402 protein-coding genes, 9 tRNA genes, 1 other RNA gene and 4 pseudogenes (2 of these 416 running past the window's edge) are annotated in these 461,373 nt (G+C 63.2%); 223 read left to right on the forward strand and 193 right to left on the reverse strand.

The window, feature by feature from the left end; genetic code table 11:
• Both PSAL_RS03250 and PSAL_RS03255 read left to right on the forward strand, forming a co-directional pair.
• On the forward strand, positions 1-20 hold the 3' end of the coding sequence (locus PSAL_RS03250; RefSeq protein WP_119839861.1) for a TRAP transporter small permease subunit. 874 nt of this gene lie to the left of the window's left edge; the window shows 20 of its 894 coding nt (coding positions 875-894); its start codon lies off the left edge, out of view; its stop codon occupies positions 18-20.
• Between the two features lie 15 nt (positions 21-35).
• Positions 36-2,390, forward strand: coding sequence for a TRAP transporter large permease subunit (locus PSAL_RS03255; protein WP_119839862.1), 2,355 nt, complete (start codon positions 36-38; stop codon positions 2,388-2,390).
• Between the two features lie 112 nt (positions 2,391-2,502).
• On the opposite strand, the gene PSAL_RS03260 is transcribed toward PSAL_RS03255, so the two are convergent.
• The 3 genes from PSAL_RS03260 to PSAL_RS03270 form a co-directional block, all read right to left on the reverse strand.
• Entirely contained in the window at positions 2,503-3,321 is an 819-nt protein-coding gene (locus tag PSAL_RS03260; RefSeq protein ID WP_119839863.1) for an arginyltransferase, read from the reverse strand.
• A gap of 103 nt (positions 3,322-3,424) precedes the next feature.
• The gene (locus tag PSAL_RS03265) at positions 3,425-3,871 is read right to left on the reverse strand and encodes an RDD family protein (protein WP_119839864.1); all 447 of its coding nucleotides are present in this window, start codon (positions 3,869-3,871) and stop codon (positions 3,425-3,427) included.
• Positions 3,872-3,977: 106 nt separating this feature from the next.
• A complete protein-coding gene (locus PSAL_RS03270) occupies positions 3,978-4,445 on the reverse strand; it encodes a DUF2852 domain-containing protein (RefSeq protein WP_119839865.1) in 468 nt (155 codons plus the stop codon).
• A 320-nt stretch (positions 4,446-4,765) separates the two neighbouring features.
• On the opposite strand from PSAL_RS03270, the gene PSAL_RS03275 reads away from it, so the two are divergent.
• Both PSAL_RS03275 and PSAL_RS03280 read left to right on the forward strand, forming a co-directional pair.
• Positions 4,766-7,570, forward strand: coding sequence for a bifunctional [glutamine synthetase] adenylyltransferase/[glutamine synthetase]-adenylyl-L-tyrosine phosphorylase (locus PSAL_RS03275; RefSeq protein WP_119839866.1), 2,805 nt, complete (start codon positions 4,766-4,768; stop codon positions 7,568-7,570).
• On the forward strand, positions 7,567-7,884 hold the full coding sequence (locus tag PSAL_RS03280) for a hypothetical protein (RefSeq protein ID WP_231388596.1): 318 nt from the start codon (positions 7,567-7,569) through the stop codon (positions 7,882-7,884). The genes PSAL_RS03275 and PSAL_RS03280 overlap by 4 nt, the downstream gene beginning before the upstream one ends.
• A 112-nt stretch (positions 7,885-7,996) precedes the next feature.
• Here PSAL_RS03280 and eda read toward each other — a convergent pair whose 3' ends face one another.
• Positions 7,997-8,638, reverse strand: a complete 642-nt coding sequence (gene eda / locus PSAL_RS03285; protein ID WP_119839867.1) for a bifunctional 4-hydroxy-2-oxoglutarate aldolase/2-dehydro-3-deoxy-phosphogluconate aldolase — start codon at positions 8,636-8,638, stop codon at positions 7,997-7,999.
• A gap of 46 nt (positions 8,639-8,684) precedes the next feature.
• Entirely contained in the window at positions 8,685-10,487 is a 1,803-nt protein-coding gene (gene edd, locus PSAL_RS03290; protein ID WP_119839868.1) for a phosphogluconate dehydratase, read from the reverse strand.
• 220 nt (positions 10,488-10,707) lie between these two features.
• Here edd and PSAL_RS03295 point away from each other — a divergent pair, with 220 nt between their 5' ends.
• The 3 genes from PSAL_RS03295 to PSAL_RS03305 all read left to right on the forward strand — a co-directional run bounded on the left by PSAL_RS03295 (position 10,708) and on the right by PSAL_RS03305 (position 13,393).
• The gene (locus PSAL_RS03295; protein ID WP_119839869.1) at positions 10,708-11,385 is read left to right on the forward strand and encodes a DUF6778 family protein; all 678 of its coding nucleotides are present in this window, start codon (positions 10,708-10,710) and stop codon (positions 11,383-11,385) included.
• 290 nt (positions 11,386-11,675) lie between these two features.
• Positions 11,676-12,854 carry an RSP_2647 family RNA methyltransferase gene (locus PSAL_RS03300; protein WP_231388597.1) on the forward strand — a complete coding sequence of 393 codons (1,179 nt, stop codon included), beginning with the start codon at positions 11,676-11,678 and terminating at the stop codon, positions 12,852-12,854.
• Positions 12,854-13,393 carry an RSP_2648 family PIN domain-containing protein gene (locus PSAL_RS03305; RefSeq protein ID WP_119840223.1) on the forward strand — a complete coding sequence of 180 codons (540 nt, stop codon included), beginning with the start codon at positions 12,854-12,856 and terminating at the stop codon, positions 13,391-13,393. The genes PSAL_RS03300 and PSAL_RS03305 overlap by 1 nt, the downstream gene beginning before the upstream one ends.
• A gap of 3 nt (positions 13,394-13,396) precedes the next feature.
• On the opposite strand, the gene PSAL_RS03310 is transcribed toward PSAL_RS03305, so the two are convergent.
• The 9 genes from PSAL_RS03310 to PSAL_RS03350 form a co-directional block, all read right to left on the reverse strand.
• Positions 13,397-14,419 carry an LLM class flavin-dependent oxidoreductase gene (locus PSAL_RS03310; RefSeq protein ID WP_119839871.1) on the reverse strand — a complete coding sequence of 341 codons (1,023 nt, stop codon included), beginning with the start codon at positions 14,417-14,419 and terminating at the stop codon, positions 13,397-13,399.
• Positions 14,420-14,429: 10 nt separating this feature from the next.
• The gene (locus tag PSAL_RS03315) at positions 14,430-15,116 is read right to left on the reverse strand and encodes a M48 family metallopeptidase (RefSeq protein WP_119839872.1); all 687 of its coding nucleotides are present in this window, start codon (positions 15,114-15,116) and stop codon (positions 14,430-14,432) included.
• An 88-nt stretch (positions 15,117-15,204) separates the two neighbouring features.
• Positions 15,205-15,828 carry a DedA family protein gene (locus tag PSAL_RS03320; protein ID WP_119839873.1) on the reverse strand — a complete coding sequence of 208 codons (624 nt, stop codon included), beginning with the start codon at positions 15,826-15,828 and terminating at the stop codon, positions 15,205-15,207.
• Positions 15,818-16,165 carry a hypothetical protein gene (locus PSAL_RS03325; protein WP_119839874.1) on the reverse strand — a complete coding sequence of 116 codons (348 nt, stop codon included), beginning with the start codon at positions 16,163-16,165 and terminating at the stop codon, positions 15,818-15,820. Before PSAL_RS03325 ends, PSAL_RS03320 begins: the two co-directional genes overlap by 11 nt.
• The gene (locus PSAL_RS03330; RefSeq protein WP_119839875.1) at positions 16,162-17,346 is read right to left on the reverse strand and encodes a vWA domain-containing protein; all 1,185 of its coding nucleotides are present in this window, start codon (positions 17,344-17,346) and stop codon (positions 16,162-16,164) included. The genes PSAL_RS03325 and PSAL_RS03330 overlap by 4 nt, the downstream gene beginning before the upstream one ends.
• Before the next feature lie 90 nt (positions 17,347-17,436).
• Positions 17,437-17,604 carry a hypothetical protein gene (locus PSAL_RS03335; protein WP_196222827.1) on the reverse strand — a complete coding sequence of 56 codons (168 nt, stop codon included), beginning with the start codon at positions 17,602-17,604 and terminating at the stop codon, positions 17,437-17,439.
• 2 nt (positions 17,605-17,606) lie between these two features.
• The gene (locus PSAL_RS03340) at positions 17,607-18,980 is read right to left on the reverse strand and encodes a DUF2927 domain-containing protein (RefSeq protein WP_119839876.1); all 1,374 of its coding nucleotides are present in this window, start codon (positions 18,978-18,980) and stop codon (positions 17,607-17,609) included.
• 71 nt (positions 18,981-19,051) lie between these two features.
• Positions 19,052-19,513 (reverse strand): GNAT family N-acetyltransferase, encoded by a 462-nt coding sequence (locus PSAL_RS03345; protein WP_119839877.1) that lies wholly within the window; start codon positions 19,511-19,513, stop codon positions 19,052-19,054.
• Between the two features lie 159 nt (positions 19,514-19,672).
• The gene (locus tag PSAL_RS03350; protein WP_119839878.1) at positions 19,673-20,515 is read right to left on the reverse strand and encodes an AAA family ATPase; all 843 of its coding nucleotides are present in this window, start codon (positions 20,513-20,515) and stop codon (positions 19,673-19,675) included.
• A 223-nt stretch (positions 20,516-20,738) separates the two neighbouring features.
• On the opposite strand from PSAL_RS03350, the gene dksA reads away from it, so the two are divergent.
• Both dksA and PSAL_RS03360 read left to right on the forward strand, forming a co-directional pair.
• Positions 20,739-21,161, forward strand: coding sequence for an RNA polymerase-binding protein DksA (dksA, locus tag PSAL_RS03355; protein WP_119839879.1), 423 nt, complete (start codon positions 20,739-20,741; stop codon positions 21,159-21,161).
• Between the two features lie 245 nt (positions 21,162-21,406).
• Positions 21,407-22,600: an FAD-dependent monooxygenase gene (locus PSAL_RS03360; RefSeq protein WP_119839880.1), complete on the forward strand. Its 1,194-nt coding sequence runs from the start codon at positions 21,407-21,409 to the stop codon at positions 22,598-22,600.
• A 125-nt stretch (positions 22,601-22,725) separates the two neighbouring features.
• Here PSAL_RS03360 and xth read toward each other — a convergent pair whose 3' ends face one another.
• On the reverse strand, positions 22,726-23,535 hold the full coding sequence (gene xth / locus PSAL_RS03365) for an exodeoxyribonuclease III (protein ID WP_119839881.1): 810 nt from the start codon (positions 23,533-23,535) through the stop codon (positions 22,726-22,728).
• A 410-nt stretch (positions 23,536-23,945) separates the two neighbouring features.
• Here xth and PSAL_RS03370 point away from each other — a divergent pair, with 410 nt between their 5' ends.
• The 3 genes from PSAL_RS03370 to PSAL_RS03380 all read left to right on the forward strand — a co-directional run bounded on the left by PSAL_RS03370 (position 23,946) and on the right by PSAL_RS03380 (position 26,641).
• A complete protein-coding gene (locus tag PSAL_RS03370; RefSeq protein ID WP_119839882.1) occupies positions 23,946-24,416 on the forward strand; it encodes a DUF6749 family protein in 471 nt (156 codons plus the stop codon).
• Between the two features lie 111 nt (positions 24,417-24,527).
• Positions 24,528-25,712 (forward strand): DUF6902 family protein, encoded by a 1,185-nt coding sequence (locus PSAL_RS03375; protein WP_119839883.1) that lies wholly within the window; start codon positions 24,528-24,530, stop codon positions 25,710-25,712.
• Positions 25,712-26,641, forward strand: coding sequence for a DMT family transporter (locus PSAL_RS03380; protein ID WP_119839884.1), 930 nt, complete (start codon positions 25,712-25,714; stop codon positions 26,639-26,641). The genes PSAL_RS03375 and PSAL_RS03380 overlap by 1 nt, the downstream gene beginning before the upstream one ends.
• Positions 26,642-26,836: 195 nt before the next feature.
• Here the strand turns inward: PSAL_RS03380 and PSAL_RS03385 are convergent, their stop codons facing one another.
• Positions 26,837-27,154: a HesB/IscA family protein gene (locus PSAL_RS03385; RefSeq protein ID WP_119839885.1), complete on the reverse strand. Its 318-nt coding sequence runs from the start codon at positions 27,152-27,154 to the stop codon at positions 26,837-26,839.
• Between the two features lie 84 nt (positions 27,155-27,238).
• On the opposite strand from PSAL_RS03385, the gene PSAL_RS03390 reads away from it, so the two are divergent.
• From PSAL_RS03390 to PSAL_RS03420, 7 genes are all read left to right on the forward strand, one after another.
• Entirely contained in the window at positions 27,239-28,450 is a 1,212-nt protein-coding gene (locus PSAL_RS03390; protein ID WP_119839886.1) for a deoxyguanosinetriphosphate triphosphohydrolase, read from the forward strand.
• Between the two features lie 123 nt (positions 28,451-28,573).
• Positions 28,574-30,316, forward strand: coding sequence for an arginine--tRNA ligase (gene argS, locus PSAL_RS03395; protein ID WP_119839887.1), 1,743 nt, complete (start codon positions 28,574-28,576; stop codon positions 30,314-30,316).
• A 94-nt stretch (positions 30,317-30,410) separates the two neighbouring features.
• Positions 30,411-31,352 (forward strand): SPOR domain-containing protein, encoded by a 942-nt coding sequence (locus PSAL_RS03400; RefSeq protein ID WP_119839888.1) that lies wholly within the window; start codon positions 30,411-30,413, stop codon positions 31,350-31,352.
• Between the two features lie 114 nt (positions 31,353-31,466).
• Entirely contained in the window at positions 31,467-32,474 is a 1,008-nt protein-coding gene (locus tag PSAL_RS03405; RefSeq protein ID WP_119839889.1) for a glycoside hydrolase family 3 N-terminal domain-containing protein, read from the forward strand.
• The gene (locus PSAL_RS03410; protein WP_119839890.1) at positions 32,467-33,267 is read left to right on the forward strand and encodes a segregation and condensation protein A; all 801 of its coding nucleotides are present in this window, start codon (positions 32,467-32,469) and stop codon (positions 33,265-33,267) included. The genes PSAL_RS03405 and PSAL_RS03410 overlap by 8 nt, the downstream gene beginning before the upstream one ends.
• Positions 33,257-33,937 carry an SMC-Scp complex subunit ScpB gene (gene scpB, locus PSAL_RS03415; protein ID WP_119839891.1) on the forward strand — a complete coding sequence of 227 codons (681 nt, stop codon included), beginning with the start codon at positions 33,257-33,259 and terminating at the stop codon, positions 33,935-33,937. Before PSAL_RS03410 ends, scpB begins: the two co-directional genes overlap by 11 nt.
• 126 nt (positions 33,938-34,063) lie before the next feature.
• Complete coding sequence (locus tag PSAL_RS03420) at positions 34,064-34,222, forward strand: hypothetical protein (protein WP_196222828.1); 159 nt, start codon at positions 34,064-34,066, stop codon at positions 34,220-34,222.
• Positions 34,223-34,246: 24 nt separating this feature from the next.
• Here the strand turns inward: PSAL_RS03420 and PSAL_RS03425 are convergent, their stop codons facing one another.
• The 8 genes from PSAL_RS03425 to PSAL_RS03460 all read right to left on the reverse strand — a co-directional run bounded on the left by PSAL_RS03425 (position 34,247) and on the right by PSAL_RS03460 (position 39,912).
• Positions 34,247-35,323, reverse strand: coding sequence for a 2'-deoxycytidine 5'-triphosphate deaminase (locus tag PSAL_RS03425; RefSeq protein ID WP_119839892.1), 1,077 nt, complete (start codon positions 35,321-35,323; stop codon positions 34,247-34,249).
• Positions 35,324-35,486: 163 nt separating this feature from the next.
• Positions 35,487-35,563: transfer RNA gene (locus tag PSAL_RS03430), tRNA-Pro, on the reverse strand.
• A gap of 82 nt (positions 35,564-35,645) precedes the next feature.
• Entirely contained in the window at positions 35,646-36,350 is a 705-nt protein-coding gene (locus tag PSAL_RS03435; RefSeq protein ID WP_119839893.1) for a MerR family transcriptional regulator, read from the reverse strand.
• Positions 36,351-36,359: 9 nt separating this feature from the next.
• Positions 36,360-36,662, reverse strand: coding sequence for an integration host factor subunit alpha (ihfA, locus tag PSAL_RS03440; RefSeq protein WP_119839894.1), 303 nt, complete (start codon positions 36,660-36,662; stop codon positions 36,360-36,362).
• A gap of 98 nt (positions 36,663-36,760) precedes the next feature.
• Positions 36,761-37,735 (reverse strand): beta-ketoacyl-ACP synthase III, encoded by a 975-nt coding sequence (locus PSAL_RS03445; protein ID WP_119839895.1) that lies wholly within the window; start codon positions 37,733-37,735, stop codon positions 36,761-36,763.
• Entirely contained in the window at positions 37,732-38,844 is a 1,113-nt protein-coding gene (plsX, locus tag PSAL_RS03450) for a phosphate acyltransferase PlsX (protein WP_119839896.1), read from the reverse strand. Before plsX ends, PSAL_RS03445 begins: the two co-directional genes overlap by 4 nt.
• Before the next feature lie 25 nt (positions 38,845-38,869).
• Positions 38,870-39,076: a 50S ribosomal protein L32 gene (rpmF, locus tag PSAL_RS03455; RefSeq protein WP_119839897.1), complete on the reverse strand. Its 207-nt coding sequence runs from the start codon at positions 39,074-39,076 to the stop codon at positions 38,870-38,872.
• A gap of 194 nt (positions 39,077-39,270) precedes the next feature.
• Positions 39,271-39,912: a YceD family protein gene (locus PSAL_RS03460; RefSeq protein WP_119839898.1), complete on the reverse strand. Its 642-nt coding sequence runs from the start codon at positions 39,910-39,912 to the stop codon at positions 39,271-39,273.
• Between the two features lie 92 nt (positions 39,913-40,004).
• Here PSAL_RS03460 and PSAL_RS03465 point away from each other — a divergent pair, with 92 nt between their 5' ends.
• Positions 40,005-40,466, forward strand: a complete 462-nt coding sequence (locus PSAL_RS03465; protein WP_119839899.1) for an outer membrane protein assembly factor BamE — start codon at positions 40,005-40,007, stop codon at positions 40,464-40,466.
• Between the two features lie 218 nt (positions 40,467-40,684).
• A complete protein-coding gene (locus PSAL_RS03470; protein ID WP_119839900.1) occupies positions 40,685-41,467 on the forward strand; it encodes a GNAT family N-acetyltransferase in 783 nt (260 codons plus the stop codon).
• A 23-nt stretch (positions 41,468-41,490) separates the two neighbouring features.
• Here PSAL_RS03470 and PSAL_RS03475 read toward each other — a convergent pair whose 3' ends face one another.
• Positions 41,491-42,123: a trimeric intracellular cation channel family protein gene (locus PSAL_RS03475; RefSeq protein WP_119839901.1), complete on the reverse strand. Its 633-nt coding sequence runs from the start codon at positions 42,121-42,123 to the stop codon at positions 41,491-41,493.
• A gap of 167 nt (positions 42,124-42,290) precedes the next feature.
• Here PSAL_RS03475 and PSAL_RS03480 point away from each other — a divergent pair, with 167 nt between their 5' ends.
• Positions 42,291-44,120 (forward strand): ABC-F family ATP-binding cassette domain-containing protein, encoded by a 1,830-nt coding sequence (locus PSAL_RS03480; protein ID WP_119839902.1) that lies wholly within the window; start codon positions 42,291-42,293, stop codon positions 44,118-44,120.
• Between the two features lie 6 nt (positions 44,121-44,126).
• Here the strand turns inward: PSAL_RS03480 and PSAL_RS03485 are convergent, their stop codons facing one another.
• The 3 genes from PSAL_RS03485 to PSAL_RS03495 all read right to left on the reverse strand — a co-directional run bounded on the left by PSAL_RS03485 (position 44,127) and on the right by PSAL_RS03495 (position 47,633).
• On the reverse strand, positions 44,127-45,059 hold the full coding sequence (locus tag PSAL_RS03485; RefSeq protein WP_231388599.1) for an AbrB family transcriptional regulator: 933 nt from the start codon (positions 45,057-45,059) through the stop codon (positions 44,127-44,129).
• A gap of 233 nt (positions 45,060-45,292) precedes the next feature.
• Positions 45,293-45,366, reverse strand: a tRNA-Gly gene (locus PSAL_RS03490).
• 221 nt (positions 45,367-45,587) lie between these two features.
• On the reverse strand, positions 45,588-47,633 hold the full coding sequence (locus PSAL_RS03495; protein WP_119839904.1) for an ASKHA domain-containing protein: 2,046 nt from the start codon (positions 47,631-47,633) through the stop codon (positions 45,588-45,590).
• A gap of 235 nt (positions 47,634-47,868) precedes the next feature.
• On the opposite strand from PSAL_RS03495, the gene guaB reads away from it, so the two are divergent.
• The 9 genes from guaB to xylB all read left to right on the forward strand — a co-directional run bounded on the left by guaB (position 47,869) and on the right by xylB (position 58,423).
• Positions 47,869-49,317, forward strand: coding sequence for an IMP dehydrogenase (guaB, locus tag PSAL_RS03500; protein WP_119839905.1), 1,449 nt, complete (start codon positions 47,869-47,871; stop codon positions 49,315-49,317).
• Between the two features lies 1 nt (position 49,318).
• Positions 49,319-50,023, forward strand: a complete 705-nt coding sequence (locus PSAL_RS03505; RefSeq protein ID WP_119839906.1) for an HAD family hydrolase — start codon at positions 49,319-49,321, stop codon at positions 50,021-50,023.
• A 3-nt stretch (positions 50,024-50,026) separates the two neighbouring features.
• Positions 50,027-50,986 (forward strand): sugar-binding transcriptional regulator, encoded by a 960-nt coding sequence (locus tag PSAL_RS03510; RefSeq protein ID WP_119839907.1) that lies wholly within the window; start codon positions 50,027-50,029, stop codon positions 50,984-50,986.
• Positions 50,987-51,172: 186 nt separating this feature from the next.
• A complete protein-coding gene (locus PSAL_RS03515; protein WP_119839908.1) occupies positions 51,173-52,489 on the forward strand; it encodes an ABC transporter substrate-binding protein in 1,317 nt (438 codons plus the stop codon).
• Positions 52,490-52,679: 190 nt separating this feature from the next.
• Positions 52,680-53,552, forward strand: a complete 873-nt coding sequence (locus tag PSAL_RS03520) for a carbohydrate ABC transporter permease (protein ID WP_119839909.1) — start codon at positions 52,680-52,682, stop codon at positions 53,550-53,552.
• A gap of 12 nt (positions 53,553-53,564) precedes the next feature.
• On the forward strand, positions 53,565-54,395 hold the full coding sequence (locus tag PSAL_RS03525; RefSeq protein WP_119839910.1) for a carbohydrate ABC transporter permease: 831 nt from the start codon (positions 53,565-53,567) through the stop codon (positions 54,393-54,395).
• A 10-nt stretch (positions 54,396-54,405) separates the two neighbouring features.
• A complete protein-coding gene (locus tag PSAL_RS03530) occupies positions 54,406-55,410 on the forward strand; it encodes an ABC transporter ATP-binding protein (RefSeq protein ID WP_119839911.1) in 1,005 nt (334 codons plus the stop codon).
• A gap of 89 nt (positions 55,411-55,499) precedes the next feature.
• The gene (locus PSAL_RS03535) at positions 55,500-56,966 is read left to right on the forward strand and encodes a mannitol dehydrogenase family protein (RefSeq protein ID WP_119839912.1); all 1,467 of its coding nucleotides are present in this window, start codon (positions 55,500-55,502) and stop codon (positions 56,964-56,966) included.
• 2 nt (positions 56,967-56,968) lie between these two features.
• Positions 56,969-58,423, forward strand: coding sequence for a xylulokinase (xylB, locus tag PSAL_RS03540; protein WP_119839913.1), 1,455 nt, complete (start codon positions 56,969-56,971; stop codon positions 58,421-58,423).
• A 42-nt stretch (positions 58,424-58,465) separates the two neighbouring features.
• Here xylB and PSAL_RS03545 read toward each other — a convergent pair whose 3' ends face one another.
• Entirely contained in the window at positions 58,466-59,398 is a 933-nt protein-coding gene (locus tag PSAL_RS03545) for a carbohydrate kinase family protein (RefSeq protein ID WP_119840224.1), read from the reverse strand.
• A 652-nt stretch (positions 59,399-60,050) separates the two neighbouring features.
• On the opposite strand from PSAL_RS03545, the gene PSAL_RS03550 reads away from it, so the two are divergent.
• The 3 genes from PSAL_RS03550 to PSAL_RS03560 all read left to right on the forward strand — a co-directional run bounded on the left by PSAL_RS03550 (position 60,051) and on the right by PSAL_RS03560 (position 65,135).
• Positions 60,051-61,454, forward strand: coding sequence for an FAD-binding oxidoreductase (locus PSAL_RS03550; protein WP_119839914.1), 1,404 nt, complete (start codon positions 60,051-60,053; stop codon positions 61,452-61,454).
• Positions 61,451-62,617 carry an RsmB/NOP family class I SAM-dependent RNA methyltransferase gene (locus tag PSAL_RS03555; RefSeq protein ID WP_119839915.1) on the forward strand — a complete coding sequence of 389 codons (1,167 nt, stop codon included), beginning with the start codon at positions 61,451-61,453 and terminating at the stop codon, positions 62,615-62,617. The genes PSAL_RS03550 and PSAL_RS03555 overlap by 4 nt, the downstream gene beginning before the upstream one ends.
• A gap of 172 nt (positions 62,618-62,789) precedes the next feature.
• On the forward strand, positions 62,790-65,135 hold the full coding sequence (locus tag PSAL_RS03560) for a hybrid sensor histidine kinase/response regulator (RefSeq protein ID WP_408004198.1): 2,346 nt from the start codon (positions 62,790-62,792) through the stop codon (positions 65,133-65,135).
• A 19-nt stretch (positions 65,136-65,154) separates the two neighbouring features.
• Here PSAL_RS03560 and PSAL_RS03565 read toward each other — a convergent pair whose 3' ends face one another.
• A complete protein-coding gene (locus PSAL_RS03565) occupies positions 65,155-65,745 on the reverse strand; it encodes a gamma-glutamyl kinase (RefSeq protein ID WP_119839916.1) in 591 nt (196 codons plus the stop codon).
• A gap of 201 nt (positions 65,746-65,946) precedes the next feature.
• On the opposite strand from PSAL_RS03565, the gene recA reads away from it, so the two are divergent.
• The 4 genes from recA to PSAL_RS03585 all read left to right on the forward strand — a co-directional run bounded on the left by recA (position 65,947) and on the right by PSAL_RS03585 (position 70,522).
• Positions 65,947-67,023 (forward strand): recombinase RecA, encoded by a 1,077-nt coding sequence (gene recA / locus PSAL_RS03570; RefSeq protein WP_119839917.1) that lies wholly within the window; start codon positions 65,947-65,949, stop codon positions 67,021-67,023.
• 271 nt (positions 67,024-67,294) lie between these two features.
• Positions 67,295-69,946 carry an alanine--tRNA ligase gene (alaS, locus tag PSAL_RS03575; RefSeq protein WP_119839918.1) on the forward strand — a complete coding sequence of 884 codons (2,652 nt, stop codon included), beginning with the start codon at positions 67,295-67,297 and terminating at the stop codon, positions 69,944-69,946.
• Positions 69,947-69,950: 4 nt separating this feature from the next.
• A complete protein-coding gene (locus tag PSAL_RS03580) occupies positions 69,951-70,235 on the forward strand; it encodes a DUF1330 domain-containing protein (protein ID WP_119840226.1) in 285 nt (94 codons plus the stop codon).
• Complete coding sequence (locus PSAL_RS03585) at positions 70,235-70,522, forward strand: DUF1330 domain-containing protein (protein ID WP_119839919.1); 288 nt, start codon at positions 70,235-70,237, stop codon at positions 70,520-70,522. Before PSAL_RS03580 ends, PSAL_RS03585 begins: the two co-directional genes overlap by 1 nt.
• 126 nt (positions 70,523-70,648) lie before the next feature.
• Here the strand turns inward: PSAL_RS03585 and typA are convergent, their stop codons facing one another.
• The 3 genes from typA to ssb form a co-directional block, all read right to left on the reverse strand.
• Positions 70,649-72,469 (reverse strand): translational GTPase TypA, encoded by a 1,821-nt coding sequence (gene typA / locus PSAL_RS03590; RefSeq protein WP_119839920.1) that lies wholly within the window; start codon positions 72,467-72,469, stop codon positions 70,649-70,651.
• A 69-nt stretch (positions 72,470-72,538) separates the two neighbouring features.
• On the reverse strand, positions 72,539-73,366 hold the full coding sequence (locus PSAL_RS03595) for a GNAT family N-acetyltransferase (RefSeq protein WP_119839921.1): 828 nt from the start codon (positions 73,364-73,366) through the stop codon (positions 72,539-72,541).
• A gap of 280 nt (positions 73,367-73,646) precedes the next feature.
• Positions 73,647-74,177 (reverse strand): single-stranded DNA-binding protein, encoded by a 531-nt coding sequence (gene ssb, locus PSAL_RS03600; protein ID WP_119839922.1) that lies wholly within the window; start codon positions 74,175-74,177, stop codon positions 73,647-73,649.
• A gap of 243 nt (positions 74,178-74,420) precedes the next feature.
• On the opposite strand from ssb, the gene PSAL_RS03605 reads away from it, so the two are divergent.
• A complete protein-coding gene (locus tag PSAL_RS03605) occupies positions 74,421-75,017 on the forward strand; it encodes a lytic transglycosylase domain-containing protein (protein ID WP_119840227.1) in 597 nt (198 codons plus the stop codon).
• Positions 75,018-75,050: 33 nt separating this feature from the next.
• On the opposite strand, the gene PSAL_RS03610 is transcribed toward PSAL_RS03605, so the two are convergent.
• The 5 genes from PSAL_RS03610 to miaA all read right to left on the reverse strand — a co-directional run bounded on the left by PSAL_RS03610 (position 75,051) and on the right by miaA (position 82,550).
• A complete protein-coding gene (locus PSAL_RS03610) occupies positions 75,051-77,129 on the reverse strand; it encodes a dipeptide ABC transporter ATP-binding protein (protein ID WP_119839923.1) in 2,079 nt (692 codons plus the stop codon).
• Between the two features lie 102 nt (positions 77,130-77,231).
• Positions 77,232-78,428: an ABC transporter permease gene (locus PSAL_RS03615; protein WP_119839924.1), complete on the reverse strand. Its 1,197-nt coding sequence runs from the start codon at positions 78,426-78,428 to the stop codon at positions 77,232-77,234.
• Between the two features lie 12 nt (positions 78,429-78,440).
• Positions 78,441-79,487, reverse strand: coding sequence for an ABC transporter permease (locus tag PSAL_RS03620; protein ID WP_119839925.1), 1,047 nt, complete (start codon positions 79,485-79,487; stop codon positions 78,441-78,443).
• A gap of 122 nt (positions 79,488-79,609) precedes the next feature.
• Positions 79,610-81,250 carry an ABC transporter substrate-binding protein gene (locus tag PSAL_RS03625; RefSeq protein WP_119839926.1) on the reverse strand — a complete coding sequence of 547 codons (1,641 nt, stop codon included), beginning with the start codon at positions 81,248-81,250 and terminating at the stop codon, positions 79,610-79,612.
• Positions 81,251-81,674: 424 nt separating this feature from the next.
• A complete protein-coding gene (gene miaA, locus PSAL_RS03630) occupies positions 81,675-82,550 on the reverse strand; it encodes a tRNA (adenosine(37)-N6)-dimethylallyltransferase MiaA (RefSeq protein ID WP_119839927.1) in 876 nt (291 codons plus the stop codon).
• A 109-nt stretch (positions 82,551-82,659) separates the two neighbouring features.
• On the opposite strand from miaA, the gene pyrH reads away from it, so the two are divergent.
• The 12 genes and pseudogenes from pyrH to lpxB all read left to right on the forward strand — a co-directional run bounded on the left by pyrH (position 82,660) and on the right by lpxB (position 95,113).
• A complete protein-coding gene (pyrH, locus tag PSAL_RS03635) occupies positions 82,660-83,391 on the forward strand; it encodes a UMP kinase (RefSeq protein ID WP_119839928.1) in 732 nt (243 codons plus the stop codon).
• 229 nt (positions 83,392-83,620) lie between these two features.
• Positions 83,621-84,184, forward strand: a complete 564-nt coding sequence (gene frr / locus PSAL_RS03640; RefSeq protein WP_119839929.1) for a ribosome recycling factor — start codon at positions 83,621-83,623, stop codon at positions 84,182-84,184.
• A 41-nt stretch (positions 84,185-84,225) separates the two neighbouring features.
• Positions 84,226-84,972: a polyprenyl diphosphate synthase gene (gene uppS, locus PSAL_RS03645; protein WP_231388600.1), complete on the forward strand. Its 747-nt coding sequence runs from the start codon at positions 84,226-84,228 to the stop codon at positions 84,970-84,972.
• A 9-nt stretch (positions 84,973-84,981) separates the two neighbouring features.
• A complete protein-coding gene (locus PSAL_RS03650; protein ID WP_119839931.1) occupies positions 84,982-85,776 on the forward strand; it encodes a phosphatidate cytidylyltransferase in 795 nt (264 codons plus the stop codon).
• A complete protein-coding gene (gene dxr / locus PSAL_RS03655; RefSeq protein ID WP_119839932.1) occupies positions 85,777-86,973 on the forward strand; it encodes a 1-deoxy-D-xylulose-5-phosphate reductoisomerase in 1,197 nt (398 codons plus the stop codon). It begins immediately after the preceding gene.
• Positions 86,973-88,326 (forward strand): annotated as a pseudogene (gene rseP, locus PSAL_RS19365) (RIP metalloprotease RseP). The gene dxr and the pseudogene rseP overlap by 1 nt, the downstream one beginning before the upstream one ends.
• A 170-nt stretch (positions 88,327-88,496) precedes the next feature.
• On the forward strand, positions 88,497-90,839 hold the full coding sequence (gene bamA, locus PSAL_RS03665) for an outer membrane protein assembly factor BamA (protein WP_119839933.1): 2,343 nt from the start codon (positions 88,497-88,499) through the stop codon (positions 90,837-90,839).
• A 10-nt stretch (positions 90,840-90,849) separates the two neighbouring features.
• Positions 90,850-91,644 (forward strand): OmpH family outer membrane protein, encoded by a 795-nt coding sequence (locus tag PSAL_RS03670; RefSeq protein ID WP_231388601.1) that lies wholly within the window; start codon positions 90,850-90,852, stop codon positions 91,642-91,644.
• 165 nt (positions 91,645-91,809) lie between these two features.
• Positions 91,810-92,280, forward strand: coding sequence for a 3-hydroxyacyl-ACP dehydratase FabZ (gene fabZ / locus PSAL_RS03675; protein WP_119839934.1), 471 nt, complete (start codon positions 91,810-91,812; stop codon positions 92,278-92,280).
• A gap of 2 nt (positions 92,281-92,282) precedes the next feature.
• Positions 92,283-93,098, forward strand: coding sequence for an acyl-ACP--UDP-N-acetylglucosamine O-acyltransferase (gene lpxA / locus PSAL_RS03680; protein ID WP_119839935.1), 816 nt, complete (start codon positions 92,283-92,285; stop codon positions 93,096-93,098).
• A gap of 9 nt (positions 93,099-93,107) precedes the next feature.
• Entirely contained in the window at positions 93,108-93,956 is an 849-nt protein-coding gene (locus tag PSAL_RS03685) for an LpxI family protein (RefSeq protein ID WP_119839936.1), read from the forward strand.
• Complete coding sequence (gene lpxB, locus PSAL_RS03690) at positions 93,956-95,113, forward strand: lipid-A-disaccharide synthase (protein WP_119839937.1); 1,158 nt, start codon at positions 93,956-93,958, stop codon at positions 95,111-95,113. Before PSAL_RS03685 ends, lpxB begins: the two co-directional genes overlap by 1 nt.
• Before the next feature lie 25 nt (positions 95,114-95,138).
• Here lpxB and mnmA read toward each other — a convergent pair whose 3' ends face one another.
• The gene (gene mnmA / locus PSAL_RS03695) at positions 95,139-96,284 is read right to left on the reverse strand and encodes a tRNA 2-thiouridine(34) synthase MnmA (RefSeq protein ID WP_119839938.1); all 1,146 of its coding nucleotides are present in this window, start codon (positions 96,282-96,284) and stop codon (positions 95,139-95,141) included.
• A gap of 139 nt (positions 96,285-96,423) precedes the next feature.
• On the opposite strand from mnmA, the gene sciP reads away from it, so the two are divergent.
• The 4 genes from sciP (at position 96,424) to recG (ending at position 102,205) form a co-directional block, all read left to right on the forward strand.
• Positions 96,424-96,696 carry a CtrA inhibitor SciP gene (gene sciP, locus PSAL_RS03700; protein ID WP_119839939.1) on the forward strand — a complete coding sequence of 91 codons (273 nt, stop codon included), beginning with the start codon at positions 96,424-96,426 and terminating at the stop codon, positions 96,694-96,696.
• 101 nt (positions 96,697-96,797) lie between these two features.
• Positions 96,798-97,520 carry a response regulator transcription factor CtrA gene (gene ctrA / locus PSAL_RS03705; RefSeq protein ID WP_119839940.1) on the forward strand — a complete coding sequence of 241 codons (723 nt, stop codon included), beginning with the start codon at positions 96,798-96,800 and terminating at the stop codon, positions 97,518-97,520.
• A 147-nt stretch (positions 97,521-97,667) separates the two neighbouring features.
• Positions 97,668-100,121: an NAD-dependent DNA ligase LigA gene (gene ligA / locus PSAL_RS03710; RefSeq protein WP_119839941.1), complete on the forward strand. Its 2,454-nt coding sequence runs from the start codon at positions 97,668-97,670 to the stop codon at positions 100,119-100,121.
• Complete coding sequence (gene recG / locus PSAL_RS03715; protein ID WP_119839942.1) at positions 100,118-102,205, forward strand: ATP-dependent DNA helicase RecG; 2,088 nt, start codon at positions 100,118-100,120, stop codon at positions 102,203-102,205. Before ligA ends, recG begins: the two co-directional genes overlap by 4 nt.
• A 402-nt stretch (positions 102,206-102,607) precedes the next feature.
• Here recG and PSAL_RS03720 read toward each other — a convergent pair whose 3' ends face one another.
• On the reverse strand, positions 102,608-104,014 hold the full coding sequence (locus PSAL_RS03720; RefSeq protein WP_119839943.1) for a methyl-accepting chemotaxis protein: 1,407 nt from the start codon (positions 104,012-104,014) through the stop codon (positions 102,608-102,610).
• A 57-nt stretch (positions 104,015-104,071) separates the two neighbouring features.
• A complete protein-coding gene (locus PSAL_RS03725) occupies positions 104,072-104,521 on the reverse strand; it encodes an iron-sulfur cluster assembly scaffold protein (protein WP_119839944.1) in 450 nt (149 codons plus the stop codon).
• Positions 104,522-104,601: 80 nt separating this feature from the next.
• On the opposite strand from PSAL_RS03725, the gene hisI reads away from it, so the two are divergent.
• Entirely contained in the window at positions 104,602-104,961 is a 360-nt protein-coding gene (gene hisI / locus PSAL_RS03730) for a phosphoribosyl-AMP cyclohydrolase (protein WP_119839945.1), read from the forward strand.
• Here the strand turns inward: hisI and gluQRS are convergent.
• From gluQRS to trmFO, 3 genes are read right to left on the reverse strand one after another with little or no spacing between them, the layout of a single operon-like run.
• The gene (gluQRS, locus tag PSAL_RS03735; RefSeq protein WP_119839946.1) at positions 104,958-105,809 is read right to left on the reverse strand and encodes a tRNA glutamyl-Q(34) synthetase GluQRS; all 852 of its coding nucleotides are present in this window, start codon (positions 105,807-105,809) and stop codon (positions 104,958-104,960) included. The genes hisI and gluQRS overlap by 4 nt on opposite strands.
• A gap of 4 nt (positions 105,810-105,813) precedes the next feature.
• Complete coding sequence (locus PSAL_RS03740) at positions 105,814-106,023, reverse strand: hypothetical protein (protein ID WP_119839947.1); 210 nt, start codon at positions 106,021-106,023, stop codon at positions 105,814-105,816.
• Positions 106,020-107,375, reverse strand: a complete 1,356-nt coding sequence (trmFO, locus tag PSAL_RS03745; RefSeq protein ID WP_119840229.1) for a methylenetetrahydrofolate--tRNA-(uracil(54)-C(5))-methyltransferase (FADH(2)-oxidizing) TrmFO — start codon at positions 107,373-107,375, stop codon at positions 106,020-106,022. Before trmFO ends, PSAL_RS03740 begins: the two co-directional genes overlap by 4 nt.
• 115 nt (positions 107,376-107,490) lie before the next feature.
• Between trmFO and PSAL_RS03750 the strand changes: the two genes are divergently transcribed.
• The 3 genes from PSAL_RS03750 (at position 107,491) to rpsI (ending at position 109,017) form a co-directional block, all read left to right on the forward strand.
• Positions 107,491-107,901, forward strand: coding sequence for a PaaI family thioesterase (locus PSAL_RS03750; protein WP_196222843.1), 411 nt, complete (start codon positions 107,491-107,493; stop codon positions 107,899-107,901).
• A gap of 165 nt (positions 107,902-108,066) precedes the next feature.
• Complete coding sequence (rplM, locus tag PSAL_RS03755; protein ID WP_119839948.1) at positions 108,067-108,528, forward strand: 50S ribosomal protein L13; 462 nt, start codon at positions 108,067-108,069, stop codon at positions 108,526-108,528.
• 3 nt (positions 108,529-108,531) lie between these two features.
• Entirely contained in the window at positions 108,532-109,017 is a 486-nt protein-coding gene (rpsI, locus tag PSAL_RS03760) for a 30S ribosomal protein S9 (RefSeq protein WP_119839949.1), read from the forward strand.
• Between the two features lie 246 nt (positions 109,018-109,263).
• Here the strand turns inward: rpsI and PSAL_RS19305 are convergent, their stop codons facing one another.
• The 13 genes from PSAL_RS19305 to mazG form a co-directional block, all read right to left on the reverse strand.
• Positions 109,264-111,063 carry a methyl-accepting chemotaxis protein gene (locus PSAL_RS19305; protein WP_269212597.1) on the reverse strand — a complete coding sequence of 600 codons (1,800 nt, stop codon included), beginning with the start codon at positions 111,061-111,063 and terminating at the stop codon, positions 109,264-109,266.
• Between the two features lie 68 nt (positions 111,064-111,131).
• Positions 111,132-111,752: a TetR/AcrR family transcriptional regulator gene (locus PSAL_RS03770; RefSeq protein WP_119839951.1), complete on the reverse strand. Its 621-nt coding sequence runs from the start codon at positions 111,750-111,752 to the stop codon at positions 111,132-111,134.
• Positions 111,745-112,614, reverse strand: coding sequence for a polyphosphate kinase 2 (ppk2, locus tag PSAL_RS03775; RefSeq protein ID WP_119839952.1), 870 nt, complete (start codon positions 112,612-112,614; stop codon positions 111,745-111,747). Before ppk2 ends, PSAL_RS03770 begins: the two co-directional genes overlap by 8 nt.
• A gap of 62 nt (positions 112,615-112,676) precedes the next feature.
• A complete protein-coding gene (locus PSAL_RS03780) occupies positions 112,677-113,636 on the reverse strand; it encodes an alpha/beta fold hydrolase (protein ID WP_231388602.1) in 960 nt (319 codons plus the stop codon).
• Positions 113,629-114,579 (reverse strand): homoserine O-succinyltransferase, encoded by a 951-nt coding sequence (locus PSAL_RS03785; protein ID WP_119839954.1) that lies wholly within the window; start codon positions 114,577-114,579, stop codon positions 113,629-113,631. The genes PSAL_RS03780 and PSAL_RS03785 overlap by 8 nt, the downstream gene beginning before the upstream one ends.
• A gap of 25 nt (positions 114,580-114,604) precedes the next feature.
• A complete protein-coding gene (locus tag PSAL_RS03790; protein WP_119839955.1) occupies positions 114,605-115,477 on the reverse strand; it encodes an ATPase in 873 nt (290 codons plus the stop codon).
• A gap of 177 nt (positions 115,478-115,654) precedes the next feature.
• Positions 115,655-116,782, reverse strand: coding sequence for an OmpP1/FadL family transporter (locus tag PSAL_RS03795; protein WP_119839956.1), 1,128 nt, complete (start codon positions 116,780-116,782; stop codon positions 115,655-115,657).
• Positions 116,783-116,986: 204 nt separating this feature from the next.
• Entirely contained in the window at positions 116,987-117,874 is an 888-nt protein-coding gene (locus PSAL_RS03800; protein ID WP_119839957.1) for a DMT family transporter, read from the reverse strand.
• Between the two features lie 125 nt (positions 117,875-117,999).
• Positions 118,000-118,707, reverse strand: coding sequence for an endonuclease/exonuclease/phosphatase family protein (locus PSAL_RS03805; RefSeq protein WP_119839958.1), 708 nt, complete (start codon positions 118,705-118,707; stop codon positions 118,000-118,002).
• Positions 118,708-118,833: 126 nt separating this feature from the next.
• Positions 118,834-120,285, reverse strand: a complete 1,452-nt coding sequence (locus PSAL_RS03810; RefSeq protein WP_119839959.1) for a protein adenylyltransferase SelO — start codon at positions 120,283-120,285, stop codon at positions 118,834-118,836.
• 56 nt (positions 120,286-120,341) lie between these two features.
• Positions 120,342-121,283, reverse strand: a complete 942-nt coding sequence (locus PSAL_RS03815; RefSeq protein ID WP_119839960.1) for a nucleoside hydrolase — start codon at positions 121,281-121,283, stop codon at positions 120,342-120,344.
• A 141-nt stretch (positions 121,284-121,424) separates the two neighbouring features.
• Positions 121,425-122,438, reverse strand: coding sequence for a Fe(3+) ABC transporter substrate-binding protein (locus PSAL_RS03820; protein WP_119839961.1), 1,014 nt, complete (start codon positions 122,436-122,438; stop codon positions 121,425-121,427).
• A gap of 111 nt (positions 122,439-122,549) precedes the next feature.
• A complete protein-coding gene (gene mazG / locus PSAL_RS03825; RefSeq protein ID WP_231388603.1) occupies positions 122,550-123,386 on the reverse strand; it encodes a nucleoside triphosphate pyrophosphohydrolase in 837 nt (278 codons plus the stop codon).
• A 63-nt stretch (positions 123,387-123,449) separates the two neighbouring features.
• Between mazG and PSAL_RS03830 the strand changes: the two genes are divergently transcribed.
• The 5 genes from PSAL_RS03830 to PSAL_RS03850 all read left to right on the forward strand — a co-directional run bounded on the left by PSAL_RS03830 (position 123,450) and on the right by PSAL_RS03850 (position 128,849).
• Positions 123,450-124,628 (forward strand): M20 aminoacylase family protein, encoded by a 1,179-nt coding sequence (locus tag PSAL_RS03830; RefSeq protein ID WP_119840232.1) that lies wholly within the window; start codon positions 123,450-123,452, stop codon positions 124,626-124,628.
• A 1-nt stretch (position 124,629) separates the two neighbouring features.
• Positions 124,630-125,595, forward strand: coding sequence for an agmatinase (speB, locus tag PSAL_RS03835; protein WP_119839962.1), 966 nt, complete (start codon positions 124,630-124,632; stop codon positions 125,593-125,595).
• A gap of 253 nt (positions 125,596-125,848) precedes the next feature.
• Complete coding sequence (gene prfA, locus PSAL_RS03840) at positions 125,849-126,898, forward strand: peptide chain release factor 1 (RefSeq protein WP_119839963.1); 1,050 nt, start codon at positions 125,849-125,851, stop codon at positions 126,896-126,898.
• The gene (gene prmC, locus PSAL_RS03845) at positions 126,895-127,752 is read left to right on the forward strand and encodes a peptide chain release factor N(5)-glutamine methyltransferase (RefSeq protein WP_231388604.1); all 858 of its coding nucleotides are present in this window, start codon (positions 126,895-126,897) and stop codon (positions 127,750-127,752) included. Before prfA ends, prmC begins: the two co-directional genes overlap by 4 nt.
• A gap of 248 nt (positions 127,753-128,000) precedes the next feature.
• Positions 128,001-128,849 carry a DUF4167 domain-containing protein gene (locus PSAL_RS03850; protein ID WP_119839965.1) on the forward strand — a complete coding sequence of 283 codons (849 nt, stop codon included), beginning with the start codon at positions 128,001-128,003 and terminating at the stop codon, positions 128,847-128,849.
• A 105-nt stretch (positions 128,850-128,954) separates the two neighbouring features.
• On the opposite strand, the gene rsmA is transcribed toward PSAL_RS03850, so the two are convergent.
• The 5 genes from rsmA to lptF form a co-directional block, all read right to left on the reverse strand.
• On the reverse strand, positions 128,955-129,797 hold the full coding sequence (gene rsmA / locus PSAL_RS03855) for a 16S rRNA (adenine(1518)-N(6)/adenine(1519)-N(6))-dimethyltransferase RsmA (protein ID WP_119839966.1): 843 nt from the start codon (positions 129,795-129,797) through the stop codon (positions 128,955-128,957).
• Positions 129,797-131,122 carry a peptidylprolyl isomerase gene (locus PSAL_RS03860; RefSeq protein WP_231388605.1) on the reverse strand — a complete coding sequence of 442 codons (1,326 nt, stop codon included), beginning with the start codon at positions 131,120-131,122 and terminating at the stop codon, positions 129,797-129,799. The genes rsmA and PSAL_RS03860 overlap by 1 nt, the downstream gene beginning before the upstream one ends.
• Before the next feature lie 211 nt (positions 131,123-131,333).
• Entirely contained in the window at positions 131,334-133,622 is a 2,289-nt protein-coding gene (locus tag PSAL_RS03865) for an LPS-assembly protein LptD (protein WP_231388671.1), read from the reverse strand.
• Position 133,623: 1 nt separating this feature from the next.
• Positions 133,624-134,724 carry an LPS export ABC transporter permease LptG gene (lptG, locus tag PSAL_RS03870; RefSeq protein WP_119839967.1) on the reverse strand — a complete coding sequence of 367 codons (1,101 nt, stop codon included), beginning with the start codon at positions 134,722-134,724 and terminating at the stop codon, positions 133,624-133,626.
• Positions 134,721-135,941 carry an LPS export ABC transporter permease LptF gene (gene lptF, locus PSAL_RS03875; RefSeq protein WP_119839968.1) on the reverse strand — a complete coding sequence of 407 codons (1,221 nt, stop codon included), beginning with the start codon at positions 135,939-135,941 and terminating at the stop codon, positions 134,721-134,723. Before lptF ends, lptG begins: the two co-directional genes overlap by 4 nt.
• Before the next feature lie 243 nt (positions 135,942-136,184).
• On the opposite strand from lptF, the gene PSAL_RS03880 reads away from it, so the two are divergent.
• Both PSAL_RS03880 and PSAL_RS03885 read left to right on the forward strand, forming a co-directional pair.
• Positions 136,185-137,645 carry a leucyl aminopeptidase gene (locus PSAL_RS03880; RefSeq protein ID WP_119839969.1) on the forward strand — a complete coding sequence of 487 codons (1,461 nt, stop codon included), beginning with the start codon at positions 136,185-136,187 and terminating at the stop codon, positions 137,643-137,645.
• 7 nt (positions 137,646-137,652) lie between these two features.
• Positions 137,653-138,117, forward strand: a complete 465-nt coding sequence (locus PSAL_RS03885; protein WP_119839970.1) for a DNA polymerase III subunit chi — start codon at positions 137,653-137,655, stop codon at positions 138,115-138,117.
• Between the two features lie 128 nt (positions 138,118-138,245).
• On the opposite strand, the gene hflX is transcribed toward PSAL_RS03885, so the two are convergent.
• From hflX to PSAL_RS03915, 6 genes are all read right to left on the reverse strand, one after another.
• Positions 138,246-139,517, reverse strand: coding sequence for a GTPase HflX (gene hflX, locus PSAL_RS03890; protein ID WP_408004210.1), 1,272 nt, complete (start codon positions 139,515-139,517; stop codon positions 138,246-138,248).
• A 17-nt stretch (positions 139,518-139,534) separates the two neighbouring features.
• On the reverse strand, positions 139,535-139,774 hold the full coding sequence (hfq, locus tag PSAL_RS03895; RefSeq protein ID WP_119839972.1) for an RNA chaperone Hfq: 240 nt from the start codon (positions 139,772-139,774) through the stop codon (positions 139,535-139,537).
• Between the two features lie 147 nt (positions 139,775-139,921).
• Entirely contained in the window at positions 139,922-141,457 is a 1,536-nt protein-coding gene (locus tag PSAL_RS03900; protein ID WP_119839973.1) for a potassium transporter TrkG, read from the reverse strand.
• Between the two features lie 15 nt (positions 141,458-141,472).
• Positions 141,473-142,849 (reverse strand): Trk system potassium transporter TrkA, encoded by a 1,377-nt coding sequence (gene trkA / locus PSAL_RS03905; RefSeq protein WP_119839974.1) that lies wholly within the window; start codon positions 142,847-142,849, stop codon positions 141,473-141,475.
• Positions 142,850-143,026: 177 nt separating this feature from the next.
• The gene (locus tag PSAL_RS03910; RefSeq protein ID WP_119839975.1) at positions 143,027-143,992 is read right to left on the reverse strand and encodes an aldo/keto reductase; all 966 of its coding nucleotides are present in this window, start codon (positions 143,990-143,992) and stop codon (positions 143,027-143,029) included.
• 91 nt (positions 143,993-144,083) lie between these two features.
• On the reverse strand, positions 144,084-146,576 hold the full coding sequence (locus PSAL_RS03915) for a penicillin acylase family protein (RefSeq protein WP_119840235.1): 2,493 nt from the start codon (positions 146,574-146,576) through the stop codon (positions 144,084-144,086).
• An 88-nt stretch (positions 146,577-146,664) separates the two neighbouring features.
• On the opposite strand from PSAL_RS03915, the gene PSAL_RS03920 reads away from it, so the two are divergent.
• A complete protein-coding gene (locus PSAL_RS03920) occupies positions 146,665-147,534 on the forward strand; it encodes an NAD(P)-dependent oxidoreductase (RefSeq protein ID WP_119839976.1) in 870 nt (289 codons plus the stop codon).
• Positions 147,535-147,570: 36 nt separating this feature from the next.
• Here PSAL_RS03920 and PSAL_RS03925 read toward each other — a convergent pair whose 3' ends face one another.
• The 8 genes from PSAL_RS03925 to PSAL_RS03960 all read right to left on the reverse strand — a co-directional run bounded on the left by PSAL_RS03925 (position 147,571) and on the right by PSAL_RS03960 (position 156,388).
• Positions 147,571-147,903 carry a DMT family transporter gene (locus PSAL_RS03925; protein WP_119839977.1) on the reverse strand — a complete coding sequence of 111 codons (333 nt, stop codon included), beginning with the start codon at positions 147,901-147,903 and terminating at the stop codon, positions 147,571-147,573.
• Positions 147,904-147,926: 23 nt separating this feature from the next.
• Positions 147,927-148,583 (reverse strand): YitT family protein, encoded by a 657-nt coding sequence (locus tag PSAL_RS03930; RefSeq protein WP_119839978.1) that lies wholly within the window; start codon positions 148,581-148,583, stop codon positions 147,927-147,929.
• 59 nt (positions 148,584-148,642) lie between these two features.
• Positions 148,643-149,269: a YitT family protein gene (locus PSAL_RS03935; RefSeq protein ID WP_119839979.1), complete on the reverse strand. Its 627-nt coding sequence runs from the start codon at positions 149,267-149,269 to the stop codon at positions 148,643-148,645.
• A 264-nt stretch (positions 149,270-149,533) separates the two neighbouring features.
• Positions 149,534-150,748: an NADP-dependent isocitrate dehydrogenase gene (locus PSAL_RS03940; protein WP_119839980.1), complete on the reverse strand. Its 1,215-nt coding sequence runs from the start codon at positions 150,746-150,748 to the stop codon at positions 149,534-149,536.
• A 232-nt stretch (positions 150,749-150,980) separates the two neighbouring features.
• Complete coding sequence (locus tag PSAL_RS03945; RefSeq protein ID WP_119839981.1) at positions 150,981-152,189, reverse strand: MFS transporter; 1,209 nt, start codon at positions 152,187-152,189, stop codon at positions 150,981-150,983.
• Between the two features lie 176 nt (positions 152,190-152,365).
• Positions 152,366-153,064, reverse strand: a complete 699-nt coding sequence (locus tag PSAL_RS03950) for a DsbA family oxidoreductase (protein WP_119839982.1) — start codon at positions 153,062-153,064, stop codon at positions 152,366-152,368.
• Positions 153,054-154,610 (reverse strand): class I adenylate-forming enzyme family protein, encoded by a 1,557-nt coding sequence (locus tag PSAL_RS03955; RefSeq protein WP_119839983.1) that lies wholly within the window; start codon positions 154,608-154,610, stop codon positions 153,054-153,056. The genes PSAL_RS03950 and PSAL_RS03955 overlap by 11 nt, the downstream gene beginning before the upstream one ends.
• A 59-nt stretch (positions 154,611-154,669) precedes the next feature.
• Positions 154,670-156,388: an extracellular solute-binding protein gene (locus tag PSAL_RS03960; RefSeq protein WP_119840236.1), complete on the reverse strand. Its 1,719-nt coding sequence runs from the start codon at positions 156,386-156,388 to the stop codon at positions 154,670-154,672.
• A 574-nt stretch (positions 156,389-156,962) separates the two neighbouring features.
• On the opposite strand from PSAL_RS03960, the gene PSAL_RS03965 reads away from it, so the two are divergent.
• Both PSAL_RS03965 and PSAL_RS03970 read left to right on the forward strand, forming a co-directional pair.
• Positions 156,963-157,736, forward strand: a complete 774-nt coding sequence (locus PSAL_RS03965; RefSeq protein ID WP_119839984.1) for a 3-hydroxybutyrate dehydrogenase — start codon at positions 156,963-156,965, stop codon at positions 157,734-157,736.
• Between the two features lie 147 nt (positions 157,737-157,883).
• Positions 157,884-158,930 (forward strand): patatin-like phospholipase family protein, encoded by a 1,047-nt coding sequence (locus tag PSAL_RS03970; protein ID WP_119840237.1) that lies wholly within the window; start codon positions 157,884-157,886, stop codon positions 158,928-158,930.
• A gap of 54 nt (positions 158,931-158,984) precedes the next feature.
• Here PSAL_RS03970 and PSAL_RS03975 read toward each other — a convergent pair whose 3' ends face one another.
• The 3 genes from PSAL_RS03975 to PSAL_RS03985 all read right to left on the reverse strand — a co-directional run bounded on the left by PSAL_RS03975 (position 158,985) and on the right by PSAL_RS03985 (position 161,622).
• Entirely contained in the window at positions 158,985-159,698 is a 714-nt protein-coding gene (locus PSAL_RS03975; protein WP_119839985.1) for a DUF502 domain-containing protein, read from the reverse strand.
• A gap of 103 nt (positions 159,699-159,801) precedes the next feature.
• Complete coding sequence (locus PSAL_RS03980; RefSeq protein WP_119839986.1) at positions 159,802-160,707, reverse strand: pseudouridine-5'-phosphate glycosidase; 906 nt, start codon at positions 160,705-160,707, stop codon at positions 159,802-159,804.
• Positions 160,708-160,728: 21 nt separating this feature from the next.
• Entirely contained in the window at positions 160,729-161,622 is an 894-nt protein-coding gene (locus PSAL_RS03985; RefSeq protein ID WP_119839987.1) for a PfkB family carbohydrate kinase, read from the reverse strand.
• 335 nt (positions 161,623-161,957) lie between these two features.
• Between PSAL_RS03985 and rpsB the strand changes: the two genes are divergently transcribed.
• The 3 genes from rpsB (at position 161,958) to PSAL_RS04000 (ending at position 165,155) form a co-directional block, all read left to right on the forward strand.
• Positions 161,958-162,728 (forward strand): 30S ribosomal protein S2, encoded by a 771-nt coding sequence (gene rpsB, locus PSAL_RS03990; RefSeq protein ID WP_119839988.1) that lies wholly within the window; start codon positions 161,958-161,960, stop codon positions 162,726-162,728.
• Between the two features lie 96 nt (positions 162,729-162,824).
• The gene (gene tsf / locus PSAL_RS03995) at positions 162,825-163,700 is read left to right on the forward strand and encodes a translation elongation factor Ts (protein WP_119839989.1); all 876 of its coding nucleotides are present in this window, start codon (positions 162,825-162,827) and stop codon (positions 163,698-163,700) included.
• A gap of 186 nt (positions 163,701-163,886) precedes the next feature.
• On the forward strand, positions 163,887-165,155 hold the full coding sequence (locus PSAL_RS04000) for an MFS transporter (RefSeq protein ID WP_119839990.1): 1,269 nt from the start codon (positions 163,887-163,889) through the stop codon (positions 165,153-165,155).
• A 425-nt stretch (positions 165,156-165,580) separates the two neighbouring features.
• Here the strand turns inward: PSAL_RS04000 and PSAL_RS04005 are convergent, their stop codons facing one another.
• Positions 165,581-166,336: a helix-turn-helix transcriptional regulator gene (locus PSAL_RS04005; protein WP_119839991.1), complete on the reverse strand. Its 756-nt coding sequence runs from the start codon at positions 166,334-166,336 to the stop codon at positions 165,581-165,583.
• A gap of 1,038 nt (positions 166,337-167,374) precedes the next feature.
• On the opposite strand from PSAL_RS04005, the pseudogene PSAL_RS04010 reads away from it, so the two are divergent.
• Positions 167,375-168,475: pseudogene (locus PSAL_RS04010) on the forward strand (IS5 family transposase).
• 113 nt (positions 168,476-168,588) lie between these two features.
• Here PSAL_RS04010 and PSAL_RS04015 read toward each other — a convergent pair.
• The 11 genes and pseudogenes from PSAL_RS04015 to PSAL_RS04065 all read right to left on the reverse strand — a co-directional run bounded on the left by PSAL_RS04015 (position 168,589) and on the right by PSAL_RS04065 (position 177,664).
• Positions 168,589-169,844 (reverse strand): annotated as a pseudogene (locus PSAL_RS04015) (IS256 family transposase).
• Positions 169,845-169,957: 113 nt separating this feature from the next.
• A complete protein-coding gene (locus PSAL_RS04020; protein ID WP_147407644.1) occupies positions 169,958-170,377 on the reverse strand; it encodes a hypothetical protein in 420 nt (139 codons plus the stop codon).
• Positions 170,377-170,763 carry a response regulator gene (locus tag PSAL_RS04025; RefSeq protein WP_119839993.1) on the reverse strand — a complete coding sequence of 129 codons (387 nt, stop codon included), beginning with the start codon at positions 170,761-170,763 and terminating at the stop codon, positions 170,377-170,379. The genes PSAL_RS04020 and PSAL_RS04025 overlap by 1 nt, the downstream gene beginning before the upstream one ends.
• A gap of 4 nt (positions 170,764-170,767) precedes the next feature.
• Positions 170,768-171,604: a CheR family methyltransferase gene (locus PSAL_RS04030; protein WP_231388606.1), complete on the reverse strand. Its 837-nt coding sequence runs from the start codon at positions 171,602-171,604 to the stop codon at positions 170,768-170,770.
• A 32-nt stretch (positions 171,605-171,636) separates the two neighbouring features.
• On the reverse strand, positions 171,637-172,095 hold the full coding sequence (locus PSAL_RS04035) for a chemotaxis protein CheW (protein WP_119839995.1): 459 nt from the start codon (positions 172,093-172,095) through the stop codon (positions 171,637-171,639).
• Positions 172,088-174,280, reverse strand: a complete 2,193-nt coding sequence (locus tag PSAL_RS04040) for a chemotaxis protein CheA (RefSeq protein ID WP_119839996.1) — start codon at positions 174,278-174,280, stop codon at positions 172,088-172,090. The genes PSAL_RS04035 and PSAL_RS04040 overlap by 8 nt, the downstream gene beginning before the upstream one ends.
• A 12-nt stretch (positions 174,281-174,292) precedes the next feature.
• Entirely contained in the window at positions 174,293-174,658 is a 366-nt protein-coding gene (locus PSAL_RS04045; protein ID WP_119839997.1) for a response regulator, read from the reverse strand.
• Complete coding sequence (locus PSAL_RS04050; RefSeq protein ID WP_196222829.1) at positions 174,655-174,930, reverse strand: STAS domain-containing protein; 276 nt, start codon at positions 174,928-174,930, stop codon at positions 174,655-174,657. Before PSAL_RS04050 ends, PSAL_RS04045 begins: the two co-directional genes overlap by 4 nt.
• Positions 174,931-175,234: 304 nt before the next feature.
• Positions 175,235-176,194: a methyltetrahydrofolate cobalamin methyltransferase gene (locus PSAL_RS04055; RefSeq protein ID WP_119839999.1), complete on the reverse strand. Its 960-nt coding sequence runs from the start codon at positions 176,192-176,194 to the stop codon at positions 175,235-175,237.
• A gap of 169 nt (positions 176,195-176,363) precedes the next feature.
• Positions 176,364-177,281: a methylenetetrahydrofolate reductase gene (locus tag PSAL_RS04060; RefSeq protein WP_119840000.1), complete on the reverse strand. Its 918-nt coding sequence runs from the start codon at positions 177,279-177,281 to the stop codon at positions 176,364-176,366.
• A gap of 77 nt (positions 177,282-177,358) precedes the next feature.
• Positions 177,359-177,664 (reverse strand): virulence factor, encoded by a 306-nt coding sequence (locus PSAL_RS04065; protein WP_119840001.1) that lies wholly within the window; start codon positions 177,662-177,664, stop codon positions 177,359-177,361.
• A 269-nt stretch (positions 177,665-177,933) separates the two neighbouring features.
• On the opposite strand from PSAL_RS04065, the gene PSAL_RS04070 reads away from it, so the two are divergent.
• The 3 genes from PSAL_RS04070 (at position 177,934) to pdxA (ending at position 180,952) form a co-directional block, all read left to right on the forward strand.
• The gene (locus tag PSAL_RS04070) at positions 177,934-179,046 is read left to right on the forward strand and encodes a Ppx/GppA phosphatase family protein (RefSeq protein ID WP_119840238.1); all 1,113 of its coding nucleotides are present in this window, start codon (positions 177,934-177,936) and stop codon (positions 179,044-179,046) included.
• A 106-nt stretch (positions 179,047-179,152) separates the two neighbouring features.
• Complete coding sequence (locus tag PSAL_RS04075; protein WP_119840002.1) at positions 179,153-179,884, forward strand: RlmE family RNA methyltransferase; 732 nt, start codon at positions 179,153-179,155, stop codon at positions 179,882-179,884.
• Positions 179,885-179,947: 63 nt separating this feature from the next.
• The gene (pdxA, locus tag PSAL_RS04080) at positions 179,948-180,952 is read left to right on the forward strand and encodes a 4-hydroxythreonine-4-phosphate dehydrogenase PdxA (RefSeq protein WP_119840003.1); all 1,005 of its coding nucleotides are present in this window, start codon (positions 179,948-179,950) and stop codon (positions 180,950-180,952) included.
• A gap of 246 nt (positions 180,953-181,198) precedes the next feature.
• On the opposite strand, the gene PSAL_RS04085 is transcribed toward pdxA, so the two are convergent.
• Positions 181,199-182,449 (reverse strand): LysR family transcriptional regulator, encoded by a 1,251-nt coding sequence (locus tag PSAL_RS04085; protein ID WP_119840004.1) that lies wholly within the window; start codon positions 182,447-182,449, stop codon positions 181,199-181,201.
• 494 nt (positions 182,450-182,943) lie between these two features.
• Between PSAL_RS04085 and ugpB the strand changes: the two genes are divergently transcribed.
• From ugpB to PSAL_RS04130, 9 genes are all read left to right on the forward strand, one after another.
• Positions 182,944-184,254, forward strand: a complete 1,311-nt coding sequence (ugpB, locus tag PSAL_RS04090; protein ID WP_119840005.1) for a sn-glycerol-3-phosphate ABC transporter substrate-binding protein UgpB — start codon at positions 182,944-182,946, stop codon at positions 184,252-184,254.
• Positions 184,255-184,343: 89 nt separating this feature from the next.
• Positions 184,344-185,228, forward strand: coding sequence for a sn-glycerol-3-phosphate ABC transporter permease UgpA (gene ugpA, locus PSAL_RS04095; protein WP_119840239.1), 885 nt, complete (start codon positions 184,344-184,346; stop codon positions 185,226-185,228).
• 10 nt (positions 185,229-185,238) lie between these two features.
• Positions 185,239-186,087, forward strand: coding sequence for a sn-glycerol-3-phosphate ABC transporter permease UgpE (gene ugpE, locus PSAL_RS04100; protein ID WP_119840006.1), 849 nt, complete (start codon positions 185,239-185,241; stop codon positions 186,085-186,087).
• A 1-nt stretch (position 186,088) separates the two neighbouring features.
• On the forward strand, positions 186,089-187,129 hold the full coding sequence (ugpC, locus tag PSAL_RS04105) for a sn-glycerol-3-phosphate ABC transporter ATP-binding protein UgpC (RefSeq protein WP_119840007.1): 1,041 nt from the start codon (positions 186,089-186,091) through the stop codon (positions 187,127-187,129).
• An 83-nt stretch (positions 187,130-187,212) separates the two neighbouring features.
• Positions 187,213-187,896: a Crp/Fnr family transcriptional regulator gene (locus PSAL_RS04110; protein WP_119840008.1), complete on the forward strand. Its 684-nt coding sequence runs from the start codon at positions 187,213-187,215 to the stop codon at positions 187,894-187,896.
• A 205-nt stretch (positions 187,897-188,101) separates the two neighbouring features.
• Positions 188,102-188,536: a YeeE/YedE family protein gene (locus PSAL_RS04115; RefSeq protein ID WP_119840009.1), complete on the forward strand. Its 435-nt coding sequence runs from the start codon at positions 188,102-188,104 to the stop codon at positions 188,534-188,536.
• Position 188,537: 1 nt separating this feature from the next.
• A complete protein-coding gene (locus PSAL_RS04120) occupies positions 188,538-188,978 on the forward strand; it encodes a DUF6691 family protein (RefSeq protein ID WP_119840010.1) in 441 nt (146 codons plus the stop codon).
• Between the two features lie 41 nt (positions 188,979-189,019).
• Positions 189,020-189,907, forward strand: a complete 888-nt coding sequence (locus PSAL_RS04125; RefSeq protein WP_119840011.1) for an MBL fold metallo-hydrolase — start codon at positions 189,020-189,022, stop codon at positions 189,905-189,907.
• Between the two features lie 151 nt (positions 189,908-190,058).
• Complete coding sequence (locus tag PSAL_RS04130) at positions 190,059-191,804, forward strand: SulP family inorganic anion transporter (RefSeq protein WP_119840012.1); 1,746 nt, start codon at positions 190,059-190,061, stop codon at positions 191,802-191,804.
• Between the two features lie 292 nt (positions 191,805-192,096).
• On the opposite strand, the gene PSAL_RS04135 is transcribed toward PSAL_RS04130, so the two are convergent.
• Positions 192,097-192,297, reverse strand: coding sequence for a DUF1127 domain-containing protein (locus tag PSAL_RS04135; protein ID WP_119840013.1), 201 nt, complete (start codon positions 192,295-192,297; stop codon positions 192,097-192,099).
• A 376-nt stretch (positions 192,298-192,673) separates the two neighbouring features.
• A tRNA-Ser gene (locus PSAL_RS04140) sits at positions 192,674-192,763 on the reverse strand.
• A 248-nt stretch (positions 192,764-193,011) separates the two neighbouring features.
• Between PSAL_RS04140 and PSAL_RS04145 the strand changes: the two genes are divergently transcribed.
• The 7 genes from PSAL_RS04145 to PSAL_RS04175 all read left to right on the forward strand — a co-directional run bounded on the left by PSAL_RS04145 (position 193,012) and on the right by PSAL_RS04175 (position 199,211).
• Entirely contained in the window at positions 193,012-193,941 is a 930-nt protein-coding gene (locus PSAL_RS04145; RefSeq protein WP_119840014.1) for a hypothetical protein, read from the forward strand.
• Between the two features lie 231 nt (positions 193,942-194,172).
• Positions 194,173-194,778: a 50S ribosomal protein L21 gene (locus tag PSAL_RS04150; RefSeq protein WP_119840015.1), complete on the forward strand. Its 606-nt coding sequence runs from the start codon at positions 194,173-194,175 to the stop codon at positions 194,776-194,778.
• A gap of 21 nt (positions 194,779-194,799) precedes the next feature.
• Positions 194,800-195,069: a 50S ribosomal protein L27 gene (gene rpmA / locus PSAL_RS04155; RefSeq protein WP_119840016.1), complete on the forward strand. Its 270-nt coding sequence runs from the start codon at positions 194,800-194,802 to the stop codon at positions 195,067-195,069.
• Between the two features lie 113 nt (positions 195,070-195,182).
• Positions 195,183-195,722 carry a GNAT family N-acetyltransferase gene (locus tag PSAL_RS04160; protein ID WP_119840017.1) on the forward strand — a complete coding sequence of 180 codons (540 nt, stop codon included), beginning with the start codon at positions 195,183-195,185 and terminating at the stop codon, positions 195,720-195,722.
• 45 nt (positions 195,723-195,767) lie between these two features.
• Positions 195,768-196,811 carry a GTPase ObgE gene (gene obgE / locus PSAL_RS04165; RefSeq protein WP_119840018.1) on the forward strand — a complete coding sequence of 348 codons (1,044 nt, stop codon included), beginning with the start codon at positions 195,768-195,770 and terminating at the stop codon, positions 196,809-196,811.
• Positions 196,799-197,935 carry a glutamate 5-kinase gene (proB, locus tag PSAL_RS04170; protein ID WP_119840019.1) on the forward strand — a complete coding sequence of 379 codons (1,137 nt, stop codon included), beginning with the start codon at positions 196,799-196,801 and terminating at the stop codon, positions 197,933-197,935. Before obgE ends, proB begins: the two co-directional genes overlap by 13 nt.
• Positions 197,936-197,945: 10 nt before the next feature.
• A complete protein-coding gene (locus PSAL_RS04175) occupies positions 197,946-199,211 on the forward strand; it encodes a glutamate-5-semialdehyde dehydrogenase (protein ID WP_119840020.1) in 1,266 nt (421 codons plus the stop codon).
• 31 nt (positions 199,212-199,242) lie between these two features.
• Here the strand turns inward: PSAL_RS04175 and PSAL_RS04180 are convergent, their stop codons facing one another.
• A complete protein-coding gene (locus PSAL_RS04180) occupies positions 199,243-199,851 on the reverse strand; it encodes a histidine phosphotransferase family protein (RefSeq protein WP_231388607.1) in 609 nt (202 codons plus the stop codon).
• Positions 199,852-199,887: 36 nt separating this feature from the next.
• Between PSAL_RS04180 and PSAL_RS04185 the strand changes: the two genes are divergently transcribed.
• From PSAL_RS04185 to PSAL_RS04195, 3 genes are all read left to right on the forward strand, one after another.
• The gene (locus PSAL_RS04185; protein WP_119840241.1) at positions 199,888-200,070 is read left to right on the forward strand and encodes a DUF3553 domain-containing protein; all 183 of its coding nucleotides are present in this window, start codon (positions 199,888-199,890) and stop codon (positions 200,068-200,070) included.
• A 203-nt stretch (positions 200,071-200,273) separates the two neighbouring features.
• Positions 200,274-201,035 (forward strand): GNAT family N-acetyltransferase, encoded by a 762-nt coding sequence (locus PSAL_RS04190; protein ID WP_231388608.1) that lies wholly within the window; start codon positions 200,274-200,276, stop codon positions 201,033-201,035.
• A gap of 8 nt (positions 201,036-201,043) precedes the next feature.
• Complete coding sequence (locus tag PSAL_RS04195) at positions 201,044-201,880, forward strand: lysophospholipid acyltransferase family protein (RefSeq protein ID WP_119840022.1); 837 nt, start codon at positions 201,044-201,046, stop codon at positions 201,878-201,880.
• Positions 201,881-201,883: 3 nt separating this feature from the next.
• Here the strand turns inward: PSAL_RS04195 and PSAL_RS04200 are convergent, their stop codons facing one another.
• Positions 201,884-202,504, reverse strand: a complete 621-nt coding sequence (locus tag PSAL_RS04200; protein ID WP_119840023.1) for a thiamine phosphate synthase — start codon at positions 202,502-202,504, stop codon at positions 201,884-201,886.
• Positions 202,505-202,647: 143 nt separating this feature from the next.
• Between PSAL_RS04200 and PSAL_RS04205 the strand changes: the two genes are divergently transcribed.
• Genes PSAL_RS04205 through PSAL_RS04215 form a run of 3 tightly spaced genes read left to right on the forward strand, consistent with a single transcriptional unit; the run spans position 202,648 to position 206,079 of the window.
• Positions 202,648-203,412 carry an RNA methyltransferase gene (locus PSAL_RS04205; protein WP_231388609.1) on the forward strand — a complete coding sequence of 255 codons (765 nt, stop codon included), beginning with the start codon at positions 202,648-202,650 and terminating at the stop codon, positions 203,410-203,412.
• Positions 203,413-203,466: 54 nt separating this feature from the next.
• Complete coding sequence (ctaA, locus tag PSAL_RS04210) at positions 203,467-204,600, forward strand: heme A synthase (RefSeq protein WP_119840025.1); 1,134 nt, start codon at positions 203,467-203,469, stop codon at positions 204,598-204,600.
• A gap of 3 nt (positions 204,601-204,603) precedes the next feature.
• Positions 204,604-206,079, forward strand: a complete 1,476-nt coding sequence (locus PSAL_RS04215; RefSeq protein ID WP_119840026.1) for a carboxypeptidase M32 — start codon at positions 204,604-204,606, stop codon at positions 206,077-206,079.
• 52 nt (positions 206,080-206,131) lie between these two features.
• Here the strand turns inward: PSAL_RS04215 and PSAL_RS04220 are convergent, their stop codons facing one another.
• The 3 genes from PSAL_RS04220 to gyrA form a co-directional block, all read right to left on the reverse strand.
• Positions 206,132-206,842 carry a hypothetical protein gene (locus tag PSAL_RS04220; RefSeq protein WP_147407645.1) on the reverse strand — a complete coding sequence of 237 codons (711 nt, stop codon included), beginning with the start codon at positions 206,840-206,842 and terminating at the stop codon, positions 206,132-206,134.
• Positions 206,843-207,084: 242 nt separating this feature from the next.
• Positions 207,085-207,939 (reverse strand): LysR family transcriptional regulator, encoded by an 855-nt coding sequence (locus tag PSAL_RS04225; RefSeq protein WP_119840028.1) that lies wholly within the window; start codon positions 207,937-207,939, stop codon positions 207,085-207,087.
• A 50-nt stretch (positions 207,940-207,989) separates the two neighbouring features.
• Positions 207,990-210,731: a DNA gyrase subunit A gene (gyrA, locus tag PSAL_RS04230; RefSeq protein WP_119840029.1), complete on the reverse strand. Its 2,742-nt coding sequence runs from the start codon at positions 210,729-210,731 to the stop codon at positions 207,990-207,992.
• Between the two features lie 193 nt (positions 210,732-210,924).
• On the opposite strand from gyrA, the gene PSAL_RS04235 reads away from it, so the two are divergent.
• Positions 210,925-211,194, forward strand: a complete 270-nt coding sequence (locus PSAL_RS04235) for an usg protein (RefSeq protein WP_119840030.1) — start codon at positions 210,925-210,927, stop codon at positions 211,192-211,194.
• A 55-nt stretch (positions 211,195-211,249) separates the two neighbouring features.
• On the opposite strand, the gene PSAL_RS04240 is transcribed toward PSAL_RS04235, so the two are convergent.
• Positions 211,250-211,810, reverse strand: coding sequence for a lipid-binding SYLF domain-containing protein (locus PSAL_RS04240; protein WP_196222830.1), 561 nt, complete (start codon positions 211,808-211,810; stop codon positions 211,250-211,252).
• Between the two features lie 215 nt (positions 211,811-212,025).
• Positions 212,026-213,027 (reverse strand): porphobilinogen synthase, encoded by a 1,002-nt coding sequence (gene hemB, locus PSAL_RS04245; protein ID WP_119840031.1) that lies wholly within the window; start codon positions 213,025-213,027, stop codon positions 212,026-212,028.
• 183 nt (positions 213,028-213,210) lie between these two features.
• On the opposite strand from hemB, the gene PSAL_RS04250 reads away from it, so the two are divergent.
• Together PSAL_RS04250 and mfd are read left to right on the forward strand one after the other, a co-directional pair.
• Positions 213,211-213,738 carry a component of SufBCD complex gene (locus PSAL_RS04250; protein ID WP_231388610.1) on the forward strand — a complete coding sequence of 176 codons (528 nt, stop codon included), beginning with the start codon at positions 213,211-213,213 and terminating at the stop codon, positions 213,736-213,738.
• On the forward strand, positions 213,739-217,221 hold the full coding sequence (gene mfd, locus PSAL_RS04255) for a transcription-repair coupling factor (RefSeq protein ID WP_119840032.1): 3,483 nt from the start codon (positions 213,739-213,741) through the stop codon (positions 217,219-217,221).
• Between the two features lie 15 nt (positions 217,222-217,236).
• Here mfd and PSAL_RS04260 read toward each other — a convergent pair whose 3' ends face one another.
• From PSAL_RS04260 to PSAL_RS04275, 4 genes are all read right to left on the reverse strand, one after another.
• Positions 217,237-218,115: a bifunctional helix-turn-helix transcriptional regulator/GNAT family N-acetyltransferase gene (locus PSAL_RS04260; RefSeq protein ID WP_119840033.1), complete on the reverse strand. Its 879-nt coding sequence runs from the start codon at positions 218,113-218,115 to the stop codon at positions 217,237-217,239.
• A 53-nt stretch (positions 218,116-218,168) separates the two neighbouring features.
• Positions 218,169-219,845 carry a tetratricopeptide repeat protein gene (locus PSAL_RS04265; RefSeq protein WP_119840034.1) on the reverse strand — a complete coding sequence of 559 codons (1,677 nt, stop codon included), beginning with the start codon at positions 219,843-219,845 and terminating at the stop codon, positions 218,169-218,171.
• A gap of 161 nt (positions 219,846-220,006) precedes the next feature.
• Positions 220,007-221,176, reverse strand: a complete 1,170-nt coding sequence (locus tag PSAL_RS04270) for an HD domain-containing protein (protein WP_119840035.1) — start codon at positions 221,174-221,176, stop codon at positions 220,007-220,009.
• A gap of 106 nt (positions 221,177-221,282) precedes the next feature.
• The gene (locus PSAL_RS04275) at positions 221,283-221,939 is read right to left on the reverse strand and encodes an alpha/beta hydrolase (RefSeq protein WP_119840036.1); all 657 of its coding nucleotides are present in this window, start codon (positions 221,937-221,939) and stop codon (positions 221,283-221,285) included.
• Between the two features lie 164 nt (positions 221,940-222,103).
• Between PSAL_RS04275 and iscR the strand changes: the two genes are divergently transcribed.
• The 13 genes from iscR to PSAL_RS04340 all read left to right on the forward strand — a co-directional run bounded on the left by iscR (position 222,104) and on the right by PSAL_RS04340 (position 235,137).
• Positions 222,104-222,562, forward strand: coding sequence for a Fe-S cluster assembly transcriptional regulator IscR (gene iscR / locus PSAL_RS04280; protein ID WP_119840037.1), 459 nt, complete (start codon positions 222,104-222,106; stop codon positions 222,560-222,562).
• An 84-nt stretch (positions 222,563-222,646) separates the two neighbouring features.
• Positions 222,647-223,690: a cysteine desulfurase family protein gene (locus PSAL_RS04285; RefSeq protein ID WP_119840038.1), complete on the forward strand. Its 1,044-nt coding sequence runs from the start codon at positions 222,647-222,649 to the stop codon at positions 223,688-223,690.
• A 139-nt stretch (positions 223,691-223,829) separates the two neighbouring features.
• On the forward strand, positions 223,830-225,353 hold the full coding sequence (gene sufB, locus PSAL_RS04290) for a Fe-S cluster assembly protein SufB (protein WP_119840244.1): 1,524 nt from the start codon (positions 223,830-223,832) through the stop codon (positions 225,351-225,353).
• 36 nt (positions 225,354-225,389) lie between these two features.
• The gene (locus PSAL_RS04295) at positions 225,390-225,707 is read left to right on the forward strand and encodes a heavy metal-binding domain-containing protein (protein WP_119840039.1); all 318 of its coding nucleotides are present in this window, start codon (positions 225,390-225,392) and stop codon (positions 225,705-225,707) included.
• Positions 225,708-225,745: 38 nt separating this feature from the next.
• Positions 225,746-226,333, forward strand: coding sequence for a hypothetical protein (locus PSAL_RS04300; RefSeq protein WP_231388611.1), 588 nt, complete (start codon positions 225,746-225,748; stop codon positions 226,331-226,333).
• A gap of 59 nt (positions 226,334-226,392) precedes the next feature.
• Positions 226,393-227,148 (forward strand): Fe-S cluster assembly ATPase SufC, encoded by a 756-nt coding sequence (gene sufC / locus PSAL_RS04305; protein WP_119840041.1) that lies wholly within the window; start codon positions 226,393-226,395, stop codon positions 227,146-227,148.
• Complete coding sequence (locus PSAL_RS04310; RefSeq protein WP_119840042.1) at positions 227,148-228,464, forward strand: SufB/SufD family protein; 1,317 nt, start codon at positions 227,148-227,150, stop codon at positions 228,462-228,464. Before sufC ends, PSAL_RS04310 begins: the two co-directional genes overlap by 1 nt.
• Complete coding sequence (locus PSAL_RS04315) at positions 228,464-228,967, forward strand: YIP1 family protein (protein ID WP_119840043.1); 504 nt, start codon at positions 228,464-228,466, stop codon at positions 228,965-228,967. The genes PSAL_RS04310 and PSAL_RS04315 overlap by 1 nt, the downstream gene beginning before the upstream one ends.
• Positions 228,964-229,530 carry a YIP1 family protein gene (locus tag PSAL_RS04320; protein WP_119840044.1) on the forward strand — a complete coding sequence of 189 codons (567 nt, stop codon included), beginning with the start codon at positions 228,964-228,966 and terminating at the stop codon, positions 229,528-229,530. Before PSAL_RS04315 ends, PSAL_RS04320 begins: the two co-directional genes overlap by 4 nt.
• Before the next feature lie 55 nt (positions 229,531-229,585).
• On the forward strand, positions 229,586-230,806 hold the full coding sequence (locus PSAL_RS04325; protein WP_119840045.1) for a cysteine desulfurase: 1,221 nt from the start codon (positions 229,586-229,588) through the stop codon (positions 230,804-230,806).
• A 250-nt stretch (positions 230,807-231,056) separates the two neighbouring features.
• The gene (locus PSAL_RS04330) at positions 231,057-232,070 is read left to right on the forward strand and encodes a methyltransferase (RefSeq protein ID WP_119840046.1); all 1,014 of its coding nucleotides are present in this window, start codon (positions 231,057-231,059) and stop codon (positions 232,068-232,070) included.
• Between the two features lie 115 nt (positions 232,071-232,185).
• A tRNA-Arg gene (locus PSAL_RS04335) sits at positions 232,186-232,262 on the forward strand.
• 1,024 nt (positions 232,263-233,286) lie between these two features.
• A complete protein-coding gene (locus tag PSAL_RS04340) occupies positions 233,287-235,137 on the forward strand; it encodes a methyl-accepting chemotaxis protein (RefSeq protein ID WP_119840047.1) in 1,851 nt (616 codons plus the stop codon).
• A 296-nt stretch (positions 235,138-235,433) separates the two neighbouring features.
• On the opposite strand, the gene PSAL_RS04345 is transcribed toward PSAL_RS04340, so the two are convergent.
• The 8 genes from PSAL_RS04345 to PSAL_RS04380 form a co-directional block, all read right to left on the reverse strand.
• Entirely contained in the window at positions 235,434-236,387 is a 954-nt protein-coding gene (locus PSAL_RS04345; protein WP_119840048.1) for a glycosyltransferase, read from the reverse strand.
• A complete protein-coding gene (locus PSAL_RS04350) occupies positions 236,384-236,947 on the reverse strand; it encodes an SAM-dependent methyltransferase (RefSeq protein ID WP_119840049.1) in 564 nt (187 codons plus the stop codon). The genes PSAL_RS04345 and PSAL_RS04350 overlap by 4 nt, the downstream gene beginning before the upstream one ends.
• On the reverse strand, positions 236,947-237,651 hold the full coding sequence (locus PSAL_RS04355) for a PIG-L deacetylase family protein (RefSeq protein ID WP_119840050.1): 705 nt from the start codon (positions 237,649-237,651) through the stop codon (positions 236,947-236,949). The genes PSAL_RS04350 and PSAL_RS04355 overlap by 1 nt, the downstream gene beginning before the upstream one ends.
• Positions 237,648-238,742: an acyl-CoA/acyl-ACP dehydrogenase gene (locus PSAL_RS04360; RefSeq protein WP_119840051.1), complete on the reverse strand. Its 1,095-nt coding sequence runs from the start codon at positions 238,740-238,742 to the stop codon at positions 237,648-237,650. The genes PSAL_RS04355 and PSAL_RS04360 overlap by 4 nt, the downstream gene beginning before the upstream one ends.
• Positions 238,739-239,791, reverse strand: coding sequence for a glycosyltransferase (locus PSAL_RS04365; RefSeq protein WP_119840052.1), 1,053 nt, complete (start codon positions 239,789-239,791; stop codon positions 238,739-238,741). Before PSAL_RS04365 ends, PSAL_RS04360 begins: the two co-directional genes overlap by 4 nt.
• On the reverse strand, positions 239,788-240,768 hold the full coding sequence (locus PSAL_RS04370) for a glycosyltransferase family 2 protein (RefSeq protein ID WP_119840053.1): 981 nt from the start codon (positions 240,766-240,768) through the stop codon (positions 239,788-239,790). Before PSAL_RS04370 ends, PSAL_RS04365 begins: the two co-directional genes overlap by 4 nt.
• A complete protein-coding gene (locus PSAL_RS04375) occupies positions 240,765-242,225 on the reverse strand; it encodes a glycosyltransferase family 2 protein (RefSeq protein WP_119840054.1) in 1,461 nt (486 codons plus the stop codon). Before PSAL_RS04375 ends, PSAL_RS04370 begins: the two co-directional genes overlap by 4 nt.
• 506 nt (positions 242,226-242,731) lie before the next feature.
• Complete coding sequence (locus tag PSAL_RS04380; protein WP_196222831.1) at positions 242,732-245,734, reverse strand: transporter substrate-binding domain-containing protein; 3,003 nt, start codon at positions 245,732-245,734, stop codon at positions 242,732-242,734.
• Positions 245,735-246,437: 703 nt separating this feature from the next.
• Between PSAL_RS04380 and PSAL_RS19210 the strand changes: the two genes are divergently transcribed.
• Entirely contained in the window at positions 246,438-246,824 is a 387-nt protein-coding gene (locus PSAL_RS19210) for a hypothetical protein (RefSeq protein ID WP_231388612.1), read from the forward strand.
• A gap of 452 nt (positions 246,825-247,276) precedes the next feature.
• Here PSAL_RS19210 and PSAL_RS04390 read toward each other — a convergent pair whose 3' ends face one another.
• From PSAL_RS04390 to PSAL_RS04415, 6 genes are all read right to left on the reverse strand, one after another.
• Complete coding sequence (locus PSAL_RS04390; RefSeq protein ID WP_196941899.1) at positions 247,277-247,924, reverse strand: PEBP family protein; 648 nt, start codon at positions 247,922-247,924, stop codon at positions 247,277-247,279.
• Positions 247,925-247,957: 33 nt separating this feature from the next.
• Positions 247,958-248,518, reverse strand: coding sequence for a YbhB/YbcL family Raf kinase inhibitor-like protein (locus PSAL_RS04395; protein WP_119840056.1), 561 nt, complete (start codon positions 248,516-248,518; stop codon positions 247,958-247,960).
• Positions 248,515-249,492: a YHYH protein gene (locus PSAL_RS04400; protein WP_119840057.1), complete on the reverse strand. Its 978-nt coding sequence runs from the start codon at positions 249,490-249,492 to the stop codon at positions 248,515-248,517. The genes PSAL_RS04395 and PSAL_RS04400 overlap by 4 nt, the downstream gene beginning before the upstream one ends.
• 480 nt (positions 249,493-249,972) lie before the next feature.
• Positions 249,973-251,583, reverse strand: coding sequence for an alpha-D-glucose phosphate-specific phosphoglucomutase (locus tag PSAL_RS04405; protein ID WP_119840058.1), 1,611 nt, complete (start codon positions 251,581-251,583; stop codon positions 249,973-249,975).
• 843 nt (positions 251,584-252,426) lie between these two features.
• The gene (locus tag PSAL_RS04410) at positions 252,427-252,792 is read right to left on the reverse strand and encodes a VOC family protein (RefSeq protein WP_119840246.1); all 366 of its coding nucleotides are present in this window, start codon (positions 252,790-252,792) and stop codon (positions 252,427-252,429) included.
• 254 nt (positions 252,793-253,046) lie between these two features.
• Positions 253,047-253,232: a recombinase family protein gene (locus tag PSAL_RS04415; protein ID WP_269212600.1), complete on the reverse strand. Its 186-nt coding sequence runs from the start codon at positions 253,230-253,232 to the stop codon at positions 253,047-253,049.
• Between the two features lie 549 nt (positions 253,233-253,781).
• On the opposite strand from PSAL_RS04415, the gene PSAL_RS04420 reads away from it, so the two are divergent.
• Positions 253,782-254,108 (forward strand): hypothetical protein, encoded by a 327-nt coding sequence (locus PSAL_RS04420; RefSeq protein WP_147407646.1) that lies wholly within the window; start codon positions 253,782-253,784, stop codon positions 254,106-254,108.
• 481 nt (positions 254,109-254,589) lie between these two features.
• Here the strand turns inward: PSAL_RS04420 and PSAL_RS04425 are convergent, their stop codons facing one another.
• From PSAL_RS04425 to PSAL_RS04440, 4 genes are all read right to left on the reverse strand, one after another.
• Positions 254,590-255,087 carry a tyrosine-type recombinase/integrase gene (locus PSAL_RS04425; RefSeq protein ID WP_231388613.1) on the reverse strand — a complete coding sequence of 166 codons (498 nt, stop codon included), beginning with the start codon at positions 255,085-255,087 and terminating at the stop codon, positions 254,590-254,592.
• Positions 255,088-255,425: 338 nt separating this feature from the next.
• On the reverse strand, positions 255,426-256,850 hold the full coding sequence (locus tag PSAL_RS04430) for a site-specific integrase (RefSeq protein ID WP_119840059.1): 1,425 nt from the start codon (positions 256,848-256,850) through the stop codon (positions 255,426-255,428).
• 121 nt (positions 256,851-256,971) lie between these two features.
• Positions 256,972-257,046, reverse strand: a tRNA-Asn gene (locus PSAL_RS04435).
• Positions 257,047-257,181: 135 nt separating this feature from the next.
• Complete coding sequence (locus PSAL_RS04440; protein ID WP_119840060.1) at positions 257,182-258,093, reverse strand: MBL fold metallo-hydrolase; 912 nt, start codon at positions 258,091-258,093, stop codon at positions 257,182-257,184.
• A gap of 39 nt (positions 258,094-258,132) precedes the next feature.
• Here PSAL_RS04440 and PSAL_RS04445 point away from each other — a divergent pair, with 39 nt between their 5' ends.
• Positions 258,133-259,428, forward strand: a complete 1,296-nt coding sequence (locus tag PSAL_RS04445; protein WP_119840061.1) for an ATP-binding protein — start codon at positions 258,133-258,135, stop codon at positions 259,426-259,428.
• Positions 259,429-259,484: 56 nt separating this feature from the next.
• On the opposite strand, the gene PSAL_RS04450 is transcribed toward PSAL_RS04445, so the two are convergent.
• Both PSAL_RS04450 and PSAL_RS04455 read right to left on the reverse strand, forming a co-directional pair.
• A tRNA-Ile gene (locus PSAL_RS04450) sits at positions 259,485-259,560 on the reverse strand.
• Positions 259,561-259,638: 78 nt separating this feature from the next.
• Complete coding sequence (locus tag PSAL_RS04455) at positions 259,639-261,552, reverse strand: hypothetical protein (protein ID WP_119840062.1); 1,914 nt, start codon at positions 261,550-261,552, stop codon at positions 259,639-259,641.
• Positions 261,553-261,770: 218 nt separating this feature from the next.
• On the opposite strand from PSAL_RS04455, the gene purM reads away from it, so the two are divergent.
• Together purM and purN are read left to right on the forward strand one after the other, a co-directional pair.
• The gene (gene purM / locus PSAL_RS04460; RefSeq protein ID WP_119840063.1) at positions 261,771-262,817 is read left to right on the forward strand and encodes a phosphoribosylformylglycinamidine cyclo-ligase; all 1,047 of its coding nucleotides are present in this window, start codon (positions 261,771-261,773) and stop codon (positions 262,815-262,817) included.
• Entirely contained in the window at positions 262,814-263,389 is a 576-nt protein-coding gene (purN, locus tag PSAL_RS04465) for a phosphoribosylglycinamide formyltransferase (RefSeq protein WP_119840064.1), read from the forward strand. Before purM ends, purN begins: the two co-directional genes overlap by 4 nt.
• Here the strand turns inward: purN and PSAL_RS04470 are convergent.
• Together PSAL_RS04470 and PSAL_RS04475 are read right to left on the reverse strand one after the other, a co-directional pair.
• The gene (locus PSAL_RS04470) at positions 263,386-263,565 is read right to left on the reverse strand and encodes a hypothetical protein (protein WP_119840065.1); all 180 of its coding nucleotides are present in this window, start codon (positions 263,563-263,565) and stop codon (positions 263,386-263,388) included. The two genes, purN and PSAL_RS04470, sit on opposite strands and share 4 nt — an antisense overlap.
• Positions 263,566-263,658: 93 nt before the next feature.
• Positions 263,659-264,066: a winged helix-turn-helix transcriptional regulator gene (locus PSAL_RS04475; RefSeq protein WP_119840066.1), complete on the reverse strand. Its 408-nt coding sequence runs from the start codon at positions 264,064-264,066 to the stop codon at positions 263,659-263,661.
• Positions 264,067-264,168: 102 nt separating this feature from the next.
• On the opposite strand from PSAL_RS04475, the gene PSAL_RS04480 reads away from it, so the two are divergent.
• Both PSAL_RS04480 and rnd read left to right on the forward strand, forming a co-directional pair.
• On the forward strand, positions 264,169-265,278 hold the full coding sequence (locus PSAL_RS04480; RefSeq protein ID WP_119840067.1) for an NADH:flavin oxidoreductase: 1,110 nt from the start codon (positions 264,169-264,171) through the stop codon (positions 265,276-265,278).
• A 158-nt stretch (positions 265,279-265,436) separates the two neighbouring features.
• A complete protein-coding gene (gene rnd / locus PSAL_RS04485) occupies positions 265,437-266,597 on the forward strand; it encodes a ribonuclease D (RefSeq protein ID WP_119840068.1) in 1,161 nt (386 codons plus the stop codon).
• A 73-nt stretch (positions 266,598-266,670) separates the two neighbouring features.
• Here rnd and PSAL_RS04490 read toward each other — a convergent pair whose 3' ends face one another.
• Positions 266,671-267,144: a hypothetical protein gene (locus PSAL_RS04490; RefSeq protein ID WP_119840069.1), complete on the reverse strand. Its 474-nt coding sequence runs from the start codon at positions 267,142-267,144 to the stop codon at positions 266,671-266,673.
• Positions 267,145-267,328: 184 nt separating this feature from the next.
• On the opposite strand from PSAL_RS04490, the gene PSAL_RS04495 reads away from it, so the two are divergent.
• Entirely contained in the window at positions 267,329-267,727 is a 399-nt protein-coding gene (locus PSAL_RS04495) for a SufE family protein (RefSeq protein ID WP_119840070.1), read from the forward strand.
• A 6-nt stretch (positions 267,728-267,733) separates the two neighbouring features.
• On the opposite strand, the gene PSAL_RS04500 is transcribed toward PSAL_RS04495, so the two are convergent.
• The 3 genes from PSAL_RS04500 to PSAL_RS04510 all read right to left on the reverse strand — a co-directional run bounded on the left by PSAL_RS04500 (position 267,734) and on the right by PSAL_RS04510 (position 269,680).
• Positions 267,734-268,186, reverse strand: a complete 453-nt coding sequence (locus PSAL_RS04500) for a hypothetical protein (RefSeq protein ID WP_231388614.1) — start codon at positions 268,184-268,186, stop codon at positions 267,734-267,736.
• A 47-nt stretch (positions 268,187-268,233) separates the two neighbouring features.
• A complete protein-coding gene (locus PSAL_RS04505; RefSeq protein ID WP_119840248.1) occupies positions 268,234-268,875 on the reverse strand; it encodes a DUF1638 domain-containing protein in 642 nt (213 codons plus the stop codon).
• Between the two features lie 97 nt (positions 268,876-268,972).
• Positions 268,973-269,680, reverse strand: a complete 708-nt coding sequence (locus PSAL_RS04510; protein ID WP_119840072.1) for a corrinoid protein — start codon at positions 269,678-269,680, stop codon at positions 268,973-268,975.
• Positions 269,681-269,856: 176 nt separating this feature from the next.
• On the opposite strand from PSAL_RS04510, the gene PSAL_RS04515 reads away from it, so the two are divergent.
• Positions 269,857-270,945 (forward strand): PA0069 family radical SAM protein, encoded by a 1,089-nt coding sequence (locus PSAL_RS04515; RefSeq protein WP_119840073.1) that lies wholly within the window; start codon positions 269,857-269,859, stop codon positions 270,943-270,945.
• A gap of 70 nt (positions 270,946-271,015) precedes the next feature.
• On the opposite strand, the gene bmt is transcribed toward PSAL_RS04515, so the two are convergent.
• Both bmt and PSAL_RS04525 read right to left on the reverse strand, forming a co-directional pair.
• Positions 271,016-272,029: a betaine--homocysteine S-methyltransferase gene (bmt, locus tag PSAL_RS04520; RefSeq protein WP_119840074.1), complete on the reverse strand. Its 1,014-nt coding sequence runs from the start codon at positions 272,027-272,029 to the stop codon at positions 271,016-271,018.
• A 69-nt stretch (positions 272,030-272,098) separates the two neighbouring features.
• A complete protein-coding gene (locus PSAL_RS04525; protein ID WP_119840075.1) occupies positions 272,099-274,015 on the reverse strand; it encodes a phosphatidylglycerol lysyltransferase domain-containing protein in 1,917 nt (638 codons plus the stop codon).
• Positions 274,016-274,398: 383 nt separating this feature from the next.
• Here PSAL_RS04525 and purC point away from each other — a divergent pair, with 383 nt between their 5' ends.
• The 6 genes from purC (at position 274,399) to PSAL_RS04555 (ending at position 283,250) form a co-directional block, all read left to right on the forward strand.
• Entirely contained in the window at positions 274,399-275,157 is a 759-nt protein-coding gene (purC, locus tag PSAL_RS04530; protein WP_119840076.1) for a phosphoribosylaminoimidazolesuccinocarboxamide synthase, read from the forward strand.
• Positions 275,158-275,168: 11 nt separating this feature from the next.
• Positions 275,169-275,399 (forward strand): phosphoribosylformylglycinamidine synthase subunit PurS, encoded by a 231-nt coding sequence (gene purS / locus PSAL_RS04535; protein ID WP_119840077.1) that lies wholly within the window; start codon positions 275,169-275,171, stop codon positions 275,397-275,399.
• Positions 275,400-275,698: 299 nt separating this feature from the next.
• Positions 275,699-276,367, forward strand: coding sequence for a phosphoribosylformylglycinamidine synthase subunit PurQ (purQ, locus tag PSAL_RS04540; protein WP_119840078.1), 669 nt, complete (start codon positions 275,699-275,701; stop codon positions 276,365-276,367).
• 196 nt (positions 276,368-276,563) lie between these two features.
• The gene (locus PSAL_RS04545; protein ID WP_119840079.1) at positions 276,564-278,330 is read left to right on the forward strand and encodes a sensor histidine kinase; all 1,767 of its coding nucleotides are present in this window, start codon (positions 276,564-276,566) and stop codon (positions 278,328-278,330) included.
• A gap of 40 nt (positions 278,331-278,370) precedes the next feature.
• Complete coding sequence (locus tag PSAL_RS04550) at positions 278,371-279,705, forward strand: sigma-54-dependent transcriptional regulator (RefSeq protein WP_119840080.1); 1,335 nt, start codon at positions 278,371-278,373, stop codon at positions 279,703-279,705.
• Between the two features lie 710 nt (positions 279,706-280,415).
• Positions 280,416-283,250, forward strand: a complete 2,835-nt coding sequence (locus tag PSAL_RS04555; protein ID WP_119840249.1) for an Rne/Rng family ribonuclease — start codon at positions 280,416-280,418, stop codon at positions 283,248-283,250.
• Positions 283,251-283,362: 112 nt separating this feature from the next.
• On the opposite strand, the gene PSAL_RS04560 is transcribed toward PSAL_RS04555, so the two are convergent.
• Both PSAL_RS04560 and katG read right to left on the reverse strand, forming a co-directional pair.
• Entirely contained in the window at positions 283,363-283,590 is a 228-nt protein-coding gene (locus PSAL_RS04560; RefSeq protein ID WP_119840081.1) for a sulfurtransferase TusA family protein, read from the reverse strand.
• A gap of 112 nt (positions 283,591-283,702) precedes the next feature.
• Entirely contained in the window at positions 283,703-285,874 is a 2,172-nt protein-coding gene (gene katG / locus PSAL_RS04565; protein ID WP_119840082.1) for a catalase/peroxidase HPI, read from the reverse strand.
• 424 nt (positions 285,875-286,298) lie between these two features.
• On the opposite strand from katG, the gene PSAL_RS04570 reads away from it, so the two are divergent.
• The 3 genes from PSAL_RS04570 (at position 286,299) to PSAL_RS04580 (ending at position 289,761) form a co-directional block, all read left to right on the forward strand.
• A complete protein-coding gene (locus PSAL_RS04570) occupies positions 286,299-287,048 on the forward strand; it encodes a cytochrome c biogenesis CcdA family protein (protein WP_119840083.1) in 750 nt (249 codons plus the stop codon).
• A gap of 125 nt (positions 287,049-287,173) precedes the next feature.
• Positions 287,174-288,406, forward strand: coding sequence for a hypothetical protein (locus tag PSAL_RS04575; protein WP_119840250.1), 1,233 nt, complete (start codon positions 287,174-287,176; stop codon positions 288,404-288,406).
• The gene (locus PSAL_RS04580; protein ID WP_119840084.1) at positions 288,403-289,761 is read left to right on the forward strand and encodes a cytochrome P450; all 1,359 of its coding nucleotides are present in this window, start codon (positions 288,403-288,405) and stop codon (positions 289,759-289,761) included. The genes PSAL_RS04575 and PSAL_RS04580 overlap by 4 nt, the downstream gene beginning before the upstream one ends.
• 147 nt (positions 289,762-289,908) lie before the next feature.
• Here PSAL_RS04580 and PSAL_RS04585 read toward each other — a convergent pair whose 3' ends face one another.
• Positions 289,909-292,311 carry a GcvT family protein gene (locus tag PSAL_RS04585; RefSeq protein WP_119840085.1) on the reverse strand — a complete coding sequence of 801 codons (2,403 nt, stop codon included), beginning with the start codon at positions 292,309-292,311 and terminating at the stop codon, positions 289,909-289,911.
• Between the two features lie 306 nt (positions 292,312-292,617).
• Here PSAL_RS04585 and PSAL_RS04590 point away from each other — a divergent pair, with 306 nt between their 5' ends.
• Complete coding sequence (locus PSAL_RS04590; RefSeq protein ID WP_119840086.1) at positions 292,618-293,790, forward strand: DUF2254 domain-containing protein; 1,173 nt, start codon at positions 292,618-292,620, stop codon at positions 293,788-293,790.
• Between the two features lie 18 nt (positions 293,791-293,808).
• Here PSAL_RS04590 and PSAL_RS04595 read toward each other — a convergent pair whose 3' ends face one another.
• From PSAL_RS04595 to PSAL_RS04610, 4 genes are all read right to left on the reverse strand, one after another.
• A complete protein-coding gene (locus tag PSAL_RS04595) occupies positions 293,809-295,128 on the reverse strand; it encodes an HlyC/CorC family transporter (RefSeq protein WP_119840087.1) in 1,320 nt (439 codons plus the stop codon).
• Between the two features lie 141 nt (positions 295,129-295,269).
• Positions 295,270-296,214: a tyrosine recombinase gene (locus PSAL_RS04600; protein WP_119840088.1), complete on the reverse strand. Its 945-nt coding sequence runs from the start codon at positions 296,212-296,214 to the stop codon at positions 295,270-295,272.
• Positions 296,214-298,124, reverse strand: coding sequence for a hypothetical protein (locus tag PSAL_RS04605; protein ID WP_119840089.1), 1,911 nt, complete (start codon positions 298,122-298,124; stop codon positions 296,214-296,216). Before PSAL_RS04605 ends, PSAL_RS04600 begins: the two co-directional genes overlap by 1 nt.
• On the reverse strand, positions 298,114-298,263 hold the full coding sequence (locus PSAL_RS04610) for a hypothetical protein (RefSeq protein ID WP_196222832.1): 150 nt from the start codon (positions 298,261-298,263) through the stop codon (positions 298,114-298,116). The genes PSAL_RS04605 and PSAL_RS04610 overlap by 11 nt, the downstream gene beginning before the upstream one ends.
• 122 nt (positions 298,264-298,385) lie before the next feature.
• On the opposite strand from PSAL_RS04610, the gene PSAL_RS04615 reads away from it, so the two are divergent.
• The 12 genes from PSAL_RS04615 (at position 298,386) to PSAL_RS04670 (ending at position 311,562) form a co-directional block, all read left to right on the forward strand.
• On the forward strand, positions 298,386-298,934 hold the full coding sequence (locus PSAL_RS04615; RefSeq protein ID WP_119840091.1) for a shikimate kinase: 549 nt from the start codon (positions 298,386-298,388) through the stop codon (positions 298,932-298,934).
• The gene (gene aroB, locus PSAL_RS04620) at positions 298,931-300,076 is read left to right on the forward strand and encodes a 3-dehydroquinate synthase (RefSeq protein ID WP_408004200.1); all 1,146 of its coding nucleotides are present in this window, start codon (positions 298,931-298,933) and stop codon (positions 300,074-300,076) included. The genes PSAL_RS04615 and aroB overlap by 4 nt, the downstream gene beginning before the upstream one ends.
• 84 nt (positions 300,077-300,160) lie before the next feature.
• On the forward strand, positions 300,161-300,676 hold the full coding sequence (locus PSAL_RS04625; RefSeq protein WP_119840092.1) for a DinB family protein: 516 nt from the start codon (positions 300,161-300,163) through the stop codon (positions 300,674-300,676).
• A 45-nt stretch (positions 300,677-300,721) separates the two neighbouring features.
• Positions 300,722-301,717 carry an MDR family oxidoreductase gene (locus PSAL_RS04630; protein ID WP_119840252.1) on the forward strand — a complete coding sequence of 332 codons (996 nt, stop codon included), beginning with the start codon at positions 300,722-300,724 and terminating at the stop codon, positions 301,715-301,717.
• Positions 301,718-302,090: 373 nt separating this feature from the next.
• A complete protein-coding gene (locus tag PSAL_RS04635) occupies positions 302,091-302,504 on the forward strand; it encodes a universal stress protein (RefSeq protein ID WP_119840093.1) in 414 nt (137 codons plus the stop codon).
• A gap of 64 nt (positions 302,505-302,568) precedes the next feature.
• Complete coding sequence (locus PSAL_RS04640) at positions 302,569-304,209, forward strand: BCCT family transporter (protein ID WP_119840094.1); 1,641 nt, start codon at positions 302,569-302,571, stop codon at positions 304,207-304,209.
• Between the two features lie 119 nt (positions 304,210-304,328).
• Positions 304,329-305,756: a cryptochrome/photolyase family protein gene (locus tag PSAL_RS04645; RefSeq protein ID WP_119840095.1), complete on the forward strand. Its 1,428-nt coding sequence runs from the start codon at positions 304,329-304,331 to the stop codon at positions 305,754-305,756.
• Positions 305,757-305,857: 101 nt separating this feature from the next.
• Positions 305,858-306,982 carry an NUDIX domain-containing protein gene (locus PSAL_RS04650; RefSeq protein ID WP_196222833.1) on the forward strand — a complete coding sequence of 375 codons (1,125 nt, stop codon included), beginning with the start codon at positions 305,858-305,860 and terminating at the stop codon, positions 306,980-306,982.
• Positions 306,983-307,038: 56 nt separating this feature from the next.
• On the forward strand, positions 307,039-308,070 hold the full coding sequence (locus PSAL_RS04655) for a cysteine synthase A (protein ID WP_119840097.1): 1,032 nt from the start codon (positions 307,039-307,041) through the stop codon (positions 308,068-308,070).
• Positions 308,071-308,088: 18 nt separating this feature from the next.
• A complete protein-coding gene (locus tag PSAL_RS04660; protein WP_147407649.1) occupies positions 308,089-310,626 on the forward strand; it encodes a DUF3772 domain-containing protein in 2,538 nt (845 codons plus the stop codon).
• A gap of 180 nt (positions 310,627-310,806) precedes the next feature.
• A tRNA-Ser gene (locus PSAL_RS04665) sits at positions 310,807-310,896 on the forward strand.
• Positions 310,897-311,100: 204 nt separating this feature from the next.
• Positions 311,101-311,562 (forward strand): Lrp/AsnC family transcriptional regulator, encoded by a 462-nt coding sequence (locus PSAL_RS04670; protein WP_119840099.1) that lies wholly within the window; start codon positions 311,101-311,103, stop codon positions 311,560-311,562.
• Positions 311,563-311,609: 47 nt separating this feature from the next.
• Here the strand turns inward: PSAL_RS04670 and PSAL_RS04675 are convergent, their stop codons facing one another.
• Positions 311,610-313,049, reverse strand: a complete 1,440-nt coding sequence (locus PSAL_RS04675; RefSeq protein WP_119840100.1) for an aminotransferase class V-fold PLP-dependent enzyme — start codon at positions 313,047-313,049, stop codon at positions 311,610-311,612.
• Between the two features lie 296 nt (positions 313,050-313,345).
• Between PSAL_RS04675 and PSAL_RS04680 the strand changes: the two genes are divergently transcribed.
• The 9 genes from PSAL_RS04680 (at position 313,346) to PSAL_RS04720 (ending at position 323,353) form a co-directional block, all read left to right on the forward strand.
• Positions 313,346-314,263, forward strand: a complete 918-nt coding sequence (locus tag PSAL_RS04680) for a LysR substrate-binding domain-containing protein (protein WP_119840101.1) — start codon at positions 313,346-313,348, stop codon at positions 314,261-314,263.
• Between the two features lie 90 nt (positions 314,264-314,353).
• Positions 314,354-315,352 (forward strand): TRAP transporter substrate-binding protein, encoded by a 999-nt coding sequence (locus tag PSAL_RS04685; RefSeq protein WP_196222834.1) that lies wholly within the window; start codon positions 314,354-314,356, stop codon positions 315,350-315,352.
• A gap of 66 nt (positions 315,353-315,418) precedes the next feature.
• Positions 315,419-315,901, forward strand: a complete 483-nt coding sequence (locus tag PSAL_RS04690; RefSeq protein ID WP_119840103.1) for a TRAP transporter small permease — start codon at positions 315,419-315,421, stop codon at positions 315,899-315,901.
• Entirely contained in the window at positions 315,898-317,196 is a 1,299-nt protein-coding gene (locus PSAL_RS04695; RefSeq protein ID WP_119840104.1) for a TRAP transporter large permease, read from the forward strand. The genes PSAL_RS04690 and PSAL_RS04695 overlap by 4 nt, the downstream gene beginning before the upstream one ends.
• Positions 317,197-317,200: 4 nt before the next feature.
• Positions 317,201-318,136, forward strand: a complete 936-nt coding sequence (locus PSAL_RS04700) for a dihydrodipicolinate synthase family protein (protein WP_119840105.1) — start codon at positions 317,201-317,203, stop codon at positions 318,134-318,136.
• Positions 318,136-320,463 (forward strand): molybdopterin-dependent oxidoreductase, encoded by a 2,328-nt coding sequence (locus tag PSAL_RS04705; RefSeq protein WP_119840106.1) that lies wholly within the window; start codon positions 318,136-318,138, stop codon positions 320,461-320,463. Before PSAL_RS04700 ends, PSAL_RS04705 begins: the two co-directional genes overlap by 1 nt.
• A gap of 14 nt (positions 320,464-320,477) precedes the next feature.
• The gene (locus PSAL_RS04710) at positions 320,478-321,257 is read left to right on the forward strand and encodes an SDR family oxidoreductase (protein ID WP_119840107.1); all 780 of its coding nucleotides are present in this window, start codon (positions 320,478-320,480) and stop codon (positions 321,255-321,257) included.
• Positions 321,258-321,266: 9 nt separating this feature from the next.
• Positions 321,267-322,490 (forward strand): D-amino acid dehydrogenase, encoded by a 1,224-nt coding sequence (locus PSAL_RS04715; RefSeq protein WP_119840108.1) that lies wholly within the window; start codon positions 321,267-321,269, stop codon positions 322,488-322,490.
• Positions 322,491-322,591: 101 nt separating this feature from the next.
• Positions 322,592-323,353, forward strand: a complete 762-nt coding sequence (locus PSAL_RS04720) for a YbaY family lipoprotein (protein ID WP_196222835.1) — start codon at positions 322,592-322,594, stop codon at positions 323,351-323,353.
• Between the two features lie 59 nt (positions 323,354-323,412).
• Here the strand turns inward: PSAL_RS04720 and PSAL_RS04725 are convergent, their stop codons facing one another.
• The 5 genes from PSAL_RS04725 to PSAL_RS04745 form a co-directional block, all read right to left on the reverse strand.
• Positions 323,413-323,934, reverse strand: coding sequence for an HdeD family acid-resistance protein (locus PSAL_RS04725; protein ID WP_119840109.1), 522 nt, complete (start codon positions 323,932-323,934; stop codon positions 323,413-323,415).
• Positions 323,931-324,458 carry an HdeD family acid-resistance protein gene (locus tag PSAL_RS04730; protein ID WP_119840110.1) on the reverse strand — a complete coding sequence of 176 codons (528 nt, stop codon included), beginning with the start codon at positions 324,456-324,458 and terminating at the stop codon, positions 323,931-323,933. The genes PSAL_RS04725 and PSAL_RS04730 overlap by 4 nt, the downstream gene beginning before the upstream one ends.
• Before the next feature lie 22 nt (positions 324,459-324,480).
• Positions 324,481-326,031: a phospholipase D family protein gene (locus tag PSAL_RS04735; protein ID WP_119840111.1), complete on the reverse strand. Its 1,551-nt coding sequence runs from the start codon at positions 326,029-326,031 to the stop codon at positions 324,481-324,483.
• Between the two features lie 296 nt (positions 326,032-326,327).
• On the reverse strand, positions 326,328-327,644 hold the full coding sequence (locus tag PSAL_RS04740; RefSeq protein ID WP_119840112.1) for a GH1 family beta-glucosidase: 1,317 nt from the start codon (positions 327,642-327,644) through the stop codon (positions 326,328-326,330).
• A gap of 76 nt (positions 327,645-327,720) precedes the next feature.
• Positions 327,721-328,770, reverse strand: coding sequence for a LacI family DNA-binding transcriptional regulator (locus PSAL_RS04745; RefSeq protein ID WP_119840253.1), 1,050 nt, complete (start codon positions 328,768-328,770; stop codon positions 327,721-327,723).
• Between the two features lie 323 nt (positions 328,771-329,093).
• Here PSAL_RS04745 and PSAL_RS04750 point away from each other — a divergent pair, with 323 nt between their 5' ends.
• The 5 genes from PSAL_RS04750 (at position 329,094) to PSAL_RS04770 (ending at position 335,403) form a co-directional block, all read left to right on the forward strand.
• Positions 329,094-330,362: an ABC transporter substrate-binding protein gene (locus PSAL_RS04750; protein ID WP_119840113.1), complete on the forward strand. Its 1,269-nt coding sequence runs from the start codon at positions 329,094-329,096 to the stop codon at positions 330,360-330,362.
• A 102-nt stretch (positions 330,363-330,464) separates the two neighbouring features.
• Entirely contained in the window at positions 330,465-331,472 is a 1,008-nt protein-coding gene (locus PSAL_RS04755; protein ID WP_119840114.1) for a carbohydrate ABC transporter permease, read from the forward strand.
• Positions 331,473-331,484: 12 nt separating this feature from the next.
• Positions 331,485-332,633: a carbohydrate ABC transporter permease gene (locus tag PSAL_RS04760; RefSeq protein WP_119840115.1), complete on the forward strand. Its 1,149-nt coding sequence runs from the start codon at positions 331,485-331,487 to the stop codon at positions 332,631-332,633.
• A gap of 24 nt (positions 332,634-332,657) precedes the next feature.
• A complete protein-coding gene (locus PSAL_RS04765; protein WP_119840116.1) occupies positions 332,658-334,310 on the forward strand; it encodes an alpha-amylase family glycosyl hydrolase in 1,653 nt (550 codons plus the stop codon).
• A 4-nt stretch (positions 334,311-334,314) separates the two neighbouring features.
• Positions 334,315-335,403 carry an ABC transporter ATP-binding protein gene (locus PSAL_RS04770; RefSeq protein WP_119840117.1) on the forward strand — a complete coding sequence of 363 codons (1,089 nt, stop codon included), beginning with the start codon at positions 334,315-334,317 and terminating at the stop codon, positions 335,401-335,403.
• 27 nt (positions 335,404-335,430) lie between these two features.
• Here the strand turns inward: PSAL_RS04770 and PSAL_RS04775 are convergent, their stop codons facing one another.
• Complete coding sequence (locus tag PSAL_RS04775; RefSeq protein WP_196222836.1) at positions 335,431-337,668, reverse strand: ATP-binding protein; 2,238 nt, start codon at positions 337,666-337,668, stop codon at positions 335,431-335,433.
• A 52-nt stretch (positions 337,669-337,720) separates the two neighbouring features.
• Positions 337,721-338,197, reverse strand: a complete 477-nt coding sequence (locus tag PSAL_RS04780) for a molybdopterin-dependent oxidoreductase (protein WP_119840119.1) — start codon at positions 338,195-338,197, stop codon at positions 337,721-337,723.
• A gap of 137 nt (positions 338,198-338,334) precedes the next feature.
• Between PSAL_RS04780 and PSAL_RS04785 the strand changes: the two genes are divergently transcribed.
• The 3 genes from PSAL_RS04785 to PSAL_RS04795 are packed head-to-tail and all read left to right on the forward strand — an operon-like array spanning position 338,335 to position 343,166.
• Complete coding sequence (locus PSAL_RS04785) at positions 338,335-341,535, forward strand: methyl-accepting chemotaxis protein (protein WP_147407651.1); 3,201 nt, start codon at positions 338,335-338,337, stop codon at positions 341,533-341,535.
• Entirely contained in the window at positions 341,535-342,620 is a 1,086-nt protein-coding gene (locus PSAL_RS04790; protein WP_119840121.1) for a protein-glutamate methylesterase/protein-glutamine glutaminase, read from the forward strand. The genes PSAL_RS04785 and PSAL_RS04790 overlap by 1 nt, the downstream gene beginning before the upstream one ends.
• A gap of 12 nt (positions 342,621-342,632) precedes the next feature.
• Positions 342,633-343,166 carry a chemotaxis protein CheD gene (locus PSAL_RS04795; protein WP_231388615.1) on the forward strand — a complete coding sequence of 178 codons (534 nt, stop codon included), beginning with the start codon at positions 342,633-342,635 and terminating at the stop codon, positions 343,164-343,166.
• Between the two features lie 245 nt (positions 343,167-343,411).
• Here PSAL_RS04795 and phoB read toward each other — a convergent pair whose 3' ends face one another.
• The 10 genes from phoB to PSAL_RS04845 all read right to left on the reverse strand — a co-directional run bounded on the left by phoB (position 343,412) and on the right by PSAL_RS04845 (position 353,118).
• A complete protein-coding gene (phoB, locus tag PSAL_RS04800) occupies positions 343,412-344,104 on the reverse strand; it encodes a phosphate regulon transcriptional regulator PhoB (RefSeq protein WP_119840122.1) in 693 nt (230 codons plus the stop codon).
• 1 nt (position 344,105) lies between these two features.
• Positions 344,106-344,840, reverse strand: coding sequence for a phosphate signaling complex protein PhoU (phoU, locus tag PSAL_RS04805; RefSeq protein ID WP_119840123.1), 735 nt, complete (start codon positions 344,838-344,840; stop codon positions 344,106-344,108).
• A 29-nt stretch (positions 344,841-344,869) separates the two neighbouring features.
• Positions 344,870-345,667 (reverse strand): phosphate ABC transporter ATP-binding protein PstB, encoded by a 798-nt coding sequence (gene pstB / locus PSAL_RS04810; RefSeq protein ID WP_119840124.1) that lies wholly within the window; start codon positions 345,665-345,667, stop codon positions 344,870-344,872.
• Between the two features lie 23 nt (positions 345,668-345,690).
• Positions 345,691-347,049, reverse strand: coding sequence for a phosphate ABC transporter permease PstA (gene pstA / locus PSAL_RS04815; protein ID WP_119840125.1), 1,359 nt, complete (start codon positions 347,047-347,049; stop codon positions 345,691-345,693).
• Positions 347,046-348,509: a phosphate ABC transporter permease subunit PstC gene (gene pstC, locus PSAL_RS04820; RefSeq protein WP_119840126.1), complete on the reverse strand. Its 1,464-nt coding sequence runs from the start codon at positions 348,507-348,509 to the stop codon at positions 347,046-347,048. Before pstC ends, pstA begins: the two co-directional genes overlap by 4 nt.
• A gap of 122 nt (positions 348,510-348,631) precedes the next feature.
• Entirely contained in the window at positions 348,632-349,672 is a 1,041-nt protein-coding gene (locus PSAL_RS04825; protein WP_119840127.1) for a substrate-binding domain-containing protein, read from the reverse strand.
• A 235-nt stretch (positions 349,673-349,907) separates the two neighbouring features.
• Positions 349,908-350,945: an ATP-binding protein gene (locus PSAL_RS04830; RefSeq protein WP_119840128.1), complete on the reverse strand. Its 1,038-nt coding sequence runs from the start codon at positions 350,943-350,945 to the stop codon at positions 349,908-349,910.
• 26 nt (positions 350,946-350,971) lie between these two features.
• Complete coding sequence (locus PSAL_RS04835; RefSeq protein WP_119840129.1) at positions 350,972-351,499, reverse strand: gamma carbonic anhydrase family protein; 528 nt, start codon at positions 351,497-351,499, stop codon at positions 350,972-350,974.
• Positions 351,496-352,137: a guanylate kinase gene (gene gmk, locus PSAL_RS04840; protein WP_119840130.1), complete on the reverse strand. Its 642-nt coding sequence runs from the start codon at positions 352,135-352,137 to the stop codon at positions 351,496-351,498. Before gmk ends, PSAL_RS04835 begins: the two co-directional genes overlap by 4 nt.
• Before the next feature lie 81 nt (positions 352,138-352,218).
• Positions 352,219-353,118, reverse strand: a complete 900-nt coding sequence (locus tag PSAL_RS04845) for a YicC/YloC family endoribonuclease (RefSeq protein WP_119840131.1) — start codon at positions 353,116-353,118, stop codon at positions 352,219-352,221.
• Between the two features lie 296 nt (positions 353,119-353,414).
• Between PSAL_RS04845 and PSAL_RS04850 the strand changes: the two genes are divergently transcribed.
• The gene (locus tag PSAL_RS04850; RefSeq protein WP_119840132.1) at positions 353,415-354,185 is read left to right on the forward strand and encodes a PAS domain-containing protein; all 771 of its coding nucleotides are present in this window, start codon (positions 353,415-353,417) and stop codon (positions 354,183-354,185) included.
• 121 nt (positions 354,186-354,306) lie between these two features.
• Here the strand turns inward: PSAL_RS04850 and PSAL_RS04855 are convergent, their stop codons facing one another.
• On the reverse strand, positions 354,307-355,674 hold the full coding sequence (locus PSAL_RS04855) for a class II 3-deoxy-7-phosphoheptulonate synthase (protein WP_119840133.1): 1,368 nt from the start codon (positions 355,672-355,674) through the stop codon (positions 354,307-354,309).
• Between the two features lie 172 nt (positions 355,675-355,846).
• Between PSAL_RS04855 and PSAL_RS04860 the strand changes: the two genes are divergently transcribed.
• The 3 genes from PSAL_RS04860 to PSAL_RS04870 all read left to right on the forward strand — a co-directional run bounded on the left by PSAL_RS04860 (position 355,847) and on the right by PSAL_RS04870 (position 358,229).
• Positions 355,847-356,854 (forward strand): GlxA family transcriptional regulator, encoded by a 1,008-nt coding sequence (locus tag PSAL_RS04860; RefSeq protein WP_119840134.1) that lies wholly within the window; start codon positions 355,847-355,849, stop codon positions 356,852-356,854.
• 43 nt (positions 356,855-356,897) lie between these two features.
• Positions 356,898-357,116: a hypothetical protein gene (locus tag PSAL_RS04865; RefSeq protein ID WP_119840135.1), complete on the forward strand. Its 219-nt coding sequence runs from the start codon at positions 356,898-356,900 to the stop codon at positions 357,114-357,116.
• A gap of 474 nt (positions 357,117-357,590) precedes the next feature.
• Positions 357,591-358,229 (forward strand): invasion associated locus B family protein, encoded by a 639-nt coding sequence (locus PSAL_RS04870; RefSeq protein WP_119840136.1) that lies wholly within the window; start codon positions 357,591-357,593, stop codon positions 358,227-358,229.
• A 127-nt stretch (positions 358,230-358,356) separates the two neighbouring features.
• Here PSAL_RS04870 and PSAL_RS04875 read toward each other — a convergent pair whose 3' ends face one another.
• From PSAL_RS04875 to PSAL_RS04890, 4 genes are read right to left on the reverse strand one after another with little or no spacing between them, the layout of a single operon-like run.
• Positions 358,357-359,565 (reverse strand): beta-ketoacyl-[acyl-carrier-protein] synthase family protein, encoded by a 1,209-nt coding sequence (locus tag PSAL_RS04875; protein WP_119840137.1) that lies wholly within the window; start codon positions 359,563-359,565, stop codon positions 358,357-358,359.
• Positions 359,562-359,825 (reverse strand): acyl carrier protein, encoded by a 264-nt coding sequence (locus PSAL_RS04880; protein ID WP_119840138.1) that lies wholly within the window; start codon positions 359,823-359,825, stop codon positions 359,562-359,564. The genes PSAL_RS04875 and PSAL_RS04880 overlap by 4 nt, the downstream gene beginning before the upstream one ends.
• A 35-nt stretch (positions 359,826-359,860) precedes the next feature.
• Positions 359,861-360,952 (reverse strand): UDP-3-O-(3-hydroxymyristoyl)glucosamine N-acyltransferase, encoded by a 1,092-nt coding sequence (locus PSAL_RS04885; protein WP_119840139.1) that lies wholly within the window; start codon positions 360,950-360,952, stop codon positions 359,861-359,863.
• Between the two features lie 37 nt (positions 360,953-360,989).
• Positions 360,990-362,504: a L,D-transpeptidase family protein gene (locus tag PSAL_RS04890; RefSeq protein WP_331274419.1), complete on the reverse strand. Its 1,515-nt coding sequence runs from the start codon at positions 362,502-362,504 to the stop codon at positions 360,990-360,992.
• 424 nt (positions 362,505-362,928) lie between these two features.
• Between PSAL_RS04890 and PSAL_RS04895 the strand changes: the two genes are divergently transcribed.
• The 12 genes from PSAL_RS04895 to PSAL_RS04950 all read left to right on the forward strand — a co-directional run bounded on the left by PSAL_RS04895 (position 362,929) and on the right by PSAL_RS04950 (position 376,481).
• Positions 362,929-363,498, forward strand: a complete 570-nt coding sequence (locus PSAL_RS04895) for a YcbK family protein (RefSeq protein WP_119840141.1) — start codon at positions 362,929-362,931, stop codon at positions 363,496-363,498.
• A gap of 320 nt (positions 363,499-363,818) precedes the next feature.
• A complete protein-coding gene (locus PSAL_RS04900; protein ID WP_119840142.1) occupies positions 363,819-365,003 on the forward strand; it encodes a M24 family metallopeptidase in 1,185 nt (394 codons plus the stop codon).
• The gene (argE, locus tag PSAL_RS04905) at positions 365,003-366,178 is read left to right on the forward strand and encodes an acetylornithine deacetylase (protein ID WP_119840143.1); all 1,176 of its coding nucleotides are present in this window, start codon (positions 365,003-365,005) and stop codon (positions 366,176-366,178) included. The genes PSAL_RS04900 and argE overlap by 1 nt, the downstream gene beginning before the upstream one ends.
• Complete coding sequence (locus tag PSAL_RS04910) at positions 366,123-366,887, forward strand: GntR family transcriptional regulator (protein ID WP_231388616.1); 765 nt, start codon at positions 366,123-366,125, stop codon at positions 366,885-366,887. The genes argE and PSAL_RS04910 overlap by 56 nt, the downstream gene beginning before the upstream one ends.
• Positions 366,888-367,051: 164 nt before the next feature.
• Positions 367,052-368,143 (forward strand): AI-2E family transporter, encoded by a 1,092-nt coding sequence (locus PSAL_RS04915; RefSeq protein ID WP_119840145.1) that lies wholly within the window; start codon positions 367,052-367,054, stop codon positions 368,141-368,143.
• A gap of 50 nt (positions 368,144-368,193) precedes the next feature.
• Positions 368,194-370,068: an adenine deaminase gene (locus tag PSAL_RS04920; protein ID WP_119840146.1), complete on the forward strand. Its 1,875-nt coding sequence runs from the start codon at positions 368,194-368,196 to the stop codon at positions 370,066-370,068.
• 254 nt (positions 370,069-370,322) lie between these two features.
• Positions 370,323-371,339 (forward strand): ABC transporter substrate-binding protein, encoded by a 1,017-nt coding sequence (locus tag PSAL_RS04925; protein WP_119840147.1) that lies wholly within the window; start codon positions 370,323-370,325, stop codon positions 371,337-371,339.
• 209 nt (positions 371,340-371,548) lie between these two features.
• Complete coding sequence (locus PSAL_RS04930) at positions 371,549-372,388, forward strand: ABC transporter permease (RefSeq protein ID WP_196941900.1); 840 nt, start codon at positions 371,549-371,551, stop codon at positions 372,386-372,388.
• Positions 372,388-373,176: an ABC transporter permease gene (locus tag PSAL_RS04935; RefSeq protein ID WP_196941901.1), complete on the forward strand. Its 789-nt coding sequence runs from the start codon at positions 372,388-372,390 to the stop codon at positions 373,174-373,176. The genes PSAL_RS04930 and PSAL_RS04935 overlap by 1 nt, the downstream gene beginning before the upstream one ends.
• 8 nt (positions 373,177-373,184) lie before the next feature.
• Entirely contained in the window at positions 373,185-374,246 is a 1,062-nt protein-coding gene (locus PSAL_RS04940) for an ABC transporter ATP-binding protein (RefSeq protein ID WP_119840149.1), read from the forward strand.
• A complete protein-coding gene (locus PSAL_RS04945) occupies positions 374,243-375,568 on the forward strand; it encodes an amidohydrolase family protein (RefSeq protein ID WP_231388617.1) in 1,326 nt (441 codons plus the stop codon). Before PSAL_RS04940 ends, PSAL_RS04945 begins: the two co-directional genes overlap by 4 nt.
• A gap of 16 nt (positions 375,569-375,584) precedes the next feature.
• A complete protein-coding gene (locus PSAL_RS04950; RefSeq protein ID WP_119840151.1) occupies positions 375,585-376,481 on the forward strand; it encodes a nucleoside hydrolase in 897 nt (298 codons plus the stop codon).
• On the opposite strand, the gene PSAL_RS04955 is transcribed toward PSAL_RS04950, so the two are convergent.
• Positions 376,478-377,650: an amidohydrolase gene (locus PSAL_RS04955; protein ID WP_119840152.1), complete on the reverse strand. Its 1,173-nt coding sequence runs from the start codon at positions 377,648-377,650 to the stop codon at positions 376,478-376,480. The two genes, PSAL_RS04950 and PSAL_RS04955, sit on opposite strands and share 4 nt — an antisense overlap.
• A 68-nt stretch (positions 377,651-377,718) precedes the next feature.
• Between PSAL_RS04955 and PSAL_RS04960 the strand changes: the two genes are divergently transcribed.
• Positions 377,719-378,369 carry a phosphoribosyltransferase gene (locus PSAL_RS04960; protein ID WP_119840153.1) on the forward strand — a complete coding sequence of 217 codons (651 nt, stop codon included), beginning with the start codon at positions 377,719-377,721 and terminating at the stop codon, positions 378,367-378,369.
• 320 nt (positions 378,370-378,689) lie between these two features.
• Here PSAL_RS04960 and PSAL_RS04965 read toward each other — a convergent pair whose 3' ends face one another.
• The gene (locus PSAL_RS04965) at positions 378,690-380,669 is read right to left on the reverse strand and encodes a HEAT repeat domain-containing protein (RefSeq protein WP_196222838.1); all 1,980 of its coding nucleotides are present in this window, start codon (positions 380,667-380,669) and stop codon (positions 378,690-378,692) included.
• Positions 380,670-380,892: 223 nt separating this feature from the next.
• Positions 380,893-381,315: a nucleoside-diphosphate kinase gene (gene ndk, locus PSAL_RS04970; RefSeq protein WP_119840155.1), complete on the reverse strand. Its 423-nt coding sequence runs from the start codon at positions 381,313-381,315 to the stop codon at positions 380,893-380,895.
• Positions 381,316-381,608: 293 nt separating this feature from the next.
• Between ndk and PSAL_RS04975 the strand changes: the two genes are divergently transcribed.
• From PSAL_RS04975 to PSAL_RS04985, 3 genes are all read left to right on the forward strand, one after another.
• Entirely contained in the window at positions 381,609-383,471 is a 1,863-nt protein-coding gene (locus PSAL_RS04975; RefSeq protein ID WP_119840156.1) for an ABC-F family ATP-binding cassette domain-containing protein, read from the forward strand.
• Positions 383,472-383,558: 87 nt separating this feature from the next.
• On the forward strand, positions 383,559-384,176 hold the full coding sequence (locus PSAL_RS04980) for a MarC family protein (RefSeq protein ID WP_119840157.1): 618 nt from the start codon (positions 383,559-383,561) through the stop codon (positions 384,174-384,176).
• Between the two features lie 63 nt (positions 384,177-384,239).
• Positions 384,240-384,821 carry a retropepsin-like aspartic protease family protein gene (locus tag PSAL_RS04985; protein WP_119840158.1) on the forward strand — a complete coding sequence of 194 codons (582 nt, stop codon included), beginning with the start codon at positions 384,240-384,242 and terminating at the stop codon, positions 384,819-384,821.
• 15 nt (positions 384,822-384,836) lie between these two features.
• Here the strand turns inward: PSAL_RS04985 and ntrX are convergent, their stop codons facing one another.
• The 5 genes from ntrX to dusB form a co-directional block, all read right to left on the reverse strand.
• Positions 384,837-386,276, reverse strand: a complete 1,440-nt coding sequence (gene ntrX / locus PSAL_RS04990) for a nitrogen assimilation response regulator NtrX (protein WP_119840159.1) — start codon at positions 386,274-386,276, stop codon at positions 384,837-384,839.
• Positions 386,277-386,284: 8 nt separating this feature from the next.
• Positions 386,285-388,519, reverse strand: a complete 2,235-nt coding sequence (locus PSAL_RS04995; RefSeq protein WP_231388618.1) for a sensor histidine kinase NtrY-like — start codon at positions 388,517-388,519, stop codon at positions 386,285-386,287.
• A gap of 120 nt (positions 388,520-388,639) precedes the next feature.
• Positions 388,640-390,010 carry a response regulator gene (locus PSAL_RS05000; RefSeq protein ID WP_119840161.1) on the reverse strand — a complete coding sequence of 457 codons (1,371 nt, stop codon included), beginning with the start codon at positions 390,008-390,010 and terminating at the stop codon, positions 388,640-388,642.
• The gene (locus PSAL_RS05005) at positions 390,010-391,161 is read right to left on the reverse strand and encodes a two-component system sensor histidine kinase NtrB (protein WP_231388619.1); all 1,152 of its coding nucleotides are present in this window, start codon (positions 391,159-391,161) and stop codon (positions 390,010-390,012) included. The genes PSAL_RS05000 and PSAL_RS05005 overlap by 1 nt, the downstream gene beginning before the upstream one ends.
• Positions 391,158-392,174: a tRNA dihydrouridine synthase DusB gene (gene dusB, locus PSAL_RS05010; RefSeq protein WP_119840162.1), complete on the reverse strand. Its 1,017-nt coding sequence runs from the start codon at positions 392,172-392,174 to the stop codon at positions 391,158-391,160. The genes PSAL_RS05005 and dusB overlap by 4 nt, the downstream gene beginning before the upstream one ends.
• Before the next feature lie 197 nt (positions 392,175-392,371).
• On the opposite strand from dusB, the gene ispF reads away from it, so the two are divergent.
• Genes ispF through PSAL_RS05025 form a run of 3 tightly spaced genes read left to right on the forward strand, consistent with a single transcriptional unit; the run spans position 392,372 to position 394,550 of the window.
• Positions 392,372-393,562, forward strand: a complete 1,191-nt coding sequence (gene ispF, locus PSAL_RS05015; protein WP_119840163.1) for a 2-C-methyl-D-erythritol 2,4-cyclodiphosphate synthase — start codon at positions 392,372-392,374, stop codon at positions 393,560-393,562.
• On the forward strand, positions 393,559-394,053 hold the full coding sequence (locus PSAL_RS05020; RefSeq protein WP_119840164.1) for a phosphatidylglycerophosphatase A family protein: 495 nt from the start codon (positions 393,559-393,561) through the stop codon (positions 394,051-394,053). Before ispF ends, PSAL_RS05020 begins: the two co-directional genes overlap by 4 nt.
• A complete protein-coding gene (locus PSAL_RS05025; RefSeq protein WP_231388621.1) occupies positions 394,050-394,550 on the forward strand; it encodes a CinA family protein in 501 nt (166 codons plus the stop codon). The genes PSAL_RS05020 and PSAL_RS05025 overlap by 4 nt, the downstream gene beginning before the upstream one ends.
• On the opposite strand, the gene PSAL_RS05030 is transcribed toward PSAL_RS05025, so the two are convergent.
• Positions 394,547-394,990, reverse strand: a complete 444-nt coding sequence (locus tag PSAL_RS05030; protein WP_119840165.1) for a type II toxin-antitoxin system RatA family toxin — start codon at positions 394,988-394,990, stop codon at positions 394,547-394,549. The two genes, PSAL_RS05025 and PSAL_RS05030, sit on opposite strands and share 4 nt — an antisense overlap.
• Before the next feature lie 93 nt (positions 394,991-395,083).
• Between PSAL_RS05030 and hpt the strand changes: the two genes are divergently transcribed.
• The 3 genes from hpt to PSAL_RS05045 all read left to right on the forward strand — a co-directional run bounded on the left by hpt (position 395,084) and on the right by PSAL_RS05045 (position 396,815).
• Positions 395,084-395,629, forward strand: a complete 546-nt coding sequence (gene hpt, locus PSAL_RS05035; RefSeq protein WP_119840166.1) for a hypoxanthine phosphoribosyltransferase — start codon at positions 395,084-395,086, stop codon at positions 395,627-395,629.
• Entirely contained in the window at positions 395,626-395,793 is a 168-nt protein-coding gene (locus PSAL_RS05040) for a hypothetical protein (protein WP_196222839.1), read from the forward strand. The genes hpt and PSAL_RS05040 overlap by 4 nt, the downstream gene beginning before the upstream one ends.
• A 125-nt stretch (positions 395,794-395,918) precedes the next feature.
• Positions 395,919-396,815 carry a c-type cytochrome gene (locus PSAL_RS05045; protein ID WP_119840258.1) on the forward strand — a complete coding sequence of 299 codons (897 nt, stop codon included), beginning with the start codon at positions 395,919-395,921 and terminating at the stop codon, positions 396,813-396,815.
• A gap of 96 nt (positions 396,816-396,911) precedes the next feature.
• Here PSAL_RS05045 and lipA read toward each other — a convergent pair whose 3' ends face one another.
• On the reverse strand, positions 396,912-397,865 hold the full coding sequence (gene lipA, locus PSAL_RS05050) for a lipoyl synthase (RefSeq protein WP_119840167.1): 954 nt from the start codon (positions 397,863-397,865) through the stop codon (positions 396,912-396,914).
• Between the two features lie 319 nt (positions 397,866-398,184).
• On the opposite strand from lipA, the gene PSAL_RS05055 reads away from it, so the two are divergent.
• The gene (locus tag PSAL_RS05055) at positions 398,185-398,730 is read left to right on the forward strand and encodes a peroxiredoxin (RefSeq protein ID WP_119840168.1); all 546 of its coding nucleotides are present in this window, start codon (positions 398,185-398,187) and stop codon (positions 398,728-398,730) included.
• An 80-nt stretch (positions 398,731-398,810) separates the two neighbouring features.
• On the opposite strand, the gene PSAL_RS05060 is transcribed toward PSAL_RS05055, so the two are convergent.
• Positions 398,811-399,758: a hydrogen peroxide-inducible genes activator gene (locus tag PSAL_RS05060; RefSeq protein WP_119840169.1), complete on the reverse strand. Its 948-nt coding sequence runs from the start codon at positions 399,756-399,758 to the stop codon at positions 398,811-398,813.
• 185 nt (positions 399,759-399,943) lie between these two features.
• Here PSAL_RS05060 and PSAL_RS05065 point away from each other — a divergent pair, with 185 nt between their 5' ends.
• The gene (locus PSAL_RS05065; RefSeq protein ID WP_119840170.1) at positions 399,944-400,672 is read left to right on the forward strand and encodes a VIT1/CCC1 transporter family protein; all 729 of its coding nucleotides are present in this window, start codon (positions 399,944-399,946) and stop codon (positions 400,670-400,672) included.
• Between the two features lie 151 nt (positions 400,673-400,823).
• Here PSAL_RS05065 and PSAL_RS05070 read toward each other — a convergent pair whose 3' ends face one another.
• Positions 400,824-401,966, reverse strand: a complete 1,143-nt coding sequence (locus tag PSAL_RS05070; RefSeq protein ID WP_119840259.1) for a DUF6456 domain-containing protein — start codon at positions 401,964-401,966, stop codon at positions 400,824-400,826.
• Between the two features lie 231 nt (positions 401,967-402,197).
• Here PSAL_RS05070 and PSAL_RS05075 point away from each other — a divergent pair, with 231 nt between their 5' ends.
• Positions 402,198-402,476, forward strand: coding sequence for a DUF6477 family protein (locus PSAL_RS05075; RefSeq protein ID WP_119840171.1), 279 nt, complete (start codon positions 402,198-402,200; stop codon positions 402,474-402,476).
• A 90-nt stretch (positions 402,477-402,566) separates the two neighbouring features.
• Here PSAL_RS05075 and PSAL_RS05080 read toward each other — a convergent pair whose 3' ends face one another.
• Positions 402,567-404,111, reverse strand: a complete 1,545-nt coding sequence (locus tag PSAL_RS05080; protein WP_119840172.1) for a trimethylamine methyltransferase family protein — start codon at positions 404,109-404,111, stop codon at positions 402,567-402,569.
• A 333-nt stretch (positions 404,112-404,444) separates the two neighbouring features.
• Between PSAL_RS05080 and guaA the strand changes: the two genes are divergently transcribed.
• From guaA to PSAL_RS05105, 5 genes are all read left to right on the forward strand, one after another.
• On the forward strand, positions 404,445-406,010 hold the full coding sequence (gene guaA / locus PSAL_RS05085; RefSeq protein WP_119840173.1) for a glutamine-hydrolyzing GMP synthase: 1,566 nt from the start codon (positions 404,445-404,447) through the stop codon (positions 406,008-406,010).
• A gap of 165 nt (positions 406,011-406,175) precedes the next feature.
• Positions 406,176-407,090, forward strand: a complete 915-nt coding sequence (locus PSAL_RS05090; RefSeq protein WP_196222840.1) for a glycosyltransferase family 8 protein — start codon at positions 406,176-406,178, stop codon at positions 407,088-407,090.
• A gap of 50 nt (positions 407,091-407,140) precedes the next feature.
• The gene (locus PSAL_RS05095) at positions 407,141-407,560 is read left to right on the forward strand and encodes a Fur family transcriptional regulator (protein WP_119840175.1); all 420 of its coding nucleotides are present in this window, start codon (positions 407,141-407,143) and stop codon (positions 407,558-407,560) included.
• A 160-nt stretch (positions 407,561-407,720) separates the two neighbouring features.
• Entirely contained in the window at positions 407,721-408,998 is a 1,278-nt protein-coding gene (gene eno / locus PSAL_RS05100; RefSeq protein ID WP_119840176.1) for a phosphopyruvate hydratase, read from the forward strand.
• Positions 408,999-409,117: 119 nt separating this feature from the next.
• The gene (locus PSAL_RS05105; protein WP_119840260.1) at positions 409,118-409,546 is read left to right on the forward strand and encodes a cupin domain-containing protein; all 429 of its coding nucleotides are present in this window, start codon (positions 409,118-409,120) and stop codon (positions 409,544-409,546) included.
• A 3-nt stretch (positions 409,547-409,549) separates the two neighbouring features.
• Here PSAL_RS05105 and pgi read toward each other — a convergent pair whose 3' ends face one another.
• The 4 genes from pgi to PSAL_RS05125 form a co-directional block, all read right to left on the reverse strand.
• Positions 409,550-411,154 carry a glucose-6-phosphate isomerase gene (gene pgi, locus PSAL_RS05110; protein WP_119840177.1) on the reverse strand — a complete coding sequence of 535 codons (1,605 nt, stop codon included), beginning with the start codon at positions 411,152-411,154 and terminating at the stop codon, positions 409,550-409,552.
• Positions 411,155-411,222: 68 nt separating this feature from the next.
• Positions 411,223-411,894, reverse strand: a complete 672-nt coding sequence (pgl, locus tag PSAL_RS05115; RefSeq protein WP_119840178.1) for a 6-phosphogluconolactonase — start codon at positions 411,892-411,894, stop codon at positions 411,223-411,225.
• The gene (gene zwf / locus PSAL_RS05120) at positions 411,891-413,342 is read right to left on the reverse strand and encodes a glucose-6-phosphate dehydrogenase (protein WP_119840179.1); all 1,452 of its coding nucleotides are present in this window, start codon (positions 413,340-413,342) and stop codon (positions 411,891-411,893) included. Before zwf ends, pgl begins: the two co-directional genes overlap by 4 nt.
• A gap of 231 nt (positions 413,343-413,573) precedes the next feature.
• Positions 413,574-414,698, reverse strand: coding sequence for an anhydro-N-acetylmuramic acid kinase (locus tag PSAL_RS05125; protein ID WP_119840180.1), 1,125 nt, complete (start codon positions 414,696-414,698; stop codon positions 413,574-413,576).
• Between the two features lie 64 nt (positions 414,699-414,762).
• On the opposite strand from PSAL_RS05125, the gene tyrS reads away from it, so the two are divergent.
• The 9 genes from tyrS (at position 414,763) to PSAL_RS05170 (ending at position 421,924) form a co-directional block, all read left to right on the forward strand.
• Positions 414,763-416,013, forward strand: a complete 1,251-nt coding sequence (gene tyrS, locus PSAL_RS05130) for a tyrosine--tRNA ligase (RefSeq protein WP_119840181.1) — start codon at positions 414,763-414,765, stop codon at positions 416,011-416,013.
• A gap of 132 nt (positions 416,014-416,145) precedes the next feature.
• Positions 416,146-416,496: a transfer-messenger RNA gene (gene ssrA / locus PSAL_RS05135) on the forward strand.
• Between the two features lie 150 nt (positions 416,497-416,646).
• On the forward strand, positions 416,647-417,771 hold the full coding sequence (locus PSAL_RS05140) for a THUMP domain-containing class I SAM-dependent RNA methyltransferase (RefSeq protein WP_119840182.1): 1,125 nt from the start codon (positions 416,647-416,649) through the stop codon (positions 417,769-417,771).
• Positions 417,772-417,883: 112 nt separating this feature from the next.
• Complete coding sequence (locus PSAL_RS05145) at positions 417,884-418,411, forward strand: SspB family protein (RefSeq protein ID WP_119840183.1); 528 nt, start codon at positions 417,884-417,886, stop codon at positions 418,409-418,411.
• A gap of 155 nt (positions 418,412-418,566) precedes the next feature.
• Entirely contained in the window at positions 418,567-419,124 is a 558-nt protein-coding gene (locus PSAL_RS05150; RefSeq protein WP_119840261.1) for a class I SAM-dependent methyltransferase, read from the forward strand.
• A gap of 234 nt (positions 419,125-419,358) precedes the next feature.
• Entirely contained in the window at positions 419,359-420,753 is a 1,395-nt protein-coding gene (gene fumC / locus PSAL_RS05155) for a class II fumarate hydratase (protein ID WP_119840184.1), read from the forward strand.
• A 96-nt stretch (positions 420,754-420,849) separates the two neighbouring features.
• Positions 420,850-421,080 (forward strand): DUF4169 family protein, encoded by a 231-nt coding sequence (locus PSAL_RS19215; RefSeq protein WP_119840262.1) that lies wholly within the window; start codon positions 420,850-420,852, stop codon positions 421,078-421,080.
• Positions 421,077-421,313: a ribbon-helix-helix domain-containing protein gene (locus tag PSAL_RS05165; RefSeq protein WP_119840185.1), complete on the forward strand. Its 237-nt coding sequence runs from the start codon at positions 421,077-421,079 to the stop codon at positions 421,311-421,313. Before PSAL_RS19215 ends, PSAL_RS05165 begins: the two co-directional genes overlap by 4 nt.
• Entirely contained in the window at positions 421,310-421,924 is a 615-nt protein-coding gene (locus tag PSAL_RS05170) for a nucleotidyltransferase family protein (protein WP_119840186.1), read from the forward strand. The genes PSAL_RS05165 and PSAL_RS05170 overlap by 4 nt, the downstream gene beginning before the upstream one ends.
• A gap of 30 nt (positions 421,925-421,954) precedes the next feature.
• Here PSAL_RS05170 and PSAL_RS05175 read toward each other — a convergent pair whose 3' ends face one another.
• Positions 421,955-423,316 carry a Hint domain-containing protein gene (locus PSAL_RS05175; protein WP_119840187.1) on the reverse strand — a complete coding sequence of 454 codons (1,362 nt, stop codon included), beginning with the start codon at positions 423,314-423,316 and terminating at the stop codon, positions 421,955-421,957.
• Between the two features lie 1,315 nt (positions 423,317-424,631).
• On the reverse strand, positions 424,632-427,073 hold the full coding sequence (locus tag PSAL_RS05180) for a heavy metal translocating P-type ATPase (RefSeq protein WP_119840188.1): 2,442 nt from the start codon (positions 427,071-427,073) through the stop codon (positions 424,632-424,634).
• Positions 427,074-427,187: 114 nt separating this feature from the next.
• Here PSAL_RS05180 and PSAL_RS05185 point away from each other — a divergent pair, with 114 nt between their 5' ends.
• The 12 genes from PSAL_RS05185 to PSAL_RS05240 all read left to right on the forward strand — a co-directional run bounded on the left by PSAL_RS05185 (position 427,188) and on the right by PSAL_RS05240 (position 443,252).
• A complete protein-coding gene (locus PSAL_RS05185) occupies positions 427,188-427,595 on the forward strand; it encodes a MerR family transcriptional regulator (protein ID WP_119840189.1) in 408 nt (135 codons plus the stop codon).
• 80 nt (positions 427,596-427,675) lie between these two features.
• Positions 427,676-428,041: an ATP-dependent Clp protease adaptor ClpS gene (locus PSAL_RS05190; protein WP_231388622.1), complete on the forward strand. Its 366-nt coding sequence runs from the start codon at positions 427,676-427,678 to the stop codon at positions 428,039-428,041.
• Between the two features lie 259 nt (positions 428,042-428,300).
• Positions 428,301-430,577: an ATP-binding protein gene (locus tag PSAL_RS05195; protein WP_119840190.1), complete on the forward strand. Its 2,277-nt coding sequence runs from the start codon at positions 428,301-428,303 to the stop codon at positions 430,575-430,577.
• Positions 430,578-430,591: 14 nt separating this feature from the next.
• Positions 430,592-431,038, forward strand: a complete 447-nt coding sequence (locus PSAL_RS05200; RefSeq protein ID WP_119840264.1) for a response regulator — start codon at positions 430,592-430,594, stop codon at positions 431,036-431,038.
• A complete protein-coding gene (locus tag PSAL_RS05205) occupies positions 431,039-432,217 on the forward strand; it encodes a hybrid sensor histidine kinase/response regulator (RefSeq protein ID WP_119840191.1) in 1,179 nt (392 codons plus the stop codon).
• Positions 432,218-432,486: 269 nt separating this feature from the next.
• Positions 432,487-434,076: an ABC transporter substrate-binding protein gene (locus PSAL_RS05210; RefSeq protein WP_119840192.1), complete on the forward strand. Its 1,590-nt coding sequence runs from the start codon at positions 432,487-432,489 to the stop codon at positions 434,074-434,076.
• Positions 434,077-434,145: 69 nt separating this feature from the next.
• Positions 434,146-434,970 (forward strand): sugar phosphate isomerase/epimerase family protein, encoded by an 825-nt coding sequence (locus PSAL_RS05215; protein WP_119840193.1) that lies wholly within the window; start codon positions 434,146-434,148, stop codon positions 434,968-434,970.
• Positions 434,967-435,941, forward strand: a complete 975-nt coding sequence (locus tag PSAL_RS05220; RefSeq protein WP_119840194.1) for an ABC transporter permease — start codon at positions 434,967-434,969, stop codon at positions 435,939-435,941. Before PSAL_RS05215 ends, PSAL_RS05220 begins: the two co-directional genes overlap by 4 nt.
• On the forward strand, positions 435,934-436,812 hold the full coding sequence (locus PSAL_RS05225; RefSeq protein WP_119840195.1) for an ABC transporter permease: 879 nt from the start codon (positions 435,934-435,936) through the stop codon (positions 436,810-436,812). Before PSAL_RS05220 ends, PSAL_RS05225 begins: the two co-directional genes overlap by 8 nt.
• A 2-nt stretch (positions 436,813-436,814) precedes the next feature.
• A complete protein-coding gene (locus PSAL_RS05230; protein ID WP_119840196.1) occupies positions 436,815-438,470 on the forward strand; it encodes a dipeptide ABC transporter ATP-binding protein in 1,656 nt (551 codons plus the stop codon).
• A gap of 88 nt (positions 438,471-438,558) precedes the next feature.
• A complete protein-coding gene (locus tag PSAL_RS05235) occupies positions 438,559-439,794 on the forward strand; it encodes a metallophosphoesterase family protein (RefSeq protein WP_119840197.1) in 1,236 nt (411 codons plus the stop codon).
• Positions 439,794-443,252, forward strand: coding sequence for an ATP-binding protein (locus tag PSAL_RS05240; RefSeq protein WP_119840198.1), 3,459 nt, complete (start codon positions 439,794-439,796; stop codon positions 443,250-443,252). The genes PSAL_RS05235 and PSAL_RS05240 overlap by 1 nt, the downstream gene beginning before the upstream one ends.
• Positions 443,253-443,271: 19 nt before the next feature.
• On the opposite strand, the gene PSAL_RS05245 is transcribed toward PSAL_RS05240, so the two are convergent.
• On the reverse strand, positions 443,272-444,108 hold the full coding sequence (locus PSAL_RS05245) for an alpha/beta fold hydrolase (RefSeq protein ID WP_119840199.1): 837 nt from the start codon (positions 444,106-444,108) through the stop codon (positions 443,272-443,274).
• A 349-nt stretch (positions 444,109-444,457) separates the two neighbouring features.
• On the opposite strand from PSAL_RS05245, the gene PSAL_RS05250 reads away from it, so the two are divergent.
• On the forward strand, positions 444,458-445,669 hold the full coding sequence (locus PSAL_RS05250) for a GAF domain-containing sensor histidine kinase (RefSeq protein ID WP_119840200.1): 1,212 nt from the start codon (positions 444,458-444,460) through the stop codon (positions 445,667-445,669).
• Positions 445,670-445,961: 292 nt separating this feature from the next.
• Here PSAL_RS05250 and PSAL_RS05255 read toward each other — a convergent pair.
• Positions 445,962-446,240 (reverse strand): annotated as a pseudogene (locus tag PSAL_RS05255) (integrase core domain-containing protein); the annotation flags it as partial.
• Positions 446,241-446,604: 364 nt separating this feature from the next.
• Here PSAL_RS05255 and gloA2 point away from each other — a divergent pair.
• Entirely contained in the window at positions 446,605-446,994 is a 390-nt protein-coding gene (gene gloA2 / locus PSAL_RS05260) for an SMU1112c/YaeR family gloxylase I-like metalloprotein (RefSeq protein WP_119840201.1), read from the forward strand.
• 72 nt (positions 446,995-447,066) lie between these two features.
• On the opposite strand, the gene PSAL_RS05265 is transcribed toward gloA2, so the two are convergent.
• The 4 genes from PSAL_RS05265 to PSAL_RS05280 all read right to left on the reverse strand — a co-directional run bounded on the left by PSAL_RS05265 (position 447,067) and on the right by PSAL_RS05280 (position 451,699).
• A complete protein-coding gene (locus PSAL_RS05265; RefSeq protein ID WP_119840202.1) occupies positions 447,067-448,203 on the reverse strand; it encodes an NAD(P)/FAD-dependent oxidoreductase in 1,137 nt (378 codons plus the stop codon).
• Positions 448,200-449,228, reverse strand: coding sequence for a Gfo/Idh/MocA family protein (locus tag PSAL_RS05270; RefSeq protein WP_119840203.1), 1,029 nt, complete (start codon positions 449,226-449,228; stop codon positions 448,200-448,202). The genes PSAL_RS05265 and PSAL_RS05270 overlap by 4 nt, the downstream gene beginning before the upstream one ends.
• A 23-nt stretch (positions 449,229-449,251) precedes the next feature.
• A complete protein-coding gene (locus PSAL_RS19340) occupies positions 449,252-450,763 on the reverse strand; it encodes an amino acid ABC transporter permease/ATP-binding protein (protein ID WP_119840204.1) in 1,512 nt (503 codons plus the stop codon).
• Positions 450,764-450,865: 102 nt separating this feature from the next.
• Entirely contained in the window at positions 450,866-451,699 is an 834-nt protein-coding gene (locus PSAL_RS05280; RefSeq protein ID WP_119840205.1) for an ABC transporter substrate-binding protein, read from the reverse strand.
• Between the two features lie 195 nt (positions 451,700-451,894).
• Here PSAL_RS05280 and PSAL_RS05285 point away from each other — a divergent pair, with 195 nt between their 5' ends.
• Both PSAL_RS05285 and PSAL_RS05290 read left to right on the forward strand, forming a co-directional pair.
• A complete protein-coding gene (locus PSAL_RS05285; protein WP_196941903.1) occupies positions 451,895-452,956 on the forward strand; it encodes a LacI family DNA-binding transcriptional regulator in 1,062 nt (353 codons plus the stop codon).
• A 659-nt stretch (positions 452,957-453,615) separates the two neighbouring features.
• On the forward strand, positions 453,616-454,353 hold the full coding sequence (locus PSAL_RS05290) for a site-specific integrase (RefSeq protein WP_147407652.1): 738 nt from the start codon (positions 453,616-453,618) through the stop codon (positions 454,351-454,353).
• 83 nt (positions 454,354-454,436) lie between these two features.
• Here the strand turns inward: PSAL_RS05290 and PSAL_RS05295 are convergent.
• A tRNA-Leu gene (locus PSAL_RS05295) sits at positions 454,437-454,522 on the reverse strand.
• 314 nt (positions 454,523-454,836) lie between these two features.
• On the opposite strand from PSAL_RS05295, the gene PSAL_RS05300 reads away from it, so the two are divergent.
• Together PSAL_RS05300 and PSAL_RS05305 are read left to right on the forward strand one after the other, a co-directional pair.
• On the forward strand, positions 454,837-455,415 hold the full coding sequence (locus PSAL_RS05300; protein WP_119840209.1) for a YqaA family protein: 579 nt from the start codon (positions 454,837-454,839) through the stop codon (positions 455,413-455,415).
• Positions 455,412-455,885, forward strand: coding sequence for a disulfide bond formation protein B (locus PSAL_RS05305; RefSeq protein ID WP_119840210.1), 474 nt, complete (start codon positions 455,412-455,414; stop codon positions 455,883-455,885). Before PSAL_RS05300 ends, PSAL_RS05305 begins: the two co-directional genes overlap by 4 nt.
• A gap of 114 nt (positions 455,886-455,999) precedes the next feature.
• Here the strand turns inward: PSAL_RS05305 and PSAL_RS05310 are convergent, their stop codons facing one another.
• From PSAL_RS05310 to PSAL_RS05325, 4 genes are all read right to left on the reverse strand, one after another.
• Positions 456,000-459,644, reverse strand: a complete 3,645-nt coding sequence (locus tag PSAL_RS05310) for a vitamin B12-dependent ribonucleotide reductase (protein ID WP_119840211.1) — start codon at positions 459,642-459,644, stop codon at positions 456,000-456,002.
• Between the two features lie 582 nt (positions 459,645-460,226).
• Positions 460,227-460,781 (reverse strand): cytochrome b, encoded by a 555-nt coding sequence (locus PSAL_RS05315; RefSeq protein WP_119840212.1) that lies wholly within the window; start codon positions 460,779-460,781, stop codon positions 460,227-460,229.
• Between the two features lie 210 nt (positions 460,782-460,991).
• Positions 460,992-461,068: transfer RNA gene (locus PSAL_RS05320), tRNA-Pro, on the reverse strand.
• Positions 461,069-461,175: 107 nt separating this feature from the next.
• Positions 461,176-461,373, reverse strand: partial view of a DUF192 domain-containing protein gene (locus PSAL_RS05325; RefSeq protein ID WP_231388623.1) — the 3' portion only. 366 nt of this gene lie beyond the right edge of the window; 198 of the gene's 564 nt are visible here — the last part of the coding sequence; the start codon falls outside the window, past its right edge; the stop codon is at positions 461,176-461,178.

A 461,373-nucleotide genomic window follows, 5' to 3' on the forward strand; every position in this document is an offset into this window, starting at 1 on the left:
CCTATGAAGGCACGCATTAAGGGGGCGCGAGCTTCATGATTTTCGGATTGGACGGGGTCGAAATTGGCCTCATCATCGTTTTCCTGAGCCTTTTCGCCGGGATTCTTTCAGGCTTCCCGGTGGCTTTCGCCATCCCGGGGGCAGGTCTGTTCGCCTTTGCCATCATCGCCGCGCTGGATGCCAACGGCATGTTGATCCATCAGGCGATCGACACCTCGACCGAGGCCTACCGGACCCTGGTGGCCACCGGCGTGCATCCCGAAACGGTGTCGCATTTCCGCTATCCGGATCTGCCGCTGATTGCCGGGCCGGTGTTCGAGCGTGGCTGGGAAACCGCCATGGACCGCAACCTGTCCTTCATCGTGAACCGGATGAACGAACGGGTCTTTGCCGGTCAGAGCATCGAGACCCTGCTGGCCGTGCTGATGTTCGTGCTGATGGGGATCACGCTGGAACGCTCCAAGATCGCCAATGATCTGCTGACCACCATGGCACGGGTCTTTGGCCCGCTGCCGGGCGGCCTGGCCGTTTCCGTTGTCGTCGTTGGCGCCTTCCTGGCCGCTTCGACCGGGATCGTCGGGGCCACCGTGGTGACCATGGGCTTGCTGTCGCTGCCGACCATGCTGCGCAACGGCTACAGTGCCGAGCTGTCGACCGGGGTGATCGCGGCCTCTGGTACGCTGGGGCAGATCATTCCGCCCTCGATCGTGATCGTGCTTCTGGGAACGCTGGCGGGGGATCTTTATTCCGCCGCGCAAGAGGCCCGCGCGCAAAGCTTTGGCTGTTCGGATGCGCTGACCTACCTTGGCAAGCCGGCGGTGGTCTCTGTCGGGACGCTGTTTCAGGCGGCAATGCTGCCGGGAATTCTGTTGGCGCTGCTGTATGCGCTTTATGCCTTCGGCTATGCACTGGTGCGGCCCGAGAATGCGCCTGCCGTGCATCTTGAGGCGAAAACGGGCGGCACGACCACGCGGGGCGAAGGCCTGACCTGGTTCCTGCTGGTGCCGGTCGGGATCATCGCCGGGGCGATCCTGTGCAGCCAACTGGGCGTGATCGGGTCGCAGGACCTGAGCGTGTCGAACTATGCCGCCGCCGAGCAAACGGGTCTGCTGCGCACCAATGTCAGCGAAACCTGCCAGGCGGCGATGATCGACCTGCATGGGCAATCGGCCTGGGATGCTTCGGTCGCTCAACAGGCCGCATCGAGCGCGGCGGGCGTGTCTACCCAGGGCCATACCCTGAGCGAAGACGAAGTCGCGGCGGCCGTGCTGGCCAAGGCCGCAGCCGCCGCGCCGATCGGCAACGGGCTCGCGGTGGTCGTCGTCCTGCTGGGCCTGACCCTGACGCTGGCACGCGGGGTGGCACCGTTGGCCTCGCCGCGCCCCTTGTTGATCGGCTTTGCCGGACTGGCGCTGGCGCTGCTGGCGGATGTGCTGTTCATCACGCCCTATACTTCGCCCGAGGGGCAGTTCCTGATCCTGGCGATCCCGCTGGCGCTGACCCTGTGGTCCTGTCGGACGGCTGCTGCGCGACTGGCGCAGAACGAGCTGATCCGGGTGGTCTTTCCACCACTGATGCTGATCATCGCCGTGCTGGGGTCGATCCTTGGCGGGATCACCAACCCGACGCCGGCGGCCGCCCTTGGGGCCGGTGGGGCGATCATGCTGGCCGCCTATCGCAAGCTGCGCGAAGAGGGGCGGGACCCCTGGGTCATCACCTGGGCCACCATCGCGCTGGTGGTGATGATCGTGATGGGGATGAACTTTGACCTGCGGATCAACAAGGACGAGGTGCAGGTCGCTGACTTCATCGCCTACCTGGCGGCAGCTGCCGCCTACATGTTCGCGGGCTTCGGGCTGATCTATTCGTGCTACACGCTCTACCGGACATGTGTCTTGCAGCCGGTGGTGCGCGAGACGGCCAAGGTGACTTCGATGGTGTTCACCATTCTCGTGGGATCGCAGTTGCTGAACCTGGTTGTGATCTCATTTGGTGGCGAAGAATACATCCAGGATTTCCTGCGCAGTTACGACAGTGAGTTCAAGGTTTTCCTGATCGTCATGCTGGTGCTCTTCGTGCTGGGGTTCGTGCTGGATTTCCTCGAGATCATCTACATCGTGATCCCCATTGTCGGGCCGGTGATCTATGGCGGCAGTTTCGATCCCAAGTGGGTGACGATCATGATTGCGGTGAACCTGCAGACGAGCTTCCTGACGCCGCCCTTCGGCTTTGCCCTGTTCTATTTGCGGGGGGTGGCGCCGCCGTCGGTGACCACGGGGCACATCTATCGCGGGATCATCCCCTTTGTCGGGATTCAGATCCTGGGGCTGGCGCTGCTGTGGTTCGTGCCGCAGATCGTGACGGTCGTGCCCTCCCTGCTGGGGCGGTAAGCGGGAACGGATGCGCCGCGGACCCTTTGGGCCCACGGCGCATCCGGCCTCCGGCGGGGATATTTATCGACAGGGAAACAGGAGGGTGCTTGGTGGGGGCTGCGCTGGCGGCTCAGCCTCTGGGGGCGCGGCTGTCGGGCAGGGTGATATTGGCGACCTGTTCGGCGATTGGGTCGCTTTTCAATGGATGGGTCGTCGCATCGTAGGCCCGCGCATCGCGCATTTTTTCCCAATTGCCGCCGTGGTAGAGTTCCAGGCCGGAGAAGCGGGACTTGTAGCCCATCTTGGGCGATCCGGGGACCCAGTAGCCCAGGTAGACGTAGGGGAGGTTGGCGCTTTTGGCGATCTCTATATGGTCGAGGATCAGGTAGGTCCCAAGGGAATTGCGCTCCAGCGTGGGGTCGTAGAATGAATAGACCATCGAGACCCCGTCATCGAGCACGTCGGTGAGCGAGGCGGCGACAAGGTTGTTGTCCTGATCGGCGTATTCGACGACGCGGGAGCGGACGGGCGTTTCTTCGATCATGGCGGCGAATTCGAAGACATCCATGTCTGCCATGCCGCCATCGGCGTGCCGGCTGTCGAGGTAGCGGCGGAACAGGGCGTATTGTTCCTCGGTCGCCCAGGGGGAGGAGGCGCGGCGTTCGAGCTGGCTGTTGCGGTTCTGAACACGGCGCTGGCTGCGCGAGGGCTGGAAGGCGGCGACGTCGATCCGGGCCGAGAGGCACGCGGCGCAATCCGCGCATGAAGGCCGATACAGGACGTTCTGCGACCGACGAAAGCCCTGTTTTGATAGAGAATTGTTCAACTGTTCCGCCGAATCGCCTTGCAGGGAGGTAAACAGCTTTCTCTCCATCCGGCCCTCGAGATAGGGGCAGGGCTGCGGGGCCGTCACATAGAATTGCGGGGCGAGCGGGAGGGAATGGCGCATGGAGTGTCTTGCCTGTCGGGGTCTCGGGACCTGAGTTCAGTGCCTTTGTAGGTCAACGTTATCAACCAAGCCTGAACGCGCCAAGCCCCGAGACGGCGCGGGATCAGCGCAGGGGCCGATTCACCGCCGTCGTATTCAAAAGATGGTCGCTGAGACCCTGACCGCGCGCAGAGCCCAGCATCAGGATGACCGAGACCAGTTGCAGCGGCGCCAGCGCCCAGCTGACGAGGTAGCCCAGCGTGTGCAGCAGCGCCTCGGTGCCGGTCAGCTTGCGACCCTCGCCGCTGAGAAGTTCGATCGAGAAAAGGCGCATGCCCCAGGTCGCGGAGCCATTCGCGATGGTCGTCACGCGGTAGAGGAAGCTGATCACGAGATAGAGCAGGGGAAAGAAGAAGGCGCCGATAAAGGCGGTCAGCACCACGGCAATGACCGACAGCGTCGAGAGGATCACGACGTCGACCAGCCAGGCCAGCGCCCGTTTCGTGGTGACGGAGGTATAGAAGTCCGGGCGCGTGTCCGGATCGGGCAGGGCGTCGGAAAGGGCGGTCATGGTGGGCGGATCCTTGTGGTGGGATGCAAAGGGACGGCCCATGTGGGGCCGCCGGAATTATCGCGCGGCCGGGCCCCCGATGGGGCGGCCGCGCGGGGGCCTGAGATCAGGCGTCCTGGGTGGTCACGGCGGTATCGCGTTCGGCGGTCGCCTTCTTGGACCGGTCGTCCATGAACTGGTCGAATTCAGCCTTGTCCTTGGCGGCGCGCAGCCGTTCCAGGAAGGCTTCGAAGCTGTTCTGTTCCTCTTCGAGGCGTTGCAGCGTTTCGGTCTTGTACGCGTCGAACGCCGCATTGCCGCTGGATTTCATCGCGGCGTAGCCGGTGCGTTGCATGTCGTGCAATTGGCCGTGACGGCGGGAACGGCAGGATTTACCAAGCATGAATTTCTTCCTCCAGATCATGAAAAAGAGCAGGGCGAGGCCAGCAGGCCAGAAGAACACGAAGCCGAGGACCATGGCAGTGATCCAGGCAGGTTTGCCTTTCCGGTCCATCCAGTCTTCAGCATCGCGCAACCAGTTGCCGCCTCGTTGCGGCTCCTTCGGGGTGTCGTATTGGGCGGCGGCGGGGGTCATCTCCGGTCTCCATTGTGTTTGTATGTGAATGCCTTTCACATCTCCTAGATTGGCATCCGGTGGCTCTGGCGCAAGGGGTGTATGTGAAAGTATTTTACATTTATGTTCTTTGTTGATTAATATCAGCGGTTTAAAGATTTTTTCGGGAGGTGTTTGTCCTTCGGGTCGGGGCGAAAACTTGCTGCGTCCCGGCGGTTTTGGCCTGGAACGAAGCGGATGATGGCAAGCGCGGCCCCTTGTAACGTTGGGTTGTGCAGGACCGTAGCACGGGGCAGCGACAAGGGATTGACCCGCGCCACCGGCGAGGCCACTTTCCCCCCATGGCCGACATATTCCAGATTGTGCGACTGCCGCGCCCCCATGATCCCGACCTGGGCGCGGATGCGCGCGCCCGGTTTCCAGACCTTGATGGCGACCTGGCCAGCCTGATCGAAGGGACGGCCGGGTGCAGCCCCTATCTGGCCGGCCTCATCGCGAAGGAAGCAGATTGGCTACCGCAGGCGCTTTCGGCACCCGCGGCGGCATTGGCGGGCGAAACCGACCGGCTGCAGTCCGTGGCCCCGGATCAGATCGCGGCGGCCCTGCGCCAGGGCAAACGCCGCATTGCCCTGCTGATCGCCCTCGCGGATCTGAGCGGCGGCTGGCCGCTGGAAACGGTGACCGCAACGCTGACGGATTTCGCAGACCTTGCGGTCGGTCTGGCCTTGCGAGGCGCGCTCGAACCGGAAATTCGCCGTGGGAAACTGCCGGGGCAGGACATGGACGACCTGCCCGAGGCCGCCGGGATGGTGGCTCTGGCCATGGGCAAGATGGGCGCGCATGAGCTGAACTATTCCTCGGATATCGACCTGATCATGCTTTACGACGAAGCGCGCTATGGCGATGATTCCCTGTTGCAGGCACGCCCCGCACTGATCCGCGCGACCCGCCGGATGGTGGCGACCCTGACCGAGAACACCCGAGACGGCTATGTCTTTCGCACCGATCTGCGCCTGCGCCCCGATCCCGGCGTGACCCCGGTCTGTGTCGGAATTGAGGCGGCGGAGCGGTACTACGAAAGCGTCGGACGCACATGGGAACGCGCGGCCTATATCAAGGCCCGGCCCGCCGCCGGCGATCTGGCGGCCGGCAACAGGTTCCTCGCAGACCTGACGCCCTTTGTCTGGCGCCGGCACCTGGATTTCGCGGCCATTCAGGACGCCCATGAACTGCGCCTCGCGATCCGTGAGACCAAGGGCTATCACGGGCCAATCACCTTGCCGGGCCACGACATGAAGCTGGGTCGAGGGGGCATTCGCGAGATTGAGTTCTTTACCCAGTTTCACCAGATCGTCGCCGGGGGCCGCGACCCCACGCTGCGCATGCGCAATACAGTCCCCGCCCTGGCCCGTCTGGCCGAGCAGGGCTGGGTGCCTGCCGAAACCGCACGTATCCTGTCCGAGCATTATCGCGCGCACCGCGAGGTCGAACACCGGCTACAGATGATCCAGGATGCACAGACGCATGACTTGCCTAAATCGGACGCGGATTTCGCCCGCCTTGCCGATTTCATGGGGCGGGATGTCTCGGAACTGCGCGCCGAGATCCTTGATCGGCTGAAAGAGGTTCACGATCTGACCGAGGCCTTTTTTGCCCCTGAAAACAAGCAATACGATGCTGCAGCAGGGTCGCGGGACAAGGCTCAGGCCGAGGCGTTTGACCCGGCGATCCTCGACCGCTGGCGCAGTTACCCGGCGCTCAGCTCCCGACGCGCGCAAGAGATCTTTTCGCGCCTGCGTCCACAGATCCTGAAGTCCCTGGCACGCGCCGCACATCCCGATGAGGCGCTGATCGCCTTCGATGGGTTCCTGTCGCGCCTTCCGGCGGGGGTTCAGCTTTTCGCCCTGTTCGAAGCCAACCCCCTGCTGATCGACCTCGTTGGCGACATCTCTGCCACAGTGCCGGATCTCGCGATTTACCTCAGCCGCAATGCCAGCGTCTTCGACGCCGTGATCGCCGGACATTTCTTCGAGGACTGGCCGGGGCTTGAAGCGCTTTGCAAATCGCTTGAGGACAGTTTGCAAAGGGAAGAGGATTACGAAGCCCGTCTGGATTCTGCCCGCCGCTGGATGAAGGACTGGCACTTTCGCATCGGCGTGCATCACCTGCGCGGTCTCATCGCCCCGGCCGAGGCCGGACACCAATACGCCGAACTTGCCAATGCGGTGATCCAATGCCTCTGGCCCGTCGTGCAGCAGGAATTCGCAACCCGCCACGGGCCGCCACCCGGACGCGGCGCGGTGGTCCTCGGCATGGGCTCGCTCGGGGCAGGGCGGCTCAATGCGCGCTCCGACCTCGATCTGATCGTCATCTATGACGCGGCGGGCGAAGAAAGCTCTTCGGGGCGTCGCCCCCTTGCCTCGCGCACCTATTATGCCCGTCTGACACAGGCCCTTGTCACCGCGCTCAGCGCGCCAATGGCCGAAGGGCGGCTATACGAGGTCGACATGCGCCTGCGCCCCTCGGGCAATCAAGGGCCGGTTGCCACGTCCTGGCAGGCCTATCGCGATTATCAGGAAAGTCAGGCCTGGATCTGGGAACACCTGGCCCTGACCCGTGCTGGGGTGATCGTCGGTCCGCAGGCTCTCGCGCGCGATGTCACTCGGTTCCGCGACGGCCTGTTGTCACGCAGATGCGCCGCTGGAGCGGTGCTGAAAGACGTCGCCGAGATGCGCAGCCGGATCGCCGCCGCCCGCAGCCCGCAAGCGGAATGGGAGGTCAAGATCGGCCCCGGCCGCAATCAGGAGATCGAGCTTCTCGCGCAAGCGGGCGGTCTCATCGCCGGCGATCCCTCGGGCTGGATCGGTGCCGGCCTGCGCCTGGCTCAGGAAAGCGGCTGGATGACACGTGACGAGGCAGAGCTGCTGCACTCGACTTACCAATTGCTTTGGAATATCGGGCAGGTAGGCAAATTGCTCAGCGACCGCCCCATCGATCCCGGGAAGATGGGCGAAGGCGGCCGTACGCTGCTCCTGCGCGATACCGGCGCCGAAACGGTGGAAGAATTACGCGACGCCTATCGCCTCGCCACCCGTTCCGCAGCCGAGGCCATAGACGAAATCCTCGAAAGGGAGGCGGATAAATGAACGAAACCTCAGAAAATCAGCCCGCGAGCGCAAGCCACCCGCGCATGAAAGGCGACAGTGCCGACCCCAAGGCGCTGATCCGCGAAGCCTTCCGGATCGAAGGCATCTCTGACGCCGAATGCCGTTCCATCCTGATGGACTGGGCGCTTAGCCTGTCCGACACGCAGGATCAGAAAGCGGCGATAGACCTCCTGCTGCACCGCCACGCAGAAGACGCCCCCACGCACCCGATGACCGCGCTGCTGCGCGAAGGCCTGACACGGGTAACGCCAGGCCAGCGCCGCGGTGGCTGGCGCGCCCGGGCACGCCACTGAATGTCCAGGAAAAAGGGCGCGGCCCCTGAGCCACGCCCTCTACGGTTTCCCTGTTCGAAATATCCCGGGGTGAATTGAGGCCTGGGCCTCAAGAGGGGCAGCGCCCCTCCCTTCAGGCGGTCAGTGCCGCCGCTTCCCGCGCCAGCTTCTCGATCCCGGCCCAATCCTTCGCATCGATCAGATCCTGTGGTGCGACCCAGGAACCGCCGACGCAAAGGATGTTCTTCAGGGACAGGTAATCCAGTGCGTTCTGCGGCGTGACCCCACCTGTCGGGCAGAAGGTGACATCCGGGATCGGCGCCCCGATTGCCTTGATCGCCGGGGCCCCGCCATTGATCGAGGCGGGAAAGAACTTCTGGAACCTGTACCCGCGTTCCAGCAGTGCCATCACCTCGGAAGAGGTCGCAGCCCCCGGCAGCATCGGCAGATCGGCCTGTTCCGCCGCGGTCAGCACCTTGTCGGTCGTACCGGGCGAGACTCCGAATTTCGCGCCCGCCGCCACGACCTGAGACACCGCTTCCGGTGTCAGGATGGAACCGGCGCCAACCACGCCGCCCTCTACCTTGGCCATGGCCTCGATCACCTTCAACGCATCCGGCGTGCGCAGGGTGACCTCCAGCGCCGGCAAGCCGCCGGCGATCAGCGCCTTGGCAAGATCGGCGGCAATGCTGGCATCATGAACGACCAGAACCGGGATCACCGGGGCCAGGCGGCAGATCTTTTCGGCTTCTAGGGTGGCTTCTGCGGGGGTCATGGAAGGCTCCGTGATTGAAGAACGATTTCAAAGAAAACAGGCAGGGTCAGACGACGTTCGAGGCCCCGGCAGAAGCGGGACCTGCATTCTGGCGGAAGGTCTCGAACAATTCGCGACCGATCCCGTGGCTGTTGGCCGACAGGTCGGGGGCCTCGGCCACGCGATCCGACAGATCCGCCGTGGTCGAAATCGTGCCCGCCACCGCGTCCAGCCGGACGACATCACCGTCCTGCAGCAGCCCGATGGTGCCGCCATCTGCGGCTTCGGGCGTAAGGTGGATTGCGGCAGGGACCTTGCCGCTGGCGCCGGACATGCGCCCGTCGGTCAGAAGCGCGACCTTCAGCCCGCGATCCAGCAACACGGCCAGGGTCGGCGTCAGCGAATGCAGTTCCGGCATCCCGTTGGCCTTGGGTCCCTGATAGCGCACCACGACGATGGTATCGGCGGTGAACTCGCCGCGTTTGAAGGCGGCCTTCACGTCGTTCTGGTCGTGGAAGATCCGCACCGGGGCCTCGATCACATGGTGCTCGGGCTTCACGGCCGAGACCTTCATGATTGCGCGCCCCAGCGGGCCGGACAGGTGTTTCAGCCCGCCGGTCTTCTGGAACGGGTCGGTAGCGGGGCGTACGATCTTTTCGTTCAGGCTGTCCTTGGCACCCGGCTCATAGACCACGCGGCCCTCTTTCAGCTTGGGCTCCTGCGTATAGCGTTCAAGACCATCCCCGGCGATGGTCTTGGTGTCGTCATGCAGCAGACCCGCGTTCAGCAGCTGACCGATCAGATAACCCAGTCCACCGGCGGCGTGGAAGTGGTTCACATCCGCCAGCCCGTTGGGATAGACCTTGGCCAGCAGCGGAACGACGGACGAAATTTCGTCGAAATCGGCTGGATCGAGGATGATCCCTGCCGCCCGCGCCATGGCCGGCATGTGCAGCACCAGGTTGGTCGAGCCGCCGGTGGCCATCAGGCCGACCATGCCGTTGACAAAGGCCTTCTCGTCCAGGATCTCGCCCGCAGGGCGGAAATCATTGCCAAGCGCCGTGATCTCCAGCGCCCGCTCGGTGCCCGCCACGGTCAGCGCGTCGCGCATCGGCGTGTTGGGATTGACGAAGCTCGATCCGGGCAGGTGCAGCCCCATGAACTCCATCAGCATCTGATTGGTATTGGCCGTGCCGTAGAAGGTGCAGGTGCCGGGCGAGTGATAGGAGGCCATCTCGGCCTCCATCAGCTTGTCGCGGCCGACTTCGCCGGTGGCATATTGCTGACGGACGCGCGCCTTTTCATCGTTGGGCAGGCCGCTCGGCATCGGACCGGCGGGCAGGAAGACCGCCGGGATATGGCCGAAGGTCGCCGCCGCCATCACGAGGCCCGGCACGATCTTGTCGCAGACGCCCATGTATAGCGCGGCGTCATAGCAATTGTGCGACAGGCCGATCCCGGCCGCCATGGCGATGACATCGCGGGAGAACAGCGAAAGCTCCATCCCCGGCTGGCCTTGGGTGACGCCGTCGCACATGGCCGGCACACCGCCTGCGACCTGGGCCGTGGCGCCCTTGGCGCGGGCCGCGTCGCGGATCAGTTGGGGGAACCGTTCATAGGGTTGATGGGCCGACAGCATGTCGTTGTAGGCGGTAATGATACCGATGTTCGCGGCCCGGCCCTTGGACAGCGCGTCCTGGTCCGTGGGTACCCCGGCATAGGCATGGGCCTGGTTGCCGCAGGTCAGATGCGCGCGCACCGGCCCGGCCTCCGCCGCAGCCCCGATCCGACCCATATAGGTCTCGCGGCGGTCGCGGGATCGTTCGATGATCCGTTCGGTCACATCGGAAATTGTCTGGTTCAATGGCATGGTCGAGGCCTCCGGTCTGGCTTCGTCGCTATCTATAGCGTCGCGCGTGGCTCGGGTTATATTTTAGCGCTAACATGGCCGGGTTCCAACCCACGGCCTGCGCTCTCGATGATATTTGGGCTTTTTCTTCGCAACTGACAGATAATCGCGTCCTCCGCGCTTGCCGTTTCATCGTCGCTCTTGCATCCTATTGGCATATTTTTCGGCGGAGGAACATCTTATGGGTAAGCTGAAGTTCGGCCTCTTGTTGGGGGGCACAATGCTGCTGTCCGGCTGCCAAGTCTACAAGGAAGCCTTTTACACGGAGTCGGTCAACTTCGCGGAATGCACGCCGTTGGCTGAAAAGGGCGCGACGGATTACGACGTGACCAAATTCGCCGTCCGGGTGCCGCGGTCGCTCAGTGTATCGGAATCCGATACCTATCATCCCAGCACCGATATCCTGTGGGAAGAGGACCCGCTTGGCGACCGCCATGCCCAGGTTCAGACCATCGTCGCGGATGCCGCCACGAGCGCCTTCAAGGTCTCTGAAGGCGGTCGCCCGGCCCATGTCGGCATGGAAGTGCGGTATTTCCACGCGCTGACGGACCGCACGCAGGCCACGACCGGGGGCTGGCTGACGGTCACCCTGGATATGACGATCTCGGACCCCTACACCAGCGAACTGCTGGAGCCGGTCTATCAGCTCAAGACCCAGATCCCCGGCTACGGTGGTCAGGAGGCGATCGACGCCATCCATCGCGGCGAGACCCAGAAGTACCGCATCTCGCGGCACCTGACCCAGGCGCTGCAAGTCGATGTGCTGGGCATCTGCCCGACGGGCTATCCCGCGCCCGTGCCGCTGGAGGCGCCGCGCACCATTGCCGGCGAATTGCCCGATATCGTCGGGCATCCTTGACCCGATCCCGGTCTCTGACGGCACCGACAGAATTTCCACGACCCGGAAGCTTGCTCCGGGTCGTGTTGTCTTGCCTCCCCAGAAGGGATGGCGGAGGTCCCTATGGGGTGGGCCTGTAGGGGAGCGGCCTATAAGAAGGGACGGGTCTTCGAAGGTCCGTGCCAGGCGCGGGACGTCACGTGACGCCGTCCGTCCTGCAACAGATCGCCCTGCATATCCCACTTCCCTCATCCCCCCGAAGCGATTAGAGGAACGGGATGGATATGCCCTCAGACCTTCCCGTCATTCGGATGAAACCCAAGACCGACGCCCGGCGCCTGCGCCACGGGGCGCCTTGGGTCTATGCAAACGAGCTGGTGACAGACCGGCGCACCAAGGCGCTTGCCCCCGGCAGCCTTGCGGTGCTGGAAGATTCCGATCGCGCGCCGATCGCCCTTGTCACCGTGAACCCTGAAAGCCGGATCATGGCCCGCGTGCTGGGGGCGCCCGACAGCGGCCCCATCGACCAGGCCTGGTTCGCCACCCGCTTTGCCAAGGCGCTGGCCCTGCGTGAAAAGATGTTCGACGGGCCGTTCTACCGCCTGATCCACGCCGAAGCCGACGGTTTCCCCGGCGTCGTCATCGACCGCTTCGGCGATACGGCCGTGATCCAGCCCAACGCGGCCTGGGCCGACCTGCGGCTTGAGCCGCTTGTGGCGGCCCTGCAAGAGGTCACCGGCATCGGGAACGTGCTGAAGAATGCCTCCGGCCGTGCGCGTGGGCTGGAAGGCCTCGACGATGTGTCCGGCGTGCTGGCCGGGCAGGCGCCCGATGCCCCGCTCGAGGTTCAGATGAACGGGGCGACCTACATGGCCGACCTGACGGGCGGCCAGAAGACCGGCCTTTACTACGACCAGCGCCTGAACCACGCCTTTGCCGCCCGCGCCGCAAAGGGCGCGCGGGTGCTCGACGTCTTTGCCCATGTCGGGGGCTTCGGCCTTGCCGCGCTGGCACAGGGCGCGACCTCGGCCCTTGCGGTTGACGGCTCGGCCCCCGCACTGGCGCTGGCTGAACAGGGCGCGGCGGCCATGGGCGCGGCCGACCGCTTTTCCATCCGGCAGGGCGACGCCTTCGATACGCTCGAAGCGCTCGCCGACGCGGGCGAGACCTTCGATGTGGTGATCTGCGACCCGCCAGCCTTTGCCCCCAACAAGCAGGCGCTCGAAGCCGGCCTGCGGGCCTATGAGCGCATCGCGCGCCTCGCCGCGCCGCTGGTTGCGCCGGGCGGTATCCTTGGGCTGTGTTCCTGTTCTCATGCCGCCGAGCTTGAAAAATTCCGCGCCTCCTCGATCCGGGGGATCGGGCGCGGGCTTTACGGCTCGGGTCGCGATTACGCGCTGATCCACACCGGGTTCGCCGGGCCGGATCACCCCACCCACCCGCATCTGGCGGAAAGCTCCTACCTCAAGGCGCTGTTCTTCCGGCTATGATGAAGGCGGTCCTCGACGCTTGCGTGCTATACCCCACGGTGATGCGCGAGATGCTGCTGGGGGCGGCGCAGGCCGGGTTCTTTCAGCCAATCTGGTCGGCGCGCATCCTTGAGGAATGGGCACTGGCCGCCGCCAAGGCACCCGGAGGCGAAGCCCAGGCGCGCGGCGAAGTGGCGCTGACCCGCGCCGCCTTTCCGGGGGCCGAGCGGCGCTATTCCGAGGACATGGAACGCCGTCTCTGGCTGCCTGATCCCGGCGATCTGCATGTCCTGGCCCTTGGGACCAGTGCCTCGGCCGATATGATCGTGACCGCCAACGCCAAGGATTTCCCGCGCCATATCCTGGCCGAGGAAGGCCTGTCGCGGGCCGATCCCGATGCCCTTCTTCTTGGGTTCTTCGAGGCCGCGCCGGATCCGATCCGGGCGCTGGCCGAAACCGCAAGGATCCGGATCGAAACCCTGTCGGGCGAGGCATGGACCCTGCGCCAGTTGATGCGCAAGGCCCGGATGCCGCGCCTTGGCAAGGCGCTGGATCACTAGACCCTAGGCCATCATCGGCGCCGCACCATGGCTGGCCTCATGGCCGAGTGATTGCAATTGCTCGGCGGCGATCTGGAAGGACCGGATACGCTTGGCCGGGTCATGGATCTGCGAGGCGAGGATAACCTCATCCGGCCCATGCTGGCGCAGCAGGGCCTCCAGTTGCGCACGCACGGTTTCCGCGCTGCCCGTGGCGCTGACGGCAAAGGCGCGGTCCACCATCTCCACGATCTCGGGGTCATAAAGGTCGTAGATGTCCTTGACCGGGCGCGGCAGCGGGCCGGGATCGCCCTGCCGCAGCTTGATGAACCCCTGTTGCATCGAGGTCCGCAGATAGGCGCCTTCGGCGTCACTGTCCCCGGCATAAACGCTCATTGCCATCATGAAATAGGGCTTTTCGAGATATTCCGACGGGCGGAAGCTGCGCCTGTAGATATCCGCGGCCTGTTCCAGGTGATCGGGCGCGAAATGCGAGGCAAAGGCATAGGGCAGGCCAAGTTGTGCCGCCAGTTGCGCGCCATATAGCGAGGAGCCGAGGATCCAGATCGGCACATGGGTGCCTTCGCCCGGCACCGCATGAAGCCGCTGCCCCGGTTGCGCATCGCCGAGATAGGCCAGCAATTCGCCCACGTCGCGGGGAAAGCTGTCGGTCTGGTCCATGTGGCGGCGCAACGCGCGGGCGGTTGCCATGTCGGTGCCCGGCGCGCGCCCCAGGCCAAGGTCGATGCGCCCGGGATAGATCGTCGCCAGCGTCCCGAACTGCTCGGCAATCGCCAGCGGCGCGTGGTTGGGCAGCATGACCCCGCCCGAGCCGACGCGGATGCGGCTGGTGGCCGCCGCGATATGCCCGATCAGCACCGAGGTCGCGGACGAGGCGATGCCGCGCGAATTGTGATGCTCGGCCAGCCAGTGCCGGTTGTAGCCGGCCTCTTCGGCGGCGCGGGCCAGGGCCACGGAATTGGCGATCGCCTCGGCAGGGCTGCTGCCCTCGGGAATTGGTGCGAGGTCGAGAAGTGAATATTTCATGTCGGTCCTTTCAGCCGCGCCCGTGCCATTTGGCATCCAGGGCCTGGATTGCGGCGATCCTCTCTGCGGTCTTGGGATGGCTCAGCAGCCATGCGGGGCTGTTGCCCCGGTTGCCCGAGAGGGTTTCGAGTTTTTCAAACAGGCTGACCTGCGGCGCGGTACCGTAGCCCGCCTTGGTCAGCAGGGCGCTGGCATAGGCGTCGGCCTCGTATTCGTCCTTGCGCGACAGTTTCGCGGTCAGCAGGGATGTCAGAGCGCCGGCTACCATCGGCCCGAACCCCGGCAGAATGCGGGCCAGCACCATCGCCAGCCCCATGCGCAGCGCGTTCTGCCCCGAGAAGTCGATCATCCGGCGCCGCGAATGGCCAAGGGCCACATGGCCCAGTTCATGGGCGACGACGCTCAGGATCTCTTCCGCCGTCACGGTGCCGGCGCGGTAGGCGTCATAGAAGCCGCGCGTGATGAAGATCCGGCCATCCGGCGCCGCCAGCCCGTTGATCGTCGGTACATCGTAAAGATGCACCTTGATGCGCGGCAGGTCCAGCGCCTCGGCCAGGCGTCCCATGTGCTTGCGCAAACCGGGGTCGGCCAGCTCGGCGGACTTGTTGTCCAGCTCCGACTTCAGCCGCCAGGCCGAGAAGCGCCAGGCGACGATCCCGTAGATGAGGGCCAGAAGAAGGGGCGTGAACTTGAGCATGCAGGGAATATGGGGGCAGCGGCGCGCCGGGGCAATCGGCAGCGCCCGACATTCTTGTCAGGGGCAGGTACGCCGAGAGAGCAGGGCGTCAGCTTTCCGGCAGGCTGTCGCCGCGGCGGCGCGACCGGCGCAGGCGCAGATGCAGGACAAAAAGGATGCCACAGGCCACGGCCCCTGCAAGGATCAGCCCGGCCACGTTCGACGCGATCTCCGTCACCTTTGGCAGGTGCCGGGCGGCGGCATGGCCGATGCCGAGGTAGAAACCCACCCAGATCACCTCTCCGGCAGCACTGGAGGGCAGGAACTGGCGCATCGGCATGCGTGCGGCCCCCGCGGCGAAGTTGACGTATGGACCAAGCGGCGACAGCAGCCAGCGGCTGAGAAAGACCGTCTTGCCGCCATGCGCCAGAAGGCGGCGACGGGCCTCCTGCGTCAGCGCTAGGGTGCGCGGACCGGGGCGCAGGCGGTCCTTCAGAGCACCTTCCAGAAGGATGGCCAGCCCGTAGCCGGCAATGTCGCCCAGAACCGCGCCGACATAGGCGCTGACCAAGAGACCCCAGAAGGGCATGTCCCCGGCAGCGGCCAGCGCGCCCGCGCCCAGCATCACCAGCGAAGCAGGGACAGGCAGGGCAATGCAACTTGTGAAGGTGACCGCGAAAATGATGCCGGGTCCATAGGACACCAGCAGCCTGAGGACTTCCTCATTCATCATCGGCGTTGTCTTCCAGCCAATTGGTCACTGCGACCAGGAAATCCTGTTGTGGAATGCCCTTGCGGGCCGCCAGTTGATACAGCGTCAGCCGCTGTTCGGGGCGCGGGTCGACGTCCAGCGCCTCCAGCATACTGTCCGTGTCGATGCTCCAGGTGTAGCCAAGGTAACCCGGCGTCATCCAGCCTTGGGGGGCAGGGCCGCGATGGGGTTCGTCGAACCAGTGGACCGAGATCAGCAGGATGCGCAGCGCGAAGAACAGCGCCAGCCCCAGGGCCAGCAGGATCCCGGCCAGCGCCAGCGGAGGCGTGCGTCGCAGGTCCCTGATGCGCGGCCTCATCGCGCCAGCATCCGCATGCCGCTTTCCAGCCCGGCAAGGGTCATCGGCACCATGCGATCCTCGAAGATCTCGCGGATCATGGCGATCGACTGGGTGTATTTCCAATAGGCTTCAGGAACCGGGTTCAGCCACATGTGGTCGGGCCACTGGGCGCGGGCGCGTTCCAGCCAGACCTGACCGGCCTCGGCGTTCCAATGTTCATTGGCCCCGCCGGGCATGGCAATTTCATAAGGGCTCATCGAGGCATCCCCGACGAAGATGCATTTGTAGTCGGGGCCGAAGCGATGCAGAACGTCTTCGGTCGGGGTCTGATCGCCATGGCGACGGTCGTTGTCGCGCCAGAGGCCCTCGTAAAGGCAATTGTGGAAATAGAAGCTTTCCATATGCTTGAATTCGCCCCGCGCGGCCGAGAACAATTCTTCGACCACCTTGATATGCCCGTCCATAGACCCGCCCACGTCGAGGAACAGCAGCACCTTGACCGCATTGCGCCGCTCGGGCCGGGTCTGCACGTCGAGGTAGCCGTGTTCGGCGGTGGCCCGGATGGTGCCGTTCAGGTCGAGTTCCTCACCGGCACCATCGCGCGCCCAGTTGCGCAGTCGTTTCAGCGCCACCTTGATGTTGCGGGTGCCCAGTTCGACCTGATCGTCGAAATTGCGGAATTCGCGCTTGTCCCATACCTTGACCGCACGCTGATGGCGGGACTTTTGCTGCCCGATCCGAACCCCCTCGGGATTGTAGCCATCGGCGCCGAAAGGCGAGGTGCCGCCGGTGCCGATCCACTTGTTGCCGCCGCTGTGCCGGTCGTCCTGTTCTTCGAGGCGCTGCTTCAGCGTCTCCATCAGCTTGTCGAAGCCGCCGAGCGCCTCGATCTCGGCCTTTTCGGCCTCGCTCAGGTGCCTTTCGGCCATGGAGCGCAGCCAGTCGGCGGGGATGTCGACCCGCGACAGGACCTCTTGCGCGGAAATCGCCTCCAGTCCTTCAAAGGCGGCGGCGAAGGCACGGTCGAAGCGGTCGATGTTGCGCTCGTCCTTCACCATCGCGGCACGGGCGAGGAAATAGAACCCCTCGGGGTCATAGGTGACCAGCCCGGCCTTCAGCGCCTCTAGAAAGGTCAGGTATTCGCGCAGGCTGACGGGCAGGCCGTGGTCGCGCAGGTTTTGAAAGAAGGGGATGAACATCGGGGGAAGATCTCCTTCATCGAGGGGGGGGCCGTCCAGCCGTCTGACTGTCAGGCGGGGCCCTGTGGTCGGCAGATTGGCTCGCGCGGGTCAGAGCGCCATGCGGTGCAGCACGATGGTCACGACCAGCCCGATCAGCATGAACAGGATGGCATGTGCGATGGCGTATTGCCAAATATCCTTGCCATTGCCACCGCGTTTCTTCGCGCGCAGTCCGCCCAGAAGGGCACCAAGGATGAGTCCAGCGAGAACCAGCATGATCAGTCTCCGATATACAGGGGGCTGAGTGCGGCCGCCGATTGCAGCTTGGACCAGATCACCCAATCCGGGGCGTAGCCGTAGCCTGCCCAACCAAGACTGTCCAGCCGGACCGATCTGGCGCGGCTGCCGTTGCCCTGCAGGTCCAGCGCCTCGGCCTGAAGCATCTCGATCCAGGCCAGCAGGGCCGCATCCTGATGTCGGCGGGCCTCGGTTTCGGCACTGCCGAGCAGCGCGAGGACCGATCCCGGCTCGCCGAGCGCCAGGTGATAGGGTGCCAGTTGCGCGGCCACATGGGCCGCCTGCAGGCCGGTGACCGGATCCGAGGCATAGATCTGGTAGGCATGCAGGAACAGGTCGCGTGCCAGGGCGGGGTCCTGCGGCTGGGTCAGGCGTCCCAGGATGTAGTAGGAAAAGGCGGTGCGGTTGTCGTCCCAGCCTTCCTTTTCGGCGATGGCGACCGCATCGGTGGCACTGCGCAGTCGCGCGGCGGGCGAGGCGCCGGGGCCAAGTGTGCGCGACACGGCGGCATCCCATTGCCGGGGCGTCGCACGGGCATGGCGGGGCGGGATCTGCTGTCCGGCGGGGTTGAGCCGCGCCAGCAGGGCGGGCAATTGTGCCTGAACCTGCGCCCGCGTCATGCCGCTGTGCAATTCGCGCGCGTAGGTCAGGCGCAGGATCAGCATGTCGTAGCCGGTCAGGATCGGGTGCAGGTTGTCGTCGTTGAAGGTGCTGTCTGGCAGCCGGTAAAGATCGTTCAGCGGGCCGAGCGCCTGGGCCATTTCCTCGTGCAGGCAATCGCGCAGCTCTTGCGGGGCGGCATCTGCGGGCACGAAGAGGGCGATCAGGTCGCGCTGCGTCATGCGCCCCCAATCTGTGCGCGCCTCGTACCGGGCGGTGCGGAATTCCGACAGGTCGGAAATCCCGGGCACCACAAAGCAGGCGGCATCGGGCAATTCGTGACGGATGTCTTCGCCGCTGACCGCCTGGACGATCAGGTTGGGCGTCTCGCCCTCGCGCGCCATGCGGATATCCAGATGGGCCTCATTGCGCATCCGGATCAGCAGGGCGGACAGGTCGCGCGACAGGGTGGCGGGCAGGGCGCCACCACCGGCACTTTTGGCCTGGACGCGGATCGGGCCCTCGAAGCGGGTCATCACGGGCAGGTCGCGACCCGATTCCAGCTGGAAACTGAGGTCGAGGAAATCTTCCGCCAGGTCGGCGTTGGACACCATTGGGGCGACCGGGCTCGCCGCGCCGAACATCTTCATCGCGGGCAGGGGGGGCAAGGAAATGATCTGCGCCTCGGGCAGCATGTCGGTCTTTTCGGGGTTGGTCGCGCAACCAGCCAGCGCGAGCGCCAGCAAGGGGACCATCAATATGGCTTTTATCCCGCGTCGGCGCAGGCTGCCCAGACGCGGTAGGGGATCACGGAGAACGATCGGCGTCATGAAGGCAGGACCCGCTGATACTTGATGAAATCGGTAACCCCGGCGACCCGGTCATACAGTTGCCGTGCCTGGGCGTTGCCTGCCTGGGTCAACCAATAGACCCCCGGCGCGCCGGCGGCATCGGCAGCGCCATAGACCCCTTCGATCAGCGCGCGGCCAATCCCGGCGCCGCGCACATCCGGAAGGGTGTAGAGATCCTGAAGATAGCAGACCTCTTCGGCTTTCCAGCCGTGGCGGTGAAACAGGAAATGGGTCAGCCCGACCAGCCGGCCCCCGGTTTCGGCCACGAGGCAGGAATAATCCCGAGGGTCGTCGCCAAGAAGCCGCTCGAAATATAGATCCGGCAAACCTTCCGGCGCGGTGGTGCCGTAGAAGTCGAGGTAAAGATCCCAAAGCGCGCCCCAGGCCGCCCGATCGGCGCACGCCAGCGGCCTGACATGACAAGTGGTTTCAGACATGACAGGTAGTTTCAGACATGCGGCGGACCTTTTGATGCCCCGGCCAGGTCGGCCAAGGGGCGCGGGGCGATTTGTGGGCCGCACGCCGGGCAGGATCAACCCCTGGCGCGCGCGTGGACGGCGCTTCATTGCCGCCTGTCACCGAATTGCGCAGCCCGATCAGCGCCGTTGCCCGCGCGCCATGAAGGCCAGCTTTTCGAACAGATGCACGTCCTGTTCGTTCTTCAGCAGGGCGCCGTGCAGCCGGGGCAGGGCATTGGCGCCGTCGCGCTTCAGGTCCTCGGGGGTCAAATCCTCTGCCAGCAACAGCTTGAGCCAGTCGAGCACCTCGCTGGTCGAGGGCTTCTTCTTCAGGCCGCGGGTGTCGCGCAGTTCGTAGAACTGCGTCAGGGCGGTGGTCAGCAGGGCGGGCTTGATGCCGGGGTGATGGACCTCGACGATGGCGCGCATTGTCTCCATGTCCGGGAAGCGGATGTAATGGAAGAAACAACGCCGCAGGAAGGCATCGGGCAGTTCCTTTTCGTTGTTCGAGGTGATGATGACGATGGGCCTCAGCCGCGCCCGCACGGTTTCACCGGTCTCGTAGACATGGAATTCCATCCGGTCGAGCTCTTGCAGCAGGTCGTTGGGGAATTCGATATCCGCCTTGTCGATCTCGTCGATCAGCAGCACCACCCGTTCATCGGCCGTAAAGGCCTGCCACAGCTTGCCGCGCCGGATATAATTGCCCACGTCCTGCACCCGCGCATCGCCCAGTTGGCTGTCGCGCAACCGGCTGACGGCATCGTATTCATAAAGGCCCTGCTGCGCCCGTGTGGTGGACTTGATCGACCATTCGATCATGTCGAGGCCCAAGGATTGGGCAATCTGGCGGGCCAGCTCGGTCTTGCCCGTTCCGGGCTCCCCCTTGACCAGAAGCGGCCTCTGCAATGTGACGGCAGCATTCACGGCAATGGTAAGATCTTCCGTGGCAACGTAATTTTCCGTACCTTCAAAGCGCATCTGGCAGGGGTCTTTCCTTGGGGCAGGCCCGGTAAAGGCCGGGGCAGCGGCGGGTTCATTTCGAAACGATAAAGTTTTCCGCTTTGTCCCGCAATCGGCGATGGTTAACGGGATTTGACTAGTGACAAGCGATTTCGAACAGTTTAAGCCCCGCGGCAGGGGACCCTACGGCCCGCCAAGGCAATCGCGCGCGACGGGCTGAGGACTAGTTTGGGAGCCGCTGATGAAAGCAGAAACTTTCCTTGATGACGACTATCGTCCCGCCGAGGACGAGCCGTTCATGAACGACCGCCAGCTCGAATATTTCCGTCGCAAGTTGCACGCCTGGAAGGATGATCTTCTGGCCGACAGCCGTGATACGGTCGAAGGGCTTCAAGAGAACACACGCAATATCCCGGATGTCGCCGACCGGGCCTCGGAAGAGACCGATCGCGCGCTGGAGTTGCGCACGCGGGACCGTCAGCGCAAGCTGGTGTCCAAGATCGATTCCGCCCTGCGCCGGATCGACGAGGGGGAATATGGGTATTGCGAAGTGACCGGAGAGCCGATCTCGCTCAAGCGTCTCGACGCCCGGCCGATCGCCACGATGAGCCTGGAAGCCCAGGAACGTCATGAACGTCGTGAACGGGTCCATCGCGACGACTGAAGACTTGCGGTGCCGTTTGACTCGGCGCGGCCTGCCCTGGGCAAATCCCCGCTCTGGCCGGGCGGGCGGATGACAGGCACACGATGCTATCACGATGACGCGCGACATGAGACGCCGGGGCTTTTGCTCCGGCGTTGTTACTTGCAAATCCGGCGTATCCGGGTCCATATCCCGGCGCGTCCCTCCGACCCGGTCAGCCTGATGCGGCAGGTCTCGGGGACCCTGGCTTTGCGGCGGACAAGACCTTGGAATTGAACGAGATGAAGATCGCCGTGATTGGCGCAGGTATCGGCGGCCTCGCGGTCGCGCGGGCTCTGGCCCTGCGCGGGGCCCAGGTGACGGTGCTGGAGCAATCCGAAGCGATCCGCGAGGTGGGCGCCGGCTTGCAGATCAGCCCCAATGGCGCAGCGGTGCTGCGTGGCCTCGGGCTTGATCCGGCCGGGATCGGCCAAAAAGCCCGCGCGATCAATCTTCTGGACCACACCGGACGGCCGGCGCTGCGGCTCGATCTGGCGCGTCAGGCGGCGACCCGGCCTTCGGACTATTACTTCTGTCACCGCGCCGACCTGATCTGTGCCCTGGCCGAAAGCGCCCGCACCGCCGGGGTTCGCATCCGCCTGTTGCAAAAGGTCAAGGAGGTGATCCCCGGAACACCGCCCGAGATCCTTGTCTGCAACACCGCGCGGCTGCACCCTGACCTGGTAATCGGCGCGGATGGCCTGCATTCCTGCCTGCGGAACGCGCTGCTCGGCGATAGCCGCGCAGGCTTCACCGGGCAGGTCGCCTGGCGCGCCGTCGTCCCGCTGGACAGCGCGCCCACGCCCGAAGTCCGGCTGCACATGGGCCCCGGCCGCCACCTGGTGACCTACCCGCTGCGTCAGGGCGCACTGATGAATATCGTCGCTGTCGAGGAACGCGCGGCCTGGACCCCGGACGGCTGGTCCCATGCGGATGACCCCGGCAACCTGCGCCGCGCCTTTGCCGGCTTCCCGCCCGAAATCCGCCAGCTTCTGGCCCGCGTCACCGAAACCAACCTCTGGGGTCTGCACCGCCACCCCGTCGCCCCCCGCTGGACCGCCGGCAATTGTGCCCTCCTGGGCGACGCTGCCCATCCGACACTGCCCTTCATGGCCCAGGGGGCCAACCTGGCGCTGGAAGATGCCTGGGTGCTGGCCGAAAGCCTCGCCACCGGTCTAGCCGCAGGAAGACGTCCCGCCGATGCCCTCAGGCACTACGAACAGGCCCGCGTGCCGCGGATCCGCCGCGCCATCGAAGCGGCCAACCGCAATGCCTGGAAATATCACCTGCGCTTCCCGCCGCTGCGCGCCGTCGCGCATACGGCCCTGCGCCTCAGTGACCGCCTGGCCCCAGACCTCATGCTCCGCCAATTCGACTGGCTTTACGGTCACGACGTCACCGGCGGTCATAGCCTCGTCTGACCGCGCGCGGCCCTGCCGGGACTTCCTTCAAGTTTCCCTGTTGCAAATATCCCGGGGTGAATTGAGGCCGCAGGCCTCAAGAGGGGCAGCGCCCCTTCTGACCTTCACGCGCCCGAGACCTCAGTTCACAACGCCAGATCGACCCAGACAGGCACGTGATCCGATGGCTTCTCGCGCCCCCGAATGCCTGCATCGATCCCGCAGTCGGTGACCAGATCGGCGCATTGCGGCGTCATCAGCATATGGTCGATCCGGATGCCGTCGTTCTTGTTCCAGGCCCCGGCCTGATAGTCCCAGAAGGTGTAATGCCCCGGTGCTGGCATCCTGGTGCGGATGATCTCGGTAAACCCAAGGTTCACCACGGCGCGCCAGGCGGCGCGGCTTTCGGGGCGGAACAACGCGTCTTCGCGCCACTTCTCGGGATTGGCGGCATCCTCTTCCTGCGGAATGATATTGTAATCCCCCAGCATCACCGCCGGTTCCTCGGCAGCCAGCAGCGCCTCGGCACGGGTCTTCAGCCGCGCCATCCAGGCAAGCTTATAGGCGTATTTGCCCCCCGCGACCGGCGTGCCATCGGCCTCCAGCTCGACCGGATTGCCATTGGGCAGGTAAAGCCCGCAGATCCGCAGCGCCGTTCTGTCTCCCACCACGGTGGCCTCGATCCAGCGCGCCTGTTCGTCGCTCTCGTCGCCCGGCAAGCCGCGCGTCACGTCCTCCAGCGGCAGTTTCGACAGGATCGCCACCCCGTTAAAGCTTTTCTGCCCATGGGTTTCGACCTGATAGCCGCGCTCTTCGAACATTTCGCGCGGAAACCCTTCGTCCACAGATTTGATCTCCTGCAGGACCACCACGTCGGGCTGGGCCTCGTCCAGCCAATCCCCCAGGGCTTTGATGCGGGCCTTGATCCCATTGATGTTGAACGTGGCGAGCTTCATGGCGGATTCCTTCGACCTGTTGCCTCCTGATGGCAAGGCGTGACAGCGATGGCAAGGGAAAGGGGTGCCTTCAACCCGCACCCGATGGGGCAGAACGGGCGAAACGCCATGTGACGTATAGCGGCGTCTTCGCTGGCGCTGATTCGGCAGGTTTCCGGGTGTCCGGTACCGATTCGCGTCAACCCTGACGCGCATGCTGCCCGGCCAGGGCCCGACATGACGCGAATCCGGCTAAGTAATTAAAATTTCAGCAACAATCTGTTCTTGATGTGTTAACAAACTTCTGTCCCGCGAAGCTCATGTGAATAAACACATGCTGCAATGCAGAATTGAATCCTGTGCTTGAAAATCAGGTGAGACGTGCAAGCCTCAAGGCATCAAACCGGTCAATTTCAACCAATAGGTGTCACATGAGTGCAATTCGCAACCAACTGAAAGTTCAGGACATTTCGGCCTCTGATTGGCAGGATCTGCTGTCGGGCGAAGCCACCGGCATGATGTCCTCCGGCTCGGCCCCCAGCCTGTCCAGCGACCCGCTTCTGGGCGACGCCGTCGAGGCCTTCTCCTCCGGTTCCGCGCCGCTGACCTCGGACGCCACTTCTGGCGATGCCGTCGAGGCCTTCTCCTCCGGTTCCGCGCCGCTGACCTCGGACGCCACTTCTGGCGACGCCGTCGAGGCCTTCTCCTCGGGCTCCGCGCCGCTGACCTTGGACGCCACTTCTGGCGATGCCGTCGAGGCCTTCTCCTCGGGTTCCGCGCCGCTGACCTCGGACGCCACCTCTGGCGATGCCGTCGAAGCTTTCTCCTCGGGTTCCGCGCCGCTGACCGCCTCCCGCAGCCTGCGCGGTGATGCCAGCGGAAGCTTCTCCTCGGGCAGCTGATCTCGAGACTTGCGACGAGCGGGCGCGGGGTCTCTCCGCGCCCGAAAACCTTGTTGCGCTAAGGTTTTTCGAACGCAGACCCAAATTTTCCGCGTCAAAAGGGGCCCCAAGATGTCCAACGTGATTCCTTTCACCCTGTCTCGTCGCCATGCGCCCACGCCATTGCCGCGCCAGGGGGACCGAGCAGGACGTCAGGCTGCATTGATCGCGCTTTTTGCGCAGAAGCGCCGGGGGCAGGGAGATGTCTTCTGGTTGAAGGAGAACGCCGAACTGCTGAATATTCTCGAATCCACCGGCGCAGGCCGTCGGCGGGCCGGCATTCCCGCGGCGCCCTTGCCCGACGGCGCCCTGTCCCCGCATCAGGCCCTCTATGACCGGATCGAGGAACGGCTGCGGTTCTTTCCGCAATATTACCGCTTTTTCCTGTCGATCTGCCTCGACCTCGAAGACCTTGGCTTCGGTGGTTCCAAGGGCGAGGCTCTGGTGCAACAGGCCCTGCGCGTCGGCCTGGCCGATGCCGAACTTTCCGACCTGCAGCGCGCCGAAGCCCGCCGGTTGATGCAGCGACGCGGCCGGGATCCGATTGCCGATAGCACCGGGCTGACCGCACGCCTGCTGGCCTTTGCAGGGCGCAGCGCGACCTTTGCCGTGCCGAATAAAAAGGCCGCTTACGAATTGACCCATATCTGTTTCTATCTCAGCGATTACGGGCGTCTTCAGACGGATTTCCCGCGCGCCGTGCAGAAAAGTCTTAATTTTGCCGGAACCCTCGCTTATCTTGATGCCAATGCAGATCTGCTTGCCGAGATCTGCGTCGCGCTGCGCCAGGCCGGTCAAACGCCGCCCCAAGCTTGGGAAAGCTGGCTCGCAGTCGAAACAGCCCGGTTCCAGCTTCTGGACAGCGGCAATGGGGGCGGAGCGGCCGGAGGGGTCATGGCGCAGGACGGTTATCACGAATTCCTGGTCAGTAACTGGGCTCTTGGCGTGTCCGGGGACGATGCCTTCGCCCATGATGTGCCGGAAGGCCGGGTGCAGTTCCGCACCCCGCGGCGCGCTGCCAGCCCGTTGCTGGCCATGTCCCGGCACCTGTTGGAAGATGAACGTCGCTCGGGCGATTGGGAGGTCATGCGCGGTCCCCTGGCGGAAACGCTCTGGCAGGCGGAACCCCAGGCGCTGGACCTGCTGGCCGATGCCGAAGCGGCCTGCGAGGATTTCCCGGCCTTCTTCGAAACTTTCGCTCGCGCGGGGTCTGCCGCAATTGGCACGCGGGCGCATCTGCACGGCGTGCCGCTCTGATGGCGCGCTTTGGCTCCTCTGCCGCGCTGATGGGTGCGGTTCTGGTGCTGGCCTACACGGCGCTGATCTCCGGCGCTGATGCGATCACCAAGTTCATCGCCAGCGGCTATGCCGCCCCGCAGCTTTTTGCAGTTTCGGGTGGCCTGGTGGCGCTGTTCTGCCTTGCAAGCGAGCTGGCCTCGGGAGGGCGCAGCGCCAATGTGGTCCGCACGACGCAGCCCCTGGCGATGGCCCTGCGCAGCCTTGCAACGCTGATTGCCGCGACCTGCTATTTCTATGCGTTCCGCGATCTGCCGCTTGCCGAAGTCTTCGTCTTCATCGGGCTGATGCCGATCTTCGCCGGGCTGATGTCCGGTCCGATCCTGGGCGAAAAGGTCAACCTGGCGGTCTGGATCGCGCTCGGGACCGGGGCGGTCGGGGTCATGTGCCTGTTTCCCCAGGGCCTGGGGCATATCCGCACCGGCCATCTGACGGCTGCGATGGCCTGTCTGGCCGGCACTTTATCGATGGTGATGGCGCGCCATATCGGGCGGCGTGAAACCAACGCGCTGGCCCAGGTCTTTTATCCCAATCTGGCGATCATGCTGGTCATGGGTGCGATCCTGCCCTTCGTCTGGCAACCGATGTCCCTTGTGGATCTCGGCTTCGTGGTTGGCTATGCCGCCCTGTTGTTCCTTGCCCGCTGGCTTCTGGTAATCGCCTTGCGCCACCTTGCCGCCTATGTGGTGACGCCGCTTATGAACCTGCAATTCGTCTGGATGACGCTTCTGGGCGCGCTTTTCTTCGGCGAATTCCCGAGCGCGAACATCTTCCTGGGATCGGCGATCGTGATTGGATCGGGTCTTTACCTGATCGCCGATCAGATTGGCAGCCAGCGCCGCAGCGCCAAGCTCGCGGCCTCGGTTCCCGACGCCACGCCGGCGGAATAATCGGTTCGGTCTAGCGCCAAATTGTAAATGGAAGGCGGTTGCGTCGAGCCTCGCAGGGGCTTCGCCCCGCACCTTTGACAAGGTGCCCCCCAGAGTATTTCGGGCCAGATGACAGGGGAGGACCGCTCTTTATCATCTGGCCCGAAATACTCTGGGGGAGCCTCCGCGGGAGGCGGGGGCAAAGCCCCCTAAACTTCACATCGAAAAGGAGGTGCCGCAGCCGCAGGAAGAGGTCGCGTTCGGGTTTTCGATCACGAAACGCGCGCCGATCAGTTCCTCGCTGAAATCGATTGTCGCCCCGGACAGGAAGGGCAGGGAGGTTGCATCGACGACGACCTTCTGTCCCTGACCTTCGATCACCAGATCGTCGGAGGCGATTTCATCCAGCTTGATCTCGTATTGAAACCCAGAACAGCCGCCGCCCTCGACGGCGACGCGCAGGGCCTGATCGCCCGCCCCGATTTCGGCAAGGCGGGTAAAGGCGCGGTCTGTGACTTTCGGCGGCAGATTCATTGGTGCATCCTCTGACATTTTGCATGTCCGTTACAGCCAATATAAGGAGTAAGGCAAAAGGCGACAAGAAGTCGAGGGACCGACATGACCACAGTATTTGCCTCCGACCCGTCTGCCAGCCGTGGACGGCTTTATCGCGAGGACCTCAGCTCCTTCCGCTCGCCCTTCCAGCGCGACCGGGATCGGATCATCCATGCCTCGGCCTTTCGGCGGCTGAAGCACAAGACACAGGTCTTCATTGAACACGAGGGTGATTACTTCCGCACGCGGCTGACCCATTCCATCGAGGTCGGGCAGGTGGCGCGCACGATGTGCGGGGCGCTTGGCCTTGATCAGGAACTGACCGAAGCCGTGGCCCTGGCCCATGACCTTGGGCATCCCCCCTTCGGGCATACCGGCGAGGACGCGCTGCACGCATTGATGGCGCCCTATGGGGGATTCGACCACAACGCCCAGGCCATCCGCATCGTCACCAGTCTCGAGCGGACCTATGCCGAATGGGACGGGCTGAACCTGACCTGGGAAACCCTGGAAGGTATCGCCAAGCACAACGGTCCGGTTACCGGGACGATCCCCTATGCCTTGGCGGATTACAACGCTCTGGATGATCTGGAACTGGCCACCCATGCCTCGGCAGAGGCGCAGGTGGCGGCCCTCTCCGACGATATCGCCTATAACAACCACGATCTGCATGACGGGTTGCGCGCCGAGTTGTTCTCGACCGAGGAACTGGCCGAACTGCCGATCCTGAACGAATGTTTCGCCGAGGTGGATCGGCTGTACCCCGGCCTCAACCTTTATCGTCGCCGGCACGAGGCGTTGCGGCGGTTCTTTGGTGTGCTGGTCGAGGATGTGATTACCGTGACCCGCGCCAATCTGACCGCGCTTGATCCGCAGAGTGTCACCGACATCCGCCTTGCCGGACGCATGATGGTGCAGTTCTCGCCCGCGCTCTGGAGCGATCTCAAGGTGATCCGGAAGTTCCTGTTCCATCGTATGTACCGCGCCCCCGAGGTAGTCGAGATGCGCGCCAAGGTGACCCGGATCATCCACGAGCTTTTCCCGCTGTTCATGGATCACCCGGAGGTGCTGCCCAAGCAATGGCGCAAGGATGTCAAGGCGGTCGAGGGTGATCGGACCGCGCTGGCCCGGATCGTTTGCGATTACATCTCGGGGATGACGGACCGGTTTGCCATAGTTGAACATGCGCGGTTGACCGGACAGGATCCTGAGCCCGGTCTGCGGGCTTCCGGTCCCGGCCATATCCGCTACGCCGAGCGGGTCGAGGAAGACTGAAGCGCGGGGCATCCGGATGCTGGAAGAACCCGAGGCGCGGGGCCGGCACGGCCTGCCGCCCGCCTTTTCATTGACCTCGCGAATATGGCTGCTAAACCGCGCGGATACCTTCAGGAAAGCGTCATGAACCTCTTTACCGATATCCGCAGCCTCGTTCTGGAAAGCCTTACCGCCCTGCAGGCACGGGGGGATCTGCCCGAAGGCCTGGTCTTCGACAGCGTGACCGTCGAGCCGCCGCGCGATCCGGCCCATGGCGACATGGCGACCAATGCGGCGATGGTGCTGGCGAAACCCGCCGGGATGAAGCCCCGCGACATCGCCGAGGCCCTCGCGGCCCTGTTGATCGAGGATCCGCGCATCGACAGCGCCGAGGTTGCCGGTCCGGGCTTTCTGAACCTGCGTCTGGCCGAGGCGATCTGGGGCGAAATCGTGACCGCCGCGCTGCACGAGGGCACCGGCTATGGCCGTTCGGTCATGGGCGAAGGTACGCGTGTAAATGTCGAATATGTCTCGGCAAATCCCACCGGACCGTTGCATGTCGGCCACACGCGCGGCGCGGTCTTTGGTGATGCGCTGGCAGAATTGCTGGCCTATGCGGGCTATGGCGTCACGCGGGAATACTACATCAATGACGGCGGTGCCCAGGTCGATGTCCTGGCGCGCTCGGTCTACCTGCGCTACCTCGAAGCCCATGGGCGCGAGGTCGAATTTGCCGATGGCACCTATCCCGGCGACTACCTGATCGAGACCGGCGCGGCGCTGAAGGACCGGGTGGGCGACGCATATGTCGACCAGCCCGAAGAGGTCTGGTTGCAAGATATCCGCAGCTTCGCCACCGAGGCGATGATGGACCTGATCCGCGAAGATCTGGCACTGCTGAACGTGCAGATGGATGTCTTCTATTCCGAAAAGAGCCTTTACGGCACCGGCCGCATCGAAGAAGCAATCGAGACCCTGCGTGCAAAGGGCCTGATCTATCGGGGCGTGCTGGAACCGCCCAAGGGCAAGATGCCCGAAGACTGGGAACCCCGCGAGCAGACCCTGTTCAAGAGCACCGAACATGGCGATGACGTTGACCGTCCGATTGCGAAATCCGATGGCGCCTGGACCTATTTCGCGCCCGATATTGCCTACCATTATGATAAGGTTTCCAGAGGCTTCGACCAGCTTATTGATGTGTTCGGTGCCGATCACGGCGGCTATGTCAAACGCATGAAGGCGGCCGTTTCGGCGCTGTCGGATGACCGCGTGCCGCTGGACATCAAGCTGTGCCAATTGGTCAAGCTGTTCAAGAACGGCGAGCCCTTCAAGATGTCCAAGCGGGCCGGGACCTTCATCATGCTGCGCGACGTGGTCGAACAGGTTGGCGCCGATGTGACCCGCTTCGTGATGCTGACGCGCAAGAACGACGCGCCGCTCGATTTCGACTTCGACAAGGTGCTGGAACAGAGCCGCGAGAACCCGGTGTTCTACGTGCAATATGCCCATGCGCGGATTTGCTCTGCCCTGCGCAAGGCAGAGGCGGCGGGAATCGCCTGCGGCGATGCCGACCTGCTGGCTACCCCGACCAGCGTGACACATCCGTCCGAACTGGCTGTTGCGCGCAAGCTGGCCGAATGGCCGCGCCAGGTGGAAATCGCCGCCCGCACCCATGAGCCGCATCGGATCGCCTTCTACCTCTACGAACTCGCCTCCGATCTGCATGCGCTCTACAATCGCGGCAACGAGGAAACCCAGTTGCGCTTCGTCCAGGAAGATGCGCCGCAGGTCAGCCAGTCGAAATTGGCCCTGGCCCGCGCCGTGACCGTTGTCATTTCGGCTGGATTGGGTATCCTTGGGGTCACTCCGGCGAAAGAAATGCGATAACGCAGCAGCCGGGGCGAGCAGTTGGCAAAACCGGAATATCGGCCGGAGACTCCATTAAAGAGGGGCCGGCAGAGCCCCGGCAGGCAGAGGCGTTATGGCAGAATATCAGGCGGACGGGCGGTATCAGCCCGTCGAAACGGCTTCCTTTGGGAAAATCGTCACCTGGGTCGGGGGGATCCTCTCGGTCGCGATGGTGGCCGGGGTGGTCTTCTGGGGCTACAAGATGGTGATGCGGGATGTCTCCGGTGTGCCGGTGGTTCGCGCGATGGCGGGCGATGTGCGCCGCATGCCCGAGGATGCCGGTGGCCAGACGGCCGATTTCCAGGGGCTTGCGGTGAACCGTGTCGCTGCTGGCGAAGGGGCTGACGGGGCCGCCGATCGTGTCAGCCTTGCGCCCGAACCGCAGCGCCTTGGCCAGGAAGGCATGACCGAACGCGAATTGGCCGTTGCCCTGCGCATCAAGCAGGACGCGGCGCCAACTGGCGGTGCCGATCTGGGCCGCGACGATAGTGCCGCGCTGGCCTCGCTTGTGATCGAGGGCGCGGAAAACACCCCCCGCAATGCGCCGCTGACCGAAGATTATGTTGATGCCGCCCCCGAGGAACTGGTCGAGGCCGCGCTGCCCGAGTCGGATGGGGCAGGGACGCCAACGGCTGTCGCGGCCATCGGTGCCTATTCGGTGCGCCCGCGCATGCGCCCCACGGATTTGGCCGAGGTCCGTGCCGCGGCCATCGCCAGCCCGCCCGCGCCGGTGCAAAGCTTTGTCGCTTCGGCGGATGTGCCCATGGGCACGCAGCTGGCGCAGCTCGGCTCCTTCGGGTCCGAAGAAATCGCACAGCAGGAATGGACCCGCCTGTCGCGCAAGTTCGACATCTATCTCGACGGTAAGCAACGGGTGATCCAGCGGGCCGAGGTCGGTGGCCGGATCTACTACCGCCTGCGCGCCATGGGCTTTGCCAGCCTCGGGGATACCGAACGCTTCTGCGCGGCACTGGTCGCCAGCAACGCCGATTGCATCGCGGTCGTGACCCGGTAATACCGGGTCCGCCATGCGGGATCGCGGGCCCATTTCGTCAGGGCCCGGACAGCGTGATCCCTCTGCCCGATCTGCCGAACCAGCCCCCTTCGCCCTATCAGACAGGAGCCGCCCATGCCCTTCGGAGCCACGATCCTAGATCCCACCGGGCCGGTTCTGACGGCCGAGGAAAAGCAGTTCTTTCGTGATGCGGACCCCTATGGGTTCATCCTGTTCGCCCGCCATATCGAAACCCCGGATCAGATCCGCGCACTTTGCAGCGACCTGCGCGATACGGTAGGGCGCAATGCGCCGATCCTGCTTGATCAGGAAGGCGGCCGGGTGCAGCGCCTTGGCCCGCCCGATTTCCGGCAATGGGATGCGCCGCTGGATTTTGCCGGGCGCGCCAGCAACCCGGTGCAGGCCATGTACCTGCGCTATGCGATCATCGCCGCCGAAATGCGGTCTGTCGGGATCGACGTGAATTGCGCGCCGCTGGTCGATGTGGCGGACGAACAGACCCACCCGTTCCTGCGCAACCGCTGCTACGGCATGGATGCGCCGACGGTTGCGGGTCTGGGCCGTGCCGTGTCGATGGGCTTGCTCGCCGGTGGTGTCCTGCCGGTGGTCAAGCATATGCCGGGGCATGGTCGGGCGCGCAGCGACAGCCATTTTGATCTGCCCCGCGTCACGGCCCCGCTGGAGGCCCTGCACGAGGTCGATTTCGCCCCCTTCAAGGTGCTGAACGACCAGCCCATGGGGATGACCGCCCATATCGTTTACGAGGCTCTGGACCCCGAGGCGCCCGCCACCCTGTCGCCGCGCGTCATGCAGGTGATCCGCAACGACATCGGTTTCGACAACCTGATCATGACCGACGATATCTCGATGAAGGCCCTGTCGGGCAGCCTGTCGGACCTTGCCCTCGGATCGCTTGCGGCGGGCTGTGACGTGGTTCTGCTTTGCAATGCTTCGCTTGAGGATCGCCGCGCCGTGGCCGAGGCTGCCGGCACGATGTCGCCCCCCGCCCAGACCCGCGCCGAACGCGCGCTGCTGTCGCGCCCCGACACCGCCCCCAAGCTTGACATCGAGGAATTGGAGGCCAAGCTGTCCGCTCTTGTGGACGGACCGCTATATGGCTGAAAAGGACCTTTTCGAAGAAGACGAAGGCTCGGTCGCCGCACGTCTGGCAGCCGAGGCCCTGATCGTCGATGTCGAAGGGTTCGAAGGCCCACTTGACCTGCTGCTGACCCTGTCGCGCACCCAGAAGGTTGATCTGCGCCGGATCTCCATCCTGACCCTGGCCGAGCAATACCTGGCCTTCGTTGAAAAGGCCAAGACGCTGCGGATCGAACTGGCCGCGGATTACCTGGTGATGGCGGCCTGGCTGGCCTTCCTCAAATCGCGGCTGCTGCTGCCCCCCGATCCCACCGAAGAAGGCCCCTCGGGCGAAGAGCTGGCCGCGCACCTCGCGTTCCAGCTTGAACGCCTTCAGGCGATGCGCGACGTGGCCGCCCGGTTGATGGCGCGGGACCAGCGCGGGCGGGATTTCTTCGTGCGGGGCGTGCCTGAAAACGTCACCCGCGTGCGGACGGTCACCTATTCCGCGACCCTGCTGGACCTGATGCAGGCCTATGCCCGCATCCGGACAAAGGACGAATTCCGCCCCTTTGTTCTGGATCGCGACAATGTCTTCACCATGGAGCAGGCGCTGGATCACATGCGCTCGATGATCGGCTACGGGGGCAGCTGGATGGACCTGTCCGACTACATGCCAAAGGGCTGGGATGCCCATCCGATGCGCCGCAGGTCGGTGACGGCGGCGACCTTTGCCGCCTCGCTGGAACTGGCCAAGGAGGGCAAGGTCGAGCTGCGTCAAAGCGAGACCTTCGCGCCCATTGAAATGCGTCGCAGAGAGGACCGCAATGACCGCTGAAGACGCCCCCGCCACCGGGCCGGAGGTCACGCCGGAGCAGGTGGAGCCGCGCGAGTCGCTGTTCACCGCGCCGCCCATGGCCGAACAGGAACGCATGGTCGAAGCCATCCTGTTCGCCGCCACCGAACCGGTGTCCGTGGCCGACCTGAACGCCCGGATGCCGCATGGCTGTGACGGCTCGGAGGCGGTGCAGCACCTTCGCAAACGCTATGAGGGGCGCGGCGTCCGTGTGGTGCGTGTCGTGGACGGTTGGGCCATTCGGACCGCGCCCGACCTCGGCTTCCTGATGCAGAAGGAAACCGTCGAAACCCGCAAGCTGTCCCGCGCCGCGATCGAGATACTGGCCATCATCGCCTATCACCAGCCCGTCACCCGCGCCGAGATCGAAGAGATCCGGGGTGTCTCGGTATCGCGCGGCACGGTGGACCAATTGCTTGAAATGGAATGGATTCGCTTCGGCCGGCGGCGAATGACGCCCGGGCGGCCCGTGACCTTTGTCGTGACACCCAGCTTCCTTGATCATTTTGGCCTGGAAACTCCGCGCGATCTGCCGGGGCTGCGGGATCTTCGCGCCGCCGGCCTGCTGGAAAACCGCCCTCCACCGGGGAATGATCCGGATGAAGAGGCGGATGAGGATGGCGATCAGCAGGACATGTTCGAAGAGGAATGACCGCGCCCAGGGCCGGGCAGGTCCGGATGGGGTGAAATCCGTAGCGTGGCGTGCTATGCGTATGGGATTACCGGTGCATCCCGCAGCCGCAACGAGGCGATGATGAACGCAGACCGACTGATCAGAATGGTAGCGCGTCTGTTCCTGCGCAAAGGCGTGAATTACGGCCTCGACCGCTTTGGCGGCGACAGCCCGCAGGACAGGAAGCGCCTGGCCCAGACCAAGAAGATGTCCCGCCAGATGCGCCAGACGCAGCGGTTGCTGCGGCGCATGGGGCGTTTCTGATCGGCGCGAAAGCTCAGTTTCGCGTCATACTGCCTTGAAATGTTTGGAAAGCTTCAGGCCCTGCCCCTGATAGTTCGACGCGATGTCGGCGCCGTACAGCGTTTCGGGGCGCTCTGCCATCTTTTCGAACACCAGCCGCCCGACGATCTGCCCGTGTTCCAGCACGAAGGGTGCCTCGTGGCAACGTACCTCCAGCACACCGCGCGAGCCTGATCCGCCGACCTCGGCATAGCCGAATCCCGGATCGAAGAAGCCCGCGTAATGCACGCGGAATTCTCCGACCATGGCGAGGTAGGGAGACATTTCAGCGGCGTAATCGGGCGGGATGGTGACCGCTTCGCGGCTGACGAGGATGTAGAAGGCACCGGGATCAAGGATGATCCGGCGATTGCTGGTGCGCACTGGCTCCCAGTATTCGGCCGGATCGTAGTGGTCCAGCAGGTCGAGGTCGATCACCCCGGTATGCGGCTTGGCGCGGAACCCGACCAGCGCATCCGCCCCGGCGCTCAGGTCGACGGAAAAGCCCAGTCCGTTCTCGATCACCGCCTCGGTATCGACCAGCGGTGTGCCAAGATGAAGCTTGGCCAGTTCCGTATCATCCAGTTGGGCGCTGCCATCGCGGAACCGGATCTGGTTCAGCCGCATGCCGGGCCGCACCAGGACCGAGAAACTGCGCGGACAGATCTCGGCATAAAGCGGGCCGGTGTACCCGGTGGGGATGCGGTCGAATTCGGTGCCGCCGTCGGTGATCAGCCGGGTCAGCAGATCAAGCCGCCCGATCGAGCTTTTCGCGTTGGCCATCGCTGCCACGCCAGAGGGCAGGGCAAGGGATTCGGCCAGCGGCACCACGTAGACGCAGCCCTTTTCCAGCACCGCCCCATCGGTCAGGTCGATCTGGTGCATTTCGAATTCCTGCAGGCGGTCCTGCATGCTGCGCCCGGCCCCCGCAAGGAACGAGGCGCGGACCCGCCAGGCCTTGGTCCCCAGACGCAGGTCAAGGCTTGCCGGCTGGATCTGGGCGGGGGTAACCGCAGGCTCTGCACGGATTTCTCCGCGTGCGATCATCGCCTTCAGATGCTGGCTGGCCAGAATTCCGCTCATGGTGTCCCCTCGTTTTGTCGCGGCAGGGTATGCCTTCCCGCAGACAAGGAAAAGCCCCGGAAATCCTTTCGGTACAAGGATTTCGCAGGGGCTTCGGGATGGTTTCCCTTGGTGTGCCTTGACCCCTTGCAGGGGGCCAATCGTCGGTGGCACAGGGGGAAAATGGTCGGGCTAGCAGGACTCGAACCTGCGACCTTCCGTCCCCCAGACGGACGCGCTACCAGGCTGCGCTATAGCCCGACGGTTTGGCTGTAATAGCGGATATGAGTTTGAGGGCAAGGTGTTTTTTGACCCGATTTCACGAATTCCGCAGCGCGGGGTCTCATGCCCCGGCGGCAAGCTTTCGCGCCAGATCCAGGGCCTGCCGGGCGGCGTCGGGCGTCAGAGGTGTGCCCCGTTTCAGCAGCAGGGCGAGCACCCCGTCAGGCACCGGCAGGGCGTCATCGGCGGGGTCTTCGGGCAGGCTGTCGAGGATCGATGGGGCCTGCGGGACGTCTTCGGCGACCTTCATGACCGGGGCGGGCGCGGGGTCCGACTCCGCAGTCGGGGAGGCTGGTGCAGGCTCGGCCTCGGACAGGGTGTCGCGCGGCAGGTCAGGGGCGTCCGCGGGTGGGACCATGACCTGCGCGGAGGCCTCGCCTTCGGGATTGCCCGCGCCACTTGCACCGCTGCCGGTGGTTTCGGGCAGGGGGGGCAGGACTGCGGTCGGGATCTCGATGATCTCGGCTTCGGTGGGGGTGTCATCGGGCACGGCGGCGGCGCTGGACATGGCGGCGACATGGGCCACGCCATGATCGCGCAACATCTTCTGCACGCCCTTGATGGTCATGCCTTCGTCGTGCAGCAGCCGCTTGATACCACCCAGAAGTTCCATATCGGCCGGGCGGTAATACCGCCTACCGCCGGCGCGTTTTACCGGCCGGATCTGGGCGAACTTGCTTTCCCAGAATCGCAGCACATGGGCTGGGGTTTCCAGCCATTCTGCGACTTCGCTGATCGTTCGGAAAGCCTCGGCGCTTTTGGGCATATCGGTGCCCTACCGCTTGTTTCCGTCCGCCACGCGGTCTTTCATCAGATGAGAGGGCCGGAAAGTCAGCACCCGCCGCGGAGAGATCGGAACCTCGTCTCCGGTCTTGGGATTGCGACCCACGCGCGCGGCCTTGTCGCGCACCGAGAAGGTGCCGAAAGAGGAAATCTTGACCTGCTCGCCCTTCACCAGCGCGTCGGACATATGGGCCAGCACGGATTCGACCAATTGGGCGGAATCATTGCGCGACAGTCCAACTTCGCGGAAGACGGCCTCGCTCAGGTCCATCCTCGTCAATGTCTTCTCACTCATGTCCCTGTCCCTTTCTGGTTGTAGCAGAATAGGAGTGCTGCGTTTTCCGAGTCAATATCAATGGTTTGCCGCGTAGTCCCAATGCGACCTATTCGGCGCTACCAACGAAGAACGACTGCGCCCCAGGCCAGACCGCCGCCGATTGCTTCGGCGACAAGTAGCTGACCAGGCTTGATCTTGCCCTCGCGGACCCCGACAGAGAGGGCGAGGGGAATCGATGCGGCAGAGGTATTGCCGTGATCCTGCACCGTCACGATGACCCGTTCCATGGGGACGTTCATCTTCTTTGCGGTGCCCTGGATGATCCGGATATTGGCCTGATGCGGCACGATCCAATCGACGTTTTCGCCCTGCAGGTTGGCTTTTTCCAACGCGGTTTCGGCGGTGGAGGCCAGCTTGCCAACGGCCTGACGGAACAGCGGGTTGCCCTGCATGCGCAGCTTGCCCGCCTCGCCGCTGGTCGACACGCCACCATCGACGTAAAGCATCTCGCGGTAGCGGCCGTCGGAATTCAGGTCGCAGGACAGGATGCCGCGATCCTCGGACGATCCGCTTCCGGTCCGCGCCTCAAGCACCACGGCGCCGGCGCCGTCGCCGAACAACACGCAGGTCGATCGGTCGGTCCAGTCGAGGATGCGGGAAAACGTCTCGGCGCCGATGACCAGCACCCGCTCGGCCTGACCCGACAGGATCAGACCATTGGCATTGGCCAGGGCAAAGATGAAGCCGGCGCAGACCGCCTGAACGTCATAGGCAAAGCCGCGCGTCATGCCGAGTCCGGCCTGCACCATCGTGCCGACAGAAGGGAAGGTCAGGTCCGGGGTCGAGGTCGCCACCACCACCGCGTCGATGTCGTCGGGCGACAGTTCGGCCATCTCCAGCGCCTTGCGGGCGGCCATGGTCGCCATCTGCGACGTGGTCTCGCCTTCGGCTGCGAAATGGCGCCGCTCGATCCCCGAGCGGGTGCGAATCCATTCGTCCGATGTGTCGAGAAAGCTTTCGAATTCGCTGTTGGGGACAACCCGTTCGGGCAGGTAATGCCCGACGCCTGTCGCTACTGCCCGAAGAGTCATTCCGTCCCCGTTTCCCGTTCCGGGGCATCCTGTGCCAGCGCTACAGCAGATGCAACCCGTGCCGCGATCTTGTCCTGGAAACCGGATACAGCCAGCTGATAGGCCAGCTTGATCGCCGAGGAAACGCCGGTGGCATCCGCCGATCCGTGCGATTTCACCACCGTCCCGTTCAGCCCAAGGAAGACGCCACCATTGACCCGGCGGGGGTCGATCCGCTTTTGCAGCCGCCGCATCGAGGTCAGGGCCAGAACGGCCGCGATTCGGGACAAGGGCGTGTATTTGAAGGCTTCTTTCAGCAACACGCCGATCAGGTTCGCGGTGCCTTCACCGGTCTTGATCGCCACGTTGCCGGTGAAACCGTCGGTGACGATCACATCGCATTTCTCGCCGGGGATATCGCTGCCTTCGACAAAGCCGACGTAGTCGAAATTGCCGTTGGGGGCAGCCTGGGCGATCAGCTCGTTGGCGGCTTTCAGCTCGGTCCGGCCCTTGTGCTCTTCGGTGCCGACGTTCAGCAGGCCGACGCGCGGCTGGTCTATCCGAAGGCCGTTGCGGGCATAGGATGCCCCCATCAGCGCATATTGCAGCAGGTCCTGTTCATCGGCGCGGATATCGGCGCCGACATCCAGCATCACGTTGAACCCTTGGGGATTGCGCGATGGCCAGAGCACGGCGATGGCAGGGCGGTTGACGCCGGGCAGCTTGCGCAGCCGGATCGTCGACAGGGCCATCAGCGCGCCGGTGTTGCCACAGGAGACGCAGACGGTTGCCTCCCCGGCGCGGACTGCTTCCAGGGCCGACCACATCGAGGTGCTCTTGCCGCTGCGTACGACCTGGCTCGGCTTGTCCTCCATCGACACCACATCCGTGGCATCGCGGATCTCGACCCGACCGGTCAACTGCTTGCGACGCGCCACCAGGCGCTCCAGCTCGGCCTTGGGGCCGTGCAGGATAAAGTCGATATCAGGATTCTTGCGGGCAGAGGCAACCATGCCGGCGACCACGGTTGCGGGCCCGCGATCGCCACCCATGGCGTCGAGCGAGATCACGACCCGGCCGCCTGGCGGCGCCGTCTGTCCAGTTTCCGGTGACGATTCTGTCGCGTTCATGGAAGACGGCCGCCCCCTGGATGGCTTATGCCGCGTCTTCGTCCAGGTCGATCTCGTCCGCCATGGCGACCACTTCGCGGTCGGCATAATGGCCGCAGGACGGGCAGACATGGTGAGGGCGCTTCAGCTCGCCGCAGGACGGGCATTCATTCGGGTTACCAGCCACCAGGGCGTCATGTGCGCGACGGTTGTTGCGGCGCGACTTGGAGACTTTGTTCTGTTGGACAGCCATGTCACAACCTATCTGTATCTTCGGGGGCCGAGGCGATTTGTGCCGGGGCCCGGTTTCACGTGGATGCAGGCCTCATAGTTTGAGTAAGGCCCGGCATTCAACCCAAAATTCGGATGGAGGCGCGAAAATACTGCGATTTCCCCTCCGTGCAAGCGATTCTTTACCGGGCGAGGGTGCTGCGGCGGGTGGGCGCGTCAGCTGCCTGCCGGATCGTCACCCTCTTCGCCCGCCTCGGGGTCCTGTGTCGCCGCGTTCTTGTTGTCGGCTGCGGTGTCAGGCGTTGCAAGGCCTTTGCCCGCCATCAGCCCGGCCAGCCCCGCAAAGGGCTTGGCATCCTCGTCCGTCATCGGCTTTTGCCCCGGTTCGGCAAAAACCGCATCGGCAGGGCCGACGCCCTCGGCGCGGGGATACATCGGCAGGGCCAAAGACAGGGCTTCTTCCATCACCTGAGCCGGATCGATCCAGGCTCCGAGCGGTTCAAGGCTCTCGTCCTCGGGCATCTCGGATTCTTCGTCTTCGTTCACGTCGTCAGCCAGATGCGGCGTAAAACGGCGCAACACGGCTTCTTCCAGCCGAGTGGAGACCGGGACCAGCGTAACCGAGCAGGGCTGCACCACGGTGGCGCCCAGATGGCCCTTCAGCACCCAGTCGTCGCGGCCTTCGGCGGTTATCTCTCCGCGAAAGCTCAGCTTTCTGAGGTCATCCAGATCCAGCCGCGCGGCGATCTGCGCCATCACGGCTTTGTCGGGCCGCAGTTCGAACGTGGTCGGGCGGGTCTTGGAAAGTGTCGAGACTCTCAGCGTAGTCGCGCTGGAATCCGGGTCGGGTCCGGTCATGATCCTCTTTCCGTCCTGGCTTTCTTGAAGTGGGTGCGTTCCTTCTGTAAGCGAGGTAAAAGCCTGTGCGGCAGATTACAAGAGGGGCGGAAATGGGGCGCAAACGAATCCGGGCCGGACATCTGGTGGCCTGTGTGGCGCTGATCGGGCTGTCTGCCTGTGTCGCGCGTTACCGCAACCACGGCTATATTCCGGACGAGGCGACCCTGTCGCAGGTCACGGTGGGTGTGGATACGCGTGAAACCGTCGAGGCGGTGGTCGGATCTCCGACGACCTCGGGTGTCGAGAACAACGGCGATTTCTACTATGTGCGCAGTCGCGTGCGGGAATATGGCCCCAACCGACCCGAGATCATCACCCGCGAGGTGCTGGCGCTCAGTTTCAACGAGGCGGGTATCCTGTCCAACGTTGAAAGCTACGGTCTGGAAGACGGCAACCTTGTCGTCCTGACGCGCCGGGTCACCGACAGTTCGACCGGCGACAATACCTTCATCCGGCAATTGCTCGGCAACCTCGGACAGATCGACCCGAGCAGTGTGATCGGCACCGAATAAGGCCGGGCGATCGGCGTGCGGCGGCTGCAGGGCAGGCGGCGCGCGCACCATTGCGCGCCTTTCGGCCGATGTGGGGCTTCCGGCCTTTCCGCGCATGCCGTCCGGCCTTGCATCCCGCTTTCGCGCGGGGATGCATCTGTCACGCTGCCTACATATCTGGCATGCTATCGGAACCGGGAGGTTTTCCGGTGCATGCCGGATGCGACAGGAGAGCGGTCATGTTGCCCAAGACGCCCAACCGGCCCCCCAGCCCCCCGCGCTACCAGGCGCGGCTGGCCGAATCGGAAGAGGATCTGATCGCGGCGCAGCGTCTGCGGGCCCTGGCCTTTTTCGGCCCGCAGGTCGGTGATGACAGCGCGACGCCGGGATCAGAACGCCTGGATGCGGATGATTTTGATCGTATCTGCGCGCATTTTCTCGTGCATGACCAGCGCGACGGCCAGCTTGTCTGCTGTTTCCGCTTCCTGCCGCTGGCGGCAGGAACCGAGATCGGTCGCAGCTATTCGGCGCAATATTACGAACTTTCCGGGCTTGAGAGCTTCTCGGGTCCCATCGTCGAGATGGGGCGATTCTGCATCCATCCCGATTTGCGCGACCCGGATATCCTGCGGGTCGCCTGGGCGGCGATGACCGCCTATGTGGATCGCAACGGGGTGGAACTGCTCTTCGGCTGTTCTTCCTTCAAGGGCACCGATGCAGAGGCCTACCTTGATGCCTTCGCAATGCTCAAGGATCGTCACTTGGCGCCAAAGCGTTTCCTGCCGCGGGTAAAGGCGCCAAGCGTCTTCCGCTTTGCCCAGAAACTGCGCCGTAAGCCGGATGCCAAACGTGCCGCCCTCGGCATGCCGCCCCTTTTGCGCAGCTATCTGCTGATGGGGGGCTGGGTGTCGGATCACGCGGTGGTGGATGCGCGGATGAATACGCTGCACGTCTTTACGGGTCTGGAAATCGGGGCGATCCCGCCGGCCCGCAAACGCCTTCTGCGCGCCATCACCGGGTAGGCCGCGCCTTGCTTTCCCGCAGATCAGCTGTAGTCGCGCCCCGCGCGGGGACGGAACACCGGCAGGGCCAGGCTCCAGCGGATAGCGGCACTGCGTAGCGCCAACGCCAGCACAAAACCAAGAAGGGCGGCCAGCCAGTCCTGCGCCCCTGCCAGGCGCGTCAACACGACTGTCGAGGCCCCAAGGGCCGCAGCGGTCATGTAGACCTCCCGCCGCAGGATGATGCTCGGCTCCTGACCCAGAAGGTCGCGCAGGATGCCACCCAGACTGCCGGAAAATACGCCCATGACCACGGCGACAAGTCCCCCCGCCCCGAACTCAAGCGCCTTTACCGTACCGGCAGTGGCGGCAAAGGCCAGCCCGAAGGCATCCATCCACAGGATCAGATGCATCCGCGATTGGACCCGCGACGCCGTGAAATGCAACAGGACTGCCACCCCGAGACAGATCGCCAGCGGCCAGGGGTCAACCACCCAGAAGACCGGCACCCCCAAAAGCAGGTCCCGCAATGTCCCGCCGCCCACCCCGGTCGCCGCGGCCAGCCACATGAAGCCGAAAAGATCCATTTCCTTGCGGGACGCGACCAGCGCCCCGGTGGTCGCGAAAACCAGCGTGGCAAAGATGTCGGCGGCAGTCAGCAATAGGTTCTCTGTCATGGCGGTCTCCGGCAGGGATGGGGCTTTTCCTATCGCAAAGGCTCCGCTACTGCCAAGCCGAGTGCCGACTAGTCACTGCGATTAAGGGCAGGGCAGGTGCCTCCGGCGGGGGCAGAGCTCCCATTCCCCGGCTTGACGCCGCCTTGCGGCCTGATTAGCTGCGCGCCATGGCACAAGCACCCCTTCTTCAGCTTTCGGGCATCTCTCTCACCTTCGGCGGAGACCCAGTCTTCGACGGGCTTTCCCTGACCGTTCAGCAGGGCGACCGCGTCGCGCTGGTGGGCCGCAACGGGTCGGGCAAATCAACCCTCATGAAGGTCATGGCCGGCCTGGTCGAGGCGGATCGCGGCGATGTCGTCTGCGCCCCCGGCACTTCGGTCGGTTACATGGAGCAGGAGCCGGACATGTCGGGCTTTGCGACCCTCGGTGATTTCGCCATGTCCAACCTTGATATATCCGAGCAATACAAGGTCGAGATCGCGGGCGAGGGGCTGAAATTCGACCCTGATCGTCCTGTCGAGACTGCCTCGGGCGGGGAGCGGCGGCGGGCGGCTCTTGCCAAGCTGATGGCAGAGGCGCCGGAACTGATGCTTCTGGACGAACCAACCAACCACCTGGATATCGAGGCCATCGCCTGGCTGGAGGCGGAACTGTCCCAGACCCGCACGGCCTATGTCCTGATCTCGCACGACCGTGCCTTTTTGCGGGCACTGACCCGCGCGACCCTTTGGATCGACCGTGGTCAGGTGCGACGCCAGGAATTGGGCTTTGAGAATTTCGAGGCCTGGCGGGACAAGATCTGGGAAGACGAGGACATCGCCCGCCACAAGCTGGATCGCAAGATCAAGGCCGAGGCCCGGTGGGCTGTCGAAGGGATTTCCGCGCGACGCAAACGCAACCAGGGCCGGGTTCGCGCCTTGCAGGGCCTGCGCGAGGAACGCTCGGGTCAGATCCGGCGCCAGGGGACGGCGGCCATGGCGTTTGATTCGGGGCCCCAATCGGGTCGCAAGGTGATCGAGGCCGAGGGGCTCGAAAAGGAATTCGGCGGCAAGCAGATCGTCCGGGGGCTGGACCTCAAGGTAAACCGCGGCGATCGGGTGGCTTTCGTCGGCCCCAACGGTGTCGGAAAGACCACCCTGATCCGCATGTTGATGGGCGACCTCGCCCCGGATGCCGGAACGGTAAAGCTCGGCTCCAATCTGGTGCCGGCGATCTTTGATCAGAGCCGCGCCGCGCTGGACCCCAAGATGACCCTTTGGGAAAGCCTGACGGGAGACAAGGAGATGCGTGTCTCCGGCGCTGCTGATCAGGTCATGGTGCGGGGCACGCCCAAGCATGTGGTCGCCTACCTCAAGGATTTCCTCTTTGACGAAGGCCAGGCCCGCGCGCCGGTGAAATCCCTGTCAGGGGGGGAGAAGGCGCGGCTGCTGCTTGCCAAGCTGATGGCCCGGGAATCCAACATTCTGGTGCTGGACGAACCGACCAATGATCTCGACGTCGAGACACTGGACCTGCTTCAGGAGCTGCTGGACGATTACGAAGGTACCGTGCTGCTGGTCAGCCACGACCGCGACTTCCTTGACCGGGTGGCCACGACCACAGTGGCGATGGAAGGTGATGGGCAGGCCGTGGTTTATGCCGGCGGTTGGAGCGATTACCGCGCACAACGCGGCGCGGTTGCCTCGGCGGCGAAGGAGGCCGAGAATGCGGCCAAGGCGACGCCCGGCAAGGGGGGGAAATCGGGCAAGGGGGGCGGGACGGCAAATGTCCCGGGCCTGTCCTTCACCGAAAAGCACCGGCTGGAGGCACTGCCCGAGGTCATGGCTCGTTTCGAGGCCGAGATCGCCAAGCTCGAAGGGTTCCTCGCGCAGCCTGATCTTTACCAAAAGGAGCCGGTGAAGTTCGCCAAGGGCACCGAGGCTTTGGCTGAACGCCAGCAGGCCCTTGCGGCCGCCGAAGAGGAATGGATGGAACTCGCCGAACGCGACGGCGGTTGAAGTCGGCTACGGCCGGGGCGTCGTCAACCAGTCACGCCTGCCCACGAAGCCCAGCATCACAACGGTCAGGATGATGCGGTAAAGATGGTGCAGCGTGACGACCGCCGGGTTGGCGTTCAGGCTGAGCGCGACCAGCGCCATTTCCGTCACGCCTCCGGGTGAGAAGGAAATCAGCAGGACATCCAGCGCCTGACCCGTCAGTGGGTGAATGGCCAGCGCCATGGCGAGTCCGACGGCGATCATCGCCCCGACCGACAACAGGCTGAGCCAGGTGGCCTTGACCAGTCGGCGCAGGTTCATTCCGGCAAACCGCGTGCCGAGCGAGGTGCCGATGACGATCTGGCAGCCGCTGATCAGCCATTGCGGCGCCTCGATCACCGCAAGGCCGCTCAGCGTCAGGACGGCGGCACAGATCAACGGACCGATCAGTTGCGCGGCGGGCACATGGAGGCGGCGAAAGATCACCAGACCTAGCAGCGCAGCGCCGATCACTTCGGGGATATGCGTGATTCCGACGGCCGAACGGTTCAGCGACATTCCGGCGGAAGAGCCTACCGGATGGCCATAGACCAGCGACATCCCCACTGGCAGCAGGGTTATGACGGCGATGATCCGCAGGAATTGCTGCACTGCAAGCACCTGGACATCCGCGCCGGCGCTTTCTCCCGCGACGATGGCTTCGACCAACCCGCCGGGTGCGCCGGCATAGAAGGCGGTCGGCCTGTCATATCCTCCGATGCGGTGGAAGATCTGGAAGTTCATCAATTGGCTCAGGGGGACGAAGGCAGTCAGCGCCAGCATCGACAGCGCGACCTGAGGCAGGTTCTGCACCACGTCCCAGGTGATCTTCGCCCCGATGGTTGCTCCGATGGTGGCGATGAAAACCGACCGGAAAACCTCGGGAAACCGATAATTCTCCGGCAGTAGCCTGGGAAACACTGCGGTCCCCAATGCGACGAAGAACAGCGAGCCGAGCATATAGGGCAGGGGCGTGTGCAGGGAATGCGCGACCGTCCCTCCGAGAAACCCGACCAGACAGAGGCCGAGAGCAAGAGGGAGGGACTTTATGAAACTCTTCAAAGCATTCGCGGCCGGTTCTTGCCGGATATGCGAACGGTCCTGCTTTGGGGAAGATGCCACAAGCCGGGCCGTCTTGATCCGGACAGGGGATCTGGAGCGGGTAGCGGGAATCGAACCCGCGCGTTCAGCTTGGGAAGCTGACAGGCTACCATTACATCATACCCGCCGCGTGTCGGATGAGCTATTTCAACCGCGCCAGAGCGTCAAGCCCTCAATCGCTTCGATGCCTCATACAGGGTTGAGGGGGCTTTGCCCCCGCCGCGTTTAACGCGGCTCCCCCAGAGTATTTCCGGCCAGATGACAGGGAGCGGGGCTCTTTCATCTGGCCAGAAATACTCCAGGGGGATTGGCCACAGGCCAAGGGGGACAGCGTCCCCCGACTCCGTCTTAGCCGCGGCGCCGGCGGCGTCTTTCGCGTCCGCTGTCGCCGCCGCCCGCATTGAAGCTGACCTTGGGCAGAGTGACGATCCGGCATAGTTCGGGGAAAGGATCGGTTGCATGGGGCAGGGCATTGGCGGCGACGAAGTGTTCCTGGAAAGCGGGGGCGATGGCGGTTTCGATCTTGGTGATCTTGCGCACATTGGCCTCGATCGCGGCACGGGCAGCGATGTTGCACAGAGCAATCCGCGCGCCGGTGCCGGCGGCGTTTCCTGCCGAGCTGACCTTTTCGAGGGGCGCGTCGGGGATCATGCCCAGCACCATCGCGTGCTTGCTCGAGATATGCGCACCGAAGGCCCCGGCAAGCACGATGCGATCCACCTTGTTGACTCCGCGTTCGTCCATCAGCAGACGGGCCCCGGCGTAAAGGGCGGACTTGGCAAGCTGGATTGCGCGGATATCCCCTTGGGTCACTGTCACCAACGGGCCGCCCTCGGCGCTGCCATCGAACAGGACGTAGGAATGGGTGCGCCCTTCGGCGCGGCAGCGCGGCGTGCCGACCTGTTCCGCCGAGCCGATCAGGCCCGAGCCGTCGAGGATTCCGGCCATGCGCATTTCCGCCACCGCCTCGATGATGCCGGAGCCGCAGATGCCGGTGATCCCGGAGGCGGCGGTTTCAGCGGAAAACCCGTCTTCGTCGGACCAGAGGTCGCTGCCGATGACGCGGAAGCGGGGTTCTTTCGTCAAGGGGTCGATTTCGACCTTTTCGATGGCACCGGGGGCCGCGCGCTGGCCCGAGGATATCTGCGCGCCTTCAAAGGCCGGTCCGGTGGGCGAAGAACAGGCCAGCACGCGGGAGGTATCGCCCAGCAGGATTTCGGCATTGGTGCCCACGTCGATGATCAGCACGAGATCTTCGGAGCGTTCCGGGGCTTCGGAAAGCGCGACAGCGGCCGCATCGGCCCCGACGTGGCCGGCGATACAGGGCAGTATATAGGCGCGGGCGCGGGGGTTGATCGTGGAAATCTCAAGCTCCGACGCCGGGAGCGACAGGGAGGACGAGGTCGCAAGCGCAAAGGGCGCCTGGCCCAGCTCGACCGGGTCGATGCCGAGGAACAGGTGGTGCATCACCGGGTTGCAGACCACCACGGCCTCGACGATCAACTCGGGCGCGATGCCGGCTTCCTCGGCCAGGGTGCGGGCAAGATCGGACAGGGCCTCGCGCACGACCCGAGTCATTTCGCGGTCGCCGCCGGGATTCATCATCACGTAGGAGACCCGGCTCATCAGGTCTTCGCCAAAGCGGATCTGCGGGTTCATCAGACCGGAGGCGGCCTTGACCGTGCCGTCTGCGAGGTCGGTCAGATGCGCCGCGATCGTGGTCGAGCCAAGGTCGATGGCCAGGCCGAACAGCCCGCCTTCATGCAGACCCGGCCAGACCTCGATCACGCGGGGCGGGGCGCCGGTGTGGTCGTGGAAGACGGCCACCGACACCTGCCATTTGCCCTTGCGCAGCACCGGTTGCAGGCGCGCCATCAGGCTGAGGTCCGCGGTGACGCCGGTGACCCCCCATTGCGTCTCGAGCGCGCGGGCGAGGCGTTCGAAATCGCCGGTGGGTTCGTGCATGTCGGGTTCTTCGACCTCGACAAGATAGAGGCGCGTGGCGGCATCCATGACCATGGGGCGCACGTCGGCGCGTTTGCGGATCACCTGCTTGTGCACCTGGCTTTCGGGCGGCACGTCGACCACCACGTCGCGCATCACCTGTGCCTGACAGCCAAGGCGGCGGCCCGGCTTCAGCCCGCGCTTGTCCTCGTAACGCTGTTCGACTGCGTTCCAGTCCGACAGCGCATCATCCTGCACCACCACCCCGTGCTTGGAGAATTCACCATAGGAAGGCGTGATCTGGCACTTGGAGCAGATACCCCGCCCGCCACAGACCGAATCAAGGTCGACCCCAAGGCTGCGTGCCGCCTGCAGCACCGGCGTACCGGTCGGAAAGCGCCCCCGCTTGCCCGACGGGGTGAAGATGACCAGCGGATCCTGTTCGCTCATGTGAAGCCTCTCTTTCAACCGGCAACTTAGGACGGCTGGACACAGAGGGGAAGGGCAGAGCGCTCGGGGGTCCATGGGGATCGGATCGCATTTGATATGGCGAACTTTGTCCCCGCGAAAGCTGCCCATCTGCGCGGCTGCACAGAGCGCAGGCACCCCCCGTTTTTCGCCTTTCCCCTTGGTCGCATCCGTGAAATAGGGAAGCGCCAAGTGAAATGACCCATGGAGATCCCCGATGGAGATTCGCGAGGCACTTACCTTCGATGACGTGTTGCTTGTTCCGGCCGCTTCCTCGGTCCTGCCATCCACGGCGGACACGCGGACGAAGGTCACGCAGGCAATTTCCCTCAACATACCGCTGCTCAGCTCGGCCATGGATACCGTGACCGAAGCGCGCATGGCGATCTGCATGGCCCAGGCCGGCGGGATGGGCGTGGTCCACCGCAACCTGACGGTCGAACAGCAGGCCGCCGAGGTCCGCCGTGTGAAGCGGTTCGAAAGCGGGATCGTCTACAACCCGATCACCCTGCGCCCCGATCAGACCCTGGCCGACGCCAATGCGCTGCGCGAGCAATACAAGATCTCGGGCTTCCCGGTGGTCGACGAACAGGGCCGGGTCCTGGGCATCGTCACCAACCGCGACATGCGGTTCGCCAGCGATGAACGCACCCCGGTTTCCACGATGATGCGCTCGGACGACCTTGCAATCCTGCATGAACCTGCGGACCGGGACGAGGCGATTTCCCTGATGAAGGCGCGCCGTATCGAAAAGCTGCTGGTGACGGATGCCAGCGGCAGGCTGACGGGCCTCTTGACGCTGAAGGATACCGAACAGGCGGTGCTGAACCCGACGGCCTGCAAGGACCATCTGGGCCGCTTGCGGGTGGCCGCGGCCACCACGGTCGGCGACGCTGGTTTCGAACGCAGCGAAGCCCTGATCGACGCGGGCTGCGACCTGATCGTGATCGACACGGCGCATGGGCATTCCGAAGGGGTCGCCCGAGCGGTCGAACGGGTCAAGAAACTGTCCGGCGACGTCCAGATTCTGGCGGGCAATGTCGCCACCGGCGCCGCCACGCGGGCGCTGATCGACGCGGGCGCGGATGGCGTCAAGGTCGGTATCGGCCCGGGCTCCATCTGCACGACGCGGATGGTGGCGGGCGTCGGCGTGCCGCAACTGACTGCGATCATGGATTGCGCCAAGGCGGCCGGCGACGTGCCGGTGATCGCGGATGGCGGCATCAAGTTCTCGGGTGATTTCGCCAAGGCGATCGCGGCGGGGGCCTCCTGCGCCATGGTCGGCTCGATGATCGCGGGCACCGACGAAAGCCCGGGCGAGGTCATCCTGTACCAGGGCCGCAGCTTCAAGAGCTATCGTGGCATGGGCAGCCTTGGCGCCATGGCGCGCGGCTCGGCAGATCGCTATTTCCAGAAGGATGCCGCCAGCGACAAGCTGGTGCCGGAAGGCATCGAAGGCCAGGTGCCCTACAAGGGGACGGCCGCCGCGGTCGTGCACCAGTTGGTCGGGGGCCTGAGGGCCGCCATGGGCTATACCGGCTGCGCCACGGTGGACGAGATGCGCAAGAACTGCGATTTCGTGAAGATCACCGGCGCGGGGCTAAGCGAAAGCCACGTGCATGACGTGCAGATCACCCGCGAAAGCCCGAACTACAGGATCGGCTGAGATGATCCCGAAACCGACCCCCGGCGGCAGCGCCGGGGTAGAGCTGGTCATCTTCGATTTCGACGGTGTTCTTGTCGACAGCGAGGTGATCAGCGCCCGGATGCTGGTGGCTGAACTGGCCCTTTACGACATCCATGTCGACCTTCCCTATATCGCGCGGCATTTTCTGGGGCGGTCTTACCCCGTGGTGCTGGCCCAGATCCGGGCCGAGTTCGGCATCGACCTGCCCAAGGGGTTCGAGGCCGCTTATCGCGCCCGCCTGCTGGACGCCTTTGCCGCCGATCTGAAGATCATTCCGGGTGTCATGGCGGTGCTGGAACGGCTGGCGGTGCCTTTCTGTATCGCGACGTCTTCCAGCCAGGAACGTGTTAAGACCTCCATGCAACTGGTTGGTTTGCGGGATATTTTCGGGGATCGGTTTACCACTGCTTCCGAAGTGTCACGGGGCAAGCCGGCGCCGGATCTGTTCCTGCGCGCGGCGCAGAAGCACGGCACCGATCCGGCGCGCTGCCTCGTGATCGAAGACAGCCTGCCGGGCATTCGCGGCGCTTTGGCGGCGGGGATGGAGGTCTGGCATTTTCGTGGCGGCAGCCATCTTGTCGGTCTCGACCTGAGCGGAGAACTGTCCGTCGCGCCACAAAGGCACTTTACACATTTCGATGAATTGCCCCATCTTGCGCCCGGACTTTTCCCGGAAGGCGAATAGAGCATGTCGAACGGCAACGCGGAAGATGGCGACAGGGCGCTGAAAGACGACGCGGCACGGGCTGCATGGCTGTATTACGTCGGCGGATTGCGCCAGGATCGGATCGCCGAAGAGATGGGGATTTCTCGTCAGAGGGCACAGCGGCTGGTGGCCCGGGCCATGCAGGACGGGCTGATCCGGGTGCGCATCGACCACCCCATCGGCGCCTGTCTGGACCTTGAACGCCAGCTGGTCCGCCGCTTCGGTCTGAAGCTGGCCCGCGTGGCGCCCAGCCTTGGCGGGCAGGGCGATGCGCTGAAGGCGCTGACCCCCGTTGCCGCCGCCGAGATCGAAAGGATCTTCCGCGCACCTGATCCGGCCGTCATCGGCCTTGGCACCGGTCGGACCCTGCGCGCCGTGGTCGAGAACATGCAATCGGTCGAGGGCAGCCATCACAAGGTGGTGTCGCTGATCGGAAACGTCGCCCCGGACGGCTCTGCCAGCTTCTACGAAGTGGTGATGCGATTCGCCGATTGCACCGGCGCGACCCATTTTCCGATGTCCGTTCCGGTCATGGCACGCGATTCGGATGAACTTTCTCTCTACCGGTCCCTGCCGCATGTGCGAAGTAGCCGTGCCCTGGCTGAAACCGCCGGTACGGTGATCGTCGGGATCGGGCAGATGGGGGACGATGCGCCTCTTTTCATGGACGGATTCATCACCGCCGAGGAACTCGCCAGCCTGCGCGCTGCCGGCGCGGCGGGGGAAATCTGCGGCCATGTCTTTGACGAGCAGGGTCGTTACCTTGAGCACCACGTCAACGGAATGCTGGTCGGCGTCCGGGTGCGCAGCGAAGGCGTGAACACGATTTGCATCGCGGGCGGTCGTAGCAAGATCAAGGCCTTGAAGGCCGCTGTTCATGGCGGGCTGATAAGCGCACTGATCACCGACGAAGTCAGCGCCCAGCAACTTCTGGACGCTTGACAGCCCCTTTGGGGCAAATCGGGTCACCCGCAGTACAACCATGACATTCTGCAACGCGGCGGAAAAGCTTCTTGACAGAAGGCATGTCTTTGTGTGGGAAATAGCTCATCAACCGGGCAATTGCTCATGGCGCTGATTTCGGATCAGGCTGGCGGCGGGGCACGGTAGAGCTAGGGAGGAAGATACATGACTTTCACGACACGCGGCCGCTTGCTGGCCTGCGCGGCTTCTGCGCTTGTCGCCACCGGCGCCTCGGCAGAGACGATCACCATTGCCACGGTGAACAACGGCGACATGATCCGCATGCAGGGTCTGGCAAGCGCCTTTACCGACGCCCACCCCGATATCGAGCTTGAATGGGTCACGCTGGAAGAAAACGTTCTGCGTCAGCGCGTCACCCAGGATGTCGCCACCAAGGGCGGACAGTTCGACGTGATGACCATCGGCACCTACGAGGTTCCGATCTGGTCCGCGCAGGACTGGCTGGTGCCGCTGGACGGCATGCCCGAAGGCTATGACGCGGATGACATCCTGCCCGCGATCTCGGCCGGTCTGACCACCGACGGCACGCTTTACGCCGCGCCCTTCTACGGCGAAAGCTCCATGGTCATGTACCGCAAGGACCTGATCGAAGCCGCCGGGCTGGAAATGCCCGATGCCCCGACCTGGGACCAGATCCGCGAAGCTGCAGCCGCGATGACCGACAAGGACGCCGGCGTCTTCGGCATCTGCCTGCGCGGCAAGGCGGGCTGGGGCGAAAACATGGCCTTCCTCAGCGCCATGGCCAATTCCTATGGCGCGCGCTGGTTCGACATGGACTGGAACGCCCAGTTCGACACGCCGGAATGGAAAGCCACGCTGACCGACTACCTGGACCTGATGACCAACTATGGTCCTCCCGGTTCATCCTCCAACGGGTTCAACGAGAACCTGGCGCTGTTCCAGCAGGGCAAATGCGGCATGTGGATCGACGCCACGGTCGCGGCCAGCTTCGTGACCAACCCGACCGACAGCACCGTGGCCGATCAGGTCGGCTTTGCGCTGGCCCCCGACAAGGGGCTGGGCAAGCGCGGCAACTGGCTCTGGGCCTGGAACCTGGCGATCCCGGCAGGCTCTGAAAAGGTCGATGCGGCCAAGGCATTCGTCGCCTGGGCCACCAGCCAGGACTACACCGCCCTGGTTGCCGAAAACGAAGGCTGGGCGAACGTGCCGCCGGGCACCCGCAGCTCGCTCTACGAAAACCAGGACTACCTGGATGCGGCGCCCTTCGCGCAGATGACGCTTGAATCGATCAATGCCGCAGATCCGCAGAACCCGACCGTCGATCCTGTGCCCTATGTGGGGGTCCAGTTCGTCGCCATCCCTGAATTCCAGGGCATCGGGACCGCCGTCGGGCAACAGTTCGCGGCCGCACTGGCCGGGCAGATCAGCGCAGATGAGGCCCTGGCGAATGCCCAGGCGCTGACCACGCGCGAAATGAAACGGTCCGGCTACCAGGACTGATTTCTACTGATCCGGGCGAACTGGTTTCGCCCGGTTTCCTTCACAGGGCGGCTGCGGCCGGAGTTCACGATGATCGGCAGGGCCATGGCCCTGCGGTCGATCTTCCGGGCCACCCGCCCGGGGCCGAGGAAGCGATCCTCCTCCCTCCTCGGTCCCCTCTAATGAAACGACGCAGGCAAGGGGCCGGAAAATGGCGACACAGCACGCGCGCGCCGCGGCAAGATTGATGATCTCGCCCTCGGTAATTCTTCTTCTGGCGTGGATGATCATCCCGCTGGGAATGACGCTTTATTTCTCGACCCTGCGGTACAACCTGCTGATGCCGGGCAGCAATCCCTTCGTCGGGTGGGAGAACTACCAGTACTTCCTGACCGACCCGGCCTTCATGACCGCGCTGGTGAACACGCTTCTGCTGGTCGGCGGCGTGCTGATCATCACGGTGATCGGGGGCATCCTTCTGGGAATGCTGCTGGATCAGCCGATGTGGGGGCAGGGGATCGTGCGCATCCTGGTGATCGCGCCCTTCTTCGTCATGCCCACGGTTTCGGCGCTGGTCTGGAAGAACATGTTCATGAACCCGGTCAACGGGCTGTTCGCGCACTTGGCGAATTTCCTTGGGTTGCAGCCCTTCGACTTTCTGGCGCAGGCGCCGCTGCTGTCGATCATCGGCATCGTGTCCTGGCAATGGCTGCCCTTTGCCACGTTGATCCTGCTGACGGCGATGCAGAGCCTTGACCAGGAACAGCTTGAAGCCGCCGAGATGGACGGCGCGGGGGCCTTCAGCCGGTTCATCCACATCACCCTGCCGCACCTCAGCCGGGCGGTGACGGTGGTGATCCTGATCCAGACCATCTTTCTGCTGTCGGTCTTTGCCGAAATCCTTGTGACCACGAACGGCGGTCCGGGCAATGCATCGACCAATCTCACCTACCTCGTCTATGCCGAAAGCCTGCTGCGCTTTGACGTGGGCACCGGCTCTGCCGGGGGTGTCGTGGCCATCGTTCTGGCCAATATCGTCGCGATCTTCCTGATGCGGATGATCGGCAAGAATCTCGACACCTGAGGAGCGGGAAACATGGCACGCGCAATCACCAATCAACGCAAGGCGGTCAATACCCTTGTGGCCTGGGTCATCGGTCTGCTGATCTTCTTTCCGATCCTCTGGACGGTGCTGACCAGCTTCAAGACCGAAGCCGTGGCGATCGCAGATCCGCCGATCTGGTTCAACTTCCACTGGACGCTGGAAAACTACTTTACCGTGCAGGAACGGTCCAACTACTTCCGCCACTTCTGGAATTCCGTCGTGATCTCGGTCGGCTCCACGGTGCTGGGGCTGGTGATCGCGGTGCCGGCGGCCTGGGCCATGGCCTTCGTGCCGGGCAAGCGGACCAAGGACCTGCTGATGTGGATGCTGTCCACAAAGATGCTGCCCCCCGTGGGCGTCCTGGTGCCGATCTACCTGCTGTTCCGCAACATGGGACTGCTGGACACCAAGCTGGGCCTGATCATCGTGCTGACGCTGATCAACCTGCCGATCATCATCTGGATGCTCTATACCTATTTCCGCGAAATTCCCGGTGACATCCTGGAAGCGGCGCGGATGGACGGGGCCAACCTGCGCAACGAGGTCATCTATGTTCTGCTGCCGATGGCGGTGCCCGGCATTGCCTCGACCCTGCTGCTGAACATCATCCTGGCCTGGAACGAGGCCTTCTGGACGCTGAACCTGACGGCCGCCAAGGCGGCGCCCCTGACGGCCTTCATCGCCAGCTATTCCAGCCCCGAAGGGCTGTTCTACGCCAAGCTGTCGGCGGCCTCGACCATGGCCATCGCGCCAATCCTCATCATGGGCTGGTTCAGTCAGAAACAACTGGTGCGCGGTCTCACCTTCGGCGCCGTGAAGTAAGGAAAAGACAATGGGACGTATTACCCTTGACCAGGTGACGAAAAGCTTCGGCGCCGTAGAAGTCATCCCGCCACTGGATCTGACCATCGATGATGGCGAATTCGTGGTCTTCGTCGGCCCCTCGGGCTGTGGCAAGTCCACGCTGTTGCGACTGATCGCGGGGCTCGAAGACGTGTCCTCGGGGCAGATCCGCATCGACCGCGAGGACGCCACCGATCTGCCCCCCGCCAAGCGCAAGCTGGCGATGGTGTTCCAGAGCTATGCGCTTTATCCGCATATGTCGGTGCGCAAGAACATCGCCTTCCCGCTCAAGATGGCGGGGATGAGCCCGGCGGAACGCGACAAGCGGGTCGATTACGCTGCCGGGGTGCTGAACCTGACCGATTATCTGGACCGCAAGCCGGGCCAGCTGTCGGGTGGTCAGCGTCAGCGGGTCGCGATCGGGCGCGCCATCGTGCGGGAACCGGCGGCCTTCCTGTTCGACGAACCGCTGTCGAACCTCGACGCGGCGCTGCGGGTGAACATGCGGCTCGAGATCTCCGAGCTGCACAACACGCTGGAAACCACCATGGTCTACGTGACCCACGATCAGGTCGAGGCGATGACCATGGCCGACAAGATCGTGGTGCTGAATGCCGGTCGGATCGAACAGGTCGGCAGCCCGCTGGAACTGTACCACACGCCGCGCAACCGGTTCGTCGCCGGCTTTATCGGCAGCCCCAAGATGAACCTGATCGACGGGCCCGAGGCGGCAAAGCATGACGCCCAAGCCATCGGGATTCGTCCCGAACATATCGTCAGCTCGTCCGAATCCGGTCTGTGGCAAGGGCGTGTCGGGGTCAGCGAACACCTTGGCTCGGACACCTTCTTCCACGTGCATGACACCGGGCTTGCGGAAACCCTGACCGTGCGCGCCAGTGGGGAAATGCCGCTGCGCCATGGCGACACGATCTATCTGACGCCGGAAGCGGACAAGCTGCATCGCTTCGACGAGGCGGGGCTGCGGATCGCCTGATCCCCGGGGCCGGTACGATCGTGCTGGCCCCGACCATATCGCCGCCCGGCTGTCCCTGGTGGCGCCTGAATTCTTGACGGAGGCTTAACATGAAGCTTGCGATGTCGCAGCTCGCCGGGCTGCGCCCCGAAATCGATTTGCCCGCTTACGACCGCAGCGCCCTGAGTCACGGGATCGTGCATGTGGGTCTCGGCAATTTCCACCGCGCCCATCAGGCGGTGTACCTGGATGATCTGTTCAACAAGGGGCTCGACCTGGATTGGGCGATCACCGGTGCCGGTGTGCGCGCCCCGGATGCCGGAATGCGCGCGGCCCTCGGGGCGCAGGATTACCTTTCCACGGTGATCGAACTTGGACCCGACACCACCCAGGCGCGGGTCGTGGGCTCCATGATGGATTTCATTCCCGTGACCGAGGGCAATGGCCCGCTGATCGCCAAGATGACCGACCCGGCGACGCGGATCGTGGCGCTGACCGTGACCGAGGGCGGCTATTTCGTTTCTGCGGAAACCGGGACCTTTGATGCGTCACACCCCGACATCATCTCGGATCTGGCGCGGCCCGATGCGCCCCATACGGTCTTTGGTGCCATCATCGCCGCACTCAAGGCCCGCCGCGCCGCCGGTACGCCGCCCTTTACCGTGATGTCCTGCGACAACCTTCCGGGCAATGGCGACGTCACCCGCGATACGGTCATCGGCTTCGCCCGGATGATCGACCTGGATCTGGCCGCGTGGATCGAAGGGCAGGTGGCCTTCCCCAACGGCATGGTCGACCGCATCACCCCGGCCACCGGCGACCGCGAACGCGCCATCGCGGCGCAATGCGGCATCGACGATCCGGTGCCGGTGACCTGCGAACCCTTCCGGCAATGGGTGCTGGAGGACAAGTTCCCGCTTGGCCGTCCCGCATTGGAAAAGGTCGGCGTTACCTTCACCGACGACGTGCACAGCTACGAGCGGATGAAGATCCGCATCCTGAACGGCGGCCATGCGGTGATCGCCTATCCCGGCGCGCTGCTTGGTTGCGTGCTGGCCCATGACGCCATGGCCCATCCGCTGGTTCATGCCTTCTTCCGCAAGGTCGAACAGGAAGAGATCCTGCCCCATGTCGACCCGGTGCCCGAATTCACCCCCGAGGCCTATCTTGAACTGATCGACGGGCGCTTTTCCAATCCGGCTGTCGAAGACACGACGCGGCGGCTTTGCCTGGACGGGTCGAACCGGCAGCCAAAGTTCATTCTGCCCTCGATCCGTGACGGGCTGGCGGCGGGGACCTCGGTCTCCGGGCTGGCGCTGCTTTCGGCGCTCTGGTGCCGCTATTGCGCCGGGACGCTCGAGGATGGTACGGAGATCGCGCCCAACGACCCCGCCTGGGACCGGCTGAACGCGACGGCGATTGCTGCGCGCGACACGCCCGCGCTGTGGCTTGCACAGCGGGAAATCTACGGGGCCGTGGGGGCGGATGCGGGCTTTGCCGCAGCCTTTGCCACATGGCTTGACGCGATCTGGGCGGAGGGTACGGCCTCCGCGCTCCGGACCTATCTGGAAGGGTAGCAATGACGACATATCTGGGCCTCGACCTTGGGACTTCGGGGCTGAGGGCCCTTTTGATCGACGCCGGGGGCGGCGTGATCGGCGCGGCCGAGGCCGCCTGCAGCGTCAGCCAGCCTTATCCCGGCTGGTCCGAACAGGATCCGGCCCAATGGATTGCGGCGCTGGATCAGGTCATGGCGGCGCTGAAGGCCAGCCACCCGGCCGCGCTGTCGGCGCTGGCCGGGATCGGCACGGCGGGGCATATGCATGGCGCCACGTTGCTGGACGCTTCGGGTGCCGTGATCCGGCCCTGCATCCTGTGGAACGACACCCGAAGCCATGCCGAGGCCGCACGTCTTGACGCGCTGGACGGGGTCCGCGACCTGTCGGGCAATATCGTATTTCCCGGCTTCACCGCGCCCAAGCTCGATTGGGTGCGCCTTCATGAGCCCGAGAGTTTCTCCCGCATTGCCAAGGTCTTGCTGCCGGCAGCTTACCTGAATTTTCATCTGACCGGAGAGACGGTTGCCGATATGTCGGATGCCGCCGGCACCAGTTGGCTGGATACGGGCGCGCGTGATTGGTCGGACGATCTGCTGGCGGCGGGCCACATGCGTCGCGATCAGATGCCCCGGCTTGTCGAGGGCTGCGAGGCGGGCGGGATCCTGCGGGCCGAGCTTGCGGCGGCCTGGGGCATCGCTGGCCCGGTTACGATCGCGGGCGGCGCGGGCGACAATGCCGCCGCGGCCTGCGGGACAGGCTGCCTGTCCGAAGGTCAGGGCTTTGTTTCGCTCGGCACTTCGGGGGTTCTGCTGGCGGCGCGGGATGGGTATCACCCGGATGCGGACAGCGCGCTGCATACCTTCTGCCACGCGGTGCCGGGGCGCTGGTACCAGATGGGCGTGATGCTTTCCGCGACCGACAGCCTGAACTGGCTGGGTCGGATCACCGGGCGTCGTCCGGCAGAGCTGAGCGCGGATCTGGGCGATCTGAGGGGGCCGGGCCAGACCCGGTTCCTGCCGTATCTGGCGGGCGAGCGCACACCGTATAACGACGCGGCCATTCGCGGCGCGTTCACCGGCCTTGCCAGCGCGACCGATACGGCGGATCTGACCCGCGCGGTGATGGAAGGCGTGGCCTACGGGCTGCGTGACACGGCACAGGCTATGAAGGCCGTCGGCGCACGCCCCGAGGCCCTTCTGATGATCGGTGGCGGCTCGGCTTCGGAATACTGGGTGGAACTGATGGCGACGGTGCTGGATATGCCCATGCTTCTGCCGGCGCGGGGCGAATTCGGCGCGGCCCTTGGTGCGGCCCGGCTGGGTCAGATCGCCGCCACCGGCGCTGCCCCCGAAGACCTGTTGACCCGGCCCGAGATCGCTCATGAGGTCCCGCCGAACCGCGCCCTGACCGAACAGTTCAATGCCGGCTACGACCGGTTCCGCGCCGCCTATCCGGCGATCCGTGAAATCCAGTAGAGCGCCCGCGCCCCGGATGCAATCCGGGACGCGCGATCTGTCTTATTCAGTCAGTTCATGCCGCCAGGGCGGGTTCGCCCCGGCCCGCGAGACGGTCACCGCCGCAACACGGGCGCCGAAATCCAGCGCCTCGCACAGGTCCTCGGAACTGATCTCGCGCAGGGCCTCTTTGGTCAGCAGACCGTTTTCCGACAGCGAACACAGCACACCGGCGTTGAAGGTATCGCCTGCACCAACCGTATCGGCGACCTCGGCCTTGCGGGCGGCCACATGCAGGCTGCGCGTCATGTCGTAATAGGCCGAAGCCCCTTCGCTGCCACGGGTCAGGATGACCACGCCGGCCCCGGCGCGGCACAGCCCGAAGGCCGCTTCGTCCATCGAGGTCGCATCGGGGCGCAGCCAGGACAGGTCCTCGTCCGAGATCTTTACGATGTCGGCCAGGGCCATCATCTTTTCCAGACGTGCGCGATAACGGTCTTCGTCCTGGATGAAGCTGGGGCGGATATTCGGGTCGATCATTACCACACGCGACCCGGCTTCGCGGGCACAAAGCGCGGCATAGGTGTCTGCACCCGGCTCGGAAGCCAGGCTGATACCGCCGAAGTAAAGCGCTTCGGCTTCGGCCGGCAGGTCGGGCAGGTCCTTCGGCGCGATCATCCGCCCGGCGCTGGCCTCGTCATAGAACAGGTAACTGGCCTTGCCCTCGACTAGGGTCACGAAAGCCAGGGTCGTGGGCTGGTCCGAGCGCATCAGCAGATCGGTTTCGACACCCGAGGCGGTCAGCCCCTTGACCAGTTGCGCCCCGAAAAGATCGTTCGAGATTCCGGAGACCATCGAGCAGGGGCGACCCAGCCGCCCGAGGGCGATGGCGGTGTTGAATATCGCCCCGCCATCATGGGGAACAAAGCCATTGGGTCCCTCGACAGTGGGTGCCGGGATCATGTCGATCAGGGCTTCGCCGCAGCAAATGAGCACGTTTTTCGTCCTTTCGGGAAAGGTCCAGGGACCCGGCAGTTTCCGGGCCGCCATTGCCTGTTCCGGATCGCCACTAAGTAGACAATCCCGCCACCGAAGTCGAGCCTGAGACGTCGGGACCCCTCGGGTTTTCTTCTGTATCGGCAGGCTGTTGCCAGCCGGTCACGCCCCGGGCGGTCCGGGATTTTTTCCGGCACCGGCGGCAGGTCGGGTGGAGAGATATCCCCAGATGACCAAGGGTAAGATTGTGGATAAGTCTGTTGATGGATATGGCCGTCACCAAGCGGGTCCGGGCTTGATTTGGGTGGCTTCCGTTGGGTTATCACTTGCGGTCGAAATCGGGGCGACCATGTCGGCAGCGGTGGCTCTGTGGCGTAATCCAATAAGATGAAATGAAATCAATAATTTAGTGGCCATTCCTGTGGTGAAATTTCAAACCTGTGCGATTCGGGCAGCGGTGATCCGCAGACCGCTCTCATCTAACGGTTAAGTAACACTTTTTTGAATTTGGCCTCCGCATGGCAGTGGATATCCCGCGCCCCATGCGGAGTTTCCGGTTGGACGCTGCCGGGCTCACTTGGCCTGTCCCTTGCGCCACGACGGCAGGAGGAGTAGGGCAAGAGCCTCTTTCAAGCAGCGCCCGGAGGCTATCATGGACCTTTCGTTGAAACCTGCCGCCACGGCGGTCGACGCGGTCCGGGGGACCCTGGCCGAACACTTCGGGGATCGGCTGCAAAGCGGCACCAGTTTCTGCGAACAACACGCCAATACGGCCACCGGGCGCGGCACGCAGGCCCCCGATATGGTGGTCTGGCCCGAGACCACGCAAGAGGTCTCGCTGATTGCGCGGACCTGCTGGGAACAGGGCGTGCCGCTGATCCCCTTCGGCGCCGGGTCGTCGCTGGAAGGGCAGTTGAATGCGCCCCTTGGCGGTGTCTCGGTCGACATGAGCCGGATGGACAGTCTGCGCGAGGTTCTTGCCGAAGACCTGATTGCCGTGGTCGGCCCCGGCCTGACCCGCAAGCGCCTTAACGAGGAGTTGCGCCATACCGGTCTGCAATTCCCCATTGATCCCGGCGCGGATGCCAGCATCGGTGGCATGTGCGCCACGCGGGCCTCGGGCACCAATGCGGTGCGCTACGGCACCATGGCCGAGAACGTCCTGGCGCTGGAGGTCGTGATGGCGGATGGCACGATCATCCGCACCGGCACCCGCGCGGTCAAGAGCGCGGCTGGTTATGACCTGACGCGCCTGATGATCGGCAGCGAAGCGACGCTTGGAATCATCACCGAAATCACCCTGCGCCTGCGCGGCATCCCCGAGGAAACGATTGGCGGTGTCGCCGGATTCCCTGATCTGCAAAGCGCCTGTGCGGCTGTCATCATCATGGTGCAGATCGGGCTGGACATCGGGCGGGTGGAATTGCTCGACCCGGTGCAGATCCGCGCCTGCAACGCCTATTCCGGCCTGACATTGCCAGAGGTGCCGACGCTGTTCTTCGAATGCGGGGGCACCGATGCCTCGGCCCGCGACACGGCGCGGATCTTTACCGAGATCGCCGAGGAAGAAGGCGCGCTGTCGATCGAATGGACCGCTGCGCGTGAGGCCCGCAACAAACTGTGGCAGGCGCGGCACGACAGTTATTGGGCCGCGCTGGCCCTGCGTCCCGGCTGCAAGGGTTTGGTCAGCGACGCCTGCGTGCCGATCTCGAAACTGGCGGAAAGCATCGCCGAGGCCCGTGCAGATCTGGATGCAAGGGGCCTGACTGGCACGATCCTTGGCCACGTGGGGGATGGAAACTTCCACGTGGTGCTGATGACAGATCCCGAAGACATGGATGAGGCGGCTCAGGTTGCGGATTTCCTGAAGGGGATCAGCCGTCGCGCGCAGGCGGTTGGCGGCACCTGCACCGGGGAACATGGCATCGGGCAGGGCAAGATCACCTCCCTCGCGGATGAAGCCGGCGCTTCGCTTGCGGTAATGCGGGCGGTCAAGGCGGCGCTGGATCCGCGCAACATCCTCAACCCCGGTAAATTGTTCGGAGACCTCGCATGACCCCCGGTGCACGTCTGGCCATGGCGGCCGAAATCCTCGATGCGGTTCTCGAAGGGACAGCGGCCGAAAAGGCGCTGACCGGCTGGGCGCGCAAATCCCGTTATGCCGGGTCCAAGGACCGCGCCGCGGTGCGCGATCACGTGTTTGACGCGCTGCGTTGCATGCGATCCTACGCAGCCCTTGGTGGCGCGATGACCGGGCGGGGGCTGACGATCGGCCTGCTGCGTGCCGAAGGCACCGACCCCGCGACACTGTTCACCGGCGAAGGCCATTGCCCCGCCCCGCTGACCGAGGCCGAAGAGACCGCCGGTGCCGCACCCGCTCCTGGGGCCGAGGCCGGAGATATGCCGGATTGGATCTGGCCCCTGGTCACGCAGTCTCTCGGGGATCAGGCCGAAGCGGTCGCGGAATGCCTGCGCCATCGCGCCCCGGTGCAGATCCGCGCCAACCTGTCTCGCCATGACAGCGCCGCGGTGATCGCGATGCTGGCCGAGGAAGGGATAACCGCCGCACCCGGCCCGCTGGCGCCCTCTGCGATCGAGGTCAGCGAAGGCGCACGGCGGCTGACCGGCACCCGCGCCTTTGCGGACGGCGTTTTTGAGATGCAGGACGCGGCCAGTCAGGCGGTCTGCGCGACGATTCCCCTGAAGGACGGCCAGCGCCTGCTGGATTACTGCGCCGGGGGGGGCGGAAAGACGCTGGCCCTTGCCGCGCGCGCGCAGCTTGACCTGTTTGCCCATGACGCCACCCCAGAGCGGATGCAGGACCTGCCGGTCCGGGCCGAGCGGGCCGGGGTGCCGGTCACGCTGGTTGACGGAAGTGACCTGCCGGGACTGGCGCCTTTCGATGTCGTGCTCTGCGATGTGCCCTGTTCGGGCAGCGGATCCTGGCGGCGCGCACCCGAGGGGAAATGGCGTCTGACCGCGGATCGGCTGGATGATCTGCAGAACATTCAGGGCCAGATCCTGTCTGATGTCGCAGACCTTGTAGCCCCCGATGGGCTGCTGGCCTATGCGACCTGTTCGCTGTTGGCGGAAGAAAATCGTGACAGGATTGATGCCTTCATCGCCGGAAATCCCGGCTGGCAGGTGCAGGCGGACCATCGCTGGACGCCGCTTGACGGGGGCGATGGCTTTTACCTGGCGCTGCTACGGCGCATTTGATTTCGACGCCGAAAAGCGTCAGATTCGGCGAAGTTCCGCCCTTATTGCGAAGGCTTGATGTGTATCATTCTGCCTTGGGTTGAAGCGAACGATTTGACAGGTCTTGTTAATGTTTGGTTAATCCGGCGACCACCATATTATGCCATGGAAGCATGTTGTGGCGGAGGGACGGGTGACGGGAGCAACGACGGAATTCGGCTATCTGGCCCTGGCGCGCAAGCGGTTCGGGGAGCGGACCCATACGCTTTTGCTGTTCTGCATCAGCTTTCTGGCGCTGGCGGCGGTTGTCCCCAGCGGGGTCTTCGGGATGGCGCTTCTGCTTAGCGGGCTGACCCTTGGTGCGGGACTTCTGTTGCTGCGGGCCACAGCGCCGCGCAGCGGCGGTTACGAGGCCCTGGAAGACGATTTCCTGAGCGCCCTGCTGGTCAACGATCCCGGCCCGGCGCTGGTCACCGGGCTGAACGGCGTGCTGAGCTACTGCAATCCCGCCGCCGAGACCGCGCTGGACGCCGAGCCGGGGCAGGCCATCGCCTTTGCCCTGACCGGCAAGCTGGGCAATGGTCAGGCGCCCTGCGTGGTCCGGCGCCTGACGATCGCATCGCAGGTTTCGGGGGCCGCACGCGAGGTGGTCGATACCCTGACGGGCAAGCTGAGCCTGACGGTGCAATCCCTGGACGGCGGCCATCTGCTTTGGCGGTTCGAGGAATTTGCCTGCGCCGATGACGGCGAAGATGCCGAGGCGCAGCTGCCCTTGATCTCGGTTGGACGGGGCCATGCGATCCTTTACATGAACGCGGCGGCACGGCGTCTGGCCGGAGGGCGGCCGCGGCGGCTGCAGGACTTCTTTGCGCAGCCCGAATCCGCCAATGGCGCGGTGGTTGATGTCCAGACCCCGGACGGGGTGCTTCCCCGGCGTCTGGCGGTGATTTCGGGCGCGGGCGGGCGGCGCGAAATGCTGTTGTTGCCGTTGGAGGACGATGACCCCGGCACGGCAGCGCAGGCGGCGAGCGGGGCTGACGACATCTGGTCCCGCGCCGATGATCTGCCGGTCCCGATCCTGCGCCTGTCCACGGAGGGCGAGATCGAATTGGCCAATGCCGCCGCCCGCCAACTGCTTGAACTGGACGGCGAACCGGACCGCGACCTGTCGACCCTGATGGAAGGGCTGGGCCGGTCGATTTCCGGCTGGCTGGCCGAGGTCGCCGCCGGCACGCCGGACCCCACGGCCAAGCCGCATTCCGAATTCCTGCGCCTGTCGCGGGTCGAACGCGATGTCTATGTGCAAGTCACCGTGCGCCAGATCCGCTTTGAGGGACGCAAGGCGTTGATTGCGGTGATGAGCGACGCAACCGAGCTGAAGACCCTGGAAGCGCAATTCGTCCAAAGCCAGAAGATGCAGGCCATCGGCCAGCTGGCCGGCGGGGTGGCGCATGATTTCAACAACCTGCTGACTGCGATCACCGGGCATTGTGATCTGCTGCTGTTGCGTCACGACCATGGCGATCCCGACTATGGTGACCTGGTGCAGATCAACCAAAACGCCAATCGTGCCGCCGCCCTGGTCGGTCAGCTACTGGCCTTTTCCCGAAAACAGACCCTGCGGCCCGAAACCATCGACCTGCGCAACACGCTGTCGGACCTGACCCATCTGCTGAACCGGCTGGTCGGCGAAAAGGTGACGCTCAATCTTACCCACGACACGCAGCTGCCCAAGATCCGCGCCGACAAGCGCCAGTTGGAACAGGTGCTGATGAACCTTGTCGTCAACGCCCGCGATGCGCTGCCTGCGGGCGGAGAAATCCGCATTGCCACTGAAACCCTGCACCTGACCGAGGAAATGCAACGCGACCGTGCCAAGGTCGCGCCGGGGGATTACGTTCAGGTCAAGGTCTCCGACACCGGCGTCGGCATCGCGCCCGACAAGTTGCAGAAGGTCTTCGAACCCTTCTTCACGACCAAGCGCGTGGGCGAGGGGACCGGCCTTGGCCTGTCCACCGCCTACGGGATCGTCAAGCAATCGGGCGGTTTCATCTTTGTCGAAAGCGCGCCGGGCGAAGGCACCTGCTTCAGTCTGCTGTTCCCGGTCCAGAAGGACGAGGCGCCAGTGCCAGAGATTGCCGCGCCCAAGCCTGCCGCGACCCCTGATGCACGCGGCGACGGCGTTGTCCTGCTGGTCGAGGACGAGGCCCCGGTGCGCGCCTTCGCCTCGCGCGCGCTGCGTCTGAAGGGCTATACCGTGCTTGAAGCCGAGAACGCGGAAGAGGCGCTGGCGACCCTGCGCAGCAGCAAGATGAAGATCGACGTCTTTGTCACCGATGTGGTCATGCCCGGCATGGACGGTCCGACCTGGGTGCGCAAGGCGCTGGAGTTCCACCCCGACACCCGCGTCGTCTTTGTCTCGGGCTATGCCGAGGACAGCTTTACCGACAACAGCGCCAAGATCCCCAATTCGGTCTTCCTGCCCAAGCCCTTCTCGCTGGCGGAACTGACCGAAACCGTCTGGCGCCAAATGCAGTAAACCCGGCCGGGACCGCCGCCTAGAGAGAATCGTAGAGCGCGAAATCCTCGGCAAACTTGCGGCGCAACTTGGCCTCGGTCCGGGCCGCCAGGTCCAGTTGCATGCTGGGAGAGACGTTCAGGCGCTGCGTTTCCAGCCCAAGCCCCAGGCGATCCGACAGGAAGGCATCGAACTTTGCCGGATCCTCGTAGCGGAACAGCCGGGTGACAGCGGTGCCGTTGCGGGTGGGTTCCAGAAACTTTGCCTGATTGCCCACATTGGCAAATCCCGGTCGGTCGCCCCGGCAATAGGCATCGACGAATTCGTCGAAACTGACGTGGTGGGTCGCGTTGGCGCGCCCTTCCATTCCAGGCCGCTGGCGGAACCTGTACCAGCTGCCCAGCCAGGAGACCGGCTCGCGCATGACCGCGACAATATCCATCGGTTCGCCAATGAATTTCTCGATCATCGGGCGAAAATGGCGGTTGTAGCGAAAGACCGGCGCGTGCTTCAGCTCCGGCGGGTCGGATATCACCAAAGCGGCGTGGGGGGCGAGGGCGGCCTCGTAGGCGGTGGTGCCGGTCTTGGGGACCGACAGCAAGACCATGCGCGCCTTGGAAAACACCAGCATTTGCAATCCTTTCGCCGCGGCCCCGCACAATTTACCGGGCTTCGGTCAGGCGTCAACCACTCCTTAACCAACCTGCCGGACAGTCGAGAAAGAAGAATTCTATTGATATGTTCCCTTTTTGATCTCATATAGGGGTGAACAAGAGGCGAACACCGGCAGTGATTGCCGCCCCATCCGGGGTGTGAGATAAGGAAGCAGACAATGGCAACGGCAACGGCAGATCTACTTTCCATGGATGGCAAAAAAGACCCCAACAAGCAGAAGGCGCTCGACAGCGCCCTTGCACAGATCGAACGCCAATTCGGCAAGGGTTCGATCATGAAGCTGGGCGGCAAGGATGCCATCCAGGAAATCGAGGCCACCTCGACCGGCTCGCTCGGTCTGGACATCGCGCTTGGTATCGGCGGCGTCCCGAAGGGCCGCATCGTCGAGATCTACGGCCCGGAAAGCTCGGGCAAGACCACGCTGACGCTGCATTGCGTGGCCGAGGAACAGAAGAAGGGCGGGGTTTGCGCCTTCGTCGACGCGGAACATGCGCTTGACCCGCAATATGCGCGCAAGCTGGGTGTCGACCTCGAGGAACTGCTGATCTCGCAGCCCGACACCGGTGAGCAGGCGCTCGAAATCGTCGACACGCTGGTGCGCTCTGGTGCGGTTTCGATGGTCGTGGTCGATTCGGTCGCGGCCCTGACGCCGAAATCGGAACTGGAAGGCGACATGGGCGACAGCTCGGTCGGCGTCCATGCCCGTCTGATGAGCCAGGCGATGCGCAAGCTCACGGGGTCGATCTCGCGGACCAAATGCACCGTGATCTTCATCAATCAGATCCGCATGAAGATCGGCGTGATGTTCGGCTCGCCCGAAACCACCACGGGCGGCAATGCGCTGAAGTTCTATTCCTCGGTCCGTCTCGACATCCGCCGCATCGGCGCGATCAAGGACCGCGACGAAATCGTCGGTAACGCCACCCGCGTGAAGGTCGTCAAGAACAAGGTCGCGCCGCCCTTCAAGCAGGTGGAATTCGACATCATGTACGGCGAAGGCATCTCGAAGATGGGCGAATTGCTCGATCTCGGCGTCAAGGCCGGGGTGATCGAGAAATCGGGCTCCTGGTATTCCTACAGCGACGAACGGATCGGGCAGGGGCGCGAGAACGCCAAGACCTTCATGAAGGAAAACCCCGATCTCGCCTACGAGGTCGAGGACAAGATCCGCGCCGCCCATGGCCTTGATTTCGGCAAGGACCGGCCGGACGACGGCGACGTCATGGAAGGCTGAGGCCTTCTTCCCTTCGCAAAGACACAAGGCGGCTTCCTTCGGGAGGCCGCCTTTTTTCATGGGCAGGGGCCAGCGCCACTGCCGGCTCTTTCATCTGGCCGAAAATACTCCGGGGGGACGTGGTGCGCCGCCCCGGCGGCGGGCCGCGTGGGGGCAGAGCCCCTTGCCCGGCGCGGGTTTTCCAGTGGCTTTCGCCGCTCGGCGGTGGACAGTCCGGCGCGCCCCGGCTAAATCAGCAAAACCGCACAGGTAACCGGAAAGGCCGCCCAGAATGCAGTCGCTGAACGAGATCCGCTCGACGTTCCTGAACTATTTCCAGCGCCAGGGCCACCAGGTGGTGCCCTCTTCTCCGCTGGTGCCGCGCAATGACCCCACCCTGATGTTCGCCAATTCCGGCATGGTGCAGTTCAAGAACTGCTTCACCGGCGTGGAAAAGCGCGACTACACCCGGGCGACCACGGCGCAGAAATGCGTCCGCGCGGGCGGCAAGCACAACGACCTCGACAATGTCGGCTACACGGCGCGTCACCATACCTTCTTTGAAATGCTCGGCAATTTCTCCTTCGGGGATTATTTCAAGACCGAGGCGATCCCCTTCGCCTGGGAATTGATCACCCGCGAATTCGGCATCCCGAAGGACAAGCTCTATACCACGGTCTATCACACCGATGACGAGGCCTTCGACCTGTGGAAGAAGATCGGCGTCCCCGAAGAACGCATCATCCGCATCGCCACATCGGATAACTTCTGGCAGATGGGCGATACCGGTCCCTGTGGTCCCTGCACCGAGATCTTCTATGACCACGGCGACAAGTTCTGGGGTGGCCCTCCGGGATCGCCCGAGGAAGACGGCGACCGTTTCATCGAGATCTGGAACGTCGTCTTCATGCAGAACGAACGCTTCGAGGACGGCTCCATGCGGGCGCTCGACATGCAGTCCATCGATACCGGCATGGGGATCGAACGGGTTGCGGCGCTGCTGCAGGGCACCAATGACAACTACGCCACCGACCTGATGCGATCGCTGATCGAGGCTTCGGCCCATGCGACCAGTTCGGACCCCGACGGCCCCGGCAAGACCCATCACCGGGTGATCGCCGATCACCTGCGCTCGACCTCCTTCCTGATCGCCGATGGTGTACTGCCCTCCAACGACGGGCGCGGATATGTGCTGCGCCGTATCCTGCGCCGCGCCGCCCGCCACGCGCACCTGTTGGGCGCGCAGGACCCGCTGATGCACCGGCTTGTGCCGGAACTCGTCCGCCAGATGGGCGAGGCCTATCCCGAACTGCGTCAGGGCCAGGCGATGATCGAGGAAACCCTCGAACTGGAGGAAACCCGCTTCCGCCAAACTCTCGACCGTGGTCTGAAGCTGCTGGATGACGAGTTGGCCGGCCTGCCCGAAGGTGCCGAGCTGCCCGGGCAATCGGCCTTCAAGCTTTACGATACCTACGGTTTCCCGCTCGACCTGACCCAGGACGCCCTGCGGGAAAAGGGCCGCACGGTCGACACCGACGGCTTCGACACCGCCATGGCGGAACAGAAGGCCAAGGCCCGCGCCGCTTGGTCCGGCTCCGGTGAAGCAGTCGACGCGACAATCTGGTTCGACCTGCGCGACAAGCATGGCGCGACCGAATTCCTCGGCTACGACACGGAAACGGCCGAAGGCCAGATCCTGGCCCTGGTCCGTGACGGCGCGGCCCTGACCAGCGCGAGCGAAGGCGACGCCGTGACTCTGGTGCTGAACCAGACTCCCTTCTACGGCGAAAGCGGCGGCCAGGTCGGCGACACGGGTCAGATCCGCACCGACGGCGGCAGCATCACCGTGACCGATACCAAAAAGGTCGAAGGTCTGTTCCTGCATGTGGGCCAGGTGACCTCCGGCACCGTGAAACCGGGCGAAGCGGCGATCCTTGAACTGGATCACGCCCGCCGCGGCATGATCCGTGCCAACCATTCGGCCACCCACCTGCTGCACGAAGCCCTGCGTGAGGCCCTCGGCCCTCATGTCGCGCAACGTGGCTCTCTCAATGCGCCGGATCGGCTGCGGTTCGACTTCAGCCATTCCGCGGCTCTCAGCCCGGCGGAACTGTCGCGCATCGAGACCGAGGTCAATGCCTACATCCGCCAGAACACCCCCGTCGAAACCCGCATCATGACCCCCGACGACGCCCGCGCCCTCGGCGCCCAGGCGCTTTTCGGCGAGAAATACGGGGACGAGGTCCGCGTGGTTTCCATGGGCAAGGCCCAGACTGGTAAGGGCCAGGACGGTCAGACCTGGTCAATCGAGCTTTGCGGGGGCACCCATGTCACCCGTACCGGGGACATCGGCGCCTTTGCCCTGACCGGTGAAAGCGCGTCTTCTGCCGGCGTCCGCCGGATCGAGGCGCTGACCGGCGCGGCGGCACTTACCGAGTTGCGCGGCCGGGACGGCACGCTCAGCGAAATCGAAGGCCTTCTGAAAACCTCCGGCGCCGGGACGCTCGACCGCGTCCGCGCGCTGGTCGAGGAACGCCGCAACCTGACCAACGAGGTCGCGCAACTCAAGCGCGAGATCGCCATGGGTGGCGGGGACAAGGCAAGTATCGAGGCCGAAGCGGTCAATGGCATTCCGTTCCTCGGCCAGGTCCTGCAAGGGGTTTCCGGCAAGGATCTGCGCAGCCTGATCGACGCGCACAAAACGCGTATGGGATCGGGCGTGATTCTGCTGATCGCAGAAGAAGACGGCAAGGTGGCGGTGGCCTCCGGCGTGACGGATGACCTGACGGATCGGGTCTCTGCAGTGGATGTCCTCAAGGCGGCGGTGCCGGCCGTTGGCGGCAAGGGAGGCGGAGGCCGCCCCGACATGGCACAGGGCGGCGGCAAGGACTTTGCCGGGGCCGAGGCCGCGATTGCGGCGGGTCGCGCCGTTCTGGAAGGCTGAATTCATGGCCGCCTATATCGTCGCCCGGATCGATGTCACCGATCCGCAGGATTATGCGACCTACGCCTCCCGCACTGCAAAGCTGATCGAGGCAGGCGGGGGCCGGATCCTTGCGAAGGGCGGGCCGCAAGGCTTCCTCGAAGGGACGGGCCCTGGCCGTCATGTGATCATTGAATTTCCCGACCGCGCGACCGCCGAGGCGTGGTATGACTCTCCTGCCTATCAGGAGATCCTTCCCATCGCTTTGCGGTCAAGCGAACGGGACCTCGTTATCGTGGAGGGAGCTTGATGCCCGCACTCTGGATCGCCCATGTCACCGTCACCGACGAAGAGGCCTATGGCCGCTACGCCAAGCTCGCCGGCCCGGCGATCGCCGCCCATGGCGGCAAATTCGTCGCCCGCGGTGGCCGCTTTGTCCAACTCGAAGGCAAGGAACGCCCGCGCAATGTCGTGGCGCAATTCGACAGCGTCGAAGCCGCCGAAGCCTGCTATCATTCCCCGGAATACCAGGAGGCCCTCTCCCATGCGCGTGGCGCCTCCGAACGGGAACTCCTGATCGTCGAAACCTCCGAATAACCGGCGGGATCACTCCAAAGGAAAAGGGCGGCGCAAGGTTTCCCCTCGCGCCGCCCTTTTCATGTTTCCCTGTCTCAAATATCCCCGCCGGAGGCATGGCGCCGAAGGCGCCATCCCGGCCGGTGATCAGGCGCCGCGCGACTGCCGCTTGCGCTCATGCGGGTCGAGGAAGCGTTTGCGCAGACGGATCGACGTCGGCGTCACTTCGACCAGCTCGTCGTCGTTGATATAGGCAATCGCCTCTTCCAGCGACAGCGTGACAGGCGTCGTCAGACGCACGGCGTCATCGGTTCCCGAGGCACGGACGTTGGTCAGCTGCTTGCCCTTCAGCGGGTTCACTTCCAGGTCGTTCTCGCGCGAATGCTCGCCGATGATCATGCCCTGGTAGACAGCCGCCTGAGCGCCGATGAAGAACTTGCCGCGATCCTCCAGCTTCCACAGCGCATAGGCGACAGCCGTACCGTCATCCATCGAGATCAGGACCCCGGCGCGACGGCCCGGAATGGACCCTTTGTGCGGCGCCCAGCTGTGGAACACGCGGTTCAGCACGCCGGTGCCGCGGGTATCGGTCAGGAATTCGCCGTGGTAGCCGATCAACCCGCGCGACGGCACATGGGCGATGATCCGGGTCTTGCCGGCACCTGCCTGGCGCATTTCGGTCAGGTCGCCCTTGCGTGCACCGGTGATCTTCTCGATCACGGCGCCGGAGTATTCGTCATCCACGTCGATGGTGACTTCCTCGATCGGCTCCAGCCGTTCGCCGTTCTCCCCTTCGCGCATGATCACCTGCGGACGCGAGATCGACAGCTCGAAGCCCTCGCGACGCATGTTCTCGATCAACACGCCCATCTGCAGTTCGCCACGACCGGAAACCTCGAAGGCCTCGCCGCCGGGGGTGTCCTGGATCTTGATGGCGACGTTGGATTCGGCCTCTTTCATCAGGCGTTCGCGGATGACGCGCGACTGCACCTTCTTGCCGTCACGACCGGCCAGCGGCGAATCGTTGATGCCGAAGGTCACGGTGATGGTCGGCGGATCGATCGGCTGGGCGTCCAGCGCCTCGTCCACGGCCAGGGCACAGATCGTGTCGGCGACGGTGGTCTTGGTCATGCCGGCGATGGACACGATGTCGCCCGCCTGGGCTTCCTCGATGTCCTGCTGTCCGAGGCCACGGAAAGCCTGGATCTTGGTGACGCGGAATTGTTCGATCTTCTGGCCGATGCGGCTCAGGGATTGAACGGTCGCGCCAACCTTCAGCTTGCCGCTTTCGACACGGCCCGTCAGGATCCGGCCCACGAAGGGGTCCGAGCCAAGGGTCACGGCCAGCATGCGGAAGTCCTCGTCCTGGCGTGCGATCTGCTTGGGCTTCGGGACGTGGTTCACGACAAGATTGAACAGCGCGTCGAGGTTCTTGCGCGACCCGTCCAGTTCCGCATCGCACCAGCCATTGCGGCCCGAGGCGTAAAGGTGAGGGAAATCAAGCTGATCGTCGTCCGCGTCGAGCGAGGCGAACAGGTCGAAGCATTCGTCCAGCGCCCGGTCGGGCTCGGCGTCGGGCTTGTCGACCTTGTTCAGCACCACGATGGGACGCAGGCCCAGGGCCAGCGCCTTGGAGGTCACGAACTTGGTCTGGGGCATCGGGCCTTCGGCCGCATCGACCAGCAGGACGACACCGTCGACCATCGACAGGATCCGCTCGACCTCGCCGCCGAAATCGGCGTGGCCGGGGGTGTCGACGATATTGATCCGCGTGCCTTTCCATTCGACCGAAGTCGCCTTGGCAAGGATCGTGATCCCGCGTTCCCGTTCCAGGTCGTTGCTGTCCATGGCCCGTTCGGCCACGGCCTGATTGGCACGGAAGGCACCGGATTGCTTCAGCAGCTCATCCACGAGCGTCGTCTTGCCGTGGTCAACGTGAGCGATGATGGCGATATTGCGCAGGTCCATTGGGCATCCCTAAATAGCTTGCGCCCGCGCCTATACTGGCTGCGGGTGAATTGCCAGAGGAAAGGCGTCCTAGGCGATCAGACAACCCAGCAGAGACGTGGCGCGGCTGTGGATCCAGGCATGCCCTGAGGTTTCGACCTGCGCCCCGCTGCCCAGCTTGAAATGCGCAAGACCCGGCGCACGGCGCGGTTGGAGCGTGCCGAGGTCCAGCCGGGCATGGCCGCGCCGGTGCAGCCATTCAGCCGCCTCTGCAAGGAGCAGGTTATGGGCCGAGCAGGCCCGGCCAGTCGTCCCTGACCAGCCCATGTGATAACTGGCCCCCGGCGCATGCAGCAGGAACAGCATCGCGGCAACGGGCTGACCTTCGGCATAGGCCGTGAACAGCCGGGTCTGCGGCCAGGCGATGGCAAAGCCAGAGGGCAGGGCGCGATAGCCACGTGCCTTGCGTTGCTCGGCCTCGCGCCGCAAAAGCCAGTGGTCGAGATCGCGGGGAAAGGGCGCATGGGTCACCTGCAGGTCGCTGCGGCGCGCCCGGTTCAGCCGATTGCGCCATTTCTGCGCAAAGCCCGCTTCGCGCTTGTCCTGGCTGAGAGAGATATCCAGCACCGCGTGGCTTTGCGGCGTCAGCACCGGGATCGCCCCGCTGCGGCGCAGGGCGCGGTCCATGTCCCGGTCCGGGGCCTGCAGGATCGTCACCCCCCGCCGCCCGCGCAGCACAGGCACCTCGCGCGGGGCGGGCAGCCAGAGCACGGCCGTCGGCCCGAACCGCCGCCGCACCCCGAAGGTGCCATCCGGCATCAGCGTGGTTTCCGAGCCGAGCTTCGCCAGCGCCTTGGCATAATAGAAATGCCGGTGCATCCGGTCATCGGGAAAGGCCTCGGGGGCGACATGTTTCATGGCCCAGTTTAACGACAGGAAAACCTTATTCGTCGTTAATGCGGGAATGAAAAACACCCGCAAGCTGATCCCTGACAGCCCCGGCCCACGCCGTACCGGCCTTAACGGTCCAAGGCGGAGTAGCGCCAAAGCGCTGTCTCGGCGCAGGGCAGGGCACAGATCGTTGGAAGGCAGAATGCAGGAATGCCGCCCGACATGGCAGGCGGCATTCCTCGTGTTTCTTGCGCTGTCCCTGCCGGTCTACGTCGTGTTGACAGGGATCAGCTGGCTGTTCTGAAGCTCAGAACGGGATTTCGTCGTCTATATCCCGGCTCGGCGCGCCGCCACCCGATGAACTGCCGCCACCGGAAGACCCACCGCCATAGCCGCCACGGTCGTCGTATCCGCCGCGATCATCGTATCCGCCGCCCGAGGACGAGCCGCCGCCGTAGGAGCCGCCGCCACCGCCGCCGCCTTCATTGCGACCGTCGAGCATGGTCAGTTCCGACCGGAAGGGACGCAGCACGACTTCGGTGGAATACTTGTCCTGACCCGATTGGTCCTGCCATTTGCGGGTTTCCAGCTGGCCTTCGATATAGACCTTCGACCCTTTGCGCAGGTATTGCTCTGCCACCCGGACCAGCGGCTCCGAGAAAATGGCGACCGAGTGCCATTCGGTGCGTTCCTTGCGCTCACCGGAATTACGGTCTTTCCAGGTTTCCGACGTGGCGATGCGCAGGTTGCAGACCTTGCCACCATTCTGGAACGAGCGGACTTCCGGGTCGCGACCCAGGTTGCCGATCAGGATGACCTTGTTGACGGATCCGGCCATGCGGTGACTCCTCATATCCTTCGGGATCGCGCCCCGGCGAATCCGGTGGCGCGTGTTTCATCGGTTACACCAGAGCGCGCCACCGGGGGCAAGTTCCCTCTCCGGTTCCATGATATTTCCGGCATCGTCCCCCGATGCGCGCTCCCCTGCCCAAGAAGCACGCCGGAAGGGGTGCAATTCCTTATCCGGTTTCGTATAAGAGCCCCCGGACAGTGTGGGAAAGCAAGGGGACCGCAGGTGAAGCTGCACAACTTGTACGGCACCGCGACATGGTGCGCCGTGGCAATCGCCTTGACCGCGCAGGGCGCGTCGGCAGATGTATTGAGCGCGGGCGCGCGCCGGGCGCAGTTCAACGCCCAGACCCGGCTTCTCGACAGCCGGGCGTCACAGCAATATGCCAACTCGGTGCGCCTTCAGCCGCGGGCGATCGAGACGCCGACGATCTGGGGCGGCACCACCCCCTTCACCGGCAGCTACAAGGGGCCCTACCTTGACATGGCCCGCTCTGCCGCGCGGCGTCACGACATCCCCGAAAGCCTGTTCCTGCGCCTCGTGCAGCAGGAAAGCGGCTGGCAAAGCACCGCAGTCTCGCCCAAGGGGGCCATCGGTCTGGCGCAGATCATGCCGCAAACCGCGCGGTTCCTGAACATCGACGCGACCGACCCCTACCAGAACCTCGATGGTGGCGCGCGGTACCTCGCGCAGCAGTACCGCGAATTCGGCTCCTGGCCGCTGGCGCTGGCGGCCTATAACGCGGGTCCGCGCGTGGTAAAACGCTATGGCGGCATTCCGCCTTATGCCGAGACCCGCAATTATGTGAAGGTCATCTGGGGCAGCTGAGCGCGGTGGATCCCGCTGACGCGGGGCCTGCGGCTATTCGGCGGCGATCTTGATCACCGGCTCCATCTGCGCAAGCTCGGCATCCGGCAGGTGGCATTTGACCTGATGGCCATCACCCATTTCGCGGATCGGCGGCACCTCACGATCACACAAGTCCCCAGGAACTTTGGACTTCCAGCCGCAGCGGGTCTGGAACGGGCAGCCCGGCGGTGGGTTCATCGCCGAAGGGATATCCCCGTCCAGCACGATATGCTTCTTCACGATGCTCGTGTCGGCAATCGGCACGGCGCTCAGCAGGGCCTCGGTATAGGGGTGATAGGGCGGGGCAAAGACCTGATCGGTGGTGCCGATCTCGACCACATGGCCAAGGTACATGACCATGACCCGGTCGCTGAGATAGCGCACGATGGACAGATCATGACTGATGAACAGCAGGGTGGTCTTTTCCTCGCGCTGGATCTCCATCAGCAGATCGGTGACCGCCGCCTGTACCGAGACATCCAGCGCCGAGACTGGTTCATCCGCAACCACGATCCGCGCATTCCCGGCAAAGGCCCGTGCGATGCCGACCCGCTGTTTCTGCCCGCCTGACAGTTGACGCGGCATCCGGTCGGCAAAGGCGCGGGGCAGCTTCACGAGATCAAGCAGCGTCAGCATCCGCTCGCGCCGTTCCCGGTCACTTGCCCCGATGCCGAAGACTTCCAGCGCGCGGATGATCTGGCGCCCGACGCTCATCGAGGGGTTCAGCGTGTCGAAGGGGTTCTGGAACACCATCTGCACATCCGAAATGGTGCGTCGGTCGCGTTTCTCGATTGGAATGTGCTGCAGGTCGCGGTTATCCAGCAGGATCCGCCCCTCGGTCGCCGTCTCGAGGCCCATGAGCACCTTGGCAAAGGTCGACTTGCCACAGCCCGACTCCCCGACGATGGCCAGGGTCTCGCTCTCGCGCGCCTCGAAGCTCAGCGTCTCGTTGGCCTTCACGACCTTCTTGTCGCCCCCCGAAAACAGGGCAGAGGCCGCCACTTCGTAATACTTCTTCAAATTCTCGATCTTCAGCACCGGCGCACCGGGGATTGAGCGTGCCCGCGTCTCCGTTACCGCCATCGGTGCGTCCCAGTCGATCTCATCGACCCGCAGGCAGCGCGACACATGGCGATCCCCGCCCCGGATGCGGGTCATGCCGATCTCCTGCGCATCACAGCGCCCGGGCACGAAGTAATCGCAACGGGGCCCGAAGTTGCAACCCGGTGGGCGTTCGTGCGGCAGGGGGAAATTCCCCGGAATGGCCTTCAGCGGGCGGGCGGTCTTGTCCGCGCCGGGCAAGGGGATCGAGCGGAACAAGGCCTGGGTATAGGGGTGGCGCATCTCGTCGAAGACATCTTCGATCGAGCCCCGCTCGACCGCCTCGCCGGAATACATCACGCACAGCCGGTCGCAGGTCTCCAGCACCAGTCCCAGGTTATGGCTGATGAACAGCATCGAGGTGCCGTATTTCTTTCCCAGATCGCGGACCAGTTCGACAATGGCGGCCTCCACGGTCACATCCAGCGCCGTGGTCGGCTCATCAAGGATCAACAGCGACGGTTTCGACATCAGCGCCATGGCAATGACAATCCGCTGCTGTTGCCCGCCCGACAACTGGTGGGGAAAGCTCTTCAGCATGCGCTCGGGGTCCGGCAGCTTCACGTCCCGGACCACCTGAAGGGCGCGGGCACGGGCCTCCTCGGCGCCGACCCCTTCGTGGATCATCGGCACTTCCATCAACTGACGACCGATCCGCATCGCGGGATTCAGGCTGGCCATCGGCTCCTGGTAGATCATTGCGATCTCATTGCCCCGGAGTCGGCGCAACTCTCCATCGCTCATCGCGGCCAGGTCCTGACCCTTGAACTTGATTGAGCCCCCGGTCACGCGCCCGTTCACGCCCAGGTCCTGCATCACGCCAAGCGCAACGGTGCTCTTGCCACAACCCGATTCCCCGACCAGCCCCACAGCTTCGCCCGGCTGGACCGAGACCGAAAAATCCATCACCGCCGGGATCTCCCGCAGCCGCGTGAAAAAGGAAATCGACAGGGCGTCGATCTCCAGGATGGGTCCGTCATATTCGGCCATGACACCTCTCCCCGGGGGCAGGCTCCCCCATGTTTCCCTGTTTCAAATATCCCGGGGGTCCGGGGGCCGGCCCCCGGTCCCGAAACCTCGATTTGCGCGACCTCAGTCTTTCAGGCTCTCTTCACGCAACCCGTCCGCCAGCAGGTTCAGCCCCAGCACCAGGCTCAGCAGCGCCACCGCGGGCACGATGGCTGGATGCGGATAGATCGACAGCAGCTTGCGCCCCTGGTTGATCGTCGTCCCCCAGTCCGGGCTCTCGGGCGGCAGGCCCAGCCCGAAGAAGCCCAGCGTGCCCAGCAGGATGGTCGTATACCCGATGCGCAGGCAGAAATCGACGATCAGAGGGCCGCGTGCATTGGGCAGGATCTCCCACAGCATGATGTACCATGGCCCCTCGCCGCGGGTCTGGGCGGCGGCTACGTAATCGCGCGTCTTGATGTCCATGGTCAGCCCCCGCACGATCCGGAACACCGTCGGCGCATTGACGAAGACGACCGAGACGAAGACCACCAGGATCCCTCCGGGTATATCGAACAGATCCAGCGCCCGGGGCAGGAAGGCCACCCGCGTCGCGGGGTCCGAGATCAGCGACAGATAGGCCCATCCCAGCACGAAAAGCAGCACCGCCAGCATCAGGTTTCGCCGCGCCGGCTGGGTGTAGTAGCGCGCGTTTATCAGCACGGTCAGGAAGATGACCGGGAAGATGAACAGCACGATGGCCATGTAGCTTGGGATGCCGGTCTGCACCATTTCGGGCGTCACCAGCAGGTAGAACAGCAGGATCACCGGGAAGGCCAGGATCAGGTTGGCGACAAAGCTCAGTACCGTATCCAGCCGACCCCCGATGTAACCGGCCGGCAAACCGACGGTGATCCCCACCATGAAAGCGAACAGCGTCGCCAGCGGCGCGATCCGGATCACAACCCAGGCGCCCGAGACCATGCGGCTGAAGACATCCCGCGCCAGCGTATCCCCGCCCAGCAGGTAGTAGGGGTACTGACCGTCCTCGACACTGCGAAGGGCCGTGCCGGGGACCTTGTTCTTCATGCCCGTGACCGCGCTCAGCGGGTCCTGTGTCAACACGAGGTCGAACAGCCCGACCGCGAGGGCCGTATAGACCCAGAACATCACCAGCGCAAAGCCGGCCATGCCGATGCCGTTGTCGAACAGCTTGCCATACAGCCCCAGCCGGCGCTTGTAGCGGATCGACAGGGCGAAGGTCACGACAAGCGCGATCCAGACCGGTGTGAAGCGACCCAGAAGGGCCAGGATGATGTCGCCCCAGGAAAGCGGTTCCATGCTCAGCTCTCCTCAGGAAATGCGAATGCGGGGATTGAGATAGACATAGCCGATATCCGAAATCAGCTGGGTCACCAGCACCACGAAGACCGACACGACCGAGATCCCCAGCAGCAGGTCGATGTCATTGTTGCCCGCCGCCTGCACAAGCGCCCAGCCGAGGCCCTTGTAGTTGAACAGCGTCTCGACCACGACGACGCCGTTCAGCAGCCAGGGAAATTGCAGCATGATCACGGTAAAGGGCGCGATTAGCGCGTTGCGCAGGGCGTGCTTCAAAACGATGTTGTGGAAGGCCACGCCCTTCAGCCGCGCGGTGCGGACATATTGTGCGGTCATGACCTCGGCCATCGAGGCCCGCGTCATCCGCGCCACATAGCCCATGCCATAAAGCGCGATGGTCAGGACCGGCAGAAAGAAATTCTCGAATGTCGCGCCATCCATGGCGCTGGTCGCGGTGCCCTTGAACCATTTAAGCCCCACTGCCGAAGAGGCGAAGACCGCGATCAGGATCACGCCCGAAACATATTCCGGCGTTGCCGTGGTGGCGATGGAAAAGGTCGACAGCACCCGGTCGGTGACCGAGCCTTCCTTCATGCCCGCCAGCACGCCGATGATCAGCGCCGTGGGCACCATCAGCACCATGACCCAGAACATCAGCTTGGCAGTCTGGCCCAGGCGGATGGCGACAATGGTGCTGACATCCTCGCGAAAGACCCGGCTTTCACCCCATTGCCCCTGCAGGATCCCGCAGAAGGCAGGAACCGCCGCCGGATCGCTTCCCGGCGCGATGCAGCGCCCCGTGACCCGCCCATCGGGATATTCATGCACCCAGCCCGGCGCCGCCCCCAGCCATTCGCCATAGCGTTTCAGCAGCGGCTGGTGAAAGCCGTTGTTTTCCAGCCAGAGCTCGACCTCGGGGTCGGTCATCCGGCTGTTGCCTTCGAACTTCGCGACCTTTTCAAGGTTGGGGGCGAGATTGGTCAGGAAGAAGACGATGAAGCTGAGGCAGAGCGCCGTCAGGATCATGGTGCCGATCCGGCGGATGAGAAAGAACAACATGCGGGGTGGTCCCTGTCACTGGCGGGGTCACTGGCGAGGGCACTGGCGGAGCTGAAACGTCGCGGACCAGGGGCTGGTGGCGGCGGAACGGGGCCGGAACAGGCGTTCCGGCCCCCACCCGATCAGGTGTTCAGCCACCATTTGTAGTGATGCAGCTCGAAGGTCGGGTGCATTTCGGCGCCCATGACCTCGGGCTTGTAGTGACGGAACAGGGACCGCCAGTAGGGTTGGATCATCACGCCCTCGTCCAGCATGATCTGTTCCAGCTGGGCCATGACGACCCGGCGCTTGTCGGCATCCGCGATGGCCATGGCCTCGGACAGAAGCGTGTCGAACTCGGCGTTGGACATGGCGCTTTCGTTCCAGCTGACGCCCGAACGATAGGCCAGGGCCAGGATCTGCACGCCGAGGGGACGCATGTTCCATTCGGTCGCCGACCAGGGATAGGCCAGCCAGTCGTTCCAGAAGGTCGAGCCGGGCAGGATGGTCCGCTTGATGCTGATACCGGCATCGCGCACCTGGGCGGCCACGGCGTCGCAACTTTCCGATTGCCACTGGTCATCGATCGAGATCAGTTCGAATTCCGTCTCGCCATACCCCAGTTCTTCCAGCTTGCCCAATGCGGCGGCCGGATCGGTGGGCAGCGGCGGGATCGGCGCATATTCGGGGTGGATCGGGCAAACGTGGTGGTTTTCGGCCACGGTGCCATAGCCGGCATAGCCGAGCTCCAGCACGATGTCGTTGTTGACCGCCGAAACCAGCGCCTTGCGGACCTCCGGGTTGTCATAGGGTTCGTGGGTCTGGTTGAACCGCACGCAAAGCGTCGCGGCCGTGATCGCTTCGGACTGGACCCAGTCCATCGCCGTCAGGACTTCGATGTATTCGCCGGTCGACTGGTAGGTCATGTCGATTTCGTCGGAATCCGCCGCGGCGACCCACGACGCCATGTCGGTGCCGAAATCGATGAATTCGATCCGGTCCAGCCAGGCGCCTTCGCCCCACCAGGTGTGATCGGTGTTCTTGACCAGGACCTGGGTCACGCCGACCTCGTTGGTCTCGGGCAGGAAGGGGCCGGTGCCGATCGGGTTGGAGGCAGGGTCCTCGCCGGCATAGCTCTGGTGGACGATGGCGGCCGGGTAATCGGCGAAACCGGGAATGATGGTGATGTCGGGGGATGCGCAGACCAGCTTGACCGTCAGATCGTCGACCACGGTGATTGCGCCTTCGGCAGCGGTGCCGGTCTCCGCGTCGATCAGCACGGTCATGCGCGAGGCCATGGAATTGCCCTCGACATTGGTTTCGCACCAGCGGCGGAGGTTGAAGGCGACGTCTTCGGCGGTGAAGGGATCGCCGTTGTTCCAGGTCACATCGGGACGCACATGCAGCGTGTATTCCGTGGCGTTGTCATTCACGTCCCAGCTTTCGATCAGCATCGGCTTGAAGGTGCCGTCGCGCTGGTATTCGATCAGGTATTCCAGCCACCCGCGCGAGAAGTTCGCCATCTGCGACCAGTCGTAATTGCGCGGATCCTTCAGCGCCTTGGTTTCCATCTGCACACGCAGGGTGCCGCCCGCCTTGGGCGTTTCCTGGGCGGCTGCCGGTGTCGCGAGACCGCCAAGCGCATAGGCCGTCGAGGCCGAGACACCGAGCGCCGTGGCGCGGGTCAGGAATTCGCGGCGGCTCAGTTTGCCGGACTTGAATTCTTCCGCGTACATGCGGGCTGCCGGGTGGACCGGCCCCTTCGGGGTATGGCGTTGGGTCATGGTGTTCTCCCTGAGACGTTTCATTCACGCGCTCCGCTGGCCGGGGGCCGCGCGGTGACAATTCGCTTGGTTGGGTCCATCTGACGCGGACCTTGTCGGACGGGGATAGTTCCGCATGGAAATTCCGGTTCCGTCAATCTGTGGTTTCACCCGTTGCGGGTCTGAAAGCGACATAGCCCTATTTCAAAAGCGACACGCCCCCGAGCGCAACCGCAAAGCGCATCTGCGGGGCAATCCGATATGCGGCCAAACCTGCGGTCGGCGGTCCTGTAGGTGCGGCAAGGGAGCGCGGCAAAAATGCCCCGGACCGCGGTTTCTGGTGATTGCTTGTAGTGAAACGACCTTGGCGCCGGGCGGAAACGAATTTCTGCCCGGAGGGTCATGACGAAGGGATGCTTTGCCCTCGATGGCTAAAAATAAGGCGTCAGTCCGGCTCCACGGCCCGCCAGTCCCGCATGCGGGCCCGGAACCAGGTGCGCTGACGCTTGGCGAATTGCCGCGTGGCGATCACCGCGCTGTCGCGGGCCTGTTCCAGAGTCATCTCGCCGCGCAGGTGGCCGATCAGTTCGGGCGCGCCGATGGCCTTGCTTGACGGAAGGGCAGGGTCCCAGCCGGGCAGGTTGTTCCGCGCTTCGTCCAGGGCGCCGAGGGTCAGCATCCTGTCGAACCGCTGCGCGATTCGCGGGCTTAGCCAGTCTTTCGGCGCCGACAGGACGACGCGTTCGCACTGGTCGGCGGGCAGCAGGGGCGCCGGGGTCGCATCCTGCCAGGCGGCGATGCCGCGCCCGGTGGCTGTCAGCACTTCCCAGGCGCGTTGCAGCCGGGCCGGATTGGCCAGATCTATGCGCGCGGCGCTTTCGGGGTCCAGTTCGGCGCGCATCTGGTCCAGCCCACCGGACAGGCGCAACTGGTTGCCACGGTCGCGAACATCTTCCGGAATCGGCGGGATTTCGGCCAGACCTTCCGTGAGGGCGCGAAAATACAGCCCCGTGCCCCCGATGATGATCGCCCGCTTCGGCCCCTGCAGGATCGCGGCGACCTCGCGCAGCCATTCCCCGACACTGTAGGCATGATCGCGCGCCACATGGCCGAACAACCTGTGCGGCAGGGCGGCTTCTTCTTCGGCCGAGGGGCGGGCGGTCAGCAGGCGCCAGTTTTCATAGACCTGGATCGCATCGGCGTTGACGATGACCCCGCCATCCCGCGCCGCGATGTCCATCGCCAGCGCGGATTTGCCCGAGGCCGTTGGCCCGGCAACAAGGATCGGACGTGTCGCGGAAAGGCTGTCTGCCCAAGTCATTGGCAAAGGGAACTCCTTAGGCTGTCCGGGCCATTTCGCGGATTGAACCCGCAGGGCTTTTCGGACATTTTGCCCGCGATCCTAGAACCCCGCTGCAGAGGAATGCAACATGGCCGATACCGCCGAACAAACCACCTACAAGCGGGTGCTTCTGAAGATTTCCGGCGAGGCCCTCATGGGGGACCAGGGCTATGGCCTGCATCCGCCCACGGTGGAACGCATCGCCCAGGAGGTGAAGTCTGTTTCCGACCTCGGGGTCGAGATCTGCATGGTCATCGGCGGCGGCAACATCTTTCGCGGTCTCGTGGGCTCTGCCCAGGGGATGGAGCGGACCACCGCCGATTACATGGGCATGCTTGCCACGGTGATGAATGCCCTGGCAATGCAAAGCGCGCTGGAAGGGCTGGGGGTCTACACGCGGGTGATCTCGGCCATCACCATGAACGAGGTGGCCGAACCCTATATCCGCCGGCGCGCCGTGCGCCACCTGGAAAAGAAGCGGGTCTGCATCTTTGCCGCCGGCACCGGCAACCCCTATTTCACCACCGACACCGCCGCGACCCTGCGGGCCAATGAAATGGCCTGCGAGGCGATCTTCATGGGCAAGAATGGTGTCGATGGCGTCTATGACTGCGATCCCAAGACCAACCCGGATGCGAAACGCTATGACAGCGTGACCTTCGACGAGGTGCTGGGCAAGAACCTGAAGGTCATGGATGCTTCGGCCATCGCCCTGGCACGCGACAACCGCAAGCCGATCATCGTCTTCTCGCTCGACGAGCCAGGCGGTTTCCTTGGCATTCTGGCCGGCAAGGGCACCTATACCAAGGTGCACGACTGATCCCGGCTTCCGATGGAACCGCAACCCGATACCGAAGCCGTCCCGAAGGGGGCGGCTTTGCCGTCTTGGGCCGGGCCTTGCAGGCCGGAGGGGCTCCCATTCGGTCGGGCTGTGCCAGGTTGGTTCCGGAAGGCCGCGGGGGCTGGAAACCGGGCCCGTCGCACTATACAAGTTCCTGTCGGTGGCGCTATACGTGCTGCCAACACGCCAAAGCGAGGACCAAGAACAGATGTCTGAAGATTTCGAGCTGGATACCGATGATCTGACCCGCCGCATGGATGGCGCCATGACGAACCTGAAAACCGAATTCGCGTCGCTGCGGACCGGCCGGGCCTCGTCCTCCATGCTGGAACCGATCACGGTGGACGCCTATGGCCAGCCGACCCCGATCAACCAGGTGGGGACGGTCAACGTGCCGGAATCCCGCATGGTCACGATCAACGTCTGGGACAAGGCCATGGTGGGCAAGGTCGAAAAGGCAATCCGTGAAAGCGGCCTCGGGATCAACCCGCAGCTGAACGGCACGATCATCATGCTGCCGATCCCCGAGCTGAACGAGGAACGCCGCCGCGAACTGACCAAGGTCGCCGCGCAATATGCCGAACATGCACGCGTTTCCGTGCGCAACCTGCGCCGCGATGGTATGGATCAGGTGAAGAAAGCCAAGGCGGATGGACTTTCCGAAGACGATCAGAAGTTCTGGGAAACCGAAGTCCAGGATCTGACGAACCGCTATATCGCCAAGGTCGACGCCGCGCTTGAGACCAAGCAGGCCGAGATTATGCAGGTTTAACACGATTTGCTAAGGAAGGCTGGCTATAGCCGGACGTGTTGATGGAAGGAAAAGTCATGGCGCAGGACGAAGGAACCCTGGTGGTGAAGGCCCCACGCCATGTTGCGATCATCATGGATGGCAATGGCCGTTGGGCAAAGATGCGGGGGCGACCACGGCTGTTCGGCCACCACGCCGGCGCCCGCCGGGTCCGCGAGATCGTCGAGGCGTGCCCCGATCTGGGCGTCGAATACCTGACGATCTTCGGCTTTTCGACCGAGAACTGGAAGCGCACCCAGATCGAGGTCGCCGGGCTGATGAGCCTGTTCCGATCCTATATCCGCAAGGAAGCCCGTGCACTGCGGGAAAAGAATGTGCGCGTCCGTTTCATCGGCGACCGTCCGGGACTGGATGAAAAGCTGCGCACGTTGATGGACGAGCTGGAGGAAATGACCTCTGGCTGCACGGGCACCAACCTGACCATCGCGCTGAACTACGGCGGCCGTGACGAGGTCGCCCGGGCCACCAAACGGCTGGCCGAAGATGTCGCCGCCGGGCGCCTGGACCCGGCCCGGATCGACGAGGAAACCTTGCCGAAGTACCTCGACACCTGCGTGCTGCCCGATCCCGACCTGGTGATCCGCACCAGCGGAGAGGCGCGGATTTCCAATTTCCTGCTCTGGCAGTCAGCCTACGCGGAATATGAATTCATCGACACGCTCTGGCCCGATTTCAGCCGCGATGTCTTTGCCAGCGTCATGGAAAGCTACGGCCAGAGAGAGCGTCGCTACGGCGCCGTGCGGGCCTAGGGGCCGATAATGGCGCAACGCAACTGGTCCGATTTGCTGCCAAGGCTGCTATCCAGCATCGTCATGATCGCCGTTGGCCTCGTGCTGATCCTGTTGGGCGGGATCTGGTTCCGCATCGCCATGGTCTTGCTTTGTGGCGGCATGATCTGGGAATTGGCGCGCATGGTCGCGCCGCATTCCGGGTCGCGTGCGCTGCAACTGGGCGGGGCTGCAGCGCTTTGCCTCTCCGGGGCGCTGGTGCTGCCGGGCAGCTACGGCCTGCCGTTGCTGCTGCTGCCCTCGATGCTGGGTATTGCGCTGGTCCCGCGACAACGTACGCTTTTCATGACCTTCACGGCGATGATCCTGCTTGCGGCCTATGGCATGGCCCGTCTGCGCGGCGATCAGGAAGTGATCTGGGTCTTCTGGATCGTCTTCGTCGTCGTGCTGACCGATGTCGCGGGATATTTCGCCGGCCGGATGATCGGGGGGCCGAAATTCTGGCCCCGCGTCAGCCCCAAGAAAACCTGGTCCGGCACGATCGCGGGCTGGGTCGCGGCGGGGGTGGTCGGCGTCGGCTTCGGTCTGGCGACAGGTTTCGGCCCTGGTCTGGCGGGTGTATCCGTGGCGTTGTCCATGGCTTCGCAGATGGGGGACATTGCCGAAAGCGCGGCAAAACGGAAGGTCGGCGTCAAGGACAGTTCGGATCTGATCCCCGGCCATGGCGGCCTGCTGGATCGCTTTGACGGGATGTTGGGCGCGGCGCTGATGCTGTTGCTGACCGGGCCTTGGACGGGGCTTTTCGCCACCACGATTGGACAATAAATGCGGCGGATTACCATCCTTGGGGCCACCGGCTCCATCGGTCAAAGCACCATCGATCTGATCGCGCGCAACCCCGATGCCTATGTGATCGAGGCGTTGACCGGCGGGCATAGTGTCGAAACCCTTGCGCGGGACGCGATCCGGCTGAACGCGAAATGCGCCGTGACAGCCCATGCGGACCGGCTGCAGGATCTGCGGGCTGCCCTGTCGGGCACGGGCATCGCGGCTGCCGCCGGGCCGGCGGCCCTGATCGAAGCCGCTGACCGTCCGGCCGATTGGGTCATGTCGGCAATTGTCGGTGCGGCCGGCCTTGCGCCCGGTCTCGCGGCGCTGAAACGGGGCGCGACCCTCGCGCTTGCCAACAAGGAAAGTCTGGTCTGCGCCGGGCCTCTGGTCATGGCCGAGGCCGCCCGCAGCGGCGCCCGCCTGCTGCCGGTCGACAGTGAACACTCTGCTGTCTTCCAGGCGCTTCTGGGCGAAAAGATGGAAAGCGTCGAGCGCGTCATCCTGACCGCCTCGGGCGGGGCCTTTCGCGATTGGCCGCTTGCGGATCTGGCCCGCGCCACGCCGGAACAGGCCGCGACCCATCCCAATTGGTCGATGGGGCAGCGGATCACGGTCGATAGTGCCTCCATGTTCAACAAGGCTTTGGAAGTCATTGAAGCGCATGAGTATTTCGGCATCAGCCCCGACCGGATAGAGGTGCTCGTGCATCCTGAAAGCCTGGTGCATGCGCTGGTCGGTCACGTGGACGGCGCGATCCTTGCGCATCTGGGTGCGCCGGATATGCGCCACGCCATTGGCTATGCGCTGCACTGGCCGGACCGCTGCGATCTGCCTGTCGCGCGCCTTGATCTGGCGGAGATCGCCACGCTGAACTTCCGTCGCCCCGAGATGGCCCGCTATCCCGCGCTGGAGATCGCCCAACGGGTGATGCAACGCGGCGGCCTGTCCGGTGCCGTGATGAATGCGGCCAAGGAAGTCGCGCTCGATGCCTTTCTCGACCGGCGCATCGGGTTCACGGATATGGTGCCGCTGGTCTCGCGCGTTCTTGATCGGCTTGACCGTGACAGCGGGGCGCTTGATGCGGAATGGTGTCTTGAACATGTGCTCGCGGCCGACCAGATGGCGAGGAGCTATGCGTCCGAGGCCCTGGGGGCCGCAGCGGGCGCGGAACAGAAGGCAGGCATATCCTGATGAATTTTCTCCCTGAATTCGGCAACACGCTTTACATGCTGGCCGCTTTCATCGTCGCCCTTTCCGTCATCGTCGCCATCCACGAATACGGCCATTACATCGTTGGCCGCTGGACCGGCATCAAGGCCGAGGTGTTTTCGCTGGGCTTCGGGCCGGTGCTTCTGTCGCGCGTCGACAAGCATGGCACGCGCTGGCAGGTCGCGGCGCTGCCATTTGGTGGCTATGTGCGGTTCAAGGGCGATGGCGATGCGGCTTCGGCCAGTGCGGATGAGGCCGCGTTGCGCGGGATGAACGCGCGGGAACGCCGCGAGACAATGCAGGGCGCGCCGGTCTGGGCGCGGGCGCTGACCGTTGCGGCGGGACCGGTGTTCAACTTCATCCTGTCGATCCTGCTGTTCGCCATGCTCTTGCTGTTCCGCGGCGACGTGGCGGAACCGCTGACCGTGGGCGCCCTGCGTCCGCTGCCCGCGCAGGCTGCGGCCGAGCAACTGCAGGCCGGTGACCAGATCCTTGCCATCGACGGGCAGGAAGTGCCTGCCTTCTCCGACACCGCCGCCATGGCCGCATTCACCGACGCGCTGCCGGTGGCCCGGTCGATGGACTACAGGGTTCAGCGCGGGACGGACGCACTGAACGTCGAGGGGCCCTATCTCTATCCGCCGGTGATCCTTCAACTTGCGCCGAATTCCGCCGCCTATACGGCTGGTCTGGAAATCGGCGATGTGATCACGTCCGTCGACGGGCAGGAGATCTTTGCCTTCGATCAGTTGAAGGCGCTCGTTGAAGGCTCCGCCGGCAATACGCTGGACCTGGAGGTCTGGCGGGCAGGGGAAGAGGCCCCCCCTGGCGGTGGAACTGACCCCGCGCCGTGTCGATGAACCCGATCCTGCGGGGGGGTATCGCACCGAATGGCGGATCGGGATCGCGGGCGGCATGGCCATCGACCTTGCGACTACCCGCGCGGGTCTTGGCGAAAGCCTGCAAGGTGGCGTCCAGCAAACCTGGAGCGTCATTTCCTCTTCCCTGTCGGGGCTCTACCATATCTTCACCGGCGCGATTTCATCGTGCAACATGAGCGGTCCGATCGGCATCGCCAAGACGTCCGGCGCGATGGCGAGCCAGGGGGTCGTGACATTCGTCTGGTTCGTGGCCGCCCTGTCGACCGGTGTCGGCCTGTTGAACCTGTTTCCGGTGCCGGTGCTGGACGGCGGTCATCTGGTGTTCCACGCATGGGAGGCCGTGACCGGCCGCGCGCCCTCGGACAAGGCGCTGCGGGTGCTGATGATGGCGGGGCTGACCATGGTCATCGGGCTGATGATCTTTGCGCTGACCAATGATGTCTTCTGTCCCTGACGGAACCGGTGACTGAAGCCCCCGATTGAAGCTTCTGTCGCCTGCTCTCGCAGCGGGCGACAGGCTTGCCGCTTGGACATGCGGGCAGAGCGTCAGGGCATTTTGACAAGTGATTTCATTCCCGATACTGACGTTCTCAATGGAAGTCTAAACGGGTCTGGAACATGCCAATGAACTTTGCAGCGGGCGCTTCCGCGCCGTACCGTACCGGGCGCATACAGCTGCTAATTCCAGCCCTGATTCTTATCGTTTTCACGGTTGTTTCCGGCCTGGCGCCAAGCCGCGCCGAGGCCCAGAGCTACAGTTTCACCGCGGTCACGGTCGACGGCAATGCGCGTATCCCGACGGGCACGGTGCTGTCCTACGCGGGAATCGCACGCGGGCAGGTCGTTTCGGCGGCCGAACTGAACGACGCCTATCAGCGTATCGTCGCCTCCGGACTGTTCGAAACCGTCGAACTGACCCCGCAGGGCAATACGCTGGTGATCGCCGTCAGCGAATATCCGACGATCAACGTGATCAATTTCGAAGGCAACCGCCGCATCGACGACGAGGCCCTGACGGCCATCGTACAGTCCTCCTCGCGCCAGGTCTTCTCGCCGACCCAGGCCGAAGCCGATGCCGCCGCGATTTCCGAGGCCTATTCCCAGCAGGGCCGTTTGGCCGCCCGCGTCACGCCGCGCATCATCCGGCGCAGCGACAACCGCGTCGATCTGGTCTTCGAGGTCTTCGAGGGCAGCAATACCGAGGTCGAGCGGATTTCCTTCGTCGGCAACACCCAGTTCTCGGACCGCCGCCTGCGCCAGGTGCTGGAGTCCAAGCAGGCCGGTCTGTTGCGCTTTCTCTTCCGTTCGGACACCTTCGTCGCCGACCGGATCGATTTCGACAAGCAGGTGCTGCAGGATTACTACCAGTCCCGCGGGTATGTCGATTTCCGCATCACCGGCGTCAACGCCGAGCTGTCCCGCGAACGCGACGGCTATCTCGTGACCTTCAACATCGAAGAGGGACAGCAGTTCCGCTTCGGCGAGATCTCTACCGTCAGCTCCTACGCCGGGGTCGATGCCGCGATCTTCCAGGAGGCGCTGAACGTCAGGCCGGGCGTGGTCTATTCGCCGACGGTGGTCGAAAATTCGATCACGCGCATGGAACGGCTCGGGGTCACCGAAGGGCGTGATTTCCTGCGCATCGAACCGCGGATCACCCGCAACGACCGCGACCTGACGCTGGACGTGCAATTCGAACTGACCCGTGGGCCGCGCATCTTTGTCGAGCGGATCGACATCGAAGGTAACACCACCACTCTGGATCGTGTCATCCGTGCCGAATTCGATACCGTCGAAGGCGACCCCTTCAACCCGCGCGCCATCCGTGAAGCGGCCGAACGGATCCGCGCGCTCGGCTTCTTTGCCGATGCCCAGGTCAATGCGCGCGAAGGCACGTCCCCGGATCAGGTGATTGTCGACGTCGATGTCGAGGAAACCACCACCGGGTCGCTGTCGCTTGGCGGCACCTATTCGACCGACGATGGCTTCGGTCTGGCCGTCAGCTTCCAGGAGGCGAACTTCCTCGGACGGGGGCAGGTCCTGCAGGTCACGGTGACGGGCGTGTCGTCCAGTCAGGACTATGTGCTTGGCTTCGCCGAGCCGCATTTCCTCGGGCGCGACCTGCGTTTCGACATGGGCGGCAGCTATCAGGTGACAGAGTCGGACTACGCCAATTACGATTCCAAAAAGGCGGAATATTCGACCGGTCTGACCTTCCCGGCGGGCGAATTGTCCACGCTGAACCTGCATTACACCATCAGCAACACCGATCTGTCCTATGCCGATGATGAGGACGTGGGGCCGCTGATCGAGGCGGAGATCCAGCGCTCCGACGTTCTGGAAAGCAGCGTTGGCTACCGGTACACCTACGACAGCCGGATCTCGGGTCTGAACCCCAATGCCGGCGTGCTGCTGGAATTCGGCCAGGACTTCGCCGGTGTCGGAGGCGATGTGGAGTTTGTCCAAACTTCTGCCCGCGCCATCGCCCAGACCAAGATCATGAACGAAGAGGTCACCCTGCGTGCCACCTTCAATGCCGGCCACATCAGCAATATCGGCTCTTCCACGACGCTGGTGACCGACCGGTACTTGATTGGCGGCACTTATATGCGGGGCTTCACCTCAGACGGGTTCGGGCCGCGCCAGTATCTTGCCGATACCTATGACGATGCGATTGGCGGCATGGCCTTTGCAACGGCACAGTTCGACGTGGAATTCCCCCTGGGTCTGCCAGAGGAATACGGGATCAGCGGCGGCGCCTTCTATGACATCGGGACGGCCTGGGGGCTGGACCAAACGGCCAGCAACATCCTTTACGACGATGGCCCGCTGCGCCAGGTCGTCGGTCTGTCTGTCTTCTGGGATACGCCCATCGGGCCGCTGCGCTTCAACTGGTCGCATGCGCTGGAAAAAGAGACCTACGACAAGGAACAGACCTTCAACCTGACGATCCGGACCGAATTCTGAGGGATCGGAGATGACGGCTTTTCCGCTGCCGATCAGACGGGCTCTCGCCGGCCTCGTCATGACCCTGTCGCTGATCGTGGCGGCAGGGGGCAGGGAGGCTCTGGCGCAGGATGGCGGTCTGCAGGGCCAGACTTCCGGGGCGGAGACCGGGCAGGCCGGTGTCTCAGGTGACGCGCCGACCGCGTCGCAGGTGGAACCGGGCACGCTGCCCACTTCGCCGGTACTGACAGTCGACAGCGAACGCCTGTTCGCAGGCAGCCGTTTCGGCCAGTCCCTGTCGGCCCGGCTGGAATCCGAAGCCGCCGATATCGCCGCCGAGAACCGTCAGATCGAAGCCGACCTCGCCGAAGAAGAGCGCAGCCTGACCGAGTTGCGGGGCCAGATGGAACCCGTCGCCTTTCGCAGCCTGGCCGAGGAGTTCGATGCCAAGGTCAGCCGTATCCGTCGGGAACGCGAGGACCGTGCCAAGACCTTCGGTCAAAGCAGCGACATGGCGCGGCGCCAGTTCCTGTCGGCGGCGGAACCGGTGCTGAAGGAAATCATGCGCGACGCCGGTGCGGCGGTCATGCTGGAACAATTGACCGTCTTTCTCAGCCGCGACGTGGTCGATATCACCGACGAAGCCATTGCGCGCATCGACGCCACGTTGCTGCCGCAGGACCCGGACGAAGCAGTCCCCGACGGCGCGGGTTCTGCGCCGCTGGACATGGGCGAGCCGCTGCCGGCGCCCGAAGCCCCCGGCGATGGGGCTGGGGCGCTCAACCTCGGAAATACCGGGACGGACGCGGCAAGCCCCTCTGAATGAATGTGTTTTCCGGCCCGCGCCGGGATGGTCGGGCAGGGGCCCTGCAACCGGAGACCGCGCCGCGATCCCGCCATATGCTTGCTGCAGCTGGCCTGACTTGCTAGGGAAAAGTAATATAAAATGGTCACGCAGAGTGACGCGACCGTGAAACGAGGACAGCTCAGCATGAACGAGACTCTCGAAAGCGCCGATATCAACCGGATCCAGCGCATCATCCCCCACAGGTATCCCTTCCTGCTGGTCGACAAGGTGATCGAGATCGACGGCTACGCATCTGCCATCGGCGTCAAGAACGTGACGATGAACGAACCCCAGTTCACCGGCCATTTCCCGTCCAAGCCGGTCATGCCGGGTGTGCTGATGATCGAGGCCATGGCGCAGACAGCAGGGGTCATGGTGGGCGTGGCCCTTGGGCTAGAAGACACCAATACGATGATCTATTTCATGTCGATCGAGAAATCCAAGTTCCGCCGCATGGTGGTGCCCGGGGATCGCCTTGAAATGCGCCTGACGACCCTGCGCGGCAAGCCCGGCGGCAAGATCTGGAAATTCAGCGGCGTGGCCAGCGTCGACGGCGAAATGGCCTGCGAAGTCGAATTCATGGCGATGCTCGAACAACCCGCGACCGAGGCCTGATCATGGCAAGCAGCGCGACCATCAGCCCCGAAGCGGTGATCCATTCCCACGCCCTGGTCGAAGATGGGGCCCGCATCGCCGCCGGGGCGCGGATCGGCCCCTTCTGCCATATCGGTCCCAAGTCGGTCATCGGCGAAAACGTCGAGCTTATGAGCCATGTGGTCGTGCAGGGCATCACCGAGATCGGTGCGGACACCATTGTGCATCCCTTTGCGGTGCTTGGCGGGATCCCACAGGATCTGAAGTTCCAGGGCGAGGAAACCCGTCTGGTGATCGGGCAGCGCAATCGCATCCGTGAACATGTCACCATGAACAACGGCACGGATGGCGGGGGCGGCCTGACGACGGTTGGGGACGACGGTCTGTTCATGGCCGGCTGCCATGTGGCCCATGATTGCCGGGTCGGCAACAACGTCATCATCGTCAACAATGCCGCCCTGGCGGGGCATTGCGTGCTTGAGGACGACGTCATTATCGGCGGGCTGTCCGGCGTCCACCAATGGGTGCGCATCGGCCGTGGTGCGATCATCGGCGCGGTCACCATGGTTACCGCCGATGTCATTCCTCACGGTCTGGTCCAAGGCCCGCGGGGCAAGCTCGACGGGCTGAACCTTGTCGGGCTGAAGCGGCGCGGCGTCCCGCGATCCGACATCACGGCGCTGCGGGCAGCGTTCCAGATGCTCAACCAAGGCGAAGGTGCCTTTCAGGATCGCGCCCGCCGTCTGGGCGAAGAGACCGAAAGCGATTTCGTTCGCGAAATCGTCGCCTTCATCTCTGGCGAAAGCGACCGGTCCTTCCTGACGTCGGGCAAGACCTGAGGCCGCAACATGACGCAGAATTCCCCTAGGGCCAAAGCGGACCCAGGTTCCGGCACCGGCTTGGCGATCATCGCCGGGGCAGGTGCCCTGCCGCTCCAGATTGCCGCGGCTCACCCCGAAGCGCTGTTGATCAGCTTTCATGATCTCGATTGCGACCTGCCCGAAGGCAGTCTGCAACGGCACCGCTATGAACAGCTCGGCGGGCTGTTCGACGCGCTCAGGGCCGCTGGCGTGACCCGCGTGGTCATGGCCGGCGCGATGAGCCGACCTGATTTTGACCCCAGCCTGATGGACGAGACGGTTCAGGGCCTGATGCCGCGCCTGGTCGCTGCCATGGGCGCGGGGGGCGACGATTCCCTTCTGCGGCTGATCATTTCCCTGTTCGAGGAGCGCGGCTTCTCGGTCGTCGGCGCGCATGACCTGCTGCCCGGTCTCACCGCCTCTGCGGGCCTTTTCGCGGGACCGGGATTGAGCGATCAGGCCACGGTCGATGCCCGCCGGGGGCAAGAGATCCTTGTCACCATGGCGCCGCTCGATATCGGACAGGGCTGTGTGGTGGCCGGGGGGCTTTGCCTCGGGCTGGAGACGGTGCAGGGCACCGATGCGCTTCTGCGCTTCGTGGCGCAGACGCCGAGGCATCTGCGGCGTGGCAAGGGGGTGCTGTGCAAGTTTCCCAAGCAGGGGCAGGATCTGCGCGTCGACATGCCCGCTATCGGTCCGGCTACGCTGCGGGCGGCCGCGGCTGCCGGTCTGGACGGGATCGTGATCGCAGCTGGTCAGGTCCTGCTGCTTGAGGCGGCGAAACTGGCAGATCTGGCGGATGACCTCGGCCTTACGATTCAGGCAGAGCCCTTCTGATGCGGGTCTTCATCATCGCCGGCGAATCCTCGGGCGACCGGCTGGGCGCGGCCGTGATGGCCGGGCTGAAAAGCCTGCGCGACGACATGCAGTTCGAAGGCGTCGGCGGCAGTCAGATGCAGGCCGAGGGGCTGGAAAGCCTGTTTCCCATGGACGAATTGTCGATCATGGGCCTTGCCGAGGTGCTGCCGAAGTATTTTCATCTGAAACGGCGGATTCGCGAATGTGCCGACAAGGTGCTGGCCGATCCCCCCGACATCCTGCTGACCATCGACAGCCCGGATTTCTGCCTGCGGGTGGCGCGTCTGGTCAAGGCGGCTTCGGATATCCGGACGGTGCATTACGTCGCGCCCTCGGTCTGGGCCTGGCGACCGGGTCGGGCTGACAAAATGGCCGAGGTCATCGATCAGGTGCTTGCCCTGCTGCCGTTCGAGCCCCCTTTGATGCAGAAGGCGGGGATGGAATGCGATTTCGTCGGTCATCCAGTGGTGACCGAGCCGCTGGCCAGTGACGCCGATGTGCAGACGTTCCGCGCCGAAAACGGGTTGGGCGACGCGCCGCTGCTGCTGGTTCTGCCCGGATCGCGCCGCAGTGAGGTGACCCGACTGGCCCCGGTCTTCGGCAAGGCCCTGGCCGAACTGGCAAAACGCCGCCCCGACCTGCGCGCGGTTCTGCCCACCACCGCCAATGTCGCCGGGCTGGTCGAGGAACTGAGCCGGGATTGGCCGGTCAAACCACTGATCCTTGATCCCCGCGATCAGGACCCTGGCATTCATGCTGCGCGCAAGCGGGCGGCCTTCGGCGCGGCGAACCTGGCCCTTGCGGCCTCGGGGACGGTGTCGCTGGAACTGGCGGCCAATGCGACGCCAATGGTCATTGCCTATGACATGAACTGGCTGACCATGCAGATTACCACCCGCATGGCACTTATCGACACGGTGACGCTTGTCAACGTGGTCTCTGATACCCGCGTGGTGCCGGAATTCCTTGGCGCGAAATGTCGCCCCACGCTGATCGCCCCCGCATTGGATGCGGTGCTTGCCGACCCGACCGCGCAGCAATCTGCCATGGAACTGACCATGCAACGCCTTGGTTGCGGGGGAGAATCCCCCGGACTACGCGCCGCCCGGGCAATACTGGACCGCTATCACCCCTGACAGCGCCGCCCGGTATCGGCACCCATCAATTGCCGCGCCAGATCCAGCCGCCACCCAGAATCCGGCTGCCTTCGTTTTCGTAGAAAACACAGGCCTGCCCCGGTGAAACCCCTTCTTCGGGGGTCAGCAATTCGACCTCGGCTTCGGTATCGGAAATCGGCCGCAGGATCGCTTCGCGCGGGGGGCGGGTGGACCGGACACGGACCGAGATATCGTAACTCGGCTGATCGGTCAGACGCCCGGCGCCCAGCCAGTTGATTTCACGCACCGGAATGACCCGGGTCGAAAGCATCTCTTTCGGACCGACGATCACCTTGTGGTTGTCGACATCCAGCTTCACCACGTAAAGCGGCTCGCTCAAACCCCCGATGCCAAGACCGCGCCGCTGGCCGATCGTGTAATGGATCACGCCATCGTGGCGGCCCAATACGCGGCCCTCCACATCGACGATCTCGCCGGGTTCCGCAGCACCGGGGCGCAGCTTTTCGATCACGCTGGCATAGTCGCCATTGGGCACGAAACAGATGTCCTGGCTGTCCGGCTTGTCCGCGACCGGCAGGCCATATTGCGCCGCCAGGGCCCGCGTTTCCGCTTTGGAGGCCAGATGCCCCAAAGGAAATCGCAAAAATTTGAGCTGTTCTGCCGTGGTCGAGAACAGGAAATAGCTCTGGTCTCGGTTGGGATCCGCCGCCGAATGCAATTCCGGCCCATCCGCGCCGACCTTGCGCTGAATGTAATGCCCTGTCGCCATGCAATCGGCATCAAGGTCCTTTGCCGTCTCCAGCAGATCCTTGAACTTCACCCGTTCATTGCAACGGATGCAGGGCACCGGCGTCGCCCCGGCCAGATAGCTGTCGGCGAATTCGTCAATCACGGCGTCCTGAAAAATGTTCTCGTAATCAAGGACATAATGGGGGAAGCCCATCTCTTCCGCGACGCGGCGCGCGTCGTGGATGTCCAGCCCGGCACAGCAGGCGCCCTTCTTGGCCAGGGCTGCCCCGTGGTCATATAGCTGCAGGGTCACGCCGACCACATCATAGCCTTCCTGCGCCAGTTTCGCGGCCACGACCGAACTGTCGACGCCGCCTGACATGGCGACGACCACCCGAGTCTCTTCGGGCGGTTTGGGAAAACCGAGTGAATTCAGTCCGGTGACTGCGTCGAGTGCCATTTTGTCTCCTGAATCTGCCCGTTTTCTGGGGGCAGGATGCAGAGAATATAGGAAAATGCGACATACTCTCAACCCGCTGTTTCACCAGCCGTTAAATCCCAGGCCCAAGGATATGCCCGATCTAGCAAAGGTCGGAGCAATGTATCTGAAGAAAGTGCAGGGGCCCAGAGCCGTGAAACTATCCGATGGCAGCGTCATGACGCGTGCGGACCTTCCGCCCGGGAACACCCGCCGTTGGGTTGCCTCGCGCAAGGCCGCTGTTGTTCGCGGGGTCGTGCATGGCTTGATTACGCAAGAAGAGGCGCAGGAAATCTATTCGATTTCGCCCGAGGAATTTCTTGAATGGGTCAGTGCCGTTGCCAATCACGGCGAGGAGGCATTGAAGGCGACGTCCGTCCAGAAATTCCGCTAGGGTGGGACTTGTTGAAATGCAGGGGAATTGCCAGTAACCTCGGATTAACCATTTCCCGGCAGTGTCTACGATGTCAGAAGGATGAACGGAGAGAACTCGGCATGCGTGTGCTTTTGGTGGAAGATGACCCAACGACGTCGAAAAGCATCGAGCTGATGCTGACCCATGCCAATCTGAACGTCTATACGACGGATCTTGGCGAAGAGGGTATCGATCTTGCGAAACTCTATGATTACGATCTGATCCTGCTGGATCTGGGTCTGCCGGACATGAATGGTCATGAGGTCCTGCGCCAGTTGCGCTTGGCCCGGATAGAAACGCCGATCCTGATCCTGTCCGGGGCCGACGATACCGAAAACAAGCTCAAGGGCTTCGGTTTCGGCGCCGACGACTACCTGACCAAACCCTTCCATCGCGAAGAACTGGTGGCTCGGATTCACGCTATCATCAGGCGGTCGAAGGGACATTCGCAATCGGTCATCAGCACCGGCCGGATCGAAGTCAATCTGGATGCCAAGACAGTCGAGGCCGACGGCAAGCCGGTGCATCTGACCGGCAAGGAATACCAGATGCTGGAACTGCTGAGCCTGCGCAAGGGGACGACCCTGACCAAGGAGATGTTCCTGAACCACCTTTACGGCGGCATGGATGAACCGGAACTGAAGATCATCGACGTCTTTATCTGCAAGCTCCGCAAGAAGCTCTCTACCGCGACGGAAGGCGACAATTATATCGAGACGGTTTGGGGCCGAGGATATGTCCTGCGAGACCCCGAACCCGGTCAGATCGACGAAAAAAAGCTGGCGATCGGCGCCGCCAGTTGATCGGCGGGGCACCACCTTTGCTTGTCACGCCCCTAGACTGACGCCGCACTTCGTCATCGCTCGCGTCTGGACCTCGGAAAAATCGCCCCCTATCACTGGCCTACCGGTACCACGACCGGAAAGGCTAGGCGACAAGGGGGCGTTTTCATGACGGGCGGCAAGGACGAGGGCAAGCGCGCGGGCGAGGGACAGGATCTGGCGCCGGAAACTCTGTCGCCTGAACAGGCGCAGGCAGAACTGGCCACGCTGGCAAAGACTCTGAACGCCGCGAATCTCGCCTACCACCGGGAAGACACGCCCGAAATTTCCGATGCGGACTATGATCGGCTGAAGCGGCGCAACGCGGCTCTGGAGGCGCAGTTTCCGGATCTCAAACGCGCGGATTCCCCCAGCGATCAGGTCGGCGCGGCGCCCGCCGATGGTTTCGGCAAGGTCCGCCACGACATCCGTATGCTGTCGCTGTCCAATGCCTTTGAGGATGGCGACATCGCGGAATTCGATCAGCGGATCCGCCGTTACCTGAACCTGTCGGACAAGGACCCGCTGGTCTTCACTGCGGAACCGAAGATCGACGGCCTTAGCCTGTCGCTGCTTTACGAAGATGGCGAACTGACCCGCGCGGCGACCCGTGGCGATGGGGAAGTGGGCGAAAACGTCACCGCCAATGCCCGCATGATCGAGGATATTCCCCAGAGGATCGCCGGTGCCCCGGCCCGGATGGAAGTGCGCGGCGAGGTCTATATGAGCCATGCAGATTTCGAAGCGCTCAATACCCGCCAGACCGACGCGGGTGCGCGCACCTTCGCCAACCCCCGTAACGCCGCGGCCGGTTCCCTGCGCCAGTTGGATGCCGAGGTCACGCGCCACCGTCCCCTACGCTTTTTCGCCTATGCTTGGGGGGTGCTGTCCGACCCACTGGCCGAGACCCAGATGAAGGCGATCGAGCGGTTGGCCTCTTTCGGGTTCGAAACCAACCCTCTGACTCGGCTTTGCGACGGGCCTAAGGAAATGCTGGCGCAGTATCGCCTGATCGAGGAGCGGCGCGCGACCCTCGGCTATGACATCGACGGGGTCGTCTACAAGGTGGATGATCTGGCCCTGCAAGCCCGCCTCGGTTTTCGCGCCACGACGCCCCGCTGGGCCATCGCCCATAAATTTCCTGCCGAACTGGCCTGGACCTGGTTGGAGGCAATTGACATCCAGGTGGGCCGAACGGCTGCGCTCAGTCCCGTGGCCCGGCTGACGCCCGTCACGGTCGGTGGTGTCGTGGTGTCCAACGCGACCCTGCATAACGAAGACTACATTGCCGGGCGTGACAGCCGCGGCGCCGAAATCCGTGGGGGCAAGGATATTCGTGTCGGGGATTGGGTGCAGGTCTATCGCGCCGGTGACGTGATCCCGAAGATTGCCGATGTGGATATGTCGAAACGTCCCGACAACTCGGTGCCCTACGAATTTCCGGTGACCTGTCCCGAATGCGGGTCGGACGCGATCCGCGAAGAAGGTGACAGTGTGCGCCGCTGCGCGGGCGGACTGATCTGCCCCGCTCAAGCCACGGAAAAACTGAAACATTTCGTATCCCGCGCGGCCTTCGATATCGAAGGTCTGGGCGCGCGCCAGGTCGAATTCCTGTATGCGATGTGCTGGATATCCGAGCCTGCGGACATCTTCACCTTGCCGGGCCGCGATCAAGATGGCGACCGCCTGACCGCCGATCCGGCAAAGCGCCTGGCCCATGGGTTGGAAGATCCCGAGCGCCGCGTCGATCTGCTGACGGGCCTCGCCGAGATGCTGCGCACGGCCGGTGTGCCCGTCGATGACGAGGACCCCGCCCATGTGGTCGCCGCGATCCGGCATCTTGCGCAAAGGCCGCTCGCGCAGATCAAGGGCTGGGGCGAAAAATCCGCGGACAACCTTTTTGCCGCGATCGAGGAGCGCCGTCGGATTCCGCTGAACCGGGTGATCTTTGCCCTCGGCATACGTCATGTGGGTGAAGTCGTGGCCACCGATCTTGCCCGGCATTTCAATACCTGGGAGGCGCTATTGACCGCTTTGGATGCTGCCCGTCCGGCGCAGGAACGTTATCTTGCGGTCGAGGCAGCCGAGGCCGAAGAGCGCGCCCTGGCCGCTGACGAAGGTCGTCGCGCAAGGGTCAAGGAGGCCCGTGACAAGGTCTGGGAGGGGGCGCCGACCCTTGAGGACAGCGCCCGCGCGGCCTGGGCAGACCTGATCGACATCGACGGGATCGGTGCCAAGGTCGCGGTGTCCCTGGTCGCGGCCTTCGCGCAACCGGCGGAGCGCGGCTCGATCAATCGGCTGGCCGAATGGCTCGACATCCGCAAGATCGCAACACCCGAGGCCAGTTCCAGCCCGGTGGCCGGCAAGACGTTGGTCTTCACCGGCACGCTGGTCAAGATGACCCGTCCGGAGGCCAAGGCGCGGGCCGAGGCGCTTGGCGCCAAGGTTTCGGGCTCGGTTTCCGCCAAGACCGATCTTCTGATCGCCGGTCCGGGCGCGGGATCCAAGGCCAGGAAGGCCGCGGATCTTGGCGTGGAAACCATCGACGAAGACGGCTGGCTGAACTTGATCGCAGACACATGACCGGCCGCCCAGAGGTCCTTTTTCCGCTTTTCGCAAAGCTCGAAACCCTTCCGGGGATCGGACAGAAGACGGCGAAGACACTGGAACAGCTACAGGTTTTCCTGCCTCGCGATGTGCTGTTCATGCTGCCTCACGCTGTGATCGACCGGCGACGCCGCAAGACGATCCTGGGTCTGACGCTGCCCGCAACCGCCACGGTGGAGGTGACGGTGGGCCGCCACAGCCCGCCGCGCGGGCGCGGAGCCTACCGGGTACAGGTGTCGGACGAGGAGACGACCTTTGAACTGGTCTTCTTTCATGCGCGCGGAGATTACATCGAGCGGATCCTGCCAACCGGCGCCCGGCGCCTCGTCTCGGGACGGCTGGAGCATTTCGACGGCCAGGCCCAGATGCCGCATCCCGATCATGTGCTTCCGCTGGAAGACGCTGACCAGATCCCGCTGTTTGAACCGGTCTATCCCCTGTCGGTGGGCCTGTCGCAAAAGGTGATGGCGCGCGCGGCCGCCGGGGCGCTGGCGCTTGCACCGCATCTGGGGGAATGGATCGATCCACAGCAACGGGCTTCGGCGGGCTGGCCCGCCTGGCACGAGGCGCTGGTGGCGGCCCATAATCCGGACGGGTCCGCTGCGGTGCAACCCCGCGACGCGGCGCGTGAACGCCTGGCATATGACGAGCTTCTGGCCCATCAGCTGACCCTGGCGCTTGCCCGCGCGCGGGAACGCAAGTCCGCCGGGCAGCCCAGCCGGGGCGATGGGGCGCTGCGGGCCAAGGTTCTGGCCGCGCTGCCATATGTCCCGACCGGGGCGCAATTGCGCGCCATTGGCGAAATCGAAACCGACATTGGCGAAGCGACCCGCATGATCCGGCTGTTGCAGGGGGATGTGGGCGCGGGCAAGACGCTTGTGGCGCTGCTGGCCTTGCTGATCGCGGTCGAGGCCGGCGGGCAGGGTGTCATGATGGCCCCGACCGAGATCCTGGCCCGCCAGCATATGGAGGGTCTCGCCCCGCTGGCAGAGGCGGCGGGCGTAAGGCTCGAGATCCTGACAGGTCGTGACAAGGGGGCCGATCGTCAACGCAAGCTTGATGATTTGCGGGGCGGCGCGATCGACATCCTGGTCGGCACCCACGCGGTGTTCCAGGAAAGCGTTCAATTCCACGATCTGCGGGTCGCCATTGTGGACGAGCAACACCGGTTCGGTGTCCGGCAGCGGTTGGAGCTGGGCCGCAAGGGGCGTGGTGTGGACATGCTGGTCATGACCGCCACGCCGATCCCGCGCAGTCTGTCGATGGCGCAATACGGCGACATGGATATTTCCATTCTCGATGAAAAGCCGCCGGGGCGCAAACCGATCCGCACCACGCTGGCCGCCTCTGATCGTCTAGACGAGGTCATCGCGCATCTGGATCGCGCGACCCGCGAGGGGCGGCAGGCCTATTGGGTTTGCCCGCTGGTCGAAGAAAGCGAGCGGGTCGATCTTGCCTCGGCCGAGGAACGATTCAAGGTCCTGCGTGCCCGGTTGGGCGAAGGGCGTGTCGGCCTTGTCCACGGCCAGATGCCGGCCGAGGCAAAGGACGCCGCCATGGCCGCCTTCCAGCGGGGCGAGACCGACATTCTGGTGGCGACCACGGTGATCGAGGTCGGGGTGAATGTGCCCAATGCCTCGATCATGGTGATCGAACGGGCCGAGATCTTTGGTCTGGCGCAATTGCATCAACTGCGGGGCCGCGTGGGGCGGGGGCCGGTGGAATCGACCTGCCTGATGATCTATCAGCCGCCATTGTCGGAAACTGGGCTGCGCCGCCTGTCCCTGTTGCGCGAAACCGAAGACGGGTTCCGCATTGCCGAGGCGGATCTGGAAATGCGCGGCGCCGGAGACCTGATTGGCACCGCGCAAAGCGGACTGCCCCGGTTCCGCATTGCCGATCTTGAAACCCAATCCGACCTGATCCGCATCGCGCAGACCGATGCCCGCGCGCTACTGGCCCGCGACCCCGATTTGACCAGCCCGCGAGGCCGCGATGCGCGGGTTTTGCTGTGGCTGATGGGACAGGATGAGGCCATTCGCCTCGTCTCCGTCGGCTAGAATCGCGCCGGCATCCAGTTTTGTTCACTAATGTTCTTAAAAAGTTCTTTACTCAGCGGCAGCAATATGGGAACAAAGTGGCAACACAACCAAATGATCCTGATTTGATCCCGAGGAGGTATGAAATGAGCGAAGTCCTGAAAGTCATGCGCCGGTCCCGCGCCACCCTTTTGCAAGATCTGCTTGGCGTGGTTGCCTTGACCGTCCTTCTGGTCGGATCGCTCTATCTGCCCGTGATCATCTGAAATCTGCCTGCACCTCGTTCAAGGCGCGACACCCCCCAAGTGACGTCCGGGATTGTCTGTCCCTGACCGCCGGGAACGCCTCATCCCCCGGTTCGCGCCTGGTCCCAAGCGAGATGCACCACTTGCCGCCGCCTCCTGCCAGAGGCGGCGGTTTTTTTCAGAACCGATAAGCCAGGCGCAGCCCGCCCCAATGGCGGTTCTTGATGAAGATCGGCGCCGAAAGGTCGCGCATCAACACATGATCGCCGCCGCCCATGTCACGCCGGTAGACCTGCATCAGGAACGGCTCCTGATTGCGCCCGGCCTTCAATCCGACCCGATCGTCAAAGATGCGGCGGTTGCGGCAATTGGCCATGTTCCAGACCGGGTCATCCCCCTGGGGTTCGGAGAATTCGCGGTTGTGGGTCGGAAGATAGCCGTTCTTGTCCACCGCGGCGCAGAAGACCACGCGGGGATCCAGTTTCAATGCCTCTTCCAGGATCTCGGGCAGAAGCATGTCCGTGAGCGGGGTGAACCGGGTCATGACCTGTTCTGGGTCGGTACCGGGCAGGCTGCGGTATTCGCAATCGAAGAAATCATCATAGGCGATGCGCCCGGTCTCAACCGCCTCTTCGAACAACGCGGAAATCTGCGCGGCGCGGTCCTGTACAGCCTCGATCATCGGCTTGTCTTCGGAGCCGCCCCCCGCCGCGATGCTGTCCTGAACAAGGCGTTCGGACAGGTCCACCAGTTCATGCAGGCGTTCATGGGTTTCGGTAATGCCACCGACGCTTTGCCGCATGGTTGTAAACGTGTCCTCGACCCGAGGAGCGTAGTCGCGCAGGGCGTGATCGGCCTCGACCGCGTCGTCGCGCACCAGCTTCATCTGCCTGACCGATTGAGCCAGGGCTTCGCGGACCGCGACATTGCGGTCCTGGGAGACCCGGTTGACCGCAGACAGTTTGCCAGACGTCACGCTGACGGATGCGGTTTCGCTTTGCAACTGCATGATCCAGGCCACCAGCCGTTCGACGTTGTCACCAATCTGTTCCGCTGCCACGCCGGTCTGCTGGGACAGGGTATTGATCGCATCGGCCACGACCGAGAACCCGCGCCCGGCCTCGCCAGCGCGGGCCGCCTCGATCTTTGCATTGATGGCGAGCATGTTCACTTGCGCGGCGATAACCGTGATCTGTTCATTGCTGGACTGAACGTCAGTCAGCACCGTTTCCACATCCTTCGTGCGTCCACTCAGCGTATCGACCCAGGTCAGAACTTCCTGGCCAAGCTTGCCTGCGGTCTGGCTTTGCCCCAATGCCTCGAGAAAGCTTGCATGCGTCTGCTCCAGCTCTGCAAAGGCGTTCTGGAGTGTGGACATGACGCTGGCATTCATCTGCAGCACGTGACCTGAGCCTTCGTGGGCCTTGCGAAGCTGGTTCAACAGCACCTCGGTCCGCTCAGCCAGGTCAGAGACAAAGCCGTCGACATCGACGATTTCCTGACTGACGGTCGCGGCATTGGCCGCCAGACGGTCCAGCGACGGGTCGATGCGTGACGGGGTTCGGAAGTCTGTTTCGTGTTCCATGCCTGGCCGGTTCTGTGAAGACTTGCCAAGACTTAGGGACGAAATGCCAAGATGCGGTTAAGCGCAGTGGCTTTGCTCGGCCTTTTCCATTGCCTCGCACAACGCATCGAGCGACAGCAGGATGGAGGCATGGCGGTTCTTGTAGGCCTGCGCAGGGCGCAGCACCTCGAGCCCATCGAAGGGCGCGGGAGGTGTCGGCCCGTCGTCCTTCAGCATGGCCTTCAGCGCATCGCGCGCCGCATGGACCTGCGCACTGCTTTGCCCGATGACAGAGGCACCGACGATGCTGGCAGCGGCCTGACCCAGGGCACAGGCGCGCACCTCTTGCCCGTAATCGGCGACCTTGCCGTCGGCGACCTGCACATCCACCGTCACGGTCGATCCGCACAGCGGCGCGCGGCGGCGCACGGTGGCCGCAGGATCGGTCAGCCGGTCCTGGCGCGGAATATCCGTGGCCAGTGCAAGGATGCGGGTGGAGTAGAGTTTGATCAGGTCGCTCTCGCTCATCCCTGGTCCTTTCGGCGCTGTTCATCCTTGGTCTTCCCCCCTAGATAGACCGCGACGAGGATTTAGCAAAGGGGGCGGCCATGCGCTTTGACCCGGAGACGTTGAAATTCGATGCAAATGGTCTGGTTCCGGCCATCGCGCAGGACGCCGAAACCGGCGACGTTCTGATGATGGCCTGGATGAATGCCGAGTCCGTGGCCCGCACGCTGGCCACCGGGCGCGTCACCTACTGGTCGCGCTCGCGGCAGGCCTTCTGGGTCAAGGGCGAAAGCTCCGGTCATGTGCAGGAACTGGTCGAGATGCGGCTTGATTGCGACCGGGATTGCCTGCTGGTGCAGGTGCGCCAGACCGGGCCGGCCTGCCACACCAACCGGCGCAGCTGCTTCTACACCGCGATCCGCGAGGGCGAAGAGGTCGAGATAATGGCGCCGATGGCCTAAAGCCCGACCATGGCGCGGACTTGCGCGGGCGACAGGCCTTCGGCGCGGTAGGCGGCGATGGCGCGGGCGTCGTCGCGTTTGGCGAGGCGCTTGCCCGTCTCGTCGCGGATCAGGGCATGGTGATGATAGCGCGGCTGCGCCAGCCCCAGCAGGGATTGCAGCAGAACGTGAATCGCGGTGGCCTCGAACAGGTCCTGACCGCGCACCACGTCGGTGATGCCCTGGGCCGCGTCATCGACGACGACCGACAGGTGGTAGGAGGTGCCCATGTCGCGGCGCGCCAGGACCACGTCTCCGATCCCTTGCAGCATACGGGCGTGGGGCAGGGCGATCTGCCCGGTCTCGCCCTTTGGGCCTGCACCGGTTTCGGTGAAGGACAGCGGAGCGCTCAGCGCGCGCGCCGTGTTCAGACGCAGTGGCACGTCGGCGGGCATCGCGCCGTCCGGGGCAGGCGCGGGGCGGCAGGTGCCGGGATAGACCAACCCGTCGGGCCCAAGCACCGGCGCGCCGCCTTCCTGCGGCGCCTCCAGCGCGGCGGCGATGTCGCGACGGTTGCAGGTGCAGGGATAAAGCAGGCCGAGGTCCCAAAGCTGCTGCAGTGCATCGCGATAGGCGGGCAGGCGGTCGGACTGGCGCATCACCGGCTGCGGCCAGTCAAGGCCCAGCCAATGAAGGTCGTCGTATATCTGCGCCTCCCATTCGGGGCGGGCGCGGGATCGGTCGATGTCCTCGATCCGCAGCAGGAAGTCTCCGCCGTTTCGCGCCGCCAGATCCGCTGCGAAAAGGGCCGAATAGGCGTGGCCCAGGTGCAGCGGCCCGGTCGGCGAAGGCGCGAAACGGGTGCGCATGAGCCTAGTCGCCACCGCCCATCCGACGCGCGCGGCTGTCGGCATTGCTTTGGTAGATCAGGATCCAGGCCAGCAGGATGAACATCGGATGCGTCAGCCCGCCGGTGAAGATGATCGCCGGGATCCAGATGAAGAAGGTCACGATGCCGACGATGGGCCGACCTGTCAGCAGGATGGACAGGGGCGGCAGGAAAAGGGCCAGGATATAGTTCATGCGCGTTCAACCTCTTGTGTGGCAAGCCAGTCGGACCAGAGCGCCTTGGCACGGTCCGTATAGGCCTTGTAGCGATCCTTGCGCCCGCGACGCCCGCCTTTCAGCCCGTCGACGGGCGGGAACAGCCCGAAGTTCACGTTCATCGGCTGGAAGGTCTTTGCGTCCGCGCCGCCGGTGATATGGGTCACCAGCGCGCCAAGCGCGGTTTCGGGCGGCGGCGGGGGCAGGTCGCGGCCCGCGATTTCCGCGGCGGCCATGCGCCCGGCCAGCAGGCCCATGGCGGCGCTTTCGACATAGCCCTCGACCCCGGTGATCTGCCCGGCAAAGCGGATGTTGGGGCGGCTTTTCAGGCGCATCCGGTCATCCAGCAGGCGCGGCGAGTTGATGAAGGTGTTCCGATGGATCCCGCCAAGCCGCGCGAAGCGGGCGTCCTGCAGGCCGGGGATCATGCGCAGCACCTCGGTCTGGGCGCCGTACTTCATCTTGGTCTGGAACCCGACGATGTTGTAGAGCGTCCCCAGCTTGTTGTCGCGCCGCAGCTGCACGACCGCATAGGCCTTTTCCTCGGGCTTGTGGGCATTGGTCAGGCCGACGGGCTTCATCGGGCCGTGGCGCAGGGTCTCGCGACCACGCTCTGCCATGACCTCGATCGGCAGGCAGCCGTCAAAGTAGCCGGCCGTCTCGCCTTCGTGGAACTCGGTCTTGTCGGAGGCCAGAAGCGCGTCGATGAAGGCCTCGTACTGCTCCTTTGTCATCGGGCAGTTGAGGTAGGCCTTCTGTTCCTCTTCCGTCTCGCCCTTGTCATAGCGCGACTGCATCCAGGCCTGATCCATGTCGATGCTGTCGGCATAGACGATGGGCGCGATGGCGTCGAAGAAGGCCAGTGCATCGGCGCCGGTTTCCGTCGCAATGGCCGCCCCCAGCCCGGCCGAGGTCAGCGGACCGGTGGCGATGATCCACTGGCCGTCCTCGGGCAGGGCGGTGATCTCGCCGGATTCGACCTCGATCAGCGGGTGGGCGTGCAGGCGGGCGGTGACGGCTTCGGCAAAGGGATCGCGGTCCACGGCCAGCGCGCCGCCGGCGGGCAGGCGGTATTCATCGGCGGTCTGCATGATGATGCCGCCCGCCTGGCGCATTTCCCAGTGCAGCAGACCGACCGCGTTCTGTTCGCTGTCGTCCGAGCGGAAGGAGTTGGAGCACACCATTTCGGCCAGGTTGCCGGTCTGATGCGCGAAGGTGCCCTGCTGGGGGCGCATTTCATGGATGACGACCGGGCAACCCGCTTGCGCGGCCTGCCATGCGGCTTCGGAGCCGGCCATGCCGCCACCGATGATATGAAGCTTTTCTCTCATGGGCGCGATGTAGGGTATCACCGCGCGGAAATCAAAACCTATCGCGTGATCTTGCTTGCCCGCGCGCGCGCGATGCGGAACCCTGCCGGTCGGGAGGACGGCGATCATGGTGAAGATGGACATCGCAGCGCTGCACGGGTTTCTGGCGCAGGCCTTTCCGCAGGTCGCGCAGGATTATCGCGTCGAAAGCGTAGGCGAGAACCGCCTGGTGATGCGCCTGCTTGTCGGGGATCGCCACCTGCGCCCCGGCGGCACTGTCTCGGGTCCGGCGATCTTCGCCCTGGCGGATGTCGCGGTCTACCTTGCGATCCTTGCCATGATCGGGCCGCAGGCGCTGGCGGTGACCACCAATGCGTCGCTCGATTTCATGCGCAAGCCCGCCTCCGGGCAGGACCTGCTGGCGCAGTGTGAATTGCTGAAACTGGGCCGGGTTCTGGCGGTGGGCGAGGTGCGGATCTTCTCGGACGGGGTTCCGGACCCGGTGGCGCGGGCCAGCCTGACCTTTTCGATCCCGCCGAAAGGGTAGATTTATGGGGTATTTTGATACCTAAATTTCAAGATATTGATTTTGCTAGGTTAATTAGATTTTGCGCCGCTTGACTGGCCGGTTCCACCTTGTATAAACCGTCCATCAATTCGCGCACGTGGCCTTGCGGCTTCGTGCGCTGCCAATTTCCAAAGGGCACCCGTTATGAAAACCTTCTCTGCGACTCCGGCAGATATCGAGAAGAAATGGATCGTGATCGACGCCGAAGGCGTTGTTCTCGGCCGTCTCGCCTCGATCATCGCCATGCGCCTGCGCGGCAAGCACAAGGCGACCTTCACTCCGCACATGGACATGGGTGACAATGTCATCGTGATCAATGCGGACAAGATCCAGCTGACCGGCAAGAAACGGACCGACAAGGTCTATTACTGGCACACCGGTTTCCCGGGCGGGATCAAGAACCGCACCGCGGACCAGCTGCTGACCGGCGCTCACCCCGAGCGTGTCGTCACCGCTGCCGTCAAGCGCATGCTGCCGGGCAACCGCCTGAGCCGCCAGCTGATGACCAACCTGCGCGTCTATGCATCGGCGGAACACCCGCACGAAGCCCAGGCGCCGGAAGTGCTGGATGTCAAATCCATGAACTCCAAGAACACGCGGAGCTGATAGATGGCTGATCAAGTGAACTCTCTCGAAGAGCTGAAAGACGTCGTGTCCGAGGACGCAACCGTTGCCGTCGAAATCACGCGTGAGCCCGTCCGTGACGCGCTTGGCCGTGCCTATGCGACCGGCAAGCGGAAAGATGCGGTTGCCCGCGTCTGGATCAAGCCGGGTTCCGGTAAGGTCACCGTCAACGGCAAGCCGATGAACGACTACTTTGCGCGTCCCGTGCTGCAGATGATCCTCGCACAACCCTTCACCGTTGCTGGCGTCGAAGGCGAGTTCGACGTTGTCGCAACCGTCAAGGGCGGTGGTCTTTCCGGTCAGGCCGGTGCGGTCAAGCACGGCGTGTCCAAGGCCCTGCAACTTTACGACCCCAGCCTGCGCGCCGCGCTGAAAGCCGCCGGCTTCCTGACCCGCGACAGCCGCGTCGTGGAACGGAAGAAATACGGTAAGGCCAAGGCCCGCCGGAGCTTCCAGTTCTCCAAACGCTGAGGCTTTTGCTTCTACGGTCCAGATACGGAAAGGCGCGCCCCAGGGCGCGCCTTTTTGGTATCTTTCGCGCTCCAAGGCCAATCGGGCCTGCTTTCCGTTCGGGCCGTCTTGTCGGAAAATCGCGCAAGCCTGTGCGGGTCTTGATGTCCCGCCATCTTGCCTTGCGTTGGCGGGGCCGGGCTCCTGGTATGCCAGCCATTTCTGGTTCCCTGCGCCCATCGACATTACAAGGCGCATGGACCTGGATCAGGCGCGGGCCTTTGCTGATGGTCTGGCGGAATTGGCGAAGGTCGATTGGCCCCGGCCCCCGGCATCGGGTTGGCCCTTGATGCGGAACTGACCGACACGGTCCGACAGCGCCTTGGTGGTTTCAAACAGTTCCGCATTTGCCGTGAGGGTTTCCGCAAAGATCGTCGCATTGCTCTGGGTAAAGCTTTCCAGTTCGCGGATTGCGGAATTGACTTCGGTCAGGCCCCGTGACTGGTCCTGAGTGGCATCGGCCACGGCCTCCATACGCTCTGCCGTGTGTTCCACGGCGTCGCGGATCCCGGCCAGGACATTGCCGGTGTTCTTCACCAAGCCGACCCCCAGGGCCACGTGGCTGGCGCTGTCGTTGATCAGTGTGTCGATCTCCTTGGCAGCATTGGAACTGCGCTGCGCGAGGGCACGGACTTCGTTCGCGACGACGGCAAAGCCTCGCCCCGCTTCACCCGCTCGGGCGGCCTCGACCCCTGCATTCAGCGCCAGGAGGTTGGTCTGGAAAGCGATATCGTCGATCACCGTGATGATGTTGCGGATCTCGGCAGAGGATCCTTCGATCTTGTCCATGGCGGTGACGGTGTTTTCCATCACATCGGTGCCCGATACCGCTTCGCCGCGGGTCTCTTCGGTTGCGGTCCGCGCCGCGCCCGTGTCGGAGGCGATGCCGCGGATCAGTTCGGTCAATTGCTGCAAGGTTGTTGCGGTTTCGCTGAGGGTGGTCACTTGTTTTTCGGTCCGCCGGCCAAGATCCTCGGCTGCATTGTTTATGCCCTGGGATTGCACCTGGATCGAGGTGACCTCGGAGCGGATTTCAACCAGGGCGTCCTCAAGCCGCGAGACGCCGACGTTGAAGCTTTGGGACAGTTCAGCAAAGGCCGGGGGCAGGGGCCGTTCGATCCGGGTCGTCAGGTCGCCTTCGGCCATGCGGAACAGTTTTTCCTGCAGGTGGCTGATGACATCCTCGATCTCTGCCTCGTGCTGAAGGCGCATCCGGGTGGTCTTTTCCTCGGCGCGCCGGGCGGCTTCGGCATTCTTTTCGGCATTTTTCAACGCCTCTTCGACCTGGGCCTGGGATTCGGCGGCTGCGGCCAGCGCCTTCTCGGCGCGGGTCTTGGCCTCGGCGGCTTCACGGTGCTGTTCCTCGGCATCGGCCAGGGCGGATTGTGCCTCTGCCATCGCGCCTTCAAGTTTTTTGGCGCGGCGTTCGGCATGGACTGTCTGGATCAGGCGAATGCGCACGATCAGCAGCAGATTTCCCACCGCCAGCACCGCTGCGACCCAGTGGAAGCCGGCGCGCATCAGGTTGAACCACAGGTCGGTGGTCAGGAAGGTCAGCGTCGGAAACAGGGAGGCCGCAATCACGTGATGTACGGAGATCAGCCCCAATGCGGCCAGCAGCGCGGGCCGTGAACTGAGCGTTGCAATCGCTGTCAGGGCGGTGAAATACAGCATGTGACTGTCCGGCTGCATCGGGTGACCGACCATCGCCGCATTCAGTAGGATGCATTGCCCCACCAGGCAAAGCGACAGGAGGATCCGGCCGGTCCGTCCCTCCATCCTGAGGGCAAGAACCGCCGATCCTGCGACCCCCATGCTGAGCAGGGTGATGATCCAGGCCGCCGGATTGCCGATCAGGATCGCCGCGCCGGAAACCAGAACGATCAAGCCGATGGTGACCCAGGCGACGATCCGCATGGCGGTCCGGCGATGTTTCTCGAACCGGTCTCCCAGGGATTTGGCCGAAATCTGGATCTTTTCTTCGGGAGGTAAGGTAGCGCTTTTCACATCGGTCCCCAGCTTGTTCGCATGCGGGAAGGGTGTGGCAGAGTATTCTTGCTACCGGCTTAATATCCTTAATTATCGGCGTCTATCAGGCCGAGACCCCGCAGGTAGACGCCGATCCCGCTTTCCAGCAGGTCCTCGGGCGCATGCGGGCTTTGCGTGCCGGGGGAGTTTCGGGCGAACAGTTCGACCACGCCGTGGCTGAGCGCCCAGATATGGGCGGTGAACATCGAGGCCGGCGGCCTCTTGTTGGCCGGAATATGCTTGGACAGATCCTCGGCCGCGCGTTCCAGCACATCCCAGGCACGACGCGCCACATTGGCCAGTTCCGGCGTGCGGTTGACCGAGATCCCGCTCTCGAACATGGCGATGTAATGGCCCGGATACTTGCGCGCGAAGGCAAGATAGGCCCGCCCCGTGGCCTCGAAGGCGGCCAGAGCCGAGGGCTGGCCGGATTGATAGGCGAAGTCGATCACATCGGCAAAGATCTCGTAGCCCTGGCGCGCGGCTTCGGCGATCAGGTCTTCGCGGCCCTGGAAATGTCGGTAGACGGCGGCAGGGGTCACCCCAGCCAACTTGGCAGCCTCGGACAGGGTAAAGCCGGTGGGGCCCTTGGCCTCGATCAGTTCAAGGGCCGCCTCGACCAGGGCCTGGCGCAGATTGCCATGGTGATAGCCGCGCTTCTTATGCATTCCAGATGTCCGTTCCCGAACAGATGCTTTCGTCGACCTCGCCAAGGGCCTTGTGGGATTTTCCATCGTAATCCAGGGACTTGAGCACATGGCGGATCGCGGCAAGCCGGGCGCGGCGCTTGTCATCGGAGCGCACGATGGTCCAGGGGGCATGCTCCGTGTCGGTGCGTTCCAGCGTTTCCGAAATCGCTTTGGAATAATCGTCCCATTTGTGCAGGCCTTCGACGTCGATATTGCTCAGCTTCCACTGTTTCAGCGGGTCCTGTTCGCGCGCAAGAAAGCGGTTCAACTGCTCGGCCTGTCCGACGTTCAGCCAGAACTTGAACAATTGGATACCCTCGGACACCAGCAGGCTTTCGAAATCGGGGACCTGCTCAAAGAACTGCCTGCGTTGCTCATCGGTGCAGAAGTCGAAGACATGTTCGACCACCGCGCGATTGTACCAGGAGCGGTCGTAGAAGGTGATCTCTCCGGCGCTTGGCAGGTGGTCGACGTAGCGCTGGAAATACCACTGGCCCCGTTCGTATTCATTGGGGGCCGACAGCGCCACGACCTGCGCGCCGCGTGGATTAAGATGTTCTCGGAAGCGCTTGATAACGCCTCCTTTTCCGGCCGCATCCCGGCCCTCGAAAACGCAGACGATTCGGGCGCCGCTGCTCTTGGCCCAGGCCTGCATCCGTACCAGTTCGATCTGCAGCAGCGCCAGCTCCCGTTCATAGGCCTTGCGGGCCATGCGCTCGGAATAGGGATAGCTGTCGTTCAGGATCTCGTCGCGGTCGGCGCGGCGGATCGCCTTGCGGACATGGTCGGGCGCGTCCTCCTTGAAGAAGGCCGAGATCGCCCCGTCAAATGGCAATTGCATCGGGATTTTCCTTTTCTGACGAATATGACGATGCCGGTAACCTAGTGCAATCGTGCCGGTGGTCAGGGGCGGCTGCGGCGGATGGCGCGGGTGATGGCCTCTGTCACCGCGTCGGCGGAGGCGTGATGCGGCATATGGCCGATGCCGGGCAGAACGGTCAGCCGCGCACCGGGGACATCGGCCGCCAGTGGCCGGGAATGGATGTCGAGCCCGACAATTCTGTCGGCGGTGCCATGCAGGATCTCGACCGGCAGATCGAGGGTTGGGTAGCGCTGGCTTTGCTGGCGGAGCTCTTCGCGCAGGTCGACCCTTTGCTGGGCATTGGCGCGCAGGACCGAAGACTGCAGCGTCAGGGCGGCGCCAAGGTGGCCGGTGTAGCCGGAGGGGGGCTGTTGCGGATCAAAGGCCCCGGCGACCTGGCGGTTTACATAGGGCGTGCTGACCCAGGCCGCGGCGAGGGTCGAGACCACGGGCCCGAGCACCGGCGCGGCAAGGATGCGATGGTCGGCACCGATGGGGCCTTCCCAGGGGTGGCTGGCCCCGGCGACAGAGACGAGCCCGGCGATCCGGTCGGGGAAATGCACAGCCCAGGCCAGGGCGACCGCACCGCCAAAGCTTTGGCCGACGACGACGGGCCTGGTGACGCCAAGTTGCGCGGCGGCACGTGACAGCAGATCCGCCTGATCCTTCAGGGTCACGCCACGGGGTGCCAGCGCCGGGCTGTGGCCAAGACCGGGACGGTCAAACAGGGTGACGCGGAAATCCTGCGCCAGTCGGGGCGCCAGTGCGAAAGTAAAATCGCGCAAATTGCCCGAGGCCCCGTGCAGCAGGACCAGATCAGGCCCGCTGCCCATTTGCAGCGCATGCACCGGCTGGCCATCGACCAGAACCATCTGACCCAGCGGGGGAAAGGCGGCACGCGCCTCGCGGCTGCGCCGGTCGGCCCGCCAAAGGGTCGTGGCGATGCCGATCACCAGCAGCACCAGAAGGACCCCGGCGGCGATGGTCAGCGGCCTACCCAAGGGCCTTCTCGGGCCAGACATGGGTGCCGATCAGCTCCAGATCAAAGGGCGTTGTCTGGTAGATCTGGTTGATCCAGTTGCCGTAAAGCAGATGGGCATGGCTGCGCCACTGGTTCAGCGGCTTCTGGGTCGGATCGTTCTGGGGGTAATAGTTCACCGGCAGGGTGATCGGCTTGCCCGAGGCCACGTCGCGGTCGAACTCCTGCTTCAGCGTGTCACTGTCATATTCGAAATGATTGAAGACATAGAGCGCGCGATGCGCCGCGTCCTCCAGCAGGCAGGGGCCGCTTTCGGAATTGCCGAGGAGCGGTTTCAGGCCGGGAACGGCGGCGACATCTTCCTTGCGTACCTCGGTCCAGCGACTGACCGGCACGGCAAAGACATCCGAAAAACCACGCAGGAAGGGCGAGGCGGGATCAAGGTTGGTCTGCGGATAGCAGCCAAAGTATTTCTCGCCCAGAAGATGCTTGGGCAGCCCGTGGAAGTAATGCGCCATGGCCATGCCACCCCAGCAGACGCCGAAGGTGGAATGCACGTTGGTCTGGGTCCATTCGAAGACCTGACAGATTTCTTCCCAATAGGTGACATCTTCGAAATCGAGATGCTCTATCGGGGCGCCGGTGATGATGAAGCCGTCAAATTTCTCATCCGTGGCAAGCACTTCCGCGAAGGGGCGGTAGAAGCTTTCCATATGTTCGGCGGCGGTGTTCCTGGTCTGATGCTCGGTCATGCGGATCAGGGACAGTTCGATCTGCAGGGGCGTCGCGCCGATCAGCCGGGCGAACTGGTTTTCGGTCTGGATCTTCTTTGGCATCAGGTTCAGCAACCCGATCCGCAGCGCCCGGATATCCTGCCGGGATGCCTGATCTTCGGACATGACCGAGACACCCTCACGCGTGAGGACATCATAGGCGGGCAGGTCTTCGGGAATCTTGATGGGCATCTGGCTCTCGGGCTTGTTGGCAGGCTTAGCTAATATCGGTTTCCCGCGACGCAAGGGCCTGCGCGATCAGGCCTTCGAAATCCCCGGCGGACCGGACGCGGGTGACGTCATCGGCAGACACTGTGACCCCGTGGCGGGCCATGGCGGCGTAGCGGGGCTGGCGATGCGCAAGGGCGCGGGCATAGGTCCAGCGCACGAAGGTATCGGGATCGACGGTCTCGGGACTGTCCCCGGACTCCTCCAGGTAATCCGCCCAAGCCTGCCGCAGGAAGGCAGGTTCGTAATACATCGGTTTCGGCGCGCGGTCAAAACGGCGCACCAGTTCTTCGGTATGGGCTTCGTCGCCGCGAATCCAGACCAGTAGCGCCGTGTCGCAAAGCGCGCTCAGTACCGGGTCCGCGGGGTTGTCGGGGTCGATGACCTCGCAGATGGACCCGCCGCTGTCGCAGACGAAATTCGGATAACCGTAAAGCGACAGCGACCGGCGCGCGAAACGCTCGGTGTCCAGCAGGGCGCTGATCTCGCCCTCGCGGTGCTGTTCCTGCCGGGTCATGTATTCCTCGAAGCCGAGCCCGCCCTTGTCCGGATCTCCCGGCTTGCCCAGGTAGGTCGACAGCGGGGTCAGGTTGTTGAAGGTGATGTTGGAGCCGATATAGATGGAATCCGTCATCAGAAGCTTACGCAGGAAGGGCACCTGCATGGCATGTTTCTTCGCATTGTCGGAAATATGCTCGCCCATGTAGCGGGTGCCGATGCGGTAATCGATCGAGTAGTGGAACCAATCGCCGGAGTCGCGCAGCATGTTCGACACATGGGTCTTGCCGAGGCCCGACATGCCGAACAGCAGCACGCGCTTTTCGCTGGCGTCACGCCAGGCTTGGGCGGATTGGTACAGCATCGGGGCTCCCTTGGCGCTGATCGGGGCCGGGGTCGCGCCGCCGGCCGGGCTTTGCCATGGGTAGGCGAGCCGCGCGGGGGGGTCAAATCGAAACCCCGCGCGCGGCCTTGTTTTCAGGTCGTTTTCCAGTCGCTCCCGGGGCTGTCGCGCAGTCTGCACGCGGCAGCCTTCCAAGGGTCAGAAGCTGTAGGTGACCTTCAGCCCGACGGCCGTGATCGAATTGTCGGCGAAATCGGCGCGTGCGCTGCCGCCGGTCTGCGGCGTGGCATCCCCGAGCATGAGATAGCTGATGCCCCCCGAGATCTCGACCTGATCGCTGACCAGGTAGGACATGCCCAGCTGGATACCCGTCATGCCGGTCTTGGGTGCCAGGGGCGACACCATGGGATCGCCCTCGGGTTCATAGACCAGCATCGCGGAGCCCGCGATCCGATCCGAAAACCGCCGTCCGACGCCGATCCGGTAGGTCGTGGTGTCTTCCAGGTTCACCAGGCTGCGCCCGGTCAGGCCATAGAAGCTGGCCGGTTTGACGACGAATTCGGAATGCTCGACATAGCGGACCGAGGCCATCAGCAGCGTGTCCTCGGCGATCCCGGTCTGGAATTCCAGGTTCCAGGAACTGGGCGTCTTGGTCTGCGTCGTGGTGGTGACGGTGGGGTTGATGTTCTCGACCGTGTCGAAATCATGCTCGATGGCGGAATTGTAGGTCAGCGCCAGGCGGAAGGCGATGTCGGGGATCTCGTAGGCCGCGCCCAGCACATAGCCATAGGCGGTATCGTCCTGCAGCGAGACGGAATAGCCCGAAAGCGTACTGTAGGCCGCCCCCTGCAGGGTGATGTCGCCATTGGATTGCTGGATCCGCAGGCCGCCGAACAGGCTGACATTGTCGGTGACCTTGTATTTCCCGAGCGCGGTCAGCGCGCTTGTGTCCGATACTGCGCTGGTGCCGCCGAGGACCGGGTTGGACAGGTCATAGAAGACATCCGCGCCGAAGGGGCGGTCGTAGATCAGCGCCAGGGCAAAGCGGTCGTCCAGGTCCATCTTCAACGAAAAGCCGGGCAGGGCAAAGTTGTTTGCCACATTTCCGGTGCCGGCCGCCCCGAAGGGTCCGACCGCATAGGTGGTCCCGCTGACCTGGGGCCAGGCATACCCGTAGCTGAGCGTGAACTTGTTGCCTTCTTCGAAAAGGGGCATGGCGGATTGGGTCGTGCGTTCGATCCCGCCGGCCTGCGCCGGGGTGGCGCCAAGTCCGGCAACGATGCCGACTCCGATCCCGGCCGCGGCAAATGCTGCGACGTGGTTCATGGTGGTCTCCTCCCTCAAGGTGCGAAAGTGATCGCATGCAGGATCGTTATCCGTGTGGAGAAATGGATCAATGCCGGGCAAGGGATGACGTGATGTAACCGTTACGTCATTTCGATACGTGCCGTAACGTCATACGGGTGTTACATGCCCTTGGCGCGGTGGCAGGCCGCAAAACAAGGGAATTTGTCGGGTTTTCGGCTGGGCTCAGGCCGAATCGACCGGCGGCCGCGCCCGGGTTTCCCCGCGGATGTTGAGGTAGTTTCCCGCAAAGATCACCACGGCCCCCATCAGCACCCAGATGTTCAGCGGCTCGGCCAGGAACAGTGCCCCGATGATCGCTGCCAGGGGCAGGCGGGTGAAATCGATCGGCATGATAACCGTCGCTGGCGCAAGCGACAGCGCCGTGGTGACGCAGAAATGCGCCAGCAGGCCCGAGCAGCCGACGAGCAGAAGCAGGGGCAGGGTTTCTGCGGTCGGCATTGCCATGTCGCCGTCGTACCCGGCCGTGACAAGGCCGAAGACCGATTGCGTCACGGTCATCCAGAAGACGATTGCCAGGGGGTGCACGTCGCGGGTCAGCCGCTTGGTCGAGACGGTTGTCAGCGCAAAGAAGATCGCGGTCGAGGCCGCGGCGATGATCCCCGGTGACAGCGGCTCTGACCCCGGTCGGGTGACCAGCAGGATGCCGCAGAACCCCAGCAGCGCCGCGAGGACCCGGTTGCGGGTCAGCTTTTCGCCCAGAAGCAACGCCGACAGGATCAGCACCCAGATGGGCGAGGAAAACTCCAAGGCGAACAATTGCGCCAGCGGGATCAGCGTGACCGCAAAGAACCACAGGTTCTGGCCGGTGAAATGAGCCAGGTTGCGCGCGATGTGCAGGCCGAAGCGGTCAAAGGTGATCAGACCCCAGCGGCGGCGCAGGGTCAGCACCGTGATCATGATCGCCATTCCGGTCAGGCTGCGCCAGGTCATGATCTCGAAGGTATCGAGCCTCGTGCCGAGGCTGCGTCCGGCCAGAGACATCGCCAGAAACGAAACGATGGCGCCGCTCATCCAGAAGACAGCGCGCAGGATGTCGGATCGGGCAGTCATCGGATACCTTTCTTGACCAGCCTCCTCTTGTCACGCCTGGCGCGGAAATAGGCAACATGGTCAAGGGCGGGTTTGCGGGAAGGTCCGCGAAAGCGGGGGAGCGGTTCCTTACCGTCGCGGCACGCTCAGCCCGGCCGGGTGGCCGTCAGGTCGACCGTCACCGGCAGGTGATCCGAGGCGATGCGGGCAGGCTGGGCCAGGTGCGGGCGCACCGGGCCCGCGTCCAGATCCGCTGTCACTCCGAAGCGGTCCAGTGCGGCCACAGGGCGGATCGCGGGATAACTCGCCACGCCGGGCAGCAGTTGCACCGGATGCAGTTCCGCATCCAGGTCATGGCCCGGCCCCCATTCGTTGAAATCGCCCGCGATCAGGGTTGGACAAGGGGGCAGGCGTTCCAGCATCCGGCGGATGGCGGCGCATTGCTGACGGCGCGACCGGGGCACAAGCCCAAGATGCACCCCCACGATCCGCAAGCGCCCGATGGCGGTGTCGAGATCGGCGCGAATGGCACCGCGCGGCTCGATCCCCGGCAGATCCAGTTTCGATGTTTCGATCACCGTCACGCCGGGACGCATCAGCATCGCATTGCCGTGCCAGCCGATGGAACCACCGGGCACACCGAAGGGCAGGATCTCCCATCCTTCGGCGGCGATCATGTCGTGGGGCAGGGCCGTGGGACGCGGCGCCAACCGCTTGTCGGCCTCTTGCAGGACGACGATATCGGCCTCGGTATCCTCCAGCACTTCCAGCGTGCGGCGCGGATTGCGGCGCAGGTCCAGCCCGACGCATTTCTGCAGGTTGTAGGTCGCGATCCGAAGGTGTGTCTGGCTCATGCGGGGGAACTTGTGCCTTGCTGCATGGCCACGATTTGGCCGGGGTGGGGCCAGAGGCCGGGGGGCGTCAGCGCAGGTGTGGATGCGCGCACCAGGCGGGCAAAGCCGCAGATGAAACGGCGCCGATCAGGTGCCACAGAAAGTCGCCTCGATCTCTTCTTCGAGGCGCGGAGGCTGGGCGAAGGCTGCGTTGGCGTCCGAAAGTGTGAACGGCGTCGCGAGGACCCGCATCAGGGTCTCGAATGGTGCCATGTCGCCCTCTGCCGCAGCCTTCAACGCGTGATCGACGCGGTGGTTGCGCGGGATCACGGCCGGGTTGGTGGCAAGCATCCGCGCCTCCGGGTCGGTTTCTTGCGCCAACCGCGCACGCCAAGTCGTTTCCCAGTCGTGGAAGGGAGCAGGGTCGGTAAAGGTCGCGCCCGCTGTGCCGTCTGACAAGCCCCGGAAGGTATTGGTGAAATCCGCCTCCTGATTGGCCATCAGGGTCAGCAGGCCCTCGATCATCGGACGGTCCGCCTCGGTCGGCTCTGCCAATCCGATCTTGGCGCCGAAGTGGCGCAGCCAGGCGGCATCGATCAGCGCGGGCATGGCATTCACCGCCTCGGTATAGGCCGCGATCCCGGCCTGGGTATCCGGCTCGAGGCTCAGCAAGGCCGAGGCAAGCTGCGCCATGTTCCAGGGCAGGACCTCGCGCTGGTTGTCATAGGCATAGCGCCCCTGCCGGTCGATCGAGGAATAGACCGTCGCAGGGTGATACCCATCCAGAAAGGCGCAAGGACCATAGTCGATGGTCTCGCCGGAAATCGTGGTGTTGTCGGTATTCATCACCCCGTGAATAAACCCGACGGCCGTCCAATGGGCGACCAGTTTCGCCTGCCGCGCGATCACGCCCTTCAGGAAGGCGAGCGGGCTGTCCGCATCAGGATCGTGGCGCGCGATGGCGTAATCCAGCAGGACCTGCAGACGCGCCTTGTCCTGACGCGCGGCGAAGAATTCGAAGGTACCGACCCGCAGGTGCGACGACGCGACCCGGGTCAGCACCGCGCCGGGCTGGGCCGTCTCGCGCTGTACACGGTCTCCTGTTGCCACCGCGGCCAATGCGCGGGTCGTGGGCACGCCAAGCGCCTGCATCGCCTCGGCCACCAGATATTCGCGCAGCACCGGCCCGATCGCCGCCAACCCGTCGCCATTACGCGAAAACACCGTGCGGCCGGAGCCCTTGAGCTGCACATCGAGGCGCTGGCCATGCCGTCCCATGACCTCTCCGATCAGCAGGGCACGCCCGTCGCCAAGTTGCGGGGAAAAGCCGCCGAACTGGTGCCCGGCATAGGCCTGCGCCAGCGGATCGGCGCCATCAGGCAGGGCATTGCCGCTGAAGGCCTGGGCCAGCGCGTCCGGGTCACCGGTGCCGGTGATGCCCAGATCCGCGGCCAGCCCTGCATTGAAGGCCAGCAGCCGGGGCGCCGAAGCCGCACGGGGCGCACTGCGCGCAAAGAACCCCTCTGGCAGGGCAGCATAGGAATTGTCGAAGGGAATCGACAGCGGGTTGGTCGCCGAGGCGGTAAGTGTCTGGTCCATGTCCTAGATCTAGGGCGCGCCGGGCGGCATTGCCAGCCCGGCGCGCCAATCCCGGCTCAAGGTAGCCGGGCGATGCGTTCGGTCAGCAGCGCAAAGAACCCGTCCGCGTCGAGGTTGCCCACGAAAAGCGCATTGTCCTTGCGCCCGGAGACACCCCACCAATCGGCGACGGTCATACCGAGGGTCAGCTCTGATCCGGTCTCGATCTCGACATTGATCTGGCGGCCCTGGAACAAGTCGGGCTGCAACAGGTAGGCCGTGACGCAGGGGTCATGCAGCGGTGCGCCGTCCGAGCCGTATTTCTCCTTGTCGAAGCGTTCGAAGAAATCGGTCATCTCGGCCACCGCGATGCCGCTGGCATTGCCGAGGCTGCGGAAGGCCTCGATCCGGGCGCGTGTCACCAGCGCCTTGTGTGTCACGTCCAGCGGCATGACCACCAGCGGCACACCGGCGCCAAAGACCACGGCGGCGGCATCGGGGTCGACATAGATGTTGAATTCGGCCGCCGGGGTGATGTTGCCCACCTCGAAATAGGCCCCGCCCATAAGGACGATTTCCTCAACCTTCTCAACGATATCCGGCGCCATCTTGAAGGCCATGGCGATATTGGTCAGCGGCCCCAGTACGCAAAGCGTCACCGTGCCCGCGTCTTCGCGGCGCAGCGTCTCGATGATGAAGTCGACGCCGTGCTGATCCTGCAGCGGCATGGTGGGATCGGGCAGCACGGGGCCGTTCAACCCGGTCTGGCCATGCACATGCTCGGCCGTTACCAGCGGGCGGATCATCGGGCGGTCGCACCCGGCAAAGACCTTTACCTCGGGGCGCCCGGCCAGCTCGCAGATGATCCGTGCATTACGCGCCGTAAGGCTTAGCGGCACGTTGCCGGCAACGGCGGTGATGCCCAGCACATCGATCTCTTCCGGGCTGGCGAGGGCCAGCAGGATGGCAACGGCATCGTCCTGTCCGGGATCCGTATCGATGATGATCTTGCGTGGCATTTCTGTCTCCTTCGCGAATGTCGCGGGACCCTGCCGAGTGGCCGGGACCTTGTCCATCTTGCCTCTAGGGAAATGCGCGATTGCCCGGCCTTGGACGCAGCTTGTGCCTGTATCACAGGCGGGGGCCCGGCAGCTTGCGGATCAGCCGTCGAAATCGACCTCTTCGATCAGACGCAGGGCGGCGGGACGCAACCGGGCCAGCTCCACCAGATCGACCGGATCAGGGGTGAAGTCGCCCCAGCCCGCCACCAGCGGCGCGGGGCTGGCATCGGCGGTCACGGGGTATTCGTAGTTCACCTCGGCGTAGATCTCCTGCGCTTCAGGAGAGACGAGGAACTCCATGAACTTGATGGCATTTTCCTTGTTCGGCGCGGCCTTGGTCATGGCAATGCCCGAGATGTTCACATGCGCGCCGCCGCCCTTGAAGATCGGAAAGACCGGTGTGACGCTTTCGGCCCATTCGCGTTCCTCGGGATCGGCCAGCATTTCGCCCAGATAATAGGTGTTCCCGATCGAGATATCGCATTCCCCGGCCCATATTGCCCGTATCTGCGCGCGGTCATTGCCTTGCGGTTTGCGCGCCAGATTGCCCTTTACCGCGTCTAGCCAGTCGCGGGTGTCCTCTTCGCCGTGGTGCAGCAGATAGGCGGCGACCAGCGCGACGTTATAGGGATGGGTGCCGGACCGGGTGCAGATGCGCCCCTGCCATTTCGGATCGGCAAGCCCTTCGTAGGTGGGGATCTCCTCCGGGGCGACACGGTCCTTGCTTGCATAGACGATGCGCGCGCGGGTGGTCAGACCCCACCAGTGACCTTCGGGATCGCGCAGCCCGTCGGGGATCGCGGCGCTGAGGATGGCACTGTCGACCGGCTGGGTGACACCGGCGCCGGTGATCGCCGTCAGCCGGGCGATGTCCACGGTCAGCGCCAGATCGGCGGGCGACCGCATGCCCTCGGCCTTCAGCCGTTCGACCATACCCTGTTCCAGAAAGGCGACATTGACGCTGATGCCTGTTTCGGCCTCGAACGCCTCGACCAGCGGCGCCAGAAGCTCGGGCTGGCGATAGGAGTAGAGGTTCACGTCCTCGGCCTGCGCAGCGAGGGGAAGCAAGGGCGCGATCAGGGCGAGGGGGACAAGTCGGGATCTCTGGGTCATGGTCTTTCCTGTCTCGGGCGCCGCTGCCGGCTCCTGTCTGGAATAATCTGTTCTGGACGAATGTCTTAAAGGTCATGATGGGCGCGGGAAAGAGGCCAGTTTCCCATAGGCCTAGCCCGCCTTCTCCGCGGCCTTCGCCTTGTCCCAAAGCGCGTCCATCTCGGCCAGATCGCTGTCCTCGGGACGGCGCCCGTCAAGATGAAGATCATCTTCTATGAAATTGAAACGGCGTGTGAATTTCGCATTCGCATCGCGCAGGGCTTGTTCCGGTTCGATCCCAAGGTGGCGGCCAAGGTTGACCATCACGAACAACAAGTCCCCGTATTCCTCGGCCATCTCCGCCGGACCCAGCGTATCACGCGCCTCGACCAGTTCGGTGCTTTCCTCGGCGATCTTGTCCAGTACCTGATCGACCTCGGGCCAGTCGAAACCGACCCGCGCCGCACGTTTTTGCAGCTTCACGGCCCGCATCAGCGCCGGCAGCCCCATGGCCACGCCATCCAGCGCCCGTGTCTCGGATTTCGCGGCGCGTTCGGCGGCCTTTATGCGTTCCCAATCAAGCGTTTGCTGGGCCGGGCTCTTGTCGCGGCTTTCTTCGCCGAAGATATGCGGATGCCGGGCAATCATTTTCTGCGCCACAGTTTCGGCGACGCGGGCGAAATCGAACAGCCCCTCTTCCTCGGCCATGCGGGCGTGAAAGACCACCTGCAGCAGCAGATCGCCCAATTCGCCCTCCAGTTCGTCCCAGGCCTCTCGCTGGATGGCGTCGTCGACCTCGTAGGCCTCCTCGATCGTATAGGGCGCGACGGAGGCGAAAGTCTGTTCGATGTCCCAGGGGCAGCCGGTTTCGGGATCCCGCAGTCGCGTCATGACCGCCAGCAGGCGGGGCAGCCCGGCGGGCAGGTCGTGGATTTCGTCCCGTGGCGTGTCGTGATGCGTGTCGGCCATTGCAGCCATCTCCGGTTTGGGGTTTTGTCCAGCCTGACGACGAAGCGCCAAGGAGTCCAGCCAATGCCCATCCTCAACCGGATTGCCGGTTTCGGCCCTGAAATGGAGGCTTGGCGCAAGCATCTGCATGCCCATCCCGAGTTGGGATTCGAATGCCACGAAACGGCCGCTTTCATCGCTGCGCGTCTGGCTGACTTCGGCGTGGACGAAATCCATACCGGCATCGCCAAAACCGGTATCGTCGCCCTGATCGAAGGGCGCGGGCCCGGCGCCACAATCGGCCTGCGCGCCGATATGGATGCGCTGCCGATCCTTGAACGCACCGGGGCGGAGCATGCCTCGACCCGTGCGGGCAAGATGCACGCCTGCGGCCATGATGGCCATTCCACAATGCTGCTCGGCGCGGCCAAGTACCTTTCAGAGACACGGAATTTCGCCGGTCGCGTCGCGCTGATCTTCCAACCCGCGGAAGAGGACGGCGGTGGCGGAAGCAAGATGGTCGAAGAGGGCATCATGGACCGTTTCGACATTGCAGAGGTCTATGCACTGCACAATGCCCCCGGCATGCCCGAAGGCACATTTCGCACCGAGCCGGGCCCGATCATGGCGGGCGTCGATACGATGCACATCCATGTGCGCGGGGTCGGTGGCCATGCGGCAACGCCGCAGCTGACCCGCGATCCGATTCCGGCGGTGATCGGCATCGTTTCGGCGATCCAGACCATTGGCACGCGCAACGCCGATCCGCTGTCCGATCTGGTGATCTCGGTCACCCAGATCCACACCGGCAGCGCCGAAAACGTGGTGCCCGACACCGCCTATATCAACGGCACTATCCGCAGTTTCGACCCCGCTGTGCAGGACCTCGTCGAGCGCCGCCTGACCGAGATCGTCGCGGGTCAGGCCGCAAGCTACGGTGTCGAGGCCGAGCTGATCTATGAGCGGTGGTACCCGGCCACTGTGAACCATGCCGACAAGGCGGCCTTTGCGGCCGAGGTCGCGCGCGGCGTCTCGGGGCAGGTGCTTTGGGAGGTCGGCAAGGAGATGGGCGCCGAGGATTTTTCCTTCATGCTGAATGCCCGGCCCGGCGCGTTTCTTTTCATCGGACAGGGGGATACCGCCCCGGTCCATCACGCCGAATATGATTTCAATGACCGGATCGCGCCCATCGGGGCGAGCTTCTTTGCCCGGTTGATCGAAACCGCGCTGCCCGTTCCGGCGCTTGAATTGCAGGAAGACTGACATGGCCCTTGAAGATGCGAAATCCCAAGTAGACCAGGCATTTACGCGTGATGCCTCGCGTGGTTCCAGCTTCGAGAACGCCTTTGGCGGTGCAACCAGTTTCCTGCGCCGTCGCTATACCAAGGATCTGACCGACTTCGATCTGGCCGTGACCGGCGTGCCCTTCGATCAGGCAGTGACCAACCGCACCGGCACCCGCCTTGGTCCGCGTGCGATCCGCGAAGCCTCGACCCTGCAACCCTACGATCCGCCCTATGGTTGGGGGTTCGACCCCCTCGCTGAATTCGCCGTCGCGGATTACGGTGATCTCGCCTTCGACTACGCCAAGGTCGCGGATTTTCCCGAGGCGCTGACGCAACATATCCGGGGCATCCTGGCGCAGGGCGCGGCCTCCATCGCGCTTGGCGGCGACCACTATATCTCTTTCCCGATCCTCAAGGCCTATGCCGAGAAATTTGGACCCATGTCGCTGATCCATTTCGATGCGCACAGCGATACCTGGGTCGATGACGACATGGAGCGCATCGACCACGGAACGATGTTCTACAAGGCGATCAAGCTTGGGCTGATCGATCCGGCGACCTCGGTCCAGGTCGGAATCCGGACGATCAACCTGGATGGTGACATGGGTATGAACATCATCGATGCGCCGGAGGTTCACGAGACCGGGAACAAGGCGGTGGCCGCAAAGATCCGCGAGATCGTCGGTGCTCGGCCCGCCTACCTCAGCTTCGATATCGACTGCCTTGACCCGGCCTTCGCACCGGGCACCGGGACGCCGGTTTGGGGTGGGCTGAGCTCGGCCCAGGCCGCCGCCATCCTGCGCGGCATCGCCGGGGTCAATCTGCAAGGCGGGGACATCGTCGAGGTGTCGCCCGCCTTCGACACGACCGGCGCCACGGCGATCGCGGGGGCGCATGTGGCTATGGAGATCCTTAGCCTCTGGGCCTGGACCCGTCGCGGCTGAGGTCAGCGCGTTACGATACTCAGGCAAGAGCTTTCCCCGTGGAATGCCTCCGGCAGGAGTATTTCGGGCCAGATGACAGGGAGGTCGCTCTTTATCATCTGGCCGGAAGTACTCTGGGGGAAAAGGGACGGGGCGCGCAGCGGGCCGGCGCTTTGGGGGCAGAGCCCCCGTGTTGCCCGGCGCGTAGTTACTCGGCGTTTCCCGGCAGGGTCCGGCTCTTGACCAAAGGGCCGGGATAGGTGACAGGAACCCCATGATCTCAGAAGACCGGCTGGCCCGCATCACGGGCCGATATGAATACCTTGAGGCCGCAATGGCCGAGTCGGGTGGCGAATACGCCGCCCTGGCGCGGGAATATGCGGAATTGCGCCCGGTGGTCGAGGCTGTGCTGGGCTATCAGGCCCTGGTGGCAGACCTGGCCGAGGCTGAGGCGATGCTGGACGATCCCGAGATGCGCGCCCTGGCAGAAGAAGAACTGCCAGCGCTGCGGGCCCGCCTGCCTGAGCTTGAGCACGAGGTGCAACTGGCACTGCTCCCCCGAGATGCCGCCGATTCACGCCCCGCGATGATCGAGATCCGGCCCGGCACCGGGGGCGACGAGGCGGCGCTGTTTGCCGGTGATCTGCTGCGTATGTACCAGCGCTATTGCGAGGCGCGGGGTTGGAAATTCGATCTGGTGGAGCAGCAATTGACCGAGCTTGGCGGGATCAAGGAGGTCACTGTTTCCGTCAAGGGCGACGGGGTCTTTGCGCGGCTCAAGTACGAAAGCGGCGTGCATCGGGTCCAGCGTGTGCCAAGCACGGAAAGCGGCGGACGGATACACACTTCGGCCGCGACCGTGGCCGTGCTGCCCGAAGCAGAAGACGTCGATATACGGATTGATCCCAATGACATACGCATCGATACGATGCGGGCCTCGGGGGCGGGCGGGCAGCATGTCAACACCACCGACAGCGCTGTTCGGATCACTCATGTTCCGAGCGGGATCGTCGTGACCTCTTCGGAGAAATCCCAGCACCAGAATCGCGCCATCGCCATGCAGGTCCTGCGCAACCGACTGTTCGATCTGGAGCGCAGTCGTGCCGACAGCGCGCGCGCCGCAGATCGCAAGGCGCAGGTCGGCACCGGGGATCGGTCGGAACGTATCCGTACCTACAATTTCCCCCAGGGGCGGATGACGGACCATCGCATCAACCTGACGCTCTACAAGCTGGATCAGGTGATGCAGGGCGATCTGGATGAAATCATCGACGCGCTGACGGCCGATCATCAGGCGCGGCTGCTGTCCGAGGCAGGCGCGTGAGCCCTTTGGGGAATGACGTTTTGAAGGCCGCCGCCGCCCGGCTGGGTGATGCGGGGATCGAGAACGGGCAGGGCGATGCCCTGGCGTTGATGACCCATGCCTTTGGCAGGGATGTATCGCGTCTGGCTCTGCGCGAGGCCCTCGCGGGGGCGTTGCCACCCGATGTCGCGGCGCGGTTCGAGGCCGCCATTTCGGCCCGGCTGATCCGCCAACCGGTCAGCCAGATCATCGGCCGCCGCGCCTTCTGGAACCGCGAATTCATCGTCACGCCCGATGTCCTCGACCCGCGCCCGGAAACCGAGACGTTGATTGCCGAGGCGCTGGAACTGCCTTTCAACAGGTTTCTGGACCTTGGCACCGGGTCAGGGGCCATCGCGATCACCTTGCTGGATGAGCGCGCCGGGGCCACAGGTGTCGCCACCGATATTTCACCCGCCGCCCTTGCGGTTGCGAGGCGCAATGCGGCCGCCATCGGCGTTGCCGACCGGCTGGATCTTGTTCAGTCCGATTGGTGCGCGGGCCTGACGGGTACCTTCGATCTGATCCTGTCGAATCCGCCCTATATTGCCGCTGCCGAGATGCCATCGCTGTCACCCGAGGTCCGCGACTGGGAGCCGCATCTGGCACTGACACCGGGGGGCGACGGGTTGGATGCCTACAGGGCGATCTGCGCCAGCGCCCCTGCGCATCTGGCGCCGGATGGCTGGCTCATGGTGGAAGTCGGCTGGCAGCAGGGGCCGGCGGTTGCGGAGATTTTTGGCGCTGCGGGTCTTGAAGACGTGGCCACCAGACCCGACCTTGGGAACAGGGACAGGGTGGTGCGCGGCCGCAAGCCCGCGACACATCAGCCCTGACGGCGGGAAAACCGGGTAATCTGGCTAAAACTGTCACTTCCCCCTTGTCTTTGACGCGATGACATGTTTATTCGAACCATCCGGGACGCGGATGCTCGATATTCAGCGCTCCCCCCGGATACCAAGCCAGACAGGAGCCGACCCCTCGCTCAAGGCGAAAATAAGCGCTCAAGGCGATCACGCACGACGCAATGAGGCGTTGTTGGGGTGATACGGCAATCAGACAACAAGGCTGGACAGCAGACCTTATGAGATCTTCGAAATCACGTTCGCGGAACAAATCCCGCAACCGGTCCTCGGTCGGTAACATCATCAACCGCGTCTTCGATTCGTCGGGGCCCGAGGGCAAGGTGCGCGGCACGCCGCAGCAGATCATCGACAAGTACAACCAGCTTGCTCGCGATGCGCAGCTATCCGGCGACCGGGTCGCAACCGAGAACTTCCAGCAGCATGCGGAGCATTACCTGCGTCTTCTCGGTGAAGCCCAGAAGGACCAGGACCGCCAGCGCGAGCAGCAGGAACAGGAAAACCGTCAGCGCCAGGCCGACCGGGATCGCGATCGTGACCGCGGAACCCGCCAGGACGGTAATGGCAATGACAATCAGCAGGACAATGGATCCCGCAACTCTGCCAACCAGAACAATTCCGGTTCAGGCAACGCTCACCAGAACGCCCAGGACACGGCCGGCAACGGCAATGGGTCCGGCAATAATGGTGGCAACCACGGCAACGGTGGAAAAAACGGCGGCCAGCAGAAGCAGGACGCCGAGGCCTCTGGCGCTGCGCCTGAACCGCGCAAACCGCGGTCGCGCCGCAACGAAGGCTCGGGTGATGACGCCGTTGCGCCCAAGCCCCGCCGCCAGTCGCGCGCCAAGGCAGCGCCTGCCTCCGACGAGGTGATCGATACCTCTGCCACGGAAGAGGGCGAAAGCTCCATGCTGGTGGAAACGCCGGAAGGCAAGGCCGCCAAGCCCGCGCCGCGCAAACGCGCACCGCGCGCCAAGAAGGAAGCCCCTGTTCAACAGGAAAGCGCCTCTTCTTCCGAGGGCAGCGCGCCGGACGCCACGGGCGATGTGCCGCAATCCGCCGCAGAATGATGTAAGCCCTGAAAGGGGTGGGCGAAACAGATCAAAGGGCGGTCCCATGGGGCCGCCCTTTTTCTTGTTCGCTTCGGTTTTCGTGATGCCGGCCGGACGGTGGTGTTAGCCGGCGGTGATGTTGCGGGCGAGGGCGCAGAACTGCTCCAGCCCCACGGTCTCGGCACGGTCCGTCGGCGTGATGCCCGAGGCGATCAGGCGATCCTCCAGATCCGGCGCAAGTCCCTTCAGTGCTGCGCGCAGCATCTTGCGGCGCTGGTTGAAGGCCTTGGCGACCACGCGTTCCAGCACCTTGGGATCGGCAGGATAGCGCGGCTCGGGCAGGGCGGTCAGATGGACCACGGCAGAAGACACCTTGGGCGCAGGCGTGAAAGCTTCGGGCGGCAGAGAGATCACGATCCGCGCATCCGCCCGCCAGGAAGCCAGCAGCGCCAGCCGCCCATAGGCCTTGGAGCCGGGCTGCGCCACGATCCGTTCCGCGACCTCGCGTTGGAACATCAGGGTCAGGCTTTGCCAGAAAGGCGGCCATTGCGGCGGGGTCAGCCAGCGCACCAGCAGTTCGGTCCCGACGTTATAGGGCAGGTTGGCAGCAATGCGGATCGGTGGCGTCAGATAGGCCAGCGGATCGATATCCAGAGCGTCGCCTTCGATCACCTCAAGACGGTCGGGATAGGCCGCTGCGATCTCGGCCAGGGGGGCGAGGCAACGGTGGTCCTTTTCGATGGCCAGCACCTTGCGCGCGCCTTCGGCCAGCAGGCCACGGGTCAACCCACCGGGACCGGGACCGATTTCCAGCACGTCGCAATTGCTCAGATCCCCGGCCTGACGGGCGATCTTGGCTGTCAGATTCAGGTCCAGAAGGAAGTTCTGGCCAAGGGATTTGCGCGCAGAAAGCCCATGCTGCGTGATCACGTCGCGCAGCGGGGGCAGGCCGTCGATGGTCGCCACTATTCGATGATCCGCGCTTCGGCACGCAGCTGCGCCAGATAGCCATCCGCGTAAGAGGCCAGCCGGCGGTTCTGCAATTGCGAGGCGACCTGACCGCGGTCGACCTGATCGGCCGAAGGCGTTCCGGTCGGGACGCGACCGCAGAGCATCAGCACGACGCCGGTCTGTCCGCCATTGCGGCGCAGGGCGGTCGAAACCTCGTTATCGTCCAGCTTGGCAAGCTCGACCGCGATATCCGACGGGATCTCGGCCGGTGCCAGCGTCTCGCGGTCCAGGACCTGAGGCGGCTGACCATAGGCGACGCCGTAAAGATCGTCACAGGTGTCGATCTCGGCGCTGATCTCGGCCAGGCGGGCCTGACCCTTGGGGGTATTCGCGCCGTCGACGTAATAGGCCGCGTATTCCACCGCCGAATAGGTCATCTGCGGCGCGCCGGTTTCCTGCACCTGACGCATCTGGAACAGCGCAAAGGCGCCTTCGACGGGCAGGGGATCGGACACTTCGCCTGGTGCAAGGCCCATGACGGAGCCCTGAAGGACCGGCGGCAGGCTGGAGGCATCCATCCAGTCGATCTGCCCGCCGTTCTCCCGCGATTGCGCGGCGGAATATTGCCGGGCGGCGTCGGAGAACTGCGCGATGGTGGTCATCTCCGAGATCTGGCGCGCCAGGGATTCGGCGCGCGCCGGGTCGGGCTGCAGCGGGATGAAGATTTCCGACAGCAGGACACGGACGCCACCGGGGCGCGACTGGCTTTCGATGGCACGGTCGATCTCGTCTTCCGAAATCTGGACCTTGTTGCCGAAACGCCCCTGCACAAGCTGACGCCAGGCGATGCCGTTCGCCACGAAATCGCGGAAAGTCTCGGTCGAGACGCCTGAATCGTTCAGCGCGGCGATGAATTCATCCTTGTCCATGCTGGTACGGCCGGCGAATTCGGCCATGCCCTGGTCGATATCCGCCTGGCCGGGACGAATGCCGGCGCTGTCGGCGGCGGCGCCTTTCAGGCGTTCCTCGATCAGCTGATCGCGGGCCTCGGCAGTGGGGTTGCCCTGCGGGTTCAGCAGGTTCAGCAGGCGGGCGCGCTGGTCCAGTTCGTATTGGGTGATGACCTCGTCATTGACCTTGATGGCCGGGCCGAAGGTCTGCGCCTGTGCAACCGCCGGGGCTATGCCCGGAAGCGGCAGCAGCGATGCTCCCGGCACCATGGCCAGGCCGAGGCCGAGCGGCAGAGCATGGCGCAACGCCGCGCCCAGGGTCGTCTTCGGGCGGCGCCCACTGCGGCCCGGGCCGGTTTCGCCTGCGTTCGGACGGATCTTCGGGGTCATCTTGTCTGCCTCGTCCACTTGGTTCTGTCGGGGCCGGTTCCCGTCGCCGGGCGGCCCGTCAGTCGGTTTGCCTGTCTTTGGCGGTCCTTGCCGGGCCGCCCTGATCTTGTCGTCTCGCCGCCGACATGGCGTCAGCAGGACCGGCCATCGGGCACCTTGCCTTTGGCCGGGGGTCGCGATCCTGTCTAGTCCGATTGCCGGCCGGTCTCAATCAGTTCCTGCAACTGCCCGAGCTGGCCGAGGAGCTACCCCCTGTCGAGAAGCCCAGAAGCCCGATGGTAAAGCTGAAATCGGTCGAAGGCGTCACCACGGAAGACGAGGTGTAGGTTCTGGAGACGGCCAGATTCACGTCGACGCATTCGTTGGTCCAGGTGACCCCAAGCCCGGCAGAGGCGGGTTGGTCTTCGGCCACGTCATAGCGGATATCAGCCGAAACGCCCCAGTTCGGCGATACCTGATAGGCCCCGTCTATGGTCCATTCCGAAATGACCTGATCCCGGTCCACCGCCTGATCCGGGCCAAGCCAGACATAGGTGGCGCCGAATTCTGCGTCGTCGTTCAGCCAGGAGGCGCGGGCCGAGGTCTTGGTGACCGAAAATTCATTGTCGAACAGCCCCCGTGCGCTCAGCGACCAGCCGCCGGGGGCCGTCACCTGACCGGCTACCAGCACGTTGGAAAACTGCCCCGTCAGCCCCGAAGCCTCGTTGAAGGAGGAATCCGGCGTGTCCTGCAGGATCTGTCCCACCACCAGCCGGCCGGTCCAGCCGGAGGGATGGAACTGGCTGATCATCGCGCCGTAGGCCCCGCGCCAGCCGTGTTCGCGCCGATCGGGAGAGGCAAAGCGGGTCAGGCCCAGCAGGTTGCCTTCGTCGAATTCGGTCCGCGTGCTTTCATCATTGGCGATGTCCAGCTGCGACCCGCCGGACCAGGCGATCTGTGCGACCGGCTCGATAATCGTGACGCTGCCGGAATCGGAGACCTTCTGCACGGGCCAGCGCAGGGTCACGGCCGTATAGGGTGTGACGCCGGTCTGGCTTGTAGGCAGCAGCTCGTCCTGGGTGGTGTAGAAACTGTCGATGGCCAGCCCGCCCAGGGTCTCGACCCGCAACCCGCCCGCCAGGGTGAAGCTGCGGCGCCAATCCGCCGAAACGTTCAGTCGCGTAACGTCACGCCCGTCGGTGATGTCGTCGCTGTCATCGCTGTCATAGTCCAGAGTGGAATAGCGGTAATGCTCATGCGCTTCGGCGCTCAGCCGCAACTCGCCGCCCATGGCCGCAGGGAACAGGCGTTTTTGATAGTTCAGATCGGCGATCAGCGCCGGGATCGTCGCGGTATCCTCGGAATCCCGCAGCGTGTGGTAATGTACCAGCGCCGCGCGCATCCATTCGTCGCGTCTGGCGCGGCTGATGATGATCTCGCTCTTCAGCCGGTCTTCGTCGGAATAGCCGTAGTCGGTCAGGTAGGAATCGTCGCTGATTGCCTCGATATTGAAGCGCAGCACGAAATCCTGCGGCAGGTAGAAGGTACCGGCCAGTTGCAGGTAGCCGCGCATGTCCGCATCATCCAGCGTGTCATTCGCCACCGCGCCGGATACCGACAGGGCGCCGTTGGAAAAGGCCTGCCGGTAGCGGAATTCCAGCGTCGTCGTGACCTCCGAGACATAGGGCGTCAGCAACAGGTCGCGGTCGTCCCCCATGGCGATGTAATAGGGCAGCTTGATCCCGGTCCCGAGCTCCGAGTTGCGCCGGATCGTGGGGGTCAAAAAGCCGGTGGCGCGCTCCTGCGTGGGGTCGGGCAGGCGCAGGTAGGGAAGGTAGAAGACGCTGACCCCGTAGACCTGAAGCGTCGCATGTTCAAAGTGCAACTGCTGGCCGACCTCATCATGCACAACCCGTTCCGCCCGGATCTGCCACAGCGGCGGGCTGCCGTCGGTGCAGACATGACAGGAGGATACGGTTGTCTTGTAAAGCTGGTTGTAGCGCCCATCGACGCGGGCCATCTGCTGCGCGGCCATCTGGACCTGCTGGCCAAGCATGATGCGGGCGCTGCTCAGCAGGCCATTGCGGAAATCGGCGTCCAGTTCGGCCGTATCGGCCAGCACCACGGCCGAGTTGTCGCCAGCCGCATCGCTGCCGGTGATGGTGATCGGGCCCTCGACCGACAGGGTGCCGTTTTCCTCGTCATAGACGATGCGGCTGGCGCGCAGGCGCAGCCCGTCGCGCAGGGCCTCGACATTGCCTTCCGCGATAAGCCGCCCCGGGCCATCCATGTAGACCCGGTCGGCCACCAGCAACGCCGGTGCGTCCTGATCTGTTGCGCCTTGCTGGACAACGCTTGCCGCCCCGGTTTCCTGGGCCCGGGCGGTCCCGGGCGCGGCAAGATGGACGCAAAGCATAGCGGCCAGAGTCGCCAGGCCGGTGCGCAACGGCCTGACCGGACGCATGGTGGCGATACGCAGGGGGGGATGCGCCAGTGCGCGGTTTCTCAGCAGGACCAGCATCTCAGCCACCTTCCATCTGCAACAGCAAGCCGAGCGACAGCAGCACCGCCGCCACCGGCGGGGCCCAGGCCGCCAGCAACACCGGGATCTGGCCGCTTTCGCCCAGCACCTGGGCGAAATTCCGGATGTAGAACAATGTGAACCCCAGAAGGATCGTCGCCAGCACCGATTGGCCGGTCTTGCCGAACCGCGCATGGCGCATGTTGAAGGCGGCCGACAACAGCACCATGGCGACCAGGAACAGGGGCCGGGCAAGCTCCATCTGGAACCAGACCGCATGGCGGCGGGCAGAGAACCCGGCCTCTTCCAACTGGCGGATATAGGCGGGCAATTCCCAGACCGGGATCGCGGAGGGATCACCGAAACTGTCGCGGATCCGCTCTTCTGTCAGGGTCGAGGGCAGGGTGTAGGCCGCGAGGGTAAGCGCGCCTGCCTCGGGATTGAGGCTCTGGTTCAGCGGCCAGATCTTGACGTCCTCCAGCGCCCAGGCACCGTGGATCAGCGCGGCCCGCGCGGCCTCGATCCGCCGGGTTGGGCCGCCGCCTTCCGGGGCATAGGTAATCATCGTCACGTCGAACAGGTTGGTCGCCTGCGGGTTGGCCCGTGCGGCGCGGATCACCGTCTGGCCGTCCGAACCGCCCTGGCGCAGCCACAGCCCTTCGGCCGACACCGAAAAACTGTCGGCCCCGCCGGACCGGTAGCCTTCGTAAAGATCGACATAGCGTTTCGAGGTCGCCGCCACGATCGGGTTCAGCATGGTCACGCAAAAGACTCCCAGCAACAGGGCCACCATGACCGGCGCGCCCAGCATCGTGATCGCGGATCGTCCCGCTGCGCGCACCACGACCAGTTCGGAACTGCGCGCCAGGGCCAGGAACATGGTGATCGAGCCGAGGATCATGATCAGCGGGAGGATCTCGTACAGCCCGCCGGGCACGTTCAGCAGCACCAGTTCCAGGATCGCGCCTAGCGAGACATCGGCGCTGGACAGCTTGCGCATCTGTTCCACCATGTCGAGCAGGGCGGTGAAGATGAAGAACACGGCCAGTATGCCGAAGAAGGCCCGCAGGAACCGGCGTGCGAAGTAGAAATAAAGGATCACGCCGGCACTCCCGTTGCGGCCGCGCGGCCAGAGGCCTCGGCCCCCGATGGCATACCCGGTGGCCTATCCGATGGCGCATCCGGCGGGAAGGCCCGGTCACGGGGCCGTCTGGACCGGCTGGCCCACCACAGCAACCCGGCCGAGATCGCCAGACCCAGAACGGCAGGGAAATACAGCACCGGCCACATGTCCGGATCCTTGCGTACCGGATCGGTCACCAGCCCTTCGACGAATTTCACCGCCACCAGCAGCAGCACTGCAAAGCCGATCTGCTTCCAGACCCCGAAGCGGGAATAGCCCCCGACCTGCAAGGCGGAAAAGCCGATCAGGGCCGCAACAATGCACAGCAGCGACTGGGTAATTCGCCCATGGCCTTCCTGCACGACCCAGCCGATGCCTTCGCCGGTCAGGTTGGACACCTTCTGTGTTTGCAGCAACAGCATCCAGGTCGGCAGATTGCGGACCGAGACGACGCGGAAATCCGAGGTATCGACCAGGCTGCCGACATCATACGAAAAGCTTTGGAAATGGGTGGTGAACAGGCGCCCTGTCTCGGTGTTCAGATCCTGTGCCAGCCCGTCAACCATGACAATCTTGGGCTGCGGTGCGCCTTCGGGATCGTCGTTTGCGTTGACGATATAGGCCTGAGCGGCGGTGTAGGTCTGGGGACGGTCGGCCCGGCGCCGGTCCGACAGGAACAGGTCGTTCAGGGTGCCATCCTCGGAAATCTCGCGGATATAGACGGTGATGCCGCCCGCCGGATGCAGAAAGGTGCCCTCGGTCAGCAGCCGGGCGGTGACATTGGCGGCAATGTCCCGATTGCGCAGCACGATCTGTTCCTGGCTCATGGGCACAAGAAAGTGGGTCATCGCCCCCATCATCGCTGCCGTGATCAGCCCGAAGATCAGCGCCGGGCGCGCCAGCCGCCAGGGGGAAAACCCGGTGGCCTGCATGACCACGAATTCACTGTCGGCCATAAGCCGGTTGGTCGCATAGACCGCAGCGGCGAATCCGGCCAGCGGCAGGGTGATGCGGATCACGTTCGGCAGGGTCAGCGCGGTGAATTCCAGAAAGACCCAGGCCGATTGGCCGTCGGCAATCAACTGATCGAACAACCGAACCGCGCTGTTGATCCAGTAGATCGCTACCAGCACCAGCGCGAAGAAGCCGAACAGCATCATGAGTTGCGACAGCAGGTATCTGTCGAATCGCGCCATCAGTCCCCCATGAGCTTTGCCCTCTCCTGCATGGGGGGCTTTGGTCGGGCAAGTCTAGCGGCTCTTGTGGCGGGAAAAAACTGCAATCTGGTCAAAGCCGCGCCGGGGCGCTAGCCTTTGCCGAACCGCGCGGAACGGTGCCCCCCCGTCAGCTTTCGCTTCAGGGGAAATCTGAACCGACAAACCCTCTTGCCGGGTGCACCACCGCACCCCGCCTGCCAACACCATCCAGGAGCCTGCCTCGTGACCGACCCTGTCGCCCTGTCCTTTGCCGAAACCGATCTTGACCAAATTCCGCTGCAATCGGGCCGCGTCGCCCTGGTGGTCGATCCTGACGGCAGCCTGTCCGCGGTGGCGCGCCGGGTGAACCGGCTGACCAGGGGGGCTCTGGCGCGGCTGGTGGAAAGCGACGGTTTTGCCAAGCGCAAGGCGGGCGAGGTCATCACCCTGGCCTGGCCGCAGGGTCTGACCGCCGAGGCGCTGGACGTGATCCTGTTGCCCCGCCGCGCCGACCAGGCACTGCTGCGCAAGACCGGCGCAGCGCTGGCCAAGTTGCTGGGAAAAGACGGTATGCTGGTGCTGAGCGCGAACCTCAACGCGCCGCAGGACCTGGCGCTCGGGTTGATGCTGCGGGCCTATGAGTATGACGCGCAAAAGACCGAAAAAGCGGGTGAAAAGGGGGCCGTCACGGTGATGTGCGCCAAGCCCCCGGCCGATATCGCGGCGCTGGACGCAGTGGTTCGCGGTGTGCTCTTTACCCGCGATCTGGTCAATGCGCCGGCCAATGTGCTGACTACCACCACCTTCGCCGAGGAACTTCTGGCGCTGCAGGACCTCGGTGTAGCTGTCGAAGTGCTGGATGAGAACAAGCTGCAAGAGCTTGGCATGGGCGCGTTGCTTTGCGTCGGGCAGGGGTCGGACAGCCCCTCCAAGGTCGTAGTGATGCAGTGGAATGGCGGCCAGTCGGGGGAAGCCCCGGTGGCGCTGGTCGGCAAAGGGGTGGTCTTTGACACCGGCGGCATCAGCCTGAAACCCGCAGGCGGCATGGAAGACATGACCATGGACATGGGCGGCGCCGGTGTCGTGTCGGGCGTGATGAAGACGCTGGCGCTGCGCAAGGCGGCCAGCAACGTCGTCGGACTTGTCGGTCTGGTGGAAAACATGCCTTCGGGCAATGCGGTGCGCCCCGGTGACGTAGTCACCTCTATGAAGGGCGACACGGTCGAAGTCATCAATACCGACGCCGAAGGCCGCCTCGTGCTCTGCGACGTGATGTGGTACGCGCAGGAGCGGTTCCAGCCCAAGGCGATGATCGACCTCGCGACTCTGACGGGGGCCTGCATCATAGCGCTCGGGCACGAGAATGCCGCCGTCTTCTCCAACTCCGATCCCCTCTGCAATGCCTTCCTGAAAGCGGCTGGCGCCGAAGGCGAAGGCGCCTGGCGGCTGCCCATGGGCCAGGCCTACGACGATCAACTGAAAAGTCGTATTGCCGATTTCAAGAATGTCGGCGGCCGCCCGGCTGGTTCGATCACGGCCGCGCAATACCTGCGCCGCTTCGTCAAGGAAGAGACCCCCTGGATTCACCTCGACATCGCCGGTGTGGCTTCGGTGAAATCGGAAACCGACACGGCGCCGGCTGGCGCAACCGGCTGGGGCGTGATGGCCCTGAACCGGCTGATCGCCGACGGGTTCGAAGGCTGACCCCGCAATGGCAGAGGTCTATTTCTATCACCTGACGCGCTCTTCGACGCAGGACGCCTTGCTGGCTCTCCTCCCCCGCGCGTTGCAGGCCGGGTGGCGGGTTGCGGTCCGGGGGCGCGACCCCGAGCGGATTGACCAGCTTGACCAAATGCTCTGGCGCGGAAGGCCGGGTGATTTCCTGCCCCATGGACAGGACAAGAATCCGCATCCCGAGCTTCAGCCGGTTCTGCTGACCCTCGGGGCGCCGTCCAATGACCCGCAATGCCTGATGTCCATCGACGGCGCTGACCTCGACCCGTCCGAGATCGCGGCGATGGCCCGTTGCTGCATCTTCTTTGACGGGCAGGATCCGCAAGCCACCGCGCAGGCCCGCACCCAGTGGAAGGCGCTGACGGCGGCGGGCTGCGCGGTCATCTACTGGTCAGAAGAATCAGGCCGCTGGGAAAAAAAGGCCGAGACCGGCACGCGCTGACTCTGCTGTTTCCCTGTTTCAAATATCCTCCGCGAAGCGATGGCGCCCTGCGCCATGCCCGGGCAGCGCCCGGGGACCACGGCCAGGCCGTGATGCCTCCGGCGGGGATATTTAGAACAGGGAAACGATCAGAGGTCGGTGAATCGGGCGGCCTGGCGCGCGGTCCAGAGCAGGTCCAGCTCGACGCCGTCTTCGGTCTGGCGTTCCGACTGGACGAGGCCTTCTCCGTAGGCCCAGGCGCGGCGGCGGCCGTCGCTGAAGGGAAGGCTGACAGTTTCGGCAAAGCGATGGACGTCGAGGGCGGTGGTAATGTCACGGAGAAGGGAGTCGAGGCCTTCACCGGTCACCGCCGAGATTGCGCCGATGCCGTCTTCGCGTTCGGCGCGCAGGGTCATGGCCTGGCGGTTTTCGGGTTCGAGCAGGTCGATCTTGTTCCAGAGCTCGATCACCGGAACGGTCTTGGGCAGGCCGAGGTCGTTCAGGATGTCTTCGACGTCGTCTTTCTGCTCGGCGGTTTCCGGATGGGCGATGTCGCGCACATGCAGGATCAGATCGGCTTCGAGGACCTCTTCAAGCGTGGCGCGGAAAGCCGCGACCAGTTGCGTGGGCAAGTCAGAGATGAAGCCCACCGTGTCCGACAGGATGATTTCCGAGCCGGAGTCGAGCTGCACCCGGCGCATGGTCGGGTCGAGGGTCGCGAAGAGCATGTCCTTGGCCAGCACATCCGCGCCGGTCAGCCGGTTGAACAGGGTCGATTTGCCGGCATTGGTGTAGCCCACCAGCGCGACGATCGGAAAAGGCACCTTGGCGCGCGCCGAGCGGTGCAATTCGCGGGTCTTCACAACCCGCTCCAACTGACGGCGCAGGCGGGTCAGCTGGTCGTCGATGGCGCGGCGGTCTGCCTCGATCTGGGTTTCACCGGGTCCGCCGACAAAGCCGAGCCCGCCGCGTTGCCGTTCAAGGTGGGTCCAGGCGCGCACAAGCCGCGTCCGCTGATAGCCGAGCGCGGCCATTTCGACCTGCAGCACGCCTTCGCGGGTCCGGGCCCGATCCGAGAAGATCTCGAGGATCAGCCCGGTCCGGTCGAGGATCTTGACCCCCCAGGCCTTTTCAAGGTTGCGTTGCTGCACCGGGGTCAGGGGACCGTCGATCAGCACCAGCTCGGTTTCCGCGGCCTCGAACAGGGCTTTCAGTTCCTCGACCTTGCCGGAGCCGAACAGCGTCTTGGGGACGGGTTTGGACAGCGGAACGATCTTTGCGCCCACGACTTCCAGCCCCGGCAGCGCCAGAGCAAGGCTTCGGGCCTCTTCCAGCGCATATTCCGGGGCGTGGCGCTGTTCTTCGCGCCGCATGTCGGGATGGATTACGTAGGCGCGTGTGGACGCCGCCTCATGGCCGATCAATTGCAGTGCCTATCTCAGTTGTTGTCTTCGCCTTCATAGAGCGAGATAGGCTGCGACGGCATGATTGTCGAGATGGCGTGTTTGTAAACCAGCTGGGCCTGTCCATCGCGGCGCAGCAGAACGCAGAAATTGTCGAACCAGGTGATAACGCCCTGCAGCTTGACCCCGTTGATCAGGAAGATCGTGACGGGAACCTTGGTTTTCCGGACATGGTTGAGAAACGCGTCCTGGAGATTCTGTTTGTCCGAAGCCATTCTTGCTAGCCTTTTTTTCTTCTTTTTGCCTGGTGCGGCTTTCGTTTCGCGGAACTTCGCTCGGAAGTTATCCGGACAATATGAAATGCCCGCCCTGAAACTTCCACCCCCGATATGTGCAAGGGCGCGGATGGCCGGGTCAGTGGATCAATCGCGCCACAGATCAGGGTTGAAGAGCGCGATGATTGCCAGAAGCTCGAGTCGGCCGAGGATCATGAAGGCGCAGAGTACCAGCTTGCCGCCCGTACCGATCAGGGAAATGTCGACGGGTCGCACCGCGCCGTATTCGGTCAGCGGGCCGGTGTTGGACAGGGCGGCGACGGCAAGGACCGTGGCGTCTTCGAACGGTATTCCAAACAGGGCCAGCAGCGACATGGCGGCGGCCAGGCACATGGCGAAGAGCATGAAGAAGATCCAGGCATGGAAGGCCCCGTGGCGCCGGATGCGCCGGCCGGCCGTGCCGCTGCCAGAAACCGAGGAGGGATGCACGAGGCGATCCAGCTCCCGCCGCCCATTGAGGTAAAGCGCATAGACCCGCAACAGCTTGACCCCGCCGGCAGTGGTGGCCACGCCGCCCCCGATCATCGCGAGGCCCATCAGGATCATGCCGGGGGTCGACAGCCCCGACCAGTTTTGCGCCGTGTCCCAGTGGACGCTTTGCCAGCCCGTGGTGGTCAGGAAGGACAGCACCGTAAAGACCGCCCCCCAAAGCGCGCCGATGGCCAGCCCCATGTCTTCGCCCGCCTGCACGTCGAAGGCGCCGATCCAGTGACGCAGGAACAGCAGCAGCGGCACGGCCACGACAAGGGCCGCGCCGATGCGGATCTCGGGGTCGCGGTGCAACCCGATCTTGGCCGTCACCGTATCCGACGAAAACGTCATGCGGCTGATCGCGAAGATCAGGAACAGGGCGATGGCCATCTCTCCGGGTACGCCGGAGGCCGCTTCATGTGTGCCCGCTACCGGCGAGATGCCTGAGGTTGACAGGGTCGACATGGCATGGATCAGCGCCACCAGTGGGGTATCCCCGGCCAGCAGCAGCAGTAGCCAGAGCGCGCCGGTCAGACCCACATAGGCCAGGCCAAGCTGTTCGGCCCCGCGCAGCATCCGGCGGATCACCCCGGCGCGCTGGAACCTGTCGATCCGCGTTTCGCCCATTTCGCGCCCCGCCGAGGTGACTTCGAACCCGCCAAGCGACAGCGGCGCCATGACGGCGGCGGCGGCGACCCAGATCAGGAACCCACCCATCCAGCCGACCTGCGCCCGCCACAGATGCAGCGGCGCGGCCAGGCGGCGTGGATCGTCGTAGAAGGTCATGCCGGTGGTGGTAAAGCTGGACACCATTTCGGCATAGGCGTTGATGAAGCGCGTGTCGGGCAGGCTTTCGGAAAACGGTACGGCCAGCAGCAGCGGCAGCAACAGGAAGGCGGCGAAGAGCGAGAGCAGGGCGTAAAGATCGGCCCGCCCGGTCAGCACCGCAGGACGGGTGCCTCGCGCCAGAATGATCAACAGGGCCATCGTGCTGGCCAGGATCGAAGTATAGAAGAAACTGCGCGCGATCGTGTAATGTTCCTGCACCAGCGCCACCATCGCCGGCACCAGCATCTGCAGCGCCAGGATCAGGAACAGCACCAGGAACAGCGGCTGGCCTTCCAGGCGTCGATGCACGGGTTTGCGGGTCATCGTGGGCGCCCCGGCCTAGAAGTAGTCGATGGAGACCTGCAACAGGCGCTCCACCTCGGGCACGTCGCCGGTAAGCGCGAAAAGGACGATGGTGTCGCCTTGTTCGATGACCATGTTCCCCGAAGGGCGGGTCACCTTGTCGCCCCGCATGACCGCGCCGACCAGCACGCCTTCGGGGAAGTCGATGTCGCGGATTGGGCGGCCCGCCATGGGCGAGGTCGACAGGACCTCGGCCTCGATCACCTCGGCCTCGGCATCGCCGATGGAATAGACACCGCGCACCCGGCCATGGCGCACGTGGCGCAGGATCGAGGACACGGTCGTGGCCCGCGGGTTGATATAGGCGTCGATCCCCAGCGGTCCGAGCAGCGGGATCAGCGTGGGGTCGTTGATCAGGGCGATGGCCATCGGGCAGCCCTGCGACTTGGCGCGCACGGCCGTCAGCATGTTGGTCTTGTCGTCGTCGGTCACGCAAAGGATCGCATCTGCCCGGCCGATCCCTGCCTCGGCCAGCAGGGCCGAATCCAGACCGTCTCCGTGCAGGACAATGGTCCGTTCCAGCGCATCGGCGGCGACTTCGGCGACCTTGCGGTTCTTTTCGATCACCTTCGTGCGGATCTTGCGGGCTTTTTCTTCCAAGGTGCGGGCGACCGTCAGCCCGACATTGCCGCCGCCGACGATGACGACGCGTTCCTGCAGGCGGTTGGTCTTGCCGAAGACCTCGAGCGTGCGGGTCACGTCGTCGGTATGGACACAGACATAGCATTCATCCCCGGCAAAGATCTGATCGCCCGGTTCCGGCGCGAACAGCCGCCCGTCGCGGCGGATGCCGACCACGATGGCGCGCAGGGTCGAAAACAGGTCGGTCAACTGGCGCAGGGGCGTGTTGACCACCGGGCAGTCGTCGTCGATCTGGATCCCCAGAAGCTGCGCCTTGCCGCCGAGGAACTGTTCGACCTCGAAGGCGGCAGGGGCGGCCAGGCGGCGCAGGGCGGCCTCGGCCACCTCGAGTTCGGGCGAGATCACCACGTCGATGGGCATGTGGTCGCGCCGGTAAAGGTCGGAATAGATCGCTTCGAGGTAACTGCGTGCCCGCAGTCGCGCGATCTTGCGCGGCACCGAGAAGACCGAGTGGGCCACCTGACAGGTGACCATGTTGACCTCGTCCGAGAAGGTGGCGGCGATGATCATGTCCGCATCCCGCGCGCCGGCGCGTTCCAGGATATCGGGGTAGGAGGCAAAGCCGGCAATCCCCTGAACATCCAGCGTATCGGTCGCACGCCGCACAAGGTCGGGATTGTTGTCGACAACCGTCACATCGTTCTTTTCGCCCGACAGGTGCCGGGCGATCTGCCACCCGACCTGACCGGCTCCGCAGATGATGACCTTCATGTCTTCGGATCCCGCATTTCTGAAAGCCCTGAATGGCAGAGAGGGCAGGAGGGGTCAATTCAAATTGCGCCGCTGTGGCCGGGCCACCGGACCGGGCGCACGGCTTGCCGGAAACCTGGCCACAGGTCGCGTTCATCGTCCCCCGCCGCACCGGGGCGGCGCGCCGGGGGCGGTGGCTCAGCCCTGTGCCGGACCGAAGACGGAGGCCTTGTTCAACAGCTCCATTGCCGCCTCCGACAGGGTCAGGTCGGCGGCGCGGATCAGGCTGTCGAGCTGGCGTTCCGAGCTGGCCGAGGCAATCGGCGCGGTGACGCCGGGGCGCTGGCGCAGCCATGCCAGGGCGACCTCGGCCGGGGTGGCACGGCTGTACTGCGCGACCTCGTCGAGCGCCGTGAGGATGCGCATTCCACGGCCATCCATGTACTTGTCCACTATTCGCGCGCGATCCCCCGCATTATCGTCGGCATGCCGATACTTGCCCGTCAGAAAGCCCGAGGCGAGCGAGAAGTAGGTGAGCACGGCCACGCCTTCCTTGGCACACCAATCGGCCAGAGGCCCTTCGAAGGCGGCGCGGGCGTGCAGGTTGTATTCGTTCTGCAGCACCTCGTAGCGGGGCAGGCCAGCGTCCTCGGCGGCCTTCGCGGCGCGCTGCATCTGCGCCAGATCCCGGTTCGAGGTGCCGATGGCGCGGATCTTGCCGGCCTCGCGCAGTCGATCAAAGGCGCCAAGGGTGTCGGCATCGGGCGTCCGGTCATCGGGGAAGTGGGACAGATACAGGTCGATCACCCCGGTCTGAAGCCGTTTCAGTGACGCCTCGACCGCCTCGGCGATCCATGCAGGGGAAAGGTCGGTGTGTCCCTGGCCCATGTCGGCCCCGACCTTGGTGATCAGGGTCACCGAGTCGCGCTTGCCGGGATTGGCGGCGAACCATCGCCCCAGCATGGTTTCGCTTTCCCCACCCGCATTGCCATCGACCCAGCGGGAATAGAAATCGGCGGTATCGATGGTGGTCAGCCCGGCTTCGTACATCCGGTCGAGCATGCGGAAAGAGGTCGCCTCATCGGCGGTCCAGCCAAAGACATTGCCGCCAAAGACGATCGCCGAGGAAGTAAGGCCTGTCCTGCCAAGGGGAATGGTCTGCATTTCGGATCCTGATCTTGCCATCGTTGCCAAGCTAGTGCTTTCCGGCCGATTGTCCCGCACCGGCCTCGAAACGCCTGCGTGACCGGGCTGGTCAGCGCGCCGCGGGTTCCAGATGGGTGATGCCGACCGCCGCCGCCTTTGCCAGTGCCGTATCAAGCGACATGGGAATATATTCCCCCCGCCGCCACAATTGCGCCAGATCGTCGTAGTGGCGGGACAGCGGATGACCGCTTTGCCCGGTCGAGATGATGAAGACCGAACTGTCGGGATCGGCGAAATCATAGACGCCGCGATAGCCCGCCCCGTGCACGTTCAGGAAGGGGTTCGGGCCGGTGCCCTTGGTGACGCCGCGCATCAGCGTGTTGTCCCCGCCCGAGGTATCCTGGTGGATGTTCACGAAATAGCGCAGCACCGGAATATTGCCCAGTACCGGGTGATCCTGCGCCGCTTGGTGCACATCGCCCCATCGCAGGCTTTCCAGGTTGTCGCCGTAGCGTTCGGAAATCCAGATCAGCGCCGCATCCAGGCTTTGCCGGGCGATGTCATCGCAGGTCTCCGTCACCGCAGACCGGATCACGTCGCACCAGCGCCCGGCCCCATCTATGTCGCGGAACACCCGTTCGATGAAGACAGGATCCAGATGTACGAAGTCATCCGCCAACGGCCCAAGCTCGTCCCGGATCAGCCGGTCCTGAAGCGCTGCGGCCCAGGCGGCATAGATCAGCGGCTCGGGCATGTGTTCGTTCATCTCGCCGTTCCAGTCCGCCAGCAGCAGCAGCGCATCCTGGCGCAGCCGTTCTGGCGTGCCATCGGGGGCGGGTTCCCCGGTGAACCACAGATCCTTGCCGATCAGCGGCAGCAGCGAGCGCGCGGTGAAGGACACGGTATCCAGCTGCGCTTCGATAAAGCTGTCGCGGGTATGGACCTCGCGGCTTTGCATCAGACGCTGCCAGCGGTGGATGCGCTGCGTGTCACCCCAGTCGAAGGCGACATTGTCGGGAAATGCGCGGTCGGTGAACTTGTTGTTGGTATTGCCGATGATGCCGCCTTCGGGCGCCACGATCTGGATGTTGTTGTCATAGGGCTGGAAACCCTTCCAGCGGTTCTCGCTTCGCCAGCCGAGGCTGGGCATCCGCCCCTGGCTGTCATGGGCCGCGTCCCGGTCGGGCACTGCGCCGATCATCTTGAAACCGACGGTCCCGGCATCCGCCAGCATCAGGTTCTGCGAGGGTGCGATATGCAGGCGGCCGGCCTCGATCGCCTGATCGACGCTGCGCGCATACATCAGCCCCAGCCCGGCAGAAAGCGAGGTGTCGTCGGGCGACAGCGCCGTCCAGTTGATCGAGGCGACATGACCCGGCGGTGTCACCGTATCCAGATGATAATGGCTGCCCGGCAGCACCGGCCCGTTGTCGGTCCAGCGCAGGGTCATGGTGACAGGGGAGGCGTCCTTGATGCCGATGATGCTTCTGCGGGTGCGGAAGGTCTCCCACCCGTCGGGGCCGCGGTATTCTTCGGGGTTCTCGGGGTTCACCTCCTCCATGTAGGTGTCCAGATCGTCGAGGTAGGAGGACGTCAGACCCCAGCCGAGGTACTGAGACCGCCCCACCAGAACCAGAGGTATGCCGGGGATCGTGCCGCCGATGACGCCGCCCTGCTGCAATTCCAACCGCGCGAGATACCAGACCGTCGGCGCGGTAAAGCCGAGGTGCGGGTCATTGGCCAGCAATGTCCCCCCCGAGGCCGAGCGCGCCGGGGCGGCGGCCCAGGCGTTGGAGGCCCCTGCCATGCCCGGCGCGGGGAAAGGGGACAGCGGCGTGTCGGGCAGACCATCGGTGGTGAAACCCGGCGTCAGCCCGGCATAGCGGCTTCCGGCGCCCTTGGGCATCAGGCTGGCATATTCGGGCAGGTCCAGGATCTCCTGCCCCGGTGCGTCGGGCAGGATGTCGCGCAGCATCCCGGCCTGCGGGAGCGCCAGCGAAACGCGCGCGCGCTCGACCTCCTGCGCAAGCTGGCCGGACATCTGCACCGCCAGCAACTTGCCGATGGCGATGGAATCCGCCGGCTGCCAGGGCGAAACGGGCACGTCGAACAGGAACATCTCGGGCGCGCCACGGCCAAGGGAATCGCGGTTGATCTCGTTCAGGCGGGCATTTACCCCGGCGGCATAGGCGGTCAGGGCGCTGCGCGTTTCGGGCGTCTGATCCTCGACCGAGGCAATGGCCTGCGTATAAAGGTCATAGCGCCGCATCAGCTTGTCGATCTCGACCGTGCGCAGGCCGAAGATCTCCGACAGCCGGCCCTGCACGGTGCGCCGCAGGGTGATCATCTGCCACAGCCGGTCCTGGGCATGGGCATAGCCTAGCGCATAGAAGACATCCGCATCCGTGGCACCGAAGATATGGGGCACATTGGCGTTGTCGCGCACGATTTCGACCGGGGCCGAAAGGCCGTCGACCCGCACCGTGCGATCGTAATCGGGCAGGGAGCGGGAGGCGAGGAAATAGACCCCCGCAACGGCCAGCACCGCCAGTATGACCATTCCCCCGGCAATCCGGAGGAGCCAGCGGAAGATGGTTCGCATTTCCGTTTCCTTCTTTCCCCGTGCCTTGCGTTCCGCCATGCTGACGGCCACAAGACCTTGCGGTCGAAGCAATACAAGGGATTGAACCATGGCGAAAGTCGCGTTTCTGGGATTGGGTGTGATGGGGGCTCCGATGGCGGGGCATCTGGTCGCGGCGGGTCACGAGGTGACGGTCTACAACCGCACCACGGCCAAGGCGGAAGCCTGGGTTGACCGATATGGCGGCAGCCTTGCCCCGACCCCTGCCAAGGCCGCCGAATGCGCCGATTTCGTCATGACCTGCGTCGGCAACGACGACGACCTGCGCCAGGTTTGCACGGGCGAAGACGGCGCGTTTTCAGGAATGAAGCCGGGGGCCTGCCTTGTCGATCACACCACCGTTTCGGCCAAGGTCACGGCCGAGCTATACACCACGGCCAAGGCCTCTGGCCTTGCCTATGTCGATGCCCCGATCTCGGGCGGGCAAGCGGGGGCGGAAAACGGTGTGCTCTCGGTGATGTGCGGCGGGGACGAGGCCGATTATGCCGCCGCCGAACCCATCGTCGGGGCCTACGCCCGGATCTGCCGCCGGATCGGCGACAGCGGCGCGGGCCAGCTGACCAAGATGTGCAACCAGATCGCCATCGCCGGCCTTGTTCAAGGCCTCAGCGAGGCGCTGCATTTCTGCCAGCAGGCGGGGCTGGACGGCGAAGCGGTGGTCGAGGTGATTTCGCAAGGGGCCGCCGGGTCCTGGCAGATGGAAAACCGCCACAAGACGATGCTGGCCGGCGAATTCGAACACGGTTTTGCGGTCGACTGGATGCGCAAGGACCTCGGGATTTGCCTGGCGACAGGGAATGAAATCGGCGCCAGCCTGCCGGTCACGGCGCTGGTCGATCAGTTCTACAAGGATGTGCAGAAGCTCGGCGGCGCCCGCTGGGATACGTCCAGCCTGATCAAGCGCCTCAGCGAGGATTGACACCCCAGGACGGCGCTCCGGGTCGGAGCGCCGTCTTCAATGCAGGTTGGTCCTGGAAAACACCTGGATTACCGCGATGCCACCGATGATCATCGCCATGCCGAGGACGGCCGCCAGATCAAGCTTCTGTCCGAAGACCAGAAAGCCGAAAAGCGCAATCAGCAGGATGCCGAAACCCGACCACAGCGCATAGACCACGCCGACCGGCATGGTGCGCAAGGTCAGAGACAGAAAATAGAAGGCCACCCCATATCCGACAGCCGCCAGGACCGAGGGCCCAAGCCTGGTGAACTGCGCACTGGCTTGCAGCGCCATGGTTCCGATCGTCTCTGCGATAACGGCGAGGATAAGTGAGAGAATGACCGGCATATCAACACCTTGCATGCGAAAATTCAGGTAGCGACATACCAGTCGCGGCGATGGTTGATGGCGATCACGAAATTGATGATCACCGCGCCCAGCAGGGAAAACAGCACCTTGTCGAGCGGTAGCACGAACAATGCGGCACAGAACAGGCAGGCGTCAAAGCCGAGCTGCGTCCAGCCGGCGCGAAATCCGGTCTTTTCCTGCAGATACAGCGCGAGGATTCCCACGCCCCCCAACGAGGCCCCGTGCCGGAACAGCGCCAGAAGGGCCGATCCGGTGACCATCCCGAAGATCACCGCGCCCGTCCATGGCGTCAGGAAATCAAAGGAAATCTGCGTCTTGAGCCAGTTCGACAGGAAAGACAGCAGGGCGACGGCCACAAAGGTCTTGATCGTGAAACGCCAGCCCATGCGACGATATCCCAGCCAGTAGAACGGCAGATTGACCACGAAGAAGATCAGCCCGAAGCTCCAGCCCGTGACGTAGGAAATCAGCACGGCCAACCCGGCAGTCTGGCCGGTGATCAGCCCGAGCTCGGTCAGGATCACGATGCCGAAGCCCGCCATCAGCGTCCCATAAGCCAGCCCCTGAGCGTCTTCCAACAGGCTGTGGCCTACGCCCTTGCCGGTGGTCGTCTCCGCGACCTGATCCGTTCCGGGCCCATCCTGCGGCTGATCCGACATCCGCTGTTCCTCGCAAATATGATTGTTGCTCAAGGTGGTAGAGCGCGAAGCTCAGCCGGTCAATCGGCGATGTAGCGATCGGGGCGGTGGTTGAAGGCGATCACCATGTTCAGGATCAGGGCTCCGAACAGCGAATAGGCCACGATATAGCTGTCGAACATGAAATAGGCGATGGTGAACAGGATGGCGTCGACGATGATCTGTACATAGCCGGCGCGAAACCCGGTACGGTCCTGGATCAGCAGCGCCACGACGCCAAGCCCGCCAAGGCTCGCCTTGTGGCGAAAGACGCCCAGAAGGCCAAAACCGGTCAACACCCCGAAGATGGTCGTTCCGAGGATCGGGTTCAGGTACTCAAAGCTCAGCCCCAGGGGCAGATAATCCACGAGAACCGAAATCGCCCCGACGCAGAAGATGGACTTCAGCGTGAATTCCGCCCCCAGCCGTTTCCAGGCCAGGGCGTAGAAGGGCAGGTTCACTAGAAAGAACACCGGCCCGAAATCCCACCCCGTCGCGTAGGAGATGATCAGCGCCAGTCCCGCCGTCTGCCCGGTCAGGAACCCGAGATGGGTCAGGAAAACCAGCCCGACCGAGGCGGTCAGCAGCGCGATGGCCATTCCCTGGACATCTTCCAGCGGCGTATGGCTCTGACGGTATTCCGTGGGCAGGGGAAATGGGGCCGGCATGGGTGCCTCCGGTTTAGGTCAGTATTGTTTCCTTTCTAGACCGGTCCGGCGAAGCGGGCCAGAGAAGATTGGCAGCTGACTGGCGGAACACCGCGATAAAGGCCGCGTCGCTGGCAATTCCAAGGCCCGGCCGCATGCAAGGAGGGTAGGTTGGGCGCGTCCGCTCCCCTTCATCCTGTCCAGAATATTCCCGCCGGAGGCAACTACCGTACCGGGCCCGCCAGCGCGTCGCCGGGGGCCTGGCGTGCCCCCGACGTGCGACCTTCAGCCCGCCAGCGCCTTGTTGAGGTTCTCATCGACCTTCTCGAGGAAGCCCATGGTGGTCAGCCAGCCCTGATCTGGCCCGACCAGCAATGCCAGATCCTTGGTCATCGAACCGCTTTCCACGGTGTCGATCACGACCTTTTCCAACGTGGTGGCAAAGTCCATCAGGGCGGTGTTCTGATCCAGCTTGGCGCGGTGCTTCAGCCCGCCGGTCCAGGCGTAGATCGAGGCGATGGAATTGGTCGAGGTCGACTTGCCTTCCTGGTGCTGGCGGTAGTGGCGGGTGACGGTGCCATGGGCGGCCTCGGCCTCGACAACCTTGCCATCGGGGGTCATCAGCTGCGATGTCATCAGCCCGAGCGAGCCAAAGCCCTGCGCCACGGTGTCGGACTGCACGTCGCCATCGTAGTTCTTGCAGGCCCAGACGAACTTGCCGTTCCATTTCATGCAGCAGGCGACCATGTCGTCGATCAGGCGGTGCTCGTACCAGATCCCGGCCTTCTTGAAGTCTTCTTCGAATTCCTCTTCAAAGACCTTCTGGAACAGGTCCTTGAAGCGGCCGTCATAGGCTTTCAGGATGGTGTTCTTGGTCGACAGGTAGACCGGCCATTTCAGCGACAGCCCGTAGTTGAACGAGGCCCGCGCGAAATCGATGATCGAATTGTCGAGGTTGTACATCGCCTGATAGACTCCGGCCGATGGCGCGTCATAAACCTCGCGCTCGATCACCGTGCCGTCTTCGCCGACGAACTTCATCGTCAGCTTGCCGGCCCCGGGGAAGTGGAAATCCGTCGCCTTGTACTGATCCCCGAAGGCATGGCGCCCGACCACGATGGGAGAGGTCCAGCCCGGCACTAGGCGGGGCACGTTGCGGCAGATGATCGGCTTGCGGAAGACCACGCCGCCCAGGATGTTGCGGATCGTGCCATTTGGGCTTTTCCACATCTGCTTCAGGCCGAATTCCTCGACCCGCGCTTCGTCCGGGGTGATGGTGGCGCATTTCACGCCGACGCCGACTTCCTTGATCTTGTGGGCCGCGTCGATGGTGATTTGGTCATCAGTGCGGTCGCGTTCCTCGATCCCGAGATCGTAGTACAGCAGGTCGATATCCAGATAGGGCAGCACCAGCTTCTGCTTGATGAAATCCCAGATGATCCGGGTCATCTCGTCGCCGTCGAGATCGACAACCGGGTTCTCTACCTTGATCTTCGTCATGGGGGCTCCTTCGCAGATGCGCGGCGCCGAAACGCCGGCTGGGAAAAGCACGATTCCAGAATCGCGCAGGCATGTTCTGCCCCTGCATAGCCTAACCGAGCCTTAGCACAATAGTGCGTATACAATTGTATACTGATAAATATTCTTCCCGGTGGGACAAGGCGACAGGCCTGCACGAAAAAGGCGCGCTCCATCGGAAGCGCGCCTGCTGTTTCATCCGGGCGGTCTGCAGTCAAATATCCCGCACCCTGTCGAGCTTTTGCATATGCAGCATCAACAGGAAGGCGATTGCCGCGAGGGCGGTGGAGGCCAGCACCTGCGGCAGGATAGAGCCATCGAAGGTTTGCGCCACGAGGGTCGAAAAGACAGCCGCTGTCACGGTCGAGATCGCGCCGATCACCGATGCGGCGAAGCCCGCGATATGGCCAAGCGGCTCCATCGCGAGGGCGTTCAGATTGCCGATGGTCAGGCCCAGCTGGTAGTAGACCGCCGCCTGCCAGACCAGGAAGCAGTAGAACAGGCTGTTTCCGCTCAGCCCCATGCCGAGGATGGTCAGCATCCCCAGACTGATGACCATGAAGACACCCATCGCCAGGGTGACGATCTTGCGCATGCCGTATTTGCCCACGAAGATCGCGTTGACCACCGACGAGGACGCCGCCATCAGACCCAGCCCGAAGAACCAGTAGGGAAATTGCTCGCCCCGGTGAAAGACCTGATGAAAAGCCGGTTCGATCAGCGAGATCGTGGTGAACATGATCGAAAAGACCATGATCTGCACCAGGATCGACACCCGCACGATGGGGATCGAATACATCTCGATGATGGCATGGCGGAACCCGGACAGACGGAACGGTTGACGGCGTTCCCTTGGCAGGGATTCCGGCAGCCGCAGCGCCAGCCAGAGCGACGAGAGGGCCGAAAAGGCGAAAAAGGCCAGGAACAGCCCGCGCCAGCCGCCATGGGCGATGATGAAGCTGCCCAGAAGCGGCGCCAGGGCGGGGAAGATGGTAAAGACGGTCATCACCACCGAGACCAGCCGCGCCATGTCGCGGCCCGCGTAGAGGTCGCGGATCACGGCGATGGCGACGACGCGCGGCCCGGCAGCACCCAGACCCTGAAGCGCCCGGCCCAGGATCAGCATTTCAAGGGTCTGCGCCTTCCAGGCCAGAAGGGCGCCCGCGATATAGATCGCCGCCCCAGCCAGCATTACCGTCTTGCGTCCCAGCCAGTCCGACAGCGGGCCGGTGAACAGCGTGCCCGCCCCCATGCCGATCATGAAAGAGGACAGCACAAGCTGGACGTTGTTGAAATTATCCGGCGTCAGCTCCTGCGCGATATCGGTCAGGGCGGGCAGCATGGAATCGATGGAAAAGGCTACGGTAGCCATCAGCACGGCCATCAGACCCACGAATTCCACCGGGTGCAGTTTGCGCGTCATCAAATCGCCTCATTCAAAAATCTCGAAAGGCGCTAGCAGGTTTTCACGTGCCTATCCAGTCGCGCGGCCCAAGGGCGCGCGCGGAACCGTCTGTGCGCAATTGCAGGAAAGGGCGGATAGTCAGAACAACGTCCGGCGCGGGCGGCGGGTCAGTGCGCCCCAACCCCGGCCCGAGATCAGGAGGCGTCGGGTCCCTTGGTTTCAGTGGACTCCCCTTGCGCGACCTCTTCGGCGGCTTCATCGCTGGCGATCTGCTGCATGATCTCGTCGATCACCTGCAGCCACAGGTCGATGGGCTGCGCGCCGGGTACCGCGTGTTTCTGCGCCACCACGAAGGTCGGGACCGAGGTCACGCCCATTTCGTTGGAATGGGCTTCGCGCTTGCGGATGTCTTCTTCGTCGGCCGGGCTTTCGAACAGGCGCATCACCAGCGCGGCGTCCATCCCGGCGGCATCGGCGATATCGGCCAGAACCTCGCGCTTGCCGATGTCGCGGCCTTCGCGCCAATAGGCATTGAAGATGCCGTCGACGACTTCGGACTGGCATTTCTCGATCCCGGCCCAGTGTATCAGACGGTGCGCGTCCAGGGTATGGGGGCGGCGGGTGACCTGATCGTAGTTCATCTCGATCCCCTGCGAGGTCGCAAGATCGACCGCGCCGCTGTGGCTGTTGCCGCCACCGGGGCCGAACTTCATCTCGAGAAAGGCCACGCGGTCCATGCCTTCACGGGGGATGTCGGGGGACAGCTCAAAAGGATGCCATTCGATCACGAAGGGATGGCCGGGCCGCTGCGCCAGGGCGCGGTCCAGCAGGGACTTGCCCACGTAGCACCAGGGGCAGACGGGATCGGAGATGATATCGAGCTTAACTTGCATTCAGGGCCTCCCAGAGCGCGGGCAGGGCCCGGCGCTGCAGTTTTCCGTTCGGGTTGCGCGGCAGGTCCGGGACATGGACCCAGGCGCGCGGTTGCTTGTAGCGGGCGACCAGGGTCGCCGCGGTTCGTTCCAGCCATGCCTGCTCAAGCGGCCGGGGTCCAGTATAGAAGGCCACGATAATGGTCACGTCCCGGCGTATCTGGCCGTTTGCGTCGCGTGGAAAGACCTCTGTGACGCCGATCTCGGCAAGGCCCTCGATGGTGGCAAGTGCGGTCTCGACCTCCAGCGGAGAGACCCGGTAGCCGCCGGCGTTCATCATGTCGCCGCTGCGCCCGCAATAGCGGATCTGCCCATCGGGCTGCATCTGCGCCAGGTCGCCGCTCAGGAACCAGTCACCGGCAAAGCGGTCGGCCGTGGCCGCATCGTCGCCCAGATAGCCCAGCATCAGACCGGGGTCCGAGCGGTGGATGGCGATGATGCCTTCCTCGCCGATGGGCACCGGGCCACGCGCGGGATCGCCGGGGTCGACCAGCGCCAGGTGGCGGCCGGGTTGCGCCGCGCCGGTACAGCCCCGGTCCGCAGGCCGGTCGGGGCTGGCGCTGAGGAAGGTGGAGCATTCCGACATGCCGAAGGCTTCGTGGATCTGCGTTCCCGTGGCCGCCTGCCAGGCGTCGCGCAGATCGTCGCTCAGCCGGTCGCCCGCTGCCAGACCGTGACGCAGGTGTGGCAGGGCAAGGGGCGCGCCTGCGCTCAGCATCTTGCGATAGACGCCCGGCACGGCGGCCAGCAGGGTTGCCTGATGTTGTCGCAGAAGCGCTGGCAGGTCAGCGGGGGAGGTGCCTTCGGCGGGGATCAGGGCCGTGGCGCCGCAGGTCCAGGGGTCCATCAGGCCGGTGCCAAGCGTGAAGGTCCAGTTGAAGGCCCCGGCATGCAGGATGCGGTCCGAAGCACCCATGCCGTACCAGCCGTCGATCATCATGCGACGCGCCCAGATCGCCCGATGCGCATGGGCCACGGCACGGGGGCGCCCGGTGGTGCCGGAGGTGAAGACGACATAGGCCAGCCGGTCGGGATCGCCCATTTGCCAGGGGGCCGGCGGCAGGTCCCGCATGGCGCGCAAGGCGGCGCTGTCGATCTTTGGCAGCGCGGTGTCCGGGCAGGAGATGCCGCTGGCGCGCAGGATGCCGGCCGGGGCGATCTGGTCGATCATCCCGGCCACCTCCGGCGCGGTCAACTGAGCCGAGGTCGGGACCGGCACCACACCGGCCGCAATCGCGCCGAGATAGGCGATGGGGAAATCGACCGTATTGCCAAGGCGCATCAACAGGATGTCACCGGGTTCGAACCCCGCCCGGCGCAGGCCGGTGGCTGTGCCCCGCACCGCGTCCTGCAAGCCACCATAGGTCCAGTTTTCGGCCCCTTTGGCGCCAAGGACCGACAGGGCGATCTTGTCACGCGGCGCCCCGGCCGATGTCAGCACATGGGCTGCCAGGTTGAAGGCACGGGGGCAGGGGCGGTTTGGCCCGGGATCGGTAACAGACAGCATCCCCCTTGGTAGGCGGGCGAAAGGTCTCTCGCAAGGGGCGGGCGAAACCAGGCCGACTCCTATGGGCTGTCGTCGAACCACCAGGTTTCGGGCATGAAATAGACGCCATCGCCATAGATCGGCACCTTGCCGGACCAGGTCAGATCCCGGACATGGGCAATGCGGCCCACATCATAGCTGAACAGCGGGATCACGTAGCGCCCGCTTGTCAGGATGCGGTCAAGCGCGCGGGTGGCGGCGATGAAATCCTCGGAACTGCGGGCCTGCAGCATGGTGTCGATCATCGCGTCGGCAGCCGGGCTTTTCAGCCCCATCAGGTTGCGCGACCCGGGCTGATCGGCCTGCGCCGAGCCCCAGTAGAGCTTTTGTTCATTCCCCGGGGACAGCGACAACTGACGGCGGAAACTGGTCATGCCGAAATCGAAATCCGCGACCCGCAGTTCATATTGCGCATTGTCCACAGCCGTCACGACGGGCGTGATGCCTAGGCGCGCAAGGGCGTTGAGGTAGATGTCGATGATCGACTGGTCCTGACGATTGCCCTGCGACAACAGGATTTCGAAGGTGAAGGGCTGGCCTTGTACGTTCTTCAGCACGTTGTCCTGCACGGTCCAGCCCGCCTCGGCTAACAGATCCGCCGCATGGCCCACGTTGCGACGGTTGCGCGCCGACCCGTCGCCGGCCGGCAGGGCATAGCCGGTCATCGCCTCGGGCGGCAGGCTGTCGGCGAAGGGCGCCAGCATCTCGGCCACGCGCCCTTCGGCGGGCCCCGGCTGCATTGCCAGTTGCGAGCCCGAGAAATACGAACTGATGCGCGGCTGTCGCCCGCCGGTGATGGTTTCGTTGATATATTCGAAGTTGAAGGCGCTTAGCAGCGCATCGCGCACCCTCATGTCATCAAAGGGCGGCTGGCGCGTGTTCATCACGAAACCGGTCATGCCCGAGGGACGCTGCGACGGGATCTCGGTCTTCACGATGTCGCCCCGGGCCACGGCGGGAAAATCGTAATCGCGGGCCCAGTTTTCGGCGTTGAATTCGCGCAAGTAGGACAATTCGCCGGCCTTGAAAGCCTCGAACAGAACGTTCTGGTCGCCGTAGAATTCGATTCTATAGGTATCGGCGTTATTGGTGCCACGCCGCACCGGCAGATCATTGCCCCAGTAATCGGGGTCGCGTTTCAGCACCACGTTGCGCCCGGCGGTGAAGCTGTCGACCACATAGGGGGCAGAGCCGATGGGGACCTCGGTCAGGCCCGAATCGGAGAAATCCTTGCCCTCCCACTGCGCCTTCTTCAGGATCGGGCGCAGGCCGGCGATCAGGGCCAGTTCGCGGTTATCGGCGTTGAAAGTGATCCGCAGGCTGCGTGGCCCGGTCTGCGCGATGCTGTCGATCTGCTGCCATAGCCCGAGGTAGCGGGGATTGCCGATGGTCCCGAGGGTCTCGTAGGACCAGATCACATCCTCGACCGTGACCGGGCTGCCGTCGGAAAACCGGGCCTCGGGGCGCAGGGTGAATTCGACCCATTTACGGTCCGGATCGGTTTCCACCGATTCGGCCAGCAGACCGTAAAGCGCGAAGGGTTCGTCGTAATTGCGGATCAGCAGGCTTTCGTGGGTCAGAAAGCGCAGCTGCCAGGGCGGGGTGCCCTTCTGGATAAAGGGATTGAGGCTGTCAAAGCCGCCGGTATTGCCATCCACCAGCGTGCCGCCTTTCGGCGCATCGGGGTCGGCATAGGGCAGGGACACAAAATCCGGTGGCAGCGCAGGGTCCCCATACATAGAGATGCCATGCGACGGCTGGCTCAGGGCGACACCGGCCAGCAGGACCACACCGGAAAGAAAGCCTGCCGTGGCGGCAAGAGGCGCATGAAATTGGCGTGCCAATGTCGGGAAATACTGCATCTCGGGTCCTTGTGTTCGGCTTGGAACCTTCGTTTCTGGCCGGGACCCTAGCCATGGATTCCTAGGTTATCAAACTTTTAGCTTCCATGCTTGCCACGGAAGGCATATAACAGGGGCACTGCTCGATAGGTTTCTTGCCTGTATGAAACCTGCCTCAATAACTTAACGCCGGCTTCGCGCCGGCGTTTTTTTTGGGCCTGTATGCAGGGTTATTTCCCCCTTTTGCCCTCGTCCCCCAATCGGCCCCGACAGGCGAGAGCGATTCCGCCGGGGTGATTCTGTGATGCGCGGAAAACGGGGCGTCCCATGCCGCGTGAGATCGCATTTTCTCACGCCGGATCAAGAATTCGCGCTGCACTGCGGAAAAAATGCCCTAGGTTCGTTATGAAGAGAAGGGGGCCATGGGACCCCCTGGCCCGGCGGTTCCGGGCCGGATCAGAGGAGTGAGGCAATGAGTGTTAAAGGCAAGACCGCCATCATCACGGGATCGAATTCGGGCATCGGCCTGGGAATCGCGCGGGAACTGGCGAAGGTGGGGGCGCATGTTGTGCTGAATTCCTTCACCGACAGCGAGGCCGATCACAAGCTGGCCGCCGACATGGCGACCGAATTCGGCACCGAGGTCCGCTATATTCAGGGCGACATGTCGAAAGGTGATCAATGCCGCGCGCTGATCGAAAAGGCGGGGGTCTGCGATATCCTGGTCAACAACGCCGGTATCCAGCACGTCGCGCCGATAGACGAATTTCCTGCCGCGAAATGGGATGCGATCATCGCCATCAACCTGACCAGCGCCTTTCATACAACCGCCGCCGCGCTGCCGATGATGCGCAAGGCCGGCTGGGGGCGGATCATCAACGTGGCCTCGGCTCATGGCCTGCGCGCCAGCCCGTTCAAATCCGCCTATGTCAGCGCCAAGCACGGGATCGTCGGCATGACCAAGACCGTCGGTCTTGAAACCGCCAAGGAGAACATCACCGCTAATGCGATCTGCCCCGGCTATGTGCTGACTCCGCTGGTCGAGGCGCAGATCCCCGACACCGCCAAGGAATACAACATGTCCGAGGATGAGGTGATCGAGAAGGTGATCCTGGCCAAGCAGCCCAGCAAGGACTTCGTCACCGTCGAACAGATCGGTGGAATCGCGATCTTCCTCTGTTCGGACGCGGCCGCGCAGATCACCGGCACGGCGATGAGCGTAGATGGCGGCTGGACCGCCGAATAACCTGATGGCAAAGGCGCTTGGCAGATCGGTCCCGTGCCCTCGGACCACTTCCTTGGCGCCTTTGCAAATCTGGTGAATCCACTTTGCAAAGAGTCCAGCTCCTTTGCAAACATCGCTGAAGCACTTTGCAAACCCGGAGCGCAGACCATGGCCGAAACCAAACGGATCAACCTTGCCCTGCAGGGCGGCGGGGCCCATGGCGCCTATACCTGGGGTGTGCTGGACCGACTGCTGGAAGACGAGGGCCTGGAGGTGGCGGCGATCACCGGCACATCTGCCGGGGCGATGAATGCGGCGGCCTACAAGGCCGGTTGGGTCAAGGGCGGCCGGGACGGGGCGCGGGCCGAGCTCGACTGGTTCTGGCAGCAGATGGGTGCGGTCCGTGACGACAATATCTTCAGCTGGATGACCGCCGGGCTGCCGGCACCGGGGGCCGCGCAATTGGGCCGCTCGATGGAGATGTCCTATGCCGGCACCGTGTCGGACATGCTCAGCCTGGTGACCACGCCCTATGCGCTCGGGCCGTTTTATCGCAACCCGCTGCGCGCCATCGTCGAGCGTTTCGATTTCGAGGCGATCTGCGGCGGCGAGGGCCCCGAGCTGTTCATCTGCGCCACCAAGGTGCGGGACGGCAAGATCCGGGTCTTTGAAAAGGACGAGCTGACGACCGACGCGATCCTTGCCTCGGCCTGCCTGCCGACTGCCTTCCGCGCCATCGAGTTCTTCGATGCCCGGTCAGGCCGTGTCGAGGCCTTCTGGGACGGCGGCTTCAGCGGCAATCCCGCGCTTTTCCCGCTGTTTCACGGTGAACTGCCCGACGACGTGGTGATCGTGAACATCAACCCGCTGGAGCGCGATGAACTGCCGATGCTGCCCAACGAGATCCACAACCGGATCAACGAGATCAGCTTCAATTCCTCGCTCCTGCGGGAATTGCGCGCAGTGGAATACGTCCAGCGGCTGATCGCCGATGGCAAGGTGACCCAGAACGAAAAGAAACGGGTTTTCGTGCACATGATCTCTGACGATGACACGATGCTGGATCTCAGCATGGTGACCAAGACCTTCCCCAACGGTTATCTGTTGAATTCGCTGAAGGCCGCCGGTCGTGCCTCGGCAGAAAAATTTCTTGAGGCGCATCGCGATGACCTCGGCCACCGCTCCAGTGTGAACCTGGTCGAGATGTTCAACTAAGGGCGCCAGGCAGGCCCCCCGCGACATGGCGGGGAATGCCTGTTGTCTCGGGGGTTATTCAGCAGCCTTGTCGCTGACCTTGTCGCCGACCGGCAGCACCTGCGCCGTTTCGTCCCGTGACGGCGGATAGACCAGCCCGGCCGAGATCACCAGCTTGGCCGCGTCTTCGATCGTCATGTCGAGCGGGATCACGTCCTCTTCGGGGAAGTAGAGCAGAAAGCCGGATGTCGGGTTCGGTGTGGTCGGCACAAAGACCGACAGCAGCCGCGATGACGTCTGGGCCCGCAGATTGATTTCACCCTTCGCTTCGGTCGAGATGAAGCCGACGGCCCAGATGCCCTTGCGCGGATATTCCACCATGCAGGCCTGATCAAAGCTGCGGTCCTGCTGCGCAAAGACGGTTTCCGCGATCTGCTTGGCCCCGGAATAGACCGACCGGATAAAGGGCATCCGGTCCACGATGCTTTCGGCGTAGCGGATCAGCGACCGCCCGATCAGCCCCTTGGCGAGCCAGCCCACCATGATCGTGAAGATCAGGAAGATGATGATCCCGACGCCGCGCAGGTTGATGCCGATGTACTGCTCGGGCTGGAACCGCACCGGCACCAGCGGCAGGACAAAGCCATCGACCCATCCCAGAAGGGTCCAGAACAACCAGATCGTCAGGAAGACCGGCAGGATCACCACGATCCCCGTCAGGAAGGACGACCGCAGCCGGGCAAACAGGCCCGGTCGCTGCGGGTTGTGGTCTTGCAGGGGGTCGTTCATGTCCGGAACCGCTCATATCTCACGAAAAGGGAAGGTAGGCGCCTCGGGACGATCCGACAATGGCCGGACCGTTCTAATTCGCCGGACCTGACGGAACGCACAGTTATGCCGCGAGATGCCGGGCGATTTCCGCCGCCAGACGGGCATTGTTGCGCACCAGCGCAATATTGGTGACCAACGACCGCCCTTCGGTCAACTCGAAGATCCGCTGCAGCAGGAAGGGGGTGACCGCCTTGCCGCTGATCCCTTGTTCCTGAGCCTCGGTCAGAGCCTTGCCGATGATCGGCGTGATCTCGGATTTCGGGATCTCCTCGACCTCGGGGACCGGGTTGCCGACCAATTGGCCGCCAGGTAGCCCCAGAAGGGCACGCATCTTGTGGGACGCCGCGATCTCTGCGGCGCTGTTCATCGACAGGGGCGCGGTCAGGCCGGAATCGCGCGACCAGAAAGCAGGGAAGGCAGCCTGGCCATAGGCGATGACCGGCACGCCGTTGGTTTCCAGCACTTCCAGCGTCTTGGGGATGTCGAGGATCGCCTTGGCGCCGGCGGCGACCACGGTCACGGCTGTCTGCGCCAGTTCGGCCAGGTCGGCCGAGATGTCAAAGCTGTCTTCGGCCCCGCGGTGCACGCCGCCGATGCCGCCGGTGGCAAAGACCGAAATACCCGCCAGCCGCGCGGCGATCATCGTTGCGGCCACAGTGGTCGCCCCTGTGCCACCCTGCGCCATGCAGGCGGCCAGATCGGCGCGCGACAGCTTGGCCACGTCCTTGGCGCGGGCCAGCGCCTCAAGCTCCTCGGCTTCCAGCCCGGCATGCAGCTGGCCATCGATCACCGCCATCGTGGCCGGCACCGCCCCGGCAGCGCGGATGTCGTCTTCGACCATGCGCGCGGTCTCAAGGTTCTGCGGATAGGGCATCCCATGGGTGATGATGGTGCTTTCCAGCGCCACGACCGGCTTGCCGGCCTCTTGTGCGGCGATCAGTTCGGCGGATTTCTTGAGAGAGAACATGAGCAGGGGCCTTTCAGAACTTCACAGGGCGGTTTCGCCCGAAACGTAACGTGCAGCCGCCCGAAGCGCCCCAGACAGGGCCTCCTGCCGCGAAGCGCCTTCGGCTTCGGCAACGATATGGGCAGCCATGAATGTATCGCCCGCGCCGGTGACACGGGTCACCAGAACCTCGGGCGGGGGCAGGCTGATCAGCCCCTCGGGGCCGCCGTCGCAGGCGGGACGGGAACCATCGGTCACCAGCGCCCGCGACGCCCCACGGGCCAGCAACCCGGCTGCCGCCTCGGCGGAATCACTGAAATCGGCCTGACACAGCAGACCGGCTTCTTCCAGATTGACGTAAAGCAGTGCGCGCCCGTGGGCCAGAAAGGGCATCAGGCGTTCGGCCTTGCCGGGCGATGCGGGGGCCACACGCAGATCGGCGCGGGCAAAGGCGGGCGCGGCGGCGATTTCCTCCAGCAGGCTGCGGGTCAGGTTGCCATCCAGCGCCACCAACCCGTCGAAAGGCGCCTTGGCGTGGCCCAGCCGCCCATCGGTCAGCGGACGCAGGATCTTGGATCCGGCCGCTTCCAGGGAATGCGCATCTGCAATGGCCGCAATCAGCCCGTTTGCGCCCTCGACCGCCATGTAGCGATCCGTCGGCAGATCTTCGGAGCGATAAAGATGCGTGATATCCATCCCCAGTCCGGCACAGGCCGCGACCAGTTCATCCCCTTCGGGATCGCGCCCGATAGCGCCCAGCAGAACGGGACGCATGCCGAAATTCGCCAGGGTCATGGCAATGTTCATCGCCACGCCGCCGGGCAGGCGGGTGATCCGCCCCGGCACATCCGATCCCTGGCGCATATGGCTGGCCGAGCGTCCGATGATGTCCCAGAGCACCGCCCCGATGCAGAGAATGTCCTTGCGTGTCGTCATGCCGCCTTGTCGCCAGAGACCATCGCAAACGCAAGGGAAATAGAACGGCCCAGAGCCGCCCCGGCTCTCTCACCTGGCCGAAAATACTCCGGGGGGAGTCTCCGGCACGGAGACGGGGGGCAGGCCCCCTCTTTATATTCCGTTATCGCGGGAATGCGGGGTGATTACCCCCTTCTGCCCAAAACCTCTTGCCTTCCCTCCTCCCTCCCGCTAATGGACCGCCATTAAACCCGCAGGCGGGGTTCGGGCCAATGGGGGAGACATCCCCAAAGGTCCACCGGTTGAAGCATCCGCTTCTACCCCCGCCGAGGCGCAAACCGGAAAGGTAAACGACCATGGCTCTTCCCGAGTTCTCCATGCGTCAGCTGCTCGAAGCTGGCGTTCACTTTGGCCACCAGACGCAACGCTGGAACCCCCGCATGGGCGAGTTCATCTATGGCGCGCGTAACGGCATCCACATTCTTGACCTCACGCAGACCGTCCCGATGCTGGACCAGGCGCTGAACGTCATCCGCGACACCGTCGCCCGCGGCGGCCGTGTTCTCTTCGTCGGCACCAAGCGTCAGGCTGCCCAGCCCGTCGCCGATGCCGCAGAGCGATGCGCACAATACTACATGAACCACCGTTGGCTCGGCGGCACGCTGACCAACTGGAAGACCGTTTCCCAGTCGATCAACCGCCTGAAGGAAATTGACGAGAAGCTCGAAGGCGGCGCCGAAGGCCTGACCAAGAAAGAGCGTCTGGGCATGGAACGCGAACAGACCAAACTGCAGGCCTCGCTCGGCGGGATCCGCGAAATGGGCGGCGTGCCGGACCTGCTTTTCGTCATCGACGTCAAGAAAGAGCAGCTCGCCATCGCCGAAGCCAAGAAGCTGGGCATCCCGGTTGTCGCCATCGTCGACACCAACTGCTCGCCCGACGGCATCGACTTCATCATCCCCGGCAACGATGACGCGGCCCGTGCGATTTCGCTGTACTGCGATCTCGCCTCCCGCGCAGCCATCGACGGCATGACCGCCCAGCTGGGCGCGGCCGGCGTCGACATGGGTGAATTCGTTGACGTGGTCGAAGAAGAAGTCACCGCCGAAGCCCCCGCCGAGGCCTGAGCCCCGGCGCGCGCCCTTCGGGGCTGCGTTACAGAATTGTCACCGGCCGCGTGCTAGTCGCGGCCGGACCCCATTTCAGATGTAAGGAGATCCCCCATGGCGATCACTGCTGCACAGGTTAAAGAACTGCGCGAGATGACCGGCGCAGGCATGATGGATGCCAAGAAGGCGCTGACCGAAAACGACGGCGACACCGAAGCCGCCGTCGACTGGCTGCGCACCAAGGGCCTCGCCAAGGCGGCCAAGAAAGCCGGCCGTACCGCCGCCGAAGGCCTCGTTGCCGTCGCGGTCGAAGGTGGCAAGGGCGTCGCCGTGGAAGTGAACTCGGAAACCGACTTCGTCGGCAAGAACGCCGAATTCCAGGAAATGGTCGCTTCGATCGCCAAGGCCGCGCTCGGTGTTGCCGATGTCGACGCGCTGAAGACCACCGAGGTCAACGGCAAGCCGGTCGAGACCCTGATCACCGACAAGATCGCAACCATCGGCGAAAACATGACCCTGCGCCGGATGGCCTCCATCGAAGGCGATCAGGTCGTGTCCTACGTGCACAACGCGGTTGCGGATGGCATGGGCAAGATCGGTGTGCTGGTTGCGCTGAAAGGCGACAACGAAGCCTTCGGCAAGCAGGTCGCGATGCATATCGCCGCCGTCAACCCGGCCTCGCTCGGCGAAGCCGACCTGGACCAGGCGCTGGTCGAGCGCGAGCGTTCGGTTCTGACCGAGCAGGCCCGTGAATCCGGCAAGCCCGAGAACATCATCGAGAACATGATCAAGGGCCGGATGAAGAAGTTCCTGTCCGAAGTCACGCTTCTGGGGCAGTCCTTCGTCATCAACCCCGACCTGACGGTCGAGGCCGCGGCCAAGGAAGCCGGTGTCGAGATCGCCGGGTTCGTGCGTCTCGAAGTTGGTGAAGGCATCGAAAAGGTCCAGGAAGACTTCGCAGCCGAAGTCGCCAAGGCCGCCAAAGTCTGAGGCCGCGGGTTTCCCCGCGGGAACCGCATTTTCAGGACGATCGCGAAAGGGCCGGGCAATCGCCGGCCCTTTCTGCATTTCCGCCCCCTTTGCACCAAGCTGTCCCTTCCGGCCGGGCCAGGGCGACGATAGGGTTGACCGCGATCAGGCCGGGCCGCAGTCTCCGGTCGAAATGGCGGGGATCTCATGCAGTCGAAGCCTTTGCAGACCCTGTTTGCCGGCCCCTTGACCCGTTTCATCGCTGCCAGCGGTCTGACCAACCTGTCCGACGGGATTGCGACGCTGGCATGGGCCTGGATCGCGACGCTGCTGACCCGAGACCCTCTGCTGGTGGCGCTGATGCCGGTCGCGCTGCGCGTGCCCTGGGCCCTGGGGGCAATCCCGGCCGGGCTGATCACCGACCGCCATGACCGCCGCCGGTTGATCCTTATCGCCGATGGGCTGCGTTGCGGCTGTTTCGCCGTCGCCGCGGTGGCGATCCTTTGGGCGCTGCCGCTGAAGGCGGCGCCGGTCAGTGGCGTTTCTAACCCTGGTCTCTTCGCCCTGCTGATGCTGACCGCTCTGGTCATCGGCGGCGCCGAGGTGTTGCGTGACAACGCCGCACAGACGCTGGTGCCAAGCCTTGTACCCCCGGCGGCGCTGGAGCGTGCGAATGGCCGCCTCTGGAGCGTCGAGTTGATCGGAAATGCGCTTCTGGGGCCTTCGATAGGTGCTGTCTTGATCGCTGTCAGTCTGCCTTTACCCTTTGCCTTCAATGCGCTGGCCCTCGGTGTTGCGGTGCTGATCGTGTTGCGCATGAAGGTGCCGCCCCGCCAGTCGCAAGGGGGGCGGAACTGGCGCGCCGAAGTGGCCGAGGGGTTTTCGTTTCTCAAGGGGCAACCGGTCCTGCGCTTGTTGGCCTGGGTCACCGGTGTCTGGAACATGCTCCATCAAATGGTGGTCATCGCGCTGATACTGCATGTTCAGGAAAACCTCGGCCTCGGCCCGCGCGCCTATGGGCTGATCTTGGCAGCGGGGGCTTTGGGCGGAATCCTTGGCGGTTTCGTGGGGGACCGGGTCGTGCGGGCGATCGGGCGTGGACGCGGGGCGCAATGGACATTGCTGTTCTCGGCGCTGGCATTTCTGGCGCTGCCACTGGCACAAAGCGCGCTTGGTGTGGCGCTGATCCTCTTTGCCTTCGAATGCGCCGGGTTGATCTGGAACACCATCTCGGTCGCCTATCGCCAAAGGGCCATCCCGGATTCCCTTTTGGGCCGGGTCAATTCGCTCTACCGGCTTCTTGCCTGGGGAATGATGCCATTGGGCCTGGTCCTGTCGGGCTGGATCACCCGCGGTGCCGACAGGATCCTGCCGCGGGAACTGGCGCTCACCATGCCGTTTTTCATTGCGGCACTCGGCGCTGCCTGCCTGGTGGCTTTGGCTTGGCGCGCACTCGGCAGATCCTTTGAGGATTGAAGCGGGTGGCGGTGTCGGCCGGGACAACCGACACCGCCCAAGAACAGGAGCCCCCTGGTTTGGGGATGGAAGGGCCCGCGTTCGCAATGCCGGGCGACGAGCGGATCAATACGCCCGCCGACCGGCTTCCGGTTTCCCGGTCGACCTGTAGGGCCTTGTAATCACAAGGGTTCTGGTCGGTGTTCCATGGCCTAAATGCCACCACTCACGGAACATCCTCACCATGCGACCTGGAACCTGAGGTCGAAAGTAAGGGAATCCTTACCCAAGGTTAATTGGGGGCCAAAAAGTAAGGAATTCCTAACCTTTTGCGGAATTCTGAAGAGATTTGTTTGCTGAAGCGCCGCATTTTCCGGGCGAATTCGCCGCAGAAGTTCACGTTTTCAGGATTTTATCCGGGCAGCCTGCGCGACTCGGCCCTGATGTCACGCGTCCAGGACGTAGATCTGGTTTAGGAAGGCGGCCTTCAGAACCGCCTGAGCGGTGGTTTCGACGTTCAGAGTGACGCGGGCAAGCCGGAGGTGCTTTTCAACCGTGGCCGAGGTCAGCCCCATCAGAAGCGCGATATCCTGGGTGGTCTTGCCGTCCCCGACCCAATGGAGTGCTTCGCGCTGGCGCCGGGTCAATTCGCGCGAAAGGCCGGTGTAGGGCAGGGTGAGGATCTTGAGATGCGCGACATTGTTCATGATGACGATATCGCGGCCATTTTCGGCCCACATCGCGTCGATCTCGTCCTGATCGATTCCGGGACGGGCCGTCAGCGCAATAGCCCCCTTGGTGCGCGGAGAAATGGATTTGAAAGAGATCGAATATCCCACGGTGACATTCATTGATCGATTGAATTCGATCACCCGGCGTTCGCTTTCGGTCAATACGCCGTTGTTGGTCATTTCGCCCAGAATGCGCCAAGAACAGGCGCCTTCGTTCTCCAGTGCCCAGCGGACCATGGGGGCATGAAAATAAAGGCCTTTGCCAAGGAATGCTTCGCGATACTCAGCTTGATGATTGGTCAGAATCACGAAGTCTTCGGGATCCCCCAGAGATGTAGGGGTTCGATAACGGGTGAAACCGTAAAGAAGCCGGTCAAAGCCGTAATCAGCCATCTTGTCGCAATGAAGCGTCCAGAGTTCTTCGATGCTCTGGGCATTTGTCAGATGTTCGAGATAGTCACGACGCATCATTTCCCGGTCCCTCCCGCCGAGCTGGCCGGTTTCCTGACGCCGCAAGAGGGCAGGCGGCGCTGCAGAGTTTTCGCGGATTTCAGCATGTTCTTCACCGGAGGTTGTTTAACGCGTCAGGTGATTACTTGTCGAGCAAAAGGCTTCCCTCGCGGCAGTTTCAAGGAGATTTCCGGCGATTGCTTGCCAATGGATGATCCCCTCCACTCCCGTAAGGACATCACCAGGGCTGCCCAGACGGGCGAAAAGATCTTTTTCGACACCTCGTTGGTCCACAGTTGTTTCCCGTCTTGGCCTTTGAGACTGGTGGGAAAAGGGTAGGCATCGATGAAACATTCCCCGTGCGCATGTTGCCCGGAGTAGTTGTTAGATGTGGCTCCGGGCGCGCCGTCGGGCTCGGGTTGGCTCTTTTGGATACAGGCGTGGCTGAGAGGACCTCGCCTTTCTCCTGTAGCGTTGGTCTCACGGCCTTTGTAGTGGGGATGACAAGTGCGGCTCATGCGGTCCTGAGGGCGATGCGGAATAGGACTTCCGCAACTTGCCGGTCGAGGGCCCGCGTAATGTGGCGCTGCCTCAGTCGCTTCATGCAGTGCATCCCCTGACCGACGGGGTATTTCCATATGAACCTCTCTCTCGAGACGTTTCGTCTCGACGCCGCATGGTGGTGGTATTTCTTCCAGTTTCGCCAGATGGTGCGACCGAGGTTTTCCCCCGCGCAGTGCACTTCGTTGCGCGCATTTGTAATCGCTGTCGATGGTCTCCGGGCTTGGCGTTTTTTCTCGGCGGATTGACCGGAAGGCGCATTTTGATTGGTGCCTCGCGTGTAGGAAACCATGCGCTGCCGGACCGTGCCTTGTGTTGCGAAACCCGTGCGTATCGCAGGTGCTGACATCGGTGATGCAGCCCATCGGCTCAACCACCGGGAACTGGCGGAGAAGATTAGCAGATGGCTCTTGCACCAGACACGTCGCCTGGGGCGTTGTTGCATATCTCTGACGCCAGAGGATTCACTTCGCGAATCCATTCGGTTGCATGGGCTGCATGAGCAAGCCACCTCCCGCGCGCTATCGTACGACGAACTGGTCCAGCTACAACGCGTCACTGTGCAAGCGAGGGTCTCTGCTGATCTGGGTGGACAAGGATATGACCTGGCACGCGCCGCGTGGCGGGCGGCCGGGACGCCCGCCGGTCTTTTCCGATGCCGCTATCCGGTTCTGCCTGTCCACTGCCCGGCAGGGCGTTGCGCAGCAATGTCCCGAGAGGGGATCAAAATCCTTTTCAAGCTGCCGTTGCGCCAGGCCGCCGGGATGGTAGCCAGCCTGCTCCGGTTAGCGGAGCTGGACTGGCCCGTGCCGGGCTTCTCCACCTTGTGCCGCAGGCAGAAAACCCTGGCCGTGCAGATCCCCTATCGCCGTGCTGACGGGCCGTTGAACCTGCTCGTGCCCTCTCGGGATCATGCTGCGCATGACCCTGCCGGGTGACAGACAGCACCGGCATCAAGTTCCTCGGCGACGGCGAATGGCAGGCCCGCAAGCATGGCCCGCAGGGCCAACGGCAGTGGCGCAAGGTCCATCTGGCCATGGATCCGGCCACTTCGGACATCCGCGCCGTGGAATTTACCCTCAGCCGCGACGGCGACGGCCCCGTGCTGCCAGACCTGCTGAGCCAGATCCCGGCAGGCGAGCAGATTGGCACCGTCACCGCCCCCTCTCGGCAGATTGCTTTGCAATCGCTTGCCGGGCAATGGGTGGCGCCTATGACACGCGCCGCTGCCACAAGGCCATCATCGGGCGTGATGCTGTCCCGATCATTCCGATCCGCAGAAACGGACGTCTGTGGAAGGAGGACTGCCCGGCGGCATGCGTCCGGAAGAAACCCTGCGCGCCACCCGATACTATGGCCGGGCCTTCTGGAAACGCTGGACGGGCTATCACGCCCGAAGTCGGGTCGAAGCGAAACCTCCCGTGACATTGCTGCGCAATGCACTGCCGGTCACTGGATGCGCTGCCTGAAAGCCTTCGGCGAGCGCATCGCCGCGAGAGACCCCGACCGCCAGATCGCCGAAATCGAGGTGAGCTCCGCATCGCCCTCATGAACTGGTTCTCGGCCCTCGGCACTGCCGAGATCGAACGCGTGCCATGACGTCAGCGGGGTAAGGGGAATTCACGCCTCAAGCCGGAGATCTGCAAAAATGCCGACTGGAAGTGTCATGAGCTCTGTGTATCTGGTCTGGCTCATACGGGTTTCAGATACGGTCACGCATTGAAGCGGTCCTCGAACATTATGGCGAAATGGTTGCGTGCGGCAAACCATTTCCGGACATTTCGGTCTCCTTCCTCGAAGTTGCGGATTGCCAGGTAGATCAGCTTTGTGGCGGCGTCCTCGGTGGGGAACGATCCGCGCGTCTTGATGGACTTGCGGATCACCCGGTTCAGACTCTCGTTATGAATGAGGGACCAGCAGGGGGCAGGTCACATTCGTGGTGTAGATGATCTTGCGGATGGCCGGATCGAAGGCGAAGAACGGGATCACCTCCTGCCAGGCCCTGCGCCAAGCAGGGGCGATTGATGCATATTTGCCGGGCCATTTTTCTTCGAAGGCATCGAGTTCGGCGGCTGGCTGATCAACGGTCGGGGCGCTGTAAATACGCCTCAGGTCAGCGGCCACCTCTTTGAAATCCTTCCAGGCGCAGAAGTTCAGCGAGTGGCGCACGAGGTGGACAATGCAGGTTTGCACGGCCGTGCCCGGGAAGGCTGCGGTAATGGCGTCAAGGACGCCCTTCAGACCGTCCACGACCGCGATCAGGATGTCCTGCACCCCGCGGTTCTTCAGTTCCGTCATCACCGAGAGCCAGAATTTGGCACCCTCGTTGTCGGCGATCCAAAGACCAAGAACTTCGCGCATGCCTTCCCTGTTGACGTCAAGAGCGACGTAGACAGCCTTGTTCTTGACCATGCGGCTGTCAGCATCGCGGATCTTGACCCGCAGAGCGTCGAAAATGACGATGGGATACATCCAGTCCAGCGCGCGGCTCTGCCAGTCCCGGACTTCGTCCAGAACGGCATCTATGACGCGGCTGATCAGCTCGGGCGGCACTTGCAGGCCATAGACATCCTCGAGATGGGTGCGGATGTCACGAACCGTCAGACCGGCGGCGTAGAGGCCAATGATCTTGTCATCCATCCCATCGATCCGGGTCTGGCCCTTCTTCACCAGCTCAGGCTCGAAGCTGCCGTCGCGGTCGCGCGGCACGGCAATCGGCACCTCGACGTCCTGCCCCTTCAGCCGTTTGGAGGATGTGCCGTTGCGCCGGTTGGACTGATCGGCCGGAGCATCTTTGCCATCTTCATAGCCCAGGTGCGCGGTCAGCTCGGCACCCAGCATCCGCTCCATCAATTTGAACTTCAGCTCTTTCATCAAGCCGTCATCGCCAAGCAGATAGATCAGATAGATCATCAGGCCGCTCGCCGCCCTTCAGCAGTACGTCCAGCAGTTCCTTGGAAATCGTCATCGTCCTTGCTCTTCTCAGGAAGCATGGACCGGTTCCAGGTTACACGGAAGTCAGGACACTCTCGACTGACAATCCTCTAATGGCCCTTGGGATGTCGCGCTTCGATAAAGGGGCTACCACAGATCAGGTTCGCCGGCATCGGGCTCCACCTTCGGCTTGTCTCGGAGAATGGGTGGGCTGCCTTCCTTTGCGAAGCCCTGGATGCTGTCCTCCATATCCACCGAACTGGCCAGTGCTTCCCAGGTGATCGCGTCGGGATCGCTCCAATTCAGGTTCGGACCGACTTGGCTCAGCAAACCCTCGATGTCCTTCAAGGCCTGACGCATGTAGTCGATGCGCTGAAAGGTCACGAAGGCCTCTTCGCTCAAGGGGCTGCAGGAGCAGAGGCTGGAAGAAAGTGCTTCTTCCAGACCTGCAGTCAATCCTCGCAGCGAGCCGACCTGGGTTACAAGGACCGACACCATGCCCGGTGCCGTGATATCGACACGATCTGAGCCCGATACAGCACCCTGTTTTGGGGGATCTGCCAGCATCAGAGTCGTCCGACGACCGCCTCGATGCAGGCGCGCAGATCATTCGGCTCAAAGGGTTTTTTCAAGAAATTGTTCATTCCCAACTGTTTACCCTTGTCGATGATAGCCTTGTCGGCCTTACCTGTAATCAGGATAAACCCGACCCCCTTGGTCTTGGCGTTGGTCCTGAGGTGATGCAGCATTTGCAGCCCGTCCATACCGGGCATGTTGAAGTCCGAAATCACCAGGTGCACAGGGGCGGATTCCAAAGCTTTCAGCGCGGAAGGCCCATCTGATGTCGACGCAACATTTCGGATCCCGAATGCATCCAGCGCCTGGGTGATCAACCCGCGGCTCGTAGACATGTCATCCACAACCATGATTCTGATCTGGTCTCGCAGGGCCATGCAATCATTCCTTCCTGATGGCAGATGATCCGGACCCGGCCGCTTGATAGGCCGTCATTCCGTTTGGTTCGAATAGGTGTAGGGCTGAATCCGAGATCCGCTCGGAGTGGCCCAGAAAGATCCAGCCGTTGTTTGCGATCCGTTGCCGGAACCGGGGCCAGAGTGACGCCTGCGTGGCAGCGTCGAAATAGATCACGACATTGCGACAGAATATGGCGTCGAAGGCGCCCTTCATCGGCCATTCCCGAAGTAAATTCAGTTCCCGAAACCGGACAAGGCGACGGATGTCCGCATTGACGCGGAATTGCCCACCGTTGGCATGTTCCAGGTACTTCTTGCGCATGTCCTCCGGAATTCCTGAGATCTGCTGTTCAGAATAACAGGCGGCCTCGGCCTTCTCGAGGATCGCAGGATCGATATCCGTTCCAAGGATAAGGATGTCGCGGCTGACCAGTTCAGGCGCCGCTGAATGAAGACACATTGAAATGGAGTAGGGCTCCTGCCCACTTGAACAACCGGCGGACCAAATCCGTATTCTTTGACCATCGCGCGCCTTTTGAAGAAGCGTTGGTACGACCTTGGTCCGCAACATGTCAAAATGATGCGATTCCCGAAAGAAATGCGATACGTTGGTGGTCAATGCAGAGATCATGAGGCGACGTTCTGCGGTGCCTTCATTCGAGCAGACGAATTTGCAGTAGGTTTCGTAAGTCGGCTGTCCGGTTTCGAGCAGCCTTTTGCGCAGGCGCGATTGCACCATGGTCATCTTGCCTTCTGGCAGGATGAGGCCGGCTTCCTCTTTGGCGAGGGCGGCAATCGCAGCGAAGGACTTGTTGTCCATCGATTGCGCCGCAGTATCGGGTCCGGACGTCCTCATGCAGCTTCGTCACTGGTTGTGGGCACAACAGCGGCCAAGTCCAACACCCGGATCATCCGGTCGTCTATGACCGTAAGGGCGCGAACAACCGACATGTGCGGCTCGGACGAGATGTCCGGCGGGATCTGCAGATCGTCTTCGGTGATGGCGACAATATCGGACACAGCATCGACAAGCAGCCCGGTTAGCGTGCCCTGAAGCTTGACCACGATGATGACATTGCGGTCGTTGGTTTCCTGCGAAGCCAGGTTGAGGCGGCGTGCCAGATCCATGACCGGTAGGACCGTACCGCGCAGGTTGATGACGCCACGCATGAAGTCCGGAGCGTGAGGCATGGGTGTGGTCCGGGTCCAGCCGCGGATTTCGCGGACGGACATGATGTCGAGCGAATATTCCTGATCTGCCACTCGAAACGTAAGCAGCTCCAGGTCGTTGGTTTGTGCCTGATCACTCATTTGCGATCTTCCTTTCCGAGAGCATGAAATCCCCGCCGCGCGGGTTACCGACGCCTGCAATGATATCGGCCGGGTCAAGAATGAGGGCGATTTGTCCGTCACCCAGGATCGTGGCGGCGGCGATGCCGGGCGCCCGGTAGAAGCTGTCGTCAAGTCCCTTGATCACGACTTGTCGCTGATCCTGGATGCCGTCGATGACAAGAGCCGCCCGATTGCCGTCTTCGAGAGAGATCAGGAGGACGATCGCCCCGGCATCGGTCTTGCGCTGTGATCGGTAGCCAAGCATCACGCCGAGATCGTAGAGCGGAACGAAACCGCCACGGACACGGACGACATATGAGCCGGGGCGCAACATCTGAACGTCATCGGCACCGAGTGACAGAGTTTCCACCACCACGTTGAGCGGAAGCACCAAGGTTTCACCGGCGACGTTCACCACCATGCCATCGAGGACGGCGAGGGTGAGCGGGAGGGAGATGGAGAACGTCGTTCCCTTGCCCTTTTCCGACGTGATTGAGATCCGTCCGCCGAGGGACTGAATAGACGTCTTGACCACATCCATGCCGACGCCGCGGCCTGAAAGGCTGGATACCTGGCTGGCTGTCGAGAAGCCGGGCAGGAAGAGCAGGTTGTCGATTTCGGTATCTGATAGTTGAGCGTCCGGTGCGACAAGCCCCTTCTTCACCGCTACCTGAAAGACCTTTTCCCGATTGATCCCGGCGCCGTCGTCGGCGATCTCGATGATGACCCGGCCGGAACGGTGCGCCGCCGTGAGTGTGACGGTGCCGGCCTTTGGCTTGCCTGCGGCGGCTCTTTCGTCGGGGGTTTCAAGACCATGGTCGACTGAATTCCGGATCATGTGGGTCAATGGATCCGAAAGCCGTTCGATTACGGTCTTGTCGACCTCGGTGGCCTCGCCCTCTGTCAGAAGGCGGACCTCCTTCTCGACGGCGGCAGAGGATTCGCGAACGATCCGGGACATGCGCTGGAACAACGATTTCACCGGTTGGGCGCGGATCATCATCACGGAATCCTGGATGTCGCGGGTCAGCCGCTGGAATTCCTCCAACCCGTTCATCGCGTCGGAGTGTGGCGACAGGCCCGCCTCGTCGAGGCTTTGCGACAGCATGGCCTGGTTGATCACCAGTTCCCCGACAAGATTGACCAGGCGCTCGATCCGTTCGAGATCAACGCGGACAACGGATTTTGGGGCCGGCGCCGCGGCCTTCCTGGGCTCCGCATCGCCGCCGTCCTTGGAATTCTCGGCAGGGCCACGCTTCATTTCGACGACTTTGTCGGGCTTGGCGGCGGCCTCTGGTTCGGGCGCGGGAGTTGCATCGGGCGTGACGGGATCAGGCGCGGCGGTCTCGACAGGCGGGGTGTCATCGGGCGTGCCTTCGCCCTTTGGGGTCGGTCCATCGGGACCGCCGGTTACCTCCAGCATGCAGAGACCATCGACGAACTCGAAGATGTCGCGGATCTCGGGCTCTGCGGCTTCGGTCTCGAGGTCGATCAGCCATTCGATGTAGGTGGTTTCGGGCGCCAGACCGTCGAGATCGGGCAGATCCGTCGTGACGCAGTTGACCTGTGCCTCGCCGAGAGCGCAGAGGTTCTTCAGCAGCATCTGCGGTTCATTGCCGGTGGCAAACAGCTCTTGCTCGGGTTTGAACCTGATCGTGTAGCGGCCGGTTTCCGGTCCTGCATCCATATCTGGCAAGTCGAGAGAGAAGGCGACGCCAAGCGGCTGGAAATCGTCGGCCGAGGCTTCTTCTTCTTCCTCGATACCCTGTTCGCCCAGCAATTCGTCGAGGCGTGCAAGCAGTTCCTTGCTGGTCTCTTCGGGCAGCGGGGCTTCGTCGCGGCAGGCGCGTACCAGGTCCGAGACGTGATCAGCGGCGAGGAAGAACAGCTTCATCGCCTCGCTGTCGGGGTGCATGTTGCCGTTGCGGACCTCGTCCATGACGGTCTCGTAGCGATGCGCAAACCGAACCAGGGCTTCCAACCCAAAGGCACCGGCCCCCCCCTTGATCGAATGGACGGCGCGGAACACCACGTTGATCGTTTCGGGGTCTTCGGAACCATCATCCAGTTCCTGCAGGCCGTCCTGCAGCGCCTCAAGCAGTTCTTCGCATTCGATGAAGAACGAGGCGCGGATTTCTGCCATCGGGTCATTTTGATCGGACATCTGCGGCTCCTCCTATCCTGCAACCATCTGCAAGGCCTTGACCAGCTTTGCAGGATCGAAAGGTTTGACGATCCAGCCCGTTGCCCCGGCTTCCCGCGCCCGCATCTTGAGTTCGGGCGAACTTTCGGTGGTCAGGACAAGGATGGGTGTCGCCCGGTGATCCGCCTGATCGCGGACCGCATCAATGAAGCCGAACCCATCCATGCGCGGCATGTTGATATCGGTGATGATCGCATCCGGATCGATGCCTTCCAGCACCTCGATCCCGTGGATGCCGTCATCGGCCAGGTGGACGGTAAAGCCGGCAGGCATCAGCGCCATGCGGATCATGTCCCGCATTGTCCGGCTGTCGTCCACGGCAAGAATTGTCAAACTCATACCCGGCCCTCCGACACGGTTTCGGGGGAAAAGCCCATCTGGGCCAATTGTTCGACCACCCGGTCGTTGACGTTCGTCAGACTGAGAGAATGCCCGCCTGCTTTCAGCGAGGTCGCGGCCGCCAGGATCACCTGCAGGCAGAGCGAGCCGATTTGCGTCACATCCTTGGCGTCGAGCTGGACATCGCCGGTCATGCGCGTCTTGAGCTCCTCAGCCAGAGGGGCGGCAGCCGGAAGATCCAGCTTCGGTTGAAGGACCAGCGGCTCGGTCATGTCCACCTGCCCAGGGCAAGCGAAAGGTTCGGGTGCATGCCTGACTCCCATCGTTCCATTGCGTCAAAGCGGTGATAGGGCCGTGCGTGTTAAGACGAAGTTACGGGGGGAGAGGGTTTAGATGGGTTTTGAACGACCTTGGTCGGGCGGCCCCGGTGTGGACCTGCCGACCGCCGTGCAAAACATGCCGTCAGACAGGAAAAAGGCGCCGGTCCGGGAACAGGCGCCTTGCAGAAATTCTTTTCATGCATCCGCATGGCGGGGCAGGCCGGGGCGAAATGCGACGCGTCCCGGAAGGGTCGGTTCAGCTCCGGCGGCGGCGTCGGCCACCACGACCGCTGCCGGCGGCGGCGGCTGCCTTTGCAGCTTCGGCGAAGGTCGCGCCCTCTTTAACGGCTTCCAGAACCCGCGAGAAGCCGATCCAGGCGGCCCCATTGGGGTCATGGTCCATCAGCATGTTCGCGGCCTTCACGGCTTCCATCTCCACCTGCCGGATCGGATTCATGATCGCCGATGTCATGCCCGCTCCGATCGCCATGGGCAGAAAGGCGGCGTTGACCCCGTGCCGGTTCGGCAGCCCGAATGAGATATTGGAGGCTCCGCAGGTCGTGTTCACACCGAGTTCTTCGCGCAGTTTGCGCACCAGTTCAAAGACCTGACGCCCGGCGGTGGCCATGGCCCCGACGGGCATGACCAGCGGATCGACGACAATGTCATGTGCGGGAATGCCGAAATCCGCGGCCCGCTCGACGATTTTCTTGGCGACGAGGAAACGGACCTCGGGATCTTCGGAGATGCCGCTGTCGTCGTTGGAAATCGCCACGACGGGGACGTTGTACTTCTTGATCAACGGCAGGACCAGTTCCAGCCGTTCCTCTTCGCCGGTCACGGAATTGACCAGCGGGCGACCTTCCGCGATCTCGAGGCCAGCTTCCAGAGCGGCGGGAACGGAACTGTCGATACAGAGCGGCACATCCACCAGCCCCTGCACCATCTCGATCACGGCGCGCATCAGCGGCGGCTCGGTCTCGTTCGGGTTGGGGTTGGAGTTGTAGACGACGCCGGCGTTCACATCCAACACGGCCGCCCCGCAGGCCACCTGCAGCAGCGCGTCCTGCTCAATGGTCGAGAAATCCCCGGCCTCGAGCTCGGCCGCCAGCTTCTTGCGCCCCGTGGGGTTGATACGTTCACCGATGACGCAGAAAGGTTCGTCGAAGCCGATGGTCACGGTCTTGGATTTGGATTCAAGAACGGTACGGGTCATGTGAGATCCTTTGATTGGCGTCAGTTGCACGGAGGTATGACGCCCCTAACGGTGCAGCGCAACCGCGTTGCGCGGGCCGGGCCGGCAGGGCGACAGCGGCCTGCCGCGGCCCTGCGCTTTGCCGCATTGTTCATAGGCAGATGTGTCGGACCGGATGCCGTGGGACCATTCAGGCCTTGGCATGGACCGGAAGGGTGGCCGCACCGCCATGGTCGATGGCGAATTGCGCGGCCGTCTTGATGCCGCCAAGCGGGAACAGGTGGATCTGCTCGATCAGACCGTTTCCCGCGGCCGAGGCGGCGACCAGATCCGACAGGATCTCGGTCGGTTCATAGGGCAGCATCAGCTTGGTAACGTCGAGCGCGCGTTTCTGGAGAACCTTCAACGACGGTCCGACACCGCAGGCAATGGCGAACCGGATCAGGGTCTGCAATTTCGCGGGGCCGGCGATGCCAAGGTGGATCGGCAGGGCGATGCCCTCGGCGCGCAAGCGGGCGGCCCATAGCAGCACCGGTCCGGCATCGAAGGCAAACTGGGTCGCGATGGCCATCTCGGCATCGCTGCGGGCGGCGAAATCCTGTTTCCAGCGCAGCGCCTGCATGACCATCTCGTCACCGCCATCGGCGTCGATGTCGCGGTTGCCCTCCGGGTGGCCTGCCACATGCAGCCGGCGAAAGCCCGCCTTGTCGAAAAGACCGCTTTCCATCAGCTGCATGGAATTGTCGAAATCCCCCTGCGGCGTGGCGATCCCGCCGCCCAGCAAAAGCGCCTGACGCACATCGGCTTCGCCCTGGTAGCGGGCGATCCAATCGCCCAGCATGGCGCGGTCGCGGATGATCCGGGCGGGAAAATGCGGCATGACCTCGAAACCCTCGCCGGCGATGCGACGGGCGGTGGCAACCATGTCCTCGATCGGGGTGCCGTCGATATGGGCGATGTAGACACGCGTGCCCGCAGGCAGCAGGGCGCGGAAATCCTCGACCTTGGCGGCGGTGCGCGGCATGACCTCGATCGAATAACCCGAAAGGATGCCGCCAAGCGCCGGGATGCCGGGGGTCGGTTTGCGCCGGAAGGGAAGCAAGGACATGGGCGGTCTCCTTTCGGGGGATACCACCGCTGGCGGCATCCTTGACCATTGGGTATCTTTTGGCCTCCGGGCGGCGGTCAGGGCGTTTCGGCCCAGCCGTCATTGGCGATCAGGGTCTTCAGTCTTTCCTGATCATATTCGTTGTCGAGCCGTCGGATTTCGTCATCAGCGACCTCTTTTGCCTCTCCTTCGACAGAATAGGGGGCGGCCTTGCGCCATTCGGCCAGATAGGCATCTGTTTCGGCGGCCCCGGTCTTCATCGCGGCGCGGTCGATGGCCTGTTCAAAGCGTTCGGGCAGAACGGCCTTTGCGGCGCGCCGGCCCTTGCCGACGATGACCTGGGCGGGAATGTCGCGCCAATAGACGATGGTGACGTCGGGCATGATGGGTCTCTTTCGTTTGGACAGAAGCGTGATCTTGGCAGCTTTGCGACCGGTCAGGGCAGGGGCCGAAGACGGCAAAGCCATTGGCCTATCCACATCAGATACGCCGGCGAAGTGCAATCGGACCCGTAGGGCGGCCCGGTGCGGCCCGGTGCGGGCCGGGGCGGCCTGTGCAAAAATGCGGTCGAATCCGACAGTTGCGTCAAGGTTCTTGCACGGGCCGGATCAAGGGACTAGTTTGGTGTCAAACATGTATGGAGGGCGCAACCATGGCGCCCAAGCGTCCCAATGGTGCGGGCGCTTTCCCGAAACCGGTTGAAAACCCCGCGCCCACGATGCCCGACCCGGCCGAGCTTTATGCCGCGCTGGATCTGGGTACAAATTCCTGTCGCATGCTGATTGCCCAGCCGAAGGGCAGCCAGTTTCATGTGGTGGACAGTTTCTCGAAATCCGTGCAGCTCGGTAGCGGGCTGGAACGGTCCGGGCGGTTGTCGCGCGCCTCGATGGCGCGCACTATCCAGGCGATGCGGATCTGTCAGCAGAAATTGAAACGTCACAAGGTGCGCAATATGCGCCTTGTTGCGACCGAAGCCTGTCGCCGGGCCACCAATGCGCGCGGTTTCGTGCAGCAGGTCCAGCGTGAAACCGGGTTGCGCCTTGAAATCATCGAGCCGGAAGAAGAAGCCCGTCTGGCGGTGATCTCTTGCGCGCCGCTGGTCTCGACCCGCACCGACCAACTGCTTGTGGTGGATATCGGCGGTGGCTCGACCGAACTGGTCTGGATCGACCTGACCAGCGTGCCGCACCGCGAACGACCGCGGGCCATCATGCGCCTGCATGCCGGGTTCCATCCGCCCGAAAGCCCGTTTCCGGCAGCCAAGGTGGTCGATTGGATTTCGGTTCCATTGGGGGTGGCGACGTTGCGCGACCAGTTCCGGGACGTGGAAGACGACGCGGCGCGGTTTGCGCTGATGTCCTGGTTTTTCGAGGAAAGCCTGTCCGAATTCGCCCCTTATGCCGATGAACAGGCCCGGGAAGGGTTCCAGATCGTCGGTACCTCGGGAACGGTGACCACCGTCGCGGCCAGCCATCTTGGCCTGAAGCGCTATGACCGCAACAAGGTCGATGGGCTGCGCATGACCTCGGACCAGATCGACAAGGTGATCCGGGGCTACCTTGAGCTTGGCCCGGACGGGCGCCGGCGCGATCCGCGCATCGGACAGGATCGGCAGACGCTGATCATGTCGGGCTCGGCGATCCTGCAGGCCTTGCTGCGTTGCTGGCCGACCGACCGGCTGAGCGTTGCGGACCGGGGTTTGCGCGAAGGTCTGCTGTATGCGCAGATGTCGGCGGACGGGGTTTTGGAGGATGGGCCTTTCTGAGAGCGCCTTTTTGCGCTATCGGGATCGCTTCGGGTAGGGGCTCTGCCCCCGCCGCGCGTGCCGCGCGTCTCCCCCGGAGTATTTATGGCCAGATGACGAGGGTGCCGTGGTGAAGAAACCAACCGGAAAGAATACCTCTGGACGGGGGCAGCGCGATCTGACCGTGAAGGTAAAGACCGCGCGGGGTCGCACGCTTTCGTCGACGCGCTGGTTGCAGCGGCAGCTGAACGATCCTTATGTGGTGCGAGCCAAGGCCGAAGGCTACCGCGGGCGGGCTGCGTTCAAGATCATGGAGCTGGACGACAAATTCCGCTTCCTGGTGCCGGGTGCGCGGGTGCTGGACCTTGGCTGTGCGCCGGGGGGCTGGATCCAGGTGGCCGTGCCACGGATCAACGCGCTTGGCGAGAAAAGCGGCAAGGCCGTGGGACGCATCGTCGGTATAGATCTGCAAGAGGTGGACGATATTCCGGGTGCCGAGATCCATCAGCTGGATTTCATGGCCGATGACGCGGATCTGCAGGTCAAGGAATGGCTGGGTGGTCAGGCCGATGTGGTGATGAGCGACATGGCCGCGTCGTCTTCGGGGCACAAGCAGACCGATCACTTGCGGATTATCGCGCTTTGCGAAGCGGCGGCCTATCTGTCCTTCGATGTGCTGTCGGATGGCGGCACCTTTGTCGCCAAGGTGCTGGCCGGGGGCGCCGAGGGTGAGTTGCAGAAGCTGTTGAAACAGAAATTCACCAAGGTCGCCCATGTGAAGCCGCCGTCGTCTCGGTCGGACAGTTCGGAGAAATTCGTCATTGCGAGCGGGTTTCGCGGCAACGCCGAAGGCGAGTGAAGTCGGGCTTTGCTGTGGGGAGGAATCGCTTTTCCTCGGGTGTCATGGCGCTATTGTGGCGGCATGACTGACGCCCCCGACATCCCGCCCCTTGCCATGACCCTTGGCGATCCTGCCGGGATCGGGCCCGAGATTGCCGTGAAATCCGTGATTGCGCCGGATGCGCCGCCTGTCGTTCTGTTGGGGCAACGACTGGTCGCAGAGCGGGCCATGGCGCTGGCGGCACCCGGATACGAGCTTCAGATCGTTTCGGATCCGGGCAAAGCGGCCCTGTCCCCCCGTCATCTGCGTTTGGTCGAAACGGGCGAACCGGGTCTCGTGCCCTATGGGGCGGTTGCGGCCGAGGGCGGAGCGGCGGCCTATGCAGCGATCCGGACGGCCATCGACATGGCTATGGCGGGGCAGGTGTCGGGCATCGTCACCGCACCGATCCACAAGGAAGCGCTGAGCGCTGCCGGTGTGCCTTTTCCGGGCCATACCGAGATGCTGGCGCATCATGCCGGCGGCGTCGAGGTCGCGATGATGCTGGCCAATGACGTGATCCGGACTGTGCTGGTGACCATTCACGTGGCGCTGTCCCGGGCGGTGCTATTGGCGGATTTCGATGCCAACATGCGGGCGATCCGCCTGGCGGATGCCGGGTGTCGGGCCTTCGGTATCGCGCGGCCTCGGGTCGCGGTGGCCGGCCTCAACCCCCATGCGGGCGAAGGCGGGCTGTTCGGACGTGAAGAGATCGAGATCATCGCCCCCGCCATTGCCGCAGCCCGCGCCGAAGGGATCGAGGCAAGCGGACCATGGCCGGGCGACACGGTCTTCATGCAGGCCCGGCAGGGTCAGTTCGACGTTGTGGTGGCACAATATCACGATCAGGGTCTGATCCCCGTCAAGTACATGGGGCTGGAGCAAGGGGTGAACATTACCCTTGGTCTGCCCTTCGTGCGTACTTCGCCGGATCATGGAACAGCCTTCGATATCGCGGGAACGGGTCGGGCCGATCCGGCCTCGATGATGCATGCCTTGCAGCAAGCGGCAGTGATGGCGCGGGCGAACGCGGCGTCGAAGATCTGAGACAATTTTTATTTGCGTCTGTCTGGTGATCAAGGGCCGGGACATTGCGAGATTTGGAAGTTTTTTGCAAAGTCTTGTGGTGCTGTTTGCAAATTCACGACCCTTTTAAGCGCGATAAGATCTCAGATTTTGCAAAGTGGCGGTTTGCAAACATTGATTTGCAACAGCCTGATTTTTTGATTTTTATGTTGCTTAACATAGGTTCGGTCTTGGAAGGCGTTTTCGAAAACCTGAGGGGCAGGCTTTTCACGAAACTTGCTCTCCGATGAAGGTGCCGATCATAACGTGGCCCAGTCGTTCCGAGATGGTTGCGCGCAGGCAGGTCAGGAACAAAAGATGCGCAGGGGTCGGCAGCCAGTCGTCAAGCGTCGTGATGCCAATGGAAAAGGTCGCGTCCAAATGGCTGCAGGGCAGGATTTTCAGGATACCGAGGCTGGCGTCCAGTCGCGCATCGCTCTGGGGCATCAGCGTTACCATGTCGCCACTCAATAGCAGGGCGCGTGACATTCCCGGTGAACTGCTTTCCATGCGGGGCCTTGGTCGGTTCGCCATGTCAGCGAACAGCGCCTCCATCTGCGCGCGGCTTGCTGTGCCGCGGGGTGCGAGCAGCCAATCATACCCTGGCAAGTCTTCAGGGTGGATGTTCCGGGTCGCGGCAAGCGGATGGCCCGCACGGGCGAGCAGGCAGTAACTGTCGCGATAGAGGGCCTCGGTTTCGAAGCCAGGCCTGTCCCCGGACGGGGGCAAGGCTCCGAAGATCATGTCGATCTTGCTGTCGGAAAGATCCTGTTCCGGATCGGTCGATGTAATGATGCGCACCCTTGCGATGGGACTGGCGTTGAGGAACCGGTGAACCGCCTCGGCGAGGTCGCGATTTCCTGAAGGTGTCAGGGTGCCGATAACGACTTCCGGAGCGGCCTGACCGGCGTTCCACAAGACCTCGCCGCGTCCGAATTCGATTTCCCGGATTGCACGGCGGAATTGACGGGCCAGGCTGCGGCCGGTCTGGTTGGGGGGCAGGCCATCCGCCGCGCGGTCGTACAGGGGGCAACCCAGGGTGCGTTCCAATGTCCGGGCTGCACGCAACAGGGATGCGGCGGACAGACCGATCTGCCTGGCCGTCTCGGTCAGCTGGGCGGGGTCCGATGTCACGACAAATGCGCGAAGTTGGGTGCCTGTGATCAGGCTTTCGACCGGCGCCGTTGAATGAGGCCGTTCGCTGCCGCTTGTCACCTGTCCTACGGCGGTCTCAAGGACATCGAAGAACCGGTCGATCCGACGCAGGAACAGTGTTCCCATTGCGGTGGGGACCGTGCCCGTGGTGCGACGTTCGAAGATCGGCGTGCCGATTTCTGCCTCGAGGTTGGCGAGGGCCTGGGTCACGGCGGGTTGCGATGTGCCAAGCGCGCGCGCGGCGCCGCTGACCCCGCCCAGCCGTCCGATGACCTGCACCATGCGCAGGTGCCGCAAGTTGGGAACCTCCGGAAATATCGTCATGCAAACCTCCCTTTGCAGGACCGAAAACCGCAAGCGAACGCCGCGCGGGACCACCCGGCGGCCACGGCCACAGGGTTCCCGACGCCGCGCGTCCTCGCATTTACCGGAAACCTCCCCCCGGTCTTTCGCTCCTCGGACCAAGCTTAGGCGCTATGGGCTGGGCTGCCAACATCCAGACGCTGCAAGGACATAAGTTTTTTCCCTCAGGAGGTGCGCTGTGATCAGGGAAAGCAGGTTGGGCAGGAAGAATGCGCCCGGACCCGAGGTCCAACCCTCTGAAAAAATTTGCACCCTGCCAAAGCCCCAAAGGAGCGCCGCCGGACGAAGCCATTGGAAAACGCCCGCGCCCAGTCACACGCCAATCCACCCCGAAGCGGCGGATTTTGCAATTTCTTCGCAAGGGTCATGAAACTGTGCAGATTTCGTCACGATCCTGTTGCCGCCGATCTCTAGCGCATCCCTTCATCTGCAATCCATATTTTTGGAGAGATTATATGAAACGGATTCTGATCGCCGGTCTCCTGGCGAGCGCGGCAACCTCTGCCTATGCCCAGACCGAAGTCACCTGGTGGCATGCCATGGGCGGCGAGCTTGGCGCGAAACTGGAAGAGATCGTCGAGGGCTACAATGCCTCGCAGGACCAGTATCACGTGACGCCCGTCTACAAGGGCAGCTACACTGATACGATGACCTCGGCCATTGCCGCCTTCCGCGCCGGCGAACAGCCCGATGTCGTTCAGGTCTTCGAAGTCGGCACCGGCACGATGATGGCCGCCGAAGGCGCGATCTATCCCGTCTACAAGCTGATGGAAGACCATGGCGCGGACTTCGATCCCGCGGCCTTCCTGCCCGCCGTCGTCGGCTATTACACCGACACCAACGGCAACATGCTGTCGATGCCGTTCAATTCCTCGACGCCGATCCTGTATTACAACAAGGACGCCTTCGCCGCTGCCGGTCTTGACCCCGAAACCGCGCCGACGACCTGGGAAGACGTCGAAGCCTATTCGCGCAAGATCATGGAAACCGGCGCGGCCGAATGCGGCTTTACCACCGGCTGGGTTTCCTGGGTGCAGCTTGAGAACTTCTCGGCCTGGCACAACCTTGAGATCGGGACCAACGAGAACGGTTTCGGCTCGATGGACAGCGAGTTGACCGTGAACGGTGCCCAGCAGGTCCGTCACTGGGACAACCTGGCGACCTGGCAGAAGGATGGCCTGTTCAAGTACGGCGGCCCGGGCGGCGGTGCTGACGCGGCCCCGGCCTTCTATGCCGGTGAATGTGCCATGTACATGAACTCCTCGGCCTCGCGCGCGGGCGTGGTCGCCAATACCGATTTCGACCTCGGCATCGGCATGCTGCCCTATTACGACGATGTCGAAGGGGCGCCGCAGAACTCGATCATCGGCGGCGCGACGCTCTGGGTGCTGGAAGGGCAGTCGGACGCGGAATACGACGGCGTTGCTGATTTCTTCTCCTACCTTTCCTCGGCAGAAGTGCAGGCTGACTGGCACCAGTTCTCGGGCTACCTGCCGATCACCGAAGCGGCTTACGAACTGGGTCAGGAACAGGGCTACTACGAAGCCAACCCCGGCACCGACGTGGCGATCAAGCAGATCACGCTGAACGCGCCGACGCCGAATTCCAAGGGCCTGCGCTTTGGCAACTATGTCCAGACCCGCGCCGTGATCGACGAGGAATTCCAGGCGCTGCTGGCAGGTGACAAGACCGCCCAGGAGGCACTGGATGCCGTGGTCGAGCGTGGCAACGCGCTGATCAAGGATTTCGTTGACGCCAACGGCTGAACCGGCTGAACCGGGGGGCCATCAAGGCCGCCCAGACGACGGGCCCGCGCCCCGCGCGGGCCTGTTCCTTTCTCATGGCGGCCCAATTGATGCAGACCAAACGCATGACCTTCCGCAGCCGCTGGCTGCCCTTCCTGCTGATCGCCCCGCAGCTTGCGATCACGCTGATCTTCTTCATCTGGCCCGCCGCGCAGGCCATCCGGCAAAGCTTTCTGCGCGAAGACCCATTTGGTCTGTCGACGCGATTTGTCGGGCTCGACAACTACACCCGGCTGCTCGATAGCCCGGAATACCTGGAAAGCTTCCGCGTCACGGTGATCTTCTCGATCTCGACGGCGGCGCTGTCCATGGGGCTGGCGCTGTTGCTGGCCGTGGCCGTGGACCGGGTGATCCGGGGCAACCGGATCTATACCACGCTGACGATCTGGCCTTATGCAGTGGCACCTGCCGTGGCCGGGGTCCTGTGGTGGTTCATGTTCAACCCGACCATCGGCATCCTGACCTATGCGCTCAAGGTGATGGGGATCGACTGGAACGACCGGCTGGACGGCACCCATGCGATGATCCTCGTCGTCATCGCGGCCAGCTGGAAGCAGATCTCCTACAACTTCCTGTTCTTCCTGGCGGGTCTGCAAAGCATTCCCCAAAGTCTGCGCGAAGCGGCCGCGATCGACGGGGCAGGGCCGGTCAAACGTTTCTTCACCGTGGTCTTCCCGCTTCTGTCGCCCACGACCTTCTTTTTGCTGGTGGTCAATATCACCTACACGATGTTCGACACCTTCGCCGTGGTCGATGCGACCACCGCCGGCGGGCCGAACCGGGCGACCAACATCCTTGTCTTCAAGGTCTACCAGGACGGCTTTATCGGGCTGAACCTTGGCTCGTCCGCCGCGCAATCAGTGATCCTGATGGGGATCGTCATGCTGCTGACCTTCGTCCAGTTCCGCTGGATCGAACGTCGCGTGCAATATTGAGGCCCCTGAAATGGTAGAAAACCGCCCCCTTCTGACCTTCCTGTCCCATCTGGTGATGGTGCTCGGGGTCCTTTTCGTCGCCTTCCCGGTGTGGATCGCCTTTGTTGCCTCGACCCATGAACCGGGCGTCTTTCTGTCGGGCGTGGTCCCGCTGCTGCCCGGCAAGGCGGGATGGGAGACCTATCGCCAGATCCTGTTTTCCGGCGTCGATGCCTCTGGCGCGCCGCCGATCGGGCTGATGATGAAGAATTCGCTGATCATGGCGCTGTCGATTGCCATCGGCAAGATCGTCATCTCGATCCTGTCGGCCTTTGCCATCGTCTATTTCCGCTTTCCCTTCCGGGTCGCGGCCTTCTGGCTGATCTTCATCACGCTGATGCTGCCGGTCGAGGTGCGCATCGTGCCGACCTTCAAGGTGGTCGCGGATCTGGGGATGCTGAACAGCTATGCCGGCCTGTCGGTGCCGCTGATCGCCAGCGCCACGGCGACCTTCCTGTTCCGGCAGTTCTTCCTGACCATCCCCGACGAACTGGCCGAAGCCGCACGCATCGACGGCGCCGGACCGATGAAGTTCTTCCGCGACATGGTCCTGCCGCTGAGCCGCACCAATATCGCGGCCCTTTTCGTGATCCTCTTCATCTACGGCTGGAACCAATACGTCTGGCCGCTGATCATTACCACCGATCCGGATCACTACACGCTGGTCATGGGGATCAAGCGCATGGTCGATGTCGCCGACAGCGACCCGCAATGGAATTATGTCATGGCCTCGGTCGTGCTGGCGATGATCCCGCCGGTACTGGTGGTGGTCGTGATGCAACGGCTTTTCGTCAAGGGCCTCGTGGAGCAGGAGAAATAACATGGCACAGATCACCCTGTCCGGCGTGAAGAAGGTCTATGCAGGTGGCGTCGAGGCCGTGAAGGGCGTCGACCTGGAAATCGGAGACGGCGAATTCGTCGTCTTCGTCGGCCCCTCGGGCTGCGGCAAGTCCACCTTGTTGCGCATGATCGCAGGTCTCGAAACCATATCCGAAGGCGAGATCCGCATCGGCGACCGCGTCGTGAACGAGGTCGAACCGGCGGATCGCGACATTGCCATGGTATTCCAGAACTATGCGCTATATCCGCATATGTCGGTGCGCCAGAACCTGGCCTACGGCTTGCGCAACCGTCGCATGGCGCGGGCCGAGATCGACCGCCGCATTGCCGACACCGCCGCGATCCTGCAGATCACCGATTTCCTGGAGCGCAAGCCGCGCGCCCTGTCGGGGGGCCAACGTCAGAGGGTCGCCATGGGCCGCGCCATCGTGCGGGATCCGGCGGCCTTCCTGTTCGATGAACCGCTCAGCAACCTCGATGCCAAGCTGCGGCTGCATATGCGCGCTGAAATCAAGCAATTGCACCGCCGTCTGTCCACCACGTCGGTCTATGTCACCCATGATCAGCTCGAGGCGATGACCCTTGCGGATCGCCTTGTGGTGCTGAACGGCGGGCGGATCGAACAGGTGGGCAAGCCGCTTGATCTGTATCGGCGCCCGGCCTCGATCTTTGTGGCCGGCTTCCTTGGCGCGCCGGCGATGAACCTCTTTGACGCCCATGTCGATGGCGGTGTGCTGCGCATCGGTGGCGCGCGTCTGGCCGAAGGAGTCGCGGCCGCGGGTCACGTCACCGCCGGTCTGCGCCCCGAGGATATCACCACCACGGTGCGTCAGGGGGGTAACTTCCGCCTCGATTTCGTCGAAGAGCTGGGCGCGCTGCGCCTGTTGCACGGGGTTCTGCAAGGCCAGCGCACGGTGATTCAGACCGGCCTGCAGGGCGACCTTGGCCCCGAGATGGACCTCTCCATGCGCGCGCAGGACCTGCACCTGTTCTCGAAATCCGACGGGCAGCGCCTGCTTTAATGCAGGCCGCCTATCGGTGGTGGAAAGACCGGGCCCCGGACGCTATCCTTCGTCCCGAACGGGCTGGGCAAGGGGTCGGACAGATGGATGCAAGCGGCGAGGCCAGCTGGATCGAGCGGTTCGAGGGGCTGTCTCGCCTGCCGCAGGATCTGCGGGACGAATTGGAAAATGGCAGCCGGATCGTCTCGATCCCGGCGGGTACCCAGATCTTTGCGCCCGGCCAGTCGCCCGAGCATCTGTTGATGCTGCTGGAAGGCACGGTGCGGGTGCAGCAACGCTCTGACACCGGGCGCGATGTTTTTCTGTACCGGGTCCATGCGGGGGACAGCTGCGTGTTGTCCACCGCCTGCATGCTGGCCTTCGAGGAGAATACCGCGGACGGCACGGCCGAGACCGACATTCGCGCCGTTGCCATACCGCGCGCGACCTTCGACAGCCTTGTCGCGCATTCCGCCATGTTCCGCGAATTTGTCTTTCGTGCCTATTCGCGCCGCATCACCGATCTGCTGACGCTGGTCGATGACCTCGTGTCGCGGCGCGTCGATGTGCGCCTGGCGGGGCGGTTGCTGGAACTGGCCGATGCGCGGGGCAGGGTTCACGCCACGCATCAGGTGCTTGGCACCGAACTTGGCACTGCGCGCGAAGTGATCTCACGCACCCTGGCGGAATTTCAGCGCCGCGGCTGGATCGAACAGGCGCGCGGAGAGATCCGTCTGGTCGAAGCGGACCGCATTTCCGCCTTTCTACGCGGGCCGGATGCGGCCTGATCGCGGCGCGCGTCACCAATCCTATGTGCTTTTTCGAATTTATTTCCGGGCCTGTGACTAAGTCACCGTCGCCTATGGGCCCCCCGTGCCAAACAGGATGCAACAGACGGATCGGCTGCGTTGTCGGCGCCGGTCGGGGAAGGCCCCGACCCGGTGCCGAAGCCTGCGCTGCGTCGAAGAGGCCTGAGAGCCAAGGAGAATATCGATGACCGAAACTGCATTCACACCGCTGGTTTCCGCAGCGGGCGGCGCGCTGATCGGGTTGGCGGCCGTGGCGCTGCTGGCCCTGTTCGGACGGATCATGGGGGCGACAGGCATCCTGGCCGGCGCCGTGATCGAGCGCCCGAAGGGCGACACGAGCTGGCGATGGGCGTTGCTGGCCGGCATGGTCACCGCGCCGCTGCTTTACCTGATCACGACAGGCGGATTGCCGGTGGTGACTGTCACCGCCAGCACGCCGATGCTGGTGATCGGGGGGCTGCTGGTCGGGCTTGGCGTCACCTTCGGGGGCGGGTGTACCTCCGGTCATGGGATCTGCGGGATGGCGCGGCTGTCGCCCCGGTCCCTGGTCGCCACGGTCAGTTTCATGATCGCGACGCTGATCACCGTCTATCTTGTCCGCCATGTGTTCGGAGGCTGAAATGCGTATCGTTCTCTACTATTTCGTCGGCTTGCTCTTCGGTCTCGGGATCTCGGTCTCGGGCATGATCAACCCGGCCAAGGTGTTTAATTTCTTCGATGTTGCCGGATCCTGGGATCCGTCGCTGGCCTTCGTGATGGGCGGGGGGCTGGCCGTGGCCCTGCCGGGCTTCGCGATCGTGCAACGAGGCGCCCGCCCACTGTTCGGGTCCGGGTTCCTGATGCCGCAAACCTCGGTCATCGACCTGCGCCTGATCGGCGGCTCGGCCGTCTTCGGCATCGGCTGGGGCCTCGCGGGCTTCTGTCCCGGTGCGGCCATCCCGGCTCTTGGCACCGGACAACCGCAGGTCTTCCTGTTCGTTGCGGCCCTTTTGGGCGGCATGTGGCTGGCCCGCCAGCCCTGGCGCCGGATCGGGTCCGGCACCTTGCGCGCCAAAAGCTGATACTGTCCCATCAGATCATCCCAATGCCCAAGGAGGGTAACATGCAAGACTATGCCACCGATCTCGGCCTGAAGCCCGAAGTCACCGGGTTCTTCGACGAGGCCACCAACACGATTTCCTATGTCGTCAAGGATCCCGCAAGCACGGCCTGCGCGATCATCGATTCCGTCATGGACATCGATTATGCCGCCGGGCGCATCAGCTATGACCACGCCGACCGGATGATCGCCTTTCTGCGCGACAACGGCCTGACGCTGGACTGGTTGATCGAGACCCATGTCCATGCCGACCACCTGTCCGCCGCGCCCTATATCCAGGGCAAGCTTGGCGGCAAGCTGGGGATCGGCGCCGGGATCACCGAGGTGCAGGAAACCTTCGGCAAGGTCTTCAACGAAGGCACGGAATTCCAGCGCGACGGCAGCCAGTTCGACCGGCTGTTCCGGGACGGGGACCGTTATACGGTCGGTGGAATGGAATGTGTCGCGCTCCATACACCCGGCCATACCCCGGCCTGCATGACCCATGTGATGGGCGATGCGGCCTTCGTCGGCGACACGCTGTTCATGCCCGACGGCGGCTCGGCCCGGGCCGATTTCCCTGGTGGGGATGCCGCAGAGCTTTACGATTCGATCCAGAAGGTCCTGAGCCTGCCGGACGAAACCCGCCTGTTCATGTGCCACGATTACGGGCCCGGCGGGCGCGAAATCCGCTGGGAAACCTCGGTCGCAGAGCAGAAGGCGCACAACATCCACGTCGGAAATGGCACCACGAAGGAAGACTTCGTCCGCTTCCGCACCGAACGGGATGCAAAGCTGTCGATGCCCAAGCTGATCATCCCGTCCTTGCAGGTGAACATGCGGGGCGGCAACCTTCCCCCCGAAGACGAGGACGGCAAGCGCTATATCAAGGTGCCGCTCAACGGCCTCTGAACCGGGTCTGCACGGGACCTTAACCCGGACCTGATCAGGCTTGTGTCTGCACCCCGGACAGCCTTTAGCTGACCCTTCCATGGGCGCCGGCCCGTTCGGCGTCCCAATTCCCCGACCAGCCTTCGGGCTGACGTTAGCCAAAGGCTGTCCGATGACCCCGCTTGCCACCCTGCGCCGCTACCTGCCGATCCTCGACTGGGGGCGGCGGTATGACCGCGCGAGCCTGCGCAACGATCTGGTGGCCGCGGTGATCGTGACGATCATGCTGATCCCTCAATCGCTGGCCTATGCAATGCTGGCGGGGCTGCCGCCCGAAGCGGGGCTTTATGCCTCGATCGTGCCGATCCTGCTCTATGCGATCTTCGGCACCTCGCGCGCGCTTGCTGTCGGGCCGGTGGCGGTGGTGTCCCTGCTGACCGCCTCGGCATTGGGAGAGGTCGCAGCCCCCGGCAGCGGCGCCTATGCCGCCGCCGCGCTGACGCTTGCCTTCCTGTCGGGGGCGGTGCTGCTGGCGCTTGGCCTGTTGCGGCTTGGTTTTCTGGCGAATTTCCTCAGTCACCCGGTGATTTCGGGCTTCATCACCGCCTCCGGGCTGCTGATCGCGGCGGGGCAGTTGAAACATGTGCTGGGGGTTCCGGCAGGGGGCGAGACGCTGATCGGGATCGGGCTGTCGCTGGCGGGCCATCTTGGCGATGTGCAGGGGGCGACCCTGGCCATCGGCGGCGGCGGGATCGTCTTTCTGCTTTGGGTACGTCGGGGGCTTGGACCCTTCCTGCGCCGGCTCGGCCTGGGGGCCGGAGCGGCGGACATGGCGGTCAAGGGCGGGCCGGTCGTGGCCGTCATCGCCTCGACCCTGGCTGTGCGGGCCTTCGGGCTGGCCGATCAGGGCGTTGCGGTGGTCGGTATCGTACCGCAAAGCCTGCCGCCCCTGACGCTGCCGGCGTTTTCGCCGCAATTGCTGCGCGATCTCGCGGTGCCTGCGCTGATGATTTCCGTGATCGGCTTTGTCGAATCCGTTTCGGTGGCCAAGACGCTGGCGGCCCGCAAACGCCAGCGCATCGACCCGGATCAGGAACTGATCGGTCTGGGCGCGGCGAATATCGGCGCGGCCTTCACCGGCGGCTTTCCGGTGACGGGGGGCTTTTCACGTTCGGTCGTCAATGCAGATGCGGGGGCGGAAACACCGGCGGCCGGGGCCTTTACCGCCGTCGGGCTGGGCATTGCGGCCATGTCGCTGACCCCGCTGCTGCATGATCTGCCGAAGGCGACCCTTGCGGCGACGATCATCGTGGCGGTGCTGAGCCTGGTGGATCTGTCGATCCTGCGCCGCACCTGGCGCAACGCGCGCCCCGATTTCGCGGTGGTGGCGACGACCATCCTGCTGACCCTGCTGATGGGCGTCGAGATCGGCGTCGGGGCGGGCGTGATCCTGTCGCTGGCGCTGCATCTTTACAAGACCTCTCGCCCTCATGTGGCCGAGGTCGGCCTGATCCCCGGCACTCAGCATTTCCGAAATGTCCTGCGTCATGACGTCGAAACCGCGCCGGGTCTGCTGATGCTGCGCGTCGATGAAAGCCTGTTTTTCGTCAATGCCCACATGCTGGAAGACCTGCTGCGCCTGCGTCTGGCCGCGGATCGCGGGATTCGCGACGTGGTTCTGATGTGCTCGGCGGTGAATGTGGTCGATTTCTCGGCCGAGGAAGGGCTTGAGGCGCTGAACCACATGCTGCGCGATGCCGGGATCGGTTTGCACCTGGCCGAGGTCAAGGGCCCGGTGATGGACCGGCTGCGCGACACCCATTTTCTGCACGACCTGAACGGCAAGGTCTTTCAGTCGCAATTTGACGCCTGGGTGGAACTGACCGGCACCGCAGGCCCGCAGCGGGCTGCCGAATAGCGCGCCAGGGGACGGTCGGTGGACAAGGTGCGACGACCATTGCGCTCCGGCTGCACCAGATGGCACGGCAGGGCAGGCGCTTAGGACGGCCCGAGAGGGGCCATGTCCGGTCTTTGGTCGTGCTTTGTCATCTTGGGGGGATCTTGTGGATCATCGCCGAATTTCTTCCGGGTGATCCTGCGGCCCGGTTCGGGCCCTCCGGCACCAAGTGGTCCGGATCGCGAAACCTTCAGGGGCGCGGAGGAGAGTGGGGGCGGGTGCCGCCGGTCTCTCCGCTGCGCATCCCGAAGGGTCAGGCTTTCTTCAGGACTTCGGCAACACGGGCCGGGATGTCTTGACGGGTCATGCCGATATCGGCCAGTTCGCGGTCGGTCAGCGAATTCAGGGCAGTGAAGGCACGTTGGGCTTGCATGGCGCTGGTCACGGAACGAAGGACTTTGCCGATCGCGCTGAAGATGCCGGTGGACGGGATGTTGGTACTGAGGGCAGTCATTGCTGTTTCTCCGGTTTGAATTGTCTTGACGCCTAGATAGGATACCCGATCCGTCTGCACTACTGACGTTTCCGGAAGGCCGTCATGCACAGGATGCAAGGTGGGAAAACCGCTCAAGACCCTGGTAAGGATGTCCTGCCATGCGCCCTTCGCGCCGAAGATGGCCGTGTGAAGGTTTGCGCTAACAGGGTGAGCCCCGGGCTGGCATGGCGCAGGACGCAGACAGGTGTGCCGCCTTCGCGCGCCGCGCTGTCCAAATCGTGAAGCAGAGGTGAGGGGGGCCGTTGATCCCGGACCAACCGCGCCGCAATGGGCCGCAGGCGCCGATCGACGGACCCGGTCTGGTCCGACGCAAAATGCCATTCCTGAAGGAAAATGGCGGAGAGACAGGGATTCGAACCCTGGGAACGCTTGCACGCTCAACGGTTTTCGAGACCGCCCCGTTCGACCACTCCGGCACCTCTCCGCGGGGATCGTGGGGGGCGTTTAAACACGATTGTGAGGCGGTGCAAGAGGCGTTTTGCATTGCGAGGGCAAGGAAATGCCCTAATCTTTCCTTCAATCGGACCGGGCCGGCCCAAGGCAGGGCGCAGACCCTGTGTCGTCGGGGCCGGAACCGGGCAGACGATCTGGCGCGCGCATGCGGCCAAGGCGAAAAACCGCGGCCGGATGGGACAGGATGCCTCCGGGACCGCCGGCAGACAGGAGCAGCAGATGATGATTGACAGACCCTTGCAGACAGAGGCGCAGTTGCAGGCGCCCCGGAAGGCCGTCGCCACCCCCCTGAGCGCGGCGCGCGACAGGGCCAGGGGCATGCTGGCCTCGGCGGTGATGGCTTTGGCGGCGGCTGTCCTGCTGGTGGCAAACGCCTTTCCGGCCCGCGCGGCCAGCGAAACCGAGGTGCGGGATTTCTTGCAGGTGACAGGCTTTGACGTGGCCCTTGCGGGGATCACCGACAGCGCGGCCAGCGGGCCGGCGATGCTGGGGATGGAGGAGTCCGATTTCGTCACCACCTGGCGCGTCCTGACGCGGGAGGTCTTTGATGAAGAGGTGATCAAGGACATGGGCGTCGAGATGATCCGAGACACAATTACCGATTCCGATCTGGCGATGGCCAGCGGCTTTTACGGTGGCGAGCTTGGCAAGCGGCTGGTGGAGGCCGAGAACAGCGCGCAGACGATGGATGGCGAAGACAGCATGACCCAATCCGCCGCTGCGCTGGAAGATCTGCTGGACGAAGGCGCAGACGACCGGATCGCGCTACTGGACCGCCTGAACCGCGCCGTCAGTACAACGACCGATGGCGACAGCGCCGTGGTCGAGGTGCAGTATCGCTTTCTCAGCGCCGCGCGGGATGCCGGGGTGATCACCTTCCAGGTCAGCGATGACCAGATGCGCCAGATGCTGCTGGAGCAAAGCCGCCAGATCCGCGAGGCCAATCAATCCTACGCTCTGGCCAATGCGGCCTTTACCTATCGCGATTTCACCAATGACGAGATAGAGACCTATGCCGAGGCCCTGGAAGACCCGGCGATGCAGCGTGTCTATGAACTGATGAACGCCGTGCAGTCCGAGATCACCGCAAACCGGTTCGAACTGGTTGCCGCCAAGCTTGAAGGTGTCGCGCCTTCGACCGATCTGTAAGGGGCAGTTGGGCCGGGCAGGGCGCGCGCGTCACGGCCCGGCAGGCTCCGGGGATCGGGTCTTGACAACAATTGCCTGAACCTCGATAAGCCCGCCATCCCGGCAAGCCTCGCTTTGCCGGGAATTTCAATTTCGCCCGGTTGGGGCGCGCTGTTCACCGGCGATCGCACGGCGGTCACGAACACCCGAAGCTTCGGGGGCCACAGGACGCGACAGAAAAGGAAGATCACTATGTTTGCGGTTCTCAAGACCGGCGGCAAGCAATACAAGGTCCAGTCCGGCGACCTTCTGCGTGTCGAAAAGCTGGCGGCTGATGCCGGCGAAACCATCCAGTTCAACGACATCCTGATGCTGGGCGGCGACTCCGTCGTTGTCGGCGCGCCCTTCGTGGCCGGCGCCGCAGTCCAGGCCGAGGTTGTCGACCAGATCAAGGGTGACAAGGTCATCCACTTCGTCAAGCGTCGTCGTAAGCATTCGTCCAAGCGGACCAAGGGTCATCGTCAATCCCTGACCCTGCTGAAAGTGACCGACATCCTGGCCGATGGCGGCGACAAGACCGGCGTCAAGGCTGCTCTGGGTGCCGGTTCGGCCCCAGCTTCGGCTTCGGCCGCTGGCAAGGGTGCCGCAGCCGCCGTGGACGGCGCTGACGACCTGAAGAAGCTTTCCGGCGTAGGCCCGGCGATGGAGAAGAAACTGGTCGCCGCAGGCGTCACCAGCTACGCTCAGGTCGCTGCCTGGACCGAAGCTGACGTGGCCCGCATCGACGAAGAACTTTCGTTGAAGGGCAAGATCGAAAAAGAAGGCTGGGTCGCACAAGCGGCTGAGCTTCAAGGCTAACGCAGGACAGGAGACAGCAAGATGGCACACAAGAAAGCTGGCGGTTCCTCCCGCAACGGTCGCGACTCAGCAGGTCGCCGCCTCGGCATCAAGAAGTTCGGTGGCGAAGTCGTCATTCCCGGCAACATCATTGCACGCCAGCGGGGCACCAAATGGTACCCCGGGCAGGGCGTCGGCATGGGCAAGGATCACACGATCTTCGCCACGGTCGAGGGCAACGTCGAGTTCCGCAAGGGGCTGAAGGGTCGTACCTTCATCTCGGTCGCTCCAGTGGCCGAGGCCGCCGAGTAAGCCGATCTTCATCATTGTGGTGAAAAGCAGGGGATCGGTCGAAACGCCGGTCCCCTTTGCTGTTCCAGCAAGCGAACGGGGCCCCTATATAACCCTCACCAGGAGGTTTCCCCATGAACGACGACATCGCAATCGATCAATCCGTGATCACGGTCGACAGTCTTGACCTGCGGCCCCTGCGTCCCTCGGATGCCGGGCTGATCGGTCTCTATGCCGCCGATGAACGGGTCGCGCGCATGACCACGTCGATCCCGCATCCCCTGGCACCCGGCACGACAGAGGCCTATATCGCCCGTGCCATGGTGCCGGACCGTCGCGAAATCATCTGGGCCATCGATTCCAGCCGTTTCGGCGGGGCAGAGCTGAAGGGCGTCATCAGCCTGAAGCGGATCGACGAGGCGCAGTCGGAAATCGGCTATTGGGTCGCGCCTGCCTGGTGGAACGCCAATGTCGCCTCCGAAGCGGTGACGGCCCTGGTCGCGGCAAACCCGTTGCAGGATCGGTCGATCTTCGCCAGCGTGTTTCAGGATAACCCCGCCTCGGCGCGGGTGCTCACGAAAAATGGCTTTGAATATGTCGGCGACGCCGAAACATTCTCGGTCGCCCGGGCCGCCAAGGTGGCGACCTGGACGTATATTCGCAAACTCGATTGAGCCGCCGGGCTGCCTGACAGGCACCTTTGCGGCCGGGACATCAGAATGAAGTTTCTCGATCTCGCAAAGGTCTATATCCGCTCCGGTGCCGGGGGGAACGGGGCCGTTTCCTTCCGCCGTGAGAAGTTCATTGAATACGGCGGGCCCAATGGCGGCAACGGCGGGCGTGGTGGCGACGTGGTGGTCGAGGCCGTCGACGGCCTGAACACGCTGATCGATTTCCGCTACCAGCAGCACTTTTTCGCCCGCAACGGGCAGGGTGGCATGGGCAATCTGCGCACCGGCGCGGATGGCGAAGACATCATCCTGCGCGTCCCCGTCGGGACCGAGATCCTGGATGAAGACGAGGAAACCATCATCGCCGACATGACCGAGGTCGGGCAGCGCGTGCTGCTGGCCAAGGGCGGCAACGGTGGTTTCGGCAACGCCCACTTCAAGACCTCGACCAACCAGGCGCCGCGCCGGGCCAATCCGGGGCAGGAGGCGATCGAACGCACCGTCTGGCTGCGCCTGAAGCTGATCGCCGATGTCGGTCTGCTGGGGCTGCCCAATGCGGGCAAGTCGACCTTCTTGGCCGCGACCTCCAACGCGCGGCCCAAGGTGGCTGATTACCCCTTTACCACGCTGCATCCGAACCTTGGCGTCGTCGGTGTCGACGGTGTCGAATTCGTCGTGGCAGATATTCCGGGCCTGATCGAAGGCGCTTCCGAAGGGCGCGGGCTGGGGGATATGTTCCTGGGCCACGTGGAGCGCTGCGCGGTGCTGTTGCACCTGATCGACGGCACCGTGGACGAGATCGCCGAGGATTACGAGACCATCATCGGAGAACTGGAAGCCTATGGCGAAGGCCTGGCCGACAAGCCCCGCATCACGGTGATGAACAAGATCGACGCCCTGGATGACGAGCTGCGCGAGATGCAGCGCGAATTCCTCGAAGAGGTCACCGGCGGGCCGGTAATGTTCATGTCCGGGGCTTCTCGCGAAGGCGTGACCGAGGTGCTGCGCGCCCTGCGGGCCCAGATCGACGACGACCGTCTGCGCCGCAACGCGCCTGAGATCGACGAGGAGGACGATGCATGGCGTCCCTGATCGGTGCGCGCCGGGTGGTCGTCAAGATCGGCTCGGCGCTTCTGGTCGACAAGGAGACCGGCCAGCTGCGGGCGGAATGGTTGCAGGCGCTGGCCCAGGACGTGGCCGAGATGCGCGCCCGTGGGGTCGAGATCGTCCTAGTGTCCTCCGGCTCCATCGCGCTTGGGCGCGGGGTGCTGGGCCTCGGGCTGGGTGTGCTGGCGCTGGAGCAGGCGCAAGCGGCGGCGGCGGTCGGTCAGATCGGACTTGCGGCAGCCTATAACGACGCGCTCGGGCGCTACGGCATTCAGGTGGGTCAGGTGCTGATGACGCTGGAAGACAGCGAGGACCGGCGCCGTTACCTGAATTCCCGCAACACGCTGGACCATCTTCTGGGGCTTGGCGTGGTGCCGATCGTCAACGAAAACGACACCATCGCCACGGACGAGATCCGCTATGGGGACAACGACCGTCTTGCCGCGCGCATTGCCGTCACCGTGGGCGCCGACCGGCTGGTGCTGCTGTCGGATGTCGACGGGCTGTATACCGCCAACCCCACGCTGGATCCGACCGCCCGGCGTTTCGACGTCATCGACCATATCACGCCCGAGATCGAGGGCATGGCCGGCGACGCCGGGTCCGGCCTGTCCAAGGGCGGAATGAAGACCAAGGTCATGGCCGCCAAGATGGCCGTCGCTGCCGGTTGTGCCATGGTGATCACTTTAGGAACTCACCAGAACCCGTTGAAAAAGCTTAAGGACGGTGCGCCATCCACCTGGTTTCTGGCAGAAGGCGATCCGCAGGCCGCCCGCAAGGGCTGGATCGGGGCGATGAAGCCGCGGGGCCGCCTGCAACTGGATGCCGGCGCGGTGCGCGCGCTGGAACAGGGGCGGTCGCTGCTGCCTGCAGGGGTCACGCAAGTCACCGGGCGTTTCGAGCGCGGCGACCCGGTCGAGATCCTCGGGCCGGAGGGGCTGCTTCTGGGGATCGGCCTCACGCGCTATACCAGCCCCGAGGCCGAGGCGATCCGGGGCCACAAGAGCCACGACATCGAGGCGCTTCTGGGCTATCCGGGACGCGCGGCGCTGATCCACCGGGACGACATGGCGCTGAGCCTGCGGGTCAGCGAACCGACGGCGAAGTAGGGAGACGATGATGAAGGACACCAACGATATCGCCGCCACCATGCGCGGCATCGGCGAAGCGGCGCGGGCTGCGGCGGCCGAGCTGGCCTTTGCCAGCCAGGAGCGCAAGTACGCCGCCCTTGTCGGCGCGGCGGAAACGCTTTGGGCGCGGCGCGAGGCGATCATCGACGCGAATTGCGAAGACATGGCCTATGCCGAGGAAAAGGGGATCTCTGCGGCGATGCTCGACCGGCTGATGCTGGACGAACGCCGGGTGCAGGCGATGGTCGATGGCCTGCGCGCCGTGGCCGAACAGAAGGACCCGGTCGGCGATGTGATGGCGGACTGGGACATGCCTTCGGGGCTGAACATCCGCCGGGTGCGCACGCCGCTTGGCGTTGTCGGTGTCATCTACGAAAGCCGGCCCAACGTGACGGCGGATGCCGGGGCGCTGTGCCTGAAGTCCGGCAATGCGGTGATCCTGCGTGGCGGCTCTGAAAGCTTTAACAGCGCGCGCCTGATCCACGAATGTCTCGTCGAAGGTCTGCGCCAGGCTGGTCTGCCCGATGCCGCGATCCAGCTTGTGCCCACCCGTGATCGGGCGGCCGTGTCGGAAATGCTCGGCATGGTCGAATACATCGACGTGATCGTGCCGCGCGGCGGCAAGGGCCTTGTCGGCCTTGTTCAGCGCGAGGCCCGCGTGCCGGTCTTTGCGCATCTGGAAGGCATCTGCCACACCTATGTCGGCGCCACGGCCGATCCCGCCATGGCGGTCGAAATCGTGCTGAACGCCAAGACCCGGCGCACCGGGATCTGCGGGTCGATGGAATGCCTGCTGCTTGACTGGCGCTTCTATACCCAACACGGTCCGCTGATCATCGACGCGCTGCTGAAGGCGGGTGTCGAGGTGCGCGGCGCGGGCGATCTGCAGAAAATCCCCGGTGTCACGCCTGCCAGCCCGGAGGATTTCGGCAAGGAATTCCTCGACATGATCTGCGCGGCCAAGCTGGTCGACGGTGTCGACGAAGCCATCGACCACATTCGCGCTTATGGCTCGCAACATACCGAGGCGATCATTACCGAAGATCAGGCCGCGGCGGACTACTTCTTCCAGCGGCTCGACAGCGCGATCCTGATGCACAATGCCTCGACCCAGTTCGCCGACGGCGGGGAATTCGGCATGGGTGCGGAAATCGGCATCGCCACGGGCAAGATGCATGCGCGCGGACCCGTGGGGGCCGAGCAGCTGACCAGCTTCAAGTACCTGGTCGAAGGCAAGGGTGCCGTCAGGGGCTGACCCGGACAGGCACCAAAAACCGGGGCCGCCGTCAGAAGCTGACGGTGACGCCCTGGTCAGTCTCGGTAATGCTGATGGTGCCGAAACGTTCGCTGATCAATGCGGGCAGCAAGGCGAATTGCACATGCGCGGGCATGACGGTTTCCGTGCCTTCGCCGGTCTTCAGCGTTTCCCAGACCGAGGCCGCAGGGCGCGACAGTTGTGCCGGGCCCGAGACCTCCCAGCCATGGCCGTCATCTGCGCGGGTGACTGAAATCGTACCGCCCTGGGGCATCGCGCTTTCGAGGCAGAGCAGGGCCAGAAAGACCTCCTGGATATCCGAGCGGTCGAAACTGCCCTGGGGGGTCCAGTCATAGGTGATCCGGCCATTCTGGCTAAGGTCATCAAGAATCGAACAGACCTCGGGCGGGCCGATCTTCTGACCGTGGCCGGCAAGGCCGAAGGCAACCCGCAGAAAGCGGATCTTGGCGGAAGCGGCAGAAACGGAATCCGAGATCAGCAGCATTTCCGGGCCGCGGACGGCCCCTTCCAGCGACAACAGTTCGATACCGTTTTGAATGGCTCCCACCGGCGAAATAAGGTCGTGGCAGATACGGGACCCTATCAGCGAGGCGAGTAAATGGCTATTCTGCAAGATCATTGACCTTCAAACCTGTCAGTTGAGTTGGAGTCTATCATGGACGACCTGAATGAACTTTTGGAACCCGGCATGCTTGTCCGGCATCAGTCACATTTTGATTGGGGGGTGGGCCAGGTACAATCGAACATCAGGGGACGCATTACTGTGAACTTTCCGGAAATGGGCAAGGTTGTCATAGAAGGGTCCCAGGTCGCATTGATACCTGTCTTTAACCAATGAAGCCTGGAATTGGTTTATGAAGAGTTAACACAACCATTGCTTGTATACAACTTGCCCTTGGGTCAACCATCTCGTCGCCCATGCTTGCGTCACGGCCGGGCCTCTCTTACAAGGCCCCCAGATTTGGCCAACATGACCCGGGCCCCCCGGTTTGCGATGTTTGTCGTCCCGACAGGACCGAAATTCTTGCGATGACCCTGCCAATGCCGAAGTTCGAAACACGCATCGCCAAGACCGAAGAAGACCTGCAGGCGGCGCAGCATCTGCGCTATGAAGTTTTCATCCGTGAATTGGGCGGCACCGGCGAGATGGTCGATCACGCCGCCGGGCTTGAGCGGGATCGTTTCGATCCGCATTTCGACCATCTGCTGCTGCTCGACAATGCCCGGCCCGGCGCCCTGCGGGACCGGGTTGTGGGCGTCTATCGCCTGCTGCCGGACAGCCGGGCGGCGGCCCTCGGACAGTATTACAGCGAAGATGAATATGATCTGAGCGTGCTGAAATCCTCAGGCCGGCGGTTGCTGGAACTGGGACGGTCCTGCCTGCATGCCGATTATCGCGGTGGCGAGGCGATGGTGGTCATGTGGCAGGCGCTGTCGGCCTATATCGAAGAACGCGGGATCGAGGTGCTGTTCGGCGTGGCCTCGTTCCATGGTACGGATATCGACGCGCTGGCCGGGCCGCTGTCGCTGCTGCACGCCCGCCACCTCGCACCCGAGGACATCCGCACCCGGGCCCAACCGGCAGCCTTTCAGCCGATGGACCTGATTGCCGAGGATCAAATCGACCGGGTCGCGGCCATGCGGGCGGTGCCGGCCCTGATCAAGGGCTACCTCAAGCTGGGCGGTTTCGTGGGCGAGGGGGCCTTTGTCGACCATGCTTTCAATACGATCGACATCTGCCTTGTCCTCGACCTCTCCCGACTGAACGAAAAGCAAAGCCGGCTTTACACGCGCGGAGGGTGAGCGGTCGTATGAGCGATACCTGGCATTCCGAACAGACCCCGCCCGAACCACGGCTCGGCCCCGGCCACTGGGTCCGGTTTGCATTCCGCGCGCTGTTGCTGGTGATCTTCATCCTGCCGGGGTTGGCGCTGATCCTGGTGATCCGCCTCTTTGAAAAGCCGCTTTGCGGGCTGCGCCGGCCGGTTTCGGGCCGCGTGCAGCAGCTGTTCGGCCGCTATGCGCTATGGGTGGCGCGAATCCCGCTGCGGGTCACGGGCCGCCCGATGACCGGACCGGGGGCCTTTGTCGCCAACCATTCCACCTGGCTTGATATTTTCAGCCTTGCCGCGCCGGTCCGCCTGATTTTCGTTGCGAAATCCGAGGTCGCCGCCTGGCCCGGAGTCGGCCCGCTGGCGCGGATCTGCGGCACGATCTTCATCCGCCGCCACCGGCGCGAGGCGCGGGTCCAGCAAGGCGTGCTGACGGCCCGTTTCAAGGCCGGGCAGAGGCTGCTGTTCTTTCCCGAGGGTACCTCGACCGACGGGCGCCGGGTGTTGGCGTTCAAATCGACGCTCTTTGCCTCGTTCCTGACGCAGGACCTGCGGGACCTTCTGCATATCCAGCCGGTCACGGTAATCTACCGCGCCCCGGCCGGGCAGGATCGGTTGTTCTACGGCTGGTGGGGCGACATGAGTTTCGCCGGCAACCTGGTCAAGGTCTTCGGTGCGCGCCGCCAGGGCAGTGTCGAGGTGATCTATCACGACCCGCTGAAGGTTGCCGATTTCAACGACCGCAAATCCCTGGCGCTGGCCTGCGAACAGGCCGTGCGCGGCGGGATGCCCTGGGACTGGCAGCGCAGTGACTAGGCGTCAGCGAAGTGCAGCCGTCAGTGCGGTAAAGGCTGCGATGGCGTCGTCCTGCGACCAGATCTCTTCTCCGATGCCGAAGAAATCGGTGAGCGGGGCAAGTCGGGTCACGGTTTCAGCGTCCAGACCACCTTCGGCGACCACCGGAAGCTCGATCATCTGGGACCACCATTCAAACAATTCGTCCTCGGCGATGCCGCCATCGGCCAGGGCGGTTTCGGTGACCGGACCAAAGCTGATGTAATCGCAGCCCGCTTCGCCGGCGCTCATGCCTTCGTGGCTGGAATTGCCGCAGAAGGCCCCGACGATCGCGTCGGCGCCAAGCGCCTTGCGTGCCTTGCGGACCGAACGTGCGCCGTCTTCCAGATGCACCCCGTCCAGGCCAAGACGTTCGGCCAGCAGGATATGCCGGTCGATCACCAGCGCCACGTCGCGGGCATGGGTCACCTCGCGCAGGGCATCGGCGGCCCGGCACAGGCGGTCTTCGTCATGGGTGGCCAGGGCCAGGCGCACGCAGGCGACCTCGTGCTGGTCCAGAACGGCTGCCAGCCGGTCGGGAAAGACCATCAGGTCAAACTCGGGCGGAGAAATCAGGTAGATCTGCGGCTGCTCGTCCTGGGACATCGGGAACCTCTTGAATTTGGGCCGCTATAGCGTGGAACGGGCGCGGTGGCAAAGGGATTGCGGCATGGCGCGCAAGGGGCGGCCGGGGCAGGCGGCTGCGCCCGCCCCTCGACTATTGCGCCGCGCTTGGCTAAGGGAGCCTCATGCAAAATGAGGTCCCCATGTCGCAGCCCGCGTCGCAACCCGCCTTCGTCCTGATCCGCCCCCAGATGGGTGAAAACATCGGTGGCGCAGCCCGTGCCATGTGGAATTTCGGTCTGGACCGGATGCGCATCGTCGCGCCGCGCGACGGCTGGCCGAACCCCAAGGCCGTTGCGATGGCCTCGGGCGCAGGGCGGCTGTTGGATGAGGCGGGGCTGTACGAGGATACCCGTGCCGCCCTAGGCGATTGCACCTATGTCTTTGCCACCACCGCCCGGTCGCGCGGGCTGACCAAGCCGGTGGTCACCCCGGAACGCGCGATGGAGATCGCGCGCGAAAAGATCGCCGCCGGGGAAAAGGTGGCCGTGCTGTTCGGCCCCGAACGCGCAGGCCTTGAAAACGACGACATCGCGCGGGCCAATGCCATCATCAACGTGCCGGTGAACCCGGAGTTCGCCTCGCTCAACCTGGCGCAATGCGTGTTGCTGACCGCCTATGAATGGCGCCGCCAAACGGTCGACGTCGCGCCAGAGCGCGTCGAACTGGCCGGCTCCGACTGGGCCAGCCAGATCGAGATCGAGAAGCTGGCCGATCACTACGAGGAACGGCTGGATACCGCGGGCTTCTTCTTTCCCGAGATCAAGGCGCCGGGGATGAAGCTGAACCTGCGCAACCTCTGGTCCCGGATGCCCCTGACCCGCTCGGACGTGCAGATGCTGCATGGCGTCCTGCGTCAGATGGTCCGGTGGAAAGAACGCGGCGACTGACTTGCCCCTGACAGCGGCGGGGCCTAGTGTCCGCCTGCTATCAGGAGACCGGACATGAGCCAGAAACGCAGCATCTTCGAAGAGGTCGATGCCACGCAGAAACCCGAGATCCGCACAGGCGTGATCGACGGCAGTCGTCGGGGCGCGCGCGGCGCGGTGCGGATCTGGCTGATCCTGCTGTTCGTCATGGTCGTGGCCATGATCACCGTCGGCGGTCTGACCCGGCTGACGGATTCCGGCCTGTCGATCACCGAATGGAAACCGATCGAGGGCGCCTTGCCACCGATGAACGCCGCCGACTGGCAGGCGGAGTTCGACGCCTATCAGCAGATCCCGGAATTCACCGAACAGAACGCCTGGATGGCGCTTGGCGATTTCAAGCAGATCTACTGGTGGGAATGGAGCCATCGCAACCTTGGCCGCGCCATCGGGCTGGTCTGGGCGCTTGGCTTCTTCGGGTTCCTCGTCGCCGGTAAGATCCCGCCCGGCTGGAAGGGACGCCTGTTCGGCATCGGAGTTCTTGGCGGGGCACAGGGGGCCATCGGGTGGTGGATGGTGTCTTCGGGACTTGGGGCCGGGATGCTGGACGTTGCCTCCTACAGGCTGGCGGTACACCTCGGGCTTGCCTTCGTGATCCTCGGCTATATTGCCTGGTACACCTTTCTGCTGGGGCGCAACGAACGCGACCTGTTGCAGGCGCGCCGGTCGCGCGAGCGCAAGCAATTCGGCCTGGCCACCGGCTGGATGCACTTTGCCTTTCTGCAGATCCTGATCGGCGCGCTTGTCGCCGGGATTGACGCGGGGCGCAGCTTTACCGATTGGCCCACCATGGGGGGGCAGTTCCTGCCGCCCTATGCCTTCGACATCACGCCGGTCTGGCGTAATTTTCTGGAAAATCCGGGCCTTGTGCAATTCATCCACCGCATGACCGGTTATCTGCTGTTCGCCTTCGGCACCGTTGCCTTCCTTCGGGGGCGCAAGTCGGCCAATGTCACGACCCGACGGGCCTTTACCGTCGCCTGGCTGGTGCTGATCTGTCAGGTTGTCCTGGGGATCTTTACCGTGTTGACCGCGGCCTTCTGGCATGTCGCCATCACGCATCAGCTGGTGGCCGTGCTGCTTTGGGTGCTGATCCTGCGGGCCCGTTTCGCCGCCGCCTATCCAACTGTCACCAGCGTCAGGGGCTGACACATGACCGCTTTGCAAGACCTTCTCGCCTTCCAGACCGAAACCGAGGCGCTTGGCCAGATCGCCGGGCGGCTTGGCTGGGATCAGGAAACCATGATGCCGCGCGGTGCCGCCGCACAGCGGGGCGATGAAATGGCGGCCATTGAATCCGTCCTGCATGCGCGCCGCACCGATCCGCGGATCGGGGACTGGCTGGCGGCCTGTGACGGTGAAACCCTGTCGCAGGTGGATGCCGCCAAGCTGCGTCATATTCGCCGCAGCTATGACCGGTCCTGCAAGGTGCCGGGCGATCTGGCCGCCGAATTGGCCCGCGTCACCTCGGTCAGTCAGGGCGCCTGGGCCGAGGCACGGGAGCGCGACGATTTCGCCGCCTTCGCGCCGGTTCTGGCCCGTGTCGTGGCCCTGCGTCAGCAGGAAGGTCAGGCGCTGGCAGATGGCGGGTCGACCTATGACGCGCTGTTGCAGGACTACGAACCTGGCGCCAGCGCGGCGCAACTGGAGGCAATGTTTGGCGAAATGCGGCCCCGGCTGGTGGACCTGCGCGGCAAGGTTCTGGAAAAACCGACGCCGAAAGGGCTGGCGGGCACCTTTGGTGAGGCCGAGCAACTGGCGCTGGCCAGCAAGCTGGCGCTGACCTTCGGCTATGACCTGAGCCGGGGACGCATCGACAAGGCCGTGCACCCGTTTTCCAGCGGCTCGGGCAGTGATGTGCGCATCACCACCCGGACCAGCCCGACCGATCCGTTCAACTGTTTCTATTCGACGATCCATGAGGTCGGCCATGCCTGCTACGAACAGAACATCGACGCGGGCTTTGCGCTGACGCCGCTGGGGCAGGGTGTCTCGATGGGGGTGCACGAAAGCCAGAGCCGGATCTACGAGAACCAGCTTGGCCGTTCAAGGGCCTTTACCGGCTGGCTTTCTGCCCGGATGCAGGAGGTCTTCGGCGACCTTGGCCTGCCGGATGCAGAGGCCTTCTATGCCGCCGTGAACCGCGTCCAGAAGGATTTCATCCGCACCGAAGCGGACGAACTGCAATACAATCTGCACATCATGCTGCGTTTCGATCTGGAACGGGCGCTGATCTCGGGCGATCTGCCGGTGGCTGATCTGGAGGGCGCCTGGAACGACCGTTTCCGTGCCGACTTCGGCTATGAGGTGCCAAAGCCGTCGCTTGGTTGTCTGCAGGACGTGCATTGGTCCATCGGGCTGTTCGGCTATTTCGCGACCTATTCGTTAGGCAACGTCTATGCCGGCTGTCTGGCCGAAGCGCTGCGCCGCGACGTGCCCGACCTCGACGCCGCCCTGGCCGAGGGCAATACCGTCCCCGCGACCGCCTGGCTGGGCGAAAAGGTGCAGCGCCACGGTGGGCTTTACGAGCCGCGCGAAACCATCACCCTGGCCTGTGGTCAGGCGCCGAACGCGGGTCCGCTGCTGGACTACATCGAAACGAAGTTCTCGGATCTCTACGACCTGTGATATCCCGCCCCGCATCTGTTGCGGGGCCGGCGCTTTCCAGTCAAACGAAGATCTAGTAGCCGGGATAGCGGGCAAAGGTCTCGCGCCGCCCGAAGGGCACGCCGCGTCCGAAGGTGATGCTGGCCGCTACGCCAAAGATCGTTTCGTTCTGATCCGTCTGACCGATGGAACCGCTGATTGCGATGCCATCTGCCACCTCGATCCGGGTGCCGATGTAGGCATAGCTGCGCTCAAGCGGCGCGCCGCTGTCATAGGTTCCCCCGGCCTGCATTTGCAGGACGGATGACAAGGGTACGGTCAGATCGCCGCCGATACGAAAGCCCGTGGACGAGGCGCTGATGTCGTCCCGCATTGCCACGAACCCTTCCAGATTGAGGCCGGGCGTCGCAAAGGCCATCTCAGCGCCGTAGAAGTAGGAATTTCCCGGTCGCCGGTCTTCGGAGGTCAGGAAAAGACCATAGGCCAGGTCGCCCGCGGGTTCGACATAGGCATGCAAGGTGCCCGCGGCCGAGGTGGACTCGAAATCCTCGTGCTTGCCGACACCAAGGTCGAACTGCAGACCGAAATCGTTCCAGACGTGACCCGCGAAGGCCGATTCAAACTGCTTGGTGTTGATCCCGGTGTCGAAGTCATGACTTATCTCAAGTTTCAGGACCGCATTGGCCACCGGCTCTGCCAGGGACGGAAGAGGGCTGAAAGCGAGCACTGCGGTAAGGGCCAGGGCGACACGAGAAAAAGTATTTATAAACAGGGATTTGATCATTCGGGGATCCAGAATTGGCACGCCCGAAATGGGGCATGCCCAGCCGGGGTATTGCTGATGTAGACATCCCCTTGGTATCTCAGTTCGGCGGATTTTCGCCAGACATTTGTTAACTCAACAGCGAGGACGCGCTTAAAGTTCTGGATTTGTGGCAAAATGGCTCATTTCAATGGGCCTTTTCCCGCAGCGCGAAGAGCCGAAGCGCCGGGCACAAGTATGGCGACAGTCCGACTGGCGCGGCCTCAGCCCCGGTCGGAATTCGCTTCGGTAAAGGTGGTGAAACGATCCGCGATCCAGTCGGCCACGAGTTGCAACAGCGGATCCTTGCGCCGCGTCTCGTGGAAACACAGGTAGAGCGGCGTCAGGAAGGGAGGGCTGTCGGGATCATAGGGCTGAAGCTCTGGGTCCGATGTGGCCGCAATGCTGGGCACCAGACCGGGCAGGCGAGTTGCCTGCACGGTATTGACCACCTCGTACATGGTTTCGACGCGGATGATCGGATCGCGCCCGCCCAGAACTGCACGGGCATGTTGGGCGGGGGGGAATCGGTCGTGGCGCGCATGCAGTCCCACCCAATGACCGTCGCGCGGGCTGTCTGGATAGGCATAGACGTTCGTCGCATACTTTCCGACGAAACGGACGATCAGACGGCCCTGTTGCGGGCGCAGGGTCGAGACGAAAAGATCATTGTCCCCAAGGGCTTCTTGATAGAACTGACCGGTAAACGTGATCTCGAGGCCGGGGTTACAGGCCAGGAAATCCTTCAGCCCCGGAAACAGCACATAGGCGGCGATCGAGGGAGGGCACCCGATGTTGATTTTGCCGATCAGGGAATCGACACGGGTTTCGCGCGCGTTCAGATAGCTTTCTATCTCGTTCTCGAAGCCGGTGATGCTGTCGATCAGGTCGTCGATGGCGGAATTCGCCGTCCAGCCCTGCGGCGTCTTCAGGAACAGGTCAAAGCCAAGCGTTTCCGACAGTCGCGCAAGTCGGCGCGACACCGTTGCCGGGTTTGTTTCAAGCAGCCGTGCTGCCGCGCTCATTGATCCGGTCTTGTGGACTGCCACAAGATAACGCAGGTCATCCCAGTTCTTCACGTGTCTTGGTCCTTGCTTGGAGCCTGCCGGATCTGCCCCGGCGGCCCGCCTCAGGCGACCTCGTCAGGCTCTCCTGGCTCGTCTTCATCACCCTGTTCGACGATCCGCGCGACGGAAACAACCTGTTCCCCGGTGCCAGTGTTGAACACCTTGACGCCCCCGGCCGACCGCGAACGGAAGGAGATCCCTTCGACCGGCACCCGGATCGACTGACCTCGCGAGGTGGCCAGCATGATCTGGTCGTCCATCTCGACCGGGAAGGAGGCGATGATCGTGCCGCCCCGCATCGCCTTGTCCATGGCCGTCACGCCCATGCCGCCACGTCCGCGCACCGGGTAGTCATGGCTGGAGGACAGCTTGCCTGACCCGCCGGCTGTGATCGTCAGGATCAGGTTTTCCGCCGCCGACATCTCGGCATAGCGTTCCTGGGTGAAATCGGTGGCTTCGGATACGGCTTCGTCATCCTCGACCTCGGCATCATCGGCCAGACCCGCCATCGCACGGCGCATCTTGAGATAGGCGGCACGTTCCGAGGCCTCGGCCTCGAAATGCCGGATGATCGACATCGACACGACCTGGTCATCGCCGTTCAGCCGGATGCCGCGGACACCGGTCGATTTACGGCCCTTGAAGACGCGCACGTCTGTCGTCGGGAAGCGGATCGCGCGCCCCGAATCCGTCACCAGCATCACGTCGTCATCTTCCGACGCGATCCGGGCATTCACCATTTCCACGCCCTCGGGCAGATCCATGGCGATCTTGCCGTTGCGCATCACGTTGGTGAAATCCGACAGCGCGTTGCGGCGCACGTCGCCCGCCGTGGTGGCAAAGACGATCTGCAGGTCGGCCCATTCTTCCTCGGGGCGGTCGACGGGCATGATGGCCGCGATGGAGACGCCGGTCGGGATCGGCAGGATATTGACGATCGCCTTGCCTTTCGAGGTCCGCCCACCCAGTGGCAGACGCCAGGTCTTGAGCTTGTAGACCATGCCGTCGGTGGTGAAGAACAGCAGCTGCGTATGGGTATTGGCGACGAACAGAGAAGTGACCGCGTCGTCTTCCTTCATCGAACCACCCGACAGGCCCTTGCCGCCGCGTTTCTGGCTGCGGAAATCGGCCAGCCGCGTGCGCTTGATATAGCCGCCGGCGGTGACCGTGACGACCATGTCCTCGCGCTCGATCAGGTCCTCGTCTTCCATGTCGCCGGCCCAGTCGACGATCTCGGTCCGGCGCGGCACGGCGAAGTTGTCCTTCACCTCGCGCAGCTCGTTGCTGATGATTTCCATGATCCGGTCGCGGGATCCGAGGATCTCGAGGTATTCGCGGATCTTGGCGGCCAGTTCCTGCAGTTCGTCGGTGACTTCCTTGACGCCGATCTGGGTCAGGCGCTGCAGACGCAGTTCCAGGATGGCACGGGCCTGGGTTTCGGACAGGTTATAGGTGCCGTCGTCGTTCATCTTGTGCGTCGGATCGTCGATCAGCTGGATGTATTCGGCGATGGCACCGGCGGGCCAGCGACGGGTCATCAGCTTTTCGCGCGCCTCGGCGGCATCGGCAGAGGACCGGATCGTCGCGACGATCTCGTCGACATTGGCGACGGCCACGGCCAGGCCGCACAGGATATGGCTGCGTTCGCGCGCCTTGCGCAGCAGGAAGGCCGTGCGGCGGGCGACGGCGTCTTCGCGGAAGTCGATGAAGGCCGACAGGAAACCGTAAAGCGTCAGGGTCTCGGGGCGGCCACCGTTCAGCGCCAGCATGTTGCAGCCGAAGTAGGTTTGCATCGGGGTGAAGCGGAACAGCTGGTTCAGCACCACCTCGGGCGTCGCATCGCGCTTCAGCTCGACCACGACGCGCACGCCGTTGCGGTCGCTTTCATCCTGTACGTGGGCGATGCCCTCGACCCGCTTTTCACGGACCAGTTCGGCGATCTTCTCGATCATCACCGACTTGTTCACCTGGTAGGGGATCTCGTCGATGACGATGGCGTAGCGGTCCTTGCGCAGTTCCTCGACGTGGGTCTTGGAACGGATGATGCAGGAGCCGCGGCCCTCGAGGTAGGCCTTGCGCGCGCCGGAGCGGCCCAGAAGGATGCCGCCGGTGGGGAAGTCGGGACCGGGCACGTACTGGATCAGTTCCTCGATCGACATGTCGGGGTTCTCGATCAGCGCCAGGGTCGCGTCGCAGACCTCGCCCAGGTTGTGGGGCGGGATGTTGGTTGCCATGCCGACGGCGATACCGCCCGCGCCATTGACCAGCATGTTCGGGAATTTCGCAGGCAGGACCGACGGTTCGCGGTCCTTGCCGTCGTAGTTGTCCTGGAAATCGACCGTATCCTTGTCGATGTCGTCCAGAAGGTACTGGGCCACCTTGGCCATCCGCACCTCGGTATACCGGAAGGCCGCGGCCTTGTCCCCGTCCATGGAGCCGAAGTTGCCCTGACCATCGAGCAGCGGCAGCGACATCGAGAAGTTCTGCGCCATCCGCACAAGGGCGTCATAGATCGCGGAATCACCATGTGGGTGGTACTTGCCCATCGTGTCGGCCACGGGACGCGAGGATTTCCGATAGGGCTTGTCGTGGCTGTTGCCGACCTCGTTCATCGCGAAAAGGATGCGTCGATGCACAGGTTTCAACCCGTCGCGCAGATCCGGGATCGCGCGGGACACGATCACGGACATGGCGTAATCGAGGTAGGAAGACTTCATTTCCTCGGCGATCGAAATCGTCGGGCCGCTGCTTGGAGCGAGCGGGTTTTTATCTTCGTTCTCAGGGGGTTCCGGTGTATCGGTCACTTGGTCTGCCTGTTCGGAGGTCTATATCTATATCTTGTTGAAGACAGTATAACACCGCGCTTATCTGGGGTGCAATGGCAGGGGCCTCTGCCATTTGGCAGCCCCCGCATGAGACTGCCAACATATTGTTTTCATTGAAAATCAATTTCCCTTCTGCATGCTTTTAAAGGGCGGGCAAGGAAAGGGAAACCGAATGGCACCGACCGAAACCGAACTGATGCTGAAGGGCTATGGACTGACCACGGCGGAATTCTGTTACCGCATGCCCGATCATACCCACGTCCTGAACACCTTCGTCTGGCAGGACTACGACATCGCGCCGGATCATCCGCGCCTGTTTCGCTTCATCGAATATTGGCAGGCAGAGATCGAAGGCGCGCTGCATTCGGTCCGCTTTGCGCATCGCAAGATGCTGTCCAGTGGCGAATGGCGTAGCGTGGTCGGAGAGCTTCGGTACCACTAGACTTGGGTCGGCGGGCAAACCGGGGCGGGCGGAACGCCCCGGCAGTCGTGCGGCCTCAGGGCAGGATGCGGGTGTACTTGGTGCCTTCCATCGTGGCTCCGACCCGCAAACCAGCCTGATTGAAGACAATGGCGATGACCGGCGACAGCGATGTCGTGGTTTCCGCCCGCAGCGTGTCGCCTTCGCTTGAAAAGGCGTATTCCACGTCGCCCCCGGCGGCCCAGCCGTCTGAACGCCGGAAATCGGACAACGCCTCGGGGGTCATGAAGAACAGCACATGGGTATATTGCTGCGCGCCGATCTGAAGGCCGAAATTGGCCAGGGTCGCGGAATAGTAATCCACCGTCACCCCGCCAACCCGAAGCGCACCACGGCCATAGCCGCCGCCGACGGTAAAGCCGGCTTCGGTCATCAGCGGCATGACCAGCATGCCGGAGGCCTTGTTGGCCAACTCCCGCGTCTGGGGGAATTCCGAATAAAGCTGTGCAACGGTCGCATCGACCCTTGCGTCGATTTCGGCGGGGGCCGAACTGCCGATGCCCTGGCTGCAAGCTGCCAGCGCCGGAAGCGCCACGATGCCGGTCAGGACCATGGTCCGTCGTGTCATATCTGTCATGTCTGTCGCCTGTCCCTTTGCCCGTCTGCGCCGCCGGTTCTTTCGGCCGCGTATGCGGTCTACTGCTGCCTCGATGACCCTTCTGGGTCGTTTTTACCGGGTCTCCGGCTGGATTGTCGTTCCGCGCTCTTTTTAGCCCTTTGCGCCGGGACTGTCACCGCTTTTGGACCCGAACCCGGGTTTTGCCCCATCGCGGCGGAAACGTGCCGAAAAGCTCAGTCGGGTCCGGCAAGGCGCGCAAAGGCCGGGGCGAAATAGGTCAGGACACCGTCGCAGCCCGCGCGCTTGAAGGCCATCAGGCTTTCCAGCATCACCGCGTCCCCATCAAGCCAGCCGTTCTGCGCCGCCGCCTGCAACATCGCGTATTCGCCCGAGACCTGGTAGGCGAAGGTTGGCACGCCGAACCGGTCCTTCACCCGACGGCAGATGTCGAGGTAGGGCATGCCCGGCTTCACCATCACCATGTCTGCGCCCTCGGCCAGATCGCGCGCCACCAGGCGCAGGGCTTCGTCGCCATTGGCGGGGTTCATCTGATAGGTCTTCTTGTCACCCTTCAACGCGCCGGCGGCACCGACCGCATCCCGGAAGGGCCCATAGAAGGCAGAGGCATACTTTGCCGAATAGCTAAGCAGCATGACGTTATGATGATCCTGCGCTTCCAAGGCCTTGCGGATCGCTCCGATACGATTGTCCATCATGTCCGAGGGGCCGATGATATCCGCGCCGGCCTCGGCCTGGGACAGGGCCTGCTTCACAAGCGCCTCGACCGTGGGGTCGTTCACCACCTTGCCATCGACGACAAAGCCGTCCTGGCCGGTGTCCGAATAGGGATCGAGCGCGATATCCGTCATCACCAGCATATCGGGCACCGCGGCCTTGATGGCGCGGGTGGCGCGGTTCGACAGGTTCTCGGGGTTCCAGGCCTCTGCGCAGTCGCTGCTGCGCTTGTCCATCGGGGTATAGGGAAAGAGGCAGATCGCGGGGATCCCAAGGTCATAGGCCTCGGACGCGGCTTCTGCCACCTTGTCGACGGACCGGCGCACGACGCCGGGCATCGAGGGTACGGGATCTTCGACGCCGCTGCCTTCGGTCACGAAGACCGGCCAGATCATGTCCTTCACCGACAGACGGTTTTCCTGCACCAGATCACGGATCGCGGCGGATGAGCGGGTGCGGCGCAGGCGGGTCGCGGGGAAGGCGGCTTGGGTCGGAAGCATGGCAGGTCCTTTCGAAAGGCGTGGCCAGAGAGGTGGCAGGAAGTCGGAAAAAGCTCAAGGCCCTTGCCGTGGGTCGCAACCCCGTTACCCGTTTCGGGCCGGGGGTAGGCTTTTGCCCGCAGCGGCGCTATATCGCGGGAAAGCGCCGGCAAACCCGGCAAATTGCGGAAGGATTGCGCGGCCTTGTACCCGTGGGACTCGATACTCGAACTGCTCGATCTGCGCAGCTTTTCCAACCTCTGGTTCTGGATGGTGCTCGGGGGGCTCTGGATCGTGGTCAGCCATTGGGTTCTGGGTGTGCCCTATGGGCTGGTGCTGACCGCACAGCGCGACGGGGGCGAGGCCGAGGACGATCTGCGCGATCTGCTTGGCCTGCGCGTGAAGGCGCTGCTGCGCATGGGGGAGACCGCGGGCGTGCTTTCGGTCGGCATGATCAGTTTCTTCCTGACGATGCTGGCGCTTTTGGGCTTTGTTTATTGGGTGGAATTTGCGCAGGCTGTCTTCCTGTTGTTGCTGCCGCTGGTTCCGGTCCTGCTTCTCAGCCTGCGCACCGCGCGCAAACTGGCACATGAGCAGCCGGAGGCCGAAACAATCTACCTGCGTCTGCGCCGCCTGCGCACCGCCGTGCAGGCGATCGGCCTGATTGCGGTGCTGATCACGACAACCTGGGGCATGTATGTAAACGCCTCTCTCGGGGTGATGGGGCACTAGATGGCTGATATGACACATTTTCTGCTGGGCGGCGCGCCCGAAGGCTATGACGCGGCGCTGATCTTGGCCGAGGTGGCCAAATCCGGCGATCCCGTGCTGCACGTGGCGCGCGATGACAAGCGGATGGCGGCCATGGCCGATGCGCTGCGCTTTTTCGCGCCGCAGATGCCGGTGGTGATCTTTCCGGCCTGGGATTGCCTTCCCTATGACCGCGTGTCGCCCAATGCCGATATTTCCGCGGCCCGCATGGCGGCGCTGGCGGGGCTGACCCATGGGATGCCGTCGCAGTTCATCCTGCTGACGACGCTCAGCGCGGCCACGCAAAAGATCCCCGCCCGCACGGTGTTGCAACAGGCCGCATTCACCGCCCGCGTCGGTGATCGTATCGACGAAGCCGCGCTGCGTAACTTTCTGGTCCGCATGGGGTTTGTGCAGAACACCTCTGTCACCGAACCGGGCGACTATGCGCTGCGCGGCGGGATCATCGACATCTTTCCGCCCGGCGAAGGCGGCCCGGTGCGGCTCGACCTGTTTGGCGATGTGCTTGATGGGGTGCGCGGCTTTGACCCGGCCACGCAGCGTACCACCGACAAGCGCGACGGGGTCGAATTGTCGCCGGTCTCCGAGGTTATTCTGGACGAGCCCTCGATCACCCGTTTCCGGCAGAACTACCGGATCGAATTCGGCGCGGCAGGCACCGATGATCCGCTTTACGAAGCGGTAAGCGCCGGACGCAAGCATCAGGGCGTTGAACATTGGCTGCCTTTCTTTCACGATCGGCTGGAAACCCTGTTCGATTACTTGCCGCGCGCCACGATCACGCTGGATGATCAGGTCACCCCGGCACGACTGGCCCGGTGGGACACGATCGCGGATCAATACGAAACCCGCCGGATCGCGCTTGGCCAGAAGGGGCGGATGGACACGGTCTATAAACCCGTGCCACCGGCGCTGCTTTACCTCGACGATGCTGGCTGGGAGGCTCAGGTTGATGGCCGCCGGGTTTTGCAATTGTCGCCCATGGCGCAAAGCCCCGGACCCGGTGTCCTGGATGCCGGAGGCCGACCCGGGCGCAATTTTTCACCTGAACGTCAGCTTGAAAATGTAAATCTTTTCAAGTCATTGTCGGATCATATCAAGGTAAAGCTTCAAGATGGCCCGGTGGTCATTGCCTCCTATTCCGAAGGCGCGCGGGACCGTCTGGATGGCTTGATCGAGGACGAAGGGCTGACCGGTGCCGTCTCCCTGCGCGATGCAGGTGGGATCGGCAAGACCGGGCTCCACCTCGCGGTCTGGCCCCTTGAAGGCGGGTTCACCGGGCGCTGGCAAGATCGCCCCCTGACGGTGATTTCCGAACAGGATGTGCTGGGCGACCGGCTGATCCGTTCGGCACGGCGCAGGAAACGTGCCGAGAATTTCCTGACCGAAGCGCAAAGCCTGAGCGCCGGTGATCTGGTGGTCCATGTCGATCACGGAATCGGCAGATTTCACGGGATGGAGGTCATCACCGCCGCAGGGGCTGCACATGAATGCCTGCTTCTGGAATATGCAGAAAATGCAAGGCTTTACATCCCGGTCGAGAATATCGAACTGCTGTCGAGATATGGCCATGACGAAGGCATGCTCGACAAACTCGGCGGCGGTGCCTGGCAGGCCAAGAAGGCCCGGCTGAAGGAACGCATCCGCGAGATGGCCGACCGGTTGATCCGCGTCGCCGCCGAGCGTGCCCTGCGTCGCGCGCCGATGCTGGATGCGCCGGACGGGGAATGGGATGCCTTCCAGGCGCGTTTCCCCTATGAAGAGACCGACGATCAACTGCACGCCATCGAGGACGTGCTGACCGATCTCGGTTCCGGCCACCCGATGGATCGGCTGATCTGTGGCGATGTTGGGTTCGGCAAGACCGAGGTGGCCTTGCGGGCGGCTTTCGTGGCGGCCATGTCCGGGGTGCAGGTTGCGGTGATCGCGCCGACCACGCTTTTGGCGCGGCAGCACGCTCAGGGGTTTGCCGAGAGATTTAGGGGTTTTCCTATTCAGGTCAGCCCCTTGTCGCGCTTTGTTAATTCTGCGGATGCCGCGCGGACCCGCGCCGGGATCACTGATGGCACGGTTGATATCGCCGTCGGTACCCATGCGCTGCTGGCCAAGAACATTCGCTTCAAGAACCTCGGCTTGCTGATCATCGACGAAGAACAGCGCTTTGGCGTTTCTCACAAGGAGCGGCTGAAGCAGATGCGCACGGACGTCCATGTGCTGACCCTGACCGCTACGCCGATCCCGCGGACCCTTCAGCTAAGCCTGTCGGGCGTCCGCGACCTGTCCATCATCGGCACGCCCCCCGTCGACCGGCTGGCTGTGCGCACCTACGTCAGTGAATTCGACGCCGTGACGATCCGCGAAGCCCTGCTGCGTGAGCATTATCGCGGCGGTCAAAGCTTCTTCGTGGTGCCCCGTGTCAGCGATCTAGCGGAGATCGAGGATTTCCTCAAAAATCATGTGCCCGAGGTCACTTACGTCACCGCGCATGGGCAGATGGCGGCCGGGGAACTCGACAGCCGAATGAACGCCTTTTACGATGCGAAATACGATGTGCTGCTGGCCACGACCATCGTGGAAAGCGGCCTGGACATTCCGCGCGCCAATACGATGGTGATCCACCGCGCCGACATGTTCGGCCTTGCGCAGCTATATCAGATCCGGGGGCGCGTCGGTCGTGCCAAGACCCGTGCCTATGCTTTCCTGACCACGAAGCCGCGGGCGGTCCTGACCGATGCGGCGCAGAAACGGCTGCGGGTTCTCAGTTCTCTCGACACGCTCGGGGCCGGATTTACACTTGCATCCCAAGACCTTGATATCCGAGGTGCAGGGAACTTGCTGGGCGAGGAGCAGTCCGGCAACATGCGCGATGTGGGCTATGAGCTGTACCAATCGATGCTGGAAGAGGCGATTGCCAAGATCCGCTCGGGCGAGTTGGAAGGCCTGACCGAAAGTGACGACCAATGGGCGCCGCAGATCAACCTTGGTGTGCCGGTGCTGATCCCCGAAGACTATGTGCCGGACTTGGACCTGCGGCTTGGTCTCTACCGACGCCTGTCAGGTCTTTCGAAGAAGGTCGAACTGGAAGGATTTGCCGCGGAACTGATCGACCGCTTTGGTAAATTGCCGAAAGAGGTCAATACCTTGCTCCTGATAGTTCGTATCAAGGCGATGTGCAAACGCGCCGGAATCGCCAAGTTGGACGGAGGGCCCAAGGGGGCGACGATCCGCTTCCACAACGACAAGTTCGCCTCGCCCGAAGGTCTGGTTTCCTTCATCAGGGATCAGAACGGATCGGCCAAGGTAAGCGATAACAAGATCGTCGTCATGCGGGATTGGAAGTCCGAGGCGGACCGGATCAAGGGCAGCTTTTCCATCGCGCGCGACCTCGCCGAAAAAGTCGTTGCCAAGGAAAAGGCCAAGGCACAGTCAAAATCGAAACCCTGATCGACCGCACAGATCTCAGGTCAGGATTTTTTCAAAGAAATAATCGGGATAGGGGTCGTCGTTAAAGCGTTCAATCGCTGTCCAGCCGGTCCGCTGATACAGCGCAACCGCCTCTGGAAGCGCCGAGTTGGTATCGAGCCGCAATTTATCGTATCCAAGATCGCGTGCCGCGTCCTCGACAGCCGTCATCAGTCGACGTGCCAGGCCCAGACCCCGTGCCGCAGGGGCTACCCAAAGTCGCTTGACCTCGCCATAGCCCTTTTCGGTGCCCTTCAGGGCCACGCAGCCCAAGGGCGCGCCATCCGACGTGGCCAACAAAAAGATGCCGCGCGGCGGGCTCAGATCGCCAGCCTCCGGGTCGCGGCTCAGATGTTGATCATAGCCCTGTTCAAAGCGCGCCGCGAGTTCCGCGAAATAGCGTTGCAGGCAGGACAACGCATCCTTGTCGCCGGGGTCGGTTGGCAGGATGTCGATGCGATCCCGGTTCAGCGCATTGGCAACGATCTCCATCGCCTCAAGAACCCGGTCGGGGGTGCCGTGGCCGTCCAGCAGCGCCAAGGCATGGGTGTTCGACAATTGCTCATAGGCCTGGAATTCGGTTTTGCCCGCGTCGGTCAGGCGGGCCTTGCGGCGTCTTCCGTCGGTCTCCCCGGCTTCTGTGGTCAACAATCCTTCGTCTTCCAAGCCGCGCAGGGTTCGGCTTAACTGGCCTGAATCGAGGCCCAGATAATCCCGCAATTGCGCGACCTCACCATGGCCATGGCCAATCGCGTTCAAGACCCGCGCTGTCCCAAGCGGACGGCCAAGGCCCAGAAAGCTGTGGTCCAGCGCGCCAAGCGCCGTGGTGACGGCGCGGCTGAACCGACGGATGCGGGGGGTGGGATCATCACTCATCTACCTGACCTATGTCAGGTATGCGCTTCGGTCAAGGTGGTACCAGACCTGTGTCAGCTATTTCCGCAGCAGGTTACTTCCATGGCGGCTTGCGCGCAGAAACAGGAGGCTGCAACCGATACATCCGCTCGCGCCAAGGCGAGGCCGAGCCGCTGGCGGATGAGGGGAAGATCGGCGCATTCTGAAGTCTCCTTGGCATCAAGACAATCATGCAAGCCCTTGAGAGCCCATACGTTATCCGGGTGGATGGCAGCCCGCGGCAGGGCGCCGGCCAGACCAAGATCTTCTCGGAATACCTGTTCGGCCTCGTCGGTCCGGCCCTGTTCGAGGAGCAGCGCACCCAGGGCGTGGCGCGGCGGCTGCATCCATCCCCAAGGCTCGTCATAGGGCAGCGTATCGGCCAGATGAACCGCCTCACGCAGCGCCGAAAAGGCCGCCTCGTAGTCCGCTTGGCGATACAGGATCTCGCCACGCAACATCGCGCGGGCAATGTCCAGCAGGTCGATGACGCGGTTGTTTCCCAGCAGACGGCTTTCAGGGAAGGTCGCGAGGCAGTCAAGAAACTGCGCTTCGGCCAGCAAGGCTTCGGGGACCTCGCCAAGGGCGGCATGGGCAAGAGCGCGCCCGTAAAGCGTGAATGCAGTACGTGTCACGTAAAGCTGGCGATCATCCGGCAGATCCAAGGCGATCAGCTCCCGCCACCTGCCAAAACGGATCAGGATATGCGGCTCGAACGCCAGATAGCTCTCGAAGAAATCCGCCATTGGGGGGGAGGTGATCTGCAGTAGCCCCTCCGGTGTCGTATCGCTGATGCCCTTCAGTGCGTCCATGGCCGGAGCAATCTGGCCCAGGAACAGCGCCCCGAAAATGATGAAATGGTAATTGTGAAGCCTGTAGCCGGTGTAGAAATCTGCATCTTTCGACCGCGCCACCCACTTCAGATCGGCCTTCACCGCTTGCTGGTTCCAGACCACGGCGTCCTGATAGGCCCCGCAAAGCATGTCGATATGGGTCGGCATGTGCACAAGGTGCCCCGCATCGGGACAAAGCTGTCGCAGCGCGTCGCCGATGGGCAGCGCGGCTTCCGGTTCAGGCGACATTTCCATCAGATGGATGAACAGATGCAGCAAGCCCGGATGCTTCATCCCGTCCGGACGCGCCAGCGTCGCCTCCAGCACCGCGCGGCACTCCAGCGTATCGGCACCCTCGGCTGGCCGGCCGGTCGCAAGGTCCCACATCTGCCAGGGCGTGCGGTTCATCATTGCCTCGACGAAAAAGGTCGTGATTTCCGGACTGTCGGGATGGCGGGCATAGGCGCGCCGCATCGCTTCGGCAAAGGCCGTATCCCAGGGCGCCATGTCATCGGCCGGCGCGCGGTCTGGATAGCGCGCGGGCAGGGCACGGATCAGCGCAGCCTCGACGGGTGTTACATGGGCAACCAGCGCCAGGGCCGCCAGCATCGCGTCATATGCCTCGGACAGGCTGGTTTCGCGCACCGATTGGTCGCGCAGCGCCCAGGGAAAGTTGTAATTGGGCCCCGCCGCATAGGCGATCCCCCAATAGGCCATGGCGCACCCGGGATCAGCTTCGGTCGCGCGCCGAAAACAACGCAAGGCCTCTTCGTGGTGAAACCCGTAGGTCCAGACCAGTCCCCGGTCGAACCAGATCTGCGCCTCGTTCGAACGCGTGGTCACGGGAAAACTATGATTTCCCAGGTCGAAATAGGTCATCCCGTTCTCCTGCTGGCCGCGTGATCATGACCGAGGTAACATCCCCTGACCAGTCCCACCAAAACGCCCCTTGTCCAGGTGGGCTCCCCTGCATGTTTCCCTGTTTCAAATATCCCCGCCGGAGGCCCGCCCGCAGGGCGGAAAATATACGTCCGGTTGCACTAGATACCGGTCACTGCCCGGATGCGCGGGGCGATATGCTGCCACAGGAGCGGGACCGAGCGCCTGATCGTTGCGCCGACGCGGGCTTCTATCATGTCGAACCCTACGCCATTGCGCTTCCAGGACAGGCCTCCCGAGGCAAGGTTCTGGATGGGGGGCTGGAACCGGTCCAGAGCCTTTGCAAACCTTGCATCGGCGGTCTCTGCCGCCTCAAATTCATCCCAGAGCGCACGCAGTGCAGCACCCTCGGACGCTGGCAGGATCCCGAAGATCCTGTCCGCCGCCGCCAGTTCCGCCTGGGCGATCTCCTTCTGGCTGGCTTCGGTCTGGGCATAGATGGGGGCATCCCCGGCATCGATTTCCACCAGATCATGCAGCAACAGCATGCGGATCACCCGGAAAATCGACACATCAATCGGCGCGTGATCCGCCAGGGCCAACGCATATAGCGCCAGGTGCCAGCTGTGCTCCGCAGAATTTTCCTGCCGCGATCCGTCGCAAAGGGTCGTCGCCCGATCGATCCGCTTCAACTGGTCCGCCTCGGCCAGAAAGGCGCAGCGGGCCGTGATTGCCTCGGCCCCCAGCGTCAACCCGGACAGCAGGTGCTCATGTAACTCTGGCAGGGTCTCGGCCAAAAGGCGCGCGCGACCTTGCCGCAGGTTTTGCTGGCCCACGGCCACATGATCGGGGCGCAGCGGATTGGCGGCAAAGCTCTGCAAGACCGGCAGGGCGTAATCGACGCTCTTGGCCAGCCGTGCGGGGCGGCTCTGCCTGGCCTCGAATTCATCCCAGATCCCACGCAATTGCGCGCCCTGGGGGGCGGGCAGCAGCCCATAGATACGGTCGGCGGCCGACCGTTCGGCGCGCTCCAGCGCGACCGCATCATGGGGTTCGTTGATCGGTTGATCCCCGGCGTCGATCTCGACCAGGTCATGCAGGATCAGCATGGCGAGGATCCGGTCAAGCTCGTCGGGCGGCAGATCACCCAGCCAGACCAAGGCGGCAAGCGCAGCTTGCCAGCAATGTTCGGCCACGTTTTCCTGTCGCGACTGGTCTAGCAGGGTCGAGGCGCGGATGACGCCTTTCAGGCGATCGGCCTCGGTCAGGAAGGTGATCCGCGCCTCGAGGGCTGCCGGATCATCCACCGGCCATCGCGGTTCGGCGTCCATGGCGGTTCCTTCGCTTACAGATATGGGACAATCCCAGATCAGGGATCGCCGGGCGAAAACGGATGGCCGGTCCCGGCCCCCGTCCCGCCCGGCAGGGCCGGGCCGTTCAGCGCGACGATTCGGTCAGGCGGCGCTTCACATAGTCGGAAACGGACCCGATCATATGGGTCATCTGCGCCTCTTCCGAGAAGAAGTGCCCGGCGCCATCGACCTGCTCGTGCGTGATGGTAATGCCCTTCTGCTCCTGCAGCTTGGACACCAGGCCGGTGGTATCTTCCGGCGGCGCGACACGGTCGGCGGCCCCGTTGATGATCAGGCCGGAACTGGGGCAGGGCGCGAGGAAGCTGAAGTCGTACATGTTCGCCGGCGGGCTGACCGAGATGAATCCGGTGATCTCGGGGCGACGCATCAGCAACTGCATGCCGATCCAGGCCCCGAAGGAAAAGCCCGCAACCCAGCAATGCTTGGAGTTCGAGTTCATGGATTGCAGGTAATCCAGAGCAGAGGCTGCATCGGAAAGCTCGCCGATACCCTGATCGTATTCCCCCTGGCTGCGCCCGACACCGCGGAAATTGAACCGCAGCACGGTGAAGCCCATGTTGTAGAAGGCGTAATGAAGGTTGTAGACGACCTTGTTGTTCATCGTGCCGCCGAATTGCGGATGCGGATGCAGGACGATGGCGATCGGGGCGTCACGATCCTTCTGGGGGTGGTATCGACCTTCCAGACGACCTTCCGGTCCGGGAAAGATAACCTCGGGCATACAAGACCTGTCCTTACGTGGGGTGCTTATTCTTGACGAATTTGCTGGGGCACCTTAGAAATATTCTAAACGACCGAGCAAGGCCCGGTGCGGGCTTCAAAGCGAGATAGTCCGCGTTTGCCCAGAGGTCAATGAATTCAACCCGAACCGCAAGGAGTTCCAGGGTGAAACTGAGTACCAAGGGGCGTTATGCCATGGTTGCCCTGGCGGATATCGCGTTGCAGCCGGCAGATTCGCTGGTCGCGCTTGGCGACATTTCGCGCCGGCAGTCGATTTCGCTGCCCTACCTGGAACAACTCTTCGTCAAGCTGCGTCGCGCCGGCGTGGTCGTAAGCGTCCGGGGGCCGGGTGGCGGTTACAGGCTTGCCCGCGACCCGATGGAACTCCGGGTGGTCGATGTGCTGGCGGCGGTGGATGAAACCGTGAGCGCCATGCACAAGGGAGCCGGCGCCAGCGGCGGTCTTTCCGGGTCACGCGCGCAATCGGTCACCAACCGGCTCTGGGAAGGGCTGTCCGCACAGGTCTACGTGTTCCTGCACCAGACGACGCTGGGGGATGTGGTGCGAAATGAACTGGCCCCATGCCCTGCGGTGCCGAACCTGTTCGAAGTGGTGGACGAGTGACTTGATGCTGACCGCCGCAACATATCGTGACCGGGAAAGGGGGCACCACCCCCCCTTTGGGACTGCCTTGACGGAGGGGCGGGCATGATGCGCGCCTATCTTGACCACAATGCAACGACACCACTGCGCGCAGAAGCGCGGGAGGGGATGATCGCGGCCATGGACGTTGCCGGCAATCCGTCTTCGGTGCATGCCGAAGGTCGCGGAGCCAAGGCTCTGGTCGAAAAGGCGCGAGGTCAGATCGCGGCAGCGCTTGGCGCGGAGGGGGCCGATATCGTCTTCGTCTCCAGTGCGACAGAAGGTGCAGCGCTGGCTTTGGCGGGGCGCGGGCTTCATGGCGCTGATATCGAACATGATGCGGTGCTGGCCTGGGTCGATGCTGACCTCAAGGTGGATCAGGGCGGGCTTGTTGAGGTCTCCGATCCGCAGGCCAGCACGTTGCAGATCGCCAATAGCGAAACGGGCGTGGTTCAATCGCTTCCCGATGGGTTGGCTGTCAGCGATCTGACACAGGGCTTCGGCAAGCTGCCCCTTGCGTTCAACTGGCTCGGTAGCCAGATGGGTATCGTGTCGGCGCACAAGCTGGGCGGGCCGAAGGGCATCGGCGCGATCGTCATGCGGCGGGGTACAGAATTGCCTGCGCAATTGCGGGGCGGTGGTCAGGAAATGGGCCGTCGTGCCGGCACCGAGAATGTCATCGGCATCGCCGGCTTTGGTGCTGCGGCCGAGGCGGCGGCCAGGGATCTTGCGGCGGGTCTTTGGGAAGACGTTGCTGCGCGGCGGGATCGGATGGAAGCCATCCTGCTGGACGGCGAACCGGGGTTGGAGATCGCCGGGGCAGGCGCTAAACGCTTGCCGAACACCTCCTGCCTGGTGACGCCCGGCTGGAAAGGGGAAACCCAGGTGATGCAGATGGACCTTGCCGGTTTCGCGGTCAGCGCCGGGTCGGCCTGTTCCAGCGGCAAGTTGCGCGCCAGCAATGTGCTGCGCGCAATGGGATATGACGAGGCCGCCGCAGCCGGAGCGTTGCGGGTCAGCCTTGGTCCGTTGACGACGGATGACGAGACAGAGCGTTTTGCCATGAAATGGCTCGCGCAGAGACGGAAACATCAGGCCCGCGCGGCATGATCAGCGACAGACAGGACGTGACGTAATGACACGGATGGATATACCGGCCGTCGGGCCGGAGGCAGAGACTTCCGCGGCTGACGCCCGGAAGCAGGATGCCACTGATCAGCCCGCAGTTGCGCCGGAAGGGAACAACGACATGAAAGCCGACCTCAACGCCGAAGTAAAAGAGGGTGTCGACCAGGATACGGTGGACGCGGTTCGCCACCTTGGCACTTACAAATACGGTTGGGAAACCGAGATCGAGATGGACTATGCGCCGCTCGGCCTGAGCGAGGACATCGTCCGCCTGATTTCGGACAAGAACGGCGAGCCCGAGTGGATGCTGGAATGGCGTTTGCAGGCCTATCGCCGCTGGCTGGAAAAGGAAGAGCCCAACTGGGCCATGGTCGACTACCCCGCGATCGATTTCCAGAGCCAGTACTACTATGCCCGCCCCAAGAGCATGGAAGAAAAGCCCAAATCCCTCGACGAGGTCGACCCCAAGCTGCTTGCCACCTATGAAAAGCTCGGCATTCCGCTGAAGGAACAGATGCTGCTGGCCGGCGTCCAGCCCGAAGATGGCGAAGAACCCAAGGCCGACCGCAAGGTCGCCGTGGATGCGGTTTTCGACTCCGTCTCCGTCGGCACGACCTTCCAGAAGGAGCTGCGCGAAGCCGGCGTGATCTTCTGCTCGATCTCCGAGGCAATCCGCGAGCATCCCGAGCTGGTCAAGAAGTACCTCGGTTCGGTGGTTCCGGTCAGCGACAACTTCTATGCCACGCTCAACAGCGCCGTGTTCAGCGACGGCTCTTTCGTCTACGTGCCGCCGGGCGTGCGCTGCCCGATGGAGCTGTCGACCTATTTCCGCATCAACGCGGAGAACACGGGCCAGTTCGAACGCACGCTGATCATTGCGGACAAGGGCAGCTATGTCAGCTACCTCGAAGGCTGCACCGCGCCGCAACGCGACGTTGCCCAGCTGCACGCGGCCGTGGTCGAGATCATCCTCGAGGAAGACGCCGAGGTGAAGTATTCCACCGTTCAGAACTGGTTCCCCGGTGACGAGAACGGCAAGGGCGGGATCTACAACTTCGTGACCAAGCGGGCCGATTGCCGCGGCGATCGCTCCAAGGTGATGTGGACCCAGGTCGAAACCGGCTCGGCCGTGACCTGGAAATACCCGTCCTGCATCCTGCGCGGCGACGACAGCCAGGGCGAGTTCTATTCCATCGCCATCGCCAACAACTACCAGCAGGCCGATACCGGCACCAAGATGGTTCACCTGGGCAAGAACACCAAATCGCGCATCGTCTCCAAGGGGATCAGTGCGGGCAAGGCCCAGAACACCTATCGCGGTCTGGTGTCCATGCACCCGAAGGCCAAGAACAGCCGCAATTACACCCAGTGCGACAGCTTGCTGATCGGCTCGGGCTGCGGCGCGCATACGGTGCCTTATATCGAGGTCAAGAACAATTCGAGCCGTGCGGAGCACGAGGCGACGACGTCGAAGGTGGATGACAACCAGCTGTTCTATTGCCGCTCGCGCGGGATGGACGAAGAGGCCGCCGTTGCACTGGTCGTGAACGGGTTCTGCAAGGACGTGCTTCAGGCGCTGCCGATGGAATTCGCCATGGAAGCACAGCAGCTTGTCGCGATCTCGCTGGAAGGGTCGGTGGGCTGAGGCCCCGCAAGGGCACGTGTCCAAAGGAGATCTGACGTGATTGTAACAACGACAAACGGCGTCGACGGGCGCCGCATCAGCGATTATCGCGGCATTGTCGTGGGCGAAGCGATCATGGGCGCCAACGTGGTGCGTGATTTCTTCGCCTCGATCACCGATGTGATCGGTGGCCGGTCGGGCGCCTATGAAAGCAAGCTACAGGATGCCCGCAACGTGGCCATGGCCGAGTTGGAACAGCGCGCCGCGGCGCTTGGGGCGACGGCCGTGGTGGGCGTGGATATCGACTACGAAGTCGTGGGTGACAGCATGCTGATGGTTTCGGTCTCGGGGACCGCGGTGGTGCTGGGCGAATGACCTTGCCGGTGTCCGATACCGTGCCTTTGACAGGGACTTTGACCGGGCCAGGGCCGGAGCTTGTCTTCCCGCCGCAGGAAGCCGAGGCCGTGCGCCTGGCCTATGCGGAAGCGGAGGCGATCCTGGAATATGGCGCAGGCGGGTCGACCATGCTTGCCGTGGCAGCGGGTACGCCGATCGTTTCCGTGGAAAGCGATGCGGGTTGGGTCTACCAGATGCGCGGCTGGATCCGCGACAGCGCTCCCACGGTCCTGGCCGAGGTGATCCATGCCGATATCGGGCCGACCGGCGACTGGGGCTATCCGCGCGATGCCTCGGGCTGGAAAGATTACGCGGCCTATCCGCTGAAGGTCTGGGACCGTCTGGGTCAGGATCTGCCGCTGCCCGACGTGGTGCTGGTCGATGGGCGCTTCCGCACCGGCTGTGCCCTGGCCACCGCCTTTCGCAGCCCGCGTCCCGTGACGCTGCTGTTCGATGATTACAAGGACCGGCCCCGCTACCACGAGATCGAAGGATTTCTGGGTGCGCCGACGCTTATCGGTCGGCTGGCGGTCTTTGACGTGACGCCGATGGCGATCCCCGCGGATCGTCTTCTCGACATTCAATTGATGCTGACACACCCCTGAAAACAGGGATCGGCCGACCGGGGCACGGCCCCGCGTGCGGCTAGAAGAAGGAAATGAAAATGCTGGAAATCAAGAACCTGCACGTCGAACTTGAAGAAGAAGACAAGAAGATCCTGAAGGGCGTGGATCTGACCATTGAAGCGGGCAAGGTGCATGCGATCATGGGCCCCAACGGGTCGGGCAAGTCGACGCTGAGCTACGTGCTGTCCGGCAAGTCGGGCTATACAGTCACGGATGGCTCGGCCAATCTCCTGGGAGAAGACCTGCTGGACATGGACCCCGAGGCACGCGCCGCCGCCGGTCTGTTCCTGGCCTTCCAGTACCCGGTCGAGATCCCCGGTGTGGGCAACATGACCTTCCTGCGCACGGCCGTGAACGCACAGCGCAAGGCGCGTGGCGAAGACGAACTGAGCGCGGCCGAATTCCTGAAATCCGTGCGCGAGAAGGCCAAGAGCCTCAAGATCGACGCCGACATGCTGAAGCGCCCGGTCAACGTGGGCTTCTCCGGCGGTGAGAAGAAGCGCAACGAGATCCTGCAGATGGCGATGCTGGAACCCAAGATGTGCATCCTCGACGAGACCGACTCGGGCCTTGATGTCGACGCGATGAAGCTGGTCAGCGACGGCGTCAACGCGCTGCGCGACGCAGGCCGGTCCTTCCTGGTCATCACCCACTACCAGCGCCTTCTGGACCACATCAAACCGGATGTCGTGCACATCATGGCCGATGGCCGCATCGTGAAGACCGGCGGCCCGGAACTGGCGCTGGAAGTCGAAAACAACGGCTATGCGGATATCCTTGCGGAGGTGCTTTGATGGCTGCCCAGACCAATGCACAAAAGGCGCGCGAGCGCCTGGCCGAACAGAAATCCGTCGCGACCGAAGCCCGGCTTGCGGCCCTTGCTCCGCGCCCGAGCGCGGGGTGGAGCGATCCTGCCCGCGCCGATGCGCTGGCCCGGCTGCGCGCCGAAGGCCTGCCGCATCCGCGTGACGAATACTGGAAATACACCCGCCCCGAAAGCCTGACCGCAGCGAAACCGCCCAAGGCCGCGCTGTTCGCCACGGAAGAGCCGCAGATGTTTTCCGACCTCGACCGGCTGAAGCTGGTCTTCGTCGATGGTGTCTTTGATGCCGGGGAAAGCGATGATCTGGCGCTGGAAGGCATCAGCATCGAACGCATGGCCGAGGTCGGCAGCGATATCCACTGGGCCAAGGGGCTCTACGGCAAACTCGAAGCTGCCGGTCAGGATCCCGTGGCGCGCCCGTTGGCGGCGCTGAACACCTATGCCGCGACCGACGGTCTGTTGATCCGGGTGACCCGCACGCCCAGCAAGCCGCTGTCGGTGGTCTATCATCACCGCTCCGAAACCTCGGACGCGATGTTGCATCACGTGATCAAGCTGGAACCGGGGACCGAGCTGACCCTGTTGGAAAACGGCCCTGCCGCCGCGCGTTTCAACAAGGTGATGGAAGTGGACGTCGGTGACGGCGCGAAATTCCATCATGTCCGCGCCCAGGGCCGGGATCACGAACGCCGTGCCGTGACCCATATCTTTGGCCGGCTGGGGCGCGAAAGCCTGTTCAAGACCTTCACCCTGACCGCCAATGGCGTTCTGACCCGCAACGAAGTCGTGCTGGAACTGCTTGGCGACGATGCGATTGCCCATGTCGCCGGTGCCTCGCTCGGGGATGGGGACTTCCTGCACGACGACACGGTCTTCGTGACGCATGTCGCGGAAAATTGCGAAAGCCGCCAGGTCTTCAAGAAGGTGCTGCGCAACGGGGCGCAGGGGGTCTTCCAGGGCAAGATCCTGGTCAAGGAAGGCGCGCAGCGGACCGATGGGTATCAGCTGAGCCAATCGCTTTTGCTGGATGGTGACAGCCAGTTCCTGGCCAAGCCCGAGCTTGAGATCTATGCCGATGATGTGGCCTGTTCGCATGGCTCCACTTCTGGCGCGATCGACGAAGAGGCGCTGTTCTATCTGCGCGCGCGCGGTGTCAGCCATGCGCAATCGGTGAACCTTCTGACGCTGGCCTTCCTGGCACAGGCGCTGGAAGAGATCGAATCCGAGGCCCTGCGCGAGATCCTGCTGGAGCGTCTGACCGCCTGGCTGGACCGACGTCAAAACTGATGTCGCTGGTGCTGAACATCGCTGCGACCTATCGCAGCCCGCGCCGGGTCGTGGCCCGGATCCTGGCCGATGGCCCGCGCGAAGATCGTGCGCTGGCCATGGTCATGGGCGGCTGTGTGGCGATGTTTCTGGCGCAATGGCCGCGGCTGGCGCGCGAAGCCTTCGAAACCGGGGCCGAGCTTCAGATGCTGATGGGGGGCGCGCTTCTGGGCGTGGTCTTCATCCTGCCGCTGGCGCTTTATGTGCTGGCCGGGTTGTCGCATCTGGTGGCGCGGCTCGTGGGCGGGCAGGGTGCGCCCTTTGGCGCGCGCGTCGCGCTGTTCTGGGCGTTGGTGGCGGCGACGCCGCTGCTGCTCCTGCATGGATTGGTGGCGGGGCTGATCGGCCCCGGCGCCGCGCTGAGCCTGGTCGGACTGGTCTGGCTGGGAGTTTTCCTGTGGTTCTGGATCGCCGGAATGATCGAAGCGGAACGCAACTTCACTGACCGGAGCCTTGCTGCATGACCTCCTATAGCTGGCGCGCGCTTGCCCGGCAAAGCATTCTGGACCCGCGCGCCGCGGCTCCGATTCTGACCGGGCGGCCGCTGCCGCGCGGTGTCCTGCCGCTGGCGCTGGCGCTGGTGGCGACGCTGAACGGGATCTTCTTCGGCCTCGTGCTGCCGGCGGATCTTTATCCCGGCGGGCTGGCCTCTCCGATCCCGCTGGCCATCATGGTGGGGGGGCTGGTGTGGACCAGCGCCGCGATCCTGGCCTTTGTCGGCCAGTTGTTCGGCGGACAGGGGCGGACCGAGGACCTGCTGCGGATCGGGATCTGGATGCAGTTCCTGCGCCTTGGCGCACAGATCCTGCTCACCTTTGCCGAACTATTGCTGCCGGGGCTGGCCTGGATGCTGGCCGTGGTGGCCTGGATCTGGGGGCTTTACATGACCATCTGCTTTACTGCCGCGGCGCATCGTTTCGATACCTTGCTGAAGGCGGCGGCCGTGCTGGGCGTGACCTTCTTTACCGCCGTGCTGGCGCTGTCGGTGGTGCTGGCGGTATTTGGCCTTGCGCCGGTCGCGGTCTGATCGCGGCCCTATCTGACTATTTCCGAGCCTGCCGAATTCTGAACCGGAGAAACCCATGTTCGACGTCAATGCCATAAGGGCCGATTTTCCGATCCTGTCCCGTCAGGTGAACGGTGTGCCGCTGGTCTATCTGGACAATGGCGCCTCGGCGCAGAAACCCCGGGCGGTGATCGACGCGGTGACCCGCGCCTATGCCGAAGAATATGCCAACGTTCATCGGGGACTGCATTTCCTGTCGAATCTGGCAACCGACAAGTATGAAGGCGTGCGCCCCATCGTGCAGCGGTTCCTGAACGCGGGCTCGGAAGACGAGATCGTGTTCAATTCCGGCACCACCGAGGGCATCAACATGGTGGCCTATAGCTGGGCCATGCCCCGGTTGCAGCCGGGGGACGAGATCCTGCTGTCGGTGATGGAGCATCATGCCAATATCGTGCCCTGGCATTTCCTGCGCGAGCGTCACGGTGTGGTGCTGAAGTGGGTCGATGTCGAAGCGGACGGCAGCCTTGATCCTGAAAAGGTCATTGCCGCCATGGGGCCGAAGACCAGGCTGGTCGCCGTGACCCATATGTCCAACGTGCTTGGGACCGTGGTCGATGTGGCCGCGATCTGTGCCGCGGCGCGGGAGCGCGGCATTGCCTCGCTCGTCGACGGGTCGCAGGCCGCGGTGCATTTGCCGGTCGATGTTCAGGCCATCGGCAGCGATTTCTACGCGATCACGGGGCACAAGCTCTATGGTCCCAGCGGATCGGGCGCGATCCATATCCGCAAGGAACGGTTGGACGAGATGCAGCCCTTCCTGGGGGGCGGTGACATGATCCGCGAAGTCAGCCGGGAGGCGGTGACCTATGCCGATGCGCCGATGAAGTTCGAGGCCGGGACCCCCGGCATCGTCCAGACCATCGGGCTGGGCGTGGCGCTGGACTACATGATGGGGATCGGTATGGAGAACATCCATGCCCATGAGACTGCGCTGACCGCCTATGCAACGCAGAAGCTGCACGGTCTGAACTGGCTCAACATCCAAGGCAACGCGCCGGGCAAGGGCGGGATATTCTCCTTCACGATGGAGGGGGCGGCCCATGCGCATGACATTTCGACCATCCTCGACAAGAAGGGGGTCGCGGTGCGTGCCGGGCATCATTGTGCGGGCCCGCTGATGGAGAGCCTCGGGATCACGGCGAGTTGCCGGGCGAGCTTTGCCATGTACAACACCGAGGCCGAGGTCGACAAACTGATCGAGGCGTTGGAACTGGCGCATGATCTTTTTGCCTGAGCGGCGGGGCCAGGTCGCTGCATGAAATATCGCGCCGGGGCGCGATGCCTTCGGCGAGGATATTTGGGACAGGGAAACGGGCAGGGGCACGAGATTGCCATCGGCCCGGGCGATCAGGGGCCTTTTCCGGCGGGAGAGGCCCTTCTGTTGTGCAGAGGCGACATAAATGATGTCGTTTTCGGGCCGGGAGGTTTTCATCTGACAGGGGGCCGTTAGGCTTGGGTCAGTGAAACAATCCTAGGAGACCCTCATGGCCCTGCTGACCGAAGCCGACGAAATTTCGCAAATTGCTTTCGGATTCATGGGGTCGAAGGCGCTTTTTGCCGCCCTTGAACTTAAGGTTTTTTCGCTTTTGGCCGAGGCGCCGATGAGCGCCGCGGAGTTGTCGGTCAAAGCGGGCATTCACGAGGATCGTGCAATGACCTTGCTGACCGCGCTGGCCGGGCTCGGGCTGGTGTCGGTCAAGGAAGGTGTCTTTGCGAATGCGCCCGCTTCCGAAGCATTTCTGGTTGCCGGGGCAAAGTATGATTTCGGCGACTATATCCGTTTGCAGGTGGGAAAGCAGATGTATCCGCTGCTCGACCAGATCGAGGGGGCGCTGAAGGGCGAGATGGGCGAAGGGGCGACGGAATCCTATGCCGACTGGTTTTCGGATCCCGAAGAGGCGCGGCTTTATTCCGAAAGCCAACATGCGGGATCGCTTGGTCCGGCGCGTCAGCTGGCAAGGGTGCTCGATCTGAGCGGCGGCAAGAAGTTGCTGGATGTGGGCGGTGGCACGGCGGCTTTCGATATCACGCTGTGTCAGAAGTTCCCGGATCTGACGGCCACGGTGCTGGAATTTCCCAACGTGGCGGCCCTTGGGCGCAGCTATGTGGAGGATGCCGGGCTGAGCGAGCGGATCACCTACCTTGACGGGAACGCCCTGGAGGCCGAGTGGCCGATGGGTCAGGATATCGTTTTGATGTCCTATCTGTTTTCCGGCGTGCCGGGCGAAACCCATGACGGGTTGATTGCCAAGGCGATGGAGGTGTTGAACCCCGGTGGCATCATTTTGGTGCATGATTTCATTGTCGAGGCGGACCGGACCGGCCCGTCGCTGGCCGCACTTTGGCAGTTGCAGCATACGGCCTTTACCCCCGAGGCGCGATCGCTGGATGCCGGCTGGCTGACCGGGGCCCTGACGCAGGCCGGGTTCGAGGGCAGCGGAATCCGGGTCATGATCCCCGAGATGACAATGCTGGCGCAGGGTCGGAAACCGGGCTGAGCCACCCGCGGCCCGGGAATTTTCGAACGGGCGTTCAAGGCGCAAAATTTTTTGTGCGGGGCGGGACTAGGCTCTTGCCCTCCGAGGGTCCCGGCGTCATAAGCGGGGTCCAGCGGCACCCATAGCTCAGCTGGATAGAGCGCTGCCCTCCGAAGGCAGAGGCCATAGGTTCGAATCCTATTGGGTGCACCATTTTCCAAAATCGGCGTTCCAGTGCCTTTGCTTCTCGGGCGGATCTTACAGATAGTTGGATTTGCGTCTGAAGGTTGGAGCTTTTCCGGGCCCGATATGATGCTTTTGAGATCCGCGCTCTTCGAATAATTCTGCGCTTCTGCTTCGGTCTCATGCTGCAGAATTGCAATGCGGTGGTCTGTGCAAGATTCGTTCTTCGGGAACCAGTCAGGCTATGTCTCTATCTGGGGTCGTATTGTCGTGCTGTCAGATTATCGAGCGAGCCGCCCTGAAGTCTACGGCCAACAAGCCCGCGCATGTCCCTGAGCGAGGCGCAGGTTTGGTGCATTGGTCCACCTGCAACACGCACCGGTACAGCGATTGGCCAATTGCCGCGAGACCTGGTGAAGTCCTGATGCGATCGGGACGCCTCGAAGCCTTCGCCGGATTGCTGTCGAAAAGGCCGACGCTGATCTACCAATGCCGTAAACCCTGCGATGGTTTCAGCCGGCTCTGCCGAATATGCCGCCAGATGTGTTTGGGCGTTTGGCTTGCCGCCGTGCCCTTGCCGCCCTTGCGGCGGATCCCGCCGGGAAATTGACGCCTTATTTCGATGATGCACGGGGCATGGCAAAGAAAGTTGTCGGATCGCATGCAGGCGATGACCTCGGCCTTTGTGGTGCCGCTTGTGGAAACGTTCTGCGGTTCGACAGTCTGTTCACCCAGCGTAGCACGGGCCGTGACATACGCGGGATCTTCCCGGGGTCAGATCGCTTCGGATATCGCGGCCCTGGGAAAGGGGGCGTTCGACTGTCATCGGATCTGCGTGATTGATCAGCTCGGATCTTTCGGACTTGGCACGATGCAATGTCCTGGATCGGTTTTAACAATTTCAGAACGAAGGAATTTTTTTTCGGCCAGACGCCTATCCGGCCAGGTTTGTCGTGAATTTTTGCGGTTTTGACACCACCAACCCTTGGCGACTAAACGGATACTTTACGCTTTGCGGTCAGTTCTGCTGCGAACCGATCAAGGAGCGTATCGCATGGCAGCTAGGTTTGGACTTCGGATCGCGCCGAGGATCTTTTCGATCATTCTGGTGTCGATCATCGCAAGTGGGACGCTTGCTTTTTCCATCTATGAAATTGCGGTCCGCAACATCTACACCATGCGCGAAGCACACTTGCGCGATATCGTAGAATCGGCAAACAGCTTGCTGATATCCTTGCAGGAACGGGTCGATAATGGCGCAATGGAGCGATCCGATGCCCAGGCAGAGGCAGTTCGGCTATTGGAAGCCATTTCCTATGATGGGACGAATTACATCTTTGCCTTCGACAAGAACCTGGATGTGGTTGCCCATGGTGGAAACCCGGCCTTGAATGGGACCAATCAGCGGGGGCATCAGGACCCCGATGGGATCATGGTGTTTCAGGAGCTCGGCCGCGTGGGCCAACAAGCCGGCGGCGGATTTGTCTTCTACTCCTTCCTGATGGATGGAAAGGTCCAGCCCAAGGTCAGCTACGCGTTGGAGTTCCAGCCCTGGGAATGGGTGGTCGGCACCGGTACCACCATTTCCGACATTGATGCCCAGATCGGCCAGATTCGAAATCGCGGCCTGATGGTCCTTCTGCTTGGTATCGTCGTCATGTCGCTGGTCAGCTGGGGGATCGCGCGCAGTGTGACCGGACCAATTCTTCGACTGAACGATCGTATGCGGGGCCTCTCGGCCGGCAATCTGAGGGATGCAATCCCTGGGACCGGGAACAGCGATGAAATCGGCGAAATGGCGCGGTCAGTGCAGGCGTTCCAGAAAGATCTGCAGAGCGGCGAAGCGATGAAGATGGAAGCCATCAAGGCGAAAAACGAGCAGGAAGCCGCTGTGTCCGCCCTGGCCGACGGTTTGAAAGCTCTTTCAGAAGGTGATCTGAGTACGCAGATCGCAGGGCCATTCCCGCCAAGTTACGAAGATCTGCGGACCGATTTCAATGAAACGGCAAGTAATCTTGCGACCCTGATCGGTACCATATCGGACACAGCGGGCATGTTGCAGCAAAAGGGCGAGGCGATCAGCCAATCGGCCGAAGTGGTCGCCAAAAGATCCATTGAATCTGCGGCATCGCTTGAAGAAGCTGCAGCCGCCATCGAAGAACTGACGTCCTCCACCATTCTCGCTGCCAAGGGTGCGACCGAGGCCAACAAGATCGCCAGTGAGGCGACCTCCAATGCCGAGCGCAGTGGGGATGTCGTTGGCCGTGCGGTGACTGCGATGGGCTCGATCGAAGGGTCTTCAGGCAAGATTTCGCGGATCATGGACGTGATCGACGACATTGCCTTCCAGACCAATCTGCTGGCGCTGAATGCCGGGGTCGAAGCAGCAAGGGCCGGCGAGGCCGGCCGCGGGTTCGCGGTGGTGGCGTCGGAGGTGCGCGCACTTGCGCAACGGTCTTCCGAAGCGGCGCGGGAAATCAACGCGCTGATTACCGAAAGTGGCAATCAGGTCACGGAGGGTGTCTCGCTCGTGGGGGCGGCTGGCAAGACGCTGGAGGAAATTGCCGGCTCGGTTCAGAAGATCGCAGCGCATATCTCGGACATCTCGACTTCGGCGAACGAGCAATCGGCCGGGGTCAGTGAAATCAACACCTCGGTTTCCTCCCTGGACCGCGCGACCCAGGAAAACTCGGCGATGTTCCAGGAAACTCTGGATGCAAGCCGGTCGATGACTGAGGAGGCGATAAACCTTCGCCACGCGGTCGGACGGTTCAAGCTGACAAAATCGGGAAACAGCATGGCCGCACGGTCGCCACAGCGCGCTGCAGCGGCGCCGACTGCCCGAGCCGTGGTGAACGGTCCTTTGGCCGGGAGCGGCGGAAGCGATGATTGGGAAGATTTCTGAAACCAGGGAGAGGATCAAATTACGTCAGCAATCGAGTTCGGGGTCGTGGGGGTGTGAAGAAGCCAGCGCTTGAGTTGGTAAAATACACCTAGGAGACTGACGGCCTCTTGGAAGAGGGCGCAGGAGATCGTGGCGCCCAGTCATAGGCACTGAATAGGATGCCGGAAGTCTCCTGCCCGAGATTACTCGCTCTATTGCGACCATCCGCAGGGTCCAAGACAAATACTTGGATCTATTCCGAAGGGAACAACCTAAGCCTGCTCCCTTTCCCGAACATGCTTATTTTAAATGGAAGGTCAGGAGCTTGGTTGGAAACAGGACTCTTCCATCTCTGCCTGTGGGTACAAGAAGCTCTTCAATTTGCTGATGTGTCGAGGCAGATCGCGGACCTTCGGACGGGCTTCGTCAGGCACATGCGGCGGCCATTGGGCAAGTGCATTTTGTTCGGTATGACTGATCAGCCAGTCGGCCTCCGCCAGGCAATTGTCCACCATGTAATCCATACCGCCGATCCGCGCTTTCAAGGCATCAGACATGCCCCCCGCGGCGCGGCCATCCAGGCGACAGGAGGCCTGGACCGTGACGTCGCTGGCATGTCTGACCTTGCGCCCTAGGCTGCGCAGGTCCCGAATGATCCGGCGGTCTTCACTGCATTTGATCTGCGCAAATCCTCCGACAGCAACGTAGGCGGGCTTTGTGATCCCCAGGCTCGCTCCGGCGGCTTCTCCGTGGGTACCGGCGATATCCGTGCATCCCGGAGCATACCGCGCATAGATGTCTTGCACCAACTCCCGGTAGGTGCCTTCCAGGGTGGCAAGCCGTTGATCCATGCTGCGCAGAATGTCTGCCTCCTCCGTGATCACATCGACCTTTCCGCAAACGGCGTCCACCTTGCGCAGGTGGGACCGGTTTCGGACGATCCAATTCCGGCCAATGATGCAATCCGCATCTGTTGTCAGCAAGAAGCGCAAGTTGGCCATTCTTTTCAGGGCGTGGTCACAACCTATCTTTCGTGCCGTCCCGACGCCCTGATCGGCAGGCAGGGTGTGATCAAGCACCACAAGGTGCAGGCCAAAGCGGTTGGCAACGGTCCTTGCGATCTCGCCCGTGCGATCGGTGGTGTTGTTGACGACCAGGATCACCGTGACACCCGCTGTGGATTGGGGGGCGAGGGCGGCAAGGCACGCGCCGATCCGGTCCTCTTCGTTGCGGGCCGGGATGATGACGGCCGTGTCATTTGCGCGGCTCATGGACGGACCCTCGGCAGGCCGCGATCGATGCGGTACCCGTCCGTTTGATCGACACAACTGAAATCATGGGTCCGCAGCGCGGTGGTCAGGACTGTCAAAGCCTCCTGGCCCTGAAGATCGTGATCCGTATCCCCCAGCCAATTGACGCAAAGGATCTCTGCCTGGGGCCACGCGCTTTGGATGTCGGAGGCCAGCTTGCGCAGGCTGTCGTGATCCAGAAAATAAAGGATCTCGGACAGGATCAGCAGATCGAAACTGCCCTCGGGCAGGGGACAAGGATAGTAATCGCGCAGGAAGGCGGCCTTGGGCACCGACTCCCGCGCCGCTTCGATGGCCGTCGCGACGGCGTCGAGGCCCGTGTAATTGTCGCAGAAATCCACCAGATGTCTGGCCAATTGCCCGTTGCCACAGCCCAGTTCGAAGGCGTGGGCGTAATGCCTGCGAGACAGGGCGCGCCGAGTGGCGGCGAATTTGGCCTGCTCGTACTCGCTTTGCCGGAAATTCCAAGGGTCGGTGGTATCGGCATAAAGCCCATGAAGATGATCGCGTCCTACGCCCATCACGGTATCCTCCAGAAGATTTCATCGCCGTTTGCGAATGTCTCGACAAAGCCCGGCGGCAGGGTAAAGCCCGATGGATCATCCCGAACGACCTGGCCCAATTGGCTTTGATGAGCCTCGATTGCTGCGCGCTTGCGGGCGCTCAAGCCGCCAAGGGGGATGTGAACCGGGTCGTGGGCGGCGATCTTCCTGTCGAAATCCGGTTCATCCCAGCGGGACCAGACGGGGTAGGCGTAGTAGGCCCAGTCCGGTCTTCTTGCGCGAAGCGCTTGTGTAAATGCAGCGGTTGCCTGGTGATCCTCGTGCCCGTCTTCGATGGCCGGGGCGAAGATCTGCGCGATGCCCAGCCCGTCGATGATCCGTTCCAGGTCTCCTGCGATAACCTTGGGGTCGGCGCGGTAAAGCTGGCTGTCAGGCATGCCGAGCCACGTCAGGTCACGGTCCGAGCCGCCAAGGCGGTCAATCGCCTCGATCAATTCTGCGCGGCGCTGACGGGCCAAAAGCTGCGGCGGCCAAAGGGTCGAACCGGGGTGGCTGGCGCTGCCGTCTGTCAGGCAGATCACATGCGCGCCGGCACCCGAGAAGGCCCGCGCCAGCAGCCCCCCGCACCCCAGGGATTCATCGTCTGGATGAGGAGACAGGACGACAAGCCGTTCCTGGCCTGCGAACACGCCTTGCAGTCGGGGATCCAGGGCGATGTTCATGCGAAGACCCCCCAGGCCTTGCCCGACGCGCCAAGGGCTCTTTCGGCCGCGCGTTGCAGAAACGCGTCCCGCGCCGCCTGGCGCAGGTAGACCGACAGGTCGCGCGCGATGCGTCCAGTTTCCGACCTGGTTTCGAAATGCCGCAGACCGATGCTTTGTTCGACCGCCCGGATCGCGTCGAGGCCGACCTCTTCCGTGATCAGACGGGCGGTGATCGAGGTGGCCACGATGTCTTCTGCCGGAAGATGCCGGTCAAGGGTCGCTTGCGCCGCGCGGTCGGTCAGGGTGACGCCGGCCCAGGCGCGCATCAGAACACTCATCAGGCGGGCCTTTTGCGCCTCTGCCTGCATACGGTCCAGGGCGCGCAAGTCGGCGGCGGCCCGGTCGATCAACCCGATGACAGCGCCGACCTGCAAGGCCGCGATCCGCCAGACACCGCCGACGAAATGCGGCTCGGTCGTGTAATCGCCGGGCGCGCCGATCCAGTCAAAGCTGCCCGCTGGCATGTCCGTGAAATCATATGACCCCGAGGCGGTCGCTTTCATGCCGCGCATGGCCCAGGTCGCGGCATCCGCGCGGCCCGGATCGGTCACATCGACCAAGGCCAGGTGCACCTGGGGACCGGAATTGACCGTGATCAATGCATGGGTGACCGTCCCGAGGCCGGAGGCGAAACATTTGCTGCCGCTCAACTGCGTGCCTGCGCCCTGCACGGGGGTGCCGCCGTCGGCGCCCCAGACGCCCAGCACGGCGTCGTTTGAAATGCGGCGCGCGACGGCCTGTTGTTGCGCCTCGGTGCCATACAGACGGATCAGGTGCAGCGCGTTGATATGGCCTTCGTAAAGGCGGCCGACAGCAAGGTTCGCAGCCCCCACCTGCATCAACGCGCGCGCGGTCCGGGCGGGATCACTGGCGCCGTCGTCCTCCAACAGGTCTGCGGCGCGCAGAAGATCGATTGAGCCCGCGATGGGGCGGTCGCCGCGTTCTTCGCCGGCGGCCGCCTTTGCCAATGCTTCGGACAGGTCGCGGGGCACCGGCCCGCCGTCATCCAACGCCGCAAGCGGGGGGAAAAGAGGTTGGGGATGTGTCATTGCGACACCTCGCTCATCTGCTTTTGGGGGGCGGTGGCGTGCTTGAACACCTGTATCCAGGCATCGGCGACGGCGCTCAGGCGGAATTCGGGGTTGGCGCATACCTGCATCGGCGCGCGTCGCCAGGCCCGGATGCGGGCGAGGATCTGATCGGGGTCCTGCCCATCCACCCGCTGGCGCGGATCGGCGACAATTTCGGCGTTGGCCCCAAGGTCTTCCTGCACCAGCACGGGCGTTCCCACGGCGTTGGCTTCCGCCAGAACCAGCCCGAATGTCTCGGCAAAGCTCGTCTGGGGATAAAAGAGGCATAGCGCGCGACGCATCTGCCGGATGAGGGCGGCGTGCGACAGCGAGCCAAGAAAGACCACGCCTTCAGGCACTGGCCCGGTTTCCCAGTTGAGATAGCCGGGGTCGGCCACGCAAAGGGTCAGGTCGGGAAAGTGCTGCCGGAGCGTCCGAAACTGGCAGAACACCTCGGCCAGCCCCTTGTGAGGGGAGCTCGCGAACAGCAGCCTGTCGGGATTTCGGGTCGTTTCGTCGGGGCGCAAATTGTCGTCGATCGGATTGTAGATTACCTGAATGTTGGGCGTATTGTCCGGACCCAGAAAGTGCCTCAGGTCCTCGGCATGCGTTCTGGAGACACAGATGACGGTAACATCGGCGGCCTTCAGCGCAGCCCCCATCTTGCGATTGTGGCGGCCGGGATAGACATGCAGCCACAGAAAGATCGGGGTATCGCGGTGTTGCTTGCGCAGTTTCAGCGCAACTTTCCAGCGATTGATGACCACGATGGCGTCCTGCCGGGCCTCAAGTCGCCGGTCGTTCAGACTGCGCAGCGGACCGGCGCGGGACACCTGCTGCTCGGTCCGGCCATTTTGGTAAACTGTCACGTCAACATGCGCCCGAAGCGCCGAGGCCACCCGCAGGATCGTCGCTTCGGTCCCGCCCAACCCGCCTTTTTCAAGGTCTTGCGAGGCATAGCCCGCAGCACAGCAGGGATCGACGATGGCAATCCGCGCCGGGCTGATCAAAGATGAGATCTGGTTCATTGCGCGGCCATTTCAGCGGCGGCCTCTTCGGCCAGATGTGTCGACAGGATCCGGTCGAGTTGCGCCGAGGTGCCGGGCGCGGTCGGCACATCGCGCCGCCGCAGCAGGTCGGGACGGCTGGTGAAACGCAGGCCCAGGGTCGGGATATCCAACGGGACCGGCCGGACGGTCGCGTCGCGGCGCCATGCCTCGACCTTGCCCCAGACCATCTGGCGATCCGCCCTGCGGCGTGCGCTGTCGTAATCCGAAACCGCCGATTGGGTCAGACTGTCGGGGGTTTCGATCTTGGTCAGCAGCAGTTCATCGACGACCCAGATGATTTCTCCGTTCAGGATCAGACGGTTGCGGAATTCCCGGTCCTCTTCGATGCAATCTTCGAACCCGCCAAGGCGGCGGAACACATCCGTCCGGAACAACCCGGAATTGATATGCGTCCAGTCTCCGGGCACCTGCGTGCCCATCTGCAGGTTGGGAAACACGTCATCCAGCAGCGAGATATTCCGCCGGATAGCGACGCGACGCCCGTCCGGCAGGATCAATTCGTGATGGGTCAGCGCGGCCGTCACCTCGAGCGTCTGACCGGCCTGCTTGCCGGACATCGACCAGTTCAGGCATTCATCCGCCCCGATATCCTGCGCGGTCAGGGCCCGGACCTGATGCAGGACCTTGTCGCGGTGCGGGATGTCGTCGGAATCGTGAAAGGTGACCGCGTCGCCATCGGTCAGCAGCAGCCCGGCATTCTTGGCCTGCGCGGTCCCGAGGTTGGCCGACAGGCGGATGTAGTTGAACCGGGGGTCGGCAAGGAAGCCCGAGACCGCGTCCCGGGTTGCATCCGTACTGGCGTCATCGATGACCGTGACGCGAATGTTCCACCAGCTTTGATCAAGTGCCGCGCGGATGGCGCCCGCTATCAGGTGCGCGCGGTTGTAGGTCGGGATGATGATGTCGACGAGGGGGGCCAGAGGATCGGATGTCATGCGGTAATCTCCATGTCGGAAGAGACGATCGTTTTACGATAGGCGCGCAGGCTGTGATCGGTGATCAGCGCGGCGGGCAGGGGCAAGAGCAGGGTCAGGACCGCGAAGATGACCAGCGGATTGTGGGGCTGAAGACCGGCAAGCAGAAGCGCGGCCGCGAACAGAAGCAGATGATGGAACGGCAGCGGGGGAAGGCGCCCGGCGTCCCCTCCGGACTTGTCCGTGACAAGGAACGTCAGTCGCGTCCCCGCCAGCGCATCAAAGGTCGCCCTGGCCGATTGCGGTGCGAGGGCGATGCGGCAGGCCAGCGCCTGCAGGACCACAGACAGGGGCAATCCGTCCCGCGCCCCGCGCGCGATGACGCGAATGGCAGTGTCACACAGGCTGAGCACGATTATACCGGCCGCCAGGGACGCCGCTACCGAGTGTTCCTGTCCGGTCATCAGCCAGACTGTCATCAGAAGGCAAGGTACGAGCGTCAGGTTCAGCCAGGCGGTCAATTGCGACACGATCACCAGCCGCTTGTGCAGATTGACCGACCCGGCGGGGGTAAAGATCGTGCCGGTGTGTTTCAGCAGGGTCTGGAAGTTGCCACTGCACCAGCGATAGCGCTGCTTTTCCAGATCCCTGAGCGACAGCGGCAAGAGCCCTTTGCCGACCACCTGGTTGATGAAACGTCCCGCAAATCCGGCCTGGCAAAGCCTCACGCCCAGTTCCGCGTCCTCGGTTGTGGTCGCGCCGGACCATCCGCCGGCGGCAATCAGGGCCTCCTTGGAAATCACGCATAGGGTGCCGGTCAGAAGCACGGCTTCGGCCTCGTCCGCGACGACGGCATTGGTGCGAAAGTACTCTTCCAGTTCGGCATCCACGCCCGCGGCCCAGGGGGCGGTGCCGATATAGGATTGCGGAAACTGAACGAAATCCGCGCTGGTTCTGGTCAGGGCGCCCGCGGCGAGGCCGAGGAAGCTTCGGTCGACGATGTAATCGGCATCAACGGTGACGATATGCGTGGTGCGGGGATCCGTATGGGTCAACGCGATGTTGAGCGCTCCGGCCTTGGCGCCGGCAACACCCGTCCGGTGAAGGAACGTGATCCGGTCGGAATGTGGAGCGCAGAAAGCCTCGACCGGCTTCCAAAGGGCTGGATCGGCCGTATTGTTGTCCATCAGTATGATCTCGTAGTCCTTTGCCGGCCAATCCTGGTCCAGCAAGGCGGCGAGGGTCCGTATCACCAATTCGGGTGGTTCCGAATGGGTCGCGACATGGACCGAGAACCGCGGCGACAGGTCCTTGTGCTTTTCCGCTGAAGACCGTGAAGGCAAATGCGCCAGGTTTGGGCGGAGGACCATCAGGGCAATCTGGACCGTCAGGATCACTGCGCAAAGAACTGCGCCGACCGCCGGAACGACAGCTGCCGTCAACAGCACCCCGCAGATCGTCAATAGCCTGAAGTCCATCGTTCGCCCCCGGGCGTTGAAACAAGGTAGAACCTTCTGTAATCAGCAACTTTCTCAGGTACGCAGCTGCCGAAAAGGCAACGATCCTCGGCGTTGATCAGTTCCCCTCAGGGTGGCAAATAGACCGGTTTGCCGGGGCGTGGAGGCACCCGGAGGTGTCGTTCTTCCCGCCACATTGACGGGCCGCGCAGGCTGAGACGTCGGGGGATGGGCCTTTGGCACGCCTTCCGGAACGGTATCGCCAAAGCCTGACCACCGTGCAGGGCAGGGCGGACCTAGGCCGGCCGGGGTCGGGCAAGACGGAAATCGACGAGGGCTTGGCCGGCTGCGTGCCGCGCGCGGCGTCGCCTATGCTGCAGCGGGCGAGGTGGGACGCGGGGGCATCGACAGTGGCCGGCAGGTGGCTCCCATCAGCGCTCCATCAGCGGCCAGGACTGCTACCTGTGTACATGGCACGGTGGGAATGATCGCACTGCGCCAATGTCGCCCCGACGCGGTGTCTTCCATCACACTGCCCCTTTAGGACGCCCGGATCCTTCCGAACCGCAGGATGCAAGGACATCTGCAATCGCGCGGGCAATCTCCACCACGGGGGCGGGCTTTTGCAGGACCGGAACGTCCAGGCTGCGAAGCTCGCTCATGTCGATATTGGCATGGCCGGACATCAGGATGATGGGAAGACCGGGGAAACGGGCGGCGATGTCCTGTGCCAGATCCCCACCCGAGACGCCTCCGGGCATCACTATGTCGCTGAGAACAAGATCGAATGTCTCTCCGCTTTCCAGGCGCGCGATCGCTTCGACCCCCGTATCGACATCTTCGACCTCATAACCGAGCCGCATCAGGATCGCCACCAGGGGCTCGCGCAGCTCGATCTGGTCCTCGACCAGCAGAATCTGCTGACCTGATCCGTGGGAAACCGCTTCCTTCACGGCTGGCTTCTGCGCACCTTCCGCGTTGACCTGCGGCAGGCGCAAGCGGACGGTCGTGCCCTGTCCCGGCTCCGAATAGATCGACAGATCGCCCGAGGCGCGGTCAACGAAACCCGCCACCATGGACAGCCCGAGCCCCGAGCCCCCGCCGTCCTTCTTGGTCGTGTAGAACGGGTCCGTTGCGTGGCGTTTCACGACCGCGCTCATGCCCGGACCATTGTCGGACACGGAAATTTCCAGGGTATTCCGAAGACCATGTGCCGACTCCGTCATCTGGTCGCTGTCGTAGGTACGTACCCGGACGGTGATCCTGTCGCCCACCCCAGAGCCCTGCAGGGCGTCCCGGGCGTTGATGATGAGGTTCAGCATGGCGTTTTCCAATTCGCCCACATCGCAGAAGATGAAGAAGTCCGTGTCGACTGTCGGCAGATCCAGAGAGATCGCCTCCGTGATCGCGGAGTTGGCCAGAACCGCGAGTTTCTGGAAACTGCGCCCGACGTTCACGGGCCTCGGATCCTGAGGTGTATCGCGCGAGAAGGCCAGAAGACGTTCCGTCAGGTTCCGCCCCGCGTCCACCGCGGCAATGATGCGGCCCAGGATCTCGGGGGCTCGGTCCGCTTCGCCCATCTGTCCCATTTCGGCATTGAACAGAATACTGCCGAGGACGTTGTTGAAATCATGGGCAAGCCCGCCCGTCAGCATCCCAAGAGACGACAGGCGCATGGATCTGTCCAGCTTCTGCCGGTTCATTTCGTTCACGTGATCATCCTCGACGATCATGATCGACGCCAGCCCGCTTTCAGGGGCGCGAACAGTGTCGGAGGTGACACGCACATAGCGCGGTGGATCCGCCGGGTCCGACCGGAAAAGGCAGGCCTGACCATGGATGCGCGTCGCCCGATCCGACGTCGGCCCGTCGTTTTCCGCAAGGCGACAGGTGTCTCCGGTGCCGGGATCGATGAAGGCCGCGGCCTCGGGCCAACGTGCGGGCTCTTCAGGATCCAGTCCCAGAAGACGCCGGCCACTTGGATTGGCGATCGCCAGAGACCCATCCCCGCCGAAGCCGAAGACCGCCTGGCTGGTGCTTGATAGAACGGCCGCAAGGCGCGAATTGGAAGCCTCTGCAATCGATCGCAGTCGGTCAGAGGCTTTCCGCGCGCGCCAGTTCTGAATGAACATGCCCAAGGCTGCCAAAGCCATGAGGACCCCGATGGCATAGAGCAGAAGGGTGACACGCGCGGGCGTCCAGAACTGCGGCTTCTCGAGCCATTTCGTGGCCAGGTCCCGATACTGACCCGATCCGATAAAACCCTGGATCACCACGTTGAGCCGCTCGCGCAGGTCTCCCAGACCAGGCCGCAAGGCAATCGAAAGGTCATTCTGGAAAGCCGGCTCCGAGAGGCGCGCGAACTGGCCCTCCTTTCCAGCTTGTGTCACGAAATCCTCGAAGGCGCGTCGGGGAAAGATCACCGCATCCAGGTTTCCGTCCCCCAGCATGGTCACCGCTTCTTCTGTATCGGCAACCGGGATCAGTTCAGTGCCGAGTGTCCGGGCGATGCCGGCCCGCTGTGGCGAACTGGCAAGTATCCCGACCCTCCGGGTTGCCGGGGTCAGTGGCTGCCCGGCGTCCTCGGCGCGCACGAAGGTCAGGTAGTCGATTGTCTGGATCGGATTGGTGAATTGCAGGAACTCGGCTTCCGTTTCGGTCGCACTGCGCGCAGGCAAGAGGTCGAAGGCATCCAGGCGCGGGCCCTGCGCCCAGCTTTCCTGGGAAATGGCCTCGAACTTCAGGGCGATATTGGCACGGTCTGCCAGTTCTCGGATGACCTCGACGGCAAAACCGCTGAAGCTTCCGTCTTCCGCAATCAAGGAATAGGGGGGGAATTGCGTGACCCCGACTGTCAGCACGTCCGGGATCGGAACGGCCGGCACCATGAACCACTTGCGGCGCAGTTCGGGCAATGCGCGGTTGGCTTCGAGCCGCTCAATGGCCTGCTCTATATCCGGCAGGAGGTCGGCGTGCTCTTGTCGCAGGGCGACGTAGCCCAGCAGCGACCGGATCGCCGGAAAACTGGGCCTTATCAGGCTGTCCAACCCGGTCTTGCGCAGCGTGCGCATGCCAAGGGGCGACAGGGCGATGACACCGTCCACATCCCCGTTCAGCAGCTTTGCAAAGGCGCTGATCTGATCGTCGAACACGACCATCTCGACACCCTCGGGCGGGGGGATGAGGCTGGCAGCGGTGTTGCGGACCGCCCCGATGCGGGTCCCATCGAAGGTGGCGAATGTCGTCTCCTGTGGGGCATCACCACGCACGAACAGAAGAAACGGCGTCTCGGCCACGGGGCCGGCAAAGGCAACGGGGTGGCCCTCCAGAACCTGGCGCCCGACGCCGGCGAGCATATCTGCAGTGCCGTCCCGGATTGCCTGGGTCACCGCAAGGGCCGAGGGATACTCGACGAACTCGATGTCGAAATCGGCTTCGGCAGCGACCATGCGTGCCAGCTCGATCGAGAAGCTGTGCGGGGTCCCATCCGGATCGGTAAAACTGTAGCCGGAACTGTTCGTCCAAGGCACACGCAGGACCGTCCGCCCGCCCGGTTGGGCATCAGCGCCGGGCGCAGCCGTCAAGCAGGCAAGGAAAAGAGCTGCGACAAGGCATCCCCGCAGGATCCTGATGAAATGTAACCGCAATTTGCGCGTGCCCCTTTCGTCCAACGACAGGGTTTCGCACCCGCTGTCGCTTCCCGACCTGCCGTGATCCTGACAGGATTGACCGTTGCCCGACCCTTTGCAAGAAGTCTCGCGCCGCATTGCCCGGAAAATCAGACGGCCCAATGGCGCGCGCCTGGATGTGGGACAACTGCGGTCCTGTCGTGTTTCACGATCGTTTCCAGATGACCCGTCAAGCAGAAGCGCCGCCTGCGTGGAGCGCATCCCCGCGAACTGCTTCAGTCGGTCCGTCTCGGAGAGGGTAGAGTGGTTCTGAATGAAAGTTCCTCAGTTCCCCCAATATGACAGTGATTGAGAACATCGGCTAAGGGCTGAAGATCGGGGGTGTCCGGAAGACCGACATCGCCACGCGTGTCGCCGGATTGCTCGATCTGGTGAAGCTGCCACAGGTCGCAGACAAGATGCCCGGCCAGCTTTAAGGCGGGCAGCAGCAGCGCATCGCCCAGGCGCGGGCGATTGCGATCGATCCGCGGGTCTGCTGCTGGACGAGCCGCTTTCGGCGCTTGACGCCAAGGTCTGCGCAGAGCTGTGCGACGAGATCCGGCAGGTGCAGCGCTCCCTTCGCATTCCGACCCTCATGGTGACGCAAGATCAGGATGAAGCGTTGGCCCTGGCGGACAAGATCATCTGCATGACCCATGGCAATCTCGTGCAGGCCGGCACGCCGGAAGATCTGTATCATCGGCCTGCCACGGGCTTTGTCGCGGAGTTCATGGGGATCGGCAACCTGGCCGAACTTACCCTGTCCGAGATCCGCCGCTTCGCGGTCGACATCTGCTTTTCCCCGCCCGTCGCGTTGCACCCCGAGAAAGGGGCGTTCTTCTACGACCTGCAGGAGGCGGAAATTTCGATCGCGATGGAAGCGCAGGCGGCACGGACAGTGGTTCTTGCCCACCATGCAAAGCTGGGTGTTACCAGCCGTGTGCGGTCCTGAGATGTGATCGGGATCGGAGGACTGGTCGCCAATCGCGCCGCTTCGGACACTGTGCGCGACCTGTTTCGGAAGGCTGGGATCGAGGTCGTCCGAGCGGGTGCAACGGGATCGGTTCGGGCCCATCTGGTCGTCCACCACGCGCTGTCACGGATCGCCGCCGGTTCAACGGAATGCCTGTCCATGCGAGACACAAGGAACAGATGCGCGCACCGCGATTTCGGTGGCTGGAAAGCGGATGCAGTGGTTCGGGCGGAAACCGGACCTTCGCCGTGGGAGGGACCCCGATCCGCATTCGGGAGGCGTGGGCATTCAGAGACACCCGCAAATCCAACTCCGTTCCGCGAGGGGGCAGGGGGCCGTGAACCCATTCTGCGGGTTTCGCTGCCAGGATGCCGGAAGTCAGCTGTGCAAGGTGGCACGATTTATGTCCCACCTTGCAGCTGTTGTTTTACCTATTCGCTGATCGTCAGGCGACACAGCAGCGTGTTGTCCTGCGTCAGGCTTTCCCCCCAGACCAGCTTGGCGCTGTCGTCCCACGTAATCTCGTCATAGCCATCCTTGGGGCCGACGTCGGCGGCGGAATGAACGGTCGCGGCAGGCCAGTCGCTGTCGTCGAAATCGGGCGAGGTCCAGTCAGCCGGGATGTCGGTCGCGACAAAGCCGCAGGCCCCTTCGCCCGCGACGGGGTTCGCCTCATCCGCGCAGGACGGCTCGATGGGAGCGTGTTGCACCACGAGGCATTTCATGTCCGCGTCGGTCACGGCCAGGGTTTCGCCTGACACCGCATCCATGAACTGCGCGATCATGCCGCCGTCGCCCATCTGCTGGCGGTTGGTGCCGATATATTCCAGCCCGCTGTCGTTCTCCTTGAAGTCCTTGGCCTCGATCGCGATGACGGCTGGCAACTCGACCGAAAAGGTCGCGGTTTCCGCGTTGAACGACCGCTCGGTCGTGATCGAGACCGAGTCTTCCAGGACCGCTTCACCGTTTGCGGAAAGCGAGAACCAGTTGTCGACCCAGACATCGGCGGTGATGTCGCGGGTGCCCGCCTGTGCGGCGCAAGCCGTCAGGGCCGTGGCAGCAGCAAGGATGAAGCGCATGTTGTATCCGATCTTGTTGAGTTCAGTCGTGGATCAGTTCAGGAAAGAGATGGCATCGGCCGCAAGGACGTGCCCGTTCAGCGCGGCCATCACATCGCTCCAACCAACGTTGATGTCGTCTTGTTCCGGCAGATCGCCGAGGTGCGCATCAAGGGCATAGACCCAGATCGTGTATTCATGTGTGCCGGCACCGGCGGGCGAACAGGGTGGCGTGTAGCCGGTGGCGCGATTGTCTTTGTCCGACCCCTCAACCCCGAGGGAGCCCGGATTTCCCCGCGCCACGCCATCCGCATCGCCGGGAATGTTCCAGACCAGCCAATACTGACTGGGCGCGTTCACGCCTGGATAGGTGCCATTGGGATAATGCTGCATGACGATGGCATAGGCCCGCGTGTCTGCTGGTGCATTTTCCCACGTCAGCGGTGGCGATACACCGTCCCCGCCGCTGCGGGTGCAGCGCAGATCGGCGGGCAAGGGCGCGCCGTCGATCAGCGCGGGGCTGCCAACGGTGAAATCTGGGCCCTGCTGCCCAAGAGCGGGCAGCGCGGATGTGCAGCATATCAATGCAAGGCCAAGTGCGCTTGAACGGCTCATTCGCGGCAAAGCTCCTGCTCGAACAATTCGCCGCCGTTGGTTACGGTGCGGGTCTCGAAGTTGTAGCAATTCTCGGTCTCTGACGGGGCGTATTTGATGTAGTAGTCTGCGCCCTGATAGCTGTAGGTCATCGTCCGCTCGCCGTCCTCGCCCTGCACAAACACCAGATCGTCAACCCCGCCCCGCGGCGGCTGGCCTGCCTCTGGTCCGGGCCCGCCATCGGCAGCACCCAGAGGGCGCACGCGCGGCAAGGCATCGATGTCAGGCACTTCGCCCATCAGGCACTGGATGATGTAAGGCGCGCCTTCGGAGGTGTGGTAGCGATAACCGAAGACGTCATCGGCCTGCCCATTGCACACATCCAACACGCCACCCGCAATTGCCGTCCCGTCCGGATTGCTGTCCGCGTAGATAGGGAAGCCGTCAAAGGCCCAACCGATGATCGCATCCGGGCCCTTGTTCGCCATCTGGTCAATCATGCAGGTCGGTGCGGCGTGATAGTGATAATCGTCACCCCGGCCCGCATGGCCACCGCAGGCGTCAAGCTGCCCGGTTGCGACGGTGTCCAGATCCGCCTGATAGGTTCCCAGATCCTCTTGCGACATCTCTCCACCAGCGGTGTAATCATAGATCGGCACACCGTTCACGGCGACGCCAAGCGCCGCGTCACGGGTGTGCGGCGCCGTCCCAAGCGTCGGGGCCAACGTGATGGGCGAGGCGTAGTTCACCGCAGGCACGGGCACCTGCTCATTGGTACCGGTGATGCCGGTCATCATCTCGTGGTCCGGATAGGTATCGCCCGAGATCAAGGCGTGGTTATCGGCGCAGGTGACCGTGACGACATCGTCAAAGCCCGCCGCCGCGACCGAGGCAGTGACGGCCTCGCAATGAAATGTTGCCTCGTGGGCTTGCCCAGTGGTGGCGTAAAGACAGGCAAGGACGGCGAAGCCGGGCGAAAGGACGAGATGACGCACAGGTTTTCCTCTGAAAAGGTTCGTGACCGTATGAGAGTCTGAACGTTGTGTTCGGGCATTTCCGTCGGTTCCTGATCGCGGTTTTTGCGACAAAAAGCTCGGCCAGCGGGCACGCTTCCGGGCATAATTCGACGTTGCACTTGCTTGGATACATAGGAGGGAAACAGTGTTCGTCAATGAAAGCCAACGGCGCCTCGTCTTTCTGAACGCCGCCTTGGGCGCGGCGCAAAAGCACAATCTCTCCACAGAGACGATCAAGCATGTAAGATACTGCTGGATGCACGATCACCGGCTTTTGCCAAGCTGCGGCGCGGTATCAGGTGTGCCGGTGATCGGCGGCACTGGGCCGCAGACGTCGCGCGACCCAGAGGCGGATCTTGCTGTGGAAGGCCCGCCGACTGCGCATAGCGAAAATTGGAGACATACGCAGTTGATGGCCGCGCAATGCGGGCGGGGCAGGCCGCCTTTCGCGGCCCCCCGTCAGGTCATCACGTCAGGCCCGTCGCGGCCGGAGCGGGTCTTGAGCCCGGTCAGCGCGTCGATGGCCCTGACCAGCGGCGTCAGGGCTTCCTGGGTTTCAATGCCAAGGTCGCCGTCGGCGGGGGTATATTGCTCAAGGTAAAGCCGGATCGTTGCGCCCTCGGTACCGGTCCCCGAAAGGCGCATCACCGCGCGGGCGCCGCCATCGAAGTAGACGCGCATCCCCTGGTTCTCTGAAACGGAGCCATCCACCGGATCCGTGTAGGAAAAGCTGTCGATCTTCTCGATCCCCTCGGGCAGGGTCTCGATCGCCTTCAGGTCGTCCATGATGGCATTGGCGACGCCGGCATCCACGGCTTCGTAATCGTGGCGGGAATAGTAATCGCGACCGTAGGTCTTCCAGTGGTCCATCAGGATCTCGGCGACGGACATCTTGCGCACCGCCAGCACGTTGAGCCAAAGCAGCACGGCCCAGAGACCGTCCTTCTCGCGCACGTGGTCGGAGCCTGTGCCGGCGCTTTCCTCGCCGCAAAGCGTAGCCTTGCCCGCATCCAGCAGGTTGCCGAAGAACTTCCAGCCGGTGGGCGTTTCATAGGCGTCGATGCCCAGCTTTTCGGCCACGCGGTCGGCGGCGCGCGAGGTCGGCATGGAGCGGGCCACACCGGCAAGGCCGCGGGCATAGCCGGGGGCAAGGTGTGCGTTGGCGGCCAGCACTGCCAGGCTGTCGGACGGCGTCACGTAGACACCCTTGCCCAGGATCATGTTCCGGTCGCCATCCCCATCCGAGGCCGCGGCGAAATCGGGGCCGTCCGCGGCCATGACCATGTCGACAAGGGGCTTGGCCCAGATCGGGTTGGGATCCGGGTGGCCCTTGCCGAAATCGACCGATGGTTCGCCGTTCAGCACGGTGCCCGCCGGCGCGCCAAGGGTGCCTTCCAGGATTGTCTTGGCGTAGGGGCCGGTGACGGCGTGCATGGCGTCGAACTTCATGGTGAATCCGCTGGTCAGCAGGGCGCGGATCGCGTCGAAGTCGAACAGCGTCTCCATCAGGGCGGCGTAATCCGTCACCGGATCGACGATTTCGACCACCATGCCGCCCAGTTTGCCCTCGCCCAGGGCCGTCAGGTCCAGGTCCGGCGCTTCCAGCGTCTTGTAGTCGGAAAGGGTTTTCGTCTGATCGAAGATCGCGGCGGTCACGCTTTCGGGCGCCGGCCCGCCGTTCGAGATGTTGTATTTCAGCCCGAAGTCCTCGTCGATTCCGCCGGGGTTGTGGCTGGCCGAAAGGATCAGCCCGCCGTCGGTGCCACGCTGGCGGATCAGGTTCGAGGCCGCGGGGGTGGAGAGCAACCCGCCCTGGCCGACGATGCAGCGCGCCGCACCATTGGCGGCGGCCATGCGCAGGATCGTCTGAATCGCCTCGGCGTTGAAGAACCGCCCGTCACCGCCGACGATCAGTGTCTTGCCCTCGCAACCGCCGATGGCGTTGAAGATGGACTGGACGAAGGCCTCCAGATAACCGGGTTCCATGAAGACGCGGGTCTTCTTGCGCAGGCCCGAGGTGCCGGGCTTCTGGCCGTCGAAAGGGGTTACCGGCTTGATTTTAACGTCCATGACTTCTGTCGTCCTTAATGCTTTTACGGAATCCGGGCCGCGAAAATCATGCGGCCGGCACAAAAGTCAGACTATCGCCATTTCATGACTTTGACATGATGTCAGCGCGGATTCTGCAAGCCGTGGCAGCAAAACGCCTTTCGACCGGGCACTGAGGCGCGTCGACATCGAAGATCTGTGTCCCCGGGGGCAGGCCTGGGCCCGGAGAATGTTCTTGGTGGATCTTCACTGACATCAGCCAGTTTCATGGTTGCCCGATTGCACGGGATTGACCGGTCCGTGGTGCGCAGTGATCGCTGCCAATGGCTGGATATTTTGGAAAATTCGGGCACGCGCCGACGCCAGCTTCAAGTGGAGCCGCGATGCAGGAGTGAAGGGGGGCCGCCAGGATGCTTTTGCCAGCGTTGGAGATGAGCGACCCGCACCTGAGAATGTTGAGCTACAAAGCTGTGTGACACTGTGGGTGCCAAATCCAGCCTATGCCTAGTTGATCAAGGACTTAGATGGTGATTTGGCTCCGGCGGTAGGGATGGAAGCACTTGTTGTATAACTTGCTGAAAACTAACAGTTAATTCTGTCCGGAAAATGGGCTTGGTTTGGTCTTGTGTATCAACCACAGAACATAACGGGATCGACCTGACGGGCGCAAGGGAGGATTTCTTCACAGGGTGCCGTGTGGCGTGAACGGCCCGAAGCTGCCTTCCACCCACCACGCGGCGCCGCATTGTCGGGGATGAATGTCTGCTGTGCGGACTCGTCCGACATTCGCCTTGCCGCAGCCCCTCAGTATCTAGCGCTGAATAGCGCTTCGGCATTCGGCAAGCGCATCAAACCCTTTAAGGTTTAGGGCTCTGCAGGCTCCCAAAGTTCTATCGGGTTTCCTTCTGGATCGTGGATGCGTGCAAACTGTCCCACCCCATCCATGCTGACGATGTCACCACTGTCGATGCCTGCTGCATTGAGTTCCGCTAGCGCGGAAGTAAGGTTTTCAACACGAAAGTTGAGCATAAACGCATGATCTTTTGAGAAATAATCTGTGTCATGGGCGAAGGGTGAGAGGATGGTAACTCCCGCTTCCGTGATCCAAGGTTCCATTGTTGCCGACGTTGGGGCAGGATCGATCCCCAGGTGGGTTTGATACCATTCAGCCAAAGCGTTTGGGTCTTTGGCCCTGAAAAACAAACCACCAATTCCGAGAGTTTTTACCATGGAAATTTCCATCTTCTGTTGGACAAAGCCTGTCGTTTCAGTTGAACAGAAAACTAAAACGAAAGCAATTTCGCAACCTCAACTTGGGTCCGGTATAGGCACAAACCCGACCTCGGATGCGGCGCGGCATCGGGCCTTCAAAACGTTTGATCGGATGTAAGGAGGGCCCAAACCGGACATTCACAAACGTCAACGACGCTGCAGCGTAGTTTCCCTAATGCCGACCTTCACTGCGAGCGCTCCTAGGTCCGGTATTAGCAAGTAGCCGAATTTTTTAGGGTGCGCTCAGCGATCCGGCGGCGCTCAAAATGGGCGATGGATGCAAAGACGGGGAAAATCAGCTCTCCGGCTGGCATTGTCGTGTCGATATCCTCGGCCAAGGATCGAAAACCCGTGCCGCGTTCTTTGATAGTTATCATGGTGTCGAGAAGATCGCGCAACGGGTGATGTCACGTGGAATACGGTGTTTCGACTGGCTTGGTGTAAGCACCCTCGTAACGACGCGCGTCGCCAAATCGCTTGGTTTATGCAGGCGTTCCCTGTTTTGGGATGTTGGCGACAAAATGTCGCCGAAAAATCAGCGTCGCTCTACGTTTTCCGATAATTATTCCGGAAGTTGTTGACTGATCGTTTTGGTAAGATTAGCTCTTAACGGTGAAGGATCGTTCCGGTTTGATTGAGGCTTGCATCGTCGAAGGGCGCGACGTCCGTGGGAAAAAGGAGGAGCCGTTTCATGTTTGTTATGGCTTTGAGATATAAACCTTTTTGCCAAAAACTGGGCGCCTGGTGGTTTTGGGCTGTTGGTGAAACTCGAGCTTATCCGATGATCTTACCCTATGATCACGAAAACCCTCCAATACCCCAAACGTTTTGTCATCGATATTTGGAATGGTTAAAAGATTTATCTTTCGTGCGGAAATTAAGCATGACAAAAACGACCGTTTCAGATTGTCGTCGCAGTCCATGGTAATGTTCTGAGCCGACACACTATGACTTTGGATTTCAACCGATTACTGTTCTTGCTCTCCTCGGCATCAATTGCAATTATTTTTTTAGTTTTGGCAGCAGTAGCAATCGATTTAGTGGTTCCACCAAGTGGAACAGTGGGAAGCTACGTTAACTACAGAAAACTGGCAAAGACACTGATGTTTCTATATGGAACGATGTTTGCACCTGGCGTGCTAGTTGCCATTATCTATATAGTATATGCGCCCTCCCGCATTCATGGCGAACGTAAGTCTTATGCACTGGAAATAATTACCGCTTTCGTAGCGGTTCAGACCGTCTTCACTTTCACTATTCTTCAAGACGAATGAGGTAATTCAGCATGGCTGATGAAACACCTTCTTTGATTTCGATAGCGATAAGTTGCAGACAAAGAACCGTTCGTTTGAATGGATTTCAGATGAATCGAGAGTTTCACATGTTCCTTCACCATCTGAGATCTTCGAGACGGTTAGAAACATAAAGGATGTAAGTGATGCCTGAATTGTAAGAGGTAAAATGGTTGCGCAATTTTTGATAAAGTTCCTTAAATGTCTCACTCAGAACTTTAGAAATCGCGGCAAAATTAATGGAAAGAAATGTACCGTGAGAGTAGAGCTGGGTGGCGGTAACTTTGCCCAGCAGCTCTCAAGCGCGACGGCGGAGTCTGGGCGGCTATCTGACTTTTTAGACGATCTATTGGTAAGAGTGAAAGATACAGCTATCGCCTCTTAACAGGCTACCTAAGCTGCCGTTGGTACGGGGTGCAGCGAACGGTAGCTCCCCACCCATCTCCCTCGCCATCCTGTCCCCTTAAATCACCTTGAGCAATTGTTCGATTGCCTGTGCCAGATCTGTTAACGGGGCGGATTTGCGGTAAACTTTGTCGTGAATATCTTTGCCTTCATGACCGATGATGTCCCGGACAAATTTGTCGTCTACACCTGTGTGATCCAATTGGTTCTGGACGTAATGCCGTAGGCTGTGAAACGAGAGGTTTTTGCCCTCTGTTCCTAGCTCCTGGTCGATAATCTGGCGCATGCGGCGTCCGACTTTACGGCCAAAGGCGTTGTTTCCCGCTTCATATAGGTCCGGGAAGAGACTGATTTCATTGGTGCTATTCGCTTTTCGGACGTGATCGAGAAACCCCAGATCAATCAGGTGCGAATGGATCGGGATCATGCGGCGCGATGACAGGTTTTTGATGCGGCGCAGCTCTGAATCCTCAATGGAAAAGCACCAGATCCCTTCAATTTCAACGATGTCGGACGGCGAAAGCCCTGCGATTTCTTCGCGCCTCCCCGGATTCATGCGTATAAACCCTGCGTGGATACACGCTCCAAAGCCGGGCCAATGGCGCGGCAAAAGACGTTGATCTCATATGAAAACGGTATTTGTCTTTGACCGGATTTGTTATGTTTGATTGTCGAATAAAATTTGCGCGCGGTTCCGAAATAGCCGCCGGAAAAGCTATGCACAGGGACAGACTATAGGTAGGTAAAGCTACCTCGTCTGCCCCTTGCGCCGGGGAGGCGCTCCGTCTGTTCGTAAAACCCATGCGGGGCATGTGTTTTACGAACAAACTGCGCGGCTGGCGTTGCCAACCTTGCCTGGCGTCCCACAGGGCGGACGCGAAAGCCCCACGATGCTCAAACGGTCCGGCGTGACAACCGTTGATCGGGCCGCGCGACCGGCAGCCACGGCAGTTGGCGGATCGCCCCGGCCTTTGCCTCCAGCGGCGTTGTCTCGCTGTAGCGCTGCGAGGTAATCGATCCACCGGCATGGCCCATGATATCCTTGCGGTCGGCCTCTGGCAGGTCGGGTATCCGGCCAAGCTGCGTCGCCACATAGTGCCGGAAACTGTGGAACACCTTGCCATCCCGATTGCCGTTGAGCCGGGTCTGGACCAGATTCCGGAAGCGGTAATCGAGCTGACCTCCGAACCCTTTGCCCTTGCGCGGGCGCAGGTCGGGAAAGAGATCGGCTTGCGGCCCGTGGCGGGCGATCTGGCGGGCGGCGTGGTCATTCAGGCCAAGATCCACCAGTTGCGGATGCAGGGGCAGGTCGCGTCTGGCCGTGAGCGATTTGAGAGCGCGATTGGCGTTCGGCGCGATGATCAGGGCGGGCAGGCCGTCCATCACGGTGATTTCGGCGGCTTTGAGAGCCGCGATTTCCTCGCGCCGTGCGCCGGTCAGCGCGGCGATCATCGGCACCCAATAGAGCCCGTCTTGCACCAGCCGCACCCCGGGTTCCTGCCAGTGGGTCTTGTCCTTCCAGCCATGCCAGACAGGGTGGGTAAACAGCTTTTGCACATCACCGGCGTTAAAGGCGGGCCGCTCGTCACGCTCGCGTTGGCTCTTGCGCTGACGCAACGCGCCGAGGTCGAGATCGCCGACAGATGGCACGCCTTCAGCCCGCGCTTTGGTGAACAGCTGGCCGAGGTAATCCAGATTGCGGTTGATCGTTGTGACCGACAAGCGCCTGTCCTCGCGCCCCCTGGCGTCTGCAATGATCTGGCGGATCGGCTTGTTCCGGTCCTTGGGCGATTTGCGATAGCTTTGCGGCAGTTGCTCCAGAACATCGACGAACACCGCCAGATGATGCTGTCGCAGCTGGCGCATGTCCTGAACGCCGGTGATCTCGCGGAAGAGATCAAAGACCTTGGTCATCTGTGCAATCATCGCCTCGGACATGCCCGCCTTGCGCTTTTGCGCCATGAGACGGGTCGCAATGGCCTTGATCGAGGCGGAATAGGTCTCGATGCGTGGCTGCGCGTCAGATTTGGGCAGTGGCTTTGCCTGTGGCGGGCGACGGACGGGCAGGGGCTGGCCGAGTTCGGCTTGGATCACCCCCCGCAACCGATCAACCGTGCCCGCGTGATCGCAGCGGCCTTTGGCCATGTCCTCAAATGCCCGGGCGCTCTCGGCGGTCACCAGCGCGGCAAGGCGGCGGGCGGCGTTTGGATCAGGGGTTTGCAAGCTGATGAGGAAGGTCTTTCCACCAAGGGCGGTGGGGTAACGCCTGCGCCAATAATAAATCGCGTTGCGTCGGACGGTATGAGCGGCAAGGGCCATCGGTCACTCCTGTATGAGCGCCCAGAAAACCGTGCAAAAATAACCATTTGTGTATCACGCATGTGTATCAGCCGGGGCTGAAATACCAATTCCACATGTTCGTCAGAGACTTAAGGGAAATTGGCTCCGGCGGTAGGGATCGAACCTACGACCAATTGATTAACAGTCAACTGCTCTACCGCTGAGCTACGCCGGAACACTGGGCTTCGGACAGTGGCGCGTTGCGCTGCCGTCCTGCGGTGTGAGGGCGATATAGCAATGTGATTCAGAGGCGGCAAGGGGCATTCTAACATTCTTCCGACGTTTTTTGCTCGACCTCGGGGAAGCTTGGTCAAAGCCGCCGGAAATCCGCGTCCGCCTGCAAGGGGCCAAGCGGTTCCACGAGGTTTCTTGATGTAAGATCAATGAGATGGGCCAGAACATTGCGCATGGCGGCCGGAAGGAGGGCGGGGGCGACTTCGCTGTAGATCCGTTCGGCCAGCTGCATCGGGGCGGCCGGGCCGCCTGCAAGGGCCTCCAGAATGTCGGTTTCGCGCTGTGTCCGGTGTTGAAGCAACCAGTCGAGCCGGCCGTGAGGATCTGTGATTTCTGCGCCATGGCCGGGCAGGTAAAGGTTGGCGGGCAGGGATCTCAGCCGTCGGCAGGAGGCCATGAAATCCGTCAGGTCGCCGTCCGGAGGCGAGACGAGCGAAGTTGCCCAGCCCATCACGAGATCGCCGGTAAAGACGGTGCCGTCCCAGTCGAAACAGAGGTGATTGCCGAAATGCCCCGGCGTCCAGAGCGCGCGAAGCCGCTGATCGCCGGCGACGATCACCGCATTGTCCGGCACCTCGATATCGGGAACGAAGGTGCTGTCCACGCCTTCGCCACCCCCGATCGAGGACCGCGCGGCCAGGTCCTGCATGATGGCAGACCGCCCGGCCTCTGCATCCCCATAGGCGAGGATCGGCGCGCCGGTGGCGTTGGCCAGGGGGCGGGCAAGGGGCGAATGGTCGAGATGGGCATGGGTGACAAGAATATGGGTGATGCGCTGTCCCGGCTCCAGCGCGCCAAGCAGGGCCTGCAGATGGGCGGGATCATCGGGGCCGGGGTCGATCACGGCGATGTCGCGCGTCCCCAACAGATAGCTGTTGGTGCCCGGCCCGGTGAAGGGCGACGGGTTGGACGCCAGAAGCCGGCGCAGGCCCGGGCGCAGGGTTTCCACCTGGCCGGGAACCGGGGTTTCGCGCTTGGCCATGTCCATCCGGCTTTCCTCTGCTCGATTGCCGGCCTAGGTTAGCGCATGTCCTTTGAATGGCTCAAACACTATGTGCCCCGTGGCATCTATGGCCGCGCCGCGCTGATCCTGATCCTGCCGGTGGTCACCTTGCAGCTTGTCGTGTCCGTGGTCTTCATCCAGCGGCATTTCGAAGGCGTGACCGTGCAGATGACGGAAACCGTGACCAGCGAACTGCAACTGGTCCTCGCTCCGCCCGATGGGGTCTCGGCCGACGGCGTCGCCTCGGCGCTGGCCATCGGCGTGATGGAGATGGCGCCGGACGAGATGCCGCGCGCGGATTACGCGCGCTGGTTCGACCTGTCCGGGCGGGTGGTGATCCGGTCGCTGAAAAGTCGTCTTTTCGGGGTGCAGGCAATCGAATTGCCGGACGATCACGTGGTGCATCTTTACGTGCGGCGCGGAGAGGAGGCCTATCGGCTCAGCTTCGGGCGCAAGCGGGTCTCGGCCTCCAACCCGCACCAGTTGTTCGTCAACATGGCGGTCTTCGGGGTGCTGATGACGATCATCGCCTTCATATACCTGCGCAACCAGCTGCGCCCGATCACCCGCCTCGCCGCCGCTGCCGAGGCCTTCGGGCGTGGTCGCCATGTGCCCTATCGCCCCGGAGGTGCTGTCGAGGTGCGGGCGGCAGGCAGTGCCTTTCTCGACATGCGGGCACGGATCGAACGGCAGATCGAACAGCGGACCCTGATGCTGTCGGGGGTGAGCCATGACATGCGCACGCCGCTGACCCGAATGCGGCTGGCGGCGGCGATGCTGGATGATGAGGACCGCGTGCCGATGGAGCGCGACATCGACGAGATGCAGCGCATGCTGGACGAATTCCTGTCCTTTGCCCGCGGCACCACCGAAGAGGTCGTGCAAGAGGTCGATCCCCTCAGCCTGATCCACGCCATTGTCGAGGATTCTCGCCGCGCCGGGCAGGACGTTGATCTCGTGCATGCCGAAGGGGCCGGGCGGATGCCACTGCGCCCCCTGGCGATCCGCCGGGCGGTCGAGAACCTGATCGGCAATGCCGTGCGCTATGGCAGTCATGCCGAGGTCAGCATCGATCTGTCCGCCCGCAGCCTGCGCATCCGGATCGAGGACGACGGGCCGGGCATCCCCCCCGACCGTCGCGGCGAGGCGATGAAACCCTTCACCCGGCTGGAGCCTTCGCGGAATCAGAACCGCGGTTCCGGCGTCGGGCTGGGCCTGTCGATTGCGGGTGATATCGCCCGCGCCCATGGCGGGGTGCTGCGCCTGGGGGAAAGCGCGCGGCTGGGGGGGCTTCAGGCCGACCTGGTGATTGCGCGCTAGGGGACAAGCCTTGCCCGGTCGTGCATAGCTGTCGGCAAAGGGAATGAGTGGGGGTTTGGTAGGCCCGGCAGGATTTGAACCCGCAACCAAAGCGTTATGAGCGCTCTGCTCTAACCGTTGAGCTACAGGCCCACTCTGCGCCGTGGTAGCCAGCCGGGCGGCGGGCGTCAAGAGACGCCGCCGCCCGGTCGTGCATGTCAGCCTGAAGGATCAGAACCGCATGCTGAGGCCGAGACCGGTATTCATGTTGCCGTCTCCGTCAAAGGCCGTTTCCAGACGCAGGTCGATGGGCAGGGCGCCATTGGTCAGGGTCAGCTCTGCCCCGATCCGGTAAAGCGTCAGATCATCATCCTCGACGTCGAACTGCGTGCTTGCCCCGGCAAGGCCCATGGTGACCGCATCGCCCTGAGCGGTGATCAGGTCGATCCCGCCAAAGGGCCGCAGGGCACCGACGCCGGTCGCCAGAGAATAGCCGATTTCGCCGGTCAGGTAATAGCTGCCGGCATCGCGATCCTCGAAACCCGCACCACCAAGACCCGACAGGGCAAAGCCGTCGTAGCGCGCCCAGCTGGCCCCGAGCGAACCCGACAGGTCGATCCGGCCAATGACCGGGGTTTGGGCCACCTGCATGCCGATGCCGAATTCGCGGCTGTCGGTCGAGCCCGTGCCTGCCGCGTCCAATGCCGAAGTCAGATCGGTCGCGCCACTGGCGATATAGGCAAAGCCCAGACCGTCAAAGCCCTGGCCAAGCGCAAAGCCCTTGCGCAGACCAAGGGCAATGCTGCGCCGTTCCAGATCGGTCGCGCCATTGTCGCTGGTCATGTCCTGATTGGAGGCGCGGACAAAGACGCCGATGGCATCGAAATCGCGCCCCACGGTCAGCGCGCCGCCATGGGCCAGATCACCGCCCCAGCCGCTCAGATCTCCCCACCAGCCCGGCGCATAGGCGACCGCGCTCAGCGCGCGACCGATGTCGCGACTGCCAAGGGCGGCCAGGTAGTCCATCGAGGAAAACGCCTCGGCATCGGCGACGACCAGCGTTGTGCCTGCGAAAAGCGCGGTATCGGGGGCCTCGGCCATGTCGATGACCTCGGGCGCGGAAACGAAGCTGAGCGTGCCGGCTGAAACACCCGCGCCGACGATCAGCGTGTCGCTGCCATCGCCCAGGTCCACATCGCCGCTGATGCTGCCGCCTTGCAGCGACAGGGTGTCGTCGCCATCGCCCAGATAGATCGCGGTGCCGCCCGTGCCGGTGATCGTGCCGTAGTTGATGACCGTCTGGCCCATCGTATTGGCGCTGTCGACATTGACGCCCATGTTGCCGGTGATTTCGCCGTAGTTGGTCAGGGTCGAGGAAGCGACAGTCGAGGGGTCGTAATCCACACCGTCTTCGGAGCCGAGGGCGCGGATTGTGCCATTGTTGATGATCGTGCCGCTGTCGATGTCGATCCCGTCCTGATCGCCGGAGACCTCAAGCAGGCCGTTGTTGGTGACCATGGCGTTTTCACCGACGTTGATCGCGTCGTCGATGGAATAGATCTCGCCCTCGTTCAGCACGGTAACACTGTCGCCATCGCCTTCGATGCCTTCGCCGAGGGAGTTCAGGACGCCGTAATTGGTCACCACGGAATTGTCGGCCACGTTGATCGACTGGCTGCCGGCATTGATGGTGCCATAGTTTGTGACGGTGGCGTCCTCGTTGATGTTGATGCCGTCGTCGTCCCAGGCGGTGATCGTGCCGTGGTTCACGACCGTGATGCCTTCGTCCCCGTCGATGCCCCGATCATCGGTCGAGGTGATCGTGCCATTGTTGGTGATCTGTGCCTCGTCATCGACGAGGATCGCGGCCGAGCCGACCGAGGAGATCGCGCCGTCATTGGTCAGCACCAGGTCATCCTTGACCTCGAAAGCCGCATCCGCGCCGCCCTGCACATCGCCGGTGGCCGTGACGGTGATGCTCAGATCGTCAAGGCCGTCGTCCAGAATGCCGGCGCCGGTAGCGGCACAGGTGATCGTGTCGCCATCGACGGGATTGGCGGGAGAGCAGGCCTCGGCATGGGCCTGGCCGATCCAGGGCACGGTCGCCAGGGCAAGAAGGGATGTGCGGCTCAGAAGTTTGTTCATGATATCCTCGGATTCGTTATCCGGACCCTCCTGACTGCGCTCTGTGACGGCTGGATGATGACCGGCCCCGCGAAACCGCCAATTCCTGAGGTTGAGAGATTCTTGCCACAGGCGCCTTGCGGGGGCTTTGACGTTGCGCGAGGCCGGCAGATCGGCTACCCGAGGCCGCAATGTTTTCGCGCCCCGGCCAAGGGTCAGGCGCCATCAGGGAGCCGGCCATGACCGAAGGCAAGAACGGGATCAGCTATGCGGATGCGGGTGTCGATATCCAGGCCGGGAATGCCCTGGTCGAACGGATCAAGCCGGCGGCCAAACGCACCACGCGGCCCGGCACCATGTCCGGTCTCGGCGGCTTCGGGGCGCTGTTCGACCTGAAGGGCGCGGGCTACGAGGATCCGATCCTTGTCGCGGCCACCGATGGCGTCGGAACCAAGCTGCGCATTGCCATCGACACCGGTCATGTCGGCACCATCGGGATCGACCTCGTTGCCATGTGCGTCAACGATCTGGTCTGTCAGGGCGCCGAGCCGTTGTTCTTCCTTGATTATTTCGCCACCGGCAAACTGTCGGTGGACGAGGCCGCGACCATCATCGAAGGCATCGCGGCGGGCTGCGAAGCCTCCGGCGCGGCGCTGATCGGTGGCGAGACGGCGGAAATGCCCGGCATGTATGCCAAGGGCGATTTCGACCTGGCCGGTTTTGCCGTCGGCGCGATGGAGCGCGGCGGTGATCTGCCTGCCGGTGTCGCGCCTGGCAATGTGCTGCTGGGGCTCGCCTCGGACGGGGTGCATTCCAACGGGTATTCGCTGGTCCGCAAGCTGGTCGAGGTTTCGGGGCTGGGCTGGGACGCGCCTTGCCCCTGGGACGAGACGGCCACGCTTGGGCAGGCGCTGCTGACGCCGACGCGGCTTTACGTGACGCAATGTCTGGCCGCGATGCGCGCGGGTGGCGTGCACGGGCTGGCCCATATCACCGGCGGCGGGCTGACGGAAAACCTGCCTCGTGTGCTGGGCGATTTCGGTGCCACCGTCGATCTGAACGCCTGGGAATTGCCCGGCGTCTTCAAGTGGTTGCAAGAGGTCGGCGGCACCTCGCCCGAGGATATGCTGGTCACCTTCAACTGTGGTCTCGGCATGATCCTTGTCGTCGCGGAAGATCAGGCAGAGGCCGTCACCGCGCTGCTGACCGAAGCGGGCGAAACCGTGCACCGCATCGGCACCGTCACCGAAACCCCGGGCATGACCTACGAGGGCCAGCTGGCGTGAAGCGCGTCGCGATCCTGATTTCCGGCGGCGGGTCCAACATGGTTCGCCTGCTGGAAAGCATGACCGGCGATCATCCGGCGCGGCCCGTTCTGGTAGCTTCCAATGACCCGCAGGCGGGGGGGCTGACCAAGGCCGCCGCCATGGGCGTTCCGGTTGCCGCCGTCGATCATCGCCCCTTCGGCAAGGATCGCGCCGGTTTCGAGGCACAGCTGCTGGAACATCTCGATGCGGCCCGGCCCGACATCCTGTGCCTGGCCGGTTTCATGCGCATCCTGACCCCCGATTTCATCCGCCGTTTCGAAGGCCGGATGCTGAATATCCACCCCTCGCTGCTGCCGAAATACAAGGGGCTGCACACCCATGCCCGCGCACTGGAGGCTGGCGACGCAGAGGCCGGCTGTACCGTGCACGAGGTCACCGCCGAGCTGGACAGTGGCGCGATCCTGGGTCAGGCGCGGGTGCCAATTCAGGCGGGCGATACGCCAGATGACCTTGCCGCGCGCGTACTGGTCGAGGAACATCGCCTTTACCCGGAGGTGCTGCGCCGCTTTGCCGATCCCGCGCTGACCTAGCGCAACGCCGGAAGCGAGCCGGAATTGCCGCGCCATTCCATCCCCGCGGGCAGGTCGGAGGCAGGCACAAATGCGGCGCCGATCAACAGGATCGCCAACATGCCGGCCAACGTCAGGCCGGTGACGGAAACCCGCAAACGCGGGGCAGGGCGGGGCTGAGTTTGAGTGAAGGCCATGGTGGCACCTTTCATAGCTGTTGAAAGGGCTATAACGGCGTCAGAAGTATTTCTGAAATGAATACTTGATGCATAAATCGTCACGAAAAGCGATCATTCGCCCTGACGTTGATCATAGGCAACCCGCGCGGCTTCGACCTCTGACAGGTGGGATTTCGTCCAGCAGTACAGCGCCCGGAAGGCCGGCAGAAGCGAGGCGCCAAGCGCGCTCAATTCATATTGCACGGCGACAGGAGAGGTCGCGATGACCTCTCGGGTGATGATGCCGTTGCGCTCCAGTTTGCGCAGGGTCTGGCTGAGGCTTTTCTGGGAAATGCCCTCAAGCCGCCGTTTGATCTGATTGAAGCGCGACGGGCCGGGCACCAGCACCGTCAGGATCATCATCGACCATTTGTCCGCGATCTGGTCGAACAACTCCCGGCTGGGATTGTCGGCGCTAAAGGTCTCGGAGGCACAGGCTTCGATGCCGCAGGTTTCGGTGAAAACAGTCAGGTCTTCCATGTGGGTTACCTTCAGGTGACGTAGTGTGCTCAGGGTGCGTTGTTGACACTAGGTATCAAGAATATACCTAGACGCCAAGACATTCTGAAAGGACCTCCTCCCATGTCGCATTCCAACGATATCCTGTTTCGCCCCTTTTCACTGAACGGGCTCGAACTGAAGAACCGCATCGTCATGGCGCCGATGACCCGTGGCATGGCCCCCGAAGGACAGCCGGGCAAGGCGCAGGCCGACTACTACCGCCGCCGCGCGGAAAACGAGGTCGGCTTGATCCTGTCCGAAGGCACGGTCATCGACCGGCCCGCATCGCGCAACCTGCCGGGCATTCCGTTCTTCCACGGCAAGGCGCTGGACGGCTGGCAAGAGGTGATCGCGGCCGTGCATGGCGCGGGCGGCAGGATGGGTCCGCAGATCTGGCACACCGGATCGACCCGCGCGTCGGAATGGGAGCCCGAAACGCCGGTCGAAAGCCCCTCTGGGCTGATCGGGCCCGGCAAGCCGCGCGGTGTCGCGATGAGTGAAGCCGATATCGAGGCCACCATCGCCGCCTTCGCCAAGGCCGCCGCCGACGCCAAGCGACTTGGCTTTGACGTGGCCGAACTGCACGGGGCGCATGGGTATCTGATCGACCAGTTCTTCTGGGCTGGCAGCAACCTGCGCGACGATACCTGGGGTGGGTCCACCATCGCGGATCGGTCGCGTTTTGCGGTGGAAACCGTCAAGGCGGTGCGCGCCGCCGTCGGGCCCGAATTCCCGATCATCCTGCGTCTCAGCCAGTGGAAACAGCAGGATTACACGACGCGTCTGGCCGAAACCCCGCAGGAAATGGCGAAATGGCTGGAACCTCTGGCCGAGGCGGGCGTCGACATCTTCCACTGCTCGCAGCGCCGCTTCTGGGAACCTGAATTCGCGGAGGTGGACGGCGAAAACGGTCTGAACTTTGCCGGCTGGGCCAAGAAGATCACCGGCAAATCCACGATCTCGGTCGGCTCGGTCGGCTTGTCGGGCGAATTCCTTGCGGCCTTCGCGGGCGAGGCGTCTCAGGCGACGCCGCTTGAAAAGCTGACCACCCGGATGGAGCGCGACGAATTCGATCTGATCGCCGTGGGCCGCGCCCTGATCAGCGACCCGGCCTGGGCCGCCAAGGTGCATCGCGGGGCGGCCGATGAACTGACCGGGTTCAACAGCGCGGACCTGGCTGAACTGGTCTGATCGCCATGAAAAAGGGCAGGGCGCGCCGATCACGCCCTGCCCGAAACCGCCCGTGCGGCAAGGCGCCCCCGTCGCGCCACTTGGCCTTTCAATCGTTGGCAGAGCGCCTTATGACGGATGCGTGAAGCGGGATGAGCCCGCAGCAGCGAAAGAGCGACATGCAGACCATTACCACGACCGAAGGCCTGGCGGCTTTCTGCGACAAGGCGCGCAGCCAACCCTATGTCACCGTCGATACGGAGTTCCTGCGGGAACGGACATATTATTCCCAGCTTTGCCTGATCCAGCTTGCCTATCCCGGCAAGGGTGACGAGAACGCCGTGCTGGTCGATCCCCTGTCCGAAGGCCTGTCTCTGGAGCCGCTTTACGCGCTGTTCCAGAACACCGAGGTGGTCAAGGTCTTCCATGCGGCCCGGCAGGATCTGGAAATCTTCTACGTCGACAAGGGGATCATCCCCGAACCGCTGTTTGACACCCAGGTCGCGGCCATGGTCTGCGGGTTCGGTGAACAGGTCGGCTATGAAACGCTGGTGCGTAAGATCGCCCGCCAACAGCTGGATAAATCATCCCGTTTCACCGATTGGTCGCGCCGTCCACTGACCGAGGCGCAGGCGAAATACGCCCTGGCCGACGTGACCCATCTGCGCGAGATCTATGAATTCCTGGCGTCCGAACTGAAGAAGGCCGGGCGCGAGGAATGGGTGGAAGAAGAGCTTGGCATCCTGCTGAATCCGGAAACTTATATCACCCGTCCCGAAGAAGCCTGGCAGCGGGTGCGCACGCGCACCAGTTCGGGCCGGTTCCTGGGGGTCTTGCGCGAATTGGCCCGGTTCCGCGAATCCTATGCCCAGACCCGCAACGTGCCGCGCAACCGGATCTACAAGGATGATGCGATGGTCGAGCTTGCCTCGACCAAGCCCAAGAACCATCAGGATCTGTCGCGGTCGCGCCTGCTGCTGCGCGAGGCCCGCAAGGGCGATATCGCCGACGGGATCCTTGCTGCCGTGCAGGCGGGCCTGAATTGCCCCGACGCGGATCTGCCGCGTCCGGACAAGGACGACGAAAAGTTGCAGGTCAATCCGGCCCTGGCCGATCTGCTGCGTGTGTTGCTGAAGGCCAAGTCCGATACCGCAGGTGTCGCGGCCAAGCTGATTGCAGCGACATCCGAACTGGATGCCCTGGCCGGCGGGGTGCGCGACGTGCCTTCGCTGCATGGCTGGCGCAAGGATGTCTTCGGCGCCGAGGCGCTGCGCCTTTGCGACGGGGAAATCGGTCTGGCGACCAAGGGTCAGAAGGTCATCACGGTCGAACTGAACTGACCGGTCGACCCGAGATCAAAATGCGAAAAGGGCGCCTTCGGGCGCCCTTTTTCGTGGCAAGTGGCGGAAAATCTCAGGGAGAGACGCTGAGCACGTTCTGCACACCGACGACTTCGACGCGTGAGATCCCGGCGAGTTCGATATTGGACAGGCGGAAGGCGGCGGTCACTTCGCGCGATTGCGCGGTGCCGACGACCGCGCCTTTGGTATAGGCGGCCACATCTGCCAGCATCAGATAACGGATCACGCCGCTGCCTTCCGGTGCCGCCGCGCTGCCCTGAGGCGCCTGGAACGAGATGTTGTAAGACCCCTGAACCGAAGCCGTCGCGGTGACGGTAAAGACCTTGCCACCGGGCACATCAACCACGTCGATCGTGTCGATATGGGCCAGCGGGTTGCGCCGGTCCGGGGCCGGTGGCTCGTAATCAGCCGGCAGAAGGGGATTGAGACTGGTGCCCTTGTCGACGGCGGAACCGCCGCCTCCGAACCAGCCGCAACCGGCGAGCAGAGCAAGGGAAAGTATCGTGACGGGAAGGGATTTGCGCATCTATAGGGGCCTCCGCGACCCTGCTCCGTGAACCTGCTACACGTCTAACCCAGACCTGCCCCATTGAAAAGGCACCGCTGAGCGCAATGGACGGCCGGGCACCGCCGGTCGGGGGCTGGACGCGGCGAGCCGGGGGCCTTAGGTCACAATGCAGGTGGCCGAGACAGCGACGGAAAGGACCCCCATGGCGCAGGAAGCATTCGAGGATATCGTTGCGGATTTCGAATTTCTCGACGATTGGGAAGACCGCTATCGGCATGTGATCGAAATGGGCAAGGCGTTGCCGCCGCTGCCAGATGCGTTGAAGGTGCCCGCGACCAAGGTCGACGGCTGCGCCAGCCAGGTCTGGCTGCATCCGCACCCCGAGGCGGGCGTGTTTCATTTCGACGGGGAAAGCGACGCGATGATCGTGCGCGGGCTGATCGCCGTCCTGCATGCGCTTTACGAGGGCGTCCCCATGTCGGAGTTGTCCAATATCGACGCCCACGCAGAGCTTGCCCGTCTCAGTCTGGAGGACCACCTGTCCGCACAGCGCTCCAACGGGTTGCGCGCGATGATAGAGCGGATTCGCGAACAGGCTTGAGCCCGCTCATTCCCGCGCGACGTAGCGGGACAGTGACCGGATGAAGGCATCGACCTCGGCTTCCTCGGCGCTGCCCGGAAAGCTCTCGACACGGGCCAGGGGCAGGGTTCCGGACAGGGTGTCGATCGAGGCGCGCCGCTTGTTCCGGTCAGCGGTGTCCAAAGGCAGGGCACCGGCCGCCTGCAACAATTCCAGCCGCTGATGAATTGCCCGCATCCCGGCAAAGGCGCGGATCATCGGGTCGGTCAGCCTTGGATCATCCTGCCAGCTACGCCCCTGAAACAGATCCTGCGTTACCCTTTGTCCCGCCCCAAGGCATTCATAGGCGCGACAACCGTCAAAGCCCTGTTCCTTCAACTGCCCATGGATCCGGCAGGCATGCCCCGTCAGATTAGGGCAGGCAAGGCCCGCAGGCTTGTCTATGGCAAAGCTTTGACCGGCATCCAGTGCCAATGCCATGCAGCAGAGGGCCGCGCATTGGGCGCAATCCGATTGCAGCTCGATACTCACGCCAATAGCCCACGCGCCAGTTCGGTTGCGAGGTCGCCGTAACCGGTAAAACGTCGCTCGAACGTCAGTCCAAGCCGCTCGGCGCAAGCGCGGGCCTGTTCGGTCAGCGCCGCGTCTTCGGTCTGGGCGAGGTAGACGAGGCGGTCGTAATTGCCGAAATACATGTCCCGCAATTCCGGATGGCGATCCAGTCCTAGGGGCTTCCAGACGAAGGTATCGAACTGGCGCGCAAGGAAGTCCGTCAGATAAAACGCGGTTACCTCGTCACGGGCGGCAAAGGCGGCCAGTCCGTCGAAGAAGGCATAGCAATGCGCCCCGGCGATCATCTGCACCCCGAGCCTGTCGCATGTTGCCTGTAGCAGGCCGCCGGTGCCGCAATCGGCATAGGCGACGAAGATCCGGGCATAGCCCGGCCTGTGCTGCGTCACCGCCTGTTCCACGGCGTCGGGGATGCGGTCGGGGCGATTGTGCAGGATGGCGGGAAGGCAGTGCAGATCGACATGCGACCAGCCGTTGAGGTCGATCAGCGCCAGGATTTCACGCGCCAGCGCCCCGCAGGCCAGCACCAGGATCCGCCCGTCCGGCTGCGTCACCGCATGGCCCCGACGGGTCAGCGTGGCATCGTCGGGGATGGGCATATTCCGGGGCATTCGAAACCTTTTCAAACGATTGCGGCGCGAGGCTGATCAGCCCCGCGCCGGTTCATGGGGGCCGAAACCCGGTGTCTGGTTGGCGTCAGGCCTCGGCGCCGGGACGGTTGTGCTTGCGCGCCATGTAGGTCTTGGCGGTTTCGACCGCAACTGCCGCGTCGCGGCAATAGGCATCGGCCCCGATGGCCTTGCCGAATTCCTCGTTCAGGGGCGCGCCGCCGACCAGAACGATGTAGTCTTCGCGGATACCCTGTTCCTTCATCGTGTCGATAACGGTCTTCATATATGGCATGGTCGTTGTCAGCAGGGCCGACATGCCGAGAATATCGGCATTTTCGGCCGCCAGTGCCTCAAGATAGCCCTCGACCGCATTGTTGATTCCCAGATCGACGATTTCGAAGCCCGCGCCTTCCATCATCATGCCGACAAGGTTCTTGCCGATGTCGTGGATGTCGCCCTTGACCGTGCCGATAACCATCTTGCCGATGGTGGGCGCGCCGGTTTCCACCAGCAACGGTTTGAGCAGATGCATCCCGCCCTTCATCGCATTGGCCGCCAGCAGGACCTCGGGGACGAACAGGATACCGTCACGGAAATCGTTGCCCACGATGGTCATGCCGGCCACCAGGGCCTTGGTCAGGATGTCGTAGGGGGTCCATCCGCGATCGAGCAGGATCTGGGTCGCCTCGACGATCTCTTCCTTCAGACCGTCATAGAGGTCGTCCATCATCTGCTCGGTAAGTTCATCGTCAGCGAGGTCAGCGAGGATGATATCGTTTTCTTCGTCGGACATGTGCGTTCCTGTACCATTGTGGCGCGCCGTTAAGGTCAGCCTCTGCCTGAATTCGACAGACGACTGGTCGGAATGCGACAGATCGCACCATTGTGCCGACTTATAGCTATCGGGGCGAAAAGAAATACTGAAAAAAATTCATGGAGATCATGGGGTGAAGTGCCTATGTTCGACATATGTTCCGAACCAGCGCCCATCAGATCGACAAAGACAGCCGCCCGGGTCGCGGGGCTGCCAGCAATGCGCCCGGTCGGTACGAGCGGCGTGAACGGCAGGCAGAGCATGATGGCTGGGAGATTGCCGAGGATATGCCCAAGATCCGTACCGAGGTGACCGAGGAAATGCCGCGCAGCGTGATCACCCATGTCGGTTCTCCCGATCTGCCGTTTGATCGGACGCTGAACCCATACCGCGGCTGCGAACATGGCTGCATCTATTGCTTTGCCCGGCCGACCCATGCCTACCTCGGGATGTCGGCAGGGCTGGATTTCGAAACCCGGCTTGTGGCGCGTCCTGATGCGCCAGCCGTGCTGGAGCAGGAACTGGCCAGGCGCATCTATCGCGTGGCACCGCTGGCGATCGGGACGAACACCGACCCCTATCAACCAATCGAGCGTGATTACAGGATCATGCGCGGCTGTCTTGAAGTGCTTGAAGCCCATCGTCACCCGGTGATGATCACCACCAAGGGCACCGGCATCCTGCGTGATCTCGATATCTTGCGGCGCATGGCAAAGCTCGGGCTGGTGAAGGTCGGGATTTCGATCACCACGCTGGACGCCGATATCGCCCGCAGGTTGGAGCCCAGGGTGCCGCGCCCCGAAAAGCGGATAGAGATCATGCGCAGCCTGTCGCGGGCCGGGGTGCCGGTGCGGGTCATGGTCTCTCCGGTGGTGCCGGGCCTGACCGAGGCCGAGATCGAGTCGATCCTGACCGCTGCCAGGGACGCCGGGGCCGTTTCGGCAAGCTGGATCATGTTGCGCCTCCCACAGGAGGTTTCTCCGCTGTTTCAGGACTGGCTGCGCGAACATTATCCGGCCCGCGCCGAACGGGTCATGGCGCGGCTGCGGGAAATGCACGGTGGGCGCGATTATGACGGGGAATGGTTCCGGCGCATGCGCGGGTCGGGACCTTATGCGCAAATGATCGGGCAGAGGTTCCGGTTGGCAGCGAAGCGCCTGGGGCTGGACAGGCCGCAACCGGAATTGCGGTGTGACCTGTTCCGTGTCCCGGTCAAACCCGGCGAGCAATTGTCGCTGTTCTAGGCTGACCTGGACTGGAAGTACATGCGCCGAACCCAGTGAGGTTCGGCGCGCAAGGTATTGATGTTTATGTTCAACCCCGCCGCCGACGACGCGGGCGGACAGGGGCGCCGGCATCGTCGCCGGTTCCATCGCTGGCCGAGGAAAAGCCACCTAGTTTTTCGGTGATCTCTTCCAGGGTCGGGCGCGGTCCGCGCGGCCGGGTTTCCAGCGCTTCGTGCATCTTTTCAAGGTGTTCTGCCATGGTCCCGCAACACCCGCCGATCACCGTGGCCCCGCAATCGCGCGCCATGACGGCATATTCGGCCATCAGCTCGGGCGTGCCATTGTAATGGATATGGCCGTCTTCATATTTCGGGATCCCGGCATTGCCCTTGGCGATAATCGGACGATCCACGCCCTGCGCCGAGAAGCCCAGTACGGTGCGCAGCAGATCCGACGCCCCCACGCCGCAATTGGCGCCATAGGCAATCGGGGGGTTTTCCAGCTTTTCCACCATCTTGACCATCGACTCTGAAGTCAGGCCCATCATTGTACGGCCGGCGGTGTCAAAGCTCATGGTGCCGCACCAGGGCATATCGGCCAGCTTGAAAGCTTCGGCGGCGGCGCGATATTCCTCGGGGGCGGAAATCGTTTCCAGCCAGAGCACATCGGCCCCGCCTTCCTTCAGACCCTCGGCCTGCTGATGAAAGATCTCGACAGCCAATTCGTGGGTCATCGGGCCCATAGGGGCCATGATCTCTCCGGTTGGGCCGACGGAACCGGCAACAACGACCGTGCGTCCCGAAGCATCCGCAACCTCGCGGCCAAGTTCGGCCGAGATGCGCGACAATTCCCCGGCGCGCTTTTCGGCGCCGTGCAGTTTCAGTCGCGACGCATTTCCGCCAAAGGAATTCGTCAGAAAGATGTCAGAGCCGGAATCGACCGCGAACTTGTACAGTTTCTTGATCCGGTCCGGATGTTCCTCGTTCCACATTTCCGGCGCGTCGCCGGAGCTGAGGCCCATGTTGAAAAGATTGGTGCCGGTGGCGCCATCGGCCATCAGCCAGTCACGGGTCTCCAGCAGGCGGGAGAGGGCATTGGTCATAACGGACTCCTTGCGGGTTTCGCGGGCGTTTGCGCGGGGCGGTGTCGCGATGAAGCCCCCGGCGCGGGATCACCTCCGCGCGGCAGGAGCGGCTGCCCCATCCCGTTCATACGCGCTGCGCGCCGGGGTTGAAAGGGTCGGGGCCCGTGGGGCCGGGCGTCGCATCGCCAGGGCCAGGTCGGCTGCCCCCAGGATAAGCTGCAGGCGACCCGGGGCTGCCATGTAAAGAGGCACCCGGCGCGGAGAGAAGCTGTCCTTGAAGCGGATCAGCCCCTCGCCACCCGAGCGGCGCGCGACATACTGGCGCAATCGGGCCAAAAGGGGGGCTTCGCGCAAATCACGGGCAGGCATGGCGGCCAGGGACAGCGCCCGGCCTTCTTTCGCGCCATCCCGGGCGGCCGCGACGATCAACTTATGCATGGTCCCGTCCGGAAGACCCAGTCCATGACGCATGAGATCGAGGCAGAGTTCGTGTCGGTTTTCGTGGAATGTGACATAGGCCACCAGCGCATTATTTTCCCAGGCACAGTAAAGTCGCTGATGCGCCACGTAATCCGGGTCATAGCGTCCGGTCGACAGACCTCGGGCCTGACCATGCTCCCTGACCCAGATCCGGTCGAGGGCGGCCATCGTCTCAACGGGCATGGTGTCAGGCCGGGTCACTGTAATACCGGCCTTTTCGGCATTGCGCAGCTTGCGGCGCAGTTGGCGATATCGTGAGCCCTCAAGAGTCAATTCGCCCGGTTGGATCACAGCCTCGTCCGCGATGCGCAGCACGTTCCAGCCGGCACGCCGTGCTTCCAGCGCCGGGGCGGCCGTGCATTTGTAGACCAATGCCATCCGGTTGGACGACCGCGCGGCGCAGGCCAGCCGCGGCAGCAAGGGACCGAGACCGCCGGTCAGCGGATCGAAGAGCAGTGTCAGGCTTTGCGGTGTGTCGATGACCAGCCCCGCGCAGTGGGAAGCGCCCAGCAGACGCGCCCCGTTCTGCCGCGCCAGTCCGGATTCCGATCGGGGCGCCAGGTCCAGTAACAGCTCCGGAATGCTGCGTGGAACGTGTCGGCGGGGGATGTCGAACAGGGTGGAACGACGTCTCTGGAGGATCTGGAATGACGCGTAAGTTACTGCGATAAATGCGGGAATCGCATAGTAGACCAGTCGAAAGGCCAGGACGGCGGCCATCAGTTCGCTGCCCGGAATCTGCGGCAGCAAGGCCAGCAAGGTCAACTCGAACGGGCCGACGCCACCGGGTGTGCCTGCAAACAGCCCCGCTCCCAGTGCAAGCAGGAAACAGGGCAACAGTGTCCCGAAGGATACCCCTTCGGGCAGAAGGATGTGAAACGCAATCGCCGCTGAAAAGGTGTCGATCATCGCAAAGAAGGCGATGGCCAGCATGGCCTGGATCGAGGGGAACCGGAATCTCCACCAGCCAAGACGTAGCTCCGGCAGCAATAGCGAACAGGCCGGCAGTGTCAGGCCGACAGCCAGTGACAGGACCGCCAACCCCTTGGGGATCAGCGCCGGGGCCAGGATCAGCCCTGAAAGGCCGGTCACGACCGCCCAGGCCATCAGGAAGGACACTGAAACCGCCGCTGTCACCTGTGCTGCCTTCAGAGTGCCAATCTGGGGCAAAAGTTTCCAGCGTGCGACGGTGCCGGTCACGATACCAAGGCCCAGGACCTGCCCCAGGGCGATGGCGCTGGCGCCCGATGCCTGGGCTTCGGCGTCCGAAACCCCGGTGCGCAGATGCCGGTGCATGACAGCGTCATAGCGCCCAAGCGCCCAGAAGCTTAACGCCGTGGCGGCGAAGGAGCCTGCCCATTGGGCGGCCGTGACTTCGCGAAAAGCCTGCCAGAGCGTCTCGGGATCGAGCGCCGAAAGCCGTCCGGCCAGCAACCAGATGCAAATACCGCCAACGACAAGCGGCAGACCAAGACGCATCCATCCATTGCGTCTGCGCGGGGGAGCGTCATTCGCCATGGTCATTGTTCTGTCCTTTCCACTCACTCCCTCGAAGGGATTAGGGCGGCTTTCTTGCTGGTTGCTTAAATCAGGAGGACGAGACCGCACGAATTTGACCGATTACCCCGGCACTGCACAATCTTGAATGAATAATAAATATTTTTAATCAGATAATTGCAGGGCAAACTTCATGTAGGAAGTCGGCGGATGCAGGTGTCGGCGTCAATAAGGCTCATAGAGCGAGACCTGGCCGCCTCACCGGCCGGAGATCCGGGAAATGGTCGATATATAGGAAAAACCACGGCTCTATGCGCGGTAAGCTGACGCTCACTTGCGGCAGGGGCGGCCTTGCACTAAGAGATCGCATCGGCAAGACTCTTCCGCTCATTCACGAGAGGCCCAGGCCCATGGCGCGACGCAAGAAAATCTACGAAGGCAAGGCCAAGATCCTCTATGAAGGCCCCGAACCAGGGACCATCGTGCAGTATTTCAAGGATGATGCGACTGCTTTCAACGCCCAGAAAAAGGACGTGATCGAAGGCAAGGGTGTGCTGAACAATCGCCTTTCGGAGTTCTTCATGAGCGGGCTGAACGGGATCGGAGTGCCGACCCATTTCATTCGTCGCCTGAACATGCGCGAACAACTGTGCCGCAGCTGCGAGATCATCCCGCTTGAGGTCATCGTGCGCAATGTCGCCGCCGGCAGCCTGTCCAAGCGTCTCGGGATCGAGGAAGGCACGCCGCTGCCGCGTCCGATCGTGGAATATTGCTACAAGGACGACGCGCTTGGCGACCCTATGGTCAGCGAAGAACATATCGCGGCCTTCGGTTGGGCCAGCCAGCAGGATATGGATGACATCGTGCACCTCGCGCTGCGGGTGAACGATTTCCTGTCCGGCGTGATGCTTGGCGCAGGCATTCGACTGGTCGATTTCAAGATTGAAATCGGGCGTGTCTATGACGGTGATTTCCAGCGGCTTGTCGTCGCGGATGAGATCAGCCCCGACAGCTGCCGTCTCTGGGATATGGAATCGGGGGAGCACCTCGACAAGGATGTCTTCCGCCGCGATCTGGGCAGCCTGACCGATGCCTATACCGAAGTCGCCCGTCGTCTGGGCGTGATGCCCAAGTCCTCGGGCCCAAGTAAACCGACCCTGATCAACTGAGGAGCCCGCCGATGAAAGCCCGTATCCATGTCATGTTGAAAAACGGCGTTCTGGATCCCCAGGGAGAGGCCGTGCGCCATGCGCTCGGCGGTCTCGGTTTCGACGGGGTCGAAGGCGTGCGTCAGGGCAAGGTGATCGAGCTGGATCTGGCAGATGGAACGCCAGAGGACAGCGTGGCCGAGATGTGCGAAAAGCTGCTCGCCAATACTGTGATCGAAAGCTACTCGATCGAGTTCGTCTGAAGGCTGTAGTTTCACGTCTCCTGCTATTGTTTCTGCCCGCCGAAGCCTCTTCGGCGGGCATTTTCAATCGCGTCTGTCTTGCTTGTTCGCGCTGTCGTTATTGGGGGCTCTGCCCCCTGGCCCCCCGGGATATTTCCAACAGGGAAACATGCGAAGGGAGGTCGGTCGGGTCAGACCTTTGGTCGGGAAGATGCAAATAAGTCAGATGGCTTGCCTTGAAGGCCCCAGCGGGCGTAAAGAGCACGAGATGATGCAAGCCATTCCGACACCCATTTTCCAATGCCCAGAGGTGCCTGCCGATGAAAGCCGCTGTTCTCGTTTTTCCCGGGTCCAATTGCGACCGTGATCTGAAAGTCGCTCTGGAGGCCGTCGGCGCCGAGGTGACCATGGTATGGCACAAGGAAAGCGCGCTACCCGATGGGGTCGATCTGGTCGGAGTGCCGGGTGGCTTTTCCTATGGAGACTATCTGCGGTGCGGCGCAATCGCGGCCAATTCTCCGATCTGTGCCGAGTTGAAGCGCCATGTGGACCGCGGCGGCTATGCGCTCGGTATTTGCAATGGGTTCCAGATCCTGACCGAAACCCGAATTCTTCCCGGCGCGTTGATCCGCAACGCCGGGCTCAAATATATTTGCAAACATGTGCCGTTGAATGTGCAGACTTCGGACTCGATATTCACTCAAGGCTATAATGCCGGGGCCATGGTCTCGATCCCGATCGCGCATCACGACGGAAATTACCAGGCTGATGCTGCACTGCGTGCCGACCTTGAACAGGCCGATCGGATCGCCTTTACCTACGAACACAATCCCAACGGCTCGGCTGGCGATATTGCCGGCGTTCTCAGCGCAAACCGCCGCGTGCTTGGTATGATGCCGCATCCAGAACGGGCCGCCGATGCCGGTCATGGCGGCACCGAGGGCGCCGCGCTCTTTACCGGGATTGCCGGCGCTCTTGTCGCCGCCTGAGTTTGTCTTCCGGTCAAAACGGAACATTTTCTCCGTTTCCCTGTTCCAAATATCCCGGGTGAATTGCGCCCCTCGGGGCGCAAGAGGGCAGAGCCCTTCTTCTTCAGCCACAAGGTATCTGTCCATAGGCGGGGGTCTGCCCAAACCCACTTCGCGCTCTCTTGAGCGGCGCTGCGGGGCGGCGTAATCTGCGCCGATGGTAGTTCCCCAATCCAGTAAGGTCCGCTCTCGGGTCAGATCAGGCCGCACGGTCAGCTGGCGCGCACGGCTGGCGCTTGGGCTGTTCCTCGCACTGGTCATCAGTGTCGTGGTGACCACCAACGGTTTTCTCATGGCCCGGTTCACGGAAACGACTCGCAATCGGGCTGAATTGCGTCTCGCCCTGTTCGGTGCCAATCTGGTCAGCGAGCTGCGGCGGAATTCCATCGTTCCGCAATTGCTGGCACGCGATCCCGAGTTGATCAGCGCGCTCAACACTGCCGATTACAGCCAGTCGACGCAACGACTGCTGTCCTTCCTCGACGAAATTGGCGCGGCCAGTCTGATGTTGCTGGATAGGGATGGTCGCACGGTGGCGGCGACGGATCGCAATCGGCTGGGAGAGCAGCACCGTGGCGACGCCTTCTTCATCGAGGCGCAGCGGTCCAATGAAACCGTCTTTTCGGTGATCGCACGTGAAGCTCCCGGGTTTTTGTTTACCTATTCTCGACGGATTGAAAGTCAGGGCCAACTGATTGGCGTCATCGTTGTCGAGGTCGACCTGCAGAAGTTCGAACGAAGCTGGGCGGGAATTTCCGACGCGCTTCTGGTCATGGATGGACCGGGACAGATCATCCTGTCGACCGAACCACGCTGGCGCACCCTGACCGAAGCCGAGGCCGTGGCCCGCGAAACCCCAAGTTCGGCGATCCAGAAGGCGTTGCAGGCCACGGCGGATTGGGGTTCTGATGTCGATGGCTATCTGGAAGGCGAAGCCGTCATGCGGGTTTCCAACCGCATTCCGTTCCGCGGCTGGACTGTGGCCAGCTATACCACCTATGCCAGTGTGCGCGAAAAGGTGAACGGCGTGTTGGCCTTGGAAATCATGGGTTTTGCCATCCTGCTGGCGCTGGCTTTCTATGCGCTCAGCCGCAAGACCATGTTGCGGATGGATATCTTCCGCCGCGAATCCGCCGATCTGCGCGCCCTGAACGAACGCCTCCAGCGCGAAATCGCGGAGCGGGAGCGGATGGAGAAGAGCCTTGAGGTGGCAGAACAGACCCTGCTGCAAAGCCAGAAGCTGGCAGCTCTGGGCGAAATGTCGGCTGCCGTTAGCCATGAACTGAACCAACCCCTGGCGGCGATGAAGACCTACCTCGCCGGGGCAATGCTTCTGCTGCGGCGCAACCGCCCGGAGGAGGCGCTGTCGAGCTTCGGACGTATCGACGATCTGATTGGCCGCATGGGCCAGATCACACGCCAGCTGAAAAGCTTTGCGAGCAAGGGGGGGGCGACCTTTGTGCCGGTGAATGTGGGCGAGGCACTTGCCTCGGCCCTGGCGATGATGGAACCGCAGTTGCGCCAGCGCAAGGTGCGCATCACCCGCGCGGTGCCCGAACGCCCGGTGATGATCATGGCCGACCGCGTGCGCCTGGAACAGGTGATGATCAACCTGCTGCGCAATGCGCTGGATGCAACGTCGAACCTGGCAGAAGCGCAGATCGACATCCTGCTGTCGGCAGGCGAGACCGCAACGCTGACCGTGCGTGACAACGGCACCGGCATTCAGGACCTCGAGGCATTGTTCGAACCTTTCTACACCACCAAGAAACCCGGCGACGGGGTGGGGCTTGGCCTCGCCATCTCGACCGGGATCGTGAATGACCTCGGCGGACGCCTCACCGCGCGCAATGCGGAAGATGGGGGGGCTGTTTTTGAAGTACAGCTGCCTATCTTGTCAGAAGAGATCGAAGCCGCGGAATAGAAAATTACCATTCGCAAAACGCGAGACCGGAGAGTTACCCATGCAAAAGGCCATGAAAATCGCGATCGTTGATGACGAGCAGGACATGCGTCAGTCGATCAGCCAATGGCTTGCCCTGTCAGGCTACGACACAGAAACCTTCCCGAGCGCGGAAGACGCCCTGAAGAAGCTCGGCCCGGACTATCCCGGTATCGTGATTTCCGACATCAAGATGCCGGGTATGGACGGGATGTCCTTCCTCAAGAAACTGATGGGATCGGACAGCGCCTTGCCGGTTATCATGATTACCGGCCATGGCGATGTGCCCATGGCGGTTGAGGCCATGCGCCTTGGGGCCTTTGACTTCCTTGAAAAGCCCTTCAATCCTGAAAAGATGACCGCCCTTGCCAAGAAGGCCGCCAATGCGCGCCGCCTTGTCATGGACAACCGCCAGCTACGCCGGGAATTGTCGGACGGCGGCCAGATCATGAAGAAGCTGATCGGCACCTCGCCAGTGATGGAACGGTTGCGCGAAGATATCCTCGATCTTGGTCAGGCGGATGGCCATGTGTTGATCGATGGCGAGACCGGGACCGGCAAGACCCTTGTCGCCCATGCTCTGCACGCGGTCGGCGCGCGGGCCGGCAAGAAGTTCGTGCTGATATCCTGCGCCGCCCTCGAAGAAGAAGCGCTGGCGAAGCGCCTTTTCGGTCCGATGCAGCCCGAGGACAGCCAGTTGCCCGCCATCGAAGAAGCCCGCGGTGGCACGCTGGTCCTGGAAGATGTCGAGGCCCTGTCCGACAGCCTGCAAGCCCGCCTTCTGAACGCTATCAACGAACAGGGGATGCCCGGCGAGACCCGAATCGTGGCGATTTCCAACCTGCAGGAACAGGACCGCACCTGCGAAGATGTGCTGCGCCCGGACCTGTTCTACCGTCTTGCCGCCCTGCGCATCACGGTCCCGCCACTGCGTCAGCGCGGCGAGGATATCCTGACGCTTTTCACGCGTCTGGGTGAGCAGTTCGCCGATGAATATGGCTGCGAATCCCCCCAAGTCACAGCGCAGGAAGCCGCCCAGCTTCTTCAGGCCCCTTGGCCGGGTAACGTGCGTCAGTTGATCAACGTCGCCGAACGTGCGGTTCTGCAATCCCGTCGAGGCTCCGGCACGATCGCCTCGTTGTTGATGAGCGATCACGAGGAAATGCAGCCAGTCATGACGACAGAGGGCAAGCCGCTGAAGGAATATGTCGAAGCATTCGAGCGGATGTTGATCGACAACACGATGCGGCGGCACAAGGGCTCTATCGCCAGCGTGATGGACGAACTCTGCCTGCCGCGTCGCACATTGAACGAAAAAATGGCGAAGTATGGACTGCAACGGGCCGATTACCTCTGATTTCCAGGCAGTGGGGGCTCTGCCCCCGCCACGGCAAGCCGTGTCCCCCCGGGATATTTGAAACAGGGAAACGGGTAGAGGTTCCTGCATGTTTCCCTGTCGGAAATATCCCCGCCGGAGGCATGAAAACTCTTGTTCCGTTGGGGTGGAGCTGCGGTGGGGCAATGTCGGAGGCACCCTGTTGGATGGCGGCCCCGTCTGGGAAAACGCATCGACCAATCGGCGCTCGAAGTGCGAAAAACTGCTCTTGAAAAGGGAATGTGCCAATTTGGTCATTGTCAGGGCATGGCTCTCCACCTTATGTTCATGAAACGGCCCCTAGTTTGGGCCGAGACAGTTTCGCCGGATCCGGGTTGGCATGTATGACCACCGGCTTCGGGCCGATTGAACCCGCAAGGGTTTCGCACTCGCCGGAAGGCTTCGGGACAAAAACCCAAGTCTGTTCGGCATAGAATGGGCGGGCGACCGTTCGGGGCAGGGTCTTCGTGAAGGCCACCTCGGGTGGGTACAGCACCGTCGGAGAAGAAACGCGATGAAGCGTGCGAGGATCGAGACAGCCCTGGGAAGCGCCGTAACCGGCGCCCGCGGCGCTGCCGACCGTGACGCCTTTATCGCCCCTGACAGTCGCAACCTCAGCACCTCCGCCCCGCCGGGCAGGCCCATTGGGTCGTCCGCCGCCAGGGGGCGTTCGCGTTGCGCATATGGTTATCATGGCAAAGAAGATGCTTATCGATGCGACCCACGCGGAAGAAACCCGCGTTGTGGTCGTGGACGGAAACAAGGTTGAGGAATTCGACTTTGAATCAGAGAACCGGCGCCAGCTTGCCGGCAATATCTACCTCGCCAAAGTTACGCGGGTAGAGCCCTCGCTTCAGGCGGCCTTTATCGATTACGGCGGCAACCGGCACGGTTTCCTGGCCTTTTCGGAAATCCACCCGGATTATTACCAGATCCCCGTCGCCGACCGTCAGGCGCTGATGGAGGAAGAGCGGGCCTATGCCGAGGCATTGAAGGCGCGCGAAGACGAAGACGAGAAGCCCAAGCGCCGGTCCCGGTCGCGGTCCCGCTCCAAGGCTCAGGAAACGGCTTCGGACGATGCGGTCGCGACGCAGGAGGTCTCTGGCGAGGACGCGGGCGACAAGACCGACGCCGCTTCGGCGAAACAGATCGGTGGCATGGAAACCATCGATCTGGACGAGGATGACAACGACGACGTGGAAGAGGGCAGCTCTCCCATGGAGACCGTGCGTGAGACTCCGGTCGCCGAATCCGAGGATGACGACGACAGCAATGATGACGACGACAGCGACGACGGGGATGATGCTCCGGGCCGTGGTCGGAGAGATGCGCAGTCCAAGGACAGCGAGATCGAGAGCGTCGCCGACGAAGACGATCACGAGGATATCCGTCCTCCGCGCAAGCCGCGTGCCAAGCGGTATCGCATCCAGGAAGTCATCAAGGTCCGCCAGATCCTTCTGGTGCAGGTCGTCAAGGAAGAACGCGGCAACAAGGGCGCGGCGCTGACCACCTATCTGTCGCTGGCGGGACGCTATTGCGTGCTGATGCCGAACACTGCCCGCGGGGGCGGCATTTCGCGCAAGATCACCAATGCCGTCGACCGCAAGAAACTGAAGGAAATCGCGACCGAAATCGACGTGCCCTCGGGGGCCGGTCTGATCGTGCGGACTGCCGGTGCCAAGCGCACCAAGTCCGAGATCAAGCGCGATTACGAGTACCTGCAGCGCCTTTGGGAACAGATCCGCGAGCTGACGTTGAAAAGCATCGCTCCGGCGAAGATCTATGAAGAAGGTGACCTGATCAAACGCTCGATCCGCGACCTTTACAGCCGCGAGATCGACGAGGTTCTGGTGGAAGGCGAACGCGGCTACCGCAACGCCAAGGACTTCATGAAGATGATCATGCCGTCCCACGCCAAGAACGTGAAGCATTACGCCGAACAGTTGCCGCTGTTTGCCCGCTTCCAGGTCGAAAGCTATCTGTCGGGCATGTTCAATCCCGTCGTGCAGCTGAAATCCGGCGGCTATATCGTCATCGGCATCACCGAGGCGCTTGTTGCCATCGACGTCAACTCCGGCCGGGCCACCAAGGAAGGTTCGATCGAGGAAACCGCGACGAAGACCAACCTTGAGGCCGCCGAAGAGGTTGCCCGCCAGTTGCGTTTGCGCGACCTTGCCGGGCTGATCGTCATCGACTTCATCGACATGGACGAGCGTAAGAACAACCTCGCCGTCGAAAAGCGTATCAAGGACAAGCTGAAGACGGATCGCGCCCGTATCCAGGTCGGTCGTATCTCGGGCTTCGGCCTGATGGAGATGTCGCGCCAACGTCTGCGGCCCGGCATGCTGGAGGCAACAACACAGCCTTGCAGCGTCTGCCATGGCACGGGTCTGATCCGGTCGGACGACAACGTGGCGCTGAACATCCTGCGCCAGATCGAGGAAGAGGGCACCCGTCGCCGCACCCGTGAAGTTCTGGTGAAGGCCCCGATCGCGATCGCCAACTACCTGATGAACCAGAAGCGCGAACATGTCGCCCAGATCGAGTCGCGCTATGGCATGGCTGTCCGGATCGAAGGCGACCCGCATCTGATCTCCCCCGATTTCGAGATGGAGAAGTTCAAGACCGCGACTCGCAAGGTTGTCGAAGCGGCGCATGTGGTTTCGGCCAATACCTCGCTGATGGATGACATCGACGACGAGGCACAGGACGATGTTCACGAGGAAGCGGTCGAGGAAATCGAGACCCCCGAGACGGCAGACGCTCCGGCGCAGGAACAGCAGCCCGAAGGCGAACGGTCCGATGATCAACCCAAGCCCAAGCGGCGCCGTCGGCGTCGGCGCAAGAAGAAGGGTGGGTCGGGCGATGACGACATGTCCTCGGATAGCGACAACGGGTCCGACAATGGGTCCGACAGCGAGACGCGCAGTGACGAGACGGAGAACGCATCGGGCAACGACGGGAAATCGTCGAACCGCCGGTCTTCGGGTCGGGGACGTCGCGGTGGCAACAGGGGTCAGGATACCGACACCGTTGCTGCGGAAACCGGGACCGAAGCTGCGGTGCCAGTAGCCGAAGCTGCCGTGCCCGAAAAAGGGACACCCGAGACACCGGCCGAAGCCGTTGCAGCAGCGGAGGTTGCCGCACCGGCACCTGCGGAGGTCGCGGATCTGCCCCCGGCAGAGATCCCGGTCGATGCTCCGGCTGAAGTTGTCGCTGCCGCCGAAGAAACCCATGAGGCACAGGAACCTGTCACGCAGGATCCTGAACCCGAAGAAGCGGTCGAAGCGACTGCGGCTCCCGAAACGGTGACCGAGGCAGACACAGCCACGGATGAGGTTTCCAAGGCGGTTGCTGCCGATCCGGTCGCAGAAGAGGCCCCCGAGGCCGCGCAACCCGAGGCACAATCCGATAGCGCAGTGACGCCCGAACCGTCCCCCGAGCCGGTCATGGCCGAGGAAACCACCGAGGCCAGCGCCGAGGCGGACGACAAGCCCAAGCGTCGTGGCTGGTGGTCGCGGGGCTGATCGCCCGGCACTGCTGACGAACTGTAAACGGAAACGCGCCTCGCAGGGACATCCTGCGGGGCGCGTTTTCATTTGTGGGCGGGAAATGCGTTGTGGCGCGGCGGCAGCGGCCTCAGGCCGATTTGCGGATCACGAAGACATGATGCCCGCCGCAGTCTTCTGCTGACAGCATCTCGTGCCCCGATTGATTGCAGAAATGCGGCATGTCGATCTGCGCCATTGGGTCATCGGTCAGCACCCGCAGGCAGGTACCGGGCGCAATGGCGTTCAGGCGTTTGCGGGCGCGCAGGACGGGCAGGGGGCAGCGCAGGCCACGGGCATCTACTTCCAGTATCTCCATCCCCTTGGCTTAGGCACCCTTGGCCATCCTGTCCAGCGGACACGAAAAAAGGGGCCCCATCCGGAGCCCCCTTTCGATTTCAGCCAAGCCACCCGCAGGCGGCAGGGATCGCTTACAGATCGAAGCGGTCGGCGTTCATGACCTTGGTCCAGGCTGCGACGAAATCATTGACGAACTTGCCGCCATTGTCGTCCTGGGCATAGACTTCGGAGTAGGCGCGCAGGATCGAGTTCGACCCGAGCACCAGGTCAACGCGGCTGGCGGTCCATTTGACGGCACCGCTCTTGCGGTCGCGGATTTCGTAGCTGTTCCTGCCGGTCGGGACCCAGGTAAAGGCCATGTCCGTCAGGTTGGCGAAAAAGTCGGTGCTGAGCGTTCCGACGCGATCGGTAAAGACCCCACGGGTATCGCCGCCATAGTTGGCGCCCATGGCCCGCATGCCGCCGATCAGGACCGTCATTTCCGCAGCGGTCAGGCCCAGAAGCTGGGCACGGTCCAGAAGCATCTCTTCGGGGCTGACGACATAGTCCTTCTTCTGGAAGTTGCGGAAGCCATCGGCCACCGGTTCCAGAGCGTCGAAGCTATCCGCGTCGGTCATCTCGTCGGTCGCATCGCCACGACCCGGTGCGAAGGGCACCGCGATGTCGTAACCGGCTGCCTTCGCCGCCTGTTCGACCCCAACGTTACCGGCCAGGACGATGGTATCGGCCAGGCTGGCACCGGCTTGCTCGGCCAGCGGGGACAGAACGGCAAGCACCTTGGCCAGACGCTCGGGCTCGTTGGCTTCCCAATCCTTCTGGGGCGCCAGACGGATGCGCGCGCCATTGGCACCGCCCCGCATGTCCGACCCGCGATAGGTCCGTGCGCTGTCCCAGGCCGTTGCGACCATCTCGGGCAGGCTCAGACCGGAAGCGGCGATCCTGGCCTTCAGGTTGCCGACGTCGTAGCCCTTGGTACCGGCGGGGATCGGATCCTGCCAGATCAGGTCTTCGGCGGGCACATCGGGGCCGGTGTAGCGGGCCTTGGGGCCCATGTCGCGGTGCGTCAGCTTGAACCATGCGCGGGCGAAGGTGTCCGAGAAATACTCCGGGTCTGCCATGAACTTCTTGCAGATCGCGTTGTAGATCGGGTCGACCTTCATCGCCATGTCGGCATCGGTCATCATCGGCATGCAGCGGATCGAGGGGTCTTCCACGTCGACGGGCATGTGCGCTTCGTCGATGTCGACCGGCTTCCACTGGTGGGCACCGGCGGGCGAGGTCGTCAGTTCCCATTCGTAGCCGAACAGCATCTCGAACCAGCCCATGTCCCATTTGGTCGGGTTGGCTGTCCAGGCACCTTCGATCCCGGAAACCACCGTGTCGCGGCCAACGCCACGGCCCTTGGTGTTCATCCAGCCGATGCCCTGGAATTCGACGTCCGCCGCTTCGGGATCTTCGGACAGGTCGCCCGCGTCACCGTTGCCGTGGCTCTTGCCAATCGTGTGGCCACCGGCGGTCAGAGCTGCGGTTTCCTCGTCGTTCATGGCCATCCGGGCGAAGGTTTCGCGCACCATGGCGGCGGTCTTCATCGGATCGGGTGTGCCGTTGACCCCTTCGGGGTTCACATAGATCAGGCCCATCTGGACGGCCGACAGCGGGTTTTCCAGCGATGCCGCGTCCGCGACGTCGTCGTAACGGGTGTCGGAGGGGGCAAGCCATTCCTTTTCCGCGCCCCAGTAGACGTCCTTTTCCGGATGCCAGATGTCTTCGCGACCGAAGGCAAAGCCAAAGGTCTTCAGGCCGGCGACTTCATAGGCGATGGTACCGGACAGGATCATCAGGTCCGCCCAGGACACGGCATTGCCGTACTTCTTCTTGATCGGCCACAGAAGGCGACGCCCCTTGTCGGTGTTCACGTTGTCGGGCCAGGAGTTCAGCGGCGCGAAACGCTGGTTGCCGGTGCCGCCACCGCCACGGCCATCGGCCAGACGATAGGAACCTGCGGCGTGCCAAGCGACGCGCGCGAACATGCCAACGTAGGAGCCCCAGTCCGCCGGCCACCATTCCTGGCTTTCGTTCATCAGCGCGCGCAGATCATTCTTCAGCGCTTCGACGTCCAGGGTCTTGAGCGCTTCGGAATAATCGAAGTCCGGACCCATCGGGTTGGTCTTGCTGTCGTGCTGGTGCAGGATGTCGAGGTTCAGACCATTGGGCCACCAGCTGGTGACCGAACTGCCCGTGCTGGTCATCCCGCCGTGCATCACCGGGCATTTGCCCCCGCTGGCCATATCATTTCCGTCCATAGTTTTTTCCTCCGGCAAAGAAGCGTTGGTTTATCGTCCGTCCGTCAGGGCAGCAGGGCAGATCGGGTGGAGTCGTTCCCCAATCCCCGACCTCTGCCTGTCGGCTTGCCCGTTGCAAACGTTCTACCAGCCCGATTGCATAGAAAGAAATTCAATTTTCGGAAAGTTTTGATAATTTAAGATTATGGAAGGCGCTCGACCCCCGGTTCTCTCCGACCGATTGCCTGCCTGACCTCTGTCTCGGTGTTTCAGGCTGCGGTCCCGGAATCTTGCCTCGGTTCGCCCTATGGGTGAACCCCCTTAACGGGCCGGATCTGCAGGGCAGGGTTTGCGGGTGGAAAAGACCGCAGGGGACACGCGGCTGTGAAAGCCCTGCGACCTATCGGCCCGTGACCTCGGGGGCGGGGATGTATAGACCTTGGCCATGTTCGGAATCGAGATCATGGATGCGGCCCTGTTGCCCGCAATGCTGGTGGCCGCCCTTGCCGGGCTGGTGTCCTTCCTCAGCCCCTGTGTGCTGCCCATCGTGCCACCTTACCTGGCCTATATGTCCGGGGTCAGCATGGCCGATCTGGGGCGCGACGGCGCGCGGTGGCGGGCGCTTTTGCCGGCGCTGTTCTTCGTGCTGGGGCTGTCCACGGTCTTCCTGTTCCTCGGCTTCGCGGCTTCGGCCCTTGGCGCGGTCTTCCTGGCCTATCAGGGCTGGTTCAACACGATCGCCGGGATCGTCGTCATGATCTTCGGCCTGCATTTCCTCGGCATCCTGCCCATCGGCTTCCTGAACCGCGAGGCGCGTATGGATGCGGGCGACCGGGGTGGCACGGCGTTCGGAGCCTATGTGCTTGGCCTCGCATTTGCCTTCGGCTGGACGCCCTGCATCGGCCCGCAGCTTGGCGCGATCCTGTCGCTGGCCGCCTCCGAGGCCTCGGTGACGCGTGGGATGCTGTTGCTGGGCGTCTATGCGGCCGGTCTCGGCATTCCCTTCCTTCTGGTTGCGGCCTTCCTGCCACGGCTGGCGGGCACCATGGCCTGGATCAAGCGCCATATGGGCGCCATTGAACGGCTCATGGGGCTGTTGCTCTGGACCATCGGGCTGATGATGCTCACAGGGGGCTTTTCGCGCTTTTCCTACTGGCTTCTGGAAAGCTTCCCCGGTCTTGCCACCCTCGGCTGAGCAGCGGCACAGGCTTTGCCCCTTGGGGGCTTAACTTCGCGGCTTCGGCCTTCTAACCTGATCCCCTGAAGCAGGGGCAGGAGAGATCAGTGACCGGCGCAGCCAGGATCGAGGGCAGGGATGGCATGCGCCCCGTAACGCGGCGCAAGGTGTTCTATATCCCCGGTTTCGACCCGATCCACCCGCGCCGCTACCGAGAGCTATATCGCAAGGAATCATCCGTTCAGGCCGCGATATCCGGTTACGAGATTTCACAGACCCCGCAACCCGGAGGCCGGGCCGTGGGGATCCCCTATGGCTGGACCGTTGCCGCACGGATTGAAGGGGCGGATGTGACGGCCGATATCTCGGTTCTCACCTGGACGGATATCGTGCGCGACAGCATGGGCACTTCGATCGCGGCGACCTACGGCGCGCTGCTGCGCACGGCCTGGGTCTATATTTCGACCGGAGCGTTGTTCCGCCTGATGCGCCTGCGCAAGGGGCCGGTGATCGCGGCGCTTTACCCGGTGGGGTTTTTGTTGCTGCAACTGGGGATCGCGCTTGGGTTGGGCCTGCTGGCCGCCCGACTGGTGGCGATGGGTGTCGAGGGGATCGCCCCGATGATCGGGCCTGTCGTCGGGGCGCTGATGGGGGTGGCGTTGTGCGTGGCGGTGCTGATCTGGTTCCGGCGGCGCGATGGCCGCTATTTTGCCTATTACCTGATGCATGATTACAGTTTCTCGGCCCGGCACCGGGGCGCCAATCCCGCGGCGCTAGAAACCCGGATGCGGGACTTTCGCGCCCTGATCACCGAGGCGCTGGACCAGGATTGGGACGAAGTGCTGGTGATCGGCCATAGCTCTGGCGCGCATCTGGGCATTTCGATTCTGGCCGATCTGCTGCGCGCGGGGCCGCTGGCGAAGACTGGCCCGGCGCTGTCCTTCCTGTCGCTGGGGCAGGTGGTGCCGATGGTCTCCTTCTTGCCGAAGGCGGACCGGTTGCGCGGTGATCTGGCCTTTCTTTCCGCGCAAACAGATGTCTTCTGGCTGGATGTCAGCGCGCCGGGGGATGGCTGCGCCTTTGCGCTTTGCGATCCCGCCGGGGTCAGCGGCGTCGCGCCCGAGGGCCAGGTTGCGCCGCTGATCCTGTCCGCGGCCTTCACCCAGACCCTCAGCCCCGCTCGGTGGAAAGCCTTGCGCTGGCGGTTCTTCCGCCTGCATTTTCAGTACCTCTGTGCCTTCGATAGACCTGGCGCCTACGACTATTTCCGCATCACGGCCGGGCCCCAAAACCTGCGCGACAGGTTTGCAGGTGCCGCTCCGTCGCAAAGCCGGATCACCAGGGCGGTCAACCGCCATACCTCGGTCTCGTCATGAGCCCGCACGATCCACCGCTGCCACCCAAGCCCCCGGCACGTGCTGGCCGTGTCAGCCTGCTGGCCTATGCGCGGTTGTTCCGCAAGGATATCCTGTCGGCCCAACCGGCGCGGCTGTATCGGGCCTGGATGGCCGAATTTCGCACGCCCTTCTTCCGCTCCTACCTGATCAACCAGCCCGACCTGTTGCGCCAGGTGCTGAAGGAACGCCCGGCGGAGTTCCCGAAAAGCAACCGGATCAGCGAAGGGCTGCGCCCGCTTCTGGGCAATAGTGTCTTTGTCACCAATGGCGACACCTGGGCGCGCCAACGCCGCATCATCGACCCGGCCTTCGAAGGCGGGCGGCTGAAGGACACCTACCCGGCGATGAAATCCGCCGCCGAGGCCTGCGTCGTCCGCCTGCGCCCCGGTCCGGTCGAGATCGAAGAGGAAATGAGCCACGCCACCGCCGACGTGATCTTTCGCACGCTGTTCTCGATCCCGATCGACGATGCGCGGGCGGCCGAGGTCTTTCACGCCTTTCAGGCCTATCAACGCAGCCAGCCGATCCTGAACCTTGCGGCCTTCCTGCCGCTGCCCCGCCTGATGCCCCGCCTGTTCCGACGCGACACGCGGGCCAATGCGCGTCGCATCCGGGCGCTGATCACCGAGATGACCGAAGCACGCAGCGCCGAGATCGCCGCCGGCACCGCGCCGGATGATTTGGCCACCAAGATCATGACGACGCCGGACCCTGAAACCGGTGCCTGTTTCGAAGCGCAGGAAATGGTCGATCAGGTCGCGATCTTCTTCCTGGCGGGGCATGAAACCAGTGCGTCGGCGCTTGGCTGGACACTCTATCTGCTGGCCACGCATCCGGAATGGCAGGAAAAGGCCGCTGCCGAGGCCCGGCTTGTCGCGCCCGGTGTCGCCGGTCTGGCGCGGCTTGATCTGACCCGGGACGTCTTTCGCGAAGCCCTGCGCCTGTATCCCCCCGTGCCGATGATGGTGCGCGAAACCACCCGCCCGGAGCGTTTCCGGGATCGGGACCTGCCGCGCGGCGGGCAGATCGTTTTGAGCCCCTGGCATCTTCATCGCCACGAAAGGCTCTGGGATAATCCCGACGGCTTCGATCCTTCCCGCTGGCAGACCGACAACGGACGGCGCTGCCAGCGCGATGCCTACATGCCGTTTTCGGCAGGGCCCCGGATCTGTCCGGGGGCGGGGTTCGCGATGATCGAAGGGGTGCTGATCCTGTCGGAAATCCTGCGCAGCTATCGTCTGGAACCCATTCCGGGTGACATCCCGCGCCCCGTGGCCCATCTGACGGTGCGCAGCGAAAACGGCATCCGCCTGCGTCTGGTGCCGCGGACCTGAAGAGGGGGCTCTGCCCCCCACAGTGTCCGGCAACCCCGTCCCCCGGAGTAATTTCGACAGGATGAAACCGGACAGAGGATACGCCGAGCCCCATTTCCCCTGTGCGAAATGCTCCCGCCGGAGGCATGAAGGTCTTCGGTCCCGCCGTCAGCCACGCATACGGCTGGCATCGGTGTCAAAGCCGGTGTTTTCGATCACGACAGCCGGGCACATCCTGCCGAGGATCTCGATCTCGGCCTTGGTGCCGGGGATCGCGTCACCGACCGGCAGGAAGCCGAGCGCGAGGCTCTGGCCAAGATGATGCGAATAGCCGCCCGAGGTGCAATAGCCGACGACCTTCCCGCCCAGCCAGATCGGTTCATAGCCCTGCACATCGGCGTCCTGCGCCGTGACGCGGAAACCGCAAAGCTTGCGGGTGGGGCCGTTTGCCCGGTCCGCTTCGGCGGCCGGTTTGCCGATGAAATCGCGGGTCCAGTCGATGAACCGGTCAAGCCCGGTTTCCGCGGGTGTGTAATCGGGCGAAAACTCGTGCAGCCAGGATCCGAACAGCCGGTCGAGGCGCAGCGACATCATGGCCCGCATTCCGAAGGGTGTGATCCCGAGCGGTTCGCCCGCCTTCCAGAGCACCTGCCAGAGCGCCCGTTGCGCCATCGGGTCGCAATAAATCTCATACCCCAGATCCCCGGTGTAGGAGACCCGCTGCACCAGACAATCGACCATCCCGATGCTCATCTGCGCCACGTCGAGAAAGCGCATCGCGGCGACATCGCTGCGTGTGCAGGCCTGCAGCAGCGCGCGGGCCTTCGGGCCGGCGATCTGGAACCCCGTCGACAGGTCCGAGATGTTGCGCACCTCGACGCCGTCTTCGGCCTGCGCCTCGAACCAGCGCATGTGGTAATCCTGCGCGGAATAGGAGGCGGTCAGGCGGAACGCGTCTTCGCCCAGGCAAGAGATCGTGAAATCCCCGATGATCCGCCCCGATGGCGCCAGCATCGGGGTCAGGGAAATCCGGCCGGGCCGGGGCAGGCGTCCGGCCATGACCCGGCCCAGCCAGGCCCGCGCGCCGGGGCCGGTCACGCTGTACTTGCCGAAATTCTGCACCTCGTTGATCCCGACCGCGCCGCGCACGGCGGCGACCTCTCGCCCGGTGGCTGCGAAAGCGTTGGAGCGGCGGAAGCTGGGGGTTTCATAGCGTGGTTCATCCGCGGCGGCGAAGTAATTGACCACCTCCAGCCCGTATTGCTGACCCCAGACCGCGCCCATGGTATCGAAAATGTCGTACATCTGCGTGGTGCGGAAGGGGCGTGCGGCGGGCTTTTCCTCGTTCGGGTAGGCGACCGAGAACCGGGTCTGGTAGTTCTCGATGACCTTGGGGCGTGTATAGCCCGGCGTGATCCAGCGCCCGTAGCGGGCCACGTCCAGCGCCGAGGTGTCGCGTTCGCATTCGCCCTCGACCATCCATTGCGCCAGCATCAACCCGACGCCGCCGCCCTGGGAAAACCCGGCCATGACGGCGCAGGCTGACCAGTAGTTGCGCATTCCCGGCACCGGCCCGACCAGTGGATTGCCGTCGGGTGCAAAGGTGAAGGGGCCGTGGATCACCGATTTAACACCGGCGGTTTCCAGCACCGGGAAACGGCGATAGGCGAATTCGATGGAATCGCCGATCTTGTCCAGATCATCGGGCAGCAATTCGTGACCAAAGCTCCAGGGCGTGCCATCCACGGCCCAGGGTTTGGCCTGTTGTTCGTAGAACCCGATGCAAAGCCCGCGCCCTTCCTGTCGCAGATAGCTTTCGCCGGCCGGATCCATGACATGGGGATGTTCGCTGTCGCGTTCGTAGATCTCGGGGATATCGTCGGTGACGATGTAGTGATGCTCCATCGGGTGCAGTGGCAGGTAGAGCCCGGCCATCGCCGCGACTTCGCGCGCCCAGAGACCGGCGGCATTGACCAGATGTTCGGCATGCACGGTGCCCTTGTCGGTCACCACGTCCCATGTGCCGTCGGGGCGCTGGTTGGTTTCGCGCACCATGCAATGGGTTTCGATCGTGGCCCCGGCCATGCGGGCGGCGCGGGCATAGGCGTGTGTTGTCCCGGACGGGTCCAGGTGTCCGTCGAGGGGATCGTAGAGCGCGCCGATGATCCCGTCGAGATTGGTGATCGGGCTGAGGTCGCGGATCTCGTCCGGCATCACGATCCGCGTATCCAGCCCCATGTGGCGATGCTTGGCCCGTTCGGCCAGTAGCATGTCGAACCGGTCCTGGCTGTCGGCCAGGGTCACGCCGCCGACATGATGCAGCCCGCAGGACATGCCGGTGATCTCTTCAAGCTCGCGATAAAGCCGGATCGTGTAGCCCTGCAGCGCGGCCATGTTGGTATCGCCGTTCAGGGTGTGGAACCCGCCCGCTGCATGCCAGGTCGATCCGCTGGTCAGTTCGGAGCGTTCCAGCAACAGGACATCCGTCCAGCCGAGCTTGGTCAGGTGATAAAGCACCGAACAGCCGACGACGCCGCCGCCGATGACCGCGACGCGGGTGGTGGTTTGCATGGCAGATTCCTTATGGCTATGCAGCGATGCTAGAAAGGCGACAGGCGCAGGCAAGCCGAAACGCGACATCCGGTGTCGGAAACAGGATTGGCGGTGCTGGCAAGGGGCTGCGCGGACCCCATGGCGGGCTGGCCGGCGCCGGCGTGGGCAATGGGACGGTCACGGATTGAGCAGGATGGACACCGGTGGCGGACATCGGACGCGATCCCGGCAAGGCACCGAAAAGACGATGGATCGGGTCGCGGTTCGGGTTAGTTAGTGGGGAGACCGCCCCCTTCATGCGCCGTCACGAGGAACACCATCCCGATGCTGCCATCCCTGCTTCGCAAAATTCATGAATTCTCGCGCCGTCTCGTGGTGCGGGTGCTGCTGATCGCGCTGCTGGCCGTGCTGGCGGTGCTGCTGTCCAAGCTGCTGGGGCGCGGCCTGCCGGAGGGGCTGGAAGGCCGTGTCGGGGCCGAGGCCGTGGACCGACTGTTGTCGATCATCGCCAATTCGATGCTGGCGGTCACCACCTTTTCGCTGACCGTGATGGCGGCGGCGCATCGCAATGTCTCGACCCTCTGGACGCCACGGGCGCATCAGATCCTGCTAGAGGACACCACCACCCACACGGTGCTTGCCACCTTCGTCGGGGCCTATCTTTTCGCGCTTCTGGCGATCATCCTGAAGGAAATGGACATCTTCGAAGGGCCGGGGCTGGTGGTGCTTTTTGCCATGACCCTGCTCGTGATCCTGTTGATCGTCGCGGCGATCATCCGCTGGATTTCCCATCTGGAGATGCTGGGCAGCCTGATCGGCACTGCCCAGAAGATCGAGGACAAGACCCGGGAGGCCTGGAAGATCCGGTCGGAATTTCCCTGTCTCGGGGCCAGCCCCCTGGAGGCCACCAGGATCCCCGAAGGCGCCACCGGGATTCGGGCGCCGCAAACGGGCTACCTTCAGGAAATCTATCAGGACCTGCTGCAAGAGGCCGCCAAGAAGGCGGATGGCCGGATCTGGATTACCGTGCCCGTGGGCGGTTTTATCTATCAGGGCCAGGTCTTTGCCCATTGCGAGGGCGATCTGGGGGAAGGCGTGCTGGAGAATATCCGCATCGGCTCCTTGCGGGACTTCGTGCAGGATCCGCATTTCGGCCTGACGTGTCTTTCCGAAATCGCGGTGCGCGGGCTGTCACCCGGCGTCAACGATCCGGGCACTGCCGTCGATATGCTGCGCCGGATCACGCGGATTCTGCTGGACGGCGCCTGTGCGCGCCATGACGGCCCGCTGCATGACCGGCTGTTCCTGCCGCCTCTGGATGTCGATGCGTTGGTCAACCGCCCGCTCTGGCCGGTGCTGATGGACGGGGCCGGGCGGCCCGAAATGGTGGGGCCGGTGGATGAAACCCTGACCGCGCTGGAAAGCCATGACCACGACGGTATCGCCGAGGCCGCCCGCGCCCTGCGCCGGAAGGCCAGGGATCTCAAGGCAGACTGAGCCCGGGCCCGATACGCTTCAGGACCAGGAGGAGGTTTCCAGCGGACGGATCTTGAGCCGGGTCAGGCGGTTTTCCTTGCGCGACAGCACCTCGAAGCGGAAGCCGTGGAACATGAAGACCTGGCCCACGGTGGGGATCATCTGCGCTTCGTGGATCACCAGACCGGCGATTGTGTTGGCCTCTTCGTCGGGCATCGACCAGTCCATTGCCCGGTTGAGATCGCGGATCGTCATCGAGCCATCGACCGTGTACTGCCCGTCGGCACCGGGGCGGACCTCTTCATCCGAGGTGGCGGGGTCGTGTTCGTCGGTGATCTCGCCCACGATCTCTTCCAGGATGTCTTCCAGCGTGATCAGCCCCTGCAACGCGCCATATTCATCGACCACCAGGGCAAAATGGGTGCGCATATGCAGGAACTGGCGCATCTGTTCATCGAGCGTCGTGGTCTCGGGGATGAAGTAGGGCTGCATCATCACGTCGCTCAGCTTGAAGGCATCCAGGGTCTCCTGCCGGGTGCGATCGCTGGCGCGCAGCGAATAAAGCGCCCGCAGCAGGTCCTTGGCATGCAGAATGCCGATGATGTTCTCGGGCTCGTCGCGGAACACGGGCAGGCGCGTGTGGTTCGAGGTCAGGCACTGGCTCAGGATGTCGTCGGGCGTGTCGTCGGCATTGATCGTCTCGATCCGCGAGCGGTGCAACATGATCTCTTCCACCGTGCGTTCGGACAGGTCGAGCGCGCCAAGGATCCGGTCGCGGTCTTCCTTTTCGACGACGCCTTCGGAATGGCCCAACTGCAGGGCGCCGGCGATTTCCTCGCGCACCGCAAGGATGCGGCTGTCCGGGTCGATGCGCACTCCGAAGATGCGCAGCACGGCCCGGACCAGCAGGCGGACGGCCGAAACCACGGGCGAAAAGATGCGGATGAAGATCGCGATGGGGGCCGCGACAAGCGAAGCCGCCGCCTCGGAATTGGTGATCGCGTAGGTCTTTGGCAGCACCTCGGCGAAGATCAGCACCAGCAGGGTCATCACCAGGGTCGCCAGCGCCACGCCGCTGTCTCCGAACAGGGTGGTGAACAGCGCGGTGGTCAGCGATGTGGCCAGGATATTGACCAGATTGTTGCCCAGCAGGACCGAGCCGATCAGGCGTTCGTTGTCTTCGGTGATCGTCAGCGCGCGTTCGGCACCGCGCGATCCCTTGTCGGCAAGGTTGCGCAGTTTGCCGCGCGAAGCCGCGGTCAACGCCGTTTCAGAGCCCGAAAAGAAGGCCGAGCAGACCAGCAGGGCGATGATCGCCCCGGCGGTGATCCAGAATGTCATGTCGAGACTGCTCAGCATGGGGCCTTCTGCCTTTGTGTGCGGGCCGGGCGGTCACCCGGCGCCGGCGTTTTGGTTCAAGCGGTTATGGGACGCGCAAGGCCGGGTTTCAAGGCCTCCGGGTGCGCATCGGCCGGCGTCCCATGCCCCTTGGAGGCCGGTTCAGGGTTGGCGGTTCAGCGGATGGTGCCCTTCCACCAGGTCCTTCAGCCGGTCTTCCAGCACATGGGTATAGATCTCGGTCGTGGTCAGGTCGGCATGGCCCAGCAGGGTCTGGATCGCGCGCAGGTCGGCGCCGTTTTCCAGCAGGTGGGTGGCAAAGGCATGGCGCAACCGGTGCGGCGTTACCCGGTCGGGCGACACCCCGGCGGCCACCGCGATTTCCTTGATCAGCAGGTAGAACCGGTGCCGCGTCAGATGGCCTTCGCGGGAGCGCGAGGGGAACAGGAACCGCGACACGGGCTTGCCGTCCAGCCGGGCCTGTTCCCCGATTTCGTCCAGCCGCGCCAGCCAGAGCGTCAGGGCCTCCTGCGCGGGGCCGGACAGGGGCACCATGCGTTCGCGCCCGCCCTTGCCTTGCACCAGAAGCATTTCTGGCCGCCCGCGCGCCGAGGCAATGGGCAGGGTCACCAGTTCAGTCACCCGCATTCCGGTGGCGTATAGAAGCTCGGTCAGGCAGGTGTTGCGCAGACGGTCGGCCTCGGTCCGGCCGGTGGTGCGTGCGGCGGACAGAAGGCGGTCGACCTCATCTATGCTGAGGGTCTTGGGCAGGCTGCGTGCGCGGCCCGGACCCCGGATGCGGATCGCGGGATTGTCGCTGCGCCAGCCTTCCTCGAAGGCAAAGCGATAGATCTGGCGGATCGCGGACAGGCGGCGGGCGCGGGTGGCGCGGGACAAGCCGTCCGCATCGCAGGCCACAAGGTAGGCTTCGATATCGGTCTGTTCGGCGTTGCGCCACCCCTTGCCCTTGCCGGTCAGCCAGCTGCGCACGTCCTTCAGGTCGCGGCCATAGGCCAGCAGGGTGTTGCGCGCCGCACCCGCCTCGGCCGCCTGGGCATCCAGAAAGGCGGGCAGCCAGCGGTCCTCGGGGGCCGGATCGGCGCCCATCAGCCGCGCCGTTCCAGCAGCAGCAGTTGCAGCGCGCCGCGACGGGCCGTGTCCTCGAGCCCCATGGCGCGGAAGGCGGCAAGGGCGGGTTCGGCATCCTTCATCTCGCCGGACATGGCGTTGGCATAAAGGCGCATGGCGGCCAGGATGGCTTCGCCAGAGCGCCCCTCGCCCAGAAGCGACAGGATGCGGGCGGGGGGCCGGGTGTCGGGGGAAAAGCCGCTGGCGACAAGGCGGGAATCGCGGTCATAGGCGCTGGCCTGATCGGGTTGACCCGCCGCGAGCGCCAGCAGGAAAGCGCTTTCCCGGTCCCGCGCCGTCAGGCGGCTGGCCTGTTCGGCGGGGTCCGGGCCCAGAAGCGCGGCATGCAGGGCCAGTTTACCCGCCTCGCCCGGCGCATCGGCATAGGCTGTCAATTGCGGGCCATAGATCTGGGCGAAGGGCACCTCCAGTTCGACCGCCATCATGGCCTGCCAGGCGGCAGGCAGGCGGGCCAGGATCGTCGCGCGATCCGGTTGGGCGGCCGAAATCGCGGTGTCGAACCGCTGAACGGCCGTCACCCGGTCCCAGATCCCGCCCGAGGCGGCGGGCCGGCCTTGCGAATAGATCCCCAGCAGCCGGTTGTCGGCCAGGGCACCGCTGGCCGCGACCCGTTCGGCGGCCTCCAGCTCGGCCTTCCAGCCGGTCAACCCGCGCAGGTCCGACACCGCAAAGGCGCGCGGCAGGGAAGAGGTCGGCAGCGGCTCTCCGATCCCTTCGGACAGGCGGAACAGCAGCGGCGTCACCGTGGCGGGCGGCGGCAGGGGCAGGGCGCCATCGTCCAGATCGTCATGCAGGAACCGGGTCAGCAGTCGCTCTTCGGTCGGGGAAAAGCGGCCAAGCACGCTACCGGTATCCAGGATCAGCGCCGCCGTCATCCAGTCCTGCGCCCGCGCCAGGCAAAAGACCTGGGCCGCTTCGCCAGGCGCAAGCTCGGGCGCGGCAATCATCGCGGCGCAGGCCTCGGTTTCAGTGCCGGCGATCAGAGACAGGTCGAACCAATCGGCGAACAGCCCCGGATCGCGGGACGGTCCAGCCAGGTCAATCAGTGCCAGCGCCGGTTCGACCGCGCCAAGATCCCGCAGCTTGGCAATCCGCGCGCGCAGCAGGCGAACGCCGCTGTCATCCGCAGGCGCCTCGGCCTCGGCCAGCAGCAGCATGTAAAGCAGGGATTGCATCGCCGGGGCGCCATCGACATTCAGCGTTGCGATTTGGCGGCCCAGTTCGCGGGACGAGCTGCCTTGCCAGAGGTCCGGTGACAATCCGGTGACCGACGCGGGCAGCAGGCCGACCGTCCCGCCCGATGTCTCGCCCAGTCCCAGCGTACGAACCGTGGGCACCGTGGCGCTATTGGCGACAGGGACTTCTTCGGGGGCAGGGGCGCGGCGGCCGGGGTCGTAATCGGGCATGGCGACGCTCAGCACCCCATTGCCCGAGGGGCGCGGCGTGACACCGGGGGCCGGGGTCGTGCCTGCGCCGGGCGCCGATCCGGTTGCGGCCGCATTCAGCCAGTTGATGGCCGAGATCGGCTGCCCCGGCCCGCCGGTCTGCGGGGGGGGCGCCGCCTGACGCGCAGCGGGCGCCTGGCCGGCGGTCCGATCTGCGGCAGGCGCCTCGGCACCGGAGGCAAGCCCCTGCGGCGGCACCAGAACGATGCCGTCTTCCAGCCCCGGAAGCACACCGGGCGGCAGCAGCGCGCCGGTATCTTCGGCCCCCGCCTGCGCATCCTCGTCGGTGGTCTCGGTAATCCCGCCGACAGTGCTGTCCTGGGCATGGACAACACCCGGCCCGGCCAGTGCCAGCCACAGGGCCGTCACCGCAAGGTCGCATGCCCGAAGCCCGGGCCGGAAGATCAATCTGTCAGTCGGCATCAAGGGTCAGCGGTGTCCTGTATTCCTGCATCGCAGGGGCAAAGTTCGCGCCAAGGGGCGGGCCGATATAGGCGTAGGCGATCAGCGCGATTCCGGCGAGGATCAGCAGATATACCAGCCATTTGAAGATGCTCAGCATGTGGTGGGCGCCCCATTTCCTTTTGGTTTTGCCGAACATATAACTGGCCTTCCGGGCAATATCACGTCATTCAGACGAGAAATTAGCGAAAAGGCAGGCAGGCGCCGAGCGCCGCATTACGGATGAGCTGGAACCTCAAGAAGACGATCGTCCTGGTGGGCATGATGGGTGCCGGCAAGAGCGCCGTGGGCCGGTCCCTTTCGGCCTTGCTCGGGGTGCCGTTCCGCGATTCGGATATCGAGATCGAGAAAGCCGCCAACATGTCTGTCGCCGAAATCTTTTCCCGCGACGGAGAGGCCTTTTTTCGCGAAAAGGAACATCAGGTCATCGCCCGGCTGCTGAAAGGCCGTCCGTGCGTGCTCTCGACCGGGGGCGGGGCCTTCATGAATGCGCGCAACCGCGAGATCATCAGTGATCAGGGGCTGGCGGTCTGGCTGAACGCGGATCTGGACCTGCTCTGGTCGCGGGTGCGTCACCGCAACACCCGTCCGCTGCTGCGCACCGCTGACCCGCGCGCCACCCTGCGCGAGATTTACGAGGCCCGCGTGCCGGTCTATGCGCTGGCCGATGTGGACGTGGAATCAGCCCCCGAATACAGCATTCCGGATATGGCCCAGAGAGTCACCCAGGCGCTGCTGACCCGCCCGGATGTGCTGGAGGAAACCGCATGACCACCGAAACCGCCAAGACACCTGAGGCCCTGCGCGAAACCCTTCGGGTCTCGCTTGGGGAGCGCAGCTACGAGATCCTGATCGGGCCGGGTCTGCTGGCCGAGGCCGGCGCGCATATCGCCCCGTTCCTGCGTCGCAAACGTGTCGCGGTGCTGACCGATGAAACCGTGGCGGACCTGCATCTGGACAGCCTGCGTGCCGGGCTCGCCGCGGCAGGCATCGACATGGTGTCGCTTTCCTTGCCGGCGGGCGAGGCGACAAAGGGCTGGCCACAGTTCACCCGCGCCCTGGATTGGCTGCTGGACCAGAAGATCGAACGTTCGGACGTGATCGTCGCCTTTGGCGGCGGGGTCATCGGCGATCTGGCGGGCTTTGCGGCCTCTGTCCTGCGGCGCGGGGTGCGCTTCGTGCAGATCCCGACCACGCTGCTGGCCCAGGTCGACAGCTCTGTCGGGGGCAAGACCGGAATCAATGCGCCCCAGGGCAAGAACCTGATCGGTGCCTTCCACCAGCCAAGTCTGGTTCTGGCCGACACGGCCGTGCTGGGGACCCTCGCGCCGCGCGATTTCCTAGCCGGCTACGGCGAGGTGGTGAAATACGGCATGCTTGGCGATGCGGCCTTCTTTGAATGGCTCGAATCCATGGGGCCCGCGCTTGCGGCGGGGGACATGGCCGCGCGTGTGGCTGCCGTCAAACGCGCCTGCGAGATGAAGGCCGATATCGTGGCGCGGGACGAGACCGAGCAGGGCGACCGCGCGCTGCTGAACCTTGGCCATACCTTCGGCCATGCGCTGGAGGCCGCGACCGGCTATTCCGACCGGCTTCTGCATGGCGAAGGCGTGGCGATCGGCTGCGCTCTGGCGTTCGAGCTGTCTTCGAAACTGGGCCTTTGCGCCCAGGAGGACCCCAGCCGTGTCCGCCAGCACCTGAGCGAGATGGGCATGAAGGTCGACCTGAGCGACATTTCGGGCGACCTGCCCGATGCCGAGGGCCTGCTGACCCTGATGGGTCAGGACAAGAAGGTCGTCGATGGCCAGCTGCGCTTTGTGCTGGCGCGGGGCATCGGCAGGTCCTTCATTGCCTCGGATGTGCCCCGGGACGTAGTGCTTGGCGTGCTGCAAGAGGCTTTGTCGCGGCGCTGAGCGCGCATCGCTTGCAATTTTTCGGCCTTCGCGTTGAAATCCCTGCGGTTTATTCCCGTGACAGGGAAAAGGGGGCCCAAAGACATGATCACGCCGGACTATTGTCGAACCATGGCGCGCTACAACGCCTGGCAGAACCGCTCCATGCGCCTTGCGATGGAAACCCTGTCCCTTGCAGAACTTTTGAAGGATCGGGGGGCGTTTTTCGGGTCGATCCTGGGGACGGCGAACCATCTGCTTTGGGGCGATGCGATGTGGATGTCGCGGTTCAGCGACTGGCCCAAACCCAACCTTCCCGGGGCGGAATCGCCCCGCTACATGCCCACTCTTGCCACCTGGGGGGCGGAGCGGTTTCGCCTTGATGCGCATATCCTTTACTGGAGCGATCATGTGAAGGCGCTGGATCTGACAGGGGACCTCAGCTGGTATTCCGGGGTGGCCGCCACGCAGATGCGCAAGCCGCGCGCCCTGCTTGTCATGCAGCTTTTCAATCACCAGACTCACCATCGGGGTCAGATCCATGCCATGCTGACCGCAGCAGGGTGCAGGACACAGGACACGGATCTGCCCTATATGCCACAACAGGGCCCCTGGCTTTGACCTCGGGGCCCTGAAAAGTCAGGAAATACCCCGTTGGGAGGCAAGATGTTCAAGGCACTGGTAATGGAAAAGGCGGGCGATGATGCCCCCGCCAAGGCGCATATCCGCGAAATCGACACGCAGGACCTGCCCGAGGGCGAGGTGACGGTTGCCGTCGAATACTCCACCGTGAACTACAAGGACGGCCTTTGCCTGTCGCCCAAGGGGGGCGGGCTGGTGCGCAAGTATCCCCATGTACCGGGCATCGATTTCGCCGGTCGCGTCGAGGAAAGCACGGATGCGCGCTATGCCCCTGGTGATCGCGTGGTGTTGACCGGCTGGCGCGTGGGCGAGGTCCATTGGGGCGGCTATGCTCAGAAGGCCCGCGTAAAAGCTGACTGGCTGGTCCCGCTTCCCGAAGGCCTGAGCACCGAAGACGCCATGGCGGTCGGCACGGCCGGTTTCACCGCCATGCTCGCGGTCATGGCGCTGGAAGATCACGGGCTGAGCCCGGAAAAGGGCGAGGTTCTGGTGACCGGGGCGGCCGGCGGCGTCGGGTCTGTCGCGACGGCGATCCTCGGGCAACTCGGGTATCAGGTGGCCGGGGTTACCGGGCGCCCCGAGACCGCCGATTACCTGACCGCGCTCGGCGCCAGCCGGATCGTGGCGCGGGACGAGATCAATACCACGACAAAGCGTCCGCTTGAGGCCGAGACCTGGGCCGGTGCCGTCGATGCCGTCGGTGGCGAGATGTTGGCGCGGGTCCTTGGCCAGATGCGCTACGGCGCCTCGGTGGCTGCGGTCGGTCTTGCGGGGGGCGCGGCCCTGCCGGCGACGGTCATTCCCTTCCTGCTGCGCGGCGTGAACCTGCTGGGGATCGACAGCGTGATGAAGCCCTTTGCCGATCGGCAACGGGCCTGGGACCGGATCGCCACCGATCTGCCAGTGGACAAGCTCCAGTCGATGATCACGCGCGCCAGCCTTGAAGACCTGCCGCGCCTCGGAGCGGATATCCTTGAGGGCCGGGTGCGGGGCCGCGTTCTGGTCGATCTCGGCGCCTGAAGCGCAGCCGCCCGACCACCGGGTTGCCGACCGACCCTTGCCTTTTCGTCCACCGGCTTAGATACAGTCGGTGGACGAGGGTATCCGCCCGCGAAGATTGGCATTTTCTGGTCAAGACCAATCGTCATTCTCCCCTAACTTGTGTTAACCTCCCCGTGACCCCGGACCAATCCGGGGCTTGCAATGCAGGTGCGGCACCCTGTTTCCACGCGATTGCCAGGCCATTTGGCGCCTGGTCCCTGCGCCCACCAACGACGCGGTGCGGGTCGCGGCGGGGGTGCCCCGAACACCGTTGGCCGACCGCCCCAAAACGGTCGACCAGGCATTCGCCGACTGAAAAAAGGGTCGACCGAAAAGACGGAAGGAGCGCGAAATGTTCACGAAGATCATGGTCCCTGTGGATCTTGACCACCTCGCCAGGCTGGAAAAGGCGCTGACCTGTGCCGGGGCACTGGCGATGCAGTTCAAGGCCGAACTGATCTATGTCGGCGTCACCTCGGCGCTGCCGGGATCGCTGGCACATAACCCGGCGGAATACGGGCACAAGCTGAAGGCTTTCGCCGACGAACAAGGCGCCCGCTACGGCGTTGCCTGTTCGTCCATTGCCAAGCTCAGCCATGACGTGGCGGTCGACGTCGACCATGCGCTGCTGGAAGCGGCCGAAGACAGCGGCGCCGACCTTGCCGTCATGGCCAGCCATGCCCCGGGCTTTATCGATCGCGTCTGGCCGTCCCATGGCGGGCGCCTGGCCAGTCACGCCCGGATCTCGGTCATGCTGGTGCGCTGACCGGCGCCATTGAACATCGGATCGTGCGCGGCGCGGTCCCGCACATAATTACAGGAGAGCTCAGATGACGGACGAAAATGCCGATCACGGCATACCGGCCCCCGAAGGGGCGGCCGAAATCATCGACACCGAATACGAGATAGGTCAGGACAATATCGACGGTCAGGTCGGGCCCTTCGGCTTTGACATCCACAACCCGGTCTTCCTGGTGTCGGGTCTCGCCGTGGTGGCCTTCGTATTCTACACGCTGGCGCTGCCGGAACAATCGGGCGCGGTGTTCACCTGGTTGTTCGGCACGGTCACCAAGAGCTTTGACTGGTTCTTTATCGGCGCGGCAGATCTGTTCGTGATCTTCTGCATCGGCCTGGTCCTGTCGCCGCTCGGCTCGGTCCGGCTGGGGGGCGCGGATGCGACGCCGGATTATACCTATCTGGGCTGGTTCGCGATGCTGTTCGCCGCCGGCATGGGCATCGGGCTGATGTTCTACGGCGTCTCCGAACCGATGAGCCACTTTTCGTCCTCCCTGGGCGGGATCTCGGCAGAAAACGGCGTCCGCAGCGACTGGGCGCCGCTTGGTGCGGCCGAAGGCGACGAGGCCGCCGCGATCCGGCTCGGCATGGCCGCGACGATCTTCCACTGGGGTCTGCACCCTTGGGCAATCTATGCGATCGTGGCGTTGGCGCTGGCCCTGTTCAGCTACAACAAGGGCCTTCCGCTGACCATCCGTTCGGCTTTCTACCCGCTGCTGGGGGATCGTGTCTGGGGCTGGCCGGGGCATTGCATCGACATCCTGGCGGTCTTCGCGACCCTTTTCGGTCTGGCAACATCGCTCGGCTTCGGGGCGACGCAGGCCAACGCGGGCCTGAACGAACTGTTCGGCGTGCCGATCAATGATACGGTCGAAGTGCTGCTGATCACCGGTATCACCGCCATTGCACTGGTCTCGGTGCTGCGCGGCCTTGATGGCGGGGTCAAGCTGCTGTCCGAGATCAACATGGGGCTCGCCTTCCTGCTGCTGGCCTTCGTGCTGATCGCCGGGCCGACGCTGCTGATCCTGACGGGCTTTGTCGATTACCTGCTGGCCTATTTCGAATACCTGCCCGCACTGGCCAATCCGATCGGGCGCGAGGACGTCAACTTTTCCCAGGGCTGGACCGCCTTCTACTGGGCCTGGTGGATTTCCTGGTCACCCTTCGTCGGCATGTTCATCGCCCGCGTCAGCCGGGGCCGCAGCGTGCGCGAGTTCATCATCTGCGTGCTGCTGATCCCCAGCCTTGTCTGCGTGCTCTGGATGTCGGTCTTCGGCGGCGTCGCGATCAACCAGGTGGTGGCGGATGGCTATACCGCTGCGCAGGATGCGGATCTGCCGTTGCAGCTGTTCAAGATGCTGGATGTGCTGCCGCTCTCGGGCATCACCTCGCTTATCGGCATCGTTCTGGTGATCGTCTTCTTCGTCACCTCGTCGGATTCCGGGTCGCTGGTGATCGACACGATCACGGCGGGCGGCAAGGTCGACGCGCCGGTGCCGCAGCGGGTCTTCTGGTGCATCTTCGAAGGCGCCGTGGCCATCGTGCTGCTGCTTTCCGCGGGTGGGCTTGCCAGTCTGCAAAGCATGGTGATCTCGACCGGCTTGCCCTTCACCATCGTGCTTCTGGTGATGTGCTGGGCCATCCTGAAGGGCTTGATGGCCGAACGACGCGTCTGAGTGATCTACTGACGTCAGACCTGTTCCCTCGGGCGCGTGAAACCGCCCGAGGGTTTTTTTGATCCTGTTGCAAGGTGCGCGCGTAACCCCAGCCAAGGCCCGCAAGGAAAGGACACCCGATGCAAGACCCCACCATCCTGTGGTTTCGACGCGATCTGCGGCTCAGCGATCATGCCGCGCTGTCAGCAGCCGTGGCGCGGGGCGGGCCGGTCATCGCGCTGTTCATCCGCGACGCGCAGGTCGATGCCCTGGGCGCGGCGCCGAAATTCCGGCTCGAGATGGGGTTGGCCGCGCTGGCGCAACGGCTGGAGGCGGCGGGCAACCGTCTGATCCTGCGATCCGGCCCGGCGCGTGAGGTGCTGGAGGAGGTCATCGAGGAAACCGGCGCGGGGGCGGTGCATTGGCAGCGCCTTTACGACCCCGAGGCAATCGAACGGGACAGCCGCGTGAAGGCGGCCCTGAAAAAGCGCGGGACCGAAGCGCACAGCTTTGCCGGGCATCTGCTGTTTGAACCCTGGCAAGTCGCCACGCAAAAGGGAGACTTCTACAAGGTTTACAGCCCCTTCTGGCGCGCGGTTAAAGGGAGGGATCTGCCCGAAACCCAAGCCGCCCCCAGCGAGATCCCGGCGCCCAGGGCCTGGCCCGACAGCGAAACCCTGTCCGACTGGGGGCTTTCCGCCGCGATGAACCGGGGGGCCGAGGTCGTCGCGCAGCATGTCTCTGCCGGCGAAGAGGCCGCCCAGCAGGCGCTGGCCCTGTTTGCCCGCGACCGGATTGGCGACTACGCCGATCAGCGCAATTTTCCCGGCGTCGCGGCCACCTCGGACCTGTCGCAATACCTGAGCCTTGGGGAAATCTCGCCCCTGTCCTGCTGGCAGGCCGGGCAGCGCGCCATGGCCGCGGGCAAGGACGGCGCCGAGACCTTTCTGAAGGAACTCGTCTGGCGGGAATTTGCCTATCACCTGATGTATCACAGCCCCGCAATGCTGGATGAAAACTGGCGCGAGGGCTGGCAGGATTTCGGCTGGAACGAAGACCCCGACACGCCCGACGTGCTGGCCTGGAAGCAGGGCCGCACCGGGGTCGAGATCGTCGATGCCGCGATGCGCGAACTTTACGTTACCGGGCGGATGCACAACCGTGCCCGTATGGTCGCGGCAAGCTACCTGACCAAGCATCTGCTTTGCCACTGGCGCATCGGGCAGGCCTGGTTCGAGGAGTGTCTTGTCGACTGGGACCCGGCCTCCAACGCCATGGGCTGGCAATGGGTGGCGGGCAGCGGCCCCGATGCCGCCCCATATTTCCGCATCTTCAACCCGGACACCCAGGCGACCCGTTTCGATCGCAATGGCAGCTATCGCAGCCGCTGGCTGGCCGAAGGGCAGGGCGATCCGGGCCCCGAGGCTTTGGCCTTTTATGACGCTATTCCAAGGGCCTGGAACCTTTCGCCGGGGGATGCTCCGGCCCGGCCATCCCTGACCCTTGCCGAAGGGCGCGAAAGGGCGCTGGCGGCCTACGGAGAGATGAAGGACGCAGCCGAAGCGTAAGGCCCGCGCCCGTCATCCAACGGCTCTGGCCTGCCTTGTCTGGCCGCGAAGAGGGCGATATGCCTAGAACCAACCTGAATGGCTTTTGTCAGGAGAGCATTTTGTCCACCAGTCTCTTTATCTTCGGAACCCTGCGCCACGCCCCGCTTCTGGAAGCGGTGGCCGGGGTACTGCCGGACCTTGAACCGGCGCGCCGCGACGGATTTCGCATCGCGCCTTCGGGAGAGGGCGACTGGCCTGTGCTGGTGCAGGAGCCGGGGGCCTATGCCGAAGGCTTCGTGATCCGGGATATCCAGCCCGACATGCGCGACCGTATTGCGCATTACGAAAGCGCCTACGACATGCATCTGCGCGCCTGCCAGGTGGAAGTCGGTGGTGAAACCCTTCTGGCCGAGGTCTTTGTGCCCGGCGATCCGGCACGGGTCGAACCGGGGCAGTGGAGCCTGGCGCATTGGGTCGCCAGACGGGCACGCGCGGATATCTTTGCCGCGCAGGAGATCATGCGGCTTTGGGGGCGCTTCGACGGCGCGGACCTGCGGTTCCGCGTGCCCCAGATCGAGGCGCGGGCCTTTGCGCGTCTGCGGGCCGAAAGCGCCTCTCCGCCGCATAAGGTCGGCATGGGGCCGCCCGATCCGCAGATCGAATTCCTGTCGCGCCGCGATGAACACGCCGGGTACTTCTTTACCCGGACCTTCCAGTTGCGCCACCGCACCTTTGCCGGGGGCATGTCCGAAGAGGTCCGGCGCGAGGTCTTCCTTGCCCCCGATGCCGCCATCCTGCTGCCCTATGATCCGGTGCGCGACCGGGTCCTGCTGGTCGAACAATTCCGCATGGGACCTTACGCGCGGGGAGAGAATCTGCCCTGGATGCTGGAACCGGTCGCGGGCCGCGTCGATCCCGGCGAAACCCCGGAAACCTGCGCGCGGCGCGAGGCGCTGGAAGAGGCCGGGCTGGAGCTGCGCGACCTGCTGCACATCGCGTCCTGCTATCCCTCGCCGGGCTGCATGACTGAATACTTCCACTGCTACCTCGGTATCTGCGATCTGCCGGACGAGATCACCGGAACCTTCGGCATGAAGGAAGAGGCCGAGGATATCCGGACCCATGTCCTGTCATATGATGCGGCCATGGAACTGCTGTCCTCTGGCGAGGCGCAGAACGCGCCGCTTATCCTTGCGCTGATCTGGCTATCGGGCAAGCGTTCCCAATTGCGGGGCGCTGCTTGAGTTACCTTCGGGCGGCGGATACATGAGGGGCAACAACCGATTGGAAGGATGACCCGATGTACATCGCCCAGGACCTGGCCAGCGCCATTGGCCATACGCCGCTGATCAAGCTGCGCCGCGCCAGCGAAGAGACCGGCTGCACCATTCTCGGCAAGGCCGAGTTCCTGAATCCCGGCCAGTCGGTCAAGGACCGGGCGGCGCTTTTCATCATCCAGGACGCGGTGCGGCGCGGGGATCTGAAGCCCGGCGGCACCATCGTCGAAGGCACCGCCGGGAACACCGGGATCGGTCTGGCGCTGGTCGGGGCCTCGATGGGGTTCAGGACCGTCATCGTCATCCCCGAGACCCAGAGCCAGGAAAAGAAGGACATGCTGCGCCTTGCCGGTGCGGATCTTGTTCAGGTGCCTGCCGCCCCCTATCGCAACCCCAACAACTTCGTGCGCTATTCCGAGCGTCTGGCCGAGCAATTGTCCCGGACCGAGGAAAACGGCGTCATCTGGGCCAACCAGTTCGACAATACCGCCAACCGTCAGGCCCATATCGAAACCACCGGCCCCGAGATCTGGGACCAGACCGCCGGGGGCGTCGACGGGTTTGTCTGCTCGGTCGGTTCGGGCGGGACGCTGGCCGGGGTCGCCATGTCCTTGCAGCCGAGGGGGGTCAAGATCGGTCTGGCCGATCCCATGGGCGCCGCGCTTTATTCCTATTACAAGACCGGGGAACTGGCCTCCGAGGGCTCCTCGATCGCAGAAGGCATCGGGCAGGCGCGGATTACCGCGAACCTCGAAGGCTTTACGCCGGACTTCGCCTATCAGGTGCCCGACGAGGAAGCCTTGCCCTATGTCTTTGATTTGCTGTCAGAAGAGGGGCTTTGCCTTGGCGGATCTTCGGGCATCAACGTCGCCGGCGCGGTGCGCATGGCGCGCGAAATGGGCCCGGGTCACACGATTGTCACCGTGCTTTGTGACTACGGCACGCGATATCAGTCTAAGTTGTTCAATCCTGACTTCCTGAAGGAGAAGGGGCTTCCGACGCCGGGCTGGCTGCGGCAGGCTCCGCGTTCCATACCGGGAGTCTTCAGCGAATAGCAGGAGGCCGGGTTGCTGATGAACCAGACCGCAACGACCGAGACGACAGCGAAACAGATCTTGCCGGGGCGTTCTGCCGGCGGGACAGCGCAGAGGCTGCTTGGGCGCCTGAGCGGCGGCCTTGCCTTCGCGCTTTCGCTTTTGCTGTGCCTGTTCCTGCTGGCCGCGCCCATGGCGGCGCAGGCGCAGGATAGCGGCACGGGGACGAATGCCCTTCTCAGCGATGCGGATTTCGCGGAATGGAATGTTCTGGCCGAAACGGCGCAGGAAACGCTGAATGCCGATGTCGCCACGGATGCCGAACTGAACGCCCTGCGGGCCGAGGTCGCCGATTGGCGGCAACGCTTCCAGGATCAGCGATCGGCCAATTCCACCGAGATCCAGACGGTTCAGGCGCAGCTTGATACGCTTGGGACCGCCCCGGCCGAGGGCGAGCCTGCCGAAGCCGAGTCGGTGACCGAACAGCGCGCCACGCTGACCGAGCGGCTGGATACCTTGCAGACCCCGGTGCGTCAGGCAGAGCTTGATTATGCCGAAGCGGATTCGCTGATCAGCGCCATCGACAGCCGGTTGCGCAGCCGTCAGACCAACGCCCTGCTTGAGGTAAGCTCATCGCCGCTGATCCCGACGATCTGGCCGACGGCTATGGCGGATCTGGCCAAGGTCTTTACCACCATGGGCAGCAATGTCGCGGCCAGCTGGAACGACCCGACCAGCCGCCAGACCTTCCGGGAAAACCTGCCGGTCATCGCGGCCGTGCTGGCCGTTGCCTTCCTGCTGGTGGTGCGCGGCGTGCACTGGCTGGAACGGCTGGCCAACCGGTTCATCGGCGATGACCGCTCTGCGCAGCGCTGGTTGCTGCGCTTCGTCGTCTCGCTTTGCCAGATCATCGTGCCGGTCGCGGGCCTCAGCCTGGTGGCCTTTGCCGCCGCCAGCAGCACCCTGTTCGGCCTGCCCGGTGAAACCCTGGCCGTTATCCTGCCGATGGCCGGGCTTGCGGTCTACCTTGCGCGCTGGATCGGCAACTACAGTTTTCCGGCCTCTGAAAACGAGGCCGCCGCCGAGGTCCTGACCGCCAATCAGCGCCGCGAGGGTCGCATCTATACGCTGATCTTCGGTCTGCTCCTCGGGCTGAGCCTGTTGCTGCAAGCCGCCGAAAGCAACGCCGACTGGAGCGACGCGACCCACAATGTGCTGAACTTCCCCATCCTCGTGGTGATGGGGCTGTTCCTGCTGCGGATCTCGCGGTTCATCCGCCTGCGGGCGCGCGCCGATCATGGCGAAGGCGAGGCGGGGTTCCGCAACCAGATGACCGCCTTCCTGGCGCGGGTTGTGGCCATCCTCGCCGTGCTCGGGCCCTCATTGGCCGCCATCGGCTATTTCCGCATGGGCGAGACGATGACCATCCAGACGGGCATCTCGCTTGAGCTGATCGCCACGCTGGTGATCCTTCAGCGGCTGGTGACCGAGGTCTACATCCTGCTGACCCATAACCGGGACGGCGCCCGCGACGCCCTGGCCCCGGTGCTGATCGGCTTCCTGCTGACGCTGCTGTCGCTGCCGCTGTTCGCGCTTATCTGGGGCGCGCGCGGCACCGATCTGGCCGAGCTCTGGTCGCGCTTCATGCATGGCTTTGCCATTGGGGATACGATGATTTCCCCGGAAAGCTTCATGATCCTGTTGCTGGTCTTCGTGGTCGGTTACGGGGCCACCCGCGCGGTGCAGGGGGCGCTGAAGACATCTGTCCTGCCCAAGACCAGGCTGGATATCGGGGGGCAGAACGCCGTTGTCTCGGGGCTTGGCTATGTCGGTATCTTCCTTGCGGCACTGGTGGCGATCACCACCGCGGGCATCGACCTCAGCTCGCTTGCCATCGTTGCCGGTGCGCTGTCGGTCGGGGTCGGTTTCGGCCTGCAGACCATCGTGTCGAACTTCGTCTCCGGGATCATCCTGTTGATCGAACGCCCGGTCTCGGAAGGGGACTGGATCGAGGTCGGCGGCCAGATGGGCTTCGTGCGGTCGATCTCCGTGCGCGCAACGCGAATCGAAACCTTCGATCGTACGGACGTGATCGTGCCCAATGCGGACCTTATTTCCGGTCAGGTGACCAACTGGACGCGCGGCAACCTGATCGGGCGGCTGATCGTCAAGGTCGGGGTCGCCTATGGGTCGGACACGCGCCATGTGCAATCGGTCCTGCAGGAGATCGCCGAAAGCCACCCCATCGTGGTGATGAGCCCGCCGCCGGGCGTTATCTTCATGGGGTTCGGCGCGGATTCTCTGGATTTCGAGATCCGCATGATCCTGCGCGACGTGACCCAGGTGCTGATCGTCCAGACCGAGGTCAATCACCGCATCGCCGAACGCTTTGCCGAAGAGGGCCTCGAGATTCCCTTCGCACAGCGCGACGTCTGGCTTCGCAACCCCGAGACCCTGCAACCGCGCACCGCGCCGTCGCCATCAACGCCCAAGGCGGCCGGGACCCAGGATCCGGCCGCAGCGGCCTCTGCGATCACCGCAGACGATATGGAGGGCGGCGACCCGGACGCCGATTGATCGGCGTCCCTGACCGTCCTCAGCGCAGCGGGCAGGGGCGTTTTCGCGGCGTTTCAGGGGCTGACCTTCGGGCAGCTACCGCCCTGCTTTGCCGCGGCGAAAAATCCGGGCTTTGAGGACAAGTTTTCTGTCTCAAGGCCCTTGAACTCCCCCATGCGGTAAGGCTAAAGAACGCGTCACGGACAGGTGGCCGAGTGGTCGAAGGCGCACGCCTGGAAAGTGTGTAGGCGGGAGACCGTCTCCAGGGTTCGAATCCCTGTCTGTCCGCCACTATCCCCCAAGACCAATCCCGATGCTGATCGCGCCCTTTGCGGGGGCGGTGACGATGGTTTTGGCGTGTCACCTGAAGCAGGGGTATGGGATGGTGTCGGATGCCGCGTTTTAGTGGGAAAATTTGCACAGATTCCAGGGATTGCGATATTTAATCCTCTCGGGCAGTCTTATCGCGCAATTCATTTCCCGTAGGAGGCCCGGATGCTCGATTCCCACGACCGCAAGATCCTTGCCTTGCTTCAGGGCGATTCCAGCCTGTCGGTTGCCGAAATTTCCGACCGCGTCGGGCTTAGCTCCACCCCCTGTTGGCGCCGGATCCGCAAGCTGGAAGAAGAAGGCTACGTCAAGAAACGCGTGGCTCTGCTGGATGAAGCCAAGCTGAATGTCGGGGTCTCGGTCTTCATGGCGATCCGCACCAACCAGCACACCCGCGAATGGGCCCGCAGCTTTGTCCGCGCGGTCGAGGAAATCCCCGAGATCGTCGATGTCTTCCGTCTGGCGGGCGATGTCGATTACATGCTGCGCGCCGTGGTGCCCGATATTGCGACCTATGACGCGATCTATCAGAAACTGATCGAGCGGGTGGACATCTACGATGTCTCTTCCATGTTCGCGATGGAGACGATCCGATCCTCGACCGAATTGCCGCTGGACTACGCCTGACCCCTGTGTGCCGGCCGGCCCCGGACGGGAACCGGCCAACGGGGTGTTCAGGCGGCTGTGGCGGTAAAGATCGCGCGCTTGGGGTCGGCGTCATAGATGTCGATGAACTCGGGCGCCTCTTTGGCCAGGGCGCGCAGGCTGTCGAGGAGGTAATCGACTTCCGCGTCGCTCATCAGCACCGACAGGTTCAGACGCACGAAGCCGGGCTTTTCCAGTTCTCTGCCCGACAGGATTGCGGTGCGCAAACCGGCGGCGGCGCCTTCCAGCCCCAGCAGACGCAGGACATAGGGACCGGCGCAGGCACAGCCGCCCCGGGCCTGAATGCCGTAGCGGTCGCTCAGCAATCGGGTGGCCAGTTGTTGGTGCACATGGCCGCCCTCGGGATGGCGCAGGCAGAAGGACAGGATGGGCAGGCGGTCCGGGCCGGTTTCGGCGTCCGGACCCAGAAGCGCGATCATGGGGGTGTCCTGCAGGGCGGTCAGCCCCCGGTGGGCAAGGTCGCGGTTGCGTTGCCCAAGGAAGGTCGCGCCGATTTCCTCTTTCACGATGACGGCAAGGGCGGCGCGGATGTCGCCGACGACATTGGGCGTCCCGGCCTCTTCGCGGTGTTCGAGGCTGTCGGTGTAATCATGCGCCTCGGCCGAGACAAAGCGCACCGTGCCGCCACCGGGCAGACTGGGACGGTCGATGACAGGGGCATCGCGCCGCATCACCAGCACGCCCGAGGCGCCGGGCCCGCCGATGAACTTGTGCGGCGAAAAGACCAGCGCATCGATTCCCGCGTCCGGACCAGGCTGCATCTGCATCGGCAGATAGGGCGCGCCGCCTGCGTAGTCCCAGACCATCAGTGCGCCCGCGGCCTTGACCCGGCGTGTCAGCCCTTCGACATCGGCGATGATGCCGGTCACGTTGGACGCGGCGGAAAAGGCGCAGATCACCCGGTCATGCCCTGCGCCCGAGGCCAGCTCAGCCTCAAGTGCGTCAATATCCGGCCCGCCTTCGGGGGCTTCAGGCAGCATGACCACCTCGGCACCGCTTTCCCGCCAGGGCAGGATGTTGGAATGATGCTCATATGGCCCGAGGATCACCTTGACCCGGCCTTGATCCGCCCCCAGCAGGCGCACCAATCGGTTGATCCCCGCCGTGGCCCCGGCACCGGCAAAGATCACCGCATGTTGGTCATCCGCGCCGCAATGGGCGGCAATGGTCTGCCGCGCGGCGTTGCGCAACCGGGTCATGAAACCGCCGCAATGCGAGGCTTCGGTATGGCTGTTGGCATAGAAGGGCAGGACCTGTTCCAGCATGAACTGTTCGACCGGCATCAGGGCCCGCCCCGAGGCGACGTAATCGGCATAGACCAGTGTCTTGTGCCCGAAGGGGCCGTCGAAACCGGCGTCCTTGCCGATCAGGCCGGTGGCCATGTCGGCCCCCTTGGGCAGCGCGGCACGAAAGGTATCAAGCAGGTCCTGGGCGGTGGCGGTGGTCATTGCGGGCTCCTGTAGCGGTTCGCGGACAGGATAGGGCAGGGCGCGCGCAAAGGTTTTTCCGATTTTCCATCCTTTGGGCGTCACGATGTGATTTCTGACCCGGAAATCGGTATATCGTGGTATGATTTTACACATGGCGTTCAAACCGAGGCCTTCTTCGCCCACAGGAGGCGTGCCCAACAGACCGGCAATCCGGCCTTTGTCCGATCCGGGGCTGTTCACGGCGCGCGGTTGGCCGCAGTCTGCGGTGCAGCGCGCGGCAGGGGGCGGCGCGGTTCGCAAGTCCCGGAGGGTCCATGAACCCCAAACAGCTTACCGCCTTTCGGATGGTCATGCAGCATGGCACGATCACCGAAGCCTCGCGCGCGCTCAGCGTGTCGCAACCGGCGGTCAGCCGGTTGATTGCCGACCTTGAGGCCGACATCGGCTTTCCACTGCTGCACAGGCCGGGGGGCAAGGCCATTCCCACCCGCGAGGCCTATGAGTTCTATCAGGAAGTCGAGCGGATGTTCTACGGTCTCGACCGCCTGAGCCAGGTTGCGGAAGAAATCCGGATGCTGAACCGGGCGGTCTGCCGGGTGGCCTCGATGCCCATGGTGTCTTTCGAGATCCTGCCACGGGCGCTGAAGCAGATCGTCGACGGCCATTCGGGCATCGACGTGAACCACGATGTGCACACATCGGCGCGGATCCTCGATCTTCTGGCCTCGCGCCAGATCGATATCGGTATTGCGCAGACAGACCCAGGACGTGGGGATGTCGAGATCCTGGCCGCTTATCGCACCAATTGCGTCTGCGTGATGTCGCCGGATCATCCGTTGCGGACGCGCGCGGCGATCACGCCCGAAGACCTGCAGGGCGAACCGATGGTGGCGCTGAATTTCCGCACCCTGACCTACAGCTACCTCATGCGCTGCTTCGCCGAAGCCGGGATCGCCCCCAAGATCGTCGCTGAAACCCAGCCCAGCTATTCCGCCTGCAGCCTGGCTGCCCTTGGCGTAGGCATTGCGGTGGTCGATCCGATCACGCCGGGCATTTTGGGCGACCGGGTGCAGGTCGTGCCCTTCACGCCGAAAATCCCCTTCGATTACCAGATCATCAAGCCCGCAGGCATGCCAATGTCCCGTGCTGCAACGGCTTTTTTCGATTCCGTCCAGAAGATCATCGCCAGTGAAGACCGCTTCGGGCAGCAGTTACATAACAAAATTGCATGACTGCCGCCAAATTTTGTATTTGAAATTATGATCCGGTCAGGAAAACCTCTTCGTCAATCACATAACAAACTTCACGACAGGGAAATGACCATGAAGATCTCAAGACGCACGATCCTTGCAGCCGGTGCTGCCCTTGCAACCATGACTGCCGCCGGGCCGGCCTTTGCCGCGTCCGAATACACGCTGCGCATCCACACGCTGGTGAAATCGCCGCACCCCTACAACGACATGGCCGAAGCCATGAAGGCCGAGATCGAAGAAGCCTCTGACGGTCGGGTCGAGGTTCGCATCTTTGACAGCGGCCAGTTGGGGCAGGACCCGGCAGTGATCGGCGAGATGGCCTTTGGCACCATCGACATCATGATCTCGACCACCTCGAACGCGGTCCAGCAGATCCCCGAATTCGGCATCTTTACCATGCCCTACCTGTTCGGCGGCATGGACGAGGCGCTTGCCGCCGTCGGTCCCGGCACCGATGTGCATGCGCATTTCGAACAGGTCTATGCCGATCGCGGCGTGGGCATGAAGCTGCTGGCGCTTGGCGGGTCGGGCACCCGCAACATGTCGACCAAATCCGTTCCCATCGAAGGCCCCGCCGATCTTGCCGGGCTGAAGATGCGCACGCCCCCGTCGCCGATGGATTCCAAGACCTGGGCCGCTTTCGACATGCTTCCCGTCACCGTCGCCTGGGGTGAACTGTACGCCGCCATGCAGACCGGCGTCGCCGAGGCGATGGAAAGCTCGCTGCCCGGATACACCGGCTCCAAGCTTTACGAAGTGGCGCCGAACCTCGCCCTGACTGAACATACCGTGCAGCTGAACCACACCTCGATTTCCGAGATCACCTGGAACAAGCTGCCCGAAGATCTGCAACAGATCGTCGAAGAGGCTGCCATTTCCGCCAATATCTATGGGGTCGAACAGGCCAAGGGCTATGACGCGGCTCTGGTCGAAACGCTGCAGACCGACCACGGCGTGACCGTGACCCGGCCCGACAAGCAGGCCTTCATGGAGGTCCTGGCCCCGCTGCAGGTCGAACTGGCCGAGAGTCTTGACCTCGCCACCGAATACGCCTTGCTCAAGCAGTAATTGCCCAGACCTTCGCCCTGTCCGGAATTCTACCGGGCGGGGCAATACCATTTGGAAAGACCTCACATGTTGCATCGTCTTTGCGACGGGATCTCGGGCGTGATCCGAACCCTTGCCTGGATCGCCTTCGCCGGCATGATCGCCACCGTTGCCCTTCAGGTCGCCGCGCGCAACCTGCTGGACGCGCCGATGATCTGGACCAGCGACATGGCGCTTTTGCTGTTCACCTGGCTCATCTTCGTCGGGGCCGCGCTTGGCCTGCGGACCGGGGCGCATTACCTGGTGGACATGCTGCCGACCCACCGCCCCAAAGTGCGTCTGTTTGTCGAGATCATCTCGCTTCTTGCCGGTTTCACCGTGGCCTGGATCCTGGGCGTGCATGGCTGGACCCTGGCCCAGATGCGCGCCAGCGGAGAGGTCCAGTCCCTCGGAATCTCGCGGTTCTGGATCTATCTGCCGCTTCCCGTTTCCGGCGCCTTGATGGCGGTCTTCCTGATTGAACAGGCACTGGTACTGGTGCGTGATCCCTTCGGAAAGGGGGCCGCATGAGCCCCCTTGTCGTTCTGATCCTGGTCTTCTTCGTGATGATCGCCCTGCGGGTCAACATCGGTTTCGCGCTGATCCTGTCCTCGGCCGTGGTCATCAAGATGCAGGGTCTGCCGCTGATTTCAGTGGTGAACCAGATGTTCGCCGGGATCGACAGCTTTACCCTGCTGGCGGTGCCCTTCTTCATGCTTCTGGGGCGGATCCTGAATGCCGGATCCATCACCACCCGCCTGCTCGAGGTGGCGGATGCCACCGTGGGTCACGTGCGCGGCGGGCTTGGGCATGTGAATGTCTTCGTCTCGATGGTCTTTGCCAGTCTTTCGGGGTCTGCGGCGGCGGATACCGCTTCGGTCGGCTCGATCCTGATCCCCGCAATGAAGAAGGCAGGCTATCCGGCGCCCTTTGCGGCCGCGCTGACGGCGGCGTCTTCGACTTTGGGCGTGATCATCCCGCCTTCCATCGTGCTGATCATCTACGGCGCCTTCGGCAATGTCTCGATCGGAGCGCTGTTTGTCGGGGGGATCGTGCCGGGTCTTCTGGTTGGCCTGTTCATGATGGGCTACACCTATGTTCTGGCGGTGCGGCACGGCTATCCGGCCAACCCGTTCCCCGGTTTTCCGATGATGGGCCGTATCCTGCTGCGCGGGGTCGCCCCGATGCTGATCCCGGTGATCGTGCTGGGCGGCATCGTCGGCGGCATCTTCACCCCGACCGAAGGCGCAATTGCCGCCGTGCTCTGGGCGTTGCTGCTGTCGGTGGTCGTTTACCGTGACGTGCCGCTGCGCGCGTTGCCAAAGCTGCTGTCGGATGCGGTGATCGATTTCGCCATCCCGATGTTCACCGTCGCAGGCGCCGGCATCTTCGGCTGGCTGATCGCCTATCTTGGCGCGGCGCAGATCGTGGTCGATTTCATCCTCGGCGTGACCCAGACACCGTTCTTCATCATCCTGATGCTGGTCGGTTTCCTGCTGCTGGTCGGCATGGTGCTGAACCCGATTTCGGCCACGCTGATCTTCTTGCCGATCATCCAGGCGCTTGGCGACACGGCCGGCATGGACCCGGTCCACATGGGTGTGCTGTCCACCATCATCCTGTCCGTCGGCCTGATCACGCCACCCTACGGGATCTGCCTGCTGATTGCCTCGCAGATCGGCGGGGCGTCACTGGGACGCTGCATGCTGGCGGCCGCCCCGATCTGCCTGCTGACGATTTTCGTCGCCATCCTGTCATTCTGGATCCCGGACATCGTCCTGGGTCTGCCCAAACTCCTCGTTCCCGAACTCTTCAACGGAGGCTGAATTCATGTCCCATACCAAACCCACCGGCTCTTTCGTCGCGCTCGTCACCCCCATGAACGAAGACGGCTCCATCGACTTCGAAGGCTTTCGCACGCTGCTGAACTGGCACGCCGAAAACGGCACCGAGGCGGTGCTGATCATGGGCTCGACCGGCGAAGTTTCGATGCTGTCGCCAGAGGAGCGCAAGGCGATCATCGCCGAAACCGCCAAGATGAAGCCCGGCAACATGCTGATGTATTACGGCGTTACCGGCAACAACACGGCGACCACCATCGACTATGTCCGCTTTGCGCGCGACGCAGGCGCGGATGGCGCGATCATGGCGGCACCGGCCTATATCTGCGCCGACAACGACGCGATCACCGATTACGCGATGGAGGTGCTGGACAGCGCCGACCTTGCCATGGGGTTCTACAACAACCCGCCGCGGGTCAAGACCGACCTGCACTGGGACAATCTGCTGAAGTTGGCGAAACATGACAACATGGTCGTCCTGAAGGAAAGCACCACCCGCGTCGGTCAGGTTGCTCAGGTCTGCGCGGCCAAGCCCGACATGTCGATCATGTGCTGCTGTTCGCCCAACCTCGGGCTGGTGATCCCGACCATGGCGCTTGGTGGCCATGGCACCGCAAACATGACCGGCAATATCATCCCGCGCGAGATGGCCGTGATCTCGACCCCGTGGAAAACCGGCGAGGACGCCTTTGCCTGCCGCGAAGCCTGGCTCGACAACCTGTCGATGCTGCATTTCGCCTATTCGACAATCAACCCGGTTTCGGTGAAGACCCTGATGCGCGCCGTCGGCCTGCCTTCGGGGCCGCTGCGTGCGCCGCTGCAACCGGCCAAGCCCGAGATTTTGCAAAAGGGCCTCGATGCCTTCGAAAAGCTTGGTCTGGCCGAGAAGTACGGCCTCTCGGCGCCCCGGATGGCAGCCGAGTAATGCCCGGCTCCGGTGATCTGCCCGCCCTCGATCCTGTGGCGGAAGGTGTCGCCCCGCAGGATGGCGGCGGGGCGGTCAGCCTGGGCCATTGGGGCGCCTTTCGCGCCGAGGTTCGGGGGGGCAGGCTGATCCGCGCCACCCCACTTGGCGGAGCCGATCCCGACATGGTCGGGGCCTGGCCCGAACTGGTGCATTCGCCCCGGCGCATCGACCGGCCCCATGTGCGGCGCGGCTGGCTGGAAAACGGGCCGGGCGCGTCAGACGACCGTGGCCGGGACGAGATGATCCCGCTTGGCTGGGACGAGGCGCTGGATCTTGCGGCGGGCGAGGTTGCCCGCGTGCAGGACAACCACGGTCCCACCGCGATCCTCGGCGGGTCCTACGGCTGGTCCTCGGCCGGACGGCTGCATCATGCGCGCAGCAACCTGCGTCGTTTCCTGGCAGCCAGCGGGGGATTTACCGATCAGGTCGGCAATTATTCCTGGGGCGCGGCGGCGGCGCTGCTGCCGCATGTGCTGGGCTCGGTCGCGTCGGTGTCCCATGCCGCAACAAGCTGGGACAGTATCGCGGCCCATGCCGATCACGTGGTGGCCTTCGGCGGGCTCAACCCGAAGAACTGGCGTGTGACCTCCGGCGGGGCGGTGGATCATCCGCTGCCCGACATGGTCGCACGCGCCGCCGCGCGCGGTTGCAGCTTTACGGTGGTCTCGCCGTTGGCGCAGGACGTGCCGGCGGGGCTGGAAGCCACGCTGATCCAGCCGCGCCCCGGTTCAGACACCGCCATCATCCTGGCGCTGGCGCATGAGGCGCTGACCTCTGGCCGGGCGGATACCGGATTTCTGGACCGCTACACGGTGGGGCACGACAGGCTGGCCGCCTATCTGACCGGGCAGGCGGATGGCCAGCCCAAGACGCTGGACTGGGCGGCGGCCATCGCGGATGTGCCGGCAAGCGACCTGCGCGCGCTCTGGCAGCGCATTCGGGCGGGTCGGGTGATGTTGACGGCGTCGTGGTCGCTGCAACGCGGCCAGCACGGGGAACAGACCTATTGGGCCCTGATCGCCCTGGCGGCGATGCTCGGTCAGATCGGTCTGCCGGGCGGCGGGTTCAGCTTTGGATACGGCTCCATGGGGTCGGTCGGGGCGAATGCGCGACGCGGCTATGTGCCGGCCTTTCCGGGGCTGGCGAACAGGGGCATGCAGATCCCCGCTGCCGCCTTTGCCGACGCACTTCTGCATCCAGGCGAAACCCTGGCCTTTGACGGGCGAGACATCACGCTGCCCGATCTGCGGATGATCTATTGGGCCGGGGGCAACCCCTTCCACCACGCCCAGGACCTGGGCAAGGTCGAAGCCGCCTGGGCCCGCGCCGAAACGGTGATCGTGCATGACCCCTGGTGGACATCAACGGCGCAGCGGGCCGACATCGTCTTTCCTGCCACCACCACGGCCGAGCGAGCGGATATCGGCGGCACCTCGCGGGATCGCCACGTGGTCTACATGGCGCCGCTTTTGCCGCCGCAGGGGCAGGCGCGTAACGACCGCGATATCCTGACCGCGCTCGCCGACAGGCTGGGTTGCCGCGCCGCCTTTGACGAGGGCCTGGATGAGACCGGCTGGCTGCGCCGCCTTTGGTCGCAATCCATCGCCAAGGGGCAGGCCGAGGGCATCGAGGTGCCCGACTTCGAGGAATTGAAACGGATGGGTATCTGGGATGTCCCGGCCCCCACGGAGCCCGAAGTGCTTCTGGGCGATTTCCGCGCCGATCCCATGGCGCATATGCTGCCGACGCCGTCAGGGCGGATCGAGCTGTTTTCGAAGCGGATCGCCGGTTTCGCCTACGAAGATCAGCCGGGACATCCGGTTTTCCATGCCCCCGACGAATGGCTCGGCAGCGCCGAGAGCGACCAGTTTCACCTGGTCACCAACCAGCCCGAAAAGCAGTTGCACAGCCAGCTTTGGCAGACCTCGGCGGGCATGTCGGGGGGGCCTGCTCCGGTGCGCATCCACCCCGGGGACGCCGCGCGGCAGGGCCTGGCCGACGGACAGGTGGTCCGGCTGCACAACGACCGGGGCGAATGCCGCGCCACCCTGTGCCTTGATGCCGGGCTGCGGCGTGGTGTGCTGGTCATGCCGACCGGCGCCTGGTTTCAGCGCGACAGTTCGCGCGATGGATCAGCATCTAGCCACAAGGCGCTGGAATTGAACGGAAATCCAAATGTCCTGACCTCTGACCGGCGTACGTCGCGTTTGGGTCAGGCCTGTGCGGCGCTGTCGGCCCTGGTGCGCATCGCGCCGATGGACCCGGCGCCCGAAAACAATACCTGAAGGAGACGACTGAAATGGATCTCGGGATCGCAGGGCGCCGCGCCCTTCTGACCGGCGCTAGCCGGGGCATGGGCCGCGCCTGTGCCATGGCCCTCGCCGCCGAAGGCGCAGAGGTCACTATCGCGGCGCGGGACGCCGAAACTCTGGACCGCACCGCCGCCGACATCCGCGCGGCGACCGGGGCCACCGTCCACTGGGTCGCCGGGGATGTCACGACCGAGGCCGGTCGCGCCGCGATCCTGAATGCCTGCCCGGAGCCCGAGATCCTGCTGAACAATGCGGGCGGCAAGGCACCGGGGGATTTTCGCGACTGGGGCCGGGACGATTGGATCGCCGCCGTCGATCTGATGATGCTGCCGCCCATCCTGATGATGCGCGATGTGGTCGACGGCATGATGGATCGCGGCTGGGGCCGGATCGTCAATATCGTCTCGCGCAGCGTCAAGATCCCGCAGCTGGAGCTGGGCCTGTCGAACGGCGCGCGCTCTGGCCTCGTGGGCTTTACCGCCGGTCTGGCCCGGCAAAGCATCACGCGGGGCGTCACGATCAACAACCTGCTGCCCGGCATCATAGACAGCGCCGCGCAGCGCGAACATATCGAGGCGATGGTGACCCCCGAGGGGCCGACCTATGAACAGATGCGCGCTGCCCGCGCCGCCGGAAACCCCGCCGGGCGCTATGGCACCCCGGAAGAAATCGGCGCCTATTTCGCCTTTCTCTGTTCGATGAACGCCGGGTTCGTGACCGGGCAGAACCTGCTGGTCGATGGCGGCAGCTATCCCGGCACCTACTAGGGGCGCGGGATGAAGATCGTCGTCATCGGGGCAGGGGTCGTGGGCGTCACCACCGCCTGGTACCTGACGCGGGACGGGCACGAAGTCACGGTGCTGGAGGCGCGTGAAGGCGTGGCGCTGGAAACATCCTTCGGCAATGCCGGCGGGGTCTGCCCCGGTTTCGCCGGTCCCTGGGCCGCGCCCGGCATGCCGCTGAAGGCCATGGGCTGGATGTTCCGCGCCGCCGCCCCGCTGAAGATCCGCCCGCAAGCCTCGCTCGCGCAGTGGAGCTGGCTGGCCCGGTTCACCGCCAATTGCACCGCCAGCCGGTTTGCCGCCAACAAGGCCGAGATGCAGCGCGTGGCGCATTATTCCAAGGACTGCCTTGTCGCACTGCGCGAGGAAACCGGCATAGCCTATGACCATGGTACTGGGGGCGTTCTGCAGATTTTCCAGACCGCCGACGAAGTCGCGGCCGGTGAACGCTCTGCCGCCGTGCTGCGCCGTATGGAGGTGCCGCACCGTCTGCTTGATGCGCGCGAGGTGCTGGAGGTCGAACCGGGATTGGCGCGCTCGGATCTAGAAATGGCGGGAGGGCTGCAACTGACCACCGACGAGACCGGAGATTGCCATCTGTTCTGCAAGGCCTTGGCGGCACGGGCCGCCGAAGCCGGAGCGCGGTTCCGGTTCAACGCCCCTGTCACCGGCTTCAGGCGCGAAGGGGGACGGATCGCGTCGCTGTCCCTTGGGGCCGAAGAAATCACTGCCGATGCCTTCGTCGTGGCGACCGGTCCCTGGACCGCGCTGTTGAAACCGCTTGGTCTCAAGGTGCCGGTCTATCCGGTCAAGGGCTATTCCCTGACCGCGCAGATCACCGATCCGCAGGCCGCGCCGCGGTCTTCGGTGATGGATGAACATTCCAAGGTGATGATCACCCGGCTCGGGTCGCGGCTGCGCGCCGCCGGGGTGGCCGAGCTTGCCGGTTTCGACCGCGCCATGCCTGCGCCGGTCCTGTCCGCGTTGCGTAAACGGGTCGAGGCGCTGTTTCCCGGTGCGGCGGCCTATGAGGAGGCCAGCTATTGGCACGGCTTCCGACCGATGACCCCGGGCGGGCCGAGCCGGGTAGAGCGGACGGGCTATCACAACCTCTATCTGAACCTTGGCCATGGATCGAACGGCTGGACCCAGGCGGCGGGCACGGGGCGGATGCTGGCCGATCTGGTGGCGGGCGGGTCCGGGCGTCCCCCTGGGTGATTGCGGGCCGCCTTTGGATTGCATCCTTCGCCATCCTTCCTATCTGGAGTAGACTTGGCCCTGGTGACCCCCATGGGCCGGTCTGCGGGAAGGGAAAGTAGATGACGTCATTCAGACAGGCTTGCGCCGCGGTTCTGGCCACCCTTGGGCTGGCGGCTCCGGCCTTGGCCGAGCCGGCCGAGGTGCAGGTGACTGCCAGTTATCGCGAACGGATCGCACTGCCGGCGGATGCGCAGTTGGAGGTGTCCCTGCTGGATATTTCGCGTGCCGATGCCGCCGCCATGCGGCTGGGTATCGAAACGGTTGCGATATCGGGCGTGCCCGCCTCGGTCGCTGTCGGCTATGACAGCGACGATATCGACCCGCGTCTTACCTATGCCATCGGGGCGCGGATCCTGTCCGGCGACCGGGTGTTGTTCCGCCTGACCGAAGTCACACCGGTCATCACCCGCGACGCACCAACGGAAGTCGCGGTTCTCCTGACGCAGATGCAAGGCCCCGCGGCGCCGAGCACTGCGACGGGCCTCACCGGTATCGCCTGGTCCGCTTACGAGATCGCGGGGCGCGCGCTGATCGCCAGGGATCCACCGATGTTCACGATGGATCACACCGGCCAGATCGGGCTGTTTACAGGCTGCAACCGTTATACCGGCATGGTCGAGACCTATGAGGCGGGGGCGTTCGTCTGGCCGGACCAGATCGCCGGGACGCGCATGGCCTGTCCGCCGGGGCAGGACCGTCTGGAAAGGGATATCCTCGAGGCCTTGGGGCAGTCCACGGGTTACATCCGCAACGGCGGCCTGCTGACCTTTACCAATGAGGCCGGCCTGGCTACGGCGCGGTTCCGCGAACGGCCCGAATAGGCTTTGGTGCGGATCGGCGGGGCCTGTAAGCCCCGCCGATCCGTCATTCCAACTATGGTTCAGGCCGTGCCCAGCTTTTGGCGACGGCGGCCGATCAGGATCAGGAAGACGCCGATCGACAGCAGTTCGATGGCCAGCAGGATGCCGATGGCCGTGGCCAGGAAGCCCGGGAATCCGGTCAGGATGACCACCCCCAGCAGGACCGAGACCGCGCCCGCGATCAGCACGGGCAGAAAGGCGTCTTCGCCCTTCATGTCCCGCGCGGACCAGATCTTGGCCCCGCCCGAAACCAGCAGCAGCAAGGCCAGCATGAAGCGTACGAAACTGCCGTCTCCGAAGGGGCCGAACAGCAGCAGGATCGCCATGACCAACGCCACGGCGGCAATCACACCGGGACCGAAGCGGGTCTTGAACCCTTCGGCCTTCCAGAAGGCATAGACCTGCATCGCGCCGACGATCAGCAGCACCCAGCCGACGATCGTGCTGCTGGTCTGGACCGCGCCGGTCGGGTTGAAGAGGGCCAGCAGCCCTCCGATCAGGGCCACGGCGCCTGTAGCCATCAGGACCATCCAGTTTTTCATGTCACGGGTTCCTCTTGTTTCTTGCGGGTCAGGGAAATGGCAATCAGCGACACCCCGGTCGAGATCAGCTCGATCCCGAGGTAGATGCCCAGCACCACCAGTGCCGATTGCGGGAAATTGGTCAGGATCATCACCGCCAGCACGATCGAAACCACGGCGGACAGGATCATCACCCAGCGGAATTCACGGAATTCGGAGCGCAGGCCGACGAAGATCCGGATCACGCCGGCAACGAGCAGGAAGATCCCCACCGCCAGCGTCAGCGAAAAGACTCCGATCAGCGGATGCGCCACGAGGCTGAAACCGATCAACACGATGGCCAGTCCCATCAGTATGGCCAGGATGCGCGCGCCCCAGCCCTTGTCCCCGAAGGCCGAGGCGATCATCATCACGCCCACCAGCATGAAGATCCAGCCCGCCAGCAGGCTGGCCGTGATCGAGGCGGCAAATGGATTGGACAGCGCCAGCACCCCGCCGATGACCGAGACGATCCCGGCCAATAGCCATAAGAACCAGTTTTTCACGAATTATCCCCTTTTCCAGAAATCAAAGCATCCATTCAATCGGTAAGCAGCCCATCAGGGTCAGGGTGATCTGCTGCAGCAGCGTGGCCCCCGGTTCCTGCTGATAGACGTCGAAATCCCCCGCATCATCGGCCTCGATCCAGACCAGCCTGTCTTCCGCGCTGAGCCGGGGCTGATAGCTGACCTCGGGTACGGAGTCATCGAAGGCCCGTGACAGGCGCCGTGCGAGGTCGGGACTGTCGATCAGGTAGCCCATCTCGGTGTTCAGCTGGGCCGACCGGGGGTCGAAGTTGAACGAGCCGATGAAGATCTGGCGCTGATCGATGGCGAATGTCTTGGCATGCAGGCTGGCACCCGACAGGCCAAACGGCTTGACCTGAACGCTGCTGGAAGGAGAGGTCGCGCCGCCGCGCAGCTTCAGTTCGAACAGGCGCACTCCGGCGTCCAGCAGCGCGCGGCGATACTTGGTATAGCCGGAATGGACCAGCAGCACATCGGTGGTGTTCAGCGCATTGGTCAGGATATTGACCTCGGCCCCCTCTGCCACGAGGTTACCGAAAAACGTGGTGCCCTCTGTGCCGGCGATGAAATAGGCCGAGACAAGGTCGAGGCGGTCTTGCACATGGCCCATCATCTCGGTCAGGCGGGTGATGGTCAGTTGATCTGGGCGCGCGATGCCGAGGCCCTTGACCGGATCATCCGCCACGAGGCGGACATCGGTCCATTCCAGCGTGGCGGGGGTGTCGATGAACGCCTGGGCCGTGCTCTGGATGTCGGTGAAAAAGGCCTGGGCCTCCGGAGCGTCGCGGATCTCCTGGGCGCGGTTGGTAAAGACCGACAGGTCCGCGGCCTCGGGGATGATGGTTTCCAGTTCGAAGACCGAGGCGCTGTTCCAGTAATCGTCAAAGACATTTACCGTGTCCTGCACGACCTCACCGGTCGCCAGCACATCGAGGTCGACGTAGTAATCGTTCTCTCCGACGCGAAAGTAATCATTGCCGATATTGCGCCCGCCGATGATCGCGGTGACCCCGTCGACGGTGAAGGACTTGTTATGCATCCGCCGGTTCATACGCATGAAATCAAAGGCATAGCCCATGATCTTCGGGGATCGCACGGTCGAGGGATTGAACAGCCGGATGTCAAATTTGTCGAGCGCATTGAGCGCCGAAAGATAGCCGTCCATCCCCGGCACGCCATTGTCGTCCAGCAACAGACGCACCCGTACGCCGCGCTCGGCCGCGCGACGAAGCGCCTCCAGCAGCAGAATGCCAGAGGTATCATCCTGCCAGATGTAATATTGCGCGTTGATTTCGGTTTCTGCGGCCTCGGCCAGCGCCAGCCGGCTGATCAGCGCGTCCTGTCCGGATTCAAGCGCCAGAACGCCTGTCTTTCCCGGATTCTGCGCGCCAAGGCTGGCCGACAGCGCCCCAAGGCGGGACTGGTCGTTCACCGGGCGTGCCAGACTGATCTCGCGTTCCGAAAGATCGGGCAGCGGGTAGAGTAGCCGACCGCCGAAAACAAAGAGACCGCAAAGCACGATCAGGACGAGAAGCGCGCGCAAAAACCGCATCAGATATTTCCTGTTCTCGAACCGCGGGGGCATCCTGTGCAGACCATCAGCGGCCAGACAGCGGCGCGGGCAGGGCGGCGCGGCACGCCGGGACACAGGCCCTGACGCTCGCCTTGCGTAAACCATGCCAAGGACGTCCCGGGGTTGCAATTATTTAATGTTAACAAGCCGTAAATTGCGCCCGAAGGTTGTATGCGGGACGCAATGGGCCCCGCCGGCCGGGGGACAGTGCGCCCCGAAATGCGCAAAGGGCCGCCAAGGCAGCCCTTTGCATGTCTCGCCTCAAGGTGGCCTTGTCAGCCAAGCGCCGCCTTGATCGCGTGATAGGAGTCCTTCGGCGTGCGCACCATGGTGTCGAAGTCGACATGCACCAGGCCGAACCGCTTTTCATAGCCAAGCGCCCATTCGTAGTTGTCCAGCAGCGACCACAGGAAGTAGCCCTTGACCGGCACGCCATCGGCAATCGCCTTTTCCACCATGGCAAGATGCGCCTCGACATAAGCCAGTCGCTCGGGGTCGGCGACCTTGCCCTCGACGAGAGTATCGTTGTTGGCCATGCCGTTTTCGGTGACGATCAGCGGCATGTCCCCGGTGTATTCCTGCGCGGTACGGGTCAGGAACTTGTATAGGCCCTCGGGGTAGATCTCCCATTCCATCTGGGTCTTGGGCAGAGGGCCTTCGACCTCCTCATGGCTGGGCCAGGGGCCGGAGTTGGGCTTGATCAGCTTGCGGGTATAATAATTCACCCCGCACCAGTCGACCGGAGAAGAAATCACGTCGAAATCGTCCTGCCATCCCTCGGGCATATGCGGGCCGAGGCCTTGCATGACGTTCTCGGGATATTCTTTCCTGAAGACGCCGCCCAGGAAGAAGCGGTTGTAATAGCCATCATACAGGTCCGCTGCCGCACGGGCCTCGGCGCTGTCATCGGCGGGGTCGGCCCATTCCATGTTGAAGACCGCGCCAAGGTTGTTCATCCCGAGGCCGCGCATCGCCTGAATGGCGCTGCCGTGGGCCAGCAGCACGTGATGCATGGCGCGGGCCGTGGCGCGGATGTCGCGCAAGCCGGGCGCATGATGGCCCAGGAAGTGGCTTAGCCAGCCGACGCACCAGGGTTCGTTGATCGGCGCGACCGAATGCATCCGATCCCCGATGCGGCCCATGATCACTTCGGTGAAATCCGCAAAGCGCCCGGCGATGTCGCGATTGCGCCAGCCCCCCTGGTCGGCCATCGCCGAGGGCAGTTCCCAATGGTAGAGCGTGGCACAGGGCTTGATCCCGCGTTCCAGCATGGCATCCGTCAGACGGTCATAGAAATCGAGGCCCTCTGGGTTGGTCGTGCACCCGTCCGGCATGACCCGCGCCCAGCTGGTCGAAAAGCGGTAGCAATCGAATCCAGCGGCGGCGACAAGGTCCAGATCCTCTTCGTAGCGGTGATAGTGATCGCAGGCGCGGTCACCGTTTTCGGCCCTGACCACGTTGCCCGGCGTGCGCGCGAAGCTGTCCCAATGGGTGCTTCCGGCGCCGCCGAAGCCGTGGCCTTCGATCTGGTAGGCAGAGGTGGCGGTGCCGAACTGGAAATCCTGCGGAAAATCCTTGCGGGAAAAAGTCATGGTAAGGTCCTTGTCAGGGCGTCACGAAACGGGATCGGATTGAATTTCGGGGTGTTGGGGCAGGTGGATGATGCGCTCAGCCTGCGCCGGTTGTGGCATCGGGACGCGGCACCGGGCCGGTGGAGCGACCCACGACCAACTCGGCCTCCATCATCGTCTGGCGCGGCGCGTTCTGGGGGTCGCTGATCTGGGCAACCAGTTGGCGGGCCAGTATTTCCCCGGCCTGCCGCACGGATGACCGGGTGGCGGTAAAGATCGGCACATCGCCGCCGTTGCGCAGGTAGGACAGGTCGTCATCATGGGTGATGACCGAAACATCCCTGCCCATGGCCAGCCCGGCCTCTTCGATGGCGCGGCGCACACCGATGGCGGCAATCATCGAGGCACAGAGCACCGCCGTCGGTGGCTGATCGGTGCGCAACAGGCCGGCGGTCAGGCGATAGCCGTATTCCTCGGTCATTTCCTCGCTGCACATCAGTGCGGGATCGCAGGGGATGGCGCTGTCCGCATGGGCGTCGAGATAGCCCTGACGGCGGCGAAAGGCGAAATCCATATGCTCCAACCCGTTCAGCAGGGCGATGCGGCGATGCCCGAGGTCGATCAGGAACTGCGTCGCGCGTTGAAAGGACCGGCGGTTGTTCACATCGACCCAGCTATAGGGCTCGTCGACGCCCGAGGACCGACCATGCACCACGAAGGGCAGGCCGATGCCGTTCAGATGCGGAATCCGCGTATCTGAAATTGCCGGACCCTGCAGGATCACGCCATCAACCACGCGGCGCGCGTGATACTCGCGGTAGATCCGGCTTTCGTCGTCATCCGGTACGCGGGTGAACACCATGTCATAGCCGAATTCGGCGAGGGTCTGGGACGCGCCTGCCACGAAATCCCCGAAGATCGGGTTTACCATTTCGTGGCGCAGGGTGGTGGGAATGACCTGTCCGATCATCATCGTGCGCCCGGTCGCCAATCCCTTGGCGCGGCTGTTGGGGGTGTAGCTGTGTTGGCGCGCCGCCTCCATTACCCGCTGCCGGGTGGCTTCACTGACTTCCGGATAGCCGTTAAGCGCCCGGCTGACCGTGGTCTGGGACAGGCCCAGGGCCTCGGCCAGGGACTTCAGGTTCATTGCCATTCAAAGCGCTTTCAAATTGCTCTCGATTCCATATGTGTAGGCAAAGATCGCACAGGTCAATGCTCTTGCCGGGGCAAGAGGGGCTTCGTCATAATTGTTCATTATTGCAGGCTTATTTGGCCAATCCTCCCGCACCGGTTGACAGCGAGGCCTGCGGCGTACTCTAACTTCCTACATTCAAAGCGCTTTGAAATTTGATTCGAGTGTGACGCGAAAACTGGATCATTGCGCCATTTGGTGCATCTGAAGAGCATCACGCCGTTTTGGCGTATCTGATGATCACTGCGCCCTGCGGCGCATATGAGGGAGGACTGCAAATGAGGAAATCGCTTTTGACCGGCGCCGCGACACTGGCGCTGAGCGCGGGCACGGCGCACGCCGAACTGGTGACGGTCTTCGGGCCCTGGCTGGGTCCGGACCAGGAGAACGTCGAAGCGGTCCTGGACGGCTTTGCCGCCGCGACCGGTTACGAGGTCTCCTATGTCGGTTCCGACAGCTTCGAACAGCAGATCATGATCGATGCCGAGGCCGGATCGGCCCCGAACGTCGCGGTCTTCCCTCAGCCGGGCCTTGCCGCCGACATGGCCAGCAACGGCTTCCTGACGCCGCTGCCCGATGGCACGGCCGATTGGGTCAGGGACAATTACGCCGCCGGTCAGTCCTGGGTTGATCTGGGAACCTTTACCGGCGCGGACGGCTCCGAAGACCTTTACGGCTTCTTCTACAAGGTCGATGTGAAATCCCTCGTCTGGTATGTCCCCGAGAACTTCGAGGACGCCGGATACGAAGTCCCCACCACCATGGAAGAGCTGAAGGCGCTGACCGAACAGATCGCGTCCGAAGGCGAAACGCCCTGGTGTATCGGTCTGGGATCAGGCGGCGCGACCGGCTGGCCGGCAACCGATTGGGTCGAAGACCTGATGCTGCGCACCCAGAGCCCCGAGGTCTATGACCAATGGGTCACCAACGAGATCCCCTTCAACGACCCCAAGGTGGTCGAGGCGATCGAGGAATTCGGCTATTTCGCCAAGAATGACGATTTCGTCTCGGGTGGGGCCAATGCCGTGGCCTCGAGCGATTTCCGCGACAGCCCCAAGGGCCTGTTCGCCTCGCCACCGCAATGCTACCTGCATCACCAGGCGTCCTTCATTCCCAGCTTCTTCCCCGAAGGCACGATCATCGGCGAGGACGCTGATTTCTTCTATTTCCCGGCCTATGAAGGCAAGGACCTCGGTCAGCCGGTGCTGGGGGCAGGGACCCTCTGGGGCATCACCAGCGACAGCGAAGGGGCCCGCGCGCTGATCGAATATCTCGAGACCCCCGAGGCAAATGAGATCTGGATGCAGCTGACAGGTTTCCTGACCCCGCACAAGGGTGTCGACACCAGCCTCTTCTCGGATCCGACGCTGAAGAAGATGAACGACATCCTTCTGGGTGCGACCACCTTCCGCTTTGACGGCTCGGATCTGATGCCGGGCGCGGTCGGTGCCGGGGCCTTCTGGACAGGCATGGTGGATTACACCGGCGGTGAACCCGCGCAGGACGTGGCAGACGACATCCAGTCGGCCTGGGAAACGATCAAGTAAATCAGGGTCGGACCGACGTCACCAAATCGAAGTGAGCGAAGACGGGCATCTCGGGCATCCTGAGTTGCCCGTCCTTCCGCAAGACCGACAGGAGCGCAAGACATGAACCCAATGCTGCAGGGGATCGGCATCATCCTGATCGGGCTGAGCGGGTGTATCGCCTATTTCTACCTTTCCAACCTGATCCTCGACCGGGTTCTATTCCCTGCAAGGGGGCCAAATGCGGGGCGCAACATCAACCGGGCCAACCTGTGGCGGCCCTGGCTGTTCATGTTCCCGGCGATCTTTGCCCTGTCGCTTTACCTCGCCTACCCGGTATTCGAGACCCTGCGCCTGTCGCTGATGCAGCGCGTCGCGGGGGGCGGATACGAATGGGTGGGGCTGAACAATTACCAACGGATGATGCAGGATTCCAAGTTCTGGGAAGCCATGCGCAACAATATGCTCTGGCTGCTGGTGGTGCCGGCGGCGGCAACCGGTTTCGGCCTGCTGGCGGCACAATTGACCGACCGGATCAAATGGGGCGGGCTGGCGAAATCGTTGATCTTCATGCCCATGGCGATCTCCTTTGTCGGGGCGGCGGTGATCTGGAAACTGGTCTATGATGCGCGGCCCATCGACCTTGAACAGATCGGCATCCTGAATGCGATCTATCTGGCCCTTGGCGGCGCGGCGCCGCAGACCTGGCTGACCATCCCGTTCTGGAACAACTTCTTCCTGATGGCGGTGCTGATCTGGATCCAGACCGGCTTTGCCATGGTGATCCTGTCGGCGGCCCTGCGCGGCATCCCCGAGGAAACCATCGAAGCGGCCATCGTCGATGGCGCAAGTGGCTGGCAGATCTTCTTCAAGATCAAGATGCCCCAGATCCGGTCGACCATTCTGGTCGTCTGGACAACGATCACCATCATCGTGCTCAAGATCTTCGACATCGTTTTCGCGATGACCAACGGCCAGTGGGAAACACAGGTGCTGGCGAACTACATGTTCGACAAGCTGTTCCGGGCCAATGACTGGGGCGTCGGATCGGCCTCGGCCATGGTGATCATGATACTTGTCACCCCAATCCTGGTCTGGAACGTGCGCAATGCGCGCCGAGAAATGCGCTAGGAGCGCCGAGTAATGGACAATATCGCAGGCCGCAAATCCTCACTTTCCTGGGTGGTCAACATCTCGGTCTTCTTTCTCGTGGTGCTTTGGCTGCTGCCGACGGTGGGGCTGTTCGTGTCGTCGTTCCGCACCGCTGACCAGATCGCGTCAAGCGGCTGGTGGAAGGTGCTGTTTCCATCCGAACAGAACCTGACCCTGCGCACTGCGGGCCCCGACGAGCAGGTCGAACAGGACGGTCTTTACGTGCTGGAAGGTCAGCTGTTCGAGCCGGGCAGCGAGGCCGAGATTTCGGTCTGGGGCGCCTCGTCCCGCGATATCGCAGCCTATGAGGCCGGCGAGACCGCGCAACTGGACGATGGCGAAACCCTGTTTGTCGGGGCCGATGGCAGCTACCGCATGGAAAGCCCGGTGCCCTTTGAGGGCAGCCGCGGGTCGCGCGTTTTCGTTACGGCCGAAACCCCGCCCGAGCTGACACTGAACAACTACAAGAACCTGCTGTTTGACCCCAACAACGTCGACGGGATGAGCCGCGCCTTCATGAGCACCCTGACCGTGACGATCCCGGCGACGGTGATCCCCATCGTGGTGGCGGCCTTTGCGGCCTATGCCCTGGCCTGGATGGATTTCAAGGGTCGTGCCCTGCTGATCGCCTGCGTGGTCGGACTGTTGGTGGTGCCGTTGCAACTGGCGCTGATCCCGCTGCTGCGCCTGCACCTGGCGATCGGCATCGGCAAGGGGTACCTGGGCGTCTGGCTGGCCCACACCGGGTTCGGCCTGCCGATGGCGATCTACCTGTTGCGCAACTACATGGTCGGGCTGCCCCGCGACATCATTGAAAACGCGCGGGTCGACGGGGCCACGGAATACCAGATCTTCATGCGCATCATCCTGCCGCTTAGCTTCCCGGCGCTGGCCAGTTTCGCGATCTTCCAGTTCCTCTGGACCTGGAACGATCTGCTGGTGGCCAAGGTCTTCTTGATCGACGCGACCGGCAAGACCACGGTGATGACCGCAAAGATCGTCGAATTGATGGGCACCCGCGGCGGCAACTGGGAGATCCTGGCCACAGCGGCCTTCGTGTCGATCTCGGTGCCACTGCTGGTCTTCTTCTTGATGCAGAAATATCTGGTCCGCGGTTTGCTGGCCGGTTCGGTGAAATAGGACATGTCGATGACGAGCGAGACAATGAGCCAGACGGGCTATCACGCAGGCAGCCAGACGGAAAATGCGCAGTGGTGGCGCGGCGCTGTGATCTACCAAGTCTATCCGCGCAGTTTTCAGGACAGCAACGGCGACGGGATCGGCGACCTGGCCGGGATCACTCAGCGGATGGACCATATCGCCGCACTCGGGGCGGATGCGGTCTGGATTTCGCCTTTCTTCACCTCTCCGATGAAGGACTTCGGCTATGACGTCAGCGATTACTGCGATGTCGATCCGATGTTCGGCGATCTGGCGGATTTCGATGCGCTGCTGGCGGAATCCCGGCGCCATGGGCTGAAGGTCCTGATCGACCTCGTGCTGTCGCATACCTCGGATCAGCATCCCTGGTTCGCCGAAAGCCGTAGCAGTCGGGACAATGACAAGGCCGATTGGTATGTCTGGGCCGATGCAAAACCCGACGGGACGCCGCCCAACAACTGGTTGTCGATCTTCGGCGGCTCGGCATGGCAATGGGATTCCCGTCGCCAGCAGTATTACCTGCACAACTTCCTGACCTCGCAGCCCGATCTGAACTTCCACAACGCGGATGTGCAGGACGCCCTGCTGGAGGTCGCGCGGTTCTGGCTGGATCGCGGCGTGAACGGGTTCCGCCTTGATACGATCAACTTCTACACCCACGACGCCGAACTGCGCGACAATCCCGCCCTTGATCCCGCCGAGCGCACCGCGCGCACCGCGCCTGCGGTGAATCCCTATAACTGGCAGGAGCATCTTTTCGACAAATCGCGCCCCGAGAACCTGTTGTTCCTGCGCCGGCTGCGTGCGGTCATGGATCCCTATGGCGCCGCGGCCGTGGGCGAGGTGGGCGACGAACAGCGCGGGCTGGAGATCCTCGGGGAATATACTACCGGCGATGATCTGATGAACATGTGCTATGCCTTCGAACTGCTTTCGGGGGACACGCCCACGGCCACCTATGTCAAGGAGGTCATGGATCAGGTTGAAACCGTCGCGGCCGATGGCTGGGCCTGCTGGGCCTATTCCAACCATGACGTTGAACGCCACGCCACACGCTGGAAGCTGGGTCCGGAGGGCATTCGCGCCTTCAACGTGCTGATGATGTGTCTGCGTGGATCGGTCTGCATCTATCAGGGCGAGGAACTGGGCCTGCCCGAAGCCGATGTGGCCTTCGAAGACCTGCAGGACCCCTACGGCATCGAATTCTGGCCCGAATTCAAGGGTCGCGACGGCTGCCGCACCCCGATGGTCTGGGAGGCACATGCCCGAAATGCCGGCTTTGGCACCGGTCAGCCCTGGCTGCCGGTCAGCGCGGCCCAGGCTGTCCTGTCGGTGGATACACAGATCGGCGACGCCAGTTCGATGCTGCATCACTACCGCCACGCCATCGCGCTGCGACAGGACCATCCGGTGCTGGCCAATGGCAGCCAGGACGACATGAGAGCGGATGGCGACCTTCTGTCCTTCATCCGCAAGAACGACGAAGAGACCCTTTTCTGTGTCTTCAACCTTGGCGCTCAGCCGCTGGTTGCCAGCTTGCCCGAGGGCGACTGGATCAACCTTGCCGCAAGCTTGCAGGGCGCACAGGATCAAGCCGGGGGGCAGGTCGCACTGCCCGCCTGGGGCTACGCAATTTTCGCACGGAAGGCAGGGTAAACCCATGGCTGATCTGGTCCTGAGCAACGTCAGCAAGACCTATGGTGGCAGCGTCAACGTGCTGAACGACATCAATCTCGACATCAAGGCGGGCGAGCTGATCGTCTTTGTCGGCCCTTCGGGCTGTGGCAAGTCCACGCTGCTGCGGATGATCGCCGGTCTGGAAAAGATCACCAGCGGGGATCTGACCATTGATGGGCAGCGTATGAACGATGTGCCCCCGGCGCAGCGCGGCATCGCTATGGTTTTTCAAAGCTACGCGCTTTATCCCCATATGACCGTGCGTGACAACATGGCCTTTGCGCTGAAACTGGCCAAGAAGAGCAAGGCCGAGATCGACGCAGCCATCGAAAATGCCGCCCGCGTACTGCAGCTTGAACCCTATCTCGACCGGCTGCCCAAGGCCCTGTCGGGCGGGCAGCGCCAGCGGGTCGCGATCGGGCGGTCGATCGTGCGCGATCCCCAAATCTATCTTTTCGATGAACCGCTGTCGAACCTTGACGCCGCGCTGCGGGTCGCCACCCGGATCGAAATCGCCAAGCTGAAAGAGGACATGCCGGATCGCACCATGATCTACGTGACCCATGACCAGGTCGAGGCGATGACCCTTGCGGATCGTATCGTGGTTCTGGCCAACAAGGGCATAGCGCAGGTCGGCTCTCCGCTCGACCTTTACGAGACGCCGGAAAACGAACTCGTCGCGCAGTTCATCGGCTCGCCCTCCATGAATCTGATGCCCGGCAAGATCAGCAGGACCGGTGCGCAGACCACGATCGCGATGGACAGCGGGTTGACGGCGATTTCCGATGTGCCGACCGTTCCCGAAGATATCGGCAAGCCGGTCAATATCGGCGTGCGGCCAGAGCATCTTGAGCCGGTGGAAGAGGGCGGGCTTTTCGCCGGCGAGGTCGAGATCGTCGAAGCCCTTGGCGAGGTCACGCTGCTTTATTTCGGTATCGAAGGGGAAACTGCCACTGCCATCGCCAAGTTGCCCGGCGTGCATTCCGGCCTGCGGGGTCATACCGTGTCCCTGGCTGCCGAGCCTCAGCATGTGCACCTGTTCCACAACGGCACCTCCATGCGGCATCGCTAACCTCCGGCGCATAGCGCGTAGCGGGATTTACCTGTGGCGGTTCCTTGCACGCCCGCCGGAGGTGACTTTTTCGCGGGCCGCCTCCACCAGCAAGCGGCGCAGGACCTGGGCGCGGATGGGCTTGGCAATGACGTCATCCAGACCCGCGCCGCGCAGCCGCTCTGTCACCTCTTCGCCGACATGGGCGGTCAGGGCGATGATACGGGTCTTTCTGGACAGGCCGATGCCGGCTCGGATCGCCCGTGTCGCCTCGATCCCATCCATCACCGGCATCGACACATCCATCAGGATGATATCGTAACGTTGGCTGCAACTGGCCTCGAGCCCCAGCTTTCCGTTCTCTGCTTCGGTCACGCGGTGTCCGTCCCGCTCCAGCATCCGGCGGGCCACGAAGCGGTTGGTTATATTGTCTTCGACCAGCAGGATATCCAGCGAGCCGATCTCGGGCAGGGTCTCGGCGCTGTCGTTCCTGCAGGCCTGGACAGCTTCAACCGCGGGCAGGGGCAGGATCAGGCGAAATTCAGTCCCCCGGCCAGGGTCGCTGTCGACTTCGATCCCGCCCTCCATCGCGTTGGCAAGGCGCTGCGCAATTCCAAGGCCGAGGCCGGTGCCCTGGATCTGCCGGCTGGTCGCGCCGTCGAGACGGACGAAATCGAGGAAGATCCTTTCGCAATCTTCGGCTGTCATGCCGATGCCGGTATCACGCACGGCAACGCAGACCCTGTCCCCGGCCAGCCGTTCGACGGTGATGGTCACGGCGCCGTCTTCGGTGAACTTCACCGCGTTGGAGACGATGTTCAAAAGGATCTGGCGCACTCGTGTCGCATCCCCCAGCACCCAGCCGGCAGCGGCCTGATCCGATCGGGTGAGCGTGTTCCGTAGCCGGCGCGCTCGCGGCATTTCACTGGCGAGAATATCCTCTATCAGACGGTCAAGATCGAAGGGTGCGGGATTGATGATCACATCGGAACCTTCGATCTGGGTGATATCCAACACGTCGTTGACCAGATCCAGCAACGTTTGCGCCGAACTGCGGACCACATTGACGTAGGTCTCGTTTTCCGCCGGATCGGAGTTTTCCTCCATCAGGTCGATGGTCCCGAGGATGCCGTTCAGCGGTGTGCGCATCTCGTGACTGATGACGCCCAGGAACCGGGCCTTGGCGCGTTCCCCGGCCAGCGCCTTGTCTCGGGAGGCTTTCAGTTCGGCCTCGCTGGTGACAAGATGCGACACGTCCCGGATGACGCAGACCAGGATCGGGCGTTCTTCGGCGCTGTTGACGGCCATGGACAATTCGACCGGAAAACTATGGCCATCCCAGCTACGCCCCTGCAACCGATAGCCGGTTCGCGGACCATCGCCGCAGGTGGCGAACAGCTCCTTGCCGCTGACGCCGATGCTGCCTTCCTTTCCCTGCCGGCGCAGGAGGTGCGAGGCCGTAAGGGTAGGGGCTTCCTCTCGTGTGAACCGGAACATCTCGCGCGCGGCGCGGTTCGCCTCGATCAGCTGCCCCCGCTGATTGAAAACCAGAATGGCATCACGAGAGGTGCTGAAAATCGTTTCGAGCCGCGCCGAGGCGACGAGCTTCTGTTCCAGGCGCCGCTTGGAAACCCGCGCCAGAGAGCGGAACAGGATGACCATCGCGCTCAAGGCCAGAAGAAGGACTGCGGTGGTCCCGGCCAGAACCCGCAGCACATGGGCCGCATCCAGGCGCGCCTTGTCGGACAGGCCAACGAAGATCAGGTTCGCGTTGGAAAGGAGCCTGCGAATTTCCAGGCGATGGGAGTCCAGGGTAGCTTGCAGTCCTGGCAGCCCGGCTAGCAGACCGGCGTCCGTATCGTCGATCAGAGTGGTGTAGGCATAGATATCATCGCGCAGGCTGATGAAACCGGTCGGGGTTTTCAGCCCCAGTAGCACCTGGGTGTAAAGCGGTGCCTGGGCGAGGGTCCCGAAACGCGAATACAGGATATCGTAGCGATCTCGCACCTTGGTCAAGGCAGCCCTGACGTCGGCCTCGCTGCCTGTGAAGGGCTGCAGACGTGCCAAAGCCACTGCGCCCTGAAGTTCCAGATATTCGACCTCAAGCTGCGACAGGGTCCACTGAATTGAATCTGTCGGAGATGAATTGAGATCCCGCAGTTTCTGGCGGACATCCGTGACAAGGTAGACTATCACGATAACGCACAGCGCCGTTATCGTCCCCAGGATCGCGATACGGATCACACCGGTATCAAGGCTTGTGCTGCGAAAGATGGGCTTCGCCATTTTAACGATCCGCCTGGTCTGACGCCGCAACATCCGGCCCGGGATGATGCTCCTATTCGGCAATCAGTGAAATTCTGTCGAGCTGCCAGATCGAGTTTGAATAGATGACTTCGGTCTGGAAATCGGACGAGGAATCATAGGGATAGACCAGCCAGAGTGGTCCCTTGCTGCGCAGGGTCATGGGCGCGCCATTGCGCTCGTAGGCCAGGACCGCACCATCCGCCCGGAAGCTGTCGACGGGCAAGGTGATGGAATAGTCGTTTGCAGCTGTCAGTTGCAACGTTCCCTCATCGATGTCGAAATGGGCCAGAAGGTCCACCATCCGAACGCCGAGAAACTGTTGCACGCCCTCGGTCCATATCGTCTCTGTCTCGAATTTCGAAACCGGCAGGGCGGCCAGGTCGTCTGCTGTCATTTCGACGACCCGATCCGGCAGGGTCACGGTCAGCAAGGGCCGGTCTTCGGCATTGGCCAGCGCTGGAAAAAGACCAAGCAGCCCAATCCAAATGACTGTGAGCAAGTTTTTCATAGCGTATCCTTTCAAGTCCGATCGCCGCGGCAGGACCTGGCTGGCGTCGGACGTTCATGTATTCCGGTTACCTACCATAACTTAATTTAATCTGTCGGCGGCAGTAAATTCCCTTTGTAATCTTCTGATCCAGCGGCTTGGCACTGCGAATTTTCGATAAATTCCGGAATGGCCATGCGCGGGACAGGCTCCGGGTTAAATCAATTTTCACGCCTGCCGCCTCATACCTCCGGCACGTTGAACGCGATCTCTTCACCAGGGTCGCTTTGCCAGGCATTCAGGGGTTATTCATGGGGCTTTCCAAGATCCGCATCGCAATCCGGCTACCCATCGCTTTCCTCTTGCTGGTTGCGATCTCACTTGGGGTTCTTGGCCTCTATGCGAACAGTTCCGCCAAGAATACCCTGTTGGAAGCCGGAGAATCCGACCTTCTTGACGTTGCTCAAACCCAGGCCCGCGCCATGGAAGCCTGGGCCAACGAGGTCGAGACCGATCTGCTGATGCAGGCTCAAAGCCCGCTTCTGGTCAATGCGTTACGCGCCTTTTCGGCCGGCTGGCAAGTGATGGGCCCTACGGCCGCCGACCAGATATTGCGCCTGTATGTAACCGACAGCCCGCTGCCGCCTTTCCAGCGCGCCGCTCTGGAGGATGCCGGTGACGGGTCGGTCTATTCCCGTGCCCATGCGCGCTTTCACAACCATTTCCGTTTCCTCATGAAACGTGGCGGATACCGAGATATTTATCTCGTCGATGCCAGCGGAAACATACTGTACTCTGCCGCAAAGCAGGATGATTTCGCGCAGAACATCGGGAATGCAGGCCAGAATCCGTTCTATCAAATGGTCGCAGGTGCTCTGTCCAGCGGGTCCCAGGGCGAGGCCAGCTTTGTCGATTTCTTCGAATATTCAACCTCGGCAGAACAATCTTCCTTCCTTGTTGCCCCGATCAGCGGCGGTGACGGCAAGATCTTGGGAGCCATCGCCTACCGGATCACCGCTGCAACCCTGACGGGCCAGATCGGTGAAAGCGCAGGTTTGGGCGAAACCGGGCAGAGCTTTGCAATCGGGTACGATGGTGTCGCCCGGACAAAGGCACAGGGCTGGCACAATGATCCGCTGCCCTTGGATACGCCGCTTCGCGACACGCTCGGCACCGGCGGTGGTATCATTGAAACCGATCTGCCCATGACCGATCTGAAAAACCAGCTGACCGCATTTGCACCGGTTGAGGTTTTCTCGGCAGACTGGATTTCCATTGCCAGCAAGAACCGCGCCGAGATCCTCGCGTCCGTCGCCAATCACACCACGAACTCGTTGATCTTCGGTGCCCTTATCCTTGCCGTGACGGCTGCTATCGGTCTGGTCATTGCGATGGGCGTTTCCTTGCCCCTGCGCGATGTCGCGCAATGTATCGAGGATGTTTGCGACGACAATTACGATATCATGGTGCCCCATACGGACCGTGCCGACGAAATCGGGGATATCGGGCGTTCGTTGGAACAATTGCGCGAACGACTGTCGGAAATCCATCTGTTAACCCACCAGATGTCCTTCAAGAGCGCCGCACTCGAGGCGACCTCGGCCGCTCTCATGATAACTGACGATGATTTCACGATCACCTTCATGAACGAAGCGGTCAAGAAGATGATGCGCGTCCGGGTCGAAGATTTCCAAACCGTTCTGAGCACCTTTGATCCTGACCGGTTGATAGGCACGAACATGGACCGATTTCATGCGAAACCAGACATGATCCGTGGCCTGATCGAACGCCCTGACCAGCTACCCTTCCGGACCGACATGCGCGTCGGGTCAGCGCATATTCAAATCGAGATCAATGCAGTCTGGAATGACCAGAACGCAATAGCAGGCCTTGTGGTGGAATGGGTTGACGTGACCGAAGAACGGCGCAAGACGGCCGTATTGAATGCCATCGAAGGCGGCCAAATCATGGCCGAGTTCGAGATCTCGGGTGCGACCCAACAAGTGAACGAGAATTTCCTCGCACTGACTTCAATGGGCACGGACACCATAACTGGCGTGGATTTCGCCGACTTCCTGCGGATGGAAGAAGGCGAGCTTGATCGCGCAGCCATTCTGGAAACCGCGAAAAGGGGTGATGTCATACAAGGCAAGTTCCTGGTCAAGTGCCAGAACGGTTCCGATGCCATTGTCGATGGCGGGATCTACCCGGTTCTGGACCGCCGCCAGGAAACATCGGGCATAACCCTGATCTGCACCGATGTCACCGCCGCGCATCTGGAACTACAAGCCGCTGAGACCCGCCAGAAAGCAATGCAGGAGGCGCAGAAAACCGTGGTCGAGGCCCTTCGGGTTGGCATGCGCGATATCACCAACGGGGACCTGACATCCCGCCTGCAGGAGCCTTTCGATGTTGAGTACGAACAGTTGCGCAAAGATTTCAACGCCGCGCTCGAAAACCTGACCCATGCGATGCGGAACATCTCTGGTGAGACGACGGCCATGCATCAGGAAACCGCTGAAATCGTCAGGGCGGCCGACGAAATGTCCGTGCGAACGGAACGTCAGGCCGTGACCCTGCAGGAAACCGCCGCAAGCTTGGACGAGTTGACCGCTAATATCTCCCAAACTGCCGAAGGGGCGGCCAAAGCCAACGAGGTGGTGACCGAAGCGCGCGCCAGCGCGGAATCCAGCGGTACGGTTGTCGACGAAGCAGAATCCGCCATGGCCGAAATCGCAGCGTCTTCCCATGAAATCCGTAAGGTTATTTCGGTGATCGACGATATCTCGTTCCAAACCAATCTTCTGGCGCTGAATGCCGGCGTCGAGGCTGCAAGGGCAGGGGAAGCGGGTCGTGGATTTGCGGTTGTTGCCACTGAAGTCCGGGCTTTGGCACAGCGCTGCGCGAATGCCGCCGCCGAAATCAATCAGTTGATCACCGTTTCGGGGCAACATGTAACGCGGGGCGTCGAATTGGTCGGGGTTACGGGCGGGACCCTCAAGACGATTGTCAGCTCGATTTCGGATATTTCCAGCTATATCGCGGAAATCGCCCAAGCTGGCAAGGAACAGTCGATCGGGCTTGCTCAGGTCAATTCCGCGGTGAACCAGATCGACCATGTAACCCAGCAGAACGCAGCCATGTTCGAAGAAACCACCTCTGCCAGCCACGCACTTGCACAGCGCGCGACACGCTTGACGGAAACAATCGGCCACTTCCAGATCGGGACGGGGAATGCCCAGGTCACCCTCGCGCCGCAGCCGTCCGGCCGCCCCCAGTCGCAGAGGCTATCGCTGCAGGGGAATCTCGCGGTGTCTTCGAAGGAGAGGTCAGAGGCGAATGATTGGGAAGATTTCTGATGCCCACGCCGTCGCTGCCCGGCAGCCGATCCGACGGAGATTGCAAAAAGACCCGCGTCCTCATCGTCGACGATCAGCATTCTGTTCAAAGCCTAATTCGCCACGCCTTGTCGCAAGACGACCGGATCGAAGTTGTCGGCACCGCCGATGACGCCTACGAAGCGCGGGAATTGATCAAGACTCTGAATCCGGACGTCCTGACACTTGACGTGGAAATGCCCCGGATGAGCGGGCTCGACTTTCTCGAACGTCTGATGCGTCTGCGGCCCATGCCAGTGATCATGTTCTCTTCGCTGACCCACCAGGGCAGTGAACATGCCATTCGGGCCTTGTCCCTTGGTGCGGTCGACGTCATGCCCAAGCCAACCACCGGCCTGGACGCGGAAACCCTGAAAAAGCTTGCCGGACGACTTGTGACAGCAACCCGCTTCAATCGTTCCAAGGTCCCTTCGATGAATGACGAAGTCATGGATCAGGCGGTGACAAGGGAAACGTTGTATCGCTGGAACGGCAAGATCGTCCTTCTTGGCGCCTCCACCGGTGGCGTGGCGGCCGTCGAAACAGTGTTGCGCCGAATGCCGGAGGATTGCCCACCCATCGTGATCTCGCAACATATGCCCGAGAGCTTTTTGATAAGCTTTGTCAAAAGGTTGGATGACCTTCTTCCGCAAAACGTCAGGGTCGCGCAGGACGGCATGGAACTGCTACAGGGGCATGTCTACCTGGCGCCCGGCGGAACAGAGCATACAGGCATCCGTCGCAAGGGCCGCCGTTTCGAGATCGCGGCAATCATCGGTCCCAAGCGCAACGGGCATATTCCGTCCGTAGACGAACTCTTCATGTCTGCGGGCGACACTGCGGAAACCGTGACGGCCGTTCTTCTGACCGGCATTGGCAAGGATGGAGCTGATGGGATGAAGCAATTGAAACAACGCGGTGCCTATTGCATCGGCCAGGACGAGGAAACCTGCGTCGTCTATGGTATGCCGCGTGCGGCCTCGGAGATGGGCATCCTCGACGAACAATTGCCCTTGACGGCCATCGCCAAGGCAATTTGTGCAAGTTGCGATGCTCGGCGTAGCTAACAGGAGCATGATGTGAAAAGAGCGGCAGGCCGAGGGCCAAACATCAACATCACCCAGGGCGAATATGCCGTATCCGATCATGAAGGTGGCGTCATCACGACCATTCTGGGGTCATGCATCGCCACCTGTATCTGGGATCCGGTAAGGAAGGTTGGCGGGATGAACCACATCCTTGTCGCGCGCTCGCAAACCTCTGGTGGTACGAACGATTATGCAGGCGTCAATGCGATGGAATTGCTGATTAACGGACTGGTACGTCTGGGGGCCGACCGCACACGCTTCAACGCAAAAGTCTTTGGCGGTGCCCGGATGATCAACGGCCTGTCGGACATCGGTCAAAGTAACGGCTCCTTCATTGTCGAGTTCCTCGAAAAGGAAGGCATCCCGTGTCTGGGCAAAAGCCTTGGCGGCAATGCAGCGCGGCAGATCAAGTTCTTTCCATCCGAGGGACGCGTAATGCAGCGGACAGTCGCCGGGGCTCCGGAGGTCCTGCAACCGGTGAAGCCGCCAGAGAAACCGGTGCGCAACGGTGTGGAACTGTTCTGACTCTCCAAATTGGCTTTCCTTCCAGCGAGAACTGGCTGGGCCAATCTATAAACGGAGAAAAGACCCGCAGGAGATGTCCGAAGACCTCCAGCGAGTCCATGGTGTTGAAAACCTCTCGCGAACAGTAACTTACAGAACCTTCGCAACGTGGGACCTGAACAAGGAATATCTGTTCGGTGGAGGTAATATTTACATAATACCGATTATCAGTAAGTCACTGGGCCATCCGCAGGTGACCAGTTCCCTTAACCAAGCGCATAGCCCGCACCGCGTACCGTGCGCAAAGGATCGTCTCCGCCGTGGGTACACAGGGCCTTGCGCAACCGGCCGATATGCACATCCACTGTCCGTGTATCGACGTAGATGTCACGCCCCCAGACACGATCCAGAAGCTGTTCCCGCGACCAGACGCGGCCGGGCTTTTCCATGAAGGTCGACAGAAGCCGGAACTCGGTCGGGCCAAGTTTCAGTTCCTTGCCATCGCGCATCACCCGGTGGGTTTCCGCATCAAGCAGGATATCATCGTATTCCAGCCGCTCACCCATCGAAGCCGGCCGTGTGCGACGCAGTTGCGCACGCACCCGCGCCATCAGTTCGATTACCGAGTACGGCTTGACCACGTAGTCATCCGCGCCGGTCTCGAGGCCCCGAACCCGGTCCACCTCTTCCGAGCGCGCAGACAGCATGATGATCGGCACGGTCCGGGTTTCCGAACGCATCTTCAACTGACGGCAAACCTCGATCCCTGACAGGTTGGGCAGCATCCAGTCGAGAACGATGATATCCGGCGCGACCTCTTCGACCAGAAGCATCGCCTCTTCGCCATTCTCGGCCCGCGACACCCGGAAACCTTCGGCTTCCAGGTTATAGGCCAGGACTTCACGTTGCGCCGGTTCGTCTTCTACAACCAGAACGGTCGGTTGCTGATCGGCAGGCATCTTACTTGCCTCCGTGGGATGGCGCCGGCGGAGCGATTGAAGGATCGACCGAGGTCTTGTCGCCCTTGAGGCGTTCCTCGTCCGGGGTATCGCCGGTCACCAGATAGATCACCTGCTCCGCGATCGAGGTCACGTGATCCCCCATCCGTTCGGTGTTCTTGGCCATGAAATGCAGATGCATGCAGGCGGTGATGTTGCGCGGATCTTCCATCATGAAGGTCAGGAATTCGCGGAACAATGCGTTGTACATCTGATCCACGTCGCGGTCGCGATTGATCACGTCCTGGGCCAGGACCGGATCCCGCTGGATGAAGGCGTCCAGCGAATCCTGCAACATGCTTTCGACTTCGCGCGCCATGCGGCGCAACGCGGAATGCGCGCCGGTGATCTGCGTCATCTGCAGCAGAACACTGGTCCGCTTGGCCATGTTCTTGGCGTAATCGCCGATCCGCTCCAGGTTGCTGGAAATCTTCATGATCGACAGGACGACCCGCAGATCCCCGGCGGTCGGCGCCCGCAGGGCGATGATCCGGGCGGTTTCCTCGTGGATCATCTCTTCCAGTTCGTCGATGGCGATATCGCTTTGGCGAACCTTCTCGGCCAGTTCCTCGTCTCGTGTTTCCAGCGCCTTGCTGGAGTCCTGGATCGCCTGTTCAACCAGGCCGCCCATCTTCATGATGCGTGCCTGGACACCTTCCAGATCACGATCGTAAATGCTCGCAATATGCTGCGACATGTCTCGGTCTCCCTGCTCGTCGGGGTGATTCAGCCGATACGGCCGGTGATGTAGCTTTCCGTCCGCGGATCAACGGGATTTGTGAAGATCTGCGAGGTTGCGCCGAATTCGACCAGATTTCCAAGATGGAAGAACGCGGTCTTCTGGCTGACACGGGCCGCCTGCTGCATCGAGTGGGTCACGATCACCACCGAATAGCTTTCACGCAGTTCGTCGATCAGCTCTTCGACCTGGCCGGTCGCGATCGGATCGAGTGCGGAACAGGGTTCGTCCATCAGCAGGACTTCTGGTTCGGTCGCAATGGCCCGCGCGATGCACAGACGCTGTTGCTGGCCGCCGGAAAGGCCGGTGCCGGGCGCGTGCAGACGGTCCTTGACCTCGTTCCAGATCGCCCCGCGACGCAGCGACTTTTCGACGATCTCGTCGAGGTCGGCCTTGTTCTTGGCCAACCCGTGGATCCGGGGGCCGTAGGCGATGTTGTCATAAATCGACTTCGGAAACGGGTTGGGCTTCTGGAAGACCATCCCGACCTTGGCGCGCAATTGCACCGGATCGACGCGGGCATCATAGATATTCTCGTCGTCCAGAAGGATCTCGCCTTCGACGCGACAGATGTCGATGGTGTCGTTCATCCGGTTCAGGCAGCGCAGGAAGGTCGACTTCCCGCAGCCCGAGGGACCGATGAAGGCGGTCACGGTGTTTTCCTCGATCCGGACATCCACGTCCTTGATCGCATGGGTCTCCCCATAGAAAACCTGCACATTGTTGGCGGAAATCTTGATTGTCTTGCTGTCCACTTTGCTCTCCAGGGCGGGCGAGTCGTACATGGTCCTACTCCCTTCCATACCTCTTACCACCGACGCTCGAAGCGGCGCCGCAGAATGATTGCGATGATGTTCATGCTCAGAAGGAAGATCAGCAGAATGATGATCCCTCCCCATGCGCGTTCGTAGTAGGCCGGGTCGGCGCGCTTCGCCCATTCGTAGATCTGTGCCGGCATGGCCGAATTCGGATCAAGGAAGCCCGAAGCAACCCCATCGGGGAAGTTGGAGGCGATATAGCCCACCATCCCGATCAGCAGCAGCGGCGCTGTTTCGCCAAGCGCCTGTGCAAGGCCGATGATGGTCCCGGTCAGGATGCCCGGCATGGCCAGCGGCAGCACGTGATGGAAGACCGATTGCATCTTGGAGGCACCGACACCCAGGGCCGCGTCCCGGATCGACGGCGGCACCGATTTCAGCGAGGCACGGGTCGAGATGATGATCGTCGGCAGGGTCATCAGCGTGAGCACCAGCCCACCGACCAGCGGCGCGGATTGTGGCAATTCCATGAACTGGATGAAGACCGCCAGACCAAGGATGCCGAAAACAATGGACGGCACCGCCGCGAGGTTCGAGATATTGACCTCGATCACGTCCGTGAACCAGTTTTTCGGCGCGAATTCCTCGAGGTAGATCGAGGTCGCGACGCCGATCGGCAGCGACAGGCACAGCACAACCAGCATCATGAAGAAGGACCCGACCATCGAGGCCCCGATACCCGCCTGTTCCGGGCGGCTTTCCGAGGCGTCGGTGCCGAAGATGAAGGACCAGTTGAACTGACGGCGCAGCAGCCCGGCCTCGCGCAACTCGTCCGTCAGATCCAGGTGGGCGGCGTCGAGGTTCTTGTCGCGTGCCAGCGCCTCGCGCGTCACCCGGCCCTTTTCGTAGCCATCGACACGGGATGAGGCCAGAACCTTGAAATCGACGGTCTCGCCGACCTGATCAGGATGGCTCAGCACGTAGTCACGCACCTGCGCCGGTACGGCCGAGGACACCAGCTTGCGCAGGTCCGCTGGCTTGGCCAAGGTGTTTTCGATCCCCTGGGCGTCCAGCAGATCGACCAGCGACTGGTCGATCATACCGTTGTAGCCAAAGGTCGTGGTCTTGCTGATCACGTTGATATCGCCGGTGTTATCGGGATCCAGCTTTTCCTGGGACAGGTGGACCGGCACTTCGATGAAGGTCTGGGTAAAGGCCGGGATGCCGTTGCGCACGATGGCGACCAGCAAGATGACCAGGAAGACCAGGCCGATCCCGACCGCCGTCATGCCGTACCAGCGGAACCGGCGTTCGGCAGCATTACGGCGGCGGGTGCGGGTATCCTGGCTCAGCAGTGATCCGGGCGTGCCGGCGGTCGGAGTCGGACCGGAGACGGTTGCGTCGGTCATTCGTATTGCTCCCGGTATTTGCGCACGATCCAGAGCGCGAAGACGTTGAGGCCGAGGGTGATGACAAAGAGCGTCATGCCGAGCGCGAAGGCAACCAGTGCCTCGGGGCTGGCGAAATCCGCATCCCCGGTCAACTGGCTGACGATCTTGGCGGTGACGGTCGTCATGGCTTCGAAGGGGTTCATGCTGAGCCGTGCCGCGGCCCCTGCCCCCAGAACCACGATCATGGTTTCGCCGATGGCGCGCGACGCGGCCAGCAGCACAGCGCCGACGATCCCCGGCAACGCGGCCGGGATGACGACCTGGCGGATGGTCTCGGACCGGGTGGCGCCCAGCCCGTAGGAGCCGTCGCGCATGGATTGCGGCACGGCGTTGATGATGTCATCGGACAGCGAACTGACGAAGGGGATCAGCATGATCCCCATGACCAGGCCGGCGGTCATGACGGCGGTGCCACCCGACATCCAACCGACGGTGCCGGGCCCGAAGGCGTCCAGCAGCAGCGGGCCGACGGTCAGCAGTGCGAACATCCCGTAGACAATGGTCGGGATACCCGCCAGCAGTTCGATCAATGGCTTGGCAAAGCTGCGTACGGGGCGCGAGGCATACTCCGACAGGTAGATCGCCGCGAACAGCCCGATCGGGACCGACACCGCCAGCGCGATCAGCGAGATGTAGAAGGTGCCCCAAAGCAGCGGCAGGATGCCCAGTTCGGATCCCCCGCCGAAGGATGGCGCCCAGGTCGTGCCGAAGAAGAAATCCCAGGCGGAATAGAGCCGGAAGAACTGGATCGTGTTCGCCAGCAGGGAAAAGACGATGCCGACCGTGGTCAGGATGGCGAGCGAGGCCGCCAGGATCAGCAGCGCCAGCATCACCTTTTCGACGGAGTTGCGGGCACGGTAATCCTTGTCGGTCCGGCTCAGGGCCAGCACCAGACCACCTGCGGCCAAAAGCAACACGACGATGCTGCGGAGCAGGTTGGCGGTGTCGTTCAGGCTGCGGAACCGCTTGGCGGCTTCCAGCGTCACCGGCGTAATGTCGGAACCGACGGCGATTCCGACCGAGGCCAGGATGGCGCGAATATCGGTGGCATCCGCATCCAGCGCCTCAAGCTCCTCGGGGCTGACCGCGTCACGGGACAGCGCCATTTCAAGACCGAAGGCGACACGGCGTACATCGGACATCATCAGGCTCAACGCGCCGGATGTCTCATAGGCCGTTTCCGGGATCATGTGTTGGGTGCTGCGTTCAACGACCGTCGGCTGGGCAATCAGCCAGACCCCGAGAACGATCAGCGCCGGGACGGTCACGAAAAGCGCGACATTGGTCCCGTAATAAGAAGGAAGGGAGTGAAGAAAACGACTGTCTCCACCGGCCGACGCCAGGGCGCGGCGGCGTCCCAGGACGAAGCCGATGACGGCAAGCGCCAGGACGATCAGAAAAATCCAGGTAGCCGGCATGAGTTACTCGCTGGAAAAAGTGAAAATCTGCCGGACCATGGGGGCGGGACATCCGCCCTGCCCCCATGGTCCGGCAATCAGGCGACGCGGACCCGAGGGGATCCGCATCGCCCGGAACATGATTACATGTTCGAACCCATGGTTTCTTCGTCGGCAACCATCGACTGGGTATCGGCCAGCTCGGGGTCGGACACCAGTCCATAGGCGGACAGCGGGCCGGAGGGGCCTGCGATGTCATCGGAAACGAAGAACTCGGAGAACTCTTTCAGGCCGGGGATGACGCCCAGGTGTGCCTTCTTGATGTAGAAGTACAGCGGACGCGACACCGGGTATTCGCCCGAGGCGATGGTTTCGGTCGAAGGTTCGACGCCGGTCATGGTGGCGACCTTCAGCTTGTCGGTGTTGTTCTCGTAGAACGCCAGACCGAAGACACCCAGACCATGCGGGTTGGAGTCGATGCGGGCCAGGGTCTCGGTGTAGTCGCCGTCGATGTCGACCGACTTGCCGTCGGTGCGGACCGCCATGCAAGCGTGCTCGACAGCATCTTCGTCCATGCCCAGCTCGGCCATGGCTGCCATGGCGCCGGTGTCTTCGCAGCCCTGCAGCAGGACTTTTTCTTCAAAGACTTCACGGGTGCCGTGCTTGGTGCCGGGGATGAAGGCCATGATCTCTTCGCTCGGCAGATCGGCGTTCACTTCGTCCCAGGTCATGTTGGGGTTGGTGACCATTTCGCCGTCCATGGGGATCTCGGCCGCCAGGGCGTTGAACCAGTCGGAAGGCTCGAAGGCGGTGAATTCCGGGCCGTTCAGCTGCGAGGCAAAGACGATGCCGTCATAGCCGATGCGGACTTCGATGATGTCGGTCACGCCGGCGTCGGCACAGGCCGCGATTTCCTTTTCGCGGATGCCGCGCGAGGCGTTCGCGATGTCGATGGTGTTTTCGCCAACACCTTCGCAGAAACGCTTGAGGCCGGCGGAGGATCCACCGGATTCCACGACCGGGGTCGGGAATTCGAAGTTTTCGCCGAAGGCTTCGGCCACGATCGAGGCGTAGGGTAGAACGGTGGAGGACCCTGCAACCTGGATCTGGTCGCGGGCGGCAGCGGCAGTGGCAGAGACTGCGGCAACGGCGAGAGCAGATGCGGTCAGTTTCATGATGGACATGGTTTGCTCCTGTAAACTTGGTTGAGTCACCCGGTGAGAGGCAGTGACTTCACCGCCCCTGCTAGGCACTCCGCGCAATGCTTTTGTGACAGAAGTGTAACGCTTTTATGACATGCCCTTAGGTAAGCCCGTAAAGAACTGAAAACGCTCCGGACACCGCCCGCGCCGGGATGCGCCGCCTCCGGACCGGAGCGGGATTTCCCGAGCGCGTTCAATATCCTGCGCCCTTGGGTCGTCAGGCGGCGGGCAGGATGATCCGGATCGAGGTCCCCTCGCCTAACGTCGAGGCAATCCGCATCCGGCCCCGGTGGCGGTTGACGATATGCTTGACGATGGCCAGGCCAAGCCCGGTTCCGCCCATTTCGCGCGAGCGGTGCGAATCCACCCGGTAGAAGCGTTCGGTCAATCGCGGTAGGTGCAGTTCGTCGATGCCGGGACCGTGGTCCGTGACCGTGAGCGAGATCCCGGGACCGCGCAGATTCTCCATCTCGGCCGGGCCGGACAGGGTGATGTCGACCTCGCCCGCGCCGCCATACTTGATCGCGTTCTCGACCAGATTGGTCAGCACCTGGCGCAGTTGATCCGGGTCGCCCTGGACGAATACCTCGTCCTGATCGCAGCGCAGGTTCACCTGCACCCGGGCGTCGCGTGCCAGCGGTGTCAGCGCATTGCGCACCGATTGGATCAGGCCGAACATCTCGACCCGTTCGGTAGGCCGCATTCGGGCATCGCCCTCGACCTGGCTCAGCGAAAGCAGGTCCTTGACCAGACGTTCCATCCGCCCGCCCTCGTTGGCCATGATCTCAAGAAACCTGTCACGCGCGGCCTCGTCGTTGCGAGCCGGCCCGCGCAGGGTCTCGATGAACCCCAGCAGCGCGGTCAGGGGGGTGCGCAATTCATGGCTGACATTGGCGACGAAATCGCGGCGCATGATTTCGGCCTTTTCCAGCAGGCTGATGTCCTGAAAACAGACGACCACCCCCTGCCCGACCACGGAATCGACGTAGGAACAGGTCACCTCGTAACTGGTTTCCACGCCCTGCCGCGTCACCAGGTAGCGGGTCTGCTGGGGCTGGCGATCCCGCAGGCAGGCCTCGACCGCGTCCAGCACGGCCGGCTGGCGGATGACGGTGATGAAATGCCGCCCCGTGATCGAAGGCCCGAACAGCGACCCGGTCCGGGCGTTGGCGGCGATGATGCGCTCTCCGCGCCCGACAAGCATGGCCGGCAGGGGAATGGCGCTCAGAAGCGCAGTGATGGACGTATCAGTCATGAAAGCGCCTTTTCTGGCAGGCGTGGTCAGATCGCCGTCAACCCGTCGCGGAACCGTCGCATGTTCTGCTGGTAATGCAGCGCCGAGGCCTGCAGTTTCTGTTCCCAGTCCGCCCCGAGGCTGCGCACCACCTTGCCGGGCGATCCGAGCACCATGGAATTATCAGGGATTTCCTTGCCTTCGGTCACCAGGGCGCCGGCCCCGATCAGGCAATTGCGTCCGATAATTGCGCCATTCAGCACCGTGGCGCCCATGCCGATCAAGGAGTTCTCGCCGATGGTGCAGCCGTGCAGCATGGCCTTGTGCCCGATGGTGCAATCGCGCCCGATCCGAAGGGGAAAGCCCATGTCGGTATGCAGCACGCAGTTCTCCTGCACATTGCTGCCCGCGCCGATCTCGATCACCTCGTTGTCTCCGCGCAGGGTACAACCGAACCAGACCGACGCCGCGCTGCCAATCACCACCCGGCCGATGACATTGGCATCCGGCGCGATCCAGAAATCGCCGTTCTCGGGCGTTTGCGGGGCCTGGCCGTCGAGCGAATAAAGCGTCATGTGCGGTCTCCGAATTCGGTGTTCAGCCCACGCACCAGTTCGACGATGCCCGGCTGTTGCGACAGGCGCAGTCGTTCCGCGCAGATGATCGTGCGCAGCTTTTCTTCCGTGGCTTCGAGATCCTCGTTGACCAGCACGTAGTCGTATTCGGGCCAATGACTGATCTCGTCCAGGCTTTGCGCCATGCGGCTGGCGATCACCTCGGCGCTGTCCTGATCGCGGCTGATCAGGCGGCGTTCCAGTTCGATCATCGAAGGTGGCAGGATGAAGATCGACAAAACATGCTTGCCCAGAGCCGAGGTCCGGATCTGCTGACCGCCCTGCCAGTCGATGTCGAACAAAAGGTCCGTGCCGCCGTCGATCGCCTGCTCGACCGGACCGCGGGGCGAGCCGTAGGAATTGCCGAATACCGTGGCATGTTCCAGCATCTGGTCTCGGGCAACCAGGTCGTCGAAATCTTCCCGGCTGTGGAAATAGTATTCCCGTCCGTGGACTTCACCGGCCCGGGGCGCCCGGGTCGTGGCAGAGACCGAGAACCGGATATCCGGGTCCCAGGCCAGCAGCCGCTTGGAAAGAGTCGATTTCCCCGCCCCGGAAGGCGACGACAGGATAATCAACAGACCGCGCCGAATGCTCATGAACCACTTCCCGGAGTTTGGTGTCTTTCGCCCGTGTTATGCAGGTTTTGCCCTGCTCGGCAACCGGGCCGGGCCCGCGACCTATTCGATGTTCTGCACCTGCTCGCGCATCTGGTCGATCACCGCCTTCATTTCCAGACCCGCCGCACTCAACGCGCTGTCCTGGGATTTCGCGCAAAGTGTATTGGCTTCACGGTTGAACTCCTGACTCAGGAAATCGAGCTTGCGCCCGATGGGCCCTGTTTCCGCCAGCAGTTCACGCGCCGCCACGACATGGACGCCCAGGCGGTCCAGCTCTTCGGTCACGTCGGACTTGATGGCAATGATCGCCAGCTCCTGCGCAATCCGTTGCGGGTCCTGCCCCGGCAAGGTTTCGAGAACGCGGTTCAGGGCGATGCGGATCGCGTCGGCCGTTTTCGGGGCGCGGGCCTTGGCGGCGCGCTCGGCCTCGGCGATCAGGGCCTCGATGCGGGCCAGTTGCGCCAGAAGGACCTCGGCAATCGCGGCGCCTTCGCGGTCACGCATCTCCATGAAATCGGCCAGCACGGGGTCGAAATCAGCCAGAAGGTCACCCAGAAGGCCCGAGCTGTCGACCTCGGCCGCGACGGTGTCCAGAACGCCGCGCAGGGGCAGCAGATCTGCGGCCCGCGACGGCGCAAGGGTCAGCCCGCGCACCGCTGCGGCCTTTTCAACGTCCGCCAACGCCTCCAGAACCGCAGAGAGCTGCGCGGAATTCAGCGTCAGGGCAGTGGCGGCCTCGTCGCGGCTCACGCGCAGGTTCAGCGTCACATTGCCCCGCGCCGGTCCGGTTTCTCCCTGTCCGAGACGTTTGCGCAAACCGGCTTCCAGCCCGGCAATCCAGTCGGGCACACGCAGACGCAGATCCAGCCCCTTGGCGTTGACCGACCGAATCTCCCAGGTCCAGTGAAAGCTGCCCGCCTGGCCCTGTGCGGTGGAAAAGGCCGTCATCGATCGTGCCATGGGTCTGCTCTGCTCCTGCGTTGCAGCATTCAAATGCTATCCGAAATCATATCGCCCGCCCTGCCTCTTCTTCGCAACCCCCGGAAATAAAAGTGAAAAGGTCGGGAAACTGCGCCGGGTCCGGGCCTAGTGTTAACCAAACGCTGGGTTTTGCCCGAAATTTTACGGCAAATCTGGCATATTAATCCTTACGTAACCTCTATGAAGATAGCTTTAACCATGAGGTGCCACAGGGCGCTGTCACGGTCTTTGCCAATCGTCACAGGGGGCGAAATAGACAAAGCAGGAGCATCCAGATGCCACAGGATGGAGGCGGCGAACATTCCGTCATCAGTTTTTCAGGGTTCATGAACGCAGCAAAGTTCCATGCAATCAATGAAGTAGAGGCCTATTGGGAAGCGATCCGTGCCGGGCGGCTGGTCCCGCGTCGGGCGGACATCGATCCGCGCGGCATCGAACGCGCCCTGGAATATGCCTTCATCCTGGAACGTGTGGCGCCGGGGATCGCCCGATTGCGGATCGCCGGGTCGCATCTGTCGGATCTGATGGGGATGGAGGTGCGCGGCATGCCGATCAGCGCCTTCGTGACGCCGGCATCCCGCAACAAGATCGGGGACGTGCTGGAACAGGTCTTTGAAAGCCCGGCCAAGGCCACCGTCGATCTCTATTCCGAAAGCGCCATAGGCAAGCCCGAGATCTCGGCGCGCCTGGTTCTCTTGCCGATGAAAAGCGACCTTGGCGACATCAGTCGCGCGCTGGGCTGTTTCGCCACGGTCGGAGAGATTGGCCGCACGCCGCGCCGTTTCGAGGTGGTCGATACCGAAGTGAAGCCGCTGCTGGGCGATTTCATGGCCCCGCAGACCACGACGGAAGACGACGTGATCCGGGCTGGCGTCACTGCCGCGCCGCAGGCCGGGGAAAAGGCGACGTCAAAGGGGTTCAACGACGTCGCGGCCCGGTTCAAAAGCCGCTCTGGGTCCAGGACGACCTCCACCCCACATAGCGCCCAGCTGAAACCCGGTCCACGTCCCTACCTGAGCGTCGTGACATCCGACAAGGATGCGTGACGCCGATCTGATCGGGGCAAGCTCCGTTTACGGCGCATGTCCGGGGCAAAGCTCCGGTTGACGGAAAAGGGCCGCCCTATGGGGCGGCCCTTCCGATTTCCGCGTCGCGCCCCTTCAGGGGTCAGACTGCGGCAACTTTATGTTCTTCGCGGAAGGCCGTCAGTTCCTCGGCGACCAGGAAGGCAAGCTCCAGCGCCTGGGTCGCGTTCAGGCGCGGGTCGCAGGCGGTGTGATAGCGATCCGACAGATCTTCGTCCGACACCGCCTGCACGCCACCGGTACATTCGGTCACATCCTTGCCGGTCATCTCGAAATGTACGCCGCCGGGAATCGTGCCTTCGGCGCGATGGATGGCGAAGAATTCCTGCACTTCGGCCAGGATGTTGTTGAAGATCCGGGTCTTGAAGCCAGAAGACGCCTTGACCGTGTTGCCGTGCATAGGATCGCAGGTCCAGACGACATTGGCGCCTTCTTCCTGAACGGCCTTGATCAGGCGCGGCAGGTGATCGCCGACTTTGCCGGCCCCGAAGCGCGCGATCAGGGTCAGGCGACCCATCTCGTTCAGCGGGTTCAGCTTGGCCATCAGCACCTTGAGATCCTCGGCCGTGGTCGTAGGGCCGCATTTCAGGCCGATCGGGTTCTGCACGCCCGCGCAGAATTCGACATGGGCGCCATCAGGCTGCCGGGTGCGGTCACCGATCCAGATCATGTGGCCCGACCCCGCCAGCCAGCGGCCGGAGGTCGAATCGACGCGGGTCAGCGCCTCTTCGTATTCCAGCAGCAGGGCCTCGTGCGAGGTGTAGAAATCGACCGTTTGAAGCTCATGGGTGTTTTCGCCCGACAAGCCGGCCGCCCGCATGAAATCAAGCGAATCCTGCATCCGGTTCGCCATGTCGCGGTAACGCTGCGCCTCGTCCGTATCGGTGAAGCCCAGGGTCCAGCTGTGGACGCGGTTGACGTCCGCATAGCCGCCCTTGGAAAAGGCGCGCAGCAGGTTGAGCGAGGCCGCGGCCTGCGTATAGGCCTGCAACATGCGGCTGGCGTCGGGAATCCGTGCCGCCGGCGTGAAGTCGAAGCCGTTGATGATGTCACCGCGATAGCTGGGCAGCTCGGTGCCGTTCACGGTTTCGGTGGGCGCCGAGCGTGGCTTGGCGAATTGCCCGGCCATGCGACCGACCTTAACCACCGGCACCTTGGCGCCGAAGGTCAGCACCATCGCCATCTGCAACATCACCTTGAAGGTGTCGCGGATCTGATCGGCGCCGAATTCGGCAAAGCTCTCGGCGCAATCGCCGCCCTGCAACAGGAACGCTTCTCCGCGACCAGCCTTGCCCAGCTCGTCGCGCAGCTTGCGCGCCTCGCCTGCAAAGACCAGCGGAGGATACTTCGAAAGCTGTGCCTCGACGGCAGCGAGCGCTTCGTGATCCTGATAGTCAGGCATCTGCACCCGTGGCTTGTTGCGCCAGTCGGATTTTTGCCAGGTACCCATCTTGTCCTCCGGGGTCATTTGGTGTTTGAGGCGTCAGCCTATATAGAACTTGGGCTGAATGGACCATATTTTATTTACGACGCTTGACGTCGCTGGCAGGCTCTGCCCACATGCGCCGATAGTTTCGTCCGGGCGATGCCGCCCGGCGCCATGATAGATCAGCAGGTAGCAGATGTCCGGGAAAGGCTCCTCGGTTCAGGTCATTTCCGTTCCGCCGTCCCGGCCACGCCGGTTCGTATTCGTCCTTCTCAACAATTTCTCGCTGCTCTCCTTCGCCTCGGCGATGGAATGCCTGCGGATTGCCAACCGGATGGCTGGCCAGACCCTGTATCTGTGGGAAATGCAGAGCGAATCCGGTGAAATGGTGTCCTGCTCGGGCGGGACCGGTTTTCAGGTTTCCGGCCCCTTGGCAGAGCTTGGGCGGGATGATTTCGTGCTGGTCTGTTCGGGGATCAAGGTGCAGGACGAATGTTCGCGACGGTTGATGAACTGGCTGCGCCGCGAAGCCCGTCGCGGACTGGTGCTTGGCGGGCTTTGCACCGCTGCCTATGCGCTGGCGCGGGCTGGTTTGCTGGATGGCAAGCGGGCGACGATTCATTGGGAAAACCAGGACAGCTTTGCCGAGGAATTTCCCGACGTGAACCTGACGAAGTCGGTCTTCGTCGTCGATGGCAACCGGATGACCACCGCCGGGGGCACGTCTTCCATCGACCTGATGCTGAAGCTGATCGCGGATCACCATGGCGAGGATCTGGCCAATTCGGTGGCTGATCAGCTGATCTACTCGTCGATCCGCACCGACCAGGACACGCAGCGCCTGTCGGTTCCGACGCGGATCGGTGTGCGCCATCCCAAGCTGAGCAAGGTCATCCAGATGATGGAGGCCAATATTGAGGAACCGATCAGCCCAGGCTTGCTCGCGGACGATGTCGGCATGTCCACGCGTCAGCTGGAACGGCTGTTCCGGCGGTATCTGAACCGCAGCCCGAAACGCTATTACATGGAATTGCGCCTGCAAAAGGCCCGCAACCTCCTGATGCAGACGGATATGAGCGTCATCAACGTCGCCCTGTCCTGCGGCTTTGCCAGCCCGTCGCATTTTTCCAAATGCTACCGGGCGCAGTATCAGACGACCCCCTACCGGGAACGGGGCAGCCAGGCCGGACGCCTGTCGATCTGACCGCCGGGTCCGGGGTGGCCGTGATCTGATTGAATTCCGGGCAATGATGTCCTTGGCGGTCGAAAACCTTCTGCCGCTGCGCCGAAAGTTCGGCCAGGCAATCGCGGTGCCACTGGCGCCGCCCTTTCAGGACCCCGGTGCATATCCGGTGCCGATGGCGGCCACGATCGGGAAAACCGTGTGCAGACAAGGTTCTGGAAGCTCATGTTCAATGACCGACAAGCTTTTTGAGGAACGCGCGCAGGGCCTCATCCTTGTTTAACCATTTGCTGCGAAGGTTGGATTGTCCGGTAAGGGGCTCAGGCTCGTTCCGGACTGACTTCCTCCCTGTCAGACTGGCCGCGCCTTAATGGCGCGGCTTTTTTCCAATCCCGCCCCCTTAGGTGCTGCAGGCCCAGCAGGTGCTGGGGATCCCGCGCGATTCCCTGTTGACGGCTATCAGCAAAAGACCTAGCGTTCGTGACAATTATAAGTCGGCCAGTCCGACGGGGAGAAACGATAGAAAAGGGGTCCGATCGGGCTCCTTTTCTTATTGTGCCCAGATCCTTGCGTGTCCACGATCTTTTCCCGTCTGCGCGCGTGACCCCGGAATTGCAATGGGCGGCCACGAGAGAGGCCATGCTTTGCCGAAAGTCGCCGATATCCGCAAATTGATCCGCCGCGCCCAGTAAGGGGCCTGACACTTGATCGGCTGCGTGGTAAGTCGGCCTCCGACAGGACGAAAAACGGGACCGACATGTTTGCAATTTCCAAAGTCACGACTGCCCTGGCCCTGACCGGCCTCCTCGCCCTTCCGGCCTATGCGCAGGATGCTGAAACGCCAGCCACCGATGCCCCGACGCCCGAAGCCGGGAGCACGGATCTGGGCGGTCTGTCGATGGGCGAAGATCCCATGACCGAGACCCAGACCGGCGCAGTCTACATCCGCGAGAACGCCGGCGATTGGGCGGTGCAGTGCATCAAGACCGAGAACGGCGAAGACGAACCCTGCCAGCTGTACCAACTGCTGCGCGATGAACAGAACAATCCGGTAGCCGAGATCATCGTCTACAAGGTGGAAGACGACAGCCAGGCCGTTGCCGGTGCCAATATCGTGGCCCCGCTGGAAACCCTGCTGCCGGCTGGCCTTGTTGTCAGTGTCGATCAGGGAGCACCGAAGAAATACCCCTTCGCGGTCTGCAACCGCGTCGGTTGCGTGTCGCGCATCGGCCTGACCGAAGCGGATCTGAACACCTTCAAGAACGGCGGCTCGGCCGAGGTGATCATTCGCCCCTACAGCGCCCCGCAGGTCGAAGTGAAACTGCCGCTGTCCCTGACTGGCTTCACCAACGGCTTCGAGAAGACCACCGTCATCCCGACCAAGGCCCCGAACTGATCCGGGAACCCCTTTTGTAAAGAGAACGCCGCCGGCAGATCCTGCCCGGCGGCGTTTTTCGTTTCAGAAGGTCGTCGGGATCAAAGCTGGAAAGCCGGTCCGATCCTGCAGGGTCTGGCCCGTCCTGTCAGACCCGACGCAAGGCGATCACGGCGTTCAGTCCACCAAAGGCGAAGGCGTTGGACAACGCATATTCCACCTTGGCATCGCGGGCCTCGTTCGGCACCACGTCCAGCGCGCATTCGGGGTCCGGTTCCTCGTAGCCAATGGTGGGCGCGATCACCCCGTCGCGCACCGCCATGATGCAGGCCAGAAGCTCCACCGCGCCGGTGCCGCCGATCAGGTGGCCGTGCATCGACTTGGTCGAAGAGATCATCACCGTGTCCGCATGACGTCCGAAGACATCCGCAACGGCGGCGCTTTCGGTCTTGTCATTGGCCGCGGTGCCGGTGCCATGGGCGTTGATGTAACCGATGTCCTCGGGTCCGATCCCGGCATCGGCCATGGCCCCTGCAATGGCACGGGACGCCCCTTGCTTGGACGGCATGACGATATCCGTCGCATCCGAGGTCATGGCGAAGCCGACGACTTCGGCCAGGATCTCGGCCCCGCGCTTGCGGGCGTGGTCATAATCCTCGAAGACGAAGACCCCTGCGCCTTCCCCCTGCACCATGCCGTTGCGGTTAGCGCTGAAGGGGCGGCAGGCGGTCTTGGACATGACGCGCATGCCCTCCCAGGCCTTGACGCCGCCGAAGCAAAGCATGCTTTCGGACCCCCCGGTGATCATTACAGGCGACATGCCGCTGCGCACCATCTGGAACGCCTGGGCCATGGCGTGATTGGAACTGGCGCAGGCCGAGGACACCGTGAAGGTCGGGCCCTTCAGGTTGAATTCCATGCTGACATGGCTGGCGGCGGCATTGTTCATCAGCTTGGGCACGACAAAAGGATGCACCCGGTTCTTGCCGTCCTCGTAGACCGAGCGGTAGTTTTCGTCGATGGTCGTCATCCCACCGCCGGAATTGCCCAGAATGGCACCGGTCTTATGCGCCAATTCGCCGGCAAAGGTCAGACCGGACTGGGCGATTGCCTCGCGGGCGGCGACCAGGGCGAATTGGGTGAACCGGTCGTACAGCACCATCTGTTGACGATTGAACAGGCCTTCGCTGCTGAAGCCCTGGACCTGCGCGCCGATGTTCACCATCAGCCGGTCCGCATCGCGCACATCCAACGGCGCGATGCCGCAGCGGCCCTCGCGCATCGATTCCAGGGTTTCGGCCACGTCATGGCCAAGGGCGTTGATTGTCCCTGCCCCGGTAATCACCACACGTTTCACGAATGCTGTTCCGCCACCAGTTTTTCGACCCCGGCAATGATGGACTTCACATCCGAGATGTCGAAATCGCTTTCACCCGGCTCATTGGCGTTGAATGGCACCTGAATGTCGAAGGCTTCCTCGATCGCGAAAATGCTTTCGACCAGGCCGAGTGAATCGATGCCCAGGTCGTTCAGTGTATTGTCCAAAGACACGTCCGATGGTTCAAGCACCGCCTGTTCGGCGATGATCTCGACCACCTTCTGACTGATGTCTGTCATAGCCCCATCCCCCTATCGCAAGGTCTTGCGCCGATTTAGTCGTTCTCTGAGCGCTTGAAAACTGCTTTCTGAAGATCGGCAACATGCTGGGCCATGCGCGGCAACCGGCGCAGGGCCTTGTAGATGGCAATGTTCTGATCCAGCTTCAGAGCCGGATGCCCCATCACAACGCGCCCCGCAGGCACATTCTGCAACACGACCGCCGCGGCCGAGATGATGGCGCCGTCCCCAACCTTCAGGTTGTCGGCCACACCGGCGCGGCCGCCGAAGACCACGTTGTTGCCGATGCGGGTCGAACCCGCGACGCCGGCAAAGGCGGCCAGCAGGCAATTCGTGCCGATGATGCAGTTATGCGCGATATGGCACAGGTTATCGATCTTGGTCCGCGACCCGATCCGGGTGGCCCGTGCCGTCCCGCTGTCGATGGCCGTCATGGCCCCGACTTCCACGTCATCCCCGATCTCGACCGAGCCGAGCGAATGGATGCGGATCCAGCTTTGTTCGCTGTCGTCGACCTCGGCCACGAGGGAGGACCGCATGCGTTCCACGTTGCTGACCTCGGCCGTCACGAAGCTGAAGCCGTCCGAGCCGATGACGGCGTTCTGGTGCACGCGGAAGCGCGCGCCGATCCGCACGCCCCGGCCGATCTTGACGCCGGAATGCATCAGGGCGCCTTCGCCGATCTCGACATCCGGGCCAATGTGGCACTGGGGGCCGATGCTGGACCCTGCGCCGATACGGGCACCGGCCGAGATCAGGGTGAAGGGACCGACCGAGACGCCCTCGCCCAGGATGGCTGTCGGGTCGACAACCGCCGAGGGGTGGATGCCGGGGGTGAACCCCGGCCCCGGATCCAGCATCGAGGTCAGCGTCGACAAGGCCAGACGCGGACGGGGCGAAAACACCGCCGCTTCCAGGCCGTAGCTTTGCCAATCCGCCCCTTCCCAAAGGATCGCCGCACGGGCCTGGCCATGGGCCAGCCCTTCGGCAAAGGCCGGCTTCATCGCCAGCGCCAGGGTGGTTGGTCCGGCCGTGGCAGGTTCTGCCAGGCCATCGACCATCAGGCTGGTGTCACCTACGGCAACGCAGCCGAGGGCTTCGGCGATCGTTTGAATGGAATGGGCCATATGGCCTGACGCTCCCCATGAACTCTATGGGTCGGGTTTATCCGCGAACCGGGTCGAGAGTCACCCCCTGCGCCGCAAGTGCATTCCAGATCAGCGCGTCCCGGCCGTAGATATCGTCGCGGAATTCGATCTGACCCTTCGCGGATGTCAGAGCCGTCCGGTAGATCAGGTGCACAGGCACATGGGTTTCCAGATCGACGCGGGTCTCCGTGCCGGAGCGCAGCTTTGACTGGAAGAAGGATTCCGGGTCATCGACCTCTGGGGCCAGCAGCGCATAGGCAAAATCGAACGGATCCTGAAGCCGCACGCAGCCATGCGAGAAGGCCCGGACATTGCGCTGAAACAGGCTTTTTGACGGGGTGTCATGCAGGTAGATGTTGTTCTTGTTGGGGAACATGAACTTGACCAGACCAAGCGCGTTGGAATTGGATGGCGGCTGCTTCATCACGAAGGGGAAATTGGCCCGGGTGAACTGCCGCCAGTCGACCGCGTCGCGGGGAACGATCCGACCCTGGGAATCCATGATGTTCAGCTGACTGTCCGCGTTGGGGTTTTGCTGCAGCTTGGGCAGGTATTCGTTGACCACGATGCTGCGCGGCACATGCCAGGTCGGATTGATCATCAGGTATTCCATCTCGTCGGAAAACTCTGGTGTCTCGCGATCCGCCCCCTTGGCCCCGATGACCGCACGTGTCTGGAAGGTCACTTGATCGAAATCCACGATCCGGGCCGAGAAATCCGTCAGATTGACCAGCACATGCCGGTCGCCGCGCGGCATGTTCAGCCAGCGTTCCCGCTCCATCGCGACGACGATGGATTGCAGGCGCTCCGTAACGGGCACGTTGATCTGGGTGATCGTGGCAGGTCCGGCAACCCCGTCCTGTTCCAGGCCCATGTTTGCCTGAAAGGCCGCAACCGCCGCCTGCATCGTTGCGTCATAGGTGGCCGTCACCGACATGCCCAGGTATCCCATAGCCGCCAGCCGGTCCCGCAGGGCGATGACCTCGCGCCCGGAATCGCCGGGGCGCAGGATCTCGGCATGGACCTGCGGGCCGTAGCCGCCGCTGTCCACCATCGCCTGCATCTGGAACTTTGCCTTCATCAAGCCCAGGTATTCGGCCGTCTGGGGCGGCAGCGTCCGAACGAATTCGGCCGGATCGGCGCTCTGAATGCCGTCCAGGTAATAGGCCGCAGGCCTCACCGGCGCCTCGCGCAGGATACCGGGAACAACCTTGTCCGGTGCGAGGATACCCGTCGCCAGGTCGCCCGCCAGGTCGAGGTAAATGCGCGACAGCGCAATTTCCATCCGCGCAAGGTCGGCGTCGGTCTGGACACCCTGCATACGCGCGATCAGCGCATCGGCGTTGTATTTGCCTTCGGGGAGCCCATGCGCCGTGGCCGTTTCCATCCCCGCAATCAGCGCCGCACGGCGTTGCATGGCGGTCGTGTCGGTTCCGGTCCAGATCGGGGCGAAATCACGGGCACGGTAATAGGCCGCCAGGTCCGTATCCGCTGAGACAGCCTCGGCAAAGGCCAGCTTGCGCGGCGTCACTTGTGCGTCCTGCGCGGCATGTCCCGCCAAGGGTGCGAGCAAAGTAAGCGATAGCAGTGCTGCCCCGCCAACCTGTCTCATGCTGAATGTCGTCATTGTGCCTGCCTAACTTTCCGTTCTGACCGTACTGCCTGGAAAAACCGTGCCGTCAGTGCCTTATGGCTGTCCATTCACTTAAAGGTAATCCCCGAAACAAGGCTTTCAAGCGCAGCATAGAGAACACGGTCAAGACAGGGAACGGCGGTTTTCGCGCCATTTTCTGGCGATTTCTTGCCGACTTTTACCGATCGCTAGGAACTTTTCTCCAAGAAGGGTTTGAGACAATTCTTCACTGTGGCATAACAGCCATGCATCTGGGGATGAGATAGCACGGAACCGCGGATAACCGGGGTCCACCAATACATGGCGATGGGACAGCGCTGACATGACCGAGCAAAGCTTCGCGAAAATTTCGCGTCGCTCCCTTTTGGGGGCATTCGCGGCGACCGTGGTAACTGCGGCACCGACTTACACCAAGGCAGCAGGGTTCCTGCGCAGCTCAGGTGATATCCGACGTATCAAGATGTACAACGCCCGAACCGGTGAAAACCTCGACATGATCTACTGGATCGAAGGGGAATACCTGGCAGATGCCTTGACCGAGATCTCCACCTTCATGCGCGACTGGCGCAGCGGCGCCGTCAAGCAGGTCGATTTGCGTACCGTCGACATCATGGCCGCAGCCCATAACCTGATGGAGATCAAGGAACCCTACATGCTCCTGTCCGGTTACCGGTCTCCGCAGACCAATGCGATGCTGCGGTCCCGGTCTTCCGGCGTGGCCAAGAATTCGCTGCACATGAAGGCACAGGCCGCAGACCTTCGTCTGGCGTCGCGCAGTGTCAACCAGATGGCCCGTGCCGCCGCCTCCTGCCGTGCCGGCGGTGTCGGACGCTACAGCGGGTCGAACTTCGTCCACATGGATTGCGGTCCCGTACGTACCTGGGGCGCCTGATCTTCAGGCCGCAGGTGTTGCGACAGACGTCGGAATCCGGGCAACGGCCCGCTTTCCCGCCGATATTGAACAGGGTCGCCAGGGGGCGGCCTTTTTTCATGCCTGCAAGCCCTGCCAAGACATGAGGAAAGCCCAATCCGGGGGCAGCCAGCGCCGGGGCCCTTGCAGATTGCCGGCCCCGCCACATCGGAGCGATTGACGGGGCGGCCGCGCCTGTTCCAATGATGTGTACAACGATCCCCGAGTCGGCTGGCCCCATCCCGGAATCGTTGCGCTCTTCCGACATGCCCCGCAACGTTGTACACAAGTGGAACCGAAACATGGCCTCCAACAAGGCGCCCTTTTCCCCGGCCGAATACCAGCGCCGCATCCGCATCACCCGTGCCGCCATGGCAGAGGCCGGGATCGACGTGCTGTTCGTCACCAATCCGTCCAACCAGTACTGGCTGACGGGCTATGACGGCTGGTCCTTCTATGTTCACCAGGGGGTGATCCTTCCGATGGAAGGCGACCCCTATTGGTGGGGCCGCATGCAGGACGCAAATGGCGCCAAGCGCACGGTCTGGATGGAACATGAAAACATCCTTTATTACGCCGACCGCTATATCCAGGCCACCGATTGTCACCCGATGGAAGACCTCGCCTCGCACCTGCGGATCATGGGTTACGGCGATGCGCGCATCGGACTTGAGATGGAGACCTACTTCTACACCGCCCGCGCCCATGCGGTGCTGGAAGACGGCTTGCCCGATGCCACGCTGATCGACGCCTCGACCCTGGTGAACTGGAAGCGCCTGATCAAGAGCGACGAGGAACTGGCCTTCATGCGCCGGGCCGCGCGGATTTCCGAACTGGTGATCGAACGGGCGATGGAACTGGCCGAACCCGGCATGCGCAAACATGACCTGGTGGGCGAACTGTTCAAAACGGCCGTGCAGGGTGAAGAGGACAGCTGGGGCGATTACCCGGCCATCGTACCGCTGCTGCCTTCGGGGGAAGACGCCAGCGCGCCGCATCTGACGTGGAACGGCGAGGCGCTGAAAAAGGGTGAGGCAACCTTTATCGAGCAATCGGGTTGCTATCGCCGCTATCACGCGCCGCTGTGCCGGACGATCTTTTTCGGCAAGCCTCCGACCTATCTGACCGATGCCTCCAAGGCGCTGACCGAAGGGCTGAATGCCGGGATCGAGGTCGCCCGCCCCGGCAACCGCGCCTGCGATATCGCCCGCGCGCTGGATGTCGAACTGATGAAGGTCGGGATCGAACGCCCGAACCGCTGCGGCTATGCCGTCGGCCTGTCCTACCCGCCCGACTGGGGCGAACATACCGTGTCCCTGCGTGCCATGGATGAAACCGTGTTGGAACCGGGGATGACTTTCCACTTCATGCCCGGGCTCTGGATGGATGATTGGGGGCTGGAAACCACCGAAACCATCCTGATCCGCGAAGACGGCGCGGCGGAGCCCCTGTGCAACGTGCCCCGCAAGCTGTTCGTCAAAGACTGATGGACAGGCTTGCCGAAACCCGCACGATCCTGGCCGATCTGATCGCCTTTCCGACCATCTCGGCGGACAGCAACCTGGAGGCCATCGCCTATATCGCGCGCCATCTCGAAGCCGCTGGCGCGCGGGTCGAGGTGCTGCGCGATGCGACCGGCACCAAGGCGAACCTCTGGGCCAGTTTCGGCCCCGAAATCGACGGCGGTCTGGTCCTGTCGGGCCATTCCGACGTGGTGCCGGTGGCAGAACAACCCTGGAGCAGCGATCCATTCAGCTTGCGCGAAGCCGAGGGCAAGCTTTTCGGCCGGGGCACCTGCGACATGAAGGGCTTCATCGCCGCCTGCCTCGCGCTGGCGCCGGATCTGGCAGAGGCCGCGCAGGACCGCCCGATCCATATCGCGATCACCCACGACGAAGAGGTCGGCTGCATCGGCGCCCGCGCCCTTGTCGACATGCTGCGCGCACGTGCCATCCGCCCGGCCCTTGCCCTGATCGGCGAGCCGACCAGCATGCAGGTGGTCGAAGGCCACAAGGGCGTCTGCGAATACACCGTGCGATTTTCGGGCTCCGAAGGGCATGGATCGGCGCCTGATCGCGGCACCAACGCGGTGGAATTCGCCACCCGCTACATCACCCACCTGCTGTCCCTGCGCGATGATCTGAAGGCCCGCGCGCCCGAAATTTCGGCGTTCGAGCCGCCTGAGACCACGATCAACATCGGCGCCCTGCACGGTGGCCACGCCCATAACGTCATCCCCGGCATGGCGACGCTGGAATGGGAAATGCGCCCGATCAACGACGACGACATGGCCTTCGTGAAATCGTCGGTCGCGGCCTATTGCGATACCGAGCTTCTGCCCGCCATGCGCACAGTGACACCCGGAGCGGACATTCAGACCGAAACCATCGGCGAGGTTACCGGCCTTGTTCCCATGGCCGAGAACGAGATCCGAGATATGGTCCAGCGTCTGACCGGGGCGAATGGCGCCCATTGCGTGCCCTTCGGCACCGAGGCGGGCCTGTTCCAGCAGCTTGGTATGCAGGCCGTGCTTTGTGGTCCCGGATCTATCGATCAGGCGCATAAACCGGATGAGTTCGTCGAGATTTCTCAGCTGGAACAATGCCTTGAGATGCTCGGCAAGCTGGCGCGCCGCCATGGGCGAACCGGTGACGCAGGCTGAAGGCGCGGGGCCGCAGGACGGCCTGAGCGAAACCGCCCGCGACCGGAGCGACCGGATTGAAGAGGCCCTGCGGGACCGGATCTGCATGCTCGACTACCCGCCGGGACAACGCCTGTCCGAGGCAGAACTGGCCGCTGAATTCGGCATCTCGAGGACGCCTCTGCGGCGGGTGCTTGCGCGGCTCGAAGCCGAAGGGCTGGTCGATGCGGTGCATGGGGTCGGGACCTTTGTGACGGATCTGGCCGATGACGCCCTTGACCAGATCTATCACCTGCGGATCGCCCTTTGCATCTTGCCGGCGCGTCTTGATCCGCGCCCCCCGTCCCCTGCCCTTTGCCGGCAGTTCCGCGCCCTTGCCGCACGCGCCGCCGCCCTTCCCGCGGATCCTACGAACCGCCGGGATTTTGCCCGGTTGATCCTTGATTTCATTCTCGCGCAAGGACAGCTTTCGGCGAACCGGCCACTCATGCAGATGACCCGGCATCTTTACCTGCAAACCGCGCGCATCTGGATACATAGCCTCGCGGCCGACGACCTTGACCTTGCCGAGGAGATCGCGATTTTCGCCCGCGAAGCCGAAGACGTCTGCACCGCGCTGCAGGCAGGCGACCTGGAGGCCGCGGCCTCCATCCACCGCGCCCATGTCTCGATGAGCTTCCGCCGCATCCTGGCCCGGCGGCAGCGCCCGGCGCCGCCCGACCGGCGCTGAGCGCCGCGATTGCCGTCATTCCTGCGCGGGCACCTGGCAACCTTGCCCGCCGCAACAGACTTTGGCCGCAGGCGTTGACTTCATCCTTGCGATACGCCCCTTTTAAGGTCGGTCCCGGGCGCGCCTGACGACCCCCATGATGCCCACAGAAGACAGGACGACACATGCAGGAAAACCGGTTTCAGAACCTCGTTCTCGGGGTCATCCTGTTCATGGCGATTGCCTGTATGCTGGTGTTGGGGCGCAGCATCCTGTTGCCCATCGTCACGGCCCTGATCCTGATCTACGTGCTGGAATCCGCCGTCACCATGATCCGCCGACTGCCGGTGCTGCGGGTCTTTCCGGTGCAGATCCTGCGGCTGATCCTGCTGGTGGGATTGATCTTGCTGATCCTGATCCTGGCCGCGATCATTTCCGCCACGGTCAAGGAAATCATCGCGGTTTCACCAGGATACGAGGAAAACCTGCGCGCCATGGTCGATGGTGTCGCCACCCGTTTCCATCTTGAGGAACAGGCAGCCTGGGACAAGATCCGCGATGAAACCATCGGGCGGATCGACCTGCGGGTGCTGTTTCTGGCGGTGCTGGGCGGGTTCACCAACGCCGGCGCAATGATATTTCTGGTGTTCATCTACGCGGCCTTCATGATTGCCGAACGGGAGTCGTTTCAGCGCCGCCTGAACGCCGCCCTGAAAAGCCGCACGCAGTTTGACCGGGTCGCCCATATCCTGGCCGATATCAACATCAAGATCAGCCGCTACCTTGCCTTCAAGACCCTGATCAACGTGATCCTCGGGGTGATATCCTTTGCGGTGCTCTGGGCCTGGGGGGTGGATTTCGCCCTTTTCTGGGCGGTGGTGATCGGGCTGCTGAACTACATTCCCTATGTCGGTTCCTACCTTGCCGTTTTCTTTCCCGTGGCCCTGTCACTGGCGCAATTCGGCTCGATCTCGCTGACCCTGCTGGTTGGGGTGTCGCTGACAAGCGTGCAATTCGTGCTGGGCAACATCGTCGAACCCCGCCTGATCGGGCGTCAGCTGAACCTCAGCCCCTTCGTGGTGTTGCTGGCCCTGGCGGTCTGGACCACCATGTGGGGCATCCCCGGTGCCATTCTGGCCGTGCCGCTGACATCCATCCTGGCGATCGTCCTGTCGAGCTTCGACACCACGCGTTGGCTGGCGCTGCTGCTGGCCGAACGGGTCGACGAGATCGAAGTGGCCCATCCCGAAGCAAGTGATCCTGCCGCCTTGCCGTGACCCCGCGCAGGGAGTAGGCCGGGGGCTCAGCCACTCAGCGGATGCCTGCCATGACCCTGCCCCCCGAGACCGTCGCCGATACCGATCTTGATCCCGTCGCCGAAGCCGCCATTCGCCAGGCCCTTTTGCAGGTCGCCCTTGGCCACGCGCCTGCCGACCGGATCCTGCGTCCAGGGCGGCTTCTGGATACCGGGACCGGCCTGTGGCGCGACGTGCAGGAGATCGTCATTTCAGGCGCTCGCATCGCCTATACCGGTCCGGCGGGCAGCTGGCCCGGCACCGCGCCCGAGATCGTCGACCTGCCGGACCTGGCCGCGGTGCCCGGTCTGGGCGAGGTCCACAAGCATATCGAAAGCTCGCACCTGACGCCGGAATACGAAGCAGCCCTTGTCCTGCCGCGCGGCAATACCTGGACTTGCGAGGCCAGCCACGAATTTTCCAATGTCGATGCCGATCACACGCTGGATTTCTGGCTTGCGGCGCGGCGCGCCGGGTCGCCGCTGAAGATCTATCCCTTGCCCGGCTCGGCCGTTCCGCCGACTGCCTATGAACACGGCGGCGGCTGGCTGGGTCACGATGCGCAGCGCGATTTCCTGAAGGACAGCCGCATGGTCGCCGGTCTGGACGAGGTCATGGACTGGCCCGGGGTCTCCGATCCTGCAAACCCGTCCCATGACCGGCTTTGGGGCATGATGACCGCCACCATGGCCGCCCGCGCCGTGGTCGAAGGCCATGCTGCCGGGATCACCGATCTGCCGGGCATCAATGCCTTTGCCGCCGCCGGGATCGCCTCGGATCATGAAATGTGGACCGCGCAGGAAGCGATGGACAAGCTTGCGGCGGGGCTGTTCGTCGAATTGCGCATCCATTCGCTGACCGAAATGGTACAGGGACTGTTGCAGATGGGTCTGCGCGACTGGAGCCGCGTGGCCTTTGCCACCGATGACCGGTCCGCCACGGACACGCTGAAGACCGGGGCGACGGATCACAACGTCCGCACCGCCATCGCCGCCGGTCTTGCGCCCGAAATCGCCATCCAATGCGCCACGATCAACCCCGCCCGGCACATGCGGCTCGAGGCCTGGCAGGGCCTGATCGCACCGGGCCGCTATGCAGATATCGTGCTGCTTGACGACGTCGACAGCTTTGCCATCGCCGAGGTCTGGGCCGATGGTCGCCGGGTATCGCGGGGCAAGACCTACCTTGCCGAAATCCCGCAGATCGACTGGCCCGACTGGGCCAGTGATACGGTGAATGTCGGTCGCACCTTGCAGGCCGAGGATTTTCGCATCCCTGCCGCTCCGGGGCGCGAGACCATGACAGCGGCGCTGCTGCGTCCCTTCCATTGGGCGCCGAATTTCCTGACCGCCGATCTGCCCGTACAGGACGGCGCCGTTCAGCGTGACAGCGCGCGCAATGTCACCAAGTTCGCCGTGATCGACCGGTTCTCGGGGCGCGGCGAAGTGTCAAAGATGTTCTGGCTGGGCTGCGGCCCGGCAACGCCCGAGACGGCGCTCGCCTGCTCCATGGCGCATGACAAGCATAACCTCTGGGCTTGCGGGTCCTCGGACGCGGCGATGGCGCTGGCGGCCAATACAGTGGCTGAAATGCAGGGAGGCTGGGCGCTGGTGTCTGGGGGCAAGGTGCTGGCCACGATCCGCTGGGAAATCGCCGGGCTGATGTCCGCCCGCCCCGCGCAGGCGCTGGACGCGGACATGCAGGCACTGCTGAAGGCCGCCGAAACCATCGACTGGCTGTACGAGCCTTCCTACAATCCGCGCTGGCAACCCGGCTTCCCGGAGCGACTCGCCTGGGCCACCCTGACCTGTTCGCCCTGGACCTGGGTCCTTGTCGCACCGTCGGACCACGCGCCGGAAGGGTTGGTTAACGTAACGACAGGCGCGACTCACCCGGTTGTGTGGTAGCGTTTAAGAAGCTGCTCCGAGGCAGGAACACCCGGAAACCTGACGCTGATCAGGGTCATTTGTCTGAAAATGATCTGTGGTTTTTCGCAACCTGCCACAGGATCAGGCTTAACGCGTGAAACCGACGACCCGCATATCGCTGAATGCAGCCCCGCATTTGCACTTTGCCCCGGCTTCGGAATAGTTCACCCGTCACGTAAATCGTGGGGCGACGCAGATCGGCCCGCGACAACATCCAAACGACAGGGAATTCCATGAGAAATCTTGCTTCGCTCTCCGCCATCGCTCTGATCGCCTCTGCGGCGGCCGCCCAGTCCGAAACCCTTACTGTTTCCTGGTGGGGCTACAACGGCGACAAGCTCGACGCCAACATCATCCAGCCTTTCAAGGAAATGTGCGGCTGCGACGTGGTCTTCGAGACCGGCAACAACGCCGACCGTCTGGGCAAGCTGCAGGCGCGCGGCGGCAAGGGTGTCGATGTCATCTTCCTGACCGACGCCTATAGCCAGATCGGTGTCGAACAGGGCGTCTTCCAGAAGGTCGATCCCGCGAAGATCCCGAACCTTGAAAACATCTACCCCGTCGCGCGCGATCCCCAGGGCGGCTTCGGTCCGGCCTACACCGTCGGGCGCATCGGGATCGTCTACGACAGCGCCACGGTCGAGCCGATCACCTCGTGGAGCGATCTGTTCCGCGATGACCTTGGCGGCATGGTCTCGCTGCCCGGCATCACCACCACGGCGGGCCCGATGGTCGTCGTGCAGGCCGGCATGGTCGCGGGCACCGATGCCTACGAAGACGACGCCCCCGCCTTCGAGCTGATCGAGGCGCTGAAGCCGCAGGTCGTCAAGAACTACAATAACGGTTCGGAAATGGTAAACCTGATCTCGACCGGCGAAGCCCAGATCACGATGACGCAGGATTTCACGCTCGGCTCGCTGAAGAACGCCGTGCCGACCATGACCTGGGCGGATCTTGAAGACGGTGACATCGCGGTCCTGAACACGCTGAACATCCCCACCGGATCGGAAAACGTCGATCTGGCGCATGAGTTCATCAACTTCGTGCTCTCCGACGAGGTTCAGCAGAAAGAAGCCGAACAGGGCGTCGATGCGCCGATCAACATGAACGTGGAACTGGCCCCCGAACAGGCCGCCATGTGGACCTATGGTCAGGAGGCGATCGACGCGCTGAACACCATGGATTACGCCAAGATGAACGCCCACAAGTCCGACTGGATCGACATGTGGAACGAAATCTTCGGCATGTAAGACGCGCGGGGGGGGGGCTTGACCCCCGCCCGGACCGTCCGACCTGCCGACGTCATCCGAAAGGCGCCCAGCCTTTCCCGGCCCGGCCTGCCCGCATCTGCACGGCAGGCCGGGCGCCCTGAAAACCGGCCCGACGCTGCCATTTCGGCGCAGGGGCCTGCGGCCCGGCCTCCGGACCGCCTGACTGACCTCTCACCGGAATATCCTTGGTGTCTTCGCTCTCATCCCCCCGCCTGCGCGCCTGGGCGCTGTCGGCCCCGGCGCTGCTGCTGGTCGTGCTGTTCCTGCTGGTCCCGGTCTTTTCGACCCTGGCGACCACCTTCGGTGATCCCGAAGGGCCTCTGGCCACCTATGCCACCTTCTTCAATTCCCGCCTGCGCATGCGCGTCCTGTGGCGCACGATGGAAGTCGCGGTGATCACCACGGTGATTTCCGTCTTCATCGGCTTCCTGACCGCCTGGGTCGTGTCGCGCGCACCCGGCCGGCTGAAAAGCCTGCTGATCATCGCGGCGGTCTTTCCGCTGCTGACCGGTGTGGTGGTGCGCAGCTTTGCCTGGCTGATCATCCTCGGCAAGAATGGCATCCTCAATGATACGCTGCTCTGGATCGGCGTGATCTCCGAACCGGTGTCGATGCTTTACACCGAAGGCTCGGTCATCGTGGCGATGGTCTACCTGTTCGTGCCACTGATGATCCTGACCCTGGTCGGCGTGCTGGAAGGCATCCCCCAGGACATGACCGATGCGGCAGCCTCGCTTGGCGCCAGGCCCGCGGCGGCCTTCCGGCAGGTCGTCCTGCCGATGGCCGTGCCGGGACTGATCGTCGGCTCGGTGCTGGTCTTTACCGGCAGCTTCACCTCCTACGCGACGCCGCAGCTTCTGGGCGGAGAGCGCCAGATGATGATGGGGACCTTCCTTTACCAGAACGCCATGGTGCGCTTCGACTGGGTCGCGGCCTCGACCGTGGCGGCGATCATGGTGGTGGTGACCCTGACGACGGTGATCCTGATGTCGCGCCTTGCACGCAAACTGAACCCGGTGGCCGGCTGATGAAACAACGCACCCATCCCGCACTGATCGCTGTCGCGCTGCTGACCTTTGTCTTTCTGGTCGGTCCGCTGGTGATCATCATCGGCACATCGCTGTCCGATACCTCCTACCTGACCTTCCCGCCGCAGGGCTATACCCTGCACTGGTATGAGAACATCTTCGACATCTCGGCCTTCCGCCGGACCATGGTGACCAGCTTCACCCTGGCCGTGGGGGGCACTGCCCTGTCGATGCTGATCGGTATCCCGGCGGCCTATGCGCTGGCCCGCTACCGGGTCGAACTGCCGAAGTTCCTTGGCAATGTCTTTGTCCTACCGATCCTGATCCCGGAGATCGTCATGGGCTTTTCACTGATGAAGAGCGTCGCCATCGGGGCCGGCCTGCCGATCATGACCTCGCTTCTGGTCGGGCACGCCCTGCTGGTGCTGCCCTACTGCGTGCGCGTCACCGGGGCCTCGCTGAACGCCTTCGACTTCTCGATCGAAGACGCGGCCGTCTCGCTTGGCTGCCCGCGCTGGAAGGCCTTCTTTACCGTGGTGCTGCCCAATGTGAAGGCCGGCATCATCGCCGGGTTCATCCTGGCCTTCATCACCTCGCTCAACGATGTGTCGGTGTCGATCTTCCTGACCGGACCGGGGGTCTCGACCCTGCCGATCCAGCTGCTTGCCCATATGGAGCAGTTCTTCGACCCCACCATCGCCTCTGTCTCTGTCCTGCTGATGTTCGTCACCACCGCCGTCATGGCGATCGTGGAACGCACGCTCGGCCTGACCTTCCTTACAAAGTAGCCTGCCGCATGACTGTCTCTCTTTCTCTCGACGCGATCACCGCCCATTACGGATCGACCAAGGTGCTTGAAGACCTGTCGCTGCACGTCGGCGAGGGCGAGCTTGTCTCGCTGCTCGGAGCGTCCGGTTGCGGCAAGACGACGACGCTGCGGCTGGTCGCAGGCTTCCTCGAGCCCACGTCGGGCACCATCAAGCTGGGCGACCGGGACCTGACCCGCCTGCCCCCGCATGCCCGCGACATCGGGCTGGTGTTCCAGACCTACGCGCTGTTCCCGCATCTGAGCGTGCGCGACAACGTGGCCTTCGGGCTGAAGCAGCGCGGCATGGGCACGACCGAGCGCCGCAAGCGGGCCGACGACATGATCGACCGCGTCGGCCTCAATTCCCTTGCCGACCGCTATCCGGCCAACCTGTCGGGCGGTCAGCGCCAGCGGGTCGCCCTGGCCCGCGCGCTGGTGATCGAACCGCCGCTGCTGATGTTCGACGAACCGCTGTCGAACCTCGACGCCAAGCTGCGCGTCGACATGCGGGTCGAGATCCGTCGCCTGCAACAGGCCAATGGCACCACCGCGCTTTATGTCACGCATGATCAGGAAGAGGCGTTCTCGATCTCTGACCGGGTCGCGATCATGAACGCGGGCCGCATCATGCAGCTTGACACGCCAGAGGTGCTGTATTCCCGCCCCGCCAACGCCTTTGTCGCGGATTTCGTCGGCTTCGAGAACATGATCCCGATGACCGTCATCGCCGAAGCCGGCGATTCCGTGCGCGCCGAAATGGCTGGCGGCGCGACGCTGGACTTCCCGAAGGACACGTTCTCCGTTCCGGCCAGGAACTTCGTCCTTGCGACCCGTCCCGAAGGGCTGGCCGTCTCGACCACCGATTGGGGCATCCCGGCGACGCTTGGCCTGCGCACCTACCTCGGCCGCGCCTACCAGTACCAATGCACCACCGCCGCAGGCGAACTGAAGGCCAATGGCCCCCTGACCGCCCCGCATGAGCCTGGCCTTGCCGTGAACCTGGTGCCGCAGCCCGAACAATGCTGCCTGTTGCCCGCGGAAACCGCGTGACCCTGCTGACCAATGCCCGGATCCTGACCATGGATCCGGATCTGACCGAGATCCCGCTTGGCTGGATCGCCATCGAGGGTGGTCAGATCACCGGCCTTGGCACCGGCGCCCCGCCCGAAGGCTTTGGCCCTGCGCAGGACATGGGGGGCGACCTGATCATGCCCGGCATGGTCAATCCGCATTGCCATATGCCCATGACCCTGTTCCGGGGTCTGGGCGAGGACGTGGATGACCGGCTGTTCCGCTATATCCTTCCGCTGGAACGCGCGCTGGTCGATGCCGAGGTCACGGAAATCGGCGCCCGCCTTGCCGCTGTCGAGATGATCCGGGGCGGTGTGACCTGCGTCGCGGACATGTATTATTTCGAGGACCGCATCGGCGCGGTTCTGGATCAATCCGGGTTGCGCGGGCTGGTCGGCCAGACCCTGGCGGATTTCGACGCCCCCGATCATGGCTCCGCCGACGAAGGCTTTGCCCTGGTCGAAGCGCTGCACGACCGCTATCGTGATCACCCCCGGATCATGGCCGGCCCCGCGCCCCATGCGCCCTATTCCACCGGCGTCGCGGTGATGGAGCGCGTCGCCACCTGGTCCGACGCCCATCCCGGCGTGCCGATCCAGATGCACCTGGCTGAAACCCTGCCCGAGATCGACTGGGCCGCCGAACAGGGCGGAACGCCGGTCGAGGTCACTGATCGCGCCGGGTTGCTGCGCCCCGAACTGGTTGCCGCCCATGTCATGTATCCCAGCGACAGCGACATGGACCTTATGGCCGAACGTGGGGCGAAGGTGGCCCACAACGCCCGCTCGAACGGCAAGGGCGGGCGTGGCATTGCGCCGGTCAGCGCGCTGCGGGCACGGGGGATTCCCGTGGGTCTGGCGACAGACGGTCCGATGTCTGGCAATACGCTCGATCTGTTCAGCCAGTTCGCCCCCGCCGCCATGTTCCAGAAGATCGCCGCCGGCACCCGCAAGGCACTGCCCTGCGTCGACGTGCTGCGTATGGCCACCATCGAAGGCGCAGCTGTGTTGGGCCTGTCGGACCGCATCGGGTCGCTGGAACCGGGCAAGCAGGCGGATCTGATCCGCATCTCGCTGGCCGATCCGCGCCTGCACCCGATCTATGACATCTATTCCATGCTGACCTTCGCCACCCTGCCAAGCGACGTGACCGCCACCATGGTCGCCGGGCGGTGGCTGATGCAGGACCGCCAATGCACCACCATCGACGCCGCCGGCGCGCTGGCGGATGCGCTTCAGGTGGCCCGACGTTTCAAGGCGAAGATTACCGAAATCGACCGCGAAACCGCTTCGCGGCCCTGACTGACCGAGACCTGACATGATCCGCGCCATTATCGACACCGATCCCGGCATCGACGACGCCATTGCCCTGCTTTACGCCCTGCGCCAACCGGATCTCGAGATCGCGGCACTGACCACGGTCGCGGGCAATATCGGGCTTGATGTGACGACCCGCAATGCGGGGGCCATCGCCGCCATGGCCGGGGTTTGCGTACCGGTCCATCCCGGCGCAGCTGCCCCGCTGGGGCGCGAACCGCGCCCCGAAACCGGTATTCATGGCGATGACGGGCTGGGCGGCATCGCCTTTCCGGCCCCCCTGGCCGAGCCATCATCGCTGCACGCGGTCGAGGCGATGCATAGCCTGCTGACGTCAGCCCCCGAGGCCAGCATCGACGTCTTCTGTCTTGCGCCGCTGACCAATATCGCCCTGCTGCTGGCCAGATATCCGCAAAGTGCCATGCGCATCCGCAGGATCATCGCCATGGGCGGCGCACTGGAAGAACCCGGAAACATGCCCTCGGGTGCCGAGTTCAACTTTGGCCATGATCCCGAGGCCCTGATGCAGGTCATCGCTTCGGATCTCGACATCACCCTGATCCCGCTGGACGCCACGCGCCAATTCCGGGCCGATGCGGCCTATATCGCGGACCTGCGCGCCATGGGCAAAGCTCCGGCGACGGCCTCGGCCGACCTGATCGCGGCCTATTTCGCCCAGACCGCCCATCAAAGCAAGACCGCCGAAAGCCGCCCGCTGCATGACCCCTGCGTGCCGCTGTTCGCGCTGCACCCGGAGCTGTTCCGTGTCACCGAACGGCAGGTTACCGTCGAGCCCGACACGGGGCGCCTGATTCCGGGGGACCGCCTCCTGCGCGTCGCCATGGGGCTGGATGCACGCGGGCTGCGGGGGGAATTGCGGCGCGGGCTGGCGGTCTAGACCCCCAGTTCCTCTTGCACCACGGCGCACCACCAGGCGACGCCGTGGGGAATGCAGGCATCGTTGAAGTCATAATTCACGTTGTGATGCTGACCGTTTTCACGCATCTCGCCCATGCCGAGCCAGACATAGGCGCCGGGAACCCGGGTGCCGAATTCGGCGAAATCGTCCCCGGCAGTCGAGGGCGGGAAACTGCTGCGCATACGATCCGGGCCAAGCGCTGCAAGGGCCGCTTTCTGCGCCACGGCGACCGGAGCCGGCGCGTTCACCACAGGCGGAATGCGGCGGGTAAAGCTGTAGTCCGCTTCGATCCCGAAGCCTGCGGCAACGCCTTTTGCATGACGTCCGATTGCCGTTTCAAGCTGATCGCGCACTGCAACCGAATAGGCCCGCGCCGTCCCACCGATGCGCACCGCCTCCGGGATCACGTTCAACGCGTTGAAATCGCCCGCCTCGATGGCGCAGGCCGAAACGACAGCGGGTTCCAGCGGATCAACCTCGCGCGCGACGATGGCATGGACCTGCCCAAGGAACATCGCCGCCGCCGTCAGTGCGTCGCGCCCCTGGTGCGGCTTGGCGCCGTGGCTGCCGATGCCCCGGAAGGTCACGTGCCAATGATCCGAACTGGCCAGTTGCGGGCCGTCGACCGCTGCGACCACGCCCAGATCCAGCCCGGGCATATTGTGCAGCCCATAGGCCGCATCGACCGGAAATTGCGTGAAGAAACCGTCCCGCACCATGGCAGCCGCCCCTCCGCGCCCTTCTTCGGCGGGCTGGAAGACCAGATGCACGGTGCCGGAAAACGGCAGATCCACCAGTGCCTCGGCCGCGCCAAGCAGCATGGTGGTGTGCCCGTCATGACCGCAGGCATGCATCTTGCCGGGACTGGTCGAAGCATAGCCGAGGCCCGTCGCCTCGGTCATCGCCAGCGCATCCATGTCGGCGCGCAACAGGATCGCGCGGTTGCCATCGCCCTTGCGCAGGGTGCCCACGACTCCGGTGCCACCCAGGCCGCGCGTGACCTCGTAGCCCGCCGTCTGAAGCCGTGCGGCAACGATATCGGCGGTGCGATGCTCCTCGAAGCCCAGTTCGGGATGGCGGTGAAGATCCTGACGCAAGGCAGTCAGATCGCAAAGTTTTTCCGGTGCGATAAGGGTCTCGTCTTTCATCCGGGCGGCTCCTTGGTAAGTTGCGGCGAAGCTACGCGCGTTCCCGGTGAGCGCAAGGGGGAAGCCACATGAGAACTGATTTCTGGCAACACGTGCATGCCGATTTGACGACCGGCGTGCAGGAAGATCAGGAAAGCTATGCGGTGCCTTTCGGCGGTGGTCACCTGTTGCTGCCGATCCGGGCGCTGGCAGATGGCAAGCGCGGTGTCGCTTCGATGATCCTCAACCAGGCAAGCTTTGACGTGTTGGACGGGATCGCGGATGTGCTGGCGGCGCGGCTGGACGCCTTTCGCCCCCAGGTGGTGATCGGTGTGCCGACCCTTGGCCTGCCCCTGGCCGAAGCTGTCGCGCGACGGCTGGGCCATACGCGGATGGTGCCATTGGGGACCAGTCGCAAGTTCTGGTACGACGAAGACCTGTCCGTGCCACTGACCTCGATCACCTCGCCCGGGGGCGGCAAGCGGCTTTATCTCGACCCCCGCATGATTCCGTTGTTGCAGGGTCCGGTGGCGGTCGTCGATGACGTGCTGTCGACGGGCAGTTCCATGGCCGCGGTCCTGGAATTGCTGAACATCGCCGGACTTACCCCCGCCGTTATAGGCGCGGCGATGTTGCAGGGCGAGGTCTGGCGCAGGCGCATCGGCTCCTGCCGGGTAGAAGGTGCCTTTGCCACCCCCCTGCTGGCGCGCGGTCCGGAGGGCTGGCTGGAAAGCACCTGAGCGCGGGCATCCTCCGCAAGCAGCAGTCCGGCTCCTGCCTGTGCCAGAGGCCCTGTTCGCGATCTTCTGGCCGTGCGCCGTCGATGAGACGGATCATGTCGGCAACGACGTCTTCGTCGGTCAGGTCCCCCTGCCAATCGGTTATTTAGGTCTTTACCTGCTGGGTGCGCAAAACCAGGGTGATCGCGCCTGAGCGGCCTTTCGATGCACTGTGCGCTCAGGCGAGGGAGACATCCGCCATCAAGGCCTCCGACTTGCGCGAGGGCTTGACGGATTTCCGAACCGGATCGGTCTGTCCGACCACAGAGGGCAGGCAGCGCCTATTCGCGTGGCGGCGGCAACAGACCGGGCGCCTGACCGGACATGCGCCGTTGCAGGTCGATCAGCGGGATCGCGTCGGGATTCGCCGCGAGCCCCTGATCCAGGATCTCCAGCGCACGCGCCGGATCGCCAAGCGCCTCGGCCAGACGGACCCGCATGGACCATGCATTGACCAGCGCGGGATCCAGCACCGTCGCTTCCGCAAAGGCATCGACCGCGCCCTGGAAATTCCGCATCGTCAGGGCCGAGCCCCCCAGTTGCAGCTGCGCTTCCGGGAAGCCGAGCCGGGCTTCCATCATCTGTTGCCAGTCGGTAAAGGCCCCTGTCATCATCTCGCGGTAATGATCCGGCAGGTAGGCGATCTGGCTGTCGAACATCGCCTGCGCAGCGGCGATACGCACGGCACGCGCCGGGTCCCCGAGCAGCGGTATCACCCGTTGCGTACGTTGTTGCGGCTCGATCGCGCGCATGGCCTTCACGGCGGCTGCGCGCACCAGTGGATCGGGGTCGTCCAGCAGGCCCGAAACGGCCTCGGCCGCCGACGGATCACGCGGCTGTTCCAGCAGCCAAAGCGCCGTGGCCCGCACGATACCCGCCTCGCCTTCGTCGCGCGCCAAACCGACCAACTCGCCCATCGAGGCCTGCGGGTTGCGCCGCCCATGCGCCAGGATCTGCCCGAAATGCGGCCCGCGATGGGTGCTTTCGGGGAACCATTCTTCCAGCCTGGCGGCGGCCCAACCGGGTTGCTGGTCGCTGTGACAGGTGGTGCAGGCATCCGGCGCGCCGGTTTCCCCGTTCAGGTCCGGACGCGGAACTCGGAACGAATGATCCGCCCGCCAGTCGTTGCCCATGTAGACCCGTTCGACCATGTGGCAGTTCTTGCACTCGGCTCCGGCGGAGCCTTCGGGGTGATGGGTATGTTCCGGGCTGTCGAAATCGACCAGCGGCAGGCTGGGGAATTCGGGATTGCCGGCAAGGCTGTGGCACTGCGCACAGACGGCATTTCCCTCGGCAATCAGATCTCCGCCGTGGGGCATGTGGCAATCAACGCAGCCGACGCCCATCGAATACATCTTCGACTGCAGGAAAGAACCATAAACGTAGTCTTCGTCCAGGATCTGGCCGTCGGCCTCGTACAGACCTGGCCGCAGCAGCGACAGCGAATAGGCGTCATGATAAGGTGTGCCGGGCACCGGGTTGCCGTCAAAGAAGGTCTCGCGCCGCGAATGGCAACCCGCACATTGCTGGATCAACACCTCGGTATCGGAAAAGTCGACCGCAAAGCCATAGTTCAGCGGTGGCTGTTCCACCGCTGTGGCATCCCAGGCCTCGGCCCATTCCAAATGGCGCGCGCCGGGTCCATGGCAGGCTTCGCAGCCCACACCGATCTCGGACATGGTCGAGTCATAGCTGCGTGTCGCCGAATTGTAATTCGCCTCAAACCCCGTGGCATGGCAGGTCGCGCAGCGGTCATTCCAGTTCTTGTAGGGCCCGCTCCAATGCAGCGCATCGTCGGGCAGCAGTTCCTGATCGGGGTAAAGGTGGAACCATTCGCCCTTTTCCGTATCCCAGACCACATCAAAGCTTTGCATCCGGCCGGGCGCAGTCTCGATGACATATTGTTGCAGGGGTTCCTCGCCGATCACCGAATGGATCGGGTAATCGCGGGTCTCGCCGTCCAGTTCAGTGACCCGCACATGGGGCGCGCCGGACTCATCCAGGCGGAATTCGGCGACCATCTCTCCAAGGGCAAAGCGGGTCCCGTCGAAATCCGCCTCGATGTTGCCATCCTCGATGCTGGTCCAGGCCAGATCGTGGTGCGATCCGCGCCAGGCCTCTCCGGCCTCGGCGTGGCAGGCAATACAGGTTTCGGATCCGACATAGCCCGTCTTCTGCGCAATCGCCGGCAGCGCCGCGCCCAGGGACACCAAAAAGCCGACGACCAGACCCCGAACCGCGCGGCGAACAACTTTTGACACAGACCAAGGCTTTCTTTTTAGACAAATCACGGCGGCGCACCCTGCCTAAACGATAGCATCCGGACCCACGCACAGCTTAGGCGAAAGTCGCAGGCGTGTGCGGGGCTGTCAAATTGAAACCCATCCGCAAGGCCCCGCCCACCAAAGAAAAAGCGCCGCTTCCCAACGGAAAAGCGGCGCTTTAATTTCTCATCCGGCAGGCCTCAGCCCGGCCGCATCATCTTCAGCCGACCAGTTCGAGGCCCGAGAAGAAATAGGCGATCTCGGCCGCGGCGGTTTCCGGCGCGTCCGAACCGTGGACCGAGTTTTCGCCGACGGATTCGGCGAATTCTGCGCGCACGGTGCCGGCAGCGGCGTCGGCGGGGTTGGTCGCGCCCATGACTTCACGGTTCTTGGCGATCGCGCCTTCCCCTTCGAGAACCTGAACCACAACCGGCTCGGAGGCCATGAAATCGCAAAGCTCACCGTAGAAGGGGCGTTCCTTGTGGACTTCGTAGAAGATACCCGCCTGAGCCGGGGTCAGGTGAATACGCTTCTGGGCCACGATGCGCAGACCGGCGTCTTCGAACTTGGCGTTGATCTTGCCGGTCAGGTTGCGGCGGGTGGCGTCGGGTTTGATGATCGAAAGGGTGCGTTCAATAGCCATGGCTCAGTCTCTCTCTCTGGTCTGGCCCGGAACCGGCCGAAGCCTGAAAATTCCGGGGCCTCAAATTCTGCGCCCGCGTACCATGAGGCGCGCCCTTTGAAAAGCCGGTATTGCCCCCCGCGCCATCGCCGGCGCCCCAGTTCACCCCGCCCGTTTCCCTGTGCCAAATATCCCCGCCGGAGGCCCCCGGTCCCACCCACACGCCGCCCGAAATCCCGGCACCCCCGCTGCGCCCTGCCCGCTCTGCGGTAACTCCGATTGACCATGCCCGCGCCATGAGGCACAGAGCGCGCATGTTACGCATCCAGAACCTCTCCTATTCCGTTGCCGGACGTCCGCTTCTCGTCGAGGCTTCCGCAGTCATTCCCGAAGGCCACAAGGTCGGCATCGTCGGGCGCAACGGCGCGGGGAAATCCACGCTCTTCAAGCTGATCCGGGGCGAGCTGGTGCTCGACGGCGGCACCGTGTCGCTGCCCGAAAAGGCCCGCATCGGCGGCGTCGCGCAGGAAGTGCCCGGAAACGAGGTCAGCCTGATCGACACGGTGCTGGCCGCGGATACCGAACGCGCCGCCCTGCTGGTCGAGGCCGAGACTGCCACCGACCCGCATCGCATAGCGGAAATCCAGACGCGACTGGCGGATATCGATGCCTGGTCCGCCGAAGGGCGCGCCAGCACGATCCTCAAGGGGCTTGGTTTCAACGATCAGGAACAGCGCATGCCCTGTTCCGCCTTCTCGGGCGGCTGGCGGATGCGCGTGGCCCTGGCCGCGGTCCTGTTCTCGCAGCCCGACCTGCTGCTGCTGGATGAACCGACCAACTACCTCGACCTCGAAGGCGCGCTCTGGCTGGAAAGCTACCTTGGCCGCTACCCGCATACGGTCCTGATCATCAGCCACGACCGCGGACTGCTGAACCGGGCCGTCGACCATATCCTGCACCTCAGCGACAAGAAGCTGACGCTTTACACCGGCCCCTACGATCAATTCGCCCGCACCCGCGCCGAACAGCGCGAATTGCAGGCCGCCGCGGCCAAGAAGCAATCCGCCAAGCGCGAGCACCTGCAAAGCTTCGTCGACCGCTTCAAGGCCAAGGCCTCCAAGGCCAAGCAGGCCCAGTCGCGCGTCAAGATGCTGGAGAAGATGGAAAAGATCACCGCGCCCGAGGACGAGGCGCGCACGGTCTTCACCTTCCCCGAACCCGAGGAACTGTCCCCCCCGATCATCTCGGTCGAAGGCGCCAGTACCGGCTACGGCGACAAGGTCATCCTGCGCGACATGGCGCTGCGCATCGACCAGGACGACCGCATTGCCTTGCTGGGGCGCAACGGCGAAGGCAAGTCGACCCTGTCCAAGATGCTTTCGGACCGGCTGGCGCTGATCGACGGCAAGATGGTCCGCAGCACCAAGCTGCGCATCGGCTTCTTCGCCCAGCACCAGGTCGACGAGCTGCATATCGACGAAAGCCCGCTGCAACACATCCAGCGCGAACGCCCTGCGGAACATCAGGCCCGCCTGCGCGCCCGCCTGGCCGGGTTCGGCCTAGGCGCGGATCAGGCCGATACCGAGGTCGGCCGCCTGTCGGGTGGCCAGAAGGCCCGTCTAAGCCTGCTGCTGGCCACGCTCGACGCGCCGCACATGCTGATCCTCGACGAACCGACCAACCACCTCGACATCGAAAGCCGCGAAGCGCTGGTCGAGGCGCTGACCGCCTATTCCGGCGCCGTGATCCTGGTTAGCCACGACATGCACCTGCTGAGCCTGGTTGCCGACCGTCTCTGGCTGGTGAAGGATGGCCGCGTGTCGCCCTACGAAGGCGACCTGGAATCCTATCGCCAGATGCTGCTGACCCCCGACCGGCCCATGGGCCAGAAGGAAAAGGCCAAGCCCAAGCCCCAGAAGCCCAAGAAGGCCTCGCGCGAAACGGTTCTCAGCCTGCGCTCCGAAGTCCGCAAATGCGAAGAGCGGGTCACCAAGCTGAACGACATGAGCGACAAGCTGTCCTCGAAGCTGGCCGACCCTGCGCTCTATGACGCCGCCAAGGCCGGAGAGCTCGAGGTCTGGAACAAGAAATACGCCGAGCTTCGTCAGGCGATGGCCAAGGCCGAAACCATGTGGATGGCCGCACTTGAACGGCTTGAACAGGCCGAGGCGCCCTGAAGGCAAGCGCGTCCTCCGCTCCATCGCCGAGGCGCGCGTGCCCTCGCGCCCCTTGGCAAATGGGGTCGCTTCGGTCCATAGGTCGGTATGGACAGCGCATTTCTGATCTCGGCCTTCGTCACGATCTTCGTCATCATCGATCCCATCGGTCTGACGCCGCTTTTCGTGGCCCTGACCCAGGGCGACAGCCCGGCACGCCGCCGCGCCATCGCCCTGCGGGCCTGCGCGCTGGCGCTTGGTATCCTCGTCGCTTTCGCGCTCTTCGGTGAACAGGTACTGGGCTTTGTCGGCATCTCGATGCCCGCGTTTCGCATTGCCGGAGGGCTGCTGCTGTTCCTCACCGCGCTCGAGATGCTGTTCGAGCGCCGCAGCAAACGCCGCGAAGACCAGACCGAACCGGTCGAACGCCCTGATCCATCGGTCTTTCCCCTGGCCATTCCCCTGATTGCCGGACCGGGCGCCATCGCTTCGGTGATCCTGCTCGCCGGGCAGCGGCCGGGCCTTGGGGGGCTCGCGCTGGTGCTGGGTGTCACGCTGGCAGTTCTGGCAGTGGTCTTTGCCCTGTTCCTGACCGCCGGCGCGCTGGAGCGAATCCTGGGGCGTACCGGGATCAACGTGGTAACCCGGCTTCTGGGCATGTTGCTGGCCGCCCTGTCGGTACAATTCGTGCTGGACGGGCTGAAGGCCTTTGGCTTCGCTTCCTGAAGCCCCCAGTCCCTTTGGGACTGCCCCGATGACAAACCGCAAAAGCGCCCCTATATCGAAGCCATGAACGCGAATGATTTCGGACAATTGGCCTATATTCTGCTGATGCTTGTGGTGGTCGGTGGATATTTCTTCGTCTCCAACCGCAACCAGATCGGGCGGATGACCCGGCACGCCCTGCTCTGGGCGCTGATCTTTGTCGGCGTACTGGCCGGGGTCGGCCTTTGGGACGAAGTGAGGACCACCCTTGCCCCCGCCCAACAGGTCTACGCGAACGGAGAGGTCATCGCCCTGCCACGCGGACAGGACGGACATTACTACGCCACCCTGGTGGTCAACGGAGAACGCCAGCGTTTTCTGGTCGACACCGGCGCGACAGACATCGTTCTGACAAGAGACGTGGCGCGGAAATTCGGCCTCGACCCCGACAATCTGGTCTATTCTGGCATCGCCGGCACCGCCAACGGTCAGGTTCGGACCGCGCCGGTCGTTCTGGACACGGTCAGCCTTGGCCCGCTGATGGATCGCGATGTCCGCGCCATGGTCAATGACGGCGACCTTGGCACCCCCTTGCTGGGGATGGCCTATCTGAATCGATTCTCAAGCATACAGATTTCGGAAGGGGCGCTGACACTTACGCGCTGAACTTCGTGCATCGCATTAACCCGCGACGCTGGCCGTGGCAGCCGTGTCTTCTTCGCCGTCGTCGTCCAGCTGGGCCACACGGCCACCGGCCCGCGCCGAGGTCACGACGTTCAGCGACTTCAATTTGCGGTGCAGCGCGCTGCGTTCCATCCCGACGAATTGCGCGGTCTTCGAGATATTGCCGCCAAAGCGGTTGATCTGCGTCAGCAGGTATTCCCGCTCGAACACTTCGCGTGCTTCGCGCAGCGGCAGTGTTGCCAGAGACCCGGACAGCACCACGCGGCCTTCGCTGTCGTCGCGGCGTTCTTCTTCGCCGGGGACCTCGCGGACCTCGATCACCTCGTTGGAATCCCCCAGGATCAGGATCCGTTCGATCACGTTGCGCAACTGGCGGACATTGCCGGGCCAGGTCATGGTCTGCATCAGGGCCGCCGCCTCTTCGGACAATTGCCGGCGTGGCAGGCCTTGACCGGCGTGCAGCATCTCTAGAAAATGTTCGGCCAGCAGCGGTATATCCTCGCGCCGTTCGGACAGCGACGGCACCGCAACCGGCACGACGTTCAGACGATGGTACAGTTCCTCGCGGAAACGCCCGGCGTCGATCTCGGCCTCAAGGTCGCGCCCGGTCGAGGAGATGACGCGCAGATCGACGCGCACCTTGTCCGCCCCACCAACCCGCAGGAACTGCTGATCGACCAGCACCCGCAGGATCTTGGACTGGGTGCCAAGGGGCATATCCGCCACCTCGTCGAAATAGATCACCCCACCATGGGCTTGCTCCAACAGGCCTGGCTCGACGCCGCGTTCACCGTTCTCGCGCCCGAACAGGACCTCTTCCATACGATCAGGGTCGATCTGCGCGCAGGAAACCACGACAAAGGGGCCATCTGCGCGCTGCGAATTGCTGTGGACGTAGCGCGCGGCGATTTCCTTGCCGGCACCCGAGGGGCCCGTGAACATCACCCGGCCATTGCTTTTCGTCACCTTGTCGAGTTGGGCGATCATCGTGCGATAGCCCGGCGATCCGCCGATCATCTCGGCCGATTGTACTTCGCGTTTCTTCAGGGCCGAATTTTCACGACGCAGCCGACTGGTTTCCATCGCGCGCCGGATGACCACCAGCAACTGATCGATGTTGAACGGCTTTTCGATGAAATCATAGGCCCCCTGCTTGATCGCCGCGACCGCGATTTCGATGTTCCCATGCCCCGAGATGATGATGATCGGGATATCCGGATTGTCCCGCTTCACGGTCTTCAGGATGTCGATTCCGTCCATCTGGCTGTCCTTGAGCCAGATATCCAGGATCATCAGACCCGGGGGTTCGGAATTGATATGGGACATGCAATCATCGGAATTGGCCGCCATCCGTGTGGCATAGCCTTCGTCCTGCAGGATGTCCGAGATCAGCTCCCGGATATCGCGTTCGTCATCGACGATCAGAATGTCGTTCATGAGCTCCCTCATTCGGTTCCGCCGGTCTCTGCCGGGTTCAGTGTCAGCCGGACAACAGCCATCGCCCCGGCATGTGTTGCGCCGTCAAAGACCGGCGCCGTGTCGAGGATCAGCGTGCCGCCGTGCTCCTCGACGATTTTCTTGACGATCGGCAGGCCAAGGCCGGTGCCTGTGTCCCGCGTCGTCACATAGGGTTCGAACAGCTTGGCGCGGTCTTCGGGCAGGCCGATCCCGTTGTCGCTGATGCGGATCACCGCCTCGGGCAAGGTCTCGGTCTGCTCGATGTCCAGCGAGACGCGGATTTCCGGTTTCCAGCCATCGGGCGCGCCCTTCTCAGCCAGCGTGTCCGTCGCCTCGCCCGCGTTCTTGATCAGATTGGTCAGGGCCTGGGTGATCATGGTGGCGTCGACCTCGGCCGGGGCATCGCCCTCGGGCATGTTCAGCGAGATACTGACACCAGGTTGCCCCGATTGCTGCAACAGCACCGCGTCGCGCAGGATCGCCGCCAGATCCTCGGCACGGCGTTGGGGTTCGGGCATGCGGGCAAAGCGCGAAAATTCGTCGACGATACGGCGCAGCCCATCGGTCTGGCGCACGATCACATCGGTCAGGTTTTCCAGATCCCCGGCCTGCTGTTCGTCGAGGTGGCGCCCGAACTTGCGCCGGATGCGTTCCGCCGAGAGTTTGATCGGGGTCAGCGGGTTCTTGATTTCATGGGCGATGCGGCGCGCCACGTCGCCCCAGGCGGCCATGCGTTGCGCGGTCACGAGGTCGGTCACATCATCGAAGGCCACAACATAGCCTTCGCGGTCGCCATCTGCATTACGCCGTGTCGCCATCCGCACCAACAGGTTTTCCAGCCGCCCGTTGCGCGATACCTTGATCTCTTCCTGCGCGACCTGGCCGCCGCCGCGGCGCAGGGTTTCGAACAGCGGCCCGAATTCCGGGACCGCCACGCCGATGGCCATGTGCTGCTTGCCCTCGCGCCAGTCCAGAAGCCGTTCGGCCGAGCGGTTGACGAAGGTCACCCGCCCCGTCGCATCAAGGCCGACGACCCCGGATGTGACCGAGCTCAGCACGGAATCAAACAGGCGGCGGCGTTGCTCGATCTGCGCGGTATTGTCCAGAAGCGCGCCCCGCTGGTTCCGCAGTTCCAGAACCATCTGGTTGAAATGGCGGGACAACATGGCGATCTCGTCGTTGCCGTCTTCTTCGTGGACCCGGACGTGCAGATTGCCTTCACGCACCTGTTCGGCCGCACTGGCCAGTCGGCCGATCGGGCGCGCCAGACGTTCGGCGAACCAAAGACCCAACCAGGTGGCCGCCAGGATCAGGATCAGCGCAAAACCCAGATAAAGAAGCGCGAATTCGAACAGCACCCGGCCCCGTTCGCTTTCCAACTGCTGGTACAGCAGCACGGATTGCTGGGTATCGTCGAGCAGGTTCAGGATCTTGCCATCAACTTCGCGGCTGACGTAAAGATAGCGATCCGGAAAGCGTTTCAGCGCCACGAGGGCACGGAATTCGTTGTTGTCCCAATCCTCGATAACGGCGACTTCGCCGCCGCGCGCCGCAGTCATCTCGGTCTGTTCGGGTTTCTCGAAATCAAACAGGTAGGACCGTTCGCCCCGCGCCCGGATCTCGCCCGCGCCGTCGATGACGTAGGCTTCCTTCAAACCGCGCTGGATCTGGCCCTGCCCGCTGGTCAGTACCTGCCGCAGTTCAGCATCGCCGACGAAGAAGGCCGCGTCGCGGCTGGCGTCCAGCAGGCGGGCCAGCGCGTTGGCATCCTGGGTCAGGTCGTCCTGATGTTCTTCCTCATAGGCGCGTGCGGCGGAAAGAGAGGCCCCGACCACATTGCGTACCCGGTCGGAAAACCAGCCCTCGAGCCCGATATTGATGGTCAGTGCCGCAAAGACCGCGACCGAGACTGTCGGGATCAGCGCCATGGCCGCAAAAGTCGCCGTCAGCCGCAGGTGCAGACGCGATCCGACGGATTGCGCGCGCCGCGCGGCCACCATCCGCGCCACCCTTTGCAGGACCAGCGCGGCCACGATGATGACATAGACAAGGTCGGCCAGCACCACGAGCCGCAGCGACATGGACGACACGCCCTTGTCCAGCGGACCCAGCACCAGAAAAGTTGCCAGCACCATGCCCGGCCCCAGCAGAACCAGCCCCAGAGTGGCCACGTTCTGCAAGCGCCGGATACGCCGCAAGCGCAACAGGCGCTCCCAGTTCATTTGTCGTGCCCGGGTTGCCACAGGCTGCCCCCGCCGTGATGTGGCGCACATTGGCGCCACCGCCATATCTAGTGGTTCCCGCCGGGCTTGTCCCCGAACGGCCACGCTTATGTGGCGTTTTTACATCAATTTCCGGCGCCGTGTCACGCGAATATCCAGATCGGTGATCTTCTTGCGCAAGGTATTGCGGTTGATCCCCAGCAAATCGGCACATTTGGCCTGATTTCCGCCGGTTGCCTCCAATGCGATCTCGATAAGGGGCTGTTCGACCTCTTTCAGGATGCGCGCGTAAAGGCCGGGGGGTGGCAACATATTGCCGTGCAGGTCGAAATAGCGGCGCAAATGCCGGGCAACGGAGCCCGAAAGCTTCTCCGTATCGCTCTGCCCACCCAGAAGCGGTTCGGTCTCGGGCTGGTTGCCCAGGACGCTTTCGACCTCGGCGCGGCTGATTTCGTCCGTGCGTGCGGTCAGCACCAGGCGGCGGATGGCGTTTTCAAGCTGCCGCACATTGCCGGGCCAGGAATAGGTCCGCATCATCTCCAGCGCGTCTTCGGCCAGGTAGCGGCGCATGGCGCCTTCGCGTTCTGCCCTTTGCAGGAAATGTTCGACCAGCAGCGGGATGTCGTCGACCCTTTCGCGCAAGGCAGGCACGTTGATCGTCGCGCCGGTCAGACGATAGAACAGGTCCTGACGCAGGTTGCCTTCTTCCATCGCGCGGTTCAGGTCGGTCTGCGACGTGGCCATGAAGCGCGGCAACATGTCGGTCGGCCCGTCCATCATCCGCACGATGCGGGCCTGCACTTCCTGGTCGATATCGGCGATCTCGTCGAATAGCACCGTGCCGCCCTTGGAGCGTGCCAGCACGCGTGCGGGGCCTTCAAGGTCCTGCAGATCCGAGGCGGAGACGGCGACGAACGGCAGGTTTCGCCGATCGCTGAAATCGTGAATGGCCTTTGCGATCAGCGACTTGCCTGTTCCGCTTTCGCCAGCGATCAGCACCGGAAGATCGGTGTTCATCACCCGCGCCACCAGCCGGTAAAGCGCCTGCATCGAGGCCGTGCGCCCGACCAGCGGCAATTCGTCGGGACGTTCCTTTTCTTCGCTCTTGGGACCTGCGGGCGTGCGCTGACGCTGTTCAAGTGCGCGCGCGGTGCGCTTCATCAGGTCGGGCAGATCGAAGGGCTTGGGCAGGTAATCATAGGCCTCGGCTTCGGCTGCCTGAATGGCGGTCATGATGGTGTTCTGCGCCGAGATCACGATCACAGGCAGACCAGGGCGGTCCTGGGCGATCTTGGGCAGCATTTCCAGCCCGTTCCCGTCGGGCATCATCACGTCGGAGATCACGACATCGCCCTTGCCCTCGCCAACCCACCGCATCAGCGTGGTCAGCGAAGAGGTCGCATGCACCTTGCATCCGGCGCGGGTCAGCGCCTGGGTCAGCACGGTGCGGATCGTGCGGTCGTCGTCGGCGACAAGGACAGTTCCGTCCATCAGCCTATCTCCTTCTTGGTTTTCTCTTTCGGGGCCCGCGGCAGGGAAATGCGGAACACCGTCTTTCCGGGAACCGAGGTGACCGAAATCCAGCCTTCGTGGTCGGAAATGATCTTGCTGACCAGCGCCAGCCCCAGCCCGGTTCCGTTCTCGCGCCCCGAAACGAAGGGGTCGAAGATATCCGCTGCGATGTCCTCGGGCAGGCCGGGACCGTCGTCCTCGATCTCGATCTGCAGCGGCAGGGACCGGCCCTGCCCGTCCGCGCGCCGCAGGCGGAAGGAATGTTCGAAATAGGTGTGCAGACGGATGCGCCCGCCCTTGGCACCGGCCGCCTGCGCGGCGTTCTTCAGCAGGTTCAGGACCACCTGCAGCAGCTGGTCGGGGTCGCCATGGGCCATGGGCAGCGAGGGGTCGTAATCCTCCACTATCTTCATGTTGGCGCCAAAGCCAAGCTGCGCGGACCGCCGCGCCCGGTCCAGCACGTCGTGCAGGTTCACCGGCTTGAAATCGGGCATCCGCAGGTTGCCGAATTGCTCGACCTGTTCCAGCAGCTTTACCACCCGGCGGGTTTCGGCGACGATCAGGTCGGTCAATTCGCGGTCCTCGGCGCTGAGGCCCATGGACAGCAATTGCGCCGCGCCGGTGATGCCGGCGAGCGGGTTCTTGATCTCGTGCGCCAGCATCTCGGCCATGCCGATGGCGGATTTGGCGGCCGATTTCACCGAATGATCCTGGCTCATCCGTCCGGCCAGTTCGCGCGGGGAAATGAGGAAAAGCATGTAGCCGTCGCGATCGCTCAGCGGTGCGATCTGAAGGTTGCAATGCAGCGGCGACCGCTCTCCGGTGCCAACGTCCACGTCGTTGACGAACAGCGGCGAGGAAGAGGCGCGGGCGCGGGAGAACGCCTCTTCGAGCGCCACGTCGATCATTACCCGTTCCCAGACGTTCTGGCCCCGGATCGACTTGGCCGAGGTGTTCAGAAATCCTTCGGCGGCCGGGTTGATCGACACGATCCGGTCTTCGGGGTCCAGCAGCAGCGCGGGCACCGGCAGGGACACCCAGACAGGGGCCTCTTCGACATCTGCGATGGCCAGCGTGGTCTGCTCTTCGCGGCTGACGGTGCGATCAAGCTCGGGGATCGGGGAATTCATGCGGCAGCGGCCTCCGATTGAACATGAGTGGGAACAGCGGCCTCGGGCCCGGCAGAAAGAGCATCGCCAAGCCGTGCAAGGACCTGATCGGGATCGGTTTCCCGCAGGACAGCCCCGCGCAGGGCGCCGGGCGTGGCGGCCGTGTCCATGTACCAACCCAGATGCTTGCGCGCGACGCGCAGCCCAAGGTCCAGACCATAGAAGGTCAGCATGGCGTCATAATGGCCGCGCACCATGTCGATAAAGTCTTTTGCGTCAGGGACTTGCGGTCCGGTCTTCGCCTGGATCCCGGCGCGGATCTGCGCCAGCAGCCAGGGCCGGCCCTGAATGCCACGCCCCACCATGACGCCGCGCGCACCCGATCGGGCCAGCGCGCTTTCCGCATCGTCCCTGTTCAGGATATCGCCATTCGCGATCACCGGAATCGAGACGGCCTCGACGGTCTCGGCAATGGCAGCCCAATCGGCCCGCCCCTTGTAGAACTGGCAGCGGGTGCGCCCATGTACCACGAGCATCCGCACCCCGGCCGCTTCGGCGCGGCGGGCAAGGTCAGGCGCGTTGCGCTGGTCGTCGTCCCAGCCAAGCCGCATCTTCAGGGTCACGGGCACGTCGACCGCCTTGGCCACCGCCTCGATCAGGCGCAGGGCGTGGTCGGGGTCGCGCATCAGCGCCGAGCCCGACAGCCCGCCGACGACCTTCTTGGCCGGGCAGCCCATGTTGATGTCGATGATTGCGGCACCCTGGCCTTCGACCATGCGGGCGGCCTCGGCAATCCAATGGGTGTCGCGCCCCGCAAGCTGGACCGAGGAGCGTTCGCTGCCGAACCCCAGTTCCGCCCGTTCGCGAGTGCCGGGCTTCGCCTGCACCATTTCCTGGCTCGCCACCATTTCGCTGACAACAAGATCGGCCCCGAACCGCAGCACGAGGTCGCGGAACGGCCGGTCGGTGATACCCGCCATAGGTGCAAGGCAGACGGGTTTTGCAGCTTTATCGTTCAGAAGTGAGAGAAACATGCTTAAACCTTGGGCAACAGCTTATGCGTTAGACCGAATCCGGGAAGAGAACAATGAATCGGCCGAAGAATGAATAATGGGCCTGACGCGTCCGCCTGTTTTTTAATCAGCGGCGCAACAGGGCCAACATTGCTCTTGGGACCCCGGCGGCATATCTCAGGCAGGACAGCGACGCGAGAAAGTTTTTGTGAGGAAAGATGCAGGATGCCGCCATCATCGTCGCCGCCGGACGCGGCAGCCGCGCGGGCGGGGACCTCGCCAAGCAATGGCAGCCCCTTGCGGGGCGCCGTGTGGCGGACTGGACGCTTGCGGCGATCCTCGGGTCGGGGTGCGCGCCGGTCGTGGTGGTTCTTCCGCCGGATGAAGTGGACAGCCTCCCCCTGCCCGATGGCGTGATCCGGGTCGCGGGGGGGGCAAGCCGCGATGCCTCGGTCCGGGCCGGGTTGGCGGTGCTGGACCCGGAAAAGGTCCGCAACGTGCTGATCCACGATGTCGCCCGGCCTTGCGTGCCGCAGGACCTGATTGCCGATATCCGCCGGGCGCTGGAGACCGCGCAGGCGGCGGCTCCCGGTTTGGCGGTTACCGACGCACTTTGGCGGGGGGCCGAGGGGCGGGTGACCGGAACCCAGGACCGCAGCGGGCTGTTTCGTGCCCAGACCCCGCAGGGGTTCCGCCTGAAGCCGCTGCTGGCGGCCCATGCCGCTCATCCCGGCGGAGCCGCGGATGATGTCGAGGTGGCGCGCGCCGCGGGGATGGACGTCACCATCGTGCCGGGGCATGAGGACAACCTGAAGATCACCCTGCCTGCCGATTTCGCGCGGGCCGAAGCCATATTGAGAGCCCGCATGGACAACCGTTCCCAAAGCCGGTCCGAGGATCTGCCCGTCCCCCCGCCGCCACCCCGCGGTCCCGATATCCGCATGGGCAACGGCTTTGACGTGCATGCCTTCGAAGCGGGCGATGGTTGCTGGCTTTGCGGGATCAAGGTGCCGCATGACAAGGCGCTGAAAGGGCATTCGGACGCCGATGTGGGAATGCACGCCGTGACGGATGCGCTCTACGGGGCCATGGCGGAAGGCGACATCGGGCGCCATTTCCCCCCCAGCGATCCGCAATGGAAAGGCACTGAAAGCCATGTCTTCCTGCGGCACGCGGTGGACCTGGCGGCGGAAAAGGGCTTTGCCATCACCAATATCGACTGCACCCTGATCTGTGAACGGCCCAAGGTCGGCCCGCATGCCCCTGCGATGATTGCCCGGATGGCCGCGATCATGGGACTGGAACAAGATCGGGTATCGGTCAAGGCGACCACATCCGAACAGCTTGGTTTCACCGGACGGGAAGAAGGGATCGCGGCCATCGCAACCGCGGTATTGATACGCATATGAAAATTTCGACAGTTTTCGCCACCCTCGGCGGCATCGGCTACCTGAAACCGGCCTCGGGGACCTGGGGGTCGCTGGCCGCCCTGCCCCTGGCCTGGGCGCTGCATGTCGCCGGGGGGCCCATGTTGCTGCTGCTGGCCTGTTTCGCGGTGTTCCTTGCCGGGGTCGTGGCGACCGAATCCCATACCGCCCGCACCGGGGATCACGACCCGTCCGAAGTGGTGATCGACGAGGTCGTCGGCCTGTGGATCGCCTTTTTGCCGGTGTCCTTCGGGGCGGCGCATGTGGGCGCGTCGCTGACGGCGCTTTATCCCGGCTGGATCATGGCCTTCCTCGCCTTTCGCCTGTTCGACATCTGGAAGCCAGGCCCGGTGGGTTGGGCCGACCGGCGGTCGGATGCCTTCGGCGTGATGCTGGACGACGTGATCGCCGGGGTCATGGCGGCCGTGGTGGTGATCGTCACGGCGGCCTTTTCGCACCTGGTGCTGATGTGAGCCTGCCTGCCCCCGATACCACCCTGGCGGCCCGGTTGCTTGAAACCTGCCGCGCCGCCGGTCTGACCCTTGCCACCGCCGAAAGCTGTACCGGCGGGCTGGTCAGCGCCTGCCTGACGGCTGTGCCGGGCAGCTCTGCGGTCGTGATGGGGGGCGTGGCCAGCTACGCCAATTCCGCCAAGACCGACCTGCTGGGGGTCCTGCCCGCCACGCTGGCCGCCCATGGTGCGGTCTCCGAACCGGTTGCGGCAGAGATGGCGAAGGGCGCGCGGCAACGCCTGGGCGCGGATCTGGCGGTCTCGATCACCGGCGTTGCCGGGCCTGGCGGGTCAGAGGCAAAGCCCGAGGGCATGGTCTGCTTCGCCATCGCCTCGGCTCGGAGGGTCATTACCCGGACCGAGCAGTTCGGTCCCTGCGGTCGGGACGAGGTGCGGCGCAAAAGCGCCGAACTGGCCCTGACGCTGCTGCTTGAGGCCGCCAGCGGTGCTGCGGCCTAACCGTAAAGCTCGGCCGCGCGGCGCTCAAAGGCGCGCACGATGCGCTGCATTGCCTCGTTGAAGACCACGCCGATGATGCCTTGCAACACCGCGTTCTTGAATTCGAAATCGACGTGGAAATCGACATCGCAACCCGTCTCCGTATCGCGGAAGGCCCAGTTCGACTTCATGTAGCGGAAAGGCCCGTCTAGGTATTCCGTGTCGATCTTCATCGCATCGGGCCACAGGACGACCCGGCTGCCAAAGCGTTCGCGAAAGACCTTGAACGAAATCACCAGGTCGGCTTCCAGCAAGGTCGAGTCCCCTTGCGGGATTTCCTTGCGAATCCGGGCGGCGGCGCACCAGGGCAGGAATTGGGGATAAGATCCGACATCGGCGACCAGATCGTACATCTGTTGCGCGCGATAGGGTAATTTCCGGGTTTCCGAATGGGTCGGCATGGTGCTCCCGCCTCGGTCTGCTATTGGGTCACGTAACGGTTTTTCTTGGGCGACCCATGTCCTACACTCGCCCGGCACATTCAAGGGGAAAGCATGAGCGCGCGTCCTTATGTCATCGATGAAATGATTTCCGCCAAGGAAATCGCCGCCCGGATAGAGGCGCTTTGCCGCGATATCCGGCATGTTTTTCCCGCAGATGAACGGCTGGTCGTGGTGGGGCTGCTGCGCGGCTCCTTCGTGTTCATCGCCGATCTGGTGCGGGAATTGTCCGACCGTGATGTGGAAGTCGATTTTCTCGAGGCTTCGTCTTATGGCGATGCCATGGAGAGCAGCCGCGAGGTCCGCATCCTCAAGGATCTGCGGGGCAAGATCGAAGGGCGCAACGTGCTGGTGGTCGAGGATATCGTCGACACGGGCCACACGCTGAACCACGTGATCCACCTGCTGGAATCGCGCCTGCCCAAGCAATTGCGCACCATCGCCCTGCTCGACAAGCCGTCGCGCCGAGAGGTTGATTTCCGCGCCGATTACATCGGTTTCGAGATCCCGGATGAGTTCGTCGTCGGCTACGGTATCGATTATGCGCAGGGCAATCGCAATCTGCCGTTCATCGGCAAGGTGCGGTTCACCGGGGCATGAATCGCTGGATGATCCGCGCCGTGCTCTGGGTGCGCAATCCGCCATCAGAGAAACGGGTGATCCTGGTGCTGGTCGTGATCGCGCTGTGTATCGCGATCTGGGGCGCGGAAAAGCTGTTCGGGTTTCCCGACTGGCTGGTACCGGACACGAGGCGCTGGCGGTGAGTGCGGTTTGTCCCCGGGGAACTGCGGGCCTGCCCTCTGACGAAATCGTCAGAGATTTCGCGCGGCTTGCCTGTTAGACTGAAGTCGATCCAGGGCAAAGCCCGACCAGCCAAATGGGGATGAACATGCGCAAGACCCTGACAGCCATCGGTCTTCTGGCCCTTGCCGGAGGGGGCACGGCCTGGTGGCTGACTGCTCCGACCTACCTGCCCGAGGATGCCATGGCCGGCCTGGAGCCCGACGCCGCTGCCGGCGAATCGGTCTTCTATGCCGGTGGATGTGCCTCTTGCCACGCGGCCCCCGGGGCCTCGGGCGAGGAGATGCTGGTGCTGGCCGGGGGGCGAGCGCTGGAAAGCGACTTCGGAACCTTTCATGCGCCCAATATCTCATCCGACAGTTCGGCCGGCATCGGAGGTTGGTCGTCGCTGGACCTGGCCAATGCGATGCAGAACGGGGTCTCCCCGCAGGGGCGGCATTATTATCCGGCTTTCCCCTTCACCACCTACACCCGCGCCGACCTGCAGGACATCGCTGACCTTCATGCCTTCCTTCAGGGGCTGCCTGCGGACCCGACACCGAGCAAGGCGCATGATGTCGGATTTCCCTTCGATATCCGCCGGTTGCTCGGGGGCTGGGATCTGCTTTACCTCGACAGGGATTGGATCATGGAAGATCCGGGGTCGGACGAGGTCGCCCGTGGGCGGTATCTGGTCGAGGCGCTTGGGCATTGTGGGGAATGCCACACGCCGCGCAATGCGCTAGGCGGACCGGATACATCCCGCTGGTTGGGCGGGGCCGAGAACCCGTCGGGCGCAGGGCACATCCCCAATATCACCTCCGGGGAGCTCGACTGGTCGGCCGGAGATATCGCGGAATATCTGAGTTCAGGTCTGACACCCGATTTCGATGTGGCCGGGGGCGAGATGGCGGACGTCGTGACCAACCTGTCGCATCTGCCGCGCGCGGATCTGGAGGCGATCGGTGCCTATGTGAAGGCCGTTGCACCGGTCGAGAGCGAGTAAGGGGGCGCTGCCCCCGCCCTTTGGGCTCCCCCGGGATATTTCGAACAGGGAAACCTGGAAGGGGTGCCATGGGGAGCGATGCCCCCATGGTCGCTTTCAGGCCTGGCCGAGCTTGCGCAGTCGGGCGGCGCGCAGACGGGCGAAGTCATCGCCGGCGTGGTAGCTGGAGCGGGTCAACGGGGTGGCCGAGACCATGAGGAAGCCCTTGTTGTAGGCGACCCGTTCGTAGCTGGCGAATTCGTCGGGGTGCACGAAACGGTCCACCTTGTGGTGTTTCGGCGTCGGTTGAAGGTATTGGCCGATGGTGAGGAAATCGATATCGGCGGCGCGCATGTCTTCCATGACCTGGGTGACGGATTGGCGGTCCTCGCCGAGGCCGACCATGATGCCCGACTTGGTGAAGATCGTCGGGTCGAGTTCCTTCACCCGTTGCAGCAGGCGCAGGGAGTGGAAGTAACGCGCGCCGGGGCGGACCTCCGGGTAGAGGCCGGGGACGGTTTCGAGGTTGTGGTTGAAGACATCAGGTTTCGCGTCGACCACGACTTCGAGCGCCTCGGGGGCGCAGCGGATGAAGTCGGGGGTCAGGATCTCGATCGTGGTGGCTGGGCTACGTTGGCGAATGGCGCGAATCGTCTGGGCGAAATGTTCAGCCCCGCCGTCTTCGACGTCATCGCGGTCGACCGAGGTGATCACCACATGGTTCAGTCCCAACTTGTCCACCGCATGGGCGACGCGGCCGGGCTCGAAGGCATCCAGCGCCTCGGGCGGCTTGCCGGTGGCGATATTGCAGAAGGTGCAGGCGCGTGTGCAGACTTCGCCCATGATCATCATGGTGGCGTGGCCCTGGCTCCAGCATTCGCCGACATTGGGGCAACCGGCCTCTTCGCAGACCGTGACCAGCTTGTTTTCCCGCATGATGTTGCGGGTTTCCATGTATTCCCGGCTGGTCGGCGCCTTGACACGAATCCAGTCGGGTTTCTTCGGCTGGGCATTGTCCGGACGGCGCGCCTTTTCGGGATGGCGCTGTTCAGGGATCTTGAGATCACGCATAGTCTGGCCTTTCCTTGCGGATTGGGGAGTATCATATGCACCCCAGGAGGAAAGAACCAGTTTCACATTTCAGGAATGCGTTCGGTGCAGAGCCGTTATGCAGATGCAGAACGACACAGGCACAAATCCCTTGTTTCCTGCCGAAACCATGAGCGTGGGACAAAGTCTGGGGCGCTGCGACGCAGAAAGAAACTTGCAGTGGATTTTGACCCATTCTAAAATTCGATCCAGTGAATTTCGGGGCGACGACTCTTTTCTCCGGAGCGCGCGCCCCATTTCTGCGCAAACAGTCTAAATCTGAACAATCCGAGGATACGTCATGCAAACCGGTTCCAAGCTTCCCCATGTCACTTTCCGCACCCGCGTCCGCGATGAAAGCATCGGCGGGTCGAACCCGTTCCGCTGGCAGGACATGACGACGGCGGATTACTTTGGCGGCAAGCGGGTGATCCTGTTCTCGCTGCCCGGCGCCTTCACCCCAACCTGTTCGACCTACCAACTGCCCGGCTTCGAGAACAACGCCGAAAAGTTCAAGGAACTGGGCGTCGATGCGATTTATTGCATGTCGGTCAACGACAGCTTCGTGATGAACCAATGGGCCAAGGCGCAGGGCGTTGAAAACGTGACTGTGATCCCCGATGGTTCGGGTGAATTCACCCGTCGCGTCGGCATGCTGGTCAACAAGGACAACCTGGGCTTCGGCATGCGGTCCTGGCGCTATGCGGCCGTGATCAACGACGGCGTGGTCGAAGGCTGGTTCGAAGAGCCGGGCATCTGCGACAACCATGGCGAAGACCCCTATGGCGAATCCAGCCCCGAAACCCTGCTGGCCTTCCTGGAAGCCAAGAAGGAAGCGGCTGCCTGATCCAGGCAAGTGCCGACAAGATCTGAAATGAAAAAACCCGGAGCCTGCGCTTCGGGTTTTTTCGTGAGGTGGCAAGGGGCTCAGCCCGGGACGGAGGAGATCGCGGGCTTCTGTGGACGGGTCGTCGCAACCAGGCCCTGTCCGGTTTCGGACAGGATTCGGGCCAGGGCGCGGAACCAGCCGTCATCCGGCGTGGCGCGTCGGCGCAACAACGCGATGGTCCGGCACGGTTCGGGTGCTGCAAAGCGGCGCAGGGTCAGCCCGCGCCCTTCGGTATCCAGCGCCAGTTCCGGCAGCAAGGTCAGGCCGAAGCCCGCCGCCACAAGCCGGGTCAGCGTCGCCAGGGAAGATGCCCCCATGTTGATCTGCGCGTGGCCCCTGCCCCGACCGCAGACTTCGAGCGCCTGATCGGTCAGGCAGTGGCCGTCTTCGAGCAACATCAACCGGGCCGGGCCGATTTCCGAGGGGCGCAGGCTTTCACCCCGTCCGCCAAGCGCAGCCATCCCGGCCTCGGACCCCGCCAGAAGAAAGCGGTCCTCGAACAGCGGTTCGACCTCCAGATCCGTATCGGGGTCCAGCGGTAGCGCCACAACGGCCGCATCCAGCCGACCGGCCTTCAGGTCCTCTATCAGCCGGGCGGTATGAGCTTCCTGCACCTGGATGTTCAGGCCGATATCTTCGGCGCGGATTGCCGCCAACGCGGCGGGAAGAAGGAAGGGCGCGATCGTGGGAATCAGCCCCAGCCGCAATTCGCCGGCGAGGCCTTCATTCCAACGGGCGATCTCGGTCAGGACCTGCATTTCGGCCAGGATCTTTTCCGCCTGGCTCAGCACCAACCGTCCGAAGGGCGTCGGCACCACGTCGCGGGTACGCCGTTCAACGAGGGTCGCGCCCAGCATTTGCTCCATTTCACGGATCTGCACCGACAAGGCGGGTTGGGACACATGGACCGCCTCGGCCGCACGGCCAAAGTTGCGATGCTGCACGAGCGCGCGAAAATAGGTGAGTTGGCGCAGAGTGATGTTCATAAGAAATTTTTATCAGGTCTCGGAATATCTTCAAGAAGATCTTATGCGGCATCCGCTGACGTCTGATTTGGCCAAGTCAGTTACGAGGTCGATCAACGGCGGCCTTGCCGACCATAGCCGCATTTAACCATCCGCTCCGGGCCTGTAAGCTGGGCGCCAATAGACGACTCGGGAAAGGACCGCCGATGGATTGGGCCAGGCACCGGCGGGAAGCGCACCAGCTGAGCCACGCACAGGAATACGTCAAGCAGATCGTCTATGGCGGCAACGATGGGATCGTGACCACATTTGCCATTGTCGCCGGTTTCGCCGGGGCTTCGGCGGGGGACGGGATCGCGATGATCGGCGGTCTGGCCGTACTGGTCTTCGGGCTGGCCAACCTGTTCGCGGATGCGGTTTCGATGGGCCTCGGAGAGTTCCTGTCGGGACGCGCGCAGCATGACCTTTATCATAACCGCCGCCAGCTGGAGCTTCGGGAGATTGCCGAGAACCCCGGCCATGAGCGCGACGAGCTGGAGGTGATCCTGCGCCAGCGGGGCCTGTCCGACGGCGACGCCCATGCAGCGGCCGAGATCATGGTGCATCACCCGTCGATCATGGCGGATCTTATGATGACCTATGAATTCGGGATGCATGACCCGGCCGAAGACAATCCGGCGATCAACGGCCTCGTCACCTTTTTCAGCTTCGTCCTGTTCGGTGCGGTGCCGCTACTGCCCTATTTCTTCTTCGAGGCCTCGCCCCGGATCTTCTGGTATTCTGTGATCGCGACCTTTTCGGCGCTGGCGGCCCTCGGCCTGCTGCGCTGGCGGACAACTGGGGAAAAGCTGTTGCGGACACTTGGCGAAACCATCGCCGTTGGTGCAGCCTGTGCTCTGGTCGCCTATCTGGTCGGCCTGCTGGTAAGTGGTTAACCGATCTTCATGGTTCTGCGGAAAAATGACCCGATGCGAAGATCTGTCTGCAAACCAGTAAGATCCTTCTTTCCGGTTTGAACATGAAAAACCCGGCACGGAAGGCTCCGGCCGGGGTCAGGTTCCACGGGATCGGGGAAGACGCCCCCAGTCAGCCGATCAGCCCGCTGTCGCGGGGCTGGGCGCGGTAGTGTCGCTCCAACCGGTCAAGCGCGATGCGCAGCACGATCTTGCCCGACCGCGCCGACCAGCCCATCTTGCGCTCTGCGGTTTCAAGGCCCTCCATGTGACAGCAGCAGCGCAGCACAACGTCGCCCAGACCGGGCCCGAGGTCACGTAATGCAGAGGCAACGCGGTCCCGCGCGGCTTCCGGTCCGCGCCCGCCGCCCTGATGCGCGGCGCCAGAGATCCCGGCTGTCAGGAAACGGTCCCAATCCTGCGTGACACGCGGCCCCATCTGCGACAATTCGAAGTCTTCGCGCAGGCGTTCACCCGCCCGAACCTGTTCGGGGCGCAGGAAAGGCGTCCCGTCACGGTCACGCCGCCGCGCAAGGGCCGCCACGGGAGAATCGCTTTGATAGCCCCGCGAACGAGGCGTCTCTGCGCCGTCGTCGGCCTCCGGATCAACGGCTGTGGCGCTGCGATGATCAAAGCTTGCCATGCCTTCGGCAAAGCCACGGGCGGCATTTTCCGATCGCGCCGTCAGACGGTTAAGCACCGAACGCCCCGCGCTGGTGATGGTGTAGCGCGCGACCCGGCCGGGGGCCGTGCAAGCGATCCAGTCGTTCAGCGCCATAGCCTCGGCCAGGGTGCGGGACACGATGTCCAGCCGATCGGGCGATCCATCGATCCGGTCCCGGACGACAACCGCCTTGTCCATGTCCTGGGCCACGGCAAGAACCGTTCCAGCATGGGCAAGATGGCGCAGGACCGGCAGGGCATCCCGGCGCAGGGCGGCTTCGGTCATCGGTTGTTGGAAATCTTCGGGCAGAGAAGGCTTCATCGATACAGGCTCCTTTTTATCCGACCGGTGCAGGTCGCGCAGGCTGGCAGGCCTGCGGTGCTGTCCGAGACGGCTCAGCGCGTGATCCAGCAGGGGATCTTGGCTGAGCTTTTCGAACCGGCGGATCCGGCGCAGGACGGTCGAAGCGTGGCAGCCCGCTTCCCGCGCCAATTGACGAAGTGAAACGCCATCCTCGGTATGAGCCAGAAAATGGCGGGCGGAATCCGGCACCCATGCAGGCAGATCCCGGCAATGGGGATCCGAATTTCGAGACAGGTCAGCTATATCCATCACGATCAGGCCAAACATGGTTGCGGGGGTCTCCCGGTCCTCTCTCTAGCAAACGGCGTTAAGGTTTCTTCAGGGTTAACAATTAACCCCTGACACAAAGATTGTTTCCAAAACATAAACTATCCTTGAACCACCGTGCGGAGACATAGGGCCTGCGCAACACTCGGCATGATTGAGTGATGGTATGGATCAGCTGCTGGTCCGCCACCTGGGATGCCAAGGAAGATCAAGATGCAGGATATTCAATCGATGCTCGCCAAGTTGCGCCGCCCGCGGATGCTGATCCGCGCGGCAAGGATCGCCGCCGACGGCTATCGCCGCGAGGTGCACCTAAGCGCCGTACTGGGCCAGTCGGTGCTGCCACGCCACGGGGCGGCGGCGATGCACCTGATGGACCGCGAGGCCGAGCTGAACCGGTTGCGCCGCGACGGCTGCACGACCTATTCACCAAGCCAGCATGTTTCGGTGCTATGTGCGCTGATCGGCGAAGCACGGCTGATGCAGGGCTGAAGGCGCAATCACACGGGGGCTGTGCCGAAAGACCGTAATGCGCGCCTGTCAGGGCCGGCCTCGTCATGAATTGCCCGCAACGCCCCCCGTTCAGACAAAGGCATCGGGCATTTCGGCCTTGCGGCGGGCGACATAGGCGGCCAGCGCCTCGGACACGTCGGGGGCCAACCCGGGTTGTTGGTAGGTATCGAGCAACTTCTTGACCCGGACCGCCGCCAGCTGCTGGCTGGAGCGCGCGCCCTCTTCCGACCAGGTTTCATAGGGCTTGTTGTCCAGCACATCCGAACGCCAGAAAGCGGTCTGGAAATTCCGCTGGGTATGCGAACAACCAAGGTAATGCCCGCCCGGCCCCACCTCACGGATCGCATCCATGGCCTGGGCTTCCTCGTCATGGCTGACACCGGCAGCGATCCTGTGCAGGATGCCAAGCTGATCTGCGTCCAGCACGAATTTCTCAAATGAGGCGACCAGCCCGCCTTCCAGCCAGCCACAGGCATGCAGCATGAAGTTCACCCCGCCCAACAAGGCGGCGTTCAGCGTGTTCGAGGTCTCATAAGCGGCCTGGGCGTCGGGCAATTTCGACCCGCAGAGCCCGCCACCTGACCGGAACGGCAGGCCGAGCCGCCGGGCCAGCTGCCCTGCCCCGTAAAGGATCTGGCTGGCTTCGGGCGTACCGAAGGTGGGCGCGCCGGAATTCATGTCGATCGAGGTGACGAAGGCGCCGAAGATTACCGGCGCACCGGGGCGCACGAGCTGGGCGTAGGCGACCCCTGCCAGCACCTCGGCCAGCACCTGAGTCAGCGTGCCCACCACGGACACCGGCGCCATGGCCCCCCCGACGATGAAGGGTGACACGATGCAGGCCTGCATGTTGGCGGCATAGATCTCGAGCGCGCCCATCATCGTATCGTCGAAGGTCAGCGGCGAGTTGATGTTGATGAGCGAGGTCATCACCGTGTTGTTGCTGGCGAAATCCTCTCCGAACAGGATCTTGCACATATCGACACTGTCCTGGGCGCGGCTGGGTTCGGTGACCGAGCCCATGAAGGGCTTGTCCGACAGGGTCATATGGGCGTGCAGCATGTCGAGATGACGCTTGTTCACCGGCACATCCGTAGGTTCGCAGACGGTCCCGCCGGAATGATGCAGCCATTTCGACATGTAGCCGAGCTTCACGAAATTGCGGAAATCGTCCATCGTGGCGTAACGCCGACCGCCGTCGAGGTCGCGCACGAACGGCGGGCCATAGACCGGCGCCAGGACCAGGTTCCGTCCGCCGATCTCGACCGAACGTTCGGGGTTGCGGGCATGTTGGACAAAGCTTCCCGGAGCCGTGGCACACAGCTTGCGGGCCAATCCGCGCGGGATGAGCACACGTTCGCCCTGCACGTCGGCGCCGACCGCGCGCCAGCGGTCCAGCGCAGCGGGGTTGTTGACGAAATTCACCCCGACCTCGGCCAGAACGGTTTCGGCATTGGCCTCGATAATCTCCAGGGCCTCGGGACCGAGCATGTCGAAATTCGGGATATTGCGCGCGATGACCGGAGCGCTTTCGAAGCTGACCGCGCTGCGGGCCGCGCGCCGGGCCGCCCCTCCGCCACCGCGTCCGCGCCGGCCAGTTGCTGCTTCGGTCATGATCTGTCTCCCTGCCCAGACACCTGCACGGACGCTTGCCCGTGAATTCTTGCGCACGGGCCGCGGCCCGTGGGTCCTCGCCGTCATAGATACCGGGCCGGACGGGGCGACAAGGGACCGATTGCGGCGGATGAGGTGCGAAACCGACACTTCGCCCGCCTTGCGCGGCGCAGGCCGCCCCGCGCCCCCGGTGGCCCGCCCCCGGCAGGTCCGGCGGTCACCGCCTTGTGCCCCTGTCGAAATCCCGACACTTTGCAGACGAAATCAGCGCGTCCATGCGTGCGGCTTGCGCTTTCTCTTGCGCGATTGGCCCGGTCGCACTAAGGCGTCCACATGAGCCAGACATCCCATGACCGCCTCCTGATCATCGACTTCGGCAGCCAGGTAACGCAGCTGATCGCGCGCCGCCTGCGAGAGCTGAATGTCTATTGCGAGATCCACCCCTACCAGAAGGTGACCGCCGCTTTCCTGAAAGAATTTGCCCCCCGCGCGGTGATCTTTTCGGGCGGGCCGGATTCGGTCATGCGCGATGGATCCCCCCGCCCCCCGAAAGAGGTCTATGACCTCGGCGTGCCGATCCTGGGCATTTGCTATGGCCAGCAGGTCATGATGCAGGACCTTGGCGGCCGCGTCGAAGCGGGCGAACATGCAACAGCCGAATTCGGCCGCGCATGGGTCACCCCGTCGGAAAAGCGCGATGCGATGCTGGACGGCTGGTTCCTTGAAGAACGCGAGCAGGTCTGGATGAGTCACGGCGACCACGTTGCCGAAATCGCCCCCGGTTTCGAAGTGCTCGGCACCTCGCCCGGTGCGCCCTTTGCGATCACCGCCGACCGCGAACGCAATTTCTATGCCGTGCAATTCCACCCCGAGGTGCACCACACCCCGAACGGCAAGATGATCTACGAGAATTTCGTCAAGCTTGCCGGATTCGCCGGTGACTGGACCATGGCCGCCTACCGCGAAGAGATGATCGGCAAGATCCGCGATCAGGTCGGGGATGCCAAGGTCATCTGCGCGCTGTCCGGCGGGGTCGATTCCTCGGTCGCGGCGGCGCTGCTGCACGAAGCGATTGGCGAAAACCTGACCTGTGTCTTCGTCGACCACGGCCTGTTGCGCCTGAACGAGGCCGACGAAGTCGTGTCGATGTTCCGTGACAACATGAACCTTTCGGTGATCCACGCCCAGGAACAAGAGCTGTTCCTCGGAGAGCTGGACGGTGTTTCCGATCCGGAAACAAAGCGCAAGATCATCGGCCGCCTGTTCATCGACGTCTTCCAGAAATATGCCGACGGGATCGAAGGCGCGGCCTTCCTCGCACAGGGTACGCTCTACCCCGATGTGATCGAATCCGTCAGCTTCTCCGGCGGGCCTTCCGTCACCATCAAGAGCCACCACAATGTCGGCGGCCTGCCCGAAAAGATGGGGTTGAAGCTGGTCGAGCCGCTGCGCGAACTGTTCAAGGACGAGGTCCGCGCCCTGGGCCGCGAACTTGGCCTGCCCGAAAGCTTCATCGGGCGCCATCCCTTCCCCGGTCCCGGTCTTGCGATCCGCTGCCCCGGCGAAATCACCCGCGAAAAGCTGGAAATCCTGCGCAAGGCGGATGCGGTCTATATCGACCAGATCCGCAAGCACGGGCTGTACGACGACATCTGGCAGGCCTTCGTGGCCATCCTGCCGGTGCGCACCGTCGGCGTGATGGGCGATGGACGCACCTATGACTACGCCTGCGCCCTGCGCGCGGTGACCAGCGTCGATGGCATGACGGCGGATTACTATCCCTTCAGCCATGACTTCCTTGGCGAGACCGCGACGCGGATCATCAACGAGGTCAAGGGCATCAACCGCTGCACCTACGACATCACCTCCAAGCCCCCCGGAACGATCGAGTGGGAATGAACCACGCCTCCTGCGCGACGGTCGGGACGCGGCGGAACAGAGGATCCTAGAACTTCCCCCGCCAATGTCCCCATCTGGGCAGCTGGCGGGTGAGGATAAAACGATCCCGCATGGATCATCTGGCGCCTTCGCCGTATGGGGTTCGTAAGGCCACGAGGACCCACAGTGCCCCTTCCGCATTACACCTATGTCTTCGACCGGGACTATTCCTACCTGACTCTCGTTTCGGTCTGGAGCCTGCTGCAATCGGTCTCGGGGCCTTGCGAGGTTCTTTTGCTGACAGACGCCGCCCCAAAGGGGTTTTCGCCAGCCGTCGACAAGATCGCGGAGGCCTTTCCGAAGGCCGGGATCACCCTGACCGAAGCCCCCGCGATGACGGCGGTTGAAGCGCACTTCTGGATCTACGGCCTGCGCGATCATCTGGATTGCAAGACGCTGCTGATCGATGGCGACACCTGCGTCATGCAGGACCCTGCGCCGCTGTTTGACACCGATCTTGGCGGCCATTCCCTTGGGGCCATTCGCGACATTCCCTATCTGCGGCTTTGGGCGCGGGCGCGGTTGCCCTTCCGCGCGGCCAGGTATCGCACCAAGATGGAAGCCTACCTGGGCCGGGACCTGCTGCCCGCCAGTGCCGATTACTTCAATGCCGGCGTCATACTGGTCGATCTGCCCGGTCTGTCCGCAGGGCCCCTTTGGCCGATGTTCGACGTGGATCTTGCCCCTGCCGAAACCGAACGACTGGGCCTTCCGCGGCGCGATCAGGGCTGGCTGAACCATGCCTTTGCCGGCAATATCCAGCCGCTTGACCTGCGCTGGAATGCCATCGATCCCGAAGGGCTGGTTTCCAAACCCTACCTGCCCCGCGCCATGAAGGATCAGTTGCGCCGGGCCACCGATGATCCCGGCATCTTTCATTTCGCCGGGGGGTTCAAACCCTGGGATCCCGAAACCGCCGATACCAACCGCTTCACCCCGTCCTGGCACCGGGCCCGCGCTGTCTGGCAGGCTGCAGCGCAACAGGTCTCCGACGCCACGGGTCGCGATATCGTCAGCCTTGCCAACGGCAGGCACGGTTGACCCTGAGCGCCGCAGACTGCAAATCTGACCCATCATCAGCGAAGGATTCCATGGCGAAAGCAGATTCCATTCTTGCCCGGTGCGAAGCATCCGGCCTGCGCATGACCGAACAACGCCGGGTGATCTCGGGCGTGCTGGATGATGCGCGCGATCACCCCGATGTCGAAGAACTGCATGACCGCGCCAATGCGCTCGATCCGCGCATTTCCCTTGCCACGGTCTATCGGACCGTGAAGCTGTTCGAAGAGGCCGGGATCTTGGAAAAGGTCGATTTCGGCGATGGCCGGTCCCGCTATGAAGACGCGAAACGCGCCCATCACGACCACCTGATCGACATGACCACAGGCAAGGTGATCGAATTCGTAGATCCCGAGATCGAGGCGCTTCAGGAACGGATAGCCGCCAAGCTGGGCTACCGCCTTCAGGGGCACCGACTGGAACTCTACGGCACGCCGATCAAGAAGGACTGACGCCGGCCTGACCCTGCACCGGGCCCGCTGGCCCCCAAGGGCGGCCTCGCGTCGGCAATTTCACGGGTTAACGCAAACAGTTGCGCCTCGCCCCTTTCCACGCCCCAAGCGAGGGCCTAAGACTTGGGGCAAAGCCATTCTCCACAAGGGACATTGCCCGATGAGCACGATTATCGATATTTTCGCCCGCGAAATCCTCGACAGCCGGGGCAACCCCACCGTCGAGGTCGACGTGACCCTGGAAGACGGCACCATGGGCCGCGCGGCCGTGCCCTCGGGCGCCTCCACCGGCGTCCACGAGGCCGTCGAAAAGCGCGATGGCGACAAGGATCGCTACATGGGCAAGGGCGTCCTGCAGGCGGTCGAGGCCGTGAACGGCGAGATCGCCGATACCATCGTCGGTTTCGAAGCTATCGACCAGGTCGGTATCGACCTTGCCATGATCGAACTGGACGGCACCGACAACAAGGGACGCCTAGGCGCCAATGCCATCCTCGGCGTGTCGCTTGCCGTCGCCAAGGCTGCTGCCGATTTCACCGGCCAGCCGCTGTTCCGCTATGTCGGCGGCACTTCGGCGCGGGTCCTGCCGGTGCCGATGATGAACATCATCAACGGCGGCGAACATGCCGACAACCCGATCGACATCCAGGAATTCATGATCATGCCCGTTTCGGCCACGAACATTCGTGACGCGGTGCGCATGGGATCCGAAGTCTTCCACACCCTGAAAAAAGAGCTTTCGGCCGCCGGCATGTCCACCGGCCTTGGTGATGAAGGCGGCTTTGCCCCCGAGCTCGGCTCGACCACCGACGCGCTGGATTTCATCCTGAAATCCATCGAAAAGGCCGGTTACAAGCCCGGCGAGGATATCTTCCTGGCGCTCGATTGCGCGGCGACCGAATATTTCGTCGATGGCAAATACGAGATGAAGGGCGAAGGCAAATCCCTGACTTCTGCGGAAAACGCCGACTACCTCAAGGCACTCTGCGATGCCTATCCGATCATCTCGATCGAAGACGGCATGGCCGAGGATGACTGGGAGGGCTGGAAGCTGCTGACCGACGCCATCGGCGACAAGGTCCAGCTGGTCGGCGACGATCTGTTCGTCACCAATCCTGCCCGCCTTGCCATGGGCATCGAACAGGGCGTGGCCAACTCCATGCTGGTCAAGGTCAACCAGATCGGCACCCTGACCGAGACGCTGAAGGCCGTCGAGATGGCGCATCGTGCGCGCTATACCAACGTCATGTCGCACCGCTCGGGTGAAACCGAGGACGCCACGATCGCCGACCTCGCCGTGGCAACCAATTGCGGCCAGATCAAGACCGGCTCGCTGGCGCGCTCCGACCGGCTGGCGAAGTACAACCAGTTGATCCGCATCGAAGAACTGCTGGGCGAAACCGCAGAATACGCCGGGACCTCGATCCTGAAAAAATAGGGCGTTTCCCCCGTGCGACCCATCTGCGCCCCGCGATCCGTCATTGGTTCGCGGGGCGTTTTCGTTCAGGTTGGGCCAATGGCCGCCGAATTCCCCTAAGGAGATTGCAAATGACCGACATGACCGCAGAAGAGATCGTCGCCCTGCTCGGCCTCTTGCCCCATCCCGAAGGCGGCGCCTTTGGTGAAACCTGGCGCGCGCAAGAGGATACCAAGGATGGCAAGTCCGCAGGCACGGCGATCTATTTCCTGCTGAAACAAGGCGAGGTCAGCCATTGGCACAAGGTGGTCTCGACCGAGATCTGGCACCATTACGCCGGCGCCCCGATCAAGCTGCGCCTGTCGGAAACCGAAACCGGACCCGCCAGTACGCATCTGCTGGGCACCGACCTTGCCGCCGGTCAGCGCCCCCAGGTGATCGTGCCATCCAACTACTGGCAGACAGCCGCGCCGCTGGGGGGCTGGGCGCTGGTTGGGTGCACCGTATCCCCGGGCTTCGACTTTGCCGATTTCACCCTGGCGGAGCCGGATTTCGACATCCCGTCCTAAGGGCTACTGCGCGCCCCGGATCGCGGCAATCAGGCCCCGGGTCGAACCATCCTTGCCCGTCGCGGGTTCGGTCCCCGCAAGAATCGGCGACAGCGTCCGCGCCAGCTCCTTGCCCAGTTCTACGCCCCATTGATCGAAGGAATTGATGCCCAGCACCACCCCTTCGACAAAGACCCGGTGTTCGTACAGCGCCACGATCTGGCCGAAGACAAAGGGCGTCAATTTTGGGTAAAGCAGCGTCGTCGAGGGCCGGTTGCCGGGGAAGACCCGGTGGCGTGCCTGGCGTTCCAGTTCCGCGCCTTCAAGGCCGGCCTTCTGCATCAGCCCGCGCGCTTCTTCGAGGGACCGGCCCATCATCAGCGCCTCTGACTGGGCCAGGCAATTGGCCAGAAGAAGGTCATGCTGATGTTTAAGATCACCTTCGAAGCCATTGATCCCCATCATGAATTCACAAGGAACAACCCGCGTGCCCTGGTGGATCAGCTGGTAGAAGGCATGTTGCCCATTGGTGCCCGGCTCACCCCAGACCACGGGACCGGAGGGCTGGGTCAGATCGCTGCCATCCATCGCGACACGCTTGCCGTTGCTCTCCATCTCCAACTGCTGAAGATAGGCCGGCAGGCGCAGCAGGCGCTGTTCGTAAGGCAGCACGGCGCGCGTTCCATGGCCAAGCCCCTGATTGTGCCAGATCCCCACCAGCGCCAGCAGCACGGGCAGGTTTTCAGCCGCTGGCGCCGTGCGGAAATGCTTGTCCATGGCTTGCGCACCGGACAGGAAATCGCGGAAATTCTCGGGGCCCACGGCAATCATCACCGGCAGACCGATCGGCCCCCACATTGAATACCGCCCCCCGACCCAATCTTCGAAACCAAAGACGCGCTCGGCCGGAATACCCCATTCGCCGGTCAGCGAGGCACTGGTGCTGAGGGCGGCAAACTGCGCGGAAGGATCAATAACCTTTTCCGCCATCCAGTCGCGCGCCGTTGCAGCATTGGTCATCGTCTCGATTGTCGTGAAGGTTTTGGAGGCAACGATTACCAGCGTGGTTTCCGGGTTCAGACCCTGCAAAGTGTCGTGGATATGTGCGCCATCGACGTTCGACACGTAGTGTACCCGCGGCCCGTCGCAATAAGGTGCCAGGGCAAGCGTCGCCATGACGGGTCCCAGGTCCGACCCGCCGATACCGATGTTTACGACGTCGGTGATCGCACCGCCCTGGCCGGTAAAGCTGCCGTCGCGCAGCGAGGTCGCAAAGGCCTCCATTCGGGAAAGGGTCGACAGGACTTCCGGCATCACATCCTGACCGTCGACCAACACCGGGTCGGCATCAAGATTACGCAGCGCGGTGTGCAGGACGGCGCGGCCTTCCGTTTCGTTGATCTTTTCGCCGCTGAACATCGCTTCGCGTCGTGCCGGCAGATCTGCGGCTTCGGTAAGATCCAGAAGCGCCTGAAGGACTTCGGCATCAATCGAGGTCTTGGAATAATCGAACAGCAGCCCATCGGCGCGAGCAGAAAAGCCTTCGAACCGTGAAGGATCTGCGGCAAACAGGTCGAGGATCTGGCCAGCGCCCTGCGTTTCGGCGAGCGTTTTCAGCTTGTCCCACATGGGTTAAATTCCCTTGTTTTCAATCGGATGATATGCGTTATTAAAGTGTCACACGAAGTAATTTCGTTTCAGGGTGCCCAATGCACGGTCGCCTCTGCAAGGACGGCCGCAATGGGCGCCTCGACCGGGGTAAGGGTCCGGGCGCGCTCCAGTGCTGCGCGCTTTTCGGCCCCCATGATCACCACATGGGTCGACAGAGCACCGCGCAAATAAGGCGCGGTGATGGTGATCCGCGGCTCGCCGGCATCTTCAGCGCGCATCGGCAGCAAGATCGGCGCGTCCGAAGCAAGGGCCTCTTCCAAGCGATCTGCGCCGGGGAACAGGGAGGCGGTGTGCATGTCGCCGCCCATGCCGAGCACCAGCACGTTGATCGGCATATGCGGCGCCAACGCCTGCGACAGCGCCTCAAGCGCGCCTTCAGGTTCCGGTGCATCGGCATATAGCGGCAACAGGGTTGCGGCGGCCGCATGGCCCGACAAAAGCCGCTGACGCAGCAAGCCGGTGTTGGACCGGGGCGAGGTTTCCGGCACCCAGCGTTCATCGTTCAGCACTACATCGACCCGCTCCCAGTCCAGGCGGACCCCGGACAAGGCGTCAAAGATCGGTCCGGGCGTGGTCCCCCCGGGCACGGAAAAGGTCACCCTGTCCTCGTGCCGCAGCGCCGCGCCAAGCTCCCCGGCCAACGTGTCCGCCAGGTCCAGCGCAAGCATATCGCGATCAGGGTATTCCTTGAAATTCATGTCTTTATCTCCCGCCAGCGGCGGCCATCCTTGTGCATCAGCATCATCGATTCCTCGGGCCCGGTAGAACCCGGATCGTAGGGCATCGGCCGGTCGCCGCGCTGTTCCCAGCCGTCGATGATCGGGTCGGCCCAGGCCCAGGCCGCCTCGACCTCGTCCCCGCGCATGAACAGGGTCTGGTTGCCCCGGATCACGTCCATGATCAGCCGTTCATAGGCATCCGGCACGTCCTCGGCATCCGGGCCGAGCGCTTCGGCAAAGGTCATGTCGAGCGGCACATCGACCAGCCGCATACCGCCGGGACCGGGTTCCTTGATCGTGACACCAAGGTCCATGCCTTCGTTGGGCTGCAGCCGGATTGTCAGGATATTGCGGTGCGATCCGCTTTCGGGGCCGAAAATCGAATGCGGCGTCTGCTTGAAGACCACTGCGATTTCCGAAGTCCGCGCCTTCAGCTTCTTGCCCGTGCGCAGGTAAAGCGGGGTACCCGCCCATCTCCAGTTCGAGATCTTCACCTTCATGGCGATGAAGCTTTCGGTGCGGCTGGTCGGATCCCCGACATCATCAAGGTAATTCGGCTGCTTCCCGGCCGCAGAATACTGCCCACGCACGATGTCATCCGCAGGAACGGCCTCCAAGGCACGGATGACCTTCAGTTTTTCGTCGCGCACTGCATCGGGTTCAAACCGCGCTGGCGGCTCCATCGCAATCAGGCACAGCAATTGCATCAGGTGGTTCTGCACCATGTCCCGCATCGCGCCGGACTTGTCGTAATATTCGCCCCGCCCGCCGACACCGACGGTTTCGGCAACGGTGATCTGGATATGATCGACGTATTGCGCATTCCAGAGCGGCTCGAACAGCATGTTGCCAAAGCGGACGGCCATCAGGTTCTGAACCGTCTCCTTACCGAGGTAATGATCGATCCTATATACTTGGCTTTCGTCAAAATGCGCTGCCAGATCCTGGTTCAGCGCCCGTGCCGAGGCAAGGTCATGGCCAAAGGGCTTTTCCACCACGATGCGCGTATTGCTGTCGGCCATCCCGTGGGTATGCAGCCGTTCCGCCAAGGCGCCAAAGAGGCTGGGTGCGACAGAGAAATAGAAGGCCCGCACCCGATCACCCGAGACCTTCTCGGCCAATGCTTTCCACCCGGTTTCACCCAGGGCATCGACATGCACGTAATCGAGATGGCTGGTGAATTCCGCCACCTTTTCCGCATCATAGGCCTTGGGATCGAATTCCTTGATCCCCTCGGCGATAAGCTGTTGGAATTCTTCCGCCGTATGGTCGGACCGCGCCGCGCCGATGATCCGGCTGTCGCCTTCCATCTGACCCGAGCAGAAACGGCGGTATAGCGCCGGCAGGATCTTGCGCCGGGCAAGGTCCCCCGTACCGCCAAAGATGACCAGGTCGAACGTGTCGACGGGAATCACTCGAGAAACCATCAAAGCTCCTTTCAGATCGCGCTTTGGGCGCCGGGACCCGCGCTGCAACCGGTGTCACGGCACGGCAGAACCGAGCGCAGCATAACAGATGCCGCGCCCATCACAATGCCGCCCGTTAGCGGTAACTGCCCGCAGAAATCGGCGCCCTTCCATGATCACAGGGGACCGTGGCCAGCAGGGCACAACAAAGCCTGGGGACCGGACGGATCTGCCGCAGGCCTTGCCGCGTTTTCAGGCACTTTGCAGGTCGGCAGGCTGGCTGATCCGCCCGCCGGTTTGCGGTTTGGGGACGCCGGTCGTACCGGGCGCCGAGATCGGCAACCCTTTCAGGACCCGCACCGCAAGATAGGCAAAGGCCTGGGCTTCCAGCATGTCGCCGTCCAGCCCGACGGCCTCGACCGCAGCGACAGGCAGGCCGCAACGCCCGTCGAGCGCCTTCATCAGGGCCGCGTTGCGCCGCCCGCCGCCCGTGACCAGAAGACGTTCGGGCCGAGCGGGCAAATGGCGCAATCCACGGGCCACTCCTTCGGCGGCCAGCCCGGTCAGCGTGGCGGCGGCATCGGCATCCGACAGGTGTGAACAGGCCGAGCTGAGGTCGCCGAAATCATTTCGATCCAGTGACTTGGGCGGCACTCTTGAGAAATAGGAATGGCTGATGATCTGGGCAATGACACCTTCATCCGCAACCCCGGAGGCCGCAAGCGCGCCGTCCTGATCAAAGCCCGCCCCGCGTCGCGCCAGCAGCAGGTCGTTGATCGGCGCATTGGCCGGGCCGGTGTCAAAGGCCAGCAAGGCGCCATCGGCGGCGGGATCCTCAAAGCCGGGGTCGACCCAGGTCAGGTTGCCGACGCCGCCCATGTTCAGAAAGGCCACCGGTGCATCCGCACCGCACCACCGCGCGCAGGCATGGTGAAAGAACGGCGCCAATGGGGCGCCTTCGCCACCTGCCGCCACATCGGCGCTGCGGAAATCCCAGACCACGGGCCGCGCAAGACGCCGGGCCAGCTCCGCGCCGTCACCCAGTTGAAAGGTCCCGCGCCCTCGCGGTTCATGGGCCAGTGTCTGGCCGTGAAAGCCCATCACGCCGGCTTCGGGAAACTCCCCCATCAAGGTGGCGTGGGCGCCAAGCACCACATCATGCGCCGCCGTGATGCGCGCGTCTTCGCCCGGCCACAGACCGAGGGCTGCGGACAGCGCCGCCTGCTCTGCCTCGGAGTAACCAAGGTAGGCGCTGCGTCCGAACCCGAAGATCTGCTGCCCGTCGGTATCGACCAATGCGGCATCCACCCCATCCAGAGAGGTGCCCGACATCACCCCGAGCGCCATGATTCGCCCCGTTTCAGCGGCCTCAGACATGGTCTTTTCCTTTGCTCTGCCCAAGGATATAGAGTGCCCTGCAAAACCAAGCGGAACAAGTGTCATGACCTATATCCCCAAGTCGGACTTCTTGTCCGTCATCATGGAACGCGGCTTTGTCGCCGACTGCACCGACTTTCAGGCGCTGGACGATGCGCTGCTGAAGGGCGGCGTTCCGGGGTATATCGGCTATGACGCCACGGCGGCGTCGCTGCATGTCGGGCACCTGATGAACATCATGCTGCTGCGCTGGTTCCAGAAGACCGGCCAGCGCCCGATTACCCTGATGGGCGGCGGCACGACCAAGGTGGGTGACCCCAGCTTCCGGTCCGACGAACGCCCCCTGCTGGGCCCGGAACAGATCGATGCCAATATCGCCGGGATGCAGAAGGTCTTTGCCCGCTACCTCGATTACAACGAGGACAGCGGCGCCCTTATGCGCAACAATGCCGAATGGCTGGATGAGTTGAACTATCTCGAGTTTCTGCGCGACATCGGGCGGCATTTCTCGGTCAACCGGATGCTGAGCTTTGAATCGGTGAAATCCCGCCTGGATCGCGAACAATCGCTGTCCTTCCTCGAATTCAACTACATGATCCTGCAAGCCTATGACTTCCTTGAATTGAACCGCCGCTATGGCTGCCTGTTGCAACTAGGTGGATCGGATCAATGGGGCAATATCGTCAATGGGATCGACCTGACCCGGCGTGTGCTGGATCACGAGATCTACGGGTTGACGACGCCGCTGCTGACGACCTCGGACGGGCGCAAGATGGGCAAGAGCCAGGGCGGCGCGATCTGGCTGAACCCGGACATGCTGTCGCCTTATGAATTCTGGCAGTTCTGGCGCAACACCACCGACGCCGATGTCGGCCGGTTCATGAAGCTGTATACCGAGCTTCCGGTCGAGGAATGCGATCGCCTTGGCGCCCTTGGCGGGTCCGAGATCAATGCCGCCAAGATCATTCTTGCCAACGAGGTGACCACCCTGCTGCACGGCGCCGAAGCCGCAGCGGCCGCCGAAGCCACTGCCCGCGAAGTCTTTGAAAAGGGCGGCACCGGGGACGATCTGCCAACGCTTGAGTTGAGCCCGGAAGAGGTCGGCGGGGGGATTTCCGTCGTGCAGTTGTTCCTGCGCTCGGGTCTGGTGGGATCTGGCAAAGAGGCCAAGCGCCTGTTCGCGGACAATGGGGCGCGGCTTGACGACGCCCCACTGACCGATGCCGGGCTGATGCTGGATCAGGCTGCGCTGGCCTCTCCGGTCAAGCTGTCGGCGGGCAAGAAACGCCACGCCCTAGTGAAGCTGGCGCGCTGAGAAGCCAGCCTCGTGCCTTGAATGGAATGTCACTGCATGGACCCTTGTCTGTGCAGTGACGGTACTATCGGATGTCCTGGCAGGCGATGTCATCATGCGGCAATCACCGACCTTCCCAAATCGCTACGTTTTCCCTTTGAAATCCGGGCGTGGCGGCCCTATAAGAACCTTGTCGCTTCGGCGACTATGGACATAAACGCGCTCGTCATAAGCGGATCGGACCCGGGGGCGGTACCCGGCGGCTCCACCAAACATCCCTTGTTGGGGGATCATGGGGCCGAAACAGGATCGACGAACGTCTAAAGGGGTTAGCTTTGTCTCGGCTGTCTGCCACCGTTACCGGCGAAAAAAGTACAATTGCCAACAACAATCGTGCTCCGATGGCTCTGGCCGCGTAAGCGGTTCGATCTATCGAAACTTAAGCCCTTTGGCCTAGCAGCTTAAGGCGGGGTTCGCAGGTACCTGGCAACAGAAACCTGCACTTTCCCACACCTTTTCAGATCTGCGCAGTCGCCGGGGGGACGCTGTCCCCCTCTTGGCCATGGCCAATTCACCCCCTGGGATATTTTTCACAGGGAAACTTGGCGGGATTTGCCCCTCGTCGGCGTCGGGCAATGGCTGTATGAGCAGCGGATGAGCGAGACATTCGAGATTTTCTGTGCCGTAGCCCCCGGGCTGGAAGACGCCCTAAGCCGTGAAATGGTGGAGGCGGGGTTTTCTGATCCGATCGTCACCCCGGGAGGCGTGAGTTTTGAGGGCAACTGGCAGGATGTGCAGCGCGCCAATCTGGTCCTGCGCGGCGCGGCGCGGGTTCTGGCGCGGATTGGCGGATTTCCGGCGTTTCACCTCGCACAGCTCGACAAGCGGGCGCGGAAGTTTCCCTGGGGTGACTTCCTTCGGCGAGATATGCCGGTGCGGGTAGACGTGGTGACGAACCGGAAGTCTAAGATTTATCACGGTCGGGCCGCGCAGCAGCGGATCGAGACCGCGTTGAAGGAGAGCCTCGGCGTCGATATCGGTGGCGAAGAGGCCCTGGTTCTGAAGGCGCGGATCGATGACAACCTGGTGACCTTCAGCCTTGATACATCGGGCGAGCCATTGCACCGGCGCGGGCACAAGGTGGCCGTGGGCAAAGCGCCGATGCGCGAGACTTTGGCGGCGCTGTTCCTGCGCGAATGCGGCTATTGCGGGGATGAGCCTGTCTTGGATCCGATGTGCGGATCCGGAACGTTTCTGTTGGAGGCGGCCGAGATGGCGGTCGGACTGGCGCCGGGACGGGAGCGGAGTTTTGCCTTTGAAAAGCTCGCCGGATTCAACGCCGCGCAATGGGCCGAAATGAAGGGAAGCCTTCCCGTCGGCCTCCTGCCTCCCGCGGATTCCGTGCGATTTCATGGCTCCGACCGAGACAGCGGAGCCGTGGGCATGGCCGGCAAGAATGCCGAACGCGCCGGTCTGGCCGAGATCATCGACCTGCATTGCGCGCCGATTTCCGCGCTGGAACGCCCCGCGGGTCCGCCGGGATTGGTAATCACCAATCCGCCCTATGGCGCGCGGATCGGGAACAAGAACCTGCTTTATGCGCTGTACGGAAGTTTCGGCAAGGTTATGGCTGAGCGGTTCAGCGGCTGGCGTGTCGGCATCGTGACCTCGGAACCGGGGCTTGCCAAGGCGACCGGCCTGCCCCTGCTGCCCCCCGGCGCGCCGGTGTCCTTCGGCAGTCTCAAGGTCCAGCTTTGGCGCACGGAGCCCCTGCCCTGAACAAATGACACTTTGGGGGCTGGAACGTTGACCTTGCACAGAATCTTGCCGGGTGATCTTTCGTTTTGGATCGAATCCCCTATGCTTCTCCAAAAGGATTTCGGAAGACGCCATGCCCCGCACTATCGACTACGGCAATCTCATGCATCGCGCGATGCGCGGCCTAATTTTCGACGTCCTGACGGAAGTCGCCGAGACAGGCCTGCCCGGCGCGCACCATTTCTTCATCACCTTCGACACCACCCATCCGGAGGCGGAACTGGCCGATTGGCTGAAGGACCGTTACCCCAGCGAAATGACTGTGGTGATGCAGCATTGGTTCGACGATCTGCAGATCACGGACAGCGGTTTTGCCGTAACACTGAATTTTGGCGATGCACCGGAGCGGATGTACATTCCCTTCGACGCGATCCAGACCTTCGTCGACCCATCCGTCGAGTTTGGCCTGCGGTTTGAAACCCAGGGCCAGGATGATGACGACGAAGAAGATGAGGAAGACGATTTCGGAGAAGACGATCCGACGCCGCCCGAGCCTCCGCGTCCGCTGCGCGATCGCAGCAAGAAGGATCAGGACCGCAAGCCCGAAAACCGTCCCGCCGGTGAGGCCGAGGTTGTGCGCCTGGACAAGTTTCGCAAGTGATTGACACCCGGCAGGCCTGTCCTGTCGGGTGTCAGCCTGCTTCCACTCGCGCGGTACATTGGTGAATTTTTTGTAAAATCATGGTTTTACCCTTGCCGGATCGGCTTCGAATTCGCTTATGAATTCGGAACGACACCAGTTTGGGAGGCACGCAGGTGGCCAGCGATTTTGCGGTATTCATCGGACAGATGATGCGAAACCCGATGGAGGTTTCCGCCATCGCCCCCTCATCCGCCGCCGTGGCGCGCAAGATGACGGAGGGCGTGGAAAAGATCAAAGGGCCGATCCTCGAGATCGGGCCGGGCACGGGCAGCTTCACCCGTGTGATGCTGGAACGGGGCGTGCCGCCCGAACAATTGATCCTGATGGAGCTGAACCCGCGCTTCTGCGAGGCCCTGAGCCAGAAGTTCCCCGGTGTGCGCGTGCTGAACCGGCCGGCGCAGGAAATCGGAGAGATAGGGGTTTCGGATCTGGGTTGCGTGATCTCTGGTGTGCCGGTTCTGGCGCGGCCACAGATCCAGCGAGAGGTCGTCGGGCGTGCCTTCGAGGTCATGGCGCCCCGTGGGGTTTTCGTGCAGATCACCTATAGCCCCAATGCGCCAATCCCGCCCGAGGTGCAGGCGGAAATGGGTCTGGTCGCGACCAAGCGCGGCACGGTCTGGGCCAACCTGCCCCCCGCGCGGGTCTTCGAATTCCGCCGTCACGTCCAGTAGTTTCTGCCACGCCCCTGAGCACTGGCGCCGGGGGCTTTGCCCCCACGCCCGGGGACCGCTCGGCGCGGTCTCCGGGCGTTCCCCCAGAGTATTTTTCGGCCAGATGACGGGGAGCGGTAAAAGGCGCGGTTCGATCACCCCGGGAATGACGCACACTCTGTTAGCCATAACGGCATTGAATCCACGGGTGCATCGGGTAAACCGACTGCGACAACCCTTGGGGAGAGCAATTCCATGACCGAAACCCGCACCGAGACCGACAGCTTTGGCCCGCTCGAAGTTCCTTCCGACAAGTATTGGGGCGCGCAAACGCAGCGCTCGATCCTGAACTTCCCCATCGGTTGGGAAAAGCAGCCGGTTCCGATCATCCGGGCGCTCGGGGTTATAAAGCAGGCCTGTGCCATGGCCAACAAGGCCAATGGCGACATGGAAGCGGAGGTTGCCGATGCGATCGTCGCGGCGGCCGGCGAGGTCATCGAGGGCAAGTTCGACGACAACTTCCCGCTGGTCGTCTGGCAGACCGGGTCCGGCACCCAGTCGAACATGAATGCCAACGAGGTCATCAGCAACCGCGCGATCGAGATGCTGGGCGGGACCATGGGCTCGAAATCGCCGGTGCACCCCAATGACCATTGCAACATGGGGCAATCGTCCAACGACACCTTCCCCACCGCCATGCATGTCGGCATCGCCATGCAGGCCCGCGATGTGCTGCTGCCGGGGCTGAAAAAGCTTCAGGCCGCGCTTGCCGCGAAGTCAGAAGAATTCAAGGATATCATCAAGATCGGCCGCACCCATACGCAGGATGCGACGCCCCTGACCCTTGGCCAGGAGTTTGGTGGCTATGCCCATCAGGTGACCAAGGCAATTCAGCGGGTCGAGAGCTGCCTGCCCGATATCTACGAGCTGGCGCAGGGCGGCACCGCCGTTGGAACCGGGCTCAACACCAAGAAGGGCTGGGGCGAATCCGTTGCCGCCAATATGGCCGAGATTACCGGCCTGCCCTTCGTCACCGCCCCCAACAAGTTCGAAGCCCTTGCAGCGCATGACGCCATGGTCATGTTCTCGGGCGCGCTGAAGACGGTTGCGGCCAGCCTTTTCAAGATCGCCAACGACATCCGCCTGCTCGGCTCCGGTCCCCGTTGCGGTCTGGGAGAGCTGATCCTGCCGGAAAACGAGCCCGGTTCCTCGATCATGCCGGGCAAGGTCAACCCGACCCAGGCCGAAGCGCTGACCATGGTCTGCGCCCATGTCATGGGCAATGATGCAGCCATCGGGTTTGCCGGGTCGCAGGGGCATTTCGAGCTGAACGTCTACAACCCGATGATGTCTTACAACGTCCTGCAAAGCATGCAGTTGCTCGGCGACAGCGCCTCGGCCTTCACCGACAACATGGTGACCGGAATTCAGGCCAATGAACCCCGGATCGAAAAGCTGCTGCATGAAAGCCTGATGCTGGTGACCGCGCTTGCGCCGACCATCGGCTATGACAATGCGACCAAGGTCGCCAAGACCGCGCATAAGAACGGCACCACGCTGAAGGAAGAGGCGATCAACCTCGGCTTCGTCGACGAAGCCACCTTTGACGCCGTGGTGCGCCCCGAGCAGATGATCGGCCCCAAGGGCTGAGGGCCGCCACCCTTGACCAAGGATTAACGGCCCCCGCGTGGGGCCGTTTGCATGTCCGCGCTTGCGCAGGATGCGCGGCTTTGGCAGAATCGCTGCATGGCAAAGATCGTCAATCTCAACCAGGTCCGGAAGGACAAGGCGCGGGCCGGGAAGCGCGCCAAAGGGGATGAAAACGCCCTGCGTTTCGGCCTTGGCAAGGCGCAGAAGCGTCTCGATCAGGCCCATGCGGACAAGCATGAAGGGGCGCTGGATGGCCATAGGTTGGAACGTCCTGAAAATGTCGCGCCCGAGGCGGGAGACGATGACGGCTCTGACCCGCAGGTATGAGCACCCGTCCCGTAAAACGTTCCCTCACGCTGAAAGGGCATCGTACCAGCGTCTCTCTGGAGGATGAATTTTGGGCCGAGTTCCGCCGTATAGCCCGTGAAAAGGATATCGCAATCAATGCCTTGGCCGCACGAATTGATGCGGGGCGCGAAATCGAAACCGGCTTGGCCTCGGCCATTCGGCTTTATGTGCTCGCGGATCTTCGAGCGCGTCTCGACGAGGCCGGGGTGTGATCGCCATCCTGTTGCTGGCGGCCGGCGCCGCGCGGCGCATGGGGGGTGCGGACAAGCTTCTGGAACAGGTCGAAGGCCAACCGCTGCTGCGCTGCATAGCGCAAAGGGCATTGGCGGCAGATCTGGGACCGGTGCAGATCACGCTGACGTCTGACCGCCCGGAGCGCGACGCGGCACTCAAGGGGCTACCCGTCCAGAAGATCAACGTGCCAAATGCTCAGGACGGCATGGGCGCCTCGATCGCTTGCGGGATCGCCGCCCTGCCCGAAGGACTGGACGGGGTCATGATCCTGCCCTCCGATATGCCCGAGATCACCAGTGCCGACATGCTGACCTTGGCCGAGGCATTCCATAGGGGCGAGGCCCCGATCCTGCGTGGTGCCAGCCAGGTTACCGAGGCGGGCACGGCCCAATCCCTGGCCGGGCATCCCGTCCTGTTTCCCGCTGATTTGTTTCCCGATCTAAAAACAATCAGTGGCGACCAAGGGGCCCGTGCCCTGCTTGCAACACATTCGGGCAGGCTTCGGCTTGTGCCTCTGCCTGGCCGTCATGCCATGATCGATCTGGATACGCCCGAAGACTGGGCGCGGTGGCGCGCGGAGCAAGCCTGATCTGCCGACCAATGCCACGCGCAAGTGCCTTCAGTAGGTCAGGAAATCACCGCTGGCGCGCAGCACCTTTACCTCGTGCTTTTTCAGGCTGCGCCGGGCTGAACTGTATTCCTGCAAAGCGCCCGCCTTGTTCAACTCGGGGAACAGATAGAAGATCTCCTTGCGCTGATCCTTACCCAAACCCTTCATCGAGTAATCACCAGGCTGGAAGCTTTCGCTCCAGGCGCCATTGGCAAGGATCACTTCGTGCTGGTCGAAAAGCAGGTGCAGATAGGTGACAGAGGCATCGTCCACCCGTTCAATCCCCGGCGTACCCACAAGATCCTTGGCAGCGATCAGGACTTCGCTTTCCTCATAGAGCAAGGAGGCACGGTCAGAGCGGATCAGCATGCGGTGGTTGGGGCTGACCAGCAGATCACGGGTCGGCAAGCCACGGCCAAGCGCGCCGGAGCGGATCCGCACGGGCCGCAGTTCCGGTGCCAGCGTCAGTTCATGCGGCGTCAGTCGACGGCTGCCAATCCAGCGCAGTTCCTGCATGCCGTTGTCGCGGGTGATGATACGGTCGCCGGGTTGCAGATCCTCGACCGGGACCTCGCCGCGGATTGTCGCGATCAGGGTGCCGGGGGCAAAGCAGATGATGATCCGGTCGATGTTGGAATAGTTGATCCGGCCCAGTTCGTTACCACCGGACTTGATCAGGATGCGGCCATCCTCTGAAGAGGCGTTGCCGCTTTCGTAGATGATCTGAACGTTGCTGTAATTCGCGTATATCTGGCTCAGATCAAGAACATTTTCCTCCGATGAGCCACCTTCGCCACATCCGCCCTCTCCACGGCCACCTTCGCCGCGACCACCTTCTTCGCCACTACCGGAGTCGCCGCCATAGACGGTGAGGTTGTTGAAGTTCTGTCCATCCGCGACAACAACGAAGCGATCGCTGCCTTCTCCGCCATAAAGCGTGTCCTGGTTGCCAGTGGAATAGATCGTATCATCACCGGAGCCACCGTAGAAGGAATCGACGGAATGGTTGCCTTCGTCACCGTCATTCAGGACATCGTCGCCCCGGCCACCATAGATCGTGTCCTGACCGCGTCCACCGGTCAGGTCATCGTCGCCGGAACCGCCGTAAATGAAGTCCTCGCCATCGCCGCCGTCGACCGTGTCATCCCCGGCCCCAGCCGCAATGGAGTCCCGGCCCGATCCGGCGGAAATGAAATCGTCGCCATGGCCGCCATAGAGCAGGTCTTCGCCATCGCCACCGTAAAGTTCGTCGTCCCCGGATCCGCCGTAAAGCCGATCCTGACCGTTATAGGCATTGATCTCGTCATTGCCACTTCCGCCGACAAGCGTGTCGTTGTTGCTTGTCCCATTGATTGTATCTTCAGTCGCCACTTTTCATCCGCTCCAACGTCGCAACGTTCGATCCGACCACCCTCGCCATATGCGTCACCGCAGGGCAGAGAGGTCGGACCGATCAGGTGTCCCGCTCGGACCCGGCCCCGATGAATTGCGGGGAACTCGGTCAAATCGGGGGCCAGTTCCGAACCGGTCAAACCGGTCCTTGCCACGACACCCCCGGCACCCCGGATGTCTGGCAAATCAACTTTTGGGCATTCTTGCCCACCCCGGAATTCTAACACACTGGGCTGCAAACATGCGCTTCCCTAGACGAGTCCCATTCGGATTGTGTAAAATGAAATCACAGCCAAATCAATTGCCACAATTCCGAAGCAAGACCCCGGCCAGACTTTACCGAAAACACCCTCCAACATGCCCAATTTCTATCGATTTTTAGGGGGGAAATCGTAAATAAATCCCTAAACCAACTCCACTCTCAGGTGATTAACCGGCATCAGACTCTCCTCAAATCCTTCGCAAGAGAGGACGTTTGCGATTCGGGACCCGCATCGTAACGGATAATGGAGGCCCTCCGCCTCCATCGCCCAAATATTGCCCAAGCCCGCCCCGTCCCAATCGCGTGCACGCCATTCCTCGCGATGCCCGCCGAAGGGTCAATTGCGGAAACCTGCAATCGCGCCTGCCCCCTCAGGACTGACCTAAGGTAAAGAAAAGGAGCGCTTTTCATCCAAGACCCAAGGCTTGACCCGGGTTCGGCTGGCGCTGTCGCTTTGGATGTCTCTGCGGGATAACGGGACGTTGAAGCAGCGTTCAGGCATCGAAAACCTGATGGCGCTGCCTTCACTTTTCATCCTGTTTCGGTTTCCTTCGTCGTGGCTACCGCGCTGTCCGAACGGACAGACAAATGCCAACCGGTCCCATTGCTGAATACCGTATGCCTAATTCCACAAGGGCCACGCTCCATCACAAGCGCCCAAAACCCATGAATCGTCATACAACTTAGGCATGAATTTTAAATTCTGACCCTAGTCTTCAGGATCTCGAGATACCAGAACGGCATCTGCGCGTCGGATGCAATTGTCTCAATACCCATCAATAAACTGGGAAACCTTGTCACGATTACATTCTCGGGGAAGCAATACCATATTCGTTTTCTAGCGGGCGACAGTCTTGGCTGGAAATGCAAACGCTAAAGCACACCTTGGTAAATTGCGAATGCTTCGGTCTATTTGCGGACCAGTCACCCCATGTGGCGCTAATAAGCGTCACATCGAGGAGCCTATCCGCCAGTCAGTTCCGGGGTATGCGTACTGGTCGGGCAGGATGGATCACCCCACCCGACCAATGTTCAGCGCTTCAGCTTTACGGCCCGCAAACGCAGCGCGTTGGTGATGACCGAGACCGAAGACAGGCTCATCGCAAGGGCCGCCACCATAGGGGACAGCATCACACCGAACAGCGGATAAAGCAGCCCGGCGGCCAGCGGCACACCGGCGCTGTTGTAGAGGAAAGCGAAGACCAGATTTTGACGGATGTTGCGCATCGTCGCGCGCGCCAGGATACGGGCCCGCAGGATGCCGCCAAGATCACCCTTCACCAGCGTGATGCCGGCGCTTTCGACGGCCACATCCGCTCCGGTCCCCATCGCGATGCCCACATCTGCCGCCGCCAGTGCAGGCGCATCGTTGATCCCGTCGCCGGCCATGGCGACGCGCGCGCCCTGCCCTTGCAGATCGGCCACCAGAGCCTGTTTGTCCTCTGGGCTGACACCGGCGTGCACCTCGTCGATGCCCAGTTCGGATGCCACCGCGCGCGCCGTGGCCCCGGCATCGCCGGTGGCCATGACGATACGCAGCCCGGCAGCCCGCAGTCCCTTCAGGGCCTTTCCCGTGGTCTTCTTGATCGGGTCCGCAACGGCAATGATCCCGACAAGAGAGCCATCAAGGGCCAGGAACATCGCCGTCTTGCCGTCGGCCTGCAGTTCCTCAAGCCGTACAGGATCGGCCGCGACACCAAGGTCCGCCATCAGGGCCGCATTGCCAAGCGCCACGTCCTGCCCGTCGATCTGCCCGGTGACGCCCTTTCCGGTGACGGCCTCGAAGCCAGTCGCCTGCCGTTCCGGCGCGACGCGCTCACCGGCCCCGGCCAGGATCGCCTCGGCCAGCGGATGTTCCGAGCCGCGCTCCAACGCCGCGGCCCAGGACAGCAGATCACCCTCTGACACGCCGGGTTCGGGCAGCACATCGGTCAGAACCGGGCGGCCTTCGGTCAGGGTGCCGGTCTTGTCTACCACCAGCACATCAACCTTCGAGAACCGCTCGAGCGCTTCTGCGTCGCGGATCAGCACCCCGGCATGGGCGCCGCGCCCCGTGGCGACCATGACCGACATCGGGGTCGCAAGCCCAAGAGCGCAGGGACAGGCGATGATCAGCACCGACACTGCCGAGACAATGGCATAGGACAGCACCGGCGTCGGGCCGAACAGCACCCAGAGCACAAAGGACAGCAGCGCGATCCCCACCACGATGGGCACGAACCAGCCCGCCACCCGGTCCGCCATGGCCTGGATCGGCGCGCGGGACCGCTGCGCGGAGGACACCATGTCGATGATCCGTGCAAGGGTCGTGTCCGATCCCACCGCCCCGGCCTGCATCACGAAAGACCCGGACTTGTTCAGCGTCCCGCCGGTCACCGCGTCGCCAGCGGCCTTTTCAACCGGCAGCGCCTCGCCCGTGATCATGCTTTCGTCGATGGAGGACGACCCCTCATCGACCGTGCCATCGACCGGCACCGCTTCGCCGGGGCGCACGCGCAGCCGGTCCCCTTGTTCAACTTGGTCCAAGGGCACGTCGGTTTCGCCGCTTTCGTCGATACGGCGGGCCGTCTTGGGCGCCAGATCCATCAGCGCGCGGATCGCGTCGCCGGTCTTTTCCCGGGCGCCAAGCTCCATCACCTGACCCGCAAGGATGAGGGCAAGGATGACCGCCGCCGCTTCGAAATAGACGGGGGCCGCGCCATTGGCGCCGCGCATTTCGGCCGGAAACACCCCCGGCGCCAGCAGGGCCACCAGAGAGAACAGATAGGCCGCCCCGGTGCCGATCGCGATCAGCGTCCACATGTTCGGCGCCCGGTTCACGATCGACGACCAGCCACGCCGGAAGAAGGTCCGGCACAGCCACAGGACCGGCGTCGCCAGCGCAAATTGAACCCACCCGAACAGCGGATGACCAAACCACTCATCGACCGGAATGCCGACATGCGTAGACATCTCAAGCAGGAAGATGAGGCCAGCCAGCGGCGCCACCAGCTTCAGCCGCCAGGTGAAATCCACCAGTTCGGGGTTCGGCCCGGCGTCCGCCGAGGGCGACAGCGGTTCCAGCGCCATGCCGCACTTGGGGCAATCGCCGGGATGGTCCTGCAGGATTTCCGGATGCATGGGACAGGTGTATTCGGTGCCCTCGGGCTGCGGTTCGGGCGTGGGCAATTCGCCGGACCAGGCGTCCGGGTCAGCGTCGAAGCGGTCCTTGCAGCGGGCCGAACAGAAATAGACGCGATTGCCTTCGTGGCGTGCCATATGGGCCGCATCGGCGCGCTCCACCTGCATGCCGCAGACCGGGTCCCGCGCTGTTCGGTAGGCCTCCGGGTCGTTCCTGAACCGGGTCCGGCATCCGTCGCAGCAAAAATGATAGACCTTCCCGTCAAGCTCAAGCTCCGGTTTCGACCCATCCCCCGCGACCTCCATGCCGCAGACCGGATCCCGGTAGCTTTCGGAGTGGTTTTCAGCCTGCATGTCACGCCCCTTCTTGGCAGATATCGTCCTGCTATGGCAGATAGGGCTTCCAGTCACTGGAAGGTCAAGCCTTGCCATGGCATAAACCCCGCAATCCCCGCGAAAGGACAAGCCATGCAGATCCGAGACGTTGCCGCCGCCAGCGGCCTGCCTGCCAAGACGATCCGCTATTACGAGGACATCGGGCTGATCCATCCTGAACGCGGGGACAATGGCTATCGCAGTTTCGGCGATGACGACCTTGGCGCGCTGATCTTTATCGCGCGGGCGCGGGGCCTGGGCTTTTCGACCGCCGATTGCGCCCGGCTTCTGGAATTGCGCGGCGATCCCGGCCGTGTCAGCGCCGATGTCCGCAGCCTTGCCGGTGCCGCCCTGACCCGGATCGACACGAAACTCGCCGAGCTGGAGGCGATGCGGCGGCAATTGTCGACCCTGGTAGCCGATTGCAACGGCGATGCAGGGCCGGATTGCGCCATCCTGGATGGGCTGACCGACGGCCTTGTCCACCCCGATCGCAGCTGACAGGCCGCAAGGGGCACACGGCGGAAACCTTGCAGAAAACTGGACTTTTGCACGGAAATGATGGATAGAATGGGGCAAGGATGCCCCGTCTCACCCGCCCGTCTGTCCTGACCGAGCGAGCATTGTTCATGCAAAAGATCACCGCGCTTCCCGATCTTCTGACCCGCCCGAAAGCCCGGCTGCGGAGCCAGCCGCCGAAGCTTTTCAAGGTCATCCTGCTCAACGACGATTTCACGCCCCGCGATTTCGTCGTGCAGATCTTGCGACAGGTCTTCCGCATGACAGAATCCGAGGCGCTTGGCGTGATGCTGACGGCGCATAAACAGGGAGCCTGCGTTGTCGCCGTTTATACCTGCGAAGTTGCCGAGACCAAGGCGCAGGCCGCCAACGATGCCGCGCGCGACCATGGCTATCCGCTGGCCTTCACGACGGAACGCGAAGAATAGCCACGCCGCGTCGGGATCTGGCCCGCGCCCGGAGCGGCATTCGTCGCAAACCGGCGCGCCCGATCCCGCCCGAAACATCAAATCCGATCCAGTTCCCCGCCCCCGTTCACCTGTCCCTAAACATTCGGTCGCTAGGTAGAAGCCGGGCCAGAGTCCGCGCGTCCAGCCGACGGCGCGTCTTGCCTGGATTGCGCGCGGGACTGGATGGGAGCCGGGCTTTTGGCCCCCTGACCTGCCCGGACGATGACGGGAGAGCAAGATGTTCGGAACCCTTGGCGGCAAGATCAGCCTGCTTGCGATGGTCCTCGCGGCCAGTGCCTCTCTGACCGTCGGGCTTCTGGCTTTGGGGCAATTGCGGGGACAGGAACGCGCCGCTGCCGAGGTCGAGCTTGAGGCGATCGCCAAATTTTCGGCCCAGCAGATCGATTTCGCGCTTGGCACCATGCGCGACGAGACCACCTCGCTGTCCGAGATGCCGCCCATCCTGGCCATGCTTGAAATTGCCGAGGGCGCTGGTGCCGGCACCCCGGACCTGAGCACCCCCGCCGCATTCGGCCCCTGGCCCGCGCGCCTGGCCACCATCTTTTCCGCCCGCATGGCCACCCATCCGCTTTATGCCCAGATCCGTTTCATCGGGAGGGCCGACAATTGGCGCGAACTGGTGCGCGTCGACCGGGTCTCTGACGAATTGGTGGCCACATCGGAACCGGCGCTGCAGCGCAAGGGCGCGGAACCCTACATCGACGAGCAGGACATGATGCGCAACCTCCAGGGCTATTTCTCGGAAGTTACCTACAACCGCGAGCACGGTGAAATCGACGGCCCCCCGGTGATCCGCTACATCAAGCCGGTTCTGGACAGGGACGGAAGGTTATTCGGCGCCGTGGTCATCAACGCCGACCTCCGATCCCTCTTGTCGAAGGCAACGCCGGACCTCGGTCGTGCAGACAAGATCACCGTGGTAACGGACCAGCTTGACCACATGTCCTGGACATCTCAGGGCGTCGGGGCGCTGCACTTTCACGAGGATCCTGATTGGTCAGCGCCCGATTACGCCGCCTTTATCAGGGACAAGACCGCCCTGTCCGAGATCATCGTGAAAAAGGATACAGCCGTCCTGACGATTCCGGTGGTCAGCGCCTCGTCGGACAGCAATTTCGCGCTGTTTCTGCAGACCGAAATTTCACGACAGGCCCTGTACGCAGGGACGCGCATGGCCCTGCGCAACAACATGTTGTACCTGCTTGGCCTGACGTTGACCCTGTCCTTAGGGGCCCTGCTGATCGGCCAGCGCATGACCCGGCCGATCCGCGCCCTGGCGCTCGCCATGCGGGAAGCAGGCGCGGGCGACCCCCTGATGGATGACCTGCCCGTGACCGGCGACGAAGTCGGGGACCTGGCCCAGAGCTTTCAACGCCTGGGAAGCGAGCTTAGCCGCGAAAGCAGCCTGTCGCGCACAATCTTCCAGGGCGCAGCCGATGCGATCGTGATGATCGACGAAGCCGGCAAGATCGAACAGGCCAACCCCGCCTTCGCGACCCTGTTCGGATATCCGCCCGATGGATTGAAGGGCTGGCCCATTGAAACCATCATGCCGGATGACATGGCCGCCATCCATTCCCGTTTCCTGACCGGCGGATCGCTTTGGGACGGCGCCAAGATCATGAGCCCAAGCCGAAAGATCTTTGGCCGCGCCCGGGATGGCCGCCTCATCCCCCTGGAAATCGCAGTCAGCCAGTTGAAACATTCGGGTGCCACCCACTTCATCGGCGTCATCCGTGACATCTCGATCCGTCACGAAGCGGAAAAGGAACAGCGCAAGCTGCTGGCTGCGCTCGAGGCGTCGAATGCCGACCTCGATACCTTTGCCTATGTTGCCTCGCATGACCTGAAGGCACCGCTGCGGGTCATCGACAATGCCTCGCGCTGGCTGGAAGAGGACCTTGCCCCCCATCTGACCGAGGATACCCGCGAAAGCATGGATCTGATGCGCAACAGGGTCGCCCGGATGGAACGGTTGCTGGACGATCTGCTGGAATATTCCCGGATTGGACGTACCGATATCCGGACAGTAGAAATCGACGGCGAAATGCTTGCGACGGACCTTGCTGCACTGGTCGATCTGCCTGACGAAATGACACTGGAATTCGCGCCTGATTTCGGCGCCATTCGTCTGCCCCGCCTGCCGATCCAGCAAGTGCTGCTGAACCTGATTTCAAACGCGATCAAGCATCATCACCGGCCGGATGGACGTATTGTCGTCAAATGTCGGGAAACCGCCGAAACCTGGGAATTCTCGGTCGAAGATGACGGTCCCGGCATCCCGCCGGAATTCCACGAAAAAGTCTTCGAGATGTTCCAGACCATCCGACCGCGGGACCAGGTGGATGGCAGCGGCATGGGTCTCGCCATGGTGCTGAAACACGTCAACACCGTCGGCGGTCACATCGACCTTTGTTCCGATGTCGCCCGTGGCACCACCTTCCACGTCACCTGGCCGAAGCAACCGGATCAACCGAAAGAGAAAGCCGCCTGATGGCCGACCTTCAGATGAATGACCCCACATTGCTGAACATCATCCTGATCGAGGATGACGATGGCGACGCGAAAGCAATTCGTCGCGCCTTTTCAAAGGCCCGGATCGCCAACCCGATCATCCGCGTTACCGACGGGATAGAGGCGCTGGCGCTGCTGCGTGGCGAATCCGGTACGCCGCCGGCGAGCTATGTCATCCTGCTTGATCTCAATATGCCACGCATGGGGGGATTGGAATTCCTGTCCCGGATCCGCGCCGATCCCAGGCTTCAGAAAGAGATCGTTTTTATTACGACCACCTCCAACGACGACCGAGACAAGAGCGAAGCCTATGCCCACAACGTCGCCGGCTATATCCTGAAGACGAAGGCGGGGACGGATTTCATCAACCTTGTGGGAACGCTCGATCACTACTGGCGCATCGTCGAATTGCCGACGAACCCCTATCTGACGGAGGGGTGAATGGGGGAGTTCCTGAAAATCCTGATCGTTGATGACGATGGCGCCGATCGCAAGATGCTCCGCCGTATGGTCGTGAAATCCTCTCTGGCCGGGAAGGTTCATGAATGCGAAGACGCGGCGCAGGCGCTGGACCTTATCGCACCCGAGATGGACGTGGTATTCCTCGATAACCGTCTGCCCGGTGTCGAAGGCGTGACCATCGTCGAGAAACTGATGAAGAAATGGCCCAAATCCGCCGTCATCCTGGTGTCCGGACAAGGTGATGCCATCGTGGCAAAGACAGCGATCAAGCGGGGAGCCATCGACTATATTTCCAAGCGTGACCTGAACCAGAACGCGGTCGAACGCATGATGAAGGTCAGCGTCGAAACCGCGCGGATGCGCTGGATGGTCGATCAGCAGCGCCAGGAATTGATGATGTTCTCCAGCATCCTGGTCCATGATTTCCGCGCACCGATTGCTGCAATATCATCGCTTGCCGAGATGCTGTCGGACAGTTTGCAAAATGGGGACACCGATACTGTCCAGGAAGACCTTGCCTATCTCCAGAAATCCACCCGCCAGATGTCCGAACTGGTGGACAGCCTCGCCGCGCATTTGCGCTACGACGGCGATGCCGAGATGAGCAACGTCCCGGTACGCGACGTGATCGACCGCGCGCTGACGGCGCTAAGCCTGACCATTTCGGACAGCGATGCAGAGATCGAGATCGACATCCCCGCCGCCGATGACAGTAATCTGACCTGCAATCCGCCGCAAATCTCGCAATTGCTGCAGAACCTTGTCGCCAATGCCATCAAGTTCTGTCCCGGCCAACAGCCGAAACTGCGGATCTCGGTGATCGCGCAACAGAACCCGGAGGCACTTCTGATCTCTATCGCCGACAACGGAATCGGCGTGCCTGAGCATTTCCGTGAAAAGATGTTCGAACCTTTCCAGCGCCTCGGAACCGTCAGTGAAATCCCCGGTTCCGGCCTGGGTCTGGCCACCTGCCGGAAGATCGCCGAACGGCATTCCGGCTTCATCTGGTGCAAAGACACCAAAGGGAACGGCGCCGAAATTTGCCTGCTTCTGCCGCGCGATCCGCTTTCACCGTCTGCCGGACATCTGAAATCTCCCAAGACGTGCGTGCGCCACAAGACTCGCTCAGGGGTTCCCGAGGGCCAGACACTGAACTGACCCCCCCTCTGGAAAAGCATGTTGTGACAAGATGCCGACGGACGTTGCGGGCGTATCTGGCGCGCGCCTTGCCAAGGCGTTTTGTCAGGGACACCGACAACGCAAGATCGGAAATCGGCTGGCGCGGCCGTTCCCGCCGGCATCGGCCATCTCGGCCTTTCATGGTCTGCACGAAGCTTCGGTGAAACTTTTATTGCGACCTACCCCCGTCACGACCGCGTCACGGGCCTGTGTTCTTGGACCCCCAATGAACAGCACAGGATCGTACCATGCCCTCCTTTTCCAGACGTGATTTCATGGCCGGTTCGGCCGCCATCATCGGCTTCGGTGCAGCGCCGGGTCTTGCCCGCGCCTCCACGGTCACGGAGTTCGTCGACGGCCTGGTTGCCGGACAAACACCACGTCAGGGCGGCCGTCTTACCTATGGCAATCCGGTGCCGAACTGGGCCCTCGGCCAGAGCGACCGCGGGACCCACCCCTATTACTTCATGGACATTCAAACCCGGAGCATCTGGAATGCCCTGACCTGGGTTGATGAGAACCTCGAAGTTCGGGGGGAGCTTGCGACGGAATTTGCCTCAAACGACGACGGGACCGTCTGGGAATACAAGCTTCGCGAAGGCGTGGTCTTTCATGACGGCAGGGAATTCACCTCGAAGGATGCCGTGGCCTCCTGCCGCCTGCATGCGGATCCCAGGCTTGGCGGTGTGGGCTTCCTCAAGCAATATGTCGAGAGCGTCGAACCGATGGGCGACCATGGGATCCGCTTTCACCTGAACCAGCCCAACGTCGAATTTCCCCATGCGACGGCCGAGTACCGCGCGATGATGTTGCCCGCACGGGACGACCTGAACGAGATGGGATATGACGGCATTGGCACCGGCGCCTTCCGGCTTCTGGAAATCGACAACAAGCGCCAGTTCCGCGCCGAGCGGAACGAGGATTTCTGGATGCCGGGCCGGCCCTATATCGACGAGCTTGTCGGTGTTCTGGCGATGGGGGCCAATGCGATCAACGGCTTCCGCGCCGAACAGTTCGACATGGTCCTGAATGCCGATCCGGGGCAATTCGATCAGTTCCGGGATGCTGGCGGGGTTGTGGAAACGGCCTCTTCCGGCGATCAGTTCTGGCTTGTGCTGCCCAAGAACGTCAATTTCCCCTGGAACGATGTGCGTGTGCGCAAGGCCATGTCGCTGGCCATCGACCGCCCGCGGATCAATACCATCATCTACAACGATCCCGAAGGCTGGACCGGCAACGACACCCATATGAACGGCGCCAACAAGGAATTCCTGCCGCGCCCCGTCGAACGGGACGTTGCCCAGGCAAAGGCATTGCTGGCCGAGGCGGGGTATCCCGACGGGATCGACCTGCCGGCGATCTTCTACTGCGCCACATATCCCGAAGAGCCCCGACTTTGGGCCGTGGTCGGGGAAAGCCTGAAGGAGGCCGGCATCAACCTGCAGTTCTCCGAACGGCCCTGCGATGGCTTCAATCCCTTCGTGAGCGCGGTCAACAAGCCCATCGGTCGCCCGCGTCGCAACCTGATCGGTGCGCGCAACCCCGCGATCAACCTGTCGCGCGCCTCGAACCTGAACGACGCCGAACCGGGCGGGTGGGAAGGTCCGGGTTTTGATCGGTACAACGCGCTCCTGTCGGAGGCTGCGGCAGAAAAAGACGCGGAAAAGCGCCTTTCGATCTATCACGAGATGCAGCGCATCGCCCAGGACGAGGTCCCCGGCGTGATGGTCGGCGGGCGTCGCACCAACCTTGTCTATCGTGAGGGCTGGCACAACCTGCGCCCGCACACGCAGCTTTGGCAGGGGCCCCGTTTCGAGACCGTCTGGAAAGACGGCTGACCCGATCCTGACCCCTTCGGGGGCGGCAGCGACCGCCCCCAATTCCCCAACTTCGAAGGAACAAAGCCCATGACTCCGCTCAAGATCGGCGCCGCGCTGCTGACCAAGGATATCGCATCCCATCGCGACTGGCTGTTCGATGCGAACCGTGACCTCGAGATCCAGGATTTCTGCCTGCCGGGCGTCGTCAGCGACGGATGGGACGAAGCTGTGGCACAGGCGAAAGCGGCCCTTGACGGCTTTCAGGGGCGCCTTGGCATTCACGGTCCATTCTGGGGGCTCGACGTCGCCAATCCCGACCGTGACATGGCGAAGGTCATCGGCGGAAAATACCTCAGGGCGGTGGAATCGGCGGCCGCGATTGGCGCAACGCAGATGGTGATCCATTCCCCCTTCGACAACTGGCACGAATTCAACCGATTCAACGGGTTCGGCCCCGGCGGCATGGTGGCGAAGGTCGCCGATGACTTCCGCGCGGTCATGGGACCCGCATTGACCCTGGCCACCGAGCACGGGGTCACCCTGGTCGTCGAGAACATCAAGGATATCACGCCTTCGATCCGGCGCGAACTGGTCGAGGCGATCGGTTCCCCTGCGCTGGCACTTTCCATCGACACCGGTCACGCCCAGGTCGCGTCGCGCGCATCGAATGCGCCGCCCGTGGACGTCTACCTGCGCGATGCCGGCGCATTGCTGCGCCATGTTCACCTGCAGGATAACGACGGCTTTGCTGACCGTCATTGGGCACCAGGCGAGGGCCATATCGAGTGGGTCGAGGTGTTCCGCGCCCTGGCCGATTGCGAAAGCGCCCCGCACCTGGTCCTTGAGCTGCGCCGGCCAGGTGACATTCCGCAAGGCTTCGCCCATCTGAAAGGTCTGGGACTGGCCGTATGAGCCCGATCCTCGATCTGGTCCTGCGCCGGCTGGCGCTTTCGGTGTTGATCCTGCTGATGGTCTCGGGGCTGGTATTCATCGGCACCGAAATCCTGCCCGGTGATGCGCTCGACGCAAGCATCCCGGCCGACGAGATGATCTGGTATACCGAAGAAGACCTTGATCGCATGCGGGCTGAACTGGGCCTCGACAAATCTCCGTTCATGCGGTTTGCGCAGGTCCTCGGGAACCTCGTCACCTTTGATTTCGGCGTCACCCTGATGACCCAGGAACCGGTTTTCGATGCGATCTTCCATCCGATGCTGAATTCTTTGTTGATGGCCTCGGTCGCCATCCTGCTGACGCCACTGGTGTCTATCGCCCTTGGCATCTGGGCGGCGCTGCGCCCCGGCGGGCGCGCCGACGGGGTCATTTCGGGTGCCACGCTGTTTACCTACTCAATGCCGGATTTCGTGGTCGGAAATGTCTTCATCATCGTCTTCGCCCTGATCCTCGGCTGGGCGCCGGCGGTCCTGATGATCGGCGAGGATGCTTCCTGGCACGCCATCCTTGCCGTATCCGTCCTGCCGGTCTGCGCGCTGATCGTCTCTGGCGTTGCCTATCAGTTCCGATTGCTGCGCGCCGGAATGGTCGAGGCGATGGCCAGCGAATATGTCGAACGTGCCCGCCTGTCGGGCCTGCCGGAATGGCGGCTGGTGATCGTCCATGCCTTGCCGACCGCCCTGATCCCGATGCTGAACGGCACCGCGCAGTTCGTCGCGGGAATTGTCTCTGGCACCGTCGTTATCGAGGCGGTGTTCAGGTTTCCCGGCATCGGCGTTGAACTGATCCGTGCAATCGCGCAACGCGAAGTCCCGACGATCCAGGCGATCACCTTCCTTGCGGCCTTCGGTGTCATCCTGTCCAACCTGTTGGCCGATACTGCCGTTCTGGCGCTTGATCCGAAAGTCCGGAGAAAATCCCATGGCTGACCTGCGCCTCGCTTCCGACCCGGTTTCCGCCTCGGTACGACCGCCGTCCCGCTGGCAAACGGCCCTTGCGCAGCCTCTGACCCGGATTGGGGTGATGCTGGTGGCGATCCATCTGTTCCTGGCGCTGTTTGCCCCCCTTGTCGCGCCCTATGGGGTCAGCGCCATCCTGACCAACGGGTTGACGCCGCCGTCGCCAGACCATTGGCTGGGGACGGACCAGATCGGTCGCGACTACCTTTCACGTCTCATTTCCGGGGGTCGCGTGGCGCTGCTGGTGTCGGCGCTCGGGGTCACCGTTGCCGTCCTCACCGGGACGGCGCTCGGGCTGGCCGCCGGGTATTGCGGCGGCTGGGTCGATGATGTCGTCATGCGCCTGACCGACACGCTGATGGCGGTGCCGGAACTGGTGCTGATCGCGATCCTCGTGCTGACCTTCGGAAAGGACCTTTGGGCGCTGTCGATCATCGTCGCCATCGTCTACACGCCCGGCATGGTCCGCGTCGTGCGGGCCCGCACGCTTTCGCTCGCGGCCCTCGACTACGTGCGGGCGGCCGAGTTGCGCGGAGAGACGACAGTCAGCATCCTTTTGCGCGAGATTGCCCCAAATCTGACGGGTCTTCTGGCGGTCGAGGTGGCGGTCCGGGTTTCCTCGGCGGTGCTCAAGATCAGCGCGCTCAGCTTTCTCGGACTTGGTATCACCCAGCCAACGCCGGATTGGGGCCTGATGGTACAGGAGGCGATGGCCGTGGTCTTCACCGATCCCTGGTTCCTGATCCTGCCATCCATCGCGCTCTCTTCCCTTATAATCGGCATCAACTTCACGGTCGACGGCTTTGCCCGCGCCTACGACCTTTCGCCATTGGATCTCTAGAAATGCCCCACCTGCATGTAGAGAACCTGAGCGTTCATTATCGCGATGCTGCCGGACGCGACCTGGCGGCTGTCGATAGGCTGAGCTTTGCGCTGGAACGGGGCGAAACGCTAGGCATCGTTGGCGAAAGTGGATCAGGAAAATCCACTGTCGCGCGCGCTTTACTCGGATTTACACGCCCCGGTGCCCGGCTCGAAGGCGGCCAGATCCTGCTTGGCGGGCGCGACGTGCTGGCGTTCGCGCGGAAAGAACTGCGCGCCTATCGCGGGGCAACTGCCGTGATGGTTCCGCAGAACCCCCTGTCGTCACTGACCCCCCACCTGACCAATGGCGAGCAGCTCGTGGAGCTGATCCGCCACCATGACACCCGCCGTGGCGCGACAGCACGCGCCCGCGCCCTTGACCTGATGGCGGCCACGGGCCTGCCCGAACCGGACCTAATGTTCCGGCGCTATCCCCATGAAATTTCCGGCGGACAGCGCCAGCGTCTGGTGATCGCCGCCGCGCTGGTTGCGCGCCCGGACCTGATCGTGCTGGACGAACCGACCACCGCCCTCGACAAGACCGTCGAGGCGCGGGTTCTGGACCTTGTCGGACGCGTTCAGGCAGAGCTTGGCGCGACGTTGATCTATGTGAGCCATGATCTGAACGTGATCGCAAAGCTGTGCCAGCGGGTCCTTGTCCTGAAAGATGGAAGAGAGGTCGAGGCCGGATGCAGCACCTCGGTCTTCGACACCCCCCGCACCGGGTACACCCGCAGGCTTGTTGCCTCCATTCCGCGGCTCGACCAATCTGTCCCAAGACCGCCCCGGCCCGAGGGCGATCCGGTTCTTTCGGCCGACCACCTCGACTTCACCTATCACAGACCGACCCGCTTCCTGCGGGGGCGTGAACATACGGTCAAGGCGGTGGACGATCTGTCCTTCGCCATCCGACGCGGGGAAACGCTTGGGGTTCTGGGCGAAAGCGGCTCTGGAAAATCGACCATGGCCGGGCTGGTGGCGGGCATCTTGTCCGGGAACAGCGGCGAAATCCGGTTGGGTGAAACGGTGGTGACCGGCCTTGCCAGGACGCGGCCGCAGGACGTGCGCCGCCGGATCCAGATGGTTTTTCAGGACCCGCTTTCCTCGCTCAACCCGGCCCATAACGTCGAACAGACGCTCATTCGACCGGCACAGCGCTATTTCGGGCTGACAGCAGCACAAGCAAGGGCGCGCGCAGTTTCCCTGTTGGCGGAACTCGAACTTGCACCAGAGATCCTTGCGCGCCGTCCGCAACACCTGTCCGGCGGGCAGCAGCAACGCATTGCAATCGCGCGGGCTTTGATCGCGGATCCCGATGTGCTGATCTGTGACGAGATCACCTCTGCCCTCGATATGACGGTTCAGTCCCAGGTCCTGGCACTACTGAAACGGCTGCAGGATCAGCGCGGGCTTGCCCTGCTGTTCATCAGCCATGATCTAGCCGTGGTTGCGAGGATTTCCGACCAGATCCTTGTCCTTCAACAGGGTCAGCTGCGGGACCATGGGCCCTGCGACCAGGTGCTTGCCCATCCTCGGCATTCCTACACGAAGCAGCTTTTCGCGGCCTTCCGTCGCAATGAATTCCAGCGGTCGCAATCCTCCCCGGCCAAAGCGATCCTCGAACCGGTTGGATGACAAAGCGCGTCGGACCCCGACCTCAGGTTTTCGCTATTGTCTAGCACCTGAACTCTTGGTTCACTCGGCCCCAGCAAGGGGGTCCGTCGTGATCAAAGTTCTGCACACCGCCGACGTCCATCTGGACGCGCCCCTTCGATCTCTGGCTTTGCGGAACGCTGATCTGCGCGCCACGATTGTGGCCGCCTCGCGCTCCGTTTTCAGCGGTCTGGTCGATCTGGCCATTGCTCAGAAGGTTTCCGCGCTGCTGATATCCGGCGACCTTTTCGATGGAAAGGAACGCAGTGCCCGGACCGGCGCCTTCCTGATGGCCGAGCTGGATCGCCTTGGCGAGGCCGGGATCCGGGTGTTCTACATCAAGGGCAACCACGACGCCGAAAATCCCATCACCGGGACGCTGGATCTGCCTGCGCATGTCCATGTCTTCGACGCGCGCGGGGGCAAGGTTCAACTGACCGATGACGTCTGGATCCACGGGGTCAGCTTTGCGGACCGCCATGCCCCCGACAGCCTATTGCCACGCTTCAAACCACCCGTATCCGACGCGGTGAACATCGCGATGCTGCACAGTTCCCTCGCCGGCGCGGCGGGCCATGACACCTACGCACCTTGCAGCCTGGCGGATCTGGTCGCCATGGGGTTCGATTACTGGGCGCTCGGGCATATCCACAAACGGCAGGTGCATTCAGAAAGCCCCTGGGTGGTCATGCCCGGCATCCCTCAGGGGCGCGACATTGGCGAGGCCGGACCCAAATCCGCCACGCTGCTGACCATCGATCAGGGCCGCATCGAGACGACCGAAATGCCCACCTCCGCCGTGGAATTTGCCCATAGCGAAGTCGACGTGACGGGGGCAAGCAGCGACGAGGCGCTGCGCGGCCTGCTGAAGACCCGGTTGAGCGCCCTGCGCAAGGATATCGCCGCGCCGGTCGGCGTGATCCGACTGACCCTGACCGGTCGCCCCCCCCGCCATTGGCAAATCCTGAGGGATCGCGATGTCTGGATCGAACAGGTGAACGAGCTTGCCGGGGCCACAGGCGATCTGTGGATCGACAAGGTGCTGTTCGCCCTTTCTCCGCCGGAAACGCAAGGGGACGTCTCCGCCGCCGCCGATGAACTGGCGGCCACGATGGCCGGGATCCGCATCGAACCTGGCTTTGCCGCCCTTGCCCGTGAAGAGGTCGAGACCGTGCTGCAGGATCTGCCCGCGTCCCTGCGCGACAAGCTGATGGCGGACGAGTCGGGTCGCGATGACCTGGTCGACCGGCTGACGAAATCCGGTGCCGATCTGGTTCTGGCGCAGATGAAGGGGGCCGGAGACTGATGCGGATCAGACGTCTCAACCTCGACCGTTTCGGCCATTTCACCGATCGGCAGTTCGATTTCGGACCCGGCGAAGAGGCCGGTGATTTCCACATCATCTACGGTCCCAACGAGGCCGGCAAGACCACCACGATGGAAGCCGTCCTGCGGCTGTTCTACGGCTTTCCGCTGCGCGAAGGCTATGCGTTCAAGCATCCGCGCAATAACCTGCAGGTCTCTGCCACATTGGATATCGACGGGACCTTGCGTGATTTCACTCGCCTGCCGACCCGCAACGGGTCCCTGGTGGACCAAACAGGCACCGCCCTGCCAGAGGCTGCCCTGTCGGCCCATCTTGCGGGGCTTTCGGAAGGCGACTACCGCCGTCTTCTGTGCCTTGACGACGAGACGATCGAACGCGGCGGGGAAGAGATCGCGAATGCCGAAGGCGATATCGGCCGCCTGCTCTTTTCCGCTGCTGCCGGTGTTGCAGATCTCAGCACCGTTCTGGATGGCGTCCGCGACCGGGCCGATGCGCTGTGGAAAAAGCGGGGACGGACCACGCGGCTGGCCGAGCTGAAGCGAGACCTTGGGGAGGTCGAGAAGGAAATCAAGACGCGCGACGTGACCGCCAGCGCCTGGAAGGTTCTCAAGCGGGACCTTGGCAGGGCACAGGAGGCCGAAGCAAGCGCACGCCGGACGCGGGATGACCTGACCACCACCAGGGCAAAGGCCGAGGCACAGCGGCGCGCCCTGCCCTTGCTTTCCGAAATCCACGCTTTGGAACAGGCAGTTGCGCCATGGAGCACCTACCCGGATCACCTCGATTTCAACCCCGACCGCCTGATCGAACTGCGCGGCGATCGCAGCCTGGCCACCCAGAACATCGCCCGCCTGAACGAACAAATCGCGACCCTTGAGAAAGACCGCGCCGGCCTCGCCATGGATCCCAGGCGCCTTGACCTATCTACCGCGCTTGAGGCGCTCGGGGACCTCGCCGCGCGGGATCGTACCGCACAGCTTGATCTTGCCAGACGCCAGACCCAACAGCAGGCCGCAGAGGACGCCATGCAGCAGGCACTTCGCGATATCGGCGGCGCATCGCTGACCGTGGATCCGCAAGACCTTGTCCTGACGACTGCGGATATTTCCAGGCTGGAAGATGCCAGGGCGACCCTCCGCGACGCCATTACCCATGAAGAGGCAGAGGCCCGCGAGGTCGCCGACCTCAGGGACCGGGTGAGCGCCGCGACCGACGTCCTGCAGGACAGCGCGCCGGCACCCGCGGGCGCGCTGCGGATCGCGGACCTGTTGCAGCGTTTCGATGCGGACAACCTCGCGCCCGCCCATGCGGCGGCCTTGCAGGCCATTGAGGCCGCAAGGATCAAATCCCGACGGTCCCTGTCGGCCCTCGCTTTCGCAGGCGAGGCCTTCGAGCATCTGCCGGCTTGCCCGACCACAGGGAAACAGGCGTCAATTTGGGCCGAACGCCACAAGGAATTGCTGCACGACCTGCGCACGACGATGGACAAGCGCGACGAGCACAACGCAGACGCGGCGGCCCGCGGCGCCAAGGCACTTGCCCTCACAAGGGACGCAAAGGTCGTCTCGGACGCCGAAGCAGAGGATCTGCTGACCCTGCGCGACGCCCGGTGGTCGCAGCACCTTGACGCCCTCGACAGCTCAACCGCCGCCGCCTTTCACGAAGCGATGCAGGACCACGATAGCGCGACCCACGCGCGATTGGCCCAGTCCCGCGAGGTCGCGCAATTGCGCGAGATCAAACAGGCCGAAGCCGAATCCCACGCCCGCGCCGCCCAGGCGGAGAACCGCATCGCCGCCCTGCGCGACGAATGCACCGCCATCGAAACTTCGGTCAGCGCCGCAGCGGCTCGGGCCGGACTTGCAGGCAGCCTCACACCTGCCGACTGGCTGGACTGGGTCCTGCGCCATGACCTGGCCCGCGAAGACGCCCAATCCCTGAAGGAAACGGAAGCGGCCAATCGCCCGCCCCTTGAGCATGCCGATGCCCTGCTGGCAGAGCTTGCAAGCGAGCTGCCCTTTTCACCGGCGGACCTCGGCCAGGCCCTGAACACCGCCCGCCATATGGCCGAGGAAGAACGCAAGCACGCCGACGCCCGGACGAAGGCCGAAGACGGTCTGAGACAGGCCGAACGTGATCTTGCCCGGCGCGAGGACCGCCATGCAGAGGCGCTGAAGGTCCGGCAAAGGGCGACTGCGGCCTGGCTCACGTTGATCCACGATCTTGTTGGAGAAACGATTGCGCCCGACGACCTGGCGGCCTCGCTTGATCCCCTGCGGGCACTGCGGGAACACGAAACGACCCGTGCGGAAGCCGCGCGCAGGGTCACGACCATGCTGGCCGACCAGAGGCAGTTCAGCAAGGAGGTCGGTGCGCTGGCACGGACCCACGACCTGGCCACCGACAGACCCGCGGCTGACGTATACGCCGCGCTCAAGGCCCTTGCGGAACAAGCGCGCCAGGCCAGTGCAACGGCCGACAAGCTGGACATGGCAATGGAGGCGGCCAAGGAAGAGAAGGCGCAACACGAGGGCAGACAAGACGCCATCGATCACGAGGTCGCGGCGATTGCGGCGGTCTTTCCGGACCCTATCCCCCCACACGACATCGATGCCCTGCGACAGGTCACGACGCGGGCGCAGCAGGTGATCGCGAATCGCGCCACGCTGGATAGATACACGCGCCAGGTTCTGTCCGACCTCGGCACCGCCGACCTTGAAGCCACCCGCTGCGCACTTGCCGAAACCTCGATCACCGCCCTGGATGCGACCCTGGAAAGCAGCGTTTCCGATCTTCGCCATGCGGATGAAACGCTGACCCTGGCCATTCAGCAACGGGTCACAGCCGATCATGCGCTGGCCGAGGTGAAGGGTGACGACACGATCGCCGCATTGGTCGAACAAAAGGCGACCCTTGAGCTGCAGCTTGAGGACGCGGCGGTCGAGCACCTAGAGCTTTCGCTTGGTCACCACCTTGCTTCGGATGCCATCCGGCGCTACCGCGACAGCCACCGCAGCGGCATGATGACCGCGACGGAACAATGCTTTGCCAGCCTCACGCAGGGGAAATACCCCTCGCTGAGCACCCATGTCGAAAAGGATGCAGAGATCCTGCTTGCCGTGGACGGAAACGGCGTCAGCAAGCGTGCGGCCGAGATGTCAAAAGGCACAAGGTTCCAGCTTTACCTTGCTCTGCGCGCAGCGGCCCATGAGCAACTCGTCACTCAGGGCACGACGCTTCCGTTTTTCTGCGACGACATCTTCGAGACCTTCGACGAGGCGCGCACAAGCGCCGCTTGCCGCGTCATGGAAGACATCGGCGGTCGTGGGCAGGCAATCTACCTCACCCACCACCGCCATGTCGTCGACATTGCCCGAAGCGTTTGCGACAGGCCGCCCATCATTCACGAACTCTGGACGACTGGACGGACCGGTTGACCGAACTCAACCCGGCCTTTCACCCGACCGCGACCGAAGCGGCTTTGACGTCCTGCCCAAGGGCGTTGATTTCAGCGGCAATAACCTCGGGATGGTCTTCAGGTGTGAAATGCTTGCCACCTTCGATGCGCTTCAGCGGTGCCCGCAGGTCGGCCGCAAGACGTTCACCGTATTTCAACTCCTGAAACTCATCCGCTGTGCCCCAGACAACACGCGAAGGTATGTCGAGCGACGGCAGCTGGTCGGAGATAGAGGTGGTGTCCTCGACGTTCAGCGATTGTGCTTGGCGAACAAAGGCCTCCGCGCCGCCGTTTTCGTCATAATGCGGTGCGTGCGTATCAAGAGATGCCTGCGCCGCGGCGTCCGTTTCATGGCCCTTGGAGAAGATCATCTTGAGCAATCCATGAAGCGAGCCGTCCGGCGCGTGTTTCAGAACCGAGCCCGCCTTCGCCACGGCACTGACCAGTGGTACAGGCCAGGAATCGTAACAGACCGCATTGGTCAGAAAGAGCCCGCTCACCATCTGCGGCTGGCGGACAGCTGCGATCTGAACCACGCCCCCGCCAAGGTCATGCCCGGCAAGGATGGCGCGCTCGATCTTCTGGCTCTTCATCCATTCAAGAAGATAATCGGCCTGCTTGGCGAGCGAAATATCGCGGCCCTCGCCCTGCGGGATTGAGGCCCCGTAGCCCGGCATTTCCCAGGCAATCACGCGGTGACCCTTTATCAGGGGCATCACATCGCGCCACAGAGACGGGCAAGTCGGGATCCCGTGGACCAGGATAATCGGATCCCCTGATCCGGTTTCCTCCCAACGCATTTCGATTCCATTGACGTGTGCGGTCTGGCTGTTCATGGACTGCTCCTGTCCTTGTGTGCATTCGAAGGACCAACGCAAGCATGCCGGCTTCGTTCCAACCGGGTGCCGCCACGGCGCCCCCGAACCCGGCGCAAAGGGAAATGCGAACAAGATGGATCATTTACCCTCGTGCTCTGCGCCTTGACCACTTTTGTCGGAAACGCCGGCCGGCAGCCTGGGAAGCACCCTCGCCCATCGATGCTGAAACTTCCCGAGTACGGATGGCGGCTTAAACGAGCACTTGGGACGGCATGAAAGCGGGACAGGTTCAAAATGACACTGGGGGAAATATGACGTAGGTTCTTGGAAAGGCGCTAAGGGCTCTAAGGTAACGAGACGCTGCTGAATGAATACTTCTCCTAAGACCCACGATTTTCAGGACGATATCGACGCGATTGGGCGCAGCACAGTTATTCCGACATTACTTGAAACGATCGTGCTTGCGACTGGCATGGGTTTTGCAGCTGTGGCACGTGTGACTGAAGCTCGCTGGGTGACATGCAGAGCTGTTGACACTATCTCGTTCGGTTTAGTGCCGGGCGATGAACTTGATATCGAGAGCACGCTCTGTCACGAAGTCCGGCAATATGATCGGGAGATCGTGATCGATGATGTGAACAGCGATCCGGTCTACGTCAACCATCACTGCCCCGCCCGCTACGGTTTCCGTGGCTATATCTCCGTTCCGATCCGACGCGCGGACGGATCGTTCTTTGGCACACTCTGCGCCATCGATCCCCAACCTCACAAGCTTACAGATGAGCGGGTCTTGGGAATGTTTCGTCTGTTCTCCAAGATGATCGGAGAAGTCTTGGATGCCGATGAGATCCTTGCTGATAGCAAGGGGGCCCTGTTGCGTGAGCGAAACCTTGCCGAGGTCCAAGAACAGTTCATTGCCATTTTGGCACATGATCTGCGCAACCCTATCAGTGCGCTGGCCTCGGGACTGCGAATGGTAGAGCGTCGGAATATTGACGCTGCAACGGTTGAGCTTGTTGGTTTCATGCGCGCCTCTGTCAATCGTATGGGGCTTTTGATCGAAAACCTTCTAGATCAGGCACGTAAACGCAGCGGCGGCGGGATCGTCATTGAGCTAAGCCACGCCGAGGATTTGGGGGAAGCTTTGTCGCAGATTTCAACCGAGCTTCAGACCATAACGCCGGAGCAACCGATCAAAATGACCATTGAGTTGCCAACTCCGGTACTCTGCGATGTCGCACGCATATCTCAGTTATTTTCCAACCTTTTGGGAAATGCAGTCACCCACGGAGCTTCAGGAAGACCCATTGAGGTTGCAGCCCGACTTGTCGATGGTGACTTCGTCCTGACAGTAGCCAACAGCGGTGACGCGATACCCGAGGATCTCCTTCCGACTATGTTCATGCCATTCGAGCGCACAAGCAACCGCCCCAACCGCGAGGGGCTTGGGCTTGGGTTGTTCATCGCTATGGAAATCGCGAAGGGACACGGTGGAACGCTGACAGTGGCGTCGAATGATGTCGAAACCGTATTTACCTTCCGGATGCCTAATCCACCAAGTAGAACCGCAGATAAATAGCCTTTCGGCACCATCACTATAAGCACAAATTTCGTAGTTACGCGAAATGCCCCCTTGTAATCCAACTACTCGTTTTTGGCACTGCTGGAAAATGGCCTGTCGTGCCCCGTCAAAAACCCGTTCAAAACTCAGGTAGATGTTGAATTTCTTTGGCTCTTATGTGGTACCAGACATTATCTGCATCGCAGAGGATCGGCAAAGAGGGCTCGGAGCTGCCGTTCGCTGCGCTCCAGGCCAAAGCGTCTGGTCAACCTGAACCGCCCCGAGTTTGCCGGAGGCTGATTTCGGTTAGTTACGCGGCCATGTCTTCAGTTTCCAGAGCGGCGTAGAAGTTTGCCTCTGCTTCTGCCGGCGGGATGTTCCCGATCGGCTCGAGCAGGCGGCGGTTGTTGAACCAGTCGACCCATTCGAGGGTGGCATATTCGACGGCCTCGAAGTTGCGCCACGGCCCGCGACGGTGGATGACCTCGGCCTTGAACAGGCCGTTGATCGTCTCCGCCAGGGCGTTGTCGTAACTATCGCCGACGCTGCCGACGGAAGGTTCGATGCCCGCCTCGCCGAGCCTCATTGTCGAGGACCAGCCGCACCGCACGCTCGCGCACTTCGGGGGAAAACTTGTTCGTCGTCTTGCTCATGATGCTCCATCCTACTCAGGAGTTGGAGCCTCCGGCAAACCCGGCGCGGTTCACATCGACTCTGAGCAGCAGCAAAAACTGAGGCACGAGGGCATCTAAGAAACGCGGGGCTATTCAAGACACCCTTGCAGGCGATGAAAGACTCGCACAAACTTAAGCCAGAGTTTTTCAGGAAATTGCCTTATCACCTTTCAGGATGGCACAGTTAAGCCCCAAACTTAGTAATAAGTACGCTCGATTTTCGCTATTTGTAATTTTAGTGATCAAACACCAAATCATTTGACCACAAGGAACGGACCGTTGACCTTTCTCAAGAAAATCCACCACGTGGCTGTAATCTGCAGCGATTACGCAATATCCCGTAGTTTCTATACCGAAGTGCTGGGCCTCGAGATAGTCGCAGAGAACTACCGAGCCGATCGCTCTTCCTACAAATTAGATCTTGCTCTGCCAGGAGGGGGGCAGATCGAACTGTTTTCTTTCCCTGCGCCCCCTGCCCGTCCCAGCTTTCCAGAAGCAACGGGGCTCCGACATGTCGCCTTTGAAGTCGATGATATCGAGGCTACGAAAGAGCATCTGACGTTAAATGGAATTACTGTCGAACAGATACGCACAGATCCCTTTACTAAGCGTCGATTTACTTTTTTTTCCGATCCGGATGGCCTACCACTGGAGTTGTACGAGATCTGAGCGCTACTCCACCTTTCACAACCCTGCGCTTAAGGTCAGGCTGCAGTGGAATCCGCTGCAGCCTGTTGTAACTTATGCGGGGAGCGCGAAACGCTCCGGGCGGAAGCCCTCGAACAAGGGGTGGCGCACCCCGAGCGCCATTTCCTCAGCCAGAAGCTCACCTGCGATCAAGCCAAGAGTGGCGCCACTATGGGAAAAAGCCACGAAGCAGCCCGGCAGCCTCTGCAGCTCTCCAAAGACCGGCTCACCATCGCCGGGGATCGGCTTTGGCCCCAGATGGACCGCCTTCACCGTCAGGTCCGGTTTCGGGGACATCACCTTCAATGCTTCATCGATCAAACCCTGCACCGTGGATGCCGGCGCCTCAAAGCGGCCATCAGGGTGTAGGATCACCTCCTCTTCCGACCAGCCTGAATCGAGGTAAAAGGCCCCGTTTGGCGTTGGCCGAATGGCGACACGCGGCGTGTTCAGGACCGTGCGCAAAGGATGCGGAGCAGGTTCGGTTTCCACCAGCAGGGCGATCGGAGTGTCGTCGCCGATCGTGATCCCTTGCGCAGCAGACATCGCAGGCACATCCGGACCCGTGGCCATGAGAACCACGTCCGCATGGAATGCGCGACCGTCCTGAGTGCTGGCCCCACAGGCGCGACCGTCGCGTACGATGGGTTCTGCCCTATCGGCATCGGTCACGATCACCCCACCGGCACCGACAAGTTCGTCCGCCAAGATTCGGATCAGCGACGGCAGGTCGACCCAGCCTTCGTTGCGGTTGAGGATGGCACCAGCCTGCGTCACCGCGCTGCCCTCCACGCCCGGGATACTATCCGACACCTCGGCCCCCGAAAGCAATTCAGCCTGATAGCCGAGCTCACGTTCATAGCGATAGACGTCGTCGATTTCATTGCTGTCATCCTCTGCGTCCCATGTCAGACCGCCGCCGAAGCTCAGCCAGTCGACCGACGGAAAGCGGTCAGCCAGCACCCGATAGCGATCCAGCCCGGCCTGACGCAGCTGATGATAGGGCAGTGAGCGTCGGCGCGCCGAATTCAGCCAGGCCAGCGAGCGCCCCGAAGCCCCATTGGCCAGTGGCCCATCGTTGAGCAATGTGACCGAGACGCCCATACGCGTCAGTTGCGCGGCAGTGGACACACCGAAGATCCCTCCGCCGATGACGACGGCTGTCTTGATGGAAAGTGAAGGGCTTATCATTTCTCGTCTCCTGCTTGTCCCTGATCGGGATGAATATGCTCCCAGAGGCCGCTGGCGGCGGCGCGGGTCATGGCTTCCAGAGCCGCCGCATTGCCGAGGATATCGGTCATGGATTGCGGCATGGGGCTGGCAATGGCGCGGACAAAGGCTTCGGCCTGCGCCTGGTACTGGTTGGTCGCGGGGATGCTGAGGATCTCGCGTCCCTGCCCGAGAAGGTCCGCTCCGCTGTCCAGCACGAGCTGTGCGACGTGATCCGGCGGACAGTTGAACGGCGCATCAAGCTCCAGATAGCCCTCGGTGCCGAGCACGGTCAGCTTTTGTGCCAGGGTCGATTGCGTGGCGACCATGAAACCAAGCTGCCCGCCACCGGCAAAGCGCGCCGCGCCCGTGGTCATCCGGTCGGTGTCAAACACCGGATCGCGATCCATCGTGCAGGCCACCGCCTCCGGTTCGGCATCGAAAAAGAAGCGCGCAGCGTCAATCGCATAGCAGCCGATATCGAAAAGCCCGCCGCCGCCGATACCGGCCTGATTGCGGACATTTCCGGGGTCGGTATTGCAATAGCTGAACAACGCCTGAACGCCTCTAACCCGACCTATTCGTCCCTCGGCAATCAGCGCCTTGGCACGGTGCCACTGCGGATGATGCCGGGTCATGAAGGCCTCGACCACCACGCGCCCGGCACGCTTTGCCTCCACACAGACCTGCTGTGCTTCGGCAAGGCTCAGCGCCAGAGGCTTTTCACACAGCACATGCTTGCCCGCCGCCAGGGCCTGCAGCGTCAAAGGCACATGCAGATGGTTCGGCAGCGGATTGTAAATGGCGTCGATATCGGGGGCGTCGAGCAGCGCGGCGTAGCTACCATAGGCCTGCGCGCCAAACCGTTTCGCCACGGTTTCAGCGCGCGCCAGATCGCGCGACGCAATGGCCCCGATCTTGCAGTCCGATGCAGCCTGCAGCGCAGGCAACATTTCCTTCTGCGCTATGCCCGCGGTGCTGAGTATGCCCCAGCGAAGTGGTCTCATCTGACTTTCCTCACTCATTTTGATCAGAGGACCTCGGCGAAGAATTTCTTCAGCCGGTCGGTCCTGGGCGCGGTGAACATCTGTTCCGGCGTGCCAGACTCGACAATCTTGCCCTCATCCATGAATACGATCTGGTCAGCGACCTGACGGGCAAAGCCCATCTCGTGGGTCACCACAACCATGGTCATCCCGCGCCGTCCGAGATCCGCCATCAGATCCAGCACCCCCTTGACCAACTCGGGATCGAGCGCGCTTGTCACCTCGTCGAACAGCACCACTTCGGGGTCCATCGCCAGAGCACGGGCGATGGCAACGCGCTGCTGCTGACCACCTGACAAATTGGCCGGGCGGTGATCGCCGCGCCCCTGCAGCCCGACATCGGCCAGACGCGCGTCGGCGATGGCGCGGGCTTTTCCACGGCGCACCCCTTTGATTTTCGTCAAGGACAACATGATATTGTCGCGTGCCGTATGATCAGGGAACAGGTTGAAGTGCTGAAACACCATACCGACCTTCGAGCGCAGTTTTTCGGGCTTCATGGTGGCAATATCAACGCCGTCCAACAGCACCGTGCCCGCATTCATCTCAACCAGCCGGTTCAGGCTGCGCAGCAAGGTCGACTTGCCCGATCCGGACGGCCCGATGATACAAGTGACCGAGCCCTTGGGGACACTCAGGTCAATGCCGCGCAGGACCTCCATCTGACCATAGCTCAGCCGCAGCCCCTCGATGGACAGGCTGCCGCCATTGAAGGGCGTGGTCTCGCTGTCGCGGGGCGCCGATTTCAACTCGTCGACCTGTTGCAGTCCGCTCATGGGCTGCAGGTTCGTCAGGCGTTTGCCTGTGCGCAAACGATGGTCGATATGGTTGACCAGATGGGTGAGCGGGACTGTGATCACCAGATAGAAGATCCCCGCCAGCAATAGCGGCGACAGATTTCCGGTCACAACGGCCGCATCCTGACCGACACGAAAGATCTCACGCTCCGACGCCAGCAGGCCCAGGAAATAGATCAGGCTCGAGTCTTTGACGTTCGAGATGAACTGGTTGACCATTGCCGGCAGCATCCGGCGGATGCCCTGCGGCACCACGATCAGGCGCATGCCCTGCCCGTAGCTCATCGACAGCGCGCGGCAGGCCTCCATCTGGCCACCGGGCACGCTCTGAATCCCGGCGCGGAAGATCTCGCCCATATAGGCGCCCGCGATCAGGCTGAGCGCGAGGATCCCCAGTGGATAGGGCGAAGGGCCGAACAGCTCGCGGCCAATGCCGGCAAAGCCCTGCCCGATCAGCAAAATGGTGACGATGGCGGGCAGGCCGCGAAAGATGTCGGTATAAACGCGCGCAGGCAGACGCAGCCAGAGGGTGCGCGAAATGCCCATCACCGCCAGGACAAGCCCAAGGAAGACGCCGAGTACGGTCGAGGCGAAAGCGAGAATCAGCGTGTTCTTGAGGCCGGTCGCGATCATGATCGGCAGAATTTCGGCCATGGCGTCCCAGTCAAGGAACGTCCGTTGCAGGTTTTCCAACCACATATGGGGATCTCCCGTTGCGGTCCCTGACGGGCACCGCGGAGTTTGAACTGGGCAGAGCGGCTGCCGGGCGCAGAGCCCGGCAGCCGACATCTGGCGACGGGATCAGTTGGTTGTCGGCAGGTACTGCTTCGGCATGGGCGAACCGGGGAACCATTTCTGATAAAGGTCGCGCCAGGTGCCATCCTCCATCGCCTCATGCATCGCCGTATTCAGCGCCTCGCGCAGGGCATCGTTGCCCGGCTTGACCGCAAAACCTGCAGGTGCATCGAAGGAGGGAATGTTGACCTTGATGGCAAGATCGTAGCGCTCGCCATAGGTCTTGGCCGCTTCATAATCCAGGAAATGCGCGTCGATCGTGCCGTTGTTCAGCGCCGCAACACCGGTGTTGTTGTCAGGGAACTGTACGATATCCGTGTCGGTGAAGGTCTTGCGGGCGTACATTTCCTGCAAGGTGCCCTGCACCACGCCAAGCCGTTTGCCCGCCAAGCTTGCCGGATCGTCCGTCACGGCATCCTCGCCTGACAGCACCGACAGATAGCCTGCCAGATAACCATCGCTGAAATCCACGACTTCCTCGCGCTTTTCGGTGATGCCGATGGCCGCGGCGGCGATGTCGAAACGGCCATTGGCGACCGAGGGCAGCAGGGCCGCGAATTCCTGACCGGTGAACAGGATCTGCTCAGGATCGAACCCGATGCGCCCCAGAATATTGCGCAGGAATTCCACGTCGAACCCGGTGAATTCGCCGGCAGCTGTGGTGAAGGCATAAGGCTTTGCGTCACCCAGCGATCCGACGCTGACGCTCGCAGGATCAATCAGGTTGTAGGGGTTGTCCTCTGCCTGCGCCGGGCTGGTCAGGGTCATGGCCATCACCACCGCCGCAAGAGGTGTGGCTAGGCGGGACAGGATAGTCTGGTTTCGAATGGTCTGGGACATGGGTCGTTCTCCGCTGTTGGTCAGTAGGTGCCGCGCAGCGCTAACTGCTTCGTGCAAATCTGAGCCGTTTTTATTTATGATACCGGTGTCACAACCGGTGATACCGGTATCACTATCTACATAGATCATGTATCTTTTGATCCGCGTCAATGACGTTGATAAAGATTCTCGACCGAAGAAAATGAAGTGGTGGACATGAGCACAAAGAAGAGCCGTCTGACCGTGGCGGATGTGGCCAGTGCTGCGAACGTGTCGAAAGCCACTGCCGCCCGCGTGCTTGGCGGGTATGGTCTGGCCAGCGAAACGGCCCGCAAGGCGGTGTTGGAAGCTGCCGAAAGGCTCGGGTATCAGCCCAATGACCTCGCCCGCTCGATGAGCACAGGGCGCAGCGGACTGATCGGCGTTGTCGTCGGCGATATCGAGAACGCCTTCTTCAGCCTTGCCGTACGCGGCATCAGCGACACCGCCCGTGCTGCCGGGCTGAACGTGATCATCAGCAACTCCAGCGAACAAATCACGGAGGAGCGCGAGATGGTCTCGGTTCTGCTGCGCCAGCGCGTTGCAGGGCTGATCGTGGCTCCGACCGATGCACGCCAGCTTGATCACCTGAAAAGCGCGATCACCTCGGGGGTGCCGGTTGTCACGTTGGACCGCTGGTCTCCCGATCTGCCCGCCGATGCAGTTTGTGGCGACGATCGTGCCAGTGCCATTTCGGTGCTCCAGCACCTGCAAGGGGCCGGACATCTCCATGTTGCCTATGTGACGGCGATGACCTCTCGCTCGGGCCGTCTTTCTGCCCCCGAAGACGTCGGAATTTCCGCGGTGCGGGAACGGATCGAGGGTTTTCTTGCCGCGTCTGACCAGGCCGGGGCCCCCACCCCTCGGCAGATGGTCTTCACCAATGCGACCGACGACGCCGCAACGGCCAGGATCGTTGACAAGGTTCTGGCGCAAAGCCCGCGCATCACGGCCCTTTTGGCCTCCGACAGTCTGGTCGGCGCGCGCTTGTTCCGCGCCCTGACCAATCGCGGCGTGAGGCTGCCGCGCGACATGTCACTCGTGTCTTGGTTCGATGCCGACTGGACGCGCGTGACCTCTCCGCAAATTTCCGTGGTGGACCAGCCCACATATCTCTTTGGCCAACGCGCAGCTGAGCGTCTCATCCGTCGACTGAAAGGCGACACGACAGAGCCGCAACGCCTCCTGATCCCCACGCCCCTGATCGACAGAGGCACAATCGGCCCGGCACCGCTATGACTCTGACCCGGATCTGTCGCGCTTTCATGCCACCTAACTTGCTCGCTTAGACCACCTTCCGTTCGGAAGCGCCCGCTACTTTTGCTCAAGAGCATAACTAATTGAATCCGACAGCCCCATAAAATCTCAAGGGGTGGAACCAAGGACAGGCAAACCCACAAGCTCGCAGGTACCATCCGCTCCCAGATCGACCAGATCTGGGATGCTTTCTGGTCTAGCGGGGCCTCCAATCCCTTGGCCGTGATCTAACAAATTGGGTCGGGAAAACTCAGCCGCACGCCGTAGTGCGGCGGCTCGGCGCCGGGGCTGATCGCCTCGGGCACATCGCCAAGGCCTGATCCAGCCGCAGCGTCAGCCCCGACCGCTCGGCCCGCGCGCATGTCCGCCAGCATTGCCGCCTCGCCCCCATGCCCTCGGGGATCAGGCACAGCCCCGTGGTGCCGCCCATCATGGCCTCCTTGCTTCAAATTTAGCTAAGAAGGCGTCCACGATACACGGGGCTATTCAGCCAAAGCAAGCGATATGCCGGGTTCGACCGCTTCAATCGAAGGTCTGCTTTGGTGAACACAGGTTGCCCCCGTTGCCTTGCAGCGAATTCACACTTCCCGCCCCGTTGTGTCGATCGAAGGTACCGGCTCTCTCGCCGCGCTCTGTTCGGTTTGCTTGAGAAGAATGGCGACAAAGATGTGCGAAAGACCACGCGCCAGCACGTCCGGCAGATCCAAAGCAAGCTGGCAGACACTCCCCGCAAAGCGGATCACACAATTCAGGGCATCCGCATGCTTTGGAACTACGGTAGGAAAACGCTGGACTGGCCCCTGGGCGACAATCCTGCATCCGAAATCACCTTGTTTGGTCCGCAGCGTGAGTTGCCCGCTTGGCCCGAGTGGATGGTTCAGGCCCTAGAAACAGCGCCGCTTGATGTGCGGATCACGTCCGAGTTGATCCTTGGTACTGGGCAGCGCCCGAACGCCGCGATCACCATGAGGCGCGACCAGTTTGACGGCGAGTGGATGACGGTCCGGGATGAGAAAGGCGACGAGTCCTATGAGGTATTCTGTCCGCCCCGCTCAGCCGCTTTCGTCGCTGGCCTGCCGATCTCCGGCCAGCACCTTCTGGCCAAGAACCTGACGCAGGCAAAGGGCTATGACGCGGTTGAAAGGCAGTTCCGCAAGTGGCGGGACACCCTCGGCGAGAACGCGGCCCCCTACTCTCTCCACGGGCTGCGCAAGCTGGCTATCGTGCAACTTGCCGAGGCGGAATACGGCGACGCGCAAATCCAAGCGGTCACCGGGCAGTCAGCACAGATGGTTGCCTTCTATCGAGCGAAGGCCAGCAAGAAGCTGCTTTCGAAAAGCGCCCAGAATCTTGGAGACCAGAACAAGAACGGAACGTGAAGGCGGGCTCAGCCTGTGGGCTGCATCCTATTTCCAGAAACTAACGCGAGTATCCGATATGCAAGAAAACACTTCAAAATCAATGGTACCCAAGGTCGGACTCGAACCGACAAGACCGTTAAGTCGGGGGATTTTGAATCCCCTGCGTCTACCATTCCGCCACTTGGGCCTGAAGCAACGCGAATTGGGCCGCGCCGTCAGTCAGGGACCTGATTTACCCGGCAGAGACGCCGACGTCCAGAGGAATGCGCAGGAAATTGCCGCGCCGTTTCGCCGCTTCGGTCCCCTTCGGATCCAGCGCATCAAGCAGGCGCTCCGGTACCCCCAAGGGACAGCCAAACCGGCCAAGGACATGGCACGAGACGGCGTGAAGGCCCTGACGGAGCGCGGCCTGCAGGCTCACTGGTTGACCACTGCACTGGCGCATGCTCTTTGAAAGTAATTAGGACAGCCCCGCCGGGGCGTAACAGGATCACCAGAACATTGCTGAAATCCCTTTATGACTGGACCATCCGCATGGCCGACAGCCGCCATGCTCTCTGGGCGCTCGCGCTGGTCGCCTTCGTCGAAAGTTCGTTCTTTCCGATTCCGCCCGATCTTCTCATGATCCCGATGATCATTGCCGCGCCGCATCGCGCGTTTCTGATTGCCGGGGTGGCCATGGCGGCGTCGGTCGCCGGCGGGATGTTGGGCTACGGCATCGGCTATTTCGCTTTCGACAGCATCGGTCAGCCGATCCTGGAGCATCTCGGCAAGGCCGATTCCATGGCCGAATTCAACGGCAAGTTCAACGATGCGGGCTTCTGGGCGGTGCTGATCGCCGGGGTCACACCCTTCCCCTACAAGGTCATCACGATCATGTCGGGCTGGACGGCCATGCCGCTGGGGACCTTCATTGTCACTTCGATCATTGCGCGGGGTTTGCGGTTCTTCATCATCGCCGGCCTGCTGTGGAAATTCGGCGAACCTATCCGCGACTTCATCGAAAAGCGGCTGGGTCTGGTCATGACCCTGTTCTGCGTCGTCCTGATCGGAGGCTTTTTCCTGGTCAAGTTCCTATGACCATTCGACTGACTTTCCGGCCGGTCGTCCTGATCGCAACGCTCGGCTCTGCCGCAATGCTTCTGGGGGCGCTGGCCTTCCAGTTCATCGCCGGTCTGGCGCCCTGCCACCTGTGCTACCTGCAGCGCTATCCGCACCTTGCGGCGGTGCTGATCGGGCTGGCCGCACTGGCCACCGGTCGGCGCTGGCTGGCGGCCTTCGGGGCGCTGGCCGCGGGGATCACCGCCTGGATCGGGTTCTACCATACGGGGGTCGAACGCGGGATCTTCGAAGGGCCGACGACCTGCACATCCGCCAGCCCCGGCGCGCTGGACGCCGATGCGCTGTTCAACCAGATCATGAACGCCCCCCTGACCCGCTGTGACGAGGTCGCCTGGTCGATGCTCGGGCTGTCGATGGCAAGCTGGAATGCGGTCATCTCGGTATTTCTGATGCTGATCTGGCTGCGCGCGCTGACGCTGAAGGCCTGATCCGGGGTCGAAGGGTCCGGGCGCATTTACCGCCCGGACAACCCCGAGTGGACCGCATGAAAAATGGGCCGCCCCAAAGGGCGACCCAGGTCACTGTCCCGTTTTTTATGCCGTTCAGCTACAGCCGGATGTTCCGCCGCAGGTATTGCACTTCATGCAGGTGCCGTTGCGCACCAGCGTGTAATTGCCGCATTCGCCGCAAGCCTCGCCTTCGTAGCCCTGCATCTTGGCCTTGACGCGCGCGTCCATGCCCGTGGCGCCCGAACCGATTGCCGCCGTGCTGACACTGGCCGTGGCCACGCTGGCCGTAACCGCCTGCGTTGCCATACCCGCACCGCCGAAGCCACCGTTCAGGCCGCCGTTCAGCACCATCAGCTCCTGCGGCAGCCGCTTGCGAAGATAGCCGGTCGAAGAGATTTGCTTGAGCACTTCCAACGACTTGCTCGCCGTTCCTTCAGAAAGTTCCTTGACGTTGGACAGGCCTTCCTCTTCGCCGCGTCCCAGATCATCGAAGGTCGCGCCCTGCGGCTTCACATGCGCCAGGTCGGTGCGATCGAGGTAGCTGACCGCCAGTTCCCGGAAGATGTAGTCAAGGATCGAGGTCGCGTTCTTGATGCTGTCGTTGCCCTGCACCATGCCCGCCGGTTCGAACTTGGTGAAGGTGAAGGCGTCGACGAATTCTTCCAGCGGCACGCCGTATTGAAGCCCGACCGACACCGCGATGGCGAAGTTGTTCATCATCGCCCGGAAACCGGCGCCTTCCTTGTGCATGTCGATGAAGATCTCGCCAAGCGCGCCGCCTTCGTATTCGCCGGTTCGCAGATAGACCTTGTGACCGCCGACGATGGCCTTCTGGGTATACCCCTTGCGCCGTTCAGGCATCTTCTCGCGGCCGCGCGCGACCTCCTTGATGACCACCTTCTCGACGATCTTCTCTGCCAGGACGGCGGCCTTTTCCTGGGCCGAGCCTGTTTCAAGGATCTCGGCCGCCTCGTCGTCGTCCTCGACCAGCGCGCTGGCCAGCGGTTGGCTTAGCTTGGAACCGTCGCGATAGAGCGCATTGGCCTTGATGCCGAGGGACCAGGACAGCTCGTAGGCGGCCTTGCAGTCCTCGATCGTGGCGTCGTTGGGCATGTTGATCGTCTTGCTGATCGCGCCGGAGATAAAGCTTTGCGCGGCAGCCATCATGGTGATGTGGCTGTTCACCGAAAGATACCGCTTGCCCTTCTTGCCGCAGGCATTGGCGCAATCGAAGACGCTCAGGTGCTTGTCCTTCAGGAAGGGCGCGCCTTCCAGGGTCATGGTCCCGCAGACATGGTCGTTGGCGGCATCGATATCGGCCTTGGAGAAGCCGAGGTGACGCAGCAGGTCAAAGCCCGGATCGTTCAGCTTTTCCGCCGGGATGCCAAGGGTTTCGCGGCAGAAGGCCTCGCCGATGGTCCATTGGTTGAAGACGAATCGGATGTCGAAGGCCGAGGCCAGCGCCGCATCGACCTTCTCCAGCTCGCGCGGGCCGAAGCCATGCCCGACAAGGGAGCTGTGGTTGATCGCCGGGCAATTGCCCAGGGAGCCATGGCCGACCGCATAGGCGATCATTTCCTCGATCTGGGCCGAGCCGTATCCGAGCTTTTCCAGTGCCGCCGGAACCGAGCGGTTGATGATCTTGAAATAGCCACCCCCGGCCAGTTTCTTGAACTTCACCAGCGCGAAATCGGGCTCGATCCCGGTTGTGTCGCAATCCATCACCAGGCCGATGGTGCCGGTGGGTGCGATGACGCTGGTCTGGGCGTTGCGATAGCCGTGGCGTTCACCAAGGCGCACCGCCTCGTCCCAGCTGGCCATGGCGATCTGCGGCAGGCGGGCATCGGGGCAGTTCACCATGTCCAGCGGCACCGGCTTTACGGCCAGGTCTTCGTAGCCGTCCACGGCGCCATAGGCCGCGTTGCGGTGATTGCGCATGACCCGCAGCATATGCTTGGCGTTGCGCTTGTACCCGGCAAAAGCGCCGAGCTCTCCGGCGATCTCGGCCGAGGTGGCATAGGCGACGCCGGTCATGATTGCAGTCAGCGCGGCACCCATGGCGCGGCCCTCGTCGCTGTCATAACCGAAGCCCATGTTCATCAGCAGCCCGCCGATGTTGGCATAGCCAAGGCCAAGCGTGCGGAAATCATAGGAAAGCTGCGCGATCTCCTTGCTGGGGAACTGCGCCATGGTGACCGAAATCTCCAGCGTCAGCGTCCACAGACGCGTCGCATGCATGTAATCCTCGACCTGGAATTCGTCGTCGGCAAGGAAGGTCAGCAGGTTCATCGAGGCCAGGTTACAGGCGGTATCGTCAAGGAACATGTATTCCGAGCAAGGGTTGCTACCCCGGATCGCGCCATCTTCAGGGCAGGTATGCCAGGCGTTGACCGTGTCGTGGTACTGGATGCCGGGATCGGCACAGGCCCAGGCCGCATGGCCGATGTCTTCCCACAGGTCGCGCGCCCGGATCGTCTTGGCGACGGATCCATCGGTACGCCGGATCAGCTCCCAATCCGCATCATCCTTGACGGCCTTCAGGAAGGCATCGGTGACCCGGACCGAGTTGTTGGAATTCTGGCCCGAGACACTGGCGTAGGCTTCGGAATCCCAATCGGTGTCATAAGTGGGGAATTCGATGCTGGAATAGCCCTGCTTGGCGTAGTCCAGCACGCGCTTGATATAGGTCTCGGGGATCGCGGTCTTCTTGCTGTCCCGGATCGCGGTCTTCAGGGCGGGGTTCCTGGCCGGATCGACCGCATCTTCGCTGCTGCCGTCCCATTGACGGATAGCGCCGAAGATCGCGTTCAGCTTCTGCTCGTGCATCTTGGAGCCGGCGACGATGGAGGCGACCTTCTGTTCCTCCTTCACCTTCCAGTTGATGTATTCCTGCACATCGGGGTGATCCGCATCGACGATGACCATCTTGGCCGCGCGCCGCGTGGTGCCGCCCGACTTGATCGCGCCCGCCGCCCGGTCGCCGATCTTGAGAAAGCCCATGAGGCCGCTCGACTTGCCACCGCCCGAGAGGGATTCATTGGCCGCACGAAGCGAGCTGAAGTTAGTGCCGGTGCCCGAGCCGTACTTAAACAGCCGCGCTTCGCGCACCCAGAGATCCATGATCCCGCCGTCCCCGACCAGGTCGTCCTTCACCGACTGGATAAAGCAGGCGTGGGGCTGGGGATGTTCATAGGCGGATTTCGATTTGGTCAGCTTGCCGCTCTTGTGGTCGACATAGTAGTGGCCCTGCCCCGGACCGTCGATACCATAGGCCCAGTGCAGCCCGGTGTTGAACCATTGCGGGCTATTCGGCGCGGCCTTCTGCGTTGCCAGCATGAACCGCATTTCGTCGAAATAGGCCTGGGCATCGGCTTCGCTGCTGAAATAGCCACCCTTCCAGCCCCAATAGGTCCAGGCACCCGCCAGCCGGTCGAAGACCTGCTTGGAAGAAGTCTCACCGCCCAGGGTCGCGCCCTCGGCCGGGACCGACCGCCAAAGGAATTCCGGAACGTCCTTTTCGCGCACCTTCTTAACCGCGCTCGGCACGCCGGCCTTGCGGAAATACTTCTGCGCGATGACATCGCTGGCGACCTGGCTCCAGGTGACCGGCACTTCCAGTTCATCCAGCCGGAAGACGATGGTGCCGTCCGGGTTGCGGATTTCCGACACCGTTGTGCGGAAATCTACGCTGTCATAGGCATCCTTGCCCGCGGTGGTGAACTTGCGCTCGATCTTCATGCCTGGCCTCTTCGACAAGATTTTCAAAGACGCGTCCCGGCTCTTCCGGCCGGACCGCCGATAGCTTTGCAGCGATCCACCCGGCATCAGAGAACAGGATGCGCCAGCCGCTGGTCGCGGCCCCTTGGAACCCCCTGCGAAGATCCCGTCCAACCCTGTCATCAATCTGCCGGCCCCACTATATATGGTGGGTATTCCGCGCTGCCTACCCAATCTGCGGTACGGGGACCTATCGCGTCAATTGTCGTCGTTAGAAATAATTCTCATTTTCCGAGTTGACCCGGCTTATCCCCAAAGGCCGCGATTCTGGGGATAAAACCTGTCTCGGGACCGGGTCGGAAAAAGCTCTTTCCTTACAGGTGATTTCACCGCGCGGTTCAGGCAGCGGGTGAAGTTTTGCCGATCGCGCAAGGGTTATCCAGCGATTGCCCCACAGGGGGCAACCGGCGGAAAAAAGCGGAGAGTGTCGTGAATACCGGGCCTGAACGCCGCGCCGGGACAGAATCGGCCCCAGGGTTTGCGCATGAAAGGCGCATCTGCGCGGCGGAAGAGAAGAATCGGCCTCCTCCACAGCGCCCGGTTTCAGCCGGCCATGCGGTTCAGGGTGCCGTCCTTCAAAACGACCTGGTGATAGATCGCAAAGGCGATATGGCCGGTGACCAGCACCAGCAACGCCCAGGCCAGATAGCCATGCGCCAGATTGGCCGGGGCGACCATCCAGGCCAGTTCCGTTTCGCGCCCTGAATGCAGCAACAGGCCAAAGGGCGCAAAGGGTCGATCTGACCCGAAGGCGCGCAGCAGGGCGAGGCTCGGCACCAGAAGCATCAGCAGATAGAGCAGCCCATGCCCCGCCTTGGCCGCTTGCCCCACGAGACCCGGCGCATGCGCGGGCCGGTCGTTGCGGCTGGCCAATGTCCAGAGGATGCGGATCAGCACCAGACAGAAAATCAACGTGCCGACCGGCGCATGCAGGCCGACGAAGAACCCGGAAACCGCGTTGCGCCCGAGCAGGACTTTGGTGCCCATGCCAAGCCATTGCCAGACCAGCAATCCCGCCAGCCCCCAATGCAGCAGACGCGTGACACGGCCATAAGCCTCTGCATTGTCGGACCAGCCGATCTGTCGGTGTCCTGCCATTCCGGCCTCCCTTGTTGCAACCGTTGCACCCCTGCCCGAAGCCCGCGGCATGCGCAACGCGTTGGCGGCTCAAACGGTCGTGACTTGGCAAGGAGCGGAGCGGGAGTATGCCGAGGATCTGCGCACGGCGCTTTGCCGCCGGAAAGGGGACGCGCCCCATCGGCGCGATGCCAAGGCCTGTCGCCTGGCCGGCGAGAAGATCGAAATACGTGGTCGGGGCGGAGAGATTCGAACTCCCGACCCTCTGTTCCCAAAACAGATGCGCTACCAGGCTGCGCTACGCCCCGAACCGTGCGCCTCTCTAGCCGGTAGAACCAGCTTTGAAAAGCCGTTTCGCAGCCTTGACCGACGCGATTTTGCAATGCCCCCGTCTGGCAGGGTCGAAATCGCCGAATTACTCCTTGGCGGGGGCCGCATCGTCCGCGTCGGCGGGCGCCTCGGCACAGGGCCAGGCGGCCAACGTGGGGTCCAAGGCCGGATGGCGCAGCACATCCCCGGGCGCGATTCCCATCCGGTCGGACAGACCGCCGTTGATCTCCAGCACATACTGGACGTTCGGCCCGCCCGGCAGGCTGGTGTCATCCAGCGGCTG

Source organism: Pseudooceanicola algae (assembly GCF_003590145.2).
GTDB classification, from domain to species: Bacteria; Pseudomonadota; Alphaproteobacteria; order Rhodobacterales; family Rhodobacteraceae; genus Pseudooceanicola; species Pseudooceanicola algae.

Excerpts from the sequence above, each read along its gene's own strand:
- PSAL_RS03255 (WP_119839862.1), top strand. The coding sequence starts at position 36 with ATGATTTTCGGATTGGACGGGGTCGAAATTGGCCTCATCATCGTTTTC.
- PSAL_RS03260 (WP_119839863.1), bottom strand. The coding sequence starts at position 3,321 with ATGCGCCATTCCCTCCCGCTCGCCCCGCAATTCTATGTGACGGCCCCG.
- PSAL_RS03265 (WP_119839864.1), bottom strand. The coding sequence starts at position 3,871 with ATGACCGCCCTTTCCGACGCCCTGCCCGATCCGGACACGCGCCCGGAC.
- PSAL_RS03270 (WP_119839865.1), bottom strand. The coding sequence starts at position 4,445 with ATGACCCCCGCCGCCGCCCAATACGACACCCCGAAGGAGCCGCAACGA.
- PSAL_RS03275 (WP_119839866.1), top strand. The coding sequence starts at position 4,766 with ATGGCCGACATATTCCAGATTGTGCGACTGCCGCGCCCCCATGATCCC.
- PSAL_RS03280 (WP_231388596.1), top strand. The coding sequence starts at position 7,567 with ATGAACGAAACCTCAGAAAATCAGCCCGCGAGCGCAAGCCACCCGCGC.
- eda (WP_119839867.1), bottom strand. The coding sequence starts at position 8,638 with ATGACCCCCGCAGAAGCCACCCTAGAAGCCGAAAAGATCTGCCGCCTG.
- edd (WP_119839868.1), bottom strand. The coding sequence starts at position 10,487 with ATGCCATTGAACCAGACAATTTCCGATGTGACCGAACGGATCATCGAA.
- PSAL_RS03295 (WP_119839869.1), top strand. The coding sequence starts at position 10,708 with ATGGGTAAGCTGAAGTTCGGCCTCTTGTTGGGGGGCACAATGCTGCTG.
- PSAL_RS03300 (WP_231388597.1), top strand. The coding sequence starts at position 11,676 with ATGAAACCCAAGACCGACGCCCGGCGCCTGCGCCACGGGGCGCCTTGG.
- PSAL_RS03305 (WP_119840223.1), top strand. The coding sequence starts at position 12,854 with ATGAAGGCGGTCCTCGACGCTTGCGTGCTATACCCCACGGTGATGCGC.
- PSAL_RS03310 (WP_119839871.1), bottom strand. The coding sequence starts at position 14,419 with ATGAAATATTCACTTCTCGACCTCGCACCAATTCCCGAGGGCAGCAGC.
- PSAL_RS03315 (WP_119839872.1), bottom strand. The coding sequence starts at position 15,116 with ATGCTCAAGTTCACGCCCCTTCTTCTGGCCCTCATCTACGGGATCGTC.
- PSAL_RS03320 (WP_119839873.1), bottom strand. The coding sequence starts at position 15,828 with ATGATGAATGAGGAAGTCCTCAGGCTGCTGGTGTCCTATGGACCCGGC.
- PSAL_RS03325 (WP_119839874.1), bottom strand. The coding sequence starts at position 16,165 with ATGAGGCCGCGCATCAGGGACCTGCGACGCACGCCTCCGCTGGCGCTG.
- PSAL_RS03330 (WP_119839875.1), bottom strand. The coding sequence starts at position 17,346 with ATGTTCATCCCCTTCTTTCAAAACCTGCGCGACCACGGCCTGCCCGTC.
- PSAL_RS03335 (WP_196222827.1), bottom strand. The coding sequence starts at position 17,604 with ATGCTGGTTCTCGCTGGACTCATCCTTGGTGCCCTTCTGGGCGGACTG.
- PSAL_RS03340 (WP_119839876.1), bottom strand. The coding sequence starts at position 18,980 with ATGGTCCCCTTGCTGGCGCTCGCGCTGGCTGGTTGCGCGACCAACCCC.
- PSAL_RS03345 (WP_119839877.1), bottom strand. The coding sequence starts at position 19,513 with ATGTCTGAAACCACTTGTCATGTCAGGCCGCTGGCGTGCGCCGATCGG.
- PSAL_RS03350 (WP_119839878.1), bottom strand. The coding sequence starts at position 20,515 with ATGCGCTTTGAAGGTACGGAAAATTACGTTGCCACGGAAGATCTTACC.
- dksA (WP_119839879.1), top strand. The coding sequence starts at position 20,739 with ATGAAAGCAGAAACTTTCCTTGATGACGACTATCGTCCCGCCGAGGAC.
- xth (WP_119839881.1), bottom strand. The coding sequence starts at position 23,535 with ATGAAGCTCGCCACGTTCAACATCAATGGGATCAAGGCCCGCATCAAA.
- PSAL_RS03370 (WP_119839882.1), top strand. The coding sequence starts at position 23,946 with ATGAGTGCAATTCGCAACCAACTGAAAGTTCAGGACATTTCGGCCTCT.
- PSAL_RS03375 (WP_119839883.1), top strand. The coding sequence starts at position 24,528 with ATGTCCAACGTGATTCCTTTCACCCTGTCTCGTCGCCATGCGCCCACG.
- PSAL_RS03380 (WP_119839884.1), top strand. The coding sequence starts at position 25,712 with ATGGCGCGCTTTGGCTCCTCTGCCGCGCTGATGGGTGCGGTTCTGGTG.
- PSAL_RS03385 (WP_119839885.1), bottom strand. The coding sequence starts at position 27,154 with ATGAATCTGCCGCCGAAAGTCACAGACCGCGCCTTTACCCGCCTTGCC.
- PSAL_RS03390 (WP_119839886.1), top strand. The coding sequence starts at position 27,239 with ATGACCACAGTATTTGCCTCCGACCCGTCTGCCAGCCGTGGACGGCTT.
- argS (WP_119839887.1), top strand. The coding sequence starts at position 28,574 with ATGAACCTCTTTACCGATATCCGCAGCCTCGTTCTGGAAAGCCTTACC.
- PSAL_RS03400 (WP_119839888.1), top strand. The coding sequence starts at position 30,411 with ATGGCAGAATATCAGGCGGACGGGCGGTATCAGCCCGTCGAAACGGCT.
- PSAL_RS03405 (WP_119839889.1), top strand. The coding sequence starts at position 31,467 with ATGCCCTTCGGAGCCACGATCCTAGATCCCACCGGGCCGGTTCTGACG.
- PSAL_RS03410 (WP_119839890.1), top strand. The coding sequence starts at position 32,467 with ATGGCTGAAAAGGACCTTTTCGAAGAAGACGAAGGCTCGGTCGCCGCA.
- scpB (WP_119839891.1), top strand. The coding sequence starts at position 33,257 with ATGACCGCTGAAGACGCCCCCGCCACCGGGCCGGAGGTCACGCCGGAG.
- PSAL_RS03420 (WP_196222828.1), top strand. The coding sequence starts at position 34,064 with ATGGTAGCGCGTCTGTTCCTGCGCAAAGGCGTGAATTACGGCCTCGAC.
- PSAL_RS03425 (WP_119839892.1), bottom strand. The coding sequence starts at position 35,323 with ATGAGCGGAATTCTGGCCAGCCAGCATCTGAAGGCGATGATCGCACGC.
- PSAL_RS03435 (WP_119839893.1), bottom strand. The coding sequence starts at position 36,350 with ATGCCCAAAAGCGCCGAGGCTTTCCGAACGATCAGCGAAGTCGCAGAA.
- ihfA (WP_119839894.1), bottom strand. The coding sequence starts at position 36,662 with ATGAGTGAGAAGACATTGACGAGGATGGACCTGAGCGAGGCCGTCTTC.
- PSAL_RS03445 (WP_119839895.1), bottom strand. The coding sequence starts at position 37,735 with ATGACTCTTCGGGCAGTAGCGACAGGCGTCGGGCATTACCTGCCCGAA.
- plsX (WP_119839896.1), bottom strand. The coding sequence starts at position 38,844 with ATGAACGCGACAGAATCGTCACCGGAAACTGGACAGACGGCGCCGCCA.
- rpmF (WP_119839897.1), bottom strand. The coding sequence starts at position 39,076 with ATGGCTGTCCAACAGAACAAAGTCTCCAAGTCGCGCCGCAACAACCGT.
- PSAL_RS03460 (WP_119839898.1), bottom strand. The coding sequence starts at position 39,912 with ATGACCGGACCCGACCCGGATTCCAGCGCGACTACGCTGAGAGTCTCG.
- PSAL_RS03465 (WP_119839899.1), top strand. The coding sequence starts at position 40,005 with ATGGGGCGCAAACGAATCCGGGCCGGACATCTGGTGGCCTGTGTGGCG.
- PSAL_RS03470 (WP_119839900.1), top strand. The coding sequence starts at position 40,685 with ATGTTGCCCAAGACGCCCAACCGGCCCCCCAGCCCCCCGCGCTACCAG.
- PSAL_RS03475 (WP_119839901.1), bottom strand. The coding sequence starts at position 42,123 with ATGACAGAGAACCTATTGCTGACTGCCGCCGACATCTTTGCCACGCTG.
- PSAL_RS03480 (WP_119839902.1), top strand. The coding sequence starts at position 42,291 with ATGGCACAAGCACCCCTTCTTCAGCTTTCGGGCATCTCTCTCACCTTC.
- PSAL_RS03495 (WP_119839904.1), bottom strand. The coding sequence starts at position 47,633 with ATGAGCGAACAGGATCCGCTGGTCATCTTCACCCCGTCGGGCAAGCGG.
- guaB (WP_119839905.1), top strand. The coding sequence starts at position 47,869 with ATGGAGATTCGCGAGGCACTTACCTTCGATGACGTGTTGCTTGTTCCG.
- PSAL_RS03505 (WP_119839906.1), top strand. The coding sequence starts at position 49,319 with ATGATCCCGAAACCGACCCCCGGCGGCAGCGCCGGGGTAGAGCTGGTC.
- PSAL_RS03510 (WP_119839907.1), top strand. The coding sequence starts at position 50,027 with ATGTCGAACGGCAACGCGGAAGATGGCGACAGGGCGCTGAAAGACGAC.
- PSAL_RS03515 (WP_119839908.1), top strand. The coding sequence starts at position 51,173 with ATGACTTTCACGACACGCGGCCGCTTGCTGGCCTGCGCGGCTTCTGCG.
- PSAL_RS03520 (WP_119839909.1), top strand. The coding sequence starts at position 52,680 with ATGGCGACACAGCACGCGCGCGCCGCGGCAAGATTGATGATCTCGCCC.
- PSAL_RS03525 (WP_119839910.1), top strand. The coding sequence starts at position 53,565 with ATGGCACGCGCAATCACCAATCAACGCAAGGCGGTCAATACCCTTGTG.
- PSAL_RS03530 (WP_119839911.1), top strand. The coding sequence starts at position 54,406 with ATGGGACGTATTACCCTTGACCAGGTGACGAAAAGCTTCGGCGCCGTA.
- PSAL_RS03535 (WP_119839912.1), top strand. The coding sequence starts at position 55,500 with ATGAAGCTTGCGATGTCGCAGCTCGCCGGGCTGCGCCCCGAAATCGAT.
- xylB (WP_119839913.1), top strand. The coding sequence starts at position 56,969 with ATGACGACATATCTGGGCCTCGACCTTGGGACTTCGGGGCTGAGGGCC.
- PSAL_RS03550 (WP_119839914.1), top strand. The coding sequence starts at position 60,051 with ATGGACCTTTCGTTGAAACCTGCCGCCACGGCGGTCGACGCGGTCCGG.
- PSAL_RS03555 (WP_119839915.1), top strand. The coding sequence starts at position 61,451 with ATGACCCCCGGTGCACGTCTGGCCATGGCGGCCGAAATCCTCGATGCG.
- PSAL_RS03565 (WP_119839916.1), bottom strand. The coding sequence starts at position 65,745 with ATGCTGGTGTTTTCCAAGGCGCGCATGGTCTTGCTGTCGGTCCCCAAG.
- recA (WP_119839917.1), top strand. The coding sequence starts at position 65,947 with ATGGCAACGGCAACGGCAGATCTACTTTCCATGGATGGCAAAAAAGAC.
- alaS (WP_119839918.1), top strand. The coding sequence starts at position 67,295 with ATGCAGTCGCTGAACGAGATCCGCTCGACGTTCCTGAACTATTTCCAG.
- PSAL_RS03580 (WP_119840226.1), top strand. The coding sequence starts at position 69,951 with ATGGCCGCCTATATCGTCGCCCGGATCGATGTCACCGATCCGCAGGAT.
- PSAL_RS03585 (WP_119839919.1), top strand. The coding sequence starts at position 70,235 with ATGCCCGCACTCTGGATCGCCCATGTCACCGTCACCGACGAAGAGGCC.
- typA (WP_119839920.1), bottom strand. The coding sequence starts at position 72,469 with ATGGACCTGCGCAATATCGCCATCATCGCTCACGTTGACCACGGCAAG.
- PSAL_RS03595 (WP_119839921.1), bottom strand. The coding sequence starts at position 73,366 with ATGAAACATGTCGCCCCCGAGGCCTTTCCCGATGACCGGATGCACCGG.
- ssb (WP_119839922.1), bottom strand. The coding sequence starts at position 74,177 with ATGGCCGGATCCGTCAACAAGGTCATCCTGATCGGCAACCTGGGTCGC.
- PSAL_RS03610 (WP_119839923.1), bottom strand. The coding sequence starts at position 77,129 with ATGGCCGAATATGACGGACCCATCCTGGAGATCGACGCCCTGTCGATT.
- PSAL_RS03615 (WP_119839924.1), bottom strand. The coding sequence starts at position 78,428 with ATGGAACCGCTTTCCTGGGGCGACATCATCCTGGCCCTTCTGGGTCGC.
- PSAL_RS03620 (WP_119839925.1), bottom strand. The coding sequence starts at position 79,487 with ATGTTGTTCTTTCTCATCCGCCGGATCGGCACCATGATCCTGACGGCG.
- PSAL_RS03625 (WP_119839926.1), bottom strand. The coding sequence starts at position 81,250 with ATGACCCAACGCCATACCCCGAAGGGGCCGGTCCACCCGGCAGCCCGC.
- miaA (WP_119839927.1), bottom strand. The coding sequence starts at position 82,550 with ATGACTTGGGCAGACAGCCTTTCCGCGACACGTCCGATCCTTGTTGCC.
- pyrH (WP_119839928.1), top strand. The coding sequence starts at position 82,660 with ATGGCCGATACCGCCGAACAAACCACCTACAAGCGGGTGCTTCTGAAG.
- frr (WP_119839929.1), top strand. The coding sequence starts at position 83,621 with ATGTCTGAAGATTTCGAGCTGGATACCGATGATCTGACCCGCCGCATG.
- uppS (WP_231388600.1), top strand. The coding sequence starts at position 84,226 with ATGGAAGGAAAAGTCATGGCGCAGGACGAAGGAACCCTGGTGGTGAAG.
- PSAL_RS03650 (WP_119839931.1), top strand. The coding sequence starts at position 84,982 with ATGGCGCAACGCAACTGGTCCGATTTGCTGCCAAGGCTGCTATCCAGC.
- dxr (WP_119839932.1), top strand. The coding sequence starts at position 85,777 with ATGCGGCGGATTACCATCCTTGGGGCCACCGGCTCCATCGGTCAAAGC.
- bamA (WP_119839933.1), top strand. The coding sequence starts at position 88,497 with ATGAACTTTGCAGCGGGCGCTTCCGCGCCGTACCGTACCGGGCGCATA.
- PSAL_RS03670 (WP_231388601.1), top strand. The coding sequence starts at position 90,850 with ATGACGGCTTTTCCGCTGCCGATCAGACGGGCTCTCGCCGGCCTCGTC.
- fabZ (WP_119839934.1), top strand. The coding sequence starts at position 91,810 with ATGAACGAGACTCTCGAAAGCGCCGATATCAACCGGATCCAGCGCATC.
- lpxA (WP_119839935.1), top strand. The coding sequence starts at position 92,283 with ATGGCAAGCAGCGCGACCATCAGCCCCGAAGCGGTGATCCATTCCCAC.
- PSAL_RS03685 (WP_119839936.1), top strand. The coding sequence starts at position 93,108 with ATGACGCAGAATTCCCCTAGGGCCAAAGCGGACCCAGGTTCCGGCACC.
- lpxB (WP_119839937.1), top strand. The coding sequence starts at position 93,956 with ATGCGGGTCTTCATCATCGCCGGCGAATCCTCGGGCGACCGGCTGGGC.
- mnmA (WP_119839938.1), bottom strand. The coding sequence starts at position 96,284 with ATGGCACTCGACGCAGTCACCGGACTGAATTCACTCGGTTTTCCCAAA.
- sciP (WP_119839939.1), top strand. The coding sequence starts at position 96,424 with ATGTATCTGAAGAAAGTGCAGGGGCCCAGAGCCGTGAAACTATCCGAT.
- ctrA (WP_119839940.1), top strand. The coding sequence starts at position 96,798 with ATGCGTGTGCTTTTGGTGGAAGATGACCCAACGACGTCGAAAAGCATC.
- ligA (WP_119839941.1), top strand. The coding sequence starts at position 97,668 with ATGACGGGCGGCAAGGACGAGGGCAAGCGCGCGGGCGAGGGACAGGAT.
- recG (WP_119839942.1), top strand. The coding sequence starts at position 100,118 with ATGACCGGCCGCCCAGAGGTCCTTTTTCCGCTTTTCGCAAAGCTCGAA.
- PSAL_RS03720 (WP_119839943.1), bottom strand. The coding sequence starts at position 104,014 with ATGGAACACGAAACAGACTTCCGAACCCCGTCACGCATCGACCCGTCG.
- PSAL_RS03725 (WP_119839944.1), bottom strand. The coding sequence starts at position 104,521 with ATGAGCGAGAGCGACCTGATCAAACTCTACTCCACCCGCATCCTTGCA.
- hisI (WP_119839945.1), top strand. The coding sequence starts at position 104,602 with ATGCGCTTTGACCCGGAGACGTTGAAATTCGATGCAAATGGTCTGGTT.
- gluQRS (WP_119839946.1), bottom strand. The coding sequence starts at position 105,809 with ATGCGCACCCGTTTCGCGCCTTCGCCGACCGGGCCGCTGCACCTGGGC.
- PSAL_RS03740 (WP_119839947.1), bottom strand. The coding sequence starts at position 106,023 with ATGAACTATATCCTGGCCCTTTTCCTGCCGCCCCTGTCCATCCTGCTG.
- trmFO (WP_119840229.1), bottom strand. The coding sequence starts at position 107,375 with ATGAGAGAAAAGCTTCATATCATCGGTGGCGGCATGGCCGGCTCCGAA.
- PSAL_RS03750 (WP_196222843.1), top strand. The coding sequence starts at position 107,491 with ATGGACATCGCAGCGCTGCACGGGTTTCTGGCGCAGGCCTTTCCGCAG.
- rplM (WP_119839948.1), top strand. The coding sequence starts at position 108,067 with ATGAAAACCTTCTCTGCGACTCCGGCAGATATCGAGAAGAAATGGATC.
- rpsI (WP_119839949.1), top strand. The coding sequence starts at position 108,532 with ATGGCTGATCAAGTGAACTCTCTCGAAGAGCTGAAAGACGTCGTGTCC.
- PSAL_RS03770 (WP_119839951.1), bottom strand. The coding sequence starts at position 111,752 with ATGCATAAGAAGCGCGGCTATCACCATGGCAATCTGCGCCAGGCCCTG.
- ppk2 (WP_119839952.1), bottom strand. The coding sequence starts at position 112,614 with ATGCAATTGCCATTTGACGGGGCGATCTCGGCCTTCTTCAAGGAGGAC.
- PSAL_RS03785 (WP_119839954.1), bottom strand. The coding sequence starts at position 114,579 with ATGCCCATCAAGATTCCCGAAGACCTGCCCGCCTATGATGTCCTCACG.
- PSAL_RS03790 (WP_119839955.1), bottom strand. The coding sequence starts at position 115,477 with ATGCTGTACCAATCCGCCCAAGCCTGGCGTGACGCCAGCGAAAAGCGC.
- PSAL_RS03795 (WP_119839956.1), bottom strand. The coding sequence starts at position 116,782 with ATGAACCACGTCGCAGCATTTGCCGCGGCCGGGATCGGAGTCGGCATC.
- PSAL_RS03800 (WP_119839957.1), bottom strand. The coding sequence starts at position 117,874 with ATGACTGCCCGATCCGACATCCTGCGCGCTGTCTTCTGGATGAGCGGC.
- PSAL_RS03805 (WP_119839958.1), bottom strand. The coding sequence starts at position 118,707 with ATGAGCCAGACACACCTTCGGATCGCGACCTACAACCTGCAGAAATGC.
- PSAL_RS03810 (WP_119839959.1), bottom strand. The coding sequence starts at position 120,285 with ATGGACCAGACACTTACCGCCTCGGCGACCAACCCGCTGTCGATTCCC.
- PSAL_RS03815 (WP_119839960.1), bottom strand. The coding sequence starts at position 121,283 with ATGCCACGCAAGATCATCATCGATACGGATCCCGGACAGGACGATGCC.
- PSAL_RS03820 (WP_119839961.1), bottom strand. The coding sequence starts at position 122,438 with ATGACCCAGAGATCCCGACTTGTCCCCCTCGCCCTGATCGCGCCCTTG.
- mazG (WP_231388603.1), bottom strand. The coding sequence starts at position 123,386 with ATGGCCGACACGCATCACGACACGCCACGGGACGAAATCCACGACCTG.
- PSAL_RS03830 (WP_119840232.1), top strand. The coding sequence starts at position 123,450 with ATGCCCATCCTCAACCGGATTGCCGGTTTCGGCCCTGAAATGGAGGCT.
- speB (WP_119839962.1), top strand. The coding sequence starts at position 124,630 with ATGGCCCTTGAAGATGCGAAATCCCAAGTAGACCAGGCATTTACGCGT.
- prfA (WP_119839963.1), top strand. The coding sequence starts at position 125,849 with ATGATCTCAGAAGACCGGCTGGCCCGCATCACGGGCCGATATGAATAC.
- PSAL_RS03850 (WP_119839965.1), top strand. The coding sequence starts at position 128,001 with ATGAGATCTTCGAAATCACGTTCGCGGAACAAATCCCGCAACCGGTCC.
- PSAL_RS03860 (WP_231388605.1), bottom strand. The coding sequence starts at position 131,122 with ATGACCCCGAAGATCCGTCCGAACGCAGGCGAAACCGGCCCGGGCCGC.
- PSAL_RS03865 (WP_231388671.1), bottom strand. The coding sequence starts at position 133,622 with ATGCTGGTCCTGCTGAGAAACCGCGCACTGGCGCATCCCCCCCTGCGT.
- lptF (WP_119839968.1), bottom strand. The coding sequence starts at position 135,941 with ATGGCGCGATTCGACAGATACCTGCTGTCGCAACTCATGATGCTGTTC.
- PSAL_RS03885 (WP_119839970.1), top strand. The coding sequence starts at position 137,653 with ATGGCAGAGGTCTATTTCTATCACCTGACGCGCTCTTCGACGCAGGAC.
- hfq (WP_119839972.1), bottom strand. The coding sequence starts at position 139,774 with ATGGCTTCGGACAAACAGAATCTCCAGGACGCGTTTCTCAACCATGTC.
- PSAL_RS03900 (WP_119839973.1), bottom strand. The coding sequence starts at position 141,457 with ATGACCCGCAAACCCGTGCATCGACGCCTGGAAGGCCAGCCGCTGTTC.
- trkA (WP_119839974.1), bottom strand. The coding sequence starts at position 142,849 with ATGAAGGTCATCATCTGCGGAGCCGGTCAGGTCGGGTGGCAGATCGCC.
- PSAL_RS03910 (WP_119839975.1), bottom strand. The coding sequence starts at position 143,992 with ATGCAGACCATTCCCCTTGGCAGGACAGGCCTTACTTCCTCGGCGATC.
- PSAL_RS03915 (WP_119840235.1), bottom strand. The coding sequence starts at position 146,576 with ATGCGAACCATCTTCCGCTGGCTCCTCCGGATTGCCGGGGGAATGGTC.
- PSAL_RS03920 (WP_119839976.1), top strand. The coding sequence starts at position 146,665 with ATGGCGAAAGTCGCGTTTCTGGGATTGGGTGTGATGGGGGCTCCGATG.
- PSAL_RS03925 (WP_119839977.1), bottom strand. The coding sequence starts at position 147,903 with ATGCCGGTCATTCTCTCACTTATCCTCGCCGTTATCGCAGAGACGATC.
- PSAL_RS03930 (WP_119839978.1), bottom strand. The coding sequence starts at position 148,583 with ATGTCGGATCAGCCGCAGGATGGGCCCGGAACGGATCAGGTCGCGGAG.
- PSAL_RS03935 (WP_119839979.1), bottom strand. The coding sequence starts at position 149,269 with ATGCCGGCCCCATTTCCCCTGCCCACGGAATACCGTCAGAGCCATACG.
- PSAL_RS03940 (WP_119839980.1), bottom strand. The coding sequence starts at position 150,748 with ATGACGAAGATCAAGGTAGAGAACCCGGTTGTCGATCTCGACGGCGAC.
- PSAL_RS03945 (WP_119839981.1), bottom strand. The coding sequence starts at position 152,189 with ATGACGCGCAAACTGCACCCGGTGGAATTCGTGGGTCTGATGGCCGTG.
- PSAL_RS03950 (WP_119839982.1), bottom strand. The coding sequence starts at position 153,064 with ATGCAAGTTAAGCTCGATATCATCTCCGATCCCGTCTGCCCCTGGTGC.
- PSAL_RS03955 (WP_119839983.1), bottom strand. The coding sequence starts at position 154,610 with ATGCTGTCTGTTACCGATCCCGGGCCAAACCGCCCCTGCCCCCGTGCC.
- PSAL_RS03960 (WP_119840236.1), bottom strand. The coding sequence starts at position 156,388 with ATGTATGGGGACCCTGCGCTGCCACCGGATTTTGTGTCCCTGCCCTAT.
- PSAL_RS03965 (WP_119839984.1), top strand. The coding sequence starts at position 156,963 with ATGAGTGTTAAAGGCAAGACCGCCATCATCACGGGATCGAATTCGGGC.
- PSAL_RS03970 (WP_119840237.1), top strand. The coding sequence starts at position 157,884 with ATGGCCGAAACCAAACGGATCAACCTTGCCCTGCAGGGCGGCGGGGCC.
- PSAL_RS03975 (WP_119839985.1), bottom strand. The coding sequence starts at position 159,698 with ATGAACGACCCCCTGCAAGACCACAACCCGCAGCGACCGGGCCTGTTT.
- PSAL_RS03980 (WP_119839986.1), bottom strand. The coding sequence starts at position 160,707 with ATGTTCTCTCTCAAGAAATCCGCCGAACTGATCGCCGCACAAGAGGCC.
- PSAL_RS03985 (WP_119839987.1), bottom strand. The coding sequence starts at position 161,622 with ATGACGACACGCAAGGACATTCTCTGCATCGGGGCGGTGCTCTGGGAC.
- rpsB (WP_119839988.1), top strand. The coding sequence starts at position 161,958 with ATGGCTCTTCCCGAGTTCTCCATGCGTCAGCTGCTCGAAGCTGGCGTT.
- tsf (WP_119839989.1), top strand. The coding sequence starts at position 162,825 with ATGGCGATCACTGCTGCACAGGTTAAAGAACTGCGCGAGATGACCGGC.
- PSAL_RS04000 (WP_119839990.1), top strand. The coding sequence starts at position 163,887 with ATGCAGTCGAAGCCTTTGCAGACCCTGTTTGCCGGCCCCTTGACCCGT.
- PSAL_RS04005 (WP_119839991.1), bottom strand. The coding sequence starts at position 166,336 with ATGATGCGTCGTGACTATCTCGAACATCTGACAAATGCCCAGAGCATC.
- PSAL_RS04020 (WP_147407644.1), bottom strand. The coding sequence starts at position 170,377 with ATGCTGGCAGATCCCCCAAAACAGGGTGCTGTATCGGGCTCAGATCGT.
- PSAL_RS04025 (WP_119839993.1), bottom strand. The coding sequence starts at position 170,763 with ATGGCCCTGCGAGACCAGATCAGAATCATGGTTGTGGATGACATGTCT.
- PSAL_RS04030 (WP_231388606.1), bottom strand. The coding sequence starts at position 171,604 with ATGGACAACAAGTCCTTCGCTGCGATTGCCGCCCTCGCCAAAGAGGAA.
- PSAL_RS04035 (WP_119839995.1), bottom strand. The coding sequence starts at position 172,095 with ATGAGTGATCAGGCACAAACCAACGACCTGGAGCTGCTTACGTTTCGA.
- PSAL_RS04040 (WP_119839996.1), bottom strand. The coding sequence starts at position 174,280 with ATGTCCGATCAAAATGACCCGATGGCAGAAATCCGCGCCTCGTTCTTC.
- PSAL_RS04045 (WP_119839997.1), bottom strand. The coding sequence starts at position 174,658 with ATGAGTTTGACAATTCTTGCCGTGGACGACAGCCGGACAATGCGGGAC.
- PSAL_RS04050 (WP_196222829.1), bottom strand. The coding sequence starts at position 174,930 with ATGACCGAGCCGCTGGTCCTTCAACCGAAGCTGGATCTTCCGGCTGCC.
- PSAL_RS04055 (WP_119839999.1), bottom strand. The coding sequence starts at position 176,194 with ATGACCCGTACCGTTCTTGAATCCAAATCCAAGACCGTGACCATCGGC.
- PSAL_RS04060 (WP_119840000.1), bottom strand. The coding sequence starts at position 177,281 with ATGTCCTTGCTTCCCTTCCGGCGCAAACCGACCCCCGGCATCCCGGCG.
- PSAL_RS04065 (WP_119840001.1), bottom strand. The coding sequence starts at position 177,664 with ATGCCCGACGTCACCATCGTCTATTGGCGCGACATTCCCGCCCAGGTC.
- PSAL_RS04070 (WP_119840238.1), top strand. The coding sequence starts at position 177,934 with ATGGCGCCCAAGCGTCCCAATGGTGCGGGCGCTTTCCCGAAACCGGTT.
- pdxA (WP_119840003.1), top strand. The coding sequence starts at position 179,948 with ATGACTGACGCCCCCGACATCCCGCCCCTTGCCATGACCCTTGGCGAT.
- PSAL_RS04085 (WP_119840004.1), bottom strand. The coding sequence starts at position 182,449 with ATGACGATATTTCCGGAGGTTCCCAACTTGCGGCACCTGCGCATGGTG.
- ugpB (WP_119840005.1), top strand. The coding sequence starts at position 182,944 with ATGAAACGGATTCTGATCGCCGGTCTCCTGGCGAGCGCGGCAACCTCT.
- ugpA (WP_119840239.1), top strand. The coding sequence starts at position 184,344 with ATGCAGACCAAACGCATGACCTTCCGCAGCCGCTGGCTGCCCTTCCTG.
- ugpE (WP_119840006.1), top strand. The coding sequence starts at position 185,239 with ATGGTAGAAAACCGCCCCCTTCTGACCTTCCTGTCCCATCTGGTGATG.
- ugpC (WP_119840007.1), top strand. The coding sequence starts at position 186,089 with ATGGCACAGATCACCCTGTCCGGCGTGAAGAAGGTCTATGCAGGTGGC.
- PSAL_RS04110 (WP_119840008.1), top strand. The coding sequence starts at position 187,213 with ATGGATGCAAGCGGCGAGGCCAGCTGGATCGAGCGGTTCGAGGGGCTG.
- PSAL_RS04115 (WP_119840009.1), top strand. The coding sequence starts at position 188,102 with ATGACCGAAACTGCATTCACACCGCTGGTTTCCGCAGCGGGCGGCGCG.
- PSAL_RS04120 (WP_119840010.1), top strand. The coding sequence starts at position 188,538 with ATGCGTATCGTTCTCTACTATTTCGTCGGCTTGCTCTTCGGTCTCGGG.
- PSAL_RS04125 (WP_119840011.1), top strand. The coding sequence starts at position 189,020 with ATGCAAGACTATGCCACCGATCTCGGCCTGAAGCCCGAAGTCACCGGG.
- PSAL_RS04130 (WP_119840012.1), top strand. The coding sequence starts at position 190,059 with ATGACCCCGCTTGCCACCCTGCGCCGCTACCTGCCGATCCTCGACTGG.
- PSAL_RS04135 (WP_119840013.1), bottom strand. The coding sequence starts at position 192,297 with ATGACTGCCCTCAGTACCAACATCCCGTCCACCGGCATCTTCAGCGCG.
- PSAL_RS04145 (WP_119840014.1), top strand. The coding sequence starts at position 193,012 with ATGATGATTGACAGACCCTTGCAGACAGAGGCGCAGTTGCAGGCGCCC.
- PSAL_RS04150 (WP_119840015.1), top strand. The coding sequence starts at position 194,173 with ATGTTTGCGGTTCTCAAGACCGGCGGCAAGCAATACAAGGTCCAGTCC.
- rpmA (WP_119840016.1), top strand. The coding sequence starts at position 194,800 with ATGGCACACAAGAAAGCTGGCGGTTCCTCCCGCAACGGTCGCGACTCA.
- PSAL_RS04160 (WP_119840017.1), top strand. The coding sequence starts at position 195,183 with ATGAACGACGACATCGCAATCGATCAATCCGTGATCACGGTCGACAGT.
- obgE (WP_119840018.1), top strand. The coding sequence starts at position 195,768 with ATGAAGTTTCTCGATCTCGCAAAGGTCTATATCCGCTCCGGTGCCGGG.
- proB (WP_119840019.1), top strand. The coding sequence starts at position 196,799 with ATGGCGTCCCTGATCGGTGCGCGCCGGGTGGTCGTCAAGATCGGCTCG.
- PSAL_RS04175 (WP_119840020.1), top strand. The coding sequence starts at position 197,946 with ATGAAGGACACCAACGATATCGCCGCCACCATGCGCGGCATCGGCGAA.
- PSAL_RS04180 (WP_231388607.1), bottom strand. The coding sequence starts at position 199,851 with ATGATCTTGCAGAATAGCCATTTACTCGCCTCGCTGATAGGGTCCCGT.
- PSAL_RS04185 (WP_119840241.1), top strand. The coding sequence starts at position 199,888 with ATGGACGACCTGAATGAACTTTTGGAACCCGGCATGCTTGTCCGGCAT.
- PSAL_RS04190 (WP_231388608.1), top strand. The coding sequence starts at position 200,274 with ATGCCGAAGTTCGAAACACGCATCGCCAAGACCGAAGAAGACCTGCAG.
- PSAL_RS04195 (WP_119840022.1), top strand. The coding sequence starts at position 201,044 with ATGAGCGATACCTGGCATTCCGAACAGACCCCGCCCGAACCACGGCTC.
- PSAL_RS04200 (WP_119840023.1), bottom strand. The coding sequence starts at position 202,504 with ATGTCCCAGGACGAGCAGCCGCAGATCTACCTGATTTCTCCGCCCGAG.
- PSAL_RS04205 (WP_231388609.1), top strand. The coding sequence starts at position 202,648 with ATGCAAAATGAGGTCCCCATGTCGCAGCCCGCGTCGCAACCCGCCTTC.
- ctaA (WP_119840025.1), top strand. The coding sequence starts at position 203,467 with ATGAGCCAGAAACGCAGCATCTTCGAAGAGGTCGATGCCACGCAGAAA.
- PSAL_RS04215 (WP_119840026.1), top strand. The coding sequence starts at position 204,604 with ATGACCGCTTTGCAAGACCTTCTCGCCTTCCAGACCGAAACCGAGGCG.
- PSAL_RS04220 (WP_147407645.1), bottom strand. The coding sequence starts at position 206,842 with ATGATCAAATCCCTGTTTATAAATACTTTTTCTCGTGTCGCCCTGGCC.
- PSAL_RS04235 (WP_119840030.1), top strand. The coding sequence starts at position 210,925 with ATGGCACCGACCGAAACCGAACTGATGCTGAAGGGCTATGGACTGACC.
- PSAL_RS04240 (WP_196222830.1), bottom strand. The coding sequence starts at position 211,810 with ATGACAGATATGACACGACGGACCATGGTCCTGACCGGCATCGTGGCG.
- hemB (WP_119840031.1), bottom strand. The coding sequence starts at position 213,027 with ATGCTTCCGACCCAAGCCGCCTTCCCCGCGACCCGCCTGCGCCGCACC.
- mfd (WP_119840032.1), top strand. The coding sequence starts at position 213,739 with ATGGCTGATATGACACATTTTCTGCTGGGCGGCGCGCCCGAAGGCTAT.
- PSAL_RS04260 (WP_119840033.1), bottom strand. The coding sequence starts at position 218,115 with ATGAGTGATGATCCCACCCCCCGCATCCGTCGGTTCAGCCGCGCCGTC.
- PSAL_RS04265 (WP_119840034.1), bottom strand. The coding sequence starts at position 219,845 with ATGACCTATTTCGACCTGGGAAATCATAGTTTTCCCGTGACCACGCGT.
- PSAL_RS04270 (WP_119840035.1), bottom strand. The coding sequence starts at position 221,176 with ATGGACGCCGAACCGCGATGGCCGGTGGATGATCCGGCAGCCCTCGAG.
- PSAL_RS04275 (WP_119840036.1), bottom strand. The coding sequence starts at position 221,939 with ATGCCCGAGGTTATCTTTCCCGGACCGGAAGGTCGTCTGGAAGGTCGA.
- PSAL_RS04285 (WP_119840038.1), top strand. The coding sequence starts at position 222,647 with ATGATGCGCGCCTATCTTGACCACAATGCAACGACACCACTGCGCGCA.
- sufB (WP_119840244.1), top strand. The coding sequence starts at position 223,830 with ATGAAAGCCGACCTCAACGCCGAAGTAAAAGAGGGTGTCGACCAGGAT.
- sufC (WP_119840041.1), top strand. The coding sequence starts at position 226,393 with ATGCTGGAAATCAAGAACCTGCACGTCGAACTTGAAGAAGAAGACAAG.
- PSAL_RS04310 (WP_119840042.1), top strand. The coding sequence starts at position 227,148 with ATGGCTGCCCAGACCAATGCACAAAAGGCGCGCGAGCGCCTGGCCGAA.
- PSAL_RS04315 (WP_119840043.1), top strand. The coding sequence starts at position 228,464 with ATGTCGCTGGTGCTGAACATCGCTGCGACCTATCGCAGCCCGCGCCGG.
- PSAL_RS04320 (WP_119840044.1), top strand. The coding sequence starts at position 228,964 with ATGACCTCCTATAGCTGGCGCGCGCTTGCCCGGCAAAGCATTCTGGAC.
- PSAL_RS04325 (WP_119840045.1), top strand. The coding sequence starts at position 229,586 with ATGTTCGACGTCAATGCCATAAGGGCCGATTTTCCGATCCTGTCCCGT.
- PSAL_RS04330 (WP_119840046.1), top strand. The coding sequence starts at position 231,057 with ATGGCCCTGCTGACCGAAGCCGACGAAATTTCGCAAATTGCTTTCGGA.
- PSAL_RS04340 (WP_119840047.1), top strand. The coding sequence starts at position 233,287 with ATGGCAGCTAGGTTTGGACTTCGGATCGCGCCGAGGATCTTTTCGATC.
- PSAL_RS04345 (WP_119840048.1), bottom strand. The coding sequence starts at position 236,387 with ATGAGCCGCGCAAATGACACGGCCGTCATCATCCCGGCCCGCAACGAA.
- PSAL_RS04350 (WP_119840049.1), bottom strand. The coding sequence starts at position 236,947 with ATGGGCGTAGGACGCGATCATCTTCATGGGCTTTATGCCGATACCACC.
- PSAL_RS04355 (WP_119840050.1), bottom strand. The coding sequence starts at position 237,651 with ATGAACATCGCCCTGGATCCCCGACTGCAAGGCGTGTTCGCAGGCCAG.
- PSAL_RS04360 (WP_119840051.1), bottom strand. The coding sequence starts at position 238,742 with ATGACACATCCCCAACCTCTTTTCCCCCCGCTTGCGGCGTTGGATGAC.
- PSAL_RS04365 (WP_119840052.1), bottom strand. The coding sequence starts at position 239,791 with ATGAACCAGATCTCATCTTTGATCAGCCCGGCGCGGATTGCCATCGTC.
- PSAL_RS04370 (WP_119840053.1), bottom strand. The coding sequence starts at position 240,768 with ATGACATCCGATCCTCTGGCCCCCCTCGTCGACATCATCATCCCGACC.
- PSAL_RS04375 (WP_119840054.1), bottom strand. The coding sequence starts at position 242,225 with ATGGACTTCAGGCTATTGACGATCTGCGGGGTGCTGTTGACGGCAGCT.
- PSAL_RS04390 (WP_196941899.1), bottom strand. The coding sequence starts at position 247,924 with ATGCGCTTCATCCTTGCTGCTGCCACGGCCCTGACGGCTTGCGCCGCA.
- PSAL_RS04395 (WP_119840056.1), bottom strand. The coding sequence starts at position 248,518 with ATGAGCCGTTCAAGCGCACTTGGCCTTGCATTGATATGCTGCACATCC.
- PSAL_RS04405 (WP_119840058.1), bottom strand. The coding sequence starts at position 251,583 with ATGGACGTTAAAATCAAGCCGGTAACCCCTTTCGACGGCCAGAAGCCC.
- PSAL_RS04410 (WP_119840246.1), bottom strand. The coding sequence starts at position 252,792 with ATGGTAAAAACTCTCGGAATTGGTGGTTTGTTTTTCAGGGCCAAAGAC.
- PSAL_RS04420 (WP_147407646.1), top strand. The coding sequence starts at position 253,782 with ATGACTTTGGATTTCAACCGATTACTGTTCTTGCTCTCCTCGGCATCA.
- PSAL_RS04425 (WP_231388613.1), bottom strand. The coding sequence starts at position 255,087 with ATGAATCCGGGGAGGCGCGAAGAAATCGCAGGGCTTTCGCCGTCCGAC.
- PSAL_RS04430 (WP_119840059.1), bottom strand. The coding sequence starts at position 256,850 with ATGGCCCTTGCCGCTCATACCGTCCGACGCAACGCGATTTATTATTGG.
- PSAL_RS04440 (WP_119840060.1), bottom strand. The coding sequence starts at position 258,093 with ATGGACATGGCCAAGCGCGAAACCCCGGTTCCCGGCCAGGTGGAAACC.
- PSAL_RS04445 (WP_119840061.1), top strand. The coding sequence starts at position 258,133 with ATGTCCTTTGAATGGCTCAAACACTATGTGCCCCGTGGCATCTATGGC.
- PSAL_RS04455 (WP_119840062.1), bottom strand. The coding sequence starts at position 261,552 with ATGAACAAACTTCTGAGCCGCACATCCCTTCTTGCCCTGGCGACCGTG.
- purM (WP_119840063.1), top strand. The coding sequence starts at position 261,771 with ATGACCGAAGGCAAGAACGGGATCAGCTATGCGGATGCGGGTGTCGAT.
- PSAL_RS04470 (WP_119840065.1), bottom strand. The coding sequence starts at position 263,565 with ATGGCCTTCACTCAAACTCAGCCCCGCCCTGCCCCGCGTTTGCGGGTT.
- PSAL_RS04475 (WP_119840066.1), bottom strand. The coding sequence starts at position 264,066 with ATGGAAGACCTGACTGTTTTCACCGAAACCTGCGGCATCGAAGCCTGT.
- PSAL_RS04480 (WP_119840067.1), top strand. The coding sequence starts at position 264,169 with ATGTCGCATTCCAACGATATCCTGTTTCGCCCCTTTTCACTGAACGGG.
- rnd (WP_119840068.1), top strand. The coding sequence starts at position 265,437 with ATGCAGACCATTACCACGACCGAAGGCCTGGCGGCTTTCTGCGACAAG.
- PSAL_RS04490 (WP_119840069.1), bottom strand. The coding sequence starts at position 267,144 with ATGCGCAAATCCCTTCCCGTCACGATACTTTCCCTTGCTCTGCTCGCC.
- PSAL_RS04495 (WP_119840070.1), top strand. The coding sequence starts at position 267,329 with ATGGCGCAGGAAGCATTCGAGGATATCGTTGCGGATTTCGAATTTCTC.
- PSAL_RS04500 (WP_231388614.1), bottom strand. The coding sequence starts at position 268,186 with ATGGCATTGGCACTGGATGCCGGTCAAAGCTTTGCCATAGACAAGCCT.
- PSAL_RS04505 (WP_119840248.1), bottom strand. The coding sequence starts at position 268,875 with ATGCCCATCCCCGACGATGCCACGCTGACCCGTCGGGGCCATGCGGTG.
- PSAL_RS04510 (WP_119840072.1), bottom strand. The coding sequence starts at position 269,680 with ATGTCCGACGAAGAAAACGATATCATCCTCGCTGACCTCGCTGACGAT.
- PSAL_RS04515 (WP_119840073.1), top strand. The coding sequence starts at position 269,857 with ATGTTCCGAACCAGCGCCCATCAGATCGACAAAGACAGCCGCCCGGGT.
- bmt (WP_119840074.1), bottom strand. The coding sequence starts at position 272,029 with ATGACCAATGCCCTCTCCCGCCTGCTGGAGACCCGTGACTGGCTGATG.
- PSAL_RS04525 (WP_119840075.1), bottom strand. The coding sequence starts at position 274,015 with ATGACCATGGCGAATGACGCTCCCCCGCGCAGACGCAATGGATGGATG.
- purC (WP_119840076.1), top strand. The coding sequence starts at position 274,399 with ATGGCGCGACGCAAGAAAATCTACGAAGGCAAGGCCAAGATCCTCTAT.
- purS (WP_119840077.1), top strand. The coding sequence starts at position 275,169 with ATGAAAGCCCGTATCCATGTCATGTTGAAAAACGGCGTTCTGGATCCC.
- purQ (WP_119840078.1), top strand. The coding sequence starts at position 275,699 with ATGAAAGCCGCTGTTCTCGTTTTTCCCGGGTCCAATTGCGACCGTGAT.
- PSAL_RS04545 (WP_119840079.1), top strand. The coding sequence starts at position 276,564 with ATGGTAGTTCCCCAATCCAGTAAGGTCCGCTCTCGGGTCAGATCAGGC.
- PSAL_RS04550 (WP_119840080.1), top strand. The coding sequence starts at position 278,371 with ATGCAAAAGGCCATGAAAATCGCGATCGTTGATGACGAGCAGGACATG.
- PSAL_RS04555 (WP_119840249.1), top strand. The coding sequence starts at position 280,416 with ATGGCAAAGAAGATGCTTATCGATGCGACCCACGCGGAAGAAACCCGC.
- PSAL_RS04560 (WP_119840081.1), bottom strand. The coding sequence starts at position 283,590 with ATGGAGATACTGGAAGTAGATGCCCGTGGCCTGCGCTGCCCCCTGCCC.
- katG (WP_119840082.1), bottom strand. The coding sequence starts at position 285,874 with ATGGACGGAAATGATATGGCCAGCGGGGGCAAATGCCCGGTGATGCAC.
- PSAL_RS04570 (WP_119840083.1), top strand. The coding sequence starts at position 286,299 with ATGTTCGGAATCGAGATCATGGATGCGGCCCTGTTGCCCGCAATGCTG.
- PSAL_RS04575 (WP_119840250.1), top strand. The coding sequence starts at position 287,174 with ATGCGCCCCGTAACGCGGCGCAAGGTGTTCTATATCCCCGGTTTCGAC.
- PSAL_RS04580 (WP_119840084.1), top strand. The coding sequence starts at position 288,403 with ATGAGCCCGCACGATCCACCGCTGCCACCCAAGCCCCCGGCACGTGCT.
- PSAL_RS04585 (WP_119840085.1), bottom strand. The coding sequence starts at position 292,311 with ATGCAAACCACCACCCGCGTCGCGGTCATCGGCGGCGGCGTCGTCGGC.
- PSAL_RS04590 (WP_119840086.1), top strand. The coding sequence starts at position 292,618 with ATGCTGCCATCCCTGCTTCGCAAAATTCATGAATTCTCGCGCCGTCTC.
- PSAL_RS04595 (WP_119840087.1), bottom strand. The coding sequence starts at position 295,128 with ATGCTGAGCAGTCTCGACATGACATTCTGGATCACCGCCGGGGCGATC.
- PSAL_RS04600 (WP_119840088.1), bottom strand. The coding sequence starts at position 296,214 with ATGGGCGCCGATCCGGCCCCCGAGGACCGCTGGCTGCCCGCCTTTCTG.
- PSAL_RS04605 (WP_119840089.1), bottom strand. The coding sequence starts at position 298,124 with ATGCCGACTGACAGATTGATCTTCCGGCCCGGGCTTCGGGCATGCGAC.
- PSAL_RS04610 (WP_196222832.1), bottom strand. The coding sequence starts at position 298,263 with ATGCTGAGCATCTTCAAATGGCTGGTATATCTGCTGATCCTCGCCGGA.
- PSAL_RS04615 (WP_119840091.1), top strand. The coding sequence starts at position 298,386 with ATGAGCTGGAACCTCAAGAAGACGATCGTCCTGGTGGGCATGATGGGT.
- aroB (WP_408004200.1), top strand. The coding sequence starts at position 298,931 with ATGACCACCGAAACCGCCAAGACACCTGAGGCCCTGCGCGAAACCCTT.
- PSAL_RS04625 (WP_119840092.1), top strand. The coding sequence starts at position 300,161 with ATGATCACGCCGGACTATTGTCGAACCATGGCGCGCTACAACGCCTGG.
- PSAL_RS04630 (WP_119840252.1), top strand. The coding sequence starts at position 300,722 with ATGTTCAAGGCACTGGTAATGGAAAAGGCGGGCGATGATGCCCCCGCC.
- PSAL_RS04635 (WP_119840093.1), top strand. The coding sequence starts at position 302,091 with ATGTTCACGAAGATCATGGTCCCTGTGGATCTTGACCACCTCGCCAGG.
- PSAL_RS04640 (WP_119840094.1), top strand. The coding sequence starts at position 302,569 with ATGACGGACGAAAATGCCGATCACGGCATACCGGCCCCCGAAGGGGCG.
- PSAL_RS04645 (WP_119840095.1), top strand. The coding sequence starts at position 304,329 with ATGCAAGACCCCACCATCCTGTGGTTTCGACGCGATCTGCGGCTCAGC.
- PSAL_RS04655 (WP_119840097.1), top strand. The coding sequence starts at position 307,039 with ATGTACATCGCCCAGGACCTGGCCAGCGCCATTGGCCATACGCCGCTG.
- PSAL_RS04660 (WP_147407649.1), top strand. The coding sequence starts at position 308,089 with ATGAACCAGACCGCAACGACCGAGACGACAGCGAAACAGATCTTGCCG.
- PSAL_RS04670 (WP_119840099.1), top strand. The coding sequence starts at position 311,101 with ATGCTCGATTCCCACGACCGCAAGATCCTTGCCTTGCTTCAGGGCGAT.
- PSAL_RS04675 (WP_119840100.1), bottom strand. The coding sequence starts at position 313,049 with ATGACCACCGCCACCGCCCAGGACCTGCTTGATACCTTTCGTGCCGCG.
- PSAL_RS04680 (WP_119840101.1), top strand. The coding sequence starts at position 313,346 with ATGAACCCCAAACAGCTTACCGCCTTTCGGATGGTCATGCAGCATGGC.
- PSAL_RS04685 (WP_196222834.1), top strand. The coding sequence starts at position 314,354 with ATGAAGATCTCAAGACGCACGATCCTTGCAGCCGGTGCTGCCCTTGCA.
- PSAL_RS04690 (WP_119840103.1), top strand. The coding sequence starts at position 315,419 with ATGTTGCATCGTCTTTGCGACGGGATCTCGGGCGTGATCCGAACCCTT.
- PSAL_RS04695 (WP_119840104.1), top strand. The coding sequence starts at position 315,898 with ATGAGCCCCCTTGTCGTTCTGATCCTGGTCTTCTTCGTGATGATCGCC.
- PSAL_RS04700 (WP_119840105.1), top strand. The coding sequence starts at position 317,201 with ATGTCCCATACCAAACCCACCGGCTCTTTCGTCGCGCTCGTCACCCCC.
- PSAL_RS04705 (WP_119840106.1), top strand. The coding sequence starts at position 318,136 with ATGCCCGGCTCCGGTGATCTGCCCGCCCTCGATCCTGTGGCGGAAGGT.
- PSAL_RS04710 (WP_119840107.1), top strand. The coding sequence starts at position 320,478 with ATGGATCTCGGGATCGCAGGGCGCCGCGCCCTTCTGACCGGCGCTAGC.
- PSAL_RS04715 (WP_119840108.1), top strand. The coding sequence starts at position 321,267 with ATGAAGATCGTCGTCATCGGGGCAGGGGTCGTGGGCGTCACCACCGCC.
- PSAL_RS04720 (WP_196222835.1), top strand. The coding sequence starts at position 322,592 with ATGACGTCATTCAGACAGGCTTGCGCCGCGGTTCTGGCCACCCTTGGG.
- PSAL_RS04725 (WP_119840109.1), bottom strand. The coding sequence starts at position 323,934 with ATGAAAAACTGGATGGTCCTGATGGCTACAGGCGCCGTGGCCCTGATC.
- PSAL_RS04735 (WP_119840111.1), bottom strand. The coding sequence starts at position 326,031 with ATGCGGTTTTTGCGCGCGCTTCTCGTCCTGATCGTGCTTTGCGGTCTC.
- PSAL_RS04740 (WP_119840112.1), bottom strand. The coding sequence starts at position 327,644 with ATGACTTTTTCCCGCAAGGATTTTCCGCAGGATTTCCAGTTCGGCACC.
- PSAL_RS04745 (WP_119840253.1), bottom strand. The coding sequence starts at position 328,770 with ATGAACCTGAAGTCCCTGGCCGAGGCCCTGGGCCTGTCCCAGACCACG.
- PSAL_RS04750 (WP_119840113.1), top strand. The coding sequence starts at position 329,094 with ATGAGGAAATCGCTTTTGACCGGCGCCGCGACACTGGCGCTGAGCGCG.
- PSAL_RS04755 (WP_119840114.1), top strand. The coding sequence starts at position 330,465 with ATGAACCCAATGCTGCAGGGGATCGGCATCATCCTGATCGGGCTGAGC.
- PSAL_RS04760 (WP_119840115.1), top strand. The coding sequence starts at position 331,485 with ATGGACAATATCGCAGGCCGCAAATCCTCACTTTCCTGGGTGGTCAAC.
- PSAL_RS04765 (WP_119840116.1), top strand. The coding sequence starts at position 332,658 with ATGAGCCAGACGGGCTATCACGCAGGCAGCCAGACGGAAAATGCGCAG.
- PSAL_RS04770 (WP_119840117.1), top strand. The coding sequence starts at position 334,315 with ATGGCTGATCTGGTCCTGAGCAACGTCAGCAAGACCTATGGTGGCAGC.
- PSAL_RS04775 (WP_196222836.1), bottom strand. The coding sequence starts at position 337,668 with ATGGCGAAGCCCATCTTTCGCAGCACAAGCCTTGATACCGGTGTGATC.
- PSAL_RS04780 (WP_119840119.1), bottom strand. The coding sequence starts at position 338,197 with ATGAAAAACTTGCTCACAGTCATTTGGATTGGGCTGCTTGGTCTTTTT.
- PSAL_RS04790 (WP_119840121.1), top strand. The coding sequence starts at position 341,535 with ATGCCCACGCCGTCGCTGCCCGGCAGCCGATCCGACGGAGATTGCAAA.
- phoB (WP_119840122.1), bottom strand. The coding sequence starts at position 344,104 with ATGCCTGCCGATCAGCAACCGACCGTTCTGGTTGTAGAAGACGAACCG.
- phoU (WP_119840123.1), bottom strand. The coding sequence starts at position 344,840 with ATGTCGCAGCATATTGCGAGCATTTACGATCGTGATCTGGAAGGTGTC.
- pstB (WP_119840124.1), bottom strand. The coding sequence starts at position 345,667 with ATGTACGACTCGCCCGCCCTGGAGAGCAAAGTGGACAGCAAGACAATC.
- pstA (WP_119840125.1), bottom strand. The coding sequence starts at position 347,049 with ATGACCGACGCAACCGTCTCCGGTCCGACTCCGACCGCCGGCACGCCC.
- pstC (WP_119840126.1), bottom strand. The coding sequence starts at position 348,509 with ATGCCGGCTACCTGGATTTTTCTGATCGTCCTGGCGCTTGCCGTCATC.
- PSAL_RS04825 (WP_119840127.1), bottom strand. The coding sequence starts at position 349,672 with ATGTCCATCATGAAACTGACCGCATCTGCTCTCGCCGTTGCCGCAGTC.
- PSAL_RS04830 (WP_119840128.1), bottom strand. The coding sequence starts at position 350,945 with ATGACTGATACGTCCATCACTGCGCTTCTGAGCGCCATTCCCCTGCCG.
- PSAL_RS04835 (WP_119840129.1), bottom strand. The coding sequence starts at position 351,499 with ATGACGCTTTATTCGCTCGACGGCCAGGCCCCGCAAACGCCCGAGAAC.
- gmk (WP_119840130.1), bottom strand. The coding sequence starts at position 352,137 with ATGAGCATTCGGCGCGGTCTGTTGATTATCCTGTCGTCGCCTTCCGGG.
- PSAL_RS04845 (WP_119840131.1), bottom strand. The coding sequence starts at position 353,118 with ATGGCACGATCGATGACGGCCTTTTCCACCGCACAGGGCCAGGCGGGC.
- PSAL_RS04850 (WP_119840132.1), top strand. The coding sequence starts at position 353,415 with ATGCCACAGGATGGAGGCGGCGAACATTCCGTCATCAGTTTTTCAGGG.
- PSAL_RS04855 (WP_119840133.1), bottom strand. The coding sequence starts at position 355,674 with ATGGGTACCTGGCAAAAATCCGACTGGCGCAACAAGCCACGGGTGCAG.
- PSAL_RS04860 (WP_119840134.1), top strand. The coding sequence starts at position 355,847 with ATGTCCGGGAAAGGCTCCTCGGTTCAGGTCATTTCCGTTCCGCCGTCC.
- PSAL_RS04865 (WP_119840135.1), top strand. The coding sequence starts at position 356,898 with ATGATGTCCTTGGCGGTCGAAAACCTTCTGCCGCTGCGCCGAAAGTTC.
- PSAL_RS04870 (WP_119840136.1), top strand. The coding sequence starts at position 357,591 with ATGTTTGCAATTTCCAAAGTCACGACTGCCCTGGCCCTGACCGGCCTC.
- PSAL_RS04880 (WP_119840138.1), bottom strand. The coding sequence starts at position 359,825 with ATGACAGACATCAGTCAGAAGGTGGTCGAGATCATCGCCGAACAGGCG.
- PSAL_RS04885 (WP_119840139.1), bottom strand. The coding sequence starts at position 360,952 with ATGGCCCATTCCATTCAAACGATCGCCGAAGCCCTCGGCTGCGTTGCC.
- PSAL_RS04895 (WP_119840141.1), top strand. The coding sequence starts at position 362,929 with ATGACCGAGCAAAGCTTCGCGAAAATTTCGCGTCGCTCCCTTTTGGGG.
- PSAL_RS04900 (WP_119840142.1), top strand. The coding sequence starts at position 363,819 with ATGGCCTCCAACAAGGCGCCCTTTTCCCCGGCCGAATACCAGCGCCGC.
- argE (WP_119840143.1), top strand. The coding sequence starts at position 365,003 with ATGGACAGGCTTGCCGAAACCCGCACGATCCTGGCCGATCTGATCGCC.
- PSAL_RS04915 (WP_119840145.1), top strand. The coding sequence starts at position 367,052 with ATGCAGGAAAACCGGTTTCAGAACCTCGTTCTCGGGGTCATCCTGTTC.
- PSAL_RS04920 (WP_119840146.1), top strand. The coding sequence starts at position 368,194 with ATGACCCTGCCCCCCGAGACCGTCGCCGATACCGATCTTGATCCCGTC.
- PSAL_RS04925 (WP_119840147.1), top strand. The coding sequence starts at position 370,323 with ATGAGAAATCTTGCTTCGCTCTCCGCCATCGCTCTGATCGCCTCTGCG.
- PSAL_RS04935 (WP_196941901.1), top strand. The coding sequence starts at position 372,388 with ATGAAACAACGCACCCATCCCGCACTGATCGCTGTCGCGCTGCTGACC.
- PSAL_RS04940 (WP_119840149.1), top strand. The coding sequence starts at position 373,185 with ATGACTGTCTCTCTTTCTCTCGACGCGATCACCGCCCATTACGGATCG.
- PSAL_RS04950 (WP_119840151.1), top strand. The coding sequence starts at position 375,585 with ATGATCCGCGCCATTATCGACACCGATCCCGGCATCGACGACGCCATT.
- PSAL_RS04955 (WP_119840152.1), bottom strand. The coding sequence starts at position 377,650 with ATGAAAGACGAGACCCTTATCGCACCGGAAAAACTTTGCGATCTGACT.
- PSAL_RS04960 (WP_119840153.1), top strand. The coding sequence starts at position 377,719 with ATGAGAACTGATTTCTGGCAACACGTGCATGCCGATTTGACGACCGGC.
- ndk (WP_119840155.1), bottom strand. The coding sequence starts at position 381,315 with ATGGCTATTGAACGCACCCTTTCGATCATCAAACCCGACGCCACCCGC.
- PSAL_RS04975 (WP_119840156.1), top strand. The coding sequence starts at position 381,609 with ATGTTACGCATCCAGAACCTCTCCTATTCCGTTGCCGGACGTCCGCTT.
- PSAL_RS04980 (WP_119840157.1), top strand. The coding sequence starts at position 383,559 with ATGGACAGCGCATTTCTGATCTCGGCCTTCGTCACGATCTTCGTCATC.
- PSAL_RS04985 (WP_119840158.1), top strand. The coding sequence starts at position 384,240 with ATGAACGCGAATGATTTCGGACAATTGGCCTATATTCTGCTGATGCTT.
- ntrX (WP_119840159.1), bottom strand. The coding sequence starts at position 386,276 with ATGAACGACATTCTGATCGTCGATGACGAACGCGATATCCGGGAGCTG.
- PSAL_RS04995 (WP_231388618.1), bottom strand. The coding sequence starts at position 388,519 with ATGAACTGGGAGCGCCTGTTGCGCTTGCGGCGTATCCGGCGCTTGCAG.
- PSAL_RS05000 (WP_119840161.1), bottom strand. The coding sequence starts at position 390,010 with ATGGACGGAACTGTCCTTGTCGCCGACGACGACCGCACGATCCGCACC.
- PSAL_RS05005 (WP_231388619.1), bottom strand. The coding sequence starts at position 391,161 with ATGAATTCCCCGATCCCCGAGCTTGATCGCACCGTCAGCCGCGAAGAG.
- dusB (WP_119840162.1), bottom strand. The coding sequence starts at position 392,174 with ATGTTTCTCTCACTTCTGAACGATAAAGCTGCAAAACCCGTCTGCCTT.
- ispF (WP_119840163.1), top strand. The coding sequence starts at position 392,372 with ATGCAGGATGCCGCCATCATCGTCGCCGCCGGACGCGGCAGCCGCGCG.
- PSAL_RS05020 (WP_119840164.1), top strand. The coding sequence starts at position 393,559 with ATGAAAATTTCGACAGTTTTCGCCACCCTCGGCGGCATCGGCTACCTG.
- PSAL_RS05030 (WP_119840165.1), bottom strand. The coding sequence starts at position 394,990 with ATGCCGACCCATTCGGAAACCCGGAAATTACCCTATCGCGCGCAACAG.
- hpt (WP_119840166.1), top strand. The coding sequence starts at position 395,084 with ATGAGCGCGCGTCCTTATGTCATCGATGAAATGATTTCCGCCAAGGAA.
- PSAL_RS05040 (WP_196222839.1), top strand. The coding sequence starts at position 395,626 with ATGAATCGCTGGATGATCCGCGCCGTGCTCTGGGTGCGCAATCCGCCA.
- PSAL_RS05045 (WP_119840258.1), top strand. The coding sequence starts at position 395,919 with ATGCGCAAGACCCTGACAGCCATCGGTCTTCTGGCCCTTGCCGGAGGG.
- lipA (WP_119840167.1), bottom strand. The coding sequence starts at position 397,865 with ATGCGTGATCTCAAGATCCCTGAACAGCGCCATCCCGAAAAGGCGCGC.
- PSAL_RS05055 (WP_119840168.1), top strand. The coding sequence starts at position 398,185 with ATGCAAACCGGTTCCAAGCTTCCCCATGTCACTTTCCGCACCCGCGTC.
- PSAL_RS05060 (WP_119840169.1), bottom strand. The coding sequence starts at position 399,758 with ATGAACATCACTCTGCGCCAACTCACCTATTTTCGCGCGCTCGTGCAG.
- PSAL_RS05065 (WP_119840170.1), top strand. The coding sequence starts at position 399,944 with ATGGATTGGGCCAGGCACCGGCGGGAAGCGCACCAGCTGAGCCACGCA.
- PSAL_RS05070 (WP_119840259.1), bottom strand. The coding sequence starts at position 401,966 with ATGGATATAGCTGACCTGTCTCGAAATTCGGATCCCCATTGCCGGGAT.
- PSAL_RS05075 (WP_119840171.1), top strand. The coding sequence starts at position 402,198 with ATGCAGGATATTCAATCGATGCTCGCCAAGTTGCGCCGCCCGCGGATG.
- PSAL_RS05080 (WP_119840172.1), bottom strand. The coding sequence starts at position 404,111 with ATGACCGAAGCAGCAACTGGCCGGCGCGGACGCGGTGGCGGAGGGGCG.
- guaA (WP_119840173.1), top strand. The coding sequence starts at position 404,445 with ATGAGCCAGACATCCCATGACCGCCTCCTGATCATCGACTTCGGCAGC.
- PSAL_RS05095 (WP_119840175.1), top strand. The coding sequence starts at position 407,141 with ATGGCGAAAGCAGATTCCATTCTTGCCCGGTGCGAAGCATCCGGCCTG.
- eno (WP_119840176.1), top strand. The coding sequence starts at position 407,721 with ATGAGCACGATTATCGATATTTTCGCCCGCGAAATCCTCGACAGCCGG.
- PSAL_RS05105 (WP_119840260.1), top strand. The coding sequence starts at position 409,118 with ATGACCGCAGAAGAGATCGTCGCCCTGCTCGGCCTCTTGCCCCATCCC.
- pgi (WP_119840177.1), bottom strand. The coding sequence starts at position 411,154 with ATGTGGGACAAGCTGAAAACGCTCGCCGAAACGCAGGGCGCTGGCCAG.
- pgl (WP_119840178.1), bottom strand. The coding sequence starts at position 411,894 with ATGAATTTCAAGGAATACCCTGATCGCGATATGCTTGCGCTGGACCTG.
- zwf (WP_119840179.1), bottom strand. The coding sequence starts at position 413,342 with ATGGTTTCTCGAGTGATTCCCGTCGACACGTTCGACCTGGTCATCTTT.
- PSAL_RS05125 (WP_119840180.1), bottom strand. The coding sequence starts at position 414,698 with ATGTCTGAGGCCGCTGAAACGGGGCGAATCATGGCGCTCGGGGTGATG.
- tyrS (WP_119840181.1), top strand. The coding sequence starts at position 414,763 with ATGACCTATATCCCCAAGTCGGACTTCTTGTCCGTCATCATGGAACGC.
- PSAL_RS05140 (WP_119840182.1), top strand. The coding sequence starts at position 416,647 with ATGAGCGAGACATTCGAGATTTTCTGTGCCGTAGCCCCCGGGCTGGAA.
- PSAL_RS05145 (WP_119840183.1), top strand. The coding sequence starts at position 417,884 with ATGCCCCGCACTATCGACTACGGCAATCTCATGCATCGCGCGATGCGC.
- fumC (WP_119840184.1), top strand. The coding sequence starts at position 419,359 with ATGACCGAAACCCGCACCGAGACCGACAGCTTTGGCCCGCTCGAAGTT.
- PSAL_RS19215 (WP_119840262.1), top strand. The coding sequence starts at position 420,850 with ATGGCAAAGATCGTCAATCTCAACCAGGTCCGGAAGGACAAGGCGCGG.
- PSAL_RS05165 (WP_119840185.1), top strand. The coding sequence starts at position 421,077 with ATGAGCACCCGTCCCGTAAAACGTTCCCTCACGCTGAAAGGGCATCGT.
- PSAL_RS05180 (WP_119840188.1), bottom strand. The coding sequence starts at position 427,073 with ATGCAGGCTGAAAACCACTCCGAAAGCTACCGGGATCCGGTCTGCGGC.
- PSAL_RS05185 (WP_119840189.1), top strand. The coding sequence starts at position 427,188 with ATGCAGATCCGAGACGTTGCCGCCGCCAGCGGCCTGCCTGCCAAGACG.
- PSAL_RS05190 (WP_231388622.1), top strand. The coding sequence starts at position 427,676 with ATGCCCCGTCTCACCCGCCCGTCTGTCCTGACCGAGCGAGCATTGTTC.
- PSAL_RS05195 (WP_119840190.1), top strand. The coding sequence starts at position 428,301 with ATGTTCGGAACCCTTGGCGGCAAGATCAGCCTGCTTGCGATGGTCCTC.
- PSAL_RS05200 (WP_119840264.1), top strand. The coding sequence starts at position 430,592 with ATGAATGACCCCACATTGCTGAACATCATCCTGATCGAGGATGACGAT.
- PSAL_RS05205 (WP_119840191.1), top strand. The coding sequence starts at position 431,039 with ATGGGGGAGTTCCTGAAAATCCTGATCGTTGATGACGATGGCGCCGAT.
- PSAL_RS05210 (WP_119840192.1), top strand. The coding sequence starts at position 432,487 with ATGCCCTCCTTTTCCAGACGTGATTTCATGGCCGGTTCGGCCGCCATC.
- PSAL_RS05215 (WP_119840193.1), top strand. The coding sequence starts at position 434,146 with ATGACTCCGCTCAAGATCGGCGCCGCGCTGCTGACCAAGGATATCGCA.
- PSAL_RS05220 (WP_119840194.1), top strand. The coding sequence starts at position 434,967 with ATGAGCCCGATCCTCGATCTGGTCCTGCGCCGGCTGGCGCTTTCGGTG.
- PSAL_RS05225 (WP_119840195.1), top strand. The coding sequence starts at position 435,934 with ATGGCTGACCTGCGCCTCGCTTCCGACCCGGTTTCCGCCTCGGTACGA.
- PSAL_RS05230 (WP_119840196.1), top strand. The coding sequence starts at position 436,815 with ATGCCCCACCTGCATGTAGAGAACCTGAGCGTTCATTATCGCGATGCT.
- PSAL_RS05240 (WP_119840198.1), top strand. The coding sequence starts at position 439,794 with ATGCGGATCAGACGTCTCAACCTCGACCGTTTCGGCCATTTCACCGAT.
- PSAL_RS05245 (WP_119840199.1), bottom strand. The coding sequence starts at position 444,108 with ATGAACAGCCAGACCGCACACGTCAATGGAATCGAAATGCGTTGGGAG.
- PSAL_RS05250 (WP_119840200.1), top strand. The coding sequence starts at position 444,458 with ATGAATACTTCTCCTAAGACCCACGATTTTCAGGACGATATCGACGCG.
- PSAL_RS05265 (WP_119840202.1), bottom strand. The coding sequence starts at position 448,203 with ATGATAAGCCCTTCACTTTCCATCAAGACAGCCGTCGTCATCGGCGGA.
- PSAL_RS05270 (WP_119840203.1), bottom strand. The coding sequence starts at position 449,228 with ATGAGACCACTTCGCTGGGGCATACTCAGCACCGCGGGCATAGCGCAG.
- PSAL_RS19340 (WP_119840204.1), bottom strand. The coding sequence starts at position 450,763 with ATGTGGTTGGAAAACCTGCAACGGACGTTCCTTGACTGGGACGCCATG.
- PSAL_RS05280 (WP_119840205.1), bottom strand. The coding sequence starts at position 451,699 with ATGTCCCAGACCATTCGAAACCAGACTATCCTGTCCCGCCTAGCCACA.
- PSAL_RS05285 (WP_196941903.1), top strand. The coding sequence starts at position 451,895 with ATGAGCACAAAGAAGAGCCGTCTGACCGTGGCGGATGTGGCCAGTGCT.
- PSAL_RS05305 (WP_119840210.1), top strand. The coding sequence starts at position 455,412 with ATGACCATTCGACTGACTTTCCGGCCGGTCGTCCTGATCGCAACGCTC.
- PSAL_RS05310 (WP_119840211.1), bottom strand. The coding sequence starts at position 459,644 with ATGAAGATCGAGCGCAAGTTCACCACCGCGGGCAAGGATGCCTATGAC.
- PSAL_RS05315 (WP_119840212.1), bottom strand. The coding sequence starts at position 460,781 with ATGGCAGGACACCGACAGATCGGCTGGTCCGACAATGCAGAGGCTTAT.